This window comes from Pseudomonas sp. RC3H12 (assembly GCF_018596375.1).
Classification (GTDB): Bacteria; Pseudomonadota; Gammaproteobacteria; order Pseudomonadales; family Pseudomonadaceae; genus Aquipseudomonas.
Genome location: NZ_CP075595.1, coordinates 3,981,485 through 4,430,270, shown reverse-complemented (window position 1 = coordinate 4,430,270; position 448,786 = coordinate 3,981,485). Strand labels below are relative to the sequence as shown.

The following is a 448,786-nucleotide window of genomic DNA, read 5'->3' as shown; positions in this document are numbered from 1 at the left end:
ACAAGGAGGCCTGCTGGTTGGGCATCTGTTGCAGGCGGTTGCCTTTGTACTGCCCCTTCTGGACTTCGGACTTGGCCAGGGTATAGGCGGCGATCACTTTCAGGTTGTCGGTGACGTCGGAGACGGCTTCCAGTTCCAGGCCGTGGACCTTGACCTCACCGGTCTGGCTGGAGACCGGCACCCCACCCACGTTGTTGGTGACGGTCACGTTCTTCTGGGTGAGGTCATACACGGCCGCAGACAACAAGGTGTTGGAGCCAGGTGGCTGATACTTGATCCCCAGCTCCCATTGCTGGCCTTCGGTTGGTTTGAACGACTTCTCGACGTCCGCGCTCGAGCCGGTGCTTGGCTGGAAAGACTCGGCGTAGGACAGGTAGGGAACAAAACCTGAATCGAACACATAGCTCAGTGCCGCGTTGCCGCTGAACTGCTTGTCGCGCTGGGTGTTGGTGGCATTGCCCTTGTTGAGGAACGTGGTGCCGGTATGCACCCAGTCTTCACGCCCGCCCAGGGTCAGACGCCATTTGTCGAGCGCCATCTGGTCCTGGATGTAGAGCCCGGTCTGCACGGTTTTCTGGTTGTAATCAAGATAGGCCGAGGCGCGGTCCGGGCGGGTGATCGGCAAACCGTACACCGGGTTGTTGACGTTGGTGGGCGGTACGTTGAAGCCATAGATGGAGAGGAAGTCGGACTTGGTGCGCTGGTGGTCCAGGCCGATCAGCACGGTATGGCTGATATCGCCTGTGGTGAAGTCGGCCTGGAAGTTATTGTCGAGCGCGAACTGGCTGATGTCCTCATCGACGTTGGTGGACATGCGGCTGGCATTGCCCTCGTTGTCCACCGGGCCGCCGGGTTGGTAGTAGCTACCAACGGTGATCGTCTGGAACGACAACTCGCTCTTGGTGTAGCGCAGGTTCTGGCGGAACTGCCAGACATCGTTGAAACGATGCTCGAAGGCATAGCCCAGCGCGTAGTAGGTGCGGTCGTAGTATTCGTAATCCGGGTCACCCAGGTTCTTGTGGCGGGATACCTTGCCGAACGGCATGTCGATCTTGGTGCCTTGGATCGGGTAGAACTGGCTGGTGGCGCCGGTATCGTCGCGGGTGAACTGGCTGAGGAAGGTCAGCGAGGTGTCGTCGTCGATGTTCCAGGTCAGGCTTGGGGCGATGTTGTAGCGCTTGTTGTCGATATGGTCGATCTGCGTGCCGCTGTCGCGCACCACGCCGCTGACGCCATAGAGGAACTGGCCCTGCTCATCGAGCTTGCCGGTGCTGGCGAAGTTGATCTGGCGGTGGTTGTCGCTACCGTACTGCAGCTGGATCTCGTGGCTGCTCTCGGCCTGGGGGCGGCGGCTGACCATGTCCAGCAGGCCGCCGGGCGGGGTCTGGCCATACACCGACGAGGCCGGGCCACGCAGCAGTGCAAGGCGGTCGAGGTTCCAGGTTTCGGCTTTCGGGTTGGCATAGACGCCGCGAGGCAGGGGCAGGCCGTCGAGGAACTGGGTCGGCTCGAAGCCGCGCACGCGCATCCAGTCATAGCGGGTGTCGCTGCCGAAACTGGCGGAGACGATGCCGGGCATGTACTTCACTGCATCATCCAGGCTCTGCACGCCGCGGTCGCTCATCTGCTGGCGGGTGGCGACGGAAATGGAGCGTGGGACTTCGACCAGCGCGGTGTCGGTCTTGGTGCCGGCGGCGGTGCGCTTGGCGGTGTAGCCCTCTACCGCGCCCCAGGCGCTTTCAAAGCTGCTGTTGGCGTCGATGTTGGTCTCCGGCAGTGCCAGCGTGCCCTCGCTCGCCGTTACCAGGCTATAGCTGCCGGCGCTGCTCTGCTGCAGTTGCAAGCCCGTACCACGTAGCGCGGCTTGCAGAGCGCCGACGGCGTCGAACTGACCGCTGACCGGCGCCGAATTGCGCCCACTGACCAGCGCCGGATCCAGCGCCAGGGCGATACCGGCCTGGCTGGCGATCTGGTTTAAAGTGCTGGCCAGCGGTGCGCTGGGCAGGTTGTAGGCACGCATGGCGGACTGTTCGGCGGCGAACAGGGCGGTGCTGGCCAACGGGGTGGCCAGGCCGATGGCCAGGGCCATCAGGCTGGGGCGAAGCAAAGCATCAACGGCACGGGACATTCAGCGGCTCCTCGACGAAATAGTGCTGACTGCTTCCTTGCCGAGCGAAAGTGGGAAAGTGACAGGGGGGTGTGAAAAAAATACGACTGATTTGCAAAACCCTTTGGGAGGCGGCGAGCCGGCTCCCAAAGGGGGGCTGGCTGGGGCTATTTGGCGGTAACGGTGACCCACCACGGCGTATGCCGTTCGATCTTCACCGGCAGCACCGGTTGCAGCGAGGCCAGGGCCAGGTCGGTGTCGGTCAGCGGGAAACTGCCGCTCACGCGCAGCTCGGCCACTGCGTCGCTGACGCCTAGATGGCCGCTGCGGTACTGGCCGAGGGTGGCCACCAGGTCGGCCAGGCGCACGTTGTCCACCACCAGCATGCCGCGGGTCCAGGCGTCGCTGCCGACCGCCACGGGGGTGACACTGCCCAGGCCGTCGGCGCTCATCAGCACTTGCTGGCCTTCGCGCAGCACCTGCTCGTCGCCGCTGTGCTGGGGTTTGGCGGCTACCGATGCCTGCAGCACCTCCAGGCGTGTGCCGGCCTCCTCGCGCTTGACCAGGAAGCGGGTACCCAGCGGACGCAGGCGGCCCTCCTCGGTGCGCACCAGCAATGGGCGGCTGTCCTTGTGGCCGGTTTCCACCGAGATCTCGCCCTGGTGCAGGACGATCAGTCGCTGCTCACCTTGGAAGTCGATGTCCACCGCGGTCTGGCTGTTGAGGCTGAGCAGGGTGCCGTCTTCCAGGCGCAGGGTGCGCAGCTCGCCGGTACTGGTTCGTTGGTCGGCCAGCCAGTAGGTGGGCGACAGTGACGGTGCGCCGGCCCAGGCCAGCAGGCTGCCGAGCAGCAGCATGCCGGCCAGGCCGCCCAGGCGCTGGCGCAACCCGGCCCGGGATTGCAGCAGGGTGTGGCGTACCGGCCCGGCGGCAGCGTTGACGCGCTGGTCGAGTATGCCCAGTTGCAGCCAGGCGCGGGCGTGCTCCTCGTGGGCGGCGTGCCAGCGCGTGAACTCGCTGCGTTCGTCAGGGGTACCGCTACCTTCGTCGAGGCACAGCTTCCAGGCGATGGCCGCTTCCAGCACCTTGCTGGAAACCGGGGCATGCTTCATGTCGGCTCCCCGTAAAGGGCGACATAACACTGGCGCAGACCTTGGGCGATGTACTGGCGCACGCGCGAGATCGACACCCCGAGGCGCTCGGCGATCTCGGCGTGCCCCAGGCCGTCCAGGCGGTTGTACAGGAAGGCTGCCCGGGCCTTGCTCGAGAGCTTGCCCAGCAAGCGGTCGATGGCCTTGAGGTCTTCGAGGATCAGGTGTTGCTGTTCCGGTGACGGGTGCTCGGCTTCGGGCAGCAGCGCCAGTTCCGCGAGGTAGGCCTGCTCGAGGGCGGCGCGGCGGAAGTGGTCGAACAACAGGCCCTTGGCCACGGCGACCAGAAAGGCGCGGGGTTCGCGGGGGGTGTCCAAACGCTCGCGGCCGAGCAGGCGCACGAAGGTGTCCTGGCTCAGGTCCTCGGCACGCTGGCGGCAGGCGGTGCTGCGCTGCAGCCAGGCCAGCAGCCAGGTACGATGGTCGCGGTACAGCGCGCCGACCAGTTCGGCATGTGGACTGTGCGCAGACGTCAAGAAGCGTTCCCCGGGAAAGAATGCGTTAACTAACGATAATTATTCGCGATTGTGGCAGAGGCAGGGGGAGGGCGCAATTGACGCTTATCGGATTGCCAGCATGTCAGGGGGCGCGATAAAAATCAGAGGCCGTGGTGCTGCGCCTTGCGTCGTCGCCACTGGCGCACCCGCTGTTCCAGCTGCAGCGGGCTGTCCAGTTGCTGGCGGCGCGCTTGGCTGAAGAGGATCAACGCAAGTTCCGCGGTCACCTGGGCATCGGCGCTGGCATGGTGGCGGGCCTGGACTTCGAGGCCGAAACGGGCGATCCAGTCGTCCAGCCCGGCCTCGCGCAGCACGGTGTCGGGGTTGAGCATCGGCGCCAGCTCTGCCACGTCGAGAAACGGATGCTGCAGGCGCAGGCCCAGGCTGTCCTTCAACGCCCGGGCCAGCATGCGCTGGTCGAAAGGGGCATGGAACGCCAGTACCGGACTGTCGCCGATGAACGTCATCAGGTCGAGCAGTGCTTCGGCCGGTTCGCAGCCGGCGGCCAGGGCACTGGGGCCCAGGCCGTGGATCAGCACGCTGGCGTTGGTTTTCTGTTCGGGGCGACGCAGGGTCCGCTCGAATGGCCGACCGAGGTCGATGGCACCGTCCTCGATGGCCACCGCGCCGATCGACAGCACCTGGTCGCGATTGAGATTCAGGCCGCTGGTCTCCAGGTCCAGCACCACCCAGCGCTGTTCGCGCAGGGAGCACACGCCCAGGGGCGCAGGGCCGGGCAGCGCGGCCAGGCGCCGCTGCAGCGCCGCATCGAGTTCGGGGGCTGTGGGGCGCAACCAGGCGAACAGGTTCACAACTGGTACCGCAGGGCCAGGCTGCTCTGCAGGCGCTGGGCCTGGCGCAGGGACTCGCGCAGGATGCGCCGGTCCAGGTGGTTGAGGCTGTCGGGGTCGAGCCGGTTGGAGTAAGGCATGTTCTCGCGGCTCTGGCGTTGGTGCTGCTGCATGCGGGTCTGCTGGATGAAGTGGTAGGCCTCTTCATAGGCGGCGCCGTCGAGCGAGTCGATGATGCCCTTGGCGATCAGCTGGCGCAGCCGCTCCAGGGTATTGCACGCCGTGATGCCGTGGGCCAGGGCCAGCAGCCTGGCGCCATCGACGAACGGGGTCAGGCCCTGCACCTTGAGGTCGAGGGTGGCGGCCTTGTCGTCACCCTGGCGGGTCAGCACGAACTCGCGCAGGCGCCCGACCGGCGGACGCTGGCGCAGGGCGTTGTCGGCCAGCATGCGCTGGAAAATTCGGTTGTCCGCGACTTGCTCCAGCAGGCCCTGGCGCAGTTGCTCGCAGCCCTGCTCGTCGCCCCAGACCACGCGCAAGTCGAAGTAGATGCTTGAGCCCAACAGGTTCTCGGGGCTGGCTTCGCGCACGAAGCCGGCGAAGCGCCGCGCCCATTCGCCACGCGATAGGCACAGCTCGGGGTTGCCGGCCATCACGTTGCCTTTGCACAGGGTGAAGCCGCACTGGGCCAGGTTGTGGTTGATCTGCTGGGCCAACGGCAGCAAGCGTGCGCGGATCGCCTCGGCTTCGGCGCCGTCACGGGCCTCGAAAAGAATGCCGTTGTCCTGGTCGGTGTACAGGGTCTGCTCGCGGCGGCCCTCGCTGCCGAAGCACAACCAACTGAACGGCACGCCCGGGTCGCCGCGCTCGGCGATGGCCAGTTCGATCACCCGGCACACGGTGTGGTCGTTGAGCAGGGTGATGATCTGGGTGATCTGCGTCGAAGAGGCGCCGTGGGCGAGCATGCGTTCGACCAGTTGGCCGATTTCGCCGCGCAGTGCCACCAGGCTGTCCAGCCGCGGTGCATGGCGGATGGTGCGGGCCAGGTGCACCAGGTCGACGCGCTGCAGGGAGAACAGGTCGCGCTCGGAAATCACCCCGCACAGGCGCTGGTTGTCCACCAGGCAGACATGGGCAATGTGGCGTTCGGTCATCGCCATGGCGGCATCGAACGCACTGGCCTGGGGGCTCAGGTAGAACGGTTTGGCGGTCATGTAGCGCTCGATGGGTGCGGTCAGTTCGGCGCTGGCGTCGGCCACCACCTGGCGCAGGTCGCGCAGGGTGAAGATGCCGATGGGGTGGCGCTGCTCATCGATGATCACGATGCTGCCGACCTGTTGCTCGTGCATTTGCCGCACGGCTTCGCGCAGGGGCGTGTCTGGCGTGCACACAACCGGGTGGCGCAGCGCCAGTTCGCCCAGCGGTGTGTTGAGCGAGTACTGGGTACCCAGGGTCTCCACGGCGCGCTGGCGCACTTGCTGGTTGACCTGGTCGAGCAGGCTGCTGACGCCGCGCAAGGCGAAGTCGCGGAACACCTCGGACATGGAAAACACACGGATGAACGCGGCCTTGTCCAGTTGCAGGCAGAAGGTGTCTTCGCCGGCCAGGTGCTCGGTGCGGGTGGCCCGCTCGCCGAGCAAAGCCGCCAGCGGGAAGCATTCACCGCTGGTGATCTCGAAGGTGGTCTCGGTGCCTGGCTTGGTGACATGGTGACGTTCGCCAACCACGCGCCCCTGCTTGACGATATAGAAATGCTCGACCGGGCCCTCGGCCGGCGTGATGATGCTTTCGCCGCCCGCGTAGAAGCGCAGCTGGCACTGTTCCACCAGGTAGGCCAGGTGGCTGTGTTCCATCTGGTTGAACGGCGGGAAACGCTGCAGGAACTGCAGGGTGCCCTGGATGTTTTGCAGTACCGCTGTCCTGCCGGCCTGGGTATAGGCGTCCTTTTTGCTCATGAAGCTGACCGTATCGCTACGCCGAACTATATATATCTATCTATAGGGGTCGGCTTTGTTGTTCTCGGCCCCCATGGTCGGCTGGCCGTACTGTGGTGCCCATTGGACGTAAGTCTAGAGCGAGGCTGTCAAGGACCCGACGAAAGGCGAACCGGGCTATGTAAATTTCGCGGTCCTAAGCTGTGAACGAGATTTTTTTGACGAGATGGGCCATGGCCGAGCATGACGACATACTGAGTGACGCCGAGCGCGAGGCACTGGCCGGAGTGAGTGCGCCTGTCGCGGCTCGTCCGGTGGTGCTGGTGGTGGACGACAACCCGGTGAGCAGACAGGCATTGTGCCTGTATCTGCAGAGCCACCAGATCGACTGCATGGAGGCTGATGGAACTGAGGAGGCGCTGCTCAAACTGCATTATCAGTCGCGTATCGCACTGATGATCACCGACCTGCGCATGAAACCTCTGGATGGCCAGAAACTGATCGAGGAGGTGCATAAGACGGAACGGGCTGCTCTTCCTATCATCGTCGTCTCGGGCGACACCGATGTGAAGGAAGCGGTGGACGTGATGCACCTGGGGGTCGTGGATTTCCTTCTAAAGCCGGTGGACCTGGACAGGTTGCTGGAGCTGGTGAGGAAGGAGTTGCGAATAGGGCAGAGCTGAAAACGATCGCGGGGCAATCCCGCTCCCACGCCAGATGTGAACTGGCGTGGGAGCGGGATTGCCCCGCGATGCGTTACAGGCGGCTTACAGCCCGTTGCGCGCCTTGAACTCGCGACGACGACGGTGCAGGACCGGCTCGGTGTAGCCGTTCGGTTGCTTGGCACCCTCCACCACCAGCTCGATCGCCGCCTGGAACGCGATGTTGTCATCGAAGTTCGGCGCCATCGGGCGGTACAGGGCGTCACCGGCGTTCTGCTTGTCCACCACCGCGGCCATGCGCTTGAGGCTTTCCAGCACCTGCTCCTGGGTGACCACGCCATGGCGCAGCCAGTTGGCCAGCAGTTGGGCGGAAATCCGCAGGGTGGCGCGGTCTTCCATCAGGCCAACATCGTTGATGTCCGGTACCTTCGAACAGCCCACGCCCTGGTCGATCCAGCGCACCACGTAGCCGAGGATGCCCTGGGCGTTGTTGTCCAGCTCGTTGCGGATTTCCTCGGCCGACCAGTTGGTGTTGGCCGCCAGCGGGATGGTCAGGATATCGTCGACCGAAGCCGGGGTGCGCGAGGCCAGTTCGCGTTGACGGGCCTGCACGTCGACCTTGTGGTAGTGCAGGGCGTGCAGGGTGGCGGCGGTCGGCGACGGTACCCAGGCGGTGTTGGCGCCGGCCAGCGGGTGGGCGATCTTTTGCTCGAGCATGGCGGCCATCAGGTCGGGCATGGCCCACATGCCCTTGCCGATCTGCGCGCGACCCTGCAGGCCGGTGGCCAGGCCGACGTCGACGTTGTTGTTCTCGTAGGCGCCGATCCACTTCTCGTTCTTCATGGCGCCCTTGCGCACCACGGCGCCGGCCTCCATGGAGGTGTGGATCTCGTCACCGGTGCGGTCGAGGAAGCCGGTGTTGATGAACACCACGCGCTCGGCCGCAGCCTTGATGCAGGCCTTGAGGTTGACCGTGGTGCGGCGCTCCTCGTCCATGATGCCGACCTTGACGGTATTGCGCTGCATGCCCAGCAGGTCTTCGACGCGGCTGAAGATCTCGGCGGCGAATGCCACCTCTTCAGGGCCATGCATCTTCGGCTTGACGATGTAGACGCTGCCGGTACGGGTGTTCTTGCGGCTGGTGTTGCCGTTGAGGTTGTGCAGGGCGATCAGGTTGGTGAACAGGCCGTCCTGGATACCTTCGGGGATTTCGTTGCCCTGGGCGTCGAGGATCGCCGGGTTGGTCATCAGGTGCCCGACGTTGCGCACGAATAGCAGCGAGCGGCCGTGCAGGGTCACGCTGCCGCCATTGGGCGCCGCGTACTCGCGGTCCGGGTTCATCGTGCGGGTGAAGGTCTTGCCGCCCTTGCTCACGCTTTCGGCCAGATCGCCTTTCATCAGGCCCAGCCAGTTGCGGTAGACGATGACCTTGTCGTCGGCATCGACGGCGGCGACCGAGTCTTCGCAGTCCATGATGGTGGTCAGAGCCGATTCCATCAGGATGTCTTTCACGCCGGCGGCGTCGGTGCTGCCGACCGGGGTGCTGGCGTCGACCTGGATCTCGAAGTGCAGGCCGTTGTGCTTGAGCAGTACGGCGGTCGGTGCGGCGGCATCGCCGTGGAAACCGATCAGCTGGGCATCGTCACGCAGGCCGCTGTTGCTGCCGCCCTTGAGGGCGACCACCAGCTTGCCGCCGTCGATGCGGTAGGCGGTGGAGTCGACATGGGAGCCTGCGGCCAACGGCGCGGCCTGGTCGAGGAAGGCACGGCCGAAGGCGATGACCTTGTCGCCACGGGCCTTGTTGTAGCCCTGACCTTTTTCAGCGCCGCCTTCATCGCTGATGACATCGGTGCCGTACAGCGCGTCATACAGCGAGCCCCAGCGGGCATTGGCGGCGTTCAGGGCGAAACGGGCGTTCATCACCGGCACCACCAACTGCGGGCCGGCCATGACCGCGATCTCGTCATCGACGTTCTGGGTGGTGGCCTGGAAGTCCTCGACTTGTGGCAGCAGGTAGCCGATCTCCTGGAGGAATGCCTTGTAGGCGACGGCGTCATGGGCCTGGTCTTTGCGGGCCTGGTGCCAGGCGTCGATCCTGGCTTGCAGCTCGTCGCGCTTGGCGAGCAGGGCTTTGTTCTTGGGAGCGAGGTCTTTAATGATCTCTGCCGCCCCGGCCCAGAACTTGTCGGCTTCGATGCCGGTTCCAGGAATCGCTTCGTCGTTGACGAAGTCGTACAGGGCCTTGGCGACCTGAAGGCCACCGACTTGAACGTATCCAGTCATTGCTTGCCTCACCTCTGCTCAGCTATTTCGCTTTCGCTCTTCTGTATTAAGCCTGTAGCGCTTCTCTAAACACGGCACCAGTGCATGCCCGCGTAATCCGGGGCGGCTGGGTGCGGCTCGCCAGACGGGCCGGCGGGCGGTTGGCGTATTTTCACAGGCGCCTTGGCAGACATCGAAACGACGTTTTTGTAGTCCGCGCCGATGCATACTACATGAAGCAGCAGGCAGGTAAACATCAGACTAAAAGCGTCGCTCTGCGACCGATTGGACGCATAGGGTCACGCTGGGAGGCGACATGTTCGCAAAAAACAGGTGGATTGTTCCAGATAAATCTTGAAACAGTACACGATTAGTTGGCCTGGCTGTCCTGCGGCAGGTTGCCGCGCCTTGCCTATACTGATTCGATCCCCGTATCGCCCCCATCTGCGGCGGCGCTTGCAGACGAATGAAGGAGTGGCCCCGTGGACCATCTTGTACTGACCGTGATCGCCCCTGACAAGGCCGGGCAGGTAGAACGTATCGCCCAGTGCATCGCCGATCACAATGGCAACTGGCTGGAAAGCCGCATGTCACGCATGGCCGGCCAGTTCGCCGGGATCTTGCGGGTGGCGGTACCGGCGGAGAACTACGCCGAACTGGTCGAGTCGTTGCAGAAACTGGGCGACCACGGCATTCGAGTGTTGATCGCCGAAAGCGGCATCGAGCCGTCCTGCACCTGGAAACCGATAGCGATGGAACTGGTGGGCAACGACAGGCCCGGCATCGTTCGCGACATTACCCGCCTGCTGGCAGAGCTTGGGGTGAATGTGGAGCGTCTGAGCACTGAGGTGCGCCCGGCGCCGATGAGCAGCGAGCCATTGTTCCAGGCCGATGCACTGCTGGCGCTGCCCTTGACCTTGTCTCTGGATGATTTGCAGGCAAGGTTGGAGAGCCTGGCGGATGATCTGATGGTGGAGTTGCGGCTGCGGCCGGAGGATTGATTGCGGGCAATCGCGGGGCAAGTCGCAACGGCGAACCGCCGCTCCCACGGTTATCCCGATTTAACGGGGACGCCCCTGTGGATAACCTGGGGGCGTACTGCTACAGCCCAATAACTACGCCGGTTAGCCAGTATTGAGCAAAAAACACCCAGTAATCAGTTGCTTGTGCACAAACCACGGGGACGAGGGTGTGGATAACCTCTGGAGACCTTGCTGCAGGCCACGAAGTCCGTGGCCTGCAGGTGTTTGATCATTAATTGATCAGGCGCGCTTGCGCAAACTCAGCCAGGCATCGACGCTGTACACCGCCAGCCCCGCCCAGATGCACGCGAACGCCAGCAGGTTGCTGGAGGTCAGGTGCTCATCGAACAGCCACACCGCCTGCAGCAGCACCAGGGTCGGCGCCAGGTACTGCAGGAAGCCCAGGGTGGTATACGGCAGGTGGCGCGCGGCGGCGTTGAAGCACACCAGGGGTATCAGGGTGACCGGGCCGGCGGCGATCAGCCACAGTGCCTCGCTGCTGTTGAAAAACGCCAGGCTGGCGCTGTTGGCCGTTGGGTGCAGCAGCAGCCAACCGATCGCCAGTGGTACCAGCATCCAGGTTTCGACCACCAGGCCGGGCAGCGCCGCGACCGGCGCCTGCTTGCGGATGAGCCCGTAGAAGCCGAAGGACAGTGCCAGCGCCAACGATACCCAGGGCAGGCTGCCGACCTGCCAGACCTGTTGCGCCACGCCCAGGGCCGCCAGGCCCACTGCCAGCCATTGCAGGCGGCGCAGGCGCTCACCGAGCAGCAACATGCCCAGTAGTACGTTGATCAGCGGGTTGATGTAGTAGCCCAGGCTGGCCTCGAGCATTCGCCCGTTGTTCACCGCCCATACATAGGTCAGCCAGTTGCCGGCGATCAGCGTGCCGCTCAGGGCCAGGATGGCCAGGCGCCTGGGGTTGTCGCGCAGTTCGCGCCACCAGCCGGGGTGCTTCCATACCAGCAGCAGGAGCGAGCCGAACAGCGCCGACCAAAGCACCCGATGGACGATGATCTCCACCGCCGGGACGCTCTGGATGGCTTTGAAGTACAGGGGGAACAGGCCCCAGATGATGTAGGCGCCGAGGCCCAGAATATACCCGCGACGCGGGTTTGCGGCGTGCATGCAGAATCCTTGCTTAGGTAGCTAAATAAAGCGACGCCTATTGTAGACAGAGCGCGACGTGCACCTAGAACAATTTCAGCGGTTGTTCATCGAGGGCGGCCATCTGTTCACGCAGGGCCAGGATCTGGTCACCCCAGTAGCGCGGCTGGCCGAACCACGGGAAGCTGCGCGGGAATGCCGGGTCATCCCAGCGCCGCGCCAGCCAGGCGCTGTAGTGCAGCTGGCGCAGGGCGCGCAGCGGCTCGATCAGGGCCAGTTCACGCGGGTCGAAGTCGTGGAATTCGTTGTAGCCGTCGATCAGCTCGGCCAGCTGGCCGAGGCGCTCTTCGCGGCTGCCGGCAAGCATCATCCACAGGTCCTGCACCGCGGGGCCCATGCGGCAGTCGTCGAGGTCGACCACATGGTAGACGTCGTCGCGGTGCATCAGGTTGCCGGGGTGCAGGTCGCCGTGCAGGCGGATTCGCTGGTGCGGGGTGCGGGCGTAGATATCCTCGACCCGCTTGAGTAGGTCGCGGGCCACGGATTCGAAGGCCGGCAGCAGCTCGCGAGGAACGAAGCCACCGTCCAGCAGGGTGTTGAGCGAGGCATGGCCAAAGTTGTCCACAGCCAGCTGCTCACGGTGTTCGAATGGCCGGATGGCCGCCACGGCATGCAAGCGCCCGAGCAACTGACCCAGGCGGTACAACTGGTCGAGGTTGCCCGGCTCCGGGGCATGGCCACCACGGCGCGGGAACAGGGTAAAGCGAAACCCCCGGTGCTCGAACAGGGAGCGGCTCTCGTGCAGCAGCGGCGCCACCACGGGCACTTCGCACTCCGCCAGTTCGGCGGTGAAGGCATGTTCTTCGAGGATTGCCGCATCGCTCCAGCGCCCAGGGCGGTAGAACTTGGCGATCAGCGGTTGTTCTCCCTCGATGCCCACCTGATAGACACGGTTTTCGTAGCTGTTGAGCGCCAGCACCCGCGCATCGCTGAGAAAGCCAAGGCTTTCCACGGCGTCCAGCACGAGGTCGGGGGTGAGGGTGTCGAAGGGGTGGGACATGAAAGGCTCCAGGCGCGGGGACGGCGTGGCTGCATGTTACCCCAATCACAAGGCAGGCCCCGCCCTTGTCGTAGCCGGTTAGACCGGCACGCCCAGCAACACGAACGACGGATGGAACTGCACCCGCATCATGCTCTGCGGCCCGACTTGATACTGCGCCAGCCAGTCAGCCTCGGCGAAAGCGCACAAAGTCTGCCCGTTACCCAGTGCCAGGCGCACCTCGACTGGACCGTCCTGCTCACCGACAAGCTCCTCGACCTTGGCCTTCAGGCAATTGCTGCCTTGCTCCGCCAGCTCGTCCGGCCCCAGCAACTGCACCCACCCCGCCTTCAGCAGCGCCACCACCGTGCCCCCCAGCGCCAGCTCCAGCCGCTCGGTACTGCCCCGGGTGATCAAGGCCTCGATCTCCAGACCGCCGCCCAGGTCCAGGCTGATACGGTCATGTCGGCCTTCGCGGCGCAGCCCGCTGATGCGTCCCTGCAACTGGTTGCGCGCACTGGTGCGTAGCATCAGCCGGCCAAGCAGGGCGAAGTCGCTGCTGTCCTCGGCGGACTCCAGGATCTCTGCCTGCAACGCCTGCAGGCGCTGGTACAGGCGCAGTACCCGTTCGCCTTCGGCGGACAGCCGGGCGCCACCACCGCCCCGGCCCCCGGTGCTGCGTTCGACCAGGGGGTGTGCCGCCAGGTTGTTGAGTTCGTCGATGGCATCCCAGGCGGCCTTGTAGCTGATCCCCGCGGCCTTGGCGGCGCGGGTGATGGACCCCTGCTCGGCGACATGTTGCAGCAGGGCGATGCGCTGTGGGCGGCGGGCGATGTGCTGGGTGAGCAAGGCGGGCAGGGACATGGGCGGGCATCAGGCGTGGTGTAGGTCCCGCGACGTTGCCGCCGTCACCGGGGCAAGTCAAGCCTGGCCCGGGCGCGGTGTGCGCGCCAGGCAGTAGATATCCACCCGCCGGGCACCGGCCTGGCGCAGCAATCGGGCGATGGTCTGTGCGGTCGCCCCGGTGGTCAGCACGTCGTCGACCAGCGCCAGATGCAGGCCGTCCAGTTCACTGCCCGGGGCGAGGGCGAAGGCCTGACGCAGGTTGCGTTGCCGGGCCTTGGCACCGAGCGCCTGTTGCGCCGGTGTATCGCGCACCCGCTGCAGCAAGTGCTCGTCGCAGGGCAGGCGCAACTGTCTGGCGAGCCAGCGGGCGAGCATCGCCGCCTGGTTGAAGCCGCGCTGGCGCAGTCGACGCCCGGCCAGGGGAACGGGCAACAAGCGATCTGGCCGTGGCAAGCCTTCGTGATAGTGGTGGCTCAGGTTCTGGCCGAGCAGTTGGGCGAGCAACCGTCCCAGGGGCCACTGGCAGTTGTGCTTGAAGCGGCTTATCAGGGTGTCGACGGGAAAGCCGTAATGCCAGGGCGCGATCACCCGTCTGAATGCCGGTGGGCGGCGGCTGCAACTGCCGCAGAGAAGGTCGTCCAGGGCCAGGGGCAGCGCGCAACGGCGGCATTGCTCCTGCAGCCAGGGCAGCGCCTGCTCGCAGGCGACGCACAGTGGGTAGGGCTGCCCCGCGAGCTCATCGCAAAGCAAACAGGATTGTTCGATATTTGTACAGATGTAAACCAGTGTGTTCTTGATTGGTTGACAGTTCATGGGGCCTTCCGTGACTATGCGAGCTATCCGTGATGCGCTGGTGGGTTTCCCTGTCCCGGCGTCAGTCAGACCATAGATAAGGAAACGCCGATGAGCGCCAGCGCAATTGCAACAACCCGTCACGACTGGTCCCTGGCCGAGGTCAAGGCACTGTTCCAGCAGCCGTTCAATGACCTGCTGTTCCAGGCCCAGACCGTTCACCGTGCACATTTCGACCCCAACCGCGTGCAGGTTTCCACGCTGCTGTCGATCAAGACCGGCGCCTGTCCGGAAGATTGCAAATATTGTCCGCAGTCCGGCCACTACAACACCGGGCTGGAAAAACAGAAGCTGATGGAAGTGCAGAAGGTGCTGGAGGAGGCCGCCCGGGCCAAGGCCATCGGCTCGACCCGCTTCTGCATGGGCGCGGCGTGGAAGCATCCCTCGGCCAAGGACATGCCCTACGTGCTGGAGATGGTCAAAGGGGTCAAGGCCATGGGCCTGGAAACCTGCATGACCCTCGGCAAGCTCGACCAGGAGCAGACCCAGGCCTTGGCCCAAGCCGGCCTGGACTACTACAACCACAACCTCGACACCTCGCCGGAGTTCTACGGCAGCATCATCACCACCCGCACCTACAGCGAACGCCTGCAGACCCTGGCCTACGTGCGTGACGCCGGCATGAAGATCTGCTCCGGGGGCATCCTTGGCATGGGCGAGTCGCTGGACGACCGCGCCGGCCTGTTGATCCAGCTGGCCAACCTCCCCGAGCACCCGGAGTCGGTGCCGATCAACATGCTGGTCAAGGTTGCTGGCACGCCGCTGGCCGACGAGGAAGACGTCGATCCGTTCGACTTCATCCGCATGCTCGCCGTGGCCCGGATCCTCATGCCCAAGTCCCACGTGCGCCTGTCGGCCGGCCGTGAGCAGATGAACGAGCAGATGCAGGCCCTGGCGTTCATGGCCGGGGCCAACTCGATCTTCTACGGCGAGAAGCTGCTGACCACGGCCAACCCGCAGGCCGACAAGGACATGCAGCTGTTCGCCCGCCTGGGTATCCAGCCGGAAGCCCGTGAAGAGCACGCCGACGAAGTGCACCAGGCCGCCATCGAACAGGCGCTGGTCGAGCAGCGCAGCAGCGAGCTGTTCTACGACGCAGCCTCGGCCTGAGCATGGCCTTCGATCTCGCCGCGCGCCTGGCCGAACGGCGTGCCGCGGACCTCTATCGGCAACGGCCGCTGCTGGACAGCCCGCAAGTGCCGCAGGTGGTGGTCGATGGCCAGCCGCTGCTGGCCTTCTGCAGCAATGACTACCTGGGCCTGGCCAATCACCCCGAGGTGATCAAGGCCTGGCGCGATGGCGCCGAGCGCTGGGGTGTCGGCGGTGGCGCCTCGCACCTGGTGATCGGCCACAGCACGCCGCACCATGACGTTGAAGAAGCACTGGCCGAGTTGACCGGGCGCCCTCGCGCGTTGCTGTTTTCCACTGGCTACATGGCCAACCTCGGGGCCATCACCGCGCTGGTGGGGCAGGGCGACACAGTCTTGCAGGACCGCCTCAACCACGCTTCCCTGCTCGACGGCGGGCTGCTCAGTGGCGCCCGCTTCAGCCGCTATCTGCACAACGACCCGGCCAGCCTGGCCAGTCGCCTGGAGAAAGCCACCGGCAATACCCTGGTGGTCACCGATGGCGTGTTCAGCATGGATGGCGATTGCGCCGACCTGCCGGCCCTGGCCAAGGTCGCCTGCGGCCGTGGGGCATGGCTGATGGTCGACGATGCCCATGGCTTTGGTACCTTGGGCGCCAACGGCGGCGGCCTGGTCGAGCATTTCGGCCTGGGTGTCGACGACGTACCAGTGCTGATCGGCACGTTGGGCAAGGCCTGTGGCACCGCCGGCGCCTTCGTTGCCGGCAGCGAGGACCTGATCGAGGCACTGGTGCAGTTCGCCCGGCCCTACATCTACACCACCAGCCAGCCGCCGGCATTGGCGTGCGCCACGCTCAAGGCGCTGGAGCTGCTGAGCCGGGAGCGCTGGCGGCGCGAGCACCTGGCCGCGCTGATCCAGCAGTTCCGCACAGGCGCCGAGCAGATCGGCCTGACCCTGATGGAAAGCCACACCGCGATCCAGCCGATCCTTATCGGCGATGCGGGGCGGGCGCTGGCATTGTCCCGCTTGTTGCGTGAACGCGGTCTGCTGGTCACGGCGATTCGCCCACCCACCGTACCCGCTGGCAGCGCCCGTCTGCGGGTGACCCTGAGCGCCGCCCACAGTGAGGCGCAGGTGCAGCTATTGTTGAATGCATTGGCCGAGTGTTATCCACAGCTGGAGTCCGCCGATGCGTAACCGAATGATCCTTCTGCCCGGCTGGGGGCTGGGCACCGCCTCACTGGAGCCGCTGGCCGCCAGCCTGCGTGCCCAGGACCCGCGCCTGCAGGTCGAACTGATGCCGTTGCCGGACCTGGCCGACAGCGACCCGCTGGCCTGGGTCGACTACCTCGACCGCAAGCTGCCCAACGACGTGTGGCTTGGCGGCTGGTCGCTGGGTGGCATGCTCGCCAGCGCCCTGGCCCACAAGCGCGGCGATCATTGCTGCGGCTTGCTCACGCTGGCGAGCAATCCCAGCTTTGTCGCTCGGCCGGATTGGCCGCACGGGATGGCACCGGATACCTTCGGTACCTTCCTCGATGGCTGCCGCAGCCATACCCAGGTGACCCTCAAGCGCTTTCGCACCTTGTGCAGCGATGGCGCGCAGCAACCGCGCACCTTGCTGCGCCAACTGGGCGTCGGCGTGCCCGATACCGATCCGCTGTACCTGGCCACTGGGCTGGAGGTGCTGGACAGCCTTGATACACGCGCTGCCCTGGAGCAATACGGCGGCCCGCAGCTGCACCTGTTCGCCGGCAGTGATGCGCTGGTGCCGGTGGAGGCTGCCAAGGCCCTGAGCGACCTGTTGCCCGACGTGGAAGTCGGCCTGGTCGAAGACAGTTCCCACGCCTTCCTGCTGGAGTACCCGCAGGAGCTGGCGGCGGGCATCAAGAGTTTCCTGCATGAGAGTGGCGATGACTGATCTTTCCCAGCCCACCTTGCCCGGTGCCCTGCCGGACAAGCGCCAGGTGGCGGCTTCGTTTTCCCGCGCTGCGGCCAGCTATGACAGTGTCGCGGCCTTGCAGCGCGCAGTAGGCATGGCGCTGTTGGAGAAACTGCCCGCAGGTCTCGTCCCAGCGCGCTGGCTGGACATGGGCAGTGGCACCGGCCATTTCAGCCGGGTCCTGGCCGAGCGCTTCAGCGATGCCGACGGTGTGGCGGTGGACATTGCCGAGGGCATGTTGCGCCATGCCCGTGAGCAAGGCGGCGCCCGGCACCATGTGACGGGTGACGCCGAGCGTCTGCCGTTGCGCGATGGCAGTGTCGATCTGCTGTTCAGCAGCCTGGCGGTGCAGTGGTGCGGCCAGCTCGCCAGCGTGCTGGGTGAGGCGCGGCGGGTGCTGCGCCCAGGCGGGGTGCTGGCATTCAGCAGCTTGTGCGTGGGCACCCTTGATGAGTTGCGTGCCAGCTGGCAAGCCGTCGATGGCATGGTGCACGTCAATCGCTTCCGGCGTTTCGAGGATTACCAGCGTCTATGCGGGGAAAGCGGTCTGGAGCTGATCGGCCTGGAGCGACATCCCCATGTACTGCATTACCCCGACGTGCGCAGCCTGACCCACGAGCTCAAGGCACTGGGTGCGCACAACCTCAATCCGGGGCGCCCATCGGGGTTGACCGGACGTGCGCGGATGCAGGGCCTGTTGCAGGCCTATGAACAGTTCCGCCAGCCTCAGGGGCTGCCTGCCACCTATCAGGTGGTGTATGGCGTCTTGCGCAAACCGCTGGCCGGGGAGCAGTGACATGAGCCAGGCCTATTTCATTGCCGGCACCGACACCGATGTCGGCAAGACCACCATCGCCGCGGGTCTGCTGCATGCGGCGATGCAGTCGGGGCTGAGCACGTTGGCGGCCAAGCCGGTGGCATCCGGCTGCATGGTGACGCCCAGAGGGTTGCGCAACAGCGATGCCCTGGCATTGATTGACGAAAGCTCGGTCAAACTGCCCTATGAATCGGTCAACCCTTTCGCTTTCGAGCCGGCCATCGCTCCACACGTGGCGGCGCACGAGGCGGGGGTGGTGTTGAGCGTACTGGTGCTGCGTAATGCGATGCAGCAGGTGCTGGCGCAGCACGCCGACTTCACCTTGATCGAAGGGGCCGGCGGCTGGCGGGTGCCGTTGTCCGACCATGCGAACCTGTCAGACCTGGCCATTGCCCTGAAACTACCGGTGATCCTGGTGGTAGGGGTGCGGTTGGGGTGCATCAACCACGCCTTGCTCAGCGCCGAGGCCATCGCCCGCGATGGCCTGCAACTGGCCGGTTGGGTGGCGAACATCGTTGATCCGCGCACATCGCGTCTGGAAGAGAACCTGTCGAGCCTGGCCGAGCGGCTGCCCGCACCATGCCTGGGGCGCGTGCCCTGGTTGAAGGTGGCGGGCGCGGCTGCGGTGGCCGAGCATTTGCATCTGGACCTGTTGGATTAGGTCTCCTGTCTATCGGCTGGCACAAGGCTATTAGGGATTTCAACGGGCCTTTTTCCCGTTCTGCTGCTTTAATAAGGCCTGTTCATCATCCAGCGTCATGGAGTCCTGACATGGTAATCAATGCGAGCTCCGCCTACTACGCGGGCCTGGGTGCCATCCAGAACGGCCAGAACCGTGTCGACCAGGCCGCCCAGCAGATCGCCAGCGGCGCCGTCGAACGTGGCACCAGCGGGCAGTCCACCGACTACCAGGCCGAGCGCCTGCGCGGCGTTGACCGCAGCCAGCAGATGGATCTGGCCACCAGCACCGTGCAATTGGCCCTGGGCAAGCACGAAGTCGAACTGGGTGCCAAAGTTGCCAAGGCTTCCGATGAAATGCTCGGTCGGTTCATCGACACCTACGCCTGACTCGCTGAACCCCATTCGCTTACTTCGCGGGGCAAGCCCGCTTCCATTCGTGGGAGCAGGCTTGCCCCGCGATGCGTTTGAGGGTGCTTGGCTGAATCATCATATTCGGCGGCATAAATGCCATTGTTAGCCCACCTTGACAGCGAGGCCTCCTAAACGTAAGTTTCAAACAACTGTTTGACCGAAAGCCGCCAAGAGCTGGTCGGTACCCGCGGTCTTCCCACCGAACTCATCACAGAGGTTCATCGCAATGCCTGATTACAAAGCCCCCTTGCGTGATATCCGCTTCGTCCGCGACGAACTGCTTGGCTATGAGGCGCATTATCAGAGCCTGCCGGGCTGCCAGGACGCCACGCCCGACATGGTCGACGCGATCCTGCAGGAAGGCGCGAAGTTCTGTGAAGAGGTGCTGGCCCCGCTGAACCGCGTCGGCGACCTGGAAGGCTGCACCTGGAGCGAGGCGGGCGTGAAGACCCCGACCGGCTTCAAGGAAGCCTACCAGCAGTTCGTCGAAGGCGGCTGGCCGAGCCTGGCCCACGACGCCGAGCACGGCGGCCAGGGCCTGCCTGAGTCGCTGGGCCTGGCCCTGAGCGAAATGGTCGGTGAGTCGAACTGGTCGTGGGGCATGTACCCAGGCCTGTCCCATGGCGCGATGAACACCATCTCCGAGCACGGTACCCCCGAGCAGCAGGAGACCTACCTGACCAAACTGGTGTCCGGCGAATGGACCGGCACCATGTGCCTGACCGAACCGCACTGCGGCACCGACTTGGGCATGTTGCGCACCAAGGCCGAACCTCAGGCCGACGGCAGCTACAAAGTGTCCGGCACCAAGATCTTCATCTCGGCCGGTGAGCACGACATGGCCGACAACATCGTGCACATCGTCCTGGCCCGCCTGCCCGACGCACCGGCCGGCACCAAGGGCATCTCGCTGTTCATCGTGCCGAAGTTCCTGCCCAACGCCGAAGGCGGCGTGGGCGAGCGCAACGGCGTGAGCTGCGGCTCGCTCGAGCACAAGATGGGCATCCACGGCAACGCCACCTGCGTGATGAACTTCGACAGCGCCACCGGCTACCTGATCGGCCCCGCCAACAAGGGCCTGAACTGCATGTTCACCTTCATGAACACCGCTCGCCTGGGTACTGCGCTGCAAGGCCTGGCCCACGCCGAAGTGGCATTCCAGGGCGGCCTGAAATATGCCCGCGATCGCCTGCAGATGCGCTCGCTGACCGGCCCGAAAGCACCGGAAAAAGCCGCTGACCCGATTATCGTCCACCCGGACGTGCGCCGCATGCTGCTGACCATGAAGGCCTTCGCCGAAGGCAACCGCGCCATGGTCTACTTCACCGCCAAGCAGGTGGACATCGTCAAGTACAGCCAGGACGAGGAAGAGCGCAAGAAGGCCGACGCGCTGCTGGCCTTCCTGACCCCGATTGCCAAGGCGTTCATGACCGAAGTCGGTTTCGAGTCTGCCAACCACGGTGTGCAGATCTACGGCGGCCACGGCTTCATCGCTGAATGGGGCATGGAGCAGAACGTACGCGACAGCCGTATTTCCATGCTGTACGAAGGCACCACCGGCATCCAGGCGCTCGACCTGCTCGGCCGCAAGGTGCTGATGACCCAGGGCGAGGCGCTCAAGGGCTTCACCAAGATCGTTCACAAGTTCTGCCAATCCCAGGAAGGCAACGCCACCACCAAAGAGTTCGTCGAGCCACTGGCCGCGATCAACAAGGAGTGGGGCGAGCTGACCATGAAGATCGGCATGGCCGCGATGAAGGACCGCGAGGAAGTGGGTGCCGCTTCGGTGGACTACCTGATGTACTCTGGCTACGCGTGCCTGGCCTACTTCTGGGCCGACATCGCCCGCCTGGCAGCCGAGAAACTGGCGGCCGGCACCAGCGAAGAGGCGTTCTACACCGCCAAGCTGCAGACTGCGCGCTTCTACTTCCAGCGCATCCTGCCGCGTACCCGCAGCCATGTGGCGGCGATTCTGTCTGGCGCCGATAACCTCATGGCGATGAAGGAAGAAGACTTCGGTCTGTCCATCTAAGCTCGCCGGTTGTAAGAAAACCGCCTGCCCTTACCGGTAGGCGGTTTTTTTTTGCCTCTTTTTTGCAGTCTACGCCTGCCCCGGCAGGAGCGGCCCTGTGTAAACAAACAGGAATAATCCTACCGGGTGTCGCATCCAGTAACGAGAAAGTCTCAAGCTTCGCCCCTGATCTGCCGTTAAAGCGGGCATCTGTATTCATCTATTCATGTGCACTGCCGATGAAGTAGGGGCACAATGCCATTATTGATCTGCCGGGTCGGAGATTACCCTTGTTTCGTCTATCCGCTGTACGCGCGAGCCACTTCCTGCCTTCGCTGATTCTGTTGCTGGCAGGGCTTGCGGCAGCCTATGTAAGGGACCTCAGCGTCTTCTTCACATCGCTGTTCAACGTTCTACCCACCTTGGTGCTTTTGCTGGGTGGCGCCTACTGCGCCGTATACCGCCGCCAGCGCGAGCTGTTCCTGATGGTCACGGTCTACATCGCCTATTTCCTGCTCGATACCCAGACCGACTTCTATCGCGACAATGGCCGAGTCCGCGAGGATGCCGCGGTGATCTTCCACCTGGTCTGTCTGCTGCTACCCGCGCTGTTCGGCCTGTACGGTGCGTGGCAGGAACGCACGCACCTGGCCCAGGACCTGCTGGCCCGCTTCGCCGTGCTGTTCGCCGTGAGCAGCGTGGCGGTGGCCCTGGAGCAGAGCTTCCCAGAGGCGCTGCTGGGCTGGTTGGCCGAGATCCGCTGGCCCTCGCTGCATGGCCAGTGGATGAGCCTCATCCAGTTGGCCTATCCGCTGTTCCTGGCGGTGTTCATCCTGCTGGTGGTGCAGTACCTGCGTGAGCCCAGGCCGTTGCATGCCGCGCAGATCATTGGCCTTATCGGCATCTTCTGGATGCTGCCCAAGACCTTTATCCTGCCGTTCACCCTGAACATCATGTGCAGCCAGGTGATGCTGATGATCGCCGCCGCGGTATCCCACGAGGCCTACCAGATGGCCTTCCGCGACGAGCTGACCGGCCTGCCGGGGCGGCGCGCCCTGAACGAGCGCATGCAACGCCTGGGGCGCAACTATGTGATCGCCATGACCGACGTCGACCACTTCAAGAAATTCAACGACACCCATGGTCACGATGTCGGCGACCAGGTGTTGCGCCTGGTTGCCAGCCGCTTGTCCAAGGTGACCGGGGGCGGGCGCGCCTACCGTTACGGTGGCGAGGAGTTCGCCCTGGTGTTCGCCGGCAAGACCGCCGAAGAATGCCTGCCGCACCTGGAGGCGGTGCGCGAGATGATCGCCAACTATGCCATCCAGTTGCGCGACCAGAACAGCCGACCGCAGGATGACTCCACCGGTCGCCAGCGCCGTGGGGGCGGCGCCAATACCACGGTGTCGGTGACCATCAGCATCGGCGTCGCCGAGCGCCAGGTCGAGCACCGCAACCCCGACGAAGTGCTCAAGTCCGCCGACCAGGCGCTGTACAGCGCCAAGGGAGCGGGGCGTAACTGCGTCATGACCTTTGGTCAGCAGTCGCGGCGTGGGGCCGTGCGCATGGCGGGTTAGCGCGTGACTATGTCTGACCATTCGGTCGCATGATGACCCTATGTCTCGTAAAAGTTGTTCGGTTACACTGCGGTCATCCCAGTGCCGCGGCCTTCACGGGCCGCCCCGACCCTTATAGCGAGAGGTTGTCATGGCTGAATATAAAGCGCCCCTGCGCGATATGCGCTTCGTCCTCAATGAAGTCTTCGACGTGGCCACGCTCTGGTCGCAACTGCCCGGCCTTGCCGAGGCAGTCGATGCCGACACGGCCATGGCCGTGCTGGAGGAGGCCGGCAAGGTCACCGGCAAGACCATCGCGCCGCTGAGCCGCGCTGCCGACGAAGAGGGTTGCCACTGGGACAACGGCTCGGTGCGCACCCCGGAGGGCTTCATCGAGGCATACAACACTTATGCCGAAGGGGGCTGGGTCGGCGTTGGCGGAGATCCGCTCTTCGGTGGCATGGGCATGCCCAAGGTTGTCTCGGCCCAGGTCGAGGAAATGGTCAATGCCTCGAGCCTGGCCTTCGGCCTGTACCCGATGCTGACCGCCGGCGCCTGCCTGTCGATCAACGCCCACGCCAGTGAAGCGCTCAAGGAAAAGTACCTGCCGAACATGTACTCGGGTGTCTGGGCCGGCTCCATGTGCCTCACCGAGCCCCACGCCGGTACCGACCTGGGTATCATCCGCACCAAGGCCGAGCCCCAGGCTGATGGCAGCTACAAGGTCAGCGGCACCAAGATCTTCATCACCGGCGGCGAGCACGACCTCACCGAGAACATCATCCACCTGGTACTGGCCAAGCTGCCGGATGCACCGGCAGGCCCGAAAGGCATCTCGCTGTTCCTGGTGCCCAAGTTCCTGGTCAACGAAGATGGCAGCCTCGGCGCGCGCAACCCGGCCACGTGCGGCTCGATCGAGCACAAGATGGGCATCCAGGGCTCGGCTACCTGCGTGATGAACTTCGACGAAGCGGTCGGCTATATCGTCGGCGAGCCGAACAAGGGCCTGGCGGCCATGTTCACCATGATGAACTACGAGCGCCTGGGTGTCGGCATCCAGGGCCTGGCCTCGGCCGAGCGTTCCTACCAGAATGCCGTGGAATACGCCCGTGACCGTCTGCAGAGCCGCGCCCCGACCGGCCCGCAGGCCAAGGACAAGGTGGCCGACCCGATCATCGTCCACCCGGACGTGCGGCGCATGCTGCTGACCATGAAGGCGCTGACCGAAGGCGGCCGGGCGTTCTCCACCTATGTGGCGATGCAGCTCGACAGCGCCAAGTACAGCGAAGACGCCGCGACCCGCAAGCGCAGCGAGGAACTGGTGGCGTTGCTGACCCCGGTGGCCAAGGCCTTCCTCACTGACCTGGGCCTGGAGTGCACCGTGCATGGCCAGCAGGTCTTCGGCGGACATGGCTACATCCGCGAATGGGGCCAGGAGCAACTGGTGCGCGATGTGCGTATCACCCAGATCTATGAAGGCACCAACGGCATCCAGGCACTGGATCTGGTCGGCCGCAAGGTGGTGGCCAGTGGTGGCGCCTACTACAAGCTGTTCGCCGACGAGATCCGCGAGTTCATTGGCGCCAGCGCTGCTGACCTTGGCGAGTTCACCAAGCCCCTGGCAGCCTCCCTCGACCAGCTCGACGAGCTGACCGCCTGGGTGCTGGATCAGGCCAAGGGCAACCCCAACGAGATCGGTGCAGCTTCGGTCGAGTACCTGCACGCATTCGGTTATGTCGCCTATGCCTACATGTGGGCACTGATGGCGCGGGGCGCCAAGGCCGGCGAAGGGGATGCTGACTTCTATGGCGCCAAGCTGGGCACGGCACGGTTCTACTTTGCCCGCCTGCTGCCGCGAGTCCATTCGCTGGCGGCGTCGGTGAGGGCTGGTAGCGAGTCGCTCTACCTGCTGGACGCTGCACAGTTCTAACCCCGCCGGGCTGCCTGGCGGCCCGATTGCGGCATGAGGCCGCCCCCGCACTGGATGCATTTCCGGCAGCGGGGGCGGCCTTTTGTTTGGTCGGAGGCGCATGTTTGTGAATGGACCTCTCTTGTAAGCTTTGGCTTACACGACGTGGTGACGTTTCGCCTCTTTCCTAAGATTGGATCCACGGTTACTCTTTCTTACATGGACGTAGCGCAGGACGCGCAATGGACAGAGCAGGACGCCTTACAAGGAAGTTGCGCAGGAAGCGCGAAAAGATAGAACAGGGACAAGAAGGATTTCCTGCCAGGATGGCGGGGTGATAGGGATGTCGAAGGGAAACAGTCTGGAAAACCCCGCTTAGGCGGGGTTTTCTTTATGCGCGTGTTTCAGCCAAGCACGTCCAGCGGCGAAACACCCAGCTGGCGTGGCTCGGCCTCTTCCTCCAGCAAGCTACGCAGCAGCTCGACCGAGGCCTGTTGACGTTGCGCGTCACGAAACACCAGGCCTACCTTCAGCGGTATACGTGGCTCGCTGAGAGGCTTCCACAGCAGCTCCTGGTCGTCCTGTGCGGCATCCTTGGCCCGGCCCGGCAGGATGGTCACCAGCGCCGTGTGCGCCAGGCTGTCGAGGATCCCCGCCATGTTGTTCATCTCGGCCTGCACCTGCGGCCTGCGCCCTTGGCTGGCCAGCTGCGCCTTCCAGATCTGGCGGATCTGGAACTCCTCGCCAAGCATCAGCATCGGCAACTCGGCCGCCTGACGGATCGAGACCTTCTTGAAGTCCTTCAGCGGGTGGGTACAGGGGATGACCAACTGCAGTTCATCTTCGTACAGCAGTAAGCCATGCAGCCCTGGCTGGCGTGGCGGCAGGTAGCTGATGCCGATGTCCAGGCTGCCGTTGAGCAGGCGCCGCTCGATCTCCGACCCCGACAGTTCATAGATCTGTACCACCAAGTGCGGCTGGGCCTTGCGCACCCGCTCCAGGAGCTGCGGCACCAAGCTTGGCCGTACGGTCTGCAGCACGCCGATGGCCAGGGTGCGCAGCGACTGGCCCTTGAAGTTGCCCATGGCTTCATGGGCCCGTTGCAGGCCATCGAGCAAGGGCACGGCGTGGTTGTACAGGGTATGCGCGGCGAGCGTGGGCAGCAGGCGTTTGTTGCTGCGTTCGAACAAGCTCAGGTCGAGGCTGTGCTCCAGCTGGCGAATCTGCTGCGACAGTGCTGGCTGGGACAGCGACAGGCGTTCGGCGGCGCGGCCCACATGGCCTTCTTCATAGACCGCGACGAAGTAACGCAGTTGGCGAAAATCCATAAGTGATACTTATCGAAAAAGCTGGGAAATCGAAATGGCCGCTAAACAACCAGAGGCCTAGTCTATCGCCGTATTCCAACGGGTTACAGCGCTCATCCCGGTGATTGTTACCCCAGCTGAAAAACACTTTTGATAGGCAAGGCAGAATATTCAATTCCGGCGCCAGACCGGAACCTTGACCGCCCACCACCGTGATTGGCCGGAGTCCCGATGAACCTGTTCAACCTGCGCCGTTCGGCACCCGCCGTCGCCGAGCCCAAGCGTGCCTTTGTGAGCGTGCCGGCCGCCGCGCAGTGCTCCCGCGAGCGGCTGATGCCCAGCATCGAACGTGCGCCGCATGTGTTCGTGCGAGGCCAGGGATCGTGGTTGTGGGATGACGAAGGGCACGCCTACCTGGACTTCACCCAGGGTTGCGCGGTGAACAGCCTGGGCCACAGCCCGAGCGTGCTGGTCAAGGCCCTGGGCGACCAGGCCCAGGCCTTGATCAATCCCGGCGCGGGCTACCACAGCCGCGGCCTGCTGAACCTGGTCGAGCTGCTGTGCCAGCGCACTGGCAGTGATCAGGCCTACCTGCTCAACAGTGGCGCCGAGGCCTGCGAGGGTGCGATCAAGCTGGCGCGCAAATGGGGCCAACTGCACCGCAATGGCGCCTATCACATCATTACCGCCAGCCAAGGCTGCCATGGGCGCACGCTCGGGGCGTTGTCGGCTTCCGACCCGCTGCCATGCAATCGTTGCGAGCCCGGCTTGCCGGGTTTCAGCAAGGTGCCGTTCAACGACCTGGCGGCGCTGCATGCGGCGGTCGACTCGCGCACCGTGGCAATCATGCTCGAGCCGATCCAGGGCGAAGCCGGCGTGATTCCGGCCACCCGCGAGTACCTCCAGGGTGTCGAGCGCTTGTGCCGTGAGCTGGGCATTCTGCTGATCCTCGATGAGGTGCAGACCGGTGTAGGACGTTGCGGCGCCCTGTTGGCAGAAGAAACCTACGGCGTGCGGGCCGACATCATCACCCTCGGCAAAGGCCTGGGCGGCGGTGTGCCGTTGGCGGCGCTGCTGGCCCGTGGGCGTGCCTGCTGCGCCGAGCCGGGCGAACTGGAAGGCAGCCACCATGGCAACGCACTGATGAGTGCTGCCGGGCTGGCTGTGCTGCAGGCCGTGCTGGATACGGGGTTCTTCGAGCAGGTGATGGACAGTGGTCGCCACCTGCGCGATGGCCTCAGCCGCCTGGCTGGTCGCTATGGCCAGGGCGAAGTGCGCGGCCAGGGGCTGTTGTGGGGGCTGCAACTGCGTGAGGGTGTCGCGGCGCAGCTGGTCGAGGCTGCGTTGCAGGAAGGCTTGCTGCTCAATGCGCCGCAGGCCGACGTGGTGCGCTTCTCGCCGGCATTGACCGTGAGCAAGGGCAACATCGACGAGATGCTCTTACGCCTGGCCCGGGCGTTCACCCGGCTGCATGCCCAGCAGCACAATCGCCGTGAAGTGCCGGCCTGACCCGGCAGCCGACGTACAGAATTTCAACGAACCGTCTCGCGTTCCTGCGCATCGCCTCTGGTCTGAAATACATGGCCAGGGGCGTTTTTTTGTCCGGTGGAACCTCCGGCAGGTACGGCTAGTCTGTGTTGATACACCTTCAAGGAGCACACCGCATGGACTTCATCCGCATCATCATCGCCATCCTCCTGCCGCCGCTGGGCGTTTTCCTCCAGGTAGGGTTCGGTGGCGCGTTCTGGCTGAACATCCTGCTGACCTTGCTGGGTTACATCCCCGGGATCGTGCACGCGGTGTACATCATTGCCAAGCGCTGAATACTGGGGCTGCGTAGCAGCCCCAGGTGAGTTACCGGCCTAGCAACCGGCAGTAGAACTTCCACTCTTCGTTGAGCGCATGCGCCAGATTCGCCGCCTGGCGGAACCCATGCCGCTCGCCCGCATAAAAATGCCCCTCGGCTTGGATGCCATTGGCCTGTAGGGCCTCGAGCATCAAGCGTGTCTGCTCCGGTACCACCACCGCATCCAGCTCACCCTGGAAGAAAATCACCGGTACCTTGATCCGCCCGGCGTGCAGCAATGGTGTGCGCTGGCGATACCGCTCGGCATCGCGCTGCGGGTCGCCGATCAGCCAGTCCAGGTAGTCGCCTTCGAACTTGTGGGTGGCCCGGCCCAGCGCCTCGGGGTCGCTGACGCCGTACAGGCTGGCGCCGCCACGGAACACATCCTGGAAGGCCAAGGCGCATAGGGTGGTGTAGCCGCCGGCGCTGCCACCGCGGATGAAGGCCTGGGCCGGGTCGATCAAGCCCTGCTCGGCAAGATGCCTGACCGCAGCGCAAGCGTCCTCGACGTCGCATTCGCCCCAACGCAGGTGCAGCGCCTGGCGATAGGCGCGACCGTAGCCGCTGCTGCCTCGGTAGTTGAGGTCGGCCACGGCGAAGCCGCGTTGGGTCCAGTACTGGATGCGCGGGTCGAGCACCGGGTAGCAGGCCGAGGTCGGGCCGCCATGGATGAACACAACCATTGGGGGTAGGCCGGCCGCACCTTGCATGGCCGGATAGAAGAAACCGTGGGCCGTGCCATCGCCACTGGCATAGTGGATCGGCTGCGGGCGGCTGATGTATTCCACCGGCAGCACCTCGGCGCCGCCTGCCAGTACTTCGACTTCGTGGCTGCGCCGGTCGATGGCGATCACCGCCGGTGGGCTGATCGGCGAGGCGGCCACTGCATAGATGCGCTCGTTGTCCAAGGCCAGGCTACGGAACCGTGTGTAAGCACTGGCATAACGCTCCACTTCGCCAGTGTCACGGCGCAACCCCAGTTGCCCGAAGCCGTTCTCGAACCAGCTGGCCAGGTAGCTGGTGGGGCCGAGGGCCAGCCAGGTGCTGGCGCCCAGTTGCCAGGGCGCGGTGGCATGATCGGCGGCCGCTGCGGGGAGGCGTTGCCAGCCCCCGTCGAGTTCGCCCCAAGGCTGCCAGAAACCCTCGCGGTCGGACAGGCAGTGCAAGCGGCCCTGCTCATCGAAGCGCGGCTGCTGCAACGATTCGTCCTGCGCGGCGATGCAGCGTGCCGTTCCCCAGGCACCGGACGGGGCGCGCTCGCGACACATCAGCCGGGTAACGGTCCAGGGTTGCGCCGGGCGGTCCCATTCGATCCAGGCCAGGCGGCAGCCATCTTGGCTCAGCGTTGGCGAGGCGTAGAAGTCGGCGCCTTCGGCCAGGACTTCCCGATGACCCGCCGCGAGGCTGACCAGGCGATGCTCGACCTGTTGGGCATGGCGTTCCTCGACGGCCAGCACCTGGCCGGCATGCCACTGGACATCGCCGTAGCGACAATCGCCGGCGTGGCTGAGCGGACGCGGGGGGCTGCCGTCGAAACCCTGGGTGTAGACCTGCTGGTCCTGTTCGTTGACGAACACCAGCCCGTCGCCACCGAGGCAAAAGCTGCCGCCGCCGTATTCATAGACCCGGCTGCGCACACTGTAGCCGTCCGGGGTCAGGCAGCGAGCCTGGTGGTCGAGCCAATGCCAGATGCGGCAGGCGCCATCGGCGGGCCGGAACTCGTTCCAGAACACACCCTGTTCGCCGACCTTCAGCTCGGCGAAATCGGTCCCGGCGGCTACCGCCTGGGTGGCGCTGAACTCAGCCGCGGGCAATGACATGGGAGTTGCGCTCGTTGCGGAAGGTCATCTGTTCAATCTCCAACGTGGCGTGCTCGGCTTCCTCGCGGGCCTTGAGGATGATGCCGTGGTCCGGTGACTTGGCGCACACCGGGTCGGCCTTGCTGGCATCGCCGGTGAGCATGAAGGCCTGGCAGCGGCAGCCGCCGAAGTCCTTTTCCTTTTCGTCGCACGAGCGGCACGGCTCGGGCATCCAGTCATAGCCTCGGAAGCGGTTGAAGCCGAACGAGTCGTACCAGATGTGGCGCAGGTCATGGTCGCGCACATTGGGGAACTGCACCGGCAGCTGGCGCGCGCCATGGCAGGGCAGGGCGGTGCCGTCCGGGGTGATGGTCAGGAACAGGCTGCCCCAGCCATTCATGCAGGCCTTGGGGCGCTCTTCGTAGTAGTCGGGGGTGACGAAGATCAGCTTGCACGGGCTGCCTTCGGCCTTGAGCTTGTCGCGGTACTCATTGGTGATGCGTTCGGCCCGTTCCAGCTGGGCGCGGGTCGGTAGCAGGCCAAGGCGATTGAGGTGCGCCCAGCCGTAGAACTGGCAGGTGGCCAGCTCCACGAAGTCGGCCTCAAGGGCGATGCACAGCTCGATGATGCGGTCGATCCGGTCGATGTTGTGCCGATGGGTGACGAAGTTGAGCACCATCGGGTAGCCGTGGGCCTTCACCGCCCGGGCCATCTCCAGCTTCTGCGCGAAGGCCTTTTTCGAGCCGGCCAGGAGGTTGTTTACCTGCTCGTCGCTGGCCTGGAAACTGATCTGGATATGGTCCAGCCCGGCCTGTTTGAAGGCGGCGATCTTCTGTTCGGTCAGGCCGATGCCGGAGGTGATCAGGTTGGTGTAGTAGCCCAGGCGCCGAGCTTCAGCGATCAGTTCGGCAAGGTCCTGGCGCACCAGCGGCTCGCCGCCGGAAAAACCAATCTGTGCGGCGCCCATCTCGCGGGCTTCGGCCATTACCTTGAACCACTGCTCGGTGCTCAGCTCCTTGCCCTGCTCGGCGAAATCCAGTGGGTTGGAGCAGTACGGGCACTGCAAAGGGCAGCGGTAGGTGAGCTCGGCCAGCAGCCACAAGGGCAGGCCGACCGGCACCTCAGGCGAGGGTGATCCAGTGTTCGGCACGGGCCACCTCCATGAATTGCTCGATGTCGTCGGCGACTTCGGGCACATCGGGGAATTGCTGTTGCAGCTCGCCGATGATCGCGGCGACGCTGCGCTGGCCATCGATCAGCCCGCCGATCAGGCCGGCGCTGTCGTTGAGCTTGATCATCCCCTCGGGGTACAGCAGCACATGGCCCTTTTGCGCGGGCTCGTACTGGAAGCGATAGCCAGGGCGCCAGGCGGGCACCTGTTGACGGTCGAAACTCATAGGGCGATCCCCTTGTGCCAGACCCGCTCGGCGGTGACGCTGTGGTACGGCGGGCGGTTCAGTTCATAGGCCATGCTCATGGCGTCGAGCATGCTCCACAGGATATCCAGCTTGAATTGCAGGATCTCCAGCATGCGCTCCTGCCCTTCGCGGGTGGTGTAGTGCTGCAGGGTGATCGCCAGGCCGTGTTCCACATCACGCCGGGCCTGGCCGAGGCGGGTACGGAAGTATTCGTAGCCGGCCGGGTCGATCCAGGGGTAGTGCTGCGGCCAGCTGTCCAGACGCGACTGGTGGATCTGCGGGGCGAACAGTTCGGTCAGCGAGCTGCTGGCGGCCTCCTGCCAGCTGGCGCGGCGGGCGAAGTTGACGTAGGCGTCCACGGCAAAGCGCACGCCGGGCAGCACCAGCTCCTGGCTGCGCAATTGGTCCGGGTCCAGGCCCACGGCCTGGCCCAGGCGTAGCCAGGCTTCGATACCGCCATCCTCGCCGGGCGCGCCATCGTGGTCGAGCAGGCGCTGGATCCACTCGCGGCGCACTTCGCGGTCCGGGCAGTTGGCCAGGATCGCCGCATCCTTCATCGGGATGTTCACCTGGTAGTAGAAGCGGTTGGCCACCCAGCCCTGGATCTGCTCGCGGCTGGCGCGGCCTTCATACATCGCCACGTGGTAGGGGTGATGGATGTGGTAGTAGGCGCCCTTGGCGCGCAGGGCCTGCTCGAACTCGGCAGGGGACATCGGCGTTGCGTCGCTCACAGGGCCTCCTTACAGCTCGATACTCATGCCATCAAAGGCGACTTCCACGCCCCGGCGCTGTACTTCGGCGCGTTCCGGCGAGTCTTCGTCGAGGATCGGGTTGGTGTTGTTGATGTGGATAAGCACCTTGCGCTGACGTGGGAAGCCGTCCAGCACCTCGAGCATACCGCCCGCGCCATTCTGCGCCAGGTGACCCATCTCGCGGCCGGTGCGGGTACCGACGCCGCGGCGCTGCATTTCATCATCCTCCCACAGGGTGCCGTCGACCAGCAGGCAGTCGGCGCCATGCATCATCTCCAGCAGCTTGGCGTCGACCTGGCCCAGGCCCGGCGCGTAGAACAACTTGCCGCCGGTGCGGGTGTCCTCCACCAGCAGCCCGAGGTTGTCGCCGGGGTGCGGGTCGAAACGGTGCGGCGAGTAGGGCGGCGCGGCGCTGCGCAGCGGGAAGGGAGTGAAGCGCAGGTTCGGACAGGCATCGATGACAAAGCTGCCATCAAGCTCGATGCGGTTCCACACCAGCCCGCCGTTCCAGTGGCTGAGCATGTTGAACAGCGGGAAGCCGGTGCTCAGGTCCTGGTGGACCATGTCGGTGCACCACACCTGGTGCGGGCAGCCTTCGCGCAGGCTGAGCAGGCCGGTGGTGTGGTCGATCTGGCTGTCGAGCAGGACGATGGCACTGATACCGGTGTCACGCAGGGCTCGGGCCGGCTGCATTGGCGCGAAAGCCTGGAGCTGGGCGCGGATGTCCGGCGAGGCGTTGCACAGGATCCAATGCTCGCCGTCGTCGGACAGGGCGATGGACGACTGGGTACGCGCCGTGGCGCGCAGGGTGCCGTCGCGGTAGCCCTTGCAGTTGACGCAGTTGCAGTTCCACTGGGGGAAGCCGCCACCGGCGGCGGAACCGAGAATCTGGATGTACATGCGCGCCCTCGTAAACGCTGATCCGAAAAACGACAACGCCCCGGCGGGCCGAGGCGTCGTAACGCACTGCCGCTTAGCGGTTGGCGAAGTACATGGTCACTTCGAAGCCGATACGCAGGTCAGTGTATGCAGGTTTGGTCCACATGGGTTTGCTCCTTCCGGATGGGTTTTGAGGTGGTCGGTTCATTATTGGGTTCTCTCAGGCACGAGAGGTTCCATTGACCGAGATTGCGCTATCTTACAAGAAAAAATTGTACCGAAAGGTTAATTATTCGAAATGTGCCCTTGCCCAAATGGTAACAATCCTCCCGAGCGTTATCGCCATTTTGCGTCTGGGGCGGCGGCATTGGCCAGACACAGCCAACCGTGCCTAGCGTCGATGAGTTGTTGCAGCAAGTCGTCCAACTGAGCTTGTTCGACGTTGAGAATAGACTGCTGCATGCGCGAAAGGTCCGGATTATGTGTCGCCATATGTGCCTGCCAGGCCCATTGCACGACATCGGCATTGCTCATCGCCGTTTCGTCGAACTGGTCTGCCAACTGCGCACGGGTAGCGGCGTCCAGCGCGACGCCTTGACCCAGCAGTTCCAGCAGGTGGCCAAGGATCTGCGCGTGGCTGGCGTGCGGCGATTGCACGCCGAACAGGAGCCCACCGTAGCCTTCGATCTGACGAAAGGCGCTGAACACTGCATAACCCAACTGCAACTCGACGCGCAGACGTTGATAGACCGGGCCTTGCAACAGCTGGGCGAGCAGGCGGCCGGTGGGCTGCAGATGCGCAGGCAATGGGCAGAACAGCAACAGTGCGGGCTCGCTGCCGGAAGTCTGGATTTGCCGCCAGTGGCGTCCCTGGATCGGGCGGGGCGTTGAAGGCTCCGCAGGCTGGCCCATGAGGCCTTGCAACACGGTTCCCAGCGCCCCCTGCTGCGCCGTGTCGAATCCTTGTGCCAACCCCTGCCACCGGGCCTCCTGCCAGAGTGAATCGAGCTGCGGCTGGCCCGGCGTGCAGGACGGTAGTGGTTGCATTGCGCCCATCAGCAAGGTGTACGGCAGTGCCTTAAGCAAGGCGCGGATCGGTATCAAGGGTGCTTCGGCTGCTGCTGGCGCGTGCCAATGCTGTCTGGCAGGTGCGCGCAGCAACGCAAGCGCCTCCTGTGTGGCGTTGATCACGGCCAGGGGATGCCCCGCCAGGCGCAACTGCCAGTACTCGCCGTAGGTCTCGAAGCCCAGGTGCAATGCCGCCTGCGTGGCACGCTCGCGCAACGGTCGAAGGCTGTGTTCGAGAACGGTCCACAGGCGTTGGCGCAGAGGCGACGAAACCTGCCAGCGCAGATCCAGCGCCGCGAACTGGCGTGCTGGCGGCAGGCAGTCGCCGATACCGAGCGCGGCTGGCAATACGCTGCCGATCATTGGCAGTGCGTCTGCCAGCAGTACTTCTTCGGGAGGGAGCTGCCAGTCTCCTGCCGCCGTGGATGGCAGGTCGGCCAGCAGTGCATCGAAGGCGGCCAGGCCTTGGGCCGACAGGCCGCTGAACGGCCGCCCGGTGCTGTCGCGCTGGGCCAGTTCGAGCGCGCTACCAGCTTGCTCCCGGCGTTGCTGCAGTTGCGTGAAGCGCAGGTTCAGCTGCCCAGGATCCTGCTGCCGTAGAAAACCCAGCCAGCCATGCAGCAGCGCCCAGGCCTCGGCCAGGCAGGCTTCGTCCGCCAGCTGCAACTGAACATGCCAGAGCAGCTGCCCGGCATGGGCGTAAAGTTGTTGCGCCTTGCAGTCCTGCAGCCAGCCGCGCTTGCGCAAGGCATCCAGCCAACCGCCAGGCCGGCTGTCGGTGAGCTGGGCCAGTAACAATTCAAGCGCCTGTTCCGCGCCTTCCGGCACGCTGTCATGGGCGAACAGCCAATCATGACGGGCACCCCATGCGGTTGGCTGGCGCAAAGGCGCTTCGAGCAACGTGGGCGGCCGGTTGCGTACGGTGCCCGCACCCTGGGCGAACAGCTCGCCGTACTGTCTGCCCAATAGTGTCAGCTCATCCAGCGACTGCGGGCCGGCCAGGCTCAAGGTGAGCTGCTTGCCTTGATAGTTGCGTTGATGGAACCGTCTCAGTCCTTGCTGGAAGGCCGGGCTTTCCAGCGGCAGGCTGTAGCGGTTGCCGGCATGGAAAGCGCTCAGCGGATGGCGCGCCGACACCGATTGCAACAGGGTGAACTGGCGTTGGGCCTCGGGATTGCGCGCCCAGGCGATGAACTCGGCATGGATCACCTCGCGTTCGCGGCGTTGACGCTCGAGGGCGAAGTCCGGTTCGGCGAGCATCTGGCACAGGCGCTCCAGCCCGCCGGCCAGCGCTGTGGGCGGCACTTCGAAGAAGAAGTCGGTGGTGCGCTCGCGGGTGCTGGCGTTGACCTGGCCACCCAGGCTTTGGACGTAGCGCATCAGGCCGTCGTCCAACGGAAAACGCGTATTACCGAGGAAGAACAGGTGTTCGAGAAAGTGCGCCAGGCCCGGCCAGCGCGCTGGTGCGTCGTGGCTGCCGGCATGCACCCGCAGCGCTGCGGCCGCGCGCTTGAGGCGTGGCGCGTGGCGCAGGGTCAGGTGCAGGCCGTTGGCGAGGGTGAGGTGACGAATGGTGTCGGACATGACGCCATGCTAGCGCGCAATGCCGGGGTTGTCTGTTATGGCCCTGCGGCTGTCAATGCAGGTCCCGACGCAGGTCCGCCAAGTAGGGAAACGCTTCCCGCCCTTTCAGTACCCGCTCGCGTTGCAGATCTGCCAGCAACAGTCCTTCCTCGTGGTCGGCCATCGCCAGTACATCGCCGTCCGGCCCGATGATGCTGCTCTGCCCGCAATACTGGATCTCGCCCTCGCTGCCGCGGTAGTTGGCGTATACCAGGTAGCACTGGTTCTCCTGCGCCCGCGAGCGCACGGTCACCTGGCAGACGAAGTCGTAGGGCGCCATGTTCGCCGTCGGCACCAGGATCAGCTCTGCGCCGTTCAGCGCCAGGCGCCGGGCGTTCTCCGGGAACTCGATGTCGTAGCAGATCAGCAGACCGACCTTCCAGCCGTCCAGCTCGACCACCGGGAAGTGATCGGCGCCCGGGCTGAACATCGAGCGGTCCAGCTCACCGAACAGGTGGGTCTTGCGGTAGTTGCACAGGCTGCGGCCATGGGCGTCGATCAGTTGCACGCTGTTGTAGATCGCCCCGTCCTCGGCCCGCTCGGGGTAGCCATAGACGATGGCGATGCGGTGCGCCTGGGCAATCTCAACGATGCTCATCGCCGAGGGACCGTCCTCGGCCTCGGCCAGGCGTTCCACCTGGTCCAGGCCGATGTTGTAGCCGCTGAGGAACATCTCCGGGCACACCAGCAACCGGGCGCCGCGGGCGGCGGCCAGCTGGGCCTGGTGCTGCAGGCGCTCGAGGTTGCCGGGCACGTCCAATGGCTTTGGCGTGCCCTGGTACAGGGCGATGCGCATGGCGCTACTCCTTCGCTCAGTCGGCCAGGGCGATCGGACCGATCTGGTGGAACACATCGCCCGGGCCGGGGTTGTCCGGGTGGGTCTGGCCACCGAAGTGGTTGATGATACCCCACACGGCATTGAGCGACGTCTGCACCGCGCCTTCGACCCAGGCCGGGGTCCAGGATACGTCGTCACCGGCGATGAAGATGCCGCGCTGCTCGGCGGGCATGTCGGCCTGCATGAAGTGCGCGTACATGCGCTGGTTGTAGCGGTAGTGGCCCGGCAGCGCGCCCTTGAAGGCACCGAGGAAGTGCGGGTCGGCCTCCCACGAGATGGTGATCGGATCGCCGATGATATGCCCGGCGATATCGGTCTTGGGGTAGATCTTCTTCAGCGCGTCGAGAGCCAGCTGCACGCGCTTTTCGGTCGGGTGCGGCAGCATCTTCAGGGCGTCGCTCATCCAGGCGTAGGACAGGCAGATCACCCCCGGCTTGTCGTCGCCGTTGTCGAACAGGTAGGTGCCGCGGGTCAGGCGGTCGGTGAGGGTCATGCTCATCAGGTCGCGGCCGGTCTGCGGGTCCTTGTCCTTCCAGAACGGGCGATCGACCATGACGAAGGTCTTCGACGACTGCATGTAGCGGGTGCGGTCCAGGGCCATCCACATTTTCTGCGAGAACAGCGACTCTTCGCAGTCGATCTGGGTGGTCAGCAACCAGCTCTGGCAGGTGGTGAGCACAGCAGCGTAGTGGCGCACGTCACCGTAGTTGTCGGTGACCGCCAGGCGCCCATCGCTGGCGCGGGCGATGCGCTTGGCCCCGGTGCGCGGCGCGCCGCCATGCAGCGTACTGAGGCTGGTGCCCGCCGGCCAGTGGGCGCAGCGCTCCGGTACATGGCGCCAGATGCCTTGTGGCACCTGCTCGACGCCGCCGACCACCAGGTGCTGGTGGTCGTCGCAGTTGGTCATCACCACGCGGAAGATTTCCAGCATCGAGTTGGGGAAGTCCGAGTCCCAGCCGCCGGTGCCGAAGCCCACCTGGCCGAACACCTCGCGGTGCTGGAAGCTCAGCTTGGCGAACGAGCGCGAGGTGGCGACGAAGTCATAGAAAGTGCGGTCGTCCCACAGCGGCACCAGCTTGTTCCACAGGTCTTTTAGGCGCGGTACGTCGCGCTCGCGAATGGCCTGCTGAATGTCGGCGAACTGCGCGCCGCTCTCCAGGGCGTCGGCCCAGGCGTCGGCCACTTCGTGGAACAGCTGCGGCAGGTCGGCGTACTTCTCGGCGTAGTAGGTCTGGCCTTCCAGGTCGATCACCGTACTCCCTGAGGCCGGCGTCAGCGGGTTGGGGAAGGGCTTGGTCTCCAGGCCCAGCTTGTCGACGTAGTGGTAGAAGGCGGTGGACGACACCGGGAAACGCATGCCGCCCAGTTCGGCGACGATGCCGTCGGTGCCGTTGAACACCTGCGAACGCAGCCTGCCACCCAGCTTGGAAGCTTCGTACACCACGGGCTTGAGGCCCAGCTTCATCAACTCGTAGGCCGCCACCAGCCCGGCAATACCGCCACCGACGATCGCCACCTCTTCGCCATGGCGCGCCTCGGGAATGCTGCCCAGGCCGGCCGGGTGCTCCAGCCAGTCGTCGAAGGCGAAGGGGAAGTCCGGGCCGAAGATGGTGATGGGTTTCTTGCCGTCGGCGGGGTGGCGGTTTTTCTTGTTCATGTAATGACCTTGCCAGGGGCTGCGCAGGGGGCGGAGCCTGAGTATAGAGAATGCCTGGTGGCCATTTTATGAAGTGGGGTGTTCGTTATTAAGGTGAAAATCGACGTCGTTATGTGATTTGTTTCGTCTTGATGATTGATGTTTATTAAAAAATGACGAATCAGCTCAATGATGCCAGGTGCTCGACGGTTTCAGGGTACTTCTGCACCAGCCGGATCAGCGCCACGGCCTGGGCGTTGGGCTTGGAGCGGCCTTGCTCCCAGCTCTCCAGGGTGCGGGCGTTGGTGCGCAGGTACGCGGCAAATACCGCCCGGGACATGTTCAGGCGCTGGCGCAGCTCGGTCAGTTCATTGGGGGCCAGTGGGGCCAGTTCCTCGAAGGCTACCTTGTGGGAACGCAGGGTCAGTTTGCCGGCGCGCTCATCGGCAAGGGCGTCGAAACCTTCGGTGAGTTCAGTGAAGATGTTGCGTGGCATTGGTGGCTCCTGCTTTTCAGGTGCACCATAATGCCACTTCTATACGTGATTTACGTATAGAGCATTACTTTCAAGTTGTTTCACTTGGCGGGTTTCCAAGTCCTGAGGCGAGATGCATCCCTCGCCCAGCACCATGCCCCCGAGGCGGGGCGGGCGATGATCTGGTCGACCCTGCATTCGGCGGAAACGGTACGGGCGCTGCTAGAAGGGCTGCTCGACGCGATGGAGGCCTGAGGGCCTCAGCCTGGCTGCCCGCGGTCCACCTTGCTGCTGAGGATGATCGACGTGGTGGTCTTCTCCACCCCGTCGAGGCTGCCGATCAGGTCTAGCAACTGGTCCAGCTGCTCCGGTGAGTCGCTGAGCAGCCAGGCCACATAGTCGAATTCGCCACTGACCGCGCATAACTGCTGGACCTGCCCCATGGCGCTCAGGTGGCGCACGATGTCCTTGCCCGAGCGCGGCTGCGCCTTGATCCCCACGTACGCCTGCAGGCCGCCGCCGATCAGGCGCTGCCCCAGGCGCACGCCATAGCCGGTGATCACCTTGTTGCGTTCCAGGCGTTCGAGGCGCGAGTTCACCGTGGTACGGGCGATCCCCAGTTGGCGGGCGAGCGTGGCGACGCTTTCGCGGGCGTTGATCTGCAACAGGGAGATCAACTGGCGATCGATGGCGTCGAGGGTGATGGAGGAGGTGGCCGGCATGGTAGGTCTCTTTTGTCGAGCTGCTAGCCTATGCAAGCGCGACCGATTCGCGCAAGGCGCCCAGGGCTGGCATTACGTTGGCAAGGCGGTACGATAGCGGGCCGCTGCCGCTCGGCAGCCTGGACCATGGCAGGAGTGATTGACCCATGAAGTTCAAGGACTGGTACTGGCGGCGATGGATTCGCCAACACGGTTGCAAGGTGAGCACGGGCATTTCCAAGTTCGGCAAGCGGGCGAAGCTGGCGCTCGAGGCTGAAGTGCGCATTGGCGATGTGACGGTCAGCGCCGCCACCCTGGATGTCTCGATCGGGGCTCATACCTATATCCGCAGCGGCGGCTCGCTGCAGGTGGTCGAGTCGATCGGGCGTTACTGCTCCATTGGCAGCGCGGTGGTCATTGGCCAGGAAAAATACGCTCATCCCACCGACTGGTTGAGCTCCCACCCTTTCCAGTTCACCGGCACCCAGTGGCAGTACGAGCCGCCGAGCACGCCGGCGCGCATTGGCCATGACGTGTGGATCGGCGAAGGTGCGATGATCATGGAGGGCGTCGAAGTGGGCACGGGCGCGATTGTCGCCACTCGCGCCCTGGTGACTCGGGACGTGCCGCCCTATGCCGTGGTGGCGGGCTTTCCAGCCAAGGTCGTGCGTTATCGATACCCGGAAGCGATGATCGAGCGTCTGCTCGCATCGCGCTGGTGGGAGCGCGATACCCGGCAGTTGCTGGAGCTGCCGCTGCAGGACCCTGCCGCCTGCCTTGACCGGATCAGCGGGCTGGGTGAGGCAAGTTACACGAGGATCGAGATTTCGCGGCGTGGCTGCAAGGTGCTGGCGTCGGTTTGAATCGCCGAGAGACGTTTACGACCGGGGCTGCTGCGCAGCCCTGATCGGATTTGATTAACGTGACGCGCTGGTCTGCGCCGTGGTGCAAGGCGACTTCAGGCCAGCAGTCATGCTCTCGACATTGTCGAGCATCTGGTTGCCTTTGTTGACCTTCTGCGCGTTCTCTGCAAGCTGCATGCGTTGGTCATAGGTGGCTGAAGTGCCATTCATGCTGTTCTTGGTTTCGAGCACGGAGTTGGCGATGCTGAGCAGGCTGCGGCCGGTGGAGATCAGGTTGTCGGTCGCACTGGGCGTGCAGGGGGCGTTGCCGCCAGCCATCTGACTGGGCTGCTGGCCCTGGTTGTAGGAGCCCGGTGCCACGCAACCTGCGAGCGTGGCCAGCATCGGTACAACGAGCAGGGTCCCAAGCGTTCCTTGGATGTTCATGTGACGTTCCCTCGATCACTGGGCTCCGACCCGGTGCCGAAGCGATGGAGGGATTCTAGAAACGCGGCAGTGATGGCGAAATAGAACGGGTGTGCTAAAGGCACTTTGCCGCTGGTCAGAGTGACCCGAGCTACAAATCCAGGGGAAGCTGGGCACTGTAGCGCCAGTGTATTGTTTTTTGTACCGCGGAGCGGTCAGGTTTTCGGCCATGACGTTGTTCTCCTGGTAAAAATGTGATCAAGGTTATTGCAAGGTGGCAATTGCACACCTAAGATGCCCGCCTTCTCTCACCCGACAGCAAAGGAGGTACATCATGCAACAGTTGATCACCCTTTGCAGGTCGCGCCTGGCTTGATCGCATTCGCCGCTACTCGTTAGCGGTACCGCAACGCCCGGCCTCTGGCCTGCCAATCCGAACATCTTTTTGTTTCAACCCATCAGGATTGGACTATGGGCACTTGCATTCGCAATTTGTCCGACGGCGCCGTATTGGTCGCCGCGGACGACACCTGGATCGAAGGAAAAGCGATCCAACAACTCGAAACCACCGCTCGCCTAAGGGGCATGCATCGGGTGGCCGGCATGCCGGACCTGCACCCGGGGCGTGGCTATCCGGTCGGCGCGGCATTCTTTTCCGTGGGGCGTTTGTACCCGGCGCTGGTCGGCAATGACATCGGCTGTGGCATGGCGTTGTGGCGCACGGACATCCCGACCGCCAAGCTGCATCTGGACAAGCTGGAGAAACGCCTTGGCAACCTCGACCTGCCGCTCGACGAGACGTGGCAGGAGGCCGTCGCCAGCTTCGGTTTGCCTGCCACGGGGCACGAGCGCTCTCTAGGCACCATTGGTGGTGGTAACCACTTCGCCGAGCTGCAGCAACTCGATGAAAACTACGACGATGCTGCCCTGACAGCCTTGGGCATCGAGCGCAAACACCTGCTGTTGCTGGTGCACAGCGGCTCACGTGGTTTGGGCGAGGCGATCTTGCGTGAGCAGGTCGACCTGTTCGGTCATCACGGACTGGAGGCGGGCAGCGAGGCCAGCACTCATTACCTGGGCCGGCACGACGGCGCGCTGCGTTTTGCCGAAGCCAACCGTCAGTTGATTGCCCGGCGCATGCTCGACCGCTTGCGTGCCGATGGCGATGTACTGCTCGACATCAACCACAACCTGGTGTCGCCAGCGCAGGTCGACGGGCTCGATGGTTGGCTGCATCGCAAAGGCGCCACACCTTCGGATCAGGGGGCGGTGGTGATCCCTGGTTCGCGCGGCGACTACAGCTACTTGGTACAGCCGATCGCCGACGAGCGCAGCCTGTTGTCCCTGGCCCATGGCGCCGGACGCAAATGGATGCGCAGCGAGTGCAAGGAGCGCCTCGCCTCGCGCTACAGCGTCGAGCAACTGAGTCGCACGGCACTAGGCAGCCGCGTGATCTGCGCCGACCGGGCGCTGATCTACGAGGAAGCGCCGGAGGCCTACAAGGCTATCGACTCGGTGGTGGGTGCCTTGCGTGAAGCGGGGTTGGTTCGCGTGCTGGCACGACTGAAACCGGTGCTCACCTACAAGACGCGCGGAGGATGCTGCTGATGATCCTACTGCAACTCTCGGCGGCTCAGGGGCCGGAAGAATGTGCCCTGGCAGTGGCCAAGGCATTGCTCAGGCTGCAGGCCGAAGCGGATGCCCAGGCCGTGGCGGTACGGATACTCGAACAAGAGCCGGGGCCGCGGCGCGGTACCTTGCGCTCGGTGTTGCTGGCACTGGATGGCGAGCAGGCCGAGCGCCTGGCGGATCACTGGACGGGCTCGCTGCAATGGACGTGCAGCAGTCCGTACCGGCCGGCGCATGCGCGCAAGAACTGGTTTTTTGGGGGCGCACGGTTTGCGCCACCGGCACCGGAATTGGCGAGCGAGATCCACTTCGAGACCTTGCGTTCGTCCGGGCCGGGTGGTCAGCATGTCAACACCACCGACTCGGCAGTGCGCGCCACGCACCTGGCCAGCGGCGTCAGCGTCAAGGTACAGAGCGAGCGTAGCCAGCACGCCAACAAGCGCTTGGCGCTGCTGCTCATCGGTCAACGCCTGGCGCAACAGGCAGAGCAGGTCGACAGCGAACTGCGCGCGGAGCGGCGGTTGTTCCATCACCGCATCGAGCGTGGCAATCCACGTCGGGTGTTTCGTGGCGAGCGCTTCGAGCCGGCTGACGAGTAGATTGTGTGCGAATAGTCGTCGAGCAAAAGTCAGGCCGGGCGGCGTAGGCGATGCCGGCCCCACAAAAACGGATGAGGAAAGGACCCGGCTCGCACTCGGATTTACGAATTGCAAATGAGCATTCCGTATCTGAGCGATCCCGCCAAAAACGCAAAAGCCGCGCAATGCGCGGCTTCGAAGATGGTGGGCCCACACGGACTCGAACCGTGGACCAAAGGATTATGAGTCCTCTGCTCTAACCAACTGAGCTATAGGCCCTCAGCAAGTGGGCAGGATTATAACGAGGGTTTAGATAGCGTGCCATCCGAAAGATCCGTTTGTGCTATGCGAAGAAAGGTCGCCGCGAATTCGTCCGGGGGCAGGGGCAGGCTGACGATGTAGCCCTGGATCTGCTCGCAACCTTCGGCGGCTAGGAAGCGCTGCTGCGCCTGGTTCTCCACGCCTTCGGCAATGATCGTCAGTTGCATGCTGCGGCCCAGGGCGATGATGGCGCGGGCGATGGCGGCGTCGTGGGGGTCGTCGGGCAGGCCCCGAATGAACGACTGGTCGATCTTGAGGATGTCCAGCGGCAGGCGCTTGAGGTAGCTGAGCGAGGAGTAGCCGGTGCCGAAGTCGTCGATGGCCAACTGCACGCCCAGTTGCTTGAGCTGGTGCAGCACGCTCAGCGCCTCCTCGGCCTGGCTCATGATGAAGTTTTCGGTGATCTCCAGTTGCAGGTCGCCCGCCTTGAGCTGGTAGCTGCGCAGCAGTTGCTCGATGCGCCGGGCCAGGTTGGGCTGGCGCAGCTGGGCGCCGGCGAGGTTGATCGAGAGCGGGCCGAAGGCGTGGTAGGTCTTCTTCCAGCTGTGCATCTGCCGGCAGGCCTGCTCCAGTACCCAGTCGCCAAGCTGGAGAATGGTGCCGTTCTCCTCGGCCAGGTGAATGAACTGCTCGGGCGGCACGTCGCCGAAAGTCGGGTGGCTCCAGCGGATCAGCGCCTCGGCGCCCACCAGGCTCTGGGTCTTTAGGCTGAACTTGGGCTGGTAGCACAGGCTCAGCTCATTGCGCTCGATGGCGCGGCGCAGTTCGTGTTCCAGGGCGATGCGCTCGCTGGCCTGGGTGGTCAGTTCGCGGGTGTAGGCCTCTACCCGGTTGCGGCCCTTGGCCTTGGAGCGGTACATGGCGGCGTCGGCGTTGCGGATCAGGTTGGCGACATCGGTGCCGTCTTGTGGGTAAAGGCTGATACCGATGCTGGCGCTGGTGAAGAACTCGTGCTCGCCGGCCTGGAAGGGTGCGTGGAAGCCGGCCAGCAGCTTGTTGGCGATGGCGCTGGCATCGCTGGGCTTGTGCAATCCGGGCAAAAGGATGATGAACTCGTCGCCGCCCAGGCGGGCCACGGTGTCGACATCACGCACCTGCTCCTTGAGGCGCTGGGCGATGCCCTTGAGCAACAGGTCGCCCACTGGGTGGCCGAGGCTGTCGTTGATGTGCTTGAAGCGGTCGAGGTCGAGGAACAGCACCGCGCCCTGGCGGTTGGATACCTGGGCGCAGCTGAGCGCGGCCTGCAGGCGGCTTTCGAACAGGGCGCGATTGGGCAGGCCGGTCAACGGGTCGTGGTGGGCTTGGTAGTCGAGCTTGGCCTGGGCGTGCTTGATACTGGAAATGTCGGCGAAAACGGCGACGAAGTGGGTGATCTCGCGTTCGTGGTTGCGCACGGCGCTGATGGTCAGCCAGCCGGGGTAGAGTTCGCCGTTCTTGCGTTTGTTGTAGATCTCGCCCTGCCAGTGGCCTTCCGCGGTCAACTGGTGCCACATGGCGACGTAGAAGGCGCTGTCGTGCTGGCCGGAGGCGAGCAGTCGCGGAGTCTGGCCGAGGGCTTCGATCTCGCTGTAGCCGGTGATTTCGCTGAACGCGCGGTTGACCGCGCTGATGCGCTGGTCGGTGTCGGTTATCAGCACGCCCTCGGCGGTGTTCTCGAACACCGTGGCGGCCAGTTGCAGCTTCTCCTGCATCAGGTGGCGTTCGGTGATATCGCGGGCGATGGTCAGCATACAGTCGACGCCGCCGATCGGCAGTGGCCGGGCGGACAGTTCACAGAGGCGGATCTGCCCGTCGCTGCGGCGGATATGGCAGCTGAAATCGCGCACGAAACCGTCACGCTGCAGTTGATCGACCAGGCGTTGGCGCTCGTTGAGGTCGACCCAGATACCCAGGTCCAGCGAGGTCTGGTCGACCGTTGGGCTGATGTCGTAGCCGGTGAGGCGGCAGAAGCCTTCGTTGACCTCCAGCAGCAGGCCGTCGCTCTGGCGTGACAGCAACAGGCCATCGGGTGAGGCGTGGAAGGCCTTGGCGAACTTCTCCTCGGAGGTCTGCAGTTGCTGCTGGGTTTCCTTCAGCTGGCTGATATCGCGGATCGCCACAACCAGTGCCGGCATGCCGTCGAGGTCGAAAGTCTCGGCCGAGGTCAGACCGGTGAACAACTCGCCGTTGTTGCGGCGAAAGGTCATCTCCAGGTTGCGGATGCCGCCGCGATGCAGGCGCTCGAGCAGGGCCGGGCCGGTACCGGCAACGCCCCACAGGCCGAGCTCGGTGGCGGTGCGGCCGATCACTTGCGCCGGGCTCAGGCCGATCAGTTCCTCGAAGGCTTCGTTTACCTCCAGCAGGCAGCCGTCGCTGTGCCGGGCGATGATCAGGATGTCCGGGCACTGCTGGAACACCGAAGCGAACTTCTGCTCGGACAGGCGCAGGGCATCTTCGGTGTGCTTGGTTTCGCTGATGTCGATCATCAATCCGCGCATCAGCGACTTGTGGCCATGTTCGATCATGCTGACGATGTTGCGCACCCATAGGGTGTGGCCGTCGGCGCGGATCACCCGGTAGTCGAGGCTGTGGTCGCGCCCGGCGGCTGTTTCGCTGTCGCAGTAGGCCTGCGCCCACAGGGCATCTTCCGGGTGCAGGATGCTGCGCCAGAATCCCGGTTTGAGCCATTCTCCTGTCGGGTAGCCGAGCAGGTCCTCGGCGTGCGGCGACACATAGCTGTAGCTGAAATCGTTGGCATCGGCCTCCCAGGCCACTGCTGACAGGCTCTCGACCAGGCCGCGGTAATGATACTCGCTGCTGCGCAGTTCCTGTTCCAGGGCGATGCGCCGGGAAATCTCCGAACTCAGACGGCGGTTGATGCGGATCACCACTGCCAGGATGGCCATCAGCACCATCACGGCTGGCAGGCCGTAGAGCAGCACGTCGTGCCAGAAAGTCCGCTGGTCGACGACGTTGCCCACCCAGCGCTGCTGAATGTGGCTGACTTCGCTGCTGCTCATGTCGGCCATGACCTTGTCGAGGATGCCGACGAGCATCTTCTGTTCCCGCGGCACGGCCATGGCCAGCTGGTAGCGGTACGGCGTTTCACCGCTTACGTACAAGCCGTCGAGCTTGAGCTGGCGCAGGCTCCAGATGCTCGAAGCGAGGTCGCCGACCACGGCGTCCACCTCGTCGGTAGCCAAGGCCTGCAAGGTGGAACTGACATTGGGCATGGCCACCAGGTTGAGGTCCGGGTGGTGGGTGCGCAGCAGCTCATGGGGGGCGTAGTTCTCCACCACGGCGATCTTCAGGCCGTAAAGGTCCTTGAGGTTGCGCGGTTGGGCGCCGCCGGAGTGGGCGAGGATGACGATAGGGAAGTCCAGGTAAGGGCGGGTGAAGGCCAGATAGCCTTGCCGCTCCGGTGTGGACATGATGCCGGGCAGCAGATCGAGTCGGTTGCTGCGTGCCTGTGCCAGGACTTCGGTCCAACTGCTGGGCTCGATCGGCTTGAGGGTGATCCCCAGGCGCTCCTGGATCAGGGCGATGTAATCGGCGGCCAATCCCTGGTAGCGACCTTCCTGGTCGCGGAATTCGAACGGCGGCCATGAAGCATCGACGCCCAGGCGCAGCTGCGGGTGGGCGCTGAGCCAGGCTTGTTCCTCGTCGGTCAGGGTCAGGGCGCCGGCCGTTGTGTTCCAGGTGAGCAGGAGCAGCAACAGGAAGGCCGGCATCATGGGCATAGCGGCCTCTCGAACAGGGGGTCTGATTCGAGTGTAGACGGGCATTCCGCCCGCTGGGTAGACAGTGGCAACGACCTTCCGTCACATAAGAAAAACCCCGGCCTGGGCCGGGGTTCGTCTTTACTCGTCGAGGAAGGAGCGCAGATGCTCGCTTCGCGTCGGGTGGCGCAGCTTGCGCAACGCCTTGGCTTCGATCTGACGGATCCGCTCGCGGGTCACATCGAACTGCTTGCCGACTTCTTCGAGGGTGTGGTCGGTGTTCATATCGATGCCGAAACGCATGCGCAGCACCTTGGCTTCGCGTGCGGTCAGGCCCGAGAGCACGTCACGGGTCGCTTCCTTGAGGCTTTCGACCGTGGCCACGTCGATCGGGGACTGCATGGTGGAGTCCTCGATGAAGTCCCCCAGGTGCGAATCTTCGTCGTCACCGATCGGGGTTTCCATGGAGATCGGCTCTTTGGCGATCTTCAGTACCTTGCGGATCTTGTCCTCAGGCATTTCCATGCGTTCGCCCAGCTCTTCCGGGGTCGGTTCGCGACCCATTTCCTGCAGCATCTGGCGGGAAATACGGTTGAGCTTGTTGATCGTCTCGATCATGTGCACCGGGATACGGATGGTGCGCGCCTGGTCGGCGATCGAGCGGGTGATCGCCTGGCGGATCCACCAGGTGGCGTAGGTCGAGAACTTGTAGCCGCGACGGTATTCGAACTTGTCCACCGCCTTCATCAGGCCGATGTTGCCTTCCTGGATCAGGTCGAGGAATTGCAGGCCGCGGTTGGTGTACTTCTTGGCGATCGAGATCACCAGACGCAGGTTCGCCTCGACCATTTCCTTCTTGGCGCGGCGAGCCTTGGCCTCGCCGATGGACATGCGGCGGTTGACGTCCTTGATCTCGGCGACCGTCAGGCCGGTCTCGGTCTCGAGGTCGATCAGTTTTTGCTGACAGGCAACGATGGCGGCGTTTTTCTCACCCAGGGCGGCGGCCCATTTGGTGTTGCGCTTGGCCAGGTCACCGGACCAGGTCTGGTCGGTCTCGTTGCTCGGGAACAGGCGCAGGAAGTCGGCACGCGGCATGCGCGCGTCACGCACGCACAGTTGCATGATGGCGCGTTCTTGCTGGCGCAGGCGATCCAGGGCACCGCGTACGCGTTCGACCAGAACGTCGAACTGTTTCGGTACCAGCTTGATCGGCATGAACAGGTCGGCAAGCGCCTGCATGGCGCCGATGCTGTCTTTATGGCCTCGACCGTGCTTCTTCAGCACTTTGAGGGTATCGACCAGCTGATCCTTGACCGCACCGAAACGCTGGGCGGCAACGACCGGATCCGGACCGCTTTCGGCCTCTTCCTCGTCGTCGCCATCGGCGTTCTCTTCGTCTTCGTCGTCGCTTTCTTCCTTCGCGGCAGCGGCCTTGGCACCTGGGATCGGTACTTCTTCGGTCGGTGCGGCGATGTTGTCGTCAGGGTCGATGTAACCGCTGAGAACGTCGGACAGCCGGCCACCTTCGGAGGTGACACGGTCGTATTCGCCGAGGATGTAGTCGACAGTACCCGGGAAGTGAGCGATGGCGCCCATGACTTCACGGATGCCTTCCTCGATACGCTTGGCGATTTCGATCTCGCCTTCGCGGGTCAGCAGCTCGACGGTACCCATTTCGCGCATGTACATGCGCACCGGGTCGGTCGTGCGGCCGATATCGGTCTCGACAGCCGCCAATGCGGCGGCGGCCTCTTCGGCTGCGGCCTCGTCAGTGTCGGCTTCCGCCAACAACAGGGCATCCGCATCCGGAGCACTCTCGAATACGTTGATCCCCATGTCGTTGATCATGCGGATGATGTCTTCCACCTGCTCCGGATCTGAAATATCCTCTGGCAGGTGGTCGTTGACCTCCGCGTAAGTCAGGTAGCCCTGCTCACGACCGCGGGTGATCAACTCTTTGATACGAGATTGCTGTTGCGCTTTTCCGGACATAACACCCTATCCACTGAAGGTCTTGGCGGGCAAAAAACAAGCCGAGGATTATACCCGAGCATGGACCTCACGCGCCAGATGAGGTCGGGTTTTGTGCGGGAACATTACGGCTCAGCAGGGTAAGCAGCTGAGATTTTTCCTCTGTACTCAGTTCACTTAGACGCGCTTTCCTGAGCAGATGTTCCAGGCTGCGCTCGCGCTGGCGAGCGGACAAGCTAGTTATAGTGTCGAAAAACTGTTGTTCAAGGTTGTCGGCATCGATCAACCATTCCTTTTCCGCCAGGGCGCGCAGCAGGCGACCCTGTTCGGTCCCGTGCCAGCGTGCAATCAGCTGCATTGAGCTTAGCTTAGGATTCTTCTGCGCGGCCTCGATGAGGGCCACCAGCAGTTGGCTGTACAGTTGCTCTTCGTCGGCGAAGTGGCTGGCATCCTCGACCTTGCCGGCCAGCAGCGGGTGATGCAGCAAGGTGCGCAGGGCCGAGAGCGTCGGTGGTTCCACTGGCGCGGGTACCCGCGGTGGCGCTTCGCCGCGCTGGCCATCGCGCTGCCACGGCTTGCCACCTTTCTTGTCCCAGGGCTTGCCGTCCCACTGCTTTTTGCCGCCACCTTTGTTCGGCGTCCAGGGGCGTTGCTCCTGATGTGGTGCGGCATAGTCGGGCTGGTAGTGCATATCGCCATGGTCAGGCACGTAGCTTGCCATCGCGTCGTAGTCGTAGCCGGGGTCGTAATCCGGCGCGCTGGGTGCTGGCGCGCTCTGGGCCAGTTGCTCCATCTGCTGCGGGTCAAGGCCGGTGATGTCTTTCAGGCGATTGCGCATCAGTTGGCGCAGGTTGGCGCCCGGGACCTTTTCGATCAGCGGTGCGGCCAGCGTCACCATGTGCGCCTTGCCTTCCAGCGAGCGTGGGTCGGCCTCGTTGCTCAACTGCTCGAAGAAATAGTCGGCCAATGGCTGGGCGTGCTGGTTGATGCGGGCCTGGAAGGCATCGGTGCCTTCGGCGCGCACCAGGCTGTCCGGGTCTTCGCCTTCGGGCAGGAACAGGAAGCGTGCGCGGCGACCGTCCTGCAGGCTCGACAGGGTCGCCTCCAGGGCGCGCCAGGCGGCCTTGCGGCCAGCTTGGTCACCGTCGAAACAGAACAGCACGCTGGGCACTACGCGGAACAGGCGCTTGAGGTGTTCCTCGCTGGTGGACGTGCCGAGGGTGGCCACCGCATTGCGCAAGCCCTGCTGGGCGAGGGCGATCACGTCCATGTAGCCTTCGACGACGATGATCTCGTCGAGGTTGCGATTGTGCTTGCGTGCCTCGTACAGGCCGTAGAGCTCCTGGCCCTTGTGGAACACCGGGGTTTCCGGTGAGTTCAGGTACTTGGGCTTGTCGTCGCCCAGCACCCGGCCGCCAAAGGCGATGACCCGGCCGCGGCTGTCGCGGATCGGGAACATCACCCGGTCGCGAAAGCGGTCATAGCGCTTGCCGCTTTCGGCGTTCTCGATCAGCAGGCCGGCGTCGATCATTACCTTCTGTTGCAGCGAGTCGGCACCCAGGTGCTTGAGCAGGTTGTCCCAGCCCGGCGGCGCGAAGCCCAGGCCAAAGTCGCGGGCGATCTCGCCGGATAAGCCGCGCCCCTTGAGATACTCCACCGCCGCCTTGCGGGTGGCGTGGCTGCGCAGGGCCTGGCGATAGAACTCGCTAGCCGCCTCCAGCAAGGGGTACAGCGGCGAGTCGGTCGGCTGGCGTGGCTTCTGCCCTCGGCGGCCTTCCTCGCGAGGGACTTCCATGCCGGCCGCGCGGGCCAATTCCTCGACTGCCTGGGGGAAGTCCAGGTTGTCGTGGTCCATGACAAAGCCGAGGGCGTTACCCCCGGCACCGCAACCGAAGCAATAGTAGAACTGCTTGTCGGGGCTGACGGTAAAGGAGGGGCTCTTTTCCTTGTGGAACGGGCAGCAGGCGGAAAGATTCTTGCCGGTCTTTTTCAGCTGGATGCGCGAACTCACCACATCGACGATGTCGGTGCGGTTGAGAAGGTCATCGATAAAGCTCTGGGGAATCAGCCCGGCCATGGCAGCCTCGTCATCTGGCAACTGGCAAGTCTAAACGCTTGTGCGCGGGTTTGGCGTGGGGTGTCGCAGGAAGAGGTGTGTGCTCGTCGGTAGCCGGTGAGGGCTCGTCAGAAAAGACGTGCACGCCTGGCCAAAGACCAGTTCTGACGCGTTGAGGCAGGTTGCCCATGGCTTTTGCCGGGGCGCCCCAGGCGCATGGCCAAGGGTTTCAAGCAACCGCTACCATAAGCCCGGCACGAGGCCGGGCATGGCAGAAGCTTTGCGTAGAACGGCTGTACTTAGTACAGACGAACGGCGCGGCGCTGTTCGCGCTGAACTTTCTTCGCGTGACGCTTAACAGCGGCAGCGGCTTTGCGCTTACGCTCGGCGGTCGGCTTCTCGTAAAACTCGCGGCTACGAACTTCAGCCAGTACACCGGCTTTTTCGCAGGAGCGCTTGAAACGACGCAGAGCTACGTCGAAGGGTTCGTTCTCTTTAACTTTGACGGCTGGCATCCAGGGCTACCTTAATTCATTACCGGGGTAGACGTGCTCCTGGCAAAACATAAGGTGTGCTGGAGAACGTCGGTTTTCAAGGGTTGCGGATGTTAACCCTTAGCTGGCCGGAATGCAAAGCCTCTGATCGAAAACCGCTGGTCGGCATCGGGCACGGGGACTATCATGCGCGCCTTCGAATTCAGCCTCCACAAGGCACGGACCCATGCTAGTACTGGGATTGGAAACATCCTGCGACGAAACTGGCGTCGCATTATACGACAGTGAACGCGGCCTGCTGGCCGACGCGCTGTTCAGCCAGATCGACCTGCACCGCGTCTATGGCGGCGTGGTGCCCGAGCTCGCCTCGCGCGATCACGTCAAACGCATGCTGCCCTTGATTCGCCAGGTGCTGCAAGAGGCCGACTGCGTCGCCACCGAGATCGACGCCATCGCCTACACCGCAGGCCCGGGCTTGGTCGGCGCGCTGTTGGTGGGCGCCTCTTGCGCCCAGGCACTGGCGTTCGCCTGGGATATTCCGGCGATTGGCGTGCACCATATGGAAGGCCATCTGCTGGCGCCGATGCTCGAAGAGCAACCGCCACAGTTTCCGTTCGTCGCTTTGTTGGTTTCAGGTGGCCATACCCAGCTGGTGCGGGTCGATGGCATCGGCCAGTACGAACTGCTGGGCGAGAGCCTGGACGACGCCGCCGGCGAGGCGTTCGACAAGACCGCCAAGCTGATCGGCCTCAATTATCCGGGTGGCCCCGAGATCGCCCGTCTGGCCGAACAAGGCACGCCCGGGCGCTTCGTGTTCCCGCGGCCGATGTGCGACCGTCCCGGCCTGCAGTTCAGCTTCAGCGGCCTCAAGACCTTTGCCCTGAACACCTGGCAGCAATGCCGCGATGCCGGGGACGACAACGAGCAAACCCGTTGCGACGTGTCGCTGGCGTTCCAGCAGGCGGTGGTGGAGACTCTGACCATCAAGTGCAAGCGCGCCCTCAAGCAGACCGGCCTCAAGCGCCTGGTCATCGCCGGCGGCGTGAGCGCCAACAAGGCCTTGCGCGTTTCGTTGGAGGAGATGCTGGCCAGCATCAAGGGCAACGTCTACTACGCCCGCCCACGCTTCTGCACCGACAACGGTGCGATGATCGCCTATGCCGGTTGCCAGCGTCTGTTGGCCGGGCAGCAGCAGGACCTGGCGATCAGCGTGCAGGCGCGCTGGCCGATGGAGCAGTTGCCGGCAGTATGAGGTGAGCTGGGCTTGTGCGAACGCATCAGAAGTGGCGTTCGCGCCCGGCGAACAGGTCACGCAGGTTGCGGCGGTGGCGCCACACGATCAGCACCGTCAGCACGGTCATCGGCAGCAGCGCTTCAGGCTCGCGCCAGGCCAGCAAGGGCAGCGTCAGCGGTGTGGCGATCAACGCCGCGAGCGAACTGGTGCGGGTCAGGTAGAAGGTCAGCAACCAGGCGCCGATGGCCAGCAGGGCGGCGGGAAAGTACAGCGCCATGAGCATGCCGGCGGCGGTGGCCACGCCCTTGCCGCCCTTGAAGCGGAAGTACACCGGGAACAGGTGGCCGAGCACCGCGCAGATGCCTACCCAGGCCTGCTCTTGCTGGTCGAGCCCGGCCAGGCGTGCCAGCAGCACTGGCAACATGCCCTTGCACAGGTCGCCGAGCAGCGTCAGGATCGCCAGTTTGCGGCCCGCCAGGCGTAGCATGTTGGTGGCGCCGGCATTGCCGGAACCGCTGGAGCGCGGGTCGGGGCTGCCACTGAGGCGGCTCAGGACAATGGCGAAGGACAGAGAGCCGAGCAGGTAGGCAAGCAGCGCCAGTGACCAAAACATGCTAACTATTCCGGGCGAGGACGCCCTGATTCTAACGGCGCCCGTCGCCCTTGTCGTGCTGTGGAGAGAAGTGCTTGGACAGAGTGTTCATCGAAGGCCTGGAAGTCGATACCGTGATCGGCGCCTATGACTGGGAGCGGGATATTCGCCAGTGCCTGCGCCTGGACCTGAGCTTCGCCTGGGACAACCGCCCGGCGGCGGCTGGTGACGACCTGTCGCTGGCACTGGACTATGCCAGTGTCTCGGCACGTATCCAGGCGTTCGCCGAACAGGCCCGTTTCGAGCTGGTCGAGACCTTCGCCGAGCGCTTGGTTGCGGTGTTGATGGCGGAATTCAACATTCCCTGGGTGCGCCTGAAACTCACCAAGCCGGGCGCGGTACCGGCGGCCCGTGGTGGTGTTGGCGTGGAGATCGAGCGCGGATGTCTCTGAGCACGGTATACCTTGGGCTGGGCAGCAACATCGAGCGTGAGCGGCACTTGTGCGCCGGGCTCGATGCCCTCGCCGGCATCCTCAAAGACATGCAGTGTTCCGGGGTGTTCGAGAGCCAGGCCGTGGGGATCAAGAGTGGCCCGTTCTACAACCTGGTGGTGCGCGGGCGCACCGACCTGCCGCTGCTGGAACTTGACCGCCGGCTCAAGTTCATCGAGGCCGACAATGGCCGCTACGCGCCGGACCGCAAGGGGCTGCCGCTGGATATCGACGTACTGATGTTCGATGAACTGTGCGGGACCTTCGATGGCCTGGTGCTGCCGCGCGCGGAGATCCTGAAGAACGCCTTCGTGCTCTGGCCGCTGTCGTTGCTGGCCCCGGAGCTGGTGCACCCGGGCGAGGGCAAGTCCATGGGGCAGTTGTGGCGGGAAGCGCGCATCGAGCAGGTACTGGCGCCGGTTCCGTTCGAATGGCGCGGGTTGCAGTTGACTCCCGCTTAGCCTGCGCCGGCCTCTTCGCGGGTCTACCTGCGAAGAGGCCGGGCAGATCAAGCAGCCTTGTAGGCTTCTAGCGCTTTCAGTCGCTCACCTTTGAGCGCTTCGCCCAGGCCCTGGCCGGCAAGTCCGGCTTCCAGCAACGGCTTCACATCCACGGCACGCGCCGCTTCAGCGGCCCCGCGCAAGTACTCGCCTTGTGGATAACCTGAACCCAACGCCGCCATCTCGCAGGCGGCGATGAAGTCCTCGAAGCGCTGCGGCCGTCGGTACACGTCGAACTTCTGCAGCATTTCCAGCAGGCTTGCAGGCTCCAGCTGCGCAGCCTGGTCTGCGCGCTCGGCAAACTCCCCCACCAGCATTGCCAGTTCCTGGCATTCACGCGGGGCCTTGAAGCGCTGGTTCAGCGCCTTGAGCGCGGCAGGCGGCAGTCCGCGCAGTAGGCACGCCCAGCGAACCGCCAGCGGCTGCTGGTGCCTTGCCGCCTGGTGCAGCGCTGCCAGTGTACTGGCACCCTCAAGCTCGGGCATCAGCTCGCTCAACCCGCCGCAGCTGCGCAGCACCTCAATGAATACCTGCGGTTCGCTTTCCATCAATGCACGCTCGATCTCCTTCCAGCTGCGCTCGGCGGTCAACGCCTGCAGTTCGCCCGATTCGGCGATCTGGCGCATCAGCTGCAACGTCTCATCGGCCACACGAAAGCCCAGCGGCGCGTAGCGCGCGGCAAAGCGGGCAACGCGCAGCACTCGCAGGGGATCTTCGGCGAATGCCGGGGAAACATGGCGTAGGAGGCGCTGCTCGAGATCTGCCTTGCCATGGTAGGGATCGTGCAGGTTGCCGTGCTCGTCCTCGGCCATGGCATTGATGGTCAGGTCGCGACGAACCAGATCCTCCTCGAGGGTGACTTCGGGGCTCGCGTGGAAGGTGAAACCGCCATAACCGCGCCCGCTCTTGCGTTCGGTGCGGGCCAGGGCATATTCCTCGCCCGTCCTGGGGTGAAGGAATACCGGGAAATCGGCACCGACCGGGCGAAAGCCCTCGGCCTGCATCTGTTCGACCGTGGCGCCGACCACCAGCCAGTCGATGTCGCTGACCGGACGGCCGAGCAGACGGTCGCGCACGGCGCCGCCAACCTTGTAGATCTGCATGTGGAACCTCCATTACTGGCGACAGGATACCTTGTCGGCAGCAATGGAGGTGATGGCGGCTAGAGGTGGTGCACCACTGCGAGGTCCATGCGCCCGTAGTCGCCGGCCTCGCTGTGCTCGCCACGCGGCGGCATGTGGTGGGTCTTTATCACCTGGTCGCCCTGAACGGTCTCCAGGTGGATATCGAAGCCCCACAGGCGATGCAGGTGCTTGAGCACCTCTTCGGTGGAATCACCCAGGGGTTTGCGGTTGTGCTGCTGGTGGCGCAGGGTGAGCGAGCGGTCGCCGCGGCGATCAATGCTCCAGATCTGCACGTTGGGTTCACGGTTGCCCAGGTTGTACTGGGCGGCCAGTTGCTCGCGGATGGTGCGGTAGCCGGCCTCGTCATGGATCGCCGGGACCAGAAGGTCGTCACGCTGGTCATCGTCGAGGATGCTGAACAGCTTGAGGTCGCGCATCACCTTGGGCGACAGGTACTGCAGGATGAAGCTTTCGTCCTTGAAGCTGCTCATGGCGAACTTGATGGTCGAAAGCCAGTCACTGCCGGCGATGTCCGGGAACCAGCGGCGATCTTCCTCGGTGGGGTGTTCGCACATGCGACGGATGTCGGTGTACATCGCAAAGCCCAGGGCGTACGGGTTGATGCCGCTGTAGTAGGGGCTGTCGAAGCCTGGCTGGAACACCACGCTGGTATGCGACTGGAGGAACTCCATCATGAAGCCCTCGGTGATCAGGCCCTCGTCGTAGAGATCGTTCATCAGCGTGTAGTGCCAGAAGGTCGCCCAACCTTCGTTCATCACCTGGGTCTGGCGTTGTGGATAGAAGTACTGGGCGATCTTGCGCACGATGCGTACCACCTCGCGCTGCCAGGGCTCGAGCAGCGGGGCGTGCTTCTCGATGAAGTAGAGAATGTTCTCCTGGGGTTCGGCCGGGAAGCGCGCATCGTCCCTGTCGCCACCCTTTTCGGCACCCTTGGGAATGGTCCGCCAGAGGTCGTTGATCTGCCGTTGCAGGTGCTCTTCACGCTCCTTCTGCCGGCGCCGTTCCTCTTCGGCGGAGATGGGGTAGGGGCGTTTGTAGCGATCCACGCCGTAGTTCATCAGCGCATGGCAGGAGTCGATCAGGTCCTCGACGGCGTCGATGCCATGACGCTCCTCGCACTGGGCAATGTACTGCTTGGCGAACACCAGGTAGTCGATGATCGAGCTGGCGTCGGTCCAGGTGCGGAACAGGTAGTTGCCCTTGAAGAAACTGTTGTGGCCATAGCAGGCATGGGCGATCACCAGTGCCTGCATGCACATGGTGTTTTCTTCCATCAGGTAGGCGATGCACGGATCGGAGTTGATCACGATCTCGTACGCCAGGCCCATCTGGCCCCGACTGTAGGACTTCTCGGTGCTGAGGAACTGTTTGCCGTATGACCAGTGGTGATAGCCCAGCGGCATGCCGACCGAGGCGTAGGCGTCCATCATCTGTTCGGCGGTGATGACTTCGATCTGGTTGGGGTAGGTATCCAGGGCATAGCGGGCGGCCAGGCGACTGATCTCGCGGTCGTAGGTCTGGATCAGCTCGAACGTCCATTCGGAGCCGGTGGAAATGGGTTGGCGTCTCTGCTCTCTGGCGGTCATGTGGCTAACCTGCGCTGGAAGAGTTCACGGAAGACCGGGTAGATATCGCCGGCCGATACCAACTGCTGCTGGGCGAAGGTGTCGGGAAATGCTTCGCCGATGCGCTCGTACTCGTACCACAGCGCCTGATGTTCGCGTGGGGTGATCTCGACGTAAGTGTAGTACTGCACATGCGGCATGATCTGGTTGGCGAGGATGTCGCGGCAGATCGGCGAATCGTCGTTCCAGTTGTCACCGTCCGAGGCCTGGGCGGCATAGATGTTCCAGTCGCTGGCCGGGTAGCGCTCGGCCATGACTTCCTGCATCAGCTTGAGCGCGCTGGAGACGATGGTGCCGCCGGTCTCGCGGGAGTAGAAGAACTCTTCCTCGTCCACTTCGCGGGCGCTGGTGTGGTGGCGGATGAACACCACCTCGATGCGGTCGTAGTTACGCTTGAGGAACAGGTACAGCAGGATGAAGAAGCGCTTGGCGATGTCCTTGGTAGCCTGTGTCATGGAGCCGGAGACATCCATCAGGCAGAACATCACCGCCTTGGAGCTGGGGTTGGGCTGCTTGATCAGCAGGTTGTACTTGAGGTCGAAGGTGTCGAGGAAGGGCAGGCGATTGATGCGCGCCTTGAGGCGCTCGATCTCGGCCTCGGTATCCTGGATGTCGGTAAAGTTGTCGGGCTCTTCGACCTTGAGTCGGTCCAGCTCCTTTTGCGCCTCGCGCAGCAGTGCGCGGCTGCTGCCGGTCAGGGCGATGCGACGGGCGTGGGCCGAGCGCAGGGTACGCACGATGTTGATGCGCGAAGGGTTGCCCTCGTTGGCAATACCGGCGCGCACGGTCTTGAAGGTGTCGGCACCGGTAAGGTGGCGTTTGACCAGGTTGGGCAGCTCCAGGTCTTCGAACATGAATTCGAGGAATTCTTCCTGGGTGATCTGGAACACGAAATCGTCCATGCCCTCGCCGGAATTGCCGGCCTTGCCGCGCCCACCGCCACCGCCACCACCTTGTGGCCGGGCGATGTGCTCGCCGGCGGTGAACTCTTTGTTACCTGGGTGAACGATGGTCTGCTTGCCGCCGCGACCGTGGTGCAGCACCGGTTCGTCGATGTCACGCCCCGGGATACTGATTTGCTCACCGTGCTCCATGTCCATGATGGAGCGGCGGCTCACGGCCTCTTCGACGGCTTTCTTGATGTGCTCGCGGTAACGCCGCAAGAAGCGCTGGCGGTTGACCGTGCTCTTGTTCTTGCCGTTCAGGCGTCGGTCGATAACGTAGCTCATGGGCCCTCCGGTAGCTGGGTACAGCTGCAAGCTTCAAGCTACGAGCTGCAAGTAAAAGCAGTTGCTGCCGCCACGGGCCGGCGGTGTGCCGGGGCACACCGCCAAGCGCCCGGGGCGTGCCGCTTTTACTGCGATTTCCTGACCCGCAGGTACCATTCCGACAGCAGGCGTACCTGTTTGTCGGTGTAGCCACGCTCCACCATCCGGGTGACGAAATCGTTGTGCTTCTGCTGGTCTTCCTTGCTGGCCTTGGCGTTGAAGCTGATGACCGGCAGCAGGTCTTCGGTGTTGGAGAACATTTTCTTCTCGATCACCACCCGCAGCTTCTCGTAGCTGAGCCAGCTGGGGTTCTTGCCATTGTTGTTGGCACGGGCGCGCAGCACGAAGTTGACGATCTCGTTGCGGAAGTCCTTCGGATTGCTGATGCCGGCCGGCTTCTCGATCTTCTCCAGCTCCTCGTTGAGGGCGATGCGGTTGAGGATCTCGCCGGTCTCCGGGTCGCGGTATTCCTGATCCTGGATCCAGAAGTCGGCATACAGCACGTAACGGTCGAAGATGTTCTGGCCGTACTCGCTGTAGGACTCCAGGTAAGCGGTCTGGATTTCCTTGCCGATGAACTCGATATAGCGCGGCGCCAGGTACTCCTTGAGGTAGCGCAGGTAGCGCTCGCGTACTTCGGCAGGGAACTGCTCCTGCTCGATCTGCTGTTCCAGCACGTACAGCAGGTGCACCGGGTTGGCGGCAATCTCATGCGGATCGAAGTTGAATACCTTGGAGAGAATCTTGAAGGCGAAGCGGGTCGACAGGCCATTCATGCCCTCGTCGACGCCCGCGGAGTCGCGGTACTCCTGGATCGACTTGGCCTTCGGGTCGGTGTCCTTGAGGTTCTCGCCGTCGTAGACGCGCATCTTCGAGTAGATATTGGAGTTCTCCGGCTCCTTGAGACGTGAAAGCACGGTGAACTGGGCGAGCATCTTCAGTGTGTCGGGAGCGCAATGAGCCTTGGCCAGCGAGCTGTTGATCAGCAACTTGTCGTAGATCTTGATCTCGTCGCTCACGCGCAGGCAGTACGGCACCTTGACGATGTAGATACGGTCGATGAACGCTTCGTTGTTCTTGTTGTTGCGGAAGGTGTGCCATTCCGATTCGTTGGAGTGGGCCAACAGGATACCGGTGTAGGGGATCGCCCCCAGGCCTTCGGTACTGTTGTAGTTGCCTTCCTGGGTAGCGGTGAGCAGCGGGTGCAGCACCTTGATCGGCGCCTTGAACATCTCGACGAATTCCATCAGGCCCTGGTTGGCCCGGCACAGCGCGCCCGAGTAGCTGTAGGCATCGGCATCGTTCTGCGGAAACTCCTCGAGCTTGCGGATATCCACCTTGCCGACCAGCGCCGAGATATCCTGGTTGTTCTCGTCACCTGGTTCGGTCTTGGCGATGGCGATCTGGTTGAGGATCGACGGATAGAGCTTTACCACCCGGAACTTGCTGATGTCGCCGCCGAACTCCTGCAGGCGCTTGGTGGCCCAGGGCGACATGATGGTATTGAGATAGCGGCGCGAAATGCCGAATTCTTCCTCCAGGATCGCACCGTCCTCGGTGGCGTTGAACAGCCCGAGTGGCGACTCGAAGACCGGCGAGCCCTTGATGGCGTAGAACGGCACCTTTTCCATCAGCTGCTTGAGTTTTTCGGCCAGCGACGACTTGCCGCCGCCCACCGGACCCAGCAGGTAGAGGATCTGTTTCTTCTCTTCCAGGCCCTGGGCTGCGTGGCGGAAGTAGGAGACGATCTGGTCGATGCACTCTTCCATGCCATGGAAATCGGCAAAGGCCGGATAGCGGCGGATCACCTTGTTGGAGAAGATCCGCGATAGCCGGGAGTTGCTTGAGGTGTCGATCAGCTCTGGTTCACCGATGGCCAGCAACAGCCGCTCGGCCGCCGAGGCATAGGCGCTGCGATCCTCTTTGCACAGCTCGAGGTACTCCTGCAGCGAAAGTTCTTCCTGGCGGGTGGACTCGAAACGTTGTTGGAAGTGGCTAAAAATGCTCATGACGTCACCTCGCTCGATACGTGGAGACGACGCCGGATCAGTCAGCCGATGCTGGCATGCAACCGGTTTTGCCGGTTGCTGTATACCCCCCAGAACACCCTGTAACGCTACCGATGACCCGCACGCCGGTGTACCGGCTCTCCCCTTTTTTGGATGGCCTGGGCTTAAGGATAGTTGGTTATACGAGAGGTCAAGGGCGGGGAGCGGAGAAGACGCCTACGACCGTTCGTCAGGTCGGGCGCTAGCCCGCGCCAAGCGCGGGCTGCAGGAAAAATGAAAAAATTATTCGGCGCTGCCCTGGGCGGTTTCCGCCGGGTAGGTGTTACGCCACAGTTCGAAGCCACCATCGATGCTGTAGACGTTGGAGAAGCCCTGGCCGACCAGGTAGGCGGCGGCACTCTGGCTGGAATTGCCGTGGTAGCAGACTACCAGTGTAGGCGCGTCCAGGTCGGCGCTGCGGATGAAGTCGGCTACCGAGTGATTATCCAGATGAGTGGCGCCGGCGATATGGCCGGCGGCGAACGCCTGTGGGTCGCGGATATCGACAACGATCGCACCTTCGGCACGCAGGGCGAGGGCTTGTTCTGGGGAGATACGCTTGAATTCGCTCATGGGTGCGGTTCCTTCATGGCTGATCGTTGGGTGATGCCGGCGGGCGAGGGGTGCCTTCGCGGGTGCAGTCGCAGCGGTGGAATTCGCCGCTGTCGACATTGTACAGGGTCATTGCGCCCCCCCAGACACAGCCGGTATCCAGGGCAATCACACCGGGGGCGTCGACCCGGCCTTCGAGGGCGGCCCAGTGACCGAAGATGATCTTCACATGGCGCGAGCGGCGGTCCGGGTGAGCGAACCATGGTTTATAGCCTTTGGGCGCGCTGTCGGCGCCTTCCTTGGTCTTGAGGTCGAGCTTGCCGGCGGCGGTGCAGAAGCGCATGCGGGTGAAGTAGTTGGTGATCACTCGCAGGCGTTCGACGCCGGCCAGATCCTTGCTCCACTTGTTCGGCTCATTGCCGTACATGCCGTCCAGATACAGTTTCAGGCGACTGTCGTCGCGCAGCACTTCCTCGACCTCCGCGGCCAGCTCCAACGCCTTGCCCAGGGTCCACTGCGGTGGGATGCCGGCATGGGCCATGGCGATGCCGCGGGCTTCGTCGTAGTGCAGCAGTTTCTGCTGGCGGAGCCAGTCGAACAGCTGGTCGGCGTCCGGGGCTTCGATGACTTCGCGAAGGGTGTCGCTCTTCTTCAGGCGCTCGACGTTGTGCCAGGCGGCCAGCAGGTGCAGGTCATGGTTGCCCAGCACGCAGACCAGCGCATGGCGGATAGAGTAGAGATAACGCAAGGTCTCGAGGGACTCGGGGCCACGGTTGACCAGGTCGCCCACCAGCCACAGGCGATCGACGGCCGGGTCGAAGCGTACGCGTTCGAGCAGGCACTTGAGTGGTTGCAGACAGCCTTGCAGGTCCCCGACGGCATAGGTGGCCATCAGTGCAGCGCCCCGGGCACGGCCAGGCGAAACGGGGCGATCTGGGCATCGAAGCGTTTGCCGTCTTCGGCGAACATCTGATAGCTGCCCTGCATGGTGCCGACGCGGGTGCTGATCACGGCGCCGCTGCTGTAGGTGTGGCTCTGGCCGGGCTCGATCAGCGGCTGCTGGCCGATCACGCCGGCGCCGCGCACTTCCTCGACTTCGCCGTCACCGTTGGTGATCAGCCAGTGGCGGGACATCAGCTTGGCCTTGACCGTACCGTTGTTCTGCACGGTGATGGTGTAGGCGAAGGCGAAACGGCTGCTTTCGGGGTCGGATTGTTCTTTGAGGTAGCGGGTCACGACGCTGACGTCGATCTGGTAGCGGGGGTCGGACATGCAAGGGCCTTGGGCGAACTGACGCAATAATGCAGTCTAGGCCATTGGCGGGGGTGGAGGCCAGTCATGCCTGAGCGCGGGGCAAACCCATTCCAAGGGTGGGATGGGCTTGTCCTACGCTGGCTCGGTCAGCCCTGCTGTTCAGCCAGCTTGTCGGCCAGGCGGACGAAGGCGGCCAGGTCGAGCTGCTCGGGGCGCAGGCTGCCATCCACGCCAGCGGCCTCGATGGCCTGGCTGTCGAGCAGGCCCTTGAGAGTGTTGCGCAGGGTCTTGCGGCGCTGGTTGAAGGCTTCGCGTACCACGTGCTCCAGCAGCTTGGGGTTCTTGGCCGGGTAGGGCAGCACTTCGTGGGGCACCAGCCGCACGATCGCCGAGTCCACTTTTGGTGGCGGATTGAAGGCACCCGGGCCGACGTTGAACAGGTGCTCCACGCGGCAGTGGTACTGCACCATGATCGACAGGCGGCCCCAGTCGCCGCCGCCAGGGCCGGCGGCCATGCGTTCAACCACTTCCTTTTGCAGCATGAAATGCATGTCGCGGATCAGGTTGGCATGGGCCAGGAGGTGGAAGATCAGTGGGGTGGAGATATTGTAGGGGAGGTTGCCCACCACCTTGAGGCTGCGCTCAGGCACGCCCAACTGGTTGAAGTCGAATTTCAGGGCATCGCCCTGGTGCAGACGGAAGTTGTCGCGCCCGGCGAACTTGTGTTGCAGGATCGGCACCAGGTCCTTGTCCAGCTCCACCACGTCCAGCTGTGCGCCGCTACCCAGCAGGCCCTCGGTCAGGGCGCCCTGGCCCGGGCCGATCTCCAGCAGGTGTTCGCCGGCCTTGGCGTTGATCGCCCGCAGGATACGGTCGATGATTCCGGCGTCATGCAGGAAGTTCTGGCCGAAGCGCTTGCGCGCCCGGTGTTGGTAGTGCTCGGTCATGGTCGGTTCTCGGCCATCTGGTAGGCGGTTTGCAGGGCGACGCGCAGGCTGCCGGTGTCTATCCGGCCGGTGCCGGCCAGGTCCAGGGCGGTGCCATGGTCGACCGAGGTGCGGATGATCGGCAGGCCCAGCGTCACGTTGACCGCGGCGCCGAAGCCCTTGTACTTGAGCACGGGCAGGCCTTGGTCGTGGTACATCGCCAGCACCGCGTCGCAGTGCTCCAGATATTTGGGGGTAAACAGGGTATCGGCCGGCAGCGGGCCGCGCAGGTCCATGCCTTCGGCACGCAGGCGCTGCAGCGCCGGCTCGATGATGTCGATTTCTTCGCGGCCCAGGTGGCCGCCTTCTCCGGCATGCGGGTTGAGCCCGCAGACCAGGATGCGAGGGTTGGCAATGCCGAACTTGTCGCGCATGTCCGCATGCAGGATGCGGGTGACGCGCTCCAGGCGGTCGCCGGTGATGGCCTCGGCGATGTCCCGCAGGGGCAGGTGAGTGGTCACCAGTGCCACGCGCAACCCGTGGGTGGCCAGCATCATTACCACTTGCGTGGTGTGGGTGAGGTCAGCGAGGAATTCGGTATGCCCGGAGAAGGCGATACCGCTTTCGTTGATCACGCCCTTGTGCACCGGCGCGGTGATCATTCCGGCGAAGTGCCCGTCCAGGCAGCCTTGCCCGGCGCGGGTCAGGGTTTCCAGGACGAATGCGGCGTTTGCCTTGTCCAACTGCCCGGCTGTCACCGGGTGGGCCAGGGCGGTATCCCAGACATATAGGCTGCCGGCGGGAGCGGGTTGCTCCGGCCAGGCGGTCGGCTCAACCGTGATCAGCTTGACGTCCAGGCCCAGCTGCGTAGCCCGCTCGGCGAGCAGGTCACGGCTGGTGATGGCGATCAGGGGGTGGGGCTGGACCTCGGCGGCGAGCAGCAGGCACAGGTCGGGACCGATGCCGGCTGGCTCGCCGGGGGTGACGGCGAAGCGCAGGGGTTTCACTGGGTGACCTGGTCGGCGCCAGGCAGCTTGATTTCAACGTAGGCTTCGTCGCGGATCTGGCGCAGCCAGTTCTGCAGCTCTTCGTCGTACTTGCGGTTGCGCAGGACGTTCATGGCCTGCTGCTCGCGAGCCTGTTCGGTGCTGTCGGTGGCGCGGCGGCCCAGCACTTCCAGCACATGCCAGCCGTACTGGGTCTTGAAGGGCTTGGTCACCACGCCTTGCTCGGCGTTGGCCATCTGCTCACGGAACTCAGGTACCAGGCTGTTCGGGTCGACCCAGTTGAGATCGCCGCCGTTGAGCGCCGAACCCGGGTCTTCCGAGAAGCTCTTCGCCAGCTCGGCGAAGTTTTCACCGTTTTGGATCCGGTCGTACAGGCGCTCGGCCAGTTGCTCGGTGGCGGCTTCGCTGCGGATCTCGCTCGGTTTGATCAGGATGTGGCGTACATGCACTTCGTCGCGCAGCACGCTCTGGCTCCCGCCGCGCTTCTCTTCCAACTTGAGGATGATGAAGCCGTTGGGGATGCGGATCGGCTCGGTGATGTCGCCGACTGCCATGCTGCTGAGCATCTTGGCGAAGTCTGGTGGCAGCTGGCCTGCCTGGCGCCAGCCCATCTCACCGCCTTCCAGGGCGTTTTCACTGCGCGAGCGAGCGATGGCCATCTGGCCAAAGTCCGCGCCTTGCTTGAGCTGCTGGTAGACATCGCCTACCTGGCGCGCGGCGGCCTGGATGGCCTCCGAGTTGGCGCCTTCCGGGGTCGGGATGAGGATGTTGGCCAAACGGTACTCTTCGGACATCTGCATCTTGCCCAGGTCCGAGTTGAGGAAGTTCTTCACTTCCTGCTCGGAGACCTGAATGCGCTCGGCGACGCGGCGCTGACGCACGCGGCTGATGATCATCTCGCGCTTGATCTGCTCGCGGGCATCGTCGTACGACAGGCCGTCATGGGCCAGGGCGGCACGGAACTGTTCCAGCGACATGCCATTGCGCTGGGCAATGGTGCCGACGGCCTGGTTCAGCTCTTCGTCGGTGATGCGGATGCCAGAGCGCTCGCCGATCTGCAGTTGCAGGTTCTCGACGATCAGGCGTTCCAGCACTTGCTGTTCCAGCGCACCGGTGGGCGGCACGCCGCCGCCACGCTTGGCGATGGTCTGCTGCACTTCGCGAACGCGCTGGTCCAGCTGGCTCTGCATGACCACGTCGTTGTCGACGGTGGCCACGATGCGATCGATGGGTTGTACCGCGGCATGCACCGCGCCACTCAGCATTGCGGCGCCCAGCATCAGCGGGCGCAGACGATCAATAAGCTTGCTCTTCACGGGTACGGTAACCTTGAATGCCTTGGTCCAGGAACGATTCGACCTTGTTGCCGACTACACCACCGAGCCCTTTGAGCACGATCTGCAGGAAGATGCCGTGGTCGCCCTTCTCGTTGTTCGGGACGGCCTGGCTGAAGTCGTCGTAGTCGATCCAGTAGCGGTTGATCAGGCGCAGCTTCCAGCAGCAGTTGTCGTACTCGAAGCCACCCATCGCTTCCAGGGTGCGGTTGCGGTTGTAGTCATGCTGCCAGCGAGCGATCACGCTCCATTGCGGCACGATCGGCCAGATGACCGAGAAGTCGTGTTGCTGGATCTTGTAGTAATCCTTGATGTAGTTCGGGTCGCCCGGAGTGCCATAGTCACCACCACCGACTTTCCAGAGACCGGTCGCCGAGTCGTAGGTGATCAGGTCGTTGCGGTAGCGGTAGCCGAGGTTGACGACCTTGTTCGGATTGTCTTCAGGCTGGTAGTGGAACATCGCGCTACCCGAGCGGGTGCTGCGGCTGTCTGGATCCCAGTTGAAGTCCGAGTTGAAGCGCCAATCGCGGTTGAAGGCGTATTCATATTCCAGCGCGTATGGCGAGACGTCCGACTGGCTTTCCTTGCGGGTGCGATAGTCGATACCTGGCAGCTGGGCTTTGCGATCCTTGAAGTAGAACGCCTGGCCGATGCTGAAGCGCTGGCGTTGGAAGCCGTTGTCCTCGATCCAGCGGTTGGTCACGCCCAACGAAAGCTTGTTCTCGTCCCCGATGCGGTCGGTACCGCTGAAGCGGTTGTCGCGGAACAGCGAGGAGTAGTTGAAGGTGTTCTCGCCTGTGTCGAACAGCGGGATATCCTTCTGATCCTTGTACGGAACATAGAGGTAGAACAGACGCGGCTCGAGCGTCTGGCGGTAGTTGGTACCGAACAGCTGGGTGTTGCGGTCGAAGTACAGGCCGCTGTCAACGCTGAAAATCGGGATGTCGCGGTTAAGCGAGCTGCTGTAGCTGCCATAGGCCGGGTTCGCTGACTGTGCAATCGCCTGGGCCTTGCCCTGACTGTCCAGATCCAGATCGTAATTGGTATAGACATACTTCAACTTCGGCGTGATATAGCCATAGCTGGCTTGCATCGGCAGGCTGATCGCCGGGGCGAAGTTGAGACGGGTGCCGTTGGCGCGAGCGATACCGGAAACGTTCTGGTCCAGGCGACGGCCAGGAATACCGCCTGCGGAAGTATCTGGGTTGCCGTCCTTGTCCAGTACGAAATCGTTCTTCAGATCGCGGTCGAAGCGTACAGCCTCGGTTTCGTAGCTCAGATCGAAGCCGCCCGGGTGGAACGGCAGCATGCCATTGAAGGTGATCTGCGGCAGTTTGTCGTATGGCGTGATCTGCGAGATGGTTCCCATCTCGTAGGCATGCACATTCAGGCGCGCGGTGTAGCTGTCACCCCGGTAGGTCAATGCGCCCTGCTGGTTCAGGACGTCCCGGCCCTGTACGCCGATCTGATCGGTCTCCAGGTCCTGGAAATAGAACGGATCGCTGATGTCGGTGTAGTCCACCTCGGTCATCAGGCGCTCGTCCAGGCCACCCTTGTGCTGCCAGTTGACCATCCAGCGGTCTTTCTTGTAGTCCGTCTGTTTCTTGCGGTCGTCGTCCTGATCGCTCAGGAAGCCGCCGCCGAACTGCCCTTCGCTGGACTTGGTCAGGTAGCGGAACTCGCCTTCCATCAACATGCCGCGCTTGGCCATGTAGCGCGGGTACAACGTGGCGTCGTAGTTAGGCGCCAGGTTGAAGTAGTACGGCGTGACCAGCATGAAGCCGGTGTCGCTGCTGGAACTGAACGATGGCGGCAGGAAGCCGGACTGGCGACGGTCGTCGATCGGGAAGTAGATGTACGGTGTGTAGAACACCGGGAAATCCTTGACCCGCAGCGTTACGTTGGTCGCGGTGCCGAAACCGGTGGCCGGGTTCAGGGTGATGTTGTTGCCCTTGAGCTGCCATGCGTTGCTGCCCGGCTCACAGGTGGTATAGGTACCGTCCTTGAGGCGGATGATGGCGTTTTCCGCACGTTTGGCGTACAGCGCGTTGCCGCGGATGTGCGACTTGTGCATCACGTATTCGGCGTTGTCGACCCGGGCCTCGCCGGTATCGAGCTGGATCTGCGCCTCGTCGCCAACCACCAGCGAGCCGTTGTCGCGGATCTTGACGTTGCCCTTGAGCTCGCCGCGGTTTTCGGCCTGGTACAGGTTGGCTTCGTCGGCTTCGGCCTGCATGCTGCCCTGGCGCATGACCACGTCACCGGCGAGGGTGGCGATCTGCTGCTCCTGCTGGTACTTGGAGACCTTGGCGTTGATGTAGGTCGGCGACTCGTCCTTGGGCGTGGAGTCGTTCATGCCCGGGCGGGTCGGCTCGATGTAGGCGCCGCCGCAGTACGGGCCGGTCTCGGCCAGCTGCGCGGCAGTGAGCTTCTCGCGCGGGACCCAGTCCAGATGGCTGTAGTCTTCGCTGCGCGACTTCAGGCCGCGGCCCTTGGCCTCGGTGACCAGCATCGGCTTGTCGGCCTCGGTCGCGGCGACTTCGCCGGGTGCCTCGGCACCCGTGCTGGCCGCGGCAGCGCCCGGGTGTACCGGGCGCGGAGGCAAGTTGGCAGCGGTCTTGGGCTTGCAGTCCCAGCCACCGGAAGCGGACACTTGGCAGTCGAACTGCTCGGCCGCCACCACGTACGACGTGGCCAGGGGTTGCAGGGCCAGCAAACCGCCAGTCACGAGCAACGGAAACTTTCTACGAAACGCGGGGGATTTCAATGCCATCTTATTAGTCCGGGCTTCCTGCGTGCCATCTGCCCGCGTGTGGGGGCCGCACGCCTCTCGATGGTCTGAAAAAGATGCTGGATAATAAAGCATGACCCGCTTGACGGCTAGGGCCGTCGGAGAACCCTTGTAATGCCCGATCACGATGTACGCCTGCAACAACTGACCGCCTGGCTTGCCGGGCAGCTGGAGAACCTCTTCCGTACCAATGCCTGGGGCGAAGTGCCCGCCGGCAGCCTGACCGCCGCCAGCAGCGATGCGAGTTTCCGCCGCTACTTCCGCTGGGAGGGCGCCGGGCACAGCTTCGTGATCATGGATGCGCCGCCGCCCCAGGAGAACTGCCGCCCGTTCGTCGACATCGACCATTTGCTGGCCACGGCGCGCGTGCACGTGCCGGTCATCCACGCCCAGGACCTGGAGCGCGGTTTCCTGCTGCTGGGGGATCTCGGCCGGCAGACATACCTGGACATCATTGATCAGGGCAATGCCGATGCCCTGTTCGCCGACGCCATCGATGCGCTGCTGGCGTTCCAGCGCTTGCCGATGGAGGCGCCACTGCCCAGCTACGATGTCGCCCTGCTGCGCCGTGAGGTCGAGCTGTTCCCCGAGTGGTATGTGGGCCGCGAGCTTGGCCTGAGCTTCAGCGACGCGCAGCAGGCCACCTGGCAGCGGCTCAGCCAGCTGCTGATCGACAGTGCCCTGGGCCAGCCCAAGGTGCTGGTGCACCGCGACTACATGCCGCGCAACCTGATGCACAGCGCGCCCAATCCAGGCGTGCTGGATTTCCAGGACGCGGTCTACGGCCCGGTAACCTACGACATCACCTGCCTGTTCAAGGACGCCTTCCTCAGCTGGCCCCAGGCCCGCGTCGAGGGCTGGTTGCGTAATTACTGGCACAAGGCGCAGGCCGCCGGGATTCCGGTACAGGCGGACTTCGAAGCCTTCCAGCGTGCCAGCGACCTGATGGGGGTGCAGCGCCACCTCAAGGTGATCGGTATCTTCGCGCGCATCTGCCACCGCGACGGCAAGCCACGCTACCTGGCCGACGTGCCGCGGTTCTTTGCTTATATAGATGAAGTGATCAGCCGCCGGCCTGAGTTGGCCGAGCTGGGCCAGCTGATTGCCGAACTGCATGCCGGGGCGCGTTCATGAAGGCGATGATCCTGGCGGCAGGCAAGGGCGAGCGCATGCGCCCGCTGACCCTGCACACGCCCAAGCCGCTGGTGCGAGCCGCCGGCAAGCCGTTGATCGAGTACCACCTAGAGGCCCTGGCCTGTGCCGGTATTCGCGAGGTGGTCATCAACCATGCGTGGCTTGGCCAGCAGATCGAGGATCACCTGGGCGATGGCAGCCGCTTCGGCCTGGCGATCAGCTATTCGCCGGAGGGCGAGCCGCTGGAGACTGGTGGTGGGATCTTCAAGGCGTTGCCGCTGCTGGGTGATGCACCGTTCATCCTGGTCAATGGCGATGTCTGGACCGACTACGACTTCGCCGGCCTGAATGCGCCGTTGCACGGCCTGGCGCATCTGGTGCTGGTGGACAACCCCGGCCACCACGGCCGTGGCGACTTCCACCTGGCGGATGGGCAGGTGAGCGATGGCGATGACGCCCCGGGAACGCTGACTTTCAGTGGGATCTCGGTACTGGACCCAGCGCTGTTCGCAGGTTGCCAGCCCGGTGCATTCAAATTGGCTCCCCTGTTGCGCAGCGCCATGGCCGAAGGGCGGGTGAGCGGCGAGCACTATGGCGGGCACTGGATCGATGTCGGCACTCTCGAGCGTCTGGCCGATGTCGAGCGCCTGATCGGGGAGCGTGCCTGATATGTGGTGGCCGAGCACAGTGATTGGTGCCGGTGCCGGTTTCGCCGTGGCCAGCATCCCCGGTGCGTTGCTGGGGGCGCTGCTAGGCCAGGCCATGGATCGGCGCCTGCGGCTGCAGGGTTGGGAAGACATGCGCGAGCGCCTGGGCGGGCGCCCGGCACTGCGTGACGAAGAGTTGTTGTTCGTTCTGCTCGGGCGGCTGGCCAAGAGCGATGGCCGGGTAGGCGAAGGGCATATCCAGCAGGCGCGGCAGGAAATGACCCGGCTGGACCTGGCGGAGCCAGCGCGGATGCGTGCGATAGCCGCGTTCAACCGGGGCAAGTCGGGCAAGGAGCGCCTGGGTCACTACCTGCGCCGCATAAAGATGCAGCCCCACGGCGCCGAAGGCACCTTGCGTGCCTGTTGGCGCATGGTCTGGGCCGACGGCAAGGCCGGGCGCCAGGAGCGTGACCTGTTGCTCGGCTGGGGGCAGCAGTTGGGGCTCAGTCGCAACCAGGTGCAGGCCTTGTCGCTAGATTATGAGCCGCGACGTTCTTCGATCGAAGGCGGCGTCATGACCTATGCGGCGGCGCTGAGATTGCTGGGGGTAGAGCCGGACACCGAGGCCGACAAGGTCAAACAGGCCTATCGGCGCCTGCTCAGCCGGCACCATCCGGACAAGCTGGTGGGCAGTGGCGCCAGCGAAGCGAAGGTGCGCGAGGCGACCGAGTTTACCCGTGAGTTGCATCAGGCCTATACCATGATCCGCAAGCGGCGGGGGCTGTAGGTACACCGGCGGGCAAGCCCGCTCCTGCCGAGGTGGCAGGAGCGGCTGTTGTTACTCTTCCTTCGGCGTCAACCAGCCGCGCACCCGCCGCAACAGTTGCTCCTGTTCCGCCGCTTTGTTGCCAGGCATGGCCATCAGCGACACCTGGCGATACTGGCTTCCCTTTTGCCGCTTGCTGGCCTGCAGGCGCTGCTGGGCCGCCAGCCGATCTGCTGTGCGGGTGACGTAGTAGAGGTCGGCGGTTGGTACCTTCAGCGTTGGGGTCAGGCTCAGCAGGTCATGCTCAACCCGCGCGGGTGTCTGCGCGGCGACCATTACCAGTTTCTGTACCTGGGGCGGCTGCTTCTCGCTGAGATAACGTGCGGCCCAGTACGCGCCACTGCCGTTGCCCAGCAACACGATGCTGCGCGCTTTCTCCTGCTGGGCATAGGCCACGGCGGCGTCGAGGCGGGCAAAGATGCGCTCGGCATCTTCCTCGCTGGTGTGTTCGTCGGCTTCGACCGCGTCGGTGCTTTCGGCGGTATCCGCTTCCGGCGCGGTCGCCTGGGCAACGTTGGCGTTGGCATCGGCGGGCGTGTCCTTGGCTGGAGCCGACTCGCCGTCCTGTTTTTTCGGTTCGACTGCGGGCTTGGCCTCGACCCGCGCCTGTGGGCGCTCGGCCAGCAGGTCGGGCATGCTCAGGCTCAGGGTGCTCCAGCCGACATCGGGGAAACCTCGACGCAGCGGGCCGACGGTGGTGGGCCAGTCGGCACTTTCGCCCGCGCCCGGGACAATGATCACCGCGCCTTGCGGATCGCTGTCGTTGGCAGGCTTCCAAAGCGCCAGGAAGTTTTCACCATTGGCCTGCAAGGTCTGCTGTTCGGCCTTGGGTACCTGGCGCTCGAGGGCCATGGCATCGTCCTGGCTGCGCTCGAGCAGCGGTGGGCGCGGAGCGGGAGCGGACGCGGCCGCTTCGGCGGGCGCTTCGGGTTTCTCGGCGTCGTCGGCTTGAGCCGCGAACGGCAGGGCCGAGGCCAGGCAGAACATTGCCAGCGTCGTGCGATAAAGTGTGAACATCGATCAATCCAAGGCCAGAATCATACCGGCAGCCTAATGGTATTTGCCCGCGACGGCCACGCCAGGTGGCCGTCATTGCCAAGACGAGCGTAGAGATGAAGCGAGTGCGTTGCCTGTGGGTTATCGGCTGGTTGTGTCTACCCTTGATCGCCCTGGCCAAGCTGCAGGCGCCGCCTGCCGTGGTGCTGGATCCTGCCCAGCAGCAATGGTTGGACGAACACCGCGGCTTGCGCGTCGGCCTGGTACTGCAGGCGCCCTATGCCCAGTTCGACCGGCGCCTGCAGCAGTTCTACGGGGCGAACGTCGAACTGGTCGGCGCCTTGTCCCAAGCGTTGGGCCTGGATTTGACCTGGCGCGGCTTTGCCGACCAGGCCGCCCTTGAACATGCCTTGCAGGCGGGTGAGATCGATTTCGCTCCAGGCCTTATGCAAACGCCGACCAGCCTGCGGCTGTGGTTGTTCAGTGACCCTTACATGCGTGTGCCGCAATTGGTGGTGGGCATGCGCAGCGGCGCGGTGGCGGTAGAGCTGGAGAAACTGACCGCCAATGAACGTGTGGCGGTGCGCATGCCCAGTGCCTTGGCGGATTACCTGCGTGGCAACTACGGCAATCTCAACCTGCAGGGTGTGCCCGACGAGCGCGAGGCCCTGCAATTGGTGCTGGGCGCTCAGGCCAGCTTCGCCGTGCTGGACGAGTCGCAGCTCAGCCGGTTGTCGCGCGAAGGTGAGTTCGCCGACTTGGCGGTGGTGGGTGATATCGGTCTGCCGCAGTTGCTGCGGGTCGGCTCACGGCGCGATTGGCCAGTGCTGGCCGATATTCTCGAGCGTGCCTTGCAGGCCTTGCCGGCAAAGACCCTGGAGCAGATGCACCAGCGCTGGTTGCAGCCCAGGTATCCACGTTTCTCCGAGTCTGCCGGGTTCTGGCAGAACCTTGCCTTGCTGTTTGGCCTGCTGCTGCTGTGCGCCTTGGCGACCCTGGCCTGGCAGCGTCGTCAGCAGCGCGGCCTGGAGCGGGGGTTGCTGGCGGCCCGGGAGAGCCTGGTCGAGCGCCAGGTGCGTGAGGAGGCTTTGCGCCTGAGTCAGTTTTCCATCGACCAGAGCACGGTGGGCATCCTCTGGGTCAACTGGGACAGCCATGTGCGCTACGCCAACCATGCCGCCGAGCGCATGCTGGGCTTTGCCGAGGGGGCGTTGCTGGAGCTGCCACTGGTCGTTATCGAGCCGAACCTGAAGATGGATCGCTGGCTGGAACTGTGGAAGCGTGCCCGTACCGGGGATGGCGGCGAACAGCAGTTCGAAAGCCAGTGTCGGCGCGCCGACGGCAGCCTGTTCCCGGTCGAGTTGTCGCTGTCGTTCCTGCGTTTTCGCGACGCCGAGTACCTGGTGGTGTTCCTCGCTGACGTCACCGAGCGCCGGCGTGACCTGGCCGCGCTGCGCGAAAGCGAGGCGCGGCTCAAGGGTATCGCTGGCAACGTGCCGGGGCTGGTGTTTCGCCTGGAGCGCGATCCGGCCGAAGGCGACCCGGAATTTCCCTATATCAGCGAAGGCAGCGAGGCGCTGGTCGGTTACATCCCGGCGGAGATCCAGCACCCGCAGATGGGGCTGCGCAACCTGGTCCATCCGGAGGATCGCGCCGACTACCATCGGGTACAGGACCTGGCCTTGGCCAGCGATCAGGACTGGTCCTGGCAGGGGCGTATCCTCACCCGCCAGGGCGAGCAGCGCTGGGCCGACATCAAGGCGACCACCCGCCGCCTGGCCGATGGGCGCATGGTGTGGGACGGCGTGGTCTGGGACATTACCCAAGGCAAGCAGGCCGAGCTGGCGCTGGCCGGGTCCCAGGAGCAATTGCGCGAGTTGTCGGCGCACCTGGAAAGCGTGCGCGAAGAGGAGAAGGCGCGGATTGCCCGCGAAGTGCACGACGAACTGGGGCAGATGCTCACGGTGCTCAAGCTTGAAGTGTCGATGTGCGAGCTGGCGTTCGCCGAGCTGGACCCCGCCCTCAACGAGCGCCTGGCCAGCATGAAGCGCTTGATCGCCCAGTTGTTCCAGCTGGTACGGGACGTGGCCACGGCCCTGCGCCCGCCGATCCTCGACGCTGGCATCGCCTCGGCCATCGAGTGGCAGGCGCGGCGTTTCGAGGCGCGCACGCAGATCCCCTGTCTGGTGCAGGTACCGGACAATCTGCCACCCTTGAGCGATGCCAAGGCCATCGGCCTGTTCCGTATCTTGCAGGAGGCGCTGACCAACGTCATGCGCCATGCCCAGGCGCACACGGTGCAGATCGAGCTGGTTCACGAGGCCGGGCAGTTGCGCATGACCGTGATCGACGACGGCGTGGGGTTTGCCATGGAGGCGGCGCGGCCGACTTCGTTCGGCCTGGTGGGTGTGCGTGAGCGGGTGTTGATGCACGGTGGCAGCATGAGCCTGGACAGCGAGCCGGGCGAGGGCACCAGCCTGAGCGTGGCGATTCCTTTGAAGCAGGAGAAACAATCGTGATTCGAGTGCTGGTGGCGGAAGACCACACCATCGTCCGGGAAGGCATCAAGCAATTGATCGGCCTGGCCAAGGACATGCAGGTGGCGGGCGAGGCGAGCAATGGCGAGCAGTTGCTGGAGACCCTGCGCCACACGCCCTGCGAGGTGGTGCTGCTGGATATCTCCATGCCTGGGGTGAATGGCCTGGAGGCGATCCCGCGGATCCGCGCGCTGAACAATCCGCCGGCGATCCTGATGCTGTCGATGCATGACGAGGCGCAGATGGCGGCGCGGGCGCTCAAGGCCGGTGCGGCGGGCTATGCGACCAAGGACAGCGACCCGGCGCTGTTGCTCACGGCCATCCGCCGGGTGGCGGGGGGAGGGCGCTACATCGACCCGGCCCTGGCCGACCGCATGGTGTTCGAAGTGGGCCTGACCGAAACCCGGCCGCTGCACACGCTGCTGTCGGAGCGCGAATTCTCGGTGTTCGAGCGCCTGGCCCAGGGCGCCAACGTCAACGACATCGCCCTGCAGCTGGCGCTGTCGAGCAAGACCATCAGCACCCACAAGGCGCGGCTGATGCAGAAGCTCAAGGTCAACTCACTGGCGGAGCTGGTGAAGTACGCCATGGAGCACAAGTTGGTGTGAGTGTTCTGGTTGCGACAATGGCTTTTACGCGATCTCAGCGTAGGAGCGGCTTTAGCCGCGATGCAAGCGCCGCTGTCTCCGACACCCGCTTCGCGGGTGATCGCGGCTAAAGCCGCTCCTGCAAAGCTCGAGTTACCTGAAAACGCCATCCTTGTAGGGCGATCCCTACAGCAACTCTTCCATCCGGATGATGGCATTCTCTCAGCGCCCCCGATTTCCTGGGCTTTGCGCGTCTTCTACGCTTTTGCCTACGCAGTCATTCCAACAAGAAGGTGCAGGGCATGAGCGAGGCGAATTCGAACGAGACGCTGGTCAGCTTCCGAGGTGTGCAGAAGAGCTACGACGGCGAATCGCTGATCGTCAAGGACCTCAACCTGGACATCCGCAAGGGCGAGTTCCTGACCCTGCTCGGCCCTTCCGGTTCGGGCAAGACCACCAGCCTGATGATGCTGGCAGGCTTCGAGACCCCCACCGCCGGTGAGATCCAGCTGGCCGGGCGCTCGATCAACAATGTGCCGCCGCACAAGCGCGATATCGGCATGGTGTTCCAGAATTACGCACTGTTCCCGCACATGACCGTGGCCGAGAACCTGGCCTTCCCGTTGACCGTGCGCAACCTCAGCAAGACCGACGTCAGCGAGCGGGTCAAGCGCGTGCTCGGCATGGTCCAGCTGGATGCCTTCGCCAAGCGCTATCCCGGCCAGCTTTCCGGTGGCCAGCAGCAGCGCGTGGCACTGGCCCGCGCCCTGGTGTTCGAGCCACAGCTGGTGCTGATGGACGAACCGCTCGGCGCCCTCGACAAACAGTTGCGTGAACACATGCAGATGGAGATCAAGCATATCCACCAGCGCCTGGGCGTGACCGTGGTCTACGTGACCCACGACCAGGGCGAGGCGCTGACCATGTCCGACCGGGTGGCGGTGTTCCACCAGGGCGAGATCCAGCAGATTGCCGACCCGCGCACCCTCTACGAAGAGCCTTGCAACACCTTCGTCGCCAACTTCATCGGTGAGAACAACCGCATCAACGGCACCCTGCTGGCCAGTGACGGTAATCGTTGCCAGGTGCAACTGGCCCGTGGCGAGCGGGTCGATGCACTGGCGGTCAACGTTGGCCAGGCCGGTGACCCGGTGACCCTGGCGATTCGCCCCGAGCGGGTACGCCTGAACGGCCACAGCGAGAACTGCGTCAACCGCTTCTCCGGTCGTGTCGCCGAGTTCATCTACCTCGGCGACCACGTGCGGGTGCGCCTGGAGGTCTGTGGCAAGGCCGATTTCTTCGTCAAGCAGCCGATCGCCGAGCTCGACCCGGCCCTGGCGGTGGGCGACGTGGTACCGCTGGGCTGGGAGGTGGAGCACGCCCGCGCGCTCGATCCGATTGCCGACGCCCATTGATGGTTTGCTTTACCAACCCTGAACTGTGGAGAGAATAACAATGCGCAAGCAGTTGAAACTGACCGCCCTGGCCCTTGGCCTGTTCGCCGCCGGCCAGGCCATGGCGGCCGACCTGACCGTGATTTCCTTCGGCGGTGCCAACAAGGCGGCCCAGACCAAGGCGTTCTACGAGCCATGGGAAAAGGCGGGCAAGGGCAAGATCGTCGCCGGTGAGTACAACGGTGAGATGGCCAAGGTCAAAGCCATGGTCGACACCAAGAGCGTCAGCTGGAACCTGGTCGAGGTGGAGTCGCCGGAATTGGCCCGGGGTTGCGATGAAGGTATGTTCGAAGAGCTCGACCCCGCACTGTTCGGTAATGAAGGCGACTACGTGCCCGGCGCCATTCAGCCGTGCGGCGTGGGCTTCTTCGTCTGGTCCACGGTGCTGGCCTACAACGCCGACAAACTCAAGAGCGCGCCTGCCAGTTGGGCCGACTTCTGGGACACCAAGAAATTCCCGGGCAAGCGTGGCCTGCGCAAGGGCGCCAAGTACACCCTCGAATTCGCCCTGATGGCTGACGGCGTCGCACCCAAAGAGGTGTACAAGGTGCTGGCCACCAAAGAAGGCCAGGACCGCGCCTTCAAGAAGCTCGACGAACTCAAGCCGAGCATCCAGTGGTGGGAAGCCGGTGCCCAGCCGCCGCAGTACCTGGCCTCGGGTGACGTGGTCATGAGCTCGGCCTACAACGGTCGTATCGCCGCGGTGCAGAAGGAAAGCAACCTCAAGGTGGTGTGGAACGGCGGCATCTACGACTTCGATGCCTGGGCCATCCCGAAAGGCGCCAAGGATGCGGAGGAGGCGAAGAAATTCATCGCCTACACCGTCCAGCCCGAGCAGCAGAAGACCTACTCCGAGAACATCGCCTACGGCCCGGCCAACTCCAAGGCCGTCCCGCTGTTGGCCGACGCGGTGAAGAAGGACATGCCGACCACACCTGAGAACATCGCCAACCAGGTGCAGATTGACGTGGCCTTCTGGGCCGACAACAGCGAACAGCTGGAGCAACGCTTCAACGCCTGGGCGGCGAAGAAGTAACACCTGCGCCGGAGCGTCGGCCTGATGGGCTGGCGCTCCTCTGTTCATCGGTTTTTCGGAGTTCGCCATGGCCATTGCAGTGCCCCTCAATGAAGGCGCGGGTAAAAGCCTCAAGCAGCGCCTCAAGCATGCCGAGCGGGTCAACCGCTGGAAGGCCCAGGCGTTGATCGCGCCGCTGGCGCTGTTTCTCCTGCTGGTGTTCCTGGTGCCGATCGCGGCGCTGTTGTACAAGAGCGTCGGCAACCCCGAGGTGGTCGCCGGCCTGCCGCGCACCGTCGAGGCAGTGGCGCAGTGGGATGGCAAGAGCCTGCCGGGCGAGGAGGTCTACAAGGCCCTGAGTCAGGACCTGGCCGAGTCTCGCAAGAACCAGACCCTGGGCGACCTTTCCAAACGCTTGAACATGGAGTTGGCCGGCTATCGCAGCCTGTTGGCCAAGACCGCGCGGGCGCTGCCGTTCAAGGCCGAGCCTGCCTCCTATAAAGAAGCCTTGCAGACGCTTGACGAGCGTTGGGGCGATCCTGCCTACTGGCAGGCGATCCGTCGCAACACCAGCAGTGTCACGCCGTTCTACCTGCTGGCCGCGCTGGACCACCGTATCGACGACCTGGGCGAATTGGCCAAGGCCACCCCTGACCAGGCCATCTACCTGGACATCTTCGCTCGCACCCTGTGGATGGGTGTGGTGATCACCGTGATCTGTCTGTTGCTGGCCTATCCCCTGGCGTACCTGCTGGCCAACCTGCCGACCCGGCAGAGCAACCTGCTGATGATCCTGGTGCTGCTGCCGTTCTGGACCTCCATCCTGGTGCGGGTGGCGGCCTGGATCGTGCTGTTGCAGTCAGGCGGGCTGATCAACAGTGCGCTGATGGCCATGGGCATCATCGATCAGCCGCTGGAGCTGGTGTTCAACCGTACCGGCGTGTACATCTCCATGGTGCACATCCTGTTGCCGTTCATGATCCTGCCGCTGTACAGCGTGATGAAAGGTATCTCGCCCAGCTACATGCGCGCGGCGATCTCCCTCGGCTGCCATCCGTTCGCCAGTTTCTGGCGGGTGTACTTCCCGCAGACCTACGCCGGTGTCGGCGCCGGCTGCCTGCTGGTGTTCATCCTGGCCATCGGCTACTACATCACCCCGGCGCTGCTGGGCAGCCCGAACGACCAGATGGTCAGCTACTTCGTCGCCTTCTACACCAACACCAGCATCAACTGGGGCATGGCCACCGCCCTGGGCGGATTGCTGCTGCTGGCCACCGTGCTGCTGTACCTGATCTATAGCTGGCTGGTCGGCGCCAGCCGCCTGCGCCTGAGCTGAGGAGCCTTGTCATGCTGAGCCCTTACATGTCCCCCGTGGAGCGGGTGTGGTTCTACAGCCTGCGCATACTGTGCGGCCTGATCCTGCTGTTCCTGGTGTTGCCGGTGCTGGTGATCATTCCGCTGTCGTTCAACAGCGGGAGCTTCCTGGTCTATCCCCTGCAAGGCTTTTCGTTGCACTGGTACCAGGACTTCTTCGCCTCCGCCGAATGGATGCGCGCCCTGAAGAACAGCATCATCGTTGCCCCGGCAGCCACGCTGCTGGCCATGGTGTTCGGCACCCTGGCGGCCATCGGCCTGACCCGTGGCGACTTCCCCGGCAAGTCGCTGGTGATGGCGCTGGTGATTTCGCCGATGGTGGTGCCGGTGGTGATCATTGGCGTGGCCAGCTACCTGTTCTTCGCCCCGTTGGGCATGGGTAACAGCTTCACCTCGCTGATCCTGGTGCATGCGGTGCTGGGTGTGCCGTTCGTGATCATCACCGTGTCGGCCACGCTGCAGGGGTTCAACTACAACCTGGTGCGCGCGGCGGCGAGCCTTGGGGCCTCGCCTCTGCTGGCCTTCCGTCGGGTGACCTTGCCGTTGATCGCCCCGGGGGTGATCTCCGGCGCGCTGTTTGCCTTCGCCACGTCGTTCGATGAGGTGGTGGTGACCCTGTTCCTTGCCGGGCCTGAGCAGGCGACCCTGCCACGGCAGATGTTCAGCGGCATCCGCGAGAACCTGAGTCCGACCATCGCCGCGGCTGCCACCTTGTTGATCGCCTTCTCGGTGATCCTGCTGCTGACCCTGGAGTGGTTGCGTGGGCGCAGTGAGAAACTGAGGACCCAGCAGCCAGGTTGAATCTTCGACGCGGGTGACGTGGGGGCAAGCTCGCTCCCACGCCATCCGGTCGACCATCTGCTGCGCTGGCGTTGATACCAATCAGCCCCGATCCGCTTCCCTGAGTTACAATGCGCGCCACCGTGATTCTGCCCAACAGGTGCGCCATGCAGCCCTACGCTATTGCCCCCTCCATTCTGTCCGCCGACTTCGCCCGCCTGGGCGAGGACGTCGACAAGGTCCTGGCCGCCGGGGCCGACATCGTCCACTTCGATGTCATGGACAACCACTACGTGCCCAACCTGACCATCGGCCCGATGGTCTGCAGCGCCCTGCGCAAGTACGGGGTGACCGCGCCCATCGACGTGCACCTGATGGTCAGCCCGGTCGACCGCATCATCGGCGACTTCATCGAGGCCGGCGCCACCTACATCACCTTCCACCCGGAAGCCACGCAGCACATCGACCGTTCCCTGCAACTGATCAAGGACGGCGGCTGCAAGGCCGGCCTGGTGTTCAACCCGGCTACCAGCCTGGATGCGCTGAAGTACGTGATGGACAAGATCGACATGGTCCTGTTGATGAGCGTAAACCCAGGTTTCGGCGGCCAGAAGTTCATCCCCGGCACCCTCGACAAGCTGCGCGAAGCCCGTGCCCTGATCGACGCCAGCGGTCGTGACATCCGCCTGGAGATCGACGGTGGCGTGAACGTCAACAACATCCGCGAGATCACCGCCGCCGGCGCTGACACCTTCGTCGCCGGCTCGGCGATCTTCAATGCCCCGGACTACAAGGAAGTCATCGACAAGATGCGTGCCGAAATGGCGCTGGCACGCGCATGAGCGGCTTCGAGCAGTTGTTCCCGGGGACACTGCCCAGGCTGGTGATGTTCGATCTGGATGGCACGCTGATCGATTCGGTACCCGACCTGGCCGCAGCCGTCGACCGTACGCTGCTCGAACTCGGGCGACCGCCTGCAGGCCTTGAGGCCGTGCGCCACTGGGTGGGTAACGGCGCCCAGGTGCTGGTGCGCCGGGCCCTGGCCGGTGGTATCGACCACGCCGCGGTGGACGACGAGCTGGCCGAGCGCGCGCTGGCGCTGTTCATGGAGGCCTATGCCGATAACCATGAACTCACCGTGGTCTACCCCGGCGTGCGCGACACCTTGCGCTGGCTGCGCAAGCAGGGTGTGGAGATGGCACTGATCACCAACAAGCCCGAACGCTTCGTTGCCCCTTTGCTTGACCAGATGAAGATCGGGCGCTATTTCCGCTGGATCATCGGCGGCGACACCCTGCCACAGAAGAAGCCCGACCCTGCAGCGCTGCTGTTCGTCATGAAAATGGCCGGCGTCAGCGCCGAGCAGGCGCTGTTCGTCGGCGACTCACGCAGCGACGTGCTGGCCGCCAAGGCCGCGGGGGTGCAGTGCGTCGGCCTGAGCTACGGCTACAACCATGGCCGCCCCATCGACGAGGAGTCGCCCAGCCTGGTGCTCAGCGATCTGCGCCTGCTGCTGCCCGGTTGCTTAGTCACCGACACTGGGATAACGTTGGCGGACCTTCAAGCCCCGCAAAGCAGAGACAACGACGTGGTGGTTACTGGCAAATTCTGGATGAAAGTCATCAAGGCCCTGGCCCGCTGGCGCTGGCGCGCCTGACTCCCGCCCGCCGGCGCCTGCCGGTACATCCGTTTGCCCGACCCCATTGCTGCTTGCCCCGAGGCTACACATGACCCGCGAAGAATTCCTGCGCCTGGCCGCTGCCGGCTACAACCGCATCCCCCTGGCCTGCGAAACCCTGGCTGACTTCGACACGCCGCTGTCGATCTACCTGAAACTGGCTGACCAGCCCAACTCCTACCTGCTCGAGTCCGTGCAAGGTGGCGAGAAATGGGGCCGCTACTCGATGATCGGCCTGCCGTCGCGCACCGTCATGCGTGTTCATGGCTACCATGTGAGCATCCTGCAGGATGGCGTCGAGGTGGAAAGCCACGACGTCGAAGACCCGCTGGCTTTCGTCGAGGCGTTCAAGGACCGTTACAAGGTCGCTGACATCCCAGGCTTGCCGCGTTTCAATGGTGGCCTGGTCGGTTACTTCGGCTACGACTGCGTGCGTTATGTGGAAAAACGCCTCGGCGCCAGCCCCAACCCCGATCCGCTGGGCGTGCCAGATATCCTGCTGATGGTCTCCGATGCGGTAGTGGTGTTCGACAACCTGGCCGGCAAGATGCATGCGATCGTGCTGGTTGATCCGGCCGAAGAACAAGCGTTCGAGCAGGGCCAGGCCCGCCTGCAAGGTTTGCTGGACACCCTCCGCCAGCCGATCACCCCGCGCCGCGGCCTGGACTTGAGCGGGCCACAGGCAGCCGAACCCGAGTTCCGCTCCAGCTACACCCGTGACGACTACGAAAACGCGGTGGGCCGGATTAAGGAATACATCCTGGCCGGCGACTGCATGCAGGTGGTGCCATCCCAGCGCATGTCCATCGACTTCAAGGCCGCGCCCATCGACCTTTACCGGGCGCTGCGTTGCTTCAACCCGACGCCGTACATGTACTTCTTCAATTTCGGCGACTTCCATGTGGTGGGCAGCTCGCCGGAAGTGCTGGTGCGGGTCGAAGACAACCTGGTGACCGTGCGCCCGATCGCCGGTACCCGCCCGCGTGGCGCCACCGAAGAAGCCGACCGGGCCCTGGAAGACGACCTGCTGTCGGATGACAAGGAAATCGCCGAGCACCTGATGCTTATCGACCTGGGCCGCAACGACGTGGGCCGCGTGTCCGCCACCGGCAGTGTTCGCCTGACCGAGAAGATGGTGATCGAGCGTTATTCGAACGTCATGCACATCGTGTCCAATGTCACCGGCCAACTGCGTGAAGGCCTGACCGCCATGGACGCACTGCGGGCGATCCTGCCGGCCGGCACCCTGTCGGGTGCGCCGAAGATTCGCGCGATGGAAATCATCGACGAGCTCGAGCCGGTCAAGCGCGGTGTCTACGGTGGCGCGGTGGGTTATTTTGCCTGGAACGGCAACATGGATACCGCCATCGCCATCCGCACCGCGGTGATCAAGGACGGCGAACTGCATGTGCAGGCCGGCGGCGGCATCGTCGCCGACTCTGTGCCGGCGCTGGAATGGGAAGAGACCATCAACAAGCGCCGGGCAATGTTCCGGGCAGTGGCGTTGGCCGAGCAGACCTGCGCCAAGTAAATAGATCGGGGCCGCAACGCGGCCCCGACAACTTAGAAGTCCAGGCTCAACGCCACGCTCACGCCCTGCTGGCGCAACTCATCACTCTTGCGCCAATTGTAGTTCCCCCGCAGGTTCACCCCCGGCACCAGTTCATGGCTCACCCCCAGGCTGGCCCGCGTCAGGTTGCTGTCCGGTGTATAGCCGGTGAGGGTGAAGTCGTTCGCCGGCAGGCTGGTCAGGTGCATGCGCAAGTCCTGCTGGTCATCCTCGAACTCATGCTCGCGGGCCACCTCGGCAAACAGCTTTGTCGTCGGCAGCAGTTGCACGCTACCCAGCAGGCCGGCCCCGAGCCGACGTGATGTACGTTCCTGATCGTCGAAACCGAGCGCCGTGGAGCGGCCGCTCTTCTCGTCGTAGCCATCGACCTTGACCCGCGCATAGTCGGCACTGATGAACGGCGCCAGTTGCCAGTGGCTGCTCTCGGGCGCCAGGTTGTAGCCCACCCGGCCGGTGACGGCCCAGGCCTCGCCATCGGTGTTGCCTTTCTCGCTGCGGTCGTTCACACCCAGGGCGAAGGTGCGCTTGAGGTCGCGGTAATCCAGGTGACCGGCGGTCAATGCCGCATCAGCCCACCAGCGATCCCGGCGGAACTGAGCGAAGGCGCTGGCAAGGTAGCTGTCGAGCTTGTAATCCGAGTCATCCTGGCCCGCCTCGAGCTTTTGCCGGTACACGCCGGCCGCCAGCCCCACGCGCCACGCTTCGTCGAGCCTGTAGCTGCCGCCGAGGGTCAGGTTGTAGCCGCGCCCGTCACCACTGGCGGCGCTGCGCTGGCTGCCGAAGTCCAGGTCCTGGCCGCCGGTGGCGACGAAGGCCTGCCATTGACCGACGGCCTGCCAGGGTGTCTGCCACTGGTTGCGCAGTTCATCCTGGTGGGCGCGGATACTGGCGTGGGCGATTTCCGGGAGTAGGGTCAGCTCCCACGGCGCGGCCAGGATCGAATAGGCATAGTCGGCGATCAACTGCTGGCCGGCGATGGTCGGGTGCACCGAGTCGTTGAACAGCAGCCGGGTCGGGTCCGGGGTAGTGCCGTTCAGCCCGTAGACCGGGTTGCCCACGCAGCCGTCGCCGCTGTAGCAGGTGCCGACCAGGTTCTGGTCGGCGGCCAGGCCGAACTGGGCGGGGCTGGTGAGGGCCTCCTGCAGCAGGGTGGGGATGTTGAGCGGAATGATCTCGGCGTCGATCTGCCCGAGCTGGCTGACCAGCGACTGGTTGAACACGGCGGACAGTTGCGACAGCGGCCCTTGCTGGGGCGTGCCGCTGAAGTTCGGTGTCTGTCCCAGGTCTGGCAGCAGCCAGACCATGATGTAGCGCGCTCCGCCCTGTTGCAGCGCCTGGGCGCTGGCCGCCAGGCGGGCGCCAGCTGCGGCAGCGGTAGCGGGGCTGTTGACCAGGCCTTGGAGGAAGTCGTTGCCGCCACCGGTCAGGTAGTACAGGGCATTGGGGTCGGCGCGCAGGCCGTTGGCTAGGTAACCGTCACGCTCGCGCAGGACCACCCCCGCGCCAGGGCGCCCGGGCGGGATGACGGCTTTCGAGGTGTCGGTGATCGAGTCGAGGATCTGCTGGGTGGTGTAGCCGCCGACGGCCCAGTTGTTGCCGTCGGGCGTGCCTTGCAGCTGGTTGCTGAGTGATGTCGATGGTCCCAGGGCAGATCCCGAAAAGCCCAGCCTGCCCCCCAGGATCATCGGCGAGACGGGCGCGTAGTTGCCATCGGCATCGCGGTTGGTGAAACGCATGCCTGGCGTGCCGCCGGTCAGGTCGGGAAACTGCCCGGCATCACTGAGGCTGTCGCCAAAGACGATGAGCGATGAATAAGGGGAGGGGCCGGCCATCGCCTGGCTGCAAGCCAGGGCGAGGATGCCGAGGGCGGAGTACAGGAAGGGAGTCTTGCGCATGCATGAATATCCTTTTCGTTGTTTTTATCGAAGCAAGCCGCATGACCTTAGCAAATCGCCGGTCTTCGCCCACCATCGCATTGGTTTCCCCGTGTTTACGGGCGTATTGCGCCCGTCGCCCCGGTAGGCTACTGTGCCCTGACGTATGAACGAGACCTACCCCGTGTTGATCGTCAGCAAACTCTTGATGCGCGTTATCAAGGCCGTCGCCCGTTGGCGTTGGCGCGCCTGACTTTATCTCTTGCCGGCATGCCCGGCCCGCTCCTGTTTGCCTTCCTTTCGCTTTACCCGCCGCTCACTGCGGAACTTTCCCGCGCCCATGGCAGCAGGGAAGGCTCGAATCAAAAGTCAGTATTCAAGAGGTTCGTTCCAGATGTTACTGATGATCGACAACTACGACTCCTTCACCTACAACGTCGTGCAGTACCTCGGCGAGCTCGGTGCCGAGGTCAAGGTCATTCGCAATGACGAAATGACCATCGCCCAGATCGAAGCCCTGAATCCCGAGCGCATCGTCGTCTCCCCGGGCCCCTGCACGCCGAGCGAGGCCGGTGTGTCCATCGAGGCCATCCTGCATTTTGCCGGCAAGCTGCCAATCCTCGGCGTGTGCCTGGGTCACCAGTCCATCGGCCAGGCCTATGGCGGTGACGTGGTGCGTGCCCGCCAGGTGATGCACGGCAAGACCAGCCCGGTGTTCCACCGCGACCTGGGGGTGTTCTCTGGCCTGAACAACCCGCTCACCGTGACCCGCTACCACTCGCTGGTGGTCAAGCGCGACACGTTGCCCGACTGCCTGGAAGTGACCGCCTGGACCGCGCATGAAGACGGCTCTGTCGACGAGATCATGGGCCTGCGTCATAAAACCCTGAACGTGGAGGGGGTACAGTTCCATCCGGAATCCATCCTCACCGAGCAGGGACACGAGCTGTTCGCCAATTTCCTCAAGCAGACCGGCGGACGCCGTTAAGGACCGATCATGGAAATCAAGACCGCTTTGAGCCGCATTGTCGGCCACCTGGACCTGTCCACCGAGGAAATGCGCGACGTCATGCGCCAGATCATGACCGGCCAGTGCAGCGAGGCGCAGATCGGTGCCTTCCTCATGGGCATGCGCATGAAGAGCGAGAGCATCGACGAGATCGTCGGCGCGGTGTCGGTGATGCGTGAGCTGGCCGACAAGGTCGAGCTCAAGACCCTCGACGGCGTGGTCGACATCGTCGGCACCGGTGGCGACGGCGCCAACATCTTCAACGTGTCCACCGCCTCGGCCTTCGTGCTGGCGGCTGCGGGCTGCACGGTGGCCAAGCACGGCAACCGCGCCGTTTCCGGCAAGAGCGGCAGCGCCGACCTGCTGGAAGCTGCGGGCATTTACCTGAACCTGACCCCGGTCCAGGTGGCCCGCTGCATCGACAGCCTCGGCATCGGCTTCATGTTCGCCCAGACCCACCATACCGCGATGAAGCACGCCGCTGGCCCGCGTCGCGAACTGGGGCTGCGTACCTTGTTCAACATGCTCGGCCCGCTTACGAATCCGGCCGGTGTGAAGCACCAGGTGGTCGGCGTGTTCACCCAGGCCCTGTGCCGCCCATTGGCCGAAGTGCTGCAGCGCATGGGCAGCAAGCATGTGCTGGTGGTGCACTCCAAGGATGGCCTGGACGAGTTCAGCCTGGCTGCGCCAACCTTTGTCGCTGAACTGAAGAACGACCAGATCACCGAGTATTGGGTCGAGCCGGAAGACCTCGGCATGAAGAGCCAGAGCCTCCATGGCCTGGCGGTCGAGGGCCCGCAGGCCTCGCTGGAACTGATCCGCGATGCCCTGGGCCGGCGCAAGACCGAGAACGGCCAGAAGGCCGCCGAGATGATCGTGCTCAACGCTGGCGCGGCGCTGTATGCCGCTGATCACGCGATGACCCTGGCCCAGGGTGTCGAGCTGGCTCACGATGTCCTGCACACCGGCTTGGCCTGGGAAAAACTCCAGGAGCTGGGCGCCTTTACCGCGGTATTCAAGGTGGAGAACGAAGCATGAGTGTACCGACGGTGCTGGAAAGGATCATCGCCCGCAAGTTCCAGGAAGTGGCCGAGCGCAGCGCGCGGGTCAGCCTGGGTGAGCTCGAGCGCCTGGCCAAGGCAGCAGATGCCCCGCGTGGCTTTGCCAATGCCCTGATCGAGCAGGCCAGGCGCAAGCAGCCGGCGGTCATCGCCGAAATCAAGAAGGCTTCGCCGAGCAAGGGCGTGATCCGCGAACACTTCGTGCCGGCGGAAATTGCCGTCAGCTATGAGAGGGGTGGCGCAACCTGCCTGTCGGTGCTGACCGACGTGGACTACTTCCAGGGCGCTGACATCTACTTGCAGCAGGCGCGTGCCGCCGTTTCGCTGCCGGTGATCCGCAAGGACTTCATGGTCGATCCTTATCAGATCGTCGAGGCCCGCGCCTTGGGTGCCGACTGCGTGCTGTTGATCGTGTCGGCGCTAGACGACGTGAAAATGGCGGAGCTGGCGGCCACGGCCAAGGACGTCGGCCTCGACGTGCTGGTCGAAGTGCATGACGGCGATGAACTGGACCGTGCGCTGAAGACCCTCGATACACCGCTGGTCGGGGTCAACAATCGCAACCTGCATACCTTCGAGGTCAGCCTGGAGACCACCCTCGACCTGCTGCCGCGCATCCCGCGTGACCGTCTGGCGATTACCGAAAGCGGCATCCTCAACCGGGCCGATGTCGAGCTGATGGAAATCAACGAGGTGTACTCCTTCCTGGTCGGCGAGGCGTTCATGCGCGCCGAGCAGCCAGGGCTGGAGTTGCAGCGGCTGTTCTTCCCCGAGCAAGTGAAGAAGACTGTTCAGCAACTGGACTGATCGAACCGAAAGCCGGCGTTTTTGCCGGCTTTTTCGTATTCGAGGGCCTCATTGCGGCACCGTTCCAGCGTGGGAGCGGGCTTGCCCCGCGATGAGGCCGGTGAACATCACATCAAAGGTGGATCAATGACCGATCAACCCCTGGCCCTCACCGTCGAACAAGGCTTGCATGCCGAGCAGGACCTGCTGGCCGCCGTCTGCCGCGGCGAGCGCGAATCCGGCGTGCTGTTCTGGCGCCCGACCGACCATGCCCTGGTCATGCCCCGACGCATGAGCCGCCTGGACAACTTCGAGGCCGCCTGCGCGGAACTTGCGATTGCCGGTTGGCCGGTGCTGCTGCGCGAAACCGGCGGTGAGCCTGTGCCGCAATCCCATGCAACCGTGAACGTGGCACTGGTCTACGTCGCGCCGCGCAGCGAAGGCGACCATGGCCGCATCGAGAACGCCTACGAGCGGCTGTGCCTGCCGCTGTGCGATGTCTTGCGCGAATGGGGCGGTGTGGCCTCGGTGGGCGAGATCGACGGCGCCTTCTGTGATGGCCGCTACAACGTCAACCTCAATGGCCGCAAGCTGGTCGGCACGGCCCAGCGCTGGCGTCAGGGCCTGGGCGGCAAACGGCCGGTGGTGCTGGTGCATGGTGCGTTGTTACTGGACAACGAGCGCGAATCGATGGTCGCGGCGGTCAACCGCTTCAATGAATGCTGCGATCTGCCGCAGCGCTGCCGCGCCGACAGCCATATTGCCCTGCACGAAGTGGCGCCCGCCGCGCCCTGGTGCGAGCGTCTGAACCAGGCTTATGCGCAGGTGCTCGCGGCGCTGCCGACAGACTAACGGGTGCCGTAGACCACCATGGTCTTGCCCTTGACCTGCACCAGGCTGCGTTCCTCGAGGTCCTTTAGCACGCGGCCGACCATCTCCCGTGAACAACCGACGATCCGGCCGATCTCCTGGCGGGTGATCTTGATCTGCATGCCATCGGGGTGGGTCATGGCATCAGGCTGCTTGCACAGGTCGAGCAGGCAGCGGGCGACGCGGCCGGTAACGTCGAAGAACGCCAGGTCGCCGACCTTGCGCGTGGTGTTGCGCAGGCGCTGGGCCATCTGGCTGCCCAGGGCGTAGAGGATGTCCGGCTCCAGGCGCGCCAGCTCGCGGAACTTGTCGTAACCGATCTCGGCCACTTCGCACTCGGTCTTGGCGCGGACCCAGGCGCTGCGCTGATGCTCCTGACCGACCGGCTCGAACAGCCCCAGCTCGCCGAAAAAGTCGCCGCTGTTGAGGTAGGCGATGATCATCTCATGGCCGTCGTCGTCCTCGATAAGGATGGTCACCGAGCCCTTGATGATGAACGACAATGTCTCGGCCCGGTCACCCGCGCAGATAATGTTGCTCTTGGCGGCGTAGCGACGGCGCTGGCAGTGGGCCAGCAGCTTGTCGATGTTCTTGATCTTGGGTGGCAGGGCTGAGGAGACCATCACGAAATCCTGTTCGATGCGACGCATTGGCTTTTTATAGAGGCTGCCTGGCAGCATGCGCCAGTCATTTGGCGCCAGCTTATCAGACACTTCAACTTGAATCGGCACAAAAGCGCCGCGGCTTGAGCTTTTCCGACAGCCTCACAAGGTCTAAGCTGACACCCTTTTACGAGATCGGGAGTCCGGATTGATGAAGGCACGCATCCAGTGGGCCGGTGAAGCGATGTTCCTCGGCGAGTCGGGGAGTGGCCACGTCGTGGTCATGGACGGGCCCCCCGAAGCAGGAGGCCGCAACCTGGGCGTGCGCCCGATGGAAATGCTCCTGCTTGGCCTGGGTGGCTGCAGCAGCTTCGACGTGGTCAGCATCCTCAAGAAATCCCGCCAGGCCGTGGAGAGCTGCGAAGCCTTCCTCGAAGCTGAGCGTGCCGGTGAAGACCCCAAGGTGTTCACCAAGATCCACATGAACTTCGTGGTCAAAGGGCGAGGGCTGAAAGAGGCGCAGGTCAAGCGCGCAGTGGAGCTGTCGGCCGAGAAGTACTGCTCGGCGTCGATCATGCTCGAGCGTGCCGGTGTGGAGATCACCCACGGTTACGAAATCGTCGAGCTCGGTTGAAGCCCCTGGCGCCTGATTGTCAGGCGCTTTGCTGGCGCAGGCGTTCGGCGACCAGCAGCAACATCACCCCGGGGACCAGCGCGAGCAACAGCCACGGCGTATTCACGCCGAGCAACATGAGGATTTCAAGGTTGCTCCAGGTGGTGCCGAAGTGCTCGGCAAACAGCGCGCACTGCAGCCACGCCGTGATGATGCCGGCCAGTACGAACATGCCGACCAGCAACCGGCGGCTGACAACAAAGCCACCGAGCAGCAGGAACAGCAATTGCCCGGGTAATGTACTCAGCAACAGTTCGACGGTGCTGTTGCTTTCGGGGTCGGTGAGCGTTGGCAGTTCCAGGCTGAAAGGATCTTGCCCGACGCTGGCGAGCATCAGGCAAACGAACAGGTAGGCGACCAGGGGCAGCGCCAGGCTCTGCAGCAATCGGGTCATTGCCAAGCGCATGATCAACGACGCAGCGCTGGCAGCCACTGCAACAGGCCGGCGGGTAATCTTGCTCGAAGCTGCTCGCTCATTGCCTCGCGGCGTTTCTGGTAGAGCACGCCCAGGGCGATCACACCCAGGCCGATCAAGCTGAGTACCACCGGGAACAACAGCGAATCGGCGAACACCTCGTGGGAAAGATGCCCGAGGTAGACCGCCACGCCCATCGCGCCAAAGACCATGAATACCGGCCGGCGCAGCAGCACCGCCAGGCCCATCAGTCCCAGGTTGATCAGGCAATAGAGGAATTTTCCCCATTCACTGGCGCTGTTCATCAGCGTCAACCCACCCCAGAATGCCGCCAGTCCGGCGAGATAACCCCAGAAGGCATAGTCGCGCTTGGTGCGCCCGTCGACCACGAGGAAGACCAGCAGCAGGCCAAGGCCGAACCACAGCGATACCGTGCGCCGTTGCTCCCAGGTGAATACCTCGCCGTGGAACCATTCGCTGAGGTCCATGGACATGAACCACAGCGCCACGGCAATCGGCATGACGATGAACGGGAAGGGAATCAGGCGCAGCATCAGCAGGCCGGCGAGTACCGTCGCCACTTCCATCACCACCCAGCCACCCTGTACATGGGTGAAGTACCAGTCGTAGCCACCTCTGATGTCGTTTAGCGGCCACCAGCCGACCAACCGCTCGATGGCGAATACCGCCAGCGGCACGATGCTCACGGCCACGGCGGCCAGCACACCGGCGGCAATGGGTTGGGCGCGACGCTGCAGGGAGAGGGCGAACAGGGTGATGCCGACGATATACAGCAAGGCGAAAGCCAGCAGCGCGCTGTCGCCGATGCGCATCCAGGCCTCGGTGAGCATCCAGCCCATGGCGCCCATGATCAGCAGCGCGCCCAGGTAGAAGGCGACGTGGGCCAGCTGGAAGCTGGCACGGCTGGGCGGTTGCTGGCGCAGGAACGCCAGCAGGGCCTGGTCTTGGCCGGGCTGCAGGATGCCGGCAGTCACGGCGTGAGCCAGGTCCCTGGCGTCGAAGCGGTCCATGCGGGGAAACCTCAGATACGGTAGGTGCTCTTGGTCATGACCTTGGCCAGCAGGCTCATGCCAAAGCGCACGGGCGCCGGGAAGCGGTAGCCGCCGGCTTCCAGCGCGGACTCGGCATGGTGTTCCTCGTCGACGCGCATCTGTTCGAGGATGGCGCGGGACTTGCCGTCGTTCTCGGGGATCTGCTCCAGGTGTTCGTCCAGGTGCTTGCACACCTGATGCTCGGTAGCGGCGACGAAGCCCAGGCTGACCTTGTCGCTGACCAGCCCGGCGAGGGCGCCGATGCCGAACGACAGGCCGTAGAACACCGGATTGAGCACGCTGGGGTGGCTGTTGAGCTGGCGAATACGCTGCTCGCACCAGGCCAGGTGGTCGATTTCTTCTTCCGCCGCATGCTCCATGGCCTTGCGCACCTGGGGCAGCTTGGCGGTCAGGGCTTGGCCCTGGTACAGCGCCTGGGCGCAGACTTCGCCGGTGTGGTTGATGCGCATCAGGCCGGCGATATGGCGGGACTGCTGCTCATCGAGCTCGGCGTCCGGCTGGACGATGGCCGGCGAGGGGCGGGCGGGTTGGCCGCTGAAGGGCAGCAAGGTGCGCATGGCGGTATCGGCCTGCAGCAACAAGCGGTCGAGCGGCGAGTAGTGACGTTCGGTAGCCATCGGGCACCTCCGCTGAAGTGATGCCCGACAGTCTACCTCAATACCCTTGGGCGGGCTTGCCTTGGATCAGCCCGGCGGCCAGTGCATCTGGCGCTGGCCAAGCACGTGCATGTGGATGTGGTAGACGGTCTGGCCGCCTTTCGGGTTGCAGTTCATGACGACGCGGAAGCCTTCCTCGCAGCCCTGCTCGACGGCCAGACGCTGGGCGGTGAACAGAATATGGCCGGCCAGGGCCTTGTCCTCTTCGGTCAGGTCGTTGAGGGTGCGGATGTGTTTTTTCGGAATGACCAGAAAATGCACAGGCGCCGCTGGGGCAATGTCCTTGAAGGCCAGGATCTGGTCATCTTCATAGATGATATCCGCCGGGATTTCCCGGTTGATGATTTTGAGGAATAGATCGTCCACAGCACGTGCTCCATGGTGATTGTCGGGGCTGAGTGTACTGAGCCCGACGCTGCTCGCCCAGTGGCTATTCCATGCCGACCGGGCAGTAGCGCCGATGGATAACGCCGGCCAGCTTGCGCGCCAGCCAGCGCGGTAGCAGGCGTGGGGCGAAGGCCAGCCAGCGGTTGCGCCTGCCGGGCAGGATCAGGGCGCGGTTCTTGTCCAGGGCGCGCACTGTATACAGGGCGATTTCTTCGGGACTCAGGCAGCGGGTGTTGCCTTCCAGCCGGGGAATGCGACGTCTGGCGGAGCGCACCGGTCCGGGGCACAGCACCGATACCTTGATTCCGGTGCGTTTCAGCTCTTCGCGCAACGCCTCGGAAAAACTCAGCACATAGGCCTTGCTGGCCGCATAGGCGGCCATCCACGGCCCGGGGGCGACGCCGGCAAGTCCCGCGACATTGAGGATCTGCCCGCCACCTTGGATCGCCATCAGGTTGCCGATGGCATGGCACAGGCGACTGAGCGCGAGGATGTTGACCTCGAGCAGGTCCTGCTCATCGGCCCATTCATGCGCCAGGAATGGCCCGTAGGTGCGCTGCCCCGCGCAGTTGACCAGAAGGTCGATACGCCGCTCGCCTTCCTCCAGCTCAAGCACGAAGCCCGACAGGCGCAAGGGTTGGCTGAGGTCGCAGGCACGGAACAGCACTTCCACGCCAAAGCGTTGGGTGAGTTCGATGGCCACCGGCTCCAGCGTTTCGCGCTGGCGTGCCACCAGGATCAGGTTGCGCCCGCGCCGTGCCAGAGCCTCCGCCAGGGCCAGGCCCAGGCCGCTGGAAGCACCAGTGATCATGGCGTAACGGGTCATGCAAGGCTCCTGGGGCGAAAGGGGCGCCTAGTGTACAGCGTGGCCGTTTTGCTACAAGGCGTTGCTGCGCAGCTGCTGGCTGCGTTCGAGGGCCGCTTGGTATTCGTCCTGCAAGCGCCCGATCAGGTCACCGGCAGTGGGCAGGTCATGGATTTCGCCGACACCCTGGCCGGCCGACCATACGGTCTTCCAGGCCTTGGCTTCCTCGTCCAGCGGCTTGAGCTTACCGGCCTCGTGGTTGCTCTTGAGCGCGGCCAGGTCGTACCCGGCCTGCTCGAGGCTCTGGCGCAGGAAGCTGGCGGGGATGCCGGACACTGCCGGGGTATGCACGATATCGGCCGCACCTGCGCCCAGGATCATCTGTTTGTAGGCGTCCTGGGCCTGGCTCTCGCGGGTGGCGATGAAGCGTGTGCCCATGTAGCCGAGGTCCACCCCCAGCAATTGCGCGGCCAGCAGTTCGTGGCCATGGTTGAGGCAGCCCGCCAGCAGCAGGGTCTTGTCGAAGAACTGGCGGATCTCCGCAACCAAGGCGAACGGACTCCAGGTGCCGGCATGGCCCCCGGCCCCGGCCGCCACCGCGATAAGGCCGTCGACACCTGCCTCTGCGGCCTTTTCGGCGTGGCGACGGGTCGTCACGTCATGGAACACCAGGCCGCCATAGCCGTGCACCGCATCGACCACCTCCTTCACCGCGCCGAGGCTGGTGATGACGATGGGGACCCGATGTTCGACGCACAGTGCAAGGTCGGCCTGCAGACGCGGGTTGCTCGGGTGCACGATGAGATTTACCGCATAGGGAGCAGGTGCCTGCAGTTCGTCCAGCCCTGCTTCGATCTCCTCCAGCCAGGCCTTGAACCCTGCACTGTCACGCTGGTTCAGCGCCGGGAAGCTGCCCACCACGCCATTGGCGCAGCAGGCCAGCACAAGCCGGGGGTTGGAAATCAGGAACATCGGCGCCGCAACCAGAGGCAAGCGCAGGTGTTTTGCGAGCGAGGCGGGCAGGGACATGGCGAAACTCCTGTAGGCGGGTGGATATCGTCAGAACGGTTTGACCACCACGAGAATTACGACGCCCAGCAGCATCAGCACCGGTGCTTCGTTGAACCAGCGGTAGTACACGTGGCTGCGGGTGTTGGTGCCGGCGGCGAAGCGTTTGCGCTGGGCGCCGCACATGTGATGGTAGACGGTGAGCAGCGCGACCAGGGTGAGCTTGGCGTGCAGCCAGCCCTGGCTCAGCCAGCCGGGGTTCAGGTACAGCATCCAGCCGCCGAACACATAGGTGGCGATCATCGCCGGGTTCATGATGCCCCGGTACAGCTTGCGCTCCATGGTGACGAATCGATCGAGGCTGATGCTGTCCTGGCTCTGGGCGTGATAGACGAACAGCCGTGGCAGGTAGAACAGGCCGGCGAACCAGCAGACCACGCTGACGATATGCAGCGCCTTGATCCATAGATAGAGCATGGGGAGTTCCTTCAGGTTTTCACGGTCGTCAGATAGTAGAGTCCAAGGGGCCGAAGGGTCATCCCAAGAGTTGTTACAGGCGCCTTGGCCCCCTATTATCGTGCGCTTTCCAGTGGTCTCGTTGATAAGGGGCAAGCGTCATGATCAAGGTCGGTATCGTCGGCGGCACGGGTTACACCGGTGTCGAACTGCTGCGTCTGCTGGCGCAGCATCCACAGGCCGAAGTGGCGGTCATCACTTCGCGCTCCGAGGCGGGCGTGGCGGTTGCCGACATGTATCCGAACCTGCGCGGCCACTACGACGGCCTGGCGTTCAGCGTTCCGGACAGCAAGACCCTGGCGGCCTGCGATGTGGTGTTCTTCGCCACGCCCCATGGTGTCGCCCACGCCTTGGCCGGCGAGCTGCTGGCCGCCGGGACCAAGGTCATCGACCTGTCCGCCGACTTCCGCCTGCAGGACGCTGTCGAGTGGGGCAAGTGGTACGGCCAGCCTCACGGCGCCCCAGAGTTGCTCAAGGACGCGGTCTACGGTTTACCTGAGGTGAATCGCGAGAAGATCCGCCAGGCGCAGCTGATCGCAGTGCCGGGTTGCTATCCGACCGCCACCCAGCTCGGCTTCCTGCCCCTTCTGGAGGCTGGCCTGGCCGATCCGTCGCGCCTGATCGCCGACTGCAAGTCGGGCGTCAGCGGCGCCGGGCGTGGTGCCGCTGTGGGCTCGCTGTTCTGCGAGGCTGGTGAAAGCATGAAGGCCTATGCGGTCAAGGGCCACCGTCATCTGCCGGAGATCAGCCAGGGCCTGCGCCAGGCAGCCGGCAAGGACATCGGCCTGACCTTTGTGCCGCACCTGACGCCGATGATCCGCGGCATCCATGCCACGCTCTATGCGACGGTCGCCGACACGTCTGTCGACCTGCAGGCGCTGTTCGAGAAGCGCTATGCCAATGAACCGTTCGTCGACGTGATGCCCGCCGGCAGCCACCCGGAAACCCGCAGCGTGCGCGGTGCCAACGTCTGCCGCATCGCCGTGCACCGGCCGCAGGGCGGTGACCTGGTGGTGGTGCTGTCGGTGATCGACAACCTGGTCAAGGGCGCGTCGGGCCAGGCGGTGCAGAACCTCAACATCCTGTTCGGCCTGGATGAGCGCATGGGCCTGTCCCACGCGGGCCTGCTGCCGTAAGCCAGCGTACGTCGCCAAGGCCCGCCGCGTGCGGGCCTTTTTCGTGGGGCCGACTAAAGCCGCACAATTCTTGACCGATTTTCTCGGACAAGCGGATAATACGCCCCATCGAGTTTTATGGCGGCACTGCGCCGGGAGAATCAACATGAGCGTCGAATCCTTCACCCCCACGGCTTTGGAGTTCACCCCCGGGGCTGCGCACAAGGTGAAGACCTTGGTCAGCGAAGAGGGCAACGACCGGCTGAAGCTGCGTGTGTTCGTGACCGGCGGCGGTTGCTCGGGCTTCCAGTACGGCTTCACCTTCGATGAGGACGTGGCCGATGACGACACCATCGTCGAGCGCGAAGGCGTTGCACTGGTCGTCGACCCGATGAGCTACCAGTACCTGGCCGGCGCCGAGGTGGATTACCAGGAGGGGCTGGAAGGCTCGCGCTTCGTGATCAAGAACCCGAACGCCACCACCACCTGCGGTTGCGGTTCGTCGTTCTCGATCTGATCAGGTTGGGCAAAAAAAACGCCGCGCATTTGCGCGGCGTTTTACATTCAGGCGGGGTAGATCGCGCCGAGGATACGCAGGCCTCTGGCGGCGGTCACACTGGGCCGATTGGCGGGAATGCCTTCCAGGCAGCAATGGGCCAGCCACGCGAAGGCCATGGCCTCCACCCAGTCGGGGTCCACGCCATGCGCGGCGGTGCTGGCAACCTTCGCCCCAGGCAGCAGGGCGGCCAGGCGAGCCATGAGGACGCCGTTGCGGGCGCCACCACCGCAGACCAGCAGGGCTTCAGTCCCCGACTGAGCCTGGCGTAGCGAGTCGATGATGGTGTGGGCTGTCAGCTCCAGCAGCGTGGCTTGGACGTCTTCGTCGCGATAAGCGGGTAGCCGGGCCAGGTGGGCATCCAGCCACGGCAGGTTGAACACCTCGCGTCCGGTGCTCTTCGGGCCGCTGCCGGCGAAGAATGGATCGCTCAGTAGCGCGTTCAACAGGCCGTGCTGCACGCAGCCGCTGGCCGCCCAGGCGCCATTGGCATCAAAGGCCTGGCCTTGCTTGCGCTCGATCCAGGCATCCAGCAACACATTGCCCGGCCCGCAGTCGAAGCCATGTACCGGTTGCTCCCGCTCGATCAGGCTGAGGTTGCTGAAACCGCCTACGTTGAGGATCGCCAGGCACTGGCCGAGATGCCCGAACAAGGCCTCGTGAAATGCCGGTACCAGGGGAGCGCCCTGGCCGCCTGCCGCCACGTCGCGGCGGCGGAAGTCGCCCACCACGCAGATGCCGGTGAGTTCGGCCAGCAGGGCGGGGTTGCCGATCTGCACGGTGAAGCCGCGGGCCGGCTCATGGCGAACAGTCTGGCCGTGGCTGCCGATGGCGCGAATGGCCTCGGGGCCCAGGCCTTGGGCGTCCAGCAGGTGGTTGATGCCCTGGGCGGCCAGTGTGGCCCAGCGGTTCTCCGCAAGGGCGGCACGGGCGATCTCGTCGGGGCCGCTGGCGCAGAGGCCGAGCAGGTCCTGGCGCAGGTCGATGGGCATGGGGATGTAGTGGGTGGCGAGCAGCCGCAGCTGCTCGTCTTGCTCGATCAGGGCGATGTCCAGCCCATCGAGGCTGGTGCCGGACATCACCCCCAGGTAGAGCGCCATGGGCTCAGCGCTTGTTGGCTGCGAGCAGAGTGGCCTTTTCCTGATCCATGCGGGCAATCAGGGGCTGGCTCTGCTGGTTGAAGCGCTGGCGCTCGGCCTTGGCGATCGGGTCGGCCATTGGCACTTTCTGGCTCAGTGGGTCGACGTGCACGCCATTGACTTGGAACTCGTAGTGCAGATGCGGGCCGGTCGACAGGCCGGTGGTGCCGATGTAGCCGATGATCTGCCCCTGCTTGACGCTGGAGCCGGTCTTGATGCCCTTGGCGAAGCCCTGCATGTGGCCATAGAGCGTCTTGTACGAGTTGCCGTGGGCGATGATCACGGTGTTGCCGTAGCCGCCACGGCGCCCGGCGAGCTCGATGCGACCGTCGCCTGCAGCCTTGATCGGCGTACCGCGTGGCGCGGCGTAGTCCACGCCCTTGTGCGCGCGGATCTTGTTGAGGATCGGGTGCTTGCGGCCGGCGGAGAACCGCGAGCTGATGCGGGCGAAATCCACCGGGGTGCGGATGAACGCCTTGCGCAGGCTGTTGCCGTCGGCGGTGTAGTAGTTGGTGTTGCCCTGCTTGTTGGTGTAGCGCACGGCGGTGTAGGTCTTGCCGCGGTTGGTGAAGCGGGCGGAGAGGATGTTGCCGGTGCCGACCACTTTGCCGTCCATCATTTTCTGCTCATAGACCACGTCGAATTCGTCGCCCGGGCGGATGTCCTGGGCGAAATCAATGTCGTAGCCGAGGATGCGCGCCATGTCCATGGTCATGCTGTGGGACAGGCCGGCGCGCTGGGCGGAGGCGGACAGCGAGCTCTTGATCACGCCGTGGGCGTAGGCGGTGCGCACCACCGGCTTGCTGACCTCGCGCTCGAAGGCGAAGCCCTTGTCGGTGCGGTTCAGGCGGATGGTCTCGAGGTTGCTGACCTTGCTGTGCAGGCTTGCCAGTTGGCCGTCCTTGTCCAGCTCGAATTGCAGCACCTGGCCATGCTTGAGCTGGCTGAACTGCTTGGCCTGCTTGTTGCTGGCCAGCACGTCGTGAACGACGTTGGCAGGCAGGCCAACCTTGTTGAACAAGGTCGAGAGCGTATCACCGCGGCTGACGACCACCTCGCGATGGCCAGGGGCCTTGTCCTCTTGTTTGGCTGCAGGGGCAGGCGCGGGTTCTGCCTTGGCGGTTTCGGGCGTCGCGCCTTCGATCTGGGCGAAGGGCGAGTCGCTGTTTTGTTCGGCCTGGACCAGCGGGGCGCCGCTGGCCTCGTCCTTGAGCTGTTCGGCCGGGCTTTCCAGCTCCAGGCTGAGGGTGGTTTTCTTGGCTTCCACTTCGCTGGAGGGGAACACCAGCAAAGCCAGACTGAGAAGGGCGGCGATGCCGCTGGCGGCCAACAGATGGCTTTTCGGATAAAGCGGGGGCGCTTTAGGCGTTTCGTTGGTCATAGGTAAGGTGACTTTGAAAAAGGTGAAATGGAAAAGATGAATGACATGATGAAGATGAAATAACTGTATAAAATATAACCAAATCCATTCTCACGCAAGGGCGCGTAGACGTTGCGGTGCGCCGTTCGGGTCACAATCCGTTGCGAAACTTGTATTTGATGGCCGATCTTGTATGGTTGGCTCCCCTTGAATCCTAGCGTTGCGGGTCTGTCTATGAAGTCGGTTGAAGAGCAGCTGGCGCTTATCAAGCGCGGTGCGGAAGAGGTATTGGTCGAGTCGGAACTGGTGGAGAAGCTCAAGCGCGGCCAGCCGCTGCGCATCAAGGCGGGCTTCGACCCAACCGCGCCCGACCTGCACCTGGGGCACACGGTGCTGATCAACAAGCTGCGTCAGTTCCAGGAGTTGGGCCACCAGGTCATCTTCCTGATCGGCGACTTCACCGGCATGATCGGCGACCCGAGCGGCAAGAGCGCTACTCGCCCGCCGCTGACCCGCGAGCAGGTGCTCGACAACGCCGAGACCTACAAGCAGCAGGTCTTCAAGATTCTCGACCCGGCGAAGACCGAGGTGGCGTTCAACTCCACCTGGATGGACACGCTCACGCCTGCCGACTTTATTCGCCTGGCCTCGCAGTACACCGTGGCGCGCATGCTCGAACGCGATGACTTCGACAAGCGCTACACCACCAACCAGCCAATCGCGATCCATGAGTTTCTCTATCCGCTGGTCCAGGGTTATGACTCCGTCGCCTTGAAGGCCGATGTCGAGCTGGGTGGTACCGACCAGAAGTTCAACCTGCTGATGGGCCGCGAGCTGCAGCGCGCCTATGGCCAGGAGGCGCAGAACATCGTCACCATGCCGCTGCTTGAAGGGCTGGATGGCGTGAAGAAGATGTCCAAGTCGCTGGGCAATTATGTCGGCATCCAGGAAGCCCCTGGGGTGATGTACAGCAAGCTTGTGTCGATTCCCGATACCTTGATGTGGCGTTACTTCGAACTGCTGAGCTTCCGTTCGATGGAAGAGATCGATCAGTTCCGGGCGGATGTCGAGAACGGTGCCAACCCGCGTGACATCAAGATCAAGCTGGCCGAGGAAATCGTGGCGCGTTTCCATGGTGAAGAGGCCGCGGCCAATGCGCACCGTGCTGCGGGTAACCGCATGAAGGAAGGCGAGCTGCCAGAAGACCTGCCGGAGATCGAAGTGGCCGCTGCTGAAAATCTGCCGATCGCCGCCGTGCTGAACCGGGCTGGCCTGGTGAAGAACTCGGCGCAGGCGCGGGATCTGCTCGGCGCAGGCGCGGTCAAGGTGGATGGTGAGGTGATCGACCGTGACTTCATGTTTGTGCTCGGCGCGACCCACGTGTGCCAGGCGGGCAAGAAGGCGTTTGCTCGGGTTACCCTCAAGGCTGAGTGATTGCCTGCAGGTGTAGTTATATAGAAGCGGGGAGGCCGGTAGGTCTCCCCGCTTTTGTTTTAGCGCTGCTTATATAGGTGCCAGGGTGGCAGGGCGTCGGCGAGCACCTGGCGCGATCTTTTTGATTTTTATGAAATTAACGGTTGACGGGGTTTCAGATCCCCTTATAATGCGCCCCACTTCCGACGTAGTCGAAACGCAAAACCTCTTGTTAATCAATAAGTTGAGTGTTTCAGGTAGTATCGGAAGTGCTTCGGTCATCTGATCGGCAGCGGTGAAAAAGGCAGTTGACAGCAGGTTGTAACGCTGTATGATTCGCCTCCCGCTACGAGAGATCGCAGCGAGTCAAGTGTTTGAAGTTGAACGGGTTTCTCGCAAAATACTTCAAAATAAACGCTTGACACGAAATGAGGAAAGCGTAGAATACGCGCCTCGGTTGAGACGAAAAGCGCTTAGCCAACCGCTCTTTAACAAATTGAATCAAGCAATTCGTGTGGGTGCTTGTGAGTATGGACTGATAGTCGCCAAGATTATCAGCATCACAAGTGGCCATGCGAGAAGTCACATAGTCATTTGAGATTGCTGAGCCAAGTTTAGGGTTTCTTAAAAACCCAAGCAGTATTGAACTGAAGAGTTTGATCATGGCTCAGATTGAACGCTGGCGGCAGGCCTAACACATGCAAGTCGAGCGGATGACGGGAGCTTGCTCCTTGATTCAGCGGCGGACGGGTGAGTAATGCCTAGGAATCTGCCTGGTAGTGGGGGACAACGTTTCGAAAGGAACGCTAATACCGCATACGTCCTACGGGAGAAAGCAGGGGACCTTCGGGCCTTGCGCTATCAGATGAGCCTAGGTCGGATTAGCTAGTAGGTGAGGTAATGGCTCACCTAGGCGACGATCCGTAACTGGTCTGAGAGGATGATCAGTCACACTGGAACTGAGACACGGTCCAGACTCCTACGGGAGGCAGCAGTGGGGAATATTGGACAATGGGCGAAAGCCTGATCCAGCCATGCCGCGTGTGTGAAGAAGGTCTTCGGATTGTAAAGCACTTTAAGTTGGGAGGAAGGGCAGTAAGCTAATACCTTGCTGTTTTGACGTTACCGACAGAATAAGCACCGGCTAACTCTGTGCCAGCAGCCGCGGTAATACAGAGGGTGCAAGCGTTAATCGGAATTACTGGGCGTAAAGCGCGCGTAGGTGGTTCGTTAAGTTGGATGTGAAAGCCCCGGGCTCAACCTGGGAACTGCATCCAAAACTGGCGAGCTAGAGTATGGTAGAGGGTGGTGGAATTTCCTGTGTAGCGGTGAAATGCGTAGATATAGGAAGGAACACCAGTGGCGAAGGCGACCACCTGGACTGATACTGACACTGAGGTGCGAAAGCGTGGGGAGCAAACAGGATTAGATACCCTGGTAGTCCACGCCGTAAACGATGTCAACTAGCCGTTGGAATCCTTGAGATTTTAGTGGCGCAGCTAACGCATTAAGTTGACCGCCTGGGGAGTACGGCCGCAAGGTTAAAACTCAAATGAATTGACGGGGGCCCGCACAAGCGGTGGAGCATGTGGTTTAATTCGAAGCAACGCGAAGAACCTTACCAGGCCTTGACATGCAGAGAACTTTCCAGAGATGGATTGGTGCCTTCGGGAACTCTGACACAGGTGCTGCATGGCTGTCGTCAGCTCGTGTCGTGAGATGTTGGGTTAAGTCCCGTAACGAGCGCAACCCTTGTCCTTAGTTACCAGCACGTTATGGTGGGCACTCTAAGGAGACTGCCGGTGACAAACCGGAGGAAGGTGGGGATGACGTCAAGTCATCATGGCCCTTACGGCCTGGGCTACACACGTGCTACAATGGTCGGTACAGAGGGTTGCCAAGCCGCGAGGTGGAGCTAATCTCACAAAACCGATCGTAGTCCGGATCGCAGTCTGCAACTCGACTGCGTGAAGTCGGAATCGCTAGTAATCGCAAATCAGAATGTTGCGGTGAATACGTTCCCGGGCCTTGTACACACCGCCCGTCACACCATGGGAGTGGGTTGCACCAGAAGTAGCTAGTCTAACCTTCGGGAGGACGGTTACCACGGTGTGATTCATGACTGGGGTGAAGTCGTAACAAGGTAGCCGTAGGGGAACCTGCGGCTGGATCACCTCCTTAATCGAAGACATCAGCCTGCTGATGAGCTCCCACACGAATTGCTTGATTCATTGTGTAAAGACGATGCTGTAACGCGACCCTGTTATAGGTCTGTAGCTCAGTTGGTTAGAGCGCACCCCTGATAAGGGTGAGGTCGGCAGTTCAAATCTGCCCAGACCTACCAATTACTTGGTGCGGCTGGTCAAATGGGGCCATAGCTCAGCTGGGAGAGCGCCTGCCTTGCACGCAGGAGGTCAGCGGTTCGATCCCGCTTGGCTCCACCACTCTTTCAGGTTTCGCAGCACTGCTCAGAACTTAGAAATGAACATTCGGCAATGAATGTTGATTTCTGACTTTTGTCAGATCGTTCTTTAAAAATTCGGATATGTGATAGAAATAGACTGAACACCCGTTTCACTGCGGGTGGATCAGGCTAAGGTAAAATTTGTGAGTTCTGCTCGAAAGAGCGACGTGCGAATTTTCGGCGAATGTCGTCTTCACAGTATAACCAGATTGCTTGGGGTTATATGGTCAAGTGAAGAAGCGCATACGGTGGATGCCTTGGCAGTCAGAGGCGATGAAAGACGTGGTAGCCTGCGATAAGCTTTGGGGAGTCGGCAAACAGACTGTGATCCAGAGATCTCTGAATGGGGGAACCCAGCCAGCATAAGCTGGTTATCTTGTACTGAATACATAGGTGCAAGAGGCGAACCAGGGGAACTGAAACATCTAAGTACCCTGAGGAAAAGAAATCAACCGAGATTCCCTTAGTAGTGGCGAGCGAACGGGGACCAGCCCTTAAGCTGGTTTGAGATTAGTGGAACGCTCTGGAAAGTGCGGCCATAGTGGGTGATAGCCCCGTACACGAAAATCTCTTGCCAGTGAAATCGAGTAGGACGGAGCACGAGAAACTTTGTCTGAACATGGGGGGACCATCCTCCAAGGCTAAATACTACTGACTGACCGATAGTGAACCAGTACCGTGAGGGAAAGGCGAAAAGAACCCCGGAGAGGGGAGTGAAATAGAACCTGAAACCGTATGCGTACAAGCAGTGGGAGCCTACTTTGTTAGGTGACTGCGTACCTTTTGTATAATGGGTCAGCGACTTATATTCAGTGGCGAGCTTAACCGAATAGGGGAGGCGTAGCGAAAGCGAGTCTTAATAGGGCGCTTTAGTCGCTGGGTATAGACCCGAAACCGGGCGATCTATCCATGGGCAGGTTGAAGGTTAGGTAACACTGACTGGAGGACCGAACCGACTACCGTTGAAAAGTTAGCGGATGACCTGTGGATCGGAGTGAAAGGCTAATCAAGCTCGGAGATAGCTGGTTCTCCTCGAAAGCTATTTAGGTAGCGCCTCATGTATCACTGTAGGGGGTAGAGCACTGTTTCGGCTAGGGGGTCATCCCGACTTACCAAACCGATGCAAACTCCGAATACCTACAAGTGCCGAGCATGGGAGACACACGGCGGGTGCTAACGTCCGTCGTGAAAAGGGAAACAACCCAGACCGTCAGCTAAGGTCCCAAAGTCATGGTTAAGTGGGAAACGATGTGGGAAGGCTTAGACAGCTAGGAGGTTGGCTTAGAAGCAGCCACCCTTTAAAGAAAGCGTAATAGCTCACTAGTCGAGTCGGCCTGCGCGGAAGATGTAACGGGGCTCAAACCATGCACCGAAGCTACGGGTATCACCTTTAGGTGATGCGGTAGAGGAGCGTTCTGTAAGCCTGTGAAGGTGAGTTGAGAAGCTTGCTGGAGGTATCAGAAGTGCGAATGCTGACATGAGTAACGACAATGCGAGTGAAAAACTCGCACGCCGAAAGACCAAGGTTTCCTGCGCAACGTTAATCGACGCAGGGTTAGTCGGTCCCTAAGGCGAGGCTGAAAAGCGTAGTCGATGGAAAACAGGTTAATATTCCTGTACTTCCAGTTATTGCGATGGAGGGACGGAGAAGGCTAGGCCAGCTTGGCGTTGGTTGTCCAAGTTTAAGGTGGTAGGCTGAGATCTTAGGCAAATCCGGGATCTTAAGGCCGAGAGCTGATGACGAGTGCTCATTAGAGCGCGAAGTGGTTGATGCCATGCTTCCAAGAAAAGCTCCTAAGCTTCAGATAACTGGGAACCGTACCCCAAACCGACACAGGTGGTTAGGTAGAGAATACCAAGGCGCTTGAGAGAACTCGGGTGAAGGAACTAGGCAAAATGGCACCGTAACTTCGGGAGAAGGTGCGCCGGTGAGGGTGAAGCACTTGCTGCGTAAGCCCACGCCGGTCGAAGATACCAGGCCGCTGCGACTGTTTATTAAAAACACAGCACTCTGCAAACACGAAAGTGGACGTATAGGGTGTGACGCCTGCCCGGTGCCGGAAGGTTAATTGATGGGGTTAGCGCAAGCGAAGCTCTTGATCGAAGCCCCGGTAAACGGCGGCCGTAACTATAACGGTCCTAAGGTAGCGAAATTCCTTGTCGGGTAAGTTCCGACCTGCACGAATGGCGTAACGATGGCGGCGCTGTCTCCACCCGAGACTCAGTGAAATTGAAATCGCTGTGAAGATGCAGTGTATCCGCGGCTAGACGGAAAGACCCCGTGAACCTTTACTATAGCTTTGCACTGGACTTTGAGCTTGCTTGTGTAGGATAGGTGGGAGGCTTTGAAGTGGGGACGCCAGTTCTCATGGAGCCATCCTTGAAATACCACCCTGGCAACCTTGAGGTTCTAACTCAGGTCCGTTATCCGGATCGAGGACAGTGTATGGTGGGTAGTTTGACTGGGGCGGTCTCCTCCCAAAGAGTAACGGAGGAGTACGAAGGTGCGCTCAGACCGGTCGGAAATCGGTCGTAGAGTATAAAGGCAAAAGCGCGCTTGACTGCGAGACACACACGTCGAGCAGGTACGAAAGTAGGTCTTAGTGATCCGGTGGTTCTGTATGGAAGGGCCATCGCTCAACGGATAAAAGGTACTCCGGGGATAACAGGCTGATACCGCCCAAGAGTTCATATCGACGGCGGTGTTTGGCACCTCGATGTCGGCTCATCACATCCTGGGGCTGAAGCCGGTCCCAAGGGTATGGCTGTTCGCCATTTAAAGTGGTACGCGAGCTGGGTTTAGAACGTCGTGAGACAGTTCGGTCCCTATCTGCCGTGGACGTTTGAGATTTGAGAGGGGCTGCTCCTAGTACGAGAGGACCGGAGTGGACGAACCTCTGGTGTTCCGGTTGTCACGCCAGTGGCATTGCCGGGTAGCTATGTTCGGAAGAGATAACCGCTGAAAGCATCTAAGCGGGAAACTTGCCTCAAGATGAGATCTCACTGGAGCCTTGAGCTCCCTGAAGGGCCGTCGAAGACTACGACGTTGATAGGTTGGGTGTGTAAGCGCTGTGAGGCGTTGAGCTAACCAATACTAATTGCCCGTGAGGCTTGACCATATAACACCCAAGCAATTTGCGCTGAGGCCAAATTGTGGTGGTGAAGACGAAACGAACCGAAAGTTCGCGACGAACCACACATATCGCATATCCGAATTGGCTGGCATGTCTGCAAGGACGTACTGGCAACCGAATTTCTTGACGACCATAGAGCATTGGAACCACCTGATCCCATCCCGAACTCAGTAGTGAAACGATGCATCGCCGATGGTAGTGTGGGGTTTCCCCATGTGAGAGTAGGTCATCGTCAAGATTCATTTCGCAAAACCCCTATCTGCGCGAGCAGGTAGGGGTTTTGTCTTTTGTGCTTTTGGCAAGTCGATGCGCTCCCTTGTAGGAGCGCGTCGCCTGCAATGCCAACGGTAGCCCTTTTCCTATGCAAGCCCTCGGGGCGTGGCTATCATGCCAGCCTTATTTCGAGTCGAGATTGGCATGCTGAAGTTGTTGAACCTCCTCAAGGATGGCCGGTTCCATTCCGGAGAAGCCCTAGGGGCCGCCCTTGGGGTGAGTCGCAGCGCCGTTTGGAAGCAGCTGCAGCACCTGGAGAGCGAACTGAACCTGACCATTCACAAGGTCCGTGGCCGCGGCTATCAGCTGGCGGCGCCGTTGAACCTGCTCGAAGCGCAGGCGATCGCCAAGTTCTCCCAGGGCGAGCCATGGCCGGTGTTCATTCACGAAACCATCGACTCCACCAATGCCGAAGGGCTGAGGCTGGTCGCGCAAGGGCAAGCTGCGCCGTTTCTGGTGCTGGCTGAGCGACAGAGTGCAGGTCGCGGTCGGCGCGGGCGCCCGTGGGTCAGTCCTTTTGCCGAAAACCTCTATTACAGCCTGGTCTTGCGCATCGATGGTGGCATGCGTCAGCTCGAGGGTTTGAGCCTGGTGGTCGGCCTGGCGGTAATGCGTACACTGCAGGCGTTCGGGCTAAAGGATGTGGGGCTCAAGTGGCCCAACGATGTCCTTGCCGGCGGGCGCAAGATCACCGGGATCCTCCTGGAGCTGGTCGGGGATCCTGCGGACGTCTGCCATGTAGTGCTGGGTATTGGTATCAATGTAAACATGCAGGGCAACGAACAGATCGATCAGCAATGGGCCTCTATGCGCGGCGAAGCTGGGCAATTGGTGGATCGCAACCACCTGGTGGCGGTGCTCAGCCAGCAGTTGCAACACGAGCTTGGTCGCCATCGCCGCTATGGTTTCGCTGCGTTCCAGGAAGAATGGGAACAGGCGCATCTTTGGCAGGGGCGTAAAGTTTCACTTGTCGCGGGCACCTCGCGTATCGAAGGCGTCGCGCTGGGGGTGGATGGCCAGGGCGGCTTGCGTCTGGAGGTCGATGGTGTGGAGAAGAGCTTCAGCGGCGGCGAGCTGAGCCTGAGGTTGCGTGATGATTCTTGAGCTCGATTGTGGAAACAGCTTTATCAAGTGGCGCGTCATCCATTCAGCCGACGCCACCATCAACGGTGGTGGCATCGTGGACTCCGACCAGGCATTGGTCGCAGCTGTCGCGGGGCTCTCGAGCCTGCGTCTGACTGCTTGCCGCATGGTCAGTGTACGCAGTGAAGAGGAAACTTCATCGCTGTGTGCGCTGATCCAGGCCTCGTTCGGTGTCGAGGCAAACGTGGCCCAGCCTGTGAGGGAAATGGCTGGCGTGCGCAATGGCTATGACGATTATCAGCGCCTGGGCATGGACCGCTGGCTGGGGGCGCTGGGCGCCTATCACCTGGCCAAGCGTGCTTGCCTGGTCATCGATTTCGGCACTGCGGCCAAGGCCGATTTCGTCGCGGCCAATGGTGAGCACCTTGGTGGCTACATCTGCCCGGGCATGCCGCTGATGCGTAGCCAGTTGCGTACCCATACCCGGCGTATTCGCTATGACGATGCGTCGGCCGAGCGCGCCCTGAACAGCCTGGCGCCGGGGCGCTCGACCGTCGAGGCGGTCGAGCGTGGTTGTGTGCTGATGCTCCAGGGCTTCGCCCGTACCCAGATCGAGCAGGCCAGGGCGATGTGGGGTGAGGACTTCACTGTCTTTCTGACCGGTGGTGATGCGCCCTTGGTGCAGGAGGCGGCGCCGAAGGCTCGGATCGTGCCGGACCTGGTATTCGTCGGTTTGGCCATGGCCTGTCCATTGAACTGAGGTGACTGACTATGCGCTGGTTGTTTCTGCTGTTGGTTGTGCTCAACGTCTTTTATTACGTGTGGCATCAGCAGGAAGCTCCCCTGAGGGTCAAGGAAGTCGCCCCGTTGGCTTTGTACAAAGGTTCCCAGCAGGAAATCCGCCTGTTGCGTGAAACCGGAGTTGCGGCGCCCGCCCGACGCCGTGACGAATGTCTGGTTGTTGGGGGGATGACTGCGCCCGAGCAACTCGAGGCCTTGCGTCAGCGGCTGGTCAGTCTGGATATCGCTGCCCTGCCAGTGGTTGGTCAGCTACCGGGTGCCGACGGGCTCTGGCTTAAGGTTGCCCCGGAAAGCGAGCGTTTGCTGGACCCAGCTGTGCTCTCGACTCTTTCCAAGGATTTCAAAGACTTAAAACACAAAATTATTTTGTGCGAGGGTATTGCAACTGCTGAATAGCTTGATAGAATGGCGCCCGCTTCACAGGGAACATCACTTAGGTGGTAGATCTGGAGGCAGTGTCAAAGCAGCTAAGTTTCAGATTTGATTGAAAAAATTTGAAAAAACGCTTGACACTGGGGCGGCAGACAAATAGAATGCCGGCCACATCTGGAGGGATTCCCGAGCGGCCAAAGGGGACGGACTGTAAATCCGTTGCGAGAGCTTCGAAGGTTCGAATCCTTCTCCCTCCACCAGTTTTAGCGAGAGCTGCAAGCTCCGCGGGTATAGTTTAGTGGTAGAACCTCAGCCTTCCAAGCTGATGATGCGGGTTCGATTCCCGCTACCCGCTCCAAGTTTGCTGTTGTTGCACAAAGTGTTTCGCTCTTGTAGCTCAGTTGGTAGAGCACACCCTTGGTAAGGGTGAGGTCAGCGGTTCAAGTCCGCTCAAGAGCTCCATATAAACAAGGCAGATATGAAAATATCTGCCTTTGTTTTATCAGCGGTATGACTATTTCTTCTGCGGAGGACTGTATCGATGGCTAAGGAAAAGTTTGATCGTTCGCTACCTCACGTTAACGTCGGCACTATCGGCCACGTTGACCACGGTAAGACCACTCTGACTGCAGCGCTGACCCGCGTCTGCTCCGAAGTTTTCGGTTCGGCCGTCGTTGAGTTCGACAAGATCGACTCGGCTCCGGAAGAAAAAGCTCGCGGTATCACCATCAACACCGCGCACGTCGAGTACAACTCGAACATTCGTCACTACGCTCACGTTGACTGCCCAGGTCACGCTGACTACGTGAAGAACATGATCACCGGTGCTGCCCAGATGGACGGCGCGATCCTGGTTTGCTCGGCCGCCGATGGTCCGATGCCGCAAACCCGTGAGCACATCCTGCTGTCCCGTCAGGTTGGCGTTCCGTACATCGTGGTCTTCCTGAACAAGGCTGACCTGGTAGACGACGCTGAGCTGCTGGAGCTGGTCGAGATGGAAGTTCGCGACCTGCTGTCCACCTACGACTTCCCAGGCGACGACACCCCGATCATCATTGGTTCGGCTCGTATGGCGCTGGAAGGCAAAGACGACAACGAAATGGGCACTACCGCTGTCAAGAAGCTGGTAGAAACTCTGGATGCCTACATCCCTGAGCCAGTTCGTGCCATCGACCAGCCGTTCCTGATGCCAATCGAAGACGTATTCTCGATCTCGGGTCGTGGTACCGTTGTTACCGGTCGTATCGAGCGTGGTATCGTCCGCGTTCAGGACGCCCTGGAAATCGTTGGTCTGCGTGACACCACCACCACCACCTGCACCGGTGTTGAGATGTTCCGCAAGCTGCTGGACGAAGGTCGTGCTGGCGAGAACTGCGGCGTTCTGCTGCGTGGTACCAAGCGTGACGACGTTGAGCGTGGCCAGGTTCTGGTCAAGCCAGGTTCGGTCAAGCCGCACACCAAGTTCACCGCAGAAGTCTACGTCCTGTCGAAGGAAGAAGGCGGCCGTCACACTCCGTTCTTCAAAGGCTACCGTCCTCAGTTCTACTTCCGTACCACTGACGTGACCGGTAACTGCGAACTGCCGGAAGGCGTTGAAATGGTAATGCCAGGTGACAACATCCAGATGACTGTCACCCTGATCAAGACCATTGCAATGGAAGACGGTCTGCGTTTCGCCATCCGTGAAGGCGGTCGTACCGTCGGCGCCGGCGTCGTAGCAAAAATTATCGAATAAGTAGTTGATTTACTTGATCAGGCCGGTATAATGGCCGGCCTGATACAGCGTTACAGGTCAGTAGCTCAATTGGCAGAGCGACGGTCTCCAAAACCGTAGGTTGGGGGTTCGATTCCCTCCTGACCTGCCATTCACCTCGGTGTGATTGGCTTTCTTCTTACAGGATCCTCCCCGATGACTCCCAAAACTGAAGCCCAAGAATCGCGTTTCGACTTGTTCAAGTGGCTGGCTGTAGTGGCTTTGGTGGTTGTCGCCGTTGTGGGTAATCAGTATTACTCCGCCTCGCCGATCCTGTACCGCGTTCTTGCACTTCTCGCCCTGGCTGCGGTTGCAGGCTTCGTTGCCTTGCAGACTGCGAAGGGTAAGTCGTTCTTCACGCTGGCGAAGGAAGCGCGGACCGAGATCCGTAAAGTCGTGTGGCCGACCCGCCAAGAAACCACTCAGACCACGCTGATTGTCGTGGCTGTTGTTCTGGTTATGGCACTGCTGCTGTGGGGTCTCGACTCCCTGCTCGGTTGGGCGGTCTCCTTGATTGTTGGCTAAGGGTGTCCCGTGGCTAAGCGTTGGTACGTAGTGCATGCTTACTCGGGTTACGAGAAGCATGTGATGCGCTCCCTGATCGAGCGCGTCAAGCTGGCTGGCATGGAAGACGAATTCGGCGAGATCCTGGTCCCGACCGAAGAAGTCGTTGAAATGCGTAACGGCCAGAAGCGCAAGAGCGAGCGCAAATTCTTCCCTGGCTATGTATTGGTCCAGATGGAAATGAACGAAGGGACTTGGCACCTTGTCAAGGACACCCCTCGGGTCATGGGTTTCATTGGTGGTACCGCAGACAAGCCTGCGCCGATCACTGATAAAGAGGCCGAGGCCATCCTCCGTCGCGTTGCCGATGGTAGTGACAAGCCGAAGCCGAAGACGTTGTTCGAGCCGGGTGAAGTGGTTCGAGTCGTTGATGGTCCGTTTGCTGACTTCAATGGCACCGTCGAAGAGGTTAACTACGAAAAGAGCCGCCTGCAGGTTGCAGTGCTCATTTTCGGTCGCTCTACTCCGGTGGAGCTCGAGTTCGGCCAGGTCGAGAAGGTCTAGCAGGACGAAGCATCCCATACCCCGCAGCCCTATGTGCTGCGGGGTTTTGTCGTCACTGGGATAAAACGCAAGTCATCCGGGGAGCCATCTGGCGTTTGTACCCGATTTTGGAGTAGCTCATGGCTAAGAAGATTCAGGCTTACATCAAGCTGCAAGTAAAGGCCGGCCAGGCCAACCCAAGCCCACCCGTTGGTCCAGCACTGGGTCAACACGGTGTTAACATCATGGAATTCTGCAAGGCCTTCAACGCCCGTACTCAGGGTCAAGAGCCAGGTCTGCCGACTCCAGTGATCATCACTGTCTACAGCGACCGTAGCTTCACCTTCGAAACCAAGAGCACCCCTGCCTCGGTTCTGCTGAAGAAAGCTGCTGGCCTGACCAGTGGTTCGGCTCGTCCGAACACCGTTAAAGTCGGTACCGTTACCCGCGCTCAGCTGGAAGACATCGCGAAAGCCAAACAGGCTGACCTGACTGCCGCTGACCTGGACGCTGCTGTACGCACCATCGCTGGCTCTGCCCGCAGCATGGGCCTGAACGTGGAGGGTGTGTAATGGCTAAGCTGACCAAGCGCCAAAAGGCAATCGCCGAAAAAATCGAAGCAGGCAAGGCCTATAACTTCGAAGAAGCGGCAACTCTGCTGGCCTCGCTGCCTGCTGCCAAGTTCGTCGAGTCCTACGACATCGCCGTCAACCTCGGTGTTGACCCGCGTAAATCCGACCAGGTCGTACGTAGCGCTACCGTGCTGCCGCACGGCACTGGCAAGACCGTACGTGTTGCTGTCTTCACCCAGGGCCCGGCTGCTGAAGCCGCTCTGGCTGCCGGCGCTGACCGCGTAGGTATGGACGATCTGGCTGCCGAAATGAAAGGCGGCGACCTGAACTATGACGTCGTCATCGCATCGCCTGATGCCATGCGTGTTGTAGGTCAGCTGGGTCAGGTTCTGGGTCCTCGCGGCCTGATGCCTAACCCGAAAGTCGGTACCGTTACCCCAGACGTAGCCACTGCCGTGAAAAACGCCAAGGCTGGTCAGGTTCGCTACCGTACCGACAAGAACGGTATCATCCACACCTCCGTTGGCAAGATCGGCTTTGAAGCTGGCAAGCTGAAGGAAAACGTTGAAGCCCTGATCGCTGATCTGAAGCGTATCAAGCCGGCTTCCTCGAAAGGTATCTACGTCAAGCGCGTTACCCTGAGCACTACCATGGGCCCAGGTCTGATCATCGATCAGAGCTCGCTGGACGTGTAAGACCATGCCGGCGGGTGTAAGCTCGCCGGCAGCAAAAATTGGGGTCCCTGCCTGGCGGGGGCTATCCAAGACCGTAGGCGGCGCAAGCCTTAAACAACCAGCCTACGCAGATGGTGCTCCCGGTTCCTTACCGAATCAGACACCAAAACGACATCCGGCTTCGGCCAGATGAAACGGTAACAAGCAGGAGTTTTACCCGTGGCAATTAAACTCGAAGACAAGAAGGCCATCGTCGCTGAAGTCAACGAGGCTGCCAAAGTCGCTCTGTCCGCTGTCGTGGCTGATGCCCGTGGTGTGACTGTAGGCGCAATGACCGGACTCCGTAAAGAGGCTCGTGAAGCTGGCGTATACGTACGTGTCGTACGTAACACCCTGCTCAAGCGCGCTGTTGCCGACACTGAATTCAGTGTCCTCAACGACGCCTTCACTGGCCCGACCCTGATCGCTTTCTCCAACGAACACCCGGGCGCAGCTGCTCGTCTGTTCAAAGAGTTCGCCAAGGGTCAGGACAAGTTCGAGATCAAGGCAGCTGCGTTTGACGGCAAGTTCATTGCAGCGAACCAGATCGACGTGTTGGCTACCCTGCCGACCCGCGACGAAGCCATCGCGAAGCTGATGAGCGTGATCCAAGGCGCTACCAGCAAGCTGGCCCGTACCCTGGCAGCCATTCGCGACCAGAAAGAAGCCACCGCTGCCTAAGGCACCGGAAACTCTTTCAAATCATACGTTTAATTTGATAGCTGCGTAGGCTGTCACCCCAATACAGGATTTAAGTCATGTCTCTGACTAACGAGCAAATCATCGAAGCAATCGGCCAGAAAACCGTTCTGGAAGTTGTTGAGCTGATCAAAGCAATGGAAGAAACCTTCGGCGTTACCGCTGCTGTTGCCGCTGCCGGCCCAGCTGCTGCCGCTGCCGTTGTTGAAGAGCAAACCGAGTTCAACGTTGTTCTGGTTGAAGCCGGCGACAAGAAAGTAAACGTGATCAAGGCCGTTCGCGAGCTGACTGGTCTGGGCCTGAAAGAAGCCAAAGAGAAAGTCGATGGCGCTCCTCAGGTTGTAGCTGAAGGCGTTTCGAAAGAAGCCGCTGAAGACGCTAAGAAGAAGCTGGAAGAAGCAGGCGCTAAAGTCGAGCTGAAGTAATTTCGACTTTGCGATGCCAGCCCGAGCGTCAAGCGAAGGGCTGATGGCTGGTGGCTTATGCCACCGGCCTTTTTCCGTTATTGGTGGCCGATCAGGTCGGCCCCGATAACGAGCTGCAAGACACCCAAGAGGGTGGCGCAAACCAAAGGGTTTGCACGATTTTCTGGCTGCTCCCGCCGGGAGATGCCAAACAAGCAGGTGACCAAGCTGGGGAATGCTGATGGCTTACTCATACACTGAGAAAAAACGTATCCGCAAGGACTTTAGCAAGTTGCCGGACGTCATGGATGTGCCGTACCTCCTGGCCATCCAGCTGGATTCGTATCGCGAATTCCTGCAGGCGGGAGCATCCAAGGATCAGTTCCGCGACGTCGGTCTGCATGCGGCCTTCAAATCGGTATTCCCGATCATCAGCTACTCCGGCAATGCTGCCCTGGAGTACGTCGGCTATCGCCTGGGCGAGCCGGCTTTCGATGTGAAGGAATGTGTCCTGCGCGGTGTGACCTTCGCGGTCCCGCTGCGGGTGAAGGTGCGCCTGATCATCTTCGACAAGGAATCGTCGAATAAAGCGATCAAGGACATCAAAGAGCAAGAAGTCTACATGGGTGAAATTCCCCTGATGACTGAAAACGGTACCTTCGTTATCAACGGTACCGAGCGTGTGATCGTATCCCAGCTGCACCGTTCGCCTGGTGTGTTCTTCGACCACGACCGTGGCAAGACGCACAGCTCCGGTAAGCTGCTGTACTCCGCGCGCATCATCCCTTACCGCGGTTCGTGGCTGGACTTCGAGTTCGACCCGAAAGACTGCGTGTTCGTACGTATCGACCGTCGCCGCAAACTGCCGGCCTCGGTACTGCTGCGTGCCCTGGGTTACAGCACCGAAGAGGTTCTGAACACCTTCTACACCACCAACGTGTTCCACCTTTCCGGCGAGAAACTCAGCCTGGAACTGGTGCCTCAGCGTCTGCGTGGTGAAGTTGCGGTCATGGATATCCATGACGACAGCGGCAAGGTCATCGTCGAGCAAGGCCGCCGTATTACCGCGCGCCACATCAACCAGCTGGAAAAGGCTGGCGTGAAAGAGCTGGACGTTCCGCTGGAGTACGTACTGGGTCGCACCACCGCCAAGGCGATCGTGCATCCGGCTACCGGCGAGATCATTGCCGAGTGCAACACCGAGCTGACCACCGACCTGCTGGTGAAGATCGCCAAGGCCCAGGTCGTTCGCGTCGAGACGCTGTACACCAACGACATTGACTGCGGTCCGTTCATCTCCGACACCCTGAAGATCGACACCACCAGCAACCAACTGGAAGCGCTGGTCGAGATCTACCGCATGATGCGTCCAGGCGAGCCGCCAACCAAGGACGCCGCCGAGACCCTGTTCAACAACCTGTTCTTCAGCGCCGAGCGTTACGACCTGTCCGCCGTTGGCCGCATGAAGTTCAACCGTCGTATCGGTCGCACCGAGATCGAAGGTTCGGGCGTGCTGAGCAAGGAAGACATCGTCGAGGTCCTCAAGACCCTGGTCGATATCCGTAACGGCAAAGGCATCGTCGACGACATCGACCACCTGGGTAACCGTCGCGTCCGTTGCGTCGGCGAGATGGCCGAGAACCAGTTCCGCGTTGGCCTGGTGCGTGTTGAGCGCGCGGTCAAAGAGCGTCTGTCGATGGCTGAAAGCGAAGGCCTGATGCCGCAGGACCTGATCAACGCCAAGCCGGTTGCGGCAGCGGTGAAAGAGTTCTTCGGTTCCAGCCAGCTCTCGCAGTTCATGGACCAGAACAACCCGCTTTCCGAGATCACCCACAAGCGCCGCGTTTCCGCACTCGGCCCTGGTGGTCTGACCCGTGAGCGTGCTGGCTTCGAAGTCCGTGACGTACACCCGACCCACTACGGCCGCGTGTGCCCGATCGAGACCCCTGAAGGTCCGAACATCGGTCTGATCAACTCCCTGGCGGCCTATGCTCGCACCAACCAGTACGGCTTCCTGGAAAGCCCGTACCGTGTGGTGAAGGAAGGCGTGGTCAGCGACGACATCGTGTTCCTGTCCGCCATCGAAGAGGCCGATCACGTGATCGCCCAGGCTTCGGCCGCGATGAACGACAAGAAGCAGCTGATCGATGAGCTGGTAGCTGTTCGTCACCTGAACGAATTCACCGTCAAGGCGCCGGAAGACGTCACCCTGATGGACGTTTCGCCGAAGCAGGTAGTTTCGGTTGCCGCGTCGCTGATTCCGTTCCTCGAGCACGACGACGCCAACCGTGCGTTGATGGGTTCCAACATGCAGCGTCAGGCTGTACCGACCCTGCGCGCCGACAAGCCGCTGGTAGGTACCGGCATGGAGCGCAACGTTGCCCGTGACTCCGGTGTCTGCGTGGTTGCTCGCCGCGGTGGTGTGATCGACTCGGTCGACGCCAGCCGTATCGTCGTGCGCGTTGCCGACGACGAAGTCGAGACCGGTGAAGCAGGTGTGGATATCTACAACCTGACCAAATACACCCGCTCCAACCAGAACACTTGCATCAACCAGCGTCCGCTGGTCAGCAAGGGTGACAAGGTTGCGCGTGGCGACATCATGGCCGACGGCCCGTCCACCGACATGGGTGAACTGGCACTGGGTCAGAACATGCGCATCGCGTTCATGGCGTGGAACGGCTTCAACTTCGAAGACTCCATCTGCCTGTCCGAGCGTGTGGTTCAGGAAGATCGCTTCACCACGATCCACATCCAGGAACTGACCTGTGTGGCCCGTGACACCAAGCTTGGCCCAGAGGAAATCACCGCGGACATCCCGAACGTCGGTGAAGCTGCGCTGAACAAGCTGGACGAAGCCGGTATCGTCTACGTGGGTGCCGAAGTCGGCGCTGGCGACATTCTGGTCGGCAAGGTCACTCCGAAAGGCGAGACCCAGCTGACTCCGGAAGAAAAACTGCTGCGTGCGATCTTCGGTGAGAAGGCCAGCGACGTCAAAGACACCTCCCTGCGTGTGCCGACCGGCACCAAGGGTACCGTCATCGACGTACAGGTCTTCACCCGTGATGGCGTCGAGCGCGACAGCCGCGCCCTGGCCATCGAGAAGATGCAGCTGGACGAGATCCGCAAGGACCTCAACGAAGAGTTCCGCATCGTCGAAGGCGCGACCTTCGAGCGTCTGCGTTCGGCTCTGAACGGCCAGGTGGTTGACGGTGGCGCGGGCCTGAAGAAAGGCACCGTGATCAGCGACGACGTGCTGAACGGTCTGGAGCACGGCCAGTGGTTCAAACTGCGCATGGCCGAAGATGCACTGAACGAGCAGCTGGAAAAGGCTCAGCAGTACATCGTCGATCGCCGTCGCCTGCTGGACGACAAGTTCGAAGACAAGAAGCGCAAGCTGCAGCAGGGCGATGACCTGGCTCCGGGCGTACTGAAGATCGTCAAGGTCTACCTGGCAATCCGCCGTCGCATCCAGCCGGGTGACAAGATGGCCGGTCGTCACGGTAACAAGGGTGTCGTCTCGGTAATCATGCCGGTCGAAGACATGCCGCACGACGCCAACGGTACTCCGGTCGACGTCGTACTGAACCCGCTGGGCGTACCTTCGCGTATGAACGTCGGTCAGATCCTTGAAACCCACCTGGGCCTCGCGGCCAAGGGCCTGGGCGAGAAGATCGACCGCATGATCGAAGAGCAGCGCAAAGCCGCTGAACTGCGCACCTTCCTCACCGAGATCTACAACGAGATCGGTGGTCGTCAGGAGAACCTGGAAGAGTTCACCGACGAAGAGATCATCGCCCTGGCGAACAACCTGAAGAAGGGCGTGCCGATGGCCACTCCAGTCTTCGACGGTGCCAAGGAGCGTGAGATCAAGGCCATGCTGAAACTGGCAGATCTGCCAGAGAGCGGCCAGATGGTGCTGTTCGATGGCCGTACCGGCAACAAGTTCGAGCGTCCGGTGACCGTTGGTTACATGTACATGCTCAAGCTGAACCACTTGGTGGACGACAAGATGCACGCGCGTTCCACTGGTTCCTACAGCCTGGTTACCCAGCAGCCGCTGGGTGGTAAGGCGCAGTTCGGTGGTCAGCGTTTCGGGGAGATGGAAGTGTGGGCGCTGGAAGCATACGGCGCGGCATACACCCTGCAAGAAATGCTCACAGTGAAGTCGGACGACGTGAACGGCCGTACCAAGATGTACAAGAACATCGTGGATGGCGATCACCGTATGGAGCCGGGCATGCCCGAGTCCTTCAACGTGTTGATCAAAGAGATCCGTTCCCTCGGTATCGATATCGATCTGGAAACCGAATAACACGTGACGCGAGGGGAGTGGGCAGGTAATGCCCACTCCCTGCTCCGCCAGGAGGAAAGGCCTTGAAAGACCTACTGAATTTGCTGAAAAACCAGGGTCAAGTCGAAGAGTTCGACGCCATCCGCATCGGTCTGGCGTCGCCTGAAATGATCCGTTCGTGGTCGTTCGGTGAAGTCAAGAAGCCGGAAACCATCAACTACCGTACGTTCAAGCCTGAGCGTGACGGCCTGTTCTGCGCCAAGATCTTTGGCCCAGTCAAGGACTACGAGTGCCTGTGCGGCAAGTACAAGCGCCTCAAGCACCGCGGCGTGATCTGCGAGAAGTGCGGCGTTGAAGTTGCCCTGGCCAAGGTTCGTCGTGAGCGCATGGCGCACATCGAACTGGCCTCGCCGGTTGCCCACATCTGGTTCCTGAAGTCGCTGCCGTCCCGCATCGGCCTGCTGATGGACATGACCCTGCGTGACATCGAGCGCGTGCTCTACTTCGAGAGCTACGTGGTGATCGATCCGGGCATGACCACCCTCGAGAAGGGCCAGCTGCTGAACGACGAGCAGTACTTCGAAGCGCTGGAAGAGTTCGGTGACGACTTCGACGCCCGCATGGGTGCCGAGGCTGTCCGCGAGCTGCTGCACGCTATCGACCTGGAGCACGAGATCGGCCGCCTGCGCGAAGAAATTCCGCAGACCAACTCGGAAACCAAGATCAAGAAGCTGTCCAAGCGCCTGAAGCTGATGGAAGCTTTCCAGGGCTCGGGCAACCTGCCTGAGTGGATGGTACTGACCGTCCTGCCAGTACTGCCGCCGGACCTGCGTCCGCTGGTACCGCTGGATGGCGGCCGCTTCGCGACCTCCGACCTGAACGACCTGTATCGTCGGGTGATCAACCGTAACAACCGTCTGAAGCGCCTGCTCGATCTGTCGGCGCCGGACATCATCGTGCGCAACGAAAAGCGCATGCTGCAGGAAGCGGTCGACGCCCTGCTCGACAACGGCCGTCGCGGTCGCGCCATCACTGGCTCGAACAAGCGTCCGCTGAAGTCCCTGGCCGACATGATCAAAGGTAAGCAGGGTCGCTTCCGTCAGAACTTGCTCGGTAAGCGCGTGGACTACTCCGGTCGTTCGGTAATTACCGTAGGCCCGACCCTGCGTCTGCACCAGTGCGGTCTGCCGAAGAAGATGGCCCTCGAGCTGTTCAAGCCGTTCATTTTCGGCAAGCTGGAAATGCGTGGTCTGGCGACCACCATCAAGGCTGCCAAGAAGATGGTCGAGCGCGAGCTGCCGGAGGTGTGGGACGTTCTCGCCGAGGTGATCCGCGAACACCCCGTACTGCTCAACCGTGCGCCGACCCTGCACCGTCTGGGTATCCAGGCCTTTGAACCGGTACTGATCGAAGGTAAGGCTATCCAGCTGCACCCGCTGGTCTGCGCCGCGTACAACGCCGACTTCGACGGTGACCAGATGGCCGTTCACGTGCCGCTGACCCTGGAAGCCCAGCTCGAAGCGCGCGCGCTGATGATGTCGACCAACAACATCCTGTCGCCAGCCAACGGTGAGCCAATCATCGTTCCGTCGCAGGACGTGGTACTGGGTCTGTACTACATGACCCGTGAAGCCATCAACGCCAAGGGCGAAGGTCGCGTATTCGCCGACCTGCAGGAAGTCGACCGCGTATTCCGCGCCGGCGAAGCCGCCCTGCACGCGAAAATCAAGGTTCGTATCAACGAAACCGTGAAAGACCGTGATGGCAGCATCACCAAGAACACCCGTATCGTCGACACCACCGTCGGCCGTGCGCTGCTGTTCCAGGTAGTACCGGCCGGCCTGCCGTTCGACGTCGTCAACCAGTCGATGAAGAAGAAGGCGATCTCCAAGCTGATCAACCAGTGCTACCGCGTGGTGGGTCTGAAAGAGACCGTGATCTTCGCTGACCAGCTGATGTACACCGGTTTTGCCTACTCGACCATTTCCGGCGTTTCGATCGGCGTTAACGACTTCGTTATCCCGGACGAAAAAGCCCGCATCATCGGTACCGCTACCGACGAAGTGAAGGAAATCGAGAGCCAGTACGCCTCCGGCCTGGTCACCCAGGGCGAGAAGTACAACAAGGTCATCGACTTGTGGTCCAAGGCGAACGACGAAGTGTCCAAGGCGATGATGGCCAACCTCTCGAAAGAGAAGGTAGTCGATCGCGAGGGCAAGGAAGTCGAGCAAGAGTCCTTCAACTCGATGTACATGATGGCCGACTCCGGTGCGCGTGGTTCCGCCGCTCAGATCCGTCAGCTGGCCGGTATGCGTGGCCTGATGGCCAAGCCGGACGGCTCGATCATCGAGACGCCGATCACCGCGAACTTCCGTGAAGGTCTGAGCGTACTGCAGTACTTCATCTCGACTCACGGTGCTCGTAAAGGTCTGGCGGATACCGCGTTGAAAACCGCGAACTCCGGTTACCTGACTCGCCGTCTGGTAGACGTCGCCCAGGATCTGGTCGTGACCGAGATCGACTGCGGCACCGACCAGGGCCTGCTGATGACCCCGCACATCGAAGGCGGCGACGTTGTCGAGCCGCTGGGTGAGCGCGTACTGGGTCGTGTCATCGCCCGTGACGTATTCAAGCCAGGCACCGAGGACGTCATCGTTCCGGCCGGTACCCTGGTAGACGAGCAGTGGGTCGAATTCATCGAGCTGAACAGCATCGACGAAGTCGTCGTGCGTTCGCCGATCAACTGCGAAACCCGCTACGGCATCTGCGCCAAGTGCTACGGTCGTGACCTGGCGCGCGGCCACCAGGTGAACATCGGTGAAGCTGTCGGCGTTATCGCTGCACAGTCGATCGGTGAGCCGGGTACCCAGCTGACCATGCGTACGTTCCACATCGGTGGTGCTGCAAGCCGTACTTCGGCTGCCGACAGCGTCCAGGTGAAGAACGGCGGTATGGTGCGCCTGCACAACCTGAAACAGGTCGAGCGTGCCGACGGTAACCTGGTTGCCGTATCGCGTTCCGGCGAGCTGGCGATTGCCGACGAGTTCGGTCGTGAGCGTGAGCGTTACAAGCTGCCTTACGGTGCCGTGATTTCGGTCAAGGAAGGTGACAAGGTCGAAGCTGGCGCCATCGTCGCCAAGTGGGACCCGCACACCCACCCGATCGTTACCGAGCTGAAAGGTACCGTGACCTTCGTGGGCATGGAAGAAAACATCACCATCAAGCGTCAGACCGATGAGCTGACCGGCTTGACCAACATTGAAGTTCTGGACGTCAAGGATCGCCCTGCCGCAGGCAAGGAAATCCGTCCGGCGATCAAGATGGTCGACGCCAATGGCAAGGACCTGTACCTGCCAGGTACCGACGTACCTGCCCAGTACTTCCTGCCGGCCAACGCCCTCGTCGGCGTGGCTGACGGTGCCCAGATCGGCGTCGGTGACGTTATCGCGCGTATCCCGCAAGAAACGTCGAAGACCCGTGACATCACCGGTGGTCTGCCACGCGTTGCCGACTTGTTCGAAGCGCGCCGTCCGAAAGAAGCCTCGATCCTGGCTGAAGTCAGCGGCACCATCGCGTTCGGTAAAGAGACCAAGGGCAAGCGTCGCCTGGTCATCACTCCGACCGACGGTAGCGATCCGTATGAAGAGCTGATTCCGAAGTGGCGCCACCTGAACGTCTTCGAAGGCGAACAGGTCAACCGCGGCGAAGTCATCTCCGACGGCCCGAGCGATCCGCACGACATCCTGCGTCTGCTGGGCGTAAGCGCGCTGGCGAAGTACATCGTCAACGAGATCCAGGACGTTTACCGTCTGCAAGGCGTGAAGATCAACGACAAGCACATCGAGACCATCCTGCGTCAGATGCTGCGCAAGGTCGAGATCTCCGAGTCGGGCGATTCCAGCTTCATCAAGGGCGACCAGATGGAACTGACTCAGGTCCTGGTAGAGAACGAGCGTCTCGCCGGCGAAGACAAGTTCATCTCCAAGTTCACCCGCGTGTTGCTGGGTATCACCAAGGCTTCGCTGTCCACCGAATCGTTCATCTCGGCGGCTTCCTTCCAGGAAACCACCCGTGTACTGACCGAGGCGGCGGTAACCGGCAAGCGTGACTACCTGCGCGGCCTGAAAGAGAACGTGGTCGTGGGTCGTCTGATCCCGGCCGGTACCGGTCTGGCTTATCACAGCGAGCGCAAGCGTCGCCGTGATGCCGACAAACCGCTGCGTGTGAGCGCCAGTGAGGTGGAAGCCGCACTGACCGAAGCGCTGAATTCCAGCGGTAATTAAGTACAGGGCAGGGCCCCGGCAAGCCTCGAGCGGGCATCGGCGACATGATTTGTTGCCGATGACCGGGCGAGGAGGGCCGGGGCCTCGTCTTGACTGGGTGCAAGATCCTCTTTAGACTTTTGTACCCTTAAATTTGGTGAGGCTCCGTCTCGCCAATTTTTGGCTTTCTTGCAAGACAATAGAGTCGCAAGACAATCAGTGGAGCTAGTAGATGGCAACTATCAACCAGCTGGTACGTCAGCCGCGTAAGCGTTCGGTCGAGAAGTCCGACGTTCCTGCGCTGCAGAACTGCCCGCAACGTCGTGGCGTGTGCACCCGCGTGTACACCACCACGCCGAAAAAACCTAACTCGGCACTGCGTAAAGTATGCCGTGTGCGTCTGACCAACGGTTTCGAGGTTTCCTCGTACATCGGTGGTGAAGGCCACAACCTGCAAGAGCACAGCGTCGTCCTGATCCGTGGCGGCCGTGTAAAAGACTTGCCAGGTGTTCGTTACCACACCGTTCGCGGCTCTCTGGATACTTCGGGCGTCAAAGGCCGTAACCAGGGTCGTTCGAAGTACGGTGCCAAGCGTCCGAAGTAATCGGCCGTTTGCACATATCCATTTTTTTGAGTCGATAAGAGTAAGGTCGGGCAGGGGTCGAAGACCCACGTCCCGGGCTAACCTGAAGACCGTTTGAGGGCTTATCATGCCAAGACGTCGTGTAGCAGCAAAACGTGAGATCCTGGACGATCCGAAGTACGGATCCCAGATCCTCGCCAAGTTCATGAACCACGTGATGGAAAGCGGCAAGAAGGCTGTGGCCGAGCGCATCGTTTACGGTGCCCTGGATGCAGTCAAAGCACGCAAGAACAGCGACCCCCTGGAAATCTTCGAGAAAGCTCTCGACGCCATCGCTCCGCTGGTCGAAGTAAAGTCCCGCCGTGTCGGCGGTGCCACTTACCAGGTCCCGGTTGAAGTTCGTCCGTCCCGTCGTAACGCTCTGGCAATGCGCTGGCTCGTAGACTACGCCCGCAAGCGCGGCGAGAAGTCGATGGCTCTGCGCCTGGCCGGTGAACTGCTGGATGCTGCCGAAGGCAAAGGTGCTGCAGTCAAGAAGCGTGAAGACGTTCACCGTATGGCTGAAGCCAACAAAGCGTTCTCGCACTACCGCTTCTAATTCAAGCATCAATCATTTTGCGAGGGCTTTATGGCTCGTACTACAGCAATTAACCGCTACCGTAACATTGGTATCTGTGCCCACGTTGATGCGGGCAAGACCACCACTACCGAGCGGATCCTGTTCTACACAGGTCTGAGCCACAAAATGGGCGAGGTGCATGACGGCGCCGCGACCACCGACTGGATGGTGCAGGAGCAGGAGCGCGGTATCACCATTACCTCCGCTGCCGTTACCACCTTCTGGAAAGGTTCCCGTGGTCAGTACGACAACTATCGCGTAAACGTCATCGATACCCCCGGCCACGTTGACTTCACCATTGAAGTTGAGCGTTCGCTGCGTGTACTCGACGGCGCGGTCGTTGTGTTCTGCGGTACCTCCGGCGTTGAGCCGCAGTCCGAAACCGTATGGCGTCAGGCCAACAAGTACGGCGTTCCACGTGTTGTCTACGTGAACAAGATGGACCGTGCCGGTGCCAACTTCCTGCGCGTTGTCGGTCAGATCAAGAACCGCCTGGGTCACACCCCGGTTCCGGTCCAGCTGGCTATCGGTGCGGAAGACGACTTCCAGGGTCAGGTTGACCTGATCAAGATGAAAGCCATCTACTGGAACGACGACGACAAGGGTACTACCTACCGCGAGGAAGAGATTCCTGCCGAGCTGGTGGACCTGGCCAACGAATGGCGCAGCAACATGGTCGAGGCTGCTGCCGAAGCCAACGAAGAGCTGATGAACAAGTACCTTGAAGAAGGTGACCTGTCCGTCGAAGACATCAAGGCTGGTCTGCGTGCCCGTACCCTGGCGAGCGAGATCGTTCCTGCTGTCTGCGGTTCCTCGTTTAAGAACAAGGGCGTTCCCCTGGTTCTCGACGCCGTTATTGACTTCCTGCCTGCGCCAACCGAGATCCCTGCGATCAAGGGTATCCACCCTGATCTGATCGACGTGCCGAAGGATGAAGTTACTCCGGAGCAGTACGACGAGCGTCCTGCTGACGACAACGAGCCGTTCTCGGCGTTGGCGTTCAAGATTGCCACTGACCCGTTCGTGGGTACTCTGACCTTCGTCCGCGTCTACTCGGGCTTCCTGACCTCCGGTGACTCCGTCATCAACTCGGTCAAGGGCAAGAAAGAGCGCGTCGGTCGTATGGTGCAGATGCACGCCAACCAGCGTGAAGAGATCAAGGAAGTACGTGCAGGCGACATCGCTGCTCTGATCGGCATGAAGGACGTCACCACTGGTGACACCCTGTGCAATGCCGACAAGCCGATCATCCTTGAGCGTATGGACTTCCCTGAGCCGGTGATTTCGCTCTCCGTAGAGCCGAAGACCAAGGCTGACCAGGAGAAGATGGGTATCGCGCTGGGCAAGCTGGCCCAGGAAGACCCATCGTTCCGCGTCAAGACCGACGAAGAAACCGGCCAGACCATCATCTCCGGTATGGGTGAGCTGCACCTGGACATCCTCGTTGACCGCATGAAGCGCGAGTTCAACGTCGAGTGCAACGTCGGCAAGCCGCAGGTTTCGTATCGCGAGAAGATCACCAAATCCAACGTCGAGATCGAAGGTAAGTTCGTTCGTCAGTCGGGTGGTCGTGGTCAGTTCGGTCACTGCTGGATCCGTTTCTCGGAGCCGGACGTTGACGAGAAGGGCAACATCACCGAAGGTCTGGTGTTCACCAACGAAGTCGTTGGTGGTGTGATTCCTAAGGAATTCATCGCCCCGATCCAGAAGGGTATCGAAGAGCAGATGAAAAACGGCGTTGTTGCCGGTTATCCGCTGCTCGGCCTGAAGGCTACGGTATTCGACGGTTCGTACCACGACGTCGACTCCAACGAAATGGCGTTCAAGATCGCCGCTTCGATGGCGACCAAGCAACTGGCCCAGAAGGGCGGTGGCGTGGTGCTTGAGCCGATCATGAAGGTCGAAGTTGTAACCCCGGAAGACTACCTGGGTGACGTGATGGGTGACCTGAGCCGTCGTCGTGGGATGATCCAGGGTAATGAAGACTCGGTGTCCGGCAAGGTAATCACTGCTGAGGTACCGCTCGGAGAGATGTTCGGTTACGCAACCGACGTTCGTTCCATGTCTCAGGGTCGCGCAAGCTACTCCATGGAATTCTCCAAATACGCCGAAGCTCCGTCGAACATCGTCGAAGCACTCGTTAAAAAACAAGGCTAATCCCCTTTAGGCAAGAGGTTCACTGTCGTGGCTAAAGAAAAATTTGATCGTTCCCTTCCCCACGTTAACGTCGGCACTATCGGCCACGTTGACCACGGTAAGACCACTCTGACTGCAGCGCTGACCCGCGTCTGCTCCGAAGTTTTCGGTTCGGCCGTCGTTGAGTTCGACAAGATCGACTCGGCTCCGGAAGAAAAAGCTCGCGGTATCACCATCAATACCGCGCACGTCGAGTACAACTCGAACATTCGTCACTACGCTCACGTTGACTGCCCAGGTCACGCTGACTACGTGAAGAACATGATCACCGGTGCTGCCCAGATGGACGGCGCGATCCTGGTTTGCTCGGCCGCCGATGGTCCGATGCCACAAACCCGTGAGCACATCCTGCTGTCCCGTCAGGTTGGCGTTCCGTACATCGTGGTCTTCCTGAACAAGGCTGACCTGGTAGACGACGCTGAGCTGCTGGAACTGGTCGAGATGGAAGTTCGCGACCTGCTGTCCACCTACGACTTCCCAGGCGACGACACCCCGATCATCATTGGTTCGGCTCGTATGGCGCTGGAAGGCAAAGACGATAACGAAATGGGCACTACCGCTGTCAAGAAGCTGGTAGAAACTCTGGATGCCTACATCCCTGAGCCAGTTCGTGCCATCGACCAGCCGTTCCTGATGCCAATCGAAGACGTATTCTCGATCTCGGGTCGTGGTACCGTTGTTACCGGTCGTATCGAGCGTGGTATCGTCCGCGTTCAGGACGCCCTGGAAATCGTTGGTCTGCGTGACACCACCACCACCACCTGCACCGGTGTTGAGATGTTCCGCAAGCTGCTGGACGAAGGTCGTGCTGGCGAGAACTGCGGCGTTCTGCTGCGTGGTACCAAGCGTGACGACGTTGAGCGTGGCCAGGTTCTGGTCAAGCCAGGTTCGGTCAAGCCGCACACCAAGTTCACCGCAGAAGTCTACGTCCTGTCGAAGGAAGAAGGCGGCCGTCACACTCCGTTCTTCAAAGGCTACCGTCCTCAGTTCTACTTCCGTACCACTGACGTGACCGGTAACTGCGAACTGCCGGAAGGCGTTGAAATGGTAATGCCAGGTGACAACATCCAGATGACTGTCACCCTGATCAAGACCATTGCAATGGAAGACGGTCTGCGTTTCGCCATCCGTGAAGGCGGTCGTACCGTCGGCGCCGGCGTCGTAGCCAAAATCATCGAGTAATCACTCGACCGATTGAAAAAGCCCCCGCTCAGCGGGGGCTTTTTTTATTGGGTTGACACTAAATTGGGGCGTCTATAGAATCACGCCTCCTTTTAGCGGGCGTAGTGCGTCCGTTGGGAACAGCCTGGAGTCTGAAATCCAATGCAAAATCAGCAAATCCGTATCAGGTTGAAGGCTTTCGACCATCGCCTGATCGACCAATCCACCCAGGAAATCGTGGAAACCGCGAAACGTACTGGTGCACAAGTGCGTGGTCCAATTCCACTGCCTACCCGCAAAGAGCGTTTCACCGTTCTGGTCTCTCCGCACGTCAACAAAGACGCGCGTGACCAGTACGAGATTCGCACTCATAAGCGTGTTCTGGACATCGTCCAGCCAACGGATAAAACCGTTGACGCGCTGATGAAGCTCGATCTGGCGGCCGGCGTGGAAGTACAGATCAGCCTCGGCTAAGACTTCGGTCTGGTCGTGTAACGCTCTGAAATGGGCGGCCATAGCGGGTGAAAGCCCCGTACACTCATGAGGTTTACAACATGACTATTGGTGTAGTCGGTCGGAAAGCGGGCATGACCCGTATTTTCACCGAAGAAGGTGTCTCCATTCCGGTCACGGTCATTGAGATCGAGCCGAATCGCGTCACCCAGTTCAAAACCGAAGAAACTGATGGCTACCGTGCAGTGCAAGTCACTGTCGGCGAGCGTCGTGCTTCGCGTGTGACCGCCGCTCAGGCAGGCCACTTTGCCAAGGCCAACGTTGCCGCTGGTCGCGGTGTCTGGGAGTTCCGTCTTGAAGAAGGCGATTTCCAGGCTGGCGATCTGATCAAAGCTGAACTCTTCACTGCAGGCCAGCTGGTAGACGTAACCGGTCAGTCCAAAGGTAAAGGCTTCGCCGGTACCATCAAGCGCTGGAACTTCCGTGGTCAAGATAACACCCACGGTAACTCCGTATCGCACCGTGTCCCTGGCTCCATCGGCCAGTGCCAGACTCCTGGTCGTGTATTCAAGGGCAAGAAAATGTCCGGTCACATGGGCGCTGAGCGCGTGACTGTGCAGTCCCTGGAAGTAGTACGCGTAGACGCTGAACGCAACCTGCTGCTGATCAAGGGTGCCGTTCCAGGCGCTACTGGCGGCGACGTGGTTGTGCGTCCAGCTGTCAAGGCTCGCGGGTAAGGGGAAACTGACATGCAACTTAATGTAAATGACGCTCAGGCGATCGAAGTTTCCGAACTGACTTTCGGTGGCGAATTCAACGAGACGCTGGTACACCAAGCAGTCGTGGCCTACATGGCCGGCGGCCGTCAGGGCACCAAGCAGCAGAAGACCCGTTCTGACGTGGCCGGTGGCGGTAAGCGCCCATGGCGTCAGAAAGGTACTGGCCGTGCTCGTGCCGGTACTACCCGTGGTCCGATCTGGCGTGGCGGTGGTGTAACCTTCGCAGCTCGTCCTCAAGATCACTCGCAGAAGCTCAACAAGAAGATGTACCGCGCAGCCCTGCGCTCCATCCTCGCCGAGCTGGTGCGTAGCGACCGTCTGGTCGTGGTTCAGGACTTCGCTGTCGAAGCACCGAAAACCAAAGATCTGCTGAACAAGCTGAACGGCATGGGTCTGAGCGACGTACTGATCGTTTCGGACGCTGTTGATCAGAACCTGTACCTGGCTGCTCGTAACCTGCCGCACGTCGATGTACGTGACGTTCAAGGTTCCGACCCGGTCAGTCTGATCGCATACGAGAAAGTGTTGATCACTGTCTCGGCCGTGAAGAAATTCGAGGAGCTGCTGGGATGAACCAGGAACGCGTATTCAAAGTCCTCCTTGGCCCGCACGTTTCCGAGAAGGCTACCGTTCTGGCTGAGAAAAAAGGCCAGTTCGTATTCAAGGTTGCTACCGATGCAACCAAGCTGGAAATCAAGAAAGCTGTCGAAGGCCTGTTCAACGTAAAAGTTGAAAACGTGTCGACTGTTAACGTTCTGGGTAAAACCAAGCGTACCGCACGTGGTCTGGGCAAGCGTAATGACTGGAAGAAGGCGATCGTCTCCCTTCAGCCAGGCCAAGATCTCGATTTCAGCAGCAGTGCTGAGTAAGGAAGGGGTGCATCATGGCAATCGTTAAATGCAAACCGACTTCCCCTGGCCGCCGTTTCGTGGTCAAGGTGGTCAACAAGGAGCTGCACAAAGGCGCTCCTCACGCACCGCTGATCGAGAAGAAATCGAAGTCTGGTGGTCGTAACAACAATGGCCGCATCACCACGCGTCACGTGGGTGGTGGTCATAAGCAGCACTACCGTCTGGTCGACTTCCGTCGCAACGACAAAGATGGCATCCCAGCCACTGTCGAGCGTATCGAATACGATCCAAACCGTACTGCTCACATCGCCCTGCTGTGCTACGCAGACGGTGAGCGTCGCTACATCATCGCCCCTAAAGGCGTGAGTGCTGGCGACCAGCTGATCGCAGGTGCCCTGGCCCCAATCAAGGCCGGTAACTCCCTGCAACTGCGCAACATTCCAGTAGGTAGCACCATTCACGGCATCGAATTGAAGCCGGGTAAAGGTGCTCAGATCGCACGTTCCGCTGGTGCTTCGGCTCAGCTGATCGCCCGTGAAGGCGTCTACGTGACCCTGCGTCTGCGCTCTGGTGAAATGCGTAAAGTCCTGGCTGAGTGCCGTGCGACCCTGGGCGAAGTCTCGAACTCCGAGCACAGCCTGCGTTCGCTGGGTAAAGCTGGTGCCAAACGCTGGCGCGGCGTTCGCCCAACCGTTCGTGGTGTTGCCATGAACCCGGTTGACCACCCACATGGTGGTGGTGAAGGTCGTACCTCCGGTGGTCGTCATCCGGTATCGCCATGGGGCTTCCCAACCAAGGGTGCCAAAACCCGTGGTAATAAGCGTACCGACAACATGATCGTCCGTCGTCGCAAGTAACTAGAGGGATACGACAGTGCCACGTTCTCTGAAAAAAGGTCCTTTTATCGATCTTCACCTGTTGAAGAAGGTCGAAGTGGCGGTGGAGAAGAACGATCGCAAGCCAGTTAAAACCTGGTCGCGCCGTTCGATGATCCTGCCACAAATGGTCGGTCTGACCATCGCGGTACACAACGGTCGCCAACACGTCCCAGTTCTCGTGAACGAAGACATGGTCGGCCACAAACTGGGCGAGTTCGCCGGTACCCGCACCTACCGCGGGCACGTGGCTGACAAGAAAGCCAAGCGTTAAGGGGTAAGGAAATGGAAGTAGCCGCTAAGTTGTCGGGCGCTCGCATCTCCGCCCAGAAAGCCCGCTTGGTCGCCGACCAGATCCGCGGGAAGAAGGTGGGCGAAGCGCTCAACCTGTTGGCCTTCAGCAGCAAAAAAGCCGCTGAAATCATGAAGAAAGTCCTCGAGTCGGCCGTTGCCAACGCCGAACACAACGAAGGCGCAGACGTTGATGACCTGAAGGTCTCCACCGTCTTCGTCAACGAAGGGCGTTCGCTGAAGCGCATCATGCCACGTGCCAAAGGCCGTGCTGATCGCATCGTCAAGCGGTCTTGCCATATCACTGTCAAGGTTGCGGACAAGTAACGGAGTCGATCAGATGGGTCAGAAAGTACATCCCACTGGCATTCGCCTGGGAATCGTCAAGGAGCACACCTCCGTCTGGTACGCAGACGGCGCGACTTACGCAGATTACCTGCTCAAGGATCTGCAAACTCGCGAGTACCTCCAAGACAAACTAAAAAGCGCGTCCGTTAGCCGTATCGATATTCATCGCCCGGCTCAAACTGCACGCATCACCATCCACACCGCTCGTCCCGGTATCGTTATCGGCAAGAAAGGTGAAGATGTTGAGAAGCTGCGTCAGGACCTGACCAAGCAGATGGGTGTGCCTGTGCACATCAACATCGAAGAGATCCGCAAGCCGGAACTCGACGCCATGCTGGTTGCTCAGAGCGTAGCCCAGCAGCTGGAACGCCGCGTAATGTTCCGTCGCGCCATGAAGCGCGCCGTGCAGAACGCCATGCGTATTGGTGCCAAGGGCATCAAGATCCAGGTGAGCGGTCGTCTCGGCGGCGCCGAGATCGCACGTACCGAGTGGTATCGCGAAGGTCGTGTGCCCCTGCACACCCTGCGTGCCGATATCGACTACAACACCTACGAAGCTCACACCACCTACGGTGTGATCGGTGTGAAGGTTTGGATCTTCAAAGGCGAAGTTATTGGTGGTCGCCAGGAAGAGCTGAAGCCGCAAGCACCAGCGCCTCGTAAAAAAGCTGCTAAGTAAGGGGTACGCCAAATGTTGCAACCAAAGCGTACAAAATTCCGCAAGCAGATGACCGGCCACAACCGTGGTCTGGCACTGCGCGGTAGCAAGGTCAGCTTCGGCGAGTTCGCTCTGAAAGCTGTCGCCCGCGGTCGTCTCACCGCTCGCCAGATCGAGTCGGCACGTCGTGCCCTGACCCGTCACGTTAAGCGTGGCGGCAAGATCTGGATCCGTGTGTTCCCGGACAAGCCGGTTACCAAGAAGCCTCTCGAAGTGCGGATGGGTAAAGGTAAGGGTTCCGTGGAATACTGGGTTGCCCAGATTCAGCCAGGCAAAGTCCTGTACGAGATCGAGGGTGTTTCTGAAGAGCTGGCGCGCGAAGCTTTCGCCCTGGCTGCTGCAAAGCTGCCACTCGCCACCTCCTTTGTTAAGCGGACGGTGATGTGATGAAAGCGAATGAACTTCGTGAAAAATCCGCACAGCAACTGAATGAGCAACTGCTCGGCTTGCTGCGCGACCAGTTCAATCTGCGCATGCAGAAAGCAACTGGCCAGTTGGGGCAGTCGCACCTGCTCTCGCAAGTTAAGCGTGACATCGCTCGCGTGAAAACTGTGCTCAACCAGCAGGCAGGTAAGTGATCATGGCTGAAGCTGAAAAAACCGTCCGTACGCTGACTGGCCGTGTCGTCAGCGACAAAATGGACAAGACCATCACCGTTCTGATCGAGCGTCGCGTAAAGCACCCGATCTACGGTAAATACGTTAAGCGTTCGACTAAGCTGCACGCGCACGACGAAGCCAACCAGTGCAAGATCGGCGACAAGGTTTCCATCCGTGAAACCCGTCCGCTGGCCAAGACCAAGTCCTGGGCACTGGTTGAAGTCCTCGAACGCGCTGTTGAAGTCTAAGGGCTAGGGGTCGGAGAAATTTTATGATTCAGACTCAATCCATGCTCGATGTGGCCGATAACAGCGGCGCTCGTCGCGTCATGTGCATCAAGGTGCTCGGCGGTTCCCACCGTCGTTACGCCGGTATCGGTGACATCATCAAAGTTACCGTCAAGGAAGCAATTCCTCGCGGTAAGGTCAAAAAAGGCCAGGTGATGACCGCTGTTGTCGTCCGTACCCGTCACGGTGTACGTCGCGCTGACGGTTCCATCATTCGTTTCGACGGCAACGCTGCTGTTCTGCTGAACACCAAGCAAGAGCCGATCGGTACTCGCATCTTCGGGCCAGTGACCCGTGAACTTCGTACCGAGAAGTTCATGAAGATCGTTTCGCTCGCCCCTGAAGTGCTCTAAGGAGATCCGACATGCAAAAGATTCGTCGTGACGACGAGATCATCGTGATCGCCGGCAAAGACAAGGGTAAGCGCGGTAAGGTGCTGAAGGTTCTGGCTGATGACCGTCTGGTCATCGGTGGCGTGAACCTGGTCAAGCGTCATACCAAGCCTAACCCGATGGCGGGCGTTCAGGGCGGTATCGTCGAAAAAGAAGCGCCACTGCACGCTTCCAACGTTGCCATCTTCAACAGCGAAACCAACAAGGCTGACCGCGTTGGCTTCAAAGTAGAAGAAGGCAAGAAAATTCGTGTCTTCAAGTCGACCCAAAAAGCGGTTGATGCTTGAACACTGCTAGGTAGAAGACCATGGCACGACTGAAAGAGATTTACCGGAACGAAATCGCTCCCAAGCTTAAGGAAGAACTTAAGCTGTCGAACGTGATGGAAGTTCCGCGCGTTACCAAAATCACCCTGAACATGGGTCTGGGCGAAGCGATCGGCGACAAGAAAGTCATCGAGCACGCTGTTGCCGACCTGGAAAAGATCACCGGTCAAAAGCCGGTCGTGACTTTCGCTCGTAAATCCATCGCGGGCTTCAAAGTCCGTGAAGGCTGGCCGATCGGCGTCAAGGTGACCCTGCGTAGCGACAAGATGTACGAATTCCTGGACCGCCTGCTGGCGATCTCCCTGCCTCGGGTTCGCGACTTCCGCGGCCTGAATGCCAAGTCCTTCGATGGTCGTGGCAACTACAGCATGGGCGTGAAAGAGCAGATCATCTTCCCGGAAATCGACTACGACAAGATCGATGCTCTGCGCGGTTTGGACATCACCCTGACCACCACTGCTCGTTCGGACGACGAAGGCCGCGCTCTGCTGCGTGCTTTCAAGTTCCCGTTCCGCAACTGATTGGAGTAGGAAAATGGCCAAGAAGAGCATGAAGAACCGCGAGCTGAAGCGTCAGCTCACGGTAGCCAAGTACGCCAAAAAGCGTGCCGAGCTGAAAGCGACCATCGTCAACCTGAACGCCTCTCCAGAAGAGCGTTTCGCTGCCGTTGTCGCCCTGCAGAAGCAACCACGTGACGCCAGCGCTTCGCGCATGCGTAACCGTTGCCGCATCACCGGTCGTCCGCACGGCGTGTACCGCAAGTTCGGCCTCGGTCGTAACAAGCTGCGCGAAGCCGCCATGCGTGGTGACGTGCCGGGTCTGGTCAAGGCCAGCTGGTAATCCCGGTTGGCGTGACCACCGGTGGAAGGGGGCGATCTTCCGACCGCCGGTGACCTCGCATTGAAACAAGCCCCTATATGGGGCTTGTTTCGTTTCTGCCTTGTGTCTAGAATGACCGGCTCACCTGAGCCCGGGTTTTTTGCCCTGCCTGTTCGGGTGGTTGTGATAGCCGCAAGGCTAATAATTCTTGTATCAGGAGCATCTAGCCCATGAGTATGCAGGACCCGTTAGCGGACATGCTAACTCGCATCCGTAATGCCCAGATGGCTGAAAAGTCTGTCGTAAGCATGCCTTCTTCTACCCTGAAGGTCGCGGTTGCCAAAGTACTGAAAGACGAAGGCTACATCGCTGGCTACGAAGTCAACGGCGAAGCCAAGCCTTCCCTGTCGATCGAACTCAAGTACTTCGAAGGCCGTCCGGTCATCGAGGAACTGAAGCGTACCAGCCGTCCTGGCCTGCGCCAGTACAAGGCCGTCTCTGAGCTGCCGAAAGTACGTGGCGGCCTGGGCGTGTCTATCGTCTCCACCAACAAAGGTGTGATGACTGACCGCGCTGCGCGCGCTGCCGGTGTCGGCGGCGAAGTTCTGTGCACAGTGTTCTAAGGGGAGATAGGCATGTCTCGCGTCGCTAAGAACCCCGTTAAGCTGCCAGCAGGCGTCGAAGTCAAATTCGCCGGTCAGCAGCTTTCGGTAAAGGGTGCCAAGGGCACTCTCGAACTGAACGTTCACTCGTCTGTTGAAGTTACCGAAGAAGCTGGTGAGCTGCGTTTCGTCGCTCGCAACGGTGACCAGCAAGCTCGCGCCATGGCCGGTACCACCCGCGCCCTGGTGAACAACATGGTCCACGGCGTAAGCCAAGGCTTCGAGCGCAAGCTCCAGCTGGTCGGTGTTGGTTACAAAGCTCAGGCCAAAGGCACCGTCCTGAACCTGGCTCTGGGCTTCTCGCACCCAGTGGATTACGAACTGCCAGCCGGTATCACCGCTGAAACCCCAAGCCAGACCGACATCCTGATCAAGGGTATCGACAAGCAGCTGGTGGGTCAGGTGGCCGCTGAAGTCCGCGGTTTCCGTCCGCCAGAGCCTTACAAGGGCAAGGGTGTGCGTTACGCGGACGAAGTAGTCCGTCGTAAAGAAGCCAAGAAGAAGTAGGGCCTAGCAAATGACCGACAAAAAAGTTATTCGACTGCGTCGCGCTCGCAAAGCACGCCTGAAAATGCACGAGCTCGAAGCCGTGCGTCTGTGCGTGTTCCGCTCCTCGCAGCACATCTATGCCCAGGTCATTTCGGCCGACGGCAGCAAGGTTCTGGCAAGCGCCTCTACCTTGGACAAAGAACTGCGTGATGGCGCCACTGGCAACATCGACGCGGCCACTAAGGTTGGCAAGCTGGTAGCTGAGCGCGCGAAAGCCGCCGGTGTATCTCAAGTTGCCTTTGACCGTTCCGGCTTCAAGTACCATGGCCGCGTCAAGGCGCTGGCTGATGCTGCTCGTGAAGGCGGGCTGGAGTTCTAAGTTATGGCAAATAACGATCAAAAGCGCGACGAAGGCTACATCGAGAAGCTGGTTCAAGTTAACCGCGTAGCCAAAACCGTTAAAGGCGGCCGTATCTTCACCTTCACCGCGCTGACCGTGGTAGGTGATGGCAAGGGTCGTGTTGGCTTTGGCCGTGGCAAATCGCGCGAAGTACCTGCCGCGATCCAGAAAGCCATGGAAGCTGCTCGTCGCAACATGATTCAGGTTGACCTGAAGGGCACCACCCTGCAGTACGCCACCAAGGCCGCCCACGGCGCCTCGAAGGTGTACATGCAGCCTGCCTCGGAAGGTACCGGTATCATCGCCGGCGGCGCAATGCGTGCCGTCCTGGAAGTTGCTGGTGTTCAGAACGTCCTGGCCAAGTGCTACGGTTCGACCAACCCGGTGAACGTGGTTCACGCCACCTTCAAGGGTCTGAAAGCCATGCAATCCCCTGAGTCCATTGCTGCCAAGCGCGGCAAGACTGTTGAGGAGATCCGCTGATCATGGCAACCGTCAAAGTAACGCTGATCAAGAGCGTCTCGGGCCGTATCCCTAACCACAAGCTGTGCGTGAAGGGTCTGGGTCTGCGTCGTATCGGTCACACTGTAGAAGTCCAGGATACTCCCGAGAACCGCGGGATGATCAACAAGGCTTACTACATGCTGAAGGTCGAGGGTTAATCGATGAAACTCAATGATCTGAGTCCAGCGCCGGGTTCCCGTCGCGAGAAGCACCGTCCGGGCCGTGGTATCGGTAGCGGTCTGGGTAAGACCGGTGGCCGTGGTCACAAAGGTCAGACCTCCCGTTCCGGTGGTTCCATCGCTCCAGGCTTCGAAGGCGGTCAACAGCCGCTGCACCGTCGCCTGCCGAAGTTCGGCTTCGTTTCCCTGAAAGCCATGGATCGCGCCGAAGTGCGTCTGTCCGAGCTGGCCAAGGTGGAAGGCGATCTGATCACCGTTCAGTCCCTGAAGGACGCCAACGTGATCGGCCAGCACGTACAGCGTGTGAAAATCATGCTGTCGGGCGAAGTCACTCGCGCAGTCACCCTCAAGGGTATCGCCGTCACCAAAGGTGCACGTGCGGCTATCGAAGCAGCTGGCGGCAAGTTCGAGGAATAAATGGCTAAGCAAGGTGCTCTCTCTTCGCTCGGTAAGGGCGGGATGTCGGAACTCTGGGCTCGTCTGCGTTTTCTGTTCATGGCGATCATCGTCTATCGGATTGGCGCGCACATCCCGGTACCAGGCATTAACCCGGACCGTCTCGCGGATCTGTTCCGGCAGAATGAGGGGACCATTCTTAGCTTGTTCAACATGTTTTCCGGCGGCGCGCTGGAGCGCATGAGCATCTTTGCACTGGGGATCATGCCGTACATCTCGGCATCGATCATCATGCAGCTCATGACCGCTGTCAGCCCGCAGCTGGAGCAGTTGAAGAAGGAAGGTGAAGCTGGCCGTCGCAAGATCAGCCAGTACACCCGCTACGGCACCGTTATCCTGGCGCTGGTTCAAGCCATTGGCATGTCCATTGGCCTGGCCAACCAGGGCGTGGCGTTTTCTGTTGGCCTCGGCTTCCATGTCGTCGCCGTCTCCACCTTCGTGGCGGGCGCGATGTTCATGATGTGGCTGGGTGAGCAGATCACCGAGCGCGGTGTGGGCAACGGTATCTCGATGTTGATCTTCGCAGGTATCGTTGCCGGTCTTCCGAGAGCAATCGGGCAGTCTTTCGAGTCTGCACGCACAGGCGATATCAACATCTTCGCCCTGGTCGCAATCGGTTTGCTGGCAGTAGCGATTATCGGCTTCGTGGTGTTCATCGAGCGTGGTCAGCGTCGTATCGCCGTTCACTACGCCAAGCGTCAGCAGGGCCGCAAGGTCTTCGCTGCGCAGACCAGCCACCTGCCGCTGAAAGTGAACATGGCGGGCGTAATTCCGGCCATTTTCGCGAGCAGCATCTTGCTGTTCCCGGCTTCGCTGGGTGCCTGGTTCGGTCAGTCTGAAGGTATGGGCTGGCTGCAGGACATCTCGCAGTCGATCGCTCCTGGTCAGCCGTTGAACATTCTGCTGTTTAGTGCAGGGATTATTTTCTTCTGCTTCTTCTACACAGCGTTGATGTTCAACCCGAAAGACGTAGCGGAAAACCTGAAGAAGTCCGGTGCCTTTATTCCGGGTATCCGTCCTGGTGAGCAGTCGGCGCGCTACATTGATGGCGTTCTGACCCGTTTGACCATGTTCGGTGCTCTTTACATGATGGCCGTGTGCCTTCTGCCCCAGTTCCTGGTGGTAGCAGCAAACGTGCCGTTCTACCTTGGCGGGACCTCGTTGCTGATTGTGGTAGTGGTTGTGATGGACTTCATGTCCCAAGTACAATCGCACCTCGTTTCGCACCAGTACGAATCCCTGATGAAGAAAGCCAACCTGAAAGGCTACGGCGGCAGCGGTCTGCTGCGCTGATTTAGCCCCTTAAGGTTCGAGGAGTCGGTAATGAAAGTTCGTGCATCGGTGAAAAAGCTGTGCCGCAACTGCAAGATCATTCGTCGCGAAGGTATCGTGCGCGTGATCTGCAGCGCGGAACCGCGTCACAAGCAGCGCCAAGGCTGAGTGTGATCCGCGCTTCAAACCCAGCAGCTAGTGTGCTGCTGGGTTGATTATTCGTTTCTACAGCGATATTATCTCGCGCCCTATTTCTTGGCTTCCGGGGCGTAGGTAGCTGTCAATTGGAGTCCCACTGAATGGCCCGTATTGCAGGCGTCAACATTCCAGATAACAAGCATACTGTTATCTCGCTGACCTACATCTATGGTGTCGGTCGCACAACTGCACAGAAGATCTGTGCGGATGCTGGTGTAAACCCAGCCGCTAAGATCAAGGATCTGAGCGACGAGCAAATCGAAACCCTGCGTGGCGAAGTCGCGAAGTTCACCACCGAAGGTGACCTGCGCCGTGACATCAACATGAAGATCAAGCGCTTGATGGACCTGGGTTGCTACCGCGGCCTGCGTCATCGTAAAGGTCTGCCGGTTCGCGGTCAGCGCACCAAGACCAACGCACGCACCCGTAAGGGCCCGCGTAAGCCGATCCGCAAGTAATCGCCCAGGAATATAGACATGGCAAAACCTGCTGCTCGTCCTCGTAAAAAAATCAAAAAGACAGTGGTTGATGGCATCGCCCACATCCATGCGTCTTTCAACAACACCATCGTGACCATCACCGACCGTCAGGGCAACGCACTGTCCTGGGCTACTTCCGGTGGTTCGGGTTTCCGTGGTTCGCGCAAATCCACCCCGTTCGCAGCACAGATCGCTGCTGAGCGTGCTGGTCAAGCTGCGCTGGAATACGGTCTGAAGAACCTCGACGTGAACGTCAAGGGTCCAGGTCCAGGTCGTGAGTCCGCCGTTCGTGCACTGAACAGCTGCGGCTACAAGATCGCCAGCATCACCGACGTGACGCCAATCCCGCATAACGGGTGCCGTCCGCCGAAGAAGCGTCGCGTGTAATCAGGAGACAGATAAATGGCACGTTACATTGGTCCAAAATGCAAACTGTCTCGCCGTGAAGGCACTGACCTGTTCCTGAAGAGCGGCGTTCGCGCTCTGGAATCGAAGTGCAACATCGAAGCAGCCCCAGGTATCCACGGCCAGCGCCGTGGCCGTCAGTCCGACTACGGTACCCAGCTGCGCGAGAAACAAAAAGTCCGTCGTATCTACGGTGTTCTGGAGCGTCAGTTCCGCGGTTACTACCAAGCTGCTGCCTCGAAAAAAGGCGCAACCGGTGAGAACCTGCTGCAACTGCTCGAGTGCCGTCTGGATAACGTCGTTTACCGTATGGGCTTCGGCTCGACTCGTTCCGAGTCCCGTCAGCTGGTTTCGCACAAAGCGATCAGCGTCAACGGTAAGACTGTAAACATTCCATCCTACCAAGTTCGTCCGGGTGACGTGGTCTCGGTTCGCGAGAAGTCGCTGAACCAGCTGCGCATTGTTCAAGCCCTTGAACTGTGCGCCCAGCGTGGCCGCGTTGAGTGGGTTGATGTGGATGCTGCTAAAAAGTCGGGCGTTTTCAAGAACGTTCCTGCTCGCAGCGACCTGTCCGCCGACATCAACGAAAACCTGATTGTCGAGCTCTACTCCAAGTAAGGGCTAGAAAATAGGTGCATCCATGCAGATTTCGGTAAATGAGTTTCTGACACCCCGTCACATCGACGTGCAGGTTGTCAGTCCAACCCGCGCCAAGATCACGCTCGAGCCTCTCGAGCGTGGCTTCGGCCATACCCTGGGCAACGCGCTGCGCCGCATCCTGTTGTCCTCCATGCCTGGCTGTGCAGTAGTCGAGGCCGAGATCGATGGCGTACTCCACGAGTACTCCGCGATCGAAGGTGTACAGGAAGACGTCATTGAAATCCTGTTGAACCTGAAAGGCCTGGCTATCAAACTGCACGGTCGTGACGAAGTTACGCTGACCTTGTCGAAAAAGGGTTCGGGGGTGGTTACCGCTGCCGATATTCAGCTGGATCACGATGTCGAGATCGTCAACCCCGATCACGTAATCGCGAACCTGGCGTCCAACGGCGCCCTGAACATGAAGCTCACTGTAGCTCGTGGTCGCGGTTACGAGCCGGCCGACTCCCGTCAGACTGACGAAGACGAAAGCCGCAGCATTGGCCGTCTCCAGCTGGACGCCTCGTTCAGCCCGGTGCGTCGTATCGCCTACGTGGTCGAGAACGCCCGTGTTGAGCAGCGTACCAACCTGGACAAGCTGGTCATCGATCTGGAAACCAACGGTACCCTGGATCCTGAAGAGGCTATCCGTCGTGCCGCGACCATCCTGCAACAGCAGCTGGCCGCGTTCGTCGACCTCAAAGGTGACAGCGAGCCGGTTGTGGTCGAGCAGGAAGACGAGATCGATCCGATCCTGCTGCGCCCGGTTGACGACCTGGAACTGACTGTACGTTCGGCCAACTGCCTCAAGGCGGAGAACATCTACTACATCGGCGACCTGATTCAGCGTACCGAAGTAGAGCTGTTGAAGACTCCTAACCTGGGCAAGAAGTCCCTGACTGAAATCAAGGACGTCCTGGCCTCCCGTGGTCTGTCTCTCGGCATGCGCCTCGACAACTGGCCGCCTGCAAGCCTTAAGAAAGACGACAAGGCGACTGCCTGATCGTCGTAATCACCGAACGTTGTGTTTGGTAAGGAATGAATCATGCGTCATCGTAAAAGTGGACGTCACCTGAGCCGTACCAGCTCTCACCGCAAAGCTATGTTCCAGAACATGGCTGTGTCGCTGATCGAGCACGAGCTGATCAAAACCACCCTGCCGAAAGCCAAGGAACTGCGCCGCGTTGCCGAGCCGCTGATCACCCTGGCCAAGGAAGACAGCGTTGCCAACCGTCGTCTGGCCTTCGACCGTACCCGTTCGAAGTCCGCCGTTGGCAAACTGTTCAACGACCTGGGCAAGCGTTACGCCACCCGTCAGGGCGGCTACCTGCGTATCCTGAAGTGCGGTTTCCGCGCTGGCGACAACGCGCCTATGGCGTACGTCGAGCTGGTTGATCGTCCGGTCGGTGGTGCTGTAGAAGCTGCCGAGTAAGACGTTCTGTCTGCTACAAGAAACCGGGCCTAGGCCCGGTTTTTTGTTGTCTGGTGAATTGTTATTTTCTATTGATATAAGTCACTTAATGAATTTGTCCTTGTAACCTCGCTCGACAATACTCTCCTCAAGCCGATTAGCCGGCAATTCAAGACCGATCAGGAGAGCCCATGAGCAAGATTCTCACTACCGCCAGCGGTGCACCCGTAGCCGACAACCAGAACTCCCGTTCCGCAGGCCCTCGTGGCCCGCTGCTGCTCGACGACTTCCACCTGCTCGAGAAGCTTGCCCACTTCAACCGCGAGAACATCCCGGAGCGTCGCGTGCACGCCAAGGGCTCCGGCGCCTACGGTACCTTCACCGTCACCCGCGATATCACCGAGCTCACCAGTGCCAAGCTGTTCGACAGCATCGGCAAGCAGACCGAAACGTTCCTGCGGTTCTCCACCGTGGGCGGCGAACGCGGCTCTGCGGATACCGAACGCGACCCGCGTGGTTTTGCGGTTAAGTTCTACACCGAGGAAGGCAACTGGGACATTGTTGGCAACAACACACCTGTGTTCTTCATTCGCGACCCGCTGAAGTTCCCTGACTTCATCCACACCCAGAAGCGCCACCCGCAGAGCAACCTGAAGAACGCGCAAATGATGTGGGACTTCTGGTCGCATTCGCCCGAGGCACTGCACCAGGTCACCATCCTGTTCTCTGATCGGGGCATTCCCGACGGCTACCGTCACATGCACGGTTTTGGCAGCCATACCTATAGCCTGATCAACGCCAGCGGCGAGCGGACCTGGGTCAAATGGCACTTCAAGACCCAGCAAGGCATCAAGAACCTGGCGCCGGCCGAGGCCGCCCGCCTGGCCGGTAGCGATCCAGACTATGCTCAGCGTGACCTGTTCGAGGCCATCGAGCGCGGCGATTTCCCGCGTTGGACCGTGTGCATCCAGGTGATGAGCGAGGCCGAGGCGGCCAGCCGCGACGAAAACCCGTTCGATGTGACCAAGACCTGGTCGCAGAAGGACTACCCGTTGATCGAAGTCGGTGTGCTGGAGCTCAACCGCAACCCGCTCAACTACTTCGCCGAGGTTGAGCAGGCGGCGTTCGGGCCCAGCAACATGGTCCCCGGGGTTGGCCTGTCGCCAGACCGCATGCTGCAGGGGCGTGTGTTCGCCTATGCCGATGCGCATCGCTACCGCGTAGGCACCAACCACCAGCAACTGCCGGTCAATGCGCCGCGCAGCCCGGTGAACAGCTACCAACGCGACGGCTCCATGGCCATCGGCGCATACGGCGGCGCTCCTAACTACGAGCCCAACAGCCATGCAAGCGCGCCGAAGCAATCGCCGCAGCATGCCGAGCCCGCACTGGCCCTGAACGGCTCGGCGGATCGTTACGATCACCGTGAGGACAACGATTACTACAGCCACGCCGGGGCACTGTTCCGTCTGATGAGCGATGAGCAGAAGGCGCTGTTGATCAACAACATCGCCGGGACCATGGCCGGTGTCAGCGACGATGTCATCCAGCGTCAGCTGCAGTACTTCTATAAGGCTGATCCGGCCTACGGCGAAGGGATTGCCAAGGCATTGGGCGTGAATCTCGGCTAAGTCGAAGTGATAAGAAGAACCGCCCTCATTTGGGCGGTTTTTCAATGAATATCACTACTGTTTAGCCGATTTTTTGCTTCTAATTGCGCGTTTTTCAGTGACCGCGAGCAAAACCTGGTTCACACTAGCCCTATTGACGTATTCACACGGAGAAGCAGGGCGATGCAAGGTCACCCGGACGTAATCAACTATCTCGTCACGTTGCTGAAGGGCGAACTGGCAGCACGCGATCAGTACTTTATTCACTCGCGCATGTACGAAGACTGGGGCCTGACCAAGCTCTATGAACGTATCAACCACGAGATGGAAGAAGAGACGCAGCACGCCGATGCCCTGATGCGCCGTATCCTCATGCTCGAAGGTACTCCGGACATGCGCGCCGACGACCTGGAAGTGGGCAGCACCGTGCCGGAGATGATCGAGGCCGACCTCAAGCTCGAGTACAAGGTACGTGCCGCGCTGTGCAAGGGCATCGAGCTGTGCGAACTGCACAAGGACTACATCAGCCGCGACATCCTGCGCGCGCAGCTGGCCGACACCGAAGAAGATCATACCTACTGGCTGGAGAAGCAGCAGGGTCTGATCAAGGCGATCGGCCTGGAGAACTACCTGCAGTCGCAGATGTAAGTTATCCACAGCCCTACGAAAAAGCCCCTGGCACCGACGGTACCAGGGGCTTTTTCATGTCAGCGACTCCACTCAGGCCCGGTCACGCTCCAGCAGTGGCTTGAGGTAGTGGCCGGTGTACGACTGCTTCATCTTGCTCAGCTCTTCTGGCGTGCCACAGGCAATGATCTGGCCGCCTTTGGACCCACCTTCCGGCCCCAAATCCACCAGCCAGTCGGCGGTCTTGATCACATCCAGGTTGTGCTCGATGACCACCACGGTGTTGCCGTGGTCACGCAGGCGGTGCAGCACGTCCAGCAGTTGCTGGATATCGGCGAAGTGCAGGCCGGTGGTCGGCTCGTCGAGGATGTACAGGGTCTTGCCTGTGTCGCGCTTGGACAGCTCGCGGGACAGCTTGACCCGCTGCGCTTCGCCGCCCGACAGCGTGGTCGCCGATTGCCCCAGCTTGATGTACGACAGGCCCACATCCATCAGGGTCTGCAGCTTGCGCGCCAGGGCCGGCACCGCGTCGAAGAACTCGCGGGCATCCTCGATGGTCATTTCCAGCACCTCGTGGATGTTCTTGCCCTTGTACTTGATCTCCAGGGTTTCGCGGTTGTAGCGCTTGCTCTTGCACACGTCGCACGGCACGTAGATGTCCGGCAGGAAGTGCATCTCCACCTTGATCAGGCCGTCGCCCTGGCAGGCCTCGCAGCGCCCACCCTTGACGTTGAACGAGAAGCGCCCTGGGCCGTATCCGCGCGAACGCGATTCCGGCACCCCGGCGAACAGCTCGCGGATCGGCGTGAAGATGCCGGTGTAGGTAGCCGGGTTCGACCGTGGCGTACGGCCGATCGGGCTCTGGTCGATATCGACCACCTTGTCCAGGTGCTGCAGGCCATCGACGCTGGCGTGCGGCGCCGCTTCCAGGCTGCTTGCCCCGTTTAGCGCAGTAGCGGCCAGGGGGAACAGGGTGTTGTTGATCAGCGTCGATTTGCCCGAGCCGGACACACCGGTCACGCAGGTCAGCAGGCCGATCGGCACTTCCAGGTCGACGTTCTGCAGGTTGTTGCCGCGCGCGCCCTTGAGTTTGAGCGACAGCTTCTTGTTGCGCGGGGTGCGCTTGGCCGGCACGACGATCTTCTTGCGTCCGGACAGGTATTTGCCAGTCAGCGAGTCGGGATGCGCCATCACCTCCTCGGGTGAGCCCTCGGCGACGATCTGCCCGCCATGCACGCCAGCGCCCGGGCCGATGTCCACCACGTAGTCGGCCAGGCGGATGGCGTCCTCGTCGTGCTCGACCACGATCACCGTGTTACCCAGGTCGCGCAGGTGGTTGAGCGTTGCCAGCAAGCGGTCGTTATCGCGCTGGTGCAGGCCGATCGAGGGCTCGTCGAGGATGTACATCACGCCCACCAGGCCTGCGCCGATCTGGCTGGCCAGGCGGATACGCTGGGCCTCGCCGCCAGACAGGGTATCGGCGCTGCGGTCCAGGGTCAGATAGTCGAGGCCGACGTTGACCAGGAACTGCAGGCGTTCGCAGATTTCCTTGAGAATCTTCGCCGCGATCTCGCCACGGCGGCCGGTGAGGCTCAGCGCGCCGAAGTAATTGCTGGCTTCGCCGATCGGCAGGTTGGTCACTGCCGGCAGGGTCTTCTCACCCACCCAGACGTGGCGCGCTTCGCGGCGCAGGCGGGTGCCGCGGCAATCAGGGCAGGGCTGGGTGCCGAGGAACTTGGCCAGCTCTTCACGCACGGTGGCCGACTCGGTCTCGCGATAGCGACGCTCAAGGTTCGGCACGATGCCTTCGAACGGGTGCGAGCGCTTGACGATGTCGCCACGGTCGTTGAGGTACTTGAAGTCGACACTCTGCTTGCCACTGCCTTGCAGGATGACCTTCTGGTGCTCGGCGGACAGCTCGCCGAACGGTTCCTCCAGGCTGAAGCCGTAATGCGCGGCCAGCGAGCCGAGCATCTGGAAGTAATAGACGTTGCGCCGGTCCCAGCCGCGAATCGCGCCTTCGGCCAAGGTCAGCTCAGCGTTGACCAGGCGCTTGGTGTCGAAAAACTGCTTGACCCCCAGGCCATCGCAGGTCGGGCAGGCGCCAGCCGGGTTGTTGAAGGAGAACAGCTTCGGCTCCAGCTCGCTGATCGCGTGGCCGCACACCGGGCAGGCGAAGCGCGCCGAGAAGATCACTTCTTCGCCTTCCTCGTCGTCCATCGGCGCTACCAGGGCGATGCCGTCGGCCAGCTTGAGCGCGGTCTCGAAGGACTCGGCCAGGCGCTGCTGCAGGTCGGCGCGGACCTTGAAACGGTCTACCACCACATCAATGCTGTGTTTCTTCTGTTTGTCGAGCTTGGGCAACTCGTCGAGCTCGTACAGCTTGCCGTTGACCCGGGCGCGTACGAAACCCTGGGCGCGCAGCTCGTCGAACACCGCCAGGTGCTCACCCTTGCGCTCGCGGATAACCGGCGCCAACAGCATCAGCTTGCTGCCTTCGGGCTTTTCCAGCACCAGGTCGACCATCTGGCTGATCGTTTGCGCCTCAAGCGGGATGTCATGGTCCGGGCAGCGTGGGGTGCCGACGCGGGCATAGAGCAGGCGCAGGTAGTCGTAGATCTCGGTGATGGTGCCGACGGTCGAGCGCGGGTTGTGCGAGGTCGACTTCTGCTCGATGGAGATGGCCGGCGACAATCCTTCGATGGTGTCGACGTCGGGTTTTTCCATCATCGACAGGAACTGCCGGGCATAGGCCGACAGCGACTCGACATAGCGGCGCTGGCCTTCGGCGTACAGCGTGTCGAACGCCAGCGAGGACTTGCCGGACCCGGACAGGCCGGTGATCACGATCAGTTTGTCCCGGGGCAGGGTCAGGTCGATGTTCTTCAGGTTGTGGGTACGCGCCCCACGGATCAGGATCTTGTCCACTACGGCCTCGCTCGGCGGGCATAAACAAAGCAGTATACGGCGCGCTGCCAGTACGCGGCAAAGCGTCGCGTATATGCCGTCAAGGCGTCGGACTGATAGAATCGCCGCCGGTTCACACGAGGTTAATCCATGCACGACACCCACAACGAGCGCATGAGTGGCAGCGAAACCCGCGCCGCGAGCGGCCTGGCCCTGGTCTTTGCCTTTCGTATGCTGGGCATGTTCATGGTGCTGCCGGTGCTCGCCACCTACGGCATGGACCTGGCCGGCGCCACGCCTGCACTGATCGGCCTGGCCATCGGCGCCTATGGTCTGACGCAAGCGGTGCTGCAGATTCCGTTCGGGGTGATTTCCGACCGCATCGGTCGCCGGCCAGTGATCTATGTGGGGCTGGTGATCTTCGCCCTGGGCAGTGTGCTGGCGGCCCAGGCCGACTCGATCTGGGGCGTTATCGCTGGGCGCATCCTGCAGGGCGCGGGGGCGATTTCCGCGGCGGTCATGGCGCTGTTGTCCGACCTGACCCGCGAACAGCACCGGACCAAGGCCATGGCCATGATCGGCATGAGCATCGGCTTGTCGTTCGCCGTGGCGATGGTGGTCGGCCCGCTGTTGACCCGCGCCTTTGGTTTGTCAGGATTGTTCCTGGCCACTGCAGGACTTGCCCTGGTCGGCATCGCGCTGATCGCTTTCGTCGTGCCCAGCTCGCACAGTGTGCTGAGTCATCGCGAGTCCGGTGTCGCCCGTCAGGCCCTCGGCCCGACCCTGCGCAATCCGGACCTTCTACGCCTGGACATCAGTATTTTCGTGCTGCACGCGATCCTGATGGCCAGCTTCGTGGCGCTGCCGCTGGCCTTCGTCGAGCGCGGCGGGCTGCCCAAGGAGCAGCACTGGTGGGTGTACCTGACCGCGCTGCTGGTTTCATTTTTTGCAATGATCCCCTTCATCATCTACGGGGAAAAGAAGCGCAAGATGAAACGCGTGTTGCTCGGTGCGGTCAGTGTCCTGCTGCTGGTGGAGGTGTTCTTCTGGCAGTGGGCTGACAACTTGCGCGGACTGGTGATCGGCACCGTGGTATTCTTTACTGCATTCAACCTGCTGGAGGCATCCTTGCCTTCGCTGGTCAGCAAGGTGTCGCCTGCCGGCGGCAAGGGCACGGCGATGGGGGTCTACTCCACCAGCCAGTTCCTTGGCGCGGCACTGGGTGGCATCCTCGGTGGCTGGTTGTTCCAGCACGGTGGCTTGAGCATGGTGTTCCTCGGCTGCGCTGGCTTGTGCGCCTTCTGGCTGCTGACGGCGTTGCGCATGAACGAGCCGCCGTACGTGACCAGCCTGCGCATGCCGCTGACGCCGGAAGCGGTCCGGGAAGCCGGGCTGACCGAGCGCCTGATGGCCGTGCCGGGTGTGACCGACGCTGTGGTGGTGGCAGAAGAAGCCGCCATCTATATCAAACTGGATACGAAAATTTTGGACCGTGCGACCCTCGAGCGTCTGGTGAACCCAGCCTCTTCGGCGTGCGAAGCCTAGGAGAACGTTATGGCCCGTGGGGTTAACAAAGTCATTCTGGTCGGTACTTGCGGTCAGGATCCCGAAGTCCGCTACCTGCCCAACGGTAACGCCGTGACCAACCTGAGCCTGGCCACCAGCGAGCAGTGGACCGACAAGCAGTCGGGCCAGAAGGTCGAGCGCACCGAGTGGCACCGTGTCTCGCTGTTCGGCAAGGTCGCCGAAATCGCCGGCGAATACCTGCGCAAGGGTTCGCAGTGCTACATCGAGGGCAAGCTGCAGACCCGCGAGTGGGAAAAGGACGGCATCAAGCGCTACACCACCGAGATCATCGTCGACATCAACGGCACCATGCAGCTGCTCGGCGGTCGTCCGCAGGGCCAGCAGGGCGGTGGCGACCAGTACAACCAGGGTGGTGGCAACAACTACAACCAGGGCGGTCAGCAGCAACAGTACAACCAGGCCCCACGCCAACAGGCCCAGCGCCCGCAACAAGCGCCGCAGCGCCCAGCGCCGCAACAGCCGGCTCCGCAGCCTGCCGCTGACTTCGACAGCTTCGACGACGATATTCCGTTCTGATCCTTTCCTGTGGGCACTAGGTACCACAGGTGAACGGAGCTGTGACAAGAAACCCGCTTCAGGCATGAAGCGGGTTTCTTTTTGCCTGTCAGCTTTCTTCGAGCGCCGCCTGGGCAAATTGTGCATCAAGCTCTGGTGTTGCTCCGCTGATGCCTATACCGCCGATATGCCTGCCGTTCGCATCAATGATTGGCAACCCGCCTTCCAGCAAAGTGAAACCGGGCAGCGAAGCGTAGGAATTGGCTGGCAACCCAGCGCTGCGTTCACCCAGCGAGCGGGATGAAAGTGGAAAGCGTGCAGATGTAGCGGCTTTGAGCTGCGCGACCTGGATGCTGCCGCTGCTGGTGCCGTCCATGCGGTGGAAATGCTTCAGGTTGCCATGGTTGTCGACGATGCTGATGACGATGGCGAAGCCTTGGGCGCGGGCGGCGCGTTCAGCGGCATTGGCGATGGAGCGTGCTTGTTCGGCGGTGACTTGAGGCGCGGCGTCATTGTTCAGAGAGGCTGCCACGGTGAGGGAGGGGAGTATCGCGGCGCTGAGCAGAAGGCTGCCGAGTGACCGTTTCACGTTCATGATAAATACCTCGTCCATGTGTACTACCAACCTAGCAAGCAAGTTCGTACACTTGGTGTAAGACCTTTCCTAATGTTGTGTAGGGGCATTTTGCTCTGCTACTGCTTGCGCCATCTCATCCTGTTTAAAGATAGCCGTTCAGCTACTCGGTGGTTAAGCACCGTCACTCTGGTAGTTTTGTGTGTTTCCAAGGGGTGAGATTGATCCGAGATGTTGGTTTGGCATTTTGAAATGCATGGTGCATAAGCGAAATACTTAGTAAATAGATATGTAGGACGGTTCTGAATTTACTTTTTGGGGTGGCCAGGAGAGAGGCGTGGTTTAAGCTGTTGGACTTTCTCTGCTGGGGTGTAAAGATGACCGCTGAAGATAAGCAGGAAATCGACATGCAGTTGAATTCTATTGCCGGAGACTATGTGTAGAGGGTTCGGAGGACGTCTACGCCACCAATCTCTAGGGTGAGGCAGGTGATGAGACTTACAACGGCTGGGTTGTGTGGTCCATCGGCATGAGAGTCGCGCAGTAGGTGTTGTGACGCTGATCTTCGGGCCGGAAATCATTTCATATGATCGGGGAGTTGGACCGAGTCTGATTCAATATGTACAGATGTATCCGGGTCCTATTACAACTATTGGCGGCTTTATAGTTAGGCAGGTATTTAGATGATCTGTCTTGCAGGCAGGCCTGATAAGGGGCAAGCACAGCCATGCTGTCTAACTGTGATTGTGATGCAGGATCTTGCCATTGCCGATGCAAGGCTTCCTTTGAGTACCTGAACTTTACTTGGAGAGAGGTAATGGCTATCTATCGTCACCCCCCCTTCCATTCAGGAATTGAGGCATGGATGTACTAATGGGACTGCTGGCTGCCGCACTCTGGGGGGCCACCGACTTTCTGGTTGGCATGAATGCCCGAGCGGTCGGCGTAAGGCGGGCGGTATTCTTCGGGCAGTTGTTGGGGCTGTTGTTGATGGGGCTCATCATTGCCGGATCTTCTCAGCAGCTCACCAAGATGGTCGCGGCCCCGACGAGCGTGCTGCTGTTCGCCTGTATGGCGGCACTGTGTACCCTGAGCGGCGCATTGGCGCTTTCGAAGGCGTTCGCGATCGGCCAGACATCGGTGGTGGCGACGTTGGTGACTTCCTATGGCGTGTTCACCACGCTGCTGGCGTGGTTGGGGGGCGAGGTGCTGGGCATCTGGCAGATCTTCGGCTTGCTGACCTGCTTTCTGGGCGTGGTCCTGGCCAGCCGTGAGGCAAAGGGCGGCACTGGGCAAGCGCCTGCGGGCAGTCGTCTGTCAGTCGGTTTCGCCCTGCTAGCCGCGCTGCTGTATGGCATCAGCTTCTGGGTCCAGGGAAAATACGTATTACCGGTGCTGGGGCCAGTGAACATGCTGGCGCTCGGCTATGGGGTGGGTGTTCTGTTCCTGCTGCCCGCAGCGCTGCGAATGTTCGAGGCCAGATTACGGTCAGGCTCAAGACCTGGGGGACCTTGTGTGGTGCCAGTCTTTTCAATCTGGGAGGTTTCTCGGCGTTTTCCTGGGGCGCGCTGCATGGCTCGATCGCAGTCGTTACGGTGATCAGCACCTTGTCTGGAGGCATTGCCGCCATTCTTGGCTTCCTGTTCTACCGCGAACGTCTGTCCTAGCTACAGGTCGTCGGGGTGGCCCTGGTGCTGGCGGGCGCTGTACTTCTGCACCTGTATAAATAAAGTGGCGATTTACTTACAACCTGATCCAGATCACCCCACTTCCCAGATTCTTGACTAGGCTTAACAGTTGGCGGTCTCTACCCACCGCCACCGTGAAGTCCCTGAGGCGCCGGCCAAGTCCCGTGCGCCCGAGAACCTGATCAGGAGTGCACGATGGACCTCAACCGTCGGCAATTCTTCAAGGTCGCCGCCGTCGGCCTTGGAGGCTCGAGCCTTGCGGCGTTGGGCATGGCCCCGACCCCCGCGTTCGCCGAGCAGGTGCGCCACTTCAAGCTGGCGCACACCAAAGAGACCCGTAACACCTGCCCCTACTGCTCGGTCGGCTGCGGCCTGATCATGTACAGCCAGGGTGACGCGGGCAAGAACGTCAAACAGAACATCATCCATATCGAGGGCGACGCGGACCATCCGGTCAACCGCGGCACCTTGTGCCCGAAAGGCGCGGGCCTGCTGGACTTTATCCACAGCCCGAGCCGCCTGCAGTACCCCGAGGTGCGCAAGCCGGGCAGCAACGAGTGGACCCGCATCGAGTGGGACGAAGCCCTCGACCGCATCGCCGACCTGATGAAACAGGACCGCGACGCCAACTTCATCGAGAAGAATGCCCAGGGCCAGACGGTCAACCGCTGGCTCACCACCGGATTCCTCGCCGCGTCCGCCGCTTCCAGCGAAGCGGGCTACCTGACGCACAAGGTGATCCGTTCGACCGGCATGCTGGGGTTCGATAACCAGGCGCGTGTCTGACACGGCCCGACGGTGGCAAGTCTTGCCCCGACGTACGGCCGTGGCGCGATGACCAATCACTGGTCTGACATCGCCAACGCAAACCTGGTCCTGGTGATGGGCGGCAACGCCGCTGAAGCGCACCCGTGCGGCTTCAAGTGGGTGACCGAGGCCAAGGCGCACAACAAGGCGCGGCTGATCGTGGTCGACCCGCGGTTTACCCGTACCGCTTCGGTAGCCGATTACTACGCACCGATTCGCACCGGCAGCGACATCGCCTTCATGGGCGGGCTGATCAATTACCTGCTGAGCAACGACAAGATCCAGCACGAGTACGTGCGCAATTACACCGATGTGTCGTTCATCGTCAAAGAGAGCTATGGCTTCGAGGACGGGCTGTTCAGCGGCTACGACGCGGCCAAGCGCGTGTATGCCGACAAGTCCGGCTGGGGCTATGAGCTGGGCGAGGACGGCTTCGCCAAGGTCGATCCGACCCTGCAGCACCCGCGTTGCGTCTATCAGCTGATGAAGCAGCACTACAGCCGCTACACGCCGGAACTGGCGAGCATGACCTGTGGCATGCCCCAGGACCAGATGATGAAAGTCTGGGAAGAGATCGCCACCTGTTCGGTGCCGGGCAAGACCATGACGATCCTCTATGCCCTGGGCTGGACCCAGCACTCGATCGGCGCGCAGATCATCCGCAGCGCGGCGATGGTGCAGTTGCTGCTGGGCAACGTCGGCATGCCCGGTGGCGGGGTCAACGCCCTGCGCGGACACTCCAACATCCAGGGCCTGACCGACCTGGGCCTGCTGTCGAACTCGCTGCCGGGCTACCTCACGCTGGCCGGCGACGCCGAGCAGGACTACGCCAGCTACATCGACAAGCGTGCCTCCAAACCGCTGCGCCCCGGGCAGCTGTCGTATTGGCAGAACTACGGCAAGTTCCACGTCAGCCTGATGAAGGCCTGGTACGGCGCCAATGCCACGGCGGAGAACAACTGGGGCTATGACTGGCTGCCCAAGCTCGACGTACCGGCCTACGACGTGCTGCGCATGTTCGAGATGATGGGCCAGGGCAAGGTCAACGGCTACATGTGCCAGGGCTTCAACCCGATCGCCGCGTTGCCGGACAAGAACCGCGTCACCGCCGCGCTGGCCAAGCTCAAGTGGCTGGTGATCATGGACCCGCTGGCCACCGAGACCTCCGAGTTCTGGCGCAACGCTGGCCCGTTCAACGACGTCGACACGGCCAACATCCAGACCGAGGTGATCCGCCTGCCCACCACCTGCTTCGCCGAAGAGGACGGTTCGCTGGTCAACAGCAGCCGCTGGCTGCAGTGGCACTGGAAGGGCGCCGATGGGCCGGGCCAGACCCGTACCGACGTGCACATCATGAGCGAGCTGTTCCTGCGCCTGCGCAAGCGCTATCAGGCCGAGGGCGGCGCCTATCCGGACCCACTGCTCAACATCAGCTGGCCGTACAAGGTCCCTGAGGAGCCATCCCCCGAAGAGCTGGCCAAGGAGATGAACGGCTGGGCGGTCAGTGATCTCACCGACGCCACCGGTGCCACGCTCAAGGCAGGGCAACAGCTCGCCGGCTTCGCGCAGTTGAAGGATGACGGCAGCACCGCGTCGGGCTGCTGGATCTTCGCCGGCAGCTGGACCGAGCAGGGTAACCAGATGGCCCGTCGCGACAACAGCGATCCCTATGGCATGCACCAGGTGCAGAACTGGGCCTGGGCCTGGCCGGCAAACCGCCGCATCCTCTACAACCGCGCCTCCAGCGACCCGCAAGGCAAGCCATGGGACCCGGAGAAGAAGCGCCTGGTGTGGTGGAACGGCAAGGCCTGGACCGGCACCGACGTGCCCGACTTCAAGGTCGACTCGCCGCCGGAAGCGGGGATGAATCCGTTCATCATGAACCCCGAGGGTGTGGCGCGCTTCTTCGCCATCGACAAGATGGCCGAGGGCCCGTTCCCCGAGCATTACGAACCTTTCGAGACACCGATCGGCATCAACCCGCTGCACCCGCAGAACAAGAAGGCCACCAGCAACCCGGCCGGGCGGATCTTCGATTCGGTGTGGGACACCTTGGGTACCCACGACGAGTTCCCGCACGCCGCGACCACCTACCGGCTGACCGAGCATTTCCACTTCTGGAGCAAGCATTGCCGGCTCAACGCCATCGCCCAGCCCGAGCAGTTCGTCGAGATCGGCGAGGTGCTGGCGAACGAGAAGGGCATCAAGGCCGGTGACCGGGTAAGGGTATCGAGCAAGCGCGGGCACATTGATGCGGTGGCGGTGGTGACCAAGCGCATCCGCCCGCTGCAGGTCAACAACCAGACCGTGCACCAGATCGGCATCCCGCTGCACTGGGGCTTCACCGGCGCCACGCGGCACGGTTACCTGACCAACACCCTGGTGCCGTTCCTCGGGGATGGCAACACGCAGACGCCGGAGTCCAAGTCGTTCCTCGTCAAAGTGGAGAAACACTGATGGCCAGCCAAGACATCATTGCCCGCTCGGCCACCACCACCGTGCCGCCCTCGGTACGCCAGCAGCAGGAAGTCGCCAAGCTGATCGACACCACCAAGTGCATCGGCTGCAAGGCCTGCCAGGTGGCGTGTTCGGAGTGGAACGAACTGCGTGACGAGGTTGGCCACAACCATGGCACCTACGACAACCCCCAGGACCTCAGTGCCGAAACCTGGACCCTGATGCGCTTCACCGAGCACGAGCGCGACGACGGCAACCTGGAGTGGCTGATCCGCAAGGATGGCTGCATGCACTGCGCCGATCCGGGGTGTCTGAAAGCGTGCCCGAGCCCGGGGGCGATCATCAAGCATGCCAACGGTATCGTCGACTTCAACCAGGACCACTGCATCGGTTGCGGCTACTGCATCACCGGCTGCCCGTTCAACATCCCGCGCATTTCGCAGAAGGATCACAAGGCGTACAAGTGCACCCTGTGTTCCGACCGTGTGAGCGTGGGCCTGGAGCCGGCCTGCGTGAAGACCTGCCCGACCGGGGCGATCGTCTTCGGCAGCAAGGAGGAGATGAAGGTGCACGCCGATGAGCGCATCGTCGACCTGAAGTCGCGGGGCTACGACAACGCCGGGTTGTACGACCCGGACGGTGTCGGCGGCACCCACGTGATGTACGTGCTGCACCATGCTGATACGCCGCGGATCTACGCCGGTCTGCCGGACCAACCGGTGATCAGCCCGCTGGTCGGGCTGTGGAAGGGCTTCAGCAAGCCGCTGGCGCTGCTTGCCATGGGCGCGGCGGTGCTGGCCGGGTTCTTCCACTACGTACGTGTCGGCCCGCAGCGGGTCGAGGAGGATGAGCATCCGGCACCTGTGGATAACGATGTCCACCAGGTGGACCCGGCGGTGCATGTCTATGATCCGAACCGCCCGGGCGGGCAGGGGGAGCAGCGGCCATGAACGACAACAAGCCTATCCTGCGCTACAACGCCAACGAGCGGAGCAACCACTGGATCGTCGCGATCCTGTTCGTGCTGGCCGGCCTGTCGGGGCTGGCGCTGTTCCACCCGGCGCTGTTCTGGCTCAGCCACCTGTTCGGCGGCGGGCCGTGGACACGGATCCTCCACCCGTTCATCGGCGTGGCCATGTTCGTGTTCTTCCTTGGCCTGGTGCTGCGCTTCTGGCGCGCCAACTTCATCACCGCCAACGACCGCCTGTGGCTGCGCCGCATCGACCGGGTGATGCTCAACAAGGAAGAGGGCGTGCCGCCGATCGGCAAGTACAACGCTGGGCAGAAGCTGCTGTTCTGGACCTTGCTGGCGTGCATGCTGGTGCTGCTGGTCAGCGGCGTGGTGATCTGGCGGGCCTGGTTCAGCCATTACTTTGATATCGGTGCTATCCGACTGGCGACCTTGCTGCATGCCCTGGCGGCGTTCGTGCTGATCCTGAGCATCATCGTGCACATCTACGCCGGGATCTGGATCAAGGGCTCGATCGGCGCGATGCTGCATGGCTGGGTCAGCCGCGCCTGGGCGCGCAAGCACCATGAACTGTGGTACCGGGAAGTCACCGGCGACAAGACGCCGCACAATCACGGTAGAAAAGAAGGATGAGCGTTTGAGCACGATTCTCGAACCCGGGCAGATCGAAGCGTCGGCGGTAATGCCGCCGTTCCTGCATCTGCCGCCCGCCAATCTGTTCGCAGTGCGGGCCGCGCGCCTGGAGCACCTGGCCGAGGGCAATGCCCTTGGCGAGTATCTGCATCTGGTCGCGCGCCTGTGCCGGATCCAGCAGCAGCTTGTGGATAACCCGCCCGGTGGCTTGCCGGTAGCCGAGGAGCGTCAGCGCCTGTGCATAAGTCATGGCCTGCCACCCCTGGCAGCGGACGGCCTGGTGCGCGAAGGGCAGTGGCTGGTGTGGCTGCAAGCGCTGCTCGATCACTTCGAACCGACGCCCGAAGGGCCACTGGCAGCGGCGCTGGGCAGCCTGCGCGAGAGCGGTGACGAACAGCGCAAGGGCTGGGCCATCGCGCTGCTCGGTGGCCAGTACGATGCCGTACCGGCGGCCTTGGTGCCCTTCCTGGGCGCGGCGTTGCAGGCCGCCTGGTCGAGTTGGTTGCTGACGCTGCCAGAGCCTGAGCTCAAGCCCGCTGGCAGCCTGGCCCAGTGCCCGGCCTGCGGCTCGCCGGCCATGGCCGGTGTGGTGCGCAATCGCGGCAAGCACAACGGCCTGCGCTACCTGGCCTGTTCGCTGTGTGCCTGCGAATGGCATGTGGTGCGGGTCAAGTGCGTGTACTGCGAGTCGAGCAAGGGCCTGCGCTACAGCAGCCTCGAGGATGACCGCCATGCGCCGGGCAAGGCACCGCTGCGCGCCGAGTGCTGTCCGGGGTGCCAGGGCTACCTGAAGCAGAGCTACCTGGAGAACGACGCGGCGGCCGAGCCGTTGGCCGATGACCTGGCGAGCCTGGCGCTGGATATGCGGCTGGACGAGGAGGGCTTTCATCGGCTGGCGCCGAACCTTATGTTGGCGCCGGGGTAGTGTCTACACTGCAATCGAGTTGAGGCCTCTCGCGGGGCAAGCCCACTCCCACGCTGTGCCTGTATTGCGTGGGAGCGGGCTTGCCCCGCGAGAGGGCCCGAACAGACAACGGATCAGTCACAGGTAGTACCGCATGTCTCCAAGCCCCGCCAGCGACACCCCACGCTTGCCCTCCATCGACACCCTGCTGCGCCACCCTGCCTGCCAGCCGCTGCTCGACCGTCATGGCCGCGACGCTACCCTGGCCACCCTGCGCCAGCTCCTCGACGACCTGCGCGAACCGGCCCGTCTGGGTCAGCTGAGCGCCGTGGAACTGAGCGCCGACGTTATGCTCGGGCGCACGGGCGAGCGCCTGGCCATCCAGCAGCGCAGCCAGGTGCGCCGGGTCTTCAACCTCACCGGTACGGTGCTGCACACCAACCTCGGCCGCGCCCTGCTGCCGGAGGAGGCGGTGGAGGCGATGCAGGTCGCCGCCCGCTATCCGCTGAACCTGGAGTTCGACCTGGCCACCGGCAAGCGGGGTGACCGCGACGACCTGATCGAAGGCCTGATCCGCGAGCTGACCGGCGCCGAAGCCGTCACCGTGGTCAACAACAATGCCGCCGCCGTGCTGCTGGCGCTCAACAGCCTGGGCGCACGCAAGGAGGGCATCATCTCCCGCGGCGAGTTGATCGAGATCGGCGGTGCGTTCCGCATCCCCGACATCATGGCCCGCGCGGGGGTGAAGCTGCACGAGATCGGCACCACCAACCGCACCCACGCCCGCGACTACGAAGGCGCGATCAACCCGCGCACAGGGCTGCTGATGCGCGTGCATTGCAGCAACTACAGCATCCAGGGCTTCACCACCCAGGTACCCACCGCCGAGCTGGCGCGCATCGCCCACGATCATCAGTTGCCGCTGCTCGAAGACCTGGGCAGCGGCAGCCTGCTTGACCTGACCCGCTGGGGCCTGCCGGCCGAGCCGACGGTGCGCCAGGCGCTGGCCGACGGCGCCGACATCGTCACCTTCAGCGGCGACAAGCTGTTGGGCGGCCCGCAGGCGGGGATCATCGTCGGGCGCAAGGAACTGATCGCGAAGATCAAGAAGAACCCGCTCAAGCGTGCCCTGCGGGTCGACAAGATCACCCTTGCCGCGCTGGAGGCGGTGCTGCAGCTCTATCGCAACCCCGATCGCCTGGCCGAACGCCTGCCCAGCCTGCGCCTGCTGACCCGTGCGCAAGCCGAGATCGCCGCCCAGGCCGAGCGCCTGGCGCCCGAGTTGGCTGCTCGTCTCGGCGCGCAATGGGTGGTGAGCGTCGAGCCGGCACTGGGCATGATCGGCAGCGGCAGCCAGCCGGTGGCGCGGCTGCCCAGCGCGGCGCTGTGCCTGCGCCCGCAGGTGTCGAAGAAACTGCGCGGGCGCAGCCTGCATGTGCTCGAGCGTGCGTTGCGCGACCTGCCGGTGCCGGTGCTCGGTCGTATCGACGACGATGCCCTGTGGCTTGACTTGCGCCAGCTGGACGACGAGGCCCAGTGGCTGGCGCAACTGCCGGCGTTGCAACTGGGGGCGGTGCAGTGATTGTCGGGACTGCCGGCCACATCGACCATGGCAAGACCGCGCTGCTCCAGGCCCTGACCGGCCAGGCCGGCGACACCCGCCGGGAGGAGCGCGACCGGGGCATGACCATCGACCTCGGCTATCGCTACGCGGCGCTGGCGCAAGGGGCGCCGCTGACAGGCTTCATCGATGTGCCGGGCCACGAGCGGTTTATCCACAATATGCTGGCCGGTGCCCATGGCATCGACCTGGTACTGCTGGTGGTGGCCGCCGACGATGGGGTGATGCCGCAGACCCGTGAGCACCTCTCGATCATCGAGTTGCTGGGGATTCCCCAGGCGCTGGTGGTGATCAGCAAGTGCGACCGGGTCGAGCCGTCGCGGTTGAGTGAAGTCCGGGCCCAGATCATCGAACTGCTCGCGCCCGGCCCCTACGCCGGGGCCAGGCAGTTTGCGGTTTCGAGCCTGTCCGGCGAGGGCATCGACGCCCTGCGCGAGGCTTTGCTGGCGGCTGAAGCGCATGTTCGCCAGCGCAGCGTGCGTGGCGGTTTCCGTCTGGCGGTAGACCGAGCTTTCGCGGTTTCCGGAGCGGGAGTCGTGGTCACCGGCACGGCGCTGGCCGGGCAGGTCAGCGTCGGCGATACCTTGCTGCTCGGCAAGGCCGGCAAAGCGGTGCGGGTGCGTGGCCTGCATGCCCAGAACCAGGCAGCCCTGGTCGCCGCAGCCGGGCAGCGGGTGGCCTTGAACATCAGCGCGGAAAAGCTCTCGGCCGAGCAGGTGCATCGTGGCGACTGGCTTGTGCCGGAGTGGCTGCATGCGCCCAGCGTGCGGGTCGATATCGACTTCACCCTGCTGCCGGGTGAAACCCGCGCCTTCGAGCATTTCAGCGCAGTGCACGTGCACCTGGGCACACAGGATGTCACCGCCCGGGTTGCCTTGCTCGAAGGTGAGCGGCTCGCCGCCGGCCAGCGCATGTTTGCCCAGTTGCTGCTCAATGCCCCGCTGCAGGCGGTGCATGGGGATCGCCTGGTGCTGCGTGACCAACGCGCCCAGCGCACGCTGGGTGGTGGGCGTGTGCTCGACCCGTTCGCCCCGAGTCGGCAACGGCGCAGCGAAGCGCGCTTGCGTCAGTTGCAGGTGCTGCGCGCCGCCGACAATCTCGAGCAAGCGTTGTCGGCCCTGCTCGAGGCGGCCCCCGGCGGTCTCGAGCCCCGGCGTCTGGAGCGCCAGTTCAACCGCTTGCGCGAGACCTGGCAGTTGCCGGATTCGGTGCTGGTGATTGCCACCCGTCAAGGTCAGCTGTTGTTCGATCGCTTACAGTGGCAGGCACTCAAGCGACAGGTGCTGGAGCGTCTGGCGCAGTTCCATGCGCAAGAGCCCGACCAGCTTGGCCCGGACCGGGACCGCTTGCGCCGCTTTACCGCCTTGCCATTGGAGCGCCCCGCGTTTGTCAGCTTGCTCGATGAGCTGCTGGGCGCAGGTGCGATCAGCAGCAGTGGCCCGTGGCTGCACCTGCCGGACCACCGGGTCCAGTTGAGCGCCGCGGACAACGCGTTGTGGGAGCGTCTGTTGCCGCGCTTGTTGGCAGGTGAGTTCGACCCGCCCTGGGTACGGACCCTGGCCGGCGAGGAGGGTTGCGAAGAGGCTGATGTCCGGCTGTTGTTGCGCAAGCTGGCCCGGTTGGGCCTTGTGCATCAGGTGGTGCGTGACCTGTTCTACCCGGAGGCGACGCTCAGGCGCATGGCGGAGCTGCTGTTGCGCCAGGCTGCGACTTCGCCGATAGTGCAGGTCGCGGCGTTTCGCGATGGTTTGGCCATCGGTCGCAAGCGCAGTGTGCAGATCCTCGAGTACTTCGACCGCATCGGCCTGACCCGACGAGTTGGCGACCTGCGTCACATTCGCGTCGACAGCGCCCTGGCCCAACCGCAACACGGGCCCTGATTTCAAGGAAGGCAATCGCGCCCGGTGGCGCGGCCGGGCTTCAAACCCGGTTGGGGACGGCAGCCGTTCCCGGGCAGGTTCGACTCCCGCTGCCTTCCGCCACTTTTCCAGATGCTGAAACGATCGCGGGGCAAGCCCGCTCCCACGGATTTGTGGGAGCGGGCTTGCCCCGCGATGGCGAACGGAAGATCTGCGAATCAGGCGCGCTCGCCGCACAGGTCCAGCGCGAACCAGTGCTCCGCCGCCTGTACATCCAGCCCCGAGCCCAGCAACGCGAACAGCTTGCCCAGCGCCGCCTCGCGGGTCATGCCGCCGCCACTGACCAGCCCGGTGTCGCGCAGGCGGCTGCCGGCGGCGTAAGTGTCGAACACCACCGAGCCTTCCGGGCATTGGCTGATGGCAACGATCATCACGCCGCCCTGGCGGGCGTCGTGCAGCGCGTCGAGCAGCGCCTGATCATCCGACGGGCCGGTGCCGCTGCCGTAGCACTCCAGCACCAGGCCCTGGATGCCGCTGTCGAACAGGCCGCGCAGGTGTTCGGCGGCAAGGCCCGGGAACACCGGCATGACCGCCAGCTTGACCGGCTGGCGTGGCTGGCGGTAGTCCAGGCGGGTCGGCAGTTGCGGGGCACGCTCGCCATCACGATGGCGCGGCAGCACGGTGAAGGCGTCGAACGCCTCGCTGCGCAGTTTCGAGGCGCGGCAGCCGTGCAGCAACTGGCCATGGAAATACAGCTGCACGCCATCTTCCAGGCCGTTCTCGAACAGATTGAGCGCGCCGACCAGGTTGGCCCAGGCATCGCTGTCCGGCGCGCCGGCCGGCAGCATCGAGCCGGTAAGCAGCACCGGCACCGGCAGGCCCAGCAGCAGGAACGACAGGGCAGCGGCGCTGTACGCCAGGGTGTCGGTGCCATGCAGCACCAGCACGCCGTCATGCCCGTCGCGTTCGACCGCCTCGACGATGGCATCGCGCATCGCCAGCCAGTTGGCCTGTTGCATGTTGGCGCTGTCGATCAGCGGGTTCAGTTCACGCAGCGCCCATTGCACCTTTGGCGCATCGCCGCAGGCGGCAAAGTGTTCGCGCATGCGCGCTTCGAAGCCACCGGCCGGCGCGAGGCCTTCGGCGGTCTGCAGCATGCCGATGGTGCCGCCGGTGTAGAGGACGAGGAGATTCTTGACTGGACGCATGGGAGGATTCCGTAGCGATGTGGCTTTGCACGAAAAGTGCCTGCGCGACGATCAGGCGGCGTTGAAAACAGGCTCGGAATGCTCATTTACAACTCGTAAAGTCGAGCGCGACTCCGACCGTTCCTCGCCTGTTTTCGCCTTGCCTGATCGCCGCTCGGCGACTTTTTGTACAAAGCCGCGCGAAGAAAGAGACAACCGCCCCGGGCGGGGCGGTTGTGGCAGGGCAGGGTATCAGTGCTGCGCTGGCGCCGGGGCGGCGGCTTTGTCAGCGGCTGTTTCAGCCTGCGGGTTGGCCGGCCAGGCGGCGCGGTCCAGGTCCAGGTCGGCGAACTTGCTGGAGTCGAACACTGGCTGCTTGATGCCCGCCTTGCGTTGGGCGTCGTAGTCGCGCATCACGCGCAGGCCGACCTTGAACAGCATGGCCAGGGCGATCAGGTTGACGAAGGCCAGGCAGGTCATGGTGATGTCGGCGAAGGCGAACACGGTCGACAGGTCCTGGGTCGAACCCCACACTACCAGCGCCAGCACCAGGCCACGGAAGGTCATCAGCACGGCACGGTTGCGGCTGAGGAACTGCAGGCTGTTCTCGCCCAGGTAGTAGTTGTAGAGGATGCAGGTGAAGACGAACAGCGACAGCGCGACGCTGACGAAGATGCGGCCCCAGTCACCGACCACGGCGGCCAGCGAGTTCTGGGTCAGGACGATGCCGTCACCTTCGAAGCCCGGGGTGTAGAAGCCCGACAGCAGGATCAGCAGCGCGGTGCAGGTGCAGATCACGAAGGTGTCGAGGAACACGCTGAAGGCCTGGACCACGCCCTGGGCGCCCGGGTGCTTCACGGCGGCCACGGCGGCCACGTTCGGCGCGCTGCCCAGGCCCGCTTCGTTGGCGAACACGCCACGCTTCACGCCCATGACGATGGCGCTGCCGAGCAGGCCGCCGAACGCCGGGTCGAGGCCGAAGGCGCTCTTGAAGATGGTTTCCAGCATGGCTGGTACGTGCTCGATCTGGGTGCCGATCACGTACAGGGTCACGCCGATGTAGGCCAGGGTCTTGACCGGTACCAGCAGGTCGGACACAGCGGCGATGCGCTTGATGCCGCCGATGAAGGTGATGGCCAGCAGCACGGCGAGGACGATGCCGGTTTGCTTGGGATCGAAGGCGAAGGCGTTCTGCAGCGAGTGGGTCACGGTGTACGACTGCAGGCCGATGAAGGCGAAGCCGTAGGTGACCAGCAGCAGGATCGAGAACACGATGGCCATGCTTTTCAGCTTCAGGCCGTGCTGGATGTAGTACGCCGGGCCGCCGCGGTACAGGCCGTCGCCGTCGGCGCGCTTGTAGACCTGGGCCAGGGTGCATTCGAAGAAGCTGCTGGACATGCCCACCAGTGCGGTGACCCACATCCAGAACACGGCGCCTGGGCCGCCGAGGGTCACGGCGATACCGACACCGGCGATGTTACCGGCGCCGACGCGGCCGGCGAGGCTCAGCATCAGGGCCTGGAACGAGCTCAGTTGGCCTGCCTGGCCGCGAAGGGATTCCTTGAAGACGCCGAACATGTGGCCGAAGTGACGGAACTGGACGAACCGCGAGCGGATGGTGAAGTAACCGCCGAGTCCGACGATCAGCACGATGAGGAGTTTCCCCGAAAGGAAATCGTTGAGTGCTTCGAGCATTGGAAAATGACCTCGATTCTTATTCTTCGCATGGAAAGACCAGCGGACGGCAGGCGCACCGCTATTCATTGGGGGCGCATGGTTGGCTATGACAACTATGGTTACAATTTCGCGGGTTGCTCCATTTTGGTGCGAGTTGATGCTAGAATGGCGCCACTCGCATCACCTGGACCCGCGTATCATGGGCGATCATTTCGCTATCAACCTCAAATTGGCCTGCAGCCACTACCGCTCTATCTCCGAGGTTTGCCGGCAGCTGTCGATCAATCGGGCGCAGTTCAACAAGTACCTGAGCGGCCAGAGCCGCCCGACGGCCTACAACCTCAAGCGTATCGGCGACTTCTTCGGCGTGGAGGACTACGAGCTGGGCCTGCCGCCCGAGCAGTTCGCCCGCCTGATCGGTGCACGCAACCAGCAGCAGCCTGTCGGCCCCCAGGACGACCCCATCAGCGAGCTGTTCAAGCCTCTGCATAAAGAAGCCGGCAACCTCTCGCGCTATTGCGGCTATTACTTCGAATACTCCAACTGCATGTCGGTGCCCGGTTCGATCCTGGTGTCGCTGGTGCACCTGTGGGAGGAGCGCGGCAGTTTCCTGTTCGAGCGCCAGGAGCGTCAGGAACGCAGCAGCGGCCTCGACCGGCATGCCGAGGTGCGCTGCCGCTACCTGGGCGCGGCGTTCCAGTTGCAGGACCGGATGTTCCTGATCGACTACGAGTCGCTGACCCTTAACGAGATGAGCCAGACCGTGCTCATCCCCAGTTTCAAGAGCCGTATCAGCCGCTTGAACGGTCTCAAGACCGGGGTTTCCAGCGGTGACCGGCGCAACCCGGCCTGCACCCGGGTGGTGTGGGAGTACTTGGGCGAGGAGATCAACCGTATCAACGCCTTCCGGCAGATCAAGCTGTACCGCCCGGACGATCCGCGTATCGACGACGATATCCGTGACCGCCTCAGTGCGGGGATGATCAGCAACGGGTTGTTCGAGATCGAGTAGCCACCATCACGACCTGCTGGAGATTGCCCAGCCCTTCGACAGCGTCACCAGCGTGGGAGCGGGCTTGCCCCGCGATAGCGTCGGCACGACCAACGAGGGTCGCCCGATCAGACGCGATCGCGGGGCAAGCCCGCTCCCACGCAAGGACAGCAGCGCTCCACCGAATTCAATCGAGAATGAACGCCGCCACCGCGTCGGCCACCTGATCCGCCACCTGTGGCCGGTCACGCAGGTGCGCGGCGATGCCGTGGTCGCAGTCGGTGAGCATCAGGCATTCCACATGGGGCGCCGGCACCGAACGCAGCAAGGCGTGGGTGACCTCCTCGGGGATCGGACTGTAGCGCTCGACTCCCGCCAGGCGCCGGGTGCCGGCCGAGGTGCCGGGGCCCTGGCCGTGCACCTTGGAGTTGAGCCCGTCATATTCGCCGATTACCAGCAGCACCCGGCCCTGGAACTGGCGCAGGAAGGCGTAGCTGTCGCAATCGAGGAACGCATAAGGCTTGCGGATCGCTTCGCTGAAGGCCGGACCGAAGGGGGCGACATGGGCCGCATCGGGATAGACCGCCGGGCAGATCAGCACCAGCTTGCGCACGTTGGGGCGCTGGGCGGCCAGCTTGAGGGCGATGGCGGCGCCCAGGCTGTGGCCGACCAGGGTGTCGCTGCGCGCGTCCAGATGCTGGTGGAAGCGCAGGGCTTCCTGCAGATTGCTGGCCAACGACGCGTCCTTTGCACCAGGCTCGCTGGCCAGGCTGTGGCCGGAGAGGTTGCCGGTCAGCGAACCGATCCCCTGCTGTTGCAGGCGATAGAGCAAAGGGTTCAGGCGGGTGAAATCGGAGCGGGCGCCGCCGACCACGAAGACCGTGGGGGCGCACTCATGTGCCGGGAGCAGCAGGCGAGCCTGTTGCCGATAGCCGTCGAAAGCCTCGTCGATGAAGCGTTCCGGGCCGGGAGCGGGTTCGTCGTATTGCCATCTGGCGCGCAGCGCGGTGTTCGGCTCGGCATCCATGTTGATCTCCTTGAACAGGCCATGCGCAGTATAAGTAGCTGTCGGCAAAGGCGGAACACCCGCCCGACCGGTTCGAATCGGCACGCGGCGCGCGCCAGGCCTTGCCTGGGTTGGACTTCCCCTGTCGGAAACAGCAAAATGAACCCTTTCCTCCATCGACCAGACCGGACCTGTTGACTCTATGCGTATGCGCCTGATGCTGTTGGGTGGTGGCAATGCCCTCGGGCAAGCGCTGATTCGTCTCGGGGCCGAGGAAGATATCGCTTTCCTGGCGCCTCGCCCTCCGGAAAACGGCTGGGATCCGGCCAGCCTGACCCTGCTGCTCGACGAGCAGCGCCCGCACACCGTGATCAACCTGGCCTACTACTTTGACTGGTTCCAGGCCGAGTCGGTCAGCGAGCAACGCCTGGCCCAGCAGGAGCGGGCGGTGGAGCGGCTCGCCGAGTTGTGCCAGCACCACGAGATGATCCTGGTGCAACCGTCCAGCTACCGGGTGTTCGATGGCTCGCGCGCCACCGCCTACAGCGAGAAGGACGAACCGGTGCCGCTCGGCCTGCGTGGCCAGGCGCTGTGGCGCATCGAGCAGAGCGTGCGCGCCACCTGCCCACAGCATGTGCTGCTGCGTTTCGGCTGGCTGCTGGATGAAAGCCTCGATGGCGCGCTCGGGCGTTTCCTGACCCGTGCCGAGCAGCCCCAGGAGTTGCTGCTGGCCGATGACCGCCGCGGCAACCCGACACCGGTGGACGACGCGGCACGGGTGATCCTCTCGGTGCTCAAGCAGCTCGATTGCCAGGCGCCGCTGTGGGGGACCTACCACTACGCCGGCAACGAGGCCACCACGCCGCTGGTGCTCGGCCAGGCGATCCTTACCGAGGCCACCCAGTGGCGCAAGCTGGCCGTGCAGGCGCCCACCGCCCAGGCCCACGCCGCTCGCCCGGATGCCAGCGAGGAGCCGCAACACGCGGTACTGGCCTGCAAGAAGATCCTTCATACCTTCGGCATCAAGCCACGCGCCTGGCGCGCCGGCTTGCCGCCCCTACTGGACCGATTCTACCGACATGGCTGACGCCCCCATCCTGATCACCGGCGGTGCCGGCTTCATTGGCTCGCACCTGTGCGATGCGTTGCTGGAGAAAGGCTACGCGGTGCGTATCCTCGACGACCTGTCGACCGGCAAGCGCGACAACCTGCAGCTTGGCCACCCGCGCCTGGAACTGCTCGAGGGCGATGTCGCCGATGCCGCGCTGGTAGCCCGTGCCGCCAGTGGCTGCCAGGCGGTGGTGCACCTGGCCGCGGTGGCCTCGGTGCAAGCTTCGGTGGAAGACCCGGTGAAGACCCACCAGAGCAACTTCATCGGCACGCTGAACGTGTGCGAGGCGATGCGCCTGAACGGCATCCGCCGCGTGCTGTTCGCTTCCAGCGCGGCGGTGTACGGCAACAACGGCGAAGGCCAGTCGATTGCCGAAGACACCCCCAAGGCGCCGCTGACCCCCTACGCGGTGGACAAGCTGGCCAGCGAGCAGTACCTGGATTTCTACCGCCGCCAGCACGGGCTGGAGCCGGTGGTGTTCCGCTTCTTCAATATCTTCGGGCCACGCCAGGACCCTTCTTCGCCGTATTCAGGCGTGATCAGCATCTTCTGCGAGCGCGCCACCAGTGGCAAACCGATCACGGTGTTCGGTGATGGCGAGCAGACCCGCGACTTCCTGTTTGTCGGTGACCTGGTCCAGGTAATGGTGCAGGCGCTTGAGCAGCAGGCAGTGGAAGAGGGTGCGGTGAACATCGGCCTGAACCAGGCGACCTCGCTGAACCAGTTGCTCAAGGCGCTGGAACAGGTGGTGGGCGGTTTGCCTGCAATCAGCTACGGCCAGGCACGGTCGGGGGACATCCGCCATTCGCGGGCGGACAACTCGCGTTTGCTGGCACGTTTTGCATTTCCCGAGCCAACGCCGTTTGTCGAAGGCCTGGCCCGCTTGCTCGGCAAAGCTTGAGCCTCTCGCGGGGCTTCCCCCGCGATGACGTCACGAATGCCGGATCACCCGCCGCCGGCAATCCTCCGGCCCCAGCGCCCGCCCGTCCCGCGCCCGCACCTGCAACGTCTCCAGACCCTGGCCGCGATCGTCGACCAGCTGCGAGCGTGACTCTCCCGCCGTGAACAGGTAGCGCTCTCCCCATTGGCGCAAACCGATCACGATCGGAAACACCGAACGGCCCTTTTCCGTCAGCGCATATTCCTTGTAGGCACTGCCATCGGACGCAGGCTGCTGTGCCATCAGACCGGCCTCCACCAGCAGTTTCAGGCGCGAAGCGAGGATGTTCTTCGCCAGCCCGAGGTTTTTCTGCAATTCGCTGAAGCGGCACGGGCCATCGAAGGCATCGCGCAGGATCATCAGCGCCCAGCGCTCGCCGAGCACCTCCAGGGCGCGGGCGACGGGACATTGCTGGTTGTTCTCGTCGAGCATGAGGCGTTCCTTGAGTGTGATCTGGTTGCAGAATAAAACCATGTTTGCTAGAAATCCAGTTTCATGGTTTTAAATTGAAACCAGATTTGGAGAGATTGCTGATGCCACCGCTCACCCGCGGATTGACGCTGTTGTTGGCTGCCGCCTGCGCCCTGGCCGTGGCCACGGTGTACCTCGCCCAGCCGCTGCTCGAGGCCATGGCCGCGAGCCTCGGCGTAAGCGCTGCGCGCGCCGGCCTGGTGGTGGGCATGACCCAGGCCGGCTATGCCTTGGGTCTGTTGCTGATCGTGCCGCTGGGCGACCTGGTTGATCGTCGCCGGCTGATTGTCGGCCAGTTGCTGGCATCGGCCGGCGCGCTGTTGGCCGTGGCGTTTGCCGTGGACTGGGCCATGCTGCTGGCGGCGATGGCCATGGTCGGCCTGGCTGCGGTGGTGGTACAGGTGATGGTCGCGCATGCCGCCACACTGGCCACGCCAGCTCAGCAGGGGCAGGCGGTGGGGACTGTCACCAGTGGCGTGGTGCTGGGGATCCTGTCAGCGCGCTTGGTCTCGGGTGCACTGGCTGACCTGCTGGGCTGGCACGGCGTATACGTCGTGGCGGCGGGGCTGGCGTTGGCCATGGCGTTGTTGCTGGCCTGGCGCTTGCCTGCTGTCAAGCCGCAGGGGCCGAGGCAGCGCTATCGGGTACTGCTGGTTTCAGTGCTGCGCTTGTACCGGCATGACCGTCTGCTGCGTCAGCGCGGTGTGTTTGCGGTGCTGGTCTTTGCGGCGTTCAGCGTGCTGTGGAGCGCGATGGTGTTGCCCCTGAGCGCCGCGCCCCTGGCTCTGGACCATACACAGGTCGGGCTGTTCGGCCTGGCCGGCGTGGCTGGCGCGCTGGCGGCGTCGCGTGCCGGGCGCCTGGCGGATCAAGGGCATGGCCGGCGGGTGAGCGGATGGGCGCTCGGGCTGTTGACGCTGTCATGGCTGCCCAGCGCCTACCTGGAGCAGTCATTGCTGGCGCTGGTGATCGGGGTGCTGATGCTGGACCTGGCCGTGCAGGCCGTGCATGTGACCAACCAGAGCCTGTTGCTGGCGGGGCGCGGCGAGATGGCCAGCCGGCTGATCGGCGCCTACATGTGCTGTTATTCGATCGGTAGCGGGGTGGGTGCGGTCTTGGCGACCTGGGTGTATGGGCAGTGGGGCTGGGTGGCGGTGTGCGGGTTGGGGGCGGGGATAAGCGCTGTTGCGTGGGGCTATTGGGGGTACCTGTGGTGGGGCGAGACGGCGCGGGGCAAGCCCGCTCCAGAAGGAACGGGCTTGCCTGCGGATCAGAACTTGTAGCCGATGCCGACCATGTAGACCCATGGATCGACGTCCACATCGACCTTGGTCTTGCCGACGCCCAGGGCGCTCGGGCCATCGATGCTGGCCTTGGTGTCGATGTCGACGTACCAGACCGCGGCGTTGAGCAGCAGGTTGTCGGTGAGCATGTAGTCCATGCCCAGTTGGCCGGCGATGCCTACCGAGTCCTTCAGCTTCATGTTGCTGAAGCCCTGGGCCTTGCGGTTGCTGCTCAGGTCTTCATCGAAGAACATCGTGTAGTTGATGCCCACGCCAGCGTAGGGCTGGAATTTGGAGCTTGGCTCCATCGGGTAGTACTGCAGCGACAGGGTCGGAGGCAGTTGCTTGATGTCGGCCAGCTTGCCATCCAGGCCTGGGCCGAGGCCCTTGACGCCGACTTTGTGCTGGAATGGCGTGGCGGCCAGCAGTTCCAGGCCGATGTGGTCGGTGAGCATGTAGGCGAAGGCCAGGCCCAGCTGGGTGTCGCTGTCCAGGGTCGCCTTGGTGCCCGAGACTTTGGCGCCATCGAGCTTGATGTCACCGCTGCTTTCGTTCGGCGCGGTGGTGATGGCGCCGGCGCGGAGGATGAAATCCCCCGCCTGGTGGGCGTGGGCAACAGGGGCTGCGAGCGCCAACGCGACGAGCGAGGCACTGAGCAAGGACTTGTTCATGGAAGCTCCCAGAGGACGTGAGTAATCGAGTAGTCCAATGGTACGAAGCTGACTAAACAGAAAGTTTGACCCAGCTCAACGAAGCCTCTTCAAACGGGCGTGCACAGTTCTCACTTCAGCTCATAAGCGTAGATTTTCTCGGCTTCCATCTGGTAGCCCGCATCGGCTAGCTCGCTGCTGGACGCCTTGACCTGCATCGTGCCTTCGATCCAGTAGGGTTGATAGAGGTCTTCGATACGCACGCCCATCTCGCTGAAGATGTGCACGATCTGGTTCGAGGGTGGCGGTGGCACGTGGATGCAGGCGCCGTAGTAGGGCACCAAGAGGAACTCGGTGGTGCGGCCTTCGTCGCTGACCTCCAGCGGCACGATGTAGCCGGGGATCTTCACGGGCTGGCCGTCCAAGGCCTTCACCACCGGTGCGTTGGGTGCCTGCTGGCGCGCGGCGGGGGCGGCCTCGGCAGCCAGCGCGTCGCTGATCTGCGACAGGTCGTGCAGCGGCGTCAGCTGCGGCGGGATGATCGGCGCGCCCTCGGGGATCAGCGCGGGCCAGTCCAGTTCACGAGGTTCGGCGGCACACACCGTGGATGCCAGCAAAACCACTGCCAGTAACAGGTAAAGCCAAGCAGTGGGGGCCTGCCTGTTGTCCATGGACGTCGCGGTCATGAAGGTTCTCAAAGATGAATCGACAGGCCATCGGCCAGCGACTGCCGGTAGGCACGCCAGGCTGGCACGCTGCCCATCAGCAGCGCCGCGCCAAGGATGATAGCCAGCAGCGTCCACTCATGGGCGCTTGGCCAGGCCAATGGCAGGTACAGCCCGTAGTTGGCCTGCACATAGCCCTGCGCCAGGGCAATGCCGGCATACAGCAAGCCAAGCCCGGTGGCGATGCCCGACAATGCCAGGGCCAGTGCCTCGAGCACCAGCAGCCCGGCGATATGCCAGGGACGGGCACCGACCGAACGCAGGATGGCCATCTCCCGGCGGCGCTCATTGAGGCTGGTGAGGATGGCCGTGAGCATGCCGATCAGACCGGTGAGCACAACGAACAGCGACACCACGAACAATGCCTGCTCGGCCGTGCCCATCAGGCTCCACAGCTCCTGCAGGGCCACGCCGGGCAGGATCGCCAGCAGGGGCTCGGCACGGTACTCGTTGATCTCGCGCTGCAGGCTGAACGTGGCGATCTTGCTGTTGAGCCCGAGCATGAAGGCGGTGATGGCGGTGGGCTGCAGGTCCATGGCGCGGGCCTGCTCGGCACTGATGCGCCCGGCGCCACGGGCCGGGACGCCGTTGTGCCAGTCGATGTGGATCGCCTCCATCCCTGCCAGGCTGATGTGCAGGGTGCGGTCCACCGGGGTGCCGGTGCGCTTGAGCACGCCGACCACGGTGAATGGCTTGTCGTCGTGCTTGACCAGGCTGATGGCGGCCACGCCGTGCGCCAGTACCAGCTTGTCACCCAGTTTGTAGTGCAAGGCCTCGGCGACTTCGGCGCCCAGCACCACTTCGAACGGATCGTCGGCGAACGCCCGGCCCTGGTCGAGTGCCAGGTGCTGGCGGCGACCGAACTGGTAATGGCTGAAGTAGTCGGCGCTGGTGCCCATCACCCGGCAGCCACGGTGCGAATCGCCCAGTGAAATCGGGATCGCCCACTTCACCCGTGGATCCTTGGCGTAATGCTCGTAGCTGTCCCAGCGGATGTTGTTGGTGGCATTGCCGATGCGGAACACCGAGTACAGCAGCAGATTCACCGACCCCGAACGGGCACCGACGATCAGGTCGGTGCCGCTGATGGTGCTGGCGAAACTGGCGCGGGCTTCGGTGCGTACCCGCTCGACGGCCAGCAGCAAGCACACCGACAGGGCGATGGCGAACGCGGTGAGCAGGGCGGTGAAACGGCGGTTGGCCAGGCTGGCCAGGGCAAGGCGAAGCAGGTACATCAGGCCTCCCGGGGCTTGGCGGCGCGATTGAGCTCGGCCAGGGACAGGTGGCGGTCGAACAGCGGCGCCAGGCTCTGGTCATGGCTGACGAACAGCAGGCTTGCGCCGGCGTCGCGGCATTCGTCGAACAACAGGCGGATGAACGCCTCGCGGGTGTCGGCGTCGAGGGCCGAGGTCGGCTCGTCGGCGATCACCAGCTCGGGCTGGCCGATCAGCGCCCTGGCCGCGGCGACCCGCTGCTGCTGCCCGATCGACAGGCTGTCGGCGCGGCGGGCGAGCAGGGCCGGGTCGTCCAGGCCCAGGTGGGCGAGCAACTGGGCAGCGGCCTGGTCGATGCTGCCGTGGCGCTGGGCGGCGCGAACGGCACGGCTTTTCGAGAAGCGGCAGGGCAGCTCGACGTTTTCGCGCACCGAGAGGAACGGCAACAGGTTGAACTGCTGGAAGATGTAGCCGGTGTGATCGACCCGGAAGCGGTCGCGTGCGCCCTGGCCCAAGGTCGCCAAGTCCTGGCCAAGCAGGCGGATGCTGCCCTGCCCTGGGCGGTTGACCCCGCCCAGCAGGCCGAGCAGGGTGGTCTTGCCACTGCCGCTGGGACCCTTGAGGAACAACGCCTCGCCGGGCTCCAGGCGAAACGCCGGGATCTCCAGCAGCGGCGCCTGGCCAGGCCAGGCGAACACCAGGTCATGCAGTTCGATCAGCGGCCGGCTCATTCAGAACTTGACCACGGCCTTGGCGGGGGTGGCCTCCACGCCTTTCTGGCCATTCGGGCCGATCAGTTGCACGTTGATCTTCTGGGTTTGCGGGAAGGTTTTGAACAGGTGGGCGAGGTCGATCTGGGTGAGTTTGCCCGGGGTGGCGCAGGTTAGCTGGTAACGAGCATCGATGTCGGCGTGCTGGTGCGCCTCGCCGCCAGCCTCGGGGGCATTACCGAACAGCGGGCTTTCCAGCTCCTGGGCCTCCTCCTTGCAACCGGCGGCCTGGGCGATGCCGAACAACTTCAGGGGTTGTTCGAGCTGCTGGCGGGCGGCGGTGACCTTGGCTTTGTCGGCGTCGCTGCTGGCGGCGTGTTCGAAGCCGACCAGGTTCATCGCCGGGCTGTCCAGCGCCAGCTCGAGGACGTTGCCGTCGAGTGCCGCGTTGAGCTTGGCCACGCCGTGCTCATGGGCGCCGAGGGTGCCATGGGCGTGATCGTGATCATGGTCGTGATCGTCGTGGGCATGGGCCACGGCCAGGGGAAGCAGGGCAAAGGGCAGGGCGAGCAACAGACGACGCATGGACGGCTCCACAGGCGGCTTGGGATGAATTTGTGATGTTATAACAATTTTTATTGGCGCCGCCAGACTGCCTGGCACAGGTTTCATGTTCGTGGGAGCATGGCGCAATCGAGCCTGGAAACAAGGAAATTATCGTGAGAATTCGTGGACAGATCGGCGAGTGGCCGGTGGATCTGACTGTCGAGCTGGAGCCGCATGAATGGGCGCAGCTGGGGCGTCAAATGGATATTCAGGCCCCGGTGGAAGCTGCGCCGGTCAGCGCCAACCCGGCACCTCGACAGGATGACGGACAGTGGGCGGCGGCGCGTGAGGTGCTGCGTCAGGCGGGTCAGATGGGTGGTCCGGAGCTGCTGGAGCGTCTGGAAGGTTTGGCCGGAAGCGTGGCGGCAGGCAAGCGGCTGCTGGTGCGCTTGCGCCATAGCAGTGAGGTGAAGGTGGAGAGTGGCGTGGATGCGCCGGTGTATCGTTGGGTGGGATGAGGGGGCCGCACAGCGGCCCCAGCAGCCTCAGAACAACGCGGAAGAGAGCTTGCGGCGGTACACACTGACCAGCGGATGCTCGGTGCCCAGCAGCTCGAACACCTGCAGCAGCGCCTTCTGCGGCAGGCCGTTCTCGTAGGCGCGGTTGCGCTGGAACAGCTTCAGCAGACCATCCATCGCGGCCTCGTACTGCTGGCGTGCCAACTGCTGGATGCACAGCTGGTAGGTTGCTTCGTCATCCTGCGGATTCTGCGCCAGGCGGCTCTTCAGCTCCGCGGCTTCCGGCAGGCTGGCGGCCTGGCGCAGGAAGGTCAGCTGGGCCTTGGCGCCGGCCAGTGCGGCCTTGTGCTCATCGGTCTTGACCGCGTCGAGCACCACCTGGGCCTCGCCCAGCTCGCCGCGTTCGGCCAGGCAGCGGGCGTAGAGGATCAGCGCCTCGGCATTGCTGTTGTCTTCACCCAGCAGCACCTGCAGCAGGGCCTCTGCCTCGCTGAAACGACTCTCGGCGAACAGCGCCTTGGCCTGCTCCAGCGGCGCGGCGGCGGGCGGCGCGGGCATCTGCACATGGGGTTCGAGCATCGCGCGGATGGCCGACTCGGGCTGCGCGCCGGCAAAGCCGTCGACCGGTTGGCCATCCTTGAACAGCACCACGGTCGGCAGGCTGCGGATGCCGAACTGGGCGACGATCTGCTGCTCGACGTCGCAGTTGATCTTGGCCAGCAGCAGCTCGCCCTGGTAGCCCTCGGCGATCTTCGCCAGCAGCGGCATCAGCGCCTTGCACGGCGCGCACCATTCGGCCCAGAAGTCGACCAGCACCGGCTTGTGGAAGGAGTTCTCGATGACCAGTTGCTGGAAGTTGGCATCGGTGGCATCGAAGATATAGGGCAGGCTTTGGTTAACTGGCGCTTGGCTCATCGCAACTCTCGCAAATCCGTGAATGCCCCACTATAAGGGCTCGCGGCTGGCGTGGTACAGGCTGACCCGGCGGAATTCGTGCGGCTCGGCCAGATCCGGCAGGGTCAGCGCCTCCAGCACGCCGAGCGGGCGGTACAGCGGATGGTTGAAATCGCGCACGCGCGAGTCGGCCACCAGCGCCTGGCGGCCACGGCCGAGGAATGCGTCCAGCAACGGCAGGTTGGCGCGGTCGTAGAGCACATCGGCGACCAGGATCAGGTCGAAGCGGTCGGCCTCGGCGAAGAAATCGCTGCTGTAGCCCAGCGTCACGCCGTTCAGTGCGGCGTTGGCGCGGCAGGCGTCCAGGGCCAGCGGGTCGAGGTCGCAGGCCACCACCTCCAGCGCGCCGGCCCGGGCGGCGGCGATCCCGGCGATGCCGGAGCCGGCGCCGAAGTCCAGCACGCGCTTGCCACGCACCCAGTGCGGCTGCTCGGCCAGGTAGCGCGCCATGGCCAGGCCACTGGCCCAGCAGAAGCTCCAGTAGGGCGGATCTTCGAGAATGCGCCGGGTTTCCTCGCTGCTGAATGCGCGATCCATGTTCTGGTCGTCGATCAACCAGAGTTTCAGATCGCATTCGGGCAGTTCGCTGACGATCAGGCGCGCTTCGCCGATCAGGCGGCTCAAGGCCTGTTGCAGGGCCAGCGGGGTCATCTACGGTGCCTTTTCGAAACGCAGCGGGCCGGTGGCCTGGGTCTGGGCCTGGGCGATGGGTACCGGAGGCAGGTGCAGGATCAGTTGCCCGGAGCGGCTGGCGCGGCCGCGCAGTTCGACGCGGGCGCCGGCCGGGAAGGCTTCGGGGTTGAAGCGCAGGCGGTAGGGCAGGGCCTGGCCGGTACCGCTCAGGGTGCTGCTGGCCAGCAGTTGCTGCGGGCGGCCACGCTCGTCGATCACCAGCAGGGCCAGCTCCACATCGGCACCTGCTGGGATTTCCATCAGGGTACCGCTCAGCTCGCGCTGGTAGGCCGGCAGCGGGCCCAGGGGTTCGGTCTTCTTCGCCACCTTGGCCGGCACCGGCGCCGGGGCCTGTTCCGGCTTGGGGCGGTCGCTGCCGCAGGCGGCGAGCAGGGCGGCGCAACACAGCACGACGAGCGCTCGAGGGTACATGGGGTCGTCCTTCACGGGCAGATTTGCATGGATGGTAAACCCTTTGGCTTGTCTTGCCAGTGCAATGCGCTACCATGGCCCTCCCTTTTTTTGTTGCCTGCCACCATGCACTGTCCGTTTTGCGGCGCCAACGACACCAAGGTCATCGACTCGCGCCTGGTCGCCGAGGGCGAACAGGTGCGTCGCCGTCGCGAGTGCGTCGCTTGCGGCGAACGTTTCACCACCTTCGAAACCGCCGAGCTGGTGCTGCCGCGGCTGATCAAGCAGGACGGCACGCGCCAGCCCTTCGATGAGGACAAGCTGCGGGCCGGCATGCAGCGCGCGCTGGAAAAGCGCCCGGTCAGCGTCGAGCGCCTGGAAGCGGCGCTGGCGCACATCAAGAGCCGCCTGCGTGCCACCGGCGAGCGTGAAGTGAAATCGCTGGTGGTCGGTGAGATGGTGATGGCCGAGCTGCGCAAGCTCGACGAAGTGGCCTACATCCGATTCGCCTCGGTCTACCGGCGTTTCCAGGACCTCGACGAATTCCGCGAAGAAATCGACCGCCTGGCCCGCGAGCCAGCCAAAGAGTAAGCATGTCCAGCCAAACCATTCTCGACGCCCACTACATGGCCCGGGCCGTGGAACTGGCCCGCAAGGGCCTGTACAGCACCCACCCCAACCCCCGCGTGGGCTGCGTGATCGTGCGCGATGGCGAGGTGGTCGGCGAGGGCTGGCATGTGCGTGCTGGCGAGCCGCACGCCGAGGTTCACGCCCTGCGCCAGGCCGGCGAGCGCGCCCGAGGCGCCTGTGCCTACGTCACCCTCGAGCCCTGCAGCCACCATGGGCGCACGCCGCCGTGCGCCGAAGCCCTGGTCAACGCCGGGGTGGCGCGGGTGGTGGCGGCCATGCAGGACCCCAACCCGCAAGTGGCCGGCAATGGCCTGCGCCGTCTGCGCGAGGCCGGCATCGAGGTCGCCAGCGGGGTGCTCGAAGCCGAGGCCCGCGCCCTCAACCCAGGCTTCCTCAAACGTATGGAGCACGGCCTGCCATTCGTGCGCGCCAAGCTGGCGATGAGCCTGGACGGTCGCACTGCCATGGCCAGTGGCGAGAGCCAGTGGATCACCGGCCCCGCCGCCCGTGCCGCGGTCCAGCGCCTGCGCGCCCGGTCCAGCGTGGTGCTGACCAGCGCCGAAAGCGTGCTGTTCGACAACGCCCGCATGACCGTGCGTGGCGAAGAACTGGGCCTGGATGAGGCGCTCACCGCCCTGGCCGTGTCGCGCCCGCCGCTGCGCGTGCTGATCGACGGGCGGCTGCGCCTGCCACTGGACGCGCCGTTCTTCCAGGCCGGCCCGGCGCTGGTGGTGACCGCCGCCGGCGAGGACCCTCGTTATGCCGCCGCCGGTCATGAGCTGCTCGACCTGCCCGGCAGCGACGGCCGCGTCGACTTGCCGGCCCTGCTGCGGGTGCTGGCCGGGCGCGGCGTCAACGAAATCCTCCTGGAAGCCGGCGCCGGCCTGGTCGGCGCCTTCGCCCGCCAGGGCCTGGTCGACGAGTACCAGTTGTTCGTCGCCGGCACCTTCCTCGGCTCCGATGCCCGTCCGCTGCTGGACTGGCCGTTGTCGAAAATGAGCGAGGCGCCGCGGCTGAAGATTACCGACATGCGCGCGGTCGGCGATGACTGGCGAGTCACTGCCATCCCCCTGCCGGCCCCCGGCGTATAATGCCTGGCTTGCTTCGCGCAGCCCGTACTTGAGGAGAACAGCATGTTCACCGGCATCATCGAATCCATTGGCACCATCCGCAGCCTCACCCCCAAGGGCGGTGACGTGCGTGTCTATGTCGAGACCGGCAAGCTCGACCTGGCCGACGTCAAGCTTGGCGACAGCATCGCGGTCAACGGCGTGTGCCTGACCGCCGTCGAGCTGCCCGGCGACGGCTTCTGGGCCGACGTCAGCGTCGAGACCCTCAAGCGCACGGCCATGATCGACCTCAAGAGCGGCAGCCGGGTCAACCTGGAAAAGGCCCTGACCCCGACCACCCGCCTGGGCGGCCACCTGGTCAGCGGCCACGTCGACGGTGTCGGCGAGATCGTCTCGCGCGCCGATAGCGCCCGCGCCATCCAGTTCCGCGTGCGTGCGCCCAAGGAGCTGGCCAAGTACATCGCCCACAAGGGCTCGATCACCGTCGACGGCACCAGCCTGACGGTCAACGAAGTCGATGGCGCCGAGTTCGAGCTGACCATCGTCCCGCACACCCTGTCCGAAACCATCATGGCCGACTACCGCGTAGGGCGTCGGGTGAACCTTGAGGTCGACCTGCTGGCCCGTTACCTGGAGCGTCTGCTGCTGGGCGACAAGGCCGCCGAGCCGAGCAAAGGCAGTGGCATCACCGAAAGCTTCCTGGCCGCCAACGGCTTCTTGAAATCCTGATTGAGAAGGGGGTGCCGCGTGGCGCTCAACAGCATCGAAGAACTGGTCGAAGACATCCGCCAGGGCAAAATGGTCATCCTCATGGATGACGAAGACCGCGAGAACGAAGGCGACATCATCATGGCGGCCGAGTGCTGCCTGCCCGAGCACATCAATTTCATGGCCAAGCACGCCCGTGGCCTGATCTGCATGCCGATGACCCGCGAGCGCTGCGAAACCCTGAAGCTGCCGCTGATGGCGCCGCGCAACGGTTCGGGCTTCGGCACCAAGTTCACCGTGTCGATCGAGGCCGCCGAAGGCGTCACCACCGGCATCTCCGCCGCCGACCGCGCCCGCACCGTGCAGGCGGCTGCGGCCAAGGACGCCAAGGCCGAGGACATCGTCAGCCCTGGGCATATCTTCCCGCTGATGGCCCAGCCCGGCGGCACCCTGGCCCGTGCCGGCCACACCGAGGCGGCCTGCGACCTGGCGCGCATGGCCGGTTTCGAGCCAAGCGGGGTGATCTGCGAGGTGATGAACGACGACGGCACCATGTCGCGCCGCGCCGAGCTGGAAGTGTTCGCTGCCGAGCATGGCTTGAAGATCGGCACCATCGCCGACCTGATCCACTACCGCATGATCCACGAGCGCACCGTGCAGCGCGTGTCCGAGCAGCCGATCGAGAGCGAGCTGGGCGAATTCAACCTGGTCACCTACCGTGACGCGGTGGAAGGCGACGTGCACATGGCCCTGACGCTCGGCAAGATCTGCGCCGAAGAGCCGACCCTGGTACGGGTGCACAACATGGACCCGCTGCGCGACCTGCTGCTGGTCAAGCAGCCGGGGCGCTGGAGCCTGCGCGCGGCCATGGCCGCGGTGGCCGAGGCCGGCAGCGGCGTGGTCCTGCTACTGGGCCACCCGCTGGACGGCGACGTGCTGCTGGCGCACATCCGCGAAAGCGCGGGCGATGCGCAGCCCAAGGCACCCACCACCTACAGCACCGTCGGTGCCGGTTCGCAGATCCTGCGCGACCTCGGTGTGCGCAAGATGCGCCTGATGAGTTCGCCGATGAAGTTCAATGCGATATCCGGATTCGATCTGGAAGTTGTAGAATACGTGCCCTCCGAGTGACTTGAGGCGGCCTGATCGCCCTTAAGCTCGAGTCAAAACCCTCCCGAGGCCGCCACAGCGCGGCCTCGCTCTTGAAGATGAGAACTCCGGAATGACCCTGAAGACCATCGAAGGTACCTTCATCGCCCCCAAAGGTCGCTATGCTTTGGTGGTTGGCCGCTTCAACAGCTTCGTCGTCGAAAGCCTGGTAAGCGGTGCAGTCGATGCCCTGGTACGCCACGGCGTCAGCGAAAGCGACATCACCATCATCCGTGCCCCGGGCGCGTTCGAAATCCCGCTGGTGGCACAGAAAGTCGCCCAACAGGGCGCTTATGACGCGATCGTCGCCCTGGGCGCGGTGATCCGTGGCGGTACCCCGCACTTCGAATACGTGGCGGGCGAGTGCACCAAGGGCCTGGCCCAGGTGTCCATGGAGTTCGGTGTTCCGGTGGCCTTCGGCGTACTGACCGTCGATTCCATCGAGCAGGCCATCGAGCGTTCCGGCACCAAGGCCGGCAACAAAGGTGCCGAAGCTGCCCTGTCCGCTCTGGAAATGGTCAGCCTGCTGGCGCAGTTGGAGGCCAAGTGATTAGCGACGAAAGCGATCGTTTCAACCCGCGCGATCCAAAACCCGCGGATGCCGGCAAGCCCTCGAAGAGCGCCAAGCGTCGCGAAGCCCGCAAGCTCGCCACGCAAGCGCTCTACCAGTGGCACATGGCCAAGCATTCGCTGAACGAGGTCGAGGCGCAATTCCGGGTCGACAACGATTTCACCGATATCGACGGCGCCTACTTCCGCGAGATCCTGCACGGGGTCCCGGCGAAGAAGGCCGAGATCGACGAGGCGCTCAAGCCTTGCCTGGACACGCCGCTGGAAGAGCTCGACCCGGTCGAGCTGGCCGTGCTGCGCCTGTCCACCTGGGAATTCATGATGCGCGTCGACGTGCCGTACCGCGTCGTCATCAACGAAGGTGTGGAGCTGGCGAAGGTGTTCGGCGCCACTGACGGCCACAAGTTCGTCAACGGCGTGCTCGACAAGCTGGCTCCGCGTCTGCGTGAGGCGGAAGTCAAGGCGAACAAGCGCTGATCGCGGCGCTGACGAGCCATGGGTGAGTTCGAGCTGATCCGCCATTTCTTCGCCGCAGCGCCCTGTGCGCAGGGCGGCGAGGGCGTGGCCCTGGGGATCGGCGACGACTGTGCCCTGCTGGACCTGCCTGCCGGCGAGCAGCTGGCAATCTCCACCGACACGCTCGTGGCCGGTGTGCATTTCCCCGCAGTCTGCGACCCGTTGCTGCTCGGCCAGCGTTCGCTGGCCGTGGCGGTCAGCGACCTGGCGGCCATGGGCGCCACGGCCATCGGCTTCACCCTCGCCCTCACCCTGCCCCAGGTCGGCGCGCAATGGCTTGCCGGCTTTGCCGACGGCCTCGGCCGCATGGCCGCGCGCTGCGGTATCAGCCTGATTGGTGGCGACACTACACGGGGCCCGTTGAGCATCACCGTGACCGTGTTCGGCCGGGTGCCGACCGGCCAGGCGCTGCGTCGCAGCGGCGCGCAGCCGGGCGACCTGCTGTGTGTCGGTGGTTTCCTGGGCAACGCGGCGGGGGCCTTGCCGCTGGTGCTGGGCGAACGTGAGGCGGCTGCCGATGTGGCCGGGCCATTGCTCGAGCATTACTGGTCGCCCTTGCCGCAACTGCAACTGGGCGAGCGCCTGCGCGGCCTGGCCACGGCGGCGCTGGATATTTCCGACGGCCTGCTGGCCGACTGCGGGCATATCGCCAAGGCGTCCGGCGTTGCGCTGCAGGTGAACCTGGCGCAGGTCCCCGTGTCTGCTCCTTTACAGGCTTTCCTCGGTAGAGAAGCGGCCTTGCATGCAGCGCTCACCGGTGGTGACGACTACGTGCTGGCGTTCACCGTGCCGGAAAGCGCACTGACCGCCCTGGCCCGCGAGGTGCACGTCATCGGTCGTGTACTGCAAGGCCAGGGCGTGACCTTGCGTGACCCGCAAGGCCAGGACATCACCCCCGTGCAGCGGGGCTATCAACATTTCAGGGAGACACCGTGACCGACCACCCCAACCAGGTGCCTGCGGAGTTCGTTCCGCCTTCGGTCTGGCGCAACCCGTGGCACTTCATCGCCTTCGGCTTCGGCTCCGGGACTTTGCCCAAGGCCCCGGGAACCTGGGGTTCGCTGGTGGCGCTGCCGTTCATCCCGCTCTGGCAGATGTTGCCCGACTGGGGCTATTGGCTGTTGCTGGGCATCAGCATGCTGTTCGGCGTGTGGTTGTGCGGCAAGGTGGCCAACGACTTGCGCGTGCACGACCACGAGGGCATTGTCTGGGACGAGATCGTCGGCATGTGGATCACCCTGTGGCTGGTGCCGGAAGGTTGGCAGTGGCTGCTGGCGGGGTTCCTGATGTTCCGCTTCTTCGACATCCTCAAGCCGTGGCCGATCCGCTGGGTCGACCGCCATGTGCATGGTGGGTTCGGGATCATGCTCGACGATATCCTGGCCGGCGTGTTCGCCTGGCTGGGCATGCAGGTTCTGGTGTGGGCGGTGGCCTGATACAGGGAGCGTTGCGATGGGCCTGAAGGCTGTGGTGCTGGCATCGATGCTGTTGGTCGCGGGGCCGGGTGCGATGGCCCAGGAGGCGCCGGCGCAGGTGCGTCTGGTCAGCGAGGCGTGGGTCGACTACACCAATGCCGATGGCAGCGGGCTGGCCTGGGACGTGTTGCGCAAGGTGTTCGAGCCGGCCGGGGTCAAGGTCGTGGTCAAGAGCGCGCCCTACAGCCGCGCCGTCGGGCTGGTGAAGCGCGGCGAGGCGGATGCCTGGGTCGGCTCCTACAAGGAAGAGAACGCCGACAACCTGTACCCGCAGTGGTACTTCGACCAGGACCATATCTATGCCCTGGGCCTGGTCGACAAGCCGGTGCCAACGCTCGAGACCATCGGCCAGTACCGGCTGGCCTGGGTGCGCGGCTACGACTACGCCAGCTATCTGCCCGGGATCCATAACTTCCGCGAGATCCAGCGTCGCGAGGGCATCCTGCCGATGCTCGTACATGACCGGGTCGATTTCTACATCGATGCGCTCGCCGAGGTCGACTATGTGCTTGGCCAGGCGCCCGATGCCACGCGCTTTCGCCGCACCCATGTCGCCGAGCTGCCGTTGTACCTGGCCTTCACCCACAGTGAGCAGGGAAAAGTCCTGCGCGACCTGTTCGACCGGCGCATGGAGCAACTGGTGCGCAGCGGCGAGCTGAAGCCGATCTTTGAGCGCTGGAAGCAGCCTTATCCGTTTACGGATGATCACCTGCCTCATCAATAAATGCCCCGCAGTCCGCTCCCGCAGGGGCCGGTGTGCGGCCATATGCATCTAACTTTTCGATCTTAAGCCACGATATTCCTCCTGCGCACCTGCGCCGGGCTGCTGATACAATCGGCCGATCTGAAAAATCCTACTGCCCAGGAGCACAACGTGCCCGTCGTCTTTGTTGCCGCCTCGAAACTCCCGACTCCCTTTGCGACCTTCACCATGCATGGCTTCCTCGACGAAGCCACTGGCCGCGAGCACGTGGTGCTCAGCCTGGGTGATATCGCCGACGGCGAGCCGGTGCTGGGGCGTCTGCACTCCGAATGCCTGACTGGCGATGCGCTGTTCAGCCAGCGTTGCGACTGCGGCTCGCAGCTGGAGGCCGCATTGCAGGCCATCGCCCGTGAAGGCCGGGGTGTACTGCTGTACCTGCGCCAGGAAGGCCGTGGCATCGGCCTGCTGAACAAGATCCGCGCCTACGAACTGCAAGACGGCGGTGCCGATACCGTCGAGGCCAACGAGCGCCTGGGCTTCGCCGCCGATCAACGTGACTACGCCATGTGCCTGCCGATGCTCGAGCACCTGGGCGTGAAGTCGCTGCGTCTGATGACCAACAACCCGCGCAAGGTAAAGGCGCTGACCGACATGAGCATCAAGGTCGCCGAGCGCGTGCCGCTGCACACTGGCCACAACCCGCACAACCGCCTGTACCTGGCCACCAAGGCCGACAAGCTCGGCCACATGATGGGCAACAAGCACCAGGGCGAGGTGCCCCAGGCGTGACGCGCACAGAGGTGAAGCGGCGGCTGGCGCTGGCCTGGTGGCAGTATCTGGCCGTGGGGTTGCTGCCGCTGCCGGTGATGGCCTGGGCCTTTGGTGGCGGCGAGGCGCTGATCCCGGTGCTGGCCATGCCGCTGTTCATCGCCGGTGCCGCCAGCATGTTCCTCAGCCTGCCGCGCTTCAGCGCGTACAAGCGGGCGTTGATCGCCACCGACAAGGTATTGGGCAGCGCCGAAGAACCGGCGGGCTGGATCGAGCTGGCCCGCGTGCGCCGCCTGGCCATGCTGTTCGCCTGCTTCCCGGCCTGGGTTGCCGCGCTGTCGGTGCTGGTCGGGTTGGAGGCGGTACCGCAGATTCTCCTCGCCCTGTCCACCGTGGTGCTGCTGTACCTCTATCGCATCCCGCGCCAGCTCGGCTGATGCGGGCGCTGTTCGCCGGGTTTTTGCTGCTGTGTCTCGGCGCCGTGGCCGAGGCCGCGCCGCGGGTGGTCAGCCTGGCGCCGTCGATGACCGAGATTGTCCTGGAGCTACGAGCCGGCGAGTTGCTGGTCGGTGTGCTCGATGGCGGCGAGCGTCCGCCGGCGCTGGCCCGGTTGCCTTCCGTCGGCCGCCATGGCCAGCTCGACATGGAGCGCCTGTTAAGCCTTGAGCCCGACCTCTTGCTGCTGTGGCCCGGCAGCGTGCCGCCAGCCCAGCGCGACCAGCTCAGGCGCCTGGGCATCGCCACGTTCAGCGGCGAGCCCGGCAACCTCGACCAGTTGATCGACCAGATCGAAGCCATCGCCCAACGTATTGACCGTGACCAGCAAGGCCGCGCCTATGCCGCCAGCCTGCGTGAGCGGCTGCAGGGGCTGCGCGACCGCTACCGGCGTGAGGCGCCGCTGCGGGTGTTCTACCAGGTCTGGGACAAGCCGCTGTACACCTTGGGTGGCCGCCAGGTGGTCAGCGACGCCTTGCGCGTGTGCGGGGCGCGCAATGTGTTCGATGACCTGGCCCAGCCCGCCCCGCAGGTCAGCGTGGAGTCGGTGCTGCTGCGCGACCCGGAGGTGATCCTGGCGGGCGATGAGGCGCAACTGGCCAGTTGGCGCAACTGGCCGCGGCTGAGCGCGGTGAAGGGCGAGCGTTTGCTGGTGGTGCCGGACAAGGGCCTGGAGCGGCCCAGCGGGCAGATGATCGAGGCCACTGCTCGGCTGTGTGCGTTGCTCGATGCTAGAGCGCCGGTGTCCAGGTAAGGCTCAACAGCCAGGTGCGTCCTTCTTCGCGATAGCCGTGCCAACTGCCGTCGTAGCTGTAGAGGGCGCGGCTGTATTGCTTGTCCAGCAGATTGTCCAGCTTCAGCTCCACCTTCACCTCGTCTGTCAGGGCCATGCCGCCACGTAGGCCGAGCAACCCATAGCCCCCCATGCGCCGATTGTTGGACGGATCGTCGTAGCTACCACTGACGGCCTGCCAGCTGGCCCCCACGCTGTAGCGAGCAAATTGTCGATCCACATCCAGGCTCAACGTGCGACGAGCGCGGCGTTGAAGGGTATGGCCGCTTTCCCGGTCACGCGGGTCGACCAGGCTTAGGCCCAACTGAGAGGTCCAACCGGCCCATTCCTGCTGCAGCGACAGCTCCATGCCATTGATTCGCGCATTTTCGACATTGCCGGGCCGCCTACGCTCGGGGTCGTAGTTGATTGCGTCGCGCAGGTCGGTGCGATACAGCGAGGCTTCCAGCCGTGTATCACTGGCCAGCTGGCTGCGCCATTGCAGTTCGTAGCTTTTCGAGTGCTCGGGGCGCAGGTCCGGGTTGCCGTACTGCACATCGTAGAGATCGTTGAAGGTCGGGGCGCGAAAGCCCTCGCTGTAGGAGAGCAGCACGTCGTTGCGAGGGTTCAGCGGGACAGTGAGGCTGGCATTCCAGGTGGTCTGGTCGCCGAATTGCTGGTTACGGTCCTGGCGTACACCCAGTTCGCTCGAGAAGCTGTCCCCGGCAAAGCGGTACTGGGCGAAGGCTGCGCGGTTCCAGCGGCTGTCCTCGCTGAAGTTCGCCGTACCGTGGAAGCGGTCCTGGTACCAGTCGCCACCCAGCATCAGCTGGTTGCGCTCGTCGAGTGTGAAATCGTTCTGCCAAGTGACCTGGTCACGGTAGGTGTTGTAGATGAAGCGCTCGTCGCTCATCTTGTCACGCTTGTCGTCACGGTTTTCGCTGTGGCCAAGTTCCAACCTGGAGTGCCAGGTGTCGCTCAGCTGGGCGTCGAACCAGGTGCCCAGGCTGCTGACGCTGAAATCGGTGTAGGGCTGCTGTGGATAACTCAGATAGGTGGTTTCATCCAGCCGCCCATAAGGATTGTCGTATTCACTGCGCCCACGGCTGTCGAGCAGGTTCAAGCCCGCTTCGAAGCGCTCGTTGAAGCTGTGGCTCAAGCTCAGGTTCAGCGAGCGGTTGCGATAGGCGTCATGGTCGCCATCGCTGGCATACGACGGCCCGGTCGAATCGATGCCGGCCGTCTCGTCCAGGCTGGCGCCGAGGTTGAAGCGGGTCGCGCCATCGCCACCGGACAGGCCCAGGCTGCGCTGCCAGGTCTGGTTGCTGCCGGCCGCCAGGCGCAGGCGCGGTTGCAGGCCTTGGCCCTCGCCACGCCGGGTGAAGATCTGGATCACCCCGCCGATGGCGTCGCTGCCGTAAACCGCCGAGCGCGAGCCGCGCAGCACTTCCACCCGTTCGATCTGGTCGATGCCGAGAAACTGCAGGCCGCTGTCGCCGGAGGTGGCGTTGGCGATGCGCACGCCATCAACCAGCACCAGGGTCTGGGCGGCCTTGGTGCCGCGCACGAAGATGCCCGGCAGGCTGCCGCGACCGCCGGTGGGCGCGACCTGCACGCCGGGCACGCGGGCGAGCAGATCGGTGACGCTGCTGGGTTGCAGGCGGTCGATGTCGGCACGGGTGAACACCGTGTTGGCGGCGCTGGTGGCGGTACGCGACTCGACCTGGCGGCTGGCGCTGATCAGCACGTCGGGAAGCTTGAGGGCGTCATCGCGGGAAGGTTCGGCTGCCAGGGCGGCGGCGGGGAGGCAGAGCAGGGGGAGGGCGCGGATCTTCATGGGGCAGTTCCATTGCAATCGCGGGGCAAGTCCCATCGGCGCACCGCCGCGACTTGCCCCGCGATACGGCCTTACAGTCCGAGCTTGGCCATTCGGGTTTTGACGGAGGCTTCGATCCCTGCCGCATCCAGCCCGCACTCGGCCAGCATCTGCGCAGGCTTGGCATGCTCGACATAGATATCCGGCAGCCCCAGGTGCAGCAGCGGCTTGACCACCGCTTCGCGGGCGAGGAACTCGCCGACCGCTGCGCCGGCGCCACCCATGATGGCATTCTCTTCGATGGTCACCAGCAGCTCATGGCTGGCGGCCATTTCCAGCACCAGTGCCTCGTCCAGTGGCTTGACGAAACGCATGTCGACCACGGTGGCATCGATCTGCTCGGCCACCTGCAGGGCTGCGGCCAGCTGTACGCCGAACACGAGCAGGGCGACCTTGCCACCCTGGCGGCGGACCACGCCCTTGCCGATGTCCAGTGGCTCCAGATCGCCGCTGATCGGCGCATTCGGGCCGGTGCCGCGTGGGTAGCGCACGGCGGCCGGGCCCTTGTAGTGGTGGCCGGTGCTGAGCATCTTGCGCAGCTCGTTCTCGTCGCTCGGGGTCATCACCAGCATGCCGGGGATGCAGCGCAGGTAGGACAGGTCGTAGGCGCCGGCGTGGGTCGGGCCGTCCTCGCCGACCAGGCCGGCGCGGTCGATGGCGAACAGCACATCGAGGTCCTGCACCGCCACGTCGTGGATCAGCTGGTCATAGGCGCGTTGCAGGAAGGTCGAGTAGATCGCCACCACCGGCTTGGCACCCTCGCAGGCCATGCCCGCGGCCAGGGTGACCGCGTGCTGCTCGGCGATGGCGACGTCGAAGTAGCGCTCCGGGTAGCGTTCGCTGAAGTCGATCAGGTCCGAGCCTTCCTTCATCGCCGGGGTGATGCCCACCAGGCGATTGTCGGCGGCGGCCATGTCGCATAGCCACTGGCCGAACACCGAGGCGTATTTCGGGCCGCTGGTCTTCTTCGGCGCGACCGGCTTGTCGGCTGGCTCCAGCTTGGTGATGGCGTGGTAGCCGATCGGGTCGACCTCGGCCGGGGCGAAGCCCTTGCCCTTCTTGGTCACCACATGGAGGAACTGCGGGCCCTTGAGGTCGCGCATGTTGCGCAGGGTGGCGATCAGGGTCGGCAGGTCGTGGCCGTCGATCGGGCCGATGTAGTTCCAGCCCAGTTCCTCGAACAGCGTGCCCGGCACCAGCATGCCCTTGGCGTACTCCTCGGTGCGGCGGGCGATTTCCCAGGCACCGGGCAGGCGCGACAGCACTTTCTTGCTGCCTTCGCGCATGCTCGCGTAGGTGCGGCTGGAGAGGATCTTGGCCAGGTAGTTGGACAGGCCGCCGACATTGCGCGAAATCGACATGTCGTTGTCGTTGAGGATCACCAGCATGTCGGCGTTGACTTCCTGGGCGTGGTTCAGCGCCTCGAAGGCCATGCCGGCGGTCAGCGCGCCGTCGCCGATCACCGCGATCGACTTGCGCGGGTCGTTCTGCAGGCGGGCGGCGATGGCCATGCCCAGCGCGGCGCTGATCGAGGTGCTGGAGTGGCCAACGCCGAAGGTGTCGTACTCGCTCTCGCTGCGGCGCGGGAAGGCGGCGATGCCGTCCTTCTGGCGCAGGCTGAGCATGCGCTCGCGCCGGCCGGTGAGGATCTTGTGCGGGTAGGCCTGGTGGCCGACGTCCCACACCAGCCGGTCATCCGGGGTGTCGAAGACGTAGTGCAGGGCGATCGTCAGCTCGATGACGCCCAGGCCCGCACCAAAATGCCCACCGGTCTGCCCGACGGTATAGAGCAGGTCCTGGCGCAGCTCGTCGGCCAGGGTCTCCAGGTCGGCTTCGGCCAGCCGGCGCAGGCCGGCGGGCGTGTCGGCGCGGTCCAGCAGCGGCGTGACCGGGCGTTCGCGGGGGATCTCTTGAAACGTCGTGGGCATCAGGCGAGTCGTTATAGGTGTGAAGACGCGGCAGTTTACCCCATTGTAGGAAAAGCTGCCCATTCAGTCGGGTGTGGCCAAGGTGTCGTTGATCAGCGTGGGAGCGGCGGTACGCCGATGCTCCCACGGGTGCCTCAGTGGCGGCGTTCGACGATGTAGCGGGCCAGCGCCCGCAGTGGTTCGGCATTCTCGCCAAAGCCTGCCAGCGCGGCCAGCGCCTGGTCGCGCAGCTCCAGGGCATAGGCTTTGGCCGCCTCCAGCCCGAGCAGCGCCGGGTAGGTCGGCTTGTCGCGGGCGATATCGGCGCCCTGGCGTTTGCCCAGGGTGGCGGTGTCGCTCTCCACGTCGAGGATATCGTCCTGCACCTGGAACGCCAGGCCGATGGCCTGTGCATAAGTCTGCAGCAAATCGAGCTGGACCTGCCCGGCGCGGGCGCTGGCCAGGGCGCCGAGGCGCACGCTGGCTTCGATCAGCGCGCCGGTCTTGTGCCGGTGCATGTACTCCAAGGCTTTCTGGTCGAGCTTCAGGCCCACCGAGCCGAGGTCGATGGCTTGGCCGCCGACCATGCCCGCAGGGCCGGCCGCCTTGGCCAAGGCCTGGACCATCTGCAGGCGGATGGCGTCGGGCTGCGGGCTCAGGCGCGTATCGAGCAGGGCGCTGAAGGCCAGGCTTTGCAAACCGTCGCCGGCGAGGATCGCGCACGCTTCGTCGAAGGCCTTGTGGGTGGTCGGCTGGCCGCGGCGCAGGTCGTCGTCGTCCATGGCCGGCAGGTCGTCGTGTACCAGTGAGTAGGCATGGATCAGCTCAACCGCGCAGGCGGCGCCGTTGGCCTGCTCCGCCGGCACACCGAAGGCCTCGCAGGCGGCGTAGGCCAGCAGCGGGCGCACACGCTTGCCGCCGTTCATCACGCTGTAGCGCATGGCCGCGTAGAGACGCTCGAGCTCCTTTGAGGGGGCTTGGAACAAGGGTTCCAGGGCCGCGTCGACCCGGGCCTGGGCGCTTGCCTGGTACTGGGCGATCATGCCTCGGGCTCCGCGTCGAACGGTTGCGCGGCCAGCTCGCCGTCACGCTCCAGCAGGATCTGCACCTTCTGCTCGGCCTGAGCCAGGGCGCCCTGGCAATCGCGGGTCAGGGCGATGCCTTGCTCGAAGGCGGCCAGCGACTCTTCCAGCGACAGTTCGCCGTTCTCCAGGCGCTCGACCAGGGCTTGCAGGTCGGCGAGGGATTGTTCGAAATCGATGGAGGCTTTTTTGCGGGCCATGGCGACAGTCTCGGTGGTGTCCAGAACGGCGCGACACTAGCAGAGCGGGGCAGGGGGAGCAAATTGCAGGGCGGGTTCGTCGCATTTTGTTGCACTTGTACCCGACGGCCCGTCTTGCAATCTGCGAAGCAATCGAATTGTGGGGGTGGCGGCCCTCTGCCATAATCCGCGCGCTCTGGCCCGCGGGCCAGCGGCTTCCCTCCCCGACGTCATGTAATGGACTACGTTGTGAGCTTCCTCTCGATCGAATTCGGCCTCTGTTTCACGCTGTTCTTCCTGCTTTATTGGAGCCTGTGCTGGAGTGTCCGGCTGCAGAACCTGCTGCTGCTGACGGCCAGCTATGGCCTGGTGGCCAGCTTCAGCCTGCAGTCGCTTTACATCCTGCTGGGCTACAGTGTGCTGGTGTACCTGCTCGGCCTGCTGGCGGGGCGCTACCCTGGGCGCTGGTTTAGCCGCGTGCTGCTGTTGACGCTGGTGCTGGGCTGTTTCTACCTGTTCAAGTACCAGGCGTTCTTCGTCGAAGGCGCGCAGGCCGCACTGGCCACCGCCGGGTTCGACGTGGCGCTGCCGTTGCTGGAAGTGCTGGTGCCGATCGGGCTGTCGTTCTATACCTTCCATTCGGTCAGCTACCTGGTGTCGATCAACCGGCGCGAGCTGGCGCCGTCGGCGCCGCTGGACCTGGCCTTGTACCTGGCGTTCTTCCCCAGCCTGGTGGCCGGGCCGGTCAACCGCGCCCTGCATATGCTGCCGCAGATCCGCCCGCCGGCCATGCGCCAGGTGCTGGAGCCGCAGCGGGCACTGGGGCTGATCGCGATGGCGGTGGTCAAGCTGTTCTTCCTCAGTGCCTGGCTGGGCAGCGAGTGGGTGGACCCGGTGTTCGACACCCCAGGCAGCGCCACCCCCGAGCAGGTGCTGTTGAGCGTGTACGGCTACAGCCTGCTGATCTACTTCAACTTCAGCGGCTACACCAACCTGGTCACCGGCATCGCCTTGTTGCTGGGGTTCCGCCTGCCGGACAACTTCGACGCGCCGTATGCCGCACACAACCTCAAGGAGTTCTGGGGGCGCTGGCACATCAGCCTGTCGCGCTTCATCCGCGACTACGTCTATATCCCGCTGGGCGGCAACCGCCAGGGCGTATGGCGCGGCAACCTGAACATGCTGCTGGCGATGCTGGTGTCCGGGCTGTGGCACGGGGCGAGCGTGAACTTCATCATCTGGGGCGCGCTGCACGGCATGGGCCTGGCTATCTCCAAGCTGTTCAGCCAGTGGTGCCCGGGGTTCGCCAATCTGCCGGGATCGGGCTTGCTGGCGCGGTTGATGACCTTCCACTACGTGGCCTTCGCCTGGATCTTCTTCCGCAGCCCGACATTGGAGGGCGCACTGGAGATGCTCGGCGACATCGCCCAGCTCAGCCTGGCGGGCCTGAACAGTGTCACTGGCCTGATGTTGCTGGCCTGCGTGCTGTTCGTGGCCAGTTATCCACAATGGCTGGCGCTGCTGCGCCAGAGTGGCGCGGCCTTCCAGCGCCTGCCGTGGCAGCTGTACCCGATCCCGCTCGGGGTCGGTGTGTCGCTGGTGATTTTCGCTTCGCAGTCGGGCGTGCCGGGGTTCATCTATGCAAGCTTCTGATAGCAAACAGCTGTTCCAGGTACAGATGGGCGCTGCCCGTGGCCTGTACGCGATCGTGGTCACCACCGCGCTGCTGTTCTGGCTGAACCAGGACTCGATCAAACTCTACTGCCAGCAGAAGTACCACCAGAGCTGCGAAATCCCGCTGCTGGGCCAGATGCCGGCCTGGCGTACGGGGGCGCAACTGACGGCGCTGCTGGAGGCCCGCCGTGACGACCTGCTCGAGCGCCTGCAGCCGGCGCCGCAGGTAGCCGAAGCGCCGCTGCCCGAGGTCCTGCCCGCGCCGATGCCGGTGGTCACGGTCGACCTGCAGACCCCGGCGGCGCTGGCCAAACCGCTGCCGCACGGTGCGGCGCACACGCCGGCGCCTGTTCACGTGCCCCCGCCCGTCGCTGTAACCCCGTCCGTCGCGGCAGTGCCGGCGTCAGCGCCAATGCCAGCGGCAACTCCAGCACCAGCCCCGGCGCCGGTATTGCTGCAACCGGGCACCGTGGCCTCCCTGGCCGCTGGTGACGAGGTGTTCCTGGTCGGCGATTCGCTGATGCAGGGCGTTGCCCCGCACCTGGCCAACAGCTTGCGCAAGCGTTACCAGATCCGCACCGTCAACCTCAGCAAGCAGAGCACCGGCCTTGCCTACCCGGGCTTCTTCAACTGGCCGAAGACCGTGGCCGAGACCCTCGACCACGAACCGAACGTGCGCCTGATGGTGGTGTTCCTCGGCCCCAACGACCCGTGGGACATGCCCCAGGGCAAAGGCAAGCCGTTCCTGCGCTTCAAGTCGCCGGAATGGGAGGTGGCCTATCGCGCCCGGATCGATTCGATCCTCGAGCAGGCCCGCACGCACAACGTGCAGGTTATCTGGGTCGGGCCGCCGAACATGGAGAAGGCGCGGCTGTCCACCGCCATGGGTTACCTCAGCGGGCTCTACCAGGAGCAGACCGCGCTGTACGGCCAGTACTACGTGTCGGCCAACCCGATCCTCGGCTACGCCGACGCCAGCTTCGCGTACACGGTGCAGACCGCGCAGGGCAAGCGGGTGAAGGTGCGGGTCGACGACGGCATTCATTTCACCATCACAGGCCAGAAGATGATCGCCGAGCAGATACTGTCGCTGATCAGCTTTCCAGGCCTGACCGTAACAGGACATTGAGATGCGCCAATGGCATCACCTGCTGGGCCTGGCCCTGCTGATCAGCGCCGCGCCGGGTTGCAGCACCGGCGCCAACAGCGTGAGCGCCCAGCCCGCGGCGCGGCCCACCGCCGCGCCCGCCAGCCGCCAGGACGGCAACGTCGCCCTGCTCGCCGGCAAGCTGCGCAATGCCGGGCGTGCCCCGGTTGCCATCGTCCAGCTGGGTGATTCGCACACCGCCGCCGACCTGTTCAGCGGCGAGCTGCGCCGCCTGCTGCAGGCACGCTACGGCGACGGTGGCATTGGCCTGGTGCCGGCCTCGCCGGTGCCGGGGATCCGTAACGACCGAGTGATCATCAAGAGCGAGAAGCGCCAGTGGGAGCTGGTGTCGGCGCGCAACCAGCAGAGCCATCAGTTTCCGCTGGGCGGCTACCTTTCGCTGCCGCAGGCCAACCGTTCCAGCGTGATGCTGCAGGCGCGTGACGAAGACCGTCAGCGCTACAAGGTCTCGGCGTTGTACCAGTCCAGCGGGAGTGCCAGCCTGCTGGTCAATGGCGGCCAGCGCCGGGTGTTGCCGGCCAGCAACGGCCAGTGGCGCTTCAGCCCGGCGTTCGCCAATGTCGGCCTGCCGGTGCAACTGACGGTGGAGGGTGGCCGTGGCGTCGCCTTGGGTGGCTGGTACCTGCAGGGGCAGAAGAATGCCGGGGTGATCTATTCGACGCTGGGCATCAACGGCGCGCGCCTGGAGGTGGTGGACAAGTGGCAGGCGGGTTGGCGCGACAGCCTCAAGGCCGTGCGGCCGGACCTGGTGATCCTGGCCTACGGCACCAATGAGGCGTTCGACGACAAGCTCGACCTGGCGCTGTACCAGGCGCAGTTGGAGGCGACCCTTACGGGCGTGCGCAAAGACCTGCCGCAGGCGGCGATACTGCTGGTCGGCCCGCCGGACTCGATCAAGCAGCGCAAGGCGCGCAGTTGCGCGGCGCGCCAGCCGCAACCGCTGGCCTCGGTGATCCGTATCCAGAAGCAGATGGCGCGCAAGCACAAGGCGCTGTTCTGGGATTGGCAGGGGTTCATGGGCGGGCCGTGCTCGATCGCCGGCTGGCAGGCGCAGGGGCTGGCGCGGCCTGATCTTGTCCATCTGACAGCCGATGGCTATCGCAAGAGTGCGGCGGGGTTGTATGAGTATCTGAAGGGGCCGTTGGGGTTGCGTTGAGGCCTGGCCTCATCGCGGGGCCAGCCCGCCCCCACGAAGCACCTTGGTACTTGGCGTGGGAGCGGGCTTGCCCCGCGATGCCTTTGGATCAGGCCGGCTCGGCCTCCAGCTCAACCATCGCCTCGCGATAGCGCGCCAGCTCCTCGATGGTCAGCACCGGCAGGTTGTACTGCCGCGCATACACCGCCACCTGCTCGCCCCGGGCCATGCTGCCATCGGGGTTCATCAGTTCGCACAGCACCGCCGCCGGGCGCAGGCCGGCCAGGCGGGCCAGGTCCACCGAGCCTTCGGTGTGGCCGCGACGGGTCAGCACGCCGCCGTCACGGGCGCGCAGGGGGAATACATGGCCGGGGCTGACAATGTGGCGCTGTTGCGCGGTGGAGCGCAGCGCGGCTTCGATGGTGGTGATGCGGTCCTGCGCCGACACGCCGGTGCTGACGCCCTCGGCGGCTTCGATGGTGACGGTGAAGCCGGTGCCGTGGCGGGCCTGGTTGTTCTGCACCATCGGCGCCAGCTGCAGGGCGTCGACGGTGGCTTCGTCCAGGCACAGGCAGACGATACCGCTGCAATCGCGGATCATCATGGCCATGGTCTGCAGCGAAAGGTTCTCGGCGGCAGCGACGATGTCGGCTTCGTCCTCGCGGTCGTCGTCGTCGAGCAGCAGTACGGGGCGCCCGGCCTGGAAGGCGGCGATGGCGGCGCTGACGTTGGGGAATTGCTTGTTAAGCGGGGTGGACATGAAACGCTCCTCGTGAATGATCGATGAACGTCTCGGGGCGAACAAAATGCGCGCGCAAGGGCGCCTGGACGGCCCCTGCCAAACGCCTTCTTTCATCCGGACTATGACCGTCGGCCCTGGAATCTCACCAGATCTGCTGACCCCCGGCATGGCCGGGGCGCTCGCGGGCTCATCTTTCGATTTACCGCCGGTGGGGACTTTCACCCCGCCCTGAAGACTGGGCAAGCATACCGTACCGAGCCAGTCTGATGGCAAGCCCTACGACTTTAGTTGCTGCCAATCCAGCCCGAACCGCGTCAGGTACTTGCGCAGGCGGTCGGCGTCGTTAGGGTTGGCCTTCTCCTGGCGTGATACCGCGAACAGCTGGCGCCCGGCCTCGGACAGGCTCTGGGCGCGGCGGCACACATCGATCACCGCCTGCAGTTGTACCTGGTCGAACAGGTCCAGTTCGCGGCCGGCCAGCAGCGGCTCGGTTGCCGATTCCAGGCCCCAGGCATAGCGCAGCCGAGCGATCTCTTCCTCGACCAGTGCCTCGTCGATGCGCCCGCTGTCGGCCAGGGTCGCCATGCGCGTGATCGATGCCGACAGCTCGCGGAAGTTACCGGCCCAGCGTGCTTCGCTGGCGTGGGCGAAGGCCAGGTAGCGGCGCTTGGCTTCGAGGTTGAAGCGCACCTGGCGGCCTTGCTCACGGGCGTGGCGCTGCAACTCGAAATCCAGGTTCGGCTCGATGTCCTCGCGCCGCTGGGCCAGGCCCGGCAGGGCGAAGGTCCACAGGTTGATGCGGGCGAACAGGTCTTCGCGGAACGAGCCGTCGGCGACCTTGGCGCGCAGGTCGCGGTGGGTGCCGGCGATCAGTTGGAAGTCGCTTTCCACCTCACGGTCGGCGCCCAGCGGGAAGAAGCGCTTTTCTTCGATGGCCTTGAGCAGCATGGCCTGTTCGTCGGCGCCCAGCTCACCGATTTCGTCGAGGAATAGCATGCCGCCGTCGGCGGCGCGCAGCAGGCCGTCGCGGGCGTTCTGCGCGCCGGTGAAGGCGCCTTTGGCATGGCCGAACAGGGTCGACATGGCGCCGTCGCCGCGCAGGGTGGCGCAGTTCACCTCGATGAAGCGACCGCCCAACTGGTGACGACCGCGCTTGAGCTCATGGACGCGGCGGGCCAGGAACGACTTGCCGGCGCCGGTCGGGCCGACCAGCAGCATCGGCGCCTTCGAGCGCAGGGCGACCCGTTCGATCTGCTCGATGGTGCGGTTGAACCCGGGGTTGCGCGTGGCGATGCCGGACTTGAGCAGCGACTGCCCCTCGACCTGTTCCCGGCGAAAGCGCGAGGCGATCGGGTCGTAGCGCGACAGGTCGAGGTCGATCAGCGTGGCGATGCCGGCCGGGTCGCTGTTTTCGTCGTGCTTGCGCGAGGGCGAGGTCTGCACCAGGCGCGCCGGCAGGTAGCGCGCCTCGGTGAGCAGAAACCAGCAGATCTGCGCGACGTGGGTGCCGGTGGTGATATGCACCAGGTAGTCCTCGTGCTCGGTGTCGAAGCTGTAGCCGCTGGCGAAGTCGTGCAGGGCGCCGTAGACCTCCTCGAAATCCCACGGGTTGCGCAGCGCCAGAGGATGCAGGCGCACCTCGGTGCCGGGCGAGACCTGCTGGATGTCGGCGCGGATTCGCTCGGCCAGGCCGAGGTCGCGTGCGCCGGGGTCGTGGATCAGTTCCAGGCGGTCAAGAGGCAGGTCGGGTTGCTGGCACAGGCTGATGGTCGGCCTCCACCGGTTCCAGCGTGCGGCGCCCTTGCCGTTGCGATCGAGGGTGGTGCCGAGAAAGCCGATGGCGACGAGAGGCTTGGTCATCCGTGATTATCCAGCAAGATAAATAGGTATCTAATGGTATATGAAAATTGGAATCGTCATGACCATTGCAGTGTGCCGTTGAAATCGTAAATTGAAATTAAATCGTTATAAATCAGTTAGTTAATAAATATTTTGAGTGTCGGATAAAAACTGGCACGCCGCTCGCTATACCCCTTTCGACCGCATCGCCAGGCAGGCCCTCGGGTCAGGGGATATCAACCCCCGCCGGTGCACGTACCCACCCTCAGGTGTCGGTGTCGTGCATGCCGCCGCCGCAACGACCGGTCACTGCGGCGCAAGCCTGTAAACAGGCTTGCGAGGCGCTCGCCGGGCCAAGTCCCGGCACTACCCTCCACGGTAGCTACAACCGCAACACCCGCAGGTGGGGCACAGGCAACGCAACCAGGGCCAGGATGGTCCGCTTTTGCGAAGGACGCCTGGGCCACCGCTGGCTCACCCGGCCCGTGGGCCGGGCCTGGCGCAACGATGGAGGCCGCCGGAGCAACACTCCCGGCCCCGGACTCCGCCAGGCTTCGCCCACGGCGCTCGGTGAGTCGGCGACCACCCGCAACCAAGGACATTGATAAAAGGATGAGCATGATGAAACTGTTGAAACGCTTTGTGGTGAAGAAGAACGAACGTGGCCTGCTGATGAGCGAAGGCGACTTCGTGTCGATTCTCGAGCCTGGCCAGTACCAGCGTTTCGACTGGCAAGACCGGCTGACGGTGACCACCTTCAGTCTCCAATCCCCGCTGTTCGACCACCCGCTGGCGCAGTACCTGCGTGGGCATGAACCAGCTCTGGTCGAGCAGCATTTCGAAGCCATGGACCTGGCGCAGCACGAGGCCGGCCTGCGTTTCGAGAACGGCCGCCTGGTCGAGTTGCTGGCACCGGACAGTCGCCGCCTGTACTGGAAAGGCCAGGTCGAGCATGGCTTGCAGCGCATCGACCTGAATCAGGGCCGGCGCCTGGACGATGAACTGGTGGTCCGCCTGAACCGCCCCGGCGTGGCCGGCACGGACCTGGTGCTGCTGGCGCTGGTGCCGGCGTTCCATGTCGGTGTGCTGAAGATCGACGGCGTGGTAGCCGGGTTGCTCGAGCCGGGCCGGCATGGCTACTGGCGCTGCGGCAGCCAGGTCGCGGTGGAGATGGTCGACACCCGCCTGCAGGCGCTGGAGGTCAACGGCCAGGAGATCCTCACCCGCGACAAGGTCAGCCTGCGCCTGAGCCTGGTGGCCAACTGGCGCTACACCGATGTACTCGGCGCTCACGGGCAGATGAGCAAACCGGTGGAGCACCTGTACCGCGAACTGCAGTTCGGTTTGCGTGCCGCAGTGGGCACCCGCACCCTCGACGAACTGCTGGAAGACAAGCAGTCCATTGACGGCAGCGTCACCGAGCACCTGCTGGCGCAACTGCAAGGCAGTGGCCTGGAAGTGAGCAGCCTCGGGGTGCGTGACATCATCCTGCCGGGCGAGATGAAAACCCTGCTGGCGCAAGTGGTGGAGGCGGAGAAGGCTGCCCAGGCCAACGTGATCCGCCGGCGTGAGGAAACCCAGGCGACCCGCTCGTTGCTCAACACCGCCAAGGTGATGGAAGGCAACCCCACGGCCCTGCGCCTGAAGGAGCTGGAAACCCTGGAGCGGGTGGCCGAGCGCATCGACCGGATTTCGGTGTTCGGTGGCCTGGATCAGGTATTGAATGGCATGGTCAGCCTCAAGGCGGGTTGACCCTGTGCGACACGACGTAGCGCAACAAGGAACAAGGCAATGAACATACTCGAAGTGGCGGGCGGCAAGCCGATCAAACTGTGGACCGACGGTGTGCCGGTCGAGGACGACGCCCGCAGGCAACTGATGAACACGGCGAAGATGCCGTTCATCTTCAAGCACCTGGCGGTGATGCCGGACGTGCACCTGGGCAAGGGCTCGACCATCGGCAGCGTGATCCCCACCGTGGGCGCGATCATCCCGGCGGCGGTGGGCGTGGACATCGGCTGCGGCATGATCGCCGCGCGCACCTCGCTGCATGCCCGTGACCTGCCGGACAACTTGCATGGCCTGCGTACAGCCATCGAGAAGGCCGTGCCCCATGGCAAGACCTTCGGCCGTCGCGACCAGGGTGCCTGGGACAACGTGCCGAACCACGCCGACCAGGTCTGGAGCGGCCTGGCCGGGCGCTTCAAGGCAATCACCGACAAGCATCCGCGCCTGGAAAAGACCAACAACCGCCAACACCTGGGGACACTGGGCGGCGGCAACCACTTCATCGAGGTCTGCCTGGACGAGGCCGACCGCGTCTGGTTCATGCTGCACAGCGGCTCGCGTGGCGTCGGCAACGCCATCGGCAACCTGTTCATCGAACTGGCCCAGGCCGACATGCGCCAGCACATGGTCAACCTGCCGGACCGCGACCTGGCGTATTTCGAGGAAGGCAGCCGCCATTTCGCCGACTATGTCGAGGCGGTGGAGTGGGCGCAGGACTTCGCCCGGCATAACCGCGAACTGATGATGCAGGCGGTGGTCGCCGCCACCCGCAAGGTGCTGGGAAGGCCGTTCGAGGCCAGCCTCGAAGCAGTCAACTGCCACCACAACTACGTGCAGAAAGAGCAGCATTTCGGCCGCGAGGTATTGGTGACCCGCAAGGGCGCGGTGTCGGCGCAGAAGGGCCAGCTGGGCATCATCCCGGGCTCGATGGGCGCCAAGAGCTTCATCGTTCGCGGCTTGGGTAACGAGGAATCGTTCTGCTCGTGCAGCCATGGCGCGGGCCGGGTGATGAGCCGCACGAAGGCCAAGAGCCGCTTCACCGTCGAGGACCAGCAGCGCGCCACTGCCCATGTGGAGTGCCGCAAGGACAAGGATGTGATCGACGAGATCCCGATGGCCTACAAGGATATCGATGCGGTGATGCAGGCCCAGCGTGAGTTGGTCGAAGTGGTGCACACCCTGCGTCAGGTAGTGTGCGTGAAAGGTTGAAGCGGGCGACAGCGGCCAGCTGGATGGGTACCTGCGCGGCATCGTCCAACGCAGCGCGTCGCAGGAACTGCGCACTGCATCGCTGTAGCAGCGACCGTGTGCCACGGGGTTGGGTACCCGCATGGGCTGCCCTGAATCCAGCTATTCGGGTGCTCGACCGAGTGTCACAGGCGTATTGCCGACTCAAACGGATTCCGGTATTGGTAGTGGCTCTTTGATATCTATTTGCTTTCCGGTCAGCCGTTCAGGGCCCGACCGTGCCACTCGAACCCCAGCAGTTCACGATTTTCCGCACCCACCCGGTTGATTGAAGTGACACAGGAGTCGTCATGCAGGCAGCGAAAGAGCTCGATCAGGTCACCAACGTGAGTTTCCTCTTCGGCATTGCCAAAGTGCAGGCCGAGGCGCCACCGGACTATGCCCGTCAACACCTGCTGCGTTACCTCGCAGAGTATGGCGAGCAGGGCGTGGATGAAGAGCGTCTGCAGCAGATGACCAGGCTGATGGCCGCTATCCCGCTCACCTCGGCCGATACCTTGCCGACGTTGCGCGATTCGGTGCTCAGGCAGCATGCCGCGCGCACTGCCTGCATCCGCCAGGCTGTGGAGCGCCAAACGCCATTGCTGGAAGGCGAAACCTTGCTGGAGGAGAGCTTTGCGTTTCTCGGCAAACCATACAACGGCTGTCGTGTCCGTTCGGTGGCACTGTTGCGCACTACCAACTATGGGCAATTGGTGTACCTGTTCAAGGATGTGGTGGTGGGGCAGGATGGCCAGTTGCTGTTCATTGAGGCAGTTGGCCCGGTGAGCTCGCCAGCAGCGGATCTGGAGCTGAGCTCGACGGATGTCGTTGCAGCGGCATTCGGTGAGCTGGGTGGCAAGCTGGCCACGTCCCTGGCCTCCGCTGTCGGTGGTGCAATTGGCAAGGCACTGTTCGAGCAGGCCTTTCCGCCAGGTGTGCCGAGCTACTTCGACCAGGTCTATGTTGAGCTCAAACGGATTGTCGGTGGTGAATTGCAGCAGAGCCTGATCGACAGCATCGACGGCTCGATCAAGAGCATCCAGCAGCATCTGGAGACCGAATACCTGCCGGCCAAGGAATCACTCGACCTCACGCTGCTGGAGGATCGCAAGCAACTGTTCGCGCTGTTGCAGAAGTACGAGACCACTTACCTCTCCGGCCCGGGCGGGATGCTGGGCACGCTGATGAACGAGAAGTACGCCAAGCTCGGTTTCGGCGTGTTCCTGATTGCCGCCGGTGTGCAACTGGCGTTGTTCCAGGAGATGGCTTTTGTCGATCCGAACGGCCTGGGACGCGATGGCACGCTACGCAGCCCGCTGCAGTCCAGTTATGGCCAGCCCAAGACCGGCACGGTTGCCAGGGCCGCGAAGATGTACGCCGAGTTCGCCGCCGAGCTGTGGCCGCGGATCATCAAGGACCGTGAAGCGAAGATCAGCCATGATGTGCGCAACATGTGCGCGCCGGGTGATACCGGGGGTACCAGCTGCCACCGCTATGGGTGGCTTGACGATGAACTCGAGCGTAGTGTGCTGCTGCCGTGCACCTGGAAAACCAAGGTGACGCTGTACCGTGTCTGTGATGGTGACAAGAGTGGCAAGAACCCCAACCTCGACTTCATGAACGAGCGTTTCGCGAATTACCCGGTGGAGCGGGTCGAGGCGCTGCGCAAGTCGTTGGGTGTGCCGGAAACCATCATCGAGCAGTGGAGAAGCCTCATCGAGACGCCGGTCCGGCCAGCGCCCGAGCCTGCTCGCCAGGCCTGATGGGTGAGGCGCTGGCCAGGTGATTGGCCGGCGCCTGCGGGCGGCCCTTACCTGTACATCCCTTCCACCACCCTACGCAGCGAGGCTGCCAGCATCGGGCCGTGCCCCAACCCCGGGAAGCGTTCGTAGCGAACCTGCAGCCCTGGCACCTGTGCCAGTGCGCCGGCGAGGTCATGCAGCGCTTTGCCACTCTTGTCGCCCGGTGAGCCGTGTGGCTCGCCAGGCTCGTCGGTGCCTCGCATCAGCAGCAGGTTCGGGCGACTGTCGCTCACGTGCAGCCCTTGCGCCTCTGCGACGATGGCACCGTCATTCCACCACAACGATGGGCTGGCAGCCGCGTAGCTGCTGAACATCCCTGGGCGGGTGAACAGCGTATGCAGTACAGCAAGCCCGCCATAGGAATGGCCCCAGAGGGTTTGCCGTTGTGGATCGATGGGCGCGACCGTGGCGACCATCGGGCGCATGCGTCGCTCGAGCAAGTCGAGAAACCCGTCGATACCACCGCTGGGCTGGCCGGTCAGTGGGTCATGCTGGTCAACCCGGCCTGGCACCGTGGGGGTGTAGTCGTAGGTGCGGGCACTGCGCTCGATGCGTTGGTCGGTCTGATAACCGATGGCAACCAGCAGGGGGGCCTGCCCGCTCGCCAACTGCTCCAGTTGTTGCGGTTCGAGGGCACCAATGGCGGCATTGCCATCGAGCATCCACAGCACCGGGTAACCGCTGGCAGGTGCAGGGTGCAGCGGTTTTCCCACCCACAGGCGGTAGTGGCGCCGGCCGTCCGCCGAGTCCAGGTCAAGGTGGCTGAAGCGATAGGCCAGGTCCTGGCGCTGCAGCAGGGTGCGGTCCATTTTCTGCTCAGGTTGGGGGCGCGCATAGGCGGGCGCGGTCATCGCCAGTGCCAGTACGAGCGGAAGAATCTTCATCGGGCGTACTCCTTGTAGCGTCCAGGGCAGGCCGCCGCTGCGTCGATGGCGTCGCGGCGGCCCAGGTTCAGAAGGAGGCGGTCAGGCTGGTATAGAGGGTGCGGCCCGGTTCGTTGTAGGTGGCCGCGCCCGCGCCCTCGATCCCGTTCACTGCCTGGGCGTTGCCGGCCCGGTACAGGCGCTTGTCGAACAGGTTGTCGATGCCGGCGGTGACGCTCAGGTTTTTAGTGAGCGCGTAGGTGCCGCTGGCGCCGACCAGCGCGTACGGGGCCACCTGGTCGTTGGCGGTGCCGGTGACCCGCTTACCCTGGTAGTCGTACTTCTTCGGCGTCTGCTTGCCATACCAGGCCACGCTCAGCTGCAGCGACAGGTCGTCGGAGGCTTGCCAGTCGAACATCGAATTGAGGGTGTAGGCCGGGGTCACAGACAGGGTCTCGCCAGTGGTCTTGTTCTTCGATTGCAGCATGTAGGTGAAGTTGTTGCTCCACTTCAGCTGTTCGCTCAGCGGGATGGTCAGGGTGCCCTCGAGGCCCTCGACCAGCGCTTTGGGGATGTTCTCCCACTGGTAGAGGGTGGCGTTGGCGTTGGCGCCGGTGCCACCGGCTGCCTGGCCGATGCCGCTCAGGCCCGAGTCGATCTTGTTCTTGTAGTCGTTGCGAAAGTACGTCAGGCCGGCGACCCAGCCGTTGTCCTGGAACTCGATGCCCAGTTCCTTGTTGACGCTGGTCTCGGCCTCCAGGTGCGCGTTGCCCTGCAGGTAGCAGCTGGTGCTCTGCCCGTAGCAGCCCTGGCCACGGCTGTAGAGCAGGTAGTCGGGGTTGAGCTGGTACAGGTTCGGCGCCTTGTAGGCGCGGGCGATGCCGGCCTTCAGCGTCAGGGTGTCGCTCAGCGCGTGGGACAGGTTGAGCGACGGGCTCCAGTTGTCGCCGACGATGCTGTGGTGATCGAAGCGCAGCGCCGGAGTGAGCATGGTGCCGGGCAGCAGTTCGATGTTGTCCTCGGCGAACAGCGAGAAGATCTGCGCCTGGCTGCTGGTACTGCGGCCGCTGCTGGTCAGGCCGGGCACGCTGCCGCCTTCGCTGGTGGTCTGGGTATTGGCGCTGGGGTCGTCGAGCTTCTGCTGGCTCCACTCGCTGCCCAGGGTCAGGGTCTGGTCGCGCCAGGCGTGCAGTGGCAGGTTGAGCTCGCCGTGGGCGGTCAGGTCGCGCAGGGTCGAGGTGTAGAAGTCGGTGTTGCTGAAGATACCTTCGGTGCCACCGGCCAGGCCTTCGTTGATGCGCTGGTTGCGGGTCTTCTCGTATTGCAGGAAGGCCATGCTGCTGCCGAAGTCCCAATCGCCACGGTGAGTGATGGCGAAATTCTCGCGGTAGAGAATGTTGGTTTCCTTGCCCAGCATGCTTTTGACGTTGGCATTGGAGTTGGTGTTCTGCGTATCCCCCGCGTACAGGTTGCCTTGGCGGCTGAAGCCGGCTTCGAGTTCCAGGGTCTGCTCCGGGGTCAGGCGCCAGCTCAGCAGGCCGTTGAGGTCCTTGTTGCGCACGCCTTCGCGGCCGGCGGGCAGGGTGCCGGCCTGGGTGCCGGAGCGTGCGGACTCGTGGCCGGCGTTGATGTCCCAGTCGTCCGCGTCGGTCTTGGCCACGTTGCCGTACACCCGATAGCTGAGGGTGTCGGTCAGTGGGCCGTTGAGGCCGAAGCTCACGCGCTTGGTGGCGCCTTCGTCACCGTGCTGCGGGAAGTTCTGGTACACGGTCATGTTGCCGTGGGTCTCGCCCGCCGGTTGCTTGGTGATGATATTGATCACCCCACCCATGGCCCCGGAACCATAGCGTGCCGCCGCCGGGCCGCGGATCACTTCGATGCGCTCGACCTGGTCGGCCGGCACCCAGTTGGTGTCGCCGCGCGAATCCCGCTCGCCACGCCAGCCGTAGCGTACCGAGCTACGGCTGCTGACCGGCTTGCCATCGACCAGGATCAGGGTGTTCTCCGGCCCCATGCCACGAATGTCGATCTGACGGTTGTTGCCGCGTTGACCGCTGGTGGAGTTGCCGGTCAGGTTGACCCCCGGCATGGTGCGGATGATCTGCGACAGGTCGTTGGCCGGCGGGCGCTTCTTGATGTCTTCGGCGGTGATGATCGACACACCGGGCGCCTGCTTGGTCTCTTCCAGCGCGGTGGCCACCACGTTCTGGCTTTCCAGCTCGATCGGTGCGGGCTGGTTGGCGGCGTGCACGGCGCTGCTCAGCAGGCAGCTGGACAGCAGCAGGAAGGGTGATAGGCAAAGCGGGCGGGGCGACATGTGTGATCTCCGGCGCGGCGGGCTGATTTCAAGAGATCACAGATGGTAATAGCTCTTATTTGAGAGTAAAGCGCATTAACTTTCTAAACACTTTCGGCCGCGGGCAGCAGCAGGTGCAGGCACAACCCAGGGTAGCCATTGCTCGCCCAGAGCCGTCCGCCCTGCAGCTCGATGGCGCGCCGGGCGATGGCCAGGCCCAGGCCGAAACCGGCGCCGCTGCCGGGCAGGCGGCGATAGGCCTGGAAGATCGGTTCGAGCTCCGCCTCCGGCACCCCAGGCCCGTGGTCGCGCAGGCACAGGTGCCAGTGCGTGCCCTCGCGCCAGCCCTCCAGGCTGACCTGGCCACCGGCGGGCGAATGACGGATGGCGTTGCGCAGCAGGTTTTCCAAGGCCTGGGCCAGGCTGTCCAGGTGGGCCTGCACCACGCAGTCGAGGCCGAGCGAGCAGGGCAGTCGCGCCATCGCCCAGCCGCTCTCGAAGCAGCTGTCCTGCACCAGCGCTTCCCACACCGAGAGCACCAGCACCGGCTCGGTCGCCAGTTGCGGCTGCTCGGTGTCCAGCCACGCCAGGTCGAGGGTGTCCTCCAGCAGTTTCTGCATGTCGTCCACTTCCCGGTCCAGGCGCTGGCGCAACTGCTCCGGGGGCAGGCCGCTGTCATGGGCGATGCGCAGGCGCGCCAGTGGTGTGCGCAGTTCGTGGGACAGCGTGCGCAACAGCAAGCGTTGCTGGTCGAGGCTCCTGCGCAGGCGCACGGCCATGTGCTCGAAGGCCTGGGCCAGTTCGCCCAGCTCGTCGCGGCGTTCCTGCAAGGGCAGGCGGGGGCCGTCCAAATCGTCGGCGCGCAATGCATCGGCGCGGTCGCGCAGGCGGTTGAGGGGCACGACCAGGTGGCGGTACAACGCCAGGCCCAGCAACAAGGCGAGCAGGGCAGGGGCCACGCCGTGGGTGATCACGTGGGTCCAGGGGGTCAACCCGGTCGGCAGCAGGTGCTCGGGGAGTTGAATGACCAGGCGACCCTCCTGGGGGCGGCTGGGGAACTCGATGCTCACATAGGGCAACTCGTCCTGCAGGCGCCGGCTCATGGGCCAGTCGAGCTTGCGCATGAAGGTCAGGCGGCTGGCCTCTTCGGCGCTCAGCGACGTGGTACCGAGGCTCTGCAGGTGCGGGCCGATGATGGCGACCCAGGTGTCTTCCCGGACTTCCAGTTCGCGGCGCAGGCGCTCAACGCCGACGGCGCCGTCCGTGCGCCAGGCCTGCTCGGCCTGTTCGGCGAAGCCGGCCAGGTACACCCGGTCGGCGGGGGCGAGGAAGTAGGTACTGCGTTCCACCGACAGTCCCCAGGTCCAGATCAGCCAGGTCAGCAGCAGGCAGAAACATACCTGCAGCAGCGCCAGTTTCCACAGCAGCGGATGTCGGCGCATCAGGCGCTACCCGGGTCGACCAGGATATAGCCCTGGCCACGCACGGCCTGGATCTCCAGGTGCCCCGCACCGATGGCGGCGAGCTTGCGGCGTAGGTTGCAGACATGCACATCCAGGCCGCGGTCGAGGCGGGTGTAGGCCCGGTGCAGGACGCTTTGATATAGGAAAGCCTTGCTCAGCGCCTCGCCGGGGTGGGCCTGCAAGGTCATCAGCAGGCGGTACTCGGAACCGGTCAGGCCGGCGTTCTGGCCATGGTGCGCGACATCATGGTTGGCCGTGTCGAAGTCCAGTGCGCAGGCATTGCGCGGAGCGGGCGGGCGCCGGTCCAGCGCCACCCGGCGCAGCAGGGCGTCGACCCGGGCATCGAGCTCGGCCAGGCTGAAGGGTTTGGGCAGATAGTCGTCGGCGCCACGGGTGAAACCGCTGATGCGGTCCTGCTCGGCACCCAGGGCCGACATCAGCATCACCGGCACGGCCTGGTGCCGGCGCAGTTCGTCGAGCAGGCTGAGGCCGTCGACACCCGGGAGCATGATGTCCAGCAGCAGCAGGTCGAAGTGTGTCTGGTGTATCGCATTCAAGGCCTGGGTGCCGTTCTCGCAGGCCTGAACACTGAAGCCACGGCGCAGGAAGTGGTGTTCCAGGTCCTGGCGCAGGCGGGGATCGTCTTCGGCGAGGAGGAGCTTGGGGGACACGGGATTGCCTTGATGAGAATACATTGCAAATACGAATCATCCCATTGACGGCGGTGCCGGGGCAATGGCCAGGTGCTGGCATTTCGTCGCGTTACACGGCACATGCGGGAGCGGCTGTGTAATGTCAGCGGCTGATGAATGTCCCCCCGGCCTCGCTGCGGATACGCAGCTTATGGCTCTGCGCCAACATGGCCAGGGCCAGGGGCAGGTCATCGATCGGGAAACTGCCCGATACCCGCAACTCGGCCAACGCCGGGTCGCAGACCAGGCGCTGGTCGCTGTAGCGCATCAGCTCCTGGGTCCATTGCAGCAATGGCATCTCGTCGATTACCAGCAGGCCATTGCGCCAGGCCAGCTGAGCGTCGCGTGCATCCTCCAGTGGATCGAATCGATCACGGCTGAAGCGCAGCTGCGAGCCTGCCTGGACGATGACACCGCCGGCGGCTTCGGGCTGGACCTGTACGGCGCCTTCGTAGACCGCGAGCAGGGTCTCCTGGGGGAACTGGCGCACACTGAAGCGGGTGCCCAACGCCTGCATGACGCCTTGCCCGGTGCGCACCCGCAAAGGCCGCGACGGGTCCGCCGCGGTGGCGATGTATATCTCGCCCCGGCGCAGGTGCAGCAGGCGCTGCTCGGCCGTGAAGCGCACACTCAGCTCGCTGTCGCTGTTGAGAGAAACCTGGGTGCCGTCGGCCAGCAGCACATCCCGGCGCTCGCCCCGGGCGGTGAGGTAGTCGATGCCTCCCTCGCTGCGCCGCCATGCCCACCAACCCAGGGGGGCCGCGCCCAGCAACACCAGCAGAGTGCGCAGTACGGTGCGCCGGCTGCTGTCCGGGCGCACCAGCGTCTGTCGGGCCAGGGTGGGAGGCAAGGTGCCGAGGCGGGAGAGCAGGCGCTGCGCCCGGTTCCAGGCGCGTTCGTGCTCGGCATCGCGGTATCGCCAGTGCTCCAGTTCGAGCCGTTGCGTCGGCGTCAGTGGTCCTTCCTGCATCAACAGCAGCCAGGCGGCGGCCTGGGCGAGAATGGCCTGGGCGATGGGGGGCTGTTCACTCATCGGGCATCTGGCTCAGGCAGGCGACGTAGCCTTCGTGGATGTACTTCTTCACTGTCGGCAAGGCGATGTTCAGTGCCTGGGCGATGTCTTTCTGCTTCATGCCGTCCAGCGTTGCCATCAGGAAGGCTTGCCTGACCCGTGGCCGCAGGCTGTCGAGCACGGCATCGATCTCGTGCAGGGTCTCGAGAATCACGCTCTGCTGCTCGGGCGACGGATGTTCGACTTCGGGCACCAACGCCAGGGCCTCGAGCCAGGCCTGCTCAAGGGAATGCCGCCGACGCCAGCTGACCAGCACGCAATTGGCGATACGGGCCAGGTAGGCACGTGGCTGGCGCAGGGTATCAGGCTGTGTGGTGTCGCGGCTGGCCAGCACGCGCACGAAAATGTCCTGGGCCAGGTCATCGGCCACGCCACGCCCCCAGGAGCGCAAGCGATACGCCAGCCAGCCGCGCAACCAGGCGTGGTGTTCGACATACAGCGTGGTCACGGCGCAGTGCTCGATGTGCCGTGGCGGGTTCTTGAAGAGGGTCATGGGCAGCGGGGCCAAGGGTGTAAATGCAAACAATTATCACTAGATTTGGCTAAATCACAAGATCAAGTGAAAATGCGAATCGCACGCATATACCTTTTTCGCTGTCGTGCGACAGAAGGGGTGCAAGCCCGCATCGAGTGCCGGGCACTGACCTCACGAGCGAGAAAAGCATGCCCGCCAGCTATCGGCTTCCCCCTGTTTCGCGCCCATTGCAACGCTTGTCCCCGATCAGCTTCGCCGTACGGTGCGCGGTGCTCGGCTGTTTGCTGGGCTCTGGCGCAAGCCTGGCCCAGGCCGCCCCGGCGGCAACCGAGAACAGCCGGCCCGACGACGCCACGCGCCGCGACTACGATATCGCCCAGGGGCCGCTGGGCACCTCGCTGGGCGTGTTCGCCAAGCAATCGGGGCTGTTGCTGTCTTACGACCCCGACCTGACCCGCGGCCGCGCCGCGCCAGCGCTCAAGGGGCGCTACACCGTGCAGGAGGGCGCCCGGCGCCTGCTGGCCAATACCGGCCTGCAGCTGCTGCCCAACTCACGGGGGGCGTACATCCTCATCCCTCAGGCCCAGGCATCGGCGACGGCAACCGAGCTGACACCTACCGTGGTCGCCTCCAGTGAAATGGTCGACCCGCAGCGTGATACCTACCGCGCGCCGCGCTCGACGGTGCACCTGTCCCGTGAAGACCTCGACCGCTTCAGCACCGTGTCGGTGGGCGACATGCTCAAGGGCGTGGCCGGCGTGCAGGTAGGCGACAGCCGCAACGGCGGCGCGCTGGACGTCAATATTCGCGGCATCCAGGGGCAGAGCCGGGTCGCGGTCAGAGTCGATGGCTCGGAGCAGGCGGTGGATGTCTACCGGGGCTACGGCGGCACCCAGCAGCGCAGCTACATCGACCCCGACCTGATCAGCAGCGTCACAGTGAACAAGGGCCCCAGCACCCGCTCGGGGGCGATTGGCGGTTCGGTGGAGATGAAGACCATCGGCGTCGATGACATCCTGGTCGATGGCAAGGATGTCGGCGTTCGCCTGACCGGCAACCTGTGGAACAACGGCGCCGAACCCGAGCACCGCAACCGCCATTCCCGCGATGAGGACCTGAGTGCAGCACCGCGTGATGAGCGCGGCAGCCTGTTCGGCTCCAAGGCCGAATCGGGCAGCGCCGCCTTTGCCTATTCCCACGAGCGATTCGACCTGGTGGCGGCCTACGCGCACCGCAACCAAGGCAACTACTTCTCTGGCAAGAAGGGCCTGGACCGTTACCGCCTCTACGATCGCTGGGGCGAGGAGCAGGCCAGTGTCGCCAACACCTACAATGCCGGCGAGGAAGTGCTCAACTCTTCGGCCGAGACCGACTCCTACCTGCTCAAGACCACCTGGCGGCTGGCCGATGACCACACCCTGGACCTCGGCTACCGGCGCTTCGACGGGCACATGGGCGAGATCATGCCGTCGGATATCTTCCGCTACGGCACCGCGGGCATCTACCAGTACCCCACCAGCGAAATCGAGATCGACACCTACACTGCGCGCTATCACTACCTGCCCGAAGGCAATCCGTGGGTGGACCTCACCAGCAACCTGTGGATGACCGACTCGAAGACCAGCACCTTGAGCGCGGCCTGGATGGCGCCCAAGTCGCAGTTGTTCCGCACCGACCGTGCCTGGTCGCGCCAGGACAATCGTCGCATCGGCGGCGACCTGAGCAATGTGTCGCGCTTCAGCACCGACCATGGCGATTTCAAGCTCGACCTGGGCGGTGCGTTCCAGCTCGAAGACCTGCAGCCGCAGAAGAACGTGGTGGCCACCCAGCACGACATCAACGCCAACCGCATGTTGCGCGATGCGTCGCGCCAGGAGTTCAGCTTCAACGGCAACCTGGAGTACAAACCCATCGAGGCGGTGACGCTGTGGGGCGGCGGCCGCTATGCCCACTACCGCACCAAGGACAACACGGTGCTGGCCGAGGCGCGGCGCGAGGAGCGCGAAATGCGCTGGATCACCGCCAGCAGCCCGGGGCACTGGGGCAGCATGATGTGGTTCCCGGACCAGAACGGCCAGTACACCGACGCCACCGACCCGCGCCTGAACAATGGCATCGTCTTCGAGAACAGCAACGAGCCGTTCAATGGCGTGCCGTTCAACGAGTCCGGCGCGACCAATGTGGTCGTCCACCCGGAAGGCGTCAGCAATGTGACCACCGGCTACAACTACACCCCGCAGGGTAAGAGCAGCGGCGGAGGCTTCTCGCCGGCTTTCGGCATCAACGTCGAGTTCCTCCCCGACACCTTCGTGTATGCCTCCTATACCCAAGGCCTGCGCCTGCCTTCGCTGTTCGAGACCAGCCAGGGCACCCAGCAGGTCACCCCGGGCAAGCACCTCAAGCCCGAGCGCTCACGCAGCTGGGAAGTCGGCGTGAGTGCCTTGCGCAGCGACCTGCTGACCGCGGGCGACGAGGCGTCGGCCAAGCTGGCCTGGTTCGACAATGACATCAAGCACTACATCACCCGCTACTACGACCCAAGCCCGGGGCTGTGGGGGCAGATGACGTTCAGCAACACCGACAGCTTCCACACCCGCGGCCTGGAGTTGCAGTCGCACTACGATGCCGGGCGGGTGTTTGCCGACCTGTCGGCCACCTACTACCTGATGACCGAGACCTGCGACGCAGCCTTTGCCGGCAAGTTGCGCGCCAGCGCCAATCAGTACCAGCGCACCCACGACACCCCGGACTGCACGCCGGGCAGCTACATGGGCTCTTACACCAACACGCAGAACCCGCCACGCTTCTCGGCCAACCTGCTGACCGGCTTGCGCTTCTTCGATGAGGCGCTGACCGTGGGCGGGCGCATGACCTATACCTCGGGGCCTACCGCGCAGATGGACAAGCCCTGGCAGACCGGCGCGACCACGCCGCAGATCGACTACCGCTCGGTGGCGCTGTTCGACCTGTTCCTCAAGTACAAGGTGCTGGAGCACACCGAGCTGAACGTGTCGGTGCAGAACCTGACGGACCGCTACTACCTGGATCCGCTGGCGCAGAGCTTCATGCCGGCACCTGGACGGACCTGGCGGGTGGGGATGGTGGCGCGATTCTGAGGGGTGCCTTGCTTGTCGACAGGCATTAAAAAGCCGGCTTGTGGCCGGCTTCTCGGGGACGGTCTTGGCTCATTTTTGATAAGCCGCAACCGCCTTAAACGGTTGGCAACATGGCCTGAAAAAGATGGCGGACGGCTGTGTGAGGCGTCGCCAGGCCCTCTGGAATGCGGCTTGCACCATCAGGGGGCATGATGTGCCGCGTAGCATACCCGTGTGTGTGGCCCCTGCCCAGCAAAAAGTGGTGCGAGGTGTTTCAGCCTGGGCGCGCAGGACGCAGGCACGACCACCAGAACACCCAGCCGAGGATTTCCACCTTCTGCACGCGGCGTTGATAGGCCGTGTAGCGTTCGCAGGGGTGGTTGAGGCGGTCATGGCTGTGCAGGCACAGCGTGCCGTTCTGGCCCAGGGTGAGATGGTGCACCCGCAGGCGGCCATTGTGCAGCAGTGCGTAGCATTCGCCTTCGACCACCCGGGTGAAGCTGCGGTCGACGGCTAGCAGGGTGCCCTCCGGCAGCAGGGGCAGCATGTTGTTGCCGGGCATACCGAGGCAGATGGCTTTTTCCGTCGACACCTGCAAGGCGTCCAGGGCTCGGCGGGGAACCGGCTGGTAATGCCCCGGCAGCGCCTGCAGGCTGCCCTGCTGCAGGTGATGCAGGGGCAGGTGCGCCATGCCTGTGTCCAGGCCCAGCAGCGGCGGTGGCAGTGCAATGCCCTGGGGCACGCAGCGGGCGGGTGCGAGCGGTGTCGGATGCTTCGGGCCCTCGCCACTGCGCAGCCAGCGCCTGCGCACGCAGAACAGGTCGGCGAGCTCGTCGAGCCTGGCCTGGGGCACGCCGCGTTTGAACCAGTTGTTGACGTGCTGCGGCGTGACCTTGCGCTGCGCGGCAAAGTCGGAAGGGGTCAGGTTGCACTCCAGCAGGAGAGCTTTGAGACGGTCACCGGATGTTTTCATGACGGCGAGTCTATCTCCCGTCGAACGGTGTGGAAATCAACCCGATGTCGAGGGTATTTGTAGGAAATATGGCGATTTGTAGGTGGTAGCTGAGGATCAGGTAGGAAGATTCGATATGGTGCCCAATTGCAGGGCCAACACGTTGCCTCAGGCCCGCTGCCGGTGCCCATAAAAAAACCCTGCCGGAGCAGGGTTTTCTTCGTGTCAGGTTCAGCCCTTGTAGGCTGCGACCGACTTGGTGATCGCGGCGCGGGCGGCGTCGGCGCCGTCCCAGCCTTCGATCTTGACCCACTTGCCCTTCTCGAGATCCTTGTAGTTCGCGAAGAAGTGCTCGATCTGCTGGATCAGCAGGGCAGGCAGGTCTGTGTATTCCTTCACGTCGACGTACAACTGCGACAGCTTGTCGTGAGGAACGGCGATGACCTTGGCGTCGCCGCCGCCGTCGTCGGTCATGTTCAGCACGCCAACCGGACGGGCGCGGATCACCGAGCCTGGCGCGACCGGGTACGGGGTCACGACCAGCACGTCCAGCGGATCACCGTCGTCGGCCAGGGTGTTGGGGATGAAGCCGTAGTTGGCCGGGTAGAACATTGGGGTGGCCATGAAGCGGTCGACGAACAGGGTGTCGCTGTCCTTGTCGATCTCGTACTTGATCGGCGCATGGTTGGCCGGGATCTCGATGGCGACGTAGATGTCGTTCGGCAGGTCTTTGCCGGCTGGAATCTTGCTGTAGCTCATTGGGCAATGCCCCCGTGTTTGATCAAAAAAGTGGCGGCGATTATAGGCACATTCCCACAGTGGGTGCCACGCCCGGCCTGATGCGCGGCGTTCAGCCGTGGCTGGCGCGGTAGTCCGGGTGCTCGGCCTGCAGACGTGCCAGGCGGCTCAGCGGATCCTGGCGGTAGAACAGCGACAGCTGCTGATAGACCTTCGGGTAGGCCTCATGCAACAGGTCGGGCGCGCTGAAGAAGTATTCGCTGGTGACGGCGAAGAACTCAGCCGGGTTTTCCGCGGCATAGGGGTCGATGGCCGTCTCGGCGTCGGGGTTGGCGTCGAGCTGGCGGTTCAGCTCGTCGTAGGCCTGCTGCATGGCTTGGGCCCAGTCCTCCACGCGCATGCCGTTGTGCAAGGGTGGCAGGCCGTTGGCATCGCCATTGAGCATGTCCAGCTTGTGCGCCAGTTCGTGGATGACCAGGTTGTAGGCCTCCCAGCCGCCGCTGCTCAGGACGCCGGGCCAGGCGAGGATCACCGGCCCCTGCTGCCAGGCTTCGCCGCTGTGCTCGGCGTCCCAGACATGCTCGACCCCGCTGCTGTCGCGGTGGCGCTGGGGGCTCTTGAAGTCGTCCGGGTAGAGGATGATCTCGTGGAAGCCCTGGTACCAGTTCAGTTCGCCCAGGTGCAGCAGCGGCAGCTGGGCCTGGGCGGCGAGGAACAGGCGCTGCTCGTCGTCCAGCTCGACGCCGGGCAGGGTGGTCAGGTGCTTGTCGCGCAGGAACAGCACGCAGGCGTCACGCAACCAGCGGTCTTCTTCGTCGCTGATGCCGTCGAGCAGCGGCAGGCGATCACGGATCACCTGCCACAGCTGTGGATCGACCGGATAGCGGGCCAGGGTGCGCCGGCGCCGCCAGGCGCTGAACGACCACATGCCCAGGTCAGTGGGCCTTGGCCGTGCGACCGAAGCGGCCGCGCAGCAGGCCGAGGATCATCGGCACCAGCGACAGCAGGATGATCGCCACCACCATCAGCGACAGGTGCTGCTTGATGAACGGCACGTTGCCGAAGAAGTAGCCCAGCGTTACCAGGCCGCCCACCCACAGCAGCGAGCCGGCCACGCTGAAGGCCAGGAAGCGCGGGTAGTGCATGTGGGCGATACCGGCGACGAACGGCGCGAAGGTACGCAGGATCGGCAGGAAGCGCGCCAGGGTAACGGTCTTGCCGCCATGGCGCTCGTAGAAGTCGTGGGTGCGCTGCAGGTAGTCCTTGCGGAAGATCTTCGAGTTGGGGTTGCGGAACAGGCGTTCGCCCGCCGTACGCCCGATCACGTAGTTGGTGCTGTCGCCGAGGATTGCCGCGGCCATCAGCAGGCCGGCCAGCAGCGCCGGGTCCATCCCGCCACCGGCGGCCACGGCGCCGGCGATGAACAGCAGCGAGTCACCCGGCAGGAACGGCATGACCACCAGGCCGGTCTCGCAGAAGATCACGGCGAAAAGGATGGCGTAGATCCAGGGACCGTAGTTGTTGACCAGCAGATCGAGGTAGGCATCGAGATGCAGGATGAGGTCCAGCGGGTTGAAATCCATGTACAGCACCTGTGTTCTTGACCCGCTTCCACGGGCACGCGATGACGGACAGCGCCATGGTTGGGGAGGGTTTACCGGTTGTGCCGGTAACTTTTCTCACATGACAGGAGGGGGATTATACGGCGAAGTCCAGATCGTGCCCGGAGAGTTTGTAGCGAGGGGTTACGACTGTGGGATCGCTTTCGTGTTCATGGGAGCGGGCTTGCCCCGCGCTGGGGCCATCGCGGCAACCGCGCTACAAGCCCGCTCCCCGGTACGTGGCTTGCTCAATCCTGGCTGATCGGCAGGATGTAGTTCTCGAACTCGGTGTCTTTGCGAAAGCCCATGGATTCGTAGGTCTTCTGAGCCACTTCGTTGTCGCTGCTGGTGGACACGCGCAAGCGCACGGCGTTGGATTTCTTGGCCATCTTCTTGGCCTCGCGCATCAGGTTGTCGGCTACCAGCATGCGCCGCGAGTCTTCGGCGACGTAGATATCGTTGAGGATCCACACGCGCTTGAGCGACAGCGACGAGAAGCTCGGGTAGAGCTGGCAGAAGCCCATCAGGCGGTCATCGCCATCATCCGGCAGGGCCAGGTAGATGATCGACTCCTTGCGCTTGAGGCGCTTCTCAAGGAAGGCCCGCGAACTGTCCGGGTAAGGCAGTTGCCCATAGAACTCGCGGTATTTCACGAACAGCGGGGTGAGCAGGTCGAGGTGTTCCAAGGTTGCCTGGATAATGCGCATGGGCGGGCCTCTGAGTCCATTGGGAATACGGCGGATTGCCAGCAGCGTCCACTGGCATGCTGCCTAAAGCAGGCTAGAAGCGCAATCCGCCTTCGGTGACATGTTTTTTACCCTTCACCGAGCAGGAAGTTTCCGCTTTTCCCGGCAGAATCTTCGCTGTCGATACTATGGACCTCGGCTTCGTCCTTCAGATTCACCCCCGAAAGCTGGCGCCTGCAGGCCTCGCGCATCAGGTACAGCAGGCGATGAGCGGCCATGCCGTAGCTCAGGCCTTCGAGGCGTACATTGGAAATGCAGTTGCGGTAGGCGTCGGTCAGGCCGACCTTGGGTGCGTAGGTGAAGTACAGGCCCAGGCTGTCGGGTGAGCTCAGGCCTGGGCGTTCGCCGATCAGCATCACCGTCATGCGCGCGCCGAGCAGCTCACCCACTTCGTCGGCCACCGCGACCCGGCCCTGCTCCACCAGAATCACCGGGGCGCTGCTCCAGCCATCGGCGGCGGCCTGCTCCTCGAAACGGCTCAGGAAGGGCAGAGTGTGGCGGTGCACGGCCAGCGCCGACAGGCCATCGGCCACAACGATCGCCAGGTCGACGCCGCCGGGGTTGGCCTGGGCGTGCTCGCGCAGGCACTGGGCCGAGTCCTCGTGCAGGCGGCGGCCCAGGTCCGGGCGTTGCAGGTACTGGTGGCGGTCGCTGGCGGCGCTGTGCAGCAGCAGGCTGTCGCGCCCGCGCTCGCTGAGCTGCTGGCGCAGGCCGACGTGGTCGAAGGGCAGGTGCACGGCGTCGCGGGCCTGGGCATGGGCGAACTGGAAGTCCAGTTGGGCGCCGGTCGGCAGGCTGATACCGGTGCGCCCGAGGGCGATACGCGCGGGGGTGAGGTTGCGCAGGGCCAGCCAGGGGTTGTCGGGGGTGGGGGTGTGTCGTTCCATGCTCACCTCTAGGCCAGCTGTGCCAGGGCCTGGCGGAAGGCCGCCGGCAGGTTGTCGCCGAAGCGGATGCGGCCATCGGCCTGGGTGAAGATACCGGTACGTTCCAGCCACGCCTCGAATTCCGGCCCGGGCTTCAGGCCCAGGGTCTGGCGGGCATAGAGCGCGTCGTGGAACGAGGTGGTCTGGTAGTTGAGCATGATGTCGTCGGAGCCGGGGATGCCCATGATGAAGTTGATCCCGGCGACGCCCAGCAGGGTGAGCAGGGTGTCCATGTCGTCCTGGTCGGCTTCGGCGTGGTTGGTGTAGCAGATGTCGCAGCCCATCGGCACGCCCAGCAGCTTGCCGCAGAAGTGGTCCTCGAGGCCGGCGCGGATGATCTGCTTGCCGTTGTACAGGTACTCAGGGCCGATGAAGCCAACCACGGTGTTGACCAGGAACGGCTTGAAGTGGCGGGCCACGGCGTAGGCGCGGGTTTCGCAGGTCTGCTGGTCGACACCGTGGTGGGCGTTGGCCGACAGGGCGCTGCCTTGGCCGGTCTCGAAGTACATCAGGTTCTGCCCGACCGTGCCGCGCTTGAGTGACAGGCCGGCCTCGTAGCCTTCCTGCAGCACGTTGAGGTTGATGCCGAAGCCGGCGTTGGCCGCCTCGGTGCCGGCGATGGACTGGAACACCAGGTCCAGCGGCACACCGCGGTTGATCGCCTCGATCGAGGTGGTGACGTGGGTCAGCACGCAGGACTGGGTGGGGATGTCGTAACGTTGGATGATGGCGTCGAGCATTTCCAGCAGCGCGCAGATCGAGGCGATGCTGTCGGTGGCCGGGTTGATGCCGATCATCGCATCGCCGTTGCCGTACAGCAGGCCGTCGAGAATGCTCGCGGCGATACCGGCTGGCTCGTCGGTGGGGTGGTTGGGCTGCAGGCGGGTCGACAGCCGCCCGCGCAGCCCCATGGTGCCGCGGAACGCGGTGACCACGCGGATCTTCTGCGCCACCAGCACCAGGTCCTGCACGCGCATGATCTTCGACACCGCGGCGGCCATTTCCGGCGTCAAGCCAGGGGCCAGGGCCCTGAGGCTGTGTTCGTCGGCCTGGTCGCTGAGCAGCCAGTCGCGCAAGCCGCCGACGGTCAGGTGGCTGACCGTGGCGAAGGCTGCGGTGTCGTGGGTGTCGATGATCAGGCGGGTGACTTCGTCCTGTTCGTAGGGGATCAGCGCTTCGCTGAGAAAATGCTTGAGCGGGATGTTGGCCAGGGCCATCTGCGCGGCCACCCGCTCGCCGTCGTTACTGGCGGCGACGCCGGCCAGGTAGTCGCCCGAGCGTGCCGGGCTGGCCTTGGCCATCACGTCCTTGAGGCTGTCGAAGCGGTAGACCTGGTGGCCCACGGTATGCGTGAAACTTGCCATACAGAATCTCCAGGGCGCCGCAGGACTGGCCTGCGGCGCAAGTCGGCAATCAGTGCAGGGCCTCTTCGGCCTTCTGGATCGCGGCGAATTCCTCTTCCGGTGTACCGGCCACCAGGTGGTGGCGGCTGTAGAACGCAAAGTAGGCAATTAATACTGCATAGATCACCGCGGCGCCAATCACCACCCGGGGGTCGACCAGGAAACCGGCGACCACGGCGATGCAGGCCAGCACCAGGGCCACGCTCGAAGTGAAGATGCCGCCGGGGGTGCGGTACGGACGCTCCATTTTAGGGCGACGGATACGCAGGGTGATGTGCGCGGCCATCATCAGCACGTAGGACAGCGTGGCGCCGAACACCGCCACCAGGATCAGCAGGTCGCCCTGGCCGGTCAGCGACAGGGCGAAGCCGATGATCCCGGGGATCACCAGGGCCAGCACTGGGGCCTTGCTCTTGTTGGTTTCGGACAGCTTGCGTGGCAAGTAGCCCGCGCGGGAAAGGGCGAAGATCTGCCGCGAATAGGCATAGATGATCGAGAAGAAACTGGCGATCAGGCCGGCCAGGCCCACCAGGTTGACGAAGCCGCCCATCCAGGTCGAACCGCCGTAGGCCTTCGACAGCGCCTCGACCAGCGGGTTGCCCGAGGCCTTGAGGGCTTCGGAACCGGCGCCACCGGGGCCGACCACCAGGATCAGCAAGGCGAAGGCCAGCAGCACCAGCATCGCGCCGATCAGGCCACGGGGCAGGTCACGTTTCGGGTTCTTGGTCTCCTCGGCGGCCAGTGGCACGCCTTCGACCGCGAGGAAGAACCAGATCGCATAGGGGATCGCCGCCCAGACGCCGACATAGCCGAACGGCAGGAAGCTGCTGGCGCCAACGGCGTCGGTCTTGGCGATGTCGAACAGGTTCGCTGCATCGAAATGCGGCACCATGCCGATCAGGAATACGGCCAGGGCGATGGCGGCGACCGCGGTGATGATGAACATCAGCTTCAGCGCCTCGCCGACCCCGAAGATGTGGATGCCTATGAACACGATGTAGAAGGCCAGGTAGATCATCCAGCCGCCGATACCGAACAGCGACTGGCAGTAGGCACCGATGAACACGGCGATGGCTGCGGGCGCGATGGCGTACTCGATGAGGATCGCCGTGCCGGTGAGGAAGCCGCCCCAGGGGCCGAAGGCGCTGCGGGCGAAGCCGTAGCCGCCGCCGGCGGTGGGGATCATCGACGACAGTTCCGCCAGAGAAAAGCACATGCACAGGTACATGGTGGCCATCAGCAGGGTGGCGAGGAACATGCCGCCCCAGCCGCCTTGTGCCAGGCCGAAGTTCCAGCCGGCGTAGTCGCCGGAGATCACATAGGCCACGCCCAGGCCCACCAGCAGGACCCAGCCGGCGGCGCCTTTCTTCAGTTCACGTTGCTGGAAATAGTCCGAGCCGACCTTTTCGAAGTCGACGGAGGAGCTTGCCGGCGCGCCGGCGGAATGATCGCTTGGCATAGGGTTCACCTGTTGTTTTTCTTAGGTTGCCGGAGGGACTGCCGGCTACTGGTGATTCGTTTTGCAGGAAGCGGGCCAGAGCGGTTCGTGCACGCGAGCCGCGCTGGTCTGACAGGCCTAATCGCGGGGCAAGTCGGGCCTCGATGAGCCACTCCCACGTTGAGGGCGTGGGAACGGTGATGCGGCGGCCCGACTTGCCCCGCGATGAGCCGAACTTAGAAGAAGCCCAGCGGGTTGATGTCGTAGCTCACCAGCAGGTTCTTGGTCTGCTGGTAGTGGTCGAGCATCATCTTGTGGGTTTCACGGCCGACGCCGGACTTCTTGTAGCCACCGAACGCGGCATGCGCCGGGTACAGGTGGTAGCAGTTGGTCCATACGCGGCCGGCCTTGATGCCGCGACCCATGCGATAGGCGCGGTTGATGTCGCGGGTCCACACGCCGGCGCCCAGGCCGAACTCGGTGTCGTTGGCAATCGCCAGGGCCTCGGCCTCGTCCTTGAAGGTGGTGACGCTGACCACCGGGCCAAAGATCTCCTCTTGGAAAACGCGCATCTTGTTGTTGCCTTTGAGCAGGGTCGGCTGGATGTAGTAACCGCTGGCCAGCGCGCCTTCGAGTTGCTCGACCTTGCCGCCGGTGAGCAGCTCCGCGCCCTCTTCCTGGGCGATCTTGAGGTAGGACTGGATCTTCTCGAACTGCTGCTGCGAAGCCTGGGCGCCGACCATGGTGTCGGTGTCCAGCGGGTCGCCGCGCTTGATCTGCAGCACTTTCTTCATCACCACTTCCATGAACTGCGGGTAGATCGATTCCTGCACTAGGGCACGCGACGGGCAGGTGCACACCTCGCCCTGGTTGAAGAACGCCAGCACCATGCCTTCGGCCGCCTTGTCGATGAAGCTCGGCTCGGCCTGCATGATGTCCTCGAAGTACACGTTCGGCGACTTGCCGCCCAGCTCGACGGTGGAGGGGATGATGTTCTCGGCGGCGCATTTCATGATGTGCGCGCCCACCGGGGTAGAGCCGGTGAAGGCGATCTTGGCGATGCGCTTGCTGGTGGCCAGGGCTTCGCCCGCTTCACGGCCGTAGCCTTGCACCACGTTGAGCACGCCCTTGGGCAGCAGGTCGCCGATCAGTTCCATCAGCACGCTGATGCCCAACGGGGTCTGCTCGGCGGGCTTGAGCACCACGCAGTTGCCAGCAGCGAGGGCCGGGGCAAGCTTCCAGGCGGCCATCAGCAGCGGGAAGTTCCACGGGATGATCTGCCCGACCACGCCCAGCGGCTCGTGGATGTGATAGGCCACGGTGTTTTCGTTGATCTCTGCGGCGCCGCCTTCCTGGGAGCGGATGCAGCCGGCGAAGTAGCGGAAGTGATCGACCGCCAGTGGGATGTCGGCGTTGAGGGTCTCGCGGATTGGCTTGCCGTTGTCCCAGGTTTCGGTGATGGCCAGCAGCTCGAGGTTCTGTTCGATGCGGTCGGCGATGCGCAGCAGGACGTTGGAACGGTCCTGCACCGAAGTGCGGCCCCAGGCATCGGCGGCAGCGTGGGCCGCGTCGAGGGCCTTTTCGATGTCTTCGGCGGTGGAGCGGGGGAACTCGGCGATCAGCTTGCCGTTGACCGGGGAGGTGTTCTCGAAATACTGCCCCTTCACCGGCGCCACGAACTCACCACCGATGTAGTTGCCGTAGCGGCTCTTGAAGTTGACCTTCGCGCCTTCGGTGCCGGGATGTGCATAACGCATGATGTGTCTCCTGGTCGTTGTGATTGTTGCGGAGTTACCAAGCGTAGAGCAAAGGTCGGGCCAGCGCCTGGAGGCCCTTGTGTATCAATGACTTGGGTCAAGGGCGACGCCGCTATCGAAATGACCTGTGCCAGCCTCGGCACGGCCAGGGTGACACTTTGTACCCTTTGCGACACAGGCCGTGACCGCAGGGTCGGTGCAACGTTGCAAAGCGTTCACGCCTGGAGGATGCTGACGGCACGCTCTATCTGCGGAGAACAACAAGAAATGCAGAGCAATCCGTTCAGCCGCCATGCCCAGCAAGTGCTCACGGTCGCCCAAGGCCAGACCAGCGGGCCGGGCAGCGACCCGTCCATCGCCCGCTCCTGGCTACGTTGCCTGGAGGACTACCACCTCGACCCCGCGCGGGTCCAGGCACCGGTGGTGCTCGAACACGGCCGCCTGCTGGAGAGCCGCGAGCGCCTGCGCCAGGTGCTGCAGATCGCCGACAACGAGATGAACAGCCTGCACCAGCAGTTGTCCGGTGCCGGGCATGCAGTGCTGCTGACCGATGCTCGCGGGGTGATCCTCAACTGCGTCACCGCGCCCAGCGAGCGGCGCATCTTCGAGCGTGCCGGGCTGTGGCTCGGCGCCGACTGGAGCGAGGCCCGCGAAGGCACCAACGGTATCGGTACCTGCCTGGTCGAGCGCCAGGCCCTGACCATTCACCAGGACGAACACTTCCGTGGCCGCCACACCGGGCTGACCTGCTCGGCCAGCCCGGTATTCGACCCACACGGCGAGTTGCTGGCGGTGCTCGATGTGTCGTCGGCGCGGCCCGATGTCTCGCGCCAGAGCCAGTTCCACACCATGGCGCTGGTCAACCTGTCGGCGAAGATGATCGAGAGCTGCTACTTCCTGCGCCACTTCGAGCAGCAATGGCTGCTGCGTTTCCACCTGCAGGCCGAGTCGGTCGGGCTGTTCAGCGAGGGCCTGCTGGCCTTTGATGGCGACGGGCGGATCTGCGCCGCCAACCAGAGCGCGTTGAACCTGCTGGGTACTATCCGTGGTGGGGTGCTGGGCAAGCCATTGGACAGGTTCTTCGCCTGCAGCCACGACGAATTGTTCAGCCGCGCCACGCCCCAGGGCAGCAGCGCGTGGCCGCTGTATACCCGCGACGGTCGCCAGGTATTCGCCAGCCTGCGCGGCCAGGCGCGGGCACCGGTGTGGTCGGTGCCGGTGGCCTTGCCCCAGACCGCTGCGCCGGGCATCTGCTTGCTCGATCCGGCCTTGCGCGAGGACTTTCGCCGCGCCGTGCGGGTGTTCGAACGTGACGTGCCGCTGCTGTTGCGCGGCGAAACCGGTTGCGGCAAGGAAGCTTTTGCCCAGGCCGTGCACCAGGCCAGCGCACGCCATGACAAGCCGTTCGTGGCGATCAACTGCGCATCGATCCCGGAGAGCCTGATCGAGAGCGAGCTGTTCGGCTATCGCGGCGGCAGCTTCACCGGTGCGCGCAAGGAAGGCATGCGCGGCAAGCTGCTGCAGGCCGATGGCGGCACCTTGCTGCTGGACGAGATCGGCGACATGCCGTTGGCGCTGCAGACTCGCTTGCTGCGGGTACTGGAAGAGCGCCAGGTGGTGCCGATCGGTGGTGAGCCGCAGGCGGTGGATGTGCGGATCATCAGCGCCACCCACCGTGACCTGCTGGACCGGGTGGCGCAAGGCGGGTTCCGCGAAGACCTTTACTACCGGCTCAACGGCCTGGAGGTGGCCTTGCCGGCGTTGCGCGAACGCAGCGACAAGGCACAGCTGCTGGATTTCCTGCTGGCACAGGAGGCCGAAGGGCAGGTCGTCGAAATCGAACCGAAGGCACGGCAGGCGCTGCTGGATTTTGCCTGGCCAGGGAACGTGCGGCAGTTGCGCAATGTGCTGCGCACGCTGGTGGCGTTGTGCGAGGAAGGGCGGATCGAGTATCCGGACCTCCCGCAAATGGTATGCAACGTGGCAGCGGGCCCTGCCAACGCCATCGCGGGGCAAGTCGCATCGGCGCACCGCCGCTCCCGCGATGATCGTGTCTGTCTTGGGGATGCTGAACGCCAAGCCTTGCTCAGCGCCCTGGAGGCAAACCACTGGCACATGACCCGCGTCGCCGAGCACCTGGGCATCAGCCGCAACACCCTGTATCGAAAACTGCGCAAACATGGCATAGCCAAGGTCTGCTGAACGAAACAGCGTGTGCGATTTTTCTCGGCCTACGCTACCCTGCCTCGACGTTTTGCGAGGTCGATCATGCACATTCATATTCTCGGTATTTGCGGCACTTTCATGGGTTCGCTGGCGGTGCTGGCCAAGGACCTTGGCCACCGTGTCACCGGCTCCGACGCCAACGTTTATCCGCCGATGAGCACCCAGCTCGAAGCCCAGGGCATCGAGCTGATCCAAGGCTACGACCCGGCCCAGCTGGAGCCGGCACCGGATCTGGTGGTGATCGGCAACGCCATGTCGCGGGGCAACCCGGCGGTGGAGTACGTGCTGAACAAGGGCCTGCCGTACGTATCGGGCCCGCAGTGGCTGGCCGACCATGTGCTGCAGGGCCGCTGGGTGCTGGCCGTGGCCGGTACCCATGGCAAGACCACTACCAGCAGCATGCTGGCCTGGGTGCTGGAACACGCCGGCATGAGCCCGGGCTTCCTGATCGGCGGCGTGCCGCAGAACTTCTCGGTGTCGGCGCGCCTGGGCGATACGCCGTTCTTCGTTGTGGAGGCCGACGAGTACGACAGCGCCTTCTTCGACAAACGCTCCAAATTCGTGCACTACCATCCGCGTACCGCGATCCTCAACAATCTCGAGTTCGATCACGCGGACATCTTCCCCGACCTGGCGTCCATCGAGCGGCAGTTCCACCACTTGGTTCGCACTATTCCCAGTGAGGGCCTGGTCATTCACCCGACCACCGAGCAGGCGCTGGAGCGCGTCATCGGCATGGGCTGCTGGACCCCGGTGCAGACCACGGGCGAGGGTGGCCAGTGGCAGGCGCGCCTGCTCAGCGCCGATGGCTCGCGCTTCGAAGTGCTGTTCGAAGGCCAGGCGCAGGGGGTGGTGGATTGGGCGCTGACCGGCCAGCACAACGTCGCCAACGCCCTGGCCACCCTGGCAGCCGCCCGTCATGTCGGCGTCGCGCCGGCCATGGGTATCGAAGGCCTGAGCGCGTTCAAGAGCGTCAAGCGCCGCATGGAACTGGTTGCCGAGGTTCAGGGTGTGACCATCTATGACGACTTCGCCCACCACCCGACCGCCATCGCCACCACCCTCGATGGCCTGCGCAAACGCGTTGGCGAGGCGCCGGTGATCGCGGTGATAGAGCCGCGCTCCAACTCCATGAAGCTGGGCGCGCACCGCGACGGCCTGCCGGAAAGCGTCAACGACGCCGACCAGGTGATCTGGTACGCACCGCCCAACCTGGGCTGGGACCTGGCCGGCACCGCCGCGCAGTGTAAGGTGCCGAGTGTGGTGGCCGACAGCCTCGAGGCGATCATCGAACGGATCAAGGGCCAGGCCCGCCCAGGCACCCATGTGGTGATCATGAGCAACGGCGGCTTCGGCGGCCTGCACGGCAAGCTGGCCGAGGCGCTGAAGTGAGCGGCCCGGAGCGCATCACCCTGGCCATGACCGGCGCCTCTGGAGTGCAATATGGCCTGCGCTTGCTTGACTGCCTGGTGCGCGAGGACCGCGAGGTGCATTTCCTCATCTCCAAGGCCGCGCAATTGGTAATGGCCACCGAGACCGACGTGGTGTTGCCAGCCAAGCCACAGGCCATGCAGGCGTTCCTGACCGAGTACACCGGTGCGGCCGACGGGCAGATCCGCGTGTATGGCAAGGAGGACTGGATGTCGCCGGTGGCCTCGGGCTCCGGCGCGCCATCGGCGATGGTGGTGGTGCCATGCTCCACCGGCACCCTGTCGGCGATCGCCACCGGTGCCTGCAACAACCTGATCGAGCGGGCCGCCGACGTAACCCTGAAGGAACGTCGGCAGTTGATCCTGGTACCGCGCGAGGCACCATTCTCGACCATTCACCTGGAGAACATGCTCAAGCTGTCGCGGATGGGCGCGGTGATCCTGCCGGCGGCGCCGGGCTTCTACCATCAGCCGCAGACCATCGACGACCTGGTCGATTTTGTCGTGGCACGCATCCTGAACCTGCTGAACATCCCCCAGGACATGCTGCCGCGCTGGGGCGAGCATCATCATGGGGTCGATGATTGAGGCGGCTGGTGTTGGGGTTGCTGATGCTGGCCCAGCTCGGTGGCTGCGCCACGGTGCGCACCCTGGATGCCAACAAGCCCGGGGCGCCGGTGGTGTATGCCGGGACACGGCTTGACCTGTACGTGATCAATGGCGGGTGCTGCCCAGAGGACCGGTTCGGGGCCGAGGCGCCGGTCTATCCGGGGCTGGACCTGCCTGGGAGCGCGTTGCTTGATACGCTGCTGCTGCCGTTGTCGTTGCTGACAGCGGCGGGGCTGGGGTTCAACGCTACCGGTGGGTTGTAAAAGCATCGCGGGGCAAGCCCGCTCCCACGCTACGGGCTATCGCTCAAGGGCGTGGGAGCGGGCTTGCCCCGCGATAAGGCCGGCATTGCCGACCTATTTTTTGCCGAGTTTTCTCAAATCGTCCGACTCGACCACGCGAATCCCGTCCTCCTCCTCCAACGCCAGGCGCCACAGCGCCCGGGCCAGGGTGCAGGCCTCGATGCCGCGGTACTTGCCCGGGATCAGGCGGGCGAACGGTGCCGCCATCCGTTCAGCCAGGCGTGGCTCGATGCGCTCGCCCAGCAACAGCGAAGGTCGCACGATGGTCAATTGCGGCCAATCCTGCTGCTTGAGCACTTCCTCCATCTCGCCCTTGACCCGGTTGTAGAAGATCGATGACTTCGGATCGGCGCCAAGGGCACTGATCACCAGCAGATGGCGGGCGCCCAACTCCCGGGCGCGCTTGCTGAAGGCCACGACCATGTCCAGGTCCACGGCCCGGAAGGCCGTCTCGGAGCCGGCCTGCTTTAGCGTGGTGCCCAGGCAGCAGAAGGCGATGTCGACACGGCCGGCCAGTTGGGGAAGAAACATGGCCGGGTCACCCACCGGGTTTTCCAGGTGCGGATGCTCGGCCAGCGGGCGGCGCGTGGGCGCCAGCACGCGGCTGATGGTGGGCTCGTTGAGCAGGCGGTCGAGCAGGTGTTCACCTGTCAGACCCGTGGCACCGGCAAGCAGGACATGCTGAGGCGTCAGGTACATGGTGTCTCTCCCTCGTTACTACACAGCTTAGTGGGCACCAGGGTTTTTTGCCTGATCCCCCGAAGCTGGCTGGGCTTCATTGCGCAGGGCGTGCTCGGCTTGTTGGCGGCGCAGACGCTGCCAGTGGCTGATCACCGCCGGCGGCGCCCAGAGCTGCGGCTCAGAGGCTTCGAAACCTTCCCTTCGTTCTCGTTCGGCAACGCTTTGCCGCGCCAGTTCAAACGCCTGTTTCAGATCGTCGGTCTGGTTCAACGCCTGGGCGAACAGGGCGTCGCCGAAGTAGGTGAAGTCGGCCTCTTCCGAACAGCCGAATGACACCCGGTCAGGCCGGGCGGCGGTCATGACCAGGGTGCGGTCGTCCTTGAGCGGGGCGATGTAGCCACCGGAATAGCAGGCGGAGATGACGATCACCTTGTCGCGGTCCTTCAGCGGGGCAAGGGCGCTGGCCAGCTCGTCGGCGGACAAATCGGCCAGTTGCAGGCGTGGCTGGTCGAGCACCAGTTGGTGATCGTGGCTGCCATGGCTGGTCAGGTATATGAACACCAGGTCCTCGGGGCCGCTGCGCTCGGCCAGGGTGCGGGCGGCGCGGGTGAGGTTCTCGCGGGTGGCCATGGGCCGATCGGCCAGGTGGTCGCGGTGGTTGACCAGGGTGACCTGGCCATGGGCGCCGAAACGCACCTTGAGCATGTTGCTGACATAGTCGGCTTCGCGCAGGAACACGCTCTGCTGGCCGTCGCCGGCCACCACCAGGCTGTACAGCTGCACCGGCGGGATCGACGCCGGCACCTGGGCCAGGGCGTCGGCCAGCAGCTTGCCCTGGTTGAGCAGGGCAAGGTCGAGCGGGTCGGGCAAAAGCTTGCCCTGGGCGTCGCGCACGCGCACGCCGTTGACCCAGGTGCCGGCTTCGCTGCGACCATCCGGGTGGGTCAGTTTGCCACGCCCGTGGTAGGCATCGTCGGCGAAACCGCCGACATACTGGCTACCGTCGGCCAGTTGCAAGGTGCCGGTGCCAGCGAAGCGCCAGTCACGGAAGCCACCCTTGTAGCGGCTGCCATCGCTGCCCAGCAGTTCGCCCTGGCCGGCCAGCGATCCGTCCTTGAAGTCGCCGATCCATACGTCGCCTTCGGCGCTCTCGTAGCGGCCACGGCCCTCGAGGCGATTGTCCTTGAACTCGCCGATGTACTGTTCGCCGTCGGCGCTGTCGTAGGTGCCGGCACCCTGTAGTTGGCCCTCGATGAAGTGGCCGCTGAACTGGTTGCCGCTGGCATCGCTGCGTACCCCGGAACCGTTCGGCTTGCCCTTGGCGAACAGGCCCTGGTAGCGGCTGCCGTCAGCCAGCTCCAACTGCCCCGCGCCTTCGTACTGGTCGTCCTTGAACTGGCCGCGGTAGGTCTGGTCGTGTTGCTTGAGGGTGCCTTCGCCATCCCGGCGGCCATGCTTGAAGGTGCCGGCGTAGTGGCTGCCGGGCGTGGTCAGGTCGCCCAGGCCCTGGAACAGGCCTTCACTGAACTGTCCACGGTAGACCTCGCCGTTGCTGCCATGCCATTCACCTTGGCCGTGCCACTGGCCATCCTTGAAGTTGCCGGCGTACCAGCTGCCGTTGGGGTAGTCGATACGCCCCTCGCCCTGCAGCAGGCCGTTCACCACCTGGCCACGGTAGCGACCGCCATCGGGCAGGCGCGCGTCCGGCGCAGACAGGGATTCGCCTTCGCCACAAGCGGCGAGCAGCAGGATCAGGGTGAGAGGGAGCAGGGGGCGCATGGCGGCTTCCGGGGAAAACGATGCGCCGAGTATGCCGCAGAATACGCCAGGCCGTGAATTGGGGCGCTGCGCGCCCCGTGCGTCTGCACCAGGCGCGGTGTGGTGATCAGACGAAGCAGAGTGACAGTGGTTCGGCGATGTAGGCCGGCTTCTCTTCGCCTTCGATTTCAAGGGTGACCGTGGCCTTGAGCAGCCATTGCCCGGGCTTCTTTTCGGTGGCGTCGGTCAGGTCGACTTTGAGTCGTACCTGGCTGTCGACCTTCACCGGCTGGATGAAACGCACACTGTCCAAGCCGTAGTTGACTACCATCTTCAGCCCTTCGGGCAGCACGAGAATATCTTCCATCAGCTTGGGGATCAGCGACAGGGTAAGGAAACCATGGGCGATGGTGCTACCGAACGGGGTCTTGGCCGCTTTCACCGGATCGACATGGATGAACTGGAAATCGCCGGTGGCTTCGGCGAACAGATTGATGCGTTCTTGGTCGATCTTCAGCCATTGGGAACGGCCCAGCTCCTTGCCAACGTACTGCGAAAGCTCTGTAACGGGTACATAGGGCATCGCGACATCTCCAGATTGTCATTTGGTACGAATGTTCAAGATCAGCACGCTGCACCGTTTCAGTCAAGTTGCCCGTTTTTCGCCGAATATCGCCTTATAGGCAATTGCTTAGCGTGCTTATAATGGCCGCCATGTTCTGACGGAGGTCCCTATGCTGTTGCGTGGTCTGACCTGGCTGGTGCTGTTCCAGTTGCTGGGAACGGCGATCAACCATTTGTTCCTGCACATCCTGCCCGGACCCATCATCGGCCTGTTGCTGCTGCTGGTGTTCCTGATGGTTCGTGGCGAAGTCGGCCAGCCGCTCAACGAGGCCGCTGGCAGCCTGCTGCGCTACCTGCCGCTGCTGCTGGTGCCGCCGGCGGTGGGGGTGATGGTCTATGCCAGGGACATCGCGGCGGACTTCTGGGCCATCGTCGGGGCGCTGTTGATTTCCTGCCTGGCGACCTTGGTGTTCGTCGGCGTGCTGATGCAGAAACTCATCCAGCGCCAGGGCAAGCACGAGGAGCAGCCATGACCCTCGATTGGCAAGGCGCGCTCGACGCGGTCATCCACCATCCGCTGTTCGGCATCGGCATCACCTTGGCCGCCTACCAGCTGGTGCTGGCAGGTTATGAAAAGACCCGCTGGATCTTCCTGCAACCGGTGCTGGTGTCGATGCTGGGGGTGATCGGCATCCTGCTTGTCTGCGGCATCGACTACGCCGAGTACCGCAAGAGCACCGAGATCATGAACATCCTCCTGGGCCCGGCCACCGTGGCCTTGGCGGTGCCGCTCTACTTGAACCTGCGGCGGATCCGCCAGCTGTTCTGGCCGACATTTACTACGCTGGTAATCGGAGGCCTGTTCGCCACCGTGGCGTGTCTGGCGCTGGGCTGGTGGTTTGGCGCCGAGCACATGATCCTGATGACCATGGCGCCGAAGTCGGTCACCTCGCCGATTGCCATGCTGGTGGCCGAGCAGATTGGTGGTGTGGCGGCCCTCGCCGCGGTGTTCGTGCTGATCACCGGGGTGATCGGTGCGATCTTCGGCCCGGCGCTGCTAAGCCGCTTCGGCGTGCTCAGCCCCGAGGCCCGGGGCATGGCGCTGGGCGTCACCGCTCACGCGGTGGGCACATCGGTGGCTTTGCAGGAAAGTGACGAATGCGGCGCCTTCGCCGCGCTGGCGATGAGCCTGATGGGGGTGGCCACGGCGGTGTTCCTGCCGTTGGCGGTCAGCCTGGTGGCTTGAGGAATCGAGATGACATTACCGCTGTTTCCCCTCAATACCGTGCTGTTCCCCGGTTGCCTGCTCGATCTGCAGATCTTCGAGGCGCGCTACCTGGACATGATCGGCCGTTGCATGAAGCAGGGTGAAGGCTTTGGCGTGGTATGCATCCTGGAAGGCGAGCAGGTGGGCAAGGCGGCGCCGGTGGTGGCGTCGGTCGGCTGCGAGGCGCTGATCCGCGACTTCGTGCAGCAGGACAACGGTCTGCTGGGCATTCGCGTCGAAGGCGTGCGGCGTTTTCGTGTCGAGCGCACCGAGGTGCAGAAGGACCAGTTGATGGTCGGCGAGGTGCAGTGGCTGTCGGAACTGGCGGATGGGCCGCTGCAGGAGCAGGACGATGACCTGCTGGCGCTGCTGCTGGCCCTGGGTGAACACCCGATGGTCGAGGCGCTGGACATGCCGCGGGATGTCGACGGGCGACAGGCGTTGGCCAACCAGTTGGCCTACCTGTTGCCGTTCGTGGAAGAGGACAAGCTCGACCTGCTGGCAATCGATTCGCCCCAGCTCAGGCTGGAGGCGATCCAGGCGTTACTGGAGCGGATCCAGGGCGAACTATTCGCCTGAACCGTCCAGGCCCGCTCCGATGTTTGGTAGGAGCGGGCTACCAAGTGCTGGCCGTCAGTATTGGTAGCGCAGCAACGCCTTGGGCAGCGCGTGCAGGGCAAAGAACGTCAGCAACGCGATGCACGCTGGCAATACCAGCCACCATACCCGCTGCGGCAGCGCCGTGAGCGGCTGGCGATATTGCACCAGGGTCAGGCTCAGCGCACACATGCAGCATGCCAGCAGCGCGCCGGCGAGGATATCGGTCGGCCAGTGCGCGCCCAAGTATACCCGCGACAGCGCGATGGCCAGGGCCGGAATGCACCCCAGTAGCACCCAGGTCAGGCGCATGCGCGGCGGCTGGCCGCGCCCGGCCAGCACCGCCAGCACCAGGAAGAAGGCGAACGATGCCGAGCTATGCCCGCTGGGCATGCTGTAGCTGGTCAGCGGGTCGGTCAGCACCTCGGGGCGGGCGCGGGCGAACAACCATTTCAGCGTGCCGTTGGCCAGGGCTGTGCCGATCAGTGTCGCGCCGGCGAACAGCGCGTGGCGCCATTGCCGGGCCAGCAGCAACAGGCCCGTGAGCAGGCCACCGAGGAAGAACTGGGTACGGAAGTCGCCCAGGCGGGTAATTACCACCACGGCGCCGTCGATGGCCTGGCTGCGGTGTTCCTGCACCAGGGTCATCACACCCTGGTCGAATTCGCTCAAGTAGCGCCAGCCGATGAACAGCGCGGCTACCGCCAGGCCACTGAGGGCGGCGATCAGGCGGGTGCCGTGGCGTTGATCGCGGATGCTGGTGCTCAGGCTCAGGCCGATCAGCACCGCCAGGGTGCCCATGACAATCCCCGCGTCCAGCCAGAAGCCTTCCGGCAGTGGCAGGCGCATCGCCGCGCCGGTGGCCCAGCCGGGCAGCAGGTAGGCCACCGACCAGCCGGCGCCAGCCACCAGGCTCACCGCGATGAAGCGCGGCAGGGGCATATCGAACATGCCGGCGACCATCGGTAGCATCGGTCGCAGCGGGCCGATGAAGCGGCCGACCAGCAGGCTGGCGATTCCATAGCGCTGGAAGTACGCCTCGGCGCTGCCAATCCACTCCGGGTGGCTGCGCAGCAACGGCAGGCGGCGGATGTTCTGGTGGAAGTACTTGCCGATGGCGTAGGAGATTGCGTCGCCGAGCATGCCACCGAGGAAACCCAGTAATAGCGTTTCGCCCAGGCTGAAGGTGCCGCTGCCGGCCAGCACTGCGACCGCGAACAACAGCACGGTGCCGGGCACGATGATGCCGGCGATGGCCAGGCATTCGACGCAGGCCACGAGGAAGATTGCCAGGCCCAGCCACTGAGGGTTGGCGCCAAGCCAGGTGGTCAGGCTGTCCAGCCATTGGCCCATGGTTCAGTTTCCTTGTTCAAGCATGAAGAAGTCTTGCCCTTCGACCTGGCCGCGTCGCAGCGGGTTTCGGGTGCAGTGGCGGGCGTAATCGGCATCGACGAAGCGGTAGGGCAAATGTTCGTCGCGGCCATGGGGGATGCCCAGGCGGGTGGTCTGGATCACCCGGGGAACCTCGATGCCGCAGTCTTCGACGTACAGATGCTCGGGGTCGAAACGCCGGGCATCCCAGTGCGGCACCTTCAGGCCCATGGCCCGGCACAGCAGGGTCTGGCCGTTGCACAGGCGCTCGGGAGGGCGCAGGTTGCCGCTGGCGTCGGGGTTGTTCAGTTGCATCCGGGCCAGGCTGTTGGCGTCGGAGATGGCGTCGATCCAGGGGTAGGCGGACTTGATCAGCACCGCGTTGCCCGGGCCCTGGGCGCTGAAGTTCAGTGAGTCGCCGCCGCGGGCGTAGTACATGTAGATATGCCCGCCATCGAGGAACAGCGCCTTGCGCTTCTCGGTGAAACCCAGGGACGCATGGCTGCCCTTGTCGGTGAGGTAGTAGGCCTCGGTTTCGATGATGCGCGCCGCCAGCCAGAGGTCGCCATGGCGGTGACGGATGACCTTGCCCAGCAGGTCGCGGGCGAGGGTCTGCGCATCGCGATCGAAGAAACTGTCGGGCAGGGCGCGGGCCGGGCAGGGGGCTGGGGCGGACATACGGGCGGTTCGTGGCTGTGAAGGCGGGGATGATAGCAATGAATGGCTTAATCGAGGCTGAATCAAGTTGACGCTATCGCAGGGCAAGCCCGCTCCCACGCAAATGGCTGCATGCCCCGTAGGGCGTGGGAGCGGGCTTGCCCCGCGATGACGCTGAGGTGTGTTTCGATACGGGTGGTTACATCTTTCCTACGTATCGGCGGCAACCATTTTCTACCATCCGCCACCCGCCGCTGGGCGTACCCGAGCGCTCCAGTTATAATCAGCCGATTTCCCCTTTGCCAAGACACCGAACCCATGACCGAGTCCGTTCTTGACTACATGACCCGCCTGGGTCGCGCCGCCCGTGAGGCCTCGCGGGTGATCGGCCGTGCCAGCACCGCGCAGAAGAACCGCGCCCTGCAGGCCGCCGCCGACGCTCTCGACGCGGCCCGCGACGCGCTCACCGCAGCCAACGAACAGGACCTGGCCAATGGCCGTAAGAACGGCCTGGAACCCGCGCTGCTCGAGCGCCTGGCGCTTACTCCGGCGCGCATCGACGGCATGATCACCGGCCTGCGCCAGGTGGCCAGCCTGCCGGACCCGGTCGGTGCTCTCCGCGACATGAGTTACCGCCCGTCGGGGATCCAGGTCGGCAAGATGCGCGTGCCGCTGGGGGTGATCGGCATCATCTACGAGTCGCGCCCCAACGTGACCATCGACGCCGCCAGCCTGTGCCTGAAGTCGGGCAACGCCACCATCCTGCGCGGCGGCTCCGAAGCCATCCATTCCAACCGTGCCATCGCCACCTGCATCCAGCGGGGCCTGGCCGAGGCCGGCCTGCCGCCGGCAGTGGTGCAGGTGGTCGAGACCACCGACCGCGAAGCCGTGGGCGCGCTGATCAGCATGCCGGAATTCGTCGATGTCATCGTGCCCCGTGGCGGCCGCGGCCTGATCGAACGCATCAGCCGCGATGCCCGGGTACCGGTGATCAAGCACCTGGACGGTATCTGCCACATCTTCGTCGATGCCCACGCCGATCTGGACAAGGCCTGGCGCGTTGCCTTCAACGCCAAGACCTACCGTTACGGTATCTGCGGCGCCATGGAGACGCTGCTGGTGGACCAGTCGGTGGCCGAGCGCTTCCTGCCGGAAATGGCCCGCCGTTTCCAGGACAAGGGCGTCGAGCTGCGCGGTTGCGAGCGCACCCGGGCGTTCATCGCCGCCAAGCCAGCCAGCGAAGACGACTGGCACACTGAATACCTCGACGCGATCCTGTCGATTCGCGTTGTCGACGGCCTGGAGCAGGCCATCGAGCACATCAACCATTACGGCTCGCACCACACCGATTCGATCATCACCGAGCACCAGGGCCAGGCCCGGCGCTTCATGGCCGAGGTCGACTCGGCATCGGTCATGCTCAACACCCCGACCTGCTTCGCCGACGGCTTCGAATACGGCCTGGGCGCGGAAATCGGTATCTCCACCGACAAGTTGCATGCCCGCGGCCCGGTCGGCCTGGAAGGCCTGACCTGCGAAAAGTACGTGGTGATCGGCGATGGCCAGCTGCGCGGCCAGGAGCCGTGCTGAGTTGAGCAACCCTGTCGCAGTCCGGCGCGTCGGCATTCTCGGCGGCACCTTCGACCCGGTGCATATCGGTCACCTGCGCAGTGCGCTGGAAGTGGCCGAATTCATGTGCCTGGACGAACTGCGCCTGCTGCCCAACGCCCGGCCACCGCACCGCGACACCCCGCTGGTGGCCGCGCAGGATCGCCTGGCCATGGTGCGCGGCGCCGTGCAGGGCGTCGAGCGCCTGAGCGTGGATGCCCGCGAGCTGGCCCGCGACAAGCCGTCGTACACCATCGATACACTGGAGTCGATCCGCGGCGAACTGAGCGCGCACGACCAGTTGTTCCTGGTGCTGGGCTGGGACGCATTCTGCGGCCTGCCCAGCTGGCATCGCTGGGAAGAGCTGCTGCAACACTGTCACATCCTGGTGCTGCAACGCCCGGATGCCGATGTCGAACCCCCTGACGAGCTGCGCAACCTGCTGGCGGCGCGCTCGGAGAGCGATCCCACCGCCATGTCCGGCCCGGCGGGGCACATTTCGTTCGTCTGGCAGACTCCGCTTGCGGTGTCCGCCACGCAAATCCGACAGCTGCTGGCCAGCGGCAAGTCGGTGCGGTTCCTGGTGCCGGACGCAGTACTGGCCTATATCGAGGCACACGACCTGTATCGTGTGTCCAACTGACGGCGCCAGTGGGCGCCTCATCCAACGAGTTGAACGAGTTTTATATGAGCAAGCAGAAAATCAATGGCATCAGTGGCGAAGAGCTGGTCAAACTGACCATCACGGCTCTGGAGGACGTCAAGGCCCAGGACATCCAGGTCATCGACGTGCGTGAGAAGCACAGCCTGACCGACTACATGATCATTGCCACCGGTACCTCCAACCGCCAGATCAACGCGATGCTGGAAAAGGTCCGTGAAGCGGTCAAGAAACAAGGCGCACAGCCGCTGGGTGAAGAAGGCAAGGGCGACAGCGACTGGGTGCTGCTGGACCTGAACGACGTCATCGTGCACATGATGACTGCCGCTGCCCGCCAGTTCTACGACCTGGAGCGCCTGTGGTTGGGCGCCGAGCAGAGCCGTGCCGCCGATGCCAAGCACCACAGCCCGGAAAACGCCAGCGACTACTTCACCGACAAGCTCAAAGACCGGGAATAAGGAAGCGCCGTGCGTCTGCGTCTGATCGCGGTCGGCTCGCGCATGCCCAAGTGGGTCGAGGAAGGCTGGCATGAATATGCCAAGCGCCTGCCCCCCGAGCTTGCGCTGGAGCTGGTGGAAATCCCGCTGAACACCCGCGGCAAGAACGCCGATGTCGCCCGCCTGATCCGTCAGGAGGGCGAGGCGATGCTGAGCAAGGTGCAGCCTGGGGAACGCATCGTCACCCTCGAGGTCCATGGCAAGCCCTGGAGTACCGAGCAACTGGCGGGCGAGCTGGACCGTTGGCGCCTGGATGCGCGTACGGTCAACCTGATGGTGGGCGGCCCGGAAGGGCTGGCGCCGGAAGTCTGCGCACGCAGCGAGCAGCGCTGGTCGCTGTCGCCGCTGACGTTGCCGCACCCGTTGGTAAGGATACTCATCGGCGAGCAGATCTACCGCGCCTGGACCGTGTTGTCCGGGCATCCCTACCACAAATGAACCTGTAAGCCTGTCAGATGCCGCAGCAGATCCGCCTCAAGGACCACGAGAAAGACGCCCGCCTGGTGCGCAACCGCGTCGTCGTGGGCGCCGTGGCGGTGGTGCTGCTCGTCTGCGTATTGATCGCCCGGCTGTATTACCTGCAGGTCATCCAGTACGACTATCACTCGACGCTGTCAGAGAACAACCGGGTGCATGTGCAGCCGATCCCGCCGACCCGCGGGCTGATCTTCGACCGCAACGGTGTGGTGGTGGCCGACAACCGCCCCAGCTTCAGCCTGGTGATGACCCGCGAGCGCGCCGGCAATGCTGGCAAGTGGCAGGAAGTGCTGGACGTGATCGTCGAGGTGCTCGAGCTCACCCCTGACGACCGTGCCCTGTTCGAAAAGCGCATGAAGCAGGGGCGCAGGCCGTTCGAGCCGGTGCCGATCCTGTTCGAGCTCAACGAAGAACAGATCGCCCGCATCGCGGTCAACCAGTTCCGCCTGCCTGGGGTAGAGGTGGCGGCGCAGCTGGTTCGCCACTATCCCCAGGGCGCGCACTTCGCCCATTCGGTGGGCTATGTCGGGCGGATCAACGAGAAGGAACTCAAGACCCTCGACCCGGTGAACTACAGCGGCACCCACCATATCGGCAAGACCGGCATCGAGCGCTTCTATGAAGACGAACTGCATGGCCAGGTGGGCTACGAGGAAGTCGAGACCAACGCTCGGGGCCGGGTGCTGCGGGTGCTCAAACGCACCGATCCGAAGCCGGGCAAGGATATTGTCCTGAGCCTCGACATCAAGCTGCAGGAAGCCGCCGAGCAGGCGTTGGGCGGGCGCCGTGGCGCCATCGTCGCCCTCGATCCGCGCACCGGCGAAGTGCTGGCGATGGTCAGCCAGCCGAGTTTCGACCCCAACCTGTTCGTCACCGGTATCGGTTTCAAGGCCTACGCCGAACTGCGCGACTCGATCGACCGGCCGCTGTTCAACCGCGTGCTGCGCGGCCTCTACCCGCCGGGCTCGACGATCAAGCCGGCGGTGGCGATCGCCGGGCTCGACAGTGGCGTGGTAACGGCGGGCAGCCGGGTGTTCGACCCGGGTTACTACCAACTGCCCAACTACGATCACAAATACCGCAACTGGAACCGCAGCGGCGATGGCTGGGTTGATCTGGATGTGGCAATCATGCGGTCAAACGACACGTACTTCTACGACCTCGCGCACAAGATGGGCATCGACCGGCTGTCCAGCTACATGAACAAGTTCGGTATCGGGCAGAAAGTCGCCCTGGACATGTTCGAGGAGTCGCCCGGCTTGATGCCATCCCGCGAATGGAAGCGCGCCACCCGCCGCCAGGCCTGGTTCCCCGGCGAAACCCTGATTCTCGGCATTGGCCAGGGCTACATGCAGACCACGCCGCTGCAACTGGCCCAGGCCACCGCGCTGATCGCCAACAAAGGCGTGTGGAACCGCCCGCACCTGGCCAAGACCATAGAAGGCCAGCCACCGGTGGACGAGAACCCCATGGAAAACATTGTTCTGCGCGACAAGTCCGATTGGGCCAGGGTCACCCACGGCATGGAGCAGGTGATGCACGGCGCCCGCGGGACCGCCCGCAAGGCCGCCATTGGCTCGCAGTACCGCATCGCCGGCAAGAGCGGTACCGCCCAGGTGGTGGCGATCAAGCAGGGCGAGAAGTACGACCGCAACAAGCTCCAGGAACGCCACCGCGACCACGCCCTGTTTGTCGCCTTCGCCCCGGCCGACGACCCCAGGATCGTGGTCTCGGTGATGGTCGAGAACGGCGAGTCCGGTTCCGGCGTCGCCGCCCCCGTGGTACGTCAGGTCATGGATGCCTGGCTGCTTGACGAAAATGGCCGGCTCAAGCCCGAGTTCGCCCCTGCCACAGTCGCCCAGGAATCGGCCCCGTGAAGAACAACTTCGACCGCATGCTCTCCAGCGAGGACGTGATGCGCAGGCGCGCCAGCTTCCTGCAGCGCATCCATATCGACGGCCCCTTGCTGCTTATCCTGCTGACGCTCGCCGCCGGCAGCCTGTTCGTACTGTATTCGGCCAGCGGCAAGAACTGGGACCTGCTGATGAAGCAGGCCAGCTCGTTCGGCATCGGGCTGGTGTCAATGTTCATCATCGCCCAGCTCGAGCCACGCTTCATGGCGCGTTGGGTGCCACTGGCCTACCTGGCAGGGGTGTTCCTGTTGATCGTTGTGGACGTGATGGGCCACAACGCCATGGGCGCGACGCGATGGATCAATATTCCCGGGGTGATCCGCTTCCAGCCATCGGAATTCATGAAGATCATCATGCCGGCGACCATCGCCTGGTACCTGTCCAAACGCACCTTGCCGCCACACCTCAAGCATGTGGCGATCAGCCTGATCCTGATCGGCATGCCGTTCATCCTCATCGTGCGCCAACCTGACCTGGGTACGGCATTGCTGATCCTGGCCTCGGGAGCGTTCGTGCTGTTCATGGGGGGGCTGCGCTGGCGCTGGATCGTCAGTGTGATCGCGGCGGCGGTGCCAGTGGCGGTGGCGATGTGGTTCTTCGTCATGCACGACTACCAGAAGCAGCGCGTGCTGACCTTCCTCGACCCGGAAAGCGACCCGCTGGGTACCGGCTGGAACATCATCCAGTCGAAGGCGGCGATCGGTTCGGGCGGTGTGTTCGGCAAGGGCTGGCTGCTGGGCACCCAGTCGCACCTGGACTTCCTGCCCGAGAGCCACACCGACTTCATCATCGCCGTGCTCGGCGAAGAGTTCGGCCTGGTCGGCATCTGCCTGCTGCTGCTGATCTACATCCTGTTGATCGGTCGCGGGCTGATGATCACGGCCCAGGCCCAGACCTTGTTTGGCAAGCTGCTCGCGGGCAGCCTGACCATGACTTTCTTTGTTTATGTGTTCGTCAATATCGGTATGGTCAGCGGCCTTCTGCCCGTGGTGGGCGTGCCGCTGCCCTTTATCAGCTATGGCGGAACTTCGTTGGTGACGCTGCTGTCAGCGTTTGGCGTTCTGATGTCGATCCATACGCACCGCAAATGGATCGCACAGGTTTGAAAAAGGTGAAGAATTTCATGCAAGCAGTGCGTGGCTGGGCTGCCCGCCTGGCGCCGTGGTTCGGCGCGTTGGGTTTGCTTGGCGCAGTCCAGCAGGCTGATGCCGGTGACTATGACGGCTCGCCGCAAGTGGTCGAGTTCGTTGGCGAGATGACTCGCGACTACGGCTTTGCCGGCGAGCAACTGATGGCTGTGTTCCGCGAGGTGCAGCGCAAGCAGGCGATCCTCGACGCGATTTCGCGGCCGGCCGAACGGGTCAAGCCGTGGAAGGAATACCGCCCGATGTTCATCACCGATGCGCGCATCGCTCGTGGCGTGGACTTCTGGCGCCAGCACGAGGCCGTGCTGGCTCGCGCCGAGCAGGAATACGGCGTGCCGGCGCAGGTGATTGTCTCGATCATCGGGGTGGAAACCTTCTTCGGCCGCAATACCGGCAATTACCGCGTGATCGACGCGCTGTCCACGCTGGGCTTCGATTACCCGCCGCGCGCCGAATTCTTCCGCAAGGAGCTGCGCGAGTTCCTCCTGCTGGCCCGCGAAGAGCAACTCGACCCGCTCACGCTCAAGGGCTCCTACGCCGGTGCCATGGGCCTGCCGCAGTTCATGCCGAGCAGCTTCCGCGCCTATGCCGTGGACTTCGACGGCGACGGGCACATCAACATCTGGAACAACCCGGACGATGCCATAGGCAGCGTCGCCAGCTACTTCAAGCGCCACGGCTGGGTGGCCGGGGAGCCTGTGGTCAGTCGTGCCACCGTGCGTGGCGAGCGCGCCGACGAAGGCCTGACCAGCGGCATCGAGCCGGTGAAGACGGTCGCGCAGTTGCGGGCGCTGGGCTGGTCGAGTCATGATGCGCTGCGCGATGATCTGCCGGTCACCGCCTTCCGCCTGGAAGGTGAATACGGCCCTGAGTACTGGATGGGCCTGAAGAATTTCTACGCGATCACTCGCTACAACCGCAGCGTGATGTATGCCATGGCGGTGCATCAGCTTTCGGAACAGCTGGTTCTGGCACGGGGCGTCAAGTAAATGCGCGAACTCTTCACTGCAAATGCCGCAAAACTGCTGACCTGCGTCGCCGTCGGCCTGGTGCTGGCCAGTTGCTCGTCCAGTCGGCCCTCCACCCCGCAGAGCGGCAACACCGTGCGTGCGCAACCGGGCCTGGACATCAACCGTGCCCACAAGGACGGCGCGCCCTGGTGGGACGTGGACGTCAACAAGATCCCCGACGCCACCCCGACCGTGCACACCGGCAACTACAAGGCCAACCCTTACACGGTGCTGGGCAAGACCTACTACCCGATGCAGGACTCGCGCAACTACCGCGCCGAGGGTACCGCTTCGTGGTACGGCACCAAGTTCCATGGCCAGAACACGGCCAACGGCGAGCTCTATGACCTCTACGGCATGAGCGCGGCGCACAAGACCCTGCCGCTGCCGGCCTACGTGCGGGTAACCAACCTGGCTAACGGGCGCAGCGTGATCCTGCGGGTCAACGACCGTGGCCCGTTCTATTCCGACCGTATCATCGACCTGTCCTACGCTGCTGCGAAGAAGCTCGGCTATGCCGAAAGCGGCACCGCGCACGTGCGCGTTGAGGGCATCGACCCGCAGCAATGGTGGGCCCAGCGTGGCCAGCAGCCGCCGATGGTGCTCAAGGAGCCGCAGGTGGCCCAGGCCCAGCCGATCGCCGCCAGCACCGGGCGCGTCGAGCAGTGGACCCCGCCGCCGCAGCAGCACGCGGCGCCAGTAGTGCCGGTGCAGGTGGGCGGCAACAATGTGCCGAACGCCAGCGGCGGCAGCATCCTGCAAGTGGGCGCGTTCGCCAACCCGGACGCCGCCGAATTGCTGCGCTCGAAGCTGAGCACCATGGTCAGCGCGCCGGTATTCATCAGCTCCGTCGTGCGCAACCAGCAGACCCTGCACCGTGTACGCCTGGGACCGATCAGCAGCCAGGGTGAGATCCAGCAGGCCCAGGACAGCATTCGCCTGGCCAATCTCGGCCAGGCGAAAGTCGTGACTGACTGAGCAGCATCGCGCAGCGAACCCGCGCCCATGCCAGGTGGTCCGAACGGCGTGGGAGCGGGCATGCCCCGCAATGAATCAGCACACCGACCTGTCGGTTTGTTCATGAATTGCCGGTCGCAGGTATGTACAATGCCGCTTTTGCCCGCAGCGGCATTACGCCGCACTTTTGGGGCCAGGCCACAGGCCATAAAACTAGACTGACGGGGCGCTGGGCAAATGAACTTGCCCACGGAACATCAGACCATTAGCGATTTACGAGAGACGGATGAACATCACCAACCTTGCCAAACGACTTTGCCTGCCTGTTCTGCTGCTGATCACCCCTGCTGCCTTCGCAGCGGAGCAGATGATGCCGGCACCACCGCAACTGGCCGCCAAGTCCTATGTACTCATGGACGCGTCCAGCGGCAACGTGCTGGTCGAGAACAACGGTGACGAGCGCCTGCCGCCAGCCAGCCTGACCAAGCTGATGACCGCCTACATCGCCACCCTGGACATCCGTCGTGGCCAGATTGGCGAGAACGACCCGGTGACCGTCAGCGAGAACGCCTGGCGTACCGGCGGTTCGCGCATGTTCATCAAGGTCGGCAGCCAGGTGACCGTCAGCGACCTGCTGCACGGCATCATCATCCAGTCCGGCAACGATGCATCGGTCGCCCTGTCCGAGCACATCGCCGGCAGCGAAGATGCCTTCGCCGACATGATGAACAAGACCGCCACCGACCTGGGCATGGCCAACAGCCACTTCATGAACCCCACCGGCCTGCCGAACCCGGAGCACTACTCCTCGGCCCATGACATGGCCCTGCTGGCGCGTGCGATCATCAACGAGGATCCGGCGCACTACGCCATCTATTCGCAGAAAGAGTTCTTCTGGAACAACATCAAGCAGCCTAACCGCAACCTGCTGCTGTGGCGCGACAAGACCGTCGACGGCCTGAAGACCGGCCACACCGACGAAGCCGGCTACTGCATGGTCGCCTCAGCCGTGCGTGACGGCCAGCGTCTGATCGCCGTGGTGTTCGGTACCAACAGCGAGCAATCGCGGGCCGCCGAGACCCAGAAGCTGCTGACTTACGGTTTCCGCTTCTTCGAAACCCAGACCTTCTACCAGAAAGGCACCGAGCTGACTCAAGCTCCGGTATGGAAAGGCGCGACCAACCAGGTGAAAGCCGGCCTGGCCAACGACCTGACCATGACCATGCCTAAAGGCCAATTGAAACGCCTCCAGGCTTCGATGACCATGAACCCGCAACTGACCGCGCCCATCGCCAAAGGTGACGTGATCGGCAAAGTGGAAGTCAAACTGGATGAGAAAGTGGTTCACAGTGCCGACCTCATCGCCCTGGACGGCGTCGAGGAAGCAGGTTTCTTCGGCCGCATGTGGGACAGCATCCGCCTGTTCTTCTACGGTTTGTTCAACTGATACGTGACTTGCACGCCCCCGTGAACCAGGCGGGGGCGCTGCTGCCACGGCTTACGAGGCCGTTTCCGCCATGAGCGAAGAAGACGTCAAGTCGCACAAGATCGAATTCCCCTGCGAGGATTACCCGATCAAGGTGATCGGTGACACCGTTGTCGGTTTCAAGGACACGGTAATCGAGATTCTCAGCAAGTACGCCAAGGTCGACCTCTCGACGCTGGCCGAACGCCAGAGCAAGGAAGGCAAGTACACCACGGTGCAACTGCATATCGTTGCCACCGGTGAGGACCAGCTGCACGACATCAACAGCGCCTTGCGCGCTACCGGCATCGTGAAAATGGTGCTGTGATGCCTGCTTGCCTCGGTTTTCGCGATCTTGGCCTGCAGCCCTATGAACCGGTGCTGGAGGCCATGCGTCGCTTTACCGAGCAGCGTGGCCCGGACAGCCTGGACGAAGTCTGGCTGGTCGAGCATCCTCCGGTGTTCACCCAGGGCCAGGCCGGCAAGGCCGAACACCTGCTGATCCCCGGCGAGATACCGGTGGTGCAGACCGACCGCGGCGGCCAGGTCACCTACCATGGCCCCGGCCAGTTGGTGGCCTACCTGCTGCTGGATGTGCGCCGCCTGAGTATCGGCGTGCGCGAGCTGGTCAGCCGTATCGAGCAGACCCTCATCGACCTGCTCGCCAGCTATGGCGTGCAGGCGGTGGCCAAACCCGACGCTCCGGGCGTCTATGTCGATGGCGCGAAGATCGCGTCCCTTGGCCTTCGAATCCGCAATGGCCGTTCGTTCCACGGCCTTGCCCTGAACGTGGACATGGACCTTGCGCCATTCCGCCGAATCAACCCCTGTGGGTATGCGGGGCTGGCCATGACCCAGCTGCGCGACCTGGCAGGTCCGATCGAACTCATTGAGGTCAGGACAAGGCTGCGCGGACAGCTGGTCAAGCACCTCGACTATGCTGAGCAGACGACCCTGACGGGCGGAATCGACTGATTATGACAACTGTGCAAGAAGCCGTGCCGAACCTGATCCCGACGCAAGACGTCACCCCACGCCCTGCTCCTAAAAAAGTGGAAGCCGGCGTGAAGTTGCGTGGCGCCGACAAAGTGGCACGTATCCCGGTGAAGATCATCCCCACCGAAGAGCTGCCGAAAAAACCCGACTGGATCCGCGTGCGCATACCGGTTTCCCCGGAAGTCGACCGCATCAAGCAACTGCTGCGCAAGCACAAGCTGCACAGCGTATGCGAAGAAGCCTCCTGCCCGAACCTGGGTGAGTGCTTCTCTGGCGGTACCGCCACCTTCATGATCATGGGCGACATCTGCACCCGCCGCTGCCCGTTCTGCGACGTCGGTCACGGCCGGCCGAAGCCGCTGGATCTGGACGAGCCGAAGAACCTGGCCGTGGCCATCGCCGACCTGCGCCTGAAGTACGTGGTGATCACTTCGGTGGACCGCGACGACCTGCGTGATGGCGGTGCCCAGCACTTCGCCGACTGCATCCGCGAGATCCGTGCGCTGTCGCCGGGCGTGCAGCTTGAGACCCTGGTGCCGGACTACCGCGGCCGTATGGACGTGGCGCTGGAAATCACCGCGCAGACCCCGCCGGACGTGTTCAACCACAACCTCGAGACAGTGCCGCGCCTGTACAAGGCCGCACGCCCGGGCTCGGACTACGACTGGTCGCTGGACCTGCTGCAGAAGTTCAAGCAGATGGTCCCGCACGTACCGACCAAGTCCGGCCTGATGTTGGGCCTGGGCGAGACCGACGAGGAGGTCATCGAGGTGATGCACCGCATGCGCGAGCACGATATCGACATGCTCACCCTCGGCCAGTACCTGCAGCCGTCGCGCAACCACTTGCCGGTACAGCGCTTCGTGCACCCGGACACCTTCGCCTGGTTCGCCGAGGAAGGTTACAAGATGGGCTTCAAGAACGTCGCCTCCGGTCCTCTGGTACGCTCGTCGTACCATGCCGACCAGCAGGCTCACGAAGCCAAGATCAAGCTCTGAGTCGGGCTTGAGCGGGATATGCCGATGCGCGCCGGAAGGCGGCATCGGCATTTTTTTTGAGCTGCATGTTTCAAGCGACGAGCTGCAAGGAGTGGCGCGATGAATTGCCTGGAGACCGCTGAACCCCTGTTGCCCAAGGCACTGCCTGGCAACGCCCGTTTCGCCATCATCGCCCCGGCTGGCCCGGCGCGGCTGGATACCGACAAGGCTCGCCAATGGTTCGAGAAGCGTGGCCACCAGTGCCGGATCTACCCCGGGGTGCTGCAGGCGGACGGCTACCTGGCGGGCAGCGACGAGCAGCGCCTGCGAGACCTGCATGACGCGTTCCGCGCCCCGGACATCGACGCGATCCTGTGCATGCGCGGTGGCTACGGCAGCATGCGCCTGCTGGACCGTATCGACTTCGACTTGATCCGCCGTCACCCCAAGCCACTGGTGGGCTACAGCGATATCACCGCGTTGCATACGGCGATCAACCGGCATGCGGGGTTGGTGACCTTCCATGGGGCGATGCTCAATGCCGACTTGCTGGGAGCGAAGCTGGAGCCGACCGTGCGCTCATTGTTCGACCTGCTTGGCGGGCAGGTGGTGGCGGGGGACGAGATTGCCCATCCGGCGGATTTTGCGCTGACCGGAGTCATTCCCGGAGTGGCCAGTGGCAGGTTGGTTGGCGGCAACCTTTCCGTGCTTGGGGCAACATTGGCGACCTTGGGCGAAGTCGATACCCAGGGCAGCATCCTGTTCATCGAGGACGTCAACGAGCCGCTCTATCGTGTCGACCGCCTGCTGACCCAATTGCGCCTGGCCGGCAAGCTGGAGGGTGTGCGTGGCGTACTGGTGGGGGATTTTGCCGGTATCACGGTCGCGGCCATGACGCCCTTGCTGCTGGATACCTTCGGCCCGCTCGGGGTGCCGGTGCTGGCGGGGTGGCGCAGCGGGCATTGTGACCCGAATGTGTGCCTGCCGTTGGGGGCACGGGTAAGGCTCGACGCGGGAGAAAAGCGCCTGGTGCTCGAACAGGCCTTGTTCAAGGCCTGAAAAAGTTGGGGCCGTTTTTCGGCCCCAGTATTTGCTAGCGACGCAGGCTGTCGAGCAGCTTGTGCGTCGGATAACCATCCGCCGGCCAGCCCTGCGCCTGCTGCGCATTGCGAATGGCCTTGCGGGTATTGGCGCCGATGATCCCGTCGGGATTGCCCGCCTCATGGCCACTGGCGTTGAGCAAGGTCTGCAGCTCGATACGTTCGCTGCGGCTCAGCGGCAGGTCTTCTTTCGGCCAGCTGCCGGCAATGAACCCCCAACCGTAGAAGCGATCCCCCAGCAGGCTCACCGCCAGCGCGTAGGAGGACGAGTTGTTGTACTTGAGGATCGCGCGGAAGTTGTCCAGCACCAGGAACGCCGGCCCACGGGCACCGGCGGGCAGCAGCAGGGCAGCGGACAGCTGGTTGCTGCCTGCGGGCAATGCGGTGCCGGCGGGCAGTTTCACGCCCAGCTGCAACCATTCGCTGACGCTCTTGCGCTGGCTGCCATCGGCCAGCCACCAGTCGAAGCCGGCAGGTACCTGTACCTCGAAGCCCCAAGGCTGGCCACGCTTCCAGCCGGAGGCCTGCAGGTAGTGCGCGGTGGAGGCCAGCGCATCGGCGGTGCTGTTCCAAATGTCACGGCGACCATCACCGTCGAAATCCACCGCGTGGGTGAGGTAGGTGGTCGGGATGAACTGGGTCTGGCCCATGGCGCCGGCCCAGGAGCCGCGCATCGCGTCAGGCTGGATGTCGCCGTTTTGCAGGATCTGCAGGGCGGCGATCAGCTGGTCCTGGGCAAACTGTGGGCGGCGGCCTTCATAGGCCAGGGTGGCCAGCGAACGGATCACCGACTTGCTGCCCTGGAACTGCCCGAAGTTGCTCTCCATACCCCAAACCGAGACCAGCACCTGGCGGTCGACGCCGTAGCGTTGCTCGATGCGTGCCAGTAGCTCGGCATTCTGTTCGAGCAGTTTCTTGCCGTTGCGTACGCGCAGCGGCGACAGGGCGCCGTCCAGGTATTCCCAGACTGGGCGGGTGAACTCCGGTTGGCTGCGGTCAGCCTTGATCACGTCCATGTCCGGGGTGACGCCGAGGAAGGCACGGTCGAACAGACTGGCGCTGATCCCGGCTTGCAGGGCTTGCTCGCGGAAACCGGCCTGCCATTGGGCGAAGGTCTGCAGGGGCTGGATTTCGCTGCTGCCATCGGGCGTGGTGCCGGGCAGCGTAACGACGGGTGCGGGCTGGGCGGGGGCCAGCGGCAGGGCATCGGCGGCGGTGGGTTTCTCGGCGCAGGCGACGAGCAGGATGAAGCTTGTGGCCGCGATCAGCTGGCGGGGTTGCCAGCGGAGAGTGAGACGAGAGGGCATGCACAGATCCAGAATTGCAGGTCAGGTGCCGACCATACCATGCCTGCGCATTTCATGCCTTTTCAGGCGGCCATAAAGCAGGAAGCCTCCCAATCTCTCGATTGGAAGGCTTCGCGGCGGTAGCTGCCTTTGCCTTTTCCTGCCTGTTCCTGGCGGCAGCGGAACAGCGGTTGGGCGATGATCGACTTGGCCTTGTTGGGGCCGTGCTTTTTCGGCTTCTTGCTCATGGCGGGTTCCCGGTCTAGTTGGATTGCGGGCGCACTGTAGGCCTGTAGCGCTATGTGAGCCAATTGATTGTGTTTATGGCGGCGGGGCGCTTTATTCGGCGGGCAGCGGCAGGCGTTGTCCGGCCATGAGCAGCGACAGGCGCGCCAGACTGGTCCACGGCGAGCCCTCGGCCTGGCCCTTGATCTGCGCATCGATACGCTGGGCATCCTGCAGAAGCATGGCCCAGCGCTGCGCAGAGAGGCGCTGCAGGGCCTTGCTCACCAGTGGTCGGCGCTTGTCCCACACCGGTGGGCGCGCCTGGCTGAAGGCCTTGTCCAGCGGCACGCCCTGGCTGAACTGTTGTGCGAGCCCGGCCAGCAAGCGCAGTTCGCGGGCAAGGGCCCAGAGGATGACCGGCGGCTCGACACCTTCACCGCGCAGCCCTTCGAGCATGCGCAGGGCATGGGCTGCTTCGCCATTGAGAATGGCATCGACCAACCCGAACACATCGAAGCGGGCGCTGTCGGCGACAGCGGCCTGGACGGTTTCGACGGTGATCTGGTTGCCCTCGGCGAGCAACTTGAGCTTCTCGATCTCCTGGGCGGCGGCCAGCAGGTTGCCCTCGACCCGGGCGGCGATCAAGTCGATGGCGTCACGCTGGGCCGACAGGCCGGCCTGGGACAGGCGCTGGTTGATCCATTGCGGTAGTTGCTGGGCGTCCACCGGCCAGATCTGGATGAATTGGCAGTGCGCGCCTTCGATCAAGGCCTTGCCCCACTTGGTTTTCTGCGCGCTGCCATCGAGCTTGGGCAGGCTGATCAGCAGCAGCGTGTCCTCGGCCGGGTTGGCGCAGTATTCCATCAGCGCGGCAGCGCCTTTGTCGCCGGGCTTGCCCGAGGGCAGGCGCAGCTCCAGCAGCCGGCGCTGGGCGAACAACGACAGGCTGGCCCCGGCCAGCAGCAGGTTGCCCCAGTCGAAGTTGGCATCGGCGCTGAACACCTGGCGTTCGTCGTAGCCCTGCTGGCGCGCGGCGCCGCGGATGGCGTCGGCGGCCTCCTGGCACAGCAGCGGGTCGTCACCGCTGACGATGTAGACGGGCGCCAGCTGGCCTTGCAGGTGCTTGTTGAGTTGGGCGGGGGAGAGCTTCATGGCGAAGGGCGGGGCACCTCAGGTGCCCCGTTCAGGCTCAGGGAGCCGGGACTTCCAGCGGCGACTGCTGAGGCGTCTCGTCCTGGATGCGCTGGGCTTCCTTCAGGGCGCGAGCCTCGGCTTCGGCGCGCTCGTTGGCCTTGCGTTGCAGCTCGTCGAGGTGTTCCGGGGTCAGCTGCTGCAGGCGGGCCATCATGCCCTGTACCAGATCGCGGCGCATTTCTTCGCGGACCTGGTTGGCTTCCTGGCCAGAGCCGTTGATGTTGTTGCCGTCGTGAATGTAGTACTTGCGCACCTGCAGTTTGTCTTCGAGCAGGCGTGTGTCGTTCTGGCCTTCCAGTGCGTAGTTGAGCACGATGCTCAGCTCATATTCGGCCGAGCGGCTGCCGCCGTCGTAGGTTGCGGCGCGCTGGTTTTCCTGCTCGTTGGTGAGTACCAGCTTGTAGGGGGCACCGGCGTAGACCTTCACGCCGCTGCTTTCCAGGGTGCGGCGCAGCTGCATGACGGTCGGGCCGTACTGGTTGCGGGCGCCGAGGTCAATTTCCTTGATGCTCAGTTCGTTGGTTCCGGTGCCGCGCAGCTGGAAACCGCAGGCGCTGAGCAGCACAGCCAGGCCCATTACCAGCAGATTGCGTTTGATCATGTGTGTTGCTCCCTCGTGGACCGATTACGCCCGCCTGCAGGATGTGCAGGCGGGCGTTGCCATCAGTTGGCGACGATATTGACCAGTTTGCCCGGAACGACGATGACCTTGCGGATGGTCAGGCCGTCGGTGAAGCGCAGGACGTTCTCGTTGTTGCGAGCGGCGGCCTCGACTTCCTCGCGGCTGGCGGCGGCCGGCATCTCCACCTGGCCACGCAGCTTGCCGTTGACCTGTACCACCAGGGTCACAGTGTCCTGTACCAGGGCGCCTTCATCGACAATCGGCCAGTTCGCATCGATCACCGCCTGGTCGTGGCCCAGCTGCTTCCACAGCTCATGGGAGATGTGCGGGGTGATCGGTGCCAGCAGCAGGGTCACGGCCTCGAGGCCCTCCTGCAGCAGGGCGCGATCCTGGGCGGTCGCCTGTGGCGCCTTCTCCAGCACGTTCATCACGGTCATCACCTGGGCGATGGCGGTGTTGAACTTGTGGTACTGGCCCACGTCGGTGCTGGCCTGCTTGATCGCGGCATGGATGGCGCGACGGATGACCTTCTGCTCGTCGCTCAGGGCGGCGATGTCCAGCGTGCCCGGCAGGCCTTGGGCCACGTGGGCCTGGGCCAGGCGCCAGACGCGGCGCAGGAAGCGGCTGGCGCCTTCGACGCCGGAGTCGGACCATTCCAGGCTCATGTCGGGCGGCGAGGCGAACATCATGAACAGGCGGCAGGTGTCGGCGCCGTACTGCTCGATCATCGACTGCGGGTCGACGCCGTTGTTCTTCGACTTCGACATCTTCTCGGTGCCGCCGATTTCCACCGGCAGGCCATCGGTCTTCAGGCGCGCGCCGATGATCTTGGCCTTGGCGTCACGCTCGATCTCGACGTCGGCCGGGTTGAACCAGTCCTTGCCGCCGTTGCTGGCGACGCGGTAGTAGGTTTCGGCGACGACCATGCCCTGGGTCAGCAGGTTCTTGAACGGCTCGTTGGAGGTGACCAGGCCTTCGTCACGCATCAGCTTGTGGAAGAAGCGCGCATACAGCAGGTGCAGGATGGCGTGCTCGATGCCGCCGATGTACTGGTCGACAGGCAGCCAGTGGTTGGCGGCTTTAGGGTCGACCAGGCCTTTATCGTAGTTCGGCGAGGCATAGCGGGCGAAGTACCAGGACGACTCGACGAAGGTGTCCATGGTGTCGGTTTCGCGCTTGGCCGCGGTGCCGCATTTCGGGCAGGTGCACTCGTAGAACTCGGGCATGCGCGCCAGGGGCGAACCGGCACCGTCCGGTACCACGTTTTCCGGAAGTGTAACGGGCAGCTGGTCTTCCGGCACCGGCACGTCGCCGCAGGACGGGCAGTGGATGATCGGGATCGGGCAACCCCAGTAGCGCTGGCGGCTGATGCCCCAGTCGCGCAGGCGGAACTGGGTGCGCGACTTGCCGAGGTCCTTGCGGATCAGTGCGGCCTCGATGGCATCGAAGGCGCCCTGGAAGTCCAGGCCGTCGAATTCGCCGGAGTTGATCAGCTGGCCATGCTCGCCATAGGCGGCCAGCCATTCGCTGCCGACTTCGTCGCCGACGCTGGTGCGCACCACCGCCTTGACCGGCAGGTTGTACTTGTGGGCGAACTCGAAGTCGCGCTCGTCGTGCGCCGGCACGGCCATGACAGCGCCATCGCCGTAGTGCATCAGCACGTAGTTGGCGACCCATACCGGCAGCTTTTCACCGGTCAGCGGGTGCTCGACGAACAGGGAAGTGGCCATGCCCTTCTTCTCCTGCGTGGCCATGTCGGCCTCGGCGACGCTGCCGCTCTTGCACTCGTCGATGAACGCCTGCAGCGCCGGGTTGCCCTGGGCGGCCTGGGTGGCAAGCGGGTGTTCGGCGGCGACGGCAACGTAGGTGGCGCCCATCAGGGTGTCCGGACGGGTGGTGAAGACTTTCAGGGTGCCCTCATGACCGATGCTCGCCTGGTCATAGGGGAACTGCACTTCCATGCCGCGGGACTTGCCGATCCAGTTGCGCTGCATGGTCTTGACCTGCTCGGGCCAGCCCGGCAGCTCGTCGAGGCTTTCCAGCAGCTCGTCGGCGTAGTCGGTGATGCGGAAGTAGTACATCGGGATTTCGCGCTTTTCGATCAGCGCGCCCGAGCGCCAGCCACGGCCATCGATGACCTGCTCGTTGGCCAGGACGGTCTGGTCCGCCGGGTCCCAGTTCACGGTGCCGTTCTTGCGGTAGATGATGCCTTTCTCGAACAGGCGGGTGAACAGCCACTGCTCCCAGCGGTAGTAGTCCGGCTTGCAGGTGGTGACTTCACGCGACCAGTCGATGGCCAGACCCAGGCTCTTGAGCTGGGTCTTCATGTAGTCGATGTTCTCGTAGGTCCACTTGGCCGGGGCGACGTTGTTCTTCATCGCGGCGTTTTCCGCCGGCATGCCGAAGGCGTCCCAGCCCATCGGTTGCAGTACGTTCTTGCCCAGCATGCGCTGATAGCGGGCGATCACGTCACCGATGGTGTAGTTGCGCACGTGGCCCATGTGTAGCTTGCCGCTCGGGTACGGGAACATCGATAGGCAATAGTAGGTGTCTTTGCCTGGCTGTTCGGTGACAGCGAACGATTGTTGCTCGTCCCAGGCATTCTGGGCGGCGGCTTCTACATCACGGGGCGTGTATTGTTCGTGCATGGCTACTTTGTATTGAGAGATAAGAGACATGTTCCAGGCAGCTCGACCTCGCTGCGTCCGGCACTCCGGGATCTGCAAGAGTGAACGCCGTAGCATACATGAGCGCCGCGCATCGTGGGAAACCCTGATTGCATCGCCCGCCGCGCGGGCCGTTGGTCGCGGCGCCCGGCCGCTTTTACGAGTGACGCTAAGCTCATCTGTGGGGGGAGATATTCTTACCTTCAATGAGGTGAACGGATGGGAGAGTCGCAACTAACCGCAAGCAAACCGGAGCTTTACGAGCGCTTGATCGACCGTTTGGGCCTGGCACTGGAAGTGGCCAGAACCTCCGTGCGATTGCGCGACGAGATGCCTGCCGAACTGGAGTTACGTGGCCTGAGCCATGCCGAGTTCGAGGTGATCAAAGCCTACCTGGAATCCCTCCCGGAAGGCCGATTTGCCAGTGCCGGTGCCTACCCGCAACCGGAGCCGTCCTCGGCCAGGATTGTCTGGCTCAAGGACCGCAGGCGCCCCGGCGCCCCAGCCAGCTCCAGGACATTGCCGTCCCGATAGCCGTTCAGGGTTGCAGGCGCGGCGACGCGCCGGTTTTCGTAATGCACGCATCGATCGGCGCCGGTTGCCCTTGAGGCCCGGTGCCGATCCTCTTAGGCTGCACGCCTTCCATGGAGGTGTGTGATGCCGATCCGCTTTTTCATCAAACAATGGTTGATGCCGCCTGGCGTCCTGTTCCTGTTGCTGCTGGCCGCCTGGTGGTGGCGCCGGCGCCGTCCGCGCCTGGCCGCGGCCTGTTTCACCCTGGGGCTGGGTGGCTTGTGGCTGATGAGCTTGCCACTGACGGTCGAGCAAGTTGCCCGAACCCTTGAAACAGAACCTGCGTTGGCGCTCGAGGGGTGGGCAGGCCTGGCATCCAGGGCCGACGCCATCGTGGTCCTGGGCGCCGGACGGGAGCGCGGCGATCCGGCCTGGGGTGGCCTTGATCAGCCAACCTACGTTGCCCTCGAGCGCATGCGCTACGCCGCGCAACTGGCCAAGGCCTCAGGGCTGCCGGTGCTGACCAGCGGTGGCTTGCACTATGGCACGCCGCCCAGTGAGGCCCAACTGATGGCTGACCGCCTGGAGGCGGACTTTGGCGTAAAGGTTTCCTGGAAGGAGGAAGCCAGCCACACCACCTGGGAAAACGCCGAGTTCAGCGCCAAGGTGTTGCAACCGCTGGGTATCAAGCGGGTGGTGGTGGTGACGCAGGCCTGGCACATGCAGCGCTCGCGCTGGAGTTTCGAGCGGGCCGGGTTCGAAGTGGTGCCGGCGCCGGTGGGGTTCCTGGGGCGCGATCATGCGCGGCCGTTCGCGGGGTTGCTGCCGGAAAACCGGGCAATGTGGCAGAGCGGGCAGTTGCTCAACGAGGCGGCGGGGTTAGTGGGGTATCGCCTGTTCTACTAAGACTTGGGCCGCTACGCGGCCCAAGGGATGCTTCAGACGGTTCGCGCAATGCGCCCGGCCAGCAAGGCCCAGCCCAGCAGCAGCACGCAGACGATCGCCAGCGGCCACGAGCGCCATTGCAGGTACGGCGTCAGTTGCTGCATCGGTACCACCTCGCCATACAGCACGGCCCGCTGGAACTGCGGGACCTGCGTGGTGATCCTGCCGAACGGGTCGATCAGCGCGGTTACGCCGTTGTTGGTGGCGCGGATCATCCAGCGGCCGGCCTCCAGCGCTCGCATCTGGGCCATCTGCAGGTGTTGCAGCGGGCCGATCGAGGTGCCGAACCAGGTGTCGTTGCTGATGGTCAGCAGCAGGTCGCTGCGTGCGGCCAGGCTCGCAGCGAACTCGGGATAGACCACTTCGTAGCAGATGTATGGGGCGACCTGGTACCCCTTGGCCTGCAGCAGTGGCTGGTCCTCGGGACCACGGGCGAAATCCGACATCGGCAAGTTGAAGAACTCGATCAGGCCGCGCAGCATGTCCTGCAAGGGCACATACTCACCGAAGGGCACCAGCTTCTGCTTGAGGTAGGTGCCGTCGCCCTCGCCGGTCACGGTGATGCCGTTGAAGTAGCGGCGCTGGTGGTGGACCATCTGCCGCACCGGCACCCCGGTGATCAGCGCCGAATGCCGTTCGGCGGCGAAGGTACCCATCATGTCGATGTAGCCCTGGGCCTGGTCCTTGAGCACCGGCACGGCGGTTTCCGGCCAGATCAGCAGGTCGACGGGTTTCGAGCTGAAGCTCATGTCGCGGTACAGCGCCAGTTGCGCATTGACGTGCGCCGGGTCCCACTTCAGGTCCTGCTCGACGTTGCCTTGCAGGGCTGCCACCTTCAGCGGATCACCTGCCGGCTTGGTCCAGGCGTGATCCTTCAAGGCCAGGCCGATGATCCACGGCGCCGCCAGCAACACCGCACCAACAGCCAGGAACGAACGGCGCTCGCGCAGGCGATGGAGGTTGCACAGCAAGGCGGCAGTCAACGCCAGGGCGAACGAGATCAGCCACACGCCGCCCAACGGCGCCAGGCCCGCCAGTGGGCCATCGAGCTGGCTGTAACCTGCATAGAGCCAAGGGAAACCGGTGAGGAACCAGCCCCGGAAGGCCTCCTGCAGCAACCACAGGGCGGCAAAGCACAAGGCGTCTGCCAGCGGCGCCTCGTCGCGACGCAGCCAGCGTGCCCAGAGCCAGGCGGGCAGGGCGAAGAAGAAGGCCAGGCAGGCGAAGAATGCCAGCAGCAGCAGGATCGCCAGCAGCGGCGAGGCGCCGCCGTAGGTGTTCATGCTGACGTAGATCCACCAGGTGCCGGCGCCGTAGAGGCCGAAGCCGAAGCACCAGCCCCGGCCCAGGGCTTGTCGCGGGCTCAGCTCGCGCAGCCCGGCATAGAACAGCGCGAGGGACAGCAGGGCCAGCGGCCAGATGTCGAAGGGGGCCAGGGCCAGCAGGGTGGAGGCGCCGGCCGCCATGGCCAGCAGGTTACCGGGCCAGCCGGGGCGGGTGATCCAGCGCATGTTCGTCCTTAACGGTTGATCGGTGTCAGGCGCAGCAAGTGTATCCGGCGGCTGTCCGCATTGAGTATGCGGAAGCGGTAGCCGCCGATCTCGGTGGTTTCGTTACGTTTGGGCAAATGGCCGAACGCACTCATCACCAGGCCGCCGACCGTGTCGAACTCGTCATCGGAGAATTCGCTGTCGAAGAACTCGTTGAAGTTCTCGATCGGGGTCAGTGCCTTGACCAGGAAGTCGCCGCTGGGCAGCGGCTTGATGTAGCTGTCTTCCTCAACGTCATGCTCGTCCTCGATATCGCCGACGATCTGCTCGAGCACGTCCTCGATGGTCACCAGCCCTGCCACGCCGCCGTATTCGTCGATGACGATGGCCATGTGGTTGTGGTTGGCGCGGAACTCGCGCAGCAGCACGTTCAGGCGCTTGGACTCGGGCACGAAGGTGGCCGGGCGCAGCAGGTCCTTGATGTTGAAGCTGTCGCCATTCTCCTTGAGGATCAGCGGCAGCAGGTCCTTGGCGAGCAGAATGCCGAGCACATCGTCGTGGCTCTCGCCGATCACCGGGTAGCGCGAGTGCGCGGCATCGATCACTGCCGGCAGGAACTCGCGGGGCGACTGGTTGGCCTTGATGCTGATCATCTGCGAACGCGGCACCATGATGTCGCGTACCTGCAGGTCGGCGACCTGGATGGCGCCTTCGACGATGGTCAGCGCTTCGCTGTCGAGCAGTTTGTTCTGATGGGCTTCGCGCAGCAGCTCAAGGAGCTCCTGGCGGTTTTTCGGCTCATGGGCAAAAGCCTGGGTCAGCTTACCCAACCAGGACTTCTGCCCGTTGCTCGATCGGTCTTCGCTCATGGCGGTTACTCGTGATCCTTGCAGTATCAGTGTGTGATTGTTTCGGTTTCGTCGTCGGCGTAAGGGTCCGGGTGACCCAGTTCCGCCAGCAATTGCCGTTCCAGCGCCTCCATTTCCTCGGCCTCATCGTCTTCGATGTGGTCGTAGCCAAGCAGGTGCAGGCAGCCGTGGATGACCAGGTGCGCCCAGTGCGCCTCCAGGGACTTGCCCTGTTCGGCGGCCTCGCGCTCGACCACCGGCACGCAGATCACCAGGTCGCCCAGCAACGGGATGTCGAGCAGCTCGTCGGGGACGTCGGCGGGGAAGGACAGCACGTTGGTGGCGTAGTCCTTGTGCCGGTAGGTGTGGTTCAGCTCGCGGCCTTCGGCGGCGTCGACCAGGCGGATGGTCATTTCCGAGTCGGCGCTGCGCTGGCGCAGGGCAAGTTCGCACCAGCGGCGGAAGGCGGCGTCATCGGGGGCAGCGGCGTCCGTGGCCCGTTGCAGGTCGAGTTCAAGCATCTTTGCCGGGTGCCTCGGGCCTGGACTGACGGGCTTCGAAGCGGTCGTAGGCTTCGACGATACGCTGCACCAACGGGTGGCGTACCACGTCCTTGGGCTGGAAATGGGTGAAGCTGATGCCTGGCACGTCCTTGAGCACCTCGATCACATGGGCCAGGCCCGACTTGGTGCCGCGGGGCAGGTCGACCTGGGTGATGTCACCGGTGATCACCGCGGTCGAGCCGAAGCCGATGCGGGTGAGGAACATCTTCATCTGTTCGAGCGTGGTGTTCTGGCTCTCGTCGAGGATGATGAAGCTGTTGTTCAGGGTGCGGCCGCGCATGTAGGCCAGCGGCGCGATCTCGATCACCTGGCGCTCGATCAGCTTGGCCACGTGCTCGAAGCCAAGCATCTCGTAGAGCGCGTCGTAGAGCGGGCGCAGGTACGGGTCGATCTTCTGGGCCAGGTCGCCGGGCAGGAAGCCGAGCTTTTCGCCGGCCTCGACCGCCGGGCGCACCAGCAGGATGCGGCGCACCTGTTCACGCTCCAGCGCATCGACCGCGCAGGCCACGGCCAGGTACGTCTTGCCGGTACCGGCCGGGCCGATGCCGAAGTTGATGTCGTTGGCCAGGATTTCCTTGACGTAGCGCTGCTGGTTGACGCCGCGCGGGCGGATATTGCCCTTGCGCGTGCGCAGCGAGACGCTGACTTCGTTGACGGCCGGATTCTCGATGTTCTCGATCGTCGACTCCTGGAGATAGAGGTGCACCGTTTCCGGTGACAGCTCGTTCGCCTTGGCTTCGCGATAGAGGCGGCGCAGCAGTTGCTCGGCGGCGGAGGTGGTCTTGGGCTCGCCGATCAGTTCGAACTGATTGCCGCGGTTGCGGATCTCGATGGCCAGGCGTTGTTCGATCAGGCGCAGGTGCTCGTCGAACTGGCCGCACAGGTTGGCGAAGCGATGGGCCTCGAAGGGCTCGAGGATAAAGCGATGGGGTTGTATGGGTGCGTTCAAGGTCGTTTTTAGCCGCTCGACGGCAATGAGTGTGAACTCAAGAATAACCCTTGAGTGGCAGTGGCGAAAGCACTGAAACGATCAAGGGTCGCTGGGAAGCGTCCGATCCGTGCGTCAAAGCATGGCAGGGCAAGTTGACGAATCGATGATGCCGGGGCCAGCGCCGGGCCGGGCAACGGTTCAGGGAAGAGGAGAGAAAGGTGTGCGCCCTTCGGCGTTCTGCAGTTCCAGCAGGTATTTGCGGAAGATCTGGCCGAGTACCTGGGTAGCGTGCTCGAGCTCGTCGCGGGGCATCTGCTCGGTGACTTCGTCGGCCATGTCCAGGGCGTCTTCGGCACCGTTGACCGCGGCGATCTTGAGCAGGATGTAGGCTTGCACGTTGTTGGCCTTGACCCCTTCACCGTGGAAGAACATCGAGCCGAGACGGTATTGTGCCTGCGCCTGGCCTTGCAGCGAGGCTTTCTCGAACCACTTGAGCGCGTTGTCGAGTTGGCGCGGCGTGCCGCTGTAGTAGAACTCGCCCAGCTCGTACTGCGCTTCGGCATCCCCTGACTGCGCGGTCTGCTCGCAGGCCTTCAGGGCATTGGGCAGGTCTTCGGGCGCGGTATCGAGGGCGCAGCGGCCCGTCGCTGGAATCAGCAACGAATTACCGCCCTCCGCCAAGGCCAGCAGGGGCTGAAGAAGCAACAGGCAGCCCAGGGTAAGGGCGCGGCCGGTGCGGTTCATGGGGATCGACTTACCTCTGCAAAGCTACGGCCAATGTCTCTGGTGGCACATTATGGGATAAGCAGCGCCTACCTTACAAAGATTTACGCGAATTTCTACAGCCGGATTGGACGTGGCGGGCTGTGATGGGGTTCACAGGCTTGCTTGGTCCGGCCTGATCGTGGGGCAAGCCCGCGATCAGGCCGAGACAGGAACACCCTTACTTCAGCTTGGCAAACGCCCGCTCGGCCGCATCCAGGGTGATCTGCAGTTCCTTGTCGCCATGGGCGATGGAGGTGAAACCCGCTTCGAAGGCGCTTGGCGCCAGGTACACGCCGCCTTCGAGCATCAGGTGGAAGAAACGCTTGAAGCGTTCGGCATCGCTGGCCATCACGTCGTCGAAAGTGACGATATCGTCGGCGCCGCTGAAGTACAGGCCGAACATGGCGCCCGCCTGAGTGGTGACGAACGGGATACCCGCGGCATCGGCACGCTGTTGCAGGCCATCGAGCATGCGGCTGGTGAAGGCACTCAGCTCGTCATGGAAGCCCGGGCGGCTGATCAGCTTCAGGGTGGTCAGGCCGGCGGCCATGGCCAGCGGATTGCCCGACAGGGTGCCGGCCTGGTAGACCGGGCCCAGCGGGGCGATGCAGCCCATGATTTCGCGCTTCCCGCCGAAGCAGCCGACCGGCATGCCACCGCCGACGATCTTGCCGAAGGTCGACAGGTCGGGGGTGATGCCGTAGTGGCCCTGGGCACCGCCGAGAGAAACGCGGAAGCCGGTCATCACCTCGTCGAAGATCAGTACCACGCCGTGCTGGTCGCACAATGCGCGCAGGCCTTCGAGGAAGCCCGGCGCCGGCGGCACGCAGTTCATGTTGCCGGCCACTGGCTCGACGATGATGCAGGCCACGCTCTGGCCGACGTCGGCCAGGGTCTTCTCGACGGCGGCGATGTCGTTGAACGGCAGGGTCAGGGTGTGCTTGGCGAAGTCTGCCGGCACACCGGCCGAGCTTGGCACGCCCTGGGTCAGCAGGCCGGAGCCGGCCTTGACCAGCAGGCTGTCGGAGTGACCGTGGTAGCAGCCTTCGAACTTGATGATGGCGTCACGGCCGGTGTAGCCACGGGCCAGGCGGATGGCGCTCATGGTTGCTTCGGTGCCGGAGCTGACCATGCGCACCATTTCCATCGACGGCACGAGCGAGCACACCAGGTCGGCCATCTGGGTTTCCATGGCAGTCGGCGCGCCATAGGACAAGCCGTGCTCCAACTGCTTGCGTACCGAATCCAGGACCTCTGGGTGGGCGTGGCCGAGGATCATCGGGCCCCAGGAACCGACATAGTCGACGTAGCGCTTATCGTCTTCATCGATGACGTAGGCGCCTTGGGCGTGCTTGAAGAACAGCGGAGTGCCACCGACGCTCTTGAAGGCGCGAACCGGCGAGTTGACGCCACCGGGGATGTGTTTCTGGGCTTGGGCGAACAGGGCTTCGGAACGGGACATGGGATCTTCTCTCGAAATCAGCAAGCGAACAGGGCGTTGAAGGCGCGGGCGCGGCGGGTGACTTCCTGCGCGCTGTCGGCACCGAACAGGCCGTGGATAACCGCCAGCAAGTCGGCGCCATGGGCAACCAGCGGGGCGGCGTTGTCGAGGGTGATGCCGCCGATCACCGCGATCGGCAGCTTGACCTGGGCGCGGGCCTGCTCCAGCAGTTCGACGCTGGCGGCGGGCGCGCCCGGTTTGGTGACGGAATTGAAGAAGCGGCCGAAGGCGACATAGCTGGCGCCTTCGCTGGCGGCCTGCCGCGCGAGGTCCAGGCTGGCGTGGCAGGTCGAACCGATGATCGCCTTGCGGCCGAGCAAGGCGCGGGCCGGTGTGAGCGGGCCATCGGTCTGGCCGAGGTGCACGCCAACGCCCAGGCGGGCCGCCAGTTCGGCGTCGTCGTTGATTATCAGCTCGGTGCCGTAACGCTCACACAGCGTCTTCAACGCTTCGGCCTCGCGCAGTCTGTGGGCGGTATCGTCGCTCTTGTCGCGGTATTGCAACAGGCGAACGCCACCTTCCAGCGCCGCTTCAACGTGGGAGAGGAAACGGCCGGCCAGCAGCTGGCTGTCGGTGATCGCGTACAGACCGCAGAGCTTCATCGGATGGCCTCGTGTCAGGAACAGAAATCCAGGGGCAGGCGGCGCGGTACGTACTGGCCCTTGCCCAGCTGTTCTGCGTCGCGCAGGGTGCGCCAGGTGTAGTCCAGGGCGCTGCGCACGGCGCTGGTCAATGCTTCGCCCAGAGCCAGGCGGCCGGCAAGGGCGCTGGCCAGGGTGCAGCCCGAGCCGTGGTAGCTCCCCGGCAGGCGTTGGCAGGTCCAGGTGTGCTGCTGACCGTCGCGGCTATACAGGCGGTTGTGGATTTCCACCTCGTCGCCGTGACCGCCGGTAATCAACAGGTGTCTACAGAACGGCAGCAGTTTCTCGGCGCACTCGTCCGCGGTGCCTTCGGGCAGTTCCGCCAGAATGCGTGCTTCCGGCAGGTTCGGCGTGGCGATGGTGGCCAGCGGCAGCAGGCGTTCGCGCAACGCGTAGCCGACTTCGTCCTTGCCCAGGCGACCACCGCCACCGGCGCGCAGAACGGGGTCGCAGACCAGAGGCAGGTGCGGGTGGGCGGACAGCAGTTCGGCGACGGTGTCGACCATCTCGATCGAGCCGAGCATGCCCAGCTTCACCGCGGCTACCGGGGAGTCGGCCAGCACGGCATTGGCCTGGGCCAGCACCCACTCGCGGTCAAGCACGCGGAAGTCGGAAACGTTGACGGTATCCTGCACGGTCAGGGCGGTCACGGCGGGTGCGGCGTGACAACCCTGGGCGATCAGGGCTTCGATATCTGCCTGCAGCCCGGCGCCACCACTGGGGTCGTGGCCGGAGAGACAGAGGACAACGGGGCGGGAGCTGTAGGTATTCATGGTCGGCGAGCTTATCACCAAACCTTTTTGTGCGGTTCGGTCGCGGCGAGAGAATTGCTGATCAAGTGGTCAGTTTGGTCTTGTTGGATATTCTGAAACGTGCGTTCTAGAGCCTCTGCATTGAAATTCTCAGTAGCTGCTGAGCAGTGCTGGAGGCTATGCTAGAGTGCTCGGATAACTCGATGAACGGGTTCTGCCGGATCATGTCGTCTCAAAGGGAAGGGAGGCAACCGCGACGCGACCGGACAGGCCATGCTGGGGCTGTATGCGCTATTTGCTGATTGTGCTTCTGGGCTGCTTGCCCCTGCTTGCCGGAGCGGTCGAATTCGACGACTCCACCGGGCGCTTGCCGCTGGGCCGCTACATGCAGGTCTATGAAGACCACGATGGCAGCGCCAGCATCGCTCAGGTCAGTACCGCCGCATTCGCCGGACGCTTCCATGCCCATCACGACGAGGTGCTCAACGCCGGCTATTCGACCTCCGTTTTCTGGCTCCGTGTCGATCTTGCCTATTCAGCCACGCCTTCGCCAGCACCACGCCAATGGTTGCTGGAGCTTGCCTACCCGCCGCTGGATCATCTGGAACTCTATCTGCCGGACGCGCAAGGCACCTATCGCCTGGCCCAGCGCACGGGTGATGCCTTGTCCTATGCCAGCCGGCAGATCCGCCAGAACAACTATCTGTTCGAGCTGCCGCTGCACCCCGGCCAGGCGACGACCGTCTACCTGCGCCTGCACAGCCAGGGTTCGATCCAGGCGCCGCTGACATTGTGGTCGGCCCAGGCTTATCTGGAAGACCAGCCCACGCGTCTTTACGTGCTGGGCATGATCTACGGCGTGCTGCTGGTAATGCTGGTTTACAACTTGTTCCTGTACCTCAGCGTGCGTGATGCCAGCTACCTGTACTACATCCTCTACATCGCCTCGTTCGGCCTGTACCAGGTCTCGGTCAACGGTGCCGGCATCGCCTACTTCTGGCCGGACAACCCCTGGTGGGCAAATGCCGCCACGCCATTGTTCATCGGCGCCGCCGGGTTGTTCGGCTGCCAGTTCGCCCGCCATTTCCTGCAACTGGGCAACCTCAGCCGTGGCCTCGACCGCCTGCTGAAGGGGTTGATGGCAGGTGGTGCGCTGGTGATGGTGCTGGCGGTGACCCTGCGTTACGGCGTGGCGCTGCGCATGGCCACGCTGCTGGCACTGTTGTTCACCGTGAGCATCTTCAGTGCGGGGTTGTATGCCTGGTGGCGTGGCTTGCGCGTTGCGCGCTGGTTCATCATCGCCTGGACGGCCTTCCTCGTCGGCGGGCTGGTCAACACCTTGATGGTGCTTGGGTACCTGCCCAACCTGTTCATCACCATGTACGCCAGCCAGCTTGGCGCGGCGCTGGAGGTGGCGCTGTTGTCGCTGGCCCTGGCCGACCGCATCAACAGCTTGCGCGAGCAGCAGGCGCAGACCCTGCGTGACACCGGACGCACCCTGGAGCAACTGAACCTGCAACTGGCCCGCAGCAACCGGCTCAAGGACGAGTTTCTCGCCACCGTGACCCACGAGTTGCGCACGCCGATGAACGGCGTGATCGGTTCGCTGGAACTGCTGCACACCCTGCCCATGAGCGCCGAGCAGGCCCAGTACCATCGCACCGCCACCGGCTCGGCCCAGGACATGATGGCGATGGTCGACGATATCCTCATCCTTACCGAACTACAGGCCGGGCGCCTGTGCAACCATGGCATGGCGTTCAGCCTGCGACGGCTGCTCCAGGAACTGCGGGCCGGTTATGCCAGCCAGGCGCTGGCCAAGGGCCTGTACCTGAGCCTGGACATCCCCGCCGACCTGCCCGACAGCCTGGTCGGCGATGCGCAAAAGCTCGCCCGCTGCCTGGCTTGCCTGGTGGACAACGGGCTGAAGTTCACCCACCAGGGCGGCGTTACCGTGCAGGCCCGTGGCCGGCGTACCGGACCTGACAGCCTGGTCCTGAGCCTCACGGTCAGCGACAGTGGCATCGGTTTCGACGACTTGGACCAGGCGGTGCTATACCAGCGCTTCTTCCAGGTGGACGGTTCGATGACCCGGCGCTATGGCGGATTGGGGATTGGCCTGTCCATCTGCCGCCAGTTGAGCGAGTTGATCGGGGCCACGTTGTCCCATGAGTCCACCCAGGGGCTGGGCAGTCGATTCGAGCTGACGCTGCATCTGACGGTGGCACAGGTGCAGGCTCCACCGGCGCGTGCCGCCTCGAGCCTGGACCGCTTCTGAACAGAGGTGCCCCCGATGTAGTCCGTTTTGTCACTTTGACTGACCGGCCCGCAGTGCTTCACTGGGTTATCCAGCCATGAGCGGATCCAGGAGGCCCCGATGAACCTGCACCAGTTCGCTGAAACCCACGAAGTCACCAACCAGCCGCCGTCCCTCGACGGTGCCAACCTCTACCGCCTCGACCAGCCCTTGCAGGAGTGGTCGCGGCATTTCGGCGCCGGCTGGGCCGAGTCGCGGATCGATGCCTACGGTGCCCTGGCCGGTGGGCCGCTGATGACGGCGGGTTTCCTGGCCAATGCCCACAAGCCCGAGTTCAGCAGCCATGACCGCTATGGCCATCGCATCGACCTGGTGGAGTTCCACCCCGCGTATCACCAGTTGATGCGTACCGCCGTCGAGCACGGCTTGCCCTCGCTGCCGTGGGCGGAGCCACGAGACGGTGCCCACGTGGCCCGGGCCGCGATGACCTACCTGCACAGCCAGGCCGAAGCCGGTACCGGCTGCCCGCTGACCATGACCTTCGCCGCCGTGCCGGCCCTGCGGCTGCAGCCTGAGCTGGCCGGCTACTGGCTGCCGAAGGTCCTTGCCCGCGAGTACGACCCGCGCAACGTCGGCGACCGGCATAAGGCTGGTGTCACCCTCGGCATGGCCATGACTGAAAAACAGGGCGGTACCGACGTGCGCGCCAACACCACCCGCGCTTACCCAGTCGGCGCGCCCGGTGCAGGCCAGCCCTATGAACTGGTGGGGCACAAATGGTTCTGCTCGGCACCCATGTGCGATGCCTTCCTTACCCTGGCGCAGACCGACAAGGGCCTGAGCTGCTTCCTGTTGCCTCGGCACCGCCCTGACGACAACCGCAACCAGTTCTATATCCAGCGTCTGAAAAACAAACTGGGCAACTGTTCCAACGCCTCCAGCGAAGTAGAGTTCCGTGGCGCTCTGGCGTGGATGGTGGGCGAGGAGGGGCGCGGCGTGCCGACCATCATCGAAATGGTGGCCATGACCCGCTTCGACTGCATGGTCGGCTCCAGCGCATTGATGCGCCAGGCCCTGACCCAGGCCGCGCATCACTGTGCCCACCGCAAGGTCGGTGGGCGCGTGCTGGCCGAGCAGCCCTTGATGCAGAACGTGCTTGCCGACCTGGCCCTGGAAAGCGAGGCCGCATTGGCCCTGAGCCTGCGCATGGGCCAGGCGCTTGATCGGCTCGACGACCCGCAGCAGGCACATTTCGCCCGCCTGGTGACGGCCGTGGGCAAGTACTGGATCTGCAAGCGCGCCCCCGGGATGATCAACGAGGCCGCCGAGTGCCTGGGCGGCGCCGGCTACGTCGAGGACAGCATCCTGCCGCGGCTGTACCGCGAGGCGCCGGTCAACTCGACCTGGGAGGGCTCGGGCAATGTGCAGTGCCTGGACGTGCTGCGCGCCTTGTCGAAGGAGCCGGGTGTGCTGGAGGCGCTGTTTACCGAGCTGGGGGACGGGCATGGCGACCCGCGTCTGGCGGCGTTCATCGGCAACCTCAAGGGCGCCTTCGCCGATACCGGCGATATTCAGTACCGTGCCCGGCAGCTGACCGAGGACATCGCCGTGGCGCTGCAGGCCAAGCTGTTGCTGGAGGCGGGCAATGCCACGGTGAGTGATGCGTTCATCGGCAGTCGGCTGGGCGCTGGCGGGCGGGTGTATGGTGCGTTGCCGCGCGGGGTGGATGCTGCGGCGTTGGTGGCCAGGGCCACGCCGGCGTGGGCCGGGTAACGCCATCGCGGGGGTGTTTTTACCCTGCAACGCAGGCAAGATGGTGGTCATGCATTCCATAAGACAGGAAGCCCAGCGTGAGCCAAGCGTTTGTAGTCGTTGATACCCCCGAACAGGCCGTCGACCGTCTGGCGGCCTTGCATGAACAGGCCACCGGTGCCCTGAGCCAGGCCCTCAAGCGCTACCTGAAAGACCGCACCGAGCCCGGTGATGAAGAACGCGCGCTGTTTCGCTACCCGGCCCTGCGCCTCATCTATTCCAGCCAGGGTGAAGTCGCCGCGACCACGCGTGCCTACGCCAAGGTCCAGGTGGATGGCACTTACAGCGTCACTGTCACCCAACCTGCGGCGTTCCGTGGTTATCTGCTCGAACAGCTGCGCCCGTTGATGCACGACTACACCGTGACGGTGGAAGTCGGTGTCAGCGAACAGAACATTCCTTACCCTTACGTGGTTGACCAGGGCGATGAGCTGGCGGGCAGCGGCATCACCGCGGCGCAACTGGCGCGGGTGTTCCCCAGCACCGACCTGTCGGCGGCCACCGACAACACCGCCGATGGCCTGTACGACTGGGAAAGCGCCGAAACCCTGCCGCTGGCGCTGTTCGACGCCGCCCGCGTGGACTTCTCCCTGCGCCGCCTGGTGCACTACACCGGCAGCGACTGGCGGCACATGCAGCCATGGATCCTGCTGACCAACTACCACCGCTATGTCGATCAGTTCATCGCCCATGGCCTTGAGCAACTGCGCGAGGACCCACGCTTCGTGCGCATGGTCCTGCCGGGCAACGTGGTCATCGAGAAGGGCATGGACAACGGCGAGGCCCAGGCCCTGGTCGCCAGCGTGGTCTGGCACCGCTACCAGATGCCGGCCTACCACCTGATCGCCGCCGACGGCGATGGCGTGACCCTGGTCAACATCGGCGTCGGCCCGTCCAACGCCAAGAACATCACCGACCACCTGGCGGTGCTGCGTCCGCACTGCTGGCTGATGATCGGCCACTGCGGCGGCCTGCGCCAGTCGCAGACTATCGGCGACTACGTGCTGGCGCATGCCTACATGCGCCGCGACGGCATCCTCGACCGGGTCGTGCCGCCGAACATCCCGATCCCGGCCCTGGCCGAGGTGCAGCTGGCGTTGCAGGAAGCGGCCGCGCAGGTCACCGGCGAACGTGGCGAGCAGCTCAAGAAGCGCCTGCGCACCGGCACCGTGCTCACCTACGACGACCGCAACTGGGAGCTGCGCTGGGCACAGGAGCGCCCGTTGATCAACCTGTCCCGTGCCGTGGCGGTGGACATGGAAAGTGGCACCATCGCGGCCCAGGGTTACCGCCTGCGTGTCCCCTACGGCACCTTGCTGTGCGTTTCCGACAAGCCGCTGCACAGCGAGATCAAGCTGCCGGGGTCGGCCAACGCCTTCTACAACCGCGCGGTCAGCCAGCACCTGAAGATCGGTATCGCCGCCCTCGACCTGCTGCGCACCGAGCTCAACTCGCTGCACTCGCGTAAACTGCGCAGCTTCGATGAGCCGCCGTTCCGCTGAGGATTCATGCCCCTGCCACCCCGTAGCACCCCGCGCCGCCCTGCGGCGCGAACCACCGGCCCGCGTCGCCAGCCCAAGGCGCCGCCGGCCGAGCCGCGCCTGATCCTGTTCAACAAACCGTTCGATGTGCTCACCCAGTTCAGCGACGGCGAGGGGCGCGCCACGCTCAAGGATTTCATCGACATCCCCGGCATCTACCCGGCCGGGCGCCTGGACCGCGACAGCGAAGGCCTGCTGCTGCTGACTAACGACGGGCGCCTTCAGGCGCGGATCGCCGATCCTAAACACAAGCTGGCCAAGACCTACTGGGTGCAGGTGGAAGGCGAGCCGAGCGAGGAGCAATTGCAGCGTCTGCGCGAGGGCGTCGAGCTCAACGATGGACCCACGCTGCCGGCACAGGCGCGACTGCTTGAGGAGCCCGAGTTGTGGCCGCGCAATCCGCCGGTACGTTTTCGCAAGAGTGTGCCGACCGCCTGGTTGGAGTTGGTGATCCGTGAAGGGCGCAACCGCCAGGTGCGGCGGATGACGGCGGCGGTGGGGCTGCCGACCTTGCGTCTGGTGCGGGTGCGTATCGGTGACTGGACGATCGAAGGGTTGCAGCAGGGATGTTGGCGGGAAGTGGCGGCGAAGCTGTAGTCGCCGCCCCGGGTGGGGTTGTCAGACCCCTTCCAGGAACCCCACCACCACGCTCTTGATGATGAACGCCAGCACGCCAAGGCCCAGCACGAAGAACAGGATCAGCGTGCCGAAGCGGCCGGCCTTGGACTTCTTCGCCAGGTCCCAGACGATGAAGCCCATGAAGGCGATCAGTACGGTGACGAGGATGATCATCATCCATTCTTCGAATACGGCGGGATCCATCGGTTTACTCCAGGCAAGCGCAAAGCCCGATCATACGCCGGGCGTGCAGGGATTCAACGCAGGTGGGTCAATGGCAGCTCGGTGCTGGCCAGCACCTGATTGAGCACGAAGCTCGAGCGCACACTGGTCACCCCTTCGATCCGGGTCAGGCTGCCCAGCAGCAGTTTCTGGTAATGGTCCATGTCCGGCACCACCACCTTGAGCTGGTAGTCGGCGTCCATTCCGGTGACCAGGCTGCATTCGAGGACCTGGGGCAGGCTGCGGATCGCCGCCTCGAAGGTTTCGAACCGTTCGGGGGTGTGCCGGTCCATGCCGATCAGCACATAGGCCGTAAGGCTCAGGCCGAGTTTCTTGCGATCCAGCAGGGCTACCTGGCGCGAGATGTAGCCGTCGTCCTCGAGCTGCTTGACCCGGCGCGAGCAGGGGGACGGCGACAAGCCGATGCGTTCGGCCAGTTCCTGGTTGGAGATGCGCGCATCGCGCTGCAATTCGGCGAGGATGCTCAGGTCGTAGCGGTCGAGCTTGCTCATGGAAAGGGCCTTTTCTGTTCAGATTGCGGCGAATTATCGATCCTGAGTGAAAAATTGCGCAAGCGGTATTTATCAGAGCAATCTTCGCAATCCTCTGCCCCAGCGTCTGCCCTATCTTTATCACCAGAATCACTGCCCGGACATCAGTCCACGGCGACGCGCCCTAGGCGGGCGGTCGCGGCCAGCCATCCAACAGGATCCGCCAGGCCCCCGGGCTACGCACTGTCCAGAAGACGGCGCGAGGTGAGCCGGTGCCACAAGTGCCGAGCACGGACGACAATTCCCGAAGGGAGGCCGCAAGGCCTCCCTTTTTTATTGTGCAGAAGATTGCACAGGCCTGGCCTGGCGACGACCCGCCACGGCGAGCGCCGCCAGCAGCACCAGCAAGCCGCCGAACACGGCAATCATGAAGCCGCTGCGTGCTGTCGAGGCGTCCACCCATTGGCCGGCACCTGCCGCGCCGATGGCCACGCCGACATTCAGCCCGGCGAGCAGCCAGGTCAGGCCCTCGGTCAGCTGGCGCTCTGGCACGCTGCGCTCGACCAGGGCCATGGCCACGATCATGGTCGGGGCGAAGAACACCCCGGCCAGTAACACTGCCGCTGCGAGCAGGGCGATATTGCCGACCAGGAGCAGCGGCAGGGTGCTGAGGGTGGTGGCCAGTGCGCCGACCAGCAACTGGCGGGGCAGCGACATCCGCCAGCGCAGGGTGCCGAACAGCAGCCCGGAAACGCAGGAGCCCACGGCATAGGCCGACAACACCAGGCTGGCGGCAGCCGGTTGCCCTTGCTCGCCGGCGAAGGCGACGCTGACGATGTCCACGGTGCCGACGATCATGCCCATTGCCACCATCAGCAGCGTCAGCTGAGGCACCCCTGCGCATCGCCATGCCGGCAGGTCACGTCTGGACGAGGTTTCGGCACGGACCACCCATGGCTCGCTGCCGGTCTGCAGGGTCAACGCCAGGGTACCCAGCAGCAGTAACGCGGCAGCGGCCAGCAACCCGGTCTGGGGCCACAGCGCCACGCTGAGCCCGACGGCCAGCGGTGGGCCGGCAATGAAGCTGACTTCATCGAGTACGGTTTCCAGCGAGTAGGCAGTCTGCAGTTGCGGCTGGCCGCGGTACAGCTGGGGCCAGCGCGCCCGGACCATAGCCGACATGCTCGGCATGCAGCCGGCCAGCAGGGCGGCGACGAACAGCAGCCAGTCGGCGCTGCGCCACCAGGCGCAGGCAGCCATCAGCAGCAGCCCGAGCACGCTCAGCAGGCTGGCCGGCGGCAGCACGCGGCGCTGGCCCAGGCGATCCACCAGGCGTGATACCTGTGGCGACAACAGGGCATAGGTGAGCACGAAGCAGGCCGACACCGCCCCGGCCAAGGCATAGCTGCCGCGCCATTGCGCCACCAGCGTGATGATGCCGATACCGGTCATGGGCAACGGCAGGCGGGCCAGCAGGCCGGCCAAGGTGAACCCGAGGGTGCCGGTCGGGACGAACAAGTGTGCATAAGGGTTGGGCATGTCGCTTGCTCCGTGAGGCGGCCCGCTTGCTGGCAGCAAGGCAGGGCGTGGATAATACGTACAGTGCGTATGATTAAATATTCATACGAGCTGAATGTAAATATTCATACGAATTGTACGTAAAGGAGAGGCCATGGTTCGTCGCACCCGCGCCGAGATGGAAGAAACCCGCGCCGCCTTGCTGGCAATGGCCCGCCAGGTCTTCAGCGAACAAGGCTACGCACAGGCGTCCATGGATGACCTGACCGCTCGCGCCGGGCTTACCCGAGGCGCGCTCTACCACCATTTTGGCGACAAGCAGGGCCTGCTGGCGGCTGTGGTGGCACAGATCGATGGTGAGATGGATGCACGTCTGCTGGCCATCTCCGCATCCTGCGATGACCCCTGGCAAGGCTTCTGCCAGCGTTGCGAGGCCTACCTGCGCATGGCCCGCGAGCCGGAGATCCAGCGCATTGTCCTGCGTGACGCGCGCGCCGTCCTGGGTGCGGTGACCCCCGAGGCGCAGCAGCATTGCATCGCATCACTGCAGCGGATGCTCAGCGGGTTGGTCCAGCAGGGCGTGGTTGCCGAAGCGGATGCTTGGGCGTTGGCGACGCTGGTGCATGGCAGCCTGTCGGAGGCGGCGGTCTGGATTGCCCAGGCGGAGGACGGCGATATCCGTCTAGGCCAGGCTCTGATCGCCCTGGAGTTGCTGCTGCGTGGCTTGCTGGCGCGCTAGGCTGTCGGCTATTTCATCTGCCGGTCGCGGTCTGCGCAGTAGACTGCGAACGGTAAAGGCGGGCGTTATCATCGAGAGGAACAACATGAGTTCGCGCATCTGGCGGTTGGCAGGTGTTGGTTTGCTGGGCCTGGGCATCAGCCTGGGCGCCTTGGCCGAAGAGCCTGGAGAAGCGCATGACGGTCATGGCGGCCTGCAGGAGCAGGGCGGTGGCGAACGGCGTGGATCGCCGCTCAACTCACGTGACGAAGTGCGCCAGACGCAACCGCCACGTCAGGGCTACCACCAGGATATTCCCCGTCGTTACGGTGACAACCGTCACTGGGAGGCGGGCGGTCCGGGTCAGCGCCCGGGCGGCGATTGGTCGGGACGGCCTGATGGTCATGGCAATGGCTGGGGGCCAGGGCCGCAGTATCACCCCGGGCACACTGTCGATCGCTTCCCGGACCGCTACTGGAAGGTGCCTTATCGTGGACAGGACTACTTCTACTCCGGCGGTTATTGGTACCGGCCCCATGGCGGCGGCTACGTGGTTGTCACGCCGCCTTACGGTGTGCGGGTCGGCTATCTGCCGCCTTATGCCCGCGAGGTGTGGTTGAGCGGTGCGCTGTTCTTCCTGGTGGCCGACACGTACTACCAGTACCAGGCCGACAGCCGCGAGTATGTGGTGGTCAACCCGCCCAGCGTTGCGCCTGCACCGCAGCAGCAGGGCAGTGGCTATGATGTGATCGCCTACCCGATGTACGGCCAGGGGCAGGAACAGCAGGAGCAGGACCGCTACCAGTGCCACCGCTGGGCGGTGAGTCAGTCGGGGTTCGATCCGGCGACGGCGACCTATGCGCCGCCGGCCAATGTGGCGGACAACTATAGGCGGGCATTGGGGGCGTGCCTGAGTGGGCGCGGCTACAGCGTCAATTGACAAGGCAATTGCGAGCGCGGGCTACACCGGGTCGGCGTGAACCATCACATCGGCCCGCGGATAGCGCTGGCGAATGACCTGCGAGGCCTGCACGCACAGTTCATGGGCGGCATGCAGCGGCATTTCGCCAGGCAACTCGAGATGCAGCTGCACGAACCACTGGCTGCCGGACACCCGCGTGCGCAGGTCATGCACCCCCTTCACCCCGGGAATCGCCAGCACCACTTCGAGCATGCGCTCGCCGACATCGGCAGGCAGTTCCTTGTCCATCAGGATCGCCGTGCTCTCGCGGGCGATCTGCAGCGCACTCCACAGGATGTACAGGGCGATACCCAGGCCAAACAGGGCATCGAGCTGTGGCCAGCCGAAGCGGGCCAGCAGCAGCGCCAGGAGGATGCTGGCGTTGAGCAGCAGGTCGGATCGGTAGTGCAGCGAGTCGGCGCGCACGGCCGTGGAACCGGTCGCGCGGATGACTTTGCGCTGAAATGCCAGCAATGCGAGGGTCAGTACCAGCGACAGCAGCATCACCACGATGCCGGCGGCAGTGTCGCCCAAAGGCTCCGGCGACGTCAGCCGATCAACCGCCTGCACCCCGATCAGCACCGCGCTGACCCCGATGAACAGTGCTTGGGCCATGCCGGCCAGGGCTTCGGCCTTGCCATGGCCGAAACGGTGGTCGTCGTCGGCGGGGCGCAAGGCGTAGTGAACGGCCAGCAGGTTGAGAAAGGAGGCGGCGGCATCCAGCGCCGAGTCGGTCAGCCCGGCCAGCAGGCTGACCGAGCCGCTCAGCCACCAGGCCACGGCCTTGCTCAGCACCAGGATGCAGGCGACGCTCAGCGAGGCGCGGGTGGCCAGGCGCAGCAAGCGTTGGTGTTCGGCGGTGGCGGTCATGCGCAGAGGATCGTCCGTGGTCAGATCAGGCGGCGGGCACCAGGCCGTAGCTGGCCAGTTGCTCGACACTGCCACGGTGCTGGATCAGCCGTGGGTCGTTCAATGGCAGGCGCTGGCCCAGTTCGCTCTCCAGGATCGCCTGCAGCTTGGTCCTGTCGACCTGGCCGTCGGCATTGACCGCCGGCTTGAGCTTGGCTGGGTCGATCTGCGCGCTCTTGCCGCCGGGGTAGTAGATGGCGCCAGTGGCGAAGTCGATGCCGAAGGCGATCAGGCCGGGCAGCACGTAGAAGAGAATACCAATGGCGTCCATGGCCGCGACCACAGGGTCGATCTTGCCTTCGATCTGGCCGCGACGGTCAGGGTAGAACAGGGTGCCGCAGGCCGTCAGCTGGGTCAGCAGGGTGGCGATGAGGGCGCCACCGATGACGCGGGAAGGGATGCGCATGTGAATCTCCGGAAGGTAACGACGATCAAGGGCGCGGCAATCGCCGGCGCCTGAGGTTAAGACCATGATAGGGCAGCCTCGGTTCGCCGTTATACTCGGACGATTGTTCGAGGACCACCATGATTTCATTACCGATCGATGCCGTATTGTCCGACCTGCGCCAAGCCCTGGCCGAACGTGACGAAGCGGTGCTCGAGGCGCCCCCGGGCGCTGGCAAGACCACCCGCGTACCGCTGGCGCTGCTCGACGAGCACTGGCTGGCCGGGCAGACCATCCTCATGCTCGAGCCGCGGCGCCTGGCCGCCCGCGCCGCCGCCGAACGCCTGGCCAGTGAACTGGGCGAGAAGGTCGGTGAAACCGTGGGCTATCGCATCCGCCTGGACAGCAAGGTCGGCCCGAACACGCGTATCGAAGTGGTCACTGAAGGCATCCTCACCCGCCGCCTGCAAAGCGATCCTGCGCTTGAAGGCGTGGGCTTGGTGATCTTCGACGAGTTCCACGAGCGCAGCCTGGATGCCGACCTGGCCCTGGCCCTGAGCCTCAACGGCCGGGCGTTGCTGCGTGACCAGCCACCGCTGAAGGTCCTGCTGATGTCGGCAACCTTGGAGGGCGAGCGCCTGTCGCGCCTGCTCGACGATGCACCGATCATCAGCAGCCAGGGGCGCATGCACCCGGTGGATATCCGCTGGGGCCGGCCGTTCCAGCCTGGCGAATTCGTCGAGCCGCGCGTGGTCGACTGCGTGCTCCAGGCCCTGGCCGACGAATCGGGCAGTCTGTTGGTGTTCCTCCCCGGACAGGCCGAGATCCGCCGCGTGCACCAGGCTCTGCAGGAGGCTGTGGGCGAGCGTCCCGAGATCCTGCTCTGCCCGCTGCACGGTGAGCTTGAGCTGAGTGCCCAGCGCGCCGCCATCGAGCCGGCGCCCAAGGGCCAGCGCAAGGTGGTGCTGGCCACCAATATCGCGGAGACCAGCCTGACCATCGACGGTGTGCGCGTGGTGATCGACGCCGGGCTGGCGCGGGTGCCGCGCTTCGACCCCGGCAGCGGCATGACCCGCCTGGACACCCAGCGCATCTCCCGCGCCAGCGCTACCCAGCGCGCCGGGCGTGCCGGGCGCCTCGAGTCTGGCGTGTGCTATCGGCTGTGGTCCGAGGCGCAACATGACCAACTGGCGGCCCACGGCAGCGCCGAAATCCTCCAGGCCGACCTGGCCGGGCTGGCCCTGCAGTTGGCGCGCTGGGGTGTGCCGCCGGAGCAGCTTAGCTGGCTTGACCAACCGCCAGCGGCCGCCTTCGCGCAAGCTCAGGACCTGCTGGCCCGGCTCGGCGCCTTCAAGCCGGGTTGTCGCGACAACCTGAGCGCTCATGGTCAGGCCATGGCCGAGCTGCCTGCGCATCCGCGTATCGCCCACCTGCTGCTGCGCGGCCAGGATCTTGGGTTGGCCGACCTGGCGAGCGATGTCGCCGCGTTGTTGGGCGAGCGCGACATCATGCGCGGCGGCGGTGCCGACCTGCATAGCCGGTTGGCTTTGCTCAGCGGTGAAAGCCGCGCCTCCCGGGGCGGGCAGGGCGGCGTGCAGCGCGCCCGGCAACTGGCTCGTCAGTATCGTGGTCAGCTACGTGGCAAACCGCGCAGCCCGGTCGCCGACCCCGATCATCCTCGCTGGTTGGGCGCGGTGCTGGCGCTGGCCTACCCTGACCGGGTGGCGCAACAACGTCGCGACGGCGGCGCCGAGTATCGCCTGGCCAATGGCCGCGCGGCATTGTTCGCCGAAGCCGATGTGCTGATGAAAAGCCCGTGGCTGGTGATCGCCGACCTGGGCAGCCGTCAGGGGCAACGCGAGGAGCGCATCTACCTGGCTGCCGAGTTCGACCCGTCGCTGTTCGACGGAGTGTTGGCCGAGCAGGTGGAGCAGCTCGACCTGCTCGACTGGGACGAACGCGAGCAGGTGTTGCGCGCCGAGCGCCAGCGCAAGGTCGGCGAGCTGGTGCTCAGCCGTGAACCGTTGCCTGGGCTGGACGACGAGGCGCGGGCCAAGGCGTTGCTCGGCCTGGTACGGCGCAAAGGCTTGAACCTGCTGACCTGGACCCCGGAACTGCGCCAGTGGCAGGCGCGTGTCGCGCTGCTGCGCCAGCTCGACCTGGAAAAGGACAACCACAGCGAATGGCCTGACCTGGGTGACGATGCCTTGCTGGCCAGCCTGGAAGACTGGTTGCAACCCTACCTCGGCAAGGTGTCGCGGCTGAGCCATTTTTCCAACCTGGATCTGGCCTCGATCCTGCGCAACCTGCTGCCCTGGCCGCTGCCCCAGCGCCTGGACGAACTCGCACCGTCGCACCTGGCCGTGCCTTCGGGCTCAAGCATCCGCCTGGACTACAGCGAGCAACCACCGATCCTAGCCGTGCGCCTGCAGGAGCTGTTTGGCCTGGCCGACACTCCACGCATCGCCAATGGGCGGCAGCAGGTCAAGCTGCACCTGTTGTCGCCAGCACGTCGACCTGTGCAAGTGACCCAGGACCTGGCTAACTTCTGGCGCACCACCTACGCCGAGGTGAAGAAGGACCTGAAAGGGCGCTATCCCAAGCACTACTGGCCGGACGACCCGCTGGTGGCCGAGGCTACGGCGCGGGCCAAGCCGAGGAAAGCCTGAGCGCGCGATCAGGTGGCTGCGCCCGCCTCACTCTCCAGTAGCATGAACAACCTGTACAGCACCACGGTGCTGAACAGCTGCAGGAAGCCGCTGAGGCTGTCCAGCGCCAGTTGCACGCCGGCCTGCGGCTCGGGGAACAGCTGCAGCAGCAGGCCGTCGATCAGCCACAGCGGCGCCAGCACCGAGAGCATGCACACCATGATGCGCAGGAAGTGCCCGGTGGTCATGCGCGCGCTGGTGCGCATCGCCTCGATCACCGGCAGGCCGCGCAGCACCAGCAGGTACTCGGCGAACACCAGGTTCACCATGATCCACACGCCGGGGAAGATGAACAGCGCCAGGCCCGCCATGATCAGCAGCGAGCTGATCACGATCAGCAGGGCCAACATCGGCCACAGCTGCAGGGCGCGGGCGAACAGGTCGCGCTTGGCGATGGCCTGGCCATTGCTGCGGGTGTCGAGGTAGAGGATCAGCGCGGCGCTGTACAGCGGATAGAACAGCAGGCTGACCAGCATGCCGTAGGCCGGCGAGGCCTGTTCGCCCAGCTGGTTGTAGAGCAGCTGGGTGCCGAGGGCCTCGAGTACCACCAACGGCAGGCACAGCTGGAGGATGCCCGTCAGGTGACGGCGGAAGAAGTACAGGGAGTCGCGCAGAACGCTCAACGGATTCATCGGTCAACATCGCATGGCGGAAAAAGCAGGGCGTAACTTTAGCCCAGACCGCCCGCTTGCTGAAAAAAGTTTCATGGCCAGCGCAATTGAATCGCCGCGCCCGGCCCCCCATCTTTGACGCTGTCCGATGCCCTGTTCAGCGCACGAGGTTGCCCCGATGAACACTGAAGAACAAACCCTGATCGATGGCCTGTTCGGCCGTCTAAAGCAAGCCGAAGACCCGGCCCAGCCGCGCGATGCCCAGGCCCAGGCACGCATCGAGGAGCACCTGCGCCAGCAGCCGGCGGCGCCTTACTACATGGCTCAGGCGATCCTGGTGCAGGAAGCGGCGATCAAGCGCCTGGACGAGCAGAACAAGCAGCTCGAGGCCGAGCTCAAGCAAGCGCGGGCGCAACTGGAGGCAAGCCGCCCCAGTGGCAGCGGCGGCGGTTTTCTTTCCAGCATCTTCGGTGCAGGAGCGCGCAACCCGGAGCTGCAGCGGCCGGTTGCTCCGGCTTCGACTTCCACAGGGGGCTGGCGTGAGCCGGCGCCGCAGGCTTATACCCCGCCACCACCACAACAGGGTTTCGGTGCGGCGCCTACTCCGGCGCGCAGCGGTGCCAGCAGCTTCCTCGGCGGGGCAATGCAGACTGCTGCGGGGGTGGCTGGTGGTGTGCTGCTGGCTCAAGGTATCAGCAGCCTGTTCAACCACAACTCGCAGCCTGAAGAAATCGTCGAGGTGATCAAGGAAGAGCCGGCGCCGGCCAGCGACGCTGGCGGCTGGAACGATCAGGACAGTCAGCGCCAGGTGGCCGACAACGGTGGCTGGGGCAATGACCAGGGCGGGTTCGCCGATACCGACTACAGCGGCGGCGATGATGGCGGCTTCTTCTCGGACGACGACTACGTCTGAGGGCTCTGGCATACTGCAGCGTCTGATCGCGGGGCAAGCTCGCTCCTGTCGAAGCGTGGGAGCGGGATTGCCCCGCGATTGCCTGCCACTGCCAGAGAGAGGCTCCCGGTGAAGAAAATCGCGCTGTTCGCCGATGTACAGAACCTCTACTACACGGTTCGCCAAGGCCATGGCTGCCATTTCAACTACGCCGCGCTGTGGGCCGACGTTAGCCGCGAGGGCCAGATCGTCGAAGCGGTGGCCTATGCCATCGACCGCGGCGACAGCAAGCAGCAACAGTTCCAGCAGATCCTGCGCAACCTCGGTTTCGAGGTGCGCCTAAAGCCGTTCATCCAACGTGCCGACGGTTCGGCCAAGGGTGACTGGGACGTGGGCATCACCCTCGATGTGATCGAGGCGGCGGCACGGGTTGACCAGGTAGTGCTGGCCTCCGGCGACGGTGATTTCGACCTGTTGCTGGAGCGGGCAATACAACGCCATGGCGTGGAAACCGTCGTGTACGGCGTGCCGGGGTTGACGGCGTTGTCGGTAATCCGCGCCGCAAGCCGCTACGTGCCGATCGAGGGCAGGCTGCTGCTGCGTCACTGACCCCACGCTCAGGTTTTTTTGCCATTGCCCCCCAGATGCCCCAGCGGCACCCTTCGCGCCACCGCGCTGGACAGGATGATCGAGGTCTTGGTGAAGCCCAGCTGCGACACGCGGTTGATCAGCGCCTCCAACTCGCCCATGGACGTGACGGCCGCTTGCATGATCACGCACGGGTCACCGGTCACCCGGTGGCACTCGGTAAGTTCAGGGATCTTCTCCAAGGCCTCGTAGGCCTGCTGGTTGCCATGGCTGGCCAGGCGCAGTTCCATCACGCACTGGATCGGCAGGCCGATTTTTTCCAGGTCGACCTTGGCCGTGTAGCCGCTGATAACACCGCTGGCCTCCAGCTTGGCCACCCGCTCGGCCACCGCCGGGGCGGAGAGATTGACTTGGCGCGCCAGCTGCGCGTAGGTGGCCCGGCCGTTTTCCAGCAGCGCGGCGAGAAGCATGCGATCGTACTTGTCCATGGCGATTCCAGGTGACCTTGCAATCGACGGTGAAGCGTCTGCATAACCGTGCATTGCAAAGTGTTTCGGTATTTTAAACGTGTTTTGTAACTTAAGTTTGCGCGAGGGCCTTTCTAAACTAATCCACCCGTAAACGGATTTCGAGCCCTGCCATGTCCACCGCCCGCCGCTTCCCGCTGTTGCTCATCGGAGCCTTCCTTGCCTTGTACCTGGTGTGGGGCTCGACCTACCTGTTCATTCGTATCGGCGTGGAGTCCTGGCCGCCGATGCTGATGGCCGGCGTGCGTTTCGTGATTGCCGGCAGCCTGCTGTATGGCTTCCTGCGCTGGCGCGGCGCGCCAGCGCCGACCTGGCCGCAGTGGCGCGCGGCCGGCGCCATCGGCTTTCTCCTGCTCAGTTGCGGCAACGGTGGTGTGACCCTGGCCGAGCATGCCGGGGTCGCCTCGGGCGTGGCGGCGCTGGCGGTAGCCACGGTGCCGCTGTTCACCCTGGTGTTCGGGCTGTTCTTCGGCCATCGCAACTCGCGCCTGGAATGGGCGGGGATCGCCCTTGGACTCGTCGGCATCGGCATGCTCAACCTGGGCTCGAACCTGCAGGCCAGCCCCATGGGCGCGGCGCTGATCCTTTTCGCCGCGGCGGCCTGGGCCTTCGGCTCGGTGTGGAGCAAGAGCCTGCCGCTACCCCAGGGCGCCATGGCCAGTGCCGCGGAAATGCTCGTGGGCGGCGCCGCCTTGCTGATCGGCAGCGCCGTGAGCGGCGAGCGGCTGACCCAGATGCCCACGGCCGCTGGTTGGGGGGCGCTGGCCTATCTGGTGTTCTTCGGCTCGATCCTGGCGTTCAGTTCCTACATGTATCTGCTCAAGCACGTGCGCCCGGCAGCGGCCACCAGCTACGCCTACGTCAACCCGGCGGTGGCGGTGCTGTTGGGGATCGTTTTCGCCGGCGAGCAGATCGGCGCCGAGGAGTGCGTGGCCATGGCGGTGATCATTGGCGCGGTGGTGCTGATTGGCCTGCCGCAATGGCGCAAGGCGCCGCAGCAGCCGGTGCCGCTGAAAGGCGAAATGTGCAAGTAGGGCAGGGCGTTGCGGTAAACTTGCCGCCTTCGCTGAACCCCCTGACGGTATTGCCATGAATTTCGCCCAACTCGGCCTGATCGAACCGCTGCTGCGCACCTTGCAGACGCTGGACTACACCACGCCCACCCCGGTCCAGGCCAAGGCCATCCCCGCCGTGCTCGCCGGTCGCGACCTGATGGCCGCCGCCCAGACCGGCACCGGCAAGACCGCCGGCTTCGCCCTGCCGGTGCTGCAGCGCCTGGCCCTGGAAGGGGAGAAGGTCGCCAGCAACTCGATCCGTGCGCTGGTGCTGGTGCCGACCCGCGAGCTGGCCGAGCAGGTGCACAACAACGTGCGCGAGTACGCCGAGAACCTGCCGCTGAGCACCTACGCGGTGTATGGCGGGGTCAGCATCAACCCGCAGATGATGCGCCTGCGTCGTGGTGTCGACCTGTTGGTGGCGACCCCAGGCCGCTTGCTCGACCTCTTCCGCCAAAACGCGGTGAAGTTCAACCAGGTGCAGACCCTGGTGCTCGACGAAGCCGACCGCATGCTCGACCTGGGTTTTGCCGAAGAACTGCAGTCGGTGTACGCGGCGTTGCCGCGCAAGCGCCAGACGCTGCTGTTCTCCGCCACCTTCTCCGAGCAGATCCGTCTGCTCGCGGGCCTGGCGCTGAACGATCCGCTGAGCATCGAAGTGAGCCCGCGCAACGCCGCCGCGAGCACGGTCAAGCAGTGGCTGGTGCCTGTGGATAAAAAGCGCAAGGCCGACCTGTTCATCCACCTGATGCGCAAGCAGCGCTGGAAGCAGGTGCTGGTATTCGCCAAGACTCGCAACGGTGTCGATCAACTGGTCGAGCGCCTGTTGGCCGAGGGGGTGAATGCCGATGGCATCCACGGCGACCGTCCGCAGGCCACTCGCCAGCGCGCCCTGGACAGCTTCAAGGCCCGTGAGATCCAGGTATTGGTGGCCACCGATGTGGCCGCTCGCGGCCTGGACATCGACGACTTGCCGCTGGTGGTCAACCTCGACCTGCCAATCGTCGCCGAAGACTACGTGCACCGCATCGGCCGTACCGGCCGCGCAGGGAACAAGGGCGAGGCGATTTCGCTGGTGTGTGCCGACGAGGTGCAATTGCTGGCCGCGATCGAGACCCTGATCCGCCAGGTGTTGCCACGGCACGAGGAGCCGGATTTCATCCCCGATCACCGGGTGCCGGTGACCGATGCCAGTGGCCAGGTGCTGAAGAAACCGAAGAAGCCCAAGAAGCCGAAGGAGAACAGCGCCAAGCGAGGCCTGGGGCGCTGGATGGACAGCGAGGGAGCGGGGGCTGCTGCGCCGGCGGTCAAGGCGGTGCGCAAGGTACCGGCGTTCGGTGGCAAGCCGCGCAAGCCCAAGCCTTGAGATCCTCGGGGCTGCCTAGCAGCCCCGGCATTCTTCAGGTCAGGCGCGTCAGCCAATCAGCTGCCGCATTTCCCGCCCGCAACCCACTAGCGAAGCACGCCGTTAGCAGGTACCCACCCGTCGGCGCTTCCCAATCCAGCATCTCCCCCGCGCAGAACACCCCGGGCAGGTTGCGCACCATCAGTCCGTCGTCCAACCCTTCGAACCGCACCCCGCCGGCACTGCTGATCGCCTCGTCCAGCGGCCGGGTCCGCACCAGCACGATCGGCAGCGCCTTGATCGCCGCTGCCAGGCACGCGGGGTCGGCAAAGGTCGCCTGGTCGGTCAGTTCGCGCAGCAACGCCGCTTTCACCCCGTCGATGCCCAGCTGACCGTGCAGATGCTTGGCCATCGAGCGCGATCCACGCGGCCTGGCCAGGGCCTGGGCAATCTTGTCCACAGGCCGGTCCGGCAGCAGGTCCAGCAGCAGGGTCGCCCGACCGTCGCGGTTGATCGCCTCGCGCAGCGCCGCCGACCAGGCATACACCAGGCTGCCTTCCACTCCCTGGGCGGTGAGGATGAACTCGCCCTTTCGCGGCGTGGCGCCAGGGACGCTCAAGGCAATGTTCTTCAGCGGGTCACCGGCGAACTTGTCTTTGAGCAGCGTGCTCCAGCCTGCGACTTCGAAGCCGCAGTTGCTTGCCTGCAGTGTGGAGATATCCACACCTCGTTCAGTCAGCAGCGGCACCCAGGCGCCGTCCGAACCCAGGCGCGCCCAACTACCGCCACCCAGCGCCAGTACCACGGCGTCTGCCTGCACTTGTCGTTCGCCCTGTGGATAACTGATCCGCAAGGCACCAGCGTCGGTCCAGCCCAGCCAACGGTGGCGGGTGTGGATAACCACCCCGGCCTCGCGCAGGCGCTTGAGCCAGGCCCGCAGCAGCGGCGCGGCCTTCATGTCGCGGGGAAATACGCGGCCCGAGGTGCCGACGAAGGTTTCGATGCCCAGGCCGTGAATCCACTGACGCAGGGCATCGGCGTCGAAGTCGCGCAGCAGCGTGTCGATCTCGCCGTGGCGTTTACCGTAGCGGCCGACGAAGGCCGGGTAGGGCTCGGAATGGGTGATGTTCATGCCGCCGACACCGGCCAACAGGAACTTGCGCCCCACCGACGGCATCGCGTCGAAGACTTCCACCGCCATCCCGCGTCGTGCCAGGGTCTCGGCGGCCATCAGGCCGGCGGGGCCGCCACCGATCACGGCGACAAGGGGGCGAGAGGCAGGGCGAGGATCGTTCATGGCGGGCGACGGGCTGTGGAAAAGGCCGCATATTCTACCTCAGCGGACTTGTCACGACACTGCTCAAAAAATGATCAGCTCTTTGCAGCTCAGGCGGTTAAAGGGCTGGAGCACCTTTCTCGCAGGTTATCCACAGGCGGTTCCACAGTCATTGTGAACAACCGAGCACCCGCGCCGCGCTGTGGTGGAGGATGCCATGGCGCCGTGCCAGGGCTTGGCGGTCCTTGCTGTAGCCGCCACCGATCACCCCTACCACCGGGATGTCGCGGCCCAGGCACTGGCGCAGCACATGCTCGTCGCGGGCAGCGAGGCCTGCGTCGGTCAGTTGCAGGTAGCCCAGGGCGTCGTCCTTGTGCACATCGACGCCAGCGTCATACAGCACAAGGTCTGGCTGGTACAACGGCAGCAGGTAGTTCAGCGCATCCTCGACCACCTTGAGGTAGGCACTGTCATGCATGCCGCGGGGCAGGGGGATGTCCCAGTCGCTCTGGGCCTTGCGCGCGGGGAAGTTCTGCTCGCAGTGCAGCGACACGGTGATCGCCTCCGGCGTGTCGTGGAGAATGCGCGCGGTGCCGTCGCCCTGGTGCACATCGCAGTCGAATATCAGCACCCGGTGTACGCGTCCGGCCTCCAGCAGGTAGCGGCTGATCACCGCCAGGTCGTTGAAGATGCAGAAGCCGGCCGGGTGGTCGTAGTGGGCGTGATGGGTGCCGCCGGCCAAGTGGCAGGCGATGCCATGTTGCAGCGCTTGCTCGGCGGCCAACAGCGAACCGCCCACGGCGCGCACGGTGCGCCTGGCCAAGGCTTCGCTCCAGGGCAGGCCCAGGCGGCGCTGGTCCTCCCGGGACAGTTCGCCGTTCATGTAGCGCTCGATATAGGCACGGTCATGGGCCAGGGCGAGGATGTCGTTGGGGCAGATTTCAGGGCGCAGCAGGGCGGCGTCGGTAGTCAGGCCGCTGTCTACCAGGTGATCGCGCAGCAGGCGGAACTTGTCCATCGGGAAGCGATGGTCCGGCGGGAACTCGGGGCTGTAGTCGTCGTGGTAGATCAGCGGCAGAAGAGGCATGTCAGTTTCAGGTTGAGGGCAAGTGTCGATCTTGCCTGTTTTGCGGTGATCATGCTCGCCCATTGAAAAGGGGCTTCTGGACGCTGGCAACAAGTCCTACGCTGTACACTGCCAGACCGTGATTTCGGAGCCGCGCCGATGACCCCCATCCTCGAACTGGAAAGCCCGCGCCTGATGCTGCGCCAATGGCAGGACGACGACCTGCGCGAGTTCGCCGCCTTGTGCGCCGACCCACAGGTGATGCGTTACTTCCCCGCACCGATGACCCGGGTCGAGGCCGCCGCACTGATCGGCCGCGTGCGCGGTCATTTCAACGAGTACGGCTTCGGCCTGTGGGCATTGGAGCGCAAGGACAGCGGTGCTTTCATCGGCATGACCGGGCTGCTCAACGTCAACTTCGACGCGCCCTTCGCCCCGGCGGTGGAGATCGGCTGGCGCCTGGCCCGCCGGCACTGGGGGCTGGGTTTCGCCAGCGAGGCGGCCTGGGCTTGCCTGCGCTGTGCCTTCGCCCAGTTGCATCTGGAAGAGGTGGTGTCGTTCACCACCGAGGGCAATCTGCCGTCGCAGAAGGTGATGCAAGCCATCGGCATGGTTCAGGACCTCGAGGGCAGCTTCGAGCACCCGCGCCTGCCGCCGAACGATCCGCTGCGCCCTCATGTGCTGTACCGCATCGACCGCGCCCGTTGGCAACAGAACCTGCGCGGCTGAATAGCTCGCCATTCGTACGACGGGACCAACGGCAAAACCCTGTATCATTCGCCGGCATAAACGCGCCGTATTGCCTTGCCAGGAGAACCCCATGAGCCACGTACTCGACGATCTGGTCGACTTGCTGAGCCTCGAGTCCATCGAGGAGAACCTGTTCCGCGGACGCAGCCAGGACCTGGGCTTCCGCCAACTGTACGGTGGCCAGGTGCTCGGTCAGTCGTTGTCGGCGGCCAGCCAGACGGTCGAGGATGCGCGCCATGTGCATTCGCTGCATGGCTACTTCCTGCGCCCGGGTGATGCCAGCATGCCGGTGGTCTACTCAGTGGATCGTGTCCGTGACGGCGGCAGTTTCAGCACCCGGCGGGTCACGGCGATCCAGAAGGGCCAGCCGATCTTCACCTGCAGCGCCTCGTTCCAGTACGACGAAGAAGGCTTCGAGCACCAGGCATCGATGCCCGATGTGGTCGGCCCGGAGAACCTGCCCAGCGAGGTCGAGCTGGCCAGCGCCATGGCTGACAAGCTTCCCGAGCGCATCCGCGAGAAGGTGCTGTGCGCCAAGCCCATCGAGATCCGTCCGGTCACCGAGCGCGACCCGTTCAATCCCAAGCCCGGCGACCCGGTCAAGTACGCCTGGTTCCGTGCCGATGGCAACCTCCCGGATATTCCGGCGCTGCACAAGTACCTGCTGGCGTACGCCTCGGACTTCGGCCTGCTCACCACATCCTTGCTGCCCCATGGCAAGTCGGTGTGGCAGAAGGACATGCAGATCGCCAGCCTCGACCACTCGCTATGGTTCCACCGTGACCTGCGCGCCGACGACTGGCTGCTATACGCCACCGACAGCCCCTGGGCCGGCAATGCCCGTGGCTTCTGCCGGGGCAGCATCTTCAACCGCGCCGGGCAACTGGTGGCCTCGTCGACCCAGGAAGGCCTGATCCGCCATCGCAAGGACTGGGCATGAGCCTGGGCGACATTCGCCACTGGGTGTTCGACATGGACGGCACCTTGACGGTTGCCGTGCATGACTTCGCGGCCATCCGCGAAGCGCTCGAAATCCCGTCCGAGCACGACATACTCACCCACCTGGCAGCCTTGCCGGCAGCGGAGGCGGCAGCCAAGCATGCCTGGCTGCTGGAGCATGAGCGCGACCTGGCAATCGCCTCCAAGGCCGCCGACGGCGCCGTGGAGCTGGTGCGCGAACTGGCCCGACGCGATTGCCGGCTGGCCATTCTCACGCGCAATGCCCGCGAGCTTGCCCACGTGACCCTCGAGGCCATCGGCCTGGCTGACTGCTTCCCGGTCGAACATATCCTCGGTCGCGACGAGGCGGCCCCCAAGCCCAGCCCGGACGGGTTGTTGCAGATCGCCCGGGCCTGGGGTGTGAGCCCCGGTGAAATGGTGATGGTCGGTGACTACCGCTTCGACCTCGACTGCGGCCGGGCCGCGGGCACCCGCACCGTGCTGGTCAACTTGCCGGACAATCCCTGGCCGCAGCTGGCTGACTGGCACGCGGCCGATTGCCGGGCGTTGAGGGCGTTGCTCCGCTGACGGCCCTGTCGCGGGGCAAGCCCGCTCCCACGTGCCTACCATCGTGGGAGCGGGCTTGCCCCGCGATCATCCAGACCTGTCTAAGCTGCACTGCACCTTTTCCCACGATGGAGAACCATCCCATGAGCACCAAGGCCCTCTACGTCCTGCCCGGCGGCGGCTACGACAAGGTCCAGGTCGGCACCTGCGAAACCGCCGCGCCCAAGGCCGGTGAGATCACCGTGCGCCTGCACGCCAGCTCCCTCAACTACCACGACTTCGCCGTGGTCAGTGGCATGTGGGGGCCGAGCGAGCGGCGCATCCCGATGGCCGACGGCGCCGGTGACGTGATCGCAGTTGGGGCCGGGGTCAGTGAGTTCCAGGTTGGCGATGCCGTGGTCAGTACGTTCTTCCCCGACTGGCTCGACGGCCAAGCCCAGGTCGAGGGCTTCGCCAGCGTGCCGGGGGATGGCATCGACGGCTACGCCCGCGAACAGGTGACCGCCCGGGCCACCTCCTTCACCCTTGCGCCCAAAGGCTACAGTCATGCCGAGTCGGCGACGCTGACCACTGCCGGCCTCACCGCCTGGCGCGCGTTGATGAGCGACGACCACCTCAAGCCCGGTGACAGCGTGCTGGTGCAGGGCACCGGTGGCGTGTCGATCTTTGCCCTGCAGTTCGCCAAGCTGGCCGGCGCCACGGTGATCGCCACCTCGTCCAGCGACGCCAAGCTCGAACGCCTCAAGGCACTGGGCGCGGATCACCTGATCAACTACAAGGCCACGCCAGCATGGGGCGAAAAGGTCCGTGAACTCACCGGCGGCCGTGGCGTGGACCATGTGATCGAAGTCGGCGGCCCGGCCACCCTGGAGCAGTCGATGATCGCTGCGCGCATCGGTGGCCACGTGTCGTTGATTGGCATCCTCACCGGCGTGGCCGGGCAGTTGCCGTTGGTGCAGGCGCTGGTGCGGCAGATCCGCCTGCAGGGCGTGCTGGTGGGCAGCCGCGCCCAGCAGCAGGCGATGGTCCGCGCCATCGACGCCAACGGCCTGCGGCCGGTGGTGGACAAGCATTTCGAACTGGAGCAGATGGTCGAGGCGTTCCGGTACCAGGAGAGCAACCGGCATTTCGGCAAGATCTGCCTGACCTGGTGAAGGTCTGTGCAAGCCCTGTGAGGAGACGGTGCGCTGTTTGGCGGGGGACCCAGTCAGGTATGGGACAGCAATGGAAACATCAGCGTCTGCCCATCGACACTGGTGGATGTCGCGCCCCAGACGAACAGCGCATCATCGCTATCCACAACTCGGGTCGCGAAGCCATCGCCATGTAGCGGCGCAAACCCCAGCACCACCTCCCGGGTCGTTGCCGTGACCAGTTCAGCCAGCACATCGGCCAGCACCAGTTCGCGTTCGCAGAACACGTCCACCAGCACCATCCGCTCGCCATCATGTTCGATCACCACATAGGCCTCGTGCTCTGCGGAATGGAACACCGCCTCCCGGTATGGTCCATCGCAATAGAACATCGTCAGCGGCACATTCGGCACCAGGCTCAGTCGCGCCTGTGGACAACTCTTTTCCAGCGCATCGATGAAGCGTTGACGTTGTTCGCCATCATCCAGATTCACCGGGTGGAAGGTAGTGGCTCGTGGCTGCGCCGACCAGGGCTGGTAGTACTCGTGTTCGACCACTCGGCGAAAACCGAACCTGGGATAGAGATCGAGTACGGTGCTGTTGGCGAACAGGTACAGCAGGTCGCATTGGCCTGCCCAGCGCTCCACCAGCACTTCCATCAGATACCGGCTGTAGCCACGGCCTCGTGCTTCGGGCGCAGTTATCACCGTGCCGATCTGAACGCAGTGCAGATGTTGGCCACCGAGGGTGAAGTCGAGCAGGTTGGCCGAGGCGTTGGCCAGCATCTTTCCGTCGCGAACCAGTGAGCACGGCTGGTTGTCGGCTTGCCAGAAGCCGGCCTGGTACCAGGCTTCGAAGTCGAAGCCATAGGTCTGGCGGGTGAGGGCGTTTAGTTCGGCGCGTAGAAGCGGGTCGTCTCGGTAGTGTTCAACCAGTTTGTGGGTGGGCTCGCTCAGGGAAACTGTCATGGCTTTCTCTGAAATTTTGGGTGAAGTACACGATATTAGCTATTGTTCTGAACGAGCGTTGTAATTAATTGTGCTTGAGTATGCCGCGTATTCAAGCTTGCAAGGCAGGCAATGCGTAGGCAGACTGGTTGTATTATTGTTGGTTAGAGTTTCGGTTTCCTCTTTCTAAATGTTTGACTCGTTGTCTAAGTTCTGCAATTTCGTTTTGCAGATGTCTTACCTTGTTTTTCGACTTGGCAAGTGGTGTATTGAAACGCTGTTGCCCGGCGTTAATCGAGAGAAGCTCACGACCTGCATCACCCATTTCAATGCCATCAACAGTATCCTGTGATCCAGTTGCTCGGTTGGGGGCGCTGATGGTGTCAACGGTTTCATGGACCCCTAGGACTATCAGTACGCTGTTAAATATGGCGGTAACAATACTCGTTGGATATCCAGAAGCTGCCGGTGGGCTTTTCCGCTTGCCGCATCAAGAGCGGGCTTTGCAGGCGGTCTGTGGCCAGCAAGGTGTTTGTCATGGTGAGTACCATTTGTAGTGGAAAACCCGGATGATCGCGATCTGTCGTGCTCAAGCTGATGACAGCCAAACTATCAGTGCGTAAAGGCCCGTGAAACTGCTAAAAATGACAGTTGCCCGGACCACCTCCTCACTGGGTTTGGTTGAGGTAAACGCATCGAATGCGGATGGCTTTACGCCCTACGTACCTCCCGTTCAAACACCACCACCGCCGCCCGCAACTTGCGTCCACCGAACAGGCTCATGCGCTGGAACTCCTGGTAGCTGACCGGCAGGTGCTGGCAGTCCAGGGCCTGCCGGTGACGAGCGTGGTCGGTGTCGGGGTCGTGCAGGTAGACGAAGTCGTCGTCGCAGGCGGTGACCAGCACCCAATGCGGCGCCTTGCTACCGGTCAGCCGGTAGTTGCTGATCAGCACCAGCGCCAGGCCGCCTTCGGCCAGTACCCGGGGCAGGTCGGGGGCCTGCCGGGCGACCTCCACGTCGCTGTCCTGCAATTCTGCGCAGAAGTCCTCATGAACCAGGCGCATGACCTCCTTCTTGCCGGGCTGGCGCACGCCATCGAGAAACAGCGGCCCTTCGGTATTGAGCAGCAGGCGCACGCGAAAGCCCCGACGCCATGCGGCCAGCGCCAGCCCGTGGGGGCTGCAGCCGCCGTGGCCGGAGGTCATGAACACGGTGGTTGCCTCGCGCCACAGGCGCAGTTCCTCGCGGCGGCTTGGCGGGCGCTGCGATCGCAGCGCGGCCATGGCCATCAGCAGGCAGGCCGGGCCGCAGGTGAAATCGGTGGTCTGGGCGTAGTAGGGAACCGGTCGCGTCTCGCCCGCCGGGTGCTGGAGGATGCGCTTTTCGTAGCGCAGGGCGCTGGTGTGGTCCTCGTAGTAGTCGTCGACCTGGGCGAAGCGGCGGTAGCCATGGCGTTCGTACAGGGCAATGGCCTTGGGATTGTCGGTGCGTACCTCAAGACGCAGGTAGGCGCGTTCGTGCTCCAGGGCGCAGTGTTCGGCCTGTTCCAGCAAGCGGGCGCCAAGGCCATGGCCACGCGCCTGTTCGGCAATGGCGATGGAATACAGCCGGGCCAGCGAGGTGCCACGGTGGAAGAGTAACAGTGCATAACCCATCAGTTGTCCGTCGCGTTGCGCCACCAGCAGGCTGGCGTTGGCGTGGGACAGCATCCAGCGAAAGCTGCGCGGGGTCAGTCGGTCGATGGCGAAGCACTGGTTCTCCAGCGCCAGCAGGGCCGGCAGGTCGTCAACAGTTGCCAGGCGAAATTCGATGTGCATAGGGCCGCCGTAAAAGTTGCGTAATGAAACGGGACATTCGAAAAACTTCGTGCTTAATAGAAACCGTGTCTACCCAACACAGGGCTTCAATCATGTCTTCGTTTCAGGAACCTTTACCTGGCTGGCCCGGGGAAAGTTCACACTCAAGTACAGCTGGTGTTATTTATCCACTGACGCTGGATAATAAGTCAAGTCAGCTGGTGATCATCGTTGAACGGCGTGAGGACTGGGCTTCGTACCTGCCCAGCGAGGACGTCTTGACGGCCCAGGAGTACCTGGAGGAGCCACGCGAGGCCGATAACGGCAAGCGTGTCCAGGTAATAAACCTATGTCGTAATTACAAGTATCTAGGTCACGGTTATTATTGTTCGTTGTTGGCCGAGGCGCGAGGGCATAAAGTCATTCCCTCGGTCAGAAGTATCAGTGAGTTGACCCGTAAGTCGTTATACGGATTGGCCCTCGACGACATGGCGCGCAGCCTCGAGAGTGCCTTGGCCAATCACCCCTATGGAGAAACCGAAGGGTTCACCCTGACCCTGTATTTCGGCCGTACCGATCTGGAACCGCTGCAGGACATCGCCCGCCAGCTGTTCGAAAGTTTTCCGTGCCCGATCCTGCTGGTGGAGTTCCGCAAGACCAGCACCTGGCATATCGCCGGGGTCAAGGCCGGTGCGCTGCACAAGTTGCGTGAAGACCAGCAGGACCCGTTCGCCAACGCCCTCGATGGCTTCAGCCGCAGGATCTGGCGCCAGCCACGCTCGCGCCGGGTGGCGCGATACGACCTGGCGATCCTCCACGACCCTGACGAAGCGCTGCCGCCTTCCAACCCCAAGGCACTGGAACACTTCATCCGCGCCGGGCGCCAGTTGGGGGTCGATGTCGAGCTGATCGGCAAGAAGGACTACGCCCGCCTGGCCGAGTACGACGCGTTGCTGATCCGCGAGACCACCAGCGTCGACAACCACACCTACCGCTTCGCCAAGAAGGCCGAGAGCGAAGGGCTGGTGGTAATGGACGACCCGGCATCGATCCTGCGCTGCACCAACAAGGTGTACCTGACTGACCTGCTGCGCAGCCATCGCCTGGCCATGCCGGCCAGCGAGATCCTCTACCGCGACAACCCTCAGGCCCTGGAAGGCATCGGCGAGCGGTTGGGCTTTCCGCTGGTGCTGAAGATCCCCGACGGCTGTTTCTCCCGGGGCGTGATCAAGGTCAAGGACCCCGGCGAACTCCAGGCCGCCACCGCCGACCTGTTCGAGCATTCGGTACTGCTGCTTGCCCAGGAATACCTCTACACCGAGTACGACTGGCGTATCGGTGTGCTCAACCGCAAACCGATTTTTGCCTGCCAGTACTTCATGTCCAAGGGCCACTGGCAGATCTTCAACCATCAGGCCCAGCGCGACGAGGTCAACGGCGAGTGCCGCACCCTGGCCGTGCACGAGGCGCCGCGGGCGGTGGTGGAGCTGGCGGTCAAGGCCGCCAACCTGATCGGCGATGGTCTGTACGGCGTCGACCTCAAACAGGTCGGCGAGCGGGTGGTGGTAATAGAGGTCAACGACAACCCCAACCTCGACGCAGGCATCGAAGACGCCTACCTGCATGACGACCTCTACACCCTGGTGCTTGAGGAGTTCATCCGCCGCCTGGAGCAGAAGCGCCGGGGGCAAGCCTGGTAACGAGGTGCTGGCATGATCGAAAGCTATAGCCTGGCCCATGGCCAGTTGCGCAAGCGCGAAGGACTCGATTGCGAGGTGCTGCTGTTCGTAGAGCCGGACAGTGCTGAGCGAGAGCTGTTGCAGGCTTGGTTCCACCTGGATGCCCATGCCCTGGCTTCGGCACTCGACCCGGACGAGGTGTCACGCATCGAACTGCACCGCGATGGCCTGTTCCTGATCTGGAAACGCCCGGAGAGCTACACCGGGGGCGACAGCTTCGCCTTCCAGGTGTCCTCGTTCGGCATGCTGATGGTCGATGGCCACCTGGTGCTGATCGCCCCGGACGCCTCTCTGCTCGACGGCCTGGGGCAGCGCCATGCGCTGCACGAGCCGATGGATGTGCTGCTGGCCATCCTGCTGGACAACCTGCATCACTACCTGGGGCACCTGAAGGTGATCAAGATGGTCGCCCGCGAACTGCAGCAGCGCTTCGAGCAGTCGCTGGAGAACCATCACCTGATGCAGATGTTCAACCTCAGCGAGAGCCTGATCCACTACATCAACGCCATCCACAGCAATGGCGCGGTGCTCTCGCGCTTGCGCGCCCATGGCGAGAAGCGCCATTTCAACCCCGAGGTGCTGGCCCTGATCGACGATCTGGTCATCGAGAACAACCAGTGCCACAAGCAGGCCGAAATCTACTCGACGGTGTTCGCCGGCTTGATGGACGCCCGCGGCAACCTGGCCAACAACGCGATGAACGAGACCCTGCGCAAGCTCACCCTGATCAACGTGGTGTTCCTGCCACTGAACCTGATCGCCAGCATTGGCGGCATGTCCGAGTTCAGCATGATGACGGCAGGCGTGCCCTGGTGGCTGGCCTATGCCGTGCTGGTGCTGGCGATGATGTTGCTGGGCGTGCTCATGGTGCTGGCGCTCAAGCGCCTGGCCCGTTCGGGCAGACACCGCGGTCCTATGGGAGCGGGCTTGTCCCGCGATAGCGTCAGCCCAGGCAAAGAGGTTTTCCCTGTAATCGCAATCGCGGGGCAAGTCCGCTCCCACGCCATACCTGATGCATGCAACGCCATGAACGGGAGAACGCCATGAGCAATCTGCAGATCGGCCTGATGATCGTCACGGTGATCGTGGTGTTCGCGGTGGTGAACTTCTACTGGGACTACCTGCGTGACCGCGACTGACGCAAACAGGCATGTCCGGGGGCTTGACTGACGTGCACGGGCACGCGGTGTCGTGATCGAACAGTTGTCTGACGTTTTCGAGCATTTTGCTCGCGCCGCGCCCAGCTTAAAGTGAAGCCCGCATCCCCATGGTGCGTTGCCCCGGGCGCATGAGAAGGCCGTCACAGAGCGTGCGCAACGTACTCCGCCCTTAGCCGAGGAGACCGTTTCGCCTACGCCTGCCCGTCCCTTCCTTGTGTCAGTAAAAAGAGAACAAGACCAATGAACACCGTGGGAACTGATGGCAACCTTGCTCAAGGTTTCAAGCCACGTCACGTAACGATGCTGTCCATCGCTGGCATCATCGGCGCGGGACTTTTCGTCGGCTCCGGGCATGCTATCGCGGCTGCCGGGCCCGCCACCATTCTTTCCTATTTCGTGGCCGGCACCCTGGTGGTGCTGGTCATGCGCATGCTCGGCGAAATGGCCGTGGCTCACCCCGACACTGGCTCGTTCTCCACCTATGCCGACCAGGCCATCGGCCGTTGGGCCGGTTACACCATCGGCTGGCTGTACTGGTGGTTCTGGGTGCTGGTGATCCCCATCGAGGCGCTGGCCGCGGGGCATGTGCTCAACGCCTGGTTCCCCCAGGTAGACAGCTGGATCTTCGCCCTGGCCTCGGTGCTGTTGCTGGCCTGCACCAACCTGTTCAGCGTGGCCAAGTACGGCGAGTTCGAGTTCTGGTTCGCCATTCTCAAGGTCACCGCGATTCTCGGCTTCATCGGCCTGGGTTTTGCCGCACTGGCAGGCTGGTTGCCGGAGCGCGAGGTCAGCGGGTTGAGCACGCTGGTCGACGAGCATGGCGGCTTCGCCCCCAAGGGCTGGTCGGCGGTGGTGGGTGCCTTCATCACCGTGATGTTCAGTTTCATCGGCACCGAGGCGGTGACCATCGCTGCCTCCGAGTCCAGCGATCCGGCGCGCAACATCGCCAAGGCTACCCGCTCGGTGATATGGCGTATCAGTACTTTCTATATCCTGTCGATCTTCGTGATCATCTCGGTAGTGCCGTGGAACGACCCGCAGCTGGCAGTGGTGGGCTCCTACCAACGTGCGCTGGAGATCATGAACATCCCCAACGCCGCGCTGATGGTCGACTTTGTGGTGCTGGTGGCGGTGACCAGCTGCATGAACTCGTCGATCTACATTGCCTCGCGGATGATGTACTCGCTGGCCAGGCGCGGCGATGCGCCAGCGCTGCTGAAGAACACTTCACGGGTCGGTGTGCCGCGTGCGGCGGTGTTCGGCAGCACCCTGATCGGCGCGGCGATCGCCATCCTCAACTACTTCGCGCCCAAGGGCGTGTTCGAGTTCCTGCTGGCCAGCTCCGGCGCCATTGCCTTGCTGGTGTACCTGGTGATCGCCATTTCGCAGTTGCGCATGCGTGCACGGCTGGAGCGCGAAAGCGCCAGCCTCAAGTTCCGCATGTGGCTGTTTCCCTGGCTGACCTGGGCGGTGATCCTGTTCATCGGCGGCGCACTGGCCGTGATGATGTTCACCGAGGAACACCGCGCCGAGGTCACCGCCACCTTGAGCCTGGCGATCGTGATCTCGTTCCTCGGCATCATCACCACCCGGGGGCATGCGCGGGGGGCCGCAGCAGCAGGCTCTGCGGGTTGAGGTGAAACCGGGCTTGCCCGCAACGTGGCAAGCCCGAGCCTACGCGTTGCCATGACGTTTCCCGGAGGATTTGCGGGTTTTGGCAAAGCCCCGAATCTTCATTGGCGTGATATATCCGTGCCATCATTTTTTGTCTTACACTCCGGCCATCAGCTCGCAAGGGAGTGCGCAACATGCTTCGCGGTTTCCGTCTGGCTTTGACCCTGGGTCTGTTGCACCTGCCGCTGGCGCAGGCCGGCGACCCACCCGCCGACCCCTTGCTCGATACCCCCGCTGCGTCCAGCGCCCGGCAGAATCCCCGTGGTGTGCTGCGTGCCCGTGACCAGGCCGTGCTGTCCAGTGAGCTGGCCGGGCGCATCGTCGAGATGCCCTATGCCGATGGCCAGGACTTCAAGCAGGGCAGCACCCTGGCGCGCTTCGATTGCAGCGCCTACCAGGCCCAGCTCAACGCCGCCCAGGCCGCCGTGCGCGCTGCCCGCGAGGAACTCAACCACAACCGCCAACTGGCCGCGCTGAAGTCGGTCGGCCAGTTCGAGGTGTCGTTGGCCGAGGCCAAGCAGGCCCAGGCCCAGGCCGAGGCCCAGGTGTACCAGGTACAGGTCCGGCGCTGCGTGGTCAGCGCGCCGTTCGATGGCCGGGTGGTTGAGCGCCGGGCCCAGCCCCATGAAAGCGTCGCCAGTGGGTCACCGCTGCTTGAGGTGGTGGACAACCGCTCGCTGGAGATCCACCTGCTGGTGCCCTCGCGTTGGCTGGGGCAGCTCAAGCAAGGCCAGCCGTTCGAGTTCGTTCCCGATGAAACCGGCAAGCCGCTGCAGGCACAGGTCAAGCGCGTCGGCGCACGGATCGACGAGGGCAGCCAGACGTTGCTGCTGATCGGCGAACTGCCCCGTGACAGCCAGGGGCTGCTGGCCGGCATGAGCGGCACCGCCCACTTCGCCGCACAACCATGACGGCCGCCGCCACGGGTGTGGCCGAGCATGCCTTCGCGCTGTTTCTCGGCCTGCAGCGCCAGGCCCGCCAGGCGGCTGGTCCCGAGCAATTGGCCTACAACATGGTCAACGATGGCCTGGCACTGTTCGGTTTTCGCCATGCCGCCCTGCTGATCGCCGGCAAGGTTCGGGCACTGACCGGCATCAGTGTGGTCGAGGCCCATGCGCCGTTCGTGGCGTTTGTCGAACGCGCCGCTCACACGCTCCAGGCTGCCGGCGTCGCGGCCCAGGCCGGGGCCGTGGATCCGACGCTGCTGGACACCCAGGCCCAGGCAGACTGGCGCTCGTTATCCGCCGCCCACGCATTTTGGCTGCCCTTGCTCGATCGCCAGGGCAAAGCGTTCGGCGGGCTGTGGCTGGCCCGCGACCAGGCGTTCAACCCCGCCGAGCAAGCCCTGCTCAATGAGTTGGGGGAGACTTACGCCCATGCCTGGCTGGCTTTGGGCCCGGCCAAACCCTGGCGATTGCGTTGGCCACGGCGGCGCCTGCTGGCGGCCTTGGGGTTGTCATTGCTGGTGCTGCTGGTGCCGGTGCGCCAGTCGGTGCTGGCCCCGGCCGAGGTCGTGCCGCGGGCAGGGCGGGTGGTTGCCGCGCCGCTGGACGGAGTGATCGCCGAGTTCCTGGTCAAGCCCAACCAGACGGTCGCCGTCGGTGACCTGCTGGTACGCTTCGACGCCACCACCCTCAAGGCCCAGGTCGATGTCGCGGAGCGCGCCCTCGGGGTCGCCGAGGCCGAGCTCAAGGCGAGTACCCAGCGCGCCTTCAGCGATGCCGAATCCAATGCCCGCCTCGACCTGCTGGCCGCCCGCGTGGAACAGAAACGCGCCGAACTCGACTACGCCCGCCAGCTCCTCGGCCGCAGCGAAATTCGCGCCGAGCGTGCGGGAATCGCGGTGTTCGCCGACGCCGAGCGCTGGACCGGCAAGCCCGTGCAGACCGGCGAGCGCCTGATGCAACTGGCCGATCCGCAGCAGGCCGAACTGCGCCTGGAGCTGCCGGTGGGCGATGCAATCGCCTTGCAGCCTGGCGCCGAAGTGGCGTTGTTCCTCGACAGCGACCCGCTGCATCGCCATGGCGCCCGCTTGGAGCGCGCGGCCTATGAGGCACAGGCCACCGCCGCCGGGCAACTGGCCTACCGGCTGGACGCCGGTTTCGACGAGGCACCACCGCGCATCGGCTTGCGTGGTACCGCCAAGGTGTACGGCGAGCGCGCCCCGCTGGTCTATTACCTGCTGCGTCGCCCGCTGGCTGCGTTGCGTCAGGGGCTGGGGCTGTGACCCTGCCGGCGTTGCGCGCCGACCTGCAGCTGTCGCCGGCGGCGGCCGGGCATGACGGCGCGCCGCAGTGGACCCTGGCTGACCCGCTGCGCGGGCGTTACTTCAAGCTAGGTGGTGGCGCCGTGCGGCTGTTGCAGCACTGGCGCCTGGGCGACCCGCAGCGCGTGTTGGCGGCCGCCAACGCCGAGCCTGGCCTGGCAGTCGACGAGCAGGCATTGGAAGAACTGTTGCTGTTTCTCGGGCAGCACGACCTGATCGGCGCCGAAGATGCCCGCCAGCGCGAAAGCTATGCGACCAAGGCCGCCGCCACCCGGCAGAGCCTGTGGACCCGTGTGCTGCACCAGTACCTGTTCTTCAGGATTCCGCTGTGGCGCCCGGATGCCTTCCTCAACCGCGCATGGCCGGTGCTCGAACGCCATGGAGGCTGGATCTTGCGCTACGCCCTGCCGTTGGTGCTGGCGTTGGGTGTGTTCCTGGTGATCCGCGATTGGTCGCGCTTCATTGCCACGTTCCCGCACCTGTTCAGCCTCGGCGGCATCCTCGCCTTTGGCGTGGCGCTGGGGTTCGCCAAGCTCTGCCATGAGTTCGGCCACGCCTTCATGGCCAAGCGCGCCGGGTGCCGGGTGCAGAGCATGGGCTTGGCGTTCATGGTGCTGTTGCCGATGTTCTACACCGATGTCAGCGATGCCTGGCGCGTCAGCGACCGCCGTGCGCGGTTGCTGATCGATGCCGGTGGGGTCTTCGCCGAGCTGCTGCTGGCGGTGCTGGCGCTGCTGGCCTGGTCGCTGCTGCCTGACGGCCCGGCGCGCACGGCAGCGTTCATGCTGGCCAGCGCCACCTGGATCACCACCTTGCTGGTCAATCTCAACCCCTTCATGCGTTTTGATGGCTACTTCCTGATCAGTGACTTGTGGCGGGTCGAGAACCTGCAGAACCGCGCCTTTGCCCTGTGTCGCTGGCGATTGCGCGAGGCGCTGTTCGGCTATGGCGAGCCGGCCCCGGAAGCCTGGTCGCCGACCATGCGCCGCCGTTTGCTGGTGTGGGGCTATGGCGCCTGGCTGTGGCGCGCGGTGTTGTTCTTCGGTATCGCCCTGGCGGTGTATCACCTGTTCTTCAAGGTGCTGGGCATCTTCCTGATGCTGGTGGAGCTGGCCTGGTTCATCGGTTTGCCGGTGTACAAGGAGTTGCGGCAATGGTGGCTGCACCGTGGCCAGGCGGCGCCGGGCAAGACGCTGCGGGTGGCGGGCGGGCTGGGTTTGCTGCTGGCCGTGCTGGTGCTGCCCTGGCGTGGCGCGGTGGACGTGCCGGCGATGCTCGAGGCATCCCGCGTCAGCGCCCTGCATGCACCGGTGGCGGCACGGGTGAAAAGCTTGCCGGTGGTCGAAGGGCAAGAGGTTCGCCAGGGCGAGCTGCTGGTGGAACTGGAGTCGCCCGACCTGACGTCGCGCCAGTCCATCGTGCGCCGCGAGATCGACATCCTGCAGCTGCTGTTGCGCCGCCAGGCCGGGCGCAGCGAGACGGCGGCGGACGCCGGCGTGCTCGAGCAGCAACTGGCCGAAGCCGTGGCCGAGTACCGCGGCCTGGCCGCCCAGCGTGAGCGCCTGCAACTGCGCGCGCCCCGCGACGGAGTGCTGCGCGACCTGCCGACCGGCCTGGCGCCGGGGCAATGGGTCAGCCCGGCACTGACCTTGGGGCGAGTGGTCGAGCCGGGGCTACGTTTGCGCGGCTACCTGGCTGAGGCCGACCTGTGGCGGGTGGCGGCTGGCAGCGAAGGGCGCTTTATCGCCGATGACCCGGCGCGCCCGGCATTGCCGGTGCGTGTGGAGCAGGTGGATGCCACTGGCGTGGCTGTGCTGGAGCTCGAAGCGCTGGCCTCCGACCGCCATGGCCCGGTAGCGGTGCGGCGGGATGGCCAGCAGCGTGCGGAACCGGTGCAGGCCCAGTACGGCGTGCGCCTGAGCCCGCTGGGCGAAGTGCCCGATGTGGCGCAGCCGTTGCGTGGGGTGGTGGTGCTGGAGGGCGCGCGCGAGTCGTTGCTGGGGGCCGCCTGGCGACGTTTGGCGGCGTTGGGGGTTCGTGAGAGTGGGTTTTAGGCGGCCTTTCCCGCCAGGCTCCCGTCGTAATTACGCGATCCATCGCCAGGAACACCGTTCAAGACAATGCCAACGCAAGGAGCCCGCATGACCGAGACCGCTCTGCCACTGTGTTCCCGCCTCACCTTGACCAGCAACCTGCCCGCGTTGCTGCAGGCCCTGACACGCTTGGACAGCGAAGCCTGGCAGGCGCATTTCAACCGGGGCTACCACGAAGGCGACTGGAGCGGTGTGGCGCTGGTCACCGCCGAGGACGCGCCATTGCCGCTGGCCCCAGGTACAGGCGCGCCGATAAACCTGGCCTGGTGGCAAGGCGAGCCGGCCTGGCAGCAAGCCCTTGCGCCCTTTCAGGCATCGCTGCGCGCCGCCCGGCTGTTACGCCTGGGGGCGGGGGCGAGGATTCACGAGCACCGTGACCCTGACCTCGGGCGCCCAGGCGGCTGCCTGCGATTGCACATACCGCTGCTGAGCCCTCCGGGCGTGGAGTTTCTTGTGGATGGCCTGCAAGTGCCGATGCGCCCAGGCGAGTGCTGGTTCATCGACCTGTCGCGCCCCCACCGGGTCAACAACCCCGGGCCCGGTGAGCGCATCCACCTGGTACTCGACTGCGCGGCCGACCCTTGGCTACTGGCGCTGATCGATGAAGGCCTGGCGCAGACGCCGGCACTGCAGCCCGGGAGGGCTGGGCAGGCATTCGAACGGTTTCGCCAGCAGGTGAGTGAGGCGCCGGCATTGGCCGCGCAACTACAGGCGGTGGAGGATCCCCGGGCCTTCGTGGTCGAGGCGGTGCGCCTTGGTGCCGAGCTAGGGCTGGCGTTTTCCGAGGCAGAGGTCCTGGGTGCCATGCGCCGGGGCAAGCAGGCATGGAGCGATCAATGGCGAGTGTGAATACCCCGATGGATTTTCACGGCTGGTTGCCCATCCGCCTCTGGCAAGGCGACGCCGGATGGCGGGTGGACTGGTGCTGGTTCGGCGAGAGGCGCCTGGCCCGGCCGTTTTTCCGCGACGACGTCGACCAGGCACTGCGCTTGCCCTTCAACCAGGCCATGCGCCGCGACACCGATGTCCAGGCTTTGCTCGACTGGCAACTGCACAGCCCCGGCCTGGCGCCCTCGGTGCTGGTGTTCCATGCCTCGCGCTGTGGCTCGACGCTGATCGCCCAATTGCTCGCCAGTCAGGCCCGCAACATCGTGCTGTCGGAGCCGCCGCCGTTGGACAACCTGTTGCGTGCCGCGCGCCAGGACCCGGCCGCCGCCGCCTGGCAGGCCGATGCATTGCGGGCGCTGTGCTCGGCCTACGGTCAGCGTCGTCGGGGCGACGAGCGCCACCTGTTGATCAAGCTCGACGCCTGGAGCATCTTCGACGCGCCACTGCTGACGGCGCTGTATCCCCAGGTGCCACGGGTATTCCTCTACCGTGACCCGCTGGAGATCGTGGTTTCCCAATTGCGCCAGCCGGGCATGCACCGGGTACCGGGCCTGCTTGGTGCCTCTGGGCTCGACAGTGTGCTGGCCGAGGCCCAGGGCATGGGCGCGGTGCAATACACCTGCCGGATGATTGGCGAAATCCTTGCGGCTGGCCTAGCGTTGTGCGAACGCGAAGGTGCCATCGCGGTGAACTACAGCGAGTTGCCCGATGCTGTCTGGGGGCGCCTGGGGCCACTGTTCGGCATCCTGCCAGGCGAAGTAGCGGATTTGCAGGCGGTCGCGGCCTTCGATGCCAAGCAGCCGGCCCTGAACTTCAGCGCCGATGGCAAGCGCAAGCGTGACGAAGCCAGCGACGAGGTGCGCGCGGCGATCGCCCGTTGGGCCCTGCAGCCTTACAACGCTTTGGAATCCATACGGTTGCGAAATGCCTAGAAACCGGCGTCAAAATACCTCGAACGGGTGTTTGAGAAAATAGTTGCAAAGACCACGCTAGAGTAGTGGCTATATGCCTTGTTCTTCGGCTACGCTGCGAATGATCGTGTAGGACAATTCACTTGGATGTGCGCCCCTCACCATGGGGTAACCTTACGCAGGGAAGCCAGACCCGATGTCCATCCCCGAGGTGAACCTCCGTCCCATGGTGGACGCCGACCGGGCGTTCCTGCGCGAGCTCTATGGCACCACGCGTGCCGCCGAAATGGCCCTGCTGCCGTGGCCGCAGGCCGCTATCGATGCCTTCCTCGACCAGCAGTTCCAGGCCCAGCACGACTACTACCAGGCCCAGTTCGCCGACGCCGGCTTCTTTGTCATCGAAACGGCGGGCGAGCGCATCGGCCGTGCCTGCCTGCAGTGGACCGACAGCCACGTGCAATTCATCGACATGGCCCTGCTGCCCGCCTGGCGCGGCCGTGGCATCGGCAGCCGGCTGCTCGGCCAGTGGCTGGCACGTGCCGATGAACGGGGGCTCAGCGCCGGCCTGCATGTGACCGCCCACAACCCGGCCTTGCGGCTCTATCAGCGCTGTGGGTTCCGGGTGGTCGGCGAGAACGGCTTGTCGCTGAAAATGAGCCGGCCAGCGTCCATTGCCGCGATTGATGCGACCGGTGAGCCCCGATATCCAAGGGGGCCGGAGCTCCAGACGATTTCCCACGCCGATCGGCAGCTCTGAGCGTGCCTGTCACGAACGTGATTACCTGCGGGCCTTGAGGCCCGTCCTTGCCGCGTTGTCAAAGGAGTGCAGTAAATGAGTGAGCCATTCATCGGTCAGATCACATTGTTCGCGGGAAACTTCGCGCCACGGGGCTGGATGTTTTGCCAAGGGCAGCTGCTAAGCATCGCCCAGAACACCGCGTTGTTCTCGATTCTGGGTACGACCTACGGTGGCAATGGCCAGACTACATTCGCCTTGCCTGACCTGCGTGGTCGCGCACCTGTCCAGCAGGGGCAGGGGCCAGGCTTGCCGAGTGTCGTGCTGGGCGAGGCAGCCGGCACGCCGACTACCACGCTGACATCGCTGAACATGGCGTCGCAGGCCGTGAACATCCCCGCGCAGACCGTATCGGTTGCCATCCCTGCCGCAGAAGGTGACGCCGACCTGCCTGCACCCTCGACCACTGGCGTGCTGGCCAAGCCAAAGGATTCGTCCGGTTCGGGGGTGTCGATCGACATCTACGCCTCTACCGCCAGCAATACCACCCTCAAACCCTTCAACCTCACCATCCCTGCCACGACAGGGGTGACCGCGGCAGGCAACCAGCCGTTCTCGAACCAGAGCCCTTACCTGGGCATCAACTTCATCATCGCGACCGAAGGGATCTTCCCCTCACGCAACTGAAACCGGTTGGCTAGGCAGGCAGGACTGCGGGGCGCGCATCGGCGCCCCGTCGTCCGTTCAGGATTACCAGACAAGGACAGGCCGTTCTCATCTGCAGGAACGGCAGGCACAAACAGCTCCAGGGCTGAGCGAGGGCACCATGGCATTCTGGAAACGCGGTAAAAACACCCACACACCCAACGTTTCCGCAAGCCGGCCCAGCCTTATCCAGGCCCTGGAACCGCGCATGATGTTCGACGCCTCGGTGGGCGTGGTCGCCGATCAGGGGGCTCAGGCGGTCGAAGCCGCCGTAGCCGCCACCGGAGGCAAGGACACCAGCGCCGCCAGTGATGCGGCCAGTACCCGCGATAACACCGCCCACGAACCGGCCCATCAGGCGGCACCGGCCACCGCGCCGATCTCCCAGGCTCCGGGCAATCATGAAGTGGTATTCGTCGACTCTGCGGTAAGTGATTACCAGAAACTCATCGCCGGCCTGCCTGCCGGGGTCGAGGTGGTGGTGCTGGACAACGGCAAGGATGGCTTCAAGCAGATCGCCGACTATCTCAATGGCCGTAGCGACGTGACTTCAGTCGATATCATCAGCCACGGCGACAGTGGCTATGTGTACCTGGCCGGCAATGCCATCTGGGCCAACCAACTGGCCAGCCATGGAACCGACCTGGCGCGCATCGGCGCCAGCCTGGCCCCGGGCGGCGATATCCGCTTCTTTGCTTGCAACACCGGCGCTGGCAGCGATGGCCAGATGTTCGTCAACGAGGTGGCGCGGCTCAGCGGTGCCGACGTGGGCGCCTCGGCCGACTCGACTGGCAACCGCGCTGGCGAGGACTGGGAACTGGAGACCGTTTCCGGCGCGGTGGCCACTGGCGTGGGGGTGCAGCGCGGCGACCTGTCGGCATTCAATACCTCGCTGGCGACCATCACCGTCACCAGCAGCAATGCGTCACTCATCGCCAACGATGGCCAGGTATCCCTGGCCGAAGCCATCCAGGCCGCGAACACCGACACTTCGGTAGATGGCTCCGCCGCGGGCAGCGGCAACGACATCATCGTGTTCCACCAGAACCTGAAAGGCGGGACCATTCGCTGGTCGTCGGCCACGGCGCTGGCGGTGACCAGCAACATCACCATCAACGGTGATGTCGACGGCGACGGCAAGGGCGACATCATCCTCAGTGGCGACGTCAACAGCAACAACATCCGCGATGCTGGCGAGGCCTCGGGCCTGCAAAGCAACGGTGGCGGTGTGCTGACGGTGCGCAACCTGGACATGCGGCATTTCTCCGGCAACATCACCGGTGGGGCCATCCGCGCCAATGGCGGTTCGATCACCGTCGAGGATTCCAACTTCCAGGACAACGCCGGCACCGTGATCAACTCGGCGACCACCCTAGGCTCCACGGTGGTGGTACGCAACACCACGATCCATGACAACAATGCGAGCATCATCGGCGCCACCGGCATGTCGTCGCTGGTACGCCTGGGCGGCGCCAACAACCACGTCCTGGAAAACGTGGCGATCTACAACAACAGTGGGACCTACGCCGCCACTGCCACGGTCGCTGGCGCCTCGGTCATCGTGCTGAGCAATACCGGTGGCTCGGTCAGCATCGTCAACAGCACCATCGCCAACAACACCTACCTCAACACCAGCAGTGGCACCATCAACTCCGCCGGCCTGGGGTGGGCCACTGGCGGCGCCGGCACGGTGACGGTGCTCAACAGCATCATCAGTGGCAACACGGTCAACGGCGCTGCCCTTGATGCCGCCACCAACAGCGGCAGTGGCGGTGGCTACACCAGCACCACCAACCTGATCGGCACCCCGGTCAACTTCGTCAATGCCGCCGGCGGCGATTACCGCCTGGCCAGCACTGCCAGCAACGCCATCGACCAGGGCACCCAGGCGGGCGCGCCGGCCACCGACCTGCGCGGCTTCGACCGGCCCCGTGGCGGCGGTATCGACATCGGTGCCTACGAGGTGCTGTACTCGGCGCCGCCGCTGGTCGACCTGGACACCAGCACCGGTGGTAACGACAGCACCGTCAATTTTGCCGGCTCCCCGGTGGTGATCGTGCCGAACATCAACATCAGCCAATCCGACGGCGATACCCAGGTCAGTGGTGCCACCCTGACCTTGGGCGGCGTGCTCGATGGCGGCAGCGAGACCCTGTCGCTCAGCGCCGGGCAGATCGCCACGGCGGCCAGTTACGGCATCACCATCAGCGGCTCGGGCAGCGCGGTGCTGTCGCTCAGCGGTGTGGCCACCCTGGCCCAGTATCGTGCGGTGCTTGCCACAGTGACCTATGGCAACGCCGCAGGGGCCTACACCAGCGGCACCCGTAGCGTGACCGTCAGTATCAATGACGACATGGGCAGTACTACCCGCACCGCTTCGGTGGTGGTCCAGCCACTCAATGCTGCGCCGGTGATCGGCAACCTCAACGGCGACAGCCAGACCTTCACCCAAGGCAGTGGCGCCGTGCTGCTCGACAGCGGCAGCAACGCCACGGTCACCGACAGCGACTCGGCCGACTTTGCCGGGGGTAACCTGACCGTGGCGGTCAGCGCCAACGGCGTCGCCAGCGAAGATGTGCTGGGCATCCGCCACCAGGGCAATGGCGCCGGGCAGATCGGCGTCAGCGGCAGCACGGTGAGCTACGGCGGAGTGGCCATCGGCACCTATACCGGCGGCACGGGCGGCGCCAACCTGGTGCTGACGTTCAACGGCAATGCCACGGCCGCAGCAGTCCAGGCGGTGGTGCGCAACCTCACCTACGACAACAGCAATGCCGCCAACAGCATCGGCCAGGCCACCCGCACCCTGTCGGTCACCGTCAACGATGGCGATGGCGCCACCTCCAGCGCGGCTTCGGTCACGGTGGCCATTCACGAGACGGTTCCGCCCACCGCCACCATCACCCTCAGCGACACGGCCCTGAAAGTGGGCGAGACCGCGACGGTGACCATCACCTTCAGCGAGGTGGTGAGCGGTTTCTCCAATGCCGACCTGACGGTGGCCAACGGCACCCTGAGCGCGGTGTCCAGCAGCGATGGCGGCAAGACCTGGACCGCCACCTTCACCCCGACCAACAGCATCACCAACGCCAGCAACGTCATCACCCTGAACAACGCCGGTGTCACCGACCTGGCCGGCAACGCTGGCGTAGGCACCACCAATTCGGCCAACTACAGCATCGACACACAGCGCCCGACGGCGACCATCGTGGTGGCCGACAGCAACCTGAGCATCGGTGAGACGTCCCAGGTGACCATCACGTTCAGCGAGGCCGTGACCGGCTTCACCAATGCCGACCTGACGGTGGCCAACGGCACCTTGAGCACGGTGTCCAGCAGCGATGGCGGGATCACCTGGACCGCGACGTTCACCCCGACCAACGCCATCACCGACGCGACCAACCTCATCAATCTGGACAACACCGGGGTGAGCGATGCCGCTGGCAACGCCGGCAGCGGCACCACCAACTCGAACAACTACGCCATCGACACCCAGCGCCCGACGGCGACCATCGTGGTGGCCAGCCCCACCCTGGCCATCGGCCAGACGTCGCTGGTGACGTTCACCTTCAGCGAGGCCGTGACCGGCTTCACCAATGCCGACCTGACGGTGGCCAACGGCACCCTGAGCGCCGTCTCCAGCAGCGACGGCGGGATCACCTGGACCGCGACGTTCACCCCGAACAGCACCATCACCGACGCGACCAATGTCATCACCCTGGACAACACCGGGGTGAGCGATGGCGCTGGCAACGCCGGCAGCGGCACCACCAACTCGAACAACTACGCCATCGACACCGTGCGCCCGACCGCGACCATCGTGGTGGCCAACCCCACCCTGGTCATCGGCCAGACGTCGCTGGTGACGTTCACCTTCAGCGAGGCCGTGAGCGGTTTCAGCAATGCCGACGTGACGGTGGCCAACGGCAACTTGAGCGCGGTGTCCAGCAGCGACGGCGGGATCACCTGGACGGCCACCTTCACCCCGTCAAGCAACATCACCGACACCACCAACCTCATCACCCTGGACAACAGCGGGGTGGCCGATCTGGCCGGCAACGCCGGTAGCGGCACGACCGACTCGAACAACTACGCCGTCGACACCCAGCGCCCGACGGCCACCATCGTGGTCGCCGACAACAATCTCACCGTCGGCGAGACCACCACGGTGACCATTACCTTCAGCGAGGCTGTAACCGGCTTCACCCTCGCCGATCTGACGGTGGCGAACGGCAACTTGAGTGGGCTTTCCAGCAGTGATGGCGGCATCACCTGGACGGCGACGTTCACCCCTTCGGTAAACGTGCAGGACGCCACCAACGTGATTGCCCTGAGCAACAGCGGGGTGGCCGACCTGGCTGGCAACGCCGGCAGCGGTACCACCAACTCCAACAACTACGGCGTCAGCACCCTGCAACCCACGGCCACCGTGGTGGTAAGCGATGCGGCGCTGCGCATCGGTGAAACCTCACTGGTAACCATCACGTTCAGCGAGGCAGTGAGCGGATTCACCAACGCGGACCTGACCGTGGCCAACGGCACCCTGAGCGCGGTCTCCAGCGCCGACGGCGGCATCACCTGGACGGCCACCTTCACCCCGACCGGCAACATCACCGACAGCACCAACCTGATCACCCTCGACAACAGCGGCGTGGTCGGCCAGAGCAGCGGCAATGCCGGTACCGGCAGCACCGACTCGAACAACTATGCCATCGACACCCAGCGCCCGACGGCGACCATCGTGGTGGCCGACAGCAACCTGGCCATCGGCGAGACGTCGCTGGTGACCATCACCTTCAGCGAGGCGGTGAGCGGATTCACCAATGCGGACCTGACCGTGGCCAACGGCACCCTGAGCGGGCTGAGCAGCAGCGATGGCGGTATCACCTGGACCGCGACCCTGACGCCGAGCGCCGGCATCACCGACACCTCCAACGTGATCACCCTGGATAACAGCGGGGTGACGGACACCGCCGGCAACGCCGGTTCCGGCACCACCGACTCGAACAACTACGCCGTTGACAGCCAGCGGCCAACCGCCACCATCGTCATGGCCGACAGCGATCTGCGTGTCGGTGAAACCTCGTTGGTGACCATCACGTTCAGCGAGGCGGTAGCGGGCTTCACCAACGCTGACCTGAACTTGCCCAATGGCACCCTGGGCACGCTGTCCAGCGTCGACGGCGGTATCACCTGGACCGCCATCTTCACGCCGAGCAACGGCGTGCAGGACGCCACTAACCTGATCGTACTGAACAACACGGGCTACACCGACCTGGCCGGCAACAGCGGAACCGGCACCACTTCATCGGCCAACTACACGGTCAACACCGTCGTCCCCACCGCCACCGTCGTGGTTGCCGATACGGCCCTGCGCGCGGGCGAGTCGAGCCTGGTGACCATCACTTTCAGCGAGGCGGTGAGCGGCTTCACCCTGGCCGACCTGACAGTGGCCAATGGCACCTTGAGCGGGTTGAGCAGCAGCGATGGCGGCATCACCTGGACCGCGACCCTGACACCTGGCAACGGGGTCGAGGACACCAGCAACCTGATCACCCTGGACAACAGCGGCGTGGTCGCGGCGTCTTCGGGCAACGCCGGCGTGGGCAGTACCGATTCCAACAACTACGCCATCGACACCCGCGTTCCCAGCGTGACCAGCGTCGGTGGCCCGGCGGGGGTGTCCTACAACGCCGGCGACTCGCTGGTATTCGTGGTCAACGCCAGTGAAGCGGTCCAGGTCACGGGGGCGCCGCGCCTGGCCCTGGACATCGGCGGGCACACGGTGTTTGCCGAACTGGTGGCGGGCGCCGGCACCTCGACCCTGGTGTTCCAGTACATCGTCCAGGCCGGTGACAACGACGCTGACGGCATCACCGTGACCGGCCTTGCCGCCAATGGTGCGACCCTTGTCGACGCCGCGGGCAATGCCATGGACCTGACCCTCAATGGCGTGGCTGACACCCACCAGGTGTTGGTCGATACCCAGGCGCCGAGCGCGGTCGGCATCGTCACCCTCGACCCGTCGCCGAGCAACGCCCAGAGCGTGCGCTTCACCGTGACCTTCAACGAGCAGGTCAATGGCGTCGATCTCAGCGATTTCAGCCTGGTTGGCACCGGCTCGGCCAGCGGCACGCTCAGCGGCCTGCAAGCGCTGGGCGGTGGAGTCTATGTCATCACCGTCAGTGGTGTGCACGGCACAGGCACCCTGGGCCTGAACCTCAATGGCAGCGCCACGGGTATCACCGATGTGGCCGGCAACGCCTTGGTCGGTGGCCTGACCGGCGCCACGTACAACATTGACCGCGACGCCCCCACGGTGGGCAGTGTCGGCGTGCCGGTCGGCGTCCCCTATAACACGGGCGATGTGCTCACCTTCGTGGTCAACACCAGCGAGGCGGTGATGGTCGACGGCGTGCCGCGGCTTGCCCTGGATGTCGGCGGGCGCACGGTTTACGCCGATTTCGTGGCCGGCTCAGGCACGCCGACGCTGGTGTTCCAGTACCAGATCCAGGCCGGCGACAACGATGCCGATGGCATCCAGGTGCTTGGCCTGTCGGCCAATGGCGCGAGCCTGCACGATGCGGCCGGCAATCAACTGACACCGGCGCTGAACAATATTGGCGACAGCCACGGGGTCATTGTCGACAGCACGCCACCCGGCGTGGTCTCGATCGTGGCGAATCCGTCGCCGACGCCGGGCAGCCAGTCCTTCACCGTTACCTTCAGCGAAGACGTCAGCGGGGTCGACCTGGGCGACTTCGAACTGCTGGCCAGTGGCAACGCCAGTGGCACGCTGCAGTCGCTGGTACGCCTCGACGGCCATACCTGGCAGGTCAATGTCGCAGGCGTGGCGGGCAGTGGTGGCCTGGCCCTTGGGCTCAAGGCCAGTGGCACCGGCATTCGCGATGGCGCAGGCAACGACGTGGTCGGCGGCTTCGCCGGGCAAAGCGTGACATTGCAGTCTACCGACGGTGATCCGGAATTCCGCGCATACCCACCGGCGCGCCCGGGCCAGGCCAGCCCAGGCACGCCGGTGGTGATCGCACCGTTGCCGGTAACGGCGCCGTTCCAGTCGCCGCTGCTGCCACAGCCGCTGTTCGAGGTGCCGACAACGGGCGGCGGGCTGCCGACCTTGGGCAATCTGTTCATCCAGAACGGTGCGCTGGCGCCGAGCTACCTGGCCCAGGTGTTCGCCGGCCAGCACGCTGACAGCGGTATCGGCAATGGTTCGGGGGCCGGTTTCCTCGGCTTTGGTGGTGGTGACGCCAACGTGTTCGGGGCCAGCAGCCTGGCCAACATCTTCGACAAGACGCTGCCGGATGACGGTGGCCAGTATGAACTGAGCGGTGGCAAGCCATTCCGCCAGGGGGCAGAGGCAGGGGCGGGCAAGGGCCTGACCGGGGCGCCGACCCTCGGGCAGCAGTTGCAGGCCTTCCAGGAGGGGGAGCAACGCCAGGCCAGGCAACTGGCGCAGGCGTTGGGGCAGGTCGAGGTACCCGTGCCGCAGGCCTGAGCCGGCGCACGCGAGCAATCCAATTAGAAGAAAAGCAGTGCCGTACCAAGGGGGCGGACAGGGATGAGCAGAACATCGAGGATTTTTGCGGTAAGCGTACTGGCACTGGCGGTAACAGGGTGCGCGGTCAAGACCCAACCCATCGACCGCAGTGTCAGCGAGCAGCGGGCGCGGGCGGACCTTGCCAGCATGTTCAAGGGCCAGGAGGCCTTGCACGGGCCGCTGACCCTGCACCAGGCCATGGCTCGTGCGGTCAAGTACAACCTGGAGGCACGCCTCAAGATCATGGAAGAAGCCCTGGCCCAACGCCAGGTCGACCTGGCCACCTTCGACATGCTGCCGCGCATGGCCCTGTCGGCCGGTTACGCCGGGCGCAGCAACGTCAGCGCATCGAGCAGCCAAAGCGTGCTGACCAATACCCAGTCCCTGGAGCCATCGACCTCCCAGGACCGCGACCGCGACGTGGCCGACCTGACCATGGTGTGGAACGTGCTCGACTTCGGTGTCAGCTATGTCAGCGCCAAGCAACAGGGCGATCAGCGCCTGATCGTCCAGGAACGCCGGCGCAAGGTGGTGCAGACCATCATCCAGGACGTGCGCTCGGCCTACTGGCGGGCGGTCGCCGCCGAGCGCCTGCTCAAGCAGATCGACGCGCTGATGGTGCGGGTCGAGCAGGCCCGGGACAACAGCCAGCGCATGGGGGACCAGCGCATCGGCGACCCGATCCAGGCGCTCAACTACCAGCGCTCGTTGATCGAGGCCACCCGCCAGCTGGAGGAACAGCGTCGCGCGCTGTCGCTGGCCAAGACTGAACTGGGCGCGCTGATCAACCTGCCGCCGGGGAGCGAGCTGACCCTCGCCGCCACCGACGACTACAGCGTGCCGGAGCTCAAGGTAGGCCTCGAAGCGCTGGAGCAGCAGGCCCTGGCCACGCGCCCCGAATTGCGCGAGCAGGACTACCAGGCCCGCATCAGCGCCGCCGAGGTGCGCAAGTCGATGCTGCGCATGCTGCCGGGGCTGGAGTTCTCGGCGGGTGGGCACTACGACAGCAACAGCTTCCTGACCAACCAGCACTGGGCCGATTATGGCGTCAAGGTCACCTGGAACCTGTTCAACGTGCTGTCGGGGCCGGCGTCCATCGACGTCGCCAAGGCTGGCGAACAGGTGGTCGAGGCGCGTCGCCAGGCGATGTCGATGGCCATCCTGGCCCAGCTCTACGTGGCCAATGCCAATTACAACGAAGCTCGCCGCCAGTTCGCCACCAGCCAGCAATTGGTCGCCCTTGACCAGCAGATCGTCGAGCAACTGCGCAATCGCCACCAGGCGCAGGGCATTGGCGAGCTGGAGCTGATCCAGGGGGAACTGAATGCGCTGCAGGCCGACCTGCGCCGCGACCTGGCCTATGCCGAGCTGCGCAATAGCTATGGCCAGGTGTTCGCCAGCGCCGGGCTCGACCCGTTGCCACAGACCCTGCCGTCCGGCGAACTCGCCGACATTGCCCAGGCCCTGGGTAATAACGAGGCACGCTGGCAGCGTGGCGATATCGCCCCGGGCAGTTGAGTGCAACCAGCAGGCGCGGGGTCAGCCCGCGCCTACTGCGTTTGGTGCAGTACCCGCTGCTGTACGTACGCCAGCAGTTGCGCCGTTGCTATCGGCAGCGGCACTTGTGCCGTCTCCACCACCAGCTCTGGTCGGTCCGGCACTTCGTAGGGCGCATCGATCCCGGTGAATTCTGGCAGATCTCCCGCCCGGGCGCGGCGATACAGGCCCTTGGGGTCGCGGGCCTCGCAGGTGGCCAGATCAGCCTTGACGTGCACTTCGTGGAAGCCCGCCTTGCAGGCCTGGCGCGCGGTGGCGCGTCCGGCGCGATAGGGTGAGATCAACGCGGTAATGCAGATCAGCCCGGCATCGGCAAACAGCGCCGCCACCTCGGCGGTCCGGCGGATGTTTTCGTGGCGATCCTCGGGCGAGAAACCCAAGTCGGCATTCAGCCCTGTGCGCAGTACATCACCGTCGAGCACGTAGCAGCCATGTCCAAGCTCATGGAGCTCTCGGGCCAGGGCCTGGGCCAGTGTCGACTTTCCCGCGCCGGAGAGTCCGGTAAGCCAGATGACCGCGCCAGCTCGGGCACGTGCTGGTGGATGTTCATCGCTTCCTGCGTGATGCACCTTGGACGTCTCCGAAAGGGGGAGGGCCCGAGTGTACTGCGCGGCGTGGTGGAATGTCAGTGGCCGGGGAACAGCAACTGCGCAACGCCTGGATCGGTCAGCAGGCAGGCGGGGTCATGGCCGATACCCGGCAGTACGTACTGACGATGCGCGAGCGTAATCGACCAGCGCTGGGCAAGAAAAGCCTCGTAGCGCAGGTAGTTGAGTTGCCGCTCGACCCGGTCACGACCCTGGGCCTGGGCTGCACAGCTGCGGTCCATGATCCGGCTGCGGGGGTGGCGGTCGCGTTCGCCGACCAGGTAGGTCACGTCGCGTGCGGCGTAGCGGCTGAGCACCTGGCGGGCATCGAGATGCTGCGTGGCGAAGTAGTCCGGTGCGCCCGGCAGGCCATAGCGGTAACGGTCGTAGTCAGCGCACTGCGCGGCAGGTAAAGGGGCGAAGCCTTCGCCAAGGGGGCGGTTGGCATCCAGGTACAGGTAGGTGGAAGGGCTGGCGACAATGTAGCGCACATGGATGCCAAGGGCGCGCAGCGCCTGGTCGCCCGTGCCGAGCAGCGTATAGCGCTGCAACAGTTGGCCGCCGGCGGAATGGCCGATCAAGGTGATGTCTTCAAGGTGTGGAAATCGATGACGATCGGCAAGGTAGGCGAGAAGGTCGTCTAGCACGGCGAATGCCGAGATGCCGGAGCGTCCGGCCACGGACTCGTGGCCCTGCAACCATTGGCTTTTCAACCACAAGGGCGGAGTGGGCGTTGTCTGGGGATCGTCTTCGCTGAAGAAGCGGGGGGCCAGCAGCAGCGTGTCGTCCTGGGGGAGTCCCGCATTGCCGAGCAGGGTCAGGCCGCTGCGATAGTAGTGGTCGGCATCACGGTGCACGCCATGGAGCACGATCACTGCATGTTGGACCGGCAGGCGGGTGTCGAGCCTGGCATTGGCATAGGTGAAGAAAGGGTAGGGCGCAGGCTTGCCCAGCGCCATCGTCTGCATGGCGTCGCCGGCCCACGTGGGCCAGGTCAGGCAGGCGAGCAGCGCCAGCAGTGCCCGAAAGCCAGAACGTAGGTGATCATTCGGCACCTTGGCGCACTCCTTCTATATAGCGCAGCACTGCGGGCGACTTTTCGAAGCGGCGGTGCACCAGGCTCAGCCATGAACTTGCCTGGGCGTCAGCAATGGGCCGGTAGTTGACCTGGGGCAAACTGATGCGCTGGACCACCGACGCCGGTACCACGGCCACGCCCTGGCCCAGTGACACCAGGGTGAGCACCGCCACCAGGCTGCCCGGTTGCGGCCCCAGGCGGGGGGTGAAACTGCCCTGGCTGGCAATTGCCAGTGTGCCGGAGATCTGCTCGGGCAAGATGAAGATTTCGTCGGCCAGGCGTGAGGCCGGGATGGTCTTCAGTTCGTTGAGGCGCGAGCTGGCCGGCAGCGCCAGGACGAAACCTTCCTGGTGCAGGGCGATGGCATTCAGGCTCTGCGGCAGCTCCATCGGCGAGCGCAAGTAGGCGAGGTCGAGTTGGCCCTCGTCGACAAGAGAGGGGAGCTCGAGCATGGGCACTTCGCGAATGTTCAGCTGTATGCCGGGATAAGCCTGGGCAAACCGACTGACCTGTTGCTGCAGGGTGCCGGAGTAAGCCGCCGAGGCAACGTAGCCGAGTTCGATCCGCCCACTGTCGCCGCGACCGGCACGCTGTGCACCCAACTGTGCGGCGTCGAACTGCTGCACCGCCTGTTCGGCCTCGGTGAGCAAGGCCTGGCCGGCGGCGGTGAGGCTTACCTCGCGCTGGCTGCGCTCGAACAGCCGCACGCCCAGCTCACGCTCCATGTCCTGGATCTGCCGGCTCAGGGTCGGCGGGGCGATGCCCTAGTTGCTCGGCGGCGCGGGTGAAGTGGCCGTGGCGGGCGACGGCAAGGAAGTAGCGGAAGTGACGTATCTCCATGGGGCCTCGTTAGCCAGGCGCTAATGACGCGGGACGTGCTGGCTAACAAGCCGGGCGCCCTGCGGCGTTATGGTTGAGGCAACACTACAAGGCTGGCGTCGTGGCGGTAAAGCGGCGACGACCTGCCTGCTCTCTATAACGGAGCCTTGCCATGCCTGCAGCCGCCTCACCACGCTTCACCCTGTTCACCGCCTCGGCGGTGTGCGCCGTGATCATCCTCGACACCAACATCGTCGCGGTCAGCCTGCCCAGCATTGCCCGCGACCTGTCCGGCTCGTTCAGCGACATCGAATGGGTGGTCAGTGCGTACTTGCTGGCGTTCGCCGCCTGTCTGCTACCCGCTGGCAGCCTGGCCGACCGCTTCGGCAGGCGGCGCATGCTGCTGCTCGGCCTGGCGCTGTTCGGCGCGGCCTCGCTGGCGTGCGGCGCCGCGCCGAGCCTGTTGTTCCTCGATCTGGCCCGAGCAGCCAAGGGCATCGGGGCCGCGTTGTTGCTGACTGCCGCGCTGGCCGCCATCGGCCACCGTTTCCATGCGCCGCAGGAGCGCATGCGGGCCTGGGCTTTCTGGGGCGCGTGCATGGGCGCGACCATCACCTTTGCGCCGCTGCTCGGTGGGCTGATCGCCAGTACCTTGGGCTGGCGCTGGATCTTCTATATCAACCTGCCGCTGGTGATCGTGCTGGCGTTCATGGTCGTACGCAGTATCGAGGAGTCCCGCGACGGTTCGGCGGCGCGGTTCGATCCACTGGGCAGTCTGACTTTCGCCGGTGGCCTGGGCTACCTGATCTGGGCCTTGATCGACGCCAATCGGGTCGGTTGGGATAGCGCCCCCACACTGGGGCGTCTGCTGATCGCCGCGTTCCTGCTTGGCCTGTTCGTGATGGTCGAGCGCAGCCAGGCGCGGCCGATGGTCGACCTCGGCCTGATGCGCAGCGGGCGCTTCATCGGTGCCTTGCTGGGAATGTTCGCCTATGCCGCCTGTGCGCAGGTGATGATGACCTTGCTGCCGTTGTACCTGCAGGGCGGTTTGCAGCTCTCGGCCCTGGCCGCGGGCGCGGGCATGCTGCCATTCGCCGTGGCCATGCTGCTGACGCCTCGGCTGGGCATGCGCATGGCTGCGCGCCTGTCGCCGGCCCAGGTATTCGCATTGGGGTTGGTCCTGGTCGGGGTGGGCAACCTAGCCTGCGCCTGGGCCTCCGGCCAGGGTAGCTATGCCGCGTTCGCCCTGGCCAGTGTCGTGCTGGGCGCCGGAGCCGGACTGCTCAATGGCGATACGCAGAAGAACATCATGGCCTGCGTGCCGCGTGAGCGCACCGGTATGGCTTCGGGGCTGAGCACCACCACGCGCTTTGGGGCCATCGTCCTTGCCATAGGCATTCTCGGCGGCATCCTTGCGGCACGCAGTGGGCAACTGCTGCGCGATGCCCTGGCGATCCAGGCACCTGAGGCGTTGGATGCGGCGGGGGAGATGGCCACGCGGGTGGCGGCGGGGGATCTGCAGGCTGCGTTGGCGTTGCTCGACCCAAGGCTGAGAGAGGTGGCGGCACCACTGGCGCGCCAGGCGCTCATCGGCGGCTTCGAGGCGGTGCTGTGCAGTGCCGGTGTCGCGGCGCTGATCTTTGCGGTGCTAGTGGGGGTACTGCTGAACAAGCCCTTGCCGATCGGGCAGGCTCTTCATCAGCCTGAACCGGACATTGCAAATATATGAAATTAACGGTTGACGGGGTTTCAGATCCCCTTATAATGCGCCCCACTTCCAGCGACATCGGAACGAAAAACTCCTTGAATATCAATGAGTTGATTGTTTGGAAAGGTTCCGGAAGTGCTTCGGTCATCTGATCGGCAGCGGTGAAAAAGGCAGTTGACAGCAGGTTGTAACGCTGTATGATTCGCCTCCCGCTACGAGAGATCGCAGCGAGTCAAGTGTTTGAAGTTGAACGGGTTTCTCGCAAAATACTTCAAAATAAACGCTTGACACGAAATGAGGAAAGCGTAGAATACGCGCCTCGGTTGAGACGAAAAGCGCTTAGCCAACCGCTCTTTAACAAATTGAATCAAGCAATTCGTGTGGGTGCTTGTGAGTATGGACTGATAGTCGCCAAGATTATCAGCATCACAAGTGGCCATGCGAGAAGTCACATAGTCATTTGAGATTGCTGAGCCAAGTTTAGGGTTTCTTAAAAACCCAAGCAGTATTGAACTGAAGAGTTTGATCATGGCTCAGATTGAACGCTGGCGGCAGGCCTAACACATGCAAGTCGAGCGGATGACGGGAGCTTGCTCCTTGATTCAGCGGCGGACGGGTGAGTAATGCCTAGGAATCTGCCTGGTAGTGGGGGACAACGTTTCGAAAGGAACGCTAATACCGCATACGTCCTACGGGAGAAAGCAGGGGACCTTCGGGCCTTGCGCTATCAGATGAGCCTAGGTCGGATTAGCTAGTAGGTGAGGTAATGGCTCACCTAGGCGACGATCCGTAACTGGTCTGAGAGGATGATCAGTCACACTGGAACTGAGACACGGTCCAGACTCCTACGGGAGGCAGCAGTGGGGAATATTGGACAATGGGCGAAAGCCTGATCCAGCCATGCCGCGTGTGTGAAGAAGGTCTTCGGATTGTAAAGCACTTTAAGTTGGGAGGAAGGGCAGTAAGCTAATACCTTGCTGTTTTGACGTTACCGACAGAATAAGCACCGGCTAACTCTGTGCCAGCAGCCGCGGTAATACAGAGGGTGCAAGCGTTAATCGGAATTACTGGGCGTAAAGCGCGCGTAGGTGGTTCGTTAAGTTGGATGTGAAAGCCCCGGGCTCAACCTGGGAACTGCATCCAAAACTGGCGAGCTAGAGTATGGTAGAGGGTGGTGGAATTTCCTGTGTAGCGGTGAAATGCGTAGATATAGGAAGGAACACCAGTGGCGAAGGCGACCACCTGGACTGATACTGACACTGAGGTGCGAAAGCGTGGGGAGCAAACAGGATTAGATACCCTGGTAGTCCACGCCGTAAACGATGTCAACTAGCCGTTGGAATCCTTGAGATTTTAGTGGCGCAGCTAACGCATTAAGTTGACCGCCTGGGGAGTACGGCCGCAAGGTTAAAACTCAAATGAATTGACGGGGGCCCGCACAAGCGGTGGAGCATGTGGTTTAATTCGAAGCAACGCGAAGAACCTTACCAGGCCTTGACATGCAGAGAACTTTCCAGAGATGGATTGGTGCCTTCGGGAACTCTGACACAGGTGCTGCATGGCTGTCGTCAGCTCGTGTCGTGAGATGTTGGGTTAAGTCCCGTAACGAGCGCAACCCTTGTCCTTAGTTACCAGCACGTTATGGTGGGCACTCTAAGGAGACTGCCGGTGACAAACCGGAGGAAGGTGGGGATGACGTCAAGTCATCATGGCCCTTACGGCCTGGGCTACACACGTGCTACAATGGTCGGTACAGAGGGTTGCCAAGCCGCGAGGTGGAGCTAATCTCACAAAACCGATCGTAGTCCGGATCGCAGTCTGCAACTCGACTGCGTGAAGTCGGAATCGCTAGTAATCGCAAATCAGAATGTTGCGGTGAATACGTTCCCGGGCCTTGTACACACCGCCCGTCACACCATGGGAGTGGGTTGCACCAGAAGTAGCTAGTCTAACCTTCGGGAGGACGGTTACCACGGTGTGATTCATGACTGGGGTGAAGTCGTAACAAGGTAGCCGTAGGGGAACCTGCGGCTGGATCACCTCCTTAATCGAAGACATCAGCCTGCTGATGAGCTCCCACACGAATTGCTTGATTCATTGTGTAAAGACGATGCTGTAACGCGACCCTGTTATAGGTCTGTAGCTCAGTTGGTTAGAGCGCACCCCTGATAAGGGTGAGGTCGGCAGTTCAAATCTGCCCAGACCTACCAATTACTTGGTGCGGCTGGTCAAATGGGGCCATAGCTCAGCTGGGAGAGCGCCTGCCTTGCACGCAGGAGGTCAGCGGTTCGATCCCGCTTGGCTCCACCACTCTTTCAGGTTTCGCAGCACTGCTCAGAACTTAGAAATGAACATTCGGCAATGAATGTTGATTTCTGACTTTTGTCAGATCGTTCTTTAAAAATTCGGATATGTGATAGAAATAGACTGAACACCCGTTTCACTGCGGGTGGATCAGGCTAAGGTAAAATTTGTGAGTTCTGCTCGAAAGAGCGACGTGCGAATTTTCGGCGAATGTCGTCTTCACAGTATAACCAGATTGCTTGGGGTTATATGGTCAAGTGAAGAAGCGCATACGGTGGATGCCTTGGCAGTCAGAGGCGATGAAAGACGTGGTAGCCTGCGATAAGCTTTGGGGAGTCGGCAAACAGACTGTGATCCAGAGATCTCTGAATGGGGGAACCCAGCCAGCATAAGCTGGTTATCTTGTACTGAATACATAGGTGCAAGAGGCGAACCAGGGGAACTGAAACATCTAAGTACCCTGAGGAAAAGAAATCAACCGAGATTCCCTTAGTAGTGGCGAGCGAACGGGGACCAGCCCTTAAGCTGGTTTGAGATTAGTGGAACGCTCTGGAAAGTGCGGCCATAGTGGGTGATAGCCCCGTACACGAAAATCTCTTGCCAGTGAAATCGAGTAGGACGGAGCACGAGAAACTTTGTCTGAACATGGGGGGACCATCCTCCAAGGCTAAATACTACTGACTGACCGATAGTGAACCAGTACCGTGAGGGAAAGGCGAAAAGAACCCCGGAGAGGGGAGTGAAATAGAACCTGAAACCGTATGCGTACAAGCAGTGGGAGCCTACTTTGTTAGGTGACTGCGTACCTTTTGTATAATGGGTCAGCGACTTATATTCAGTGGCGAGCTTAACCGAATAGGGGAGGCGTAGCGAAAGCGAGTCTTAATAGGGCGCTTTAGTCGCTGGGTATAGACCCGAAACCGGGCGATCTATCCATGGGCAGGTTGAAGGTTAGGTAACACTGACTGGAGGACCGAACCGACTACCGTTGAAAAGTTAGCGGATGACCTGTGGATCGGAGTGAAAGGCTAATCAAGCTCGGAGATAGCTGGTTCTCCTCGAAAGCTATTTAGGTAGCGCCTCATGTATCACTGTAGGGGGTAGAGCACTGTTTCGGCTAGGGGGTCATCCCGACTTACCAAACCGATGCAAACTCCGAATACCTACAAGTGCCGAGCATGGGAGACACACGGCGGGTGCTAACGTCCGTCGTGAAAAGGGAAACAACCCAGACCGTCAGCTAAGGTCCCAAAGTCATGGTTAAGTGGGAAACGATGTGGGAAGGCTTAGACAGCTAGGAGGTTGGCTTAGAAGCAGCCACCCTTTAAAGAAAGCGTAATAGCTCACTAGTCGAGTCGGCCTGCGCGGAAGATGTAACGGGGCTCAAACCATGCACCGAAGCTACGGGTATCACCTTTAGGTGATGCGGTAGAGGAGCGTTCTGTAAGCCTGTGAAGGTGAGTTGAGAAGCTTGCTGGAGGTATCAGAAGTGCGAATGCTGACATGAGTAACGACAATGCGAGTGAAAAACTCGCACGCCGAAAGACCAAGGTTTCCTGCGCAACGTTAATCGACGCAGGGTTAGTCGGTCCCTAAGGCGAGGCTGAAAAGCGTAGTCGATGGAAAACAGGTTAATATTCCTGTACTTCCAGTTATTGCGATGGAGGGACGGAGAAGGCTAGGCCAGCTTGGCGTTGGTTGTCCAAGTTTAAGGTGGTAGGCTGAGATCTTAGGCAAATCCGGGATCTTAAGGCCGAGAGCTGATGACGAGTGCTCATTAGAGCGCGAAGTGGTTGATGCCATGCTTCCAAGAAAAGCTCCTAAGCTTCAGATAACTGGGAACCGTACCCCAAACCGACACAGGTGGTTAGGTAGAGAATACCAAGGCGCTTGAGAGAACTCGGGTGAAGGAACTAGGCAAAATGGCACCGTAACTTCGGGAGAAGGTGCGCCGGTGAGGGTGAAGCACTTGCTGCGTAAGCCCACGCCGGTCGAAGATACCAGGCCGCTGCGACTGTTTATTAAAAACACAGCACTCTGCAAACACGAAAGTGGACGTATAGGGTGTGACGCCTGCCCGGTGCCGGAAGGTTAATTGATGGGGTTAGCGCAAGCGAAGCTCTTGATCGAAGCCCCGGTAAACGGCGGCCGTAACTATAACGGTCCTAAGGTAGCGAAATTCCTTGTCGGGTAAGTTCCGACCTGCACGAATGGCGTAACGATGGCGGCGCTGTCTCCACCCGAGACTCAGTGAAATTGAAATCGCTGTGAAGATGCAGTGTATCCGCGGCTAGACGGAAAGACCCCGTGAACCTTTACTATAGCTTTGCACTGGACTTTGAGCTTGCTTGTGTAGGATAGGTGGGAGGCTTTGAAGTGGGGACGCCAGTTCTCATGGAGCCATCCTTGAAATACCACCCTGGCAACCTTGAGGTTCTAACTCAGGTCCGTTATCCGGATCGAGGACAGTGTATGGTGGGTAGTTTGACTGGGGCGGTCTCCTCCCAAAGAGTAACGGAGGAGTACGAAGGTGCGCTCAGACCGGTCGGAAATCGGTCGTAGAGTATAAAGGCAAAAGCGCGCTTGACTGCGAGACACACACGTCGAGCAGGTACGAAAGTAGGTCTTAGTGATCCGGTGGTTCTGTATGGAAGGGCCATCGCTCAACGGATAAAAGGTACTCCGGGGATAACAGGCTGATACCGCCCAAGAGTTCATATCGACGGCGGTGTTTGGCACCTCGATGTCGGCTCATCACATCCTGGGGCTGAAGCCGGTCCCAAGGGTATGGCTGTTCGCCATTTAAAGTGGTACGCGAGCTGGGTTTAGAACGTCGTGAGACAGTTCGGTCCCTATCTGCCGTGGACGTTTGAGATTTGAGAGGGGCTGCTCCTAGTACGAGAGGACCGGAGTGGACGAACCTCTGGTGTTCCGGTTGTCACGCCAGTGGCATTGCCGGGTAGCTATGTTCGGAAGAGATAACCGCTGAAAGCATCTAAGCGGGAAACTTGCCTCAAGATGAGATCTCACTGGAGCCTTGAGCTCCCTGAAGGGCCGTCGAAGACTACGACGTTGATAGGTTGGGTGTGTAAGCGCTGTGAGGCGTTGAGCTAACCAATACTAATTGCCCGTGAGGCTTGACCATATAACACCCAAGCAATTTGCGCTGAGGCCAAATTGTGGTGGTGAAGACGAAACGAACCGAAAGTTCGCGACGAACCACACATATCGCATATCCGAATTGGCTGGCATGTCTGCAAAGACGTACTGGCAACCGAATTTCTTGACGACCATAGAGCATTGGAACCACCTGATCCCATCCCGAACTCAGCAGTGAAACGATGCATCGCCGATGGTAGTGTGGGGTTTCCCCATGTGAGAGTAGGTCATCGTCAAGATTCATTTCGCAAAACCCCTATCTGCGCGAGCAGGTAGGGGTTTTGTCTTTGTGCCCGGAAAATCGGCCAGGTCATATCATCAGCAAGCCGGTACCCCCAGGTACTGTCAGTGTGGGAGCAACTGTCTTGAGGGGATTTTTTTAGAAAGATCCTTTCAGACATAGCTTCGCCAGCGACTCCCTCCAGATGGAGTCGCTGGCGAAGCCCGCTATCAGTAACTACCTCTGAGAAATGTCAGGCTGCGGGCGCCTGGGTTTTATGGTCCTTCCATGGCGTACCGTCCCTCAGCATGGCATTCAGCCGCACCAGCAACACGCGCATGCAAGCCACCACGGCTACTTTGGGGCGCTTACCACGCGCTACCAGTGCGTCATACCGGGTCTTGAACTCAGGGACGTGCCTGATCATCACCCAAGCCGCCATGTAGATAACGCCACGAACTTTGTAGCGCCCGCCCTCGATCTTGCGTGGGCCGCTCTTGCTCCCACTGTCCTTGTTGTAGGGCGCCAGCCCCACCAGGGCGGTGATCTTCCGTCCGCTCAGCGTGCCCAGCTCGGGCAAGTAGGCCATCAGCTTGGCAGTCGTAATCAGGCCTACGCCTTTGACTGATGCCAAGTGCTTGGCTTTCTCGCTGTTCAGCGCCTTTGAGGCCTGCGCAAGGTGTTTGTCCAATGCCTTGATCTGAGCGTTGAGAGACGCAATGTGCTCAGTGAAGAAGGTGATTGCTACAGGGGAAGTCGCTTGCTTGATTCGACGTCTGTCATCGTCGCGATGCTCAACGATCTGATCCCGTAGCTTGACCAGCTCGCTCAGCTCATCACGTGCCTGACTGGGCTCGATCTTTGATGGGGATGCAAGATGCTGAGCAAACTTGGCCAGCATCAAGGCATCGATCCTGTCGGTTTTGGCCAGTTGACCTATTGCTTGGGCATAGTCATGAGAGCGTTTGGGGTTGACGCGGACCACATCCAAATCAGCGATGCGTAACGCCTTGAAAACCGCTTTCTCATAGCCCCCCGTAGCCTCGAGCACGATCCGCTCGACCTCAAGCTCGTTCAAGCAGGCAATCAGCTGGGCAATCCCCTCAGGGTCATTCCTCAGCTGGAATGGCTTGGAAAGTTCAGGCCAGAACCCCACGTCCAGGGTCGCTTTCGAAACATCGATACCAACGAAACAGGAAATCATGGCCAAGCCCTCTTACACTGGGAAGTGAGAGCGCTCTGACCTATCCCACGCTTGTGATTTCGAGCTCGCACCTCATCCAACTGTTCGGGCTTCAGGTCAGAGTGAGGGGTGGATGGCGACTATGCTCCCACACGTGCTCTAGGGCACCGCCGGCTTGCAGTCTGCCATCCACCGCTCTCACCCCTTCAGTCTAAGAGCCTTTCAAGACACAAGCCGGCTTGCCGGCGATGCGCCGCGTAAGCGGCGCCCTGAGGCCTACAGCCGCGCAAGCCCGCACCTACACGATTTATACTGCACCCCATACAAACGTTACCCTGGACGCTCAAATGAATTCCTTTGACGACCTGCTAGCCGAAGCCAGTGCTGCAGATGTAACCGGCTGGGGCTTCGACTGGCTGACAGGGCGCGCCTCCGAGCAGCGCCCACCTTGGGGCTACGCCAAGCTCCTTGCACAGCGTCTGGACGGCGTGCACGCGGCGCTGGATCTCGATACCGGCGGCGGGGAGGTGCTAGGTGAGGCTCCACGCTTCCCGCCCCTCATGTGCGCAACTGAAGCCTGGCCACCCAACGCCCGCAAGGCGCAAGAGCGCCTGGGGCCACGCGGCGTTGAAGTCATCGAGGTAGCCCCCGGCACAGCGCTCCCATTCGCCGACGCCTCGTTCGAGCTGGTCACCTCACGCCACCCGGTGAATCCCGACTGGCACGAGATCCATCGCGTCCTCCGACCTGGTGGACATTACTTCGCCCAGCACGTAGGTCCTGCCTCGGCTTTTGAGCTGATCGAGCATTTCCTGGGCCCGTTGCCACGTGAACGGCAAATGCGCGAGCCGCGGGATGAGGTAGTAGCAGCCCAGGCAGCCGGGCTAACGGTGACTGACTTGCGTACAGCCCACTGCCGCATGCTGTTCCATGATGTGGGTGCAGTCGTATGGATTCTTTGCAAATGCGTATGGTGGGTGCCGGACTTCTCTGTGGATAATTACCGCGCTGAGTTGCTGGCCCTGGATAACCAGATGCGGCAGGGGGAGCCTTTTGTCGCGCATTCAACCCGTCATCTCATTGAAGCGAGGCGTTAAGCGGACGCAGGCCGAGGCAGCCGCTATCGTTCGATAGCGGCCATCAACCCTCACATCCCGTTGGCGAACTCCGGATCCTCTATTTCGACGCGCTCCTTCATCCCCCTGAGCGCCCTGGCATATTCGCCCAGTACCTGAAGCGCCCAGTCGGCCCGGCGACGAATGCGCAGGTCTTGCTTGCTGATGCTTTCCGGGCCATTCATCACGTCCTCCACCTGGCGCACGATCAACTGCTGGGGCAGGTTGTAGCTGGATGCCCGCAATTCAGACAGCGGGCAGCTCTCGCCCAGGCCAGAGGACACCCCGACCAGCAGTGCCGGCTTGTGCCCCAACTCTGAGGGGACAAGTTTTCGTGTGCTGCTCGACCGGGTTCGTGCCGAGCTGGAGCAGTACCTGGAGATGCAGGGTGACAGCCGAACACAGATCGCTGCACAGCTCGGCTATAGTGACCCGGCGGCCTATGTCCATGCCCGCAAGCGCTGGCGACCACTCTAGGAAATAGCCCAGCCTTGCTCCGTTCCTACAGTGACCGCGTCGGCTGGTGCTTCATGGAAACTGGGAGAACATCGAGTCGATAAACACCTGGGGCTCGCTCACCGCATCTAGTGTCCACCGATAGTAATGAAGCTCGCGCGAATCAGCAGGCATCACCACCGATCAGTCATACAGCCACGGCTTCAATTCATTCAGGTTGCCAATGACAACCTGCTGCGCCTCTGGCTTCGGATCGAGGTTCTTTGCGTCTATCTGGTAACGCTGCAGCACATACTTGACCAACGCCTGGCGAGTCGGGATCTCGAGCCGGCCGTCGAGCATGCCGTAGTCACCCTCGATGATGGCCCGCTGCACCACATCCAGGCGCGGGTCGGGCTGCAGGATCACCGCAACCTCGGTGTTCCATGCACCGTCTCCCTCGATGCCATTGCCGTTGCTGTCCAGAAGCTCCGGTTCGCCGCGCATGCGGCTGAGCACGAAATCGCGGTAGGCCGCGTTCTTCTCGCAGTAGGCCCGCACATGCCAGCGCATCCCGGTGTGCACCAGGGTGTGTGGCTCGATCAGGCGTATCTCGGGCTCGGGATTGGCCAGCGACACGTACTCCACCTCAAGGCGCAGCCCTTCACGGCACGCCCGCAGCAGCGGCCTGAGGATCTCCGGGCGGATGCTGCGATCCGGTACCTGCAGCATCAGGGTGTGCGCATAGGCGAGCTTCAACCCCTCGATATGCGGCGCCCGCTCGTTGTTCTGCGCCAACAGATCGAGATAGGCGGTGGCGCTCAGGTCGATGAAGCGCGGCGTGAAATGGCGGGTCGGCACATAGCCCTTGATGCGCTTGTCATATGTCAAGTTTCTTGACGCATGCTCACTGATGTAGGTGTTGATGTCTTTCGATGCCTGCTGACGGCTGATGCCAAAGCTCTGCATCAGGTGGCCCGTGGTCAGGCGGCCTTCCCACCAGGCCACGGTTTCGATCAGTCGATAGCGTAGTGCCAGATCCCAGCGAACCTGAGCGATGGATTGCTTGCGTTTCATAGCCCCTCCATGTGTGCCGATACTTTACCTGTATAGGTCAACACTATAGACCTGTAGTCTAACTCTACATATCGTCTGTCTTGCATTGTTTGCATATGGCCATCATCAGGGAGAGGCAACATGAGTGTGTATGACTGGTTGACCACCGGCGCGCTGGGGTTGATTGGGGTGATCCTGTTGGTGCTGCTGGTGCAGTACATGCGCCTGCGGGAGATCTGGATGGGACTGAGTCGCTGCCGGGAAATGCTGCGCTGGGCAAAGATCTTCGAAAGCGAGAATCGCGAACTCAAGCGCAGCCTGCGGGCGCAGCAGCGGCTTACCGCGAACCTCAAGGCGCAGATGGACAGGCTGAACATCAGCCCAAATCTGGAGGAGAAGCACTGATGCCGATTCGCCCGATGCCCTATACGTGGAAATGCCAGGCTTGCAGCTGGTGCAAGACCGTGGCGCCTACCAGCGACGCCTTATTGCCGGAAGAGTGGTACGGCTGCTGCCATCGCTGTGGCGGGACCTTGCGCTGCAAGGTCTGGGGCGGGCCGATAGCGCGAACGCTGGCGAAATGGTGGGTGTCGATACGACCCAAGTGAGCTTGACAGGGATAGTGGCAAAATGCGACTTAACAGATCGAATTGGATCCAGCCGATTAGGGAACGATATGAGTAAGGCTCAAGATTTCTCCAAGCTGTACGCTCGCGTAGCCAGCGACATCGCCACTGCGCTGGACGATGTCGCCAGGCTGGATGTGAGCAACGACAAGGGCAATGCTCACCTGGCCAGCGTAAAGGGCAAACTCGGTGAAATGAAGTCACGCTTCGACGGTGAGATTGCCTATCTGGAAAAGCACGCCGAATGGGAAAATTTCACCATTGCCTTCTTTGGTGAAACCAACGCGGGCAAGAGCACCATCATCGAAAGCCTGCGCATTCTTTTCGAAGAGCAGAAACGCCAGGCACTGATCCAGCGCAATCAGGCGACGGTCAGCGACATCCAGGCGGTGTTCTCGAGCAAGAGCGATGAGCTGATCGAAGAGCTCAGCACCCGGTATGTCAGTTTCTGCGAAGACATTGCCGCGCTCGGCGACGACATCGGTGCGTTGGTCAATCAGACCCAGCGTGATCTGCAGAGTACCCGTCAGCGGCTCGAGGATAGCCAGCAGGACTACAACTACTGCAAAGAGCGGCTGAGCCTGGCAATCAACGACCTCGACGCCACCCGGCAGACCTTGCAGGGCACCGAGGGACGTCTGTCACAAGCTCAGCAGAACCTCGCGCAGACCCAGGGCGAACTGCAGCAAGTCGGCGTGCAACTGCAAGGCGTGCGCGACGACTTCCAGCGCAGCCAGCAGCAACTAGCCGAGCAGGCCAAGCATTTGCAGGCCACCCAGGCACAATTGGGCGAGTGCCAGCGTCAGGCCGAGGTCGACCGTGTCTCGCTGGAGCAGCGGGCAAAAATGAAACTGCTGCTTGGACTGGCAGCCGGCGCGCTGGTGGGTGTCATTGCCGGCGCGCTGGGTTATGCGCAGTTGTTGTAAGCCAGGGGCGTTTGCTCTCACTTCCATACACCGAATGCGGACACACCCATGCGCGAACAACATTCGTTGAGCGAGTTGGTCAGCGACCGGCTGCCCACCCTGCTGAAGCAACAGAAGCAACTCGAACAGATGCAACGCTGCGCTGGTCAGGTCGACGGCGAGATCGTCGGCACCGGCCAGGCCGATTTCACCCAGGACAATGTGATCTACCAGTTCAGCCATCAGGGCAAGCGATTCCAGTTGATCGACGTGCCGGGCATCGAAGGTAACGAGTCCAAGTATGAGGCCATGGTACAGGCCGCCATCGCCAAGGCTCACCTGGTGTTCTATGTGAACGGCACCAACAAGAAGCCCGAAGAAAAGACCGCCCAGAAGATCAAGCATTACCTCAACCGCGATGCGAAGGTGTATGCCATCTGCAACCTGCGCGGCAAGGCCGACTCCTATGAGTTCGACCACGACCGTGAGTCGCTGGAGCGGACGCACAAGGATGCGTTGGCGACCCGCGAACAGACCCGCGAAGTGCTTGAAGGTATTCTCGGCGCCGAACTAGTCAGCGGCTGCCAGAGCCTGCAGGGGTTGCTCGGGTTTACCTCGGTGGCCTTCGACGAGCGCGGGTTGACCAGTATTCACCCCAGCCGTGCCGACCTGCTCAAGTCGCAACGCGCCTACAAGCAGGACTTCATCAGCCAGCAGGCGATGCGCAGCTTCAGCCAGCTGGACAAGCTGCACAAGGTCATCGGCGATGGCTGCGCCAACTTCGAGGTGGACATCGTCGAAAGCAACAAGCGCAAGGTCGTGCGTTTGCTGCAGGACACCGTGAGTGATCTGCGCAAGCAACGCGACGAGCATACGGCGTTTGCCGAGAAGATCGGCGCGGAAGTCAAAGAGTGCCAGGAAGTCATTCGGAAAAGCGTCGAGGACTTCGAGAGCAGCTTCAGTTCCAAGCGCCGCGGTGCCCTGGACCGCTTCTTCAATCAGTTGACCTCCGCGGCGCGCGAGGCGGTCGAAGAACACTTCAGCAACAAGGACGATGTGGCGCGGGTCATCGAGCAGCATGTCGAGGACGGACAGGAGCAACTATCCGAGCGTTTGGAGGAGATCCAGGAGCAGCAGCTCGCCGAGTTGTCGCAGGCTATCGAGCGCGCAGTCAAACGCCTGCAAGAGAACGCCGAGCGCATGAGTTTCCAGCAGCGCTTGAGCGAGGCGGCGAATAGTTCACTGTCGTTGTCCAGCGCCATGGACGCTATCAGTTTCAACATCTCTGATTTTGGTGGCTTTTTGTTGAGCGTCGGCGGTTACGCCCTGAGTGGCTTCGGTATCGGTACCGTATTCCCGGGCATCGGCAATATCGTTGGCGCGATCGTTGGAGGCCTGTTTGGCCTGCTGGCCGCCGGCCTGAGTTACGTTTTCGGAGGCCGTGCCAAGAAGATTGCCGATGCTCAGGAGCAGGTTGCCAAGGCGATCAGAGCAGAGCGCGAAAAGGTGACCGAAACCTTCAAGCGTGACACCAAAGAAATGCTCGCAAAGATCAAGGAACAGATCGAAGGCTCCGTGCTCCGCCAATTGTCGAGCGAGCGCGACAAGATGGACGAAGTCACCGCCTTGTTTGACGAAAAGATCGCCTCTCTCCAGGCGCTGAAAAACCAAGTGGAAGCCAAACCCTATGGAACAATTTAAGCAGTTCAACGCCAGCAAGGCCGAGGTCATCAAGTCGCTCGACAACCTCCAGACACTGGTGGGGGCGCTTGAGACGCTGGGTCTGGATGTGTCCCAGGACATCGAGAAGATCCGCAAGGCCATCGGTGACGTGCAGTCGGACGCTTTGCGCATCGCCCTGTTGGGCGCGTTTTCCGACGGCAAGACCAGCGTCGTGGCCGGCTGGCTCGGCCAGGTCATGAAGGACATGAAGATCGACACCAACGAGTCCTCGGACGCGTTGGCGATCTATCGCCCGGACAACCTGCAGGACCGCTGCGAGATCGTCGACACCCCCGGCTTGTTTGGCGACAAGGAGAAGACCACCGAAAGTGGCGCCCTGGTGCAGTACGGCGATATCACCAAGAACTACATCTCCGAAGCCCATCTGATCTTCTACGTGGTCGACGCCACCAACCCGCTCAAGGAAAGCCACCAGGACATCGTGCGCTGGGTGCTGCGCGACCTCAACAAGTTGAGCTCGACTATCTTCGTCATCAACAAGATGGACGAAGTGGCCGACCTGCGCGACGCCGAGGAGTTCGAGCAGCAAAGCACGATCAAGAAGCACAACCTGCTGGACAAACTGCGCCGCTTTGTCGACCTCAGCGCGGCTGAGCGCGAGGCGATCAACGTGGTGTGCGTGGCTTCCAATCCCAATAGCCGGGGCCTGGATTTCTGGCTGGCGCAGAAGGATCTGTACGACCAGCGCTCGCGGATCGGTGAACTCAAGCAGGTCACCCAGCATGTGCTCGATGGCAGCGGCCGCGAGACCCTGATCCGCAAGACCGGCATCGACGTGGTGCGCGACGTGCTGGGCAAGAAGATTGCCATGGCGCAGGACGAACTGATCCGCTTCAAGCTGCTGGCCGACAACCAGCGCCGCGATTCGGCGCGCATCCAGGAAGACATCGCCGAGGGCAAGCGCAAGGTACTGGCGACGGTCGGCAACCTCTACGAGGAACTGAACAACCTCGAGACCGACCTGCTCAACAGCATCCGCACCCTGCCGCGCGACCAGGTGCGGCCCTTCCTCGAAGCGCAGATCGGCTTCACCAACGACGATATTGGCGAAAAACTGCGTTTTCGCATCGACCACCTGTTCAGCACCGCGTTCAACCAGTCCTCGAGCATCATGAGCGGCATCAGCGCCAAGATCGAACATCAGCTCGACAGCTCTTCGGACTTTGCCGACAGCATCACTGCCTCAGCACTGTCGGCCTCAAGCCGGGCGCTGAGCGCGGTGTCGAAGATCCCCGTCGAGAGCATCAAAAACGGTGTGTTCCTGGCCCGCGAGACCCTCAAGAACCTCACAGGCTATGTCTACAAGTTCAAGCCCTGGGAGGCGACCAAGCTGGCCGCCAACATCAGCCGCTGGGCCGGGCCGATCGGTGCCGGCATCCAGGTTCTGACCGACGTCATCAGCGTCGCCCAGCAGCAGCGGGCGGAGAATGAGCTCAAGCAGTTGCAGGGCGACCTGGCCGAGGTGGTCAAGAGCCACTTTGCCGAGCCGATGAGGTTGCTCAAGGACCCGGAAAAGGTGATGGAGATCTTCGCGCCGCAGATCAAGGCGTTCGAGACAATCCTGGCCGAGCAGGAGGCGAACCTCGAGAACCTGCGCAAGCGCCAGCAACAACTGGCGGAGCTGGAGACGCACCTGAACCAGGCGTTCGACGCGCAGGGCGTGATCGAGGGCGAGTATCGGGTGGTATAACGGTACAGGCCTGGCCGGCCTCAGGGCTGGCCAGGCTGTGCGATGGCGTCAGAGCAAGCCTTCGTTGTTCAGCTTCAGACGCGCATAGAACAGGATCGCGACAACGGGTATCAGCGCCGAATAGCCCGGTTTTACCGCGCTCTTTAGATTGGTCACCGCGGCCTTGATACGTTCGGTCGGGATCAGGTCGCTTAGCGCTGACAGCGCCGAGGCCGAAGCGAGTGCGATTTCCGTGGTGCCGCTCGGCAAGGTCGAATCGCTTTTGCAATACGCAGGCGCAGGCGCCTCGGGCGTCGAGAAGTAAGAGGTCACGGTAAGGCTCGCAGCCAGGGCGTCGACCTGTTCGAAATAGCCTTGCTCGGTCATCGCCTCCAGGTGCTGGACGATATCCTGCCGCGAGGCGAGCAGATGCTTTTCGCCGAATGAAGAGTGGAAGCACTTGCTGATCAGCAGCGCCTCCATTTCCACCACCTGGGCACAGTCGTGCAGCTCGTTCACCAGGCCATAGTGCTGCGCCAGCATGAGCAGGATCTGCACGTACTTGAGGCCCCGGCCCCGTGCCAGGTTAACCAGGCAGTGCCCACCCAGCAGTTGGAGTTCCTGGGTCAACGGGTACAGCGCGGGCTCGGCTTCCAGCTTCGTCCAACTGCTGCTGCGCAGGTGCTTGGCGACTTGACCGCGAATACGGTCGCTGGTCAGTTCGAGCAGGTCGTAGAGCAGGTGGTCGGTGACGACGGGGTCGGGGTCCTTGATGACCGGCTCAGGCTGATTCGAACGCGGCAGGCCGCCGGTGTACCCGTGGAAGCGCGATTTGCGCAGTACCTTCTCCAGGTTCTCCCAGTAGTCGGTATGCCCGAAAGACTTCATGTGCACGTTCATGACGTCTTCGAAGTTGTCGATGGGCCGGCGGCCAATGCTGTCTTCCCCGAGATTCAACTGCAGGATGCGATCATCCTCGGAGTAGGCGTTGTACAGCTTGCACTTGGTGCGTTGCCGGATCGCCTGCGCCTGTTCCGCAGACAGCTCGGCCGCTGCCGCCATCAACAGCACCTCGCCCACTTCCAGGCCTTCGTGGGCGGGCTTGTCCAGTAAGTCGAGCAAGGCACTGACCACGACCCTGCCGCCGAGCGAATGCCCGACCAGATTGACCTTCGACACGTACGGGTGATGTTTGAGCAGGTAGCGCTCCAGTTGCCCGAGCAGCTGTTTGCCCATATCGGTGGCGCGGTTGCGGCTCGAGTTGAAGTGCATGGCGCGATCAATCGCCGCGGCCCCCGCACCGGCCAGCGCGTTGATCCGGGCGAGCGCTGCCACGCCACCGCTGGAGGCACTGTCGAACTGCGCCCAATGGCCGGAAGGCCAGAAGGCGAAGATGTTGATGCAATTGTGCAGGGACGTTGGAATGTACTTGCGCAGTTTGCAGCGGTCTTCCATGTCGTGGCCGGCCGAATAGCCGTGGATGAAGACGTTCGCGACCTCGCCGGAGCGGTGGGGGAGGGTGAGGAATTTGAAGTTGTGGTCCACGCGGTTGGCTTGCCTGAGGTGGAGGGGGGAGGGATGACGGCATTTGGCCCTGTTGCTGTAAACGGCTGTACTTAGTGTGTTTTCGATAGGTCCGTTTGCCTTGGTGGCGATTGAGGTTCACCCTGCACGGTGAACGCGAACAAGGAGTCAATGTGTCGATCCCGGATTTTCAAAGTGTGATGCGTCCAGTGCTGTCTGCTGTCGAGGACGGTATGCCGCTGGCGCTCAGTGAGCTGCGTGAGCGTATTGCAGAGCAGTTCCAGCTGACAGAGGACGAGCGCAAGGAGCGCCTGCCATCAGGCAATCAAACGGTGATCAACAACCGCGTGGGCTGGGCGCGTACGTACTTGAACAAGGCAGGGCTGCTGACCATCCCGGCCAAGGGCATGGTCCAGATTACCGTTCGCGGCCGTGAGGCCTTGATCAGCGGCCCGGCGCGCATCACCGTGCGCTGGCTGAAACAGTTTCCCGAATTTGCCGATTTCCACACCGCCAGACCGCAAGTGGTGAGTGCCCCCGCAATCCCAGACCTGGACGAGGGTGACACGACACCGGACGAGCAATTGAACATTGCCCATCAGGCGCTGCTGCAATCGCTCGAGGAAGAGTTGTTGGCGCAGGTGAGGGCGGCAAGCCCGGGATTTTTTGAGCAGCTAGTGGTCGACCTGATGTTGGCCATGGGATATGGCGGCTCGCGCAAGGAAGCCGGCAAAGCCACCCAGGCCACCAATGATGATGGGATCGACGGCATCATTAAGGAGGACAAGCTCGGCCTGGATGTGATCTACCTGCAAGCCAAGCGTTGGACCAATACGGTGCACCGGCCGGAGATCGACAAGTTCATCGGCGCGTTGACCCGACAGCGGGCGCGCAAGGGGGTGTTCATCACCACTTCGGAGTTTTCGGTGGGGGCGCGGGAAGCGGCGTTGGGGCTGGATATCAAGGTGGTGCTGATCGATGGGGGCGAGCTGGCCAGGTTGATGGTTGAGAATAATCTGGGGGTGAGTGTTAAGCAGGTGTATGAGGTTAAGCAGGTGGATAGTGACTATTTTGCAGGGGAGTGAGGTGGTGTGGTGGAGCCGGGGGAAGTTGAATTGGTTCTGTATATCATTGAATTTTTTAACTAAAATAAATTCAATTTTAGTCTTGGAGTACCAGCTGGAATACCGTCCGGCATTAGAAATGCCGAGATGAGGATTTTTGAAACCAAGAAAAGCTATATCGTACCGACGGGTTGGCGCTATCACATGATGATAATAGTGCTTCGATCATCAGATGACGATGATAGAAAAGGCCTCCCAAAGGGCAAGAACGTATTAATATCGTATACAAGAACGCTGGTTTGTAGATGTGTTTGCTCGCACGAACATCATCCATCAAACCGGCGTTCTTGTTTCTGTTTTTTCCTGAACTCCGTAAAGAACCAAATAAAAGCCTGCATCCCTGACGTAAAGAGGTGATGGATTTGGCCTTGGGGGGCCAGGCTTTACGTGCTAGTTCCATAATTTGTTCCATAGATTGAAGTTCGTACTCAATCTAGCCGCCATTTTTAAAAATGATCTATTTGGGGTGTGTTACATTACCATGCTTTGGGTTTTTACTTAGCAATAAAAACCGCCATTTGGCGGGATGCTGTTCACTTAAAATTGCCAGAGCCACTTTGCGGTCCGAAGTGAGCAGTGTTACGCAATTTTGCGTGGATTTTATGCAGAGATAATATCAGCGCATGAATACTTGGCGCGCTTCAAGTTGTTGTCTCCATTCTCTAACAAGAACAGGAAGTCTATAAAGAACTTCTCGGCCAAAAATTACCTCATCAATATACCCCATGTGCAGCATATCAATGATTCTACACAGGTAAGATCGGCCGCATTCCCACCACGTGAAATAATCATCGACTACTAACATGTGATGCACTCGCTTATGCCCTGCTTGTTCTAATTCGGTGAGTTCCATGCCGTCTAATAGAGATTCGTACACGCCGTCAGCAACACGGCTGCCGAAAGTTGTTGTGTAATAATATTCTTTGATTTCCCATATGGCGATGGGATTAATTACAGCTGGAAATGCGCCGTCTACCCTACGGGACAGTGTTCTCAAAGGCATGCGATTGTGGGTAACGGTTGTCAAACTTCTTGGGTCGTAGTCGCAGTTGTGCGCCCCGATATTTGCTTCAACCAACATATTAACCATGCCAGTAAGGAAGGCATAATTTTTCTTTTCGGCCTTCTGTTTGTTTAGAGGCAATGGGCAACTGGGGTGAAGTTGGTAGTAAAGTTGATTGAAGGCTTCTTCAGCTTGTTCTTTGTTCATCAAGTTTCCACGAACAAAGTTGTTCAATATCTCAGAGCGGTAAGTGAAATAGTCGATCAATACATTGCCAAATTGTGTAAGGTTCCCGTAAGGGTCTTCAATATGGGCTAATGATAAGTCCAGCTTATTGAAAGCATGGTGTAGTTGCTGTCGGTTGGGTATGAGAATGGTTTTGCTGGCTCTGTCTGTGTAACCGACCTCCTGACTAATAGTGCGAACATTGGCCCAAAACTCTCTAGTCTGGCTCAAAAAACGGATATCAGCTTTCAAGATATTTCCTTATAAAATCCATTAATGGTACTCCAATGGCATCGCAAATTTTTTCTAGCTCATATAAATCTAATCGCTGTTCACCGCTCTCGTATTTACTAACAAACGATTGTGTTTCATTGATTCGCTCAGCAAGTTGCGCTTGAGTAATTCCATTCTCAAGACGATATTGGCGAAGAAGTAAGTGATATCTATGAATTTTAGCCATTTACGGAATATAAAATATCTGATAGGATATTCAAAATCAGAATATTGATCATTGCAGGGGGTGGCAAAGTGGGGCAAGTACAGCGAGATTTTTTTGAGACAGAGGAACTGAAACCCCTGCCTCTAAAGTCCAAAGCGTTCAAAAGCCAGCTACTGAAGTGGGTAGGTAATAAGCAAAAACAAGCTGAAGATATTATTAGTTATTTTCCTGAGCGTTATGGCACATATTTCGAGCCGTTTTTGGGGAGTGGGGGCGTCCTCGGAACCTTAAACCCAACCAAGGCTATAGCAAGTGACGTGTTTCCCCCGCTTGTAGAAATTTGGACGGCGTTACATAGTGACAAAGAGTCGCTTAAAAAATGGTATCAGGACCGACATGAGTTAATAGCTGTATTAGGGAAAAAAGAAGCATATAAGAAGGTTCTGGACTCTTATAATTCCACTCCTAACGGTGCTGATCTCGTCTTTATACTTCGCTCCTGCTACGGCGGGGTAGTGAGATTCCGGAAAAAAGATGGTTTTATGTCCACCCCTTGCGGGGCACACAACCCTATGCCGCCTGAAAAATTTTCTCAAAGGGTTGATTTGTGGAGCGAGAGAACAAAAGGTGTTGAGTTCTTCTTATGTGATTTTGAAGAGTCGATGGATAAAGCCAAGCGAGGTGATTTGGTTTATTGCGACCCACCCTACGTTGATAGTCAAGCAATTTTATATGGTGCTCAGTCCTTCTCTCTCAGTCGCTTGCTGAAAAAAATAGATGAATGTAAGCGTCGTGGTGTTTATGTTGCATTGAGTATTGATGGGACGAAGTTTTCCGGAAAGAAGCTATGTGATGTGGATGTGCCTGAAGGATTGTTTGAGCAAGAAGTGTTCATAAATGTTGGTCGTTCAATGCTGAAACGATTTCAAATGGATGGAAAGAGTTTAGAAGGGCATTTGGTTACAGATCGGTTGCTACTGACGTACTAATAAAGTGGCTTGGGCTGATTGTTTATGGGGCTTCGGTAAATCGGTTGTCATGCGGGCATATTAGCCCGCATAAAGTGAGGTTTTTATTGGGGTGGATATGATGATGTCAAAGTGTTTAAGATGAATGGTGACCCGTAAGATATTTATTATTGTTGGCTTGTGGTTTTTAAGTATGAGTTAATTATGCATAATGTGAATCTTAGAAATTCAGTTATCATAGCTGTTAATAGTTATTTAGAGATTCTTGATGGTGAGATTCCAAACGGTGGAATCTACAAGGTTGTTACTGGTGAGGTTGAGCGTGAATTGTTCAGCTTTGTATTTCGGCATTGCGGAGAGAATCAGAGCCTAGCAACGAAAGTACTAGGTATTAGCAGGGCTACATTTCGAAAGAAAATTACGGAATTTGGTCTGATCTGAATGAATTCACCAAGACGTACCGGGCGCACATGGGTAATGTTATTAGATCGCCAGCATATCCATGCGCGGTTGCGGAAAAATGACGAAATTACCATCAGCGGTACCTGTCTACAGAAATAGCGGGAATATGGATGCGCCGTTGTTTGTCTAGGGACAAGCCAAGTACGTGAGATTGGAGCTTTGGAGAATGCTAACAACTAGCCAGTTAGCGACAATTAATGCGCCATTGATACAAATCGATACTAAAACGGTCTAGCGAGGGTGGGGTTGGTCTGGATGAAAGCGCGATGAAGTTTCAATACGCGTCCCATAGTGTCTGAATACCTACTGTTTTTTAGTCGACGGGCGAGGAGGCGCACTGTCAGCAAGTAGTAATAGCGCGTTGACTCATTGCGCGAGTCAAGGTAATGCTCGAGAAACCAAACCAAATGCTTTCTCTGCCAAGTCCAACGTGCTTCTCGCTGCCAACGCTGTGCGATTTCTGCCTGGATGATCTTCGCCTGGCGTACATGGCGTTGCCGGGTCACGTGCGAGCCGGTCAGAACGCCAGTTAAGGATTCTCCGATCAAGTCAGCACAGGCCGCCTGACCTGTGCTGAAATAGCCCTCCGTCCAACGTAAGCGCTCCATGAACCCCACATTCAAAGCGCTCGACTGAACCAGGATGCTGTGCTCCCGATTTCATTCTGGAGCCCGCACGTCATGATGCGTCCCGACGCCAAAGTCGAAAAAGTCTATCTCTATCCAAAACCTGTCGATTTTCGAAAGTCCATCGATGGACTGGCCGCGCTGGTCGAACTGGATATCAAGGTGGCGGTGTTCGACCCCGTGCTTTTCGTGTTCCTCAACAAGCCGCGCAACCGCGTGAAGATCTTGTACTGGGAGCGCAACGGGTTCTGCCTTTGGCTCAAGCGCCTGGACTCCGCCGGTTCAAAACATCGCCTGATCCGAGCGACGTCGCCATCGTCCTGACCGTTCAGGAACTCAACTGGCTACTCGACGGCTTGGACCTGTGGCGCAACCGTCCTCATCAGGTTTTGACGCCTCGCTACGTCGCCTGATTCGGTATAGTCCGCGGCATGATTTCCATGCCCGAAAACCTCCCTGACGATCCTGTTTTGCTCAAGCAATTGCTTGAGCAAATGATCAATGAACGTGCGTCCGACAAGGGCAAAATTGTTCATCTTGAAGAGGAAGTTGCGCTGTTGCGCCAGCGCCTGTTCGGCCGCAAGAGCGAGCAGACAGGTGACTCGGCAACACCGCAGTTGCTTCTGTTCAACGAGCCGGAAAGCCTTGCTGAGTCCATCGATGAAACCGCCGAGGAAGAGGTGGTTGCGCCAACCAAGCGCCGTGGCAAACGCAAACCGCTGCCCGCTGATTTGCCGCGTATCGAAATCACCCACGAACTGCCTGAACATGAGCTGACCTGTGCTTGCGGCTGCCGCAAACACGTCATTGGCGAAGAAGTTAGTGAGCAACTTGAAATCGTCCCGATGCAAATTCGGGTCATCAAGCACCTTCGCAAGGTCTACGGCTGCCGCGACTGCGAGTCAGCGCCAGTGACGGCAGACAAGCCTGCCCAAGTGATCGAGAAAAGCATGGCCAGCCCCAGCGTGCTGGCCATGCTGCTGACGACCAAGTAAGTAGACGGTTTGCCGCTTCACCGTTTCGAAAAAGTGCTGGGCCGCCACGGCATCGATATTCCACGCCAAACCTTGGCGCGCTGGATTATCCAGTGCGGTGAACACTTGCTGCCGCTACTGAACTTGATGCGCGAGAGCCTGTTGAACAGCCGGATCATCCACTGCGATGAAACCCGCGTACAGGTGTTGAAAGAGCCTGGGCGCGAGCCCAGTAGCCAGTCCTGGATGTGGGTACAAACCGGCGGCCCACCTGATCGGCCGCTGATCCTTTTCGACTACGCCACCAGCCGAGCGCAGGAGGTGCCGACGCGCCTGCTGGATGGCTATCGCGGCTACGTTATGACCGACGACTACGCCGGTTACAACGCGCTGGCCGCGCAGGACGGCGTCGAGCGATTGGGCTGCTGGGCACATGCTCGACGCAAGTTCGTTGAGGCTCAGAAAGTGCAGCCGAAGGGTAAAACCGGACGTGCAGATATTGCCCTGAACCTGATCAACAAGCTGTATGGCATCGAGCGCGACCTGAAGGGCAGCAGCGATGAGATACGCAAACTTGGTCGCGAGGAGCGTAGCCTGCCGGTGTTGGCTCAGTTGAAGAGCTGGATAGAGAAAACCCAGCCCCAGGTGACGACGCAGAACGCCTTGGGCAAAGCCATTGGCTATATGGCCAGCAACTGGAGCAAGTTGGAACGTTACGTCGAGCACGGTTACTTGCCGATCGACAATAACGCCTCTGAGCGTGCCATCCGCCCGTTTGTCGTCGGTCGAAAGAACTGGCTGTTTAGCGACACTCCCAAGGGTGCGGCAGCCAGTGCGCAACTCTACAGCCTGGTCGAAACAGCCAAAGCCAACGGCAAGGAGCCTTATCAAACCCACATCGTCGACCTGAAAGAACGGTCGACAGGTCTACATGCATCCTAATGCCGAATTGTTATGCAGCTGGTCTTCTTTCCTTCTCTTTTTTGAGAAATTTCCTTCCGTCGTCACTGTTGCGAATCGATCCGCCCTCGAGCTACATTCCCCAAGTCGCAGCAAAATCCGCGACCAGGTGTAGGAACCTGCTGGTAAACTTGGCGCACGCACTAGGCGCCCCATTGCAACGGCTGGCGCCTTTTTTGCGCCCGCTGCGATGTCATGGCGGCTGTGTGTGGGCAGGCTTCGGCCTGGCCGGGTTCCAAGTTTCCCGGTATTCCTACCCCATGCACAGCTGCCACCCAATCCCGTAGGAAGGATCGTGGTAGCTCCAAATCGCAAACTTGGAGTCTCATGCATGCTTACTCGCATTCTGAGCAGGATCCTCGCATCCGCTCTCCGCCGCCCAACCCCTGCGGCCACCCCATCCCCAACGTTTTACCCGATCGACAGCCAATCCCTCGCCGAACGCGCCAAGCGGGAGGTTTCCCATGACTGACCGTGAGCGCCTGTCTACCCTCCAAAGCTACGTCTGGACTCTCGAGCTGCTAGGCGAGGCGCTGGTCCAGCATGACGAGGTGCTGGAGTGCGAGCACAACCCGCAACTGAGCTTCCGCAACACAGCGGGCATTCATCAGGCGATCCGAATCATCAGCCGGCTGGCCAGCGAGCAGTTCGCCAAGCTGGAGGCGATGAAGGAGGAGGGGAAAGGTGACGGCGTGCTGCCGTTGAGGCACTGAATCCCAGGCATAAAAAAAGACGCCCTAGGGCGTCTTCTTCTTCGGATTTGGTGGAGCCGGGGGGATTTGAACCCCCGTCCGCCAGTACTCCGCTGTCGGTACTACATGCTTAGCCGTGTCTACTGATTTAATCCGCAGCCGCCCGACGGGCAGGGTGCTTTGGATGAGTTGGGTAAGTTTTAGTCGCTTCGCCCCCAACGTGCTGCACGACGATCCTGTTCTGTATGACAATCATTTCGGGTTTACAGGCATCCCCTGATGATTGCTGGACCCGAAGGTACCAGGAGTGCATGTCAGCTGCAATTAAGCAGCGAGAGCAGCACCGTATTGGTCGTCATTGGCAACTATAGAAAGTTGCAACAGTGGATTTACGAGTTCTGTTACCAACTCGGCATGCACCTAGAGTTTCGCTACCGGCGTCGAATCCTAATCGGCCCCACACTCAGCTCTAGCTGAACGTGCCTTTCAGCACGCAAGGGCGAGTATACGCGCTTACGCGGGCGACGTCGACAGAAGGTTCGGCCGCCCGCGTGCGCGCAGGGACTAGGTGCCGCTGCCACCGGCCGAGCCGCTGCCTTTCTCGGTCTTTTCCAGGCGCTCGAGCACCTTGCTGGTGATGGCGATGCATTCCTTGGTATCGCCTTTCGCCTGAGCGGCCTTGGCCTGGTCCACATGCTCGGTGATGGCCTTGTCCAGGCCTTCGGAGGTGGCGCCGGCGGTGGCCATGCTGTCGTCGATCTTCTGCAGGTTCATGGCGCACAGGTCGTCGGCGGCGAATACAGGCGAGGCCAGCAGGGTGGCGGCCGCGAACAGGGCGGATAGCGCAGTACCTTTCATGGGAGTCTCCTCGTGAGGCCTCGGGAAGGTGGGCCTGATCGGTGGACTGCGTGGCTTTGGGCGGGGTTCAATCGGGTTTGTCGCCCTTGCATCGCGGGGCAAGCCCGCTCCTACACCTTGCGCTTGCGGGGTTTTGGCATGCGCAAATAAAAAACCCCGGCACGGGGCCGGGGCTCTTTCATCACGCTAACGCGATCACTCCTGGTTGGCCAGTTTGTGCTCGAGGTAGTGGATGTTGACGCCGCCTTTGCAGAAACCTTCATCACGCACCAGGTCGCGGTGCAGCGGGATGTTGGTCTTGATGCCGTCGACGACGATCTCGTCCAGGGCATTGCGCATGCGTGCCATGGCTTCGTCGCGGTCCTTGCCGTAGGTGATCAGCTTGCCGATCAACGAATCGTAGTTCGGCGGAACCGAGTAGCCGCTGTACAGGTGCGAATCGACGCGCACGCCGTTGCCGCCCGGGGCGTGGAAGTGCTTCACCTTGCCTGGGCTCGGGATGAACTTCTTCGGGTCTTCGGCGTTGATCCGGCACTCCAGCGAGTGGCCGCGAATCACCACGTCTTCCTGGCGGAACGACAGCTTGTTGCCAGCGGCGATGCTGAGCATCTCCTTGACGATGTCGATACCGGTGACCATTTCCGAAACCGGGTGCTCCACCTGAACACGGGTGTTCATCTCGATGAAGTAGAAGCGGCCGTTCTCGTACAGGAACTCGAAGGTACCGGCACCGCGGTAGCCGATCTCGATGCACGCGTCGACGCAACGCTTGAAGACTTCCTGGCGGGCCTTCTCGTCGATGCCCGGGGCCGGCGCTTCTTCCAGTACTTTCTGGTGACGGCGCTGCAGCGAGCAGTCACGGTCGCCCAGGTGCACGGCGTTGCCCTGGCCGTCGGACAGGACCTGCACTTCCACGTGGCGTGGGTTGGTCAGGAACTTCTCCAGGTAGACCATCGGGTTGCCGAACGCGGCACCGGCTTCGGTGCGGGTCAGCTTGGCCGATTCGATCAGGTCTTCTTCCTTGTGCACAACGCGCATGCCGCGACCACCACCGCCACCGGCGGCCTTGATGATCACCGGGTAACCCACCTCGCGGGCGATCGCCAGCGCGGTTTCCGGGTCTTCCGGCAGCGGGCCGTCGGAGCCCGGTACGGTCGGTACGCCCGACTTGATCATCGCGTCCTTGGCCGACACCTTGTCGCCCATCAGGCGGATGGTGTCGGCTTTCGGGCCGATGAAGATGTAGCCGGAGTTTTCCACCTGCTCGGCGAAATCGGCGTTTTCCGCGAGGAAGCCGTAGCCCGGGTGGATGGCGGTGGCACCTGTCACTTCGGCGGCGGCGATGATCGCCGGGATGTGCAGGTAGGATTCCTTGGACGATGCAGGGCCGATGCAGACCGATTCGTCTGCCAGGCCCAGGTGCATCAGTTCACGGTCAGCCGTGGAGTGCACGGCGACGGTCTTGATGCCCAGCTCTTTGCAGGCACGCAGGATCCGCAGGGCAATTTCCCCGCGGTTGGCGATCAGAACTTTTTCGAGCTTCCCAGACATCGTTGGCTCTCCGCGAATCAAACGATGGTGAACAGCGGCTGGTCGAACTCAACCGGCTGGCCGTCTTCTACCAGGATGGCGTCGATCACACCGCCGATATCGGATTCGATGTGGTTCATCATCTTCATGGCTTCGACGATGCACAGGGTGTCGCCCTTCTTCACGGCCTGGCCGACTTCTGCGTAGTTCGGCGAAGTTGGCGAAGGCTTGCGGTAGAAGGTGCCGACCATCGGCGAACGCACCACGGTGCCTTTCAGGGCAGGTGCGGCGGCAGCGGCTTCAGCGGCCGGGGCGGCAGCGGCGGCAACCGGGGCGGCGGCAGGCGCGGCGGCCATTGGCGCGGGTGCGTAGAACTGCTGGGCGGCTGGGGTCTTGCTGTGACGGCTGATGCGAACGGACTCTTCGCCTTCCTTGATCTCCAGTTCGTCGATGCCGGACTCTTCCAGCAGTTCGATCAGCTTTTTGACTTTACGGATATCCATTAATCAGCAACTCCCAAGGTTCGGTCGGGGGACGTATTTTAAAACGTGTCGAAAACGTTTCTTCATGAGCCTCGGCCCGAAAGGGCCAAGGCCTTGTGTCATCAGGGCTGTGCGTTGGCAGCCAGGTGTTCCAGCGCGGACTCCAGGGCCAACCGGTAACCGGTGGCTCCGAGGCCGCAGATCACCCCTACGGCAACATCCGAAAAGTAGGAGTGGTGACGGAACGGCTCGCGTTTGTGCACGTTGGAAAGGTGCACTTCGATGAATGGGATGCTCACCGCGAGCAATGCGTCACGTAATGCGACGCTGGTGTGGGTGAAAGCGGCCGGATTGATCAGGATGAAGTCCACGCCTTCGTTGCGCGCGGCATGGATGCGGTCGATCAATTCGTACTCGGCATTGCTCTGCAGGTATTGCAGATGGTGGCCGGCGGCGCGGGCGCGCTGCTCCAGGTCCTGATTGATCTGGGCCAGGGTGGCGGCGCCGTAGTGCCCCGGTTCGCGGGTCCCGAGCAGGTTCAGGTTGGGGCCGTGCAGCACCAGTAGGGTTGCCATCTGCGATTCCTTGGTTTTGTAGGGCAATTCGACATAGCGCGGCGACTATGCCGCAACAGGCGCTGAGTGTCCAGTTCCCGGCAATAGCCAGCACGATGTCCGAGATTCACGCAAAGTATGTGACCGGATGATTAACTTTGGTCACTCGCCAGCGGATTTTTCAGAGGCTGCGGGAAGTTATAGACCGAGTTGGCCGCGCACGCGCGCCACAACCTGGGCAAAATCGCCGGCGTTTATCTCGCCAATCACCCGATCGCTGGTCATTTCGCTGCCGTTCGCCGCAAAGAACATTAACGCGGGCGGGCCGAACAGGCGGTAGCGGTCGAGCAGGGCGCGCTGTTCGGCATTGCTTTCGGTGATGTCGAAGCGCAGCAGGCGGAAGGCGCCGAGTTGCGCCTCGACCTGCGGCGCGTTGAGCACCTCGTGCTCGATCACCTTGCAGCTGATGCACCAGTCGGCGTACCAGTCGAGCAGCACTGGCTGGCCGGCGGCCTTGGCTTCGGCCAGGGCGGCGTCGAGGGCGGCGGGGCGGGTGATGGTCTGCCAGGCGTCGGCCTTGGCCGCTGCGGGGCTGCCGGCCACGGTGGGTGGCGGCAGCGGGCGCAGTGGGTCGCCCTGGCCGCTAAGGGCGCCATACCAGCAGGCCAGCGCATAGACCAACAGCGCCAGGCCAAGCAGTTGCGCCAGGCGCTGGCGTGGGGTCTTGACCACGAATTCCAGGGCGCCGAGGAACAACGCCACGCCGGCGGCCAACAGGCCGATCAGCAGCAGGGTGACGGGCCCCGGCAGCACGCGGCTGAGCAGGCCGATGGCCAGGCCCAGCAGCAGCACGCCGATGGCGTTCTTCACCGTGTTCATCCACGGCCCGCTCTTGGGCAGCCAAGCGGCGCCACCGGTGGCGACCAGCAACAGCGGCGCGCCCATGCCCAGGCCCAGGGTAAACAGTTTCAGGGCGCCGCCCAGCGCGTCGCCGCTGGCGCTGATGTACAGCAGCGCGCCGGCCAGCGGCGCCGACACGCACGGTGAGACCAGCAGGCTGGACAGCACGCCGAGCACCGCGGCGCCCAGCAGCGAGCCACCCTTGGTGCGGTGGGCGAGGCTGTCCAGGCGGCTGCTCAGCGCCTGCGGCAGCTTGAGGTCGAACAGGCCGAACATGGCCAGGGCGAACAGCACGAAGAATGCGGCGAACGGCACCAGCACCCAGGCCGACTGCAGGCGCGCCTGCAGGTTCAGGCCGGCGCCGAACAGGCCCATCAAGGCGCCGAGCACGGCGAAGCTCGCCGCCATCGGCAGCACGTAGGCCAGCGACAGCGACAGCCCGCGCAGGCCGCCGACCTGGCCGCGCAGCACCACCCCGGAGAGGATCGGCAGCATCGGCAGCACGCACGGGGTGAAGGTCAGGCCGACACCGGCAAGGAAGAACAGCAGCAGCGACTTCCAGGTCCAGCCCTGTTCGGCGCTTGCCGGCAGCGGAGCGCCTTGGCCATCGATGCTCAACCGCTCGGTTTCCGGCGGATAGCACAGGCCCTTGTCGGCGCAGCCCTGGTAACCCACCAGCAGGGTGAAGGCGCGCGCGTCGTTGCGCGGCAGTTCGATGTCGAGTACGCCGTGGTACACCTCGACGTCGCCGAAGAACTCGTCGTGCTTGGCCTCGCCCTGGGGGATGTTCGGCGCGCCGAGCTTGATGTCCGCAGGCTCGGTGCGGAACTGGAAGCGGTGGCGGTAGAGGTAATAGCCGTCGGTGGCGACGAAGCGCAGCTTGACGGTCTGGGCGTCGGCCTCGATCAGGCTGAGCTTGAAGGCTTCGTGCACCGGCAGGAAGTCGGCGCTGTTGGACGCGGCGCCGAGGGTGGCGCTGGGGCGGTTGTCGAGCAGGCCGCTGGCGAACGCAGGGCTGGCCAGCAGCAGGAACAACAGGAAAAACAGGCGGCGCATGGCGGACTCGCGAGGTGGAACGTGGCGGCATGATAGCGGACTTGGCGAGGCTATGGGCCATCGCGGGGCAAGCCCCGCGATGCTTTCAGAGCCGGAACGCCCGCACCGCCGTGTTCAACTCACCGCCCAGCTTGAGCAACTGCTCGCCCTGCTCACGCCCTTCGCCAATACGCTGCAGGTTGTCCTCGCCCAGCTCGTGGATGCGCTCGCTGTGATCACGAATCTCGCTCACCGCCCCGGTCTGCTGCGCAGTCACATCGGCGATGCGCACCGCGGTGTCGGAAATGGTGCGGATGGCGCTGACGATCGCGTCCAACGCGCCATCGGCCGACTGTGCCTGGTTGGCCGTGGCCTCGGCGTGCTCCAGCTGGGTGCGCATGCCGTCCACCGAATCGCGGGCGGCTTGCTGCAGGCGGTCGATCAGCGCCTGGATCTCGCCGGTGGCGCCAGTGGTGCGCTGCGCCAGCGAGCGCACTTCGTCGGCCACCACGGCGAAGCCTCGGCCCATCTCGCCGGCCCGGGCCGCTTCGATGGCGGCGTTGAGCGCCAGCAGGTTGGTCTGTTCGGCAATCGCCCGGATCACCGTGAGCACGCCACCGATGGTCGCCGACTCTTCCGCCAATTGCTCGATCATGCGGGCGTTGCCTTGCACCTCGTCGACCAGCGTGCGCAGGCCGGACAGGCTCTGGCCGATCACTGTCTGGCCCTGCTCCACGGCCCGGCCGGCGTCGCGGCTGGCCTCGGCGGCTGAGCTGGCATCGCCGGCCACCTGCTGGATGGTCGCCTCCAGCTCGCCCAGGGCGTCGCGGATCTGCGCCGTGTCGCCGGCCTGGCGTTCGGCGCCGTCGTGCAGGGCGCTGCTCATGCCGGCCAGGGCATGGCTGCTGCCGGCCACCTGTTCGGCGTTGTGACGGATAGTGCCGACCAGCTCCACCAGGTACTGGCGCAGGCGGTTCAGCGATTCCTGGATATCGTGCAGCTCGCGGTTGGTGCGGCCTAGGGTGATGGGTTGGGCGAAGTCGCCCTCGGCCCAGCGCGACAGCGCCGGCGCCAGGCTGGTGAGGGTGCGTGCCAGGCGACGTTGCAGGGTGTCGATGAGCAGGGCGATCAGCAGGATCAGGCCGATCATCAGGCCCTGGATCAGCCGTACCTCGCCAGCGATGGTGGCGTGCAGGCCGCGTACCTCGGGCTCGAGGCCGGCGATGGCCTGTTGCACCGCCTCCAGGCGCTCACCGGTGCTGGCGGCCAGGGTGGCGCGGCGCTCGATCTGCTCGCGGGTACGTTGCAGTTCGCCAGGGTAGCGGCTGAGCAGGCTGTGCAGCTCGCGTTTCAGGCCCACGGCGACGTCTTCCTGCTCGGCGCTGGCTTGCGACTCCAGGCCCATCATCGCGGCAAAGTCATCGGCATTGGATTCGGCGGCGCGGGTCACCCCCAGCAGCGGCAGGCCGTCGATGGCCTGGGCCTGGGCGGCGATCTGCTGCAGTTCGCGGTCCACTTCGTCGGCCAGCTCGGCGCGGCCGCTGCTGACCAGCTTGTCGCGGGCCAGGGACAGGCGGCCCAGGTGCAGCGAGGCTTCCAGCAGCGGCGTCAGGTAACGACTGGCGTCGGCGTTGCCGCTGTCACGGGCATAGCCGGCCAGTTGCTCGAGGTTCGCCCCCAGCTCCCGTTCGGCTTGCAGCAGCAAGGCCTGGGGATCGCCGGCCAGCTTGCCGGCGGCGAGCAGTTCGTTGGCGGTGAAGCCCTGCAGGCTGTCCAGGCTCGGGCGCAGCTTGGCCGACAGGGGCTCAGGCCAGTCGGCCAGGGCTGCCTGCAATTGCGTGTTGGCCTCCATGGCCGCCGCGTGGCGCAGGGCGTCGCCGCTGCCCAGGTAGGCCTGGATGTTGCGCGCGGCGTCGTTCTGGAACTGCTGGGACAGGCCCAGGTAGCGCTCCATCAATTGATAGGGACGTTCCAGGGCGCGTTGCGACCACCACAGGGTCGCGCCCAGGGCGATACACACGGTCACCAGCAACAGGGTGTTGAAATTGGTCAGCCACTTCAGGCGCATAGCCGCGAACTTCCTGCGGAGGGGGAGTGGAGAAGTCGGGCCTGAAGTTATTGCGATTTTGTGACGAGGTGATGACGACGGCGGGTTGGCGCCATAAAAAAAGTGGCACAGTGCCGGTATTGGTGCCTGGTCCATCGCGGGGCAAGCCCGCTCCCACGAGTCATGCGCCATTCTGCGCAAATGGAGCAAGCCAATTGCAGGCGTCCAGGCATCGCACGTGGGAGCGAGCTTGCCCCGCGATGAGCTAAGGCTCGACCCGCACCACGCAGTTGCGCCCGGCATGCTTGGCGCGGTACAGCGCCTCGTCCGCGGCGCTGGCCATGGTCAGCGCGTCGAGTTGCTCGTCCAGCTGCACCACCCCGGCGCTGAAGGTGCATTGCAGGTCGTGGGGCTGGGCCGGGTAATGGATCTCGGCAAAGCGCCGACGGATTTCGTCGAGCACCCTGTGCGCCGCTTCCAGTCCGGTATTGGGCATGACGATGGCGAATTCCTCGCCACCGTAGCGGCCGATGAAGTCGGTCTTGCGCAACCGCTGCTTGAGGAACAGCGCCAGGCTCTTGATCACCCGGTCGCCCATGGGGTGGCCGTGGCGGTCGTTGATCTTCTTGAAGTGGTCGATGTCGAGCATGGCGAAGCTAAGGGGCTGCACTTCGCGGCGGGCGCGGAAGCTGCAGTCCTCGAGCAATTGCAGGATGTGGGTGTGGTTGTACAGCCCGGTGAGGCTGTCGCGCACCATCCGTGCCTTGAGGTGGCGGGCGCGGGCGGCGCGGTTGCGCACGGTGGTCACCAGGTGCCGCGAGCGGATTGGCTTGGTCAGGAAGTCGTCGCCGCCCTCGCTCATGGCGTCGAGCTGCTTGTCCAGGTCGTCCTCGGCCGACAGGTAGATGATCGGCACGCTGACGTAGCGGTCGTTGTGGCGGATCACCTTGGCCAGTTCCGGGCCGGTGCACGCGGGCATGTACATGTCGAGGATGATCAGGTCGGGCTGGAAGTCCGCCAGCTCGCTCATGGTGCGGATCGGCTCGGTGAGGGTGCGGGTGATGATCCCGGCGCTGTTGAGCGTTCGCTCGGTGTGCAGGGCCTGGGCCCGGGAGTCGTCGATCACCAGCACGCGGAACGGGTCGTACTGGGTGGCGCTGGTCAGCAGTTCGAGCTTCTCCAGCAGGCTGGAGGCGTCCAGGGTGCCGGTGAGGAACTCCTGGCCGCCGGCACGCACTGCGGCCAGGCGGGTCGGGGTGTCGGTTTCATGCAGGCTGAAGAACAGCAGCGGTACCGGTTGTTCCAGGCCCTGCTGCGCCTGGGCCGCCAGTTGCAGGCCGATGCCGGCGCCAGTGAAGTCGACGTCCATGACGATCGCCGACGGCAGGCGCTCGCTCATCGACGCCTGGAACGCCTCGGCGCTGCACAGCGCCTGCACGGTGAGGCCGAAGAACTCCAGTTGCTGGGCCAGGCGCTCGGCGCGGTCGTGGTCCTGCAGCACGATGTACACCGGTTTGCGCAGCGGCGGCAGGGGCACATTGTCGAGCTGGTCGCCCTTGCGCAGGCCGGTGCGCGACAGGCGCTGCATCAGGCGGTTGAGTTCGCTGATCAGTTCCGAGTTCAGGCGTGCGCTGTTGGCTTCGATGGCGCGCAGGGTCTGGCCGATGGCCGTTGACAGGCTGCCATGCTCGGGCTGCTCGAAGCGTTCGGCATAGCGCTGCAGGCGCAGGTTGGCCTCGCACAGCTCGCCCAGGTCGCCGCTGGACCACTCGCCACGCTGCAGGCGCTGCCAGATCTCGAGGATCTGCCGAGCCTGGTGGATCACCCGCTGGGCAAAATGCTGCTTGAGGCGTTCGTGGCTCGGCTCGGCTGGCTGGGTCATGTCCTGACTACTTATGAGTGGGAGGGTGCAGGTTCAATGATGGCTCTATGCTAGCACCGCTTTTCCGACAAGCGAGTGCCTCGGGTCAACAAAGTGTTAAGGGACCGTAATTCAGTTGCTGACCTGTTGGTCGCTTATACGAATGGCGGCGTCTGCTTTATAGTGCTGTCACCTGGGTTTGTCGTGGCACCCTGGCCGAGGCCTGTGGTCCAAACCCTGAACCGTTCGTGACTGATTAAGGACAATGCCATGCTGGATTGGAAAAACCGCGAGGCCAAGGCCGAGCCCCGCGAGCGGGTCGAAACCCGCGGCGCCGCTACCCGTAGCTACGTTGGCGGCCTCTGGAGCCGTGCCCTGGGCACCCTGATCGGCCTCTACCTGCTGGTGTGCATCGGCCTGGGCTGGTACTGGAGCCAGGAGCCCGAGCTGTTCCCGGTGCAGCAGAACGCCCAGGCCGCCGCCGAGCGCAACGGCCAGCAGATGGTGGTCGGCTACACCACCATCGAAACCCTCAAGACCGTCGCCGGCACCCTGCTCGACAAGCCGGGGGGCTACATCTCCAACGACCGTTTCCCGCCAGGGCTGTGGATGGACAACATGCCGAGCTGGGAATACGGCGTGCTGGTCCAGGTGCGTGACCTGTCCCGCGCCTTGCGCAAGGACTTCGCCCGTTCGCAGTCGCAATCGACCGAGGATGCCGACCTGGCCAAGGCCGAACCGCGCTTCAACTTCGACAACAAGAGCTGGATCCTGCCGTCGAGCGAGTCGGAGTTCGAAGAGGGCATCAAGTCGCTGAACCGCTACCAGGTGCGCCTGGCCAAGGGCGACCAGGGCGCGATCTTCTACACCCGCGCCGACAACCTGAACAACTGGCTGGGTGACGTCGCTACCCGCCTGGGCTCGCTGTCGCAGCGCCTGTCGGCCAGTGTCGGCCGGGTCAAGCTCAACAACACCCTGAAGACCGAGTCCGTGGCCCCGGGCCAGGCGCCACAGGTCGACGAGGAAGTGGTCGAGACCCCATGGCTGCAGATCGACAACGTGTTCTACGAAGCCCGTGGCCAGGCTTGGGCGCTGTCGCACCTGCTGCGCGCCATCGAGGTCGATTTCGCCGACGTGCTGGCGAAGAAGAACGCCACGGTCAGCGTGCGGCAGATCATCCGCGAGCTGGAAGCCTCGCAGGAAGCGCTGTGGAGCCCGATGGTGCTCAACGGCAGCGGCTTCGGCATGTGGGCCAACCACTCGCTGGTGATGGCAAACTACATCTCCCGTGCCAATGCCGCGGTCATCGACCTGCGCCAACTGCTGTCCCAAGGCTGAGGTGCCGGTCAATCCTGCCGAGGTCGCGCACCGCGCGGCCTCCGACGCCGAACTGGTGGCCTGGGTCGATGAGCATGACCAACTGCTCGGTGCCCTGCCACGGGCCGAATTGCGTGAGCGCGGCCTGATCGGGCGCTGTACCTTTATCCTGCTGTTCAACAGCGCGGGCGACCTGTGCGTGCACCGGCGGACCCTGAGCAAGGCGCTGTATCCCGGTTACTGGGATGTGGCGGCGGGGGGGATGGTCGGGGTGCAGGAGTCCTATGCCGAATCGGCGGCCCGGGAGCTTGCGGAGGAGCTGGGGGTGAGCGGCGTCGAGCTGCGCTTCCATGAAACCTTCCCTCTCGACCTGCCGGGCAACCGCTTATGGTGCGCGGTATTCTCGGCTGTTTGGGACGGAGCGTTGCGGCTGCAACCCGAGGAGGTGAGTGAGGCACGCTTTATCAAGCTTGCCCGGCTGGAGCTCGACTTTTGCAGGTCGCAACTCTGTCCCGATTCGCTGTTGGCGCTTGAGCGCTACATGGCCGGCATTCAACCCTAGGCGCCTTGGTCGATCAGCCCCAGGCGCGGCACCTTGGTACCCGGCCGAAGCAAGGCACCGGGTGCTATAACGGCGTTTGCGCCGATTTTGCAGATGTCGCCGATCAGTGCGCCGAATTTGCTGACTTGCGTTTCTATCACCCCGTCGCCGTGGCGAATTATGATGGGCGCGCCGTCCAACTCATTGCGATAATTGGCGATGATGGCGCCGGCTTCGACGTTGACGTTCGCTCCGATCAACGAGTCGCCGACAAAATTGAAGTGTGCCAGTTTGCTGCCGTCGAGAATGAAGCTGCTTTTCACTTCGCAGCTTGGGCCGACGATGCACTGGCGGCCGAGGTAAACCCCGTCCCGCAGGTAGGCCCCCGCAGCGACAAAGCAATCCGCGCCGATAATGATCGGGCCTTTCAGCACTGCACCTGGCTCGATGGTTGCAGTCTCATGGATCGCGCAATCGCCTTGGCGCCGGAAGCCTGGCGGCAGCGTGCCAAGCAATGCCCGAACCTGATTCTGACTGTCCTGGGTCAATTGCCAGGGGAGTGGCAGGCTCAGTCCCAGTTGCTGCCAACGGGCAATGAAGTCGCTGATGGCGGGAATCTTCATGGACGGCTCTCCTACATGGGCTTGGTGAAGGCCGTTACTATGAGGGTTGCTCCAAGCGTTGCCATTAGTGAATCGTTACCGGGTATTGAATCAAGGTGCCTGAAGGGCGGCTCTCGCGTCGAGTCTCGGACCAGGTTGTCGCGCTATGGTGAGCCAGGTCGCAAAACATTCGTAAAATGGCGCAATCCTGTACTTAGCAACAGCCAGATTTATCGTTACACTGCGCGCCCTTTTCGGGCTGCCGCACAACCTTGCGGCAGTAGCGCCGCCCCTGCCAGAGTGGGGCATCGCGGTCGGCTCCCGCCGACCAGTTTTTTGTCCTCGGCACAGAGGAACAAAAGTGGCCAAGAAAGCTTCTTCCTTTTCCGCCCTGGGCGGTCTCGTCTTTTCCACCGATGCCGGTCGGCACTGTCCCGACTGCAGCAAACCGGTGGACGACTGTATCTGCAAGCAGCAGGTCATCCCCGAGGGGGATGGCATTGCCCGCGTGCGCCGTGAAAGCAAAGGCCGTGGCGGCAAGACGGTGACCACCATCACGGGCGTCCCCCTGGCCCTGGAACCGCTCAAGGAGCTCGCCAGCACGCTCAAGCGTCGCTGCGGCACCGGTGGCGCGCTCAAGGATGGGGTCATTGAAATCCAGGGCGATCACGTCGAGCTGTTGCTCGCCGAGCTGATCAAGCAGGGTTTCAAGGCGAAGAAATCCGGCGGCTGAGTGCAGCCGCGCGATTTTTTGCCCAGCGCTTTCTAAACTCGTTCCCGTGGGCAGGGTCTATGCCTGACACGGAAGAATCGTCATTTTCAGTATTTACACTGCCAGCGCCCCGAGGTGGGGCAGTGTTTCGACTTTTCATACAGGGGACTTGAATGTCCGTACGACGCACACGCAAAGACGATGGTAGCCAGTGGACCGTGGCCGACAGCCGCAGTGTTTATGGCATCCGCCATTGGGGCGCAGGTTATTTCGCCATCAATGACGCCGGGCGCGTCGAAGTGCGCCCCAACGGCCCGGACAGCGCGCCGATCGACCTCTTCGAACAGGTCCAGGAACTGCGCCAGAGCGGTCTGTCGCTGCCGCTGCTGGTGCGTTTCCCCGACATCCTGCAGGACCGCGTGCGCCAGCTGACCGGCGCCTTCGACGCCAACATCGCGCGTCTGGAGTACCAGAGCCAGTACACCGCGCTGTACCCGATCAAGGTCAACCAGCAGGAAGCGGTGGTCGAGAACATCATCGCCACCCAGAACGTCTCCATTGGCCTGGAAGCCGGCTCAAAGCCCGAGCTGCTGGCGGTGCTGGCGCTGGCGCCGAAGGGCGGCACCATCGTCTGCAACGGCTACAAGGACCGCGAATTCATCCGTCTGGCGCTGATGGGCCAGAAGCTCGGCCACAACGTGTTCATCGTGATCGAGAAGGAGTCCGAGGTCGCCCTGGTGATCGAAGAGGCCGCGGAGCTCAAGGTCAAGCCACAGGTCGGCCTGCGCGTGCGCCTGTCGTCGCTGGCGTCGAGCAAGTGGGCCGACACTGGCGGTGAGAAATCCAAGTTCGGCCTGTCCGCCGCCCAGCTGATCTCCGTGGTGCAGCGTTTCCGTGACGCCGGGCTCGACCAGGGCATCCGCCTGCTGCACTTCCACATGGGCTCGCAGATCGCCAACCTGGCCGACTACCAGCACGGCTTCAAGGAAGCCATCCGCTACTACGGCGAATTGCGCGCCCTGGGCCTGCCGGTCGATCACATCGATGTCGGTGGCGGCCTGGGCGTCGACTACGACGGCACCCACTCGCGCAACGCCAGCTCGATCAACTACGACATGGACGACTACGCCGGCGTGGTGGTCGGGATGCTCAAGGAGTTCTGCGACGCGCAGGGCCTGCCACACCCGCACATCTTCTCCGAGAGCGGCCGCTCGCTTACCGCGCACCACGCCATGCTGGTGATCCAGGTGACCGACGTCGAGAGCCACAACGACGAAGTGCCGACCATCGAAAACAAGGAAAGCCTGCCCGAGACCGTGCAGTGGCTGGCCGACCTGCTCGGCCCGACCGATATCGAGATGGTTACCGAGACCTACTGGCGCGCCACCCACTACATGGGCGACGTGGCCGCGCAGTACGCCGACGGCAAGCTGACCCTGGCCGAGAAGGCCCTGGCCGAGCAGTGCTACTTCGCCGTGTGCCGTCGCCTGCACAACTCGCTCAAGGCCCGCCAGCGCTCGCACCGCCAGGTGCTGGACGAACTCAACGACAAGCTCGCCGACAAGTACATCTGCAATTTCTCGGTGTTCCAGAGCCTGCCGGACACCTGGGCCATCGGCCAGGTGCTGCCGATCATCCCGCTGCACCGCCTGGACGAAGAGCCGCTGCGCCGCGCCGTGCTGCAGGACCTGACCTGCGACTCCGACGGCAAGATCAACCAGTACGTCGACGAGCAGAGCATCGAGACCAGCATGCCGGTGCACGCGGTCAAGGAAGGCGAGGACTACCTGCTCGGCGTGTTCCTGGTCGGCGCCTACCAGGAGATCCTCGGCGACATGCACAACCTGTTCGGTGACACCGACTCGGTGAACATCTACCAGAACGCCGATGGCAGCGTGTACCACGCCGGTATCGAGACCCACGACACCATCGAGGACATGCTGCGCTACGTGCACCTGTCGCCGGAGGAGTTGATGACCCACTACCGCGACAAGGTCGCCAGCGCCAGGATCACCGCCCGCGAGCGTACCCAGTACCTCGACGCGCTGCGCCTGGGGCTGACCCGCTCCTCGTACCTGTCGTCCTGATCGTGCCGGGCCCGCCGCGCGGCCCTTTGGCATAGGTGCCGCCGCGCGGCCCTCTGGCACACGGCTGTCGCCACGGGTTATCACCTGTGGCGGCAGCCTTCAGGCGGCGCCGCCCAAGCGTTCGACAAGCAAGGCGGCGTAGCCAGGCAACGCGCTGAAGTCCCGCGAGCACAGCAGCAAGCGGCGCTTCGCCCAGGCCTCCTGCAAGGCGACCCAGCGCAGCGGCAAGCTGTGCTCCCAGCGTCGCACCGAGGTCAACGGCACCACGGCCACCCCCGCGCCACCTCCGACCATCCTGATCACCCCGTCGAATCCTTCGGCGCGTACGCGCACCTGCATTCGTCTCCCCAGGCGCAAGGCCTGTTCCTCCAGATGCAGCGCCAAGGCGCTGTCGGCACCCAGCCCCACATGCCCATGGGCCAGGCTGGCGTTGAAGTCTGCCCGGTCGCTGGCCGCCAGCGGGTGCTCGCGTGGCATCACCAGCACCAGCGGATCGTCGCGAAACGGTCGCGTCTGCAGGGTTGCGCAGGGCGCGGCATTCGAGACGATGCCCAGGTCCGCCATGCCCTGGCTGATTGCCTGGACGATATGCAGGCTGGGCAGTTCCTGGATATCCACGCTTACCCCCGGGTGCTCGGCCAGGTAGCCGGCCAGCAGCTCCGGCAGGTACTCGGTCAACGCCGCCGTGTTGCACAGCAGGCGCACCTGGCCTTGCAGGCCCTGTGCATAGTGCCCGAGGTCGAATTGCAGGCGCTCGACCTGCTGCGCGATCAGCCGCGCATGCTGCAGCAGGGCTTGGCCGGCGGGCGTGGGCAGCACGCCGCGGCGGTTGCGTTCGAGCAAGGGTATGCCCAGCGAGGCTTCCATGGCGCGAATGCGCGCACTGGCGGCCGGCAGCGAGAGGTGGCTGCGCCGGGCGCCAGCGGTGATGTTGCCGCTTTCGAGGGTGTGCTGGAACAGCTTGAGGTCGATCAGGTCGAAATGCATCTGCCTCTGTCCTGGCAAGAGTCTGCCTGAGTATATGGCAGATTTTCAGCGTGCTGGCCGCACGGCAGGATGGCGGTCATGAATACCTTCCTGGCGTTTTATCAGAACATCGGTCCGGCGCTGTCATTGCTGGTGATCCTGACCTTCTTCCTGGCCGGCGCGGTCAAGGGTGTCATCGGCCTCGGGTTGCCGACCGTTGCCATGGGCTTGCTTGGCCTGGCTATGCCTCCGGCACAGGCAGCGGCGCTGCTGATCGTGCCATCGACCTTGACCAACCTCTGGCAGCTGGCGGCCGGCGGCCATCTGTTCGCGCTGCTGCGCCGCCTGGGCGGGATGCTGGCGATGATCTTTATCGGCACCCTGCTGGGCAGCGCCTGGCTGGGAATCGACAGCGGTCCGTGGGCGGCCCATGGCCTGGGCGCCGCGTTGCTGGTCTATGCCCTCTATGGGCTGGTCGGCCCAGGGCTGCGCGTGGCCCAGGCCAGGGAGCCCTGGCTGGGGCCGCTCTGCGGGTTGCTCACGGGTGGGGTGACGGCCGCCACCGGCGTGTTCGTCATGCCCGCGGTGCCCTACCTGCAGGGCCTGGGCCTGAGCCGCGACGAGCTGGTCCAGGCGCTGGGCCTGTCGTTCACCGTCTCGACCCTGGCCCTGGCGGTCGGCCTGGCCGGGCAGGATGCCCTGGGTGGCCAAGCCCTGGGGGCTTCACTGCTGGTGTTGGCGCCGGCGTTGCTGGGCATGTTCGCCGGCCAGTGGCTGCGCGGACGGATCGGCGCAGCGCTGTTCAAGCGCTGCTTCTTCATCGGCCTTGCGCTGCTGGGCGGGCACCTGCTGGTCAACGGCTAGCGGACGAAGCGCTGAGCATGTCGATCATCTGGATGTCGAAATCGCGCTCCAGGTAATCCATGCGTTTATCGAAGAATGCACGCATATGCGGCAGTGCCGAATGCACGTCCAGCGCGTCCTTGCTGGCCCATACCTCGAAAAACACGAACAGGGTCGGGTCCGCCTTGTCGCGCAGCATGTGGTACTCGATGCAACCCGGCTCCTGGCGGCTCGGCTCCACGTAAGGACGGAACAGCTGTTCGAAGGCCTCGGCCTGTTCCGGGCGGGTCTTGGCTTTGAGGATGAAGGCGTATTGCTCGGTCATGGGGAAACGCTCTGTAAGGGGAGTGAGCAAATTCTAAATCAACAATATGTTTACCATTCGTGATTTGCAGGCAAAAGAATTTTGCCCAGCCCTGGCTGTTTCCCGGGTGCCCGGTTGCCTAACCTGCCGGCAACTTCACTTACAGGGCTGACCCTCCCATGAAAAAGATTCTCCTGCTCAATGGCGGCAAACGCTTCGCCCACTCCGATGGCCGTCTCAACCAGACCCTGCACGATGCCGCACTGGCCCATCTGGACCGCGCCGGTTTCGATGTGCGGGAAACCTTCATCGACGGCGGTTACGACGTCCAGGCCGAGGTGGAGAAATTCCTCTGGGCGGATGTGGTGATCTACCAGATGCCCGGTTGGTGGATGGGCGCGCCATGGACCGTGAAGAAGTACATCGACGATGTGTTCACCGCCGGCCACGGCAGCCTGTACGCCAACGATGGCCGTACCCGCTCCGACGCCTCGCAGAAGTACGGCAGCGGTGGCCTGGTGCAGGGCAAGCAATACATGCTGTCGCTGACCTGGAACGCGCCGCGGCAGGCGTTCGATGACCCCAGCGATTTCTTCGAGGGCAAGGGCGTGGACGCGGTGTACTTCCCGTTCCACAAGGCCAACCAGTTCCTCGGCATGACCGGTTTGCCGACCTACCTGGCCGTGGATGTGATGAAGCGCCCGGATGTGCCGGCGGCGCTGGCGGCTTATCAGCAGCACCTGGATGAGGTGTTCGGCAAGGGCTATTGAGTCGCGACCCATCGCGGGGCAAGCCCGCTCCCACGAAGCCCTGATTATCGTGGGAGCGGGCTTGCCCCACGATGGACTTACTGCTTGCGCATGCCAGGCTCAACAGCTATCAATCACGGCATCCTCCATTCAGGTCCTCGTGCGTGAAAACCCGATCCGAAGAACTCCAGGTATTTGTCGCCGTCATCGACAGCGGCTCGATCTCCGCCGCCGCGGAGCAGATCGGCCAGACGCCCTCCGCAGTCAGCCGAACCTTGTCGCGTCTGGAGGGCAAGCTCGGCACCACGCTGGTCAATCGCACCACTCGGCGCATGGACCTGACCGAGGAGGGGCGTTTCTTCCTGGCGCGCGCCCGGGCGATTCTCGAGCAGATGGACGACATGGAAGAGCGCCTGTCGCTGAACCGCCAGACCCCGACCGGGCGCCTGCGCATCAACGCCGCCGCGCCGTTCATGCTGCACGCGATCCTGCCGTGGATCGGCGAGTTCCGCCAGCAGTACCCCGGCATCGAGCTGGAATTGAACACCGACGACCTGATCATCGACCTGCTGGAGCAAAGCACTGACGTGGCCATCCGCATCGGCGAACTGGCCGACTCCAGCCTGCACGCCCGTTCGCTCGGCTGCAGCCCGGTGCAGGTGCTTGCCAGCCCTGATTACCTGGCCCGGCATGGCACACCGGAACGGGTCGAGGACCTCGAGGCTCATTGCCTGCTCGGCTTCAGCTCCCTCGAGTCGCTCAACCAATGGCCACTGCGCCATGCCCAGGGCGACCGCTGGGCAATCCGCCCGCAGCTGGTCGCCTCGAGCGGCGAAACCCTGCGCCAGCTGGCCATCGCCGGCGAGGGCATCGTCAGCCTGTCGCACTTCATGACCCACGAGGACATCCGCGCCGGCCGTCTGAACGTGATCCTGGCCGAGCACAACAATGGCTATCGCCAGCCGATCCACGCGGTCTACTACCGCAACACCCAGCTGGCCCTGCGCATCCAGTGCTTTCTCGATTTCATCCAGAAAAAGCTGGCGGTCTACGCCTGCTGAGTTGCCTGAACGCGACAGGGTCTGCCCGTCGGCGGCGCGAAACGACCGGGGTGTTTGCTTAGTTACAGGGCTTCGGCCTTAATGACTGATCAACAAAAACAACACCAAGGAAGTGCGCATGCGTATTGTCATGTTCCAGCCCCTGGCCCTCGGGGCCGCGATCCTGAGCTGCTCCTCTGCCTTCGCCGTGACCCTGGAAGGCGGCGCGGTAGCCGCGCCTGATCAATATGGCGCACAGGTGGCCGCCGACATCCTCAAGAAGGGCGGCAACGCGGTGGACGCCGCCGTCGCCACCGCCTTCACCCTGGCCGTGACCTACCCCGAGGCCGGCAACATCGGCGGCGGTGGCTTCATGACCCTGTTCGTCGACGGCAAACCCTACTTCCTCGACTACCGCGAAGTGGCGCCCAAGGCTGCGACCAAGACCATGTACCTGGACGACAAGGGCGAGGTGATCGAGAACCTCAGCCTGGTCGGCGTGCGCGCGGCCGGTGTGCCGGGCACGGTGATGGGGTTGTGGGAGGCGCACCAGAAGTTCGGCAAGCTCGAGTGGAGCGAGCTGCTGACCCCGGCCATCGGCTATGCGAAGAACGGTTTCAAGATTGCCCAGAAGCAATACCAGTACCGTGACGACGCCCAGGGCCTGTTCAAGACCGCGACCAATTTCAACGACTACTTCGGCAGCATGAAGGTCGGCGAGCTGTTCAAGCAGCCGGAGCTGGCGCAGACCCTCGAGCGCATTGCCGACAAGGGTGTCAGCGAGTTCTACCAGGGCAAGACCGCCGACTTGCTGGTGGCGCAGATGCAGGCCGACAAGGGCTTGATCAGCAAGGACGACCTCAAGGACTACAAGGCCGTGTGGCGTGACCCGATCGCCATCAGCTGGCGCGGCAACGTGGTCTACACCGCGCCGCCACCAAGCTCCGGCGGCGTCGCCCTGGCCCAGCTGCTGGGCATCAAGGAAGACCGGGCGGCGGATTTCAAGGGCGTCGAGCACAACTCGGCCAAGTACATCCACCTGCTGGCCGAGATCGAGAAGCGCGTGTTCGCCGACCGCGCCGACTATCTCGGCGATCCGGCTTTCACCAAGGTCCCGGTCGACCAGCTGGTGGCCAAGGATTACCTGGCCAAGCGTGCCGCCCAGGTCAACCCGAACGCGATTTCCGCAACCGACCAGGTCAAGCCGGGGCTGGAGCCGCACCAGACCACGCACTTCTCCATCGTCGACAAGCAGGGCAACGCGGTGAGCAACACCTACACCCTCAACCTCGACTATGGCAGCGGCGTGGTGGTCAAGGGCGCGGGCTTCCTGCTCAACGACGAGATGGACGACTTCAGCGCCAAGCCGGGCGCGGCCAACGCCTTTGGCGTGGTCGGCGGCGACGCCAATGCCATCGCGCCGGGCAAGCGCATGCTCTCGTCGATGAGCCCGAGCCTGGTGGCGCGTGACGGCAAGGTGGTGCTGGTGCTGGGCACCCCGGGCGGTTCGCGGATCTTCACCTCGATCTTCCAGGTGATGAACAACCTGTACGACTTCGGCATGCCGCTGGAGAAGGCCGTGGCGGCGCAGCGCGTGCATCACCAGTTGCTGCCCAAGGACACCATCTACTTCGACAGCTATGCGCCGCTCAAGGGGCAGGTGGCTGACGACCTGAAGAAGATGGGCTACGTGCTGGAGGACCAGGGCTGGGAGATGGGCGACATCCAGGCGATCCGGGTGACCGGCGAGAAGTTGGAGACGGCGTCTGACCCGCGTGGGCGTGGGGTGGGGATGATCGTCAAGTAACCCGAGCCGCAAATGAACGCGGGGCAAGCCCGCTCCCACGAACCAGTGGGAGCGGGCTTGCCCCGCGCTGCTTTACAGGATCAGACGCGGAACTGGCTGACCAGGGTCTGCAGGTGGCCACCCAGGCGCGCCAGCTCGACGCTGGAGGCGGCGGTCTCGTCACTGGCCGCGGCGGTCTGCTCCGACACGTCGCGCACGTTGAGGATGCTGCGGCTGATCTCTTCGGCCACGGCGCTCTGCTGCTCGGCGGCGGCGGCGATCTGCTGGTTCATCGACTGGATGTTCGACACCGTACGGGTGATGCTCTCCAGCGAACCACCGGCCTTGCGTGCCAGCTCGACACTGCTGTCGGTCAGGTTGCGGCTGCCGTTCATCACCTCGGCGACCTGCTGGGTGCCGTGCTGCAGGCTGGCGATCAGGCCTTCGATTTCCTCGGTGGACTGCTGGGTGCGCTGGGCCAGGCCACGCACCTCGTCGGCGACCACGGCGAAACCACGCCCGGCCTCGCCGGCACGGGCCGCCTCGATGGCGGCGTTGAGCGCCAGCAGGTTGGTCTGCTCGGCCACCGACTTGATCACGTCCATGACGCTGCCGATCTTCTGGCTTTCCTGCTGCAGCAGGGTCATGGCCTCGGTGGAGCGGTGCACTTCGTGGGCCAGGCGTTCGATCTGGCTGATCGCTTCACCCACTACCTTGTCGCCGACACGGGCTTCGTCGTCGGCGTTGGTCGCGGCATGGGAGGCTTGTTCGGCGTTGCGCGCGACTTCCTGCACGGTGGCGGCCATTTCGTGCATGGCGGTGGCCACCTGGTCGGTCTCGACCTTCTGGCTGTTGGCGCCGGCGCTGGTCTGCTCGGTCACCGCCGACAGCTCTTCGGCGGCGCTGGCGATCTGGGTCACGCCGTCGCGGATGCCGGTGATCAGGTCACGCAGGGTGGTGCCCATGCGTGCGATGCCTTGTTGCAGGGCACCCAGTTCGTCGCGGCGGGTGACGCGCAGTTGCTGGGTGAGGTCGCCGCTGGCGATGCGGTTGACCACGTCCATGGTCTCGCGCAGCGGGCGGGTGATCTGGCGGGTGATGATGAACGCGGCGAGCACGCCGACCAGCAGCGCCAGCAGGGTGGCGGAAGTCTGCAGGCTGCGGGCCTGGACGCTTTCGGCGTCACGGCGCTCGATCTGGATCTTGTACAGCTCGTCGCTGCGCTTGACGATGTCGGCGCCCTGCACGGTCATTTCTGCACGGGCCACGCCAATGGCGGCAGTGGCGTCGCGGAACTGACGCACGGCGTCGCGGTAGGCGAGCACGGCGCTTTCGAATTGCTGGATGCGCGAGGCTTCGCCCGGCAGCTGGCGCTTGAGGCTGTCGATTTCGTTGAGGGCGTTTTCCAGCTGGCGCAGGGCGGACTGCTCGGCTTCGCTGGTCAGGTCGGCGATGTAGCTGCGCACGTCCAGGCGCACTTGCACCAGCTGCTGCTTGGCCTTGCTGATCAGCAGGTACTGGGCCAGGCGGCTGGCGTCGCTTTCGCTGCTGGACAGCACGGTGCTGCTGATCGCCTCGATGGCGTCATTGGCGCGGGCCGCGGCCTGGTTCATCGACTCGCGGGCGGCGAGGGTGGTCTTGTAGCCCTGGCGCATCTTTTCCAGCGAAACCCGGTACTCGCTGATGCTCTGGCCCTGCTCGCGCAACAGCTTGAGGTTTTCGGGGCTCTTGAAGGTGTTGACCAGGTGCTGCTGCTGGCTGCCGAAGGCGTCGAGCTTGGCCTGGACGTTGGCCGCCGAGGCGTCGTCGCCGTTGGTCAGCATCCACTGCAGGCGGGCCACACGCAGGTTGGTCAGGTCACTGTTGAGCTGGGTGATGTCGCTCATCCAGTTGCTGCGGTCGATAAGGCTGCCCAGGCTATTCCAGCCGGTCAGGGCCAGCAGGCCGGTCAGGACCAGGACCAGGCCGAAGCCCAGGCCGAGTTTGAGGTTGACGCTGATATTGGCGAACCAACTGTTCATGCACGCTCTCCCAGAGAATGATTTCGCTCACTTGATCTCAAAAGCTGGGCGTTGTTGTTGTCAGATAGCCCGCAGATTTGTGTAGGACTTATCGGCAACGGAGGGAGAAGCTGAAACGCTTTTTCAGCAAATTTGTAACTTGTTGAATACGTTTATGTTTTTGACGTTGTCATTCGCGGGTGAGCCGGCTCCACGGCAGGAGCCGGCTCGCCGCCGATGGCGATTTCAGAGGCTACGCGCGCTGAACGTGTCGCACTGATTCAGGTCGCCGCTGGAGAACCCGGCCTTGAACCAGCGCACGCGCTGCTGCGAGGTGCCATGGGTGAACGAGTCGGGCACCACGCGGCCCTGGCCCTGCTGCTGCAGCCGATCGTCACCGATGGCGTTGGCGGCATTCAACGCCTCCTCGACGTCCCCCGGCTCCAGCCAGTTCAGGCGTTTCTGCGCCTGGTAGGCCCAGACTCCGGCCAGGCAGTCGGCCTGCAGCTCCTGGCGTACCAGCAGGCCGTTGTCGCCTTCCATGCGCTGGCCACTGCGGCGCGCCGCATCGACCTTGGCCGAGACGCCGAGCAGGGTTTGCACGTGGTGGCCGATTTCGTGGGCGATCACATAGGCTTGGGCGAAGTCGCCGGCGGCCTTGAAGCGGGTTTCCATTTCGCGGAAGAAAGTCATGTCCAGGTACACGCGCTGGTCTCCGGGGCAATAGAACGGCCCGACCGCCGAGGAGGCGAAGCCGCAGGCGGAGTTGACCTGGCCGCTGAACAGCACCAGCTTAGGGTCGCGGTACTGTTTGCCGGCCTGGGCGAACAGCGCCTTCCAGGTGTCCTCGGTGTCGCCGAGGACCGAGGCGACGAACTCGGCCTGCTCGTCGTTGGCTGGCGGTGCCTTGCCGTCGACGTTGGCCGGGGCGGTCTGTTGCTGCTCCATCTGCCCGGCCAGCTGGCCGAGGATCTGCAGCGGGTCTTGCCCGGTGAGCCAGCCAATGCCGACGATCAGCAGGATGGCGCCGAGCCCAAGGCCCTTGCCGCCGCCGAAACGCATGCCGCCGCCACCCCCTGCGCCGCGGGCATCGACCACGTTGTCGCTGCGTCGGCCTTTTCGCCATTCCATGTAGAGCTCTCCGGTTGCTGAAACATGAAGTCCAAGATTAGTTCAGCGCTGACCGAGGTGTATCCCCCGTCGCTGATGCATAACCAAATGGTTATGCCATGGACCGCTGAATTCAATATTCATCCCTTCGCACCTGCCGGAAACTGCAAGTCCGCCTGCCACGCCCAGGCGTTCGATAATTCCAAGAGAGGAAACCGGCATGCCCGCCCAGGACACCAGCCGCTTCGTGATCCGTGATCGCAACTGGCACCCCAAGGCCTTCACCCCCGACTACAAGACCTCTGTGGCGCGCTCCCCGCGCCAGGCGCTGGTCAGCATCCCGCAGTCGATCAGCGAAAGCACCGGCCCGGACTTTTCCCACCTGCGCTTCGGCGAGCACGACCATGACCTGCTGCTCAACTTCAACCAGGGTGGCCTGCCCATCGGCGAGCGCATCATCGTTGCCGGGCGGGTGGTCGACCAGTACGGCAAGCCGGTGCCCAACACCCTGGTGGAAATGTGGCAGGCCAATGCCGGGGGCCGTTACCGGCACAAGAACGACCGCTACCTGGCACCACTGGACCCGAACTTCGGCGGTGTCGGCCGCTGCCTGACCGATCGCGACGGCTACTACAGTTTCCGCACCATCAAGCCCGGCCCGTACCCCTGGCGCAACGGCCCCAACGACTGGCGCCCGGCGCATATCCATTTCTCCATCAGCGGCCCGTCGATCGCCACCAAGCTGATCACCCAGTTGTACTTCGAGGGCGACCCGCTGATCCCGCTGTGCCCGATCGTCAAGTCGATCGCCAACCCGGATGCCGTCGAACGGCTGATCGCCAGGCTCGACATGAGCCACGCCAACCCCATGGATTGCCTGGCCTACCGCTTCGACATCGTCCTGCGCGGCCAGCGCCAGACCCACTTCGAAAACCGCTGAGGAGGCCCGTCATGCCTATCGAACTGCTGCCGGAAACCCCTTCGCAGACCGCCGGCCCCTATGTGCACATCGGCCTTGCCCTGGAAGCGGCCGGCAACCCGACCCGTGACCAGGAAATCTGGAACTGCCTGGCCCGGCCCGATGCCCCGGGCGAGCATATCCTGCTGATCGGCCAGGTGTACGACGGCAATGGCCACCTGGTGCGCGATTCGTTCCTGGAGGTGTGGCAGGCCGACGCCGAGGGCCGTTACCAGGACGAGTACCACCTCGAGAACGCCTTCAACAGCTTCGGCCGCACCGCCACCACCTTCGATGCCGGCGAGTGGACCCTGCACACGGTCAAGCCGGGGGTGGTGAACAACGCCGCGGGCGTGCCGATGGCCCCGCACATCAACCTCAGCCTGTTTGCCCGGGGCATCAACATCCACCTGCATACCCGGCTGTACTTCGATGACGAAGCCGAGGCGAATGCCAGGTGTCCGGTGCTGAACCTGATCGAGCAGCCGCAGCGGCGCGAGACCTTGATTGCCCGGCGCTGCGAAGTGGATGGCAAGACCGCGTACCGCTTCGACATTCGTATCCAGGGCGACGGGGAGACGGTGTTCTTCGACTTCTGACGCCCCGGTCGGCAAGCCCGGCAACACTGGCAGGGCTTGCCGCTTGTACTAATGAGTTACGACTAATCCTTTCGTGGCGCATCCCTGCGCACATCGTCAAACCACTGAAATTCTGGTTGTTTTCCCGTCCTCATCGCCCCTGCCACAGGTACTAACACCAAGTTGAGAGCTACCCGATTCGGCGCCGTGCGCTTTCACTGCTGTTGTGAGCAAAACAATCAGCAGCAGCGGGAGTCCTTCCATGAACACTCAAGCGTGGATCAAGGCGGCAACGGCGCTGACGATGGCCGTGAGTCTGGGCCTTGCCGGTTGCAGCAGCGGCGGCGGCGGGCATCACAGCGAGGTCGATGGATCGTCGTCCGATGGCGGCGCGGGGGCCGGAGCCGGTGGTGGCGGGGGCGATGGTACGGGCGGCAGTGGTGGAGGCGGTAGCGGTGGCACCACGACCCCGGGTGATGGCAGCGCCGGTACCGGTACCGGTGGCGGCGGTGGCACTGGCGGCGGCAGCACCCCTGGTGGCGGTGATGGTGGCACGGGCGGTGGTACCACACCCACTGCGCTGGTCACCGGCCAGGTGGTCGACCAGTTGGGCAATACCGTGTCCGGGGTCGGTGACGGCGTGAGCAATCTCGGCCAGGTGATCGGTGCGCTGCCCATTGCCGGCAATACTTCTTTGAGCGGTGGTGTGGGCACGCTGGTGTCCTCCGCCGGCAACGCCGTGAACAGCGTCGGAGGCGGCTTGAGCGAGGGCCTGGGGCAACTGGGTACCGGCAACAATGCCGTGGGCACCACGGTGGGCGTAGTCGGTGCGGCCACCGCCGACCTGGGCGGGGGTGTCTCCGGCCTTGGCCAGGGCGTGGCCGGGCTGGCCAGCAGCGGGCCGGTCGAGCAGGTGCCGGTGGTCAACCAACTGGTTGCCGGGGCCGGTCAAGGCGTCGACCGGGTCGGCCAGGCCGTGACCATGCTCGGTGACACCCTGTCGCCGGTCGGCACCAGCGGCCCGCTCGCCGGCACGACCCAAGGCGTGAGCGATGCCTTGGTGCCGGTGGTCTCGCTGGTGGAAAACACGGCGGCCAATGCCACGCGGCAGACCGGGCTCGCCGGCCCGCTGAACCAGGCGCTGAACCAGACCGGTGGTGCCCTGAACCAGGCCGGCCAGCAACTGGCGGGTAACGGCAACCCGTTGAGCAGCACGCTCGGGCAGGCGGTGGTCAATACCGGCACCGCGGTCAGCACGGCGAGCGGGCTGGCCCCTGTTAGTGGCGGCCCACGCAGCGGCCTGCTGGAAACCGTCGGCGGCGTGGTGGCCGGTGCCGGCAGTGGGCTGACGGCAAGCACCGCCAGCCCGACCGTGAGCGGTATCGGCGGCACTTCGGTGCAGGCGGGCAATACCGTCGCCAGCCTGGGCACGGTGCTCGGTGGCAACGGCGTGGCCAACAGTGCTGCCGGGGCGCCGGTCGCGGCGCTGACCCAACAGGTGGGCAGCGGCCTCAACCCGGTGGTCGCCGGTGTATCCAGCGTGACTCAGCAAGTCGGCGCCAGTACCGGCGTCGGCGCACCCGTGGCGGGGTTGCTGAACCAGGTCGGCGGCGCGGTGGGCTCTGCCGGTACGCAACTGGCCGGTGCCACAGGCAACCCCGTCGTCAGCCAGGTCGGTGCGACAGTGACCGCAGTCGGGGCCACGCTCGGTCAGGCGGGCACCTTGGTCAATGGCGGCGGCACACCGGTCAGTGGTCTTGGTGGCGCGCTGAGTGGTGTGTCAGGGGCTCTGGCAGGCGGGCAGCGCTGACGCCACGGGCTACGCTCAAGGTGAGTGAGACCGACCGGCGCGCCGTTCGCCGGTCGGTCATCCAGCCATCCGTGGATCATGGAGTGTCCGAATGCGCCGATTGCTGCTGACGATGCTGGGGCTGTCCGCAGCCTGCCTGGCCCGGGGCGAACCCCTGCCGAGTTTCCTCAACAGCAACGAGACCGAACGCCGCCTGCCCACGCCCAACCTGCCGGTGGATGCCTACCGTCCCGACCAGCCCGGCTTGCGCGTGCCCAGCGTGGACACTTCGCGGCAACCTCCGTTGCTGATGAATACCCGGGTGGCGGTGCGCAAGGTGCGCTTCGAAGGCGGCACGGTCTACCCCCTGAGCGACCTGCGCGAGCATTTCCAGCCGGTGATCGGGCGCGAGGTCACGCTCGCCGAGCTGATCGAGACCACCCGCCGCCTCACCCAACGCTACCAGCAGGACGGCTACCTGCTGTCATACGCCTACCTGCCACCCCAGGACTTCGCCGATGGCCGGGTGCGCGTGGTGCTGGTGGAAGGCTACATCCACGACTATCAGATCGAGGGTGATATCGGCGCGGCGCGGGCCTATCTGGAGCAACTGCTGGACCGGCTCAAAGCCGAGCGTCCGCTGACCCGCGAAAGCTTCGAGCGCTATACCAGCCTGGCCGGGCGCATCCCCGGGGTGACGTTCCAGGCCCAGGTGCCGCCCCCGGCGACCACCGACGGCGCGACCCGCCTGCTCGCCCAGGTGTCGCGCAAGCCGATCACCACCACCTTGAGCCTCAACGACGGCAGCCGCGACGACCTGCAGGCGCTGCTGGGCGCCAGCAGCAACGCGCAGACCCGCTTCGCCGAACAATTGAGCGCCAGCGTGCTGGTACCGCCCGGCGAGGACAAGGAGCATTACTACCGCCTCGACTACAGCCAGTTCCTCGATGCCGAAGGCTCGAAGCTGCTGTTGTCGGCTTCGCGCTATCGCAGCGACCCCAAGGCGCGCATCCGTCTGGACAACGGCATCGACCTGACCCAGCACCGCGAAAACGAACGCTACTCGGTGGGCATCAGCCAATCGCTGATCGCCTCGGCCAGTGAATGGCTGGAGGTGGTCGGGCGCTTCTACGTGGTCAACGACCGCATCGATTACCAGGTGGTGGGCTTCCCCCTGCGCCTGGACAGCGAGACCGATATCCGCGCGCTGTCCTTCGAAGGCGACTGGCGCAAGGCCGAGGCGCGCCGCCTGCGGATTATCAGTGCCGGTGTCTACCAGGGGTTGGATCGCCTTGGCGCCAACACCAATGCCGACTACGACCTGGACTTCCTGCGCCTGCGGGTCTCGGGCGTGCAGAGCGACAACTTCAGCGACAACTGGCAGGGCGTGGCGTCGGCGGCGGCTTACTGGAGCAACGACAGCCTGCCCGACAGCGAGCGGGCAGTGTTCGGCGGGCAGAACTTCGGGCGCGGCTACCCCAGCGACCAAGGCTCCGGTGACAAGGGCTGGGGGCTGGCCTACGAGCTCAACTACAGTTTCCGGCGCGACACTGGCTGGCTCAAGGTGGTGCAGCCCTATGTGGCGCTCGACACCGCGCGGGCCTGGTTCAACGCGCTGGACGTGCGCGACTCGAAGATGTCGTCGGCGGCGCTGGGGCTGCGCTTTGGCGATATGCGCTACTACAACATCGCGGTGGAGGTGGCCAAGCCGATGTCGGACATGGCGCTGGACAGCTTCAACCGGCGGCCACGGCTGAACCTGAGTTTCAGTTATCAATTGTAAGGGGGAGCTGTGGCCCCCCATCGCCGGCAAGCCGGCTCCCACACTGACCGCGCACCGTCTCAGGTCGAGCGCTTTCCTTGTGGGAGCCGGCTTGCCGGCGATGCGCCGCGTCAGCGGCGCCTTCTGTAAGGGCGTTGTACGGTGCCAAGTCCGGCGTTATTTCACCGCCTGCATCAACGGCTTGGGAAACAGGTTCTCCAGCGTCTCGAGCAGGCGGGCGTGATAGATCGGCTTGCGGAACAGGTCGAGTACCTGCAGCCGCAGCAGGTCGCTGACATCGTCCATGTCGGCATGCCCGGACATGACGATCACCGGCAAATGCTGGCGCGCGGTATGTTCGCGCAGGCGCTGGACCAGGCCCAGGCCACTTTCCTCGGGCATGCGCAGGTCGGTGATCACCAGGGCGACATCGGGGTGGCGGGTCAGCTGTTGCAGGGCGGACCTGACCGAAGTGGCGGTGTGACAACAGAAACCTTCGTTTTCCAGCAGCTCGGCCAGCTCCAGCAAGGCCTCCTCCTCGTCGTCCACCAGCAGGATCTGTTGACGCAAGGAAGAGGTCGGCATGCTTGGCTCCGGGCGGTTGGACTACACGTCTCGCTGGCGCGGTGCGGTCACTGGGTGATCGCGGTCTGGATCTTGGTCATGATCTCCGACACTTCGGTGGAGATGGGGGTGACGAAGCCGGCCAGTACCACGGCGACCATGGCCGCGATGACCGCGTACTCGATACCGGAGGCGCCGTCCTTGCGCAGGAGGAAGGTCTTCACATGGAGAAGGATCTGTTGCAGCAGCATGGCACGTCTCCTTGCGCTCGATGGGCGCCGGTCGGAGGGGCTTGATAAGTGATACCCCTTTGCCATCAGAGCATCGCCAAGCCGTGGCGGCCTGCAAATGTAAAAAAGCATTAATCCAAAAGTATTGGTTGGAATTGGCGGCGCTAAGTTTTTGTTTTGTCGGTGCGTCAATTTCGTGGCTCGAAAAAACCAGCACAGGTAATGGCGAAAGATTGCGCCTCAGCTACCGTCCAATAGCGAAATAGTTACGTTTTGCCATCATTGGTCCCAGGCGTAAGGGAGAGCGCAGATGAGCAGTCGCCTGACCATGATCCTCGCCGGCCTATTCCTGCTCGCGGCCTTGCTCACGGGGTACTGGGGCCTGCGCCTCAGCCGTCCGCCCGAGCCTGCGCCGGCACCTCTCACCCCGCCCGGCGAGGCCGCCATCCCGGCCGCTGCCGTACCCGCCGCGCCCCCGGAACCCCCACGCTCGCCCATCGTGGTCCTGCGCAGGGCGGTCGCGGCCAACACCCCCTTGAGCGAGGAGGATGTGCTCCTCGAGCGTCTGCAGGTAGTCCCGGCCGGTGCTTTCCAGCAACTGGACCAGGTGCTCGGGCGCAGCAGTACCCGCCCCCTTGCGGCGGGCAGTTGGCTGGACGAGTCGAGCTTCCAGGCCGGCGGCCCCCTGGCGCGGATGATTCGCGCCCACGAACGGGCGGTCGCGGTGGCCATCGACGATGTGATCGGTGCGGCCGGGCAACTGCGCCCAGGCGATTATGTCGACGTGCTGCTGTTCCTGCGTGAAGAAAACAACAACCCGCAATCCTCCGCCCAGGTGGTGTTGCCGGCCTTGCGCGTGCTGAGCGTCGACCAGCAGACGGGCCTAGCCAACGATGGACGCCCGGCCCAGAGCGCCGAAGAGCAGAAGGCCCGCCGCGACCAGCAGTCCATTGCCAGCAACCCTGTGCGCACCGTGGGCCTGGCCGTGCCCGAGGCCCTGGCCAGCCGGTTGATGCTGGCGGCCCAGGCCGGGACCCTGCGCCTGGCGGTGCGCAGTGCCGACGAGCCGCTGCTGGCCGGGTATTGGTCCGGCCAGGATGCCAGCCCGCAACTGGAAACGGCCAACCGCAACCTCTACCGCTTCAGCCAGCTGTCCCAGGTGCCCCTGGCCAGCCAGGCGGCGGCCGCGGCGGCTGGCGCGCCGACCATGCAGATCATCCGCGGCGCGCAGAACGGCGACAACAACAAGACTCCCTGAACCGGCAAGGATGCGATCCATGCGTAGTTCTTTGCGTGTTACTCCTCGAGGCAACTGGCTGGCCCCGGCGCTGCTGGCCCTGGCCTTGCTCGCACCGACGGCGCAGGCGGCCGCGAAGGGTTGCGCGGCCTTCGGCCAACTGCCCTCGGTCATCGAGATGGATCAGGGCCTGCAGCAGGAGCTGCGCCTGCCGGTGGCCATCACCCGGGCGGCGGTCGGCGAGCCCAAGGTGGCCGATGTGCAGCCCAGCGGCGAGCGGGCCGTGCTGCTCACGGCGGTGGGGCAGGGCACCACCAGCCTGATGCTGTGGACCGACTGCGCCGCCCAGCCGCATCGGGCCATGCTGTTCGTCAAGGGCCGGGCCAGCGCCGACATGGCAGAGGCCGCGCAACTGCCCACGGCCCAGGAGGACCTGCCCGTGCAGGTGCAGGCCGATATCCGCTTCGTCGAAGTGCGCCGCCTGAAGTACAAGGAGGCCGGCGCTAGGTTGTTCTTCAAGGGCTCGAACAACAGCCTGATCGGCTCACCCAATACCGTGCCCAACACCGTGGTGCGCCCCGGCTACGTGCCGGGTGTCGCCACCGGCACCAACCCGGTGACCTACGCCGATGTGCGGCCCGGCATCCCGCTCGACAACGACGTCTTCAACATCGTCTGGGGCGGCGGCAGCAGCCGCTTCCTGGCGATGATCAACGCTCTGGAGAACAGCGGCTTCGCCTACACCCTGGCCCGCCCCAGCCTGACCGTGCTCAGCGGCCTGACCGCGAGCTTCCTGGCCGGCGGCGAGATCCCCATCCCGGTGCCCAGCAGCGGCAGCGACAACGTGTCCATCGAGTACAAGGAGTTCGGCGTGCGCCTGGCGCTGACCCCGACCGTGGTCAGCCGCAACCGCATCACCCTCAAGGTGGCGCCCGAGGTCAGCGAGCTCGACTACAACAACGCGGTGGTCATCGCCGGTACCCAGGTGCCGGGCCTGAGCGTGCGCCGCACCGACACCAGCATTTCGCTGGCCGATGGCGAGAGCTTCATCATCAGCGGGCTGATCAGCAGTAACGTACGCTCGGCCGTGGACAAGATGCCGGGCCTGGGCAACCTGCCGATCATCGGCGCGTTCTTCCGCCAGTCGGCGCTCAACCGCGAAGAGACCGAGCTGCTGATGATCGTCACCCCGCACCTGGTCCAGCCGTTGGCCGCCAATGCGCGCCTGCCGGAGCTGCCGGGCGAGGCGCTGCGCACCTACGACCCCAGCTGGGGCCGCCTGTTCTTCATGGAAAACGGCAATTTCGAAGGCCGTGGCGGGTTGTCCCAATGAGCGAAAGCCTGAACCAGACCTACCTGGCCCTGACCCGCAACGACGAAGACCTGCACTGGCTGCAGGGCGCGTTGGCACCGCTGGGGCAGGTGATCGGCGCCAGCAGTCCGAACCTCGACGAGTTGCTGGCGCTGGTCGACATGACCTTCAGCAACCTGGTGTTCATCGGCCTGGACCGCGAACAGCTGATCGGCCAGTGCGCGTTGATCGAAGGCCTGCTGGAAGCCAAGCCGATGCTGGCCATCGTCGCCCTCGGCGACGGCATGGACAACCAGCTGGTGCTGCACGCCATGCGCGCCGGCGCCCGCGACTTCGTCGCCTACGGCTCGCGCGCCAGCGAGGTGGCGGGGCTGGTGCGGCGCCTGGGCAAGCGCTTGCCGACGGCCACCAGCAACCCCAGCCTGGGCGGCCTCACCGTGCTCTACGGTGCCCAGCGCGGCGCGGATGGCGCGCTGCTCACCACCCACCTGGCGCGGGTGGTGCAGGAAAGCGGGCAGCAGACCCTGCTGCTCGACCTCGGCCTGCCCCGCGGCGACAGCCTGGCCTTGCTCGGTCTGGAAGCGTCGTTCCATTTCGGCGATGCCCTGCGCCACCTGCGCCGGCTCGACGCCACCCTGATCGACAGCGCCTTCACCCGCGACAAGGGTGGCCTGCGCATCCTCGCCTATGCCGATAACGACGAGGCCCTGCAACAGTCCAGCGCCGCCGAGCTGCATATGCTCCTCGGCGCCCTGCGCCAGCACTTCCAGCACATCGTCGTGAACCTCACCGGGCAGGCCGACAGCGAGGCGCTGCGGACCCTCGTCAGCCACTGCGACAAGCTGATCGTCTACACCGACCAGAACATCCTCGACTGCCGGCGCAACCTGGATGTGCTCGAGCAGTGGCGCGACCGTGGCATCAAGCTCGAGCACGCCAGCCTGCTGGTGGACCGCTACCTGCGCCAGGTGGCGCCGGATGCCGAGGCCCTGGCCAAGCGCTACGGGCTGCCCTTGCTCAAGGTCATGCCCTACAGCCCGGAAGTGCGCCTGAACGCCAAGAACCAGGGCCTGAGCCTGTTCGAACTGGCCCCGCGTGAAAGCCTTACCCAGGCCCTGCGCGGGCTTGGCGAGCGCCTGGCGCGGCGCTCGGAAAACCTCGCACCGCCGGGCCAGAGCTGGCTGCGCCGGCTGTGGGGCAACCGATGATCAGCGAAGAACCCTTTGGCGGGCCCCGACATGCGGCCAGTGACCCGCAGGCGCTCAAGCGCGCCCTGCACCGGCACGTGATCGATGCCATCGAGGACAGCGGCCGCAACCTGCTGGAGGGCGCGCGGCCGGTGCTGGCGCAGTTCGTCCTCGAGCAGGTGGGTGACTATGTGGCGCGTCTGCGCCTGGCCCTGTCGCGCTACGAGATGGAGCGCCTGGCCGAGGAGATCGTCGACGAGCTCACCGGTTATGGTCCGCTGGAGGTGCTGCTGCGCGACCCGAGCGTGACCGAGATCCTGGTCAACGGCCCGTACCGGGTGTTCGTCGAGCGCTCTGGCTTGCTGCAGCAGACCGACCTGCGCTTCATCGACGCGCACCATGTCGAGCGGGTCATGCAGCGCATCCTCGCGCCCCTGGGCCGGCGCCTGGACGAGTCGTCGCCAATGGTCGATGCGCGCATGCCCGACGGCAGCCGGGTCAACGCGATCATTCCGCCGGTGGCCCTGGACGGGCCGTGCCTGTCGATCCGCAAGTTTCGCCAGGACATGCTCAAGAGCGCCGACCTGCTGGCCACCCGGGCCATCGACCAGCCCATCTACGACTTTCTCGAACGCGCCGTGGGCCGGCGTTGCAACATCCTGGTCAGTGGCGGCACCGGCACCGGCAAGACCACCTTGCTCAACATCCTCAGCCAGATGATCGCGCCCCAGGAGCGCCTGGTGACCATCGAGGACGTGGCCGAACTGCAGCTGCACCACCCCCATGTGGTACGCCTGGAAACCCGCCCGCCGAATGCCGAGGGCCACGGCGAGATCAAGGCCAGCGAGCTGATCCGCAATGCCCTGCGCATGCGCCCCGACCGCATCATCCTCGGCGAGATCCGCGGCGCCGAGGTGCTCGACGTGATGACCGCGATGAACACCGGCCATGACGGTTCGATGAGCACGGTGCACGCCAACACCGCCCAGGACGCCCTGCTGCGCCTGGAGACCCTGGTTGGCCTGACGGGGCGGCAGATTGCCGAGAAGACCCTGCGGCAGATGATCTGCGCCGCGCTGGACGTGGTGATCCAGCTGACCCGCCTGGCCGATGGCCGGCGCTGCGTCAGCGAGGTGCTGGAAGTGGTCGGGGTGCGCGACGATGTGTATGTCACCAACACCTTGTTCCGCCTGGACCGACGCAGTGGCGAAGGCTTTCTGCGCGAGGCGCCGAACCCCGCCGGCGGCAAGCTGCGCCACGAAGGGGTGCTGTGATGGGGCCGCTGCTGCTGGCCCTGTCACCCCTGTGCCTGGGCATGGCCTTGCTGCTGTGGCGCCTGGGCCTGTACAAGCGCGGCGAGGAGCGCATCCTCGACCGTCTGGGGCGGGCCTACCGTGTCGTGCGCAGCGGCAATGCCCGGCGTGACTGGCTCGACCCGCTGTTGCAGCGGGCGGGGCTTGTCCATGCCGATTTTTCCCCCCGGCCCTGGTTGCTGGGTTGGCTGGCGCTGACCGTGCTGGCCGGCGTGCTGGCCGGCTGGGTGGCGGCGCTGATGGTGCTGGCCGGCCTGCCTGTGCTCGGCCACCTGTACCTGAGTTGGCGCTGCCGGCGGCGCCTGCAGCAGATCGTCCAGCAGTTGCCCGGCCTGCTCGACTACAGCGTGCGCAGCCTCAAGGCCGGGCGCACCCTCAACGAGGCGGTGCTCGGCGGCGTCGACAGCACCCGCGAGCCGTTGCGCTCGGCGATGCTGCGGGTGCGGCGCAACGTGCAGCTCGGTGTGCCGCTGGAAGATGCCGTCAGCGAGTTCGCCGAACTCTACGGTCAGGCCGAACTGCGCATGTTCGCCCTGGGGCTGCGCATCAACCAGCGCCACGGCGGCAACGCCAGCGAACTGATGGAGAACCTGATCAAGCTGATCCGCGAACACGAGCAGGGCGACCGGCAACTGCGCGCCATGACCGGCGAGACCCGCATCACCGCGTGGATCCTCGGCGCGCTGCCGCTGGTGATGGTCGGCTACTTCCTGTTCGCCAACCCCACCTACCTGCTGGCCATGTGGCGCGACGCCAGCGGCCAGATGATGCTGCTATTCGCCTTTGTCATGCAGGCGGTCGGCTGTCTGGTGCTGTGGCGCATGATGAGGAGCCTGTGACCATGGCCTTGATGCTCAGCGCCCTGTGCCTGTTCGCCGCGTTCGCCCTGCTGGCCGCGCAGGCCATCGGCCAGTGGCGCGCTCGCCAGCGCGTGGCGCGGCGCCTGCAGGGGCGGCTGGACCGTGATGAGCGCCTGGGCGACTGGTTGCAGTGGCTGGGCAGCAGCCCCTGGGGGCGGCGCCTGCAACGGCTGGACGGCGAGACCCAGGCGCTGCTTGACCGCCTGGGCTGGCGGCGCAGCCGGCAACGCGCACTGTTTGCCGCCGTGCAATTGGGCTTGCCGGTGCTGGCAGTGGGCATGGCGCTACTGTTGGCCCATGGCCTGCCCGGGGAAAACCGCGGGCACTGGGGCGTGCTGGTGCTCTGTGCGCTGGGCGCGGGCTACCTGTTGCCCAAGCGCCTGCTGGTCGTGGCGGCGGCCCGGCGCCAGCGGCACATCGCCGAGGAAGTGAGCCTGCTCATCCCGTTGCTGCGCATCCTTTTCGAAACCGGGCTGGCGGTGGAGCAGGCCCTGCGCGTGCTGGCCCAGGAAGGCCGCAGCCTGGTGCCGAACATCAGCGACGAGTTGCGCCTGGTGTTGCAGCGGGTCGATTCCGGCCTGGCCCTGGGCCCGGAGCTTGAAAAGACCGCGCGCCTGCTGGCGGTGGACGAGTTCATCGACACCTGCGTCATCCTCCAGCAACTGCTGGTGCAGGGCAGTGGCTCGATGAAGTCGTTGCTGGCGCTCAAGGAACTGCTTGATGACCGGCGCCTGACCGGCCTGCAGGAGCGGGTGTCGAAGATGTCGGCGAAGATGTCGGCGGTGATGATGCTGTTCCTGTTCCCGGCCCTGCTCATCGTTCTGGCCGGGCCAGGGTTTTCCGCCCTGGCGCGGGCCTTGGGTTCATAAGCACCGAACATTCGGGCATTGATAGGGGAGACGCACAATGAAAGCCATCCTGATGTTCATCAGCCTGCTGCTGCTTGGCGGCTGCGCCGGGCAGCCTCCCGAAGGCCTGGCGCGCCTATTGGGCGGCGGCGCTTGTGGCAAGCCTGATGCCGACCAGCAATTGAGCCTGGACATGGCCGACCAGATGATCAGCGAAGGTCGCCCGCACGCTGGGCTGGCCCACCTGGAGCAGTTGCCCGACCAGCTCGACCAGGTGCGCCTGCGCAAGGCCAAGGTGCTGCGCCTGCTCGGGCGCGCCGAGGCCGAACCGCTCTACCGCAGTCTGCTCGGCGGTTGCCTGGCCGCTGAGGGCGAACACGGCCTGGGGCAACTGGCCTCGGCCCGCGGCGACGACGCCCAGGCCCTGCGCAACCTGCAACGGGCGGCGCGGCTGGCGCCCACCGACGAGAAGGTGCGCAACGACCTGGGTGTGGTGCAGATGAACCTGGGTAATCACGAACAGGCGCGTTTCGAATTTCTCACCGCCATCGAGCTCAAGGACGACAACCCGCTGCCGGCCGTTAACCTGGTGACCCTGTCGCTGGTGCAGGACAACTGGCGCCAGGCGGAGGACCTGGTCAATCGCCTGCACCTGAAACCCGAGCAGTTCGCCGAGGCCCAGGCCCGGGCGCAGCGCATGCTTGCCAACGGGCGTGGCCCGCTGGCCGCCACCGAATCCCCGGCCGCGGCCATCAACTGAGCGGAGGTGAACATGTTCAAGCCCTGGATCGTCCTGGCCTGCCTGGCCGCGCCACTGTCGGCGCTGGCCGAGGACCCGCCGCGCCAGCCGCGCCCGCAGACCGCCACCGAAGCCCTGTTGCAGGTGCAGGCGAGCAACCGCCAGGCGTCCAGCGTGCGCCAGGTGCAGACCGACAAGGAACGCGACCAGGCCATGCAGCGCTGGCTGGACAGCTACAAGTATCCGATCCCGGATTTCTACCGCTGGACCAAGATCAGTTCGTCGAACAATTGAGCGCCTGATCGCGGCCAGGCCCCGCGATCAGAATCAAGGCATTCAATGGGTGGTAAAGCGCTGATGCACTGGCGAAGAGCGTGGGGTCAGCGCCAGCGCCAGTTGCGTGCGGTTGTGCATGTGGGTCAGGCGCAGCACCTGGGACACGTACAGCTTCACCGTGTTCTCGGTGATGCCCAGTTCGCAGGCGATCTGGTAGTTGGTCTTGCCCTTGCTCACCAGCCGGGCAACTTCCAGTTGCCGCGGCGACAGTTTCTCGAACGCCGCCGGCAGCTCCGGCTCGCCTTCCTCGGTATCGCTGGCGCGCCGATGGGCGCCCTGGCCCCGGGCTTTTTCCAGGTCCTGGTAGAGGTCGTCGATGGACTCGGCCAGCTCCTGCAGGCGCTGGTTGAGGCTGCCCAGTTCGCGGAAGTTGCGGCGCCGCTCCAGCAGCGCGGTTTCCTGGCGCCGCACGCCTTCGAGCAGCTCGTCCAGGTCCATGGGTTTCTGGTAGTAGTCGGCGAAGCCCTCGCGCAGGGCGCGGATCACGTCCTGCTTGTCGGCGCGGCCGGTCAACATGATCGCCTCGAACATGCGCTGCGGCCCGGCGATCTGCTTCAACGTGCGCACCAGTTCGATGCCATCGCGCTCGGGCATGTGCAGGTCGCAGAGGATCAGGCCGATGGTTTCGTCCGCCTTGAAGCAGTCGATGCCCTGGCCGGTGGAGTGGGCGGGGACACAACGGTAGCCCTCGCTTTCGAGGAATTCGCACAACTCTTCGACGATCACTGGCTGGTCGTCGACCACCAGCACTTTCACCTCACTGACGGGTTTGTTCACGATCAACTCCCTGTTGTATCGGCCCTGCTCCCGGGCCAGACGCTCTGGCAGTTAGAAAAGTAGTCGCACTTTGCCGTTATGTACATCGGTCCTACTCCAGAATCCGACCCTTCGGTCGTTTATTGGATCCATACCGCTGTCAGCAGGAAGCCAGCGAGCACGTAGGGGGCAAAGGGCTGCTTGTCGCCGACCTGTTCGGCCAGCGCCTGCAGGCGCTTCTTCACCTTGGGGTTGAGCAGGGTCCACAGGCGCCGGCGGCCGAACATCCAGGCCAGGACGGTGACCCCGGCGCCGATGAAGGTGCCGAGCACGTACTGCGGGCTGGTGGCCAGGGCCAGGGCGCCCATCAGTTTCACGTCGCCGGCGCCGAAGCGGCCGAGCATGTAGCCGGGCAGGGTGAGCAGCATGACGATGGCCAGGCCCCAGCCGGCCTCGCTGGCGTCGGCGCCGATCCAGCTGCGTCCGGTGGCGAACAGCCAGGCCAGGGCGCACGCCGCGACGCCCAGTGTCAGGGCGTTGGATATTTGTCGTTCACGGACATCTTGTTCGGTGCACAAGGCAAGCCACAGCAGGAGAACAATGCTTTGCATTGGCAAAATGCCATCCCTATTCGTTGAACGGTTCTATGCTTTCAGACAGGTCTCACAGTCAGGGTAGACGCGAACATGAAAGCAGGCCCGGCGGGACAACAAAAAGGCGCGGCTGCCATCGAGTTTGTCGCGGTATTCATGGTGTTTTTCGCGGTGTTCTACGGCCTGGTCAGCTACGCCTTGCCGATGCTCATGCTGCAGTCGTTCAACCAGGCCAGCAGCGAAGCGGTGCGCCGTTGCGTGGCCGTGGACCCGAGCAGCCAGACCTACGAGCTGGACGTGCAGGGGCTGGCTCGCCAGGTGATCGGCCAGCAACTGGCGTGGATGCCCAATGCGCTGGGCTTCAATGTGAATACCGATACCCGGGTTACCGTGGGCACGGACAAGGTGCTGACGGTGGTGATCGACTATCCCCGCGAACGCCTCAATCGCGTGTTGCCGACGCTGTTGCTGCCCGTGATCGGTGACGTGCCCAAGCTGCCCGCGCGGTTGCAGGCCCAGGCGAGCCTGCAACTGTGAGTGGTGGCTTGTTCGACCGCTGGTTCGCCGCGCCGACCCCCGCCCAGGTGCCCGAGGCGACACCCGCCGTGGGCCTGCAACTGTGGCTCGACGACCAGGCGCGGGTGCTGCGCCTGGCCGGCCCGCTGCGCAGCCTGCTGGCATTGCCCGGCCAGGCTGGTGCGCGGGTGCACGACTACCTTGAGCGACACAGCTGGCTGGTGCTCGAAGGCCACCCCGCCGACTGGCAGGGTCAGCCACTGGACCTGGATTTCCATACGGTCATGGGCCACGCCCTGCATACCCGTGGCTGGCTGCAACGTCACGAGCAGGGCTGGATCCTGCAACTGTTCGATATCGGCGACCTGCTCCGCGAACAGCGCTGGGATCGCCAGCGGCCGCTGCTCGGGGAGATCGGCCATGCCCTGCGCGAATGCGGCGCCGAGCGCCTGGCGCAGACGGTGCGCGAGCAGTTGCGCAGCCTCGCCGAGCACTGGCAGGCGGCCGCGCTGCGCCTGGTGCTGCGCGAGCCGGGCGGCTGGCGCCACTTCGCCAGTAGCGACGATGCCTGGCCCTGGCCCGATGACCGTCGGTTGCGGGACAGGCTGGACCAGTGGCCGGCCCAGACCCTGATCGAGGTGCGCGACGACCCTGATCTGCTCGCCCTGTGCGGAGGTGCCTCGCTGTTCGTGGTGCCTTATCGGCAAGGGCTGGAGGCCGAGGCCTGGATGTTGTGCGCCGGGGCGCACCAGGTGCCTGCGGTCGACATGGCCATGGCCCTGGTGCGCAGCTTGACCGAGCCGCTGCTGGTACGGCATCGCCGCCAGCAACTGCAGCACCAGGCCCATCACCTCGACGACCTGCAGCAGCAGTTGGGCGCGGGGTGGTGGGAGTGGCCGGCGCACGGCGACCTGCAGTTGGACCCGGCCCTGGCCGCGACCCTCGGGTTGGCCAGCTGTACCAGCCTGGCGCAATGGCTTGCCCGCTTGCACCCGGCCGACCGCGAGCCGGCGCAGCTGGCCCTGGACCAGGCCCGTGCCGGGCAGGCATTGAGCCTGGGCGTGCGTCTGCTGGACCGTGACCCGCTCGCGGCGCCGCGCTGGTTCCATTGGGCCGGCCAGGGCCGGGGCGGCCAACTGCGCGGTTTCCTGCTCGATATCAGTGCCCTCAAGGCCCAGGAGCAACAGGCCGGCGCGGCCCGGGCGCGGCTGGAGAACCTGATTGCCCGCTCACCCGCGGTGATCTACGTGCAACGCTATGCCGAGGGCGCGCTGCACAGCGATTTCTACAGTGCCAGCCTGGCGCCGTTGCTGGGCTGGGAGGCCGACGGCGAACTCGCCCGTCAGCCGGGCCTGGCGGTGCACCCCGATGACCGGTCGCTGTGGCTGGAGCGCACCCGCAGCCTGCTGCGCGATGGCCTGGTGCGTTGCCGCTATCGCCTGCGTGACCACCTCGGTGGTTACCACTGGATGCTCGACGAGGCCCGACTGCTGCGTGACGACCTCGGCCAGCCGCTGGAAGTGGTCGGCCTGTGGCTGGACGTCAGCGAAGCCACCGAGGCCGCCGAGCGCATGCGCCAGAGCGAGGAGCGCTATCGGGTGCTGGTGGAGGACTCGCCGGCGATGATCTGCCGCTATCGCCCGGACCTCACCGTGCTGTTCGGCAACCGGCCGTTGGCCGATTACCTGGGTTGCACGCCCGAGCAGTTGCAGGGTGCCGACCTGGGCCAATGGTTGTCCGCCGACCAGCGCGATGCATTTCTCCAGCGCCTGCGGGCACTGACGCCCGGGCAACCGGTGAGCAGCGCGGAGATCTGCCTGCAGTTGCCTGGCCGTGAGCATGCCTGGTGGGTCTGGGCCGACCGCGGCCTGTTCGACGGCGAAGGCCGCCTGCTCGAGGTGCAGGCCGTGGGCCGCGACAACACCGAGGTGCGGCGCAGCCAGCAGCAGCTGTTGCAGGGTGCCAAGATGGCCACCCTCGGCGAGTTGGCCACCGGCCTGCTGCACGAGATCAATCAACCGCTCAACGTGATGCGCATGGCGGTGGTCAATGCGCTCAAGCGCTTGGAGAACGGCGCCGCCGATCCGGCCTACCTGGAGGACAAGTTGCGCCGTATCGAGGCGCAGGTAGCGCGCGCTGCCCGGCTGGTCGAGCACATGCGCGTGTATGGCCGGCGTTCGACGGTCGAGTGCGAGCGCTTCGCCGCATGGGGCGCGGTGCAGGGTGCCCGGGGGTTGCTCGAGGAGGGCTTGCGCGGCAAGGGCGTGGCGCTGCACCTCGAGTCGCCCGAGGCGATGCCGCAAGTGCTCGGGCATCAGGACCAGCTGGAGCAGGTGCTGATCAACCTGATGGTCAATGCCCGCGATGCCTTGCTCGAGCAACAGGTGGCGCAGCCGTGGATCCGCGTGCGTCAGGCGCTGCATGGCGAGCGGCTGTGGCTGCTGGTGGAGGACAATGCCGGCGGCATCGATGCGCGGCTGCACGAGCGCATCTTCGAACCCTTCTTCACCACCAAGCCGGCCGGTGTCGGCACTGGCCTGGGGCTATCGGTCAGCCATGGCATCGTCAGCCAGATGGGCGGCGAGCTGACAGTGAGCAACTCGCCCGAGGGTGCGTGCTTCTGCATCGACCTGCCGGTTCACTGCACCAGCTGAGCGTGGCCGCTGGAGCAACTGAGGTTGGCGCCGACCTCGGCGCTGGCCAGGTCGATGCCCAGGACCTTGAGCAAGCCGTTCACCAGTGGATCGAGCAGGGGGCTGAGCAGGTTCCTGATGATCGGCTCGAGGATGTTCTTCACCCCGTCCAGCAGGCCGGCGGTGAGCACCAGCACCTGGCCGAGGCCGCTGTTGGCAGTGGGCCTGTAGGCTTCCAGATGTACACCGGCAAGTGTGCCGGACAGGCTGCCCACCACCTGGGCCTGGTCGCTATCCATGGGCTGGAACATCGGATCCTGGCCGATATTTCGCGGTGCATGGTCGTCGGCGAAGACCAGTGGTTTTTCCGTCGGGCTGCTGCCGAGCAGCTTGGTGTCCACCCGCAGGCCGATGCCGCCGCCGGCATAGGGCACGCGTGTGCCGCAGGAGGGCGGCAGGATCAGCAGGCGGCTGCAGACGTTGGTGCCGATATCGATGACCGGCAAGGCCTGCACTTTCACCAGGTCAGGCCCCTTGCTGAGGAAGTCGGCCGGTGAGTCGAACTTGCCGATCGCGATCCTCGCCGCCGAGCGCTGGGTGAGGGTGGTCAGGCTCTTGGGCGCGCAGCTGTAGTTGTCGGGTGGCGCCGGGCGCAGGCGGCTGGTGCCTTCAGCCACTTCGATGCCGATATCGATATGCACCTGGCTGTCCAGCAGCTTGATGTCGCTGACCTTGCACGGGATGCCCAGGGCGCAGGTCAGCGACTGCACGGTGCCCAGCAGGTTCAGGCTGAGCAGGTTGTTGAGCACGTTGGTCAAGGGCGCCGCCAGGTCCAGCACGGCATTGAGCAAACCGGCGATGCCGGTCAGCAGGGGCAGGTCCAGTGATACCAGCGCGCGGATCTGCGCGGTATGGACGCGCAACTCATCGCTGCGCGGGTCGCCTACGGCGGAGTTCTGCGGGGGCTGGATCACCTTCAGGTATACGCGGCCGTTGATCAGGCCCAGCGAGGTGATAGGGATCTCGGCATTCACCGCTTGTCGATTAGCCGCCAGCTGAATCATCGCCTGGACCAGTTGCAGCACTTGCACGTTCGCGTCCAGGCCAGCCTGGACGGTGCCGGTCTGCAGGTTGAGCAACTGCCCCAGGGTGATCGGCCCTTTCAGGTCCGCGGCGAGTTTGAGCAGATCGCCGGTCACCTCCACGGCGGCGCCGCTTTGCTGCAGAACCTTGACGGCGACGTCCAGCAGCTTGTCGGCAGTGGTCTGGAAGTCGAGCAGTTGCTGGTAATCCCCCAGGTTCAGCTTCAGTTCGGTGGAGAGTGCATCGAGGTAGTTGAGCAGGTTGAGCTGGGTATCGGCGATGCCTTGCCAGCCCAGCACGGTGAGTTGCGTGCTGGCGCCGATGGCCTTCAGCAGGGCGTTGAGAATGGCCGACTGCATCGAACTGACCTGCAGCAGTGTGCTGCGAATGCTCAGCATTGCCTGGGGCGGCCCTGGGCTTGCGGCCACCGCGCTGGCGCGCAGGGTAGTGGTGCGGGCGATGGCACCGCCCTGCACCAGCGCGTAGATACCACCGGCGAAGCTGGTGACCACCACATTGCTGACCTCGACCTTGATCGCCTCGTTGCGCTGATTGTCGGCAGTGAAGGTGCGCAGGTTGTCATTGCCGGTGCGCAGGTAGCCGCAGCTGGCGATCAGCGGGTTGAGCGGCGAATGGCCGTTGCGGGTGGCGGCGGTGCGGGCCAGGGTGGATGCCTGCGGGCCGCTGCCGGTGCAGGCGCCGTCATGCTCGGCGGCTTCCAGCGCGGCCATGTCGGCGATGCGTTGCAGCTTGCGTTGTTCGAGGTAGAGGCGGCCGCTGTCGACGGTCAGGAGCATGAACACCAGGGCCAGGCCCATGGTCAGCGCGGCCATCAGGCCGATCGCGCCGCGTTGGCGCACAACGGAACGGGGAACCACGGGCACTCCTTTGCCGGCCTGGGGCCCGGCAGCGCGGCGGCGGTGCAAGGAGTGTAGTCAAGGTGATGGCAAGTTGCCTTGATCGAAGTGCCCCGCCCCAGCGGCGCATCGCGGGGGCGGGGCAGCGGGTTTGCCCCGCGATCAGGGGCTCAATGTGGCGGATAGTTGCTCAGCACCTGGGTCACGGTCTTCTGGATCGCCGCGTTGCGTTCCTGCGGGCTGGGTGGGTAGTTGTTCATGATCTGCTCGGCGCTGCCACGCCATACCAGCTTGCCGTCACGCCCGTCGAACAGGTCGACCTGGATGGTCGCCACCTTGTAGTCGACGCTGCGGGTCTCGTTGTACATCGGCCCGCCCCAGTAGCCTCCCCAGTAACCACCCCAGGCGCCGCCGTAGTTGGTGGTGATCTGCTGTTGGCGGTCCTCGACGATCAGGTAGGCGCGCACCTTCACATCGGCCCGGGCACTGCCCTGGACCGGGCGCAGGCCACGCTGGTCGAGCTGCCCGGCGACTGCCTGGCGGATGCGCTGCTCGGTCAGGTCGCTCTTGATCCGTGGATCGTCCGGACGGTATTGCAGGGCCGGCTCCTGCCAGGCCCAACTGCGGTAGGCGGCGAAGTCGCGGCTGGCATCGAAGTCCTGCTGCACGTTGTTACTCGAACAGGCCGCCAGCAGCAGGGCGAAGGACAGAAGTACGAGACGGCGCAACATGATGGTTCTCCGTAAAGGGTCAGCTGGGAGGATAGCCGCTCATCGCCTTGCTCACCGACTCGCGCAGGGCGCTTTCGCGTTCACGCGGCGAGTCTTTGTCGCTGCCGCTTTCGGCGCTGGCGCTCCACACCGGCTGGCCGTTGCGGGCATCGAACAGGTCGATGCGCACAACCATCACCTCGACCTGGTAGGTGCGCACGATCGGCACGCTGCCATAGGCGCCATAACCATTGCGGTAGCCGCCGTAGCCGACGCTGCCATAGGGGTAGGGGCCGTAATAGGGATCGTAGTCGTAGTCGCGCACCTGGCGCAGGCGCCGCTCCAGGCGAACATCGGCGCTGACCAGCAGGTCGGCAGGGGCATTGTGGGCCGGGCGCAGGCCGTGCTGGTCGAGGGCGCTGCTGACCGCGTCGGCCAGCTGGCCCGGCGTGGCGTTCGCCAGGCCGCCGGGGGGCTGGCTGTTGCGCCAGCTCCAGCTGCGGTAACGGCCATAGTCGCGCGGTGGCGTGGGGTAGGCGCTGGCGTCGAAAGTGCCGGCGGCCTGGGGCGGTGCCGGTGGCAGCGGCTTGCCGCTGGCGACATAGGGGTTGCTGCCCTGGCAGGCGGCCAGGGCAAGGGGGAGCAGGGCCAGGCAGAACAGACGGTACGGCATGTATCCTCCTGGCGGGCGGGTCAGTGGGGTCGGCAGATCCAGTGCAGGTAACGACCCAAGCCGGCGAAGCTGGGGTGGCGCCGGTGCGCCAGCTCCATCTCCAGCAGGTCGAGTAGCTCGGCCTTGGCCTGGAACTCCTTGGGCATGTAGTCGTGGAACACCCGCACGCCGCTTTCGCTTTCGACCTGCCACATGGGATCAAGTTGCGCCTTGAGCTCGCGTGGATCAAGTGGTTTCTGTGGCGTCAGGCTCTGCTTCTCGCCGGCCAGGCGGTTGTGCCGCAGCTTGCGGAAATGCCCCTTGAGCAGGTTGCGGTAGACCAGCGCGTCGCGGTTGTAGAAGGCCAGCGACAGCCAGCCGCCCGGCGCGGTCAGCTGGTGCAGCACCGGCAGGATGCTTTCGGGTTCGGCCAGCCATTCGAGCACCGCGTGGCACAGCACCAGGTCGTAGGGCTCGGTGAGCTGGCCAAGCAGGTCCTGCCAGGGGGCCTGGATGAACGTTGCCTGTTGGCCTGCCTCGGCGAAGCGCGCACGGGCGCCATCGAGCATCGGCGCGGCGGGCTCGGCGAGGGTCAACTGGTGGCCGCGCTGGGCCAGCCACAGGGCCATGTGGCCCAGGCCGGCGCCGATGTCGAGCACCCGCAACGGGCGGTCGGGCAACGTTTCGGCCAGGTCGGCCTGGAGCACCGCCAGGCGGATCGCCCCCTTGGCGCCGCCATAGATCTTCTCGGCGAAGCGGCTGGCCAGTTCATCGAAATGACGGTCGTTCATTTGGCGAAGCGCCTTTCGCTGTCGGCGAGTTTGGCCCGCACCACCTCGTTCATGTCCAGGCCAAGCTCGCTGCACAACAGCAGCAGGTAGAGGACGATATCGCCCACTTCCTGGCCGGCGTGGGCAAGCTGGTCGGCAGGCAGCTGGCGGGACTGGTCTTCGCTCAGCCACTGGAAGATCTCCACCAGCTCGGCCATTTCGACGCTGGCGGCCATGGCCAGGTTCTTCGGGCTGTGGAAACCCCTCCAGTCGTTGGTGTCGCGGATGCGGTGCAGGCGTTCGGTCAGTTCTTGCAGGTTCATCGGGGTCTCCTCGTGGCGCATAGCTTCCGGCGAGGTTCCTTGCAAAGCAAGCCCGATCAGCGTGCGCGCCAGCTGCCAACCATGTGCACCAGCCCCCCGTGGCCATCCAGGCGCAGCTCGCCGGCCGGCCCTGCCGCGCTGGCGCTCAGCACTACCTCCGACGGCAAGCGCACCGGCTTGTGGAAGTCCACCGCGAATTCATATCCGGCTTTCGGCAGGTGACCCTGCAGCGCCGCCAGCGCCATGGCCTTGCTCCACATGCCATGGGCGATGGCCTTGGGGAAACCGAACAGACGTGCGCTGAGGCTGCTCAGGTGGATCGGGTTGTAGTCGCCGCAGACCTTGGCATAGCGCCGGCCGATGTCGCTATCGGCGTACCAGCGGGTGGTCTCGGGCAGTGCGGCGGGTGCTTCTGTGGTGGCGGTGGTGGCCTGTTGCTCTAGCTTGAGACCGCGTACCAGCATGCGGCTGGTCTCGCGCCAGAGCAGCCCGAGCCCGTCCTCCGCTTCGGTCACCAGGTCGAAAGTGCCGCCCTTTTCGTGAGGCTGCAGGTTGTCGGCGTACACCACGAAGTGCAGCCCATCGATGCCGCCCAGCGGGCGCAGCACCTGCAGGCTGTTGTGCAGGTGCACCAGCCCGAGCAGGGGGAAGGGGAAGTCGTCGCCGGTAAGCAACTGCAATTGCAGGCTGAAGGCCATGACGTGTGGGTAGGTGCCGGGCAGGCGGCCGTCATCGGCGAAGTGGCAGAGCCGACGATAGGCCGCCAGGTTGGTGCCGTCGACCCGCAGGTAGCAGCGCAGGCCTGTCTCCGGCAACTGGCTGCCACGGATCTTGCGTTTGCCCAGGGCGCGCCGGTAGAGGCTCAGACGTGAGTCGGGGCTGTGCAGATCGTGCCAGGGTCGGGTCATGGTCAGGCTCCCATCAAGGCCTGGCCACAGACCCGCAGGGCCTGGCCGTTGACCGCGCCGGAGCCCGGCTGGCTGAGCCAGGCGATGGCTTCGGCGACATCTTGCGGCAAGCCACCCTGGCCGAGCGAGCTCAGGCGTCGGCCAGCCTCGCGCAGGCCCATGGGCATGGCCGCGGTCATGTGCGTTTCGATAAAGCCCGGCGCCACGGCGTTGATACTGGCGCCCTGTTCGGCCAGGCGCGGCGCCCAGGTCTGGGCGAAACCGATCAGCCCAGCCTTGCTGGCCGCATAGTTGGACTGGCCGCGGTTGCCGGCGATGCCGCTGACCGAGGCGAGCAGGGTGATGCGCGCGTCGCGGTGCAGCTTGCCACCCTCGAACAGCGCCTGGGTCAGCACCTGCGGGGCCTTGAGGTTGATGGCCAGCACCGCGTCCCAGTATTCCGGGGTCATGTTGGCAAGGGTCTTGTCGCGGGTGATGCCGGCGTTGTGCACCACGATGTCCAGGCCTTGCGGCAGGGCATCGAGCAACTGCGCGGCGGCATCGGCGGCGCAAATGTCCAGGGCCAGGGCACGGCCACCCAGGCGCGCGGCGAGGGCGTCGAGGTCGCGCTGCGCCTGGGGCACGTCGAGCAAAGTCACTTCGGCGCCATCGCGGGCCAGGGTTTCGGCGATGGCAGCGCCGATACCGCGCGCGGCACCGGTGACCAGGGCGTGACGGCCGGCCAGCGGGCGGGTCCAGTCTTCGACCTGGGCGGCGCACGCCGACAGGCGCAGGACCTGCCCGGAAACGAAGGCGCTCTTGGGCGAGAGGAAGAAGCGCAGCGCGCCTTCGAGCTGGTCTTCGGCGCCGTCACCGACATACAAGAGGTTTGCCGTGGCGCCATTGCGCAACTCCTTGGCCAGCGAACGGCTGAAACCCTCCAGGGCGCGTTGGGCGACACTGGCTTGCGCATCGTCCAGGCTTTCCGGGGCGCGCCCCAGAATCATCACATGGGCACTGGGGGCCAGGCTGCGCAGCAAGGGCTGGAAGAATTCGCGCAACTGCTTGAGCGCATCGCTGTCGGACAAGTGACTGGCATCGAACACCACGGCTTTGAGTTTCGGCCCCAGGCCCGCGACCCAGGCGGGGGCGTCGAGCGCTTCGGCGTCGAAGCCATAGCAATCGGCGGTCAGGCGTGGGGCGATTGCCGCCACCTGGCTGGCCAGCGGGCCGCCACCGAGCACCAGCGCGCCCTCGATGGGGCGCAGGCGCCCGGCCTGCCAGCGCTCCAGCGGCACCGGGCGCGGCATGCCGAGGGCATCGACCAGTTTGCGGCCAAGGGTGGAGTTGGCAAAGCCCAGATAGCGGTCGCTCATGTACGGTTCTCCCTGAAGGCAAGCATGCAAGTGTGGACCAACTTTGTGGCAGGGTCGTTCGAATAGCCGAAAAGAACCTAGTCTTAAGGCTCAAATTGTTTCAGGAGGAACAGGCATGCAGTCAATTCGCCGGGTCGCGATCCTGGGGGGCAACCGGATTCCCTTCGCCCGCTCCAATGGCGCCTACGCCAAGGCCAGCAACCAGGCGATGCTCACCGCCGCCCTCGAAGGCCTGGTGGAGCGCTACCGCCTGCATGGGCTGCGCCTGGGCGAGGTCGCGGCGGGGGCGGTGCTCAAGCACTCGCGTGACATGAACCTGACCCGCGAGTGCGTGCTCGGCTCGCGCTTGTCGCCGCAGACGCCGGCCTACGATATCCAGCAGGCCTGCGGCACCGGGCTGGAGGCGGCGTTGCTGGTGGCCAACAAGATCGCCCTGGGGCAGATCGACAGTGGCATCGCTGGCGGCGTCGACACTACCTCGGACGCCCCCATCGCCGTGAGCGAAGGGCTGCGCCAGATCCTGCTGCAGGCCAACCGTGGCAAGAGCCTTGGCGAGCGTCTCAAGCCTTTCCTCAAGTTGCGTCCGGGCCTGCTCAAACCCGAGCTGCCGCGCAACGGCGAGCCGCGCACGGGGCTGTCGATGGGCGAGCATTGCGAGCGTATGGCGCAAACCTGGCAGATCGAGCGTGGTGACCAGGATGCGCTGGCGCTGCTCAGCCACCAGCACCTGGCGGCGTCCTATCGCGAGGGGTGGCACGACGACCTGCTCACGCCTTACCTGGGCCTGACCCGCGACAACAACCTGCGCACCGACCTCACCCTGGAACAGCTGGCCAAGCTCAAGCCGGTGTTCGAGCGCAGCGGCCTAGGCACGCTCACGCCGGGCAACTCCACGCCGCTGACCGATGGCGCCTCGCTGGTGCTGCTCGGCAGCGAGGCCTGGGCTGAGGAACATGGCCTCAAGGTGCAGGCCTACTTGGTCGACGGCGAGGCGGCGGCGGTGGATTTCGTCCATGGCCAGGAGGGCCTGCTGATGGCGCCGGTGTACGCGGTGCCACGGCTGCTGGCACGCAACGGCCTGACCTTGCAGGACTTCGATTTCTACGAAATCCACGAAGCCTTTGCCGCCCAGGTGCTGTGCACTCTCAAGGCCTGGGAAGATGCCGACTACTGCCGCACACGGCTGGGGCTCGATGCGCCGCTCGGTGCGATTGACCGTACCAGGTTGAACGTGAAGGGCAGTTCGCTGGCTGCAGGGCACCCGTTCGCCGCGACGGGCGGGCGGATTCTGGCGAACATGGCCAAGCTGCTCAGCGAGCGGGGCAAGGGGCGCGGCCTGATCTCCATCTGCGCGGCGGGCGGACAGGGGGTGACGGCGATCATCGAGCGATAGGTTCGGCGTTGACTGCGATGGCTGATACCCTTATCCGTCCCGAGACACCAGGCCCCATCATGTCGACTATCGGCCCGCGCCCCATCCCCACTCTGGACCACTTGCCCAGGCCGCTCTACGCCCGCGCCGAGAGCCTCGGCGCCGGCTCCTGGACCACCCGCCACCGCCACGACTGGGTGCAGTTCTCCTACGCCATCAGCGGGGTGCTTGGCGTGTACACCAGCGACGGCAGCTACTTCGCCCCACCGCAATGGGGCGTGTGGATCCCGGCCGGTACCGAGCACGAGGTGGTGACCTCGATGCGGGCCGAGATGCGCAGCCTGTATGTACGCAGCGATGCCTGCCCATGGTCGCCCAGCGAATGCCGGGTGCTGGAGGTCACGCCGCTGGCGCGCGAGCTGATCAAGCAGTTCTGCACCTTCGTGGTGGCCTATCCGGAAGGCGACAGTGCCGAGGCGCGGCTGGTGGCGGTGTTGCTGGACCAGCTGCGCACCCTGCCGCAGGTGGGCTTCTCGCTGCCATTGCCGCGCCATCCGGGTTTGCTGGCGCTGTGCAACGGGCTGATCGCCGCGCCCGACCAGGTGCAGACCTTGCAGCAGTGGGCCGTGCAACTGGGGGTGTCGGAAAAGACCCTGATGCGCCTGTTCCAGCGCGAGACGGGGCTGAGCTTTCGCAACTGGCGCCAGCGCATGCGCCTGTTGACGTCGCTGGCGCTGCTGGAGGCGGGGGAGAGCGTCACCCAGGCGGCGCTGGGCTGCGGTTATGACTCGACCTCGGCCTACATTGCCGCGTTCAAGCAGTTGTTCGGGGCGACGCCGGGGGAGCTTCGCCTGTAGTCGGTAGAAGGCCGGTCGGTGGGCAACCGCGCATCTACAAGAGCGCGCGTGCCCACCGACGGCGACTCAGGTCCTGAACCTGCGCACCAGCGCATCCAGCTCGTTGGACAACCCGGCCAGGCTCTCGGAGTCCTGGCGCGCCGCCTGGGCCAGTTCCGCCACCAGTTGCGCATCGCCATGGATCTGGCTGATGTGGCGGTTGATGTCCTCGGCCACCTGGTGCTGCTCTTCGGCGGCGGTGGCGATCTGGGTGTTCATGTCGCGGATGACATCCACCGATTCGCGGATCTGGCCGAAGCTGTCGCGGGCCAGGCCGATACGGCTGACCGACTGCTGCGACACCTCGATGCTGGCGTGCATCTGCTCGGCCACCTGGGCCGTGCGGCTGGCCAGGTTGCCCAGCAGGCCGTCGATCTCGGCGGTGGAGTCGGCAGTGCGCTTGGCCAGGGCGCGGACTTCGTCGGCGACCACGGCAAAGCCGCGGCCCTGCTCACCGGCGCGTGCGGCCTCGATGGCGGCGTTGAGCGCCAGCAGGTTGGTCTGTTCGGCTATCGAGCGGATGGTGCCGAGGATCGACTGGATGGCATTGCTGTCGCGTTCCAGCTGCTGGATCGACTGCGCCGACTGCTCGATTTCCTGGCTCAGGCGATCGACGCTCTGCACCGCCGCGTCGATCTGCTGCTGCCCTTCGCGGGCCTGCTGCTGGCCGCTGTCGGCCGATTGCGCGGCCTGGCTGCAGGAACGGGCCACTTCGTTGGCGGTGGCGACCATCTCATGGAAGGCGGTGGACACCATGTCCACCGCCTCGCGCTGGCGCCCGGCGGCTTCGGCCATGTCGCCGGAGACGCGTGTCGAGCTGTTGGAGGTGCTGAGGATCTTGCTTGCCGCACCACCGATGTGCTGGATCAGGCTGCGGATGGCGCCGAGGAACTGGTTGAACCAGCTGGCCAGCTGGGCGGTTTCGTCGCGGCCGCGGATCTCCAGGTTGCGGGTCAGGTCGCCTTCGCCCTGGGCGATGTCCTCCAGGCCGCTGGTGACACTGTTGATCGGGCGCACGATGAGCTTGGCGAACGCCGCGCCCACTACCGCGAACACGGCGGCCAGGATCAACGCGACGCCGCCGATCAGCCATGTCAGGCGCGTGGTGGTCTGCATCACCTCGTCTTGCTGGATCAGGCCGATGAAGGTCCAGCCCAGTTTCTCGTCGGGGTAGACGTTGGCCATGTAGCGCTCGCCGTTCAACTGCACTTCGGCCAGGCCCTTGCCGGCCTTGGCCAGCTCGGCGTAGCCGTCGCCCAGGCTGGCGAGCTGCTTGAAATTGTGGCTGGCGTCGCGCGGGTCGACCATCACGTTGCCGTTGTTTTCCATGAGGATCAGGTAGCCGCTCTCGCCCAGCTTGATCTGCTTGACGATCTCGGTCAGGCCCTTGAGCGACACATCGATATTGACCACGCCGCCCGGGTTGCCCAGCGTGTTGGCCACGGCGCGCACGGTGCTGACCAGCACGGCGTCGTCGCCGGCCCAGTAGTAGGGCGCGGTGCGCAGGGTCTTGCCGGGGTTGGCCATGGCCGCTTGGTACCAGGGGCGGGTGCGCGGGTCGTAGTTGGCCATTTTCGGATCGCCCGGCCAGAACGCGTAGCCGCCGTCCTTCAGGCCGTAGGACACATAGGCGTAGTCCGGGTGACTCTGGGCCAGGCGGCTGAACAGGTCGAACAGCGCCTTGTCCTGCTCGCCGGGGGCGATGTTGGCGGCATCGGCGCTGATGTGCTTCTTGACGTTGTCAGCCGTGGCCGCCACCAGGGGTTGCGCGGCCAGGTAGTCGACGTTCTGGGTGATGCCCTGGAAGAAGATGTCCATGGCGTTGCCGACCTGGCGAATCTCCCGGCTGCTGTTGTCGAGGAAATCGTCGCGGGCTTCGCCGCGCAGGTTGAGCACCACCAGGGTGGCGACCAGGACAATGGGCAGGCCGGCGATGATGGCGAAGGCCCAGGTGAGTTTCTGTTTGATGTTCATCCACGCTCCCAGAGTTGTTCTTGTCGTTGCACGAGGCTGTAACAGTGCATCGGCAAAGCCTGGGCTTTATGTAGGCGAACGCCCGTATTTATTGGGTGAAAAGGCTTTTTAAGGGGATATCGGTCGGGTCTGGCTAATATGGCATACCAAAAGGTGTCCGCAGGAGCTCCCGCTCCCGCAGACGTCGCCCTCAGTGACAGCAGCCGCTGCCATTGGCCAGGTCCTTGAGGATCGGGCAGTCCGGGCGGTCATCGCCCTGGCAGTGGGCCACCAGCTCACCGAGGGTGTCGCGCAGGCTCACCAACTCCTCGATGCGCTGGTTCAGCGCGTCGATATGCTGCATGGCCAGGGCCTTCACGTCGGCGCTGGCGCGCTGGCGGTCCTGCCACAGGGTCAGCAGCTTGGCGACTTCGTCCAGGGAGAAGCCCAGGTCCCGCGAGCGTTTGATGAACGCAAGGCTGTGCAGGTCTTCCTGCTGGTACAGGCGATAGCCGCTTTCGCTGCGCGTGGCGGGGCGCAACAGGCCGATGGACTCGTAGTAGCGGATCATCTTGGCGCTGAGCCCGCTGCGGCGGGCGGCCTGGCCGATGTTCATGGCGCCTCCTGGTCGATGGCGGTGGGTTTCCAGGTTTTCAGCCACAGGGCGTTGCTGACCACGCTGACGCTGGACAGGGCCATGGCGGCGCCGGCCAGTACCGGGTTGAGGTAACCGAGGGCGGCCAGGGGGATGCCGACCAAGTTGTAGATGAAGGCCCAGAACAGGTTCTGGCGGATCTTCGCATAGGTCTTGCGGCTGATGTCCAATGCCGCGGGCACCAGGCGCGGATCGCCGCGCATCAGGGTGATGCCGGCGGCCTGCATGGCCACGTCGGTGCCGCCGCCCATGGCGATGCCGATATCGGCTGCGGCCAGTGCAGGAGCGTCGTTGATGCCGTCGCCGACCATGGCCACCACGCCTTCCTGCTTGAGCGCGGCGACTGTAGCCGCCTTGTCCGCTGGCAGCACTTCGGCATGCACGTCATCGATGCCAAGGGCGTCGGCCACCACCTTGGCGCTGCCACGGTTGTCGCCTGTCAGCAGGTGGCTGCTGATGCCACGTGCATGCAGCGCGTCGATGGCCGCGCCGGCGCCGGGCTTGAGGCTGTCGCCGAAGGCGAACAGGCCGAGCACGCGTGGCTGCTGGCCACGCTCGATCAACCAGGACAGCGTGCGGCCCTCGGCTTCCCAGGCCTGCGCACTGTTGGCCAGGTCGCCCGGCGGCAGGCTGTTTTCATCGAGCAGGCGACGGTTGCCCAGGGCCAGTTCACGGCCATCCACCTGGCCGGCGATGCCGCGACCGGTGAGGGACTGGCTGTCAGCCACCTGCGGCACGTGCAGGCCTTGTTCGGCGCAGGCGTCGAGTACCGCCTTGGCCAATGGGTGCTCGCTGCCGCGTTGCAGGGCACCGGCCAGGCGCAGCAACTCGCCGTTGTCGCCGCTGCTGGCCCGGCTGTGGACGATGCGCGGGCTGCCCGAGGTGAGCGTGCCGGTCTTGTCGAACACCACGCTGTTCACCGCATGGGCACGCTCCAGTGCTTCGGCGTCCTTGATCAGGATGCCGTGGCGGGCGGCGACGCCGGTGCCGGCCATGATCGCGGCGGGCGTGGCCAGGCCGAGGGCGCATGGGCAGGCGATCACCAGCACGGCGACAGCATTGATCAGGGCGGTTTCCAGCGGCGCGCCGGCCAGCCACCAGCCGACCAGGGTGATCAGCGCCAGCACCAGTACTGCCGGTACGAACACCTGGCTGACCCGGTCGACCAGCTTCTGGATGGGCGCCTTAGCCGCCTGGGCGTCCTCGACCAGGCGGATGATGCGCGCGAGCACGGTCTCGGTGCCCAGGGCCAGGGTTTTTACCAGCAGCCGGCCTTCGCCGTTGATGGCCCCACCGGTTACCGAGTCGCCAGGCGCCTTGGGCACGGGCAGGCTTTCGCCGCTGATCAACGCCTCATCGGCATGGCTGCTGCCTTCGAGCACTTCACCATCGACCGGGAAGCGCTCGCCGGGTTTGACCAGCACCCGGTCGCCCAGGCGCAACTGACTGATCGCCACCTCTTCCTCGCGCCCTTCGATGATCCGCACCGCCCGTTCCGGGCGCAGCGCTTCCAGCGCCCGGATGGCGCTGGCTGTCTGGCGCTTGGCGCGGCTTTCCAGGTACTTGCCCAGCAGCACCAGGGCGATGACCACCGCCGAGGCTTCGAAATACAGGTGCGGCTCCATGCCGTCGTGGGCGTTGGCCCATTGGTACAGGCTCAGGCCGTAGCCGGCGCTGGTGCCCAGGGCGACCAGCAGGTCCATGTTGCCGGCACCGGCGCGCACGGCCTTCCAGGCGGCGACATAGAAGCGCGCGCCGAGGATGAACTGCACCGGCGTGGCCAGCAGGAACTGCGCCCAGGCCGGCAGCATCCAGTGCACACCGAAGGGTTGCGCCAGCATCGGCAATACCAATGGCAGGGCCAGCAGCAGCGCGGCGCCGACCGCCAGGCGTTCGTTGCGCAGGCGGCGTTGGGCTTGGGCCTGGTCATCGTCGGCGGTGCGCGGCAGGCTGGCGCTGTAGCCGGCCTTTTCCACCGCGGCGATCAACACGCCGTCATCGACGGCCTGCAAAACTTCGAGGTGGGCGCGTTCGCTGGCCAGGTTGACGCTGACCTGCTCGACCCCCGGCAGCTTGCCGAGGGCGCGTTCGACACGGCCGGCGCAGCTGGCGCAGGTCATGCCGCCGATCTGCAGTTCGAGGGTGCGGGTGGGAACGCTGTAACCGGCGTCGCGCACCGCGCCGACCAATGCCGGCAGGCTGTCGGCCGGCGCCTGGACCCGGGCCTGCTCGGTGGCCAGGTTGACGCTGACATGTTCGGTGCCGGTGACCTTGCGCAGGGCGCGTTCGACCCGACCTGCGCAACTGGCGCAGGTCATGCCGCTGATCGGCAGGTCGAAGGTGGTGGATGCGGGCATGGCTCTCTCCTCCGTGGATAGGCCTTCAGCATCAACCTTGCCATGCGGGCAAGGTCAATAGCCCAGGTTGGCTTGCCTCAATTCCAGGCCCTTGTGCCCTGTGGCGATGCGGTACTTCTTGATCTGCCCCGCCTGCAACGTCAGGCGCGTGCTGCGTTGGTCCTCGATACCCGGGGCGCAACCGGGCATCTGCCCGGGGAGCAGGCGCAAGCGTACATCGACAGGGCCCGGTGGCAGGTTGAACGAGGTCGATTGCTCCTGGAACAGCCGGCCGGCCAACTGATCGTTGAGGTAGATACCGATCTCGCAACTGCTGGCCACTTCCAGGCGTTCCCGGGAAATCATCAGCACGCTGTAGTCCGAGTTGCCTTCGGCGCTGGCCGGTGGCACCACGGCCAGCGCGCCCAGCAGTCCGACTAGGCTCATTGCTGCCCTGATCATGAAGAATCTCCTGCTTGCCAAAATCGTCAAAGGCGCAGCTTGGCCGAGCCGCGCTCGGATTTCCAGCCCGGCCGTTTGACGCGGAACTTGACCTTGCCCCGATGGCAAGGCTGAAAGTGGACAAAACCCACAAGGAGGCAACCCCTATGCAAGTGTTCAATGTACAAGGCATGACCTGTGGCCATTGCGTGAAAGGCGTGACCCGTGCGGTGCAGGAGCAGGACGCCGCGGCGCGGGTGGAAGTGGACCTGGCGGCGAAGCAGGTGCGGGTGGACAGTGCGCTGGCGGCGGATCAGATCCTGGCGGCGATTCGTGAAGAGGGCTATCAGGCCGAGGTGGCCTGAACGGCTGGATTGTCCAGCTAAAGCATTTCTGTAGAAGCGGGCTGCCCAGGCAAGTCCGCGTCTACAGAAATGCAGGCCAATTATTACAAAGGTTTTCAACGCCCAATGATCCAGTGCAGGTAGACTAACCGACTTGCTTAGCCTGCTATGGATTCTCCATGAACCTGCGAACCTTGCTGATTCTCGGCGCCCTCAGTGCGTTCGGGCCTTTGGCGATCGACTTCTATCTACCCGCCTTCCCTGCCATGGCGCATGCCTTCGCCACCGACGAAAAGCATGTGCAGACGACCCTGGCCGCCTACTTCCTCGGCCTTTCCCTGGGCCAGCTGGCCTATGGGCCAGTGGCCGACCGATTCGGCCGGCGCATCCCGCTGCTGTTCGGGGTGGGCCTTTTTACCGTGGCCTCCCTGGCCTGCGCCTATGCTCCCAACCTCGACAGCCTGATCGTGGCGCGCTTCGTCCAGGCTTTGGGTGGCTGCGCCGGCATGGTGCTGTCGCGGGCGATCGTCAGCGACAAGTGCGACGCGGTGGCCTCGGCCAAGGTGTTTTCGCAATTGATGTTGGTGATGGGCCTGGCACCGATTCTCGCGCCGATGCTCGGTGGCGTGCTGGTCAATGTGTCTGGTTGGCAGTCGATTTTCCTCGCCCTGAGCCTGTTCAGCGCGGCCTGCCTGGTGGCCGTCGGCCTGGGACTGCCGGAGAGCCTGCCGGCACATGTGCCGCGCCAGCCCTTGTCGGGGGCGCTGCGCCAGTACCTGCGGCTGTTCGGTGACCGGGTGTTTGTCGGCCATGCGTTGACCGGCGGCATCGCCATCGCCGGGATGTTCGCCTACATCGCCGGTTCACCGTTCGTGTTCATCAAGTTGTACGGGGTGCCCGCCGAGCACTATGGCTGGTTGTTCGGCACCAACGCCGCAGGCTTCATCCTGATGGCCCAGGTCAATGCGCGTCTGCTGGCCAAGCGTGGCCCGGCGTTCCTGCTGGCGCGGGCAGTGTGGCTGTACCTGGTGGCGGCGCTGGCGCTGCTGGTGGTCGCGGCGCTGCGCCCAGCGCAGTTGTGGCCGTTGCTGGTGCCGTTGTTCATATGCATCGCCAGCCTTGGTTGCATCATCCCCAACGCCTCGGCCTGCGCCATGAGCGGGCAGGGCACGCGGGCCGGCAGCGCCTCGGCGCTGATGGGCTGCCTGCAGTTCAGCGTCGCCGCGGGTGCGGCAGCGCTGGTCGGGGTGCTGCACGATGGCAGCGCGGTGCCCATGGCGCTGGTGATCAGCCTGTGCGGCGCGCTGGTGGTCAGTGTCGCAATGCTGACCCGGCGGCTGCAGGCCAGCCGGCCTGCGTGAGCGGGTGGGGCGCGTTCAGGCGCGCCTCGAGCAGGGCGACGAATGACCGCGCCTCGGCCTCGTTGCGGAAACTCACCACATGCTGGTCGAGCTGGACTTGCCAGGGGCAAGCGGGATTTCGGTTCGACGCACTGACGACAATCTTCATCGCGATTCACCTCCAGTGAGCGGGAGCGAATCCAGTGTAGCGCCGCCACCCGCGCTCGCCATGACCAGGATCAGTCCCCTGACTGACGGTCATGGTGGCCTGAAGTAGGGAGACCTTCTGTTTTGCAGGGCAGAAGTTTTCACCGTGGCTATCGGACTTTTCCAGCTTCTTGATCATCACTACCAGCCACGTTCCTGGCGCAGCCACAGTAGAACGGGGGCATAAGCCGCGTCTGCGGCGTGGCGCACTGACAGACGCACCTTCCAGAACGGTGCTCGGGGGACCAACGACGACCCATTCCGAGCATGCCGCCCTCAAGGCGAGCCCCCTCCAGCGGCTTATACTGCCTCAGGCGCCCAATGCCAGCGTGAGATCTTTCCTGGCCTGGCGCTGAACATCCGGCATACGAACAATCCCGTGCTTGCCCGCACAGGCGGCAGGGCGTCGGCGCTTATCGCCGCCAGACGGGTTACATCAGGGAGCTTCAGTTTCATGACCGCAGTCCGCAGCATCAGTCAGGTTGCCAGCCTGATGGCCGAACCCAAGCGCAGCGCCATGTTGTGGGCGTTGATCGATGGCACCCCGCGTGCGGCGGACGAGCTTGCCGTGATCACCGGCCTGAGCACTTCCTCGGCCTGCGCGCATCTGTCGCTGCTGTCCAGTGCCGGCTTGCTCAGGCACGAGGCGCGTGGGCGCAAACGCTTCTTCCGCCTGGCAACGCCGGAGGTCGGCACCGCGGTGGAGGCCCTTGCCAGCGTCCAGTTGGCCAGCCGCTCAGCCGGGGGGCAGGGCTCCTCGCTGCAAATCCCCATGTCGATGCGCAAGGCGCGCCTGTGCGGCGACCATCTGGGCGGCGAGGTGGCTGCTGCGCTGCTGCATCGGCTGCATGTGGCCGGTTGGTTGGAGGGCAGCGAACAGCAACTGGTCGTAAGCCAGGAGGGCAAGGGGCAACTGGAGGCGCTGGGGGTATTCATTGACGCACTGGCCGCCGCCGACCGGCGTGGCTGCGTGATCTGCCACTGCAGCAAGTGGGACGATCAGGGCCCGCATCTGGGCGGTTACCTGGGCAAGGCGTTGCTCAGGCTGTTTACCCAGTCGGGCTGGGTGCGTGAGCAGGAGGGCAGCCGGGCGGTTCACCTTACACCGCTCGGCCAGCAGCAGATCAACGCGATCGCCTGCCTGCCCTCGCGCCAGGCCGGTTAGCGCAACAGGCGTGCGTCCAGGCTGTTCTGCGCCAGGCGGCGTGCCTGGTCCTGGGTCATGCCCAGGTGCTCGTGCAGGGCATGGAAGTTTTCGGTGACGTAGCCGCCGAAGTAGGCCGGGTCATCGGAGTTGACCGTGACCTTCACACCACGCTCGAGCATGTCGAGGATGTTGTGTTGGCTCATGTGGTCGAACACGCACAGCTTGGTGTTGGACAGCGGGCAGACGGTCAACGGGATCTGCTCGTCGATGATGCGCTGCATCAGGCGTTCGTCCTCGATGGCGCGCACGCCGTGGTCGATACGCTGGATCTTGAGCAAGTCGAGTGCCTCCCAGATGTATTCGGGCGGGCCTTCCTCGCCGGCATGGGCCACGGTCAGGAAGCCTTCGCTGCGGGCGCGGTCGAAGACGCGCTGGAACTTGCTGGGCGGATGACCTTTTTCCGAGCTGTCCAGGCCTACGGCGACGAATGCGTCGCGGAAGGGCAGGGCCTGGTCGAGGGTCTGCTGCGCCTCGTCCTCGCTCAGGTGGCGCAGGAAGCTGAGGATCAAACCACTGGAGATGCCAAGCTGTTCACGGCCATCCTTGAGTGCGCCGGTGATGCCATTGAGCACCACCTCGAACGGGATGCCCCGGTCGGTGTGGGTCTGGGGGTCGAAGAACGGCTCGGTGTGGACAACGTTCTGCGCCTTGCAGCGTTGCAGGTAGGCCCAGGTCAGGTCGTAGAAATCCTGCTCGGTACGCAAGACGCCGGCGCCCTGGTAATAGAGGTCGAGGAATTCCTGCAGGTTGTTGAAGGCATAGGCGCCGCGCAGGGTTTCGACATCGGCCCAGGGCAGCGCGACCTTGTTGCGTTCGGCAAGGGCGAACAGCAGTTCAGGCTCCAGTGAGCCCTCCAGGTGCATGTGCAGTTCCGCCTTGGGCAAGGCGTTCAGCCAGTCATACATGTGTGCAATCTCGATCAGGTACGGTTGGCCGCCATTCTACAGGGCCTGGCTGGGCAATGCGCCCACCCAGGCCCGCAAGGCCCTGGATCACCAGGTGAGCGGCTCGCCCTTGTAGTTGATGAAACGCAGGCCGCCGTTGCCGCTCTGCGCCTTGATCTGCTCGAGCATGCCACGGGTGCTGGTGAGCACGTCGATCTCGGCATTCTCGCCGCCCATGTCGGTCTTCACCCAGCCCGGGTGCATGGCCAGCACGGCAAGGTCGGGGCGCTGCAGCTCGACCACGAAGCTGTTGATCATCGAGTTGAGGGCGGCCTTGCTGGCCTTGTACAGGCAGATCTCACCGCCGTCGGGGATGGTCACGCTACCCAGGATCGAGCTCATGAACGCCAGCACGCCGCTGTCTTTGCGGATGAGTTCGGCCAGGCGCCGGGCCACGCGGATCGGCGCCACGGCGTTGGTCATGAACAGCTCGCCAATCTGCTGTACCTGCACGCTTTCCAGGTCCTGCGGCAGCGGGCCCATCACGCCGGCGTTGACGAACACCAGGTCGAACACTTCACCCTGCAGGCGCTGCTTGAGCCCGTCGAGCTGGGCGGTGTCGTTCATCTCCAGGCGCTCGATACGCACACCGGAAACCTCGCGCAGAGCGCCTGGCTGTTGCGGGTCGCGCACGGTGGCGACGACATTCCAGCCGTCTTCCTGCAGGCGTTGCACCAGCCCCAGGCCAAGGCCTCGGGAGGCGCCGATGATCAGGGCGTTCTTGTTTGCGGTCATTGCGATACTCCATATCAAAGGCTGGGCGAGCGCTGTTGTGCATAGTTTCGCTCGCCGCGCGACAACGGGGTGATTGCCCTCCACCGGGAAAGGCCTGGGTGACGAGCATAAACCAGGTACCTGGCGCTCGCCTTGTGGAGACTGATCAAAAAACGATCGATTGCCTGGAAAGCCTGTGGGGGCTGGGCCTGGCGCTGTAGTTCACGGGTTATCCACAAGCCGCTCCACAGTAATTGTGTGCAAGCGCAGCGGGCCTGAAAATGGTGGTTTGGGGGCGGGCTTACATTGAAAGCTGGGGATAACTCACAGTCTTTCAGTCACTTGTGCCGGTGTCACACGAATGTGATCAAAATATGCTCAATGCTTCGCAGGCCTTGTCGCACAAGGCCTGTATCAGCTTGCCCAAAGCTTATCCACAGGCAGGCCCACAGTAGTTGTGGGCAACGCTCACTCTCTTTCCAGCAGAATGCGACCGCGGCTCAGGTCGGCGAGTTGCTGCTGCAGTGACGCGAGGTGGATCTCACCCAGGGCGATGCGCAGGTCGACGCCGTTAGCGGTGAACTGCTCATCCAGCACCACGCCGTCCACCTCAGCCAGGCGCAGCTTGAGCAGCGCCAGTTCGCTGAAGGTGCAACTGCAACTGAACGCGCTGCGCTGCACCAGCACACGCTTGGGTGCCTGCTGCAGGCATTTGTTGGCGCCGCCGCCGTAGGCCCGGGCCAGTCCACCGGTGCCCAGCTGGATGCCGCCGTACCAGCGGATCACCAACACCACCACCTGGTCGCAGTCCTGGGCTTCGATGGCGGCGAGGATCGGTCGCCCGGCCGTGCCGCCCGGTTCGCCGTCATCGCTGCTGCGGTACTGGGCGCCGAGCTTCCAGGCCCAGCAGTTGTGGGTGGCCGCCAGGTCGCTGTGGCGTTCGATGAAGGCCATGGCCTCGGCGGGGCTGTCGATCGGGCCGGCGAGGGTGATGAAGCGGCTCTTGCGGATTTCTTCGCGCCATTCGCAGAGCTCGAGCAGGGTAGAAGGCATAAGTCCGGGTCAGGCAGGCGTGCTGATGCCGCAGCCTTTGAGAATGATGTGGATAAGATTGTTGCTGGCGTCTTCCATGTCCTGCTTGGTCAGGCGGCTGCGGCCGGTGACCTGGCAGATCTGGGTGGCGAAGTCGGCATAGTGCTGGGTGCTGCCCCAGAGCAGGAAGATCAGGTGCACCGGATCTACCTGGTCCATCTTGCCGGCGTCCATCCAGGCCTGGAACACCGCGGCGCGGCCACGGAACCATTCGCGGTAGTCGGCGCTGAAGTACTCGCTCAGGCACTCGCCGCCGCTGATCACTTCCATGGCGAAGATCCGCGAGGCCTGCGGGTTGCGCCGGGAGAACTCCATCTTGGTGCGGATGTACTGGCTGAGCGCCTCGGCCGGGTCGTCCTCCACGCTCAGGGCGTTGAAGGTGCTGTCCCACAGTTCGATGATGTTGCTCAGCACCGCGATGTACAGGCCCAGCTTGTTGGTGAAGTAATAATGCAGGTTGGCCTTGGGCAGCCCGGCCTTGAGCGCGATGGTGTTCATGCTCGTGCCCTTGTAGCCGTGGCGGGCGAACTCGTCCTCGGCGGCCTGGATGATGGCCTGTTCGTTCTTCTGGCGGATGCGGCCGGCGGGCTTGCCCGAGGTGGGGGAGCGATGCGCAGGGACTTCTAGGGTCATGGACGATTCCGGGCGGGTCGTTACGGATGTCCGACAGATTACCTGCCTGTGGCGAAGTGACAAGCATTAGCGTCAGGGACAGGCATCAGCGTGTCGCAGCCAGGCTCTCGAGGAAGCTTTCCAGCACCAGGTTCGGCCGCCGGCCCTTGCGCGTCACCCAGCTCAGGCCCAGGTCATAGAAGCGCTGGGTGGGCTTCAGCGCGCGCAGGCGACCTTGCTGCACCCAGAAGCTGGCGTAGTGGTCGGGCAGGTAGCCGATGTAGCGCCCCGTCAGGATCAGGAAGGCCATGCCTTCGCGATCCGAGGCGCTGGCTGTGCAGTGCAGGGCCTGGTAGTGCGCCTGGATGTCGGCGGGCAGGCGGAAGGTCGGGGCGATCGCGTCCTGGGCGTTGAGGCGATCGTCATCGATCTGCAGGTCGTCGGCGTAGAACAGCGGGTGGCCGACCGCGCAATAGAGCAGGGAGCGCTCGCTGTACAGCGGCTGGTACTCAAGCCCCGACAGCGGGCTGGTCTGCGGCACCACGCCCACGTGCAGGCTGCCGTCGAGCACGCCCTGCTCGACCTGGCTGGGGGCGATCATGCGGATCTGGATGCGCACATCGGGGCCGCGGTCCTTGAGTTCGGCCAGGGCGTGGGTGATACGCATGTGCGGGAGGGTGACCAGGTTGTCGGTGAGGCCGATGTTCAGCTCACCGCGCAGGTGCTGGTGCAGGCCATTGACCTCGGTGCGGAACGACTCCAGGGCGCTGAGCAGTTGCAGCGCCGAGTGGTAGACCTCGCGCCCCTCCTCGGTCAGCGAGAACCCCGCCCGGCCGCGTTGGCACAGGCGCAGGCCCAGGCGTTGCTCGAGGTCGTTCATCTGCTGGCTGATGGCCGAGCGGCCTATGCCCAGGACGTTTTCCGCCGCTGAAAAGCCGCCGCACTCGACCACGCTGCGGTAGATCTTCAATAGGCGAATGTCAAAATCGCTGACTTGGGCGAGGGGGTCGGGGCGTCGGCTCATTAGTTTAGTTATCCGCTGACTGAAGGTTAGAAAAGCTGGGTTTTTCGAACTTTATCGCCGTGACAACTTAGCTGCAACAACACCCATCGTTGCCTAATCGTCTTTCGAGGAACCGCCCGATGAACATGCCCGAATCCGCTCAAGCCGGCCTGGCCAGCCAGCTCAAGCTGGACGCTCACTGGATGCCGTACACCGCCAACCGCAACTTCCAGCGCGACCCGCGGCTGATCGTGGCGGCCGAAGGCAACTACCTGGTCGACGACAAGGGCCGCAAGGTGTTCGACGCCCTGTCGGGCCTGTGGACCTGCGGCGCCGGGCATACCCGCAAGGAGATCAGCGAGGCAGTGGCTCGCCAGGTCGCCACCCTCGACTACTCGCCGGCCTTCCAGTTCGGCCATCCGCTGTCGTTCCAGCTGGCCGAGAAGATCGCCAACCTGGTGCCGGGCGACCTGAACCACGTGTTCTTCACCAACTCCGGCTCCGAGTGTGCCGACACTGCGCTGAAAATGGTGCGTGCCTACTGGCGCCTGAAAGGCCAGGCCACCAAGACCAAGATCATCGGCCGTGCCCGTGGCTATCACGGGGTGAACATCGCCGGTACCAGCCTGGGTGGCGTCAACGGCAACCGCAAGCTGTTCGGTCAGTTGCTGGACGTCGATCACCTGCCCCACACCGTGCTGCCGGCCAACGTGTTCAGCAAGGGCATGCCGGAAGAGGGCGGTATCGCCCTGGCCGACGAGATGCTCAAGCTGATCGAGCTGCATGACGCCTCGAACATCGCTGCGGTCATTGTCGAGCCGCTGGCTGGTTCCGCCGGTGTGCTGCCGCCGCCGAAGGGCTACCTCAAGCGCCTGCGCGAGATCTGCAGCCAGCACAACATCCTGCTGATCTTCGACGAAGTGATCACCGGCTTCGGCCGCATGGGCGCCATGACCGGTGCAGAAGCCTTCGGCGTGACCCCGGACCTGATGTGCATCGCCAAGCAGGTCACCAACGGCGCCATCCCGATGGGCGCGGTGATCGCCACCGGCGAGATCTACCAGACCTTCATGAACCAGCCGACCCCTGAGTACGCGGTGGAATTCCCCCACGGCTACACCTATTCGGCGCATCCGGTGGCCTGCGCCGCCGGCATCGCCGCGCTGGACCTGCTGCAGAAGGAAAACCTGGTGCAGTCCGCCGCCGAGCTGGCGCCGCACTTCGAGAAGCTGCTGCACGGTGTCAAGGGCACCAAGAACGTCGTCGACATCCGCAACTACGGCCTGGCCGGCGCGATCCAGATTGCCGCGCGCGACGGTGATGCCATCGTCCGTCCGTACGAGGCGGCCATGAAGCTGTGGCAAGCAGGTTTCTATGTACGCTTCGGTGGCGACACCCTGCAGTTCGGGCCGACCTTCAACACCCAGCCACAAGAGCTGGACCGTCTGTTCGACGCCGTGGGCGAAGCCCTGAACAAGGTCGACTGATTTTTCCGATTCTGACGTCGGGCGTGTGAGTACCACGCGCCTGTCTCTACCTTCTTTATCTGGAGTTATGCATGAGCATTGTTCAGCACCTGATCCACGGCGAGCTGGTCAGCAAGGGCGAGCGCACCGCCGATGTCTTCAACCCGTCGACCGGCCAGGCCGTGCGCAAGGTCGAGCTGGCCAGCCGCGCCACCATCCAGCAGGCCATCGATTCGGCCAAGGCCGCCTTTCCGGCCTGGCGCAATACCCCGCCAGCCAAGCGCGCCCAGGTGATGTTCCGCTTCAAGCAACTGCTTGAGCAGAACGAAGCGAAAATCTCGCAGATGATCAGCGAGGAACACGGCAAGACCCTGGAGGACGCTGCGGGCGAACTCAAGCGTGGCATCGAGAACGTCGAGTTCGCCTGCGCCGCCCCGGAGCTGCTCAAGGGTGAGTACAGCCGCAACGTCGGCCCGAACATCGACGCCTGGTCCGATTTCCAGCCGCTGGGCATCGTCGCCGGTATCACCCCGTTCAACTTCCCGGCCATGGTGCCGCTGTGGATGTACCCGCTGGCCATCGCCTGCGGCAACGCATTCATTCTCAAACCGTCCGAGCGTGATCCCAGCTCGACCCTCTATATCGCCCAGTTGCTGCTGGAGGCCGGACTGCCGAAGGGCATCCTCAACGTGGTGCATGGCGACAAGGAAGCGGTCGACGCGCTGATCGAGGCGCCAGAGGTCAAGGCCCTGAGCTTCGTCGGCTCGACCCCGATCGCCGAATACATCTATGCCGAAGGCACCAAGCGCGGCAAGCGCGTGCAGGCATTGGGCGGCGCGAAGAACCACGCGGTGTTGATGCCTGATGCCGACCTGGACAACGCGGTCAGCGCGCTGATGGGCGCCGCCTATGGTTCTTGCGGCGAGCGCTGCATGGCCATTTCGGTGGCGGTGTGTGTCGGCGACCAGGTGGCCGATGCGCTGATTGCCAAGCTGGAGCCGCAGATCAAGGCGCTGAAGATCGGTGCCGGTACGTCCTGCGGCCTGGATATGGGCCCGCTGGTGACTGCCGCTGCCCGTGACAAGGTGGTGGGTTACATTGACGACGGCGTTGCCGCTGGCGCCAAGCTGGTGGTCGATGGGCGCGGTTTCCGTGTGTCCGGTAATGAAGATGGCTATTTCGTTGGTGGCACCTTGTTCGACAAGGTCACCCCCGAAATGCGCATCTATAAGGAAGAGATTTTCGGGCCGGTGCTGTGCGTGGTGCGGGTGAACAGCCTGGAGCAGGCCATGCAGTTGATCAACGAGCATGAGTACGGCAACGGTACCTGCATCTTCACCCGTGACGGTGAGGCGGCGCGGCTGTTCTGCGACGAGATCGAAGTGGGCATGGTTGGCGTCAACGTGCCGCTGCCGGTGCCGGTGGCGTATCACAGCTTCGGTGGCTGGAAGCGTTCGCTGTTTGGTGACCTGCATGCGTACGGGCCGGACGGTGTGCGTTTCTATACCCGTCGCAAGGCGATCACCCAGCGTTGGCCGCAGCGGGCCAGCCATGAGGCGTCGCAGTTTGCCTTCCCTAGCTTGTAAGGCGCAGGGATGAAAGCGGGGCGGCCGAGAGGCCGCCCCGCTTTGTTTTGAGGTTTTGCTTTATATAACTGAAATAAAGGTTGACGGGCTTTCAGATCCCCTTATAATGCGCCCCACTTCCAGCGACATCGGAACGAAAAACTCTTTGAATATCAATGAGTTGATTGTTTGGAAAGGTTCCGGAGGTGCTTCGGTCATCTGATCGGCAGCGGTGAAAAAGGCAGTTGACAGCAGGTTGTAACGCTGTATGATTCGCCTCCCGCTACGAGAGATCGCAGCGAGTCAAGTGTTTGAAGTTGAACGGGTTTCTCGCAAAATACTTCAAAATAAACGCTTGACACGAAATGAGGAAAGCGTAGAATGCGCGCCTCGGTTGAGACGAAAAGCGCTTAACCAACCGCTCTTTAACAAATTGAATCAAGCAATTCGTGTGGGTGCTTGTGAGTACGGACTGATAGTCGCCAAGATTATCAGCATCACAAGTGGCCATGCGAGAAATCACATAGTCATTTGAGATTGCTGAGCCAAGTTTAGGGTTTCTTAAAAACCCAAGCAGTATTGAACTGAAGAGTTTGATCATGGCTCAGATTGAACGCTGGCGGCAGGCCTAACACATGCAAGTCGAGCGGATGACGGGAGCTTGCTCCTTGATTCAGCGGCGGACGGGTGAGTAATGCCTAGGAATCTGCCTGGTAGTGGGGGACAACGTTTCGAAAGGAACGCTAATACCGCATACGTCCTACGGGAGAAAGCAGGGGACCTTCGGGCCTTGCGCTATCAGATGAGCCTAGGTCGGATTAGCTAGTAGGTGAGGTAATGGCTCACCTAGGCGACGATCCGTAACTGGTCTGAGAGGATGATCAGTCACACTGGAACTGAGACACGGTCCAGACTCCTACGGGAGGCAGCAGTGGGGAATATTGGACAATGGGCGAAAGCCTGATCCAGCCATGCCGCGTGTGTGAAGAAGGTCTTCGGATTGTAAAGCACTTTAAGTTGGGAGGAAGGGCAGTAAGCTAATACCTTGCTGTTTTGACGTTACCGACAGAATAAGCACCGGCTAACTCTGTGCCAGCAGCCGCGGTAATACAGAGGGTGCAAGCGTTAATCGGAATTACTGGGCGTAAAGCGCGCGTAGGTGGTTCGTTAAGTTGGATGTGAAAGCCCCGGGCTCAACCTGGGAACTGCATCCAAAACTGGCGAGCTAGAGTATGGTAGAGGGTGGTGGAATTTCCTGTGTAGCGGTGAAATGCGTAGATATAGGAAGGAACACCAGTGGCGAAGGCGACCACCTGGACTGATACTGACACTGAGGTGCGAAAGCGTGGGGAGCAAACAGGATTAGATACCCTGGTAGTCCACGCCGTAAACGATGTCAACTAGCCGTTGGAATCCTTGAGATTTTAGTGGCGCAGCTAACGCATTAAGTTGACCGCCTGGGGAGTACGGCCGCAAGGTTAAAACTCAAATGAATTGACGGGGGCCCGCACAAGCGGTGGAGCATGTGGTTTAATTCGAAGCAACGCGAAGAACCTTACCAGGCCTTGACATGCAGAGAACTTTCCAGAGATGGATTGGTGCCTTCGGGAACTCTGACACAGGTGCTGCATGGCTGTCGTCAGCTCGTGTCGTGAGATGTTGGGTTAAGTCCCGTAACGAGCGCAACCCTTGTCCTTAGTTACCAGCACGTTATGGTGGGCACTCTAAGGAGACTGCCGGTGACAAACCGGAGGAAGGTGGGGATGACGTCAAGTCATCATGGCCCTTACGGCCTGGGCTACACACGTGCTACAATGGTCGGTACAGAGGGTTGCCAAGCCGCGAGGTGGAGCTAATCTCACAAAACCGATCGTAGTCCGGATCGCAGTCTGCAACTCGACTGCGTGAAGTCGGAATCGCTAGTAATCGCAAATCAGAATGTTGCGGTGAATACGTTCCCGGGCCTTGTACACACCGCCCGTCACACCATGGGAGTGGGTTGCACCAGAAGTAGCTAGTCTAACCTTCGGGAGGACGGTTACCACGGTGTGATTCATGACTGGGGTGAAGTCGTAACAAGGTAGCCGTAGGGGAACCTGCGGCTGGATCACCTCCTTAATCGAAGACATCAGCCTGCTGATGAGCTCCCACACGAATTGCTTGATTCATGATGTAAAGACGATCAAGACCCTATATAGGTCTGTAGCTCAGTTGGTTAGAGCGCACCCCTGATAAGGGTGAGGTCGGCAGTTCAAATCTGCCCAGACCTACCAATATGCGGGGCCATAGCTCAGCTGGGAGAGCGCCTGCCTTGCACGCAGGAGGTCAGCGGTTCGATCCCGCTTGGCTCCACCACTCTTGCAGTACCTTGATCAAACTCAGAAATGAGCATTCGCCTCGAATGTTGATTTCTGACTTTTGTCAGATCGTTCTTTAAAAATTCGGATATGTGATAGAAATAGACTGAATGCCAGTTTCACTGCTGGTTATTCAGGCTAAGGTAAAATTTGTGAGTTCTGCTCAGTAATGAGCGAAATGCGAATTTTCGGCGAATGTCGTCTTCACAGTATAACCAGATTGCTTGGGGTTATATGGTCAAGTGAAGAAGCGCATACGGTGGATGCCTTGGCAGTCAGAGGCGATGAAAGACGTGGTAGCCTGCGATAAGCTTTGGGGAGTCGGCAAACAGACTGTGATCCAGAGATCTCTGAATGGGGGAACCCAGCCAGCATAAGCTGGTTATCTTGTACTGAATACATAGGTGCAAGAGGCGAACCAGGGGAACTGAAACATCTAAGTACCCTGAGGAAAAGAAATCAACCGAGATTCCCTTAGTAGTGGCGAGCGAACGGGGACCAGCCCTTAAGCTGGTTTGAGATTAGTGGAACGCTCTGGAAAGTGCGGCCATAGTGGGTGATAGCCCCGTACACGAAAATCTCTTGCCAGTGAAATCGAGTAGGACGGAGCACGAGAAACTTTGTCTGAACATGGGGGGACCATCCTCCAAGGCTAAATACTACTGACTGACCGATAGTGAACCAGTACCGTGAGGGAAAGGCGAAAAGAACCCCGGAGAGGGGAGTGAAATAGAACCTGAAACCGTATGCGTACAAGCAGTGGGAGCCTACTTTGTTAGGTGACTGCGTACCTTTTGTATAATGGGTCAGCGACTTATATTCAGTGGCGAGCTTAACCGAATAGGGGAGGCGTAGCGAAAGCGAGTCTTAATAGGGCGCTTTAGTCGCTGGGTATAGACCCGAAACCGGGCGATCTATCCATGGGCAGGTTGAAGGTTAGGTAACACTGACTGGAGGACCGAACCGACTACCGTTGAAAAGTTAGCGGATGACCTGTGGATCGGAGTGAAAGGCTAATCAAGCTCGGAGATAGCTGGTTCTCCTCGAAAGCTATTTAGGTAGCGCCTCATGTATCACTGTAGGGGGTAGAGCACTGTTTCGGCTAGGGGGTCATCCCGACTTACCAAACCGATGCAAACTCCGAATACCTACAAGTGCCGAGCATGGGAGACACACGGCGGGTGCTAACGTCCGTCGTGAAAAGGGAAACAACCCAGACCGTCAGCTAAGGTCCCAAAGTCATGGTTAAGTGGGAAACGATGTGGGAAGGCTTAGACAGCTAGGAGGTTGGCTTAGAAGCAGCCACCCTTTAAAGAAAGCGTAATAGCTCACTAGTCGAGTCGGCCTGCGCGGAAGATGTAACGGGGCTCAAACCATGCACCGAAGCTACGGGTATCACCTTTAGGTGATGCGGTAGAGGAGCGTTCTGTAAGCCTGTGAAGGTGAGTTGAGAAGCTTGCTGGAGGTATCAGAAGTGCGAATGCTGACATGAGTAACGACAATGCGAGTGAAAAACTCGCACGCCGAAAGACCAAGGTTTCCTGCGCAACGTTAATCGACGCAGGGTTAGTCGGTCCCTAAGGCGAGGCTGAAAAGCGTAGTCGATGGAAAACAGGTTAATATTCCTGTACTTCCAGTTATTGCGATGGAGGGACGGAGAAGGCTAGGCCAGCTTGGCGTTGGTTGTCCAAGTTTAAGGTGGTAGGCTGAGATCTTAGGCAAATCCGGGATCTTAAGGCCGAGAGCTGATGACGAGTGCTCATTAGAGCGCGAAGTGGTTGATGCCATGCTTCCAAGAAAAGCTCCTAAGCTTCAGATAACTGGGAACCGTACCCCAAACCGACACAGGTGGTTAGGTAGAGAATACCAAGGCGCTTGAGAGAACTCGGGTGAAGGAACTAGGCAAAATGGCACCGTAACTTCGGGAGAAGGTGCGCCGGTGAGGGTGAAGCACTTGCTGCGTAAGCCCACGCCGGTCGAAGATACCAGGCCGCTGCGACTGTTTATTAAAAACACAGCACTCTGCAAACACGAAAGTGGACGTATAGGGTGTGACGCCTGCCCGGTGCCGGAAGGTTAATTGATGGGGTTAGCGCAAGCGAAGCTCTTGATCGAAGCCCCGGTAAACGGCGGCCGTAACTATAACGGTCCTAAGGTAGCGAAATTCCTTGTCGGGTAAGTTCCGACCTGCACGAATGGCGTAACGATGGCGGCGCTGTCTCCACCCGAGACTCAGTGAAATTGAAATCGCTGTGAAGATGCAGTGTATCCGCGGCTAGACGGAAAGACCCCGTGAACCTTTACTATAGCTTTGCACTGGACTTTGAGCTTGCTTGTGTAGGATAGGTGGGAGGCTTTGAAGTGGGGACGCCAGTTCTCATGGAGCCATCCTTGAAATACCACCCTGGCAACCTTGAGGTTCTAACTCAGGTCCGTTATCCGGATCGAGGACAGTGTATGGTGGGTAGTTTGACTGGGGCGGTCTCCTCCCAAAGAGTAACGGAGGAGTACGAAGGTGCGCTCAGACCGGTCGGAAATCGGTCGTAGAGTATAAAGGCAAAAGCGCGCTTGACTGCGAGACACACACGTCGAGCAGGTACGAAAGTAGGTCTTAGTGATCCGGTGGTTCTGTATGGAAGGGCCATCGCTCAACGGATAAAAGGTACTCCGGGGATAACAGGCTGATACCGCCCAAGAGTTCATATCGACGGCGGTGTTTGGCACCTCGATGTCGGCTCATCACATCCTGGGGCTGAAGCCGGTCCCAAGGGTATGGCTGTTCGCCATTTAAAGTGGTACGCGAGCTGGGTTTAGAACGTCGTGAGACAGTTCGGTCCCTATCTGCCGTGGACGTTTGAGATTTGAGAGGGGCTGCTCCTAGTACGAGAGGACCGGAGTGGACGAACCTCTGGTGTTCCGGTTGTCACGCCAGTGGCATTGCCGGGTAGCTATGTTCGGAAGAGATAACCGCTGAAAGCATCTAAGCGGGAAACTTGCCTCAAGATGAGATCTCACTGGAGCCTTGAGCTCCCTGAAGGGCCGTCGAAGACTACGACGTTGATAGGTTGGGTGTGTAAGCGCTGTGAGGCGTTGAGCTAACCAATACTAATTGCCCGTGAGGCTTGACCATATAACACCCAAGCAATTTGCGCTGAGGCCAAATTGTGGTGGTGAAGACGAAACGAACCGAAAGTTCGCGACGGACCACACATATCGCATATCCGAATTGGCTGGCATGTCTGCAAGGACGTACTGGCAACCGAATTTCTTGACGACCATAGAGCATTGGAACCACCTGATCCCATCCCGAACTCAGTAGTGAAACGATGCATCGCCGATGGTAGTGTGGGGTTTCCCCATGTGAGAGTAGGTCATCGTCAAGATTCATTTCGCAAAACCCCTATCTGCGCGAGCAGGTAGGGGTTTTGTCTTTGTGCCTGGAAAAACTGTAGGAGCCGGCTCGCCGGCGATGCGCCGCGTCAGCCGCTCCCTGGGCCCACGCTCATGGAAAGTGTGACTCGAACACCGATACAGTTCCTCATATGGCCATCTCCCACAATTCGAGTCGGAACACTAGAATAGAGCCGACGCATCCATTCAGAACCCCTTTATGCCTAACCCTGTCGAACCCGAAGCGCTCGCGCAGCTGCGGCTGGATGAACTGGTGGCCTGCCACGAGTGCGACCTGCTGATGCGCAAGCCAACCCTGCAGCATGACGAGAAGGCCCTGTGCCCACGCTGCGGCTATGAGCTCTATGCCCATCGCCACAACCTGGTCAACCGAAGCCTCGCCCTGGTGCTGACGGCCCTGCTGTTGTACGTGCCGGCCAACTTCCTGCCGATCATGCAACTACACCTGCTCGGTCAGACCTCCGACGATACGGTCTGGAGTGGCGTGCTCGGCCTGTACAACTCAGAGATGCGCGGCATCGCCGTGGTGGTGTTCCTGTGCAGCATGGCCATCCCGCTGCTGAAGCTGCTGTGCCAGCTGGCGGTGCTGTTGAGCATCCGTTTCGACTTCGGTCGCAGCTATGGCCTGCTGATCTATCGTATCTACCACCACCTGCGTGAGTGGGGGATGCTCGAGGTCTACTTCATGGGCGTGCTGGTGGCCATCGTCAAGCTGGTCGACCTGGCCGAGCTGAGCATCGGCCTGGGCCTGTTCTGCTTCATCAGCCTGCTGCTGGTGCAGGTCTGGCTCGAGGTGGTCATGTCGCCGCACCAGATCTGGGTGGCCTTGTCGGGGGAGGATGTCCATGCGGGCGATTGATGCAGGCATCCTGGTCTGCAATGAATGCCATGAGCTGAACCGCCATGAGCCTGGCAGCGCCGCGCAGGCCTGCACCCGCTGCGGTGCGGTGGTGCACGCTCGGCGGCCCAACAGTATCGTGCGTACCTGGGCGCTGCTGGTCACGGCGATGATTCTCTATATCCCGGCCAACGTGCTGCCGATCATGACCGTCAGTGCCCTGGGGCAGGGCAGCCCGGACACCATCATGTCTGGCGTCATCACGCTGATGAAGCACGGCATGTTGCCGATCGCCGCCGTGGTGTTCATCGCAAGCATCCTGGTGCCCACCTTCAAGCTGGTGGGTATCGCCCTGCTGCTCTATTCGGTGCAACGCCACCAGCCCCTGTCCGCACGGCAGCGCATCCTGATGTACCGCTTCATCGAATTCATCGGCCGCTGGTCGATGCTGGACATCTTCGTCATCGCCATTCTCGTGGCCGTGGTGAATTTCGGCCGCATCGCCAGTGTCGAAGCCAACCTGGGCGCTGTCGCCTTCGCCACTGTGGTGATCCTGACGATGCTCGCCGCTTTAACTTTCGATCCCCGACTGATCTGGGACAACACGGAGTCGGATGACGACCATGAGTGACTTGCCTACGGCTAAAACCCGCCCAGCTTCGAACTGGTCGGCCATCTGGATCCTGCCGCTGATTGCCTTGGCGATCGGCGGCTGGCTGGCATGGCAAGCCTACAAGGATGCCGGCATCGAGATCCAGGTGCGCTTCGAGAGTGGCGAGGGCATCGTCGCCAACAAGACCGAGGTCATCTATAAAGGCATGTCGGTGGGCAAGGTGGTCGCCCTGGTGCTGGATGACAAAGGGGACAGCCGTGGCGTCGTCGCCACCGTCGAGATGCGCAAGGAGGCAGGCCCGCACCTGACCAAGGGCACGCGCTTCTGGCTGGTCAAGCCGAGCGTCAGCCTGGCAGGTATCTCGGGCCTGGAGACACTGGTTTCAGGTAACTACATTGCCGTCGATCCCGGGGAGGGGGAGCCTACCAAGCGCTTCACCGCGCTCAAGGAAGCTCCGCCACTGTCCGATGCCGAGCCTGGCTTGCACCTGACCCTCAAGGCCGAGCGACTGGGCTCGCTCAACCGCGACAGTCCGATCTTCTACAAGCAAATCCAGGTCGGTCGGGTGAAGAGCTATCGGCTGTCTGAAGATCAGGGCACGGTAGAGATCAAGGTGTTCATCGCGCCAGCCTATGCCAGCCTGGTGCGCAAGCACACACGTTTCTGGAACGCCAGCGGGGTCAGCATCGATGCCGACCTGTCCGGGGTCAAGGTGCGCACTGAATCGCTGTCGAGCATCGTGGCCGGGGGCATCGCCTTTGCAACGCCGGAGAACCGCAAGGACAGCCCGCCCACCGATCCAAGCCTGCCGTTCCGCTTGTACGAGGACTTCGACGCAGCCCAGGCCGGCATCCGCGTCAAGGTCAAGCTCAGTGACTTCGAAGGTTTGCAGAAGGGGCGTACACCGGTGCTGTACAAGGGCATCCAGGTGGGCACGCTCAAGGATCTCAAGGTCGAAAATGACCTTGCCAGTGCAACGGCCGAGCTGACCCTCGACCCACTGGCCGAGGACTACCTGGTCGAAGGCACCCAGTTCTGGGTGGTCAAGCCGTCGATCTCGCTTGCCGGTATCACCGGCCTCGAGGCATTGGTGAAGGGTAACTACATTGCGGTCCGCCCGGGCGAGCCGGGCGCCAAGCCCCTGCGCGAGTTCGAGGCGCGTGCCAAGGCGCCACCATTGGACCTGAAGGCGCCCGGCCTGCACATGGTGCTGTTCGCCGACACCCTGGGCTCGCTGGAAGTGGGCAGCCCGGTGATGTACCGCCAGGTGCGCGTGGGCAGCGTGCAGAGCTACCAGTTCGCTCGCAACAGCAAGCGCATCCTGATTGGCGTGCACATCGAGAAGGAATACGCCAACCTGGTCAACGGTTCCACGCGCTTCTGGAATGCCAGTGGCATCACCCTGACCGGTGGCCTGTCGGGTATCCAGGTCAAGAGCGAGTCGCTGCAGACGCTCATGGCCGGCGGTATCGCCTTCGACACGCCGAAACCGGATGTACCACTCAAACGGCATATCCCGCGTTTCCGCCTGCATGAAAGCCAGGACGCGGCCAACCGTGCCGGTACCCTGATCACCATTCGCGTGGACCGCGCCGATGGCCTGAAGCCGGGCACGCCGATCCGCTTCCGCGGGTTGGACGTGGGCAGCGTAGAGAGCGTCGATCTGACTGGCGACCTGCAGGCGGTCCTGCTCCGTGCGCGGATTACTCAGGCGGCCGAGCGTATCGCCCGCGTGGGTACGCAGTTCTGGGTGGTCAAGCCTGCCTTGGGGCTGGTGCGTACCCAGAATCTCGACACGCTGATCGGCGGCCAATACCTGGAGGTGCTGCCAGCGCTCAAGGATAAAGGGCCGCAGCGTGACTTCATCGCCCTGGGCGATGCCCCCGAGGTGAAAGGCGAGGAGGTCGGCCTGCCGCTGACCTTGAGCGCGGCGCGTCGTGGCTCGATCAAGCCGGGCGTGCCGGTCACCTACCGTGAGATCGCAGTGGGCAAGGTCACCGGCTTCGAACTGGGTCAGACCGCCGACCGGGTACTTATCCACATCCTTATCGAGCCTCGCTACGCCGGATTGGTGCGTGGCGGCAGCCGCTTCTGGAACAGCAGCGGGTTCGGCTTCGATTGGGGGCTGTTCAAGGGCGCCACGGTACGTACCGAGTCGGTGGAGACCTTGATCGAGGGTGGGATTGCCTTCGCCACGCCCGATGGCGAGCAGATGGGCAACCCGGCGCGACCGCAGCAGACCTTTGCGCTGTTCGACAAGCCGGAGGATGAGTGGATGCAGTGGGCGCCGAAGATCCAGATCGGCAAGTAATGATGGGATGGGCCGCTATGCGGCCCTTTCGCCGCGGTTCTTCGTCACGACAAGCCGGCTCCCACGCCGACCGCGTTGGCCTCGGGCCATTCGATATTCTGTGGCAGCCGGCTTGCAGGTTGCCTCGAAGGCACCGACGCTAATGCAGTTTTGGCGAGTAACGAGAAAAATCACAGGCATAAAAAAACCGACCCTAGGGTCGGCTTTTTCGACAAGAACGTCGCTTAGGCAGCTGCAGCTTCTTTCAGTGCCTTGATGTGGCCATTCAGACGGCCTTTGTGGCGAGCAGCTTTGTTCTTGTGGATGATACCCTTGTCGGCCATACGGTCGATTACAGGTACAGCCAGAACGTAAGCGGCTTGCGCTTTTTCGGCGTCTTTTGCGTCGATGGCCTTGACTACATTCTTGATGTAGGTACGGACCATGGAACGCAGGCTGGCGTTGTGGCTGCGACGCTTCTCAGCCTGTTTTGCACGTTTCTTGGCGGAAGGTGAGTTGGCCACCGTCGAGCTCCTCGAAAGACTTTAGGTAAATAGCAAACAAAATAGGCCGCGAATCATGCCGATGAGTCGATCGGATGTCAAGGCCACCTGCAAGGTTCCGCCGAGTGGTGAGCCAACAGGAGGGAAATATTCCTTTCTGTCGCACGACCTGTAAACTCGGGAATTTTTGGCTCCCCTGCGAAGGCGCGGGAGTATCGCACATTCGGACGCTGTCTGGCAGCGTCCTCTGCCCCTGGCGTGAAACTTTTCGATGAACCTGCTCAAATCCCTGGCCGCGGTCAGCTCCATCACCATGATTTCCCGGGTGCTCGGCTTCGTGCGCGATACCATCCTGGCGCGGGTGTTCGGCGCCGGCATCGCTACCGATGCCTTCTTCATCGCCTTCAAATTGCCCAACCTGCTGCGGCGGATCTTCGCCGAAGGCGCGTTCTCCCAGGCCTTCGTGCCGATCCTTGCCGAGTACAAGACCCAGCAGGGCGAGGAGGCCACCCGTACCTTCGTCGCCTATGTCAGTGGCCTGCTGACCCTGATCCTGGCCGTGGTCACCGTCATCGGCATCCTCGCCGCGCCCTGGGTGGTCTGGGTCACGGCACCTGGGTTTGTCGACAGCACCGAGAAGTACGAGCTGACCACCGCGCTGCTGCGGGTGACCTTTCCTTATATATTGCTGATCTCGCTGTCGTCGCTGGTCGGTGCGATCCTCAACACCTGGAACCGCTTCAGCGTGCCGGCGTTCACCCCCACGCTGCTCAACGTGGCGATGATTGCCTTCGCCGTGCTGCTCACCCCCTACTTCGACCCACCGATCATGGCCCTGGCCTGGGGCGTGCTGGCCGGTGGCCTGGCGCAACTGCTGTACCAGCTGCCGGCGCTGAAGAAGATCGGCATGCTCGTGCTGCCGCGCCTGAACCTGCGCGATACCGGCGTGTGGCGCGTGCTCAAGCAGATGCTGCCGGCCATACTCGGGGTGTCGGTGAGCCAGATCTCGCTGATCATCAACACCATCTTCGCCTCCTTCCTGGTGGCCGGCTCGGTGTCCTGGATGTACTACGCCGACCGCCTCATGGAGCTGCCTTCCGGCGTGCTGGGCGTGGCCCTGGGCACCATCTTGCTGCCGACCCTGGCCAAGACCTACGCCAACCAGGACCGTGAGGAGTATTCAAGGATCCTCGACTGGGGCCTGCGCCTGTGCTTCCTGCTGGTGCTGCCCTGCACCCTGGCCCTGGGCATTCTCGCCGAACCGCTGACCGTGGCGTTGTTCCAGTACGGCAAGTTCACCGCCTTCGACGCAGCCATGACCCAGCGGGCGCTGGTCGCATATTCGGTGGGGCTGATGGCGATCATCCTGGTCAAGGTGCTGGCACCTGGCTTCTATGCGCAGCAGAATATCCGCACACCGGTGAAGATCGCCGTGTTCACGCTGGTGTGCACGCAGTTGCTCAACCTGGCCCTTGTCGGCCCGCTGGCCCATGCCGGGCTGGCCCTGGCGATCAGCCTGGGCGCCTGCCTGAACGCCGGCCTGCTGTACTGGAAGCTGCGCAGCCAGCAACTGTTCCAGCCGCAACCGGGCTGGGCGATGTTCCTGCTCAAGCTGGTGCTGGCAGTGGCGTTGATGTCGGGCGTGCTGTTGCTGGGCATGCACTACATGCCGGCCTGGGAGCAGGGCAACATGCTCGAGCGCTTCGTGCGCCTGAGCGGTCTGATCGTCGCCGGTGTGGTGACCTATTTCGGTTGCCTGTACCTGTGTGGTTTCCGCCCGCGGCATTTCGCCCGCAAGGCGCTGCACTGAGGCGCGAAAAGGGTCAGGCGTCGGTTTTTCGCATTCCATACCCCGTGGTGGCGCTGCTGCCTGTCACCAGCGCCCGGGTGTGGTTATAATCGGCCACTTTATGAGCAAGAAGCGCGTTATGCAGCTGGTTCGAGGTCTTCACAACCTGCGCCCCGAGCACCGGGGCTGTGTCGCCACCATTGGCAACTTCGACGGGGTCCACCGCGGCCACCAGGCGATCCTCGCGCGCCTGCGCGAACGTGGCCAGGAACTCGGCCTGCCCACCTGCGTGGTGATCTTCGAGCCACAGCCTCGCGAGTATTTTGCCCCGGATACCGCGCCGGCCCGCCTGGCGCGCCTGCGTGACAAGGTCGAGCTGCTGGCCGGCGAGGGCATCGACCGGGTGCTGTGCCTGTCGTTCAACCAGCGCCTGAGCCAGCTCAGCGCCGAGCAGTTCGTCAAGGCGGTGCTGGTCGATGGCCTGGGCGTGCGCCACCTCGAAGTGGGCGACGACTTCCGCTTCGGCTGCGACCGCGCCGGTGATTTCGCCTTCCTCACCGAAGCCGGCAAGCGCCATGGCTTCAGCGTCGAGGCAGCCAACACAGTCATCCAGGACGGCCTGCGGGTCAGCAGCACCGAAGTGCGCAAGGCCCTGGCCGATGGCAACTTCGAGCTGGCCGAACACCTGCTGGGCCGCCCGTACCGCATTACCGGCCGCGTGTTGCATGGCCAGAAGCTGGCCCGCCAGCTCGGCACCCCTACCGCCAACATCCAGCTCAAGCGCCGTCGCGTGCCGCTGTCCGGGGTCTACCTGGCCAGCATCGAAATCGACGGCCAGCAGTGGCCGGGTGTCGGTAATATCGGAGTACGCCCCACCGTTGCCGGTGACGGGCGTCCTCACCTGGAGATTCATCTCCTGGACTACGCCGGTGACCTCTATGGCCGGCGCCTGACGGTGGAATTCCACCACAAGCTGCGTGAAGAGCAGCGTTTCGCCTCCCTGGAGGCGCTGAAGTCGGCGATCGACGCGGACATCGCCGCCGCACGTGCCCACTGGCACGCTCAACCGCTAACGAAGAGCCTGAAATGACCGACTACAAAGCCACGCTTAACCTTCCGGACACCGCCTTCCCCATGAAGGCCGGCCTGCCTCAGCGCGAACCGCAGATCCTGCAGCGCTGGGACAGCATTGGCCTGTACCAGAAGCTGCGCGAAATTGGCAAGGATCGTCCGAAGTTCGTCCTGCACGACGGCCCGCCCTATGCCAACGGCAAGATCCATATCGGTCATGCGCTGAACAAGATTCTCAAGGACATGATCGTCCGCTCCAAGACCCTGTCGGGCTTCGACGCCCCGTACGTACCGGGCTGGGACTGCCACGGCCTGCCGATCGAACACAAGGTCGAGGTCACTCACGGCAAGCACCTCTCCGCCGACCGCACCCGCGAGCTGTGCCGCGAGTACGCAGCCGAGCAGATCGAAGGGCAGAAGACCGAGTTCATCCGCCTGGGCGTGCTGGGTGACTGGGACAACCCGTACAAGACCATGAACTTCGCCAACGAGGCCGGGGAGATCCGCGCCCTGGCCGAGATGGTCAAGCAAGGCTTCGTGTTCAAAGGCCTGAAGCCTGTGAACTGGTGCTTCGATTGCGGTTCGGCCCTGGCCGAAGCCGAAGTCGAGTACGCCGACAAGAAATCCCAGACCATCGACGTCGCCTTCCCGGTCGCCGACGAGGCCAAGCTGGCCGCTGCCTTCGGCCTGGCCGCGCTGGCCAAGCCCGCCGCCATCGTGATCTGGACCACCACCCCGTGGACCATCCCGGCCAACCAGGCGCTGAACATCCACCCGGACTTCACCTACGCCCTGGTCGATACCGGCGAGCGCCTGCTGGTGCTGGCCGAAGAGCTGGTCGAGTCGTGCCTCAAGCGCTATGCCCTGGAAGGTTCGGTCATCGCCACCGCCCCGGGTTCGGCCCTCGAGCTGATCAACTTCCGTCACCCGTTCTACGACCGCCTGTCGCCGATCTACCTGGCCGAATACGTCGAGCTGGGCGCCGGTACCGGCGTGGTGCATTCCTCGCCCGCCTACGGTGAAGATGACTTCGTCACCTGCAAGCGCTACGGCATGGTCAACGACGACATCCTCACCCCGGTGCAGAGCAACGGCGTGTACGTCGAGTCGCTGCCGTTCTTCGGCGGCCAGTTCATCTGGAAGGCCAACCCGGCCATCGTCGACAAGCTCAGCGAAGTCGGCGCGTTGATGCACACCGAAACCATCAGCCACAGCTACATGCACTGCTGGCGCCACAAGACCCCGCTGATCTACCGCGCCACCGCGCAGTGGTTCGTCGGCATGGACAAGCAGCCCACCAGCGGCGACAACCTGCGCGAGCGCTCGCTCAAGGCCATCGAAGAGACCAAGTTCGTTCCGGCCTGGGGCCAGGCGCGCCTGCACTCGATGATCGCCAACCGTCCGGACTGGTGCATCTCGCGTCAGCGCAACTGGGGCGTGCCGATCCCGTTCTTCCTGGACAAGCAGACCGGTGAACTGCACCCACGTACCGTCGAGCTGATGGAAGAAGTGGCCAAGCGCGTCGAGCAGCAAGGCATCGAGGCCTGGTTCAAGCTGGATGCCGCCGAACTGCTGGGCGATGAAGCCGGCCAGTACGACAAGATTTCCGACACCCTCGACGTCTGGTTCGACTCCGGCACCACCCACTGGCACGTGCTGCGCGGCTCCCACGATATCGGCCACGCCACCGGCCCGCGCGCCGACCTGTACCTGGAAGGCTCCGACCAGCACCGCGGCTGGTTCCACTCTTCCTTGCTGACCGGCTGTGCCATCGACGGCCACGCGCCGTACCGCGAGCTGCTGACCCACGGCTTCACCGTGGACGAGAACGGCCGCAAGATGTCCAAGTCGCTGGGCAACACCATCGAGCCGGAAAAGGTCAACAACACCCTGGGTGCCGACATCCTGCGCCTGTGGGTCTCCGCCACCGACTACTCCGGTGAGATGGCCGTTTCTGAGCAGATCCTGCAGCGCAGCGCCGACGCCTACCGCCGCATCCGCAACACCGCGCGCTTCCTGCTCTCCAACCTGTCCGGCTTCGACCCGGCCCGCGACCTGCTGCCGGCCGAGGACATGCTGGCCCTGGATCGTTGGGCGGTCGACCGCACCCTGCTGCTGCAGCGCGAGCTGGAAGAGCACTACGGCGAGTACCGTTTCTGGAACGTCTACTCGAAGATCCACAACTTCTGCGTGCAGGAGCTCGGTGGCTTCTATCTCGACATCATCAAGGACCGCCAGTACACCACCGGCGCCAACAGTGTCGCCCGCCGCTCCTGCCAGACCGCGCTGTACCACATCAGCGAGGCGCTGGTGCGCTGGATCGCGCCGATCCTGGCGTTCACCGCCGACGAGATCTGGCAGTACCTGCCGGGCGAGCGCAACGAGTCGGTGATGCTCAACACCTGGTACCAGGGCCTGACGGAACTGCCGGCCGACGCCGAGCTGGACCGCGCCTACTGGGACCGCGTGATGGCGGTCAAGGCCGCGGTCAACAAGGAGCTGGAGAACCAGCGCACCGCCAAGGTCATCGGTGGCAACCTGCAGGCCGAAGTCACCCTGTTCGCCGAAGAGGGCCTGACCGCCGACCTGAACAAGCTCGGCGACGAGCTGCGCTTCGTGCTGATCACCTCGGCCGCCAGCGTGGTGCCGTTCGTCCAGGCCCCGGCCGATGCCGTGGCAACCGAAGTGGAAGGTCTCAAGCTGAAGGTGGTCAAGTCCGGCCATGTCAAATGCGGCCGTTGCTGGCACTTCCGCGCCGATGTGGGCAGCCACCCGGAGCATCCGGAAATCTGCGCCCGTTGCGTCGACAACCTGAGCGGTTCGGGCGAGGTGCGCCACTATGCCTAATGCGTCCGCGGGGCGTTTCGGGCGCCTTGCCTGGCTCTGGCTGAGCCTGGTGGTGCTGGTCCTCGACCAGGCCACCAAGGTCTACTTCGAGGGCGCGCTGAGCCTGTACCAGCAGATTGTGGTCATCCCTGACTACTTCAGCTGGACACTGGCCTACAACACCGGCGCGGCGTTCAGCTTCCTGGCCGACAGCTCCGGCTGGCAGCGCTGGCTGTTCGCCGTGATCGCCGTGGTGGTCAGCGCCGTGCTGGTGGTCTGGCTCAAGCGCCTGGGGCGTAACGAGACCTGGCTGGCCGTGGCCCTGGCCCTGGTGCTGGGCGGTGCATTGGGCAACCTGTACGACCGCGTGGTGCTCGGCCATGTGGTCGACTTCATCCTGGTGCACTGGCAGAACCGCCACTATTTCCCGGCCTTCAACCTGGCCGACAGCGCCATTACCGTGGGCGCGGTGATGCTGGCGCTGGATATGTTCAAGAGCAAGAAGTCCGAGGAAGCCGTCCATGACTGAGACCCGTATCGGCCAGAACACCGAAGTCACCCTGCACTTCGCGCTGCACCTGGAAAACGGCGACACCGTCGACAGCACCTTCGACAAGGCCCCGGCCACGTTCAAGGTCGGCGACGGCAACCTGCTGCCGGGCTTCGAGAACGCCCTGTTCGGCTTCAAGGCCGGTGACCAGCGCAAGCTGAGCATCGCCCCGGAGAACGCCTTCGGCCAGCACAACCCGCAGAACGTGCAGGTGATGCCGCGCTCGCAGTTCGAAGGCATGGAGCTGTCCGAAGGGCTGCTGGTGATCTTCAACGATGCCGCCAACACCGAACTGCCAGGTGTGGTAAAAGCGTTCGACGATAACCAGGTGACCATCGATTTCAACCATCCACTGGCTGGCAAGACCCTGAACTTCGAGGTGCAGATCCTCGACGTGAAGGCCGTGTGAGCCTGGAGCCGAGCATGCAAATCAAACTCGCCAACCCGCGCGGCTTCTGTGCGGGGGTCGACCGGGCGATCGAGATCGTCAACCGCGCCCTGGAAGTCTTCGGCCCGCCGATCTACGTGCGCCACGAAGTGGTGCACAACAAGTTCGTGGTCGAAGACCTGCGTAACCGTGGCGCGGTGTTCGTCGAAGAGCTGGACCAGGTGCCGGACGACGTCATCGTCATCTTCAGCGCCCATGGTGTTTCCCAGGCCGTGCGCCAGGAAGCCGCGGGCCGTGGCCTGAAGGTGTTCGATGCCACCTGCCCGCTGGTGACCAAGGTGCATATCGAGGTGGCCAAGTACAGCCGTGATGGCCGTGAGACCATTCTCATCGGCCACGAAGGGCACCCGGAAGTCGAAGGCACCATGGGCCAGTACGACGCCAGCAACGGCGGTGCCATCTACCTCGTCGAGGACGAGGACGATGTTGCCAGGCTGCAGGTGAACGACCCCGACCACCTGGCCTTCGTCACCCAGACCACGTTGTCGATGGACGACACCAGCCGGGTGATCGACGCCCTGCGCGCACGCTTCCCGAACATCGGTGGCCCGCGCAAGGACGACATCTGCTACGCCACGCAAAACCGCCAGGACGCCGTCAAGCAACTGGCCGACGAGTGTGACGTGGTGCTGGTGGTCGGCAGCCCCAACAGCTCCAACTCCAACCGCCTGCGCGAGTTGGCCGAGCGCATGAGCACCCCGGCCTACCTGATCGACGGTGCCGAGGACCTGCAACGCAGCTGGTTCGACGGTGTCCAGCGCATCGGCATCACCGCCGGTGCCTCTGCGCCCGAAGTGCTGGTGCGTGGCGTGATCGAGCAGCTCAAGGCCTGGGGCGCCACCGGCGCCGAAGAGCTCGACGGCCGCGAAGAGAACATCACCTTCTCGATGCCCAAGGAACTGCGGGTTCGCTCGCTGATCTGACTTAGTCACCTGCACAGCGGCGGTCCTCGTCGCTGCGCAGGCTGACCCGGCCACTGGGGCTCAGCACCACCTGATGCTGGCTGCCAGGCCCGCTGCGCTGGCAGATGTCCAGCGTGATGCCGACAAAGCCTTCCCCTATCGGTGCGCCCCGCCTGCTGAAGCGCACCTCCCGCGCAGAACTGGCTACTACCTTTACCGGCTTGGCCAGGCGATGTTCGCGCAACACCTGGCCGTCGTGCTCCTGCGACACACGCCAACCCTTGCCCCAGTCACCTTCCAATGGATGAATCTTCAGCGCCAGTTGTTGCAGCGCGGCTTGGTTGCGCGCAGCGCGCAGTGCCTGCGCCAGTTCCCGGGCGACGGCGGCCAGTTGCAGGGTTTCGCCGAGCCTGGCGTAGGACGTTGCCCCCAGGTGTGTCAGTAGGCTGCCAATCGTCAATGCGCACATCATTTGTAGCAGTGTTACGCCTTGTTGCTTCACCGTGCATTCCTCCCTGGAAGTGCTTCGCTGTAGCTTCCGGCCTGGCCACGCGAGGCGCCAGTCAGCCGGTTCGGGCAGACGGCGAGGAAAGATCCCAGGAGGGCGACGATGCGAGCGAAGGACGGCGGGATGACGCTGCTGGAGGTGCTGCTGGCGATGACGGTGCTGGCGCTTGGGGTGTTCGCCGCAGCGGCCATGCAGGTGCGTGGCATGCAGGCGGCCGAGAGCGCCCGGCGCGACGGTCAGGCGTTGCAACTGGCTCAGGGCATGCTCGAGCGGGTGAGGGCCAGCGGCACGCTCGAAGCGGGGGAGGAGAGTGCCTGGCGCTCGCGGGTCACCCAGGTGCTTGGCGCCTCGGCACAGGGGCGGATCAGGCGCCACGCCGGCATGTTGGAGCTGCAGGTGAACTGGCCGGCCCAGGCAGAGGGCCGCCCGGCCTTGCAGTTGCAGGGCAAGGTACTGCCATGAAACGCGGGCAAGCGGGCGCCGGGCTGGTCGAGGTGTTGCTGGCCGTGGCCCTGGGGTCATTGTTGCTGGTGGCGGCGGGCCAGTTGTTCGGCCAGGCCTATCAGGCCTGGCGGCTGCAAGGCGCGGTGGCGAGGCTGCAGGACGATGCGCGCCTGGTCCTGCAGCGCCTGGCCGAGGATATCCGCATGGCGGGCATGTTCGGCTGCCTGCGCCTTGAGGCGGCGGACTTCGCCGATCCGCAGGCTGCGCTAGCGTTCGCCAGGCCGATCGAGGTCAACGCTGACAGCCTCACGCTGGTAGGCGCCGAGCTGCCGGGATTGCTCGGCGCGCCGGACTGGACCGTGCTTACCGACTGTCGCAGTTGGGCGCGGGTCCAGCGTGGGCAGCATGTACCTGGCGATGCCCAGCTGGCCTTGCCGGTGCGCCGGGTTACCTACCGGGTGCGCAATGGCAGCCTGTTGTTCACCAGCAACGCCCAGCACGCCAGCCTGGTCGATAATGTCCGGGCCCTGCGGGTGCGTCAGGGCGACGGTCGCGTCGACATCGAGTTGCTCATGCAGGACCGTGATCACCGGCTGGAGCAGCGCCATTTCCTGAGCGTGGCCGTGCGCAATCCTGGGGCTGGCGCATGATTCGCCAGCGTGGCGTGGTGCTCTTGCTGGCCCTGAGCCTCAGCCTGCTGCTTGGCCTGCTGACCGCGCTGGGCATGCGCGAGGCCTTGCTGCAGGCGCGGCAGGTCGGCGAACAATGGCGCAGGGCGCAGGCCTTCGAACAGGCCGAAGCCAGCCTGGTGGAAGGGGCCGCGTTGCTGCAAGGCGGGTTGCCTGCGTTGTGTCTTGACTGCCTGCCGCCTGAGCTGCCGAGGGCATCGCCTGTCGCGCCGTGGCGAACCACCGACAGTGGCTACGTGCTGCTCCAGCACCTGGGGCAAACACTCCGTGCTGTCGGCCTGCCACAGGACGAGCGGGTCGACCTGGTACGGATCACGGCGCTGAGCCGCCAGGTGCGTGGCCGACAATTCCTGGAAGCGGTCTATGCCGTGGACGGGCAGGGCAGTATCGGACGCATCAGCTGGCGGCAGCGCCTGGAGGAGGGCTGACATGCAACGGGGCCTTGGTCTGATCGAATTATTGATTGTCGTGGCGCTGATCGGCATGCTGGCAGCCATTGCCTACCCCAGTTACAGCGACCAGCTACGGCGTGCCGCGCGCGGCGAGGTGGTCGGGCTGCTGCAGGAAGCGGCGTTGCGCCTGGAACAGCATCGCGCGTATGTCGGCGGCTACGCCGACACCGAGCAACTCGTCACGGTGTTGTCGGCTGGCAGCCGCTACTACCGCCTGCAGGCTCAGCGCGACGAAGACGCTTTCACTTTGCTTGCCCGCCGTGTGACGGAGACGTTCATGGCAGGCGACCGCTGTGGCGACTTCCGCCTCGATCACGCTGGCGTGCGTGACAACCCAGGCGGCAGCGAAGACGAGCAGACATGCTGGGGAAGCTGAAGATCAAAAGGTGCCCGCGCACCGTGGAATTACTTCAGGTGTTGGATCGAACGATGAGCAAGCAAGTAGTGATTGTCGGCGGTGGCGTCATCGGCCTGCTGACGGCGTTGAACCTGGCGGCGGATGTCGACCGGGTGGTGGTGTGCGACCAGGGCGAAGTAGGGCGTGAGTCGTCCTGGGCCGGTGGCGGCATCGTCTCGCCGTTGTACCCCTGGCGTTATAGCCCGGCGGTGACGGCGCTGGCGCATTGGTCGCAGGATTTTTATCCACAGCTGGGCGAGCGTCTGTTCGCCAGCACCGGCATCGACCCGGAGGTCCACACCACCGGGCTGTACTGGCTGGACCTGGACGACGAAGCCGAGGCGCTGGCCTGGGCGGCGCGTGAGCAACGGCCGCTCAGCGCCGTGGATATCTCGGCTGCTTATGACGCGGTGCCCGTGCTGGGTGCGGGCTACCGCCGCGCCGTGTACATGGCGGGCGTGGCCAACGTGCGCAACCCGCGGCTGGTGAAGTCGCTCAAGGCGGCGCTGCTGGCGCTGCCCAACGTGACCCTGCGCGAGCATTGCCAGATCAGCGGTTTTGTCCATGAAGGCGGGCGTGTCGCCGGGGTACGTACCGAGCAGGGTGTGCTGGCTGCCGACGAGGTGGTGCTCAGTGCCGGTGCCTGGAGCGGCGATCTGCTGCAGACTTTGGGCCTGAGCCTGCCGGTGGAGCCGGTGAAAGGGCAGATGATCCTGTTCAAGTGCGCCGAGGACTTTCTGCCGAGCATGGTCCTGGCCAAGGGCCGCTACGCGATCCCGCGTCGCGACGGGCATATCCTGGTCGGCAGCACCCTGGAGCATGCCGGTTACGACAAGACCCCGACCGCGGATGCACTTGAGAGTCTGAAGGCTTCTGCGGTGGAGCTGCTGCCGGCGCTGGCAGATGCCGAGGTGGTGGGGCACTGGGCTGGCCTGCGCCCTGGGTCGCCGGAAGGCATCCCTTACATTGGCGCGGTGCCGGGGCATGAGGGGCTATGGCTGAACTGCGGGCATTACCGCAACGGGCTGGTGCTGGCGCCGGCGTCGTGCCAACTGTTCAGCGACCTGCTGCTGGGGCGTGCGCCGATCATCGATCCGGCGCCGTATGCGCCTAAAGGGCGGCTGGGGTAAGTTCGTCGTGCCCGCCCTGCCGCCTTGCTTAGCGCTGTTGCCCCGGCCCTTGCTCCAGATGTTGCTGGCTGCAATACCACTCCTTGCCCAACTGCAACGCCCGGTCATTGGGCAGGTGCACGCCGCAATGGGCGCAACGCACCATCTGCAGCGGGTCCTGCAGGCGCGGTTCGGCAGGCGATTGCTGACTGGTCTTGAACTTGCGCCACAGCCAGAACGCGGCGGCGATCAGGGCGATCCAGAAAAGTAGGCGAACCATGGTGTCCAGCTTGTCGAATGAAGAAGGCGACAGTCTAGGACGCGGCCAATAAAAAAGGGAGGCCTCGGGCCTCCCTTTCTTCGCATGCGATGTATCAGTCGAACAGACCGAAGGTCATGTAGCTGAACCAGCTGCGGTCCTTCTCGGCTTCCTTCGGACCTTCCGGCAGGATCGGGTCGCCGTTCTCGTCCTTGGGCAGCAGCTCCTCGGGCATCTCGGAGCGGGCGTCCTGGAACTGCTTGACCACGTCCTGGTTGGCGCGGGTCTCGCCCGGCGGCAGCGGGGTTTTGGTCTCGATCAGGCCCAGGGTGGCCTTGGACAGCCACGAGCGGTTGCCGTTTTCGTCGACCTTGGTGACGAACTGGCCATCGACCAGGCTCGGGTGGTCCGGGTAGTTGAGCTTGAGGGTCTCGAGGCTGGTGGCGGCCAGTTCGTCCAGGTGCATGCGCTGGTACGACTCGACCATCACCGCCAGGCCGTCACCCACCGACGGGGTTTCCTGGAAGTTCTCCACCACATAGCGGCCACGGTTGGCGGCGGCCACATAAGCCTCGCGGCTCAGGTAGTAGTTGGCCACGTGGATTTCGTAGGAGGCCAGCAGGTTGCGCAGGTAGATCATGCGCTGCTTGGCGTCCGGGGCATAGCGGCTGTTGGGGAAGCGGCTGGTCAGCTGGGCGAATTCGTTGTACGAGTCGCGGGCGGCGCCCGGGTCACGCTTGGTCATGTCCAGCGGCAGGAAGCGCGCCAGCAGGCCGCGGTCCTGGTCGAACGAGGTCAGGCCCTTGAGGTAGTAGGCGTAGTCGACGTTCGGGTGCTGCGGGTGCAGGCGGATGAAGCGCTCGGCGGCGGACTTGGCGGCCTCGGGCTCGGAGTTCTTGTAGTTGGCGTAGATCAGCTCGAGCTGGGCCTGGTCGGCGTAGCGGCCGAACGGGTAGCGCGACTCCAGGGCCTTGAGCTTGTTCACGGCGCTGGTATAGCTGGAGTTGTCCAGGTCGGCCTGCGCCTGCTGGTACAGCTCGGCCTCGCTGAGGTTCTCGTCAATGACTTCCTTGTTCGAGGAACAGGCAGCGGTGAGCCCGAGGATGGCGATCAGCAGCAGGTGTTTCACTTGCATGGCGGCTTGCGTCCCTTTGACGGCCGCTGTCTTGGGCGGTGCCGTCCTGTTATGATGAGCGCCCCCGGCCAAACCCCGGGGCAAAAGAAGCCGTATTTAACCACAAGCGCGCAGCCGAAACCAAAGGCTGAACGCCCGTCGATTCGAGCATGTCCGAGATCATTCAACTTAGCGCAGAGGTCCCGTCCGAACTGGGCGGCCAACGCCTCGACCAGGTCGCCGCCCAATTGTTCGCCGAGTACTCGCGTTCGCGCCTGTCCTCGTGGATCAAAGATGGCCGCCTGACCGTCGATGGCGCGGTGCTGCGGCCGCGCGACACCGTCCACACCGGCTCCATCCTGGCCCTCGAGGCCGAGCAGGAGGCCCAGGGCGAATGGGTGGCTCAGGACATCGAGCTGGACATCGTCTATGAAGATGACCAGATCCTGGTGATCAACAAGCCGGCCGGGCTGGTCGTCCACCCGGCGGCGGGGCACCCCGACGGCACCCTGCTCAATGCCCTGCTGCACCATGTGCCGGACATCATCAACGTACCGCGCGCCGGTATCGTGCACCGCCTGGACAAGGACACCACGGGCCTGATGGTGGTGGCCAAGACCCTGCAGGCGCAGACCAACCTGGTCGACCAGCTGCAGAAGCGCTCGGTCAGCCGCATCTACGAGTGCATCGTAGTCGGCGTGGTGATCGCCGGCGGCAAGATCGACGCCCCGATCGGCCGCCACGGCGGCGAGCGCCAGCGCATGGCGGTCACCGATGGCGGCAAGCCAGCCGTCAGCCACTACCGCGTGCTCAAGCGCTTCCGCTCGCACACCCATGTGCGGGTCAAGCTGGAGACCGGCCGTACCCACCAGATCCGTGTGCACATGGCGCATGTGGGCTATCCGCTGGTCGGCGACCAGACCTACGGCGTGCGCTTCCGCATTCCGCCGGCCGCCAGCGTGGCCATGGTCGAGGCGGTGAAGAACTTCCCGCGCCAGGCCCTGCACGCCCGCTTCCTGGCCCTGGATCACCCGACCACCGGTGAGCGCATGGAATGGGCCTCGCCGCTGCCGGACGACTTCCTCTGGCTGCTGTCGCTGCTCAACGACGACCGCGAGAGCTTTATCGGATGAGTGGCCTGACGCAGGCGCTGATCATTCCCGACTGGCCGGCCCCGGCCTCGGTACGCGCCTGTGTCACCACCCGCGAGGGCGGCGTCAGCCTGCCGCCCTATGAATCCTTCAATCTTGGCGATCATGTGGGCGATGACCCCGCTGCGGTTGCCGAGAACCGTCGTCGCCTGAGCGACGAATTCGCCATCCAGCCCGCCTGGCTCAAGCAGGTACACGGGCTGGTGGTGGCCGATGCCGACCCTGCCGTGGTCGCCGAGGCCGATGCCAGCTGGAGCGACCAGCCAGGCATCGCCTGCACCGTGATGACCGCCGATTGCCTGCCCGCGCTGTTCTGCGACCGCGCCGGCACCCGCGTGGCCGCCGCCCATGCCGGCTGGCGCGGGTTGGCCGGTGGCGTGCTGGAAGCCACCCTCGATCGCCTGGCCCTGCCACCTGAAGAGGTGCTGGTGTGGCTGGGCCCGGCCATCGGACCGCAGGCGTTCGAGGTGGGCATGGAGGTGCGCGATGCCTTTACCGCTGTGCATCCCGAGGCAGCCGTGGCGTTCGTTGACGGCGAGCGGCCGGGCAAGCTGATGGCCGATATCTACCAGCTGGCGCGGATTCGCCTGGCTGCGCGTGGGGTGACTGCCGTTTATGGTGGCGGCTTCTGTACCGTCAGCGACCCGCGTTTCTTCTCCTACCGCCGTACCCCGCAGGGTGGGCGCTTCGCTTCGCTGATCTGGTTGCAGCCACGCTGACCTCCGTCAACCCCGCTACGCTTGAATCTTCCAGAATCACCCTTATCTATTGGTCATCTCAGGCAGGTTCATCATTACAGGTGCTGTCCATCGCTCCGCCTGCCCTTTAAAGGAAGGTATCCCCCATGCGAATAGACCGACTGACCAGCAAGCTGCAACTCGCGTTATCCGATTCCCAATCCCTGGCCGTGGGCATGGACCACCCGGCCATCGAGCCCCTGCACCTGCTGCAGGCGCTGATCGACCAGCAGGGCGGCTCGATCAAGCCGCTGCTGATGCAGGTCGGCTTCGACGTCAACAGCCTGCGCAAGGCGCTGACCAAAGAGCTTGACCAACTGCCGAAAATCCAGAACCCCACCGGCGACGTGAACATGTCCCAGGACCTGGCGCGCCTGCTCAACCAGGCGGACCGCCTGGCCCAGCAGAAGGGTGACCAGTTCATCTCCAGCGAGCTGGTGCTGCTCGCCGCCATGGACGAGAACAGCAAGGTCGGCAAGTTGCTGCTCGGCCAGGGCGTGAGCAAGAAGGCCCTGGAAAACGCCATCAACAACCTGCGCGGCGGCGCGGCAGTGAACGACGCCAACGCCGAGGAATCGCGCCAGGCCCTGGACAAGTACACCGTCGACCTGACCAAGCGCGCCGAGGAAGGCAAGCTCGACCCGGTAATCGGCCGTGACGACGAGATCCGCCGCACCATCCAGGTGCTGCAACGCCGTACCAAGAACAACCCGGTGTTGATCGGTGAGCCCGGTGTGGGCAAGACCGCCATCGCCGAAGGCCTGGCCCAGCGCATCATCAACGGCGAAGTGCCCGATGGCCTCAAGGGCAAGCGCCTGCTGGCGCTGGACATGGGCGCGCTGATCGCCGGCGCCAAGTACCGCGGCGAGTTCGAAGAGCGCCTCAAAGGCCTGCTCAACGAACTGAGCAAGCAGGAAGGCCAGATCATCCTGTTCATCGACGAGCTGCACACCATGGTCGGGGCTGGTAAAGGCGAGGGCGCCATGGACGCCGGTAACATGCTCAAGCCGGCCCTGGCCCGTGGCGAACTGCACTGCGTAGGCGCCACCACGCTCAACGAGTACCGCCAGTTCATCGAGAAGGACGCAGCCCTCGAGCGCCGCTTCCAGAAGGTGCTGGTCGAAGAGCCGAGCGAGGAAGACACCATCGCCATCCTGCGCGGCCTGAAAGAACGCTATGAAGTGCACCACAAGGTGGCCATCACCGACGGCGCGATCATTGCCGCGGCCAAGCTCAGCCACCGCTACATCACCGACCGCCAGCTGCCGGACAAGGCCATCGACCTGATCGACGAAGCCGCCAGCCGCATCCGCATGGAGATCGACTCCAAGCCGGAGGTGCTCGACCGCCTCGACCGTCGCCTGATCCAGCTGAAGGTGGAATCCCAGGCGCTGAAGAAGGAAGAAGACGAAGCGGCGAAGAAACGCCTGGAAAAACTGACCGAGGAAATCGAGCGTCTGGAGCGCGAGTATTCCGACCTCGAAGAAATCTGGGCCTCGGAAAAGGCCGAGGTGCAAGGTTCGGCGCAGATCCAGCAGAAGATCGAGCAGGCCCGCCAGGAACTGGAAGCCGCCCGCCGCAAGGGCGACCTCAGCCGCATGGCCGAGCTGCAGTACGGGGTGATCCCGGACCTGGAGCGCAGCCTGCAGATGGTCGACCAGCACGGCAAGACCGACAACCAGCTGCTGCGCAACAAGGTCACCGAGGAAGAGATTGCCGAAGTGGTGTCCAAGTGGACCGGCATCCCGGTGGCGAAGATGCTCGAAGGCGAGCGCGAGAAACTGCTGAAGATGGAAAGCCTGCTGCACGAACGGGTGATCGGCCAGGACGAGGCGGTGACCGCTGTGGCCAACGCCGTGCGCCGTTCCCGCGCCGGGCTGTCCGACCCCAACCGCCCGAGTGGTTCGTTCCTGTTCCTTGGGCCCACCGGGGTGGGCAAGACCGAACTGTGCAAGGCGCTGGCCGAGTTCCTCTTCGACACCGAAGAGGCCATGGTGCGCATCGACATGTCCGAGTTCATGGAGAAACACTCCGTGGCGCGTCTGATCGGTGCCCCGCCAGGGTACGTGGGCTATGAAGAGGGCGGTTACCTGACCGAGGCCGTGCGCCGCAAGCCGTACTCGGTGGTGCTGCTCGACGAGGTGGAGAAAGCCCACCCGGATGTGTTCAACGTGCTGCTGCAGGTGCTGGAAGATGGTCGCCTGACCGACAGCCACGGCCGTACCGTGGACTTCCGCAACACCGTGATCGTGATGACCTCCAACCTGGGCTCGGCGCAGATCCAGGAACTGGCCGGGGACCGCGAGGCACAGCGTGCGGCGGTGATGGATGCGGTGGGCGCGCACTTCCGCCCGGAGTTCATCAACCGCATCGACGAAGTGGTGGTGTTCGAACCGCTGGGCCGCGAGCAGATCGCCGGTATCACCGAGATCCAGCTTGGCCGCCTGCGTGGTCGCCTGGCCGAGCGCGAGCTGTCGCTGAGCCTGAGCCCGGAGGCGTTGGACAAGCTGATTGCCGTCGGTTACGACCCGGTGTACGGCGCACGGCCATTGAAGCGTGCGATCCAGCGCTGGATCGAGAACCCGCTGGCGCAGTTGATCCTGGCGGGCGAGTTCCTGCCGGGTGCGGCGATCACCGCGAAGGTGGAGGGCGACGAGATCGTCTTCGCCTGACCCGCAGTAAACGAAGAGCCCCGCGTCAGCGGGGCTTTTTTATGTGTGCTGTCCGGCCTTATCGCGGGGCAAGCCCGCTCCCACGCCGATCTGCGCCAGAAGATACCCAATGCGTGGGAGCGGGCTTGCCCCGCGATAAGGCCAGTGCAGGCAGCGCAAACCCCTGATTTTCCGGCTTCCCAGCTAACTTGCTGAAAATTTTGAAAAAAGTGCTTGCACAAAAATCAGAGTGCCCCTAATATTCGCCCCGCTGTCAGGCACTGAGCAGATCGCCAGCAACACCGACGATCTGAAAACAACTTACAAATCAGTAAGTTGAACGAAAAAAAGTGGTTGACAAGCAAAACGAAGAATGTAGAATAGCCGGCCTCAGCAGCGACAACGCGAAAGCGGATAGCCAAAGAGATCGAAGCTAACACAAGCTTCGAAGCAGTAAAGATGTACCGAAGTTCAGTTCCGCGATAGCTCAGTCGGTAGAGCAAATGACTGTTAATCATTGGGTCCCTGGTTCGAGTCCAGGTCGCGGAGCCAATCTCGGGGTGTAGCGCAGTCCGGTAGCGCGCCTGCTTTGGGAGCAGGATGTCAGGAGTTCGAATCCCCTCACCCCGACCATTTTCCGGGTCGTTAGCTCAGTTGGTAGAGCAGTTGGCTTTTAACCAATTGGTCGTAGGTTCGAATCCTACACGACCCACCATGTAAAAAGGGCATCTCGAATGAGATGCCCTTTTTCTTTTGTCCGCGATTTATATCCCCGCCCTTTGCTACCCTGTGGCCTTCGCCCGCAGGAGCGCCCGCGCATGCCACTCAAAGCCAGTGTTTTCATTGCCTCCAGCCTGGATGGCTTTATCGCCCGCGAGGACGGCGGCCTCGATTGGTTGATGGGGGCGACTCAGTCCAGCGACGACCATGGCTATGCCGGTTTCATGGCGGGCGTCGATACGTTGGTAATGGGGCGCGGCACCTTCGACAAGGTCATGACCTTTGGTGAGTGGCCGTACCCTGATACGCGAGTGGTGGTGGTCAGCAGTACGCTCGAGGCACTGCCCAGGGGTGTGTCAGGGCGCGTCGAGCTGCATCCGGGGCCGATCCCGGCGTTGCTCGAGCACCTGCAGGCCACGGGCGCAAAGAGCCTCTACCTGGATGGCGGCAAGCTGATTCAAGGGTTCTTGCGCGAGGGGCTGGTGGATGAACTGACCATCACCCGCATCCCCGTGCTGCTGGGGCAGGGGATACCGTTGTTCGGCGAGTTGGCGAAGGATGTGCTGTTGCAGCACATGAGAACGACCAGTTATGAGAGCGGGTTTGTACAGAGCACGTATCGCGTGGTCCGTTGAATCACTGGGGCTGCACAGCAGCCCCAGGATCTTGACGCCTCAGTGCAGCTTCAGGCGCGGCTCAGTGCCCCGGCCAATCTTACTGCCCAGCATCAGCATCAAGGTGCGGAAGGTCCCGTACAGCGCCATCTGGTGCATCCGGTACAGCGACACATAGAACATTCGCGCCAACCAGCCCTCCAGCTTCACGCTGCCCATCAGGTTACCCATCAAGTTACCCACCGCCGAGAAGCGCGACAGCGATACCAGCGAGCCGTAGTCCTTGTACTCGTAGGTCGGCAGCGGTTTGTTCTCCAGGCGCAGCTTGAGGCTCTTGGCCAGCAGCGAGGCCTGCTGGTGCGCGGCCTGGGCCCGTGGCGGCACGTTGCGGTCGGTGCCCGGCTGCGGGCAGGCGGCGCAGTCGCCGAAGGCGAAGATGTTGTCGTCCAGGGTGGTCTGCAGTGTCGGGCGCACCACCAGCTGGTTGATGCGGTTGGTCTCCAGGCCGTCAATGTCCTTGAGGAAGCCCGGCGCGCGAATGCCTGCCGCCCAGACCTTGAGGCTGGCCTGGATGACTTCGCCCGAGGCGGTCTTCAGGCCATCGGCGGTCACTTCGCTGACCGCGGCGTTGGTCATCACCGTCACCCCGAGTTTTTCCAGGGTCTTGTGCACCGGCACGCTGATGCGCTCCGGCAGCGCCGGCAACACCCGTGGGCCCGCTTCGATGAGGGTGATGTGCATGTCTTTCGGCTGGATCTTGTCCAGGCCATAGGCTGCCAGCTCGTGGGCGGCGTTGTGCAGCTCGGCCGCCAGCTCCACGCCGGTGGCGCCGGCACCGACGATGGCCACGCTGATCTGCTCGCTGGCCACATCACCCGCGTGGGCGCGCAGGTAGTGGTTGAGCAGTTGCTGGTGGAAGCGCTCGGCCTGCTTGCGGCTGTCGAGGAACAGGCAGTGCTGCGCCGCGCCCAGGGTGCCGAAATCGTTGGTATTGCTGCCCACGGCGATCACCAGGGTGTCGTAGCCGATGGTGCGCGCAGGCAGCAGCTCACGGCCCTCGTCGTCGAGGGTCGCGGCCAGCTGGATCAGTTTGCTTTCGCGGTCCAGGCCGCTCATGCGCCCCATCTGGAAGTTGAAGTGGTTCCACTTGGCCTGGGCCACGTAGTTCAGTTCGTCTTCCGAGGAGTTCAGCGAGCCGGCCGCCACTTCGTGCAGCAGTGGCTTCCAGATGTGCGTCAGGTTGGCATCAACCAGGGTGATCTCGGCCTGTTTGCGCTTGCCCAGGCTTTTACCCAGGCGGGTCGCCAGTTCCAGGCCGCCGGCGCCGCCGCCGACAATCACGATGCGATGAGTCATGGGGATATCTCACAAGTTTTACGGAATTCGTGGACACAAGGTCCGGCCGCATCCGGCATGAGAGGCGGGCGAGCGCGAGGCAGCTCATAGCACCAGTCCACTCAGCAGGCGGCTCAACAGGCCCAGACCGATGGTCACGGCCACCACCAGCAGCAGGAGCAGCCACGGCCGGAAGGGCCGGCGCTCGACTTGATGCTGGGGGGCGCTCAGATACTCATCGACGCGACGCTGATCTTCAGGATTCAGGCGGCTGGTCATGGTGGGCCTCGTCAGATAGACGTTCGTGACTGCGTGCACGCCACAGCGCTCACGCAAACGCATGGGTCGAATGATAATGCTTTCTATCCCTGGCGCCGAGTGTACGTGATCGCAAAGACACCCGGCACTGGATCAAAGACTGATGCCTACGTCGAACACGATGCTGCGCCCCAGGTTGCCGCGCAGGAAATCCGGCGCGTCCGGGTGGGCGAACAGCACCCGGGCGAAGGTCGGCCCCACCAGCGACAGCGACCGCCAGCCCTGGCGCAGGTACTCGGTGGGCGGCGGGAAATGGCTATTGAGGTCGAGCACCTCGCGCTTGAGGCTGGCGAAGGCGATGATGTCCAGCTCGCTCAGGTCCAGCCCGCGCTCGCGGTAGTTGTGCGACTTCTTGCGCAGGGTCGGCGCCAGGCGCGCCAGCAGCTCCTGGGCGCTGATGCGCCGGGGCCGCTGCTCGCGGCGCACCAGCTGGGCCAGGGAGAAGGCGCTGCGCCGCCGTTGCAGCTCCTCGCGCCATTCATCGTTGAGCCGGCGGCCCTCGTCGAGCACGAAGAACACCTCGAACGCCGCGTCGCGGAACAGTACGTCCGGCGGCTCTTGCCCGGCCGGGGTGAAGTCCTCGCTGCGGTAGGGGATGTTCAGCCCTTGCAGCAGGCGCTGGCAAACCCAACGCTCGCGCTCCCATTTGCGGGCATTGGACAGGAACGCATTGGCTTGCTCGGCCTGGATGGTAAGCAGGCGCAGGTAGTCTGAGTCATCCATGGGGACAAGCTTAGTCGCTAATTGATGACGGTAAGATGCTGTTTGTGCGTAGGAATCAGCCCAGCACCAGCCATTGCTGCACCACCCCCAGCAGATGCAACAGCCCGCCGCCCAAACAAATGGCCGAACTGACCGCGATAAACCGCCGGCTGCGCCCGGTGCCGGCCAGCACCAGCGGCCCCAGCAGGCCGCGCGCCAGGTACACCAGGGTGATCAGGCAGATCATCGGCAACAGCAAGGGTAATGGGCGGATCAGCCCGGCCGCCGACAAGGCATAGGCCGACCAGACGAGCAGCACCGTCGCGATCGCTGCGGTGACCAGGGCCGGGTAGGCGCGCCCTTGCTCCGCCGCCCTGGCCATGCGCTCGCCGGCGCCGAACAAGCGGTACCAGCGCGGACCAACGGCGATCACCGCCAGGTGCAGCACGCCGGCGATGGCGCTGAACGCCGCACCGAGCAGCAGCGGCAGGTTAAGTCCTTCAGGCATGGCGGACGCGTCCTGCATCGAAATGAGGTGCCAGCCTATAGCAACCGGCTGAAAGGGAGAATGGGTGTAAACTCAGGCTTGTCCACATGGCCGACAGGGATATTGTTCAGGTGATCAGCGCACAAGTCTTGTCCAGCACCAGCCTTACCCTTGGCTGGATAGGTTACGTGCCCCTGCTGATCTGGGCCGCCAGCCGCACCCGCTGGGTCGAGCTGTTCACTGACACCCGCCGCCAGCACCTGCTGTTCGGCACGGTGTTCTGCCTGTTCATACTCTGGCTGGTGCGCCGCGACTTTGATACCGGGGTGTCGTACCACTTCATCGGCATGACCGCCGTCACCCTGCTGCTGGACTGGCCATTGGCCGTGCTCGGCGGCTTTCTCGCCCAGCTTGGCCTGTTGCTGATGGGCCGCCAGGACCTCGCCGCCATCGGCGTCAATGGCCTGCTGATCGTCGGCCTGCCGGTGCTGGTCACCGAGGTGTGCGCGATCCTGGTCGAGCGCGCCCAGCCGCGTAACCTGTTCGTTTATATCTTCTGTTGCGGGTTTTTCCCGGCGGCGTTGACGGTGTTGCTGTGCCTGGCGGCGGGGTTGGGGGTGCTGTGGATGGACGAGCGTTTCGCCATGCCGGAATGGCTCAGCGACTTTGTTGGCTACCTATGGCTGATGATGTTCCCCGAGGCATTTATCAACGGCACGGTGATCAGTGCGCTGGTGGTGTTCTGCCCGGAGTGGCTGGAGACCTTCAACCGCAGCCGCTATTTGCAGGCGCCGTGGAAGGATGAAGAGCGCTAAAGCGTTATCGAGTGGCCTCTCGCCGGCAAGCCGGCTCCCACACCGACCGCGTAAACCTAAAGCCAAGCGCCGTCCCTGTGGTAGCTGGCTTGCCAGCGATGGGCCGCAACGCGGCCCCAGGATTCAAGCAGCAGCTGTTGTCAAGGCTGCGCGATCCGTTTAGTGCCGCGGCTCCAGATCCCCCGAATACAGCTCATCCTCGGACTCCTCCGCCCCGGCGATCTTGTGCTCCTCGGCCGCCCAGGCGCCCAGGTCGATCAACTTGCAGCGGTCCGAGCAGAACGGCCGGAACGGGCTCTGCTCGCCCCATTCCACGGGCGCCCCGCAGGTCGGGCAATCAACGGTCATCGGCTGGCTCATGGCTGGCCTCCTCGTAAAGTCAGGTAAAAGTGGTGCAGGCGGTCGATTTCGTCGTGCAGCGATTGCAGGTCACGATCGTTGACCACCACGTCATCGGCATGGCGCAGGCGTTCTTCCCGGGCCAGCTGGGCCTTGAGAATCGCCTGCACCTGTTCCGCGCTGGTGTTGTCGCGGGCCAAGGTGCGTTGCACCTGCAACTCGGTCGGTGCGTCGATCACCAGGATGCGCTGGGTCTTCTGGTGCTGCCCCGACTCGATCAACAGCGGCGAAACGTACACCGCATAGGGCGTCTCGGCCTTGGCCAGGTAGCTGAAGATCTCCTGGCCGATCAGCGGGTGCAGCAGTTGTTCCAACCATTGCCGTTGGCTCGGGTCGGCGAAGATCAGCTGGCGCAGGGCGCCACGGTCGAGCTGGCCGTCCGCCTGCAGCACGCCGGCGCCAAAGCGCTCGACGATGCTGGCCAGGGCAGGGCGCCCCGGCTCGACGACCCAGCGCGCGGCCTGGTCGGCATCGACCAGGTGCACGCCCAGTTCGACGAAACGTTCGGCGGCGGCGCTCTTACCGCTGCCGATGCCGCCAGTGAGGCCAAGAATCCAGGGTGTGAAGGGCGCTGTGCTCATCAGGTTCCAAGCAGTTGCAGGTATGAGGCGACTATTTCATCACCCCAGAGCAATGCGATCCACCCCGCAATGGCCAGATAAGGCCCGAAAGGCAATGCCGCGCCCATTTGCGTGCGCTTGAAACGCACCAGGGTCAGCCCGATCAGCGCCCCCACCAAGGACGCCAGCATCAAGGTCAGCGGCAGGATCTGCCAGCCGCCCCAGGCACCGAGCATGGCCAGCAGCTTGAAGTCGCCAAAGCCCATGCCCTCCTTGCCGGTGATCAGCTTGAAGACCCAGTACACCGACCACAAACTCAGGTAACCCGCCACCGCGCCCCACAGCGCATCGCTCAGCGGCACCAGCAGCCCGAAGGCGTTGCCGATCAATCCCAGCCACAACAGCGGCAGCACCAGCACATCCGGCAGCAACTGGTGCTCGGCATCGATCAGGCTCAAGGCGATCAATCCCCAGGTCAGCAGCATCACTGCCAGCGCCTCCACGCCTGGCCCGAAATGCCAAGCGACCAACAGCGACAGCAGCGCGGTGGCCAGCTCCACGAGTGGATAACGCGCACTGATCCGTGCCTTGCACCCCGAGCAACGCCCACGCAAGGCCAGGTAACTCAGCACAGGAATGTTTTCCCACGCGCGAATCTGGCGCTGGCAGTGCGGGCAACGCGAAGCCGGCAGGCACAGGTCGAAGCGCTCGTGCTCGGCCTGCGGCAGCCCCAGCACCTCCTGCGCCTCTCGCTGCCACTGGCGCTCGAGCATGATCGGCAGCCGGTACGCCAGCACATTGAGAAAACTGCCCACCAGCAACCCCAGCACGGCGGCCAGAGCGTAGAAAAACGGCGGATGATCGACGATTACGGTCCAGGCATTCATGTTCAGATCAGGCTACCCAACTGGAAGATCGGCAAATACATCGCCACGACGAGGCCCCCCACCAGCAGCCCGAGGATCAGCACGATGGCCGGCTCCAGCAGCGTGGTCAACTGCTCCAGCGCCTGGCTCACCTGTTCTTCGTAATGCAGCGCGGCTTTGTCCAGCATCCGGTCGAGGGTACCGCTGGCTTCGCCCACCGCCACCAGCTGGCGCAATAGCGGCGGGAACAGCGTATCCGCCTCCATCGCCTGCTGCAGCCCCATGCCGCCGGCCACGTCCTGGCGCAACTTGAGGATCGCCCGCTCGTGCAGGCTGTTGCCACTCACCGGCGCCACCGTGGCCAGCGCATCCAGCAACGCCACCCCGGCGGCATAGGAGGTCGCCAGGCTACGGGCAAAGCGCGCCAACGCCGCCTGCCCGAGCAAGGTGCCCACCACCGGCACCCGCAACACCCCGCGCAATATCCACAGGCGCGCCGGCAGATGCCGCCGATACATCGCCCGCACGCCAAACCCCAGTGCAGTTATCAACAGCACCAACCACCCGACGTGATTGCCCAGCCCTGTGGATAAATCGATCACCCACTGGGTAAATGCCGGCAGCGCCTTGTCGAAACTGGCGAACAACCCCTGGAACCGCGGCACCACCTCCAACAGCAACAACGCCGCCACCCCCAGCCCCGTCAGCAGCAACAGCGCCGGATACAGCATCGCCTTGCGCACCTTCTGCCGCAGCGCCTGGCGCTTCTCCAGCATGGTCGCCATCTGCTCCAGCTGCCGGTCCAGCGTGCCCGACTGCTCGCCCACCCGCATCAGGTTGCAGTACAGCGCATCGAACCACCCCGGATGGCGCTGCAAGGCATCCGCCAAGCCCAACCCCGCCGCCACATCCTGTTGCAACCGCGCCAGCAGCGCCGCCATGGCGCTGTTCACCGTGCTGCGCGCCATCACCTCGAACGCCTGTAACAGCGGCACCCCCGCCGTGAGCAAGGTCGCCAGCTGCCGGCTGAACCCCGGCGCATCCGCCTTGCCCGCCCGTTGCGGCCAGCGCCAGCGCAGCCCACCCGCCAGCCGCACCCGCGTCGCGCGAATCCCCTGCTGGCGCAACCACGCCTGCACGAACGCCGGGCTGCGCCCAGTGTGCTGGCCCTGTTGCGGCGCGCCGCTGGCATCGACGCCTTCCCAGGCGTACAGACGGGTGGAAGGAGGCATGGCGAGAGTCCTTTTTCACGGGGGCGAAAAGCCCGGTAACAGCTTGCCCGGCCTGCTGCCGGGCGCTTTTCCCTGTGGCTCACTAGAGTAGTCCAGCGAAGATGACGCCCCGCCGCGCAGGGGTGACAAAAGGTGTCGGTTCAGGCCTACTGCGCGCCTGCCGGCCGGGGCGCGCCACGCAGCAAAGCGCCCGCCGCGCCTCCACGTATCACGAAGGAAGACCGTTCATGAAAGGGCAACGAGGTATCACCCTGATCGAACTGATGATCGTCGTCGCGATCATTGGCATCCTGGCGACCATCGCCATCCCCATGTACACCAACCACCAGGCCCACGCCAAGGCTACCGCCGCGTTGCTGGAAATCTCCGCGCTGAAGACGCCGATGGACGTACGCCTGAACAACGGCAAGGACGTGCCCGACGTCGCCAGCCTCGGCGGCCAGCCCGCCACCGCCCATTGCGCGATCACCGCCAGCGGCAAGGCCGCCGACGGCACCGCCAGCATCGCCTGCACCCTGGCCGACGCACCGGCCAATGTGCTGGGCAAGACCGTGACCCTGGCCCGTACCCAGGCAGGCTGGAGCTGCGTGACCACGGTAGAGGAAGACCTCGCGCCCAATGGCTGCACGGTGCAATGAAAGTGAGGTGAAACAGGGGTTTGCGTAACCGACACGGCAGTGGTACGTTGCGCAACACGCCGGTGTAGCTCAGTCGGTAGAGCAGCGCACTCGTAACGCGAAGGTCGCAGGTTCGATTCCTGTCTCCGGCACCAGAGACCAGTTTCCAGAAGTCTATGACTGTCTACGAAACACCCAGAAAAGCCCGCCTAGCGCGGGCTTTTTTGTTTCTGCCTATCTCGTTTTGTCTCTGGGCATCTACGCGATTTAGGGATATGGTTAGGGATATATCGGTTCGACAAGGAAACGTATCCCTATGGCGCGCACAGTGGTGCCTCTCACCGATCCCAAATGTGATGCGGCCAAGCCTCGGGAGAAGGATTACAAGCTGTTCGATGGTAAAGGCCTTTATCTGCTGGTGAAGCCGTCAGGGGTCAAGACCTGGCGTATGAAGTACACCAAACCTGATGGCCGTGATGGTTTAGCTACGTTTGGCAACTATCCGGCGCTCGGCTTGAAGGCGGCCAGGGAACGACGCGCTCAGGCGCTTGAGCTCCTTGCTGCTGGGAAAGACCCCATCGAGCAGGCGCGCTTGGACAAACAGGAGGCGGCTAACGCCCGGGCGAATACCTTCCGTTTGCTCGCTCAGGAATGGCACGCGGCCTGCGCTCGTAAGTGGACACCTGGTCATGCCTCCACCGTGTGGCGGCGCATTGAATCCCACCTGTTGCCCACTCTCGGTGATCGTCCGGTCGCGGAGCTCAAAACACGGGATCTGCTAGTTCCGCTGAAAGCGGCGGAAAAGCGGGATACCTTGGATACGGCAGCACGCCTACGCCAGTACATGACGGGCATCCTCCGCATGGCGGTTCAGCATGGCCATCTGGATTTCAATCCTGCGATAGATCTGCAAGGCGCCACGGCTACCCGCAAAACAGCGCACCGGCCTGCTTTGCCATTCGAGCGCTTACCTGAGCTTCTCCAGCGCATAGATGCCGACAGCGGGCGCGGCCTGACCAAGCTCGCCGTGCAGCTGACGATGTTAGTGTTCATCCGCTCCAGCGAGCTCCGCTTCGCTCGCTGGGGAGAGATAGACATGGGGAGGCTGATGTGGGAAATCCCTGGCGAAAGGGTGGCTATTGAGGGTGTGAAGAACTCCCATCGAGGCTCCAAGATGAGCACGCCACACTTGGTGCCGCTCAGCCGACAGGCTGTAGAGGTGCTGGAGAAAGTTCGTAACCTCACTGGTCGTTTCGACCTGGTGTTTGCGGGTGACCACAATCATTGGAAACCCATGAGCGAGAACACCGTGAACAAAGCGCTGCGGCGAATGGGGTATGACACCAAAGCAGAGGTATGCGGCCATGGTTTTCGGACAATGGCCTGTTCCGCACTGGTTGAGTCTGGGCTGTGGAGTAAGGACGCTGTCGAACGGCAAATGAGCCACCAGGAGAGAAACACGGTGCGTGCCGCCTACATCCACAAGGCTGAGCACCTACAAGAGCGGAGACTTATGGTGCAGTGGTGGGCCGATTATCTGGATGCTAATCGCAGGGATGCAATTACTCCCTATGATTTTGCCCATGGAAGGTCCCTCCATCCATGAAACAGACTGAGATGATGGTGGAGGGTATGACAATGCTTGTCCTATCAGAAGCCGGTGTACCAGGTGTAACCCGTGTAACGGATCAGGCCAAGACGCTGAAATCATTGGGGATTAGGCACGTAACACCGACCAAAATATTTTCGTATACCCGGTGTAACCTCGCCGTCCCGTGTAACGCGAAAAGCCCCTCGCCCGCCTGCTGGCCTATGCGCATGCTCTCTCAGGTCGGTGCAAATCGCGGGCTCGGCGCAAACTGCCGGGGCGTGGGGGAATGTTGATGCAGCCTGACTCGTTGTCCATTGATGGGCTGGCCATCCATCCGACCCGGACCGAATCCAGCACCATCAGGGAGCATTTAAAGCGCCTTCCAATCTTCAATGGTTACGCTTCAGAGGTTGATGCCGTACTGAACATCATGGAGCGCTGCCGCCACTGGCTCCCGGAGGAAATCGGCGCAGAGCTGAGCAACGCTGCCTTGCAATACAATGATGCGATCTATCAGATGATTTCTCACTATGGGGCCAGGCAGCTTGTAGCTCAGTTCCGCAGCTACACCGGCCTCGAAACAGCGGAAGACGTACAAGTTATTGCTGCTTTCGCACTGGCAAATGCTGTCCATGCCTTATGCGGCCTGGCCGAGCACCTGATTGCTCAAGGTCAAGAAATACCTGCGCTTGAGTACTACCAGATGCACCTTTGCTGCATTGAGGACTACGTGCCTGGCGCTAGTGCTTGGCTAGATCCTGAGGCAAACGCAGCATGCTGCGAGATAGGTGAGTTGGCCAGCGCAGCGTCGAAGCATGCAGACAGCAAAATCGACGGTGTGTTGAGTGGTATTGCTCGGCGTAGGGAGCTCGCCAGCCGTGATCGAGCCATAGAGGGAAAGGCTCTGGAGCTCGTCCGTGCGGGGACAGCTAGGCACAATCTGAACAGCAAACTACGTGCCTGGCAGGAGCGCGAAACAGGGGCGGCGTTATCGAAAGTTCAAATGGGTGAAGTCCTCAAGCGCATTCCCTGGTTGATGTAAGCTAATCCAGTTCACCACCAAAAAAGTAAAGTGAACGTTCGCGACTAAGTAGCTTGTCCATAGTCTGCGCCCTGTAAAACCAATACAGGGATACAGCTATGACACTCCAACCCGCACCGCTGGGCGGCTCTGCAATTGACCAGTCGGCCAGGCTCATTCGAATGAAAGAAGTTGTAGAGCTCGTGGGGCTTGCACGCCCAACGATCTACAAGCTGATGAGTCAACCTGAAAGCACCTTCCCTCAGCCTGTGAAACTCACTGACAGCACCGCCCGCGGCGCTCCCGTGGCTTGGGTTCTTTCTGAAGTTCAGGCCTGGACACGCGCTCGCATCGCTGCGCGTGACAAGGTGGCCGCATGACGCCCATTTTCCTCCCTCACGCAGCGCTCGATGCAATCGACGAACTGGGTCAAAAGGCTCCAACACATGGGCGGTTGGCGCGCTTGCAAAAACTGCGCGACGAAGCGCTGGCCAAAGGGGCGCACGTTCTACTGCTGATTTGGCCGACTCTCGATTGGGGGCTACTGGCTATCGAGACGCCTGGCGACGTGATGATTCGAGATGCGGCGCAGTTGGTTCCCAACGTGCTCGCCAATCCCGATGCACTAGGGCAGATGTATGAGAAGGCGCGGCAAGGCCGCAATCTCACCTGGCTCAAGCTTGAGCGCCGCCCGGCCGCCGCCCACTAACGAGAACGCCCCCGGCTGCAACCGAGGGCGTCTGAGGATATTCACTTTGCCCGCCTACTCTATGCCATGGCCCAGCCCCATGCAACCTGCTCGCACCTCTCAGCTTGCGCCTCGTCGGTTCACACGTTACTCTTGGCAGGTCGCTGCAAATTCAGCGACCGGGTTTGGCGACCCGACGAAATCAAGGCGCACAAGCGCCCCTATCACGAATGCTGGCGCTTTTTTTGTGCCCGCATTCCCGTGTTATGGCGGCTGTGCGTGGGAGACCTTCGGGTCTGCCGGGTTCCTTGATTCCCGGTTCGCCAACCTGCGCACAGCTGCCACCCTAAATCGTTTGGCGACGATCAGTGGCAGCTCCTCAAATCAAGGAGCTCCGCCCATGCACGTCCTCAATCCGTCTGCCCTCCAGAACCACATTGCTGCCCTGAAGGCCCGTGCCATTGCGGCACTGCACGCCGACTCGTCCCTCTCCGTCCGCTTGGCGCGTTACAACGCTGCGATGGCCCGTGCTCGCGCCCTGGAAGTAAACGGGGGTGCACAATGACCAATTCAACACAGCACTTTTCTCAGCCAGAAGACCTGCTATGCATCACAGCAAATGCGCCGGCAGGCGTCCCGATTGATGCGCTCACCTGCGCTATTGAGCGAGCCCAAGCAGTGCTGTGCTTGCTTGAGGACCAATTCGAGGCGGACCAGAGCCAACGCTTGGCTAATCGCGTGATCCTCGGCGCCCTGTGGGACGTTCGCGGAACGCTGGAGCAGATTCGTACCCTGGTCGTACATGCCGATGACTCGACCTTTCATGTCGCGGAAGGGGGCCGGAAATGAACGGGCACTTTCAGGTTAATACCGTAGGTGGAGTCACCTTCTCCAAGCACAACTCGATGAATCAGCCGCTCTTCAAGGTGTGCCCTGGTGTTTCCGGTGAGGAAGCACTGGAGCAGGCATCGGTGCTCATGAACTGTGTAAACAAACTGACCCAGCTGGCTGGCGTGAGCGAAGACAACAATGCACTGGTGTGGGCGGCACATTATCTGGGCGAGCAGGCTAAGGCGCTTGTCGATGATGTAACCACTGGGATTCAGATTGCCGAGGGTGGCCAAGCATGAGCAGGACCACCCCTAACTCCCGTCATCCAACCTTTGCCCAGGTCAAAGTGGCCGCCCTGGCGGCGATTGATCGTGTGCTAGCCCACTGGCTTCCCAATGGCAAGCGGGTAGATGGTGGCAAGGAGTACACCGCCCCCAACCCAACAAGAACGGATAAGCGCTCCGGTTCGCTCAAGGTGAACCTAGCTAAAGCCACCTGGTGCGACTTCGCCACCGGCGACAAAGGCGGTGATCTGATCGACCTAGTGCGCTACCTTGATCGCGGCACCGATGTGGAAGCTTGCAATAAGCTGGCGGTTTTCCTCGGTGTCGAGGCAACGAGTAGCACTAATGTCACACCACCTACTAGCCAGGCCAAAAAGCCAGAGTGGGTGCCCGTGTTGCCCATTCCTGAGCAGGCAATGCAGAAGGTGCTGCAAGCGCACCGACAGCACGGTAAACCTTCAAAGGTTTGGATTTACCGTGACGCCAACGGTCAGCCACTTATGGTGCTGTACCGCTTTGACCTCGGGCCGGATGAGAGCGGCACGCCGCGCAAAGTCTTCGCGCCTCTCACCTGGTGTAAACACTCTGCTAACGGCTCGCTGGCCTGGCGCTGGCAGGGCTTATCGGAGCCACGCCCGCTCCTGCGCCTTGATGACTTGGCTAAACGTCCTTCGGCACCAGTCGTATTGTGCGAGGGTGAAAAGGCCGCCGATGCTGCTGCCGAGCTGTTGCCCGAGCATGTTGCCACCTGCTGGCCTAACGGGACGAACTCTTGGCAGAAGGCTGATTTCGCGGCGCTAGTCGGGCGTGACGTATTACTGTGGCCCGATAACGACGCTCCAGGCTTAAAGTGCATGGATGCCTTGGCCGATCACCTTCGGGAGCTTGGGGCTGCCTCGGTTCAGACGGTAGCTATGACTGTATTTAGGCAACTCCCTGGTATGGACGGTGAGCGCCCCACTTGCGCGCCAGGCGGTGAGTGGCGCGAAGGTGACGATGCGGCGGATGCCCAATCCAAAGGCTGGACAGCCCAACACTTGTCGGAGCTGCAACGCACCGGGGAGATGTTTGCCCTCGCACCTGCCGCCACGCCCAAACCCGCCAAGCACAGCAAAGCCACTGGCCAGGCCAAGCACCAATCCGAGAAGAAAACCGCCCCGCCCCCGAGCGGTTTCCGCGTCACGAAGGATGGGGTGTTCTATGCCGGTGAAGATGGCGAAGCACGACCGGTTTGTTCACGGCTAGAGATATTGGCTCGCACCCGTGACGAAAAGGGCCACGGCTGGGGCCTGCTGGTGGAGTTCGACGATCCGGATGGGGCCAGCAAACGCCTCAACATTCCGGCCAGGGCGATGGCGGGTGACTTTGGCAAGGAGGTGCTCGCGCCACTGGTCGACATGGGGCTGCGCCTGGCGCCCGTGCGTACTGCACGCAATTCGCGCAACGACCTGCAGAGCTACCTACAAGGCTATGACGGCTCCGAGCGCGCCCGCTTGGTCACTCGTCTGGGCTGGCATGGGGATGCTTACTTGGTGCCGGATCGGCAGATCGGTGCCAGCACGGAATACCTGCACTTCTACGAAGCCGGCGCCCAGCTCCCACCCATTACCCAAGCTGGAACACTAGAGCAGTGGCAACAGCAAATCGGCACGTTGTGCGTGGGGAACAACCGCCTGACGTTCGTCGTGTGCGTAGCTTTTGCTGGAGCGGTGCTGCACTTGCTTGGCCATGAGTCGGGCGGCTTCCACCTCTACGGCGATAGCTCGGGCGGGAAGACCACCCATTTACAGGTGGCCGCTTCGGTTTGGGGAGGGCCACGCCTGGTGCGCTCCTGGCGTTCTACTGATAACGCGCTGGAAAGTATCGCGGCGGCACACTCCGATGGCCTCCTGGTGCTTGATGAAATCGGGATGTGTGATCCACGGATCATCGGGGAAACGGTCTACATGCTTGGCAACGGCACAGGTAAAGCCCGGGCGAATGATCGTGGGATGAGCGGGCGCCAGGTACAAGAATGGCGATTGCTGTTCCTTTCCACGGGAGAAAAGACCCTTGCGCAACACATGGCTGAAGCAAACAAAGATTTAAAAGCGGGTATGGAAGTACGGCTATTAGCCGTGCCGGCTGATGCCGGAAAAGGACTGGGGCTGTTCGAGGAGTTGCATGGTTTTGAAGATGCGGCTGCGCTTTCGGATGCTCTGAAAGCCCGTGTGGCCAAGTCCTACGGATCACCTGCCTTAGCATTCCTGTCGGCCCTGTGCGACCCGGTCAAACTGCGCGCCTACGTAGCCATGGTCCGCAGCACCGTGGAGCGTTTCACCGCAGAAGCACTACCAATCAGTGCGAGCGGACAGGCTCAGCGTGCTGCTACTCGCTTCGGATTGGCAGCAGCGGCTGGAGAGCTGGCCACCGCCCTGGGCGTTACTGGATGGCCGGATGGATTGGCTCTCGACTCCGCCCGTGTATGCCTGGGGGCCTGGTTGGCTGAGCGAGGCGGCGCCGGGAACATGGAAGGTGATGCAGTTCTTGCTCGCCTTCGCCAAGTGATCGAGAGGTTCGGAGAAAGCCGCTTTACAAGATGGGAATCTGCTGCTGCCAAGCTCGATGAACATGGTCCACGCACCCTTGATCGACTCGGCTTTCGCAAGTCTATGGAACATGGCATGGGCGACACGGCGCACACGACGACGACTTATTACGTACTCCCGGAAGCGTGGCGCTCTGAGATCTTCCGCGGCATGAACCTCAATGCAGTGAACAAAGAGCTTTTGCGGCGTCGAGTACTGGAGCCTGGCAAGGATGGCAAGGCCTCCGTATCCGTGCGCCTGCCCGGCCTTGGACTGCAGCGCTGCTACGTTGTCGTGACGATCCCTGAACCGGTTGAGAACGAAGCGCAGGCCGCTTGAACCACCACCTCTAATCCATGAGGTAGCGATGGCAGCGAGCGGTCTTGCCAGCCCCGGTCACAACACAATCCCATTTTTAGGTATCGATCATGAATGAACTCAAAAAACAGCGAGATGAACTGATTGCTGAACGTGATGCGCTTGAGGCCAGTATTCCAGGTCAACTCGCAGCTTGGCGAGACATGCCGAATGCTTGGCGCAACGGTAATTGTGTAGGTAGCCCCGAAGCTACAGCAGCAGTAGAAAAGATTTCCGCTGATGAATGTCGCGTGCGTAGCATTTCTACGGAACTGGAGAAGCTCGACGACGAGATAGATTATCGTGAGCGTCTGGAAAATGCCGAGGAAAGCAAGGCGCAAGCCCGCCAGCTCATGTCCGATTCAGTTAGCGCGCTCTCCATGTTGGAGGGGAAGCGCAGGCTCCTGTTTGGACGGCTCCAAGCAATTCAGAAAGATATGGAGTTGGCGTTTGAAGCGCCTCGACAGGCCGAGCTGGACGCGGCAAACCTGTATGCACGAAGTATCGCTTCTGGTGATAGCAAAGGTGAAAAAGCGGCAAGCACCGAGATGCAGAAAGCAAGTAACCAGCTTGTTGAGGCAGATGAACACGCAAGGCGCCAAAAACTCCTGACCGCTGCTTTGCAGGCAGAGATTGACTCGCTCGACGTTCAGATTGCGCATGCGCAGAAACAAGCGCGCGATGCGCAGAACGCGGCTTTGGCCGCAACGGAAATAGCCCTCGGTGATGAGTGGAATCACTTGGCTAAGCAACTCATAGTCGTCGGGGCTCGGATCTTGGCCGCCAATCTTCACCGAGGCGGTGCAGGCATGGTGTTGTCGAGGTTGTCGATTCCTGGCTTCGGCCCATCGGCCAGTGAGCTTCAGCGAGACGATATACAAGGCCACGCTAAAGGCATCACACTAGAAGACCTGCTCGAGGCGTAATCCCGAAACAGCCCGCAGGTGCGGGCTGTTTGCTTTTGCACAGTTAAGTTATTCCTACGTCTTCATCTAAAAAAGACGGTTGTGTCAAGTTGGCGTATGAGAAGTTCTAGTCAGGCATATACCGCTCATTGGTGACCGCTCTCGCCACAAAGCTGCCTTTTTCGATAGGCGGTTACGCAGCCGTTTTTTGCAAAATTAACAATCGTTCCTTAATGTAATTCAGGGAAATTACATTGGTATTAGTAAAGGACTGCATTTTCAGAATGTCTGCGCTAAAGAATGAGGTGTATTTATACATGCATTTCTTTGACTCTGAGTTCCCTGTTGCACAAGACTGGCACTGGGGTATTTTCGAGGCGGCACAATGATCCGGGAGTTCTTTAATAAGTTCGAGCAAGTGGTCGGAAAATATTTCTACTATCCACTTGCCCTTACAAATTTTGAGTAATGTCTCCATGGATTTCGTCAAACCTAAACGGTTAGCGAACTCATCAAGCTCTACCCTCTTTTCTTCTAGTGCTGGAACCAGTCCTCTGCCCACTATGGACTTTATAGTGTCCGAATATCCGAAAGCAGCTTTATAGTCTCGATCACATGCATTTAATAGCGCCTCCAGCGATACATAATGAAGAAATTCCAGCCTTGTGACGATGCTGTCATAAATTTCTTTCACGAGAGAGTTAGTAACTAGTCGGCTCGTCGCTTTCGTGAACTGAGATACGAGATACCGTATGGAGCACTCGTTTACATAGTGGCTTTCGATTGAGTAATAGTTTAGTGTGAAGATCGCAGGGTCGGCCGGCATTTCATTGCGATAAAATCTAGCATCTCTATCTAGTATGCCAATAATGTGATTCTCTACAACAATGTCATCAGAGATTGCGCGGATATCGCAGATATTTTTAATAACACCCTCACACCCTTCACGAACTCTACAAAGGTTTTCGGACGCATAAATATCACACATTATTCCGCTTGACCCAGATATCCTCTCATACACTGGAACGTCATCGACCCCCTCAACAATAACGACGGGTATCTTTGTCATTATTGCCAAATTCAACAACTCATCAGCCGAAAAGGCCATCGGATTATTGAGGTTCATGCTGTTCACTCATTCTTACAGGCTTCAATTCAACCAGAGAGGAGGGCTGACCTTTAGCCAAGATTGGGCTGTGAGATGCGAGAATGATTTGGGTATCTGGAGCGAGGTCCTCCAATAGCTTAACCAGGCTTCGCTGCCAGTTCGCGTTAAGTGATATTTCTGGCTCATCGATAATTAGGAAATCTCGATTTCTCGCATCAACAACGACCAAAGCTAGAAATGTAAAGAGATGTCTCTCGCCGCTGGAAAGCGAATCGATTCCCAAACTGTCCCCATTTATGGAAACCGAAATCCCTTCAGAGCTTATCTGTATTTCCTTTCCTTCCCCTAAGAAGTAGTTAAATGTCTCAATAAAAATGTTAATTGAGTCAAGCAGCTGCTTCTCCAGCTTTAGCTCTTTGAGCATGTTCCAAATTAGCTGACCAAATATGGGGTTTACTGGATTTGCCGCAACACCACCATCAGCCCCCATTTCAGAAAGCATGGCGATAATTCTGTTCTTGAACTTATTTTCAGGACCTTCGTTGAGTGCCTCAATAATCCTTTCTTTTCCGGAAACAATCTGCTCTCCTAGGTCCTCAGGCAAATTTAAAGCAGCTGCTTTTTCGGCCTCAGAATCAATTGCAACAGCAAGCGTGTCAAACAAAGCATTTTGAATTTGCTCAGACGCGTAAGATCTCGCTACGCGATATCTCTCAAGGAGTAGGCTTTCAATGTTTGAAGTGTTGATATTGTTTAAAAAAGCATGATCCCTATCGAGCTGTAGCTCATTAGTTTTTCCCCGCCTAATAGACCGAGCCTTTAAAGCGCTTTGCCGGGTAAGGAAGCCAGCCAACTGCTCCGAGATCGTCAGAGCCATCGACTTGGATAAACTAACTTCATTGTTTAATGATAGAAATCTAAAAATATCCGAAGCTTCGATGGATGTTGACTGGATGGTTGTGCCTCGATCTACTCCCATAGACATTGATGTCGTCTTGCTCAAAGGCGATTCGTCAAACTGGCGCCAGTCATATATCTTGGATGAAACTATGCCCTGGCCTCTGCTTGCATCATCAGACATCCCAACGATAATAGTGTGCTTTTCATCGATCTCGTCAACAAATACTACTTCCGCACGAAACACCTTCTCTTTTGATAAGATGGATTCATCTTTTGAAAGGATGGCATTAATCAGCTTCAGGAAAGTTGTTTTTCCGCTACCGTTTCGTCCAAATATAATGGAGGTCTGCGAACCGGAAAGCTTAATAAAAGCTTCGGTCTTTTCACTTTGAAATCCTATGAATTTTATTGATTCAATTACTAGCCTCATCCACCCCTCCATTGGGTTTCACCAAAAATTGACACGAAGATTATTGAGCAGCTTTAGGTGGTGTGCACTGAGACCTTCACCATCTGCTTATACAAATGTCGCAAAAAAACTTGACCGTCGACCAGAAATAGTATATTAATCGCTCGTGACAGGTATAGTCAAATACTTTGAATATCTAGGATAATGGCATGGCAAACAACCTTTTTATTTCTTATGATCTAAGCTATCCAGGTCAGCATTATGAGCGGGTTGCGGAAGCCATTAAAAAAATGGGCGCCTGGGCCAAAGTTCAAAAATCATGCTGGTATGTTAACTCTCCTTATTCCGCGGAATACGTCGCCAAGCAAGTTTGGGCGTCTATGGATTCTAACGATAATCTGATTGTAGTTGATGCTTCTAATAATGACGCGTACTGGTACAATCTTGATCCTCAGGTGTCTAGTCACTTGCAGGCTCAATGGAGATTGTAAAGTGCGAGTGGGGCTTGATATTTTTAGATGGTAGTTATTGTAAAATGCTTGTCTGTAGTTGTCTTTATGTGACTAGAGATTAGCCTTTCATGTCTTTCTGCATTCCGTTCACGCCTGTTATTTCATGGTGATGCTCTATAGGAAAACTAAATAACTTTTCCTGCGGGTGTGCACTCATCATCCCTAGCAAAGTCCTCCTCAGCCATAAACTCTTAAATCACCAAGTTTCCATTTCTTCTTTCACCACTTTCTCAACTTTAACAACCTGCTCGCCTCATCTGGAGCGAGCACATGCCAGTAGCCCACTCTACGTCGCGATCCTGCCTATTTCAGACGCTATCGCTTCTCACTGCTAAATGCCTGGACTGAAAGGTCATGAGGGCTGAGTAGTGAAACGACTACGCCTGCTCAGTAGTCAGCCCCTATTGTTAGAGGTCGCTGTGTTTAACGGCCATGGCCTGAGCTCCTCATGCCCTACATAGAGGGCGCGAACAAGGCCATGTTTGCAAGTGGTGGATTCTTCATCCGCCGCGGCGGCGACCACCCATTCTGTCGCTATCAGCAGGTGCCCAAGGCGAAGCTCCTTTGACGAGCTGGACCTTGTTTCCAACAGTTGCACGAGCTGGTCGACGGGAAGTTCACCGAGTCCTGGCCAGCGTTTCGGTAGAGGATTTATGCCGCGCTGAGCGCCCCTCTCTGAGACGCTTTAACCTGGGGAAATGCTGCTGCGCATCGTACCGCTGGTGCTGTCAGGCGACTACCGCCTCGGCCTAGTTGCTGTGGTCCGCCGAATGCGAGGCGTCTTGTTGGACTGTTCAAACTCCTGGAGCATCAATGCGCCCGCTGAGCTGCTGCGCAGCAACCTCATCCTGGAGCTGGGCCCGATTGATGAGCAGTTAGAGATCCGGGACTTGTGCGGGATCTCCTGAGCGCTGGATTTGTCGCGCCGGCGGAAGACAATCTGCGCATCAGCCTGGGCGGCGAGCTCCAAGAGCCTTCGGCCACCGACAGTGGCGAGGAGCGCTCTAACGATATCTACTTCGCGGCCGTCTCTCTGATCGGACGCACCGAGTTTTCCAACGCCACGGTCGCCCAGGGCCTAGTCAGCTACTCCTTGTTTGATCACCAGCCTGCAGGCATCGCTTTCCTGCTCCAGCGAACCAGCGCGCTGCTGGGTGACCAAATGGGTCTTAGCAAGA

405 protein-coding genes, 16 tRNA genes, 9 rRNA genes, 1 other RNA gene, 7 pseudogenes and 1 riboswitch (2 of these 439 cut by a window edge) are annotated in these 448,786 nt (G+C 63.3%); of the genes and pseudogenes, 263 read left to right on the top strand and 175 right to left on the bottom strand.

Features of this window, described 5'->3' with window-relative positions; translation table 11 throughout:
- From KHO27_RS20210 to KHO27_RS20190, 5 genes are all read right to left on the bottom strand, one after another.
- Positions 1-2,128, bottom strand: partial view of a TonB-dependent siderophore receptor gene (locus KHO27_RS20210; protein WP_111532012.1) — the 5' portion only. 305 nt of this gene lie to the left of the window's left edge; the window shows 2,128 of its 2,433 coding nt (coding positions 1-2,128); its start codon is at positions 2,126-2,128; its stop codon lies off the left edge, out of view.
- Positions 2,129-2,274: 146 nt separating this feature from the next.
- Positions 2,275-3,219: a FecR domain-containing protein gene (locus KHO27_RS20205; RefSeq protein WP_214500684.1), complete on the bottom strand. Its 945-nt coding sequence runs from the start codon at positions 3,217-3,219 to the stop codon at positions 2,275-2,277.
- Complete coding sequence (locus tag KHO27_RS20200; RefSeq protein ID WP_110697419.1) at positions 3,216-3,734, bottom strand: RNA polymerase sigma factor; 519 nt, start codon at positions 3,732-3,734, stop codon at positions 3,216-3,218. Before KHO27_RS20200 ends, KHO27_RS20205 begins: the two co-directional genes overlap by 4 nt.
- A gap of 122 nt (positions 3,735-3,856) precedes the next feature.
- On the bottom strand, positions 3,857-4,567 hold the full coding sequence (locus KHO27_RS20195; RefSeq protein ID WP_110697421.1) for a 3'-5' exonuclease: 711 nt from the start codon (positions 4,565-4,567) through the stop codon (positions 3,857-3,859).
- Complete coding sequence (locus KHO27_RS20190; RefSeq protein WP_110697423.1) at positions 4,564-6,501, bottom strand: putative nucleotidyltransferase substrate binding domain-containing protein; 1,938 nt, start codon at positions 6,499-6,501, stop codon at positions 4,564-4,566. The genes KHO27_RS20195 and KHO27_RS20190 overlap by 4 nt, the downstream gene beginning before the upstream one ends.
- Before the next feature lie 205 nt (positions 6,502-6,706).
- On the opposite strand from KHO27_RS20190, the pseudogene KHO27_RS20185 reads away from it, so the two are divergent.
- A pseudogene (locus KHO27_RS20185) lies at positions 6,707-7,163 on the top strand (response regulator).
- A gap of 84 nt (positions 7,164-7,247) precedes the next feature.
- On the opposite strand, the gene KHO27_RS20180 reads toward KHO27_RS20185, so the two are convergent.
- Positions 7,248-9,425: a malate synthase G gene (locus KHO27_RS20180; protein WP_111532013.1), complete on the bottom strand. Its 2,178-nt coding sequence runs from the start codon at positions 9,423-9,425 to the stop codon at positions 7,248-7,250.
- Between the two features lie 461 nt (positions 9,426-9,886).
- Between KHO27_RS20180 and KHO27_RS20175 the strand changes: the two genes are divergently transcribed.
- Complete coding sequence (locus KHO27_RS20175) at positions 9,887-10,405, top strand: glycine cleavage system transcriptional repressor (RefSeq protein ID WP_046857418.1); 519 nt, start codon at positions 9,887-9,889, stop codon at positions 10,403-10,405.
- A 261-nt stretch (positions 10,406-10,666) separates the two neighbouring features.
- Here KHO27_RS20175 and rarD read toward each other — a convergent pair whose 3' ends face one another.
- From rarD to KHO27_RS20155, 4 genes are all read right to left on the bottom strand, one after another.
- On the bottom strand, positions 10,667-11,554 hold the full coding sequence (rarD, locus tag KHO27_RS20170) for an EamA family transporter RarD (RefSeq protein ID WP_046857417.1): 888 nt from the start codon (positions 11,552-11,554) through the stop codon (positions 10,667-10,669).
- 64 nt (positions 11,555-11,618) lie between these two features.
- Positions 11,619-12,593 carry a serine/threonine protein kinase gene (locus KHO27_RS20165; RefSeq protein WP_214500682.1) on the bottom strand — a complete coding sequence of 325 codons (975 nt, stop codon included), beginning with the start codon at positions 12,591-12,593 and terminating at the stop codon, positions 11,619-11,621.
- Between the two features lie 78 nt (positions 12,594-12,671).
- Positions 12,672-13,436 carry a TOBE domain-containing protein gene (locus KHO27_RS20160; protein ID WP_110697431.1) on the bottom strand — a complete coding sequence of 255 codons (765 nt, stop codon included), beginning with the start codon at positions 13,434-13,436 and terminating at the stop codon, positions 12,672-12,674.
- Positions 13,437-13,493: 57 nt separating this feature from the next.
- The gene (locus KHO27_RS20155; protein WP_214500681.1) at positions 13,494-14,231 is read right to left on the bottom strand and encodes a ComF family protein; all 738 of its coding nucleotides are present in this window, start codon (positions 14,229-14,231) and stop codon (positions 13,494-13,496) included.
- Positions 14,232-14,321: 90 nt separating this feature from the next.
- Here KHO27_RS20155 and bioB point away from each other — a divergent pair, with 90 nt between their 5' ends.
- The 9 genes from bioB (at position 14,322) to KHO27_RS20110 (ending at position 24,706) form a co-directional block, all read left to right on the top strand.
- Complete coding sequence (gene bioB / locus KHO27_RS20150) at positions 14,322-15,380, top strand: biotin synthase BioB (RefSeq protein ID WP_110697436.1); 1,059 nt, start codon at positions 14,322-14,324, stop codon at positions 15,378-15,380.
- A gap of 2 nt (positions 15,381-15,382) precedes the next feature.
- Entirely contained in the window at positions 15,383-16,555 is a 1,173-nt protein-coding gene (gene bioF / locus KHO27_RS20145; RefSeq protein WP_110697438.1) for an 8-amino-7-oxononanoate synthase, read from the top strand.
- Complete coding sequence (locus tag KHO27_RS20140; RefSeq protein ID WP_110697440.1) at positions 16,548-17,279, top strand: alpha/beta fold hydrolase; 732 nt, start codon at positions 16,548-16,550, stop codon at positions 17,277-17,279. Before bioF ends, KHO27_RS20140 begins: the two co-directional genes overlap by 8 nt.
- Positions 17,272-18,096, top strand: a complete 825-nt coding sequence (bioC, locus tag KHO27_RS20135; RefSeq protein WP_214500680.1) for a malonyl-ACP O-methyltransferase BioC — start codon at positions 17,272-17,274, stop codon at positions 18,094-18,096. The genes KHO27_RS20140 and bioC overlap by 8 nt, the downstream gene beginning before the upstream one ends.
- Before the next feature lies 1 nt (position 18,097).
- Positions 18,098-18,778: a dethiobiotin synthase gene (gene bioD / locus KHO27_RS20130; RefSeq protein WP_110697443.1), complete on the top strand. Its 681-nt coding sequence runs from the start codon at positions 18,098-18,100 to the stop codon at positions 18,776-18,778.
- 110 nt (positions 18,779-18,888) lie between these two features.
- A complete protein-coding gene (locus KHO27_RS20125) occupies positions 18,889-19,185 on the top strand; it encodes a pyrroloquinoline quinone biosynthesis protein PqqE (RefSeq protein ID WP_111532016.1) in 297 nt (98 codons plus the stop codon).
- 250 nt (positions 19,186-19,435) lie between these two features.
- Complete coding sequence (locus tag KHO27_RS20120) at positions 19,436-21,241, top strand: phenylacyl-CoA dehydrogenase (protein WP_214500679.1); 1,806 nt, start codon at positions 19,436-19,438, stop codon at positions 21,239-21,241.
- 269 nt (positions 21,242-21,510) lie between these two features.
- A complete protein-coding gene (locus KHO27_RS20115; RefSeq protein ID WP_046857406.1) occupies positions 21,511-22,797 on the top strand; it encodes a GGDEF domain-containing protein in 1,287 nt (428 codons plus the stop codon).
- A gap of 130 nt (positions 22,798-22,927) precedes the next feature.
- Complete coding sequence (locus tag KHO27_RS20110) at positions 22,928-24,706, top strand: acyl-CoA dehydrogenase C-terminal domain-containing protein (RefSeq protein ID WP_110697446.1); 1,779 nt, start codon at positions 22,928-22,930, stop codon at positions 24,704-24,706.
- A 383-nt stretch (positions 24,707-25,089) separates the two neighbouring features.
- Here the strand turns inward: KHO27_RS20110 and KHO27_RS20105 are convergent, their stop codons facing one another.
- Positions 25,090-26,013, bottom strand: a complete 924-nt coding sequence (locus KHO27_RS20105) for a LysR family transcriptional regulator (protein ID WP_110697447.1) — start codon at positions 26,011-26,013, stop codon at positions 25,090-25,092.
- A gap of 210 nt (positions 26,014-26,223) precedes the next feature.
- Between KHO27_RS20105 and KHO27_RS20100 the strand changes: the two genes are divergently transcribed.
- Together KHO27_RS20100 and KHO27_RS20095 are read left to right on the top strand one after the other, a co-directional pair.
- Positions 26,224-27,501 carry an aspartate aminotransferase family protein gene (locus tag KHO27_RS20100; RefSeq protein WP_110697448.1) on the top strand — a complete coding sequence of 426 codons (1,278 nt, stop codon included), beginning with the start codon at positions 26,224-26,226 and terminating at the stop codon, positions 27,499-27,501.
- Between the two features lie 155 nt (positions 27,502-27,656).
- The gene (locus KHO27_RS20095) at positions 27,657-27,815 is read left to right on the top strand and encodes a YqaE/Pmp3 family membrane protein (protein WP_003177654.1); all 159 of its coding nucleotides are present in this window, start codon (positions 27,657-27,659) and stop codon (positions 27,813-27,815) included.
- 31 nt (positions 27,816-27,846) lie between these two features.
- Here KHO27_RS20095 and KHO27_RS20090 read toward each other — a convergent pair whose 3' ends face one another.
- The 11 genes from KHO27_RS20090 to KHO27_RS20040 form a co-directional block, all read right to left on the bottom strand.
- A complete protein-coding gene (locus KHO27_RS20090; RefSeq protein WP_214500678.1) occupies positions 27,847-29,658 on the bottom strand; it encodes a S9 family peptidase in 1,812 nt (603 codons plus the stop codon).
- Positions 29,639-30,787 (bottom strand): pyrroloquinoline quinone biosynthesis protein PqqE, encoded by a 1,149-nt coding sequence (pqqE, locus tag KHO27_RS20085; RefSeq protein ID WP_102681909.1) that lies wholly within the window; start codon positions 30,785-30,787, stop codon positions 29,639-29,641. Before pqqE ends, KHO27_RS20090 begins: the two co-directional genes overlap by 20 nt.
- Positions 30,759-31,034, bottom strand: coding sequence for a pyrroloquinoline quinone biosynthesis peptide chaperone PqqD (gene pqqD / locus KHO27_RS20080; RefSeq protein ID WP_102681910.1), 276 nt, complete (start codon positions 31,032-31,034; stop codon positions 30,759-30,761). Before pqqD ends, pqqE begins: the two co-directional genes overlap by 29 nt.
- Positions 31,031-31,768, bottom strand: a complete 738-nt coding sequence (gene pqqC, locus KHO27_RS20075; RefSeq protein WP_177485975.1) for a pyrroloquinoline-quinone synthase PqqC — start codon at positions 31,766-31,768, stop codon at positions 31,031-31,033. The genes pqqD and pqqC overlap by 4 nt, the downstream gene beginning before the upstream one ends.
- A 27-nt stretch (positions 31,769-31,795) precedes the next feature.
- Positions 31,796-32,707, bottom strand: a complete 912-nt coding sequence (pqqB, locus tag KHO27_RS20070) for a pyrroloquinoline quinone biosynthesis protein PqqB (RefSeq protein ID WP_214500677.1) — start codon at positions 32,705-32,707, stop codon at positions 31,796-31,798.
- A 73-nt stretch (positions 32,708-32,780) separates the two neighbouring features.
- Positions 32,781-32,852, bottom strand: coding sequence for a pyrroloquinoline quinone precursor peptide PqqA (gene pqqA / locus KHO27_RS20065; RefSeq protein WP_003243383.1), 72 nt, complete (start codon positions 32,850-32,852; stop codon positions 32,781-32,783).
- Positions 32,853-33,022: 170 nt separating this feature from the next.
- Positions 33,023-35,338, bottom strand: coding sequence for a pyrroloquinoline quinone biosynthesis protein PqqF (pqqF, locus tag KHO27_RS20060; protein ID WP_214500676.1), 2,316 nt, complete (start codon positions 35,336-35,338; stop codon positions 33,023-33,025).
- Between the two features lie 52 nt (positions 35,339-35,390).
- Positions 35,391-36,173 carry a carbon-nitrogen hydrolase family protein gene (locus tag KHO27_RS20055; RefSeq protein WP_214500675.1) on the bottom strand — a complete coding sequence of 261 codons (783 nt, stop codon included), beginning with the start codon at positions 36,171-36,173 and terminating at the stop codon, positions 35,391-35,393.
- A gap of 16 nt (positions 36,174-36,189) precedes the next feature.
- Positions 36,190-37,872 (bottom strand): flavin monoamine oxidase family protein, encoded by a 1,683-nt coding sequence (locus KHO27_RS20050; RefSeq protein ID WP_214500674.1) that lies wholly within the window; start codon positions 37,870-37,872, stop codon positions 36,190-36,192.
- A gap of 160 nt (positions 37,873-38,032) precedes the next feature.
- A complete protein-coding gene (locus KHO27_RS20045; RefSeq protein WP_023630006.1) occupies positions 38,033-38,347 on the bottom strand; it encodes a helix-turn-helix domain-containing protein in 315 nt (104 codons plus the stop codon).
- A gap of 239 nt (positions 38,348-38,586) precedes the next feature.
- A complete protein-coding gene (locus tag KHO27_RS20040) occupies positions 38,587-39,048 on the bottom strand; it encodes an Lrp/AsnC family transcriptional regulator (protein WP_094011516.1) in 462 nt (153 codons plus the stop codon).
- A 146-nt stretch (positions 39,049-39,194) separates the two neighbouring features.
- Between KHO27_RS20040 and KHO27_RS20035 the strand changes: the two genes are divergently transcribed.
- Positions 39,195-39,890, top strand: a complete 696-nt coding sequence (locus tag KHO27_RS20035) for a CatB-related O-acetyltransferase (RefSeq protein WP_111532022.1) — start codon at positions 39,195-39,197, stop codon at positions 39,888-39,890.
- Positions 39,891-39,944: 54 nt separating this feature from the next.
- Here the strand turns inward: KHO27_RS20035 and KHO27_RS20030 are convergent, their stop codons facing one another.
- Positions 39,945-40,316 carry a hypothetical protein gene (locus KHO27_RS20030; RefSeq protein WP_111532023.1) on the bottom strand — a complete coding sequence of 124 codons (372 nt, stop codon included), beginning with the start codon at positions 40,314-40,316 and terminating at the stop codon, positions 39,945-39,947.
- Positions 40,317-40,766: 450 nt separating this feature from the next.
- Here KHO27_RS20030 and KHO27_RS20025 point away from each other — a divergent pair, with 450 nt between their 5' ends.
- Together KHO27_RS20025 and prfH are read left to right on the top strand one after the other, a co-directional pair.
- Complete coding sequence (locus tag KHO27_RS20025) at positions 40,767-41,903, top strand: RNA ligase RtcB family protein (protein ID WP_110697459.1); 1,137 nt, start codon at positions 40,767-40,769, stop codon at positions 41,901-41,903.
- The gene (prfH, locus tag KHO27_RS20020) at positions 41,903-42,523 is read left to right on the top strand and encodes a peptide chain release factor H (RefSeq protein WP_110697542.1); all 621 of its coding nucleotides are present in this window, start codon (positions 41,903-41,905) and stop codon (positions 42,521-42,523) included. Before KHO27_RS20025 ends, prfH begins: the two co-directional genes overlap by 1 nt.
- A 181-nt stretch (positions 42,524-42,704) precedes the next feature.
- Here the strand turns inward: prfH and KHO27_RS20015 are convergent.
- The 5 genes from KHO27_RS20015 to rpsU all read right to left on the bottom strand — a co-directional run bounded on the left by KHO27_RS20015 (position 42,705) and on the right by rpsU (position 51,063).
- A tRNA-Ile gene (locus tag KHO27_RS20015) sits at positions 42,705-42,781 on the bottom strand.
- 17 nt (positions 42,782-42,798) lie between these two features.
- Positions 42,799-46,542, bottom strand: coding sequence for an EAL domain-containing protein (locus tag KHO27_RS20010; protein ID WP_111532025.1), 3,744 nt, complete (start codon positions 46,540-46,542; stop codon positions 42,799-42,801).
- 120 nt (positions 46,543-46,662) lie between these two features.
- On the bottom strand, positions 46,663-48,513 hold the full coding sequence (gene rpoD / locus KHO27_RS20005; RefSeq protein WP_110697463.1) for an RNA polymerase sigma factor RpoD: 1,851 nt from the start codon (positions 48,511-48,513) through the stop codon (positions 46,663-46,665).
- Positions 48,514-48,580: 67 nt separating this feature from the next.
- Entirely contained in the window at positions 48,581-50,569 is a 1,989-nt protein-coding gene (gene dnaG / locus KHO27_RS20000) for a DNA primase (protein ID WP_110697465.1), read from the bottom strand.
- A 278-nt stretch (positions 50,570-50,847) separates the two neighbouring features.
- Positions 50,848-51,063: a 30S ribosomal protein S21 gene (rpsU, locus tag KHO27_RS19995; RefSeq protein WP_003255575.1), complete on the bottom strand. Its 216-nt coding sequence runs from the start codon at positions 51,061-51,063 to the stop codon at positions 50,848-50,850.
- 205 nt (positions 51,064-51,268) lie between these two features.
- On the opposite strand from rpsU, the gene tsaD reads away from it, so the two are divergent.
- On the top strand, positions 51,269-52,294 hold the full coding sequence (gene tsaD, locus KHO27_RS19990; protein WP_046857388.1) for a tRNA (adenosine(37)-N6)-threonylcarbamoyltransferase complex transferase subunit TsaD: 1,026 nt from the start codon (positions 51,269-51,271) through the stop codon (positions 52,292-52,294).
- A 25-nt stretch (positions 52,295-52,319) separates the two neighbouring features.
- Here the strand turns inward: tsaD and plsY are convergent, their stop codons facing one another.
- Positions 52,320-52,889 carry a glycerol-3-phosphate 1-O-acyltransferase PlsY gene (gene plsY, locus KHO27_RS19985; RefSeq protein ID WP_046857387.1) on the bottom strand — a complete coding sequence of 190 codons (570 nt, stop codon included), beginning with the start codon at positions 52,887-52,889 and terminating at the stop codon, positions 52,320-52,322.
- 74 nt (positions 52,890-52,963) lie between these two features.
- Between plsY and folB the strand changes: the two genes are divergently transcribed.
- A complete protein-coding gene (gene folB / locus KHO27_RS19980) occupies positions 52,964-53,320 on the top strand; it encodes a dihydroneopterin aldolase (RefSeq protein WP_046857386.1) in 357 nt (118 codons plus the stop codon).
- Entirely contained in the window at positions 53,311-53,820 is a 510-nt protein-coding gene (gene folK / locus KHO27_RS19975) for a 2-amino-4-hydroxy-6-hydroxymethyldihydropteridine diphosphokinase (protein WP_214500673.1), read from the top strand. The genes folB and folK overlap by 10 nt, the downstream gene beginning before the upstream one ends.
- A 47-nt stretch (positions 53,821-53,867) precedes the next feature.
- On the opposite strand, the gene KHO27_RS19970 is transcribed toward folK, so the two are convergent.
- From KHO27_RS19970 to KHO27_RS19920, 11 genes are all read right to left on the bottom strand, one after another.
- The gene (locus KHO27_RS19970; protein ID WP_111532027.1) at positions 53,868-54,962 is read right to left on the bottom strand and encodes a multifunctional CCA addition/repair protein; all 1,095 of its coding nucleotides are present in this window, start codon (positions 54,960-54,962) and stop codon (positions 53,868-53,870) included.
- Positions 54,963-55,021: 59 nt separating this feature from the next.
- The gene (locus KHO27_RS19965) at positions 55,022-56,590 is read right to left on the bottom strand and encodes a SpoVR family protein (protein ID WP_110697471.1); all 1,569 of its coding nucleotides are present in this window, start codon (positions 56,588-56,590) and stop codon (positions 55,022-55,024) included.
- Positions 56,587-57,858: a YeaH/YhbH family protein gene (locus KHO27_RS19960; protein WP_046857382.1), complete on the bottom strand. Its 1,272-nt coding sequence runs from the start codon at positions 57,856-57,858 to the stop codon at positions 56,587-56,589. The genes KHO27_RS19965 and KHO27_RS19960 overlap by 4 nt, the downstream gene beginning before the upstream one ends.
- Positions 57,859-57,983: 125 nt before the next feature.
- Complete coding sequence (locus KHO27_RS19955) at positions 57,984-59,906, bottom strand: PrkA family serine protein kinase (RefSeq protein WP_023629260.1); 1,923 nt, start codon at positions 59,904-59,906, stop codon at positions 57,984-57,986.
- Between the two features lie 282 nt (positions 59,907-60,188).
- Positions 60,189-60,518 carry a thiosulfate sulfurtransferase GlpE gene (gene glpE / locus KHO27_RS19950; protein WP_046857381.1) on the bottom strand — a complete coding sequence of 110 codons (330 nt, stop codon included), beginning with the start codon at positions 60,516-60,518 and terminating at the stop codon, positions 60,189-60,191.
- Positions 60,519-60,531: 13 nt separating this feature from the next.
- Positions 60,532-61,389 carry a symmetrical bis(5'-nucleosyl)-tetraphosphatase gene (locus KHO27_RS19945; protein WP_102681927.1) on the bottom strand — a complete coding sequence of 286 codons (858 nt, stop codon included), beginning with the start codon at positions 61,387-61,389 and terminating at the stop codon, positions 60,532-60,534.
- Positions 61,389-61,769, bottom strand: a complete 381-nt coding sequence (gene apaG, locus KHO27_RS19940; protein ID WP_046857379.1) for a Co2+/Mg2+ efflux facilitator ApaG/CorD — start codon at positions 61,767-61,769, stop codon at positions 61,389-61,391. Before apaG ends, KHO27_RS19945 begins: the two co-directional genes overlap by 1 nt.
- Before the next feature lie 128 nt (positions 61,770-61,897).
- On the bottom strand, positions 61,898-62,698 hold the full coding sequence (gene rsmA, locus KHO27_RS19935) for a 16S rRNA (adenine(1518)-N(6)/adenine(1519)-N(6))-dimethyltransferase RsmA (protein WP_214500672.1): 801 nt from the start codon (positions 62,696-62,698) through the stop codon (positions 61,898-61,900).
- Positions 62,695-63,684 carry a 4-hydroxythreonine-4-phosphate dehydrogenase PdxA gene (gene pdxA / locus KHO27_RS19930; RefSeq protein WP_198753807.1) on the bottom strand — a complete coding sequence of 330 codons (990 nt, stop codon included), beginning with the start codon at positions 63,682-63,684 and terminating at the stop codon, positions 62,695-62,697. The genes rsmA and pdxA overlap by 4 nt, the downstream gene beginning before the upstream one ends.
- Entirely contained in the window at positions 63,681-65,000 is a 1,320-nt protein-coding gene (locus tag KHO27_RS19925; RefSeq protein WP_111532029.1) for a peptidylprolyl isomerase, read from the bottom strand. The genes pdxA and KHO27_RS19925 overlap by 4 nt, the downstream gene beginning before the upstream one ends.
- Entirely contained in the window at positions 64,981-67,791 is a 2,811-nt protein-coding gene (locus KHO27_RS19920; RefSeq protein WP_214500671.1) for an LPS-assembly protein LptD, read from the bottom strand. Before KHO27_RS19920 ends, KHO27_RS19925 begins: the two co-directional genes overlap by 20 nt.
- A 132-nt stretch (positions 67,792-67,923) precedes the next feature.
- On the opposite strand from KHO27_RS19920, the gene KHO27_RS19915 reads away from it, so the two are divergent.
- Genes KHO27_RS19915 through KHO27_RS19905 form a run of 3 tightly spaced genes read left to right on the top strand, consistent with a single transcriptional unit; the run spans position 67,924 to position 70,377 of the window.
- Entirely contained in the window at positions 67,924-68,943 is a 1,020-nt protein-coding gene (locus KHO27_RS19915; RefSeq protein ID WP_214500670.1) for an aminoglycoside phosphotransferase family protein, read from the top strand.
- Positions 68,940-69,611, top strand: a complete 672-nt coding sequence (murU, locus tag KHO27_RS19910; protein ID WP_214500669.1) for an N-acetylmuramate alpha-1-phosphate uridylyltransferase MurU — start codon at positions 68,940-68,942, stop codon at positions 69,609-69,611. The genes KHO27_RS19915 and murU overlap by 4 nt, the downstream gene beginning before the upstream one ends.
- 1 nt (position 69,612) lies before the next feature.
- Complete coding sequence (locus KHO27_RS19905; RefSeq protein ID WP_214500668.1) at positions 69,613-70,377, top strand: TerB family tellurite resistance protein; 765 nt, start codon at positions 69,613-69,615, stop codon at positions 70,375-70,377.
- A gap of 51 nt (positions 70,378-70,428) precedes the next feature.
- On the opposite strand, the gene KHO27_RS19900 is transcribed toward KHO27_RS19905, so the two are convergent.
- On the bottom strand, positions 70,429-71,433 hold the full coding sequence (locus KHO27_RS19900) for an alpha/beta hydrolase family protein (RefSeq protein WP_110697488.1): 1,005 nt from the start codon (positions 71,431-71,433) through the stop codon (positions 70,429-70,431).
- 95 nt (positions 71,434-71,528) lie between these two features.
- Here KHO27_RS19900 and KHO27_RS19895 point away from each other — a divergent pair, with 95 nt between their 5' ends.
- From KHO27_RS19895 to trpE, 9 genes are all read left to right on the top strand, one after another.
- A complete protein-coding gene (locus KHO27_RS19895) occupies positions 71,529-73,931 on the top strand; it encodes a PAS domain-containing sensor histidine kinase (protein WP_214500667.1) in 2,403 nt (800 codons plus the stop codon).
- The gene (locus KHO27_RS19890; RefSeq protein ID WP_214502010.1) at positions 73,925-74,557 is read left to right on the top strand and encodes a response regulator; all 633 of its coding nucleotides are present in this window, start codon (positions 73,925-73,927) and stop codon (positions 74,555-74,557) included. Before KHO27_RS19895 ends, KHO27_RS19890 begins: the two co-directional genes overlap by 7 nt.
- Positions 74,558-74,838: 281 nt before the next feature.
- Positions 74,839-75,951, top strand: a complete 1,113-nt coding sequence (locus tag KHO27_RS19885; RefSeq protein WP_214500666.1) for an ABC transporter ATP-binding protein — start codon at positions 74,839-74,841, stop codon at positions 75,949-75,951.
- A 40-nt stretch (positions 75,952-75,991) separates the two neighbouring features.
- On the top strand, positions 75,992-77,026 hold the full coding sequence (locus KHO27_RS19880) for an ABC transporter substrate-binding protein (RefSeq protein WP_214500665.1): 1,035 nt from the start codon (positions 75,992-75,994) through the stop codon (positions 77,024-77,026).
- A gap of 67 nt (positions 77,027-77,093) precedes the next feature.
- On the top strand, positions 77,094-78,341 hold the full coding sequence (locus KHO27_RS19875; protein WP_110697494.1) for an ABC transporter permease: 1,248 nt from the start codon (positions 77,094-77,096) through the stop codon (positions 78,339-78,341).
- A gap of 11 nt (positions 78,342-78,352) precedes the next feature.
- A complete protein-coding gene (locus KHO27_RS19870) occupies positions 78,353-79,180 on the top strand; it encodes an ABC transporter permease (protein ID WP_023630658.1) in 828 nt (275 codons plus the stop codon).
- A gap of 146 nt (positions 79,181-79,326) precedes the next feature.
- Complete coding sequence (rpe, locus tag KHO27_RS19865) at positions 79,327-80,001, top strand: ribulose-phosphate 3-epimerase (RefSeq protein ID WP_102685224.1); 675 nt, start codon at positions 79,327-79,329, stop codon at positions 79,999-80,001.
- Positions 79,998-80,816 (top strand): phosphoglycolate phosphatase, encoded by an 819-nt coding sequence (locus tag KHO27_RS19860; protein ID WP_023630656.1) that lies wholly within the window; start codon positions 79,998-80,000, stop codon positions 80,814-80,816. The genes rpe and KHO27_RS19860 overlap by 4 nt, the downstream gene beginning before the upstream one ends.
- Positions 80,817-80,886: 70 nt before the next feature.
- The gene (trpE, locus tag KHO27_RS19855) at positions 80,887-82,368 is read left to right on the top strand and encodes an anthranilate synthase component I (protein ID WP_110697500.1); all 1,482 of its coding nucleotides are present in this window, start codon (positions 80,887-80,889) and stop codon (positions 82,366-82,368) included.
- A 32-nt stretch (positions 82,369-82,400) separates the two neighbouring features.
- On the opposite strand, the gene estP is transcribed toward trpE, so the two are convergent.
- Positions 82,401-84,302: an esterase EstP gene (gene estP, locus KHO27_RS19850; RefSeq protein WP_214500664.1), complete on the bottom strand. Its 1,902-nt coding sequence runs from the start codon at positions 84,300-84,302 to the stop codon at positions 82,401-82,403.
- Positions 84,303-84,675: 373 nt separating this feature from the next.
- Between estP and KHO27_RS19845 the strand changes: the two genes are divergently transcribed.
- The 4 genes from KHO27_RS19845 (at position 84,676) to KHO27_RS19830 (ending at position 87,989) form a co-directional block, all read left to right on the top strand.
- On the top strand, positions 84,676-85,269 hold the full coding sequence (locus KHO27_RS19845; protein WP_023629300.1) for an aminodeoxychorismate/anthranilate synthase component II: 594 nt from the start codon (positions 84,676-84,678) through the stop codon (positions 85,267-85,269).
- Positions 85,270-85,278: 9 nt separating this feature from the next.
- The gene (trpD, locus tag KHO27_RS19840) at positions 85,279-86,328 is read left to right on the top strand and encodes an anthranilate phosphoribosyltransferase (protein ID WP_102685216.1); all 1,050 of its coding nucleotides are present in this window, start codon (positions 85,279-85,281) and stop codon (positions 86,326-86,328) included.
- The gene (gene trpC, locus KHO27_RS19835; RefSeq protein ID WP_110697504.1) at positions 86,325-87,158 is read left to right on the top strand and encodes an indole-3-glycerol phosphate synthase TrpC; all 834 of its coding nucleotides are present in this window, start codon (positions 86,325-86,327) and stop codon (positions 87,156-87,158) included. Before trpD ends, trpC begins: the two co-directional genes overlap by 4 nt.
- A 126-nt stretch (positions 87,159-87,284) precedes the next feature.
- Entirely contained in the window at positions 87,285-87,989 is a 705-nt protein-coding gene (locus tag KHO27_RS19830) for a lipoate--protein ligase family protein (RefSeq protein WP_110697506.1), read from the top strand.
- Here KHO27_RS19830 and crp read toward each other — a convergent pair.
- Positions 87,986-88,630 carry a cAMP-activated global transcriptional regulator CRP gene (gene crp, locus KHO27_RS19825; protein ID WP_110697544.1) on the bottom strand — a complete coding sequence of 215 codons (645 nt, stop codon included), beginning with the start codon at positions 88,628-88,630 and terminating at the stop codon, positions 87,986-87,988. The genes KHO27_RS19830 and crp overlap by 4 nt on opposite strands.
- A gap of 190 nt (positions 88,631-88,820) precedes the next feature.
- Between crp and KHO27_RS19820 the strand changes: the two genes are divergently transcribed.
- Complete coding sequence (locus KHO27_RS19820; protein ID WP_023532673.1) at positions 88,821-89,243, top strand: OsmC family protein; 423 nt, start codon at positions 88,821-88,823, stop codon at positions 89,241-89,243.
- A 19-nt stretch (positions 89,244-89,262) separates the two neighbouring features.
- Here KHO27_RS19820 and KHO27_RS19815 read toward each other — a convergent pair whose 3' ends face one another.
- From KHO27_RS19815 to hemJ, 7 genes are all read right to left on the bottom strand, one after another.
- Positions 89,263-89,676: a hypothetical protein gene (locus KHO27_RS19815; RefSeq protein ID WP_250888387.1), complete on the bottom strand. Its 414-nt coding sequence runs from the start codon at positions 89,674-89,676 to the stop codon at positions 89,263-89,265.
- Between the two features lie 14 nt (positions 89,677-89,690).
- Positions 89,691-90,728 carry a DUF2157 domain-containing protein gene (locus KHO27_RS19810; RefSeq protein ID WP_111532031.1) on the bottom strand — a complete coding sequence of 346 codons (1,038 nt, stop codon included), beginning with the start codon at positions 90,726-90,728 and terminating at the stop codon, positions 89,691-89,693.
- 11 nt (positions 90,729-90,739) lie between these two features.
- A complete protein-coding gene (gene coq7, locus KHO27_RS19805; RefSeq protein ID WP_023629307.1) occupies positions 90,740-91,387 on the bottom strand; it encodes a 2-polyprenyl-3-methyl-6-methoxy-1,4-benzoquinone monooxygenase in 648 nt (215 codons plus the stop codon).
- A 66-nt stretch (positions 91,388-91,453) separates the two neighbouring features.
- Positions 91,454-91,792 carry a histidine triad nucleotide-binding protein gene (locus tag KHO27_RS19800; RefSeq protein WP_011531867.1) on the bottom strand — a complete coding sequence of 113 codons (339 nt, stop codon included), beginning with the start codon at positions 91,790-91,792 and terminating at the stop codon, positions 91,454-91,456.
- A 64-nt stretch (positions 91,793-91,856) separates the two neighbouring features.
- Positions 91,857-92,639, bottom strand: coding sequence for an SDR family NAD(P)-dependent oxidoreductase (locus KHO27_RS19795; protein WP_110697510.1), 783 nt, complete (start codon positions 92,637-92,639; stop codon positions 91,857-91,859).
- Between the two features lie 51 nt (positions 92,640-92,690).
- Positions 92,691-93,647: an NAD(P)H-dependent flavin oxidoreductase gene (locus tag KHO27_RS19790; protein ID WP_110697512.1), complete on the bottom strand. Its 957-nt coding sequence runs from the start codon at positions 93,645-93,647 to the stop codon at positions 92,691-92,693.
- Positions 93,648-93,677: 30 nt separating this feature from the next.
- A complete protein-coding gene (gene hemJ / locus KHO27_RS19785) occupies positions 93,678-94,103 on the bottom strand; it encodes a protoporphyrinogen oxidase HemJ (RefSeq protein ID WP_110697514.1) in 426 nt (141 codons plus the stop codon).
- 140 nt (positions 94,104-94,243) lie between these two features.
- Between hemJ and argC the strand changes: the two genes are divergently transcribed.
- Together argC and erpA are read left to right on the top strand one after the other, a co-directional pair.
- Positions 94,244-95,278: an N-acetyl-gamma-glutamyl-phosphate reductase gene (gene argC / locus KHO27_RS19780; RefSeq protein WP_023629311.1), complete on the top strand. Its 1,035-nt coding sequence runs from the start codon at positions 94,244-94,246 to the stop codon at positions 95,276-95,278.
- Between the two features lie 145 nt (positions 95,279-95,423).
- Positions 95,424-95,774, top strand: coding sequence for an iron-sulfur cluster insertion protein ErpA (gene erpA / locus KHO27_RS19775; RefSeq protein ID WP_023629312.1), 351 nt, complete (start codon positions 95,424-95,426; stop codon positions 95,772-95,774).
- 47 nt (positions 95,775-95,821) lie between these two features.
- Here erpA and KHO27_RS19770 read toward each other — a convergent pair whose 3' ends face one another.
- Both KHO27_RS19770 and KHO27_RS19765 read right to left on the bottom strand, forming a co-directional pair.
- A complete protein-coding gene (locus KHO27_RS19770) occupies positions 95,822-96,913 on the bottom strand; it encodes an anhydro-N-acetylmuramic acid kinase (protein WP_110697518.1) in 1,092 nt (363 codons plus the stop codon).
- A gap of 4 nt (positions 96,914-96,917) precedes the next feature.
- A complete protein-coding gene (locus tag KHO27_RS19765; protein WP_110697520.1) occupies positions 96,918-98,333 on the bottom strand; it encodes a peptidoglycan DD-metalloendopeptidase family protein in 1,416 nt (471 codons plus the stop codon).
- Between the two features lie 213 nt (positions 98,334-98,546).
- Here KHO27_RS19765 and tyrS point away from each other — a divergent pair, with 213 nt between their 5' ends.
- The 56 genes from tyrS (at position 98,547) to bfr (ending at position 142,245) form a co-directional block, all read left to right on the top strand.
- Positions 98,547-99,746 carry a tyrosine--tRNA ligase gene (gene tyrS, locus KHO27_RS19760; RefSeq protein ID WP_214500663.1) on the top strand — a complete coding sequence of 400 codons (1,200 nt, stop codon included), beginning with the start codon at positions 98,547-98,549 and terminating at the stop codon, positions 99,744-99,746.
- Between the two features lie 623 nt (positions 99,747-100,369).
- Positions 100,370-101,906: ribosomal RNA gene (locus KHO27_RS19755) — 16S ribosomal RNA — on the top strand.
- Positions 101,907-101,992: 86 nt separating this feature from the next.
- Positions 101,993-102,069: transfer RNA gene (locus KHO27_RS19750), tRNA-Ile, on the top strand.
- A gap of 24 nt (positions 102,070-102,093) precedes the next feature.
- Positions 102,094-102,169: transfer RNA gene (locus tag KHO27_RS19745), tRNA-Ala, on the top strand.
- A 245-nt stretch (positions 102,170-102,414) separates the two neighbouring features.
- Positions 102,415-105,308: ribosomal RNA gene (locus KHO27_RS19740) — 23S ribosomal RNA — on the top strand.
- Positions 105,309-105,445: 137 nt separating this feature from the next.
- Positions 105,446-105,561: ribosomal RNA gene (rrf, locus tag KHO27_RS19735) — 5S ribosomal RNA — on the top strand.
- The 16S, 23S and 5S rRNA genes sit together here with 2 tRNA genes alongside, the layout of an rRNA operon.
- 179 nt (positions 105,562-105,740) lie before the next feature.
- A complete protein-coding gene (gene birA, locus KHO27_RS19730) occupies positions 105,741-106,700 on the top strand; it encodes a bifunctional biotin--[acetyl-CoA-carboxylase] ligase/biotin operon repressor BirA (protein WP_102684361.1) in 960 nt (319 codons plus the stop codon).
- Positions 106,690-107,439: a pantothenate kinase gene (locus KHO27_RS19725; protein WP_110703882.1), complete on the top strand. Its 750-nt coding sequence runs from the start codon at positions 106,690-106,692 to the stop codon at positions 107,437-107,439. Before birA ends, KHO27_RS19725 begins: the two co-directional genes overlap by 11 nt.
- A gap of 11 nt (positions 107,440-107,450) precedes the next feature.
- Complete coding sequence (locus KHO27_RS19720; protein WP_214500662.1) at positions 107,451-107,876, top strand: hypothetical protein; 426 nt, start codon at positions 107,451-107,453, stop codon at positions 107,874-107,876.
- 152 nt (positions 107,877-108,028) lie between these two features.
- Positions 108,029-108,112, top strand: a tRNA-Tyr gene (locus KHO27_RS19715).
- Between the two features lie 24 nt (positions 108,113-108,136).
- Positions 108,137-108,210 (top strand) — tRNA-Gly (locus KHO27_RS19710).
- 28 nt (positions 108,211-108,238) lie between these two features.
- Positions 108,239-108,314 (top strand) — tRNA-Thr (locus KHO27_RS19705).
- 79 nt (positions 108,315-108,393) lie between these two features.
- Positions 108,394-109,587, top strand: coding sequence for an elongation factor Tu (tuf, locus tag KHO27_RS19700; protein WP_038707241.1), 1,194 nt, complete (start codon positions 108,394-108,396; stop codon positions 109,585-109,587).
- 54 nt (positions 109,588-109,641) lie between these two features.
- Positions 109,642-109,717: transfer RNA gene (locus tag KHO27_RS19695), tRNA-Trp, on the top strand.
- A gap of 44 nt (positions 109,718-109,761) precedes the next feature.
- Positions 109,762-110,130: a preprotein translocase subunit SecE gene (gene secE, locus KHO27_RS19690; RefSeq protein WP_023628745.1), complete on the top strand. Its 369-nt coding sequence runs from the start codon at positions 109,762-109,764 to the stop codon at positions 110,128-110,130.
- 9 nt (positions 110,131-110,139) lie between these two features.
- Positions 110,140-110,673 (top strand): transcription termination/antitermination protein NusG, encoded by a 534-nt coding sequence (gene nusG / locus KHO27_RS19685; RefSeq protein ID WP_023628746.1) that lies wholly within the window; start codon positions 110,140-110,142, stop codon positions 110,671-110,673.
- Positions 110,674-110,792: 119 nt separating this feature from the next.
- On the top strand, positions 110,793-111,224 hold the full coding sequence (rplK, locus tag KHO27_RS19680) for a 50S ribosomal protein L11 (RefSeq protein ID WP_011531881.1): 432 nt from the start codon (positions 110,793-110,795) through the stop codon (positions 111,222-111,224).
- Positions 111,224-111,919 carry a 50S ribosomal protein L1 gene (gene rplA, locus KHO27_RS19675; RefSeq protein ID WP_023628747.1) on the top strand — a complete coding sequence of 232 codons (696 nt, stop codon included), beginning with the start codon at positions 111,224-111,226 and terminating at the stop codon, positions 111,917-111,919. Before rplK ends, rplA begins: the two co-directional genes overlap by 1 nt.
- A 198-nt stretch (positions 111,920-112,117) precedes the next feature.
- The gene (gene rplJ / locus KHO27_RS19670; protein WP_023628748.1) at positions 112,118-112,618 is read left to right on the top strand and encodes a 50S ribosomal protein L10; all 501 of its coding nucleotides are present in this window, start codon (positions 112,118-112,120) and stop codon (positions 112,616-112,618) included.
- Positions 112,619-112,695: 77 nt separating this feature from the next.
- Positions 112,696-113,061, top strand: coding sequence for a 50S ribosomal protein L7/L12 (gene rplL / locus KHO27_RS19665; RefSeq protein ID WP_003255496.1), 366 nt, complete (start codon positions 112,696-112,698; stop codon positions 113,059-113,061).
- Positions 113,062-113,281: 220 nt separating this feature from the next.
- Complete coding sequence (gene rpoB, locus KHO27_RS19660; protein ID WP_031314438.1) at positions 113,282-117,355, top strand: DNA-directed RNA polymerase subunit beta; 4,074 nt, start codon at positions 113,282-113,284, stop codon at positions 117,353-117,355.
- A gap of 62 nt (positions 117,356-117,417) precedes the next feature.
- Positions 117,418-121,617 (top strand): DNA-directed RNA polymerase subunit beta', encoded by a 4,200-nt coding sequence (rpoC, locus tag KHO27_RS19655; protein WP_046857349.1) that lies wholly within the window; start codon positions 117,418-117,420, stop codon positions 121,615-121,617.
- Between the two features lie 211 nt (positions 121,618-121,828).
- Entirely contained in the window at positions 121,829-122,200 is a 372-nt protein-coding gene (gene rpsL / locus KHO27_RS19650) for a 30S ribosomal protein S12 (protein WP_214500661.1), read from the top strand.
- 106 nt (positions 122,201-122,306) lie between these two features.
- On the top strand, positions 122,307-122,777 hold the full coding sequence (rpsG, locus tag KHO27_RS19645) for a 30S ribosomal protein S7 (protein WP_023628750.1): 471 nt from the start codon (positions 122,307-122,309) through the stop codon (positions 122,775-122,777).
- Positions 122,778-122,807: 30 nt separating this feature from the next.
- Positions 122,808-124,955 carry an elongation factor G gene (gene fusA, locus KHO27_RS19640; RefSeq protein WP_054893561.1) on the top strand — a complete coding sequence of 716 codons (2,148 nt, stop codon included), beginning with the start codon at positions 122,808-122,810 and terminating at the stop codon, positions 124,953-124,955.
- Positions 124,956-124,982: 27 nt separating this feature from the next.
- Entirely contained in the window at positions 124,983-126,176 is a 1,194-nt protein-coding gene (gene tuf / locus KHO27_RS19635) for an elongation factor Tu (RefSeq protein ID WP_038707241.1), read from the top strand.
- Positions 126,177-126,317: 141 nt separating this feature from the next.
- Positions 126,318-126,629 carry a 30S ribosomal protein S10 gene (gene rpsJ / locus KHO27_RS19630; protein ID WP_003186070.1) on the top strand — a complete coding sequence of 104 codons (312 nt, stop codon included), beginning with the start codon at positions 126,318-126,320 and terminating at the stop codon, positions 126,627-126,629.
- Positions 126,630-126,709: 80 nt separating this feature from the next.
- Positions 126,710-127,345, top strand: coding sequence for a 50S ribosomal protein L3 (rplC, locus tag KHO27_RS19625; protein WP_011531887.1), 636 nt, complete (start codon positions 126,710-126,712; stop codon positions 127,343-127,345).
- 12 nt (positions 127,346-127,357) lie between these two features.
- The gene (rplD, locus tag KHO27_RS19620) at positions 127,358-127,960 is read left to right on the top strand and encodes a 50S ribosomal protein L4 (RefSeq protein ID WP_003255485.1); all 603 of its coding nucleotides are present in this window, start codon (positions 127,358-127,360) and stop codon (positions 127,958-127,960) included.
- Positions 127,957-128,256, top strand: coding sequence for a 50S ribosomal protein L23 (gene rplW / locus KHO27_RS19615; RefSeq protein WP_003255484.1), 300 nt, complete (start codon positions 127,957-127,959; stop codon positions 128,254-128,256). The genes rplD and rplW overlap by 4 nt, the downstream gene beginning before the upstream one ends.
- A 14-nt stretch (positions 128,257-128,270) precedes the next feature.
- Positions 128,271-129,095 (top strand): 50S ribosomal protein L2, encoded by an 825-nt coding sequence (rplB, locus tag KHO27_RS19610; RefSeq protein ID WP_003255483.1) that lies wholly within the window; start codon positions 128,271-128,273, stop codon positions 129,093-129,095.
- Between the two features lie 16 nt (positions 129,096-129,111).
- A complete protein-coding gene (gene rpsS, locus KHO27_RS19605) occupies positions 129,112-129,387 on the top strand; it encodes a 30S ribosomal protein S19 (protein ID WP_003255482.1) in 276 nt (91 codons plus the stop codon).
- A gap of 11 nt (positions 129,388-129,398) precedes the next feature.
- The gene (gene rplV / locus KHO27_RS19600) at positions 129,399-129,731 is read left to right on the top strand and encodes a 50S ribosomal protein L22 (RefSeq protein ID WP_003103908.1); all 333 of its coding nucleotides are present in this window, start codon (positions 129,399-129,401) and stop codon (positions 129,729-129,731) included.
- A gap of 13 nt (positions 129,732-129,744) precedes the next feature.
- On the top strand, positions 129,745-130,431 hold the full coding sequence (gene rpsC / locus KHO27_RS19595) for a 30S ribosomal protein S3 (protein WP_011531889.1): 687 nt from the start codon (positions 129,745-129,747) through the stop codon (positions 130,429-130,431).
- A 12-nt stretch (positions 130,432-130,443) separates the two neighbouring features.
- A complete protein-coding gene (gene rplP / locus KHO27_RS19590; protein WP_009397508.1) occupies positions 130,444-130,857 on the top strand; it encodes a 50S ribosomal protein L16 in 414 nt (137 codons plus the stop codon).
- Positions 130,857-131,048, top strand: coding sequence for a 50S ribosomal protein L29 (gene rpmC, locus KHO27_RS19585; RefSeq protein ID WP_002555481.1), 192 nt, complete (start codon positions 130,857-130,859; stop codon positions 131,046-131,048). The genes rplP and rpmC overlap by 1 nt, the downstream gene beginning before the upstream one ends.
- Before the next feature lie 2 nt (positions 131,049-131,050).
- Entirely contained in the window at positions 131,051-131,317 is a 267-nt protein-coding gene (gene rpsQ / locus KHO27_RS19580) for a 30S ribosomal protein S17 (RefSeq protein WP_003255478.1), read from the top strand.
- 23 nt (positions 131,318-131,340) lie between these two features.
- Positions 131,341-131,709, top strand: coding sequence for a 50S ribosomal protein L14 (gene rplN / locus KHO27_RS19575; RefSeq protein ID WP_008089810.1), 369 nt, complete (start codon positions 131,341-131,343; stop codon positions 131,707-131,709).
- Between the two features lie 11 nt (positions 131,710-131,720).
- Entirely contained in the window at positions 131,721-132,035 is a 315-nt protein-coding gene (rplX, locus tag KHO27_RS19570) for a 50S ribosomal protein L24 (RefSeq protein WP_023629180.1), read from the top strand.
- A 20-nt stretch (positions 132,036-132,055) separates the two neighbouring features.
- Positions 132,056-132,595: a 50S ribosomal protein L5 gene (gene rplE / locus KHO27_RS19565; protein ID WP_003255474.1), complete on the top strand. Its 540-nt coding sequence runs from the start codon at positions 132,056-132,058 to the stop codon at positions 132,593-132,595.
- Between the two features lie 13 nt (positions 132,596-132,608).
- Complete coding sequence (rpsN, locus tag KHO27_RS19560) at positions 132,609-132,914, top strand: 30S ribosomal protein S14 (RefSeq protein WP_023629181.1); 306 nt, start codon at positions 132,609-132,611, stop codon at positions 132,912-132,914.
- A 209-nt stretch (positions 132,915-133,123) separates the two neighbouring features.
- On the top strand, positions 133,124-133,516 hold the full coding sequence (rpsH, locus tag KHO27_RS19555) for a 30S ribosomal protein S8 (protein ID WP_023629182.1): 393 nt from the start codon (positions 133,124-133,126) through the stop codon (positions 133,514-133,516).
- A gap of 12 nt (positions 133,517-133,528) precedes the next feature.
- Positions 133,529-134,062, top strand: a complete 534-nt coding sequence (gene rplF / locus KHO27_RS19550; RefSeq protein WP_038707244.1) for a 50S ribosomal protein L6 — start codon at positions 133,529-133,531, stop codon at positions 134,060-134,062.
- Between the two features lie 10 nt (positions 134,063-134,072).
- Positions 134,073-134,423 (top strand): 50S ribosomal protein L18, encoded by a 351-nt coding sequence (rplR, locus tag KHO27_RS19545; protein WP_023629183.1) that lies wholly within the window; start codon positions 134,073-134,075, stop codon positions 134,421-134,423.
- Between the two features lie 3 nt (positions 134,424-134,426).
- Positions 134,427-134,927 carry a 30S ribosomal protein S5 gene (gene rpsE / locus KHO27_RS19540; RefSeq protein WP_046857343.1) on the top strand — a complete coding sequence of 167 codons (501 nt, stop codon included), beginning with the start codon at positions 134,427-134,429 and terminating at the stop codon, positions 134,925-134,927.
- Between the two features lie 2 nt (positions 134,928-134,929).
- Entirely contained in the window at positions 134,930-135,106 is a 177-nt protein-coding gene (rpmD, locus tag KHO27_RS19535) for a 50S ribosomal protein L30 (RefSeq protein ID WP_011531895.1), read from the top strand.
- A 3-nt stretch (positions 135,107-135,109) separates the two neighbouring features.
- Positions 135,110-135,544 (top strand): 50S ribosomal protein L15, encoded by a 435-nt coding sequence (rplO, locus tag KHO27_RS19530; protein WP_011531896.1) that lies wholly within the window; start codon positions 135,110-135,112, stop codon positions 135,542-135,544.
- Positions 135,545-136,876: a preprotein translocase subunit SecY gene (gene secY, locus KHO27_RS19525; RefSeq protein WP_003257108.1), complete on the top strand. Its 1,332-nt coding sequence runs from the start codon at positions 135,545-135,547 to the stop codon at positions 136,874-136,876.
- Positions 136,877-136,906: 30 nt separating this feature from the next.
- The gene (gene rpmJ / locus KHO27_RS19520; protein ID WP_011531897.1) at positions 136,907-137,023 is read left to right on the top strand and encodes a 50S ribosomal protein L36; all 117 of its coding nucleotides are present in this window, start codon (positions 136,907-136,909) and stop codon (positions 137,021-137,023) included.
- Between the two features lie 131 nt (positions 137,024-137,154).
- Positions 137,155-137,511: a 30S ribosomal protein S13 gene (gene rpsM, locus KHO27_RS19515; protein WP_003255457.1), complete on the top strand. Its 357-nt coding sequence runs from the start codon at positions 137,155-137,157 to the stop codon at positions 137,509-137,511.
- Between the two features lie 18 nt (positions 137,512-137,529).
- On the top strand, positions 137,530-137,919 hold the full coding sequence (gene rpsK, locus KHO27_RS19510) for a 30S ribosomal protein S11 (RefSeq protein WP_012270237.1): 390 nt from the start codon (positions 137,530-137,532) through the stop codon (positions 137,917-137,919).
- A gap of 15 nt (positions 137,920-137,934) precedes the next feature.
- Positions 137,935-138,555, top strand: a complete 621-nt coding sequence (gene rpsD / locus KHO27_RS19505; RefSeq protein WP_023629185.1) for a 30S ribosomal protein S4 — start codon at positions 137,935-137,937, stop codon at positions 138,553-138,555.
- A 22-nt stretch (positions 138,556-138,577) separates the two neighbouring features.
- On the top strand, positions 138,578-139,579 hold the full coding sequence (locus tag KHO27_RS19500; protein ID WP_003255452.1) for a DNA-directed RNA polymerase subunit alpha: 1,002 nt from the start codon (positions 138,578-138,580) through the stop codon (positions 139,577-139,579).
- Positions 139,580-139,621: 42 nt separating this feature from the next.
- On the top strand, positions 139,622-140,008 hold the full coding sequence (gene rplQ, locus KHO27_RS19495; RefSeq protein ID WP_003255451.1) for a 50S ribosomal protein L17: 387 nt from the start codon (positions 139,622-139,624) through the stop codon (positions 140,006-140,008).
- 170 nt (positions 140,009-140,178) lie between these two features.
- Positions 140,179-141,618 carry a catalase gene (locus tag KHO27_RS19490; protein WP_214500660.1) on the top strand — a complete coding sequence of 480 codons (1,440 nt, stop codon included), beginning with the start codon at positions 140,179-140,181 and terminating at the stop codon, positions 141,616-141,618.
- Between the two features lie 162 nt (positions 141,619-141,780).
- A complete protein-coding gene (gene bfr, locus KHO27_RS19485; protein ID WP_028690240.1) occupies positions 141,781-142,245 on the top strand; it encodes a bacterioferritin in 465 nt (154 codons plus the stop codon).
- Positions 142,246-142,317: 72 nt separating this feature from the next.
- Here the strand turns inward: bfr and uvrA are convergent, their stop codons facing one another.
- Positions 142,318-145,152, bottom strand: a complete 2,835-nt coding sequence (gene uvrA, locus KHO27_RS19480) for an excinuclease ABC subunit UvrA (RefSeq protein WP_046857340.1) — start codon at positions 145,150-145,152, stop codon at positions 142,318-142,320.
- A gap of 129 nt (positions 145,153-145,281) precedes the next feature.
- Here uvrA and KHO27_RS19475 point away from each other — a divergent pair, with 129 nt between their 5' ends.
- Complete coding sequence (locus KHO27_RS19475) at positions 145,282-146,676, top strand: MFS transporter (protein WP_198754391.1); 1,395 nt, start codon at positions 145,282-145,284, stop codon at positions 146,674-146,676.
- A gap of 9 nt (positions 146,677-146,685) precedes the next feature.
- A complete protein-coding gene (locus KHO27_RS19470; RefSeq protein WP_023629920.1) occupies positions 146,686-147,234 on the top strand; it encodes a single-stranded DNA-binding protein in 549 nt (182 codons plus the stop codon).
- 88 nt (positions 147,235-147,322) lie between these two features.
- On the opposite strand, the gene KHO27_RS19465 is transcribed toward KHO27_RS19470, so the two are convergent.
- Entirely contained in the window at positions 147,323-147,826 is a 504-nt protein-coding gene (locus KHO27_RS19465; protein WP_250888386.1) for a GlcG/HbpS family heme-binding protein, read from the bottom strand.
- Positions 147,827-148,648: 822 nt separating this feature from the next.
- Between KHO27_RS19465 and KHO27_RS19460 the strand changes: the two are divergent.
- The 8 genes and pseudogenes from KHO27_RS19460 to KHO27_RS19425 form a co-directional block, all read left to right on the top strand.
- Positions 148,649-149,451: pseudogene (locus KHO27_RS19460) on the top strand (EamA family transporter); the annotation flags it as partial.
- A gap of 219 nt (positions 149,452-149,670) precedes the next feature.
- Positions 149,671-152,739 carry a formate dehydrogenase-N subunit alpha gene (gene fdnG, locus KHO27_RS19455; RefSeq protein ID WP_214500659.1) on the top strand — a complete coding sequence of 1,023 codons (3,069 nt, stop codon included), beginning with the start codon at positions 149,671-149,673 and terminating at the stop codon, positions 152,737-152,739.
- Complete coding sequence (gene fdxH / locus KHO27_RS19450) at positions 152,739-153,689, top strand: formate dehydrogenase subunit beta (RefSeq protein ID WP_038707246.1); 951 nt, start codon at positions 152,739-152,741, stop codon at positions 153,687-153,689. The genes fdnG and fdxH overlap by 1 nt, the downstream gene beginning before the upstream one ends.
- Positions 153,686-154,342: a formate dehydrogenase subunit gamma gene (locus KHO27_RS19445; protein ID WP_102684367.1), complete on the top strand. Its 657-nt coding sequence runs from the start codon at positions 153,686-153,688 to the stop codon at positions 154,340-154,342. The genes fdxH and KHO27_RS19445 overlap by 4 nt, the downstream gene beginning before the upstream one ends.
- A gap of 4 nt (positions 154,343-154,346) precedes the next feature.
- The gene (gene fdhE, locus KHO27_RS19440; protein ID WP_214500658.1) at positions 154,347-155,267 is read left to right on the top strand and encodes a formate dehydrogenase accessory protein FdhE; all 921 of its coding nucleotides are present in this window, start codon (positions 154,347-154,349) and stop codon (positions 155,265-155,267) included.
- Positions 155,268-155,400: 133 nt separating this feature from the next.
- Positions 155,401-156,828 (top strand): L-seryl-tRNA(Sec) selenium transferase, encoded by a 1,428-nt coding sequence (gene selA, locus KHO27_RS19435; RefSeq protein WP_214500657.1) that lies wholly within the window; start codon positions 155,401-155,403, stop codon positions 156,826-156,828.
- Positions 156,825-158,747 carry a selenocysteine-specific translation elongation factor gene (gene selB / locus KHO27_RS19430; RefSeq protein ID WP_214500656.1) on the top strand — a complete coding sequence of 641 codons (1,923 nt, stop codon included), beginning with the start codon at positions 156,825-156,827 and terminating at the stop codon, positions 158,745-158,747. Before selA ends, selB begins: the two co-directional genes overlap by 4 nt.
- Before the next feature lie 6 nt (positions 158,748-158,753).
- Positions 158,754-158,849 (top strand) — tRNA-Sec (locus tag KHO27_RS19425).
- 95 nt (positions 158,850-158,944) lie between these two features.
- Here KHO27_RS19425 and KHO27_RS19420 read toward each other — a convergent pair.
- Together KHO27_RS19420 and KHO27_RS19415 are read right to left on the bottom strand one after the other, a co-directional pair.
- Positions 158,945-159,934, bottom strand: a complete 990-nt coding sequence (locus KHO27_RS19420; RefSeq protein ID WP_214500655.1) for an asparaginase — start codon at positions 159,932-159,934, stop codon at positions 158,945-158,947.
- A gap of 231 nt (positions 159,935-160,165) precedes the next feature.
- Complete coding sequence (locus tag KHO27_RS19415; protein ID WP_023632679.1) at positions 160,166-161,608, bottom strand: alanine/glycine:cation symporter family protein; 1,443 nt, start codon at positions 161,606-161,608, stop codon at positions 160,166-160,168.
- A 181-nt stretch (positions 161,609-161,789) separates the two neighbouring features.
- On the opposite strand from KHO27_RS19415, the gene KHO27_RS19410 reads away from it, so the two are divergent.
- On the top strand, positions 161,790-162,602 hold the full coding sequence (locus tag KHO27_RS19410) for a helix-turn-helix domain-containing protein (protein ID WP_023632678.1): 813 nt from the start codon (positions 161,790-161,792) through the stop codon (positions 162,600-162,602).
- Positions 162,603-162,768: 166 nt separating this feature from the next.
- On the opposite strand, the gene KHO27_RS19405 is transcribed toward KHO27_RS19410, so the two are convergent.
- Positions 162,769-163,608 carry an alpha/beta hydrolase gene (locus tag KHO27_RS19405; RefSeq protein WP_111533286.1) on the bottom strand — a complete coding sequence of 280 codons (840 nt, stop codon included), beginning with the start codon at positions 163,606-163,608 and terminating at the stop codon, positions 162,769-162,771.
- Positions 163,609-163,789: 181 nt separating this feature from the next.
- Here KHO27_RS19405 and KHO27_RS19400 point away from each other — a divergent pair, with 181 nt between their 5' ends.
- Together KHO27_RS19400 and KHO27_RS19395 are read left to right on the top strand one after the other, a co-directional pair.
- Complete coding sequence (locus KHO27_RS19400; protein ID WP_038707252.1) at positions 163,790-164,674, top strand: sugar nucleotide-binding protein; 885 nt, start codon at positions 163,790-163,792, stop codon at positions 164,672-164,674.
- The gene (locus KHO27_RS19395; protein ID WP_139668147.1) at positions 164,667-165,599 is read left to right on the top strand and encodes an NAD-dependent epimerase/dehydratase family protein; all 933 of its coding nucleotides are present in this window, start codon (positions 164,667-164,669) and stop codon (positions 165,597-165,599) included. The genes KHO27_RS19400 and KHO27_RS19395 overlap by 8 nt, the downstream gene beginning before the upstream one ends.
- Before the next feature lie 30 nt (positions 165,600-165,629).
- Here KHO27_RS19395 and KHO27_RS19390 read toward each other — a convergent pair whose 3' ends face one another.
- Positions 165,630-166,070: a winged helix-turn-helix transcriptional regulator gene (locus KHO27_RS19390; RefSeq protein ID WP_214500654.1), complete on the bottom strand. Its 441-nt coding sequence runs from the start codon at positions 166,068-166,070 to the stop codon at positions 165,630-165,632.
- A gap of 98 nt (positions 166,071-166,168) precedes the next feature.
- Between KHO27_RS19390 and KHO27_RS19385 the strand changes: the two genes are divergently transcribed.
- The gene (locus KHO27_RS19385) at positions 166,169-167,392 is read left to right on the top strand and encodes an MFS transporter (RefSeq protein WP_214502008.1); all 1,224 of its coding nucleotides are present in this window, start codon (positions 166,169-166,171) and stop codon (positions 167,390-167,392) included.
- Here the strand turns inward: KHO27_RS19385 and KHO27_RS19380 are convergent.
- The 5 genes from KHO27_RS19380 to KHO27_RS19360 all read right to left on the bottom strand — a co-directional run bounded on the left by KHO27_RS19380 (position 167,380) and on the right by KHO27_RS19360 (position 171,276).
- A complete protein-coding gene (locus KHO27_RS19380) occupies positions 167,380-168,063 on the bottom strand; it encodes an OmpW/AlkL family protein (RefSeq protein ID WP_046857328.1) in 684 nt (227 codons plus the stop codon). The genes KHO27_RS19385 and KHO27_RS19380 overlap by 13 nt on opposite strands.
- A 110-nt stretch (positions 168,064-168,173) precedes the next feature.
- The gene (locus KHO27_RS19375; RefSeq protein ID WP_502937577.1) at positions 168,174-168,728 is read right to left on the bottom strand and encodes a DUF3299 domain-containing protein; all 555 of its coding nucleotides are present in this window, start codon (positions 168,726-168,728) and stop codon (positions 168,174-168,176) included.
- An 8-nt stretch (positions 168,729-168,736) separates the two neighbouring features.
- Positions 168,737-170,002: an ABC transporter permease gene (locus KHO27_RS19370; protein WP_214500653.1), complete on the bottom strand. Its 1,266-nt coding sequence runs from the start codon at positions 170,000-170,002 to the stop codon at positions 168,737-168,739.
- Positions 170,002-170,712 (bottom strand): ABC transporter ATP-binding protein, encoded by a 711-nt coding sequence (locus KHO27_RS19365; protein ID WP_110704221.1) that lies wholly within the window; start codon positions 170,710-170,712, stop codon positions 170,002-170,004. Before KHO27_RS19365 ends, KHO27_RS19370 begins: the two co-directional genes overlap by 1 nt.
- Positions 170,713-171,276: a DUF2796 domain-containing protein gene (locus KHO27_RS19360; RefSeq protein ID WP_110704219.1), complete on the bottom strand. Its 564-nt coding sequence runs from the start codon at positions 171,274-171,276 to the stop codon at positions 170,713-170,715.
- Between the two features lie 134 nt (positions 171,277-171,410).
- Between KHO27_RS19360 and KHO27_RS19355 the strand changes: the two genes are divergently transcribed.
- Positions 171,411-171,755, top strand: coding sequence for a hypothetical protein (locus tag KHO27_RS19355; RefSeq protein ID WP_110704217.1), 345 nt, complete (start codon positions 171,411-171,413; stop codon positions 171,753-171,755).
- A 27-nt stretch (positions 171,756-171,782) separates the two neighbouring features.
- Here KHO27_RS19355 and trxA read toward each other — a convergent pair whose 3' ends face one another.
- From trxA to KHO27_RS19340, 3 genes are read right to left on the bottom strand one after another with little or no spacing between them, the layout of a single operon-like run.
- The gene (gene trxA, locus KHO27_RS19350) at positions 171,783-172,670 is read right to left on the bottom strand and encodes a thioredoxin (RefSeq protein WP_111533282.1); all 888 of its coding nucleotides are present in this window, start codon (positions 172,668-172,670) and stop codon (positions 171,783-171,785) included.
- Between the two features lie 30 nt (positions 172,671-172,700).
- Entirely contained in the window at positions 172,701-173,360 is a 660-nt protein-coding gene (locus tag KHO27_RS19345) for a class I SAM-dependent methyltransferase (RefSeq protein ID WP_214500652.1), read from the bottom strand.
- On the bottom strand, positions 173,361-173,813 hold the full coding sequence (locus KHO27_RS19340; protein ID WP_038707256.1) for a YbaY family lipoprotein: 453 nt from the start codon (positions 173,811-173,813) through the stop codon (positions 173,361-173,363).
- A 105-nt stretch (positions 173,814-173,918) separates the two neighbouring features.
- Between KHO27_RS19340 and nrdR the strand changes: the two genes are divergently transcribed.
- The 12 genes from nrdR (at position 173,919) to KHO27_RS19280 (ending at position 182,630) form a co-directional block, all read left to right on the top strand.
- Positions 173,919-174,383: a transcriptional regulator NrdR gene (gene nrdR / locus KHO27_RS19335; RefSeq protein WP_009685710.1), complete on the top strand. Its 465-nt coding sequence runs from the start codon at positions 173,919-173,921 to the stop codon at positions 174,381-174,383.
- 2 nt (positions 174,384-174,385) lie between these two features.
- Positions 174,386-175,513: a bifunctional diaminohydroxyphosphoribosylaminopyrimidine deaminase/5-amino-6-(5-phosphoribosylamino)uracil reductase RibD gene (ribD, locus tag KHO27_RS19330; RefSeq protein WP_110704209.1), complete on the top strand. Its 1,128-nt coding sequence runs from the start codon at positions 174,386-174,388 to the stop codon at positions 175,511-175,513.
- A gap of 42 nt (positions 175,514-175,555) precedes the next feature.
- Positions 175,556-176,221, top strand: coding sequence for a riboflavin synthase (locus KHO27_RS19325; protein ID WP_214500651.1), 666 nt, complete (start codon positions 175,556-175,558; stop codon positions 176,219-176,221).
- Positions 176,222-176,239: 18 nt separating this feature from the next.
- Positions 176,240-177,331 carry a bifunctional 3,4-dihydroxy-2-butanone-4-phosphate synthase/GTP cyclohydrolase II gene (gene ribBA, locus KHO27_RS19320; RefSeq protein WP_038707258.1) on the top strand — a complete coding sequence of 364 codons (1,092 nt, stop codon included), beginning with the start codon at positions 176,240-176,242 and terminating at the stop codon, positions 177,329-177,331.
- Positions 177,332-177,422: 91 nt separating this feature from the next.
- Positions 177,423-177,899: a 6,7-dimethyl-8-ribityllumazine synthase gene (ribH, locus tag KHO27_RS19315; RefSeq protein WP_023631199.1), complete on the top strand. Its 477-nt coding sequence runs from the start codon at positions 177,423-177,425 to the stop codon at positions 177,897-177,899.
- Positions 177,896-178,396, top strand: coding sequence for a transcription antitermination factor NusB (gene nusB / locus KHO27_RS19310; protein WP_023631200.1), 501 nt, complete (start codon positions 177,896-177,898; stop codon positions 178,394-178,396). The genes ribH and nusB overlap by 4 nt, the downstream gene beginning before the upstream one ends.
- Before the next feature lie 18 nt (positions 178,397-178,414).
- A complete protein-coding gene (gene thiL, locus KHO27_RS19305; RefSeq protein WP_110704205.1) occupies positions 178,415-179,371 on the top strand; it encodes a thiamine-phosphate kinase in 957 nt (318 codons plus the stop codon).
- Complete coding sequence (locus tag KHO27_RS19300) at positions 179,368-179,871, top strand: phosphatidylglycerophosphatase A family protein (protein ID WP_023632630.1); 504 nt, start codon at positions 179,368-179,370, stop codon at positions 179,869-179,871. Before thiL ends, KHO27_RS19300 begins: the two co-directional genes overlap by 4 nt.
- A 16-nt stretch (positions 179,872-179,887) precedes the next feature.
- Complete coding sequence (locus KHO27_RS19295; protein ID WP_214500650.1) at positions 179,888-180,634, top strand: substrate-binding periplasmic protein; 747 nt, start codon at positions 179,888-179,890, stop codon at positions 180,632-180,634.
- Between the two features lie 150 nt (positions 180,635-180,784).
- Complete coding sequence (gene ribA, locus KHO27_RS19290) at positions 180,785-181,402, top strand: GTP cyclohydrolase II (RefSeq protein WP_023631163.1); 618 nt, start codon at positions 180,785-180,787, stop codon at positions 181,400-181,402.
- Positions 181,399-181,818 carry an MFS transporter gene (locus KHO27_RS19285; protein WP_214500649.1) on the top strand — a complete coding sequence of 140 codons (420 nt, stop codon included), beginning with the start codon at positions 181,399-181,401 and terminating at the stop codon, positions 181,816-181,818. The genes ribA and KHO27_RS19285 overlap by 4 nt, the downstream gene beginning before the upstream one ends.
- A complete protein-coding gene (locus tag KHO27_RS19280) occupies positions 181,818-182,630 on the top strand; it encodes a cobalamin-binding protein (protein WP_110704199.1) in 813 nt (270 codons plus the stop codon). The genes KHO27_RS19285 and KHO27_RS19280 overlap by 1 nt, the downstream gene beginning before the upstream one ends.
- Here the strand turns inward: KHO27_RS19280 and KHO27_RS19275 are convergent.
- From KHO27_RS19275 to KHO27_RS19260, 4 genes are all read right to left on the bottom strand, one after another.
- The gene (locus KHO27_RS19275) at positions 182,608-184,485 is read right to left on the bottom strand and encodes a TonB-dependent receptor plug domain-containing protein (RefSeq protein WP_111533277.1); all 1,878 of its coding nucleotides are present in this window, start codon (positions 184,483-184,485) and stop codon (positions 182,608-182,610) included. The genes KHO27_RS19280 and KHO27_RS19275 overlap by 23 nt on opposite strands.
- Before the next feature lie 71 nt (positions 184,486-184,556).
- A complete protein-coding gene (gene dxs / locus KHO27_RS19270; protein WP_111533276.1) occupies positions 184,557-186,452 on the bottom strand; it encodes a 1-deoxy-D-xylulose-5-phosphate synthase in 1,896 nt (631 codons plus the stop codon).
- 134 nt (positions 186,453-186,586) lie between these two features.
- Positions 186,587-187,474 (bottom strand): (2E,6E)-farnesyl diphosphate synthase, encoded by an 888-nt coding sequence (ispA, locus tag KHO27_RS19265; protein ID WP_110704193.1) that lies wholly within the window; start codon positions 187,472-187,474, stop codon positions 186,587-186,589.
- Complete coding sequence (locus KHO27_RS19260) at positions 187,471-187,713, bottom strand: exodeoxyribonuclease VII small subunit (RefSeq protein WP_011531978.1); 243 nt, start codon at positions 187,711-187,713, stop codon at positions 187,471-187,473. The genes ispA and KHO27_RS19260 overlap by 4 nt, the downstream gene beginning before the upstream one ends.
- 216 nt (positions 187,714-187,929) lie before the next feature.
- On the opposite strand from KHO27_RS19260, the gene KHO27_RS19255 reads away from it, so the two are divergent.
- Genes KHO27_RS19255 through KHO27_RS19245 form a run of 3 tightly spaced genes read left to right on the top strand, consistent with a single transcriptional unit; the run spans position 187,930 to position 191,690 of the window.
- Entirely contained in the window at positions 187,930-189,345 is a 1,416-nt protein-coding gene (locus tag KHO27_RS19255; RefSeq protein WP_214500648.1) for an MBOAT family O-acyltransferase, read from the top strand.
- Complete coding sequence (locus tag KHO27_RS19250; RefSeq protein WP_250888385.1) at positions 189,332-190,495, top strand: SGNH/GDSL hydrolase family protein; 1,164 nt, start codon at positions 189,332-189,334, stop codon at positions 190,493-190,495. Before KHO27_RS19255 ends, KHO27_RS19250 begins: the two co-directional genes overlap by 14 nt.
- 1 nt (position 190,496) lies before the next feature.
- Complete coding sequence (locus tag KHO27_RS19245) at positions 190,497-191,690, top strand: SGNH/GDSL hydrolase family protein (protein ID WP_110704187.1); 1,194 nt, start codon at positions 190,497-190,499, stop codon at positions 191,688-191,690.
- 88 nt (positions 191,691-191,778) lie between these two features.
- Here KHO27_RS19245 and ribB read toward each other — a convergent pair whose 3' ends face one another.
- Positions 191,779-192,429 (bottom strand): 3,4-dihydroxy-2-butanone-4-phosphate synthase, encoded by a 651-nt coding sequence (gene ribB, locus KHO27_RS19240; RefSeq protein ID WP_038707266.1) that lies wholly within the window; start codon positions 192,427-192,429, stop codon positions 191,779-191,781.
- An 80-nt stretch (positions 192,430-192,509) separates the two neighbouring features.
- Positions 192,510-192,651: riboswitch (FMN riboswitch) on the bottom strand.
- A 36-nt stretch (positions 192,652-192,687) separates the two neighbouring features.
- Complete coding sequence (rtcR, locus tag KHO27_RS19235; protein ID WP_111533273.1) at positions 192,688-194,271, bottom strand: RNA repair transcriptional activator RtcR; 1,584 nt, start codon at positions 194,269-194,271, stop codon at positions 192,688-192,690.
- Between the two features lie 600 nt (positions 194,272-194,871).
- Between rtcR and KHO27_RS19230 the strand changes: the two genes are divergently transcribed.
- The 3 genes from KHO27_RS19230 to KHO27_RS26285 all read left to right on the top strand — a co-directional run bounded on the left by KHO27_RS19230 (position 194,872) and on the right by KHO27_RS26285 (position 199,031).
- Positions 194,872-196,002 carry a slipin family protein gene (locus KHO27_RS19230; protein ID WP_214502005.1) on the top strand — a complete coding sequence of 377 codons (1,131 nt, stop codon included), beginning with the start codon at positions 194,872-194,874 and terminating at the stop codon, positions 196,000-196,002.
- A gap of 39 nt (positions 196,003-196,041) precedes the next feature.
- Complete coding sequence (locus KHO27_RS19225) at positions 196,042-197,247, top strand: RtcB family protein (RefSeq protein ID WP_214500647.1); 1,206 nt, start codon at positions 196,042-196,044, stop codon at positions 197,245-197,247.
- Positions 197,248-197,576: 329 nt separating this feature from the next.
- Positions 197,577-199,031 (top strand): hypothetical protein, encoded by a 1,455-nt coding sequence (locus KHO27_RS26285; protein ID WP_250888384.1) that lies wholly within the window; start codon positions 197,577-197,579, stop codon positions 199,029-199,031.
- A 47-nt stretch (positions 199,032-199,078) separates the two neighbouring features.
- On the opposite strand, the gene KHO27_RS19215 is transcribed toward KHO27_RS26285, so the two are convergent.
- From KHO27_RS19215 to KHO27_RS19190, 6 genes are all read right to left on the bottom strand, one after another.
- Positions 199,079-199,954: an alpha/beta hydrolase gene (locus KHO27_RS19215; RefSeq protein ID WP_214500646.1), complete on the bottom strand. Its 876-nt coding sequence runs from the start codon at positions 199,952-199,954 to the stop codon at positions 199,079-199,081.
- Between the two features lie 67 nt (positions 199,955-200,021).
- Positions 200,022-202,250: a TonB-dependent siderophore receptor gene (locus tag KHO27_RS19210; RefSeq protein ID WP_214500645.1), complete on the bottom strand. Its 2,229-nt coding sequence runs from the start codon at positions 202,248-202,250 to the stop codon at positions 200,022-200,024.
- A gap of 83 nt (positions 202,251-202,333) precedes the next feature.
- Positions 202,334-203,671, bottom strand: a complete 1,338-nt coding sequence (locus KHO27_RS19205; RefSeq protein ID WP_214500644.1) for a HAMP domain-containing sensor histidine kinase — start codon at positions 203,669-203,671, stop codon at positions 202,334-202,336.
- A complete protein-coding gene (locus KHO27_RS19200; RefSeq protein ID WP_502937576.1) occupies positions 203,671-204,387 on the bottom strand; it encodes a response regulator transcription factor in 717 nt (238 codons plus the stop codon). The genes KHO27_RS19205 and KHO27_RS19200 overlap by 1 nt, the downstream gene beginning before the upstream one ends.
- A 100-nt stretch (positions 204,388-204,487) precedes the next feature.
- Positions 204,488-205,417 (bottom strand): FecR family protein, encoded by a 930-nt coding sequence (locus KHO27_RS19195; protein ID WP_102683806.1) that lies wholly within the window; start codon positions 205,415-205,417, stop codon positions 204,488-204,490.
- A complete protein-coding gene (locus tag KHO27_RS19190) occupies positions 205,410-205,949 on the bottom strand; it encodes a sigma-70 family RNA polymerase sigma factor (RefSeq protein ID WP_198754411.1) in 540 nt (179 codons plus the stop codon). The genes KHO27_RS19195 and KHO27_RS19190 overlap by 8 nt, the downstream gene beginning before the upstream one ends.
- Before the next feature lie 170 nt (positions 205,950-206,119).
- Between KHO27_RS19190 and KHO27_RS19185 the strand changes: the two genes are divergently transcribed.
- On the top strand, positions 206,120-209,047 hold the full coding sequence (locus tag KHO27_RS19185; protein WP_214500643.1) for a TonB-dependent receptor: 2,928 nt from the start codon (positions 206,120-206,122) through the stop codon (positions 209,045-209,047).
- 253 nt (positions 209,048-209,300) lie between these two features.
- On the opposite strand, the gene KHO27_RS19180 is transcribed toward KHO27_RS19185, so the two are convergent.
- The 9 genes from KHO27_RS19180 to exaC form a co-directional block, all read right to left on the bottom strand.
- Positions 209,301-209,999 carry a LexA family transcriptional regulator gene (locus KHO27_RS19180; protein ID WP_110704162.1) on the bottom strand — a complete coding sequence of 233 codons (699 nt, stop codon included), beginning with the start codon at positions 209,997-209,999 and terminating at the stop codon, positions 209,301-209,303.
- 210 nt (positions 210,000-210,209) lie between these two features.
- The gene (ppa, locus tag KHO27_RS19175; protein ID WP_016484715.1) at positions 210,210-210,737 is read right to left on the bottom strand and encodes an inorganic diphosphatase; all 528 of its coding nucleotides are present in this window, start codon (positions 210,735-210,737) and stop codon (positions 210,210-210,212) included.
- Positions 210,738-210,828: 91 nt separating this feature from the next.
- Positions 210,829-211,644 carry a M90 family metallopeptidase gene (locus tag KHO27_RS19170; protein ID WP_110704160.1) on the bottom strand — a complete coding sequence of 272 codons (816 nt, stop codon included), beginning with the start codon at positions 211,642-211,644 and terminating at the stop codon, positions 210,829-210,831.
- A 7-nt stretch (positions 211,645-211,651) separates the two neighbouring features.
- Positions 211,652-212,299, bottom strand: a complete 648-nt coding sequence (locus tag KHO27_RS19165; RefSeq protein ID WP_102683801.1) for a DedA family protein — start codon at positions 212,297-212,299, stop codon at positions 211,652-211,654.
- 266 nt (positions 212,300-212,565) lie between these two features.
- Positions 212,566-213,024, bottom strand: a complete 459-nt coding sequence (locus KHO27_RS19160; RefSeq protein ID WP_110704158.1) for a GNAT family N-acetyltransferase — start codon at positions 213,022-213,024, stop codon at positions 212,566-212,568.
- A gap of 107 nt (positions 213,025-213,131) precedes the next feature.
- Positions 213,132-213,950: an ethanolamine ammonia-lyase subunit EutC gene (eutC, locus tag KHO27_RS19155; RefSeq protein WP_111533143.1), complete on the bottom strand. Its 819-nt coding sequence runs from the start codon at positions 213,948-213,950 to the stop codon at positions 213,132-213,134.
- Positions 213,951-213,958: 8 nt separating this feature from the next.
- Positions 213,959-215,353: an ethanolamine ammonia-lyase subunit EutB gene (locus tag KHO27_RS19150; protein ID WP_110703265.1), complete on the bottom strand. Its 1,395-nt coding sequence runs from the start codon at positions 215,351-215,353 to the stop codon at positions 213,959-213,961.
- A gap of 49 nt (positions 215,354-215,402) precedes the next feature.
- Complete coding sequence (eat, locus tag KHO27_RS19145; protein WP_110703262.1) at positions 215,403-216,851, bottom strand: ethanolamine permease; 1,449 nt, start codon at positions 216,849-216,851, stop codon at positions 215,403-215,405.
- A 215-nt stretch (positions 216,852-217,066) separates the two neighbouring features.
- Positions 217,067-218,587, bottom strand: coding sequence for an acetaldehyde dehydrogenase ExaC (gene exaC, locus KHO27_RS19140; RefSeq protein ID WP_214500642.1), 1,521 nt, complete (start codon positions 218,585-218,587; stop codon positions 217,067-217,069).
- Between the two features lie 267 nt (positions 218,588-218,854).
- Here exaC and KHO27_RS19135 point away from each other — a divergent pair, with 267 nt between their 5' ends.
- The 4 genes from KHO27_RS19135 to KHO27_RS19120 all read left to right on the top strand — a co-directional run bounded on the left by KHO27_RS19135 (position 218,855) and on the right by KHO27_RS19120 (position 223,115).
- A complete protein-coding gene (locus KHO27_RS19135; RefSeq protein ID WP_214500641.1) occupies positions 218,855-220,789 on the top strand; it encodes a sigma-54-dependent Fis family transcriptional regulator in 1,935 nt (644 codons plus the stop codon).
- A gap of 66 nt (positions 220,790-220,855) precedes the next feature.
- Positions 220,856-222,205 carry a UDP-N-acetylmuramate:L-alanyl-gamma-D-glutamyl-meso-diaminopimelate ligase gene (gene mpl, locus KHO27_RS19130; RefSeq protein ID WP_214500640.1) on the top strand — a complete coding sequence of 450 codons (1,350 nt, stop codon included), beginning with the start codon at positions 220,856-220,858 and terminating at the stop codon, positions 222,203-222,205.
- Positions 222,202-222,831: a flavin prenyltransferase UbiX gene (gene ubiX, locus KHO27_RS19125; protein ID WP_110703253.1), complete on the top strand. Its 630-nt coding sequence runs from the start codon at positions 222,202-222,204 to the stop codon at positions 222,829-222,831. The genes mpl and ubiX overlap by 4 nt, the downstream gene beginning before the upstream one ends.
- Positions 222,832-222,854: 23 nt before the next feature.
- A complete protein-coding gene (locus KHO27_RS19120; RefSeq protein WP_502937655.1) occupies positions 222,855-223,115 on the top strand; it encodes a YceK/YidQ family lipoprotein in 261 nt (86 codons plus the stop codon).
- A gap of 93 nt (positions 223,116-223,208) precedes the next feature.
- Here the strand turns inward: KHO27_RS19120 and KHO27_RS19115 are convergent, their stop codons facing one another.
- The 3 genes from KHO27_RS19115 to KHO27_RS19105 all read right to left on the bottom strand — a co-directional run bounded on the left by KHO27_RS19115 (position 223,209) and on the right by KHO27_RS19105 (position 226,176).
- Positions 223,209-223,853 (bottom strand): oxidoreductase, encoded by a 645-nt coding sequence (locus KHO27_RS19115; protein ID WP_214500638.1) that lies wholly within the window; start codon positions 223,851-223,853, stop codon positions 223,209-223,211.
- A gap of 27 nt (positions 223,854-223,880) precedes the next feature.
- Positions 223,881-225,614, bottom strand: coding sequence for a C13 family peptidase (locus tag KHO27_RS19110; RefSeq protein ID WP_214500637.1), 1,734 nt, complete (start codon positions 225,612-225,614; stop codon positions 223,881-223,883).
- Positions 225,615-225,720: 106 nt separating this feature from the next.
- Positions 225,721-226,176 (bottom strand): MaoC family dehydratase, encoded by a 456-nt coding sequence (locus tag KHO27_RS19105; protein ID WP_023631661.1) that lies wholly within the window; start codon positions 226,174-226,176, stop codon positions 225,721-225,723.
- A gap of 151 nt (positions 226,177-226,327) precedes the next feature.
- On the opposite strand from KHO27_RS19105, the gene KHO27_RS19100 reads away from it, so the two are divergent.
- Genes KHO27_RS19100 through KHO27_RS19090 form a run of 3 tightly spaced genes read left to right on the top strand, consistent with a single transcriptional unit; the run spans position 226,328 to position 228,003 of the window.
- Positions 226,328-226,690, top strand: coding sequence for a CidA/LrgA family protein (locus KHO27_RS19100; RefSeq protein WP_102683791.1), 363 nt, complete (start codon positions 226,328-226,330; stop codon positions 226,688-226,690).
- On the top strand, positions 226,687-227,403 hold the full coding sequence (locus KHO27_RS19095; RefSeq protein WP_102683790.1) for an LrgB family protein: 717 nt from the start codon (positions 226,687-226,689) through the stop codon (positions 227,401-227,403). The genes KHO27_RS19100 and KHO27_RS19095 overlap by 4 nt, the downstream gene beginning before the upstream one ends.
- Positions 227,404-227,412: 9 nt before the next feature.
- Complete coding sequence (locus tag KHO27_RS19090) at positions 227,413-228,003, top strand: LON peptidase substrate-binding domain-containing protein (protein WP_110703244.1); 591 nt, start codon at positions 227,413-227,415, stop codon at positions 228,001-228,003.
- Between the two features lie 54 nt (positions 228,004-228,057).
- On the opposite strand, the gene KHO27_RS19085 is transcribed toward KHO27_RS19090, so the two are convergent.
- Together KHO27_RS19085 and KHO27_RS19080 are read right to left on the bottom strand one after the other, a co-directional pair.
- On the bottom strand, positions 228,058-229,374 hold the full coding sequence (locus tag KHO27_RS19085; RefSeq protein WP_110703241.1) for a bifunctional DedA family/phosphatase PAP2 family protein: 1,317 nt from the start codon (positions 229,372-229,374) through the stop codon (positions 228,058-228,060).
- Positions 229,375-229,377: 3 nt separating this feature from the next.
- Positions 229,378-230,070 (bottom strand): DNA-3-methyladenine glycosylase, encoded by a 693-nt coding sequence (locus tag KHO27_RS19080; RefSeq protein ID WP_110703238.1) that lies wholly within the window; start codon positions 230,068-230,070, stop codon positions 229,378-229,380.
- Positions 230,071-230,367: 297 nt separating this feature from the next.
- Here KHO27_RS19080 and KHO27_RS19075 point away from each other — a divergent pair, with 297 nt between their 5' ends.
- From KHO27_RS19075 to KHO27_RS19015, 13 genes are all read left to right on the top strand, one after another.
- Entirely contained in the window at positions 230,368-231,639 is a 1,272-nt protein-coding gene (locus KHO27_RS19075) for a glutamate-5-semialdehyde dehydrogenase (RefSeq protein ID WP_111533149.1), read from the top strand.
- The gene (gene nadD / locus KHO27_RS19070) at positions 231,608-232,300 is read left to right on the top strand and encodes a nicotinate-nucleotide adenylyltransferase (protein WP_110703232.1); all 693 of its coding nucleotides are present in this window, start codon (positions 231,608-231,610) and stop codon (positions 232,298-232,300) included. The genes KHO27_RS19075 and nadD overlap by 32 nt, the downstream gene beginning before the upstream one ends.
- A 44-nt stretch (positions 232,301-232,344) precedes the next feature.
- On the top strand, positions 232,345-232,776 hold the full coding sequence (rsfS, locus tag KHO27_RS19065) for a ribosome silencing factor (RefSeq protein WP_102683784.1): 432 nt from the start codon (positions 232,345-232,347) through the stop codon (positions 232,774-232,776).
- 9 nt (positions 232,777-232,785) lie between these two features.
- The gene (rlmH, locus tag KHO27_RS19060; protein WP_023631106.1) at positions 232,786-233,253 is read left to right on the top strand and encodes a 23S rRNA (pseudouridine(1915)-N(3))-methyltransferase RlmH; all 468 of its coding nucleotides are present in this window, start codon (positions 232,786-232,788) and stop codon (positions 233,251-233,253) included.
- A gap of 17 nt (positions 233,254-233,270) precedes the next feature.
- Positions 233,271-235,169, top strand: a complete 1,899-nt coding sequence (gene mrdA / locus KHO27_RS19055; protein WP_110703229.1) for a penicillin-binding protein 2 — start codon at positions 233,271-233,273, stop codon at positions 235,167-235,169.
- A 38-nt stretch (positions 235,170-235,207) separates the two neighbouring features.
- A complete protein-coding gene (gene rodA, locus KHO27_RS19050) occupies positions 235,208-236,311 on the top strand; it encodes a rod shape-determining protein RodA (RefSeq protein WP_177485983.1) in 1,104 nt (367 codons plus the stop codon).
- Positions 236,312-236,328: 17 nt separating this feature from the next.
- A complete protein-coding gene (gene mltB / locus KHO27_RS19045; protein WP_111533197.1) occupies positions 236,329-237,339 on the top strand; it encodes a lytic murein transglycosylase B in 1,011 nt (336 codons plus the stop codon).
- Positions 237,340-238,338, top strand: coding sequence for a septal ring lytic transglycosylase RlpA family protein (locus KHO27_RS19040; protein ID WP_046857280.1), 999 nt, complete (start codon positions 237,340-237,342; stop codon positions 238,336-238,338). It abuts the gene before it with no gap.
- Between the two features lie 265 nt (positions 238,339-238,603).
- Positions 238,604-239,764 carry a D-alanyl-D-alanine carboxypeptidase family protein gene (locus tag KHO27_RS19035; RefSeq protein ID WP_046857279.1) on the top strand — a complete coding sequence of 387 codons (1,161 nt, stop codon included), beginning with the start codon at positions 238,604-238,606 and terminating at the stop codon, positions 239,762-239,764.
- Positions 239,765-239,834: 70 nt separating this feature from the next.
- A complete protein-coding gene (locus KHO27_RS19030) occupies positions 239,835-240,110 on the top strand; it encodes a DUF493 domain-containing protein (protein WP_023630272.1) in 276 nt (91 codons plus the stop codon).
- Positions 240,110-240,757: a lipoyl(octanoyl) transferase LipB gene (lipB, locus tag KHO27_RS19025; protein ID WP_110703220.1), complete on the top strand. Its 648-nt coding sequence runs from the start codon at positions 240,110-240,112 to the stop codon at positions 240,755-240,757. Before KHO27_RS19030 ends, lipB begins: the two co-directional genes overlap by 1 nt.
- A gap of 2 nt (positions 240,758-240,759) precedes the next feature.
- On the top strand, positions 240,760-241,776 hold the full coding sequence (lipA, locus tag KHO27_RS19020; RefSeq protein ID WP_102683780.1) for a lipoyl synthase: 1,017 nt from the start codon (positions 240,760-240,762) through the stop codon (positions 241,774-241,776).
- Positions 241,777-241,875: 99 nt separating this feature from the next.
- Positions 241,876-242,814, top strand: a complete 939-nt coding sequence (locus KHO27_RS19015) for a S66 peptidase family protein (protein ID WP_214500636.1) — start codon at positions 241,876-241,878, stop codon at positions 242,812-242,814.
- 34 nt (positions 242,815-242,848) lie between these two features.
- On the opposite strand, the gene KHO27_RS19010 is transcribed toward KHO27_RS19015, so the two are convergent.
- The 5 genes from KHO27_RS19010 to leuS all read right to left on the bottom strand — a co-directional run bounded on the left by KHO27_RS19010 (position 242,849) and on the right by leuS (position 248,830).
- Entirely contained in the window at positions 242,849-244,162 is a 1,314-nt protein-coding gene (locus tag KHO27_RS19010) for a lytic murein transglycosylase (protein ID WP_214500635.1), read from the bottom strand.
- A 62-nt stretch (positions 244,163-244,224) separates the two neighbouring features.
- Complete coding sequence (gene arfA, locus KHO27_RS19005; protein ID WP_023630277.1) at positions 244,225-244,389, bottom strand: alternative ribosome rescue factor ArfA; 165 nt, start codon at positions 244,387-244,389, stop codon at positions 244,225-244,227.
- Between the two features lie 91 nt (positions 244,390-244,480).
- The gene (gene holA, locus KHO27_RS19000) at positions 244,481-245,518 is read right to left on the bottom strand and encodes a DNA polymerase III subunit delta (RefSeq protein WP_139668291.1); all 1,038 of its coding nucleotides are present in this window, start codon (positions 245,516-245,518) and stop codon (positions 244,481-244,483) included.
- Between the two features lie 37 nt (positions 245,519-245,555).
- Positions 245,556-246,161 (bottom strand): LPS-assembly lipoprotein LptE, encoded by a 606-nt coding sequence (locus KHO27_RS18995; protein ID WP_111533153.1) that lies wholly within the window; start codon positions 246,159-246,161, stop codon positions 245,556-245,558.
- Positions 246,162-246,223: 62 nt separating this feature from the next.
- A complete protein-coding gene (gene leuS / locus KHO27_RS18990; RefSeq protein ID WP_111533154.1) occupies positions 246,224-248,830 on the bottom strand; it encodes a leucine--tRNA ligase in 2,607 nt (868 codons plus the stop codon).
- A gap of 237 nt (positions 248,831-249,067) precedes the next feature.
- On the opposite strand from leuS, the gene KHO27_RS18985 reads away from it, so the two are divergent.
- Both KHO27_RS18985 and KHO27_RS18980 read left to right on the top strand, forming a co-directional pair.
- Positions 249,068-249,382 carry a hypothetical protein gene (locus KHO27_RS18985; protein ID WP_046857271.1) on the top strand — a complete coding sequence of 105 codons (315 nt, stop codon included), beginning with the start codon at positions 249,068-249,070 and terminating at the stop codon, positions 249,380-249,382.
- A gap of 123 nt (positions 249,383-249,505) precedes the next feature.
- Positions 249,506-250,267, top strand: a complete 762-nt coding sequence (locus tag KHO27_RS18980) for a YdcF family protein (RefSeq protein WP_102684176.1) — start codon at positions 249,506-249,508, stop codon at positions 250,265-250,267.
- A gap of 32 nt (positions 250,268-250,299) precedes the next feature.
- Here the strand turns inward: KHO27_RS18980 and lnt are convergent, their stop codons facing one another.
- The 8 genes from lnt to KHO27_RS18940 form a co-directional block, all read right to left on the bottom strand.
- Positions 250,300-251,817 (bottom strand): apolipoprotein N-acyltransferase, encoded by a 1,518-nt coding sequence (gene lnt / locus KHO27_RS18975; protein WP_110703197.1) that lies wholly within the window; start codon positions 251,815-251,817, stop codon positions 250,300-250,302.
- A gap of 8 nt (positions 251,818-251,825) precedes the next feature.
- The gene (locus tag KHO27_RS18970; protein WP_023630352.1) at positions 251,826-252,665 is read right to left on the bottom strand and encodes a CorC family transporter; all 840 of its coding nucleotides are present in this window, start codon (positions 252,663-252,665) and stop codon (positions 251,826-251,828) included.
- Between the two features lie 26 nt (positions 252,666-252,691).
- Positions 252,692-253,165 carry an rRNA maturation RNase YbeY gene (gene ybeY, locus KHO27_RS18965; RefSeq protein ID WP_023630353.1) on the bottom strand — a complete coding sequence of 158 codons (474 nt, stop codon included), beginning with the start codon at positions 253,163-253,165 and terminating at the stop codon, positions 252,692-252,694.
- Positions 253,158-254,156, bottom strand: coding sequence for a PhoH family protein (locus KHO27_RS18960; RefSeq protein WP_110703194.1), 999 nt, complete (start codon positions 254,154-254,156; stop codon positions 253,158-253,160). Before KHO27_RS18960 ends, ybeY begins: the two co-directional genes overlap by 8 nt.
- 180 nt (positions 254,157-254,336) lie before the next feature.
- Positions 254,337-254,882, bottom strand: coding sequence for a tetratricopeptide repeat protein (locus tag KHO27_RS18955; protein ID WP_102684172.1), 546 nt, complete (start codon positions 254,880-254,882; stop codon positions 254,337-254,339).
- 199 nt (positions 254,883-255,081) lie between these two features.
- Positions 255,082-256,365: a glutamate-1-semialdehyde 2,1-aminomutase gene (gene hemL, locus KHO27_RS18950; RefSeq protein ID WP_110703191.1), complete on the bottom strand. Its 1,284-nt coding sequence runs from the start codon at positions 256,363-256,365 to the stop codon at positions 255,082-255,084.
- Positions 256,366-256,382: 17 nt separating this feature from the next.
- Positions 256,383-257,006, bottom strand: coding sequence for a thiamine phosphate synthase (thiE, locus tag KHO27_RS18945; protein ID WP_214500634.1), 624 nt, complete (start codon positions 257,004-257,006; stop codon positions 256,383-256,385).
- A 14-nt stretch (positions 257,007-257,020) separates the two neighbouring features.
- Positions 257,021-257,818 (bottom strand): hydroxymethylpyrimidine/phosphomethylpyrimidine kinase, encoded by a 798-nt coding sequence (locus KHO27_RS18940; protein WP_102684169.1) that lies wholly within the window; start codon positions 257,816-257,818, stop codon positions 257,021-257,023.
- A 265-nt stretch (positions 257,819-258,083) separates the two neighbouring features.
- Here KHO27_RS18940 and KHO27_RS18935 point away from each other — a divergent pair, with 265 nt between their 5' ends.
- The 4 genes from KHO27_RS18935 (at position 258,084) to KHO27_RS18920 (ending at position 264,004) form a co-directional block, all read left to right on the top strand.
- On the top strand, positions 258,084-260,075 hold the full coding sequence (locus KHO27_RS18935) for a sensor histidine kinase (RefSeq protein ID WP_214500633.1): 1,992 nt from the start codon (positions 258,084-258,086) through the stop codon (positions 260,073-260,075).
- A gap of 99 nt (positions 260,076-260,174) precedes the next feature.
- Positions 260,175-261,827: an acyl-CoA dehydrogenase family protein gene (locus KHO27_RS18930; RefSeq protein WP_110703182.1), complete on the top strand. Its 1,653-nt coding sequence runs from the start codon at positions 260,175-260,177 to the stop codon at positions 261,825-261,827.
- A 77-nt stretch (positions 261,828-261,904) separates the two neighbouring features.
- A complete protein-coding gene (gene amn / locus KHO27_RS18925) occupies positions 261,905-263,368 on the top strand; it encodes an AMP nucleosidase (protein ID WP_023632409.1) in 1,464 nt (487 codons plus the stop codon).
- A gap of 6 nt (positions 263,369-263,374) precedes the next feature.
- Complete coding sequence (locus KHO27_RS18920) at positions 263,375-264,004, top strand: pseudouridine synthase (RefSeq protein ID WP_111533159.1); 630 nt, start codon at positions 263,375-263,377, stop codon at positions 264,002-264,004.
- 21 nt (positions 264,005-264,025) lie between these two features.
- On the opposite strand, the gene KHO27_RS18915 is transcribed toward KHO27_RS18920, so the two are convergent.
- The 3 genes from KHO27_RS18915 to KHO27_RS18905 all read right to left on the bottom strand — a co-directional run bounded on the left by KHO27_RS18915 (position 264,026) and on the right by KHO27_RS18905 (position 266,277).
- Entirely contained in the window at positions 264,026-264,229 is a 204-nt protein-coding gene (locus KHO27_RS18915) for a DUF2788 domain-containing protein (RefSeq protein WP_023631482.1), read from the bottom strand.
- A gap of 53 nt (positions 264,230-264,282) precedes the next feature.
- Entirely contained in the window at positions 264,283-264,759 is a 477-nt protein-coding gene (locus KHO27_RS18910) for an Lrp/AsnC family transcriptional regulator (RefSeq protein WP_011535815.1), read from the bottom strand.
- 312 nt (positions 264,760-265,071) lie between these two features.
- Positions 265,072-266,277, bottom strand: coding sequence for an MFS transporter (locus tag KHO27_RS18905; protein WP_214500632.1), 1,206 nt, complete (start codon positions 266,275-266,277; stop codon positions 265,072-265,074).
- Positions 266,278-266,410: 133 nt separating this feature from the next.
- Between KHO27_RS18905 and KHO27_RS18900 the strand changes: the two genes are divergently transcribed.
- Both KHO27_RS18900 and KHO27_RS18895 read left to right on the top strand, forming a co-directional pair.
- On the top strand, positions 266,411-266,995 hold the full coding sequence (locus KHO27_RS18900; protein WP_110703174.1) for a TetR/AcrR family transcriptional regulator: 585 nt from the start codon (positions 266,411-266,413) through the stop codon (positions 266,993-266,995).
- Between the two features lie 85 nt (positions 266,996-267,080).
- Positions 267,081-267,914 (top strand): DUF6515 family protein, encoded by an 834-nt coding sequence (locus KHO27_RS18895; RefSeq protein ID WP_214500631.1) that lies wholly within the window; start codon positions 267,081-267,083, stop codon positions 267,912-267,914.
- A gap of 21 nt (positions 267,915-267,935) precedes the next feature.
- Here the strand turns inward: KHO27_RS18895 and KHO27_RS18890 are convergent, their stop codons facing one another.
- Together KHO27_RS18890 and pmcY are read right to left on the bottom strand one after the other, a co-directional pair.
- Entirely contained in the window at positions 267,936-268,805 is an 870-nt protein-coding gene (locus KHO27_RS18890) for a cation diffusion facilitator family transporter (protein ID WP_102684165.1), read from the bottom strand.
- A 25-nt stretch (positions 268,806-268,830) separates the two neighbouring features.
- Entirely contained in the window at positions 268,831-269,250 is a 420-nt protein-coding gene (gene pmcY / locus KHO27_RS18885) for a periplasmic Zn2+ metallochaperone PmcY (protein WP_102684164.1), read from the bottom strand.
- 119 nt (positions 269,251-269,369) lie between these two features.
- Here pmcY and hrpB point away from each other — a divergent pair, with 119 nt between their 5' ends.
- On the top strand, positions 269,370-271,898 hold the full coding sequence (gene hrpB, locus KHO27_RS18880) for an ATP-dependent helicase HrpB (RefSeq protein ID WP_214500630.1): 2,529 nt from the start codon (positions 269,370-269,372) through the stop codon (positions 271,896-271,898).
- An 8-nt stretch (positions 271,899-271,906) separates the two neighbouring features.
- Here hrpB and KHO27_RS18875 read toward each other — a convergent pair whose 3' ends face one another.
- Positions 271,907-272,569, bottom strand: a complete 663-nt coding sequence (locus tag KHO27_RS18875; RefSeq protein ID WP_110703165.1) for a YciC family protein — start codon at positions 272,567-272,569, stop codon at positions 271,907-271,909.
- A 157-nt stretch (positions 272,570-272,726) separates the two neighbouring features.
- Here KHO27_RS18875 and KHO27_RS18870 point away from each other — a divergent pair, with 157 nt between their 5' ends.
- Together KHO27_RS18870 and KHO27_RS18865 are read left to right on the top strand one after the other, a co-directional pair.
- Positions 272,727-273,461 carry a DUF2076 domain-containing protein gene (locus KHO27_RS18870; protein ID WP_214500629.1) on the top strand — a complete coding sequence of 245 codons (735 nt, stop codon included), beginning with the start codon at positions 272,727-272,729 and terminating at the stop codon, positions 273,459-273,461.
- Positions 273,462-273,569: 108 nt separating this feature from the next.
- On the top strand, positions 273,570-274,049 hold the full coding sequence (locus tag KHO27_RS18865; RefSeq protein ID WP_214500628.1) for an NYN domain-containing protein: 480 nt from the start codon (positions 273,570-273,572) through the stop codon (positions 274,047-274,049).
- Between the two features lie 8 nt (positions 274,050-274,057).
- On the opposite strand, the gene KHO27_RS18860 is transcribed toward KHO27_RS18865, so the two are convergent.
- The gene (locus tag KHO27_RS18860) at positions 274,058-274,516 is read right to left on the bottom strand and encodes an Lrp/AsnC family transcriptional regulator (RefSeq protein ID WP_023631363.1); all 459 of its coding nucleotides are present in this window, start codon (positions 274,514-274,516) and stop codon (positions 274,058-274,060) included.
- A 152-nt stretch (positions 274,517-274,668) separates the two neighbouring features.
- On the opposite strand from KHO27_RS18860, the gene yedA reads away from it, so the two are divergent.
- Both yedA and rhlE1 read left to right on the top strand, forming a co-directional pair.
- Entirely contained in the window at positions 274,669-275,589 is a 921-nt protein-coding gene (yedA, locus tag KHO27_RS18855) for a drug/metabolite exporter YedA (RefSeq protein WP_102684160.1), read from the top strand.
- 55 nt (positions 275,590-275,644) lie between these two features.
- A complete protein-coding gene (gene rhlE1, locus KHO27_RS18850; RefSeq protein ID WP_102684159.1) occupies positions 275,645-276,976 on the top strand; it encodes an RNA helicase RhlE1 in 1,332 nt (443 codons plus the stop codon).
- A gap of 34 nt (positions 276,977-277,010) precedes the next feature.
- Here the strand turns inward: rhlE1 and KHO27_RS18845 are convergent, their stop codons facing one another.
- Both KHO27_RS18845 and KHO27_RS18840 read right to left on the bottom strand, forming a co-directional pair.
- Entirely contained in the window at positions 277,011-278,252 is a 1,242-nt protein-coding gene (locus KHO27_RS18845) for a TIGR03862 family flavoprotein (protein WP_111533188.1), read from the bottom strand.
- A gap of 148 nt (positions 278,253-278,400) precedes the next feature.
- Complete coding sequence (locus KHO27_RS18840) at positions 278,401-279,318, bottom strand: histone deacetylase family protein (protein WP_110703156.1); 918 nt, start codon at positions 279,316-279,318, stop codon at positions 278,401-278,403.
- A 138-nt stretch (positions 279,319-279,456) separates the two neighbouring features.
- On the opposite strand from KHO27_RS18840, the gene KHO27_RS18835 reads away from it, so the two are divergent.
- The 4 genes from KHO27_RS18835 to KHO27_RS18820 all read left to right on the top strand — a co-directional run bounded on the left by KHO27_RS18835 (position 279,457) and on the right by KHO27_RS18820 (position 282,707).
- Positions 279,457-280,026: a GNAT family N-acetyltransferase gene (locus KHO27_RS18835; RefSeq protein ID WP_214500627.1), complete on the top strand. Its 570-nt coding sequence runs from the start codon at positions 279,457-279,459 to the stop codon at positions 280,024-280,026.
- Positions 280,027-280,117: 91 nt separating this feature from the next.
- On the top strand, positions 280,118-280,987 hold the full coding sequence (gene tesB, locus KHO27_RS18830; RefSeq protein ID WP_110703148.1) for an acyl-CoA thioesterase II: 870 nt from the start codon (positions 280,118-280,120) through the stop codon (positions 280,985-280,987).
- Entirely contained in the window at positions 280,984-281,574 is a 591-nt protein-coding gene (locus KHO27_RS18825) for an HAD family hydrolase (RefSeq protein ID WP_214500626.1), read from the top strand. Before tesB ends, KHO27_RS18825 begins: the two co-directional genes overlap by 4 nt.
- Positions 281,575-281,696: 122 nt before the next feature.
- Positions 281,697-282,707, top strand: a complete 1,011-nt coding sequence (locus KHO27_RS18820) for a zinc-dependent alcohol dehydrogenase family protein (protein ID WP_110703141.1) — start codon at positions 281,697-281,699, stop codon at positions 282,705-282,707.
- Between the two features lie 53 nt (positions 282,708-282,760).
- Here the strand turns inward: KHO27_RS18820 and KHO27_RS18815 are convergent, their stop codons facing one another.
- Entirely contained in the window at positions 282,761-283,654 is an 894-nt protein-coding gene (locus KHO27_RS18815; protein ID WP_110703137.1) for a GNAT family N-acetyltransferase, read from the bottom strand.
- 690 nt (positions 283,655-284,344) lie between these two features.
- The gene (locus tag KHO27_RS18810) at positions 284,345-285,451 is read right to left on the bottom strand and encodes a peptidase C39 family protein (RefSeq protein WP_110703134.1); all 1,107 of its coding nucleotides are present in this window, start codon (positions 285,449-285,451) and stop codon (positions 284,345-284,347) included.
- A 92-nt stretch (positions 285,452-285,543) separates the two neighbouring features.
- On the opposite strand from KHO27_RS18810, the gene KHO27_RS18805 reads away from it, so the two are divergent.
- From KHO27_RS18805 to KHO27_RS18750, 12 genes are all read left to right on the top strand, one after another.
- Positions 285,544-287,130, top strand: coding sequence for a RimK family ATP-grasp domain-containing protein (locus KHO27_RS18805; protein WP_250888383.1), 1,587 nt, complete (start codon positions 285,544-285,546; stop codon positions 287,128-287,130).
- A gap of 12 nt (positions 287,131-287,142) precedes the next feature.
- A complete protein-coding gene (locus KHO27_RS18800) occupies positions 287,143-288,216 on the top strand; it encodes a magnesium transporter CorA family protein (RefSeq protein WP_250888382.1) in 1,074 nt (357 codons plus the stop codon).
- A gap of 353 nt (positions 288,217-288,569) precedes the next feature.
- Complete coding sequence (gene gabP, locus KHO27_RS18795) at positions 288,570-289,964, top strand: GABA permease (RefSeq protein ID WP_110703131.1); 1,395 nt, start codon at positions 288,570-288,572, stop codon at positions 289,962-289,964.
- Positions 289,965-290,137: 173 nt separating this feature from the next.
- Positions 290,138-290,914: an efflux RND transporter periplasmic adaptor subunit gene (locus tag KHO27_RS18790; protein WP_214500625.1), complete on the top strand. Its 777-nt coding sequence runs from the start codon at positions 290,138-290,140 to the stop codon at positions 290,912-290,914.
- On the top strand, positions 290,911-292,230 hold the full coding sequence (locus KHO27_RS18785; protein WP_214500624.1) for an efflux RND transporter periplasmic adaptor subunit: 1,320 nt from the start codon (positions 290,911-290,913) through the stop codon (positions 292,228-292,230). The genes KHO27_RS18790 and KHO27_RS18785 overlap by 4 nt, the downstream gene beginning before the upstream one ends.
- Positions 292,227-294,323 carry a site-2 protease family protein gene (locus KHO27_RS18780; protein WP_110703125.1) on the top strand — a complete coding sequence of 699 codons (2,097 nt, stop codon included), beginning with the start codon at positions 292,227-292,229 and terminating at the stop codon, positions 294,321-294,323. The genes KHO27_RS18785 and KHO27_RS18780 overlap by 4 nt, the downstream gene beginning before the upstream one ends.
- Before the next feature lie 87 nt (positions 294,324-294,410).
- Positions 294,411-295,211, top strand: coding sequence for an aspartyl/asparaginyl beta-hydroxylase domain-containing protein (locus tag KHO27_RS18775; RefSeq protein ID WP_110703122.1), 801 nt, complete (start codon positions 294,411-294,413; stop codon positions 295,209-295,211).
- On the top strand, positions 295,199-296,182 hold the full coding sequence (locus KHO27_RS18770) for a sulfotransferase family protein (protein WP_214500623.1): 984 nt from the start codon (positions 295,199-295,201) through the stop codon (positions 296,180-296,182). The genes KHO27_RS18775 and KHO27_RS18770 overlap by 13 nt, the downstream gene beginning before the upstream one ends.
- A 175-nt stretch (positions 296,183-296,357) precedes the next feature.
- Positions 296,358-296,918, top strand: a complete 561-nt coding sequence (locus tag KHO27_RS18765) for a GNAT family N-acetyltransferase (RefSeq protein ID WP_110703116.1) — start codon at positions 296,358-296,360, stop codon at positions 296,916-296,918.
- A gap of 75 nt (positions 296,919-296,993) precedes the next feature.
- A complete protein-coding gene (locus KHO27_RS18760; protein WP_102684140.1) occupies positions 296,994-297,584 on the top strand; it encodes a phage tail protein in 591 nt (196 codons plus the stop codon).
- A 139-nt stretch (positions 297,585-297,723) separates the two neighbouring features.
- Positions 297,724-305,118 carry an Ig-like domain-containing protein gene (locus KHO27_RS18755; protein WP_214500622.1) on the top strand — a complete coding sequence of 2,465 codons (7,395 nt, stop codon included), beginning with the start codon at positions 297,724-297,726 and terminating at the stop codon, positions 305,116-305,118.
- 63 nt (positions 305,119-305,181) lie between these two features.
- Positions 305,182-306,678, top strand: coding sequence for a TolC family protein (locus KHO27_RS18750; RefSeq protein WP_102684138.1), 1,497 nt, complete (start codon positions 305,182-305,184; stop codon positions 306,676-306,678).
- 32 nt (positions 306,679-306,710) lie between these two features.
- On the opposite strand, the gene cysC is transcribed toward KHO27_RS18750, so the two are convergent.
- The 3 genes and pseudogenes from cysC to KHO27_RS18735 all read right to left on the bottom strand — a co-directional run bounded on the left by cysC (position 306,711) and on the right by KHO27_RS18735 (position 309,222).
- Positions 306,711-307,286, bottom strand: coding sequence for an adenylyl-sulfate kinase (gene cysC / locus KHO27_RS18745; protein WP_110703110.1), 576 nt, complete (start codon positions 307,284-307,286; stop codon positions 306,711-306,713).
- A 56-nt stretch (positions 307,287-307,342) separates the two neighbouring features.
- Entirely contained in the window at positions 307,343-308,359 is a 1,017-nt protein-coding gene (locus KHO27_RS18740) for a hypothetical protein (protein ID WP_250888381.1), read from the bottom strand.
- Positions 308,349-309,222: pseudogene (locus tag KHO27_RS18735) on the bottom strand (LysR family transcriptional regulator). Before KHO27_RS18735 ends, KHO27_RS18740 begins: the two are co-directional and overlap by 11 nt.
- Before the next feature lie 151 nt (positions 309,223-309,373).
- Between KHO27_RS18735 and KHO27_RS18730 the strand changes: the two are divergent.
- From KHO27_RS18730 to rrf (KHO27_RS18705), 6 genes are all read left to right on the top strand, one after another.
- Positions 309,374-310,930 carry an MFS transporter gene (locus KHO27_RS18730; protein ID WP_110703106.1) on the top strand — a complete coding sequence of 519 codons (1,557 nt, stop codon included), beginning with the start codon at positions 309,374-309,376 and terminating at the stop codon, positions 310,928-310,930.
- A gap of 489 nt (positions 310,931-311,419) precedes the next feature.
- Positions 311,420-312,956: ribosomal RNA gene (locus KHO27_RS18725) — 16S ribosomal RNA — on the top strand.
- An 86-nt stretch (positions 312,957-313,042) separates the two neighbouring features.
- Positions 313,043-313,119 (top strand) — tRNA-Ile (locus KHO27_RS18720).
- Between the two features lie 24 nt (positions 313,120-313,143).
- Positions 313,144-313,219, top strand: a tRNA-Ala gene (locus KHO27_RS18715).
- 245 nt (positions 313,220-313,464) lie between these two features.
- Positions 313,465-316,358: ribosomal RNA gene (locus KHO27_RS18710) — 23S ribosomal RNA — on the top strand.
- A gap of 137 nt (positions 316,359-316,495) precedes the next feature.
- A 5S ribosomal RNA gene (rrf, locus tag KHO27_RS18705) occupies positions 316,496-316,611 on the top strand.
- Positions 316,612-316,845: 234 nt separating this feature from the next.
- Here rrf (KHO27_RS18705) and KHO27_RS18700 read toward each other — a convergent pair.
- Positions 316,846-317,796, bottom strand: a complete 951-nt coding sequence (locus KHO27_RS18700) for an IS110 family transposase (protein WP_111533460.1) — start codon at positions 317,794-317,796, stop codon at positions 316,846-316,848.
- A gap of 326 nt (positions 317,797-318,122) precedes the next feature.
- Here KHO27_RS18700 and KHO27_RS18695 point away from each other — a divergent pair, with 326 nt between their 5' ends.
- Positions 318,123-318,872 carry a class I SAM-dependent methyltransferase gene (locus KHO27_RS18695; protein WP_214500621.1) on the top strand — a complete coding sequence of 250 codons (750 nt, stop codon included), beginning with the start codon at positions 318,123-318,125 and terminating at the stop codon, positions 318,870-318,872.
- 50 nt (positions 318,873-318,922) lie between these two features.
- Here KHO27_RS18695 and KHO27_RS18690 read toward each other — a convergent pair whose 3' ends face one another.
- A complete protein-coding gene (locus KHO27_RS18690) occupies positions 318,923-319,204 on the bottom strand; it encodes a hypothetical protein (RefSeq protein ID WP_214500620.1) in 282 nt (93 codons plus the stop codon).
- 325 nt (positions 319,205-319,529) lie between these two features.
- Complete coding sequence (locus KHO27_RS18685; protein WP_214500619.1) at positions 319,530-320,402, bottom strand: helix-turn-helix transcriptional regulator; 873 nt, start codon at positions 320,400-320,402, stop codon at positions 319,530-319,532.
- A gap of 120 nt (positions 320,403-320,522) precedes the next feature.
- Between KHO27_RS18685 and KHO27_RS18680 the strand changes: the two genes are divergently transcribed.
- From KHO27_RS18680 to KHO27_RS18665, 4 genes are all read left to right on the top strand, one after another.
- Complete coding sequence (locus KHO27_RS18680) at positions 320,523-320,786, top strand: hypothetical protein (RefSeq protein ID WP_214500618.1); 264 nt, start codon at positions 320,523-320,525, stop codon at positions 320,784-320,786.
- A gap of 271 nt (positions 320,787-321,057) precedes the next feature.
- A complete protein-coding gene (locus tag KHO27_RS18675; RefSeq protein WP_198754726.1) occupies positions 321,058-321,933 on the top strand; it encodes a putative GTPase in 876 nt (291 codons plus the stop codon).
- Positions 321,934-321,981: 48 nt separating this feature from the next.
- Positions 321,982-323,613, top strand: coding sequence for a GTPase (locus KHO27_RS18670; protein ID WP_214500617.1), 1,632 nt, complete (start codon positions 321,982-321,984; stop codon positions 323,611-323,613).
- Positions 323,600-325,345 (top strand): LeoA/HP0731 family dynamin-like GTPase, encoded by a 1,746-nt coding sequence (locus KHO27_RS18665; protein WP_214500616.1) that lies wholly within the window; start codon positions 323,600-323,602, stop codon positions 325,343-325,345. The genes KHO27_RS18670 and KHO27_RS18665 overlap by 14 nt, the downstream gene beginning before the upstream one ends.
- A gap of 48 nt (positions 325,346-325,393) precedes the next feature.
- Here the strand turns inward: KHO27_RS18665 and KHO27_RS18660 are convergent, their stop codons facing one another.
- Positions 325,394-326,869, bottom strand: coding sequence for a DUF726 domain-containing protein (locus KHO27_RS18660; protein WP_214500615.1), 1,476 nt, complete (start codon positions 326,867-326,869; stop codon positions 325,394-325,396).
- A 152-nt stretch (positions 326,870-327,021) separates the two neighbouring features.
- Here KHO27_RS18660 and KHO27_RS18655 point away from each other — a divergent pair, with 152 nt between their 5' ends.
- Positions 327,022-327,933: a restriction endonuclease gene (locus KHO27_RS18655; protein ID WP_214500614.1), complete on the top strand. Its 912-nt coding sequence runs from the start codon at positions 327,022-327,024 to the stop codon at positions 327,931-327,933.
- Between the two features lie 655 nt (positions 327,934-328,588).
- On the opposite strand, the gene KHO27_RS18650 is transcribed toward KHO27_RS18655, so the two are convergent.
- Together KHO27_RS18650 and KHO27_RS26415 are read right to left on the bottom strand one after the other, a co-directional pair.
- Complete coding sequence (locus KHO27_RS18650) at positions 328,589-329,452, bottom strand: DUF7687 domain-containing protein (RefSeq protein WP_214500613.1); 864 nt, start codon at positions 329,450-329,452, stop codon at positions 328,589-328,591.
- A complete protein-coding gene (locus KHO27_RS26415; protein WP_052022139.1) occupies positions 329,442-329,660 on the bottom strand; it encodes a helix-turn-helix domain-containing protein in 219 nt (72 codons plus the stop codon). The genes KHO27_RS18650 and KHO27_RS26415 overlap by 11 nt, the downstream gene beginning before the upstream one ends.
- Positions 329,661-329,728: 68 nt before the next feature.
- On the opposite strand from KHO27_RS26415, the gene KHO27_RS18640 reads away from it, so the two are divergent.
- Together KHO27_RS18640 and KHO27_RS26410 are read left to right on the top strand one after the other, a co-directional pair.
- Positions 329,729-330,628: a DNA adenine methylase gene (locus tag KHO27_RS18640; protein WP_250888380.1), complete on the top strand. Its 900-nt coding sequence runs from the start codon at positions 329,729-329,731 to the stop codon at positions 330,626-330,628.
- A 183-nt stretch (positions 330,629-330,811) separates the two neighbouring features.
- On the top strand, positions 330,812-331,048 hold the full coding sequence (locus KHO27_RS26410) for a helix-turn-helix domain-containing protein (protein ID WP_214500612.1): 237 nt from the start codon (positions 330,812-330,814) through the stop codon (positions 331,046-331,048).
- A 326-nt stretch (positions 331,049-331,374) separates the two neighbouring features.
- Here the strand turns inward: KHO27_RS26410 and KHO27_RS26280 are convergent.
- A pseudogene (locus KHO27_RS26280) lies at positions 331,375-331,617 on the bottom strand (hypothetical protein); the annotation flags it as partial.
- Between the two features lie 132 nt (positions 331,618-331,749).
- On the opposite strand from KHO27_RS26280, the gene tnpB reads away from it, so the two are divergent.
- The 3 genes and pseudogenes from tnpB to KHO27_RS18620 all read left to right on the top strand — a co-directional run bounded on the left by tnpB (position 331,750) and on the right by KHO27_RS18620 (position 334,342).
- The gene (gene tnpB / locus KHO27_RS18630; RefSeq protein WP_250888379.1) at positions 331,750-332,019 is read left to right on the top strand and encodes an IS66 family insertion sequence element accessory protein TnpB; all 270 of its coding nucleotides are present in this window, start codon (positions 331,750-331,752) and stop codon (positions 332,017-332,019) included.
- A gap of 107 nt (positions 332,020-332,126) precedes the next feature.
- A pseudogene (gene tnpC / locus KHO27_RS18625) lies at positions 332,127-333,557 on the top strand (IS66 family transposase); the annotation flags it as partial.
- Between the two features lie 536 nt (positions 333,558-334,093).
- Positions 334,094-334,342, top strand: coding sequence for a hypothetical protein (locus KHO27_RS18620; protein ID WP_214500611.1), 249 nt, complete (start codon positions 334,094-334,096; stop codon positions 334,340-334,342).
- A gap of 48 nt (positions 334,343-334,390) precedes the next feature.
- On the opposite strand, the gene ssrA is transcribed toward KHO27_RS18620, so the two are convergent.
- From ssrA to KHO27_RS18580, 8 genes are all read right to left on the bottom strand, one after another.
- Positions 334,391-334,780: a transfer-messenger RNA gene (gene ssrA / locus KHO27_RS18615) on the bottom strand.
- A 105-nt stretch (positions 334,781-334,885) separates the two neighbouring features.
- Positions 334,886-335,179, bottom strand: coding sequence for a PA2433 domain-containing protein (locus tag KHO27_RS18610; RefSeq protein WP_023631557.1), 294 nt, complete (start codon positions 335,177-335,179; stop codon positions 334,886-334,888).
- Positions 335,180-335,374: 195 nt separating this feature from the next.
- Complete coding sequence (gene accC / locus KHO27_RS18605) at positions 335,375-336,730, bottom strand: acetyl-CoA carboxylase biotin carboxylase subunit (RefSeq protein WP_102684478.1); 1,356 nt, start codon at positions 336,728-336,730, stop codon at positions 335,375-335,377.
- 17 nt (positions 336,731-336,747) lie between these two features.
- Positions 336,748-337,212, bottom strand: coding sequence for an acetyl-CoA carboxylase biotin carboxyl carrier protein (gene accB, locus KHO27_RS18600; RefSeq protein ID WP_046854115.1), 465 nt, complete (start codon positions 337,210-337,212; stop codon positions 336,748-336,750).
- Between the two features lie 101 nt (positions 337,213-337,313).
- Positions 337,314-337,766, bottom strand: coding sequence for a type II 3-dehydroquinate dehydratase (aroQ, locus tag KHO27_RS18595; RefSeq protein ID WP_011535870.1), 453 nt, complete (start codon positions 337,764-337,766; stop codon positions 337,314-337,316).
- Between the two features lie 177 nt (positions 337,767-337,943).
- On the bottom strand, positions 337,944-339,701 hold the full coding sequence (locus KHO27_RS18590; protein WP_214500610.1) for a protein-disulfide reductase DsbD: 1,758 nt from the start codon (positions 339,699-339,701) through the stop codon (positions 337,944-337,946).
- Between the two features lie 85 nt (positions 339,702-339,786).
- A complete protein-coding gene (locus tag KHO27_RS18585) occupies positions 339,787-341,532 on the bottom strand; it encodes a methyl-accepting chemotaxis protein (RefSeq protein WP_502937654.1) in 1,746 nt (581 codons plus the stop codon).
- 460 nt (positions 341,533-341,992) lie between these two features.
- Positions 341,993-343,609, bottom strand: a complete 1,617-nt coding sequence (locus KHO27_RS18580; protein ID WP_111533339.1) for a diguanylate cyclase — start codon at positions 343,607-343,609, stop codon at positions 341,993-341,995.
- A gap of 249 nt (positions 343,610-343,858) precedes the next feature.
- On the opposite strand from KHO27_RS18580, the gene KHO27_RS18575 reads away from it, so the two are divergent.
- Together KHO27_RS18575 and KHO27_RS18570 are read left to right on the top strand one after the other, a co-directional pair.
- The gene (locus KHO27_RS18575; RefSeq protein ID WP_102684474.1) at positions 343,859-344,926 is read left to right on the top strand and encodes a DUF2333 family protein; all 1,068 of its coding nucleotides are present in this window, start codon (positions 343,859-343,861) and stop codon (positions 344,924-344,926) included.
- Position 344,927: 1 nt separating this feature from the next.
- On the top strand, positions 344,928-345,467 hold the full coding sequence (locus tag KHO27_RS18570; protein ID WP_110703721.1) for an NUDIX hydrolase: 540 nt from the start codon (positions 344,928-344,930) through the stop codon (positions 345,465-345,467).
- On the opposite strand, the gene KHO27_RS18565 is transcribed toward KHO27_RS18570, so the two are convergent.
- Complete coding sequence (locus tag KHO27_RS18565) at positions 345,464-346,069, bottom strand: DapH/DapD/GlmU-related protein (RefSeq protein WP_110703723.1); 606 nt, start codon at positions 346,067-346,069, stop codon at positions 345,464-345,466. The genes KHO27_RS18570 and KHO27_RS18565 overlap by 4 nt on opposite strands.
- A 340-nt stretch (positions 346,070-346,409) precedes the next feature.
- Between KHO27_RS18565 and KHO27_RS18560 the strand changes: the two genes are divergently transcribed.
- Together KHO27_RS18560 and speA are read left to right on the top strand one after the other, a co-directional pair.
- Complete coding sequence (locus KHO27_RS18560) at positions 346,410-346,781, top strand: translation initiation factor Sui1 (RefSeq protein ID WP_023631654.1); 372 nt, start codon at positions 346,410-346,412, stop codon at positions 346,779-346,781.
- A 152-nt stretch (positions 346,782-346,933) separates the two neighbouring features.
- Positions 346,934-348,847: an arginine decarboxylase gene (gene speA, locus KHO27_RS18555; RefSeq protein WP_023631655.1), complete on the top strand. Its 1,914-nt coding sequence runs from the start codon at positions 346,934-346,936 to the stop codon at positions 348,845-348,847.
- 99 nt (positions 348,848-348,946) lie between these two features.
- Here speA and KHO27_RS18550 read toward each other — a convergent pair whose 3' ends face one another.
- Positions 348,947-349,834, bottom strand: coding sequence for a LysR substrate-binding domain-containing protein (locus KHO27_RS18550; RefSeq protein ID WP_110703725.1), 888 nt, complete (start codon positions 349,832-349,834; stop codon positions 348,947-348,949).
- A 78-nt stretch (positions 349,835-349,912) separates the two neighbouring features.
- On the opposite strand from KHO27_RS18550, the gene KHO27_RS18545 reads away from it, so the two are divergent.
- Positions 349,913-350,677: a sulfite exporter TauE/SafE family protein gene (locus KHO27_RS18545; RefSeq protein WP_214500608.1), complete on the top strand. Its 765-nt coding sequence runs from the start codon at positions 349,913-349,915 to the stop codon at positions 350,675-350,677.
- On the opposite strand, the gene KHO27_RS18540 is transcribed toward KHO27_RS18545, so the two are convergent.
- Entirely contained in the window at positions 350,667-350,981 is a 315-nt protein-coding gene (locus KHO27_RS18540) for a putative quinol monooxygenase (protein WP_214500607.1), read from the bottom strand. The two genes, KHO27_RS18545 and KHO27_RS18540, sit on opposite strands and share 11 nt — an antisense overlap.
- 158 nt (positions 350,982-351,139) lie before the next feature.
- Between KHO27_RS18540 and mdaB the strand changes: the two genes are divergently transcribed.
- The 3 genes from mdaB (at position 351,140) to ggt (ending at position 354,556) form a co-directional block, all read left to right on the top strand.
- On the top strand, positions 351,140-351,730 hold the full coding sequence (gene mdaB / locus KHO27_RS18535; RefSeq protein ID WP_110703731.1) for an NADPH:quinone oxidoreductase MdaB: 591 nt from the start codon (positions 351,140-351,142) through the stop codon (positions 351,728-351,730).
- A 143-nt stretch (positions 351,731-351,873) separates the two neighbouring features.
- Positions 351,874-352,770, top strand: a complete 897-nt coding sequence (locus KHO27_RS18530) for a LysR family transcriptional regulator (protein ID WP_110703733.1) — start codon at positions 351,874-351,876, stop codon at positions 352,768-352,770.
- Positions 352,771-352,888: 118 nt separating this feature from the next.
- The gene (ggt, locus tag KHO27_RS18525) at positions 352,889-354,556 is read left to right on the top strand and encodes a gamma-glutamyltransferase (protein WP_139668418.1); all 1,668 of its coding nucleotides are present in this window, start codon (positions 352,889-352,891) and stop codon (positions 354,554-354,556) included.
- An 80-nt stretch (positions 354,557-354,636) separates the two neighbouring features.
- On the opposite strand, the gene KHO27_RS26605 is transcribed toward ggt, so the two are convergent.
- The 3 genes and pseudogenes from KHO27_RS26605 to ypfJ all read right to left on the bottom strand — a co-directional run bounded on the left by KHO27_RS26605 (position 354,637) and on the right by ypfJ (position 357,666).
- The gene (locus KHO27_RS26605; protein WP_502937653.1) at positions 354,637-355,350 is read right to left on the bottom strand and encodes a methyl-accepting chemotaxis protein; all 714 of its coding nucleotides are present in this window, start codon (positions 355,348-355,350) and stop codon (positions 354,637-354,639) included.
- A gap of 141 nt (positions 355,351-355,491) precedes the next feature.
- Positions 355,492-356,421, bottom strand: a pseudogene (locus KHO27_RS26600) (methyl-accepting chemotaxis protein); the annotation flags it as partial.
- A 360-nt stretch (positions 356,422-356,781) separates the two neighbouring features.
- Entirely contained in the window at positions 356,782-357,666 is an 885-nt protein-coding gene (ypfJ, locus tag KHO27_RS18515) for a KPN_02809 family neutral zinc metallopeptidase (RefSeq protein ID WP_110703739.1), read from the bottom strand.
- 199 nt (positions 357,667-357,865) lie between these two features.
- Between ypfJ and pcaH the strand changes: the two genes are divergently transcribed.
- The 4 genes from pcaH (at position 357,866) to KHO27_RS18495 (ending at position 362,753) form a co-directional block, all read left to right on the top strand.
- Positions 357,866-358,585 (top strand): protocatechuate 3,4-dioxygenase subunit beta, encoded by a 720-nt coding sequence (gene pcaH / locus KHO27_RS18510; RefSeq protein WP_094012489.1) that lies wholly within the window; start codon positions 357,866-357,868, stop codon positions 358,583-358,585.
- Positions 358,586-358,596: 11 nt separating this feature from the next.
- On the top strand, positions 358,597-359,202 hold the full coding sequence (gene pcaG, locus KHO27_RS18505) for a protocatechuate 3,4-dioxygenase subunit alpha (RefSeq protein ID WP_110703741.1): 606 nt from the start codon (positions 358,597-358,599) through the stop codon (positions 359,200-359,202).
- A gap of 241 nt (positions 359,203-359,443) precedes the next feature.
- Positions 359,444-360,991, top strand: a complete 1,548-nt coding sequence (locus KHO27_RS18500) for a collagen-like triple helix repeat-containing protein (protein WP_214500606.1) — start codon at positions 359,444-359,446, stop codon at positions 360,989-360,991.
- Positions 360,992-361,082: 91 nt separating this feature from the next.
- Positions 361,083-362,753: a ShlB/FhaC/HecB family hemolysin secretion/activation protein gene (locus KHO27_RS18495; protein WP_214500605.1), complete on the top strand. Its 1,671-nt coding sequence runs from the start codon at positions 361,083-361,085 to the stop codon at positions 362,751-362,753.
- A 156-nt stretch (positions 362,754-362,909) separates the two neighbouring features.
- Here KHO27_RS18495 and KHO27_RS18490 read toward each other — a convergent pair whose 3' ends face one another.
- Positions 362,910-363,317: a response regulator gene (locus KHO27_RS18490; RefSeq protein WP_046854132.1), complete on the bottom strand. Its 408-nt coding sequence runs from the start codon at positions 363,315-363,317 to the stop codon at positions 362,910-362,912.
- Between the two features lie 47 nt (positions 363,318-363,364).
- A complete protein-coding gene (locus KHO27_RS18485) occupies positions 363,365-363,547 on the bottom strand; it encodes a Flp family type IVb pilin (protein ID WP_102684463.1) in 183 nt (60 codons plus the stop codon).
- Between the two features lie 289 nt (positions 363,548-363,836).
- On the opposite strand from KHO27_RS18485, the gene cpaB reads away from it, so the two are divergent.
- Genes cpaB through KHO27_RS18445 form a run of 8 tightly spaced genes read left to right on the top strand, consistent with a single transcriptional unit; the run spans position 363,837 to position 371,316 of the window.
- Positions 363,837-364,784, top strand: a complete 948-nt coding sequence (gene cpaB / locus KHO27_RS18480) for a Flp pilus assembly protein CpaB (protein ID WP_111533358.1) — start codon at positions 363,837-363,839, stop codon at positions 364,782-364,784.
- A 19-nt stretch (positions 364,785-364,803) separates the two neighbouring features.
- Positions 364,804-366,096, top strand: a complete 1,293-nt coding sequence (locus KHO27_RS18475) for a type II and III secretion system protein family protein (RefSeq protein ID WP_110703749.1) — start codon at positions 364,804-364,806, stop codon at positions 366,094-366,096.
- Positions 366,093-367,283 (top strand): CpaE/TadZ family protein, encoded by a 1,191-nt coding sequence (locus KHO27_RS18470; RefSeq protein ID WP_102684810.1) that lies wholly within the window; start codon positions 366,093-366,095, stop codon positions 367,281-367,283. Before KHO27_RS18475 ends, KHO27_RS18470 begins: the two co-directional genes overlap by 4 nt.
- A complete protein-coding gene (locus KHO27_RS18465) occupies positions 367,280-368,536 on the top strand; it encodes a TadA family conjugal transfer-associated ATPase (RefSeq protein ID WP_038706838.1) in 1,257 nt (418 codons plus the stop codon). The genes KHO27_RS18470 and KHO27_RS18465 overlap by 4 nt, the downstream gene beginning before the upstream one ends.
- Positions 368,533-369,414 (top strand): type II secretion system F family protein, encoded by an 882-nt coding sequence (locus KHO27_RS18460; protein WP_111533360.1) that lies wholly within the window; start codon positions 368,533-368,535, stop codon positions 369,412-369,414. The genes KHO27_RS18465 and KHO27_RS18460 overlap by 4 nt, the downstream gene beginning before the upstream one ends.
- A gap of 2 nt (positions 369,415-369,416) precedes the next feature.
- Complete coding sequence (locus tag KHO27_RS18455) at positions 369,417-370,304, top strand: type II secretion system F family protein (RefSeq protein ID WP_111533361.1); 888 nt, start codon at positions 369,417-369,419, stop codon at positions 370,302-370,304.
- Positions 370,305-370,341: 37 nt separating this feature from the next.
- Positions 370,342-371,043, top strand: a complete 702-nt coding sequence (locus KHO27_RS18450) for a tetratricopeptide repeat protein (RefSeq protein ID WP_111533363.1) — start codon at positions 370,342-370,344, stop codon at positions 371,041-371,043.
- Between the two features lie 12 nt (positions 371,044-371,055).
- Positions 371,056-371,316: a DUF3613 domain-containing protein gene (locus KHO27_RS18445; protein WP_038706834.1), complete on the top strand. Its 261-nt coding sequence runs from the start codon at positions 371,056-371,058 to the stop codon at positions 371,314-371,316.
- A 42-nt stretch (positions 371,317-371,358) separates the two neighbouring features.
- On the opposite strand, the gene KHO27_RS18440 is transcribed toward KHO27_RS18445, so the two are convergent.
- Positions 371,359-372,141 carry a response regulator gene (locus KHO27_RS18440; RefSeq protein WP_219730482.1) on the bottom strand — a complete coding sequence of 261 codons (783 nt, stop codon included), beginning with the start codon at positions 372,139-372,141 and terminating at the stop codon, positions 371,359-371,361.
- A 113-nt stretch (positions 372,142-372,254) separates the two neighbouring features.
- Positions 372,255-372,725: an A24 family peptidase gene (locus KHO27_RS18435; protein ID WP_038706832.1), complete on the bottom strand. Its 471-nt coding sequence runs from the start codon at positions 372,723-372,725 to the stop codon at positions 372,255-372,257.
- Positions 372,726-372,800: 75 nt separating this feature from the next.
- Here KHO27_RS18435 and KHO27_RS18430 point away from each other — a divergent pair, with 75 nt between their 5' ends.
- Together KHO27_RS18430 and KHO27_RS18425 are read left to right on the top strand one after the other, a co-directional pair.
- Positions 372,801-373,244 carry a TadE family protein gene (locus tag KHO27_RS18430; protein WP_023632045.1) on the top strand — a complete coding sequence of 148 codons (444 nt, stop codon included), beginning with the start codon at positions 372,801-372,803 and terminating at the stop codon, positions 373,242-373,244.
- Positions 373,241-375,877 (top strand): PAS domain-containing sensor histidine kinase, encoded by a 2,637-nt coding sequence (locus KHO27_RS18425; RefSeq protein WP_250888378.1) that lies wholly within the window; start codon positions 373,241-373,243, stop codon positions 375,875-375,877. The genes KHO27_RS18430 and KHO27_RS18425 overlap by 4 nt, the downstream gene beginning before the upstream one ends.
- Here KHO27_RS18425 and KHO27_RS18420 read toward each other — a convergent pair.
- The 7 genes from KHO27_RS18420 to KHO27_RS18390 all read right to left on the bottom strand — a co-directional run bounded on the left by KHO27_RS18420 (position 375,862) and on the right by KHO27_RS18390 (position 382,514).
- On the bottom strand, positions 375,862-377,817 hold the full coding sequence (locus KHO27_RS18420; protein ID WP_250888377.1) for a pilus assembly protein TadG-related protein: 1,956 nt from the start codon (positions 377,815-377,817) through the stop codon (positions 375,862-375,864). The two genes, KHO27_RS18425 and KHO27_RS18420, sit on opposite strands and share 16 nt — an antisense overlap.
- A gap of 149 nt (positions 377,818-377,966) precedes the next feature.
- A complete protein-coding gene (locus KHO27_RS18415; protein WP_023630953.1) occupies positions 377,967-378,527 on the bottom strand; it encodes a DUF4136 domain-containing protein in 561 nt (186 codons plus the stop codon).
- 19 nt (positions 378,528-378,546) lie between these two features.
- Positions 378,547-379,179: a DUF4136 domain-containing protein gene (locus tag KHO27_RS18410; RefSeq protein WP_110703760.1), complete on the bottom strand. Its 633-nt coding sequence runs from the start codon at positions 379,177-379,179 to the stop codon at positions 378,547-378,549.
- Between the two features lie 20 nt (positions 379,180-379,199).
- The gene (locus tag KHO27_RS18405) at positions 379,200-379,949 is read right to left on the bottom strand and encodes a methyltransferase (protein WP_046854140.1); all 750 of its coding nucleotides are present in this window, start codon (positions 379,947-379,949) and stop codon (positions 379,200-379,202) included.
- On the bottom strand, positions 379,946-380,251 hold the full coding sequence (locus KHO27_RS18400) for a MazG-like family protein (RefSeq protein WP_046857688.1): 306 nt from the start codon (positions 380,249-380,251) through the stop codon (positions 379,946-379,948). Before KHO27_RS18400 ends, KHO27_RS18405 begins: the two co-directional genes overlap by 4 nt.
- A gap of 56 nt (positions 380,252-380,307) precedes the next feature.
- On the bottom strand, positions 380,308-381,159 hold the full coding sequence (locus KHO27_RS18395) for a MaoC family dehydratase (protein ID WP_111533367.1): 852 nt from the start codon (positions 381,157-381,159) through the stop codon (positions 380,308-380,310).
- A gap of 2 nt (positions 381,160-381,161) precedes the next feature.
- The gene (locus tag KHO27_RS18390; protein WP_214500604.1) at positions 381,162-382,514 is read right to left on the bottom strand and encodes a 3-oxoacyl-ACP reductase; all 1,353 of its coding nucleotides are present in this window, start codon (positions 382,512-382,514) and stop codon (positions 381,162-381,164) included.
- A 115-nt stretch (positions 382,515-382,629) separates the two neighbouring features.
- Here KHO27_RS18390 and KHO27_RS18385 point away from each other — a divergent pair, with 115 nt between their 5' ends.
- Both KHO27_RS18385 and KHO27_RS18380 read left to right on the top strand, forming a co-directional pair.
- Positions 382,630-383,907 carry an acetyl-CoA C-acetyltransferase gene (locus KHO27_RS18385; protein WP_110703765.1) on the top strand — a complete coding sequence of 426 codons (1,278 nt, stop codon included), beginning with the start codon at positions 382,630-382,632 and terminating at the stop codon, positions 383,905-383,907.
- A gap of 59 nt (positions 383,908-383,966) precedes the next feature.
- Positions 383,967-384,743, top strand: a complete 777-nt coding sequence (locus tag KHO27_RS18380) for an AraC family transcriptional regulator (protein WP_110703766.1) — start codon at positions 383,967-383,969, stop codon at positions 384,741-384,743.
- A gap of 66 nt (positions 384,744-384,809) precedes the next feature.
- Here the strand turns inward: KHO27_RS18380 and KHO27_RS26595 are convergent, their stop codons facing one another.
- From KHO27_RS26595 to KHO27_RS18360, 5 genes and pseudogenes are all read right to left on the bottom strand, one after another.
- Positions 384,810-385,538 carry a methyl-accepting chemotaxis protein gene (locus KHO27_RS26595; RefSeq protein WP_371918152.1) on the bottom strand — a complete coding sequence of 243 codons (729 nt, stop codon included), beginning with the start codon at positions 385,536-385,538 and terminating at the stop codon, positions 384,810-384,812.
- A 129-nt stretch (positions 385,539-385,667) separates the two neighbouring features.
- Positions 385,668-386,600, bottom strand: a pseudogene (locus KHO27_RS26590) (HAMP domain-containing protein); the annotation flags it as partial.
- A 346-nt stretch (positions 386,601-386,946) separates the two neighbouring features.
- Entirely contained in the window at positions 386,947-387,351 is a 405-nt protein-coding gene (gene cueR, locus KHO27_RS18370; RefSeq protein ID WP_023631307.1) for a Cu(I)-responsive transcriptional regulator, read from the bottom strand.
- A complete protein-coding gene (locus KHO27_RS18365; protein ID WP_214500602.1) occupies positions 387,348-389,747 on the bottom strand; it encodes a heavy metal translocating P-type ATPase in 2,400 nt (799 codons plus the stop codon). Before KHO27_RS18365 ends, cueR begins: the two co-directional genes overlap by 4 nt.
- Positions 389,748-389,801: 54 nt before the next feature.
- Positions 389,802-390,188, bottom strand: a complete 387-nt coding sequence (locus KHO27_RS18360) for a hypothetical protein (RefSeq protein ID WP_023632214.1) — start codon at positions 390,186-390,188, stop codon at positions 389,802-389,804.
- Between the two features lie 146 nt (positions 390,189-390,334).
- Here KHO27_RS18360 and KHO27_RS18355 point away from each other — a divergent pair, with 146 nt between their 5' ends.
- The 3 genes from KHO27_RS18355 to KHO27_RS18345 all read left to right on the top strand — a co-directional run bounded on the left by KHO27_RS18355 (position 390,335) and on the right by KHO27_RS18345 (position 393,223).
- A complete protein-coding gene (locus KHO27_RS18355; RefSeq protein ID WP_023632213.1) occupies positions 390,335-390,532 on the top strand; it encodes a heavy-metal-associated domain-containing protein in 198 nt (65 codons plus the stop codon).
- Between the two features lie 158 nt (positions 390,533-390,690).
- Complete coding sequence (locus tag KHO27_RS18350; protein WP_214500601.1) at positions 390,691-391,872, top strand: multidrug effflux MFS transporter; 1,182 nt, start codon at positions 390,691-390,693, stop codon at positions 391,870-391,872.
- Positions 391,873-392,512: 640 nt separating this feature from the next.
- Complete coding sequence (locus KHO27_RS18345) at positions 392,513-393,223, top strand: ArsR/SmtB family transcription factor (protein ID WP_110703779.1); 711 nt, start codon at positions 392,513-392,515, stop codon at positions 393,221-393,223.
- Here the strand turns inward: KHO27_RS18345 and KHO27_RS18340 are convergent.
- From KHO27_RS18340 to KHO27_RS18320, 5 genes are all read right to left on the bottom strand, one after another.
- The gene (locus KHO27_RS18340) at positions 393,220-394,170 is read right to left on the bottom strand and encodes an adenosine deaminase (RefSeq protein ID WP_110703781.1); all 951 of its coding nucleotides are present in this window, start codon (positions 394,168-394,170) and stop codon (positions 393,220-393,222) included. The genes KHO27_RS18345 and KHO27_RS18340 overlap by 4 nt on opposite strands.
- 87 nt (positions 394,171-394,257) lie before the next feature.
- Entirely contained in the window at positions 394,258-394,944 is a 687-nt protein-coding gene (locus KHO27_RS18335) for an SDR family oxidoreductase (protein ID WP_111533376.1), read from the bottom strand.
- 447 nt (positions 394,945-395,391) lie between these two features.
- Positions 395,392-395,976: an IMPACT family protein gene (locus KHO27_RS18330; protein WP_102684829.1), complete on the bottom strand. Its 585-nt coding sequence runs from the start codon at positions 395,974-395,976 to the stop codon at positions 395,392-395,394.
- A 9-nt stretch (positions 395,977-395,985) separates the two neighbouring features.
- Positions 395,986-396,648, bottom strand: a complete 663-nt coding sequence (locus KHO27_RS18325) for a TetR/AcrR family transcriptional regulator (RefSeq protein WP_102684830.1) — start codon at positions 396,646-396,648, stop codon at positions 395,986-395,988.
- A gap of 85 nt (positions 396,649-396,733) precedes the next feature.
- Positions 396,734-397,651 (bottom strand): LysR family transcriptional regulator, encoded by a 918-nt coding sequence (locus tag KHO27_RS18320; protein WP_110703785.1) that lies wholly within the window; start codon positions 397,649-397,651, stop codon positions 396,734-396,736.
- Between the two features lie 119 nt (positions 397,652-397,770).
- Here KHO27_RS18320 and aptA point away from each other — a divergent pair, with 119 nt between their 5' ends.
- From aptA to KHO27_RS18270, 10 genes are all read left to right on the top strand, one after another.
- Complete coding sequence (gene aptA, locus KHO27_RS18315) at positions 397,771-399,117, top strand: omega-aminotransferase AptA (RefSeq protein ID WP_046854153.1); 1,347 nt, start codon at positions 397,771-397,773, stop codon at positions 399,115-399,117.
- A 71-nt stretch (positions 399,118-399,188) separates the two neighbouring features.
- On the top strand, positions 399,189-400,682 hold the full coding sequence (locus tag KHO27_RS18310) for a CoA-acylating methylmalonate-semialdehyde dehydrogenase (protein ID WP_214500600.1): 1,494 nt from the start codon (positions 399,189-399,191) through the stop codon (positions 400,680-400,682).
- Between the two features lie 560 nt (positions 400,683-401,242).
- Positions 401,243-402,779: ribosomal RNA gene (locus KHO27_RS18305) — 16S ribosomal RNA — on the top strand.
- A gap of 78 nt (positions 402,780-402,857) precedes the next feature.
- A tRNA-Ile gene (locus tag KHO27_RS18300) sits at positions 402,858-402,934 on the top strand.
- A 6-nt stretch (positions 402,935-402,940) separates the two neighbouring features.
- A tRNA-Ala gene (locus KHO27_RS18295) sits at positions 402,941-403,016 on the top strand.
- A gap of 238 nt (positions 403,017-403,254) precedes the next feature.
- Positions 403,255-406,148, top strand: a 23S ribosomal RNA gene (locus tag KHO27_RS18290).
- 137 nt (positions 406,149-406,285) lie between these two features.
- Positions 406,286-406,401: ribosomal RNA gene (gene rrf, locus KHO27_RS18285) — 5S ribosomal RNA — on the top strand.
- Between the two features lie 227 nt (positions 406,402-406,628).
- Positions 406,629-407,288, top strand: a complete 660-nt coding sequence (locus KHO27_RS18280; protein ID WP_102682164.1) for a paraquat-inducible protein A — start codon at positions 406,629-406,631, stop codon at positions 407,286-407,288.
- Positions 407,275-407,898 carry a paraquat-inducible protein A gene (locus KHO27_RS18275; protein WP_214500599.1) on the top strand — a complete coding sequence of 208 codons (624 nt, stop codon included), beginning with the start codon at positions 407,275-407,277 and terminating at the stop codon, positions 407,896-407,898. The genes KHO27_RS18280 and KHO27_RS18275 overlap by 14 nt, the downstream gene beginning before the upstream one ends.
- Positions 407,891-410,191: a PqiB family protein gene (locus KHO27_RS18270; protein WP_110700077.1), complete on the top strand. Its 2,301-nt coding sequence runs from the start codon at positions 407,891-407,893 to the stop codon at positions 410,189-410,191. Before KHO27_RS18275 ends, KHO27_RS18270 begins: the two co-directional genes overlap by 8 nt.
- Positions 410,192-410,415: 224 nt before the next feature.
- On the opposite strand, the gene rpsT is transcribed toward KHO27_RS18270, so the two are convergent.
- Positions 410,416-410,694, bottom strand: coding sequence for a 30S ribosomal protein S20 (rpsT, locus tag KHO27_RS18265; RefSeq protein ID WP_023533220.1), 279 nt, complete (start codon positions 410,692-410,694; stop codon positions 410,416-410,418).
- 250 nt (positions 410,695-410,944) lie between these two features.
- Between rpsT and murJ the strand changes: the two genes are divergently transcribed.
- From murJ to ispH, 6 genes are all read left to right on the top strand, one after another.
- Positions 410,945-412,483, top strand: coding sequence for a murein biosynthesis integral membrane protein MurJ (gene murJ / locus KHO27_RS18260; protein ID WP_102682161.1), 1,539 nt, complete (start codon positions 410,945-410,947; stop codon positions 412,481-412,483).
- Positions 412,484-412,601: 118 nt separating this feature from the next.
- A complete protein-coding gene (ribF, locus tag KHO27_RS18255) occupies positions 412,602-413,552 on the top strand; it encodes a bifunctional riboflavin kinase/FAD synthetase (RefSeq protein WP_102682160.1) in 951 nt (316 codons plus the stop codon).
- Positions 413,549-416,380, top strand: a complete 2,832-nt coding sequence (ileS, locus tag KHO27_RS18250) for an isoleucine--tRNA ligase (RefSeq protein ID WP_110700075.1) — start codon at positions 413,549-413,551, stop codon at positions 416,378-416,380. The genes ribF and ileS overlap by 4 nt, the downstream gene beginning before the upstream one ends.
- The gene (lspA, locus tag KHO27_RS18245; RefSeq protein ID WP_102682158.1) at positions 416,373-416,888 is read left to right on the top strand and encodes a signal peptidase II; all 516 of its coding nucleotides are present in this window, start codon (positions 416,373-416,375) and stop codon (positions 416,886-416,888) included. Before ileS ends, lspA begins: the two co-directional genes overlap by 8 nt.
- Positions 416,881-417,318, top strand: coding sequence for an FKBP-type peptidyl-prolyl cis-trans isomerase (locus tag KHO27_RS18240; RefSeq protein WP_023629753.1), 438 nt, complete (start codon positions 416,881-416,883; stop codon positions 417,316-417,318). The genes lspA and KHO27_RS18240 overlap by 8 nt, the downstream gene beginning before the upstream one ends.
- A 14-nt stretch (positions 417,319-417,332) precedes the next feature.
- Positions 417,333-418,280, top strand: coding sequence for a 4-hydroxy-3-methylbut-2-enyl diphosphate reductase (gene ispH, locus KHO27_RS18235; protein WP_102682157.1), 948 nt, complete (start codon positions 417,333-417,335; stop codon positions 418,278-418,280).
- Position 418,281: 1 nt separating this feature from the next.
- On the opposite strand, the gene KHO27_RS18230 is transcribed toward ispH, so the two are convergent.
- On the bottom strand, positions 418,282-418,728 hold the full coding sequence (locus KHO27_RS18230; RefSeq protein ID WP_250888470.1) for a GspH/FimT family pseudopilin: 447 nt from the start codon (positions 418,726-418,728) through the stop codon (positions 418,282-418,284).
- A gap of 141 nt (positions 418,729-418,869) precedes the next feature.
- Between KHO27_RS18230 and pilV the strand changes: the two genes are divergently transcribed.
- From pilV to thiO, 5 genes are read left to right on the top strand one after another with little or no spacing between them, the layout of a single operon-like run.
- A complete protein-coding gene (gene pilV, locus KHO27_RS18225) occupies positions 418,870-419,229 on the top strand; it encodes a type IV pilus modification protein PilV (protein WP_110700069.1) in 360 nt (119 codons plus the stop codon).
- Positions 419,226-419,861 carry a pilus assembly protein PilW gene (locus KHO27_RS18220; RefSeq protein WP_214500598.1) on the top strand — a complete coding sequence of 212 codons (636 nt, stop codon included), beginning with the start codon at positions 419,226-419,228 and terminating at the stop codon, positions 419,859-419,861. The genes pilV and KHO27_RS18220 overlap by 4 nt, the downstream gene beginning before the upstream one ends.
- Entirely contained in the window at positions 419,858-420,328 is a 471-nt protein-coding gene (locus KHO27_RS18215; RefSeq protein ID WP_111532040.1) for a hypothetical protein, read from the top strand. Before KHO27_RS18220 ends, KHO27_RS18215 begins: the two co-directional genes overlap by 4 nt.
- 1 nt (position 420,329) lies before the next feature.
- Positions 420,330-420,728, top strand: a complete 399-nt coding sequence (locus tag KHO27_RS18210) for a type IV pilin protein (RefSeq protein ID WP_111532041.1) — start codon at positions 420,330-420,332, stop codon at positions 420,726-420,728.
- 53 nt (positions 420,729-420,781) lie between these two features.
- A complete protein-coding gene (thiO, locus tag KHO27_RS18205) occupies positions 420,782-421,879 on the top strand; it encodes a glycine oxidase ThiO (RefSeq protein ID WP_110700060.1) in 1,098 nt (365 codons plus the stop codon).
- 28 nt (positions 421,880-421,907) lie between these two features.
- Here the strand turns inward: thiO and KHO27_RS18200 are convergent, their stop codons facing one another.
- Both KHO27_RS18200 and KHO27_RS18195 read right to left on the bottom strand, forming a co-directional pair.
- On the bottom strand, positions 421,908-422,138 hold the full coding sequence (locus tag KHO27_RS18200) for a PP0621 family protein (RefSeq protein WP_023632576.1): 231 nt from the start codon (positions 422,136-422,138) through the stop codon (positions 421,908-421,910).
- Positions 422,139-422,232: 94 nt separating this feature from the next.
- Positions 422,233-423,252 (bottom strand): outer membrane protein assembly factor BamD, encoded by a 1,020-nt coding sequence (locus tag KHO27_RS18195; protein ID WP_046854166.1) that lies wholly within the window; start codon positions 423,250-423,252, stop codon positions 422,233-422,235.
- Between the two features lie 149 nt (positions 423,253-423,401).
- Between KHO27_RS18195 and rluD the strand changes: the two genes are divergently transcribed.
- The 7 genes from rluD to KHO27_RS18160 all read left to right on the top strand — a co-directional run bounded on the left by rluD (position 423,402) and on the right by KHO27_RS18160 (position 429,125).
- Entirely contained in the window at positions 423,402-424,364 is a 963-nt protein-coding gene (gene rluD, locus KHO27_RS18190) for a 23S rRNA pseudouridine(1911/1915/1917) synthase RluD (protein ID WP_038706814.1), read from the top strand.
- The gene (pgeF, locus tag KHO27_RS18185; protein WP_110700058.1) at positions 424,361-425,101 is read left to right on the top strand and encodes a peptidoglycan editing factor PgeF; all 741 of its coding nucleotides are present in this window, start codon (positions 424,361-424,363) and stop codon (positions 425,099-425,101) included. The genes rluD and pgeF overlap by 4 nt, the downstream gene beginning before the upstream one ends.
- Before the next feature lie 125 nt (positions 425,102-425,226).
- Positions 425,227-427,791, top strand: a complete 2,565-nt coding sequence (gene clpB / locus KHO27_RS18180; RefSeq protein ID WP_102682148.1) for an ATP-dependent chaperone ClpB — start codon at positions 425,227-425,229, stop codon at positions 427,789-427,791.
- Between the two features lie 455 nt (positions 427,792-428,246).
- Positions 428,247-428,322 (top strand) — tRNA-Asn (locus KHO27_RS18175).
- Positions 428,323-428,326: 4 nt separating this feature from the next.
- A tRNA-Pro gene (locus tag KHO27_RS18170) sits at positions 428,327-428,403 on the top strand.
- A 6-nt stretch (positions 428,404-428,409) separates the two neighbouring features.
- A tRNA-Lys gene (locus KHO27_RS18165) sits at positions 428,410-428,485 on the top strand.
- Positions 428,486-428,588: 103 nt separating this feature from the next.
- Entirely contained in the window at positions 428,589-429,125 is a 537-nt protein-coding gene (locus KHO27_RS18160) for a dihydrofolate reductase family protein (protein WP_214500597.1), read from the top strand.
- A 39-nt stretch (positions 429,126-429,164) separates the two neighbouring features.
- On the opposite strand, the gene KHO27_RS18155 is transcribed toward KHO27_RS18160, so the two are convergent.
- From KHO27_RS18155 to KHO27_RS18140, 4 genes are all read right to left on the bottom strand, one after another.
- A complete protein-coding gene (locus KHO27_RS18155) occupies positions 429,165-430,460 on the bottom strand; it encodes an NAD(P)/FAD-dependent oxidoreductase (protein ID WP_139668878.1) in 1,296 nt (431 codons plus the stop codon).
- A gap of 84 nt (positions 430,461-430,544) precedes the next feature.
- Complete coding sequence (locus KHO27_RS18150) at positions 430,545-430,718, bottom strand: DUF3094 family protein (protein ID WP_023631877.1); 174 nt, start codon at positions 430,716-430,718, stop codon at positions 430,545-430,547.
- A 132-nt stretch (positions 430,719-430,850) separates the two neighbouring features.
- A complete protein-coding gene (locus KHO27_RS18145; protein WP_038706811.1) occupies positions 430,851-431,480 on the bottom strand; it encodes a DUF1780 domain-containing protein in 630 nt (209 codons plus the stop codon).
- Between the two features lie 55 nt (positions 431,481-431,535).
- Positions 431,536-431,967 carry a hypothetical protein gene (locus tag KHO27_RS18140; protein ID WP_214500596.1) on the bottom strand — a complete coding sequence of 144 codons (432 nt, stop codon included), beginning with the start codon at positions 431,965-431,967 and terminating at the stop codon, positions 431,536-431,538.
- 86 nt (positions 431,968-432,053) lie between these two features.
- On the opposite strand from KHO27_RS18140, the gene KHO27_RS18135 reads away from it, so the two are divergent.
- Positions 432,054-432,761: an energy-coupling factor ABC transporter permease gene (locus KHO27_RS18135; RefSeq protein WP_102682144.1), complete on the top strand. Its 708-nt coding sequence runs from the start codon at positions 432,054-432,056 to the stop codon at positions 432,759-432,761.
- 159 nt (positions 432,762-432,920) lie between these two features.
- Here KHO27_RS18135 and yacG read toward each other — a convergent pair whose 3' ends face one another.
- From yacG to KHO27_RS18115, 4 genes are read right to left on the bottom strand one after another with little or no spacing between them, the layout of a single operon-like run.
- Positions 432,921-433,121, bottom strand: coding sequence for a DNA gyrase inhibitor YacG (gene yacG, locus KHO27_RS18130; protein ID WP_046854173.1), 201 nt, complete (start codon positions 433,119-433,121; stop codon positions 432,921-432,923).
- Positions 433,118-433,741: a dephospho-CoA kinase gene (gene coaE / locus KHO27_RS18125; RefSeq protein ID WP_038706809.1), complete on the bottom strand. Its 624-nt coding sequence runs from the start codon at positions 433,739-433,741 to the stop codon at positions 433,118-433,120. Before coaE ends, yacG begins: the two co-directional genes overlap by 4 nt.
- On the bottom strand, positions 433,741-434,607 hold the full coding sequence (locus tag KHO27_RS18120) for a prepilin peptidase (RefSeq protein WP_214500595.1): 867 nt from the start codon (positions 434,605-434,607) through the stop codon (positions 433,741-433,743). The genes coaE and KHO27_RS18120 overlap by 1 nt, the downstream gene beginning before the upstream one ends.
- A 2-nt stretch (positions 434,608-434,609) precedes the next feature.
- Positions 434,610-435,818: a type II secretion system F family protein gene (locus KHO27_RS18115; protein WP_214500594.1), complete on the bottom strand. Its 1,209-nt coding sequence runs from the start codon at positions 435,816-435,818 to the stop codon at positions 434,610-434,612.
- A 227-nt stretch (positions 435,819-436,045) separates the two neighbouring features.
- Here KHO27_RS18115 and KHO27_RS18110 point away from each other — a divergent pair, with 227 nt between their 5' ends.
- The 10 genes from KHO27_RS18110 to KHO27_RS18065 all read left to right on the top strand — a co-directional run bounded on the left by KHO27_RS18110 (position 436,046) and on the right by KHO27_RS18065 (position 444,700).
- Positions 436,046-436,456, top strand: a complete 411-nt coding sequence (locus tag KHO27_RS18110; protein ID WP_214500593.1) for a pilin — start codon at positions 436,046-436,048, stop codon at positions 436,454-436,456.
- A 58-nt stretch (positions 436,457-436,514) separates the two neighbouring features.
- Positions 436,515-436,590, top strand: a tRNA-Thr gene (locus tag KHO27_RS18105).
- 161 nt (positions 436,591-436,751) lie between these two features.
- A complete protein-coding gene (locus KHO27_RS18100) occupies positions 436,752-438,041 on the top strand; it encodes a tyrosine-type recombinase/integrase (protein WP_083567633.1) in 1,290 nt (429 codons plus the stop codon).
- A gap of 271 nt (positions 438,042-438,312) precedes the next feature.
- Entirely contained in the window at positions 438,313-439,068 is a 756-nt protein-coding gene (locus KHO27_RS18095; protein ID WP_214500592.1) for a hypothetical protein, read from the top strand.
- 98 nt (positions 439,069-439,166) lie between these two features.
- A complete protein-coding gene (locus KHO27_RS18090; protein WP_192441622.1) occupies positions 439,167-439,427 on the top strand; it encodes a helix-turn-helix transcriptional regulator in 261 nt (86 codons plus the stop codon).
- A complete protein-coding gene (locus KHO27_RS18085; RefSeq protein WP_214500591.1) occupies positions 439,424-439,756 on the top strand; it encodes a hypothetical protein in 333 nt (110 codons plus the stop codon). The genes KHO27_RS18090 and KHO27_RS18085 overlap by 4 nt, the downstream gene beginning before the upstream one ends.
- A gap of 540 nt (positions 439,757-440,296) precedes the next feature.
- Complete coding sequence (locus tag KHO27_RS18080; protein ID WP_214500590.1) at positions 440,297-440,584, top strand: hypothetical protein; 288 nt, start codon at positions 440,297-440,299, stop codon at positions 440,582-440,584.
- Positions 440,581-440,865 carry a DUF3077 domain-containing protein gene (locus KHO27_RS18075; RefSeq protein WP_214500589.1) on the top strand — a complete coding sequence of 95 codons (285 nt, stop codon included), beginning with the start codon at positions 440,581-440,583 and terminating at the stop codon, positions 440,863-440,865. Before KHO27_RS18080 ends, KHO27_RS18075 begins: the two co-directional genes overlap by 4 nt.
- Positions 440,862-443,756: a DUF927 domain-containing protein gene (locus tag KHO27_RS18070; RefSeq protein ID WP_214500588.1), complete on the top strand. Its 2,895-nt coding sequence runs from the start codon at positions 440,862-440,864 to the stop codon at positions 443,754-443,756. Before KHO27_RS18075 ends, KHO27_RS18070 begins: the two co-directional genes overlap by 4 nt.
- A gap of 89 nt (positions 443,757-443,845) precedes the next feature.
- Positions 443,846-444,700 carry a hypothetical protein gene (locus KHO27_RS18065; RefSeq protein WP_214500587.1) on the top strand — a complete coding sequence of 285 codons (855 nt, stop codon included), beginning with the start codon at positions 443,846-443,848 and terminating at the stop codon, positions 444,698-444,700.
- Between the two features lie 172 nt (positions 444,701-444,872).
- Here KHO27_RS18065 and KHO27_RS18060 read toward each other — a convergent pair whose 3' ends face one another.
- Together KHO27_RS18060 and KHO27_RS18055 are read right to left on the bottom strand one after the other, a co-directional pair.
- Positions 444,873-445,805 (bottom strand): DUF4435 domain-containing protein, encoded by a 933-nt coding sequence (locus KHO27_RS18060; RefSeq protein WP_214500586.1) that lies wholly within the window; start codon positions 445,803-445,805, stop codon positions 444,873-444,875.
- Positions 445,792-447,117 carry an AAA family ATPase gene (locus KHO27_RS18055; RefSeq protein WP_214500585.1) on the bottom strand — a complete coding sequence of 442 codons (1,326 nt, stop codon included), beginning with the start codon at positions 447,115-447,117 and terminating at the stop codon, positions 445,792-445,794. Before KHO27_RS18055 ends, KHO27_RS18060 begins: the two co-directional genes overlap by 14 nt.
- A gap of 188 nt (positions 447,118-447,305) precedes the next feature.
- Between KHO27_RS18055 and KHO27_RS18050 the strand changes: the two genes are divergently transcribed.
- From KHO27_RS18050 to KHO27_RS18040, 3 genes are all read left to right on the top strand, one after another.
- Positions 447,306-447,587 (top strand): hypothetical protein, encoded by a 282-nt coding sequence (locus tag KHO27_RS18050; protein ID WP_083567644.1) that lies wholly within the window; start codon positions 447,306-447,308, stop codon positions 447,585-447,587.
- A 719-nt stretch (positions 447,588-448,306) separates the two neighbouring features.
- The gene (locus KHO27_RS18045) at positions 448,307-448,516 is read left to right on the top strand and encodes a hypothetical protein (protein WP_214500584.1); all 210 of its coding nucleotides are present in this window, start codon (positions 448,307-448,309) and stop codon (positions 448,514-448,516) included.
- Positions 448,501-448,786 carry the 5' portion of a hypothetical protein gene (locus KHO27_RS18040; RefSeq protein WP_083567648.1) on the top strand. It continues 59 nt past the right edge of the window, so only the first 286 of its 345 coding nucleotides appear in the window; its start codon is at positions 448,501-448,503; the stop codon falls past the right edge of the window. Before KHO27_RS18045 ends, KHO27_RS18040 begins: the two co-directional genes overlap by 16 nt.

What these genes read in the sequence shown, in the direction of transcription:
- rpsM (WP_003255457.1), top strand. Translation starts at nt 137,155, where the DNA reads ATGGCCCGTATTGCAGGCGTCAACATTCCAGATAACAAGCATACTGTT.
- KHO27_RS19965 (WP_110697471.1), bottom strand. Translation starts at nt 56,590, where the DNA reads ATGACCGCCAGAGAGCAGAGACGCCAACCCATTTCCACCGGCTCCGAA.
- rpsU (WP_003255575.1), bottom strand. Translation starts at nt 51,063, where the DNA reads ATGCCAGCCGTCAAAGTTAAAGAGAACGAACCCTTCGACGTAGCTCTG.
- KHO27_RS18620 (WP_214500611.1), top strand. Translation starts at nt 334,094, where the DNA reads ATGACTGACCGTGAGCGCCTGTCTACCCTCCAAAGCTACGTCTGGACT.
- KHO27_RS18955 (WP_102684172.1), bottom strand. Translation starts at nt 254,882, where the DNA reads ATGAACCGCACCGGCCGCGCCCTTACCCTGGGCTGCCTGTTGCTTCTT.
- KHO27_RS26595 (WP_371918152.1), bottom strand. Translation starts at nt 385,538, where the DNA reads ATGGTGTCCACCGCCTTCCATGAGATGGTCGCCACCGCCAACGAAGTG.
- rplN (WP_008089810.1), top strand. Translation starts at nt 131,341, where the DNA reads ATGATTCAGACTCAATCCATGCTCGATGTGGCCGATAACAGCGGCGCT.
- KHO27_RS18335 (WP_111533376.1), bottom strand. Translation starts at nt 394,944, where the DNA reads ATGACCGCAAACAAGAACGCCCTGATCATCGGCGCCTCCCGAGGCCTT.
- KHO27_RS18380 (WP_110703766.1), top strand. Translation starts at nt 383,967, where the DNA reads ATGTCGACTATCGGCCCGCGCCCCATCCCCACTCTGGACCACTTGCCC.
- KHO27_RS18840 (WP_110703156.1), bottom strand. Translation starts at nt 279,318, where the DNA reads ATGCCTCTTCTGCCGCTGATCTACCACGACGACTACAGCCCCGAGTTC.
- KHO27_RS18800 (WP_250888382.1), top strand. Translation starts at nt 287,143, where the DNA reads ATGATCGAAAGCTATAGCCTGGCCCATGGCCAGTTGCGCAAGCGCGAA.
- KHO27_RS18065 (WP_214500587.1), top strand. Translation starts at nt 443,846, where the DNA reads ATGAATGAACTCAAAAAACAGCGAGATGAACTGATTGCTGAACGTGAT.
- KHO27_RS19820 (WP_023532673.1), top strand. Translation starts at nt 88,821, where the DNA reads ATGAAGGCACGCATCCAGTGGGCCGGTGAAGCGATGTTCCTCGGCGAG.
- secY (WP_003257108.1), top strand. Translation starts at nt 135,545, where the DNA reads ATGGCTAAGCAAGGTGCTCTCTCTTCGCTCGGTAAGGGCGGGATGTCG.
- bioB (WP_110697436.1), top strand. Translation starts at nt 14,322, where the DNA reads ATGAGCGCCAGCGCAATTGCAACAACCCGTCACGACTGGTCCCTGGCC.
- hemJ (WP_110697514.1), bottom strand. Translation starts at nt 94,103, where the DNA reads ATGCTCTATCTATGGATCAAGGCGCTGCATATCGTCAGCGTGGTCTGC.
- KHO27_RS19150 (WP_110703265.1), bottom strand. Translation starts at nt 215,353, where the DNA reads ATGGCAAGTTTCACGCATACCGTGGGCCACCAGGTCTACCGCTTCGAC.
- rsfS (WP_102683784.1), top strand. Translation starts at nt 232,345, where the DNA reads ATGAGCAAGCAGAAAATCAATGGCATCAGTGGCGAAGAGCTGGTCAAA.
- rpmJ (WP_011531897.1), top strand. Translation starts at nt 136,907, where the DNA reads ATGAAAGTTCGTGCATCGGTGAAAAAGCTGTGCCGCAACTGCAAGATC.
- KHO27_RS19870 (WP_023630658.1), top strand. Translation starts at nt 78,353, where the DNA reads ATGCTGAGCCCTTACATGTCCCCCGTGGAGCGGGTGTGGTTCTACAGC.
- KHO27_RS19405 (WP_111533286.1), bottom strand. Translation starts at nt 163,608, where the DNA reads ATGGATGCCGAGCCGAACACCGCGCTGCGCGCCAGATGGCAATACGAC.
- fusA (WP_054893561.1), top strand. Translation starts at nt 122,808, where the DNA reads ATGGCTCGTACTACAGCAATTAACCGCTACCGTAACATTGGTATCTGT.
- KHO27_RS19915 (WP_214500670.1), top strand. Translation starts at nt 67,924, where the DNA reads ATGCCCGATCACGATGTACGCCTGCAACAACTGACCGCCTGGCTTGCC.
- rplV (WP_003103908.1), top strand. Translation starts at nt 129,399, where the DNA reads ATGGAAGTAGCCGCTAAGTTGTCGGGCGCTCGCATCTCCGCCCAGAAA.
- KHO27_RS19245 (WP_110704187.1), top strand. Translation starts at nt 190,497, where the DNA reads ATGCGCCAATGGCATCACCTGCTGGGCCTGGCCCTGCTGATCAGCGCC.
- KHO27_RS19250 (WP_250888385.1), top strand. Translation starts at nt 189,332, where the DNA reads ATGCAAGCTTCTGATAGCAAACAGCTGTTCCAGGTACAGATGGGCGCT.
- accB (WP_046854115.1), bottom strand. Translation starts at nt 337,212, where the DNA reads ATGGATATCCGTAAAGTCAAAAAGCTGATCGAACTGCTGGAAGAGTCC.
- argC (WP_023629311.1), top strand. Translation starts at nt 94,244, where the DNA reads ATGATCAAGGTCGGTATCGTCGGCGGCACGGGTTACACCGGTGTCGAA.
- rplD (WP_003255485.1), top strand. Translation starts at nt 127,358, where the DNA reads ATGCAACTTAATGTAAATGACGCTCAGGCGATCGAAGTTTCCGAACTG.
- KHO27_RS20180 (WP_111532013.1), bottom strand. Translation starts at nt 9,425, where the DNA reads ATGACTGGATACGTTCAAGTCGGTGGCCTTCAGGTCGCCAAGGCCCTG.
- KHO27_RS18340 (WP_110703781.1), bottom strand. Translation starts at nt 394,170, where the DNA reads ATGTATGACTGGCTGAACGCCTTGCCCAAGGCGGAACTGCACATGCAC.
- KHO27_RS18270 (WP_110700077.1), top strand. Translation starts at nt 407,891, where the DNA reads ATGAGTGACTTGCCTACGGCTAAAACCCGCCCAGCTTCGAACTGGTCG.
- rplP (WP_009397508.1), top strand. Translation starts at nt 130,444, where the DNA reads ATGTTGCAACCAAAGCGTACAAAATTCCGCAAGCAGATGACCGGCCAC.
- murU (WP_214500669.1), top strand. Translation starts at nt 68,940, where the DNA reads ATGAAGGCGATGATCCTGGCGGCAGGCAAGGGCGAGCGCATGCGCCCG.
- KHO27_RS19165 (WP_102683801.1), bottom strand. Translation starts at nt 212,299, where the DNA reads ATGGATTTCAACCCGCTGGACCTCATCCTGCATCTCGATGCCTACCTC.
- aroQ (WP_011535870.1), bottom strand. Translation starts at nt 337,766, where the DNA reads ATGGCAACCCTACTGGTGCTGCACGGCCCCAACCTGAACCTGCTCGGG.
- pcaG (WP_110703741.1), top strand. Translation starts at nt 358,597, where the DNA reads ATGCCTATCGAACTGCTGCCGGAAACCCCTTCGCAGACCGCCGGCCCC.
- KHO27_RS19370 (WP_214500653.1), bottom strand. Translation starts at nt 170,002, where the DNA reads ATGTACCTGCTTCGCCTTGCCCTGGCCAGCCTGGCCAACCGCCGTTTC.
- KHO27_RS18810 (WP_110703134.1), bottom strand. Translation starts at nt 285,451, where the DNA reads ATGCACATCGAATTTCGCCTGGCAACTGTTGACGACCTGCCGGCCCTG.
- KHO27_RS18365 (WP_214500602.1), bottom strand. Translation starts at nt 389,747, where the DNA reads ATGCCCGCATCCACCACCTTCGACCTGCCGATCAGCGGCATGACCTGC.
- mltB (WP_111533197.1), top strand. Translation starts at nt 236,329, where the DNA reads ATGCAAGCAGTGCGTGGCTGGGCTGCCCGCCTGGCGCCGTGGTTCGGC.
- KHO27_RS18415 (WP_023630953.1), bottom strand. Translation starts at nt 378,527, where the DNA reads ATGTTGCGCCGTCTCGTACTTCTGTCCTTCGCCCTGCTGCTGGCGGCC.
- rplR (WP_023629183.1), top strand. Translation starts at nt 134,073, where the DNA reads ATGACCGACAAAAAAGTTATTCGACTGCGTCGCGCTCGCAAAGCACGC.
- KHO27_RS18770 (WP_214500623.1), top strand. Translation starts at nt 295,199, where the DNA reads ATGGCGAGTGTGAATACCCCGATGGATTTTCACGGCTGGTTGCCCATC.
- KHO27_RS18055 (WP_214500585.1), bottom strand. Translation starts at nt 447,117, where the DNA reads ATGAGGCTAGTAATTGAATCAATAAAATTCATAGGATTTCAAAGTGAA.
- KHO27_RS18995 (WP_111533153.1), bottom strand. Translation starts at nt 246,161, where the DNA reads ATGATCAAACGCAATCTGCTGGTAATGGGCCTGGCTGTGCTGCTCAGC.
- KHO27_RS18150 (WP_023631877.1), bottom strand. Translation starts at nt 430,718, where the DNA reads ATGACCAGCCGCCTGAATCCTGAAGATCAGCGTCGCGTCGATGAGTAT.
- KHO27_RS18565 (WP_110703723.1), bottom strand. Translation starts at nt 346,069, where the DNA reads ATGAAGATTCCCGCCATCAGCGACTTCATTGCCCGTTGGCAGCAACTG.
- KHO27_RS18860 (WP_023631363.1), bottom strand. Translation starts at nt 274,516, where the DNA reads ATGGACAAGTACGATCGCATGCTTCTCGCCGCGCTGCTGGAAAACGGC.
- KHO27_RS19795 (WP_110697510.1), bottom strand. Translation starts at nt 92,639, where the DNA reads ATGACCCGTTACGCCATGATCACTGGTGCTTCCAGCGGCCTGGGCCTG.
- crp (WP_110697544.1), bottom strand. Translation starts at nt 88,630, where the DNA reads ATGGTCTCCTCAGCCCTGCCACCCAAGATCAAGAACATCGACAAGCTG.
- KHO27_RS18085 (WP_214500591.1), top strand. Translation starts at nt 439,424, where the DNA reads ATGACGCCCATTTTCCTCCCTCACGCAGCGCTCGATGCAATCGACGAA.
- KHO27_RS18275 (WP_214500599.1), top strand. Translation starts at nt 407,275, where the DNA reads ATGCGGGCGATTGATGCAGGCATCCTGGTCTGCAATGAATGCCATGAG.
- fdxH (WP_038707246.1), top strand. Translation starts at nt 152,739, where the DNA reads ATGGCCAGCCAAGACATCATTGCCCGCTCGGCCACCACCACCGTGCCG.
- KHO27_RS18485 (WP_102684463.1), bottom strand. Translation starts at nt 363,547, where the DNA reads ATGCTGCTGCAACAGATCCTTCTCCATGTGAAGACCTTCCTCCTGCGC.
- KHO27_RS18750 (WP_102684138.1), top strand. Translation starts at nt 305,182, where the DNA reads ATGAGCAGAACATCGAGGATTTTTGCGGTAAGCGTACTGGCACTGGCG.
- KHO27_RS20110 (WP_110697446.1), top strand. Translation starts at nt 22,928, where the DNA reads ATGGCTGAATATAAAGCGCCCCTGCGCGATATGCGCTTCGTCCTCAAT.
- pcaH (WP_094012489.1), top strand. Translation starts at nt 357,866, where the DNA reads ATGCCCGCCCAGGACACCAGCCGCTTCGTGATCCGTGATCGCAACTGG.
- KHO27_RS18590 (WP_214500610.1), bottom strand. Translation starts at nt 339,701, where the DNA reads ATGCGCCGCCTGTTTTTCCTGTTGTTCCTGCTGCTGGCCAGCCCTGCG.
- mrdA (WP_110703229.1), top strand. Translation starts at nt 233,271, where the DNA reads ATGCCGCAGCAGATCCGCCTCAAGGACCACGAGAAAGACGCCCGCCTG.
- KHO27_RS18540 (WP_214500607.1), bottom strand. Translation starts at nt 350,981, where the DNA reads ATGACCGAGCAATACGCCTTCATCCTCAAAGCCAAGACCCGCCCGGAA.
- KHO27_RS18475 (WP_110703749.1), top strand. Translation starts at nt 364,804, where the DNA reads ATGCGTAGTTCTTTGCGTGTTACTCCTCGAGGCAACTGGCTGGCCCCG.
- KHO27_RS19830 (WP_110697506.1), top strand. Translation starts at nt 87,285, where the DNA reads ATGACCGATCAACCCCTGGCCCTCACCGTCGAACAAGGCTTGCATGCC.
- KHO27_RS19490 (WP_214500660.1), top strand. Translation starts at nt 140,179, where the DNA reads ATGAGCAAGATTCTCACTACCGCCAGCGGTGCACCCGTAGCCGACAAC.
- KHO27_RS19010 (WP_214500635.1), bottom strand. Translation starts at nt 244,162, where the DNA reads ATGCCCTCTCGTCTCACTCTCCGCTGGCAACCCCGCCAGCTGATCGCG.
- KHO27_RS18050 (WP_083567644.1), top strand. Translation starts at nt 447,306, where the DNA reads ATGGCAAACAACCTTTTTATTTCTTATGATCTAAGCTATCCAGGTCAG.
- KHO27_RS19475 (WP_198754391.1), top strand. Translation starts at nt 145,282, where the DNA reads ATGCACGACACCCACAACGAGCGCATGAGTGGCAGCGAAACCCGCGCC.
- rplB (WP_003255483.1), top strand. Translation starts at nt 128,271, where the DNA reads ATGGCAATCGTTAAATGCAAACCGACTTCCCCTGGCCGCCGTTTCGTG.
- KHO27_RS18835 (WP_214500627.1), top strand. Translation starts at nt 279,457, where the DNA reads ATGACCCCCATCCTCGAACTGGAAAGCCCGCGCCTGATGCTGCGCCAA.
- KHO27_RS18815 (WP_110703137.1), bottom strand. Translation starts at nt 283,654, where the DNA reads ATGACAGTTTCCCTGAGCGAGCCCACCCACAAACTGGTTGAACACTAC.
- KHO27_RS18915 (WP_023631482.1), bottom strand. Translation starts at nt 264,229, where the DNA reads ATGGATCCCGCCGTATTCGAAGAATGGATGATGATCATCCTCGTCACC.
- KHO27_RS18980 (WP_102684176.1), top strand. Translation starts at nt 249,506, where the DNA reads ATGCCGATCCGCTTTTTCATCAAACAATGGTTGATGCCGCCTGGCGTC.
- KHO27_RS19360 (WP_110704219.1), bottom strand. Translation starts at nt 171,276, where the DNA reads ATGCGTCGTCTGTTGCTCGCCCTGCCCTTTGCCCTGCTTCCCCTGGCC.
- KHO27_RS19470 (WP_023629920.1), top strand. Translation starts at nt 146,686, where the DNA reads ATGGCCCGTGGGGTTAACAAAGTCATTCTGGTCGGTACTTGCGGTCAG.
- KHO27_RS18410 (WP_110703760.1), bottom strand. Translation starts at nt 379,179, where the DNA reads ATGCCGTACCGTCTGTTCTGCCTGGCCCTGCTCCCCCTTGCCCTGGCC.
- KHO27_RS18905 (WP_214500632.1), bottom strand. Translation starts at nt 266,277, where the DNA reads ATGCCCAACCCTTATGCACACTTGTTCGTCCCGACCGGCACCCTCGGG.
- rpmD (WP_011531895.1), top strand. Translation starts at nt 134,930, where the DNA reads ATGGCAACCGTCAAAGTAACGCTGATCAAGAGCGTCTCGGGCCGTATC.
- rpsL (WP_214500661.1), top strand. Translation starts at nt 121,829, where the DNA reads ATGGCAACTATCAACCAGCTGGTACGTCAGCCGCGTAAGCGTTCGGTC.
- KHO27_RS19340 (WP_038707256.1), bottom strand. Translation starts at nt 173,813, where the DNA reads ATGTACCCTCGAGCGCTCGTCGTGCTGTGTTGCGCCGCCCTGCTCGCC.
- KHO27_RS19905 (WP_214500668.1), top strand. Translation starts at nt 69,613, where the DNA reads ATGTGGTGGCCGAGCACAGTGATTGGTGCCGGTGCCGGTTTCGCCGTG.
- KHO27_RS19295 (WP_214500650.1), top strand. Translation starts at nt 179,888, where the DNA reads ATGGGCCTGAAGGCTGTGGTGCTGGCATCGATGCTGTTGGTCGCGGGG.
- lspA (WP_102682158.1), top strand. Translation starts at nt 416,373, where the DNA reads ATGCCTAATGCGTCCGCGGGGCGTTTCGGGCGCCTTGCCTGGCTCTGG.
- folK (WP_214500673.1), top strand. Translation starts at nt 53,311, where the DNA reads ATGTCTCTGAGCACGGTATACCTTGGGCTGGGCAGCAACATCGAGCGT.
- pqqB (WP_214500677.1), bottom strand. Translation starts at nt 32,707, where the DNA reads ATGTACATCCAGATTCTCGGTTCCGCCGCCGGTGGCGGCTTCCCCCAG.
- KHO27_RS19115 (WP_214500638.1), bottom strand. Translation starts at nt 223,853, where the DNA reads ATGTACCTGACGCCTCAGCATGTCCTGCTTGCCGGTGCCACGGGTCTG.
- rplF (WP_038707244.1), top strand. Translation starts at nt 133,529, where the DNA reads ATGTCTCGCGTCGCTAAGAACCCCGTTAAGCTGCCAGCAGGCGTCGAA.
- rplO (WP_011531896.1), top strand. Translation starts at nt 135,110, where the DNA reads ATGAAACTCAATGATCTGAGTCCAGCGCCGGGTTCCCGTCGCGAGAAG.
- KHO27_RS19205 (WP_214500644.1), bottom strand. Translation starts at nt 203,671, where the DNA reads ATGCGCCGACATCCGCTGCTGTGGAAACTGGCGCTGCTGCAGGTATGT.
- ileS (WP_110700075.1), top strand. Translation starts at nt 413,549, where the DNA reads ATGACCGACTACAAAGCCACGCTTAACCTTCCGGACACCGCCTTCCCC.
- rpsE (WP_046857343.1), top strand. Translation starts at nt 134,427, where the DNA reads ATGGCAAATAACGATCAAAAGCGCGACGAAGGCTACATCGAGAAGCTG.
- KHO27_RS18435 (WP_038706832.1), bottom strand. Translation starts at nt 372,725, where the DNA reads ATGCAAAGCATTGTTCTCCTGCTGTGGCTTGCCTTGTGCACCGAACAA.
- KHO27_RS18355 (WP_023632213.1), top strand. Translation starts at nt 390,335, where the DNA reads ATGCAAGTGTTCAATGTACAAGGCATGACCTGTGGCCATTGCGTGAAA.
- rpsN (WP_023629181.1), top strand. Translation starts at nt 132,609, where the DNA reads ATGGCCAAGAAGAGCATGAAGAACCGCGAGCTGAAGCGTCAGCTCACG.
- KHO27_RS18330 (WP_102684829.1), bottom strand. Translation starts at nt 395,976, where the DNA reads ATGCCTTCTACCCTGCTCGAGCTCTGCGAATGGCGCGAAGAAATCCGC.
- KHO27_RS20035 (WP_111532022.1), top strand. Translation starts at nt 39,195, where the DNA reads ATGAAGTTCAAGGACTGGTACTGGCGGCGATGGATTCGCCAACACGGT.
- KHO27_RS18455 (WP_111533361.1), top strand. Translation starts at nt 369,417, where the DNA reads ATGGCCTTGATGCTCAGCGCCCTGTGCCTGTTCGCCGCGTTCGCCCTG.
- dnaG (WP_110697465.1), bottom strand. Translation starts at nt 50,569, where the DNA reads ATGGCCGGGCTGATTCCCCAGAGCTTTATCGATGACCTTCTCAACCGC.
- rplC (WP_011531887.1), top strand. Translation starts at nt 126,710, where the DNA reads ATGACTATTGGTGTAGTCGGTCGGAAAGCGGGCATGACCCGTATTTTC.
- KHO27_RS19900 (WP_110697488.1), bottom strand. Translation starts at nt 71,433, where the DNA reads ATGTTCACACTTTATCGCACGACGCTGGCAATGTTCTGCCTGGCCTCG.
- KHO27_RS18545 (WP_214500608.1), top strand. Translation starts at nt 349,913, where the DNA reads ATGAATACCTTCCTGGCGTTTTATCAGAACATCGGTCCGGCGCTGTCA.
- KHO27_RS18400 (WP_046857688.1), bottom strand. Translation starts at nt 380,251, where the DNA reads ATGAACCTGCAAGAACTGACCGAACGCCTGCACCGCATCCGCGACACC.
- glpE (WP_046857381.1), bottom strand. Translation starts at nt 60,518, where the DNA reads ATGAGCGAATTCAAGCGTATCTCCCCAGAACAAGCCCTCGCCCTGCGT.
- KHO27_RS19195 (WP_102683806.1), bottom strand. Translation starts at nt 205,417, where the DNA reads ATGAGTGAACAGCCCCCCATCGCCCAGGCCATTCTCGCCCAGGCCGCC.
- KHO27_RS20105 (WP_110697447.1), bottom strand. Translation starts at nt 26,013, where the DNA reads ATGGATTTTCGCCAACTGCGTTACTTCGTCGCGGTCTATGAAGAAGGC.
- KHO27_RS26285 (WP_250888384.1), top strand. Translation starts at nt 197,577, where the DNA reads ATGCAGGCAGCGAAAGAGCTCGATCAGGTCACCAACGTGAGTTTCCTC.
- KHO27_RS18080 (WP_214500590.1), top strand. Translation starts at nt 440,297, where the DNA reads ATGACCAATTCAACACAGCACTTTTCTCAGCCAGAAGACCTGCTATGC.
- thiO (WP_110700060.1), top strand. Translation starts at nt 420,782, where the DNA reads ATGAGCAAGCAAGTAGTGATTGTCGGCGGTGGCGTCATCGGCCTGCTG.
- trpC (WP_110697504.1), top strand. Translation starts at nt 86,325, where the DNA reads ATGAGTGTACCGACGGTGCTGGAAAGGATCATCGCCCGCAAGTTCCAG.
- KHO27_RS19260 (WP_011531978.1), bottom strand. Translation starts at nt 187,713, where the DNA reads ATGGCCCGCAAAAAAGCCTCCATCGATTTCGAACAATCCCTCGCCGAC.
- KHO27_RS18310 (WP_214500600.1), top strand. Translation starts at nt 399,189, where the DNA reads ATGAGCATTGTTCAGCACCTGATCCACGGCGAGCTGGTCAGCAAGGGC.
- selA (WP_214500657.1), top strand. Translation starts at nt 155,401, where the DNA reads ATGTCTCCAAGCCCCGCCAGCGACACCCCACGCTTGCCCTCCATCGAC.
- KHO27_RS18575 (WP_102684474.1), top strand. Translation starts at nt 343,859, where the DNA reads ATGCTGGATTGGAAAAACCGCGAGGCCAAGGCCGAGCCCCGCGAGCGG.
- KHO27_RS18985 (WP_046857271.1), top strand. Translation starts at nt 249,068, where the DNA reads ATGGGAGAGTCGCAACTAACCGCAAGCAAACCGGAGCTTTACGAGCGC.
- cpaB (WP_111533358.1), top strand. Translation starts at nt 363,837, where the DNA reads ATGAGCAGTCGCCTGACCATGATCCTCGCCGGCCTATTCCTGCTCGCG.
- KHO27_RS19920 (WP_214500671.1), bottom strand. Translation starts at nt 67,791, where the DNA reads ATGGCATTGAAATCCCCCGCGTTTCGTAGAAAGTTTCCGTTGCTCGTG.
- tesB (WP_110703148.1), top strand. Translation starts at nt 280,118, where the DNA reads ATGAGCCACGTACTCGACGATCTGGTCGACTTGCTGAGCCTCGAGTCC.
- rplL (WP_003255496.1), top strand. Translation starts at nt 112,696, where the DNA reads ATGTCTCTGACTAACGAGCAAATCATCGAAGCAATCGGCCAGAAAACC.
- ispA (WP_110704193.1), bottom strand. Translation starts at nt 187,474, where the DNA reads ATGATCGCCCAGTACCAGGCAAGCGCCCAGGCCCGGGTCGACGCGGCC.
- KHO27_RS19225 (WP_214500647.1), top strand. Translation starts at nt 196,042, where the DNA reads ATGAACATACTCGAAGTGGCGGGCGGCAAGCCGATCAAACTGTGGACC.
- coaE (WP_038706809.1), bottom strand. Translation starts at nt 433,741, where the DNA reads ATGAGCACAGCGCCCTTCACACCCTGGATTCTTGGCCTCACTGGCGGC.
- KHO27_RS18825 (WP_214500626.1), top strand. Translation starts at nt 280,984, where the DNA reads ATGAGCCTGGGCGACATTCGCCACTGGGTGTTCGACATGGACGGCACC.
- KHO27_RS18900 (WP_110703174.1), top strand. Translation starts at nt 266,411, where the DNA reads ATGGTTCGTCGCACCCGCGCCGAGATGGAAGAAACCCGCGCCGCCTTG.
- erpA (WP_023629312.1), top strand. Translation starts at nt 95,424, where the DNA reads ATGAGCGTCGAATCCTTCACCCCCACGGCTTTGGAGTTCACCCCCGGG.
- KHO27_RS19885 (WP_214500666.1), top strand. Translation starts at nt 74,839, where the DNA reads ATGAGCGAGGCGAATTCGAACGAGACGCTGGTCAGCTTCCGAGGTGTG.
- KHO27_RS19860 (WP_023630656.1), top strand. Translation starts at nt 79,998, where the DNA reads ATGAGCGGCTTCGAGCAGTTGTTCCCGGGGACACTGCCCAGGCTGGTG.
- pilV (WP_110700069.1), top strand. Translation starts at nt 418,870, where the DNA reads ATGCGAGCGAAGGACGGCGGGATGACGCTGCTGGAGGTGCTGCTGGCG.
- rpoD (WP_110697463.1), bottom strand. Translation starts at nt 48,513, where the DNA reads ATGTCCGGAAAAGCGCAACAGCAATCTCGTATCAAAGAGTTGATCACC.
- speA (WP_023631655.1), top strand. Translation starts at nt 346,934, where the DNA reads ATGTCCGTACGACGCACACGCAAAGACGATGGTAGCCAGTGGACCGTG.
- trpD (WP_102685216.1), top strand. Translation starts at nt 85,279, where the DNA reads ATGGAAATCAAGACCGCTTTGAGCCGCATTGTCGGCCACCTGGACCTG.
- KHO27_RS19345 (WP_214500652.1), bottom strand. Translation starts at nt 173,360, where the DNA reads ATGACCCCGCTGGCCCTGCAACAGGCCTTGAGCCGCCTGATCGGCGAA.
- ybeY (WP_023630353.1), bottom strand. Translation starts at nt 253,165, where the DNA reads ATGCTTGAACTCGACCTGCAACGGGCCACGGACGCCGCTGCCCCCGAT.
- rplA (WP_023628747.1), top strand. Translation starts at nt 111,224, where the DNA reads ATGGCTAAGCTGACCAAGCGCCAAAAGGCAATCGCCGAAAAAATCGAA.
- rplQ (WP_003255451.1), top strand. Translation starts at nt 139,622, where the DNA reads ATGCGTCATCGTAAAAGTGGACGTCACCTGAGCCGTACCAGCTCTCAC.
- KHO27_RS19380 (WP_046857328.1), bottom strand. Translation starts at nt 168,063, where the DNA reads ATGAACAAGTCCTTGCTCAGTGCCTCGCTCGTCGCGTTGGCGCTCGCA.
- KHO27_RS19445 (WP_102684367.1), top strand. Translation starts at nt 153,686, where the DNA reads ATGAACGACAACAAGCCTATCCTGCGCTACAACGCCAACGAGCGGAGC.
- KHO27_RS18895 (WP_214500631.1), top strand. Translation starts at nt 267,081, where the DNA reads ATGAGTTCGCGCATCTGGCGGTTGGCAGGTGTTGGTTTGCTGGGCCTG.
- KHO27_RS18450 (WP_111533363.1), top strand. Translation starts at nt 370,342, where the DNA reads ATGAAAGCCATCCTGATGTTCATCAGCCTGCTGCTGCTTGGCGGCTGC.
- KHO27_RS18240 (WP_023629753.1), top strand. Translation starts at nt 416,881, where the DNA reads ATGACTGAGACCCGTATCGGCCAGAACACCGAAGTCACCCTGCACTTC.
- KHO27_RS18445 (WP_038706834.1), top strand. Translation starts at nt 371,056, where the DNA reads ATGTTCAAGCCCTGGATCGTCCTGGCCTGCCTGGCCGCGCCACTGTCG.
- KHO27_RS26415 (WP_052022139.1), bottom strand. Translation starts at nt 329,660, where the DNA reads ATGGCTAAAATTCATAGATATCACTTACTTCTTCGCCAATATCGTCTT.
- rpoB (WP_031314438.1), top strand. Translation starts at nt 113,282, where the DNA reads ATGGCTTACTCATACACTGAGAAAAAACGTATCCGCAAGGACTTTAGC.
- rpsH (WP_023629182.1), top strand. Translation starts at nt 133,124, where the DNA reads ATGAGTATGCAGGACCCGTTAGCGGACATGCTAACTCGCATCCGTAAT.
- pgeF (WP_110700058.1), top strand. Translation starts at nt 424,361, where the DNA reads ATGAGTGGCCTGACGCAGGCGCTGATCATTCCCGACTGGCCGGCCCCG.
- KHO27_RS19095 (WP_102683790.1), top strand. Translation starts at nt 226,687, where the DNA reads ATGACCCTCGATTGGCAAGGCGCGCTCGACGCGGTCATCCACCATCCG.
- eutC (WP_111533143.1), bottom strand. Translation starts at nt 213,950, where the DNA reads ATGGAACGACACACCCCCACCCCCGACAACCCCTGGCTGGCCCTGCGC.
- KHO27_RS20055 (WP_214500675.1), bottom strand. Translation starts at nt 36,173, where the DNA reads ATGCGCATCGCCCTGTACCAGGGCACGCCAAAGCCATTGGACGTGCCC.
- KHO27_RS18585 (WP_502937654.1), bottom strand. Translation starts at nt 341,532, where the DNA reads ATGGAGGCCAACACGCAATTGCAGGCAGCCCTGGCCGACTGGCCTGAG.
- KHO27_RS18230 (WP_250888470.1), bottom strand. Translation starts at nt 418,728, where the DNA reads ATGTGCGCATTGACGATTGGCAGCCTACTGACACACCTGGGGGCAACG.
- KHO27_RS19955 (WP_023629260.1), bottom strand. Translation starts at nt 59,906, where the DNA reads ATGAGCATTTTTAGCCACTTCCAACAACGTTTCGAGTCCACCCGCCAG.
- KHO27_RS19255 (WP_214500648.1), top strand. Translation starts at nt 187,930, where the DNA reads ATGGACTACGTTGTGAGCTTCCTCTCGATCGAATTCGGCCTCTGTTTC.
- tsaD (WP_046857388.1), top strand. Translation starts at nt 51,269, where the DNA reads ATGCTAGTACTGGGATTGGAAACATCCTGCGACGAAACTGGCGTCGCA.
- KHO27_RS19080 (WP_110703238.1), bottom strand. Translation starts at nt 230,070, where the DNA reads ATGTCCGCCCCAGCCCCCTGCCCGGCCCGCGCCCTGCCCGACAGTTTC.
- ggt (WP_139668418.1), top strand. Translation starts at nt 352,889, where the DNA reads ATGCGTATTGTCATGTTCCAGCCCCTGGCCCTCGGGGCCGCGATCCTG.
- KHO27_RS18875 (WP_110703165.1), bottom strand. Translation starts at nt 272,569, where the DNA reads ATGAATCCGTTGAGCGTTCTGCGCGACTCCCTGTACTTCTTCCGCCGT.
- KHO27_RS18495 (WP_214500605.1), top strand. Translation starts at nt 361,083, where the DNA reads ATGCGCCGATTGCTGCTGACGATGCTGGGGCTGTCCGCAGCCTGCCTG.
- bioD (WP_110697443.1), top strand. Translation starts at nt 18,098, where the DNA reads ATGAGCCAGGCCTATTTCATTGCCGGCACCGACACCGATGTCGGCAAG.
- KHO27_RS19875 (WP_110697494.1), top strand. Translation starts at nt 77,094, where the DNA reads ATGGCCATTGCAGTGCCCCTCAATGAAGGCGCGGGTAAAAGCCTCAAG.
- plsY (WP_046857387.1), bottom strand. Translation starts at nt 52,889, where the DNA reads ATGTTTTGGTCACTGGCGCTGCTTGCCTACCTGCTCGGCTCTCTGTCC.
- KHO27_RS18695 (WP_214500621.1), top strand. Translation starts at nt 318,123, where the DNA reads ATGAATTCCTTTGACGACCTGCTAGCCGAAGCCAGTGCTGCAGATGTA.
- hrpB (WP_214500630.1), top strand. Translation starts at nt 269,370, where the DNA reads ATGATTTCATTACCGATCGATGCCGTATTGTCCGACCTGCGCCAAGCC.
- pmcY (WP_102684164.1), bottom strand. Translation starts at nt 269,250, where the DNA reads ATGCGCATCCCTTCCCGCGTCATCGGTGGCGCCCTCATCGCCACCCTG.
- KHO27_RS18135 (WP_102682144.1), top strand. Translation starts at nt 432,054, where the DNA reads ATGGCCGACAGGGATATTGTTCAGGTGATCAGCGCACAAGTCTTGTCC.
- KHO27_RS20090 (WP_214500678.1), bottom strand. Translation starts at nt 29,658, where the DNA reads ATGTCATTGCCCGCGGCTGAGTTCAGCGCCACCCAGGCGGTAGCCGCC.
- KHO27_RS18390 (WP_214500604.1), bottom strand. Translation starts at nt 382,514, where the DNA reads ATGAGCGACCGCTATCTGGGCTTTGCCAACTCCACCCTTGGCCGCAAA.
- KHO27_RS18095 (WP_214500592.1), top strand. Translation starts at nt 438,313, where the DNA reads ATGTTGATGCAGCCTGACTCGTTGTCCATTGATGGGCTGGCCATCCAT.
- pqqF (WP_214500676.1), bottom strand. Translation starts at nt 35,338, where the DNA reads ATGTCCGACACCATTCGTCACCTCACCCTCGCCAACGGCCTGCACCTG.
- KHO27_RS18115 (WP_214500594.1), bottom strand. Translation starts at nt 435,818, where the DNA reads ATGCCTCCTTCCACCCGTCTGTACGCCTGGGAAGGCGTCGATGCCAGC.
- rodA (WP_177485983.1), top strand. Translation starts at nt 235,208, where the DNA reads ATGCGCAGGCGCGCCAGCTTCCTGCAGCGCATCCATATCGACGGCCCC.
- rpsJ (WP_003186070.1), top strand. Translation starts at nt 126,318, where the DNA reads ATGCAAAATCAGCAAATCCGTATCAGGTTGAAGGCTTTCGACCATCGC.
- KHO27_RS19210 (WP_214500645.1), bottom strand. Translation starts at nt 202,250, where the DNA reads ATGTCGCCCCGCCCGCTTTGCCTATCACCCTTCCTGCTGCTGTCCAGC.
- KHO27_RS18070 (WP_214500588.1), top strand. Translation starts at nt 440,862, where the DNA reads ATGAGCAGGACCACCCCTAACTCCCGTCATCCAACCTTTGCCCAGGTC.
- holA (WP_139668291.1), bottom strand. Translation starts at nt 245,518, where the DNA reads ATGAAGCTCTCCCCCGCCCAACTCAACAAGCACCTGCAAGGCCAGCTG.
- KHO27_RS18765 (WP_110703116.1), top strand. Translation starts at nt 296,358, where the DNA reads ATGTCCATCCCCGAGGTGAACCTCCGTCCCATGGTGGACGCCGACCGG.
- KHO27_RS19365 (WP_110704221.1), bottom strand. Translation starts at nt 170,712, where the DNA reads ATGAGCCGGCCGCTGATCGAACTGCATGACCTGGTGTTCGCCTGGCCT.
- KHO27_RS18430 (WP_023632045.1), top strand. Translation starts at nt 372,801, where the DNA reads ATGAAAGCAGGCCCGGCGGGACAACAAAAAGGCGCGGCTGCCATCGAG.
- KHO27_RS18220 (WP_214500598.1), top strand. Translation starts at nt 419,226, where the DNA reads ATGAAACGCGGGCAAGCGGGCGCCGGGCTGGTCGAGGTGTTGCTGGCC.
- mdaB (WP_110703731.1), top strand. Translation starts at nt 351,140, where the DNA reads ATGAAAAAGATTCTCCTGCTCAATGGCGGCAAACGCTTCGCCCACTCC.
- KHO27_RS19970 (WP_111532027.1), bottom strand. Translation starts at nt 54,962, where the DNA reads ATGCAGATCTACAAGGTTGGCGGCGCCGTGCGCGACCGTCTGCTCGGC.
- rplX (WP_023629180.1), top strand. Translation starts at nt 131,721, where the DNA reads ATGCAAAAGATTCGTCGTGACGACGAGATCATCGTGATCGCCGGCAAA.
- rpsQ (WP_003255478.1), top strand. Translation starts at nt 131,051, where the DNA reads ATGGCTGAAGCTGAAAAAACCGTCCGTACGCTGACTGGCCGTGTCGTC.
- KHO27_RS18140 (WP_214500596.1), bottom strand. Translation starts at nt 431,967, where the DNA reads ATGCCTGAAGGACTTAACCTGCCGCTGCTGCTCGGTGCGGCGTTCAGC.
- rpsD (WP_023629185.1), top strand. Translation starts at nt 137,935, where the DNA reads ATGGCACGTTACATTGGTCCAAAATGCAAACTGTCTCGCCGTGAAGGC.
- bfr (WP_028690240.1), top strand. Translation starts at nt 141,781, where the DNA reads ATGCAAGGTCACCCGGACGTAATCAACTATCTCGTCACGTTGCTGAAG.
- aptA (WP_046854153.1), top strand. Translation starts at nt 397,771, where the DNA reads ATGAACATGCCCGAATCCGCTCAAGCCGGCCTGGCCAGCCAGCTCAAG.
- KHO27_RS20100 (WP_110697448.1), top strand. Translation starts at nt 26,224, where the DNA reads ATGAACCTGTTCAACCTGCGCCGTTCGGCACCCGCCGTCGCCGAGCCC.
- nrdR (WP_009685710.1), top strand. Translation starts at nt 173,919, where the DNA reads ATGCACTGTCCGTTTTGCGGCGCCAACGACACCAAGGTCATCGACTCG.
- accC (WP_102684478.1), bottom strand. Translation starts at nt 336,730, where the DNA reads ATGTCTGGGAAGCTCGAAAAAGTTCTGATCGCCAACCGCGGGGAAATT.
- KHO27_RS19810 (WP_111532031.1), bottom strand. Translation starts at nt 90,728, where the DNA reads ATGGACCGCTTCGACGCCAGGGACCTGGCTCACGCCGTGACTGCCGGC.
- KHO27_RS18890 (WP_102684165.1), bottom strand. Translation starts at nt 268,805, where the DNA reads ATGACCGCCACCGCCGAACACCAACGCTTGCTGCGCCTGGCCACCCGC.
- KHO27_RS18045 (WP_214500584.1), top strand. Translation starts at nt 448,307, where the DNA reads ATGCTGCTGCGCATCGTACCGCTGGTGCTGTCAGGCGACTACCGCCTC.
- ribH (WP_023631199.1), top strand. Translation starts at nt 177,423, where the DNA reads ATGACCCTGAAGACCATCGAAGGTACCTTCATCGCCCCCAAAGGTCGC.
- rsmA (WP_214500672.1), bottom strand. Translation starts at nt 62,698, where the DNA reads ATGACCGAGCACTACCAACACCGGGCGCGCAAGCGCTTCGGCCAGAAC.
- KHO27_RS19725 (WP_110703882.1), top strand. Translation starts at nt 106,690, where the DNA reads ATGATTCTTGAGCTCGATTGTGGAAACAGCTTTATCAAGTGGCGCGTC.
- KHO27_RS19815 (WP_250888387.1), bottom strand. Translation starts at nt 89,676, where the DNA reads ATGACCCGATTGCTGCAGAGCCTGGCGCTGCCCCTGGTCGCCTACCTG.
- KHO27_RS18910 (WP_011535815.1), bottom strand. Translation starts at nt 264,759, where the DNA reads ATGAGCAAGCTCGACCGCTACGACCTGAGCATCCTCGCCGAATTGCAG.
- lipB (WP_110703220.1), top strand. Translation starts at nt 240,110, where the DNA reads ATGCCTGCTTGCCTCGGTTTTCGCGATCTTGGCCTGCAGCCCTATGAA.
- KHO27_RS20155 (WP_214500681.1), bottom strand. Translation starts at nt 14,231, where the DNA reads ATGAACTGTCAACCAATCAAGAACACACTGGTTTACATCTGTACAAAT.
- tnpB (WP_250888379.1), top strand. Translation starts at nt 331,750, where the DNA reads ATGATGCGTCCCGACGCCAAAGTCGAAAAAGTCTATCTCTATCCAAAA.
- prfH (WP_110697542.1), top strand. Translation starts at nt 41,903, where the DNA reads ATGATCCTACTGCAACTCTCGGCGGCTCAGGGGCCGGAAGAATGTGCC.
- KHO27_RS19230 (WP_214502005.1), top strand. Translation starts at nt 194,872, where the DNA reads ATGAAACTGTTGAAACGCTTTGTGGTGAAGAAGAACGAACGTGGCCTG.
- KHO27_RS19275 (WP_111533277.1), bottom strand. Translation starts at nt 184,485, where the DNA reads ATGAAGATCCGCGCCCTCCCCCTGCTCTGCCTCCCCGCCGCCGCCCTG.
- coq7 (WP_023629307.1), bottom strand. Translation starts at nt 91,387, where the DNA reads ATGGCTACCGAACGTCACTACTCGCCGCTCGACCGCTTGTTGCTGCAG.
- KHO27_RS18870 (WP_214500629.1), top strand. Translation starts at nt 272,727, where the DNA reads ATGAACACTGAAGAACAAACCCTGATCGATGGCCTGTTCGGCCGTCTA.
- KHO27_RS18790 (WP_214500625.1), top strand. Translation starts at nt 290,138, where the DNA reads ATGCTTCGCGGTTTCCGTCTGGCTTTGACCCTGGGTCTGTTGCACCTG.
- KHO27_RS19420 (WP_214500655.1), bottom strand. Translation starts at nt 159,934, where the DNA reads ATGCGTCCAGTCAAGAATCTCCTCGTCCTCTACACCGGCGGCACCATC.
- KHO27_RS18210 (WP_111532041.1), top strand. Translation starts at nt 420,330, where the DNA reads ATGCAACGGGGCCTTGGTCTGATCGAATTATTGATTGTCGTGGCGCTG.
- thiE (WP_214500634.1), bottom strand. Translation starts at nt 257,006, where the DNA reads ATGAAGCTCTGCGGTCTGTACGCGATCACCGACAGCCAGCTGCTGGCC.
- KHO27_RS18465 (WP_038706838.1), top strand. Translation starts at nt 367,280, where the DNA reads ATGATCAGCGAAGAACCCTTTGGCGGGCCCCGACATGCGGCCAGTGAC.
- KHO27_RS18280 (WP_102682164.1), top strand. Translation starts at nt 406,629, where the DNA reads ATGCCTAACCCTGTCGAACCCGAAGCGCTCGCGCAGCTGCGGCTGGAT.
- KHO27_RS19880 (WP_214500665.1), top strand. Translation starts at nt 75,992, where the DNA reads ATGCGCAAGCAGTTGAAACTGACCGCCCTGGCCCTTGGCCTGTTCGCC.
- trxA (WP_111533282.1), bottom strand. Translation starts at nt 172,670, where the DNA reads ATGAGCCAAGCGCCAGTTAACCAAAGCCTGCCCTATATCTTCGATGCC.
- mpl (WP_214500640.1), top strand. Translation starts at nt 220,856, where the DNA reads ATGCACATTCATATTCTCGGTATTTGCGGCACTTTCATGGGTTCGCTG.
- lipA (WP_102683780.1), top strand. Translation starts at nt 240,760, where the DNA reads ATGACAACTGTGCAAGAAGCCGTGCCGAACCTGATCCCGACGCAAGAC.
- KHO27_RS19720 (WP_214500662.1), top strand. Translation starts at nt 107,451, where the DNA reads ATGCGCTGGTTGTTTCTGCTGTTGGTTGTGCTCAACGTCTTTTATTAC.
- KHO27_RS20165 (WP_214500682.1), bottom strand. Translation starts at nt 12,593, where the DNA reads ATGTCCCACCCCTTCGACACCCTCACCCCCGACCTCGTGCTGGACGCC.
- KHO27_RS19170 (WP_110704160.1), bottom strand. Translation starts at nt 211,644, where the DNA reads ATGTGGTCGTTCAGCGCCTGGCGGCGCCGGCGCACCCTGGCCCGCTAT.
- apaG (WP_046857379.1), bottom strand. Translation starts at nt 61,769, where the DNA reads ATGTCCGACCCCCGCTACCAGATCGACGTCAGCGTCGTGACCCGCTAC.
- ispH (WP_102682157.1), top strand. Translation starts at nt 417,333, where the DNA reads ATGCAAATCAAACTCGCCAACCCGCGCGGCTTCTGTGCGGGGGTCGAC.
- KHO27_RS18345 (WP_110703779.1), top strand. Translation starts at nt 392,513, where the DNA reads ATGACCGCAGTCCGCAGCATCAGTCAGGTTGCCAGCCTGATGGCCGAA.
- KHO27_RS18730 (WP_110703106.1), top strand. Translation starts at nt 309,374, where the DNA reads ATGCCTGCAGCCGCCTCACCACGCTTCACCCTGTTCACCGCCTCGGCG.
- rpsG (WP_023628750.1), top strand. Translation starts at nt 122,307, where the DNA reads ATGCCAAGACGTCGTGTAGCAGCAAAACGTGAGATCCTGGACGATCCG.
- dxs (WP_111533276.1), bottom strand. Translation starts at nt 186,452, where the DNA reads ATGCCCACGACGTTTCAAGAGATCCCCCGCGAACGCCCGGTCACGCCG.
- KHO27_RS19105 (WP_023631661.1), bottom strand. Translation starts at nt 226,176, where the DNA reads ATGCCCTATGTACCCGTTACAGAGCTTTCGCAGTACGTTGGCAAGGAG.
- KHO27_RS18700 (WP_111533460.1), bottom strand. Translation starts at nt 317,796, where the DNA reads ATGATTTCCTGTTTCGTTGGTATCGATGTTTCGAAAGCGACCCTGGAC.
- KHO27_RS18325 (WP_102684830.1), bottom strand. Translation starts at nt 396,648, where the DNA reads ATGACCCTAGAAGTCCCTGCGCATCGCTCCCCCACCTCGGGCAAGCCC.
- KHO27_RS19765 (WP_110697520.1), bottom strand. Translation starts at nt 98,333, where the DNA reads ATGACCAACGAAACGCCTAAAGCGCCCCCGCTTTATCCGAAAAGCCAT.
- murJ (WP_102682161.1), top strand. Translation starts at nt 410,945, where the DNA reads ATGAACCTGCTCAAATCCCTGGCCGCGGTCAGCTCCATCACCATGATT.
- tyrS (WP_214500663.1), top strand. Translation starts at nt 98,547, where the DNA reads ATGAAGTCGGTTGAAGAGCAGCTGGCGCTTATCAAGCGCGGTGCGGAA.
- KHO27_RS20040 (WP_094011516.1), bottom strand. Translation starts at nt 39,048, where the DNA reads ATGCCGGCCACCTCCTCCATCACCCTCGACGCCATCGATCGCCAGTTG.
- pqqC (WP_177485975.1), bottom strand. Translation starts at nt 31,768, where the DNA reads ATGTCCCCTGCCGAGTTCGAGCAGGCCCTGCGCGCCAAGGGCGCCTAC.
- KHO27_RS18805 (WP_250888383.1), top strand. Translation starts at nt 285,544, where the DNA reads ATGTCTTCGTTTCAGGAACCTTTACCTGGCTGGCCCGGGGAAAGTTCA.
- KHO27_RS18970 (WP_023630352.1), bottom strand. Translation starts at nt 252,665, where the DNA reads ATGAGCGAAGACCGATCGAGCAACGGGCAGAAGTCCTGGTTGGGTAAG.
- KHO27_RS18395 (WP_111533367.1), bottom strand. Translation starts at nt 381,159, where the DNA reads ATGACCCGACCCTGGCACGATCTGCACAGCCCCGACTCACGTCTGAGC.
- KHO27_RS18490 (WP_046854132.1), bottom strand. Translation starts at nt 363,317, where the DNA reads ATGCCGACCTCTTCCTTGCGTCAACAGATCCTGCTGGTGGACGACGAG.
- KHO27_RS18930 (WP_110703182.1), top strand. Translation starts at nt 260,175, where the DNA reads ATGAACCTGCACCAGTTCGCTGAAACCCACGAAGTCACCAACCAGCCG.
- exaC (WP_214500642.1), bottom strand. Translation starts at nt 218,587, where the DNA reads ATGCGTTATGCACATCCCGGCACCGAAGGCGCGAAGGTCAACTTCAAG.
- KHO27_RS18785 (WP_214500624.1), top strand. Translation starts at nt 290,911, where the DNA reads ATGACGGCCGCCGCCACGGGTGTGGCCGAGCATGCCTTCGCGCTGTTT.
- ribF (WP_102682160.1), top strand. Translation starts at nt 412,602, where the DNA reads ATGCAGCTGGTTCGAGGTCTTCACAACCTGCGCCCCGAGCACCGGGGC.
- KHO27_RS20095 (WP_003177654.1), top strand. Translation starts at nt 27,657, where the DNA reads ATGGACTTCATCCGCATCATCATCGCCATCCTCCTGCCGCCGCTGGGC.
- KHO27_RS18845 (WP_111533188.1), bottom strand. Translation starts at nt 278,252, where the DNA reads ATGAACGATCCTCGCCCTGCCTCTCGCCCCCTTGTCGCCGTGATCGGT.
- KHO27_RS18670 (WP_214500617.1), top strand. Translation starts at nt 321,982, where the DNA reads ATGCGCGAACAACATTCGTTGAGCGAGTTGGTCAGCGACCGGCTGCCC.
- yedA (WP_102684160.1), top strand. Translation starts at nt 274,669, where the DNA reads ATGTCCACCGCCCGCCGCTTCCCGCTGTTGCTCATCGGAGCCTTCCTT.
- KHO27_RS18760 (WP_102684140.1), top strand. Translation starts at nt 296,994, where the DNA reads ATGAGTGAGCCATTCATCGGTCAGATCACATTGTTCGCGGGAAACTTC.
- thiL (WP_110704205.1), top strand. Translation starts at nt 178,415, where the DNA reads ATGGGTGAGTTCGAGCTGATCCGCCATTTCTTCGCCGCAGCGCCCTGT.
- arfA (WP_023630277.1), bottom strand. Translation starts at nt 244,389, where the DNA reads ATGAGCAAGAAGCCGAAAAAGCACGGCCCCAACAAGGCCAAGTCGATC.
- KHO27_RS19085 (WP_110703241.1), bottom strand. Translation starts at nt 229,374, where the DNA reads ATGGGCCAATGGCTGGACAGCCTGACCACCTGGCTTGGCGCCAACCCT.
- KHO27_RS19375 (WP_502937577.1), bottom strand. Translation starts at nt 168,728, where the DNA reads ATGACCGCGACGTCCATGGACAACAGGCAGGCCCCCACTGCTTGGCTT.
- KHO27_RS18360 (WP_023632214.1), bottom strand. Translation starts at nt 390,188, where the DNA reads ATGATCAGGGCAGCAATGAGCCTAGTCGGACTGCTGGGCGCGCTGGCC.
- KHO27_RS19030 (WP_023630272.1), top strand. Translation starts at nt 239,835, where the DNA reads ATGAGCGAAGAAGACGTCAAGTCGCACAAGATCGAATTCCCCTGCGAG.
- rtcR (WP_111533273.1), bottom strand. Translation starts at nt 194,271, where the DNA reads ATGACCAAGCCTCTCGTCGCCATCGGCTTTCTCGGCACCACCCTCGAT.
- KHO27_RS18610 (WP_023631557.1), bottom strand. Translation starts at nt 335,179, where the DNA reads ATGAAAGGTACTGCGCTATCCGCCCTGTTCGCGGCCGCCACCCTGCTG.
- KHO27_RS18145 (WP_038706811.1), bottom strand. Translation starts at nt 431,480, where the DNA reads ATGGATGACTCAGACTACCTGCGCCTGCTTACCATCCAGGCCGAGCAA.
- KHO27_RS18470 (WP_102684810.1), top strand. Translation starts at nt 366,093, where the DNA reads ATGAGCGAAAGCCTGAACCAGACCTACCTGGCCCTGACCCGCAACGAC.
- KHO27_RS18500 (WP_214500606.1), top strand. Translation starts at nt 359,444, where the DNA reads ATGAACACTCAAGCGTGGATCAAGGCGGCAACGGCGCTGACGATGGCC.
- KHO27_RS20120 (WP_214500679.1), top strand. Translation starts at nt 19,436, where the DNA reads ATGCCTGATTACAAAGCCCCCTTGCGTGATATCCGCTTCGTCCGCGAC.
- KHO27_RS18385 (WP_110703765.1), top strand. Translation starts at nt 382,630, where the DNA reads ATGCAGTCAATTCGCCGGGTCGCGATCCTGGGGGGCAACCGGATTCCC.
- birA (WP_102684361.1), top strand. Translation starts at nt 105,741, where the DNA reads ATGCTGAAGTTGTTGAACCTCCTCAAGGATGGCCGGTTCCATTCCGGA.
- KHO27_RS19415 (WP_023632679.1), bottom strand. Translation starts at nt 161,608, where the DNA reads ATGCTCGAAGCACTCAACGATTTCCTTTCGGGGAAACTCCTCATCGTG.
- KHO27_RS19400 (WP_038707252.1), top strand. Translation starts at nt 163,790, where the DNA reads ATGCGTATGCGCCTGATGCTGTTGGGTGGTGGCAATGCCCTCGGGCAA.
- ribD (WP_110704209.1), top strand. Translation starts at nt 174,386, where the DNA reads ATGTCCAGCCAAACCATTCTCGACGCCCACTACATGGCCCGGGCCGTG.
- KHO27_RS18075 (WP_214500589.1), top strand. Translation starts at nt 440,581, where the DNA reads ATGAACGGGCACTTTCAGGTTAATACCGTAGGTGGAGTCACCTTCTCC.
- KHO27_RS19790 (WP_110697512.1), bottom strand. Translation starts at nt 93,647, where the DNA reads ATGTCCCTGCCCGCCTCGCTCGCAAAACACCTGCGCTTGCCTCTGGTT.
- KHO27_RS20025 (WP_110697459.1), top strand. Translation starts at nt 40,767, where the DNA reads ATGGGCACTTGCATTCGCAATTTGTCCGACGGCGCCGTATTGGTCGCC.
- eat (WP_110703262.1), bottom strand. Translation starts at nt 216,851, where the DNA reads ATGCCAAGCGATCATTCCGCCGGCGCGCCGGCAAGCTCCTCCGTCGAC.
- estP (WP_214500664.1), bottom strand. Translation starts at nt 84,302, where the DNA reads ATGCGCAAGACTCCCTTCCTGTACTCCGCCCTCGGCATCCTCGCCCTG.
- KHO27_RS20125 (WP_111532016.1), top strand. Translation starts at nt 18,889, where the DNA reads ATGGTAATCAATGCGAGCTCCGCCTACTACGCGGGCCTGGGTGCCATC.
- KHO27_RS19135 (WP_214500641.1), top strand. Translation starts at nt 218,855, where the DNA reads ATGCAGAGCAATCCGTTCAGCCGCCATGCCCAGCAAGTGCTCACGGTC.
- KHO27_RS18090 (WP_192441622.1), top strand. Translation starts at nt 439,167, where the DNA reads ATGACACTCCAACCCGCACCGCTGGGCGGCTCTGCAATTGACCAGTCG.
- cueR (WP_023631307.1), bottom strand. Translation starts at nt 387,351, where the DNA reads ATGAACATCGGCCAGGCCGCCCGCCGCAGCGGGCTCAGCGCCAAGATG.
- KHO27_RS18580 (WP_111533339.1), bottom strand. Translation starts at nt 343,609, where the DNA reads ATGACCCAGCCAGCCGAGCCGAGCCACGAACGCCTCAAGCAGCATTTT.
- nadD (WP_110703232.1), top strand. Translation starts at nt 231,608, where the DNA reads ATGGCCAGCTGCGCGGCCAGGAGCCGTGCTGAGTTGAGCAACCCTGTC.
- KHO27_RS19960 (WP_046857382.1), bottom strand. Translation starts at nt 57,858, where the DNA reads ATGAGCTACGTTATCGACCGACGCCTGAACGGCAAGAACAAGAGCACG.
- KHO27_RS19110 (WP_214500637.1), bottom strand. Translation starts at nt 225,614, where the DNA reads ATGCGCCCCCTGCTCCCTCTCACCCTGATCCTGCTGCTCGCCGCTTGT.
- ppa (WP_016484715.1), bottom strand. Translation starts at nt 210,737, where the DNA reads ATGAGCTACAGCAAGATTCCAGCCGGCAAAGACCTGCCGAACGACATC.
- trpE (WP_110697500.1), top strand. Translation starts at nt 80,887, where the DNA reads ATGACCCGCGAAGAATTCCTGCGCCTGGCCGCTGCCGGCTACAACCGC.
- KHO27_RS18120 (WP_214500595.1), bottom strand. Translation starts at nt 434,607, where the DNA reads ATGAATGCCTGGACCGTAATCGTCGATCATCCGCCGTTTTTCTACGCT.
- clpB (WP_102682148.1), top strand. Translation starts at nt 425,227, where the DNA reads ATGCGAATAGACCGACTGACCAGCAAGCTGCAACTCGCGTTATCCGAT.
- KHO27_RS20190 (WP_110697423.1), bottom strand. Translation starts at nt 6,501, where the DNA reads ATGAGCAAAAAGGACGCCTATACCCAGGCCGGCAGGACAGCGGTACTG.
- rpe (WP_102685224.1), top strand. Translation starts at nt 79,327, where the DNA reads ATGCAGCCCTACGCTATTGCCCCCTCCATTCTGTCCGCCGACTTCGCC.
- KHO27_RS19100 (WP_102683791.1), top strand. Translation starts at nt 226,328, where the DNA reads ATGCTGTTGCGTGGTCTGACCTGGCTGGTGCTGTTCCAGTTGCTGGGA.
- KHO27_RS18920 (WP_111533159.1), top strand. Translation starts at nt 263,375, where the DNA reads ATGCCCCTGCCACCCCGTAGCACCCCGCGCCGCCCTGCGGCGCGAACC.
- KHO27_RS19410 (WP_023632678.1), top strand. Translation starts at nt 161,790, where the DNA reads ATGGGCGATCATTTCGCTATCAACCTCAAATTGGCCTGCAGCCACTAC.
- KHO27_RS19035 (WP_046857279.1), top strand. Translation starts at nt 238,604, where the DNA reads ATGAACATCACCAACCTTGCCAAACGACTTTGCCTGCCTGTTCTGCTG.
- KHO27_RS26410 (WP_214500612.1), top strand. Translation starts at nt 330,812, where the DNA reads ATGCATAATGTGAATCTTAGAAATTCAGTTATCATAGCTGTTAATAGT.
- KHO27_RS20045 (WP_023630006.1), bottom strand. Translation starts at nt 38,347, where the DNA reads ATGCCACGCAACATCTTCACTGAACTCACCGAAGGTTTCGACGCCCTT.
- KHO27_RS18350 (WP_214500601.1), top strand. Translation starts at nt 390,691, where the DNA reads ATGAACCTGCGAACCTTGCTGATTCTCGGCGCCCTCAGTGCGTTCGGG.
- rpmC (WP_002555481.1), top strand. Translation starts at nt 130,857, where the DNA reads ATGAAAGCGAATGAACTTCGTGAAAAATCCGCACAGCAACTGAATGAG.
- KHO27_RS20010 (WP_111532025.1), bottom strand. Translation starts at nt 46,542, where the DNA reads ATGCCCATGATGCCGGCCTTCCTGTTGCTGCTCCTGCTCACCTGGAAC.
- bioC (WP_214500680.1), top strand. Translation starts at nt 17,272, where the DNA reads ATGACTGATCTTTCCCAGCCCACCTTGCCCGGTGCCCTGCCGGACAAG.
- KHO27_RS18100 (WP_083567633.1), top strand. Translation starts at nt 436,752, where the DNA reads ATGGCGCGCACAGTGGTGCCTCTCACCGATCCCAAATGTGATGCGGCC.
- pqqD (WP_102681910.1), bottom strand. Translation starts at nt 31,034, where the DNA reads ATGAGTTTCGACCGTCAACAGGTGCCCGCCTGGCGCCCTGGCTATCGC.
- secE (WP_023628745.1), top strand. Translation starts at nt 109,762, where the DNA reads ATGACTCCCAAAACTGAAGCCCAAGAATCGCGTTTCGACTTGTTCAAG.
- KHO27_RS18110 (WP_214500593.1), top strand. Translation starts at nt 436,046, where the DNA reads ATGAAAGGGCAACGAGGTATCACCCTGATCGAACTGATGATCGTCGTC.
- KHO27_RS18160 (WP_214500597.1), top strand. Translation starts at nt 428,589, where the DNA reads ATGCCACTCAAAGCCAGTGTTTTCATTGCCTCCAGCCTGGATGGCTTT.
- rpsC (WP_011531889.1), top strand. Translation starts at nt 129,745, where the DNA reads ATGGGTCAGAAAGTACATCCCACTGGCATTCGCCTGGGAATCGTCAAG.
- KHO27_RS19160 (WP_110704158.1), bottom strand. Translation starts at nt 213,024, where the DNA reads ATGCGCATTATCCAGGCAACCTTGGAACACCTCGACCTGCTCACCCCG.
- KHO27_RS19090 (WP_110703244.1), top strand. Translation starts at nt 227,413, where the DNA reads ATGACATTACCGCTGTTTCCCCTCAATACCGTGCTGTTCCCCGGTTGC.
- KHO27_RS19280 (WP_110704199.1), top strand. Translation starts at nt 181,818, where the DNA reads ATGCGGGCGCTGTTCGCCGGGTTTTTGCTGCTGTGTCTCGGCGCCGTG.
- bioF (WP_110697438.1), top strand. Translation starts at nt 15,383, where the DNA reads ATGGCCTTCGATCTCGCCGCGCGCCTGGCCGAACGGCGTGCCGCGGAC.
- rhlE1 (WP_102684159.1), top strand. Translation starts at nt 275,645, where the DNA reads ATGAATTTCGCCCAACTCGGCCTGATCGAACCGCTGCTGCGCACCTTG.
- KHO27_RS20160 (WP_110697431.1), bottom strand. Translation starts at nt 13,436, where the DNA reads ATGTCCCTGCCCGCCTTGCTCACCCAGCACATCGCCCGCCGCCCACAG.
- KHO27_RS19040 (WP_046857280.1), top strand. Translation starts at nt 237,340, where the DNA reads ATGCGCGAACTCTTCACTGCAAATGCCGCAAAACTGCTGACCTGCGTC.
- KHO27_RS20140 (WP_110697440.1), top strand. Translation starts at nt 16,548, where the DNA reads ATGCGTAACCGAATGATCCTTCTGCCCGGCTGGGGGCTGGGCACCGCC.
- KHO27_RS19895 (WP_214500667.1), top strand. Translation starts at nt 71,529, where the DNA reads ATGAAGCGAGTGCGTTGCCTGTGGGTTATCGGCTGGTTGTGTCTACCC.
- rpsK (WP_012270237.1), top strand. Translation starts at nt 137,530, where the DNA reads ATGGCAAAACCTGCTGCTCGTCCTCGTAAAAAAATCAAAAAGACAGTG.
- KHO27_RS19395 (WP_139668147.1), top strand. Translation starts at nt 164,667, where the DNA reads ATGGCTGACGCCCCCATCCTGATCACCGGCGGTGCCGGCTTCATTGGC.
- KHO27_RS18060 (WP_214500586.1), bottom strand. Translation starts at nt 445,805, where the DNA reads ATGAACCTCAATAATCCGATGGCCTTTTCGGCTGATGAGTTGTTGAAT.
- KHO27_RS18820 (WP_110703141.1), top strand. Translation starts at nt 281,697, where the DNA reads ATGAGCACCAAGGCCCTCTACGTCCTGCCCGGCGGCGGCTACGACAAG.
- rarD (WP_046857417.1), bottom strand. Translation starts at nt 11,554, where the DNA reads ATGCACGCCGCAAACCCGCGTCGCGGGTATATTCTGGGCCTCGGCGCC.
- rplW (WP_003255484.1), top strand. Translation starts at nt 127,957, where the DNA reads ATGAACCAGGAACGCGTATTCAAAGTCCTCCTTGGCCCGCACGTTTCC.
- KHO27_RS19390 (WP_214500654.1), bottom strand. Translation starts at nt 166,070, where the DNA reads ATGCTCGACGAGAACAACCAGCAATGTCCCGTCGCCCGCGCCCTGGAG.
- yacG (WP_046854173.1), bottom strand. Translation starts at nt 433,121, where the DNA reads ATGAGCCAGCCGATGACCGTTGATTGCCCGACCTGCGGGGCGCCCGTG.
- gabP (WP_110703131.1), top strand. Translation starts at nt 288,570, where the DNA reads ATGAACACCGTGGGAACTGATGGCAACCTTGCTCAAGGTTTCAAGCCA.
- KHO27_RS19180 (WP_110704162.1), bottom strand. Translation starts at nt 209,999, where the DNA reads ATGAAAACATCCGGTGACCGTCTCAAAGCTCTCCTGCTGGAGTGCAAC.
- KHO27_RS20030 (WP_111532023.1), bottom strand. Translation starts at nt 40,316, where the DNA reads ATGAACATCCAAGGAACGCTTGGGACCCTGCTCGTTGTACCGATGCTG.
- KHO27_RS18320 (WP_110703785.1), bottom strand. Translation starts at nt 397,651, where the DNA reads ATGAGCCGACGCCCCGACCCCCTCGCCCAAGTCAGCGATTTTGACATT.
- KHO27_RS18680 (WP_214500618.1), top strand. Translation starts at nt 320,523, where the DNA reads ATGAGTGTGTATGACTGGTTGACCACCGGCGCGCTGGGGTTGATTGGG.
- KHO27_RS18200 (WP_023632576.1), bottom strand. Translation starts at nt 422,138, where the DNA reads ATGGTTCGCCTACTTTTCTGGATCGCCCTGATCGCCGCCGCGTTCTGG.
- KHO27_RS19185 (WP_214500643.1), top strand. Translation starts at nt 206,120, where the DNA reads ATGCCCGCCAGCTATCGGCTTCCCCCTGTTTCGCGCCCATTGCAACGC.
- rplK (WP_011531881.1), top strand. Translation starts at nt 110,793, where the DNA reads ATGGCTAAGAAGATTCAGGCTTACATCAAGCTGCAAGTAAAGGCCGGC.
- KHO27_RS18940 (WP_102684169.1), bottom strand. Translation starts at nt 257,818, where the DNA reads ATGAATACCTACAGCTCCCGCCCCGTTGTCCTCTGTCTCTCCGGCCAC.
- KHO27_RS19200 (WP_502937576.1), bottom strand. Translation starts at nt 204,387, where the DNA reads ATGTATTCTCATCAAGGCAATCCCGTGTCCCCCAAGCTCCTCCTCGCC.
- KHO27_RS18755 (WP_214500622.1), top strand. Translation starts at nt 297,724, where the DNA reads ATGGCATTCTGGAAACGCGGTAAAAACACCCACACACCCAACGTTTCC.
- KHO27_RS19215 (WP_214500646.1), bottom strand. Translation starts at nt 199,954, where the DNA reads ATGAAGATTCTTCCGCTCGTACTGGCACTGGCGATGACCGCGCCCGCC.
- leuS (WP_111533154.1), bottom strand. Translation starts at nt 248,830, where the DNA reads ATGCACGAACAATACACGCCCCGTGATGTAGAAGCCGCCGCCCAGAAT.
- KHO27_RS18195 (WP_046854166.1), bottom strand. Translation starts at nt 423,252, where the DNA reads ATGCAAGTGAAACACCTGCTGCTGATCGCCATCCTCGGGCTCACCGCT.
- KHO27_RS18775 (WP_110703122.1), top strand. Translation starts at nt 294,411, where the DNA reads ATGACCGAGACCGCTCTGCCACTGTGTTCCCGCCTCACCTTGACCAGC.
- KHO27_RS19190 (WP_198754411.1), bottom strand. Translation starts at nt 205,949, where the DNA reads ATGACCCTCTTCAAGAACCCGCCACGGCACATCGAGCACTGCGCCGTG.
- KHO27_RS20205 (WP_214500684.1), bottom strand. Translation starts at nt 3,219, where the DNA reads ATGAAGCATGCCCCGGTTTCCAGCAAGGTGCTGGAAGCGGCCATCGCC.
- ribB (WP_038707266.1), bottom strand. Translation starts at nt 192,429, where the DNA reads ATGTCCACCCCGCTTAACAAGCAATTCCCCAACGTCAGCGCCGCCATC.
- hemL (WP_110703191.1), bottom strand. Translation starts at nt 256,365, where the DNA reads ATGTCCCGTTCCGAAGCCCTGTTCGCCCAAGCCCAGAAACACATCCCC.
- tuf (WP_038707241.1), top strand. Translation starts at nt 108,394, where the DNA reads ATGGCTAAGGAAAAGTTTGATCGTTCGCTACCTCACGTTAACGTCGGC.
- ypfJ (WP_110703739.1), bottom strand. Translation starts at nt 357,666, where the DNA reads ATGGAATGGCGAAAAGGCCGACGCAGCGACAACGTGGTCGATGCCCGC.
- rluD (WP_038706814.1), top strand. Translation starts at nt 423,402, where the DNA reads ATGTCCGAGATCATTCAACTTAGCGCAGAGGTCCCGTCCGAACTGGGC.
- KHO27_RS19465 (WP_250888386.1), bottom strand. Translation starts at nt 147,826, where the DNA reads ATGGACGAGGTATTTATCATGAACGTGAAACGGTCACTCGGCAGCCTT.
- KHO27_RS19075 (WP_111533149.1), top strand. Translation starts at nt 230,368, where the DNA reads ATGACCGAGTCCGTTCTTGACTACATGACCCGCCTGGGTCGCGCCGCC.
- KHO27_RS26605 (WP_502937653.1), bottom strand. Translation starts at nt 355,350, where the DNA reads ATGCACGAAATGGCCGCCACCGTGCAGGAAGTCGCGCGCAACGCCGAA.
- KHO27_RS18405 (WP_046854140.1), bottom strand. Translation starts at nt 379,949, where the DNA reads ATGAACGACCGTCATTTCGATGAACTGGCCAGCCGCTTCGCCGAGAAG.
- KHO27_RS18665 (WP_214500616.1), top strand. Translation starts at nt 323,600, where the DNA reads ATGGAACAATTTAAGCAGTTCAACGCCAGCAAGGCCGAGGTCATCAAG.
- KHO27_RS18685 (WP_214500619.1), bottom strand. Translation starts at nt 320,402, where the DNA reads ATGAAACGCAAGCAATCCATCGCTCAGGTTCGCTGGGATCTGGCACTA.
- KHO27_RS19945 (WP_102681927.1), bottom strand. Translation starts at nt 61,389, where the DNA reads ATGGCCACCTATGCCGTCGGGGACCTGCAAGGCTGTCTGCAACCACTC.
- lnt (WP_110703197.1), bottom strand. Translation starts at nt 251,817, where the DNA reads ATGCGCTGGATCACCCGCCCCGGCTGGCCCGGTAACCTGCTGGCCATG.
- KHO27_RS19845 (WP_023629300.1), top strand. Translation starts at nt 84,676, where the DNA reads ATGTTACTGATGATCGACAACTACGACTCCTTCACCTACAACGTCGTG.
- KHO27_RS19770 (WP_110697518.1), bottom strand. Translation starts at nt 96,913, where the DNA reads ATGGCGCTCTACCTGGGGGTGATGTCCGGCACCAGCCTCGATGGGCTG.
- rplE (WP_003255474.1), top strand. Translation starts at nt 132,056, where the DNA reads ATGGCACGACTGAAAGAGATTTACCGGAACGAAATCGCTCCCAAGCTT.
- KHO27_RS19015 (WP_214500636.1), top strand. Translation starts at nt 241,876, where the DNA reads ATGAATTGCCTGGAGACCGCTGAACCCCTGTTGCCCAAGGCACTGCCT.
- KHO27_RS20050 (WP_214500674.1), bottom strand. Translation starts at nt 37,872, where the DNA reads ATGAACAAGAAAAACCGCCACCCCGCCGACGGCAAGAAACCCATCACC.
- KHO27_RS18550 (WP_110703725.1), bottom strand. Translation starts at nt 349,834, where the DNA reads ATGCATTTCGACCTGATCGACCTCAAGCTGTTCCAGCACACCCTCGAA.
- KHO27_RS18935 (WP_214500633.1), top strand. Translation starts at nt 258,084, where the DNA reads ATGCGCTATTTGCTGATTGTGCTTCTGGGCTGCTTGCCCCTGCTTGCC.
- KHO27_RS18675 (WP_198754726.1), top strand. Translation starts at nt 321,058, where the DNA reads ATGAGTAAGGCTCAAGATTTCTCCAAGCTGTACGCTCGCGTAGCCAGC.
- KHO27_RS18215 (WP_111532040.1), top strand. Translation starts at nt 419,858, where the DNA reads ATGATTCGCCAGCGTGGCGTGGTGCTCTTGCTGGCCCTGAGCCTCAGC.
- KHO27_RS19325 (WP_214500651.1), top strand. Translation starts at nt 175,556, where the DNA reads ATGTTCACCGGCATCATCGAATCCATTGGCACCATCCGCAGCCTCACC.
- KHO27_RS19500 (WP_003255452.1), top strand. Translation starts at nt 138,578, where the DNA reads ATGCAGATTTCGGTAAATGAGTTTCTGACACCCCGTCACATCGACGTG.
- KHO27_RS19120 (WP_502937655.1), top strand. Translation starts at nt 222,855, where the DNA reads ATGCTGGCCCAGCTCGGTGGCTGCGCCACGGTGCGCACCCTGGATGCC.
- KHO27_RS18155 (WP_139668878.1), bottom strand. Translation starts at nt 430,460, where the DNA reads ATGACTCATCGCATCGTGATTGTCGGCGGCGGCGCCGGCGGCCTGGAA.